We start from the raw sequence: 456,659 nt of genomic DNA on the forward strand, positions 1-456,659 counted from the left end.
CCATATGACTGTCTACGAGAAGCCTGCTGGTAAGCGTTCGGCGGTCAGCTTCCAGATACTATCGAGTTTCTGATTGCTGTTCGGTGCACTCGAACGGCGTCGACCGACGAGCACTCAGCGACAGTGGACCTGAGTAGCCACCTCATATTTGTATGCTGACGTGAGTTGAGATACTGAAGACTATCAAATGGACGTCAATCGCGACGGAATGCGTGAAAGACGACTTCACAGCAGTACTCATCAGATCCAGTACTGTATCATGGACATCGAACAGTACGCGGATCAATCACACTGGAGGGTCGAACAAGGACATATCTGAATCAGGACTCGACCGAAACGAGAAACACGTGACGACACCGAACTCGAGGCGATGGTCGGCGACTCGCGAGTCACCGTCGAGGACGGCGTTAGCGAGTTTGGCGAGCATGTGAGTGAGTCCCCTGCTGACAGACCCGATCGTACCTCCTAACGACATCGAAAAAGCGGTTCGTGAGTACGATGTATCGGACCGCTCGATGATCGTCCAGTTGATGACTTTCACGATTGCTTGTGCGGTTTATATCCCAGTCTATTGACGTACTTTGAGCCGCCAGTGTTTCCTAATTGCTTCAAAAAAAAATTTCCGGAGATGATTACACTCAGTGCTGGGAGCCGCTGACGGCGATGTCGAAGTCGTCGACATCTTCGGCATCTTCCATGATAGTGACTTCAAAGGCCCACGTTTGGTCAGGATCGAGATCCTGCGTGTTGGTCATATATCGGTCAAGTTGATGCCCATCTGCATCGTACACGCGGACACTGACCTCAACGTAATCGAACATGTCATCGTCGCCATTTTCGACAACTCCCTCGACGTACACCTCGTCAAGGAACTCGTCTTCTTCAACAACTAAGTCGTGCTCGGTAATCGAGAGATCTCCAAACTCGAGATAGTCCTCACCTTCATCACGGTCTTCGACTTCTTCCTCGTCTGGGAGGTCGTCCTCGTTCTCGTTGCCGTTGTCGTCGTCATCGTCGCCGCCACCCTGATACTCTCCGTCATCATCGTCTGCACTCCCAGTACAACCTGCAAGTGCTGCACCGATCCCAACGCCACCCATTGCGATTACCTTCCGCCGCGTCTGTTTCAATTCCATCTACAATCTACACAGACACTCAAGGACATATGTAGTAATCGAATTTTGAACGGAATTGGTAATATTTCGTGAAATTCTAAAAAACGAGTTTGTTGGAGAATACATAATCAGCACTCGCTTCGAATTCCACATTCCGTTTGCGAGGGGAGGTTGAAGTCCAAGAAAACAGGTGTATCCAGGCATTGGTAGTACACTCGAACATAACGAGGACTATTAATTCATCTGAAGAGATGTTCACGTATCCTAGAAATCGTTCACACATTCGAGTCGGTGCTCGCAGCACATAGCGCGCACTCGGAATGCACAAAGGCCTCCCTCACCAACCGGCGAGCATGCACTTCGATCAACGAACGCAACAGGCGCTGCGGGAGGTCGGCCTCGAGACCGACGACCTGAGAGCCGCGTCGACAGCCGTCGTCGAGGCCGTCGAAGCGGACGCGAGGGCGCTCGAGGAGTTCTTCGACGAGTCCAACACCGTCTACTCGGATATGGAGATGGCTCACTCGAGCGCCGAGTTCCCCGAACACGCGGTCGAATACCTCGATCTGACGACTCACGCCGACGAGATGCGCGGCTGGCTCCGATTCGATACGTGGGGCGCGTACGTCGAAAACGGACGACTCTTACCCGACGACTCCGTCGAACTGACGCTCGGGCCGACGATCAACGACCGCGTTCGGTTCGCCCCCGACCGCGAGACGTTGCGGTGATCGACGTGCGTGGAACGCTCAAACGAGACACAGGACGCGACCGACTGCGGACGACGGAGGGATTCTAATGACGACCGCGCGAGTCCGTGGCATCTACACCACGGCCATCACCCGGCTTATCGAGGAGAACGGCCTCGACGTGGTACAGGCATCAGACCCGATCCAAGCGCGTTTCGACACGGACTTTGGGACCGAACCGGCCGACGTGACCCTCGAGACAACGCGAGACAGACAGGGCGTCGAAGTTTCCGGCGTCCTCGATGACGTCGACGAAATCGTGGCCGAACTCGAGGCTCTCGCGCTCGATTCCTTCCGCTGGGAGGACGACGTCGCTCGCGGCGCCGTGTTCGACTGCGAGGTGCTCGAGGCCGGCGGCGGCAGCGGCGCGACGGTCGACCTCGGCGAGGGGCGACGTGGCTACCTGACGTACGACGACGTTGACGGCTACGTCGACGCCGGAAACCGCTATCGCGTGCAGGTCCGGGAACCGACGCCGCCCTGGAGCGACGACGACCCGCGAGTCGTCCCGACGCTCGAGGTGCAGGGCGGACTCTGCCACCTCTCACGGGACCGAAACGGCGTGTCTGCGGCCCTCCGTGGTGAGCGAGCCGAGGAACTCGTAGGCATGACCGAGTTGCTCTCGGTCGACGTGCCGGCGGACTGGGGCCTGCGCTGGCAACGGACAGCCATCGACGCCGACCTCGAGGGAATGACGGACGCCCTCGAGCGGGTCGCAACTCGCGCGGAGACGCTCGAGGACAACCTTGCGGACGCGCCCGAGGACCCTGGCGAACCACAACTGCTCGCGTCGCCGCGTCGGACAGCGTGGTGCTGGTTCGGCCGCGAAACCCGGTTCGAACTCGACGCGCTGCGACGCGACGTCGAGACGACGATGCCCGGCCACCACCGAACGAAGGCCGCCGACCGGGCCGCGAGCGCCGCCGTCGACTTCGCGGAGGCTGTCTCCGAACCCGATAGCGACGCTGCATCTGGGGACGACGACTTCCCGTTCGACGCCGTCTCCGAGCAGTTCGGCCCGACGACGGGCGACCGCCTCGAGATTCGCCACGGCAAACCCGACGGCCAGTGCTTCTCGCTCGGCCGCGGAGAGGTGACCGACTGGGATCGCGACGGATCGATTACGCTCGAGCGCTCGATGCGCGGGGGCGGCAGCTACGACGCACTCGGCGTGGCGAAAGAAGACGGCGACGTAGCCGTCACGAAGCTTCGCGAAGGTCGCTGGTGGTATCCGACGACGTACAGAAGCGACGACGGCTCCGCGAAGGGTACCTACGTGAACGTCTGTACCCCCGTCGAACTGTTTCCGGACGCGGCGCGCTACATCGACCTCTACGTCGACGTGATTCGCCTGCCAGACGGGACGGTCGACATCGTCGATGCGGACGAACTCGAGGCCGCAGTCGACGAGGGTCACGTCTCCGAGGAGTTGTCTGCGAAAGCGCTCGGTGTCGCCGAAGCCGTCGAGCGTGCACTGTCGAAGTAAGCGAAAGAACGTTAATCGGACGCGGAGGCGACGTCGCCGCGGGGACCGCCCGCCGGCAGCAGGTGCACGTAGTCGTTGAGGTCGAGGGCGAACGACTGCGTGGTCGTCGGCTGTACCCAGCGAAATTCGAACTCGGCACCGTCTTCTTCGCCGCCGTCGGTTACCGTGTGGGTCCAGCGATCGCGGGACTCCTGTACCGTCGAGTGAAAGAAATGACGGACGTAGCGCTTGGGCGGCGACTCGCGACGCGTCCAGACGTCGGTCGTCAGGTGCGCCGTGCCGGTCAGCGTCGCGAGGCCACTCTCCTCGCGAACCTCTCTGAACAGCGCCGCGCGTGGTGATTCACCGTTCTCGAGCGTGCCTTTCGGGATCTGGAGGCCGTCGTGACCCGGCCCGTCGAAGACGAGGAGTTCGCCCGTCTGGCGAGTGATGTATGCACACGCTTTCTGTACATACGTAACGGTATTCATAGTATACCAACCCACACCACCCCCATTGAAAAAGTGTGGCCCCAATATTGTTAGCGTTTGATGAAGAAAGTAATACGAATACTGAAAAGTCAGGTGATTCGGATTAGTCAGCTGTGGTGGTCGAGTCGGACCTCGAGACCGTCTCGTCGTCGAGATGCGTAAAGAGGGTCGCGAGTGCGGGACCCGAGATGTTGTGCCAGACGCTGAACAGGGCCGGGATCAACGCGGCGATCGGGTCGAAGAAGGCGACCGCCAGCGCGACGGCGAGGCCGCTGTTCTGGAGGCCGACTTCGAACGCGCAGGCCCGTGCTCGTCGTTCGGGCATCCCGGTCGCACGGGTGATACCGTAGCCAGCACCCAATCCGATGCCGTTGTGGACGACGACGGCGAGGAAGACGAGCGCACTCGCAGCCAGAATTTCCTCGACGTTGAGCGCGACGATGCCGGAGACGATGGCGACGATCGCGAGCACGCTGATCGCGGGGAAAATCGACAGCCCGGCCTCCGCGGCAGCTGGTGCGTACTCGTCGAGGACGTACCGAAGGATCAGCCCAGCGACGACGGGAAGGAGCACGATCAAGACGATCTCCTGGGCCATCTCGCCGAACGTGACCGTCACCGACTCGCCGGCGAGGAGGACCACCCAGGCGGGCATGACGATCGGTGCGGCGATGGTCGTCACCGACGTGATCGTCACCGAGAGCGCGACGTCGCCCCGTCCGAGGTACGTCATCACGTTCGAGGCCGTTCCGCCGGGTGCCGCGCCCAGCAGGATGAGTCCGACGCCGATCTCCCACGGCAATCCGAGTCCGATCACGAGCACGTAGGCGAGAACCGGCATGATGACCCACTGGGCCATCGCGCCGACGAAGACGTCCTGTGGTCGCTCGAGGATGCGCAAAAAGTCCGCCGGCGTGAGCGTCAGCCCCATGCCGAGCATGATGATGCCCAGAAAGAGCGAGATGTAGTCGCTGATCGGGACGAAGGGCTCCGGCGAGTAGAGGGCGAACCCCGACGCGATCACCACCCAGACGACGAAGTACTTGCTCGTGAACTGTCCGATTCGCTCGAGTCGAGAGTGTTTTCCCATTCGATAGTCACCAATCCGTGAGAGTCACAGACACACCTCTCTCGGGTCGGTATAAGAAAGCGTAGGATTTGCCTCACTCGTCTCGTGAGTCGCTGTGGTGTACCGTCTGAGCGAAAATCGAACGGGTCGAAATACCGCGTTCAGTCGACCGCGAGAACAGTCAAGTCGGCGGCGAGAACGATCAATCGACGGTGAGGGTGATCAGTCGGCGGCGAGTTTGTCGAGGCCCGCCGACGAGATGTCTTCGCCGTCGACCGAGGAGCGAAGCGAGTCCATTCCGTCGTCGCGGTCGATGTCGAAGTCGTTCGCGTACAGTTCTTCGACGCGGGCCATCTCCTCGTCGGAGAGTTTTGGCACCTCGCTCGCGGCCGCCCACTCGTCGATGTCGGCTTTCGTCCGGAACGTCGGCGTAACGCTCGCGACCGGGTCGTGGCTCAGGAGCCACGCGATGGAGGCCTGTCCCATCGTTCGCTCGCCACCCTGTTCCAAAAAGCGCAGGTTCTCGAGTTTCTCCCAGCCCGTCTCGTACCACTCGTCGGGGCGGAAGCCGCGGTGGTCGCCCTCGCCGAGTTCTGTGTCGGGTCTAACCTGTTCGTTCAGGATGCCCGAGGAGTGAGGGACGCGGGGAATCAGGCTCGTCGAGGAGCCCGTTCGGTCGATCGTCTCGAGGAAGTGATTCCCGACTTCCTGTTCGAGAACGTTCCAGACGAGTTGCAGAGAGTCGAACTCCTCCTCGATGGCGAGGTCGCCCTCGGCGAGCCAACCGATCGACGGGCCGAGTGCGAGGCCGCGGGCGCGGATCTTGCCTTCTTCCTTGAGTTCGTCTAAGAGTTCGAGCACGTCGGGTGTGATCTCGTCGACGTTGGCGTTGTGGAGTTGGAGCACGTCGATCGTGTCGATCTCGAGGCGCTCGAGGCTCTGCTCGACGGCGTCCCGAAGGTACTCGGCGTCCATCTCCTTCGGAAGTTCGCCGTGGCCGGCCTGGGGGTTGTTGTAGAAGTCGTAGCCGACCTTGGTTGCAATCGTCACGTCCTCGCGAACGTCGGGGAGAATCCGACCGAGCAGTTCCTCGCTGCGGCCGTGGCCGTAGACGTCGCCGGTGTCGACGTACGTGACGCCCTGATCGATGGCGTACTCGACCATCTCGAGTGCATCTTCTTCGGAGCGATCGCCCCACCAGTCGGTGCCGACGACCCACGCGCCAAAGCCGACTTCGCTGACCTCGACGCCGGAGTCGCCGAGTTCCTGAGAGTGCATACGGTTGCCTTAGAATCGAGGGGACTTATCCTGACCGGAACGTCCCGCGGCGCGGGAAAATCCACAAGCGAAAGCGACGGACGAGGCCACGCTCGAGGGCCGATTCGTCCGGAGCGAAGCCACGACCACGGCGTCGTTCGAACGCTTCAATAACGCTGGCCTCGTGGGTCGAATATGGCCACCGAGCGTCCGGGACGACTCGAGGAATTCCTCCCCGTACTCGTGATCGTCGTCGCCGTGCTCGTACTCGCCGTCGGCGTCCAGTACGTCGCCGTCTCGCAGTTCGATCCGCGATCGTTCACCGGTTGGGCGATCGGTGCGGGCGTATTCCTCGCCACTGTCGCCGTCGTCGTTCCCGCGATCCTCTTTTACCAGTGGGAGCGCGAAGAGCACGCGACTGCACAGAGCCGCCGACAGTAATGCACAGAGCCGTCGACAGTGAGAGTCACCCGAGCGCGAATTCGGTGCTTACGAATCGTCGTTGTCACTCGAGTCGGTCGATTCCGCCTCGTCCTCGTCGGGTTCGACTTTCAGATGCGAGGCGTCTTCCTCGGGCGTCTCCTCGGGTTCGTCGGCGTCTGTCTGGGTCGGCTGAGCCTGCTCTGGATCGGGACCGGTCGCTTCGCTGACCTCTTCGGCCATCGCGGTATCGGAGACGTCGACCTCGGTCTCTTCGTCGGTATTTCGTCGCGGATCTGCCGAATCGGCCCCGCTTTCGGGTTTCGATCGAGGCTCGTCACCCGCCTCGTCGGTGAACTCGATTTCGGCGTCCGACTCGTCGTTTCGCTCGTCACCGAGTTGGGCCGAGTCGTCGATCTCGCCCTCCGCATTGATCTGAGATTCTCGACCCGAGTCGTCACGCTCGGCGGCGGCGTGGGCCTGATCGGACGTCTCTTTCCCGTCGGTCTCGCCGTCTACCTCCTCGAGCGACGGTTCGAACGTCTCAGCGACATCGTCACTCGAGTGGTCGCGACCCTGTCGAACGCCGTAACCGAGCAAGCCGGCACCGAGTACGCCTTTGGGCACCGCGCGAAACTGCCCGCGGCTGAGCGAGCGCAGCGCCGAGAGGAACAACACGCTCCCGGCGAGGAGCGCCACCAGCGCGCGTTTTGGCGTGCGAACGACGAGCGACGTGGCCGTCTCGAGTTGGTCGTCGACGTCGTACTCGTCGAGTCGATCCGTCGGCAACTCCGTCTCGTGGGCTGAATCGTGATCCTCAGACATAGGTTGATCCGATGCGCACGTTGCGCTCGCCTCGACCTTACCGGGCCAGACAGTTGAATGTTTGACCGGCAGTTGAGACTATCGAGATCGAGACCGTTCACTCGAGGAACAAGACGAGCGAGCGCTCACTCTCACCACTCGAAGTGCTCCGGATCGCGAGCGGCGAGTGCCGTCCGAACGGCGGCGACGTTTTCGGGTACGTCGTGGACGCGGACGATGTCAGCACCTCGGTCGGCGGCAAGCGCGCTCGCGGCGACCGTCGCAGCCCCGCGTTCGCCGGACTCGCAACCGACGTGACCGAACATCGACTTGTGGGAGTGACCGAACAACACGGGACAGCCCAGCGCGTGGAACTCCGCGAGTCGGTCGAGAATCTCGAAGCTCTCGGCGGCTGATTTGCCGAATCCGATACCGGGGTCGACGACGATCTTGTCGCGGTCGACGCCAGCCTTCTCGGCGAGGAGGATTCGCTCCGAAAGCTGGTCGATCACGTCCTCGACGACGTCGTCGTACTCGACCTCCCGCTCCGGAACGACCGGCGCGTCGATGCTGTGCATGACCACGAGTGCGGCATCGTGTTCGGCAACGACGAAGCGCATCTCCGGGTCCTCGAGCCCCGAGACGTCGTTGATGATGTCCGCGCCGGCCTCGAGTGCGGCGTCCGCGACAGCGGCCTTTCGCGTGTCGATCGAGAGCCGGACGTCGAGATCCGCCAATCGTTCGACGACGGGCACGACGCGCTCGATTTCCTCCTCGATGGGGACGGGGTCGGCACCGGGGCGAGTCGACTCGCCACCGATATCGATCACGTCGACACCGGCGTCGATCATCGCTTCGGCCTGCTCGAGGGCGTCCTCGAGTGCGTCGTACTCGCCGCCGTCGTGGAAGCTGTCCGGCGTGACGTTCAAAATTCCCATCACGGCGGTGCGTTCGTGCCATGGATAGGACGTATCCACCCGACCTTCGGACGAGCCAGTCGCCTCGCTCGCGTCGGCGTTCTCGAGTGTCGCGCGAACGTCTTGGGCGACGTCAGTCAGAGCGGATTCCCGTTCGGACTCGAGCGTATCGACGAGACGCTCGAACTGCGACAGCGTCCCCATCAGGACAGCGTCGACGGTTTCGTCGTCGCGCTGGAGACCGGAGAGGGCGCACTCGCCGCCCTGGCGTAACAGCGCGGATTGTAGTGTCGTCGCGTGCTGGCGCTCGAGCGTGAGCGTGAGTACCCGGTGGACGGCCTCGCCTCGAGAGCTGTGACTGGCGAAGCCGGGAACGTTCGCACTCGAGAGCACGGTGTTGGCGTCCGCGAGGGTTCGAACGCGTTTCGGGACACCGGTCGCCGTCCAGCGAGAACGCGCTTCGGCGACGGCGAATAAGGAACCGGTGACGAGCACGCAGTCGTCGGGACCCGCGTCGGTGAGTGCGCTCTCGAGGGCGTCTCGAACCGTCTCGTTCGTCCGAACGTCCGCGGCGCCGGCGTCGTCGAACACCGTCGCGAGCACGTCTCGGTCCTCGGCGCGTGCGAGTGAGGGTTCCGTCGTCACCACCGAGTCGGGCGTCGGTAACGCGGCGACCATCTCGCGGTGGTCCTTGTCGTGCATCGCGCCGAAGACGACCCGAAGGTCGTCGTAGGCGTACGTCGAGAGTGTCGCCGCGAGTTGCTCGCAGGCACCGGGGTTGTGCGCGCCGTCGAGGATCACCAGCGGCTCCGTGTCGATCACTTCGAATCGACCCGGCCAGTGTGCGTTTCGCAGTCCTCGAGCGAGGTCGTCGTCTGTGATAGCCGCGACCTGTTTCGCGAGGACGGCCGCGATACCGGCGTTTTCCGCCTGATGTGCGCCCGGTAAGGGAAGTCTCGTCTCGAGTCGCCAGTCGTCTCGCGTGATGGTGACGGCGCTTTCGGTGTGGTTCACTCGACCCTCGTACTCGACGAGCACGTCGGCGGGTTCGTCGTCGTCACTCGGATCGTCTGCGAGTTCGTCCACGGTCTCTTCGCCGTCTTTAGTCGTCGAACGAACCGTCACGACGTCGTCGGCGACCTCCCGGACACCCGCGAGCGCGTCACCCGAGACTCCCGTCACCAGCGGTTGGTCTGCGGGGACGACGTGGGCCTTGTCTCGAGCGATTTCGGCTTCGGTCTCGCCGAGAATACCCGTGTGCTCGAGCGTCACGCTCGTCACGGCGCTCGCGACAGGGTCGACGACGCTCGTCGCGTCGTACTTCCCACCGATACCGACCTCGAGGACGGCGACGTCGACGTCCTCGCGCCCGAAGTGCCAGATGGCCATCGCCGTCATCGTCTCGAAGAACGTCGGCGAGTTGCCGTCGGCACCACGTTCAGTGAGGTACTCGCGAGTCGCCTCGACGTAGTCACGAACGGCCCCGCGGGGAATCTTCCGCCCGTCGACGCGGATTCGCTCACGAAGGTCCTCGAGGTGTGGCGAGGTGTACAGTCCCACGGAGTACCCGGCCGCTCGAAGGCTCTGTTCGACCATTCGCGCTGTGCTCCCCTTCCCGTTGGAGCCAGCAATCTGTACGAACTTCACCCCCTCGTGGGGCGACTCGAGGTGCTCGAGGAGCCCCGCCGTGGATTCCGTCCCCGGCTTCGGGCGGAACCGCCGCAGATCGAAAAGAAAGTCCGCTGCCTCGTAATACTCCATACCCAAATCACAGAGTCCGCGCGCTTTAGGGTGTCGGAGTCGCGTTCGTGACGCTCGTGTGAGAGGAGTCTATCAGTCGCTGTGATACTCTCTTAGCGTGTCTAATGAGATACCAGAATGTTCTTTTTGCCCGTTGGAATACGGCGGGGTATGCTGTTCCCCGAGACAATCGAGACCGAGCGACTGACGCTCGAGCCCCTCTGTCACGAGACCGTCGACGTCTTCGACTTCTATCAGTGTTGTTCAGCGCACGAGCAGGGGATCGACGAGGTGACGCGATACTTGCCGTGGAATCCACACGAATCGGTTGCGGAATCGAAGGCACACATCGACGAACTCGAGCGCCAGTGGGAGCAGGGAACGCGGGCGCAGTACGTAATTCGACCCAAAGCCGGGGAGGACGGTGCCGGAACGATCGCGGGTGCAGGTGGACTTCGACTGGACTGGGAGACCCAGACCGCAAAGCCCTGCGTCTGGTTGCGCAAACCGTTCTGGGGACGTGGCTACTCGAGTGAGCGTGCCGCCGCAGTCATCGAACTGGCGTTCGACCAACTGGATCTCGAACTCGTCGCCGTCACTATCCAGGACGGTAACGAACGCTCGCGAAACGCTGCCGAGTCCTACGTCGACACCTACGACGGCCAGTACGACGGCATCATCCGCAACTCGGACGTCAGGCCGGACGGTGAAATCATCGACCACCACCGCTACACGATCACGCGAGGGCAGTACCGACAGTCGGACGGTGGCGATCGAGACGAAACGGCGGAGACGTTCTCCTACGAGCAAGCCGCGGGTCAATCGAACGACTGACCAGCGATCGAAGAACGACGTATCGACGAGAGAAACGAAACCGATCACCCGGGCGCCGAAGTCCCGAAGTCCCGAAGTCCCGAAGTCCCGAAGTCCCGAAGTCCCGAAGTCCCGAACACCGGAGGAACCTCCCACTCGACTACTTTGCAGAAGGTTCCGTTTCGGGTGCCTGCTCGCCGTGGTCCTGCGTGACCTCGAGAAATGCTTCCTCGAGACTGCGGACTTCGCCGGTTTCGGCGCGAGATTTCAGCGTCTCGGGGTCACCCTGTGCGACGAGTTCGCCGCCGTGGAGGACGCCGATTTCGTCGGCCAGCGCGTCGACGACAGGGAGGATGTGCGTCGAGAGGAAGATGGTCATCTTCTGATCCGCAAGGTCGGCGATCGTCTCGCGCATGGTTCGGGCGGCACGGGGATCGAGTCCGCTCGTCGGTTCGTCGAGGAAGGCGACGGCTGGTTCGTGAAGCACGGCCTGGATGACGCCGACTTTCTGACGCATCCCCTTCGAGTAGCCCTCGATGCGCCTATCGGCGTCCTCGAGGAGGTCGAATCGCTCGAGGTGTGCGGCGATGCGCTCGGAGGCGACGTCTGCTGGCAGGTCTCGCAACCCGGCAGCGTACTCGAGTTGTTCGCGACCGGTGAGTTCGTCGTAGATCGGCGGCTCTTCGGGAAGATAGCCGATATGCGGGGTGACCGACTCGCGGTCCGTGATCGGGTGGCCGGCGACGCGGGCCGCTCCCGACGTGGGTTTCGTGAGTGTCGTCAACATCCGCATTGTCGTCGTCTTCCCCGCGCCGTTGGGTCCGAGAAAGCCGTACACCGTTCCCTGCTCGACGGACATCGTCAACTCGGAAACGGCAGTCGTGTCGCCGTACCGTTTCGTGAGCCCGTCGGTTTCGATGGCGGGGGCGTCGGCGGGGGTCATAGTGGCTCTTTCGCGCCAGTCGACGTAAATGTATGACATGTTCGTCCGGCCCGCTGGAGAGAACATCCACATAGTCGAACCCGATGCATGACAAAATCCAAACGATTTACTGGTTGCACAACGCCGAATTGTGTATGGTTCCCGTCGCTACGCGCCGAGTAACAGCGATTCTCGCCCCTCGAGTACGCTGTGGTGATCGCTCGTGATTCGAACCTCCCTCGTCGTCACCAAAACGGAGTTTCGCCGCACGATACGGGCCGTCTCGTCCGAACGGTCGAAACTGCTCATGCTGGCGCTACTCGCCGTTTTCATGTTCGGTTCGATCATCGTCGCCGGCGGCTACTTGCTCCCGAGGCTCGGTGAACAGGTCGCAGACGGTGTCACCTCGAGCGAGGCTGCGATGGCGATCGAACTCGCGACTGGAGGCACCGCCGTCGCCTGGCTCTTTCTGACGTTCATGGCCGCGATTCGTGCGTTTACGGCCGCCGGTTCGGTCGACGAACCCGCCTTCTTGTTGACCTCCTCGTCGCTTCGATCCGTCGTCGTCGGCGTGGTCGGGGCCGAAATCCTGCTCTTCGCCGTCTGGGTGTTCCCGCCGGCGCTCGTTCTCTCGGCTGCGTTCGCGTTCGGGGCCGGGACGATCCTGCCCGTTGCGCTCGCTGTCATCGTTGTACTGTTGGCGCTGCTCACGGCCATCCCCGTCGGATTCGTCCTCGGCATCTGGGTTCGCCACCTGGTCACCGTCTACGAACCCATCGCGCAGTACCGCCTGCTGGTATTCGTCGGGTTCTGGGTGCTCTACTTCGGAGCGATCGCAACGGGGCGATTCAACCTCGTCCTCGATCAGCTCTTCGTCGCCCTCCAGGACAGTCCACTCGGCTGGGCCGGCCACCTGCTCTTGCTCGCCGTGCCAAACGTCGACGCCTCGAGCACCAGCGCCCTCGCCGCAGTCGTCGGCGCGGTGGCTCTCAGCGGCGTCGCCCTCGCCGTGGGCGTCGCCTCCGCGCGTCGCCACTGGTTCGCAGATCCGGCCCGATTCGAGGACACGCCGGAACAGAGACAGAAGGAGAGTCAGTCCTCGAGTCGACTCGAGGCCGTTCTCGCTCGCGCGATTTCGCTGCCGACCCGAACAGTGACGGTCACCGCCGTTCGACGGACGAAGCGAGCGCCGATCCGACTGGCGTACGTCGGCTATCCGCTGTTCGGCGCGCTCGTCTTCGCTCAGGAGATTTTCCAGACCGGAACCGTCCCCGCTCACGTCGCCGTCTTCCTCTCACTGTACGTCGTCTGGGCGGCCGGCGCACTGTTCACGCTCAACCCGCTAGGTGATCTCGGTCGGGGGCTCCCAGCCGTCGTCGCCTCGCCGCTCACCGGGAAACAGGCGATTACGGGACTCGTCGTCGCCGGTTCGCTCGTCGCCGCCCCGCTCGCCCTCCTCGTCTCGCTTTCGCTGGGTCTGATCAGCCCGCTCTCGCTCGAGCAGACGGCGGCGCTGGTCGCGGCGACGACACTCGGTGCTGTCGTCACGCCCGCCCTCGCGACGGGGATCGGCACTGGATTCCCGCGATTTGGGAGCGTGAAGGTGACGAACAGCCGCGAAGCCGTGATGCCGAGCAAGCTGGCGTTCATCGTCTACTCGATCGCGGTCATCCTCCCGACGGTCGCCGCGCTCGTCCTCTACGTCGACGCGCCCGAATTGCTGGCCGAGATACTCGTAGTCGTCTCCGCGTGGACGCCCGGTCCGGAACTCGCGGTCTCCGCTCGAGGGGTCGAAATCGCCGCGTGGACCGTTCTCGTGATCGGACTGATCGCGCCGGTCGTCTCCGCGCTGTTCGCGAGAGAACAGTTCGACTGGTACACGCTCGAGTAACAGAGCAGACTGATTTTATCTGGGAGACGGCTCACTTCGCACTCTCTGCTCACGGTGGGCTGTACTCCCGTTCACACGACTCGAGGGACGCAAAGTGTCCCTCGCAGGCGCAAAAACGTTCAACTGGACTCGATAGCACCGAAAATCGGCCGCTGAGTAAAAGACGTCGAACGAGTAGAGTGTGGACCGATCAGTCCGAACGTCCCCACTCGCTCGAGCGCTTCGGACGGTCGGTGATCGGCTGGACATCGATCGGTTCGTCCGTGGACTCGAGTGCCTCGAGTGCGGCCTGTGCGCTCGCTGGCGTCGAGAAGTAGGTGATTTCCTCCTCGACGGCGACCTCGAGTAAGTTGCGATCCCGCGAGACGATCAGGTCGACCTCACCCTTCTTGACGGCGTCCACGAGGTCGACTTCCTCGCAGAGATCGAAGTGGTCGGTGTACCCCTCGACGAGCGCCTCGCCGGCGTCGGTGTCCGGATCGGGGAACTTGTCCGCGGAGAGGTCGACGATCGCCGTTCCCGATTCGGGGATCGGCTTGCCCGTCGCGTCCTGGGCCTTGTCGTAGGCTTTGCCGAAGGAGTCGGCGCTGCCCATCACTTCACCCGTCGATTTCATCTCCGGACCGAGGCGCGGATCCGAACCCGGCAGGCGGTCGAACGGCAGGACGACCTCCTTGATCGACGTTTGCTCGGGAATCTGCTCGTCGACGTCGAGGTCGGCGATCGATTCGCCGGCCATCACTCTGGCCGCGAGTTTGGCAATCGGGACGCCCGTCGCCTTCGAGATGAACGGCACAGTACGCGAGGAGCGCGGGTTGGCCTCGAGGACGTACACTTCACCGTCTCTGACGGCGAGTTGCACGTTCAACAGGCCGACCGTCTCGAGGGCCTCGGCGATGTCCTCGGTGACTTCGCGGACGCGAGCCAGCGTCTCGTCGTCGAGCGAGCGCGGCGGGATCATACACGCCGAGTCGCCGGAGTGGACGCCAGCGGTCTCGACGTGTTCCATCACGCCACCGATCAGCACGTCCTCGCCGTCCGCGACGGCGTCGACGTCGAGTTCGATGGCGTCAGCGAGGAAGTCGTCCACGAGAATCGGCTTGTCCGGACTCACGCGGACCGCCTCCTCGATGTAGGTCTCGAGTTCCTCGTCGTCGTAGACGACCTCCATCGCGCGCCCGCCGAGCACGTAGGAGGGACGCACGAGAACGGGGTAGCCGATGTCGTGAGCGAGTTCCATCGCTTCCGTCTCGCTGTAGGCGGCCCCGCCTTCGGGCTGGGCGATGCCCAACTCGTCCATGAGCGCGTTGAAGCGGTCGCGGTCCTCCGCTAAGTCCATCGCCTCGACGCTCGTGCCCATGACCTCACAATCGAGTCCGCGGCGGTCGATCTCGTCCTGAAGCGGATCGCCGATGTTGACCGAGGTCTGGCCGCCGAACTGGACCATCACGCCGTCGGCGTCGGCCGCCTCGGCAACGTCGGCGACCTCTTCGGCCGTGATCGGCTCGAAGAACAGCCCGTCGGAGGTGTCGTAGTCCGTCGAGACCGTCTCGGGGTTGTTGTTCACGACGTGGGCGTCGATCCCCTGCTCGCGCAGCGCCTGGACGGCGTGGACCGAACAGTAATCGAACTCGACGCCTTGCCCGATACGGATCGGGCCGCCGCCGACGACGATCACGCTCTCGACGTCGCGCTCGACCTCGAGTTCTCCCGAGGCGGCGTCGCCGACGAGCGGGCCCGACTCGAACTCGGGCTTGCGCGCGGAGTAGTAGTACGGCGTTTCGGCCTCGAACTCGCCGGCGCAGGTGTCGACCTGTTTGTACGTGCGTCCGGGAACCGCCTGTTCGACGGTGTCGACGTCGACGTCGCCGCCTGCAGTCGCGGCGATCGTCGCGTTCGTGTGCCCGGCGATTGCGGCTTCGGTGAAGTCGCCTTCCTGTGCGGCGAGTGTCGAGTCGGCGATGCGCTTGAAGCGCTCGGCGTACCACTCGAAGATGCCCGAGAGGGAAACGACCTCGTCGACGTCGTAACCGCGCTCGAACGCTTCGAACAGCGCGTACGGACGATCCGGCGACGGACGCTCGAGGTAGTGGGACTCGAGTTCGTCGTCGCTCACGTCGGCCCAGTCGACGTCGGGTTCGTACTCGGAGGAGCGAAGAGCCTTGAGCAAACTCTCCTCGAAGGTTCGGCCGATGGCCATCGCCTCGCCGGTCGATTTCATCGCGGTCGTCAGTTCGAAATCGACGTCGTCGAATTTGTCTTTGGGCCAGCGCGGAACCTTCGTGACGACGTAATCGATCGCTGGCTCGAACGCGGCGGTCGTCTCGCCCGTGATCTCGTTGGTGATCTCGTGGAGGCGCTTGCCGAGTGCGACCTTCGCGGTCACGCGAGCGATTGGGTATCCCGTCGCCTTCGAGGCGAGCGCGGAGGAACGAGAGACGCGCGGGTTGACCTCGACGACGCGGTACTCGCCGCCGGGCGTGCCGTCGTCGCGCCAGGCGAACTGGATGTTACAGCCGCCCTGAATCCCGAGTTCACGGATGACGTCGAGCGCGGCCGTGCGCATCTCCTGGTGGCCCTCGTCGGGGACCAGTTGGGAGGGTGTGACGACCGTCGACTCCCCGGTGTGGATGCCCATCGGATCGATGTTCTCCATGTTACAGATGATGATACAGGAGTCGTCGGCGTCGCGCATGACCTCGTACTCGTACTCGACCCAGCCCGCGATGGACTCGGTGATGAGGACCTCGCTGTTGCGCGAAAGACGCAGTCCCTTGCGGACGCGAGCGAGCAGTTCGTCGAACTCGTGGACGACGCCCGATCCGGAGCCACCCAGCGTGTACGTCGTGCGGGCGATCACCGGCAGGCCGCCGACCTCGTCGACGGCGTCCTGGACGCGCTCTTTCAGATCGTCCTCAGTCAGTTCGACGACCGCTTCACCCTCGTCGAGCGAGATGGTCGTCGAAGCCGGCACCGGCTGGCCGATCTTCTCCATGCGCTGGCGGAAGAGGTCTCGGTCCTCCGTCGCGTAGATGGTGTCGAGGGGGGTGCCCATGATCTCGACATCGTACTCCTCGAGGACGCCTTCCTCGGCCAACTCGGCGGTGACGTTGAGGCCGGTCTGGCCGCCGAGGCCGGCGATAACGCCGTCGGGACGCTCCTTCCGGATGATCTCCGAGATGGCGTCGGTGGTAATCGGCTCGATGTAGACCTCGTCTGCCATCTCCGGATCGGTCATGATCGTCGCGGGATTGGAGTTAACGAGGACGACTCGAGCACCTTCCTCCTGCAGTGCTCGGCAGGCCTGTGCGCCAGAGTAGTCGAACTCTGCGGCCTGCCCGATCTGAATCGGGCCGCTCCCGATCAGCAAGATCGTGCGTCCATCCCCGGTGTCGCCCTCGCCCTGCTGGTCCGTGCTCATTTTGCTTGTTGGATCGCAGTTCGTACATCGTAATAAGCCCCACGATACAGTACGAATCTCGAAATGGCTTTTCGAATTTCGAACTCGTGTAGTGAGAATCGGACTCGAGTGGCGAGCGAGCGCCAGAGGGCCGACGTGGACGATCACAGCGGGTTAACGAGGTCGGGGAGTGTCGTGGTACCGTCCAGCAACCAATTTGAGACCCACTCGGTGGACACCTGCTTCGGGACCGACTCACAGCGAGAAGGTCAACTTGCAAGGAGGAGACGTCGGTAAGCGTGTCGTCAGCCGTCTAACGCGTGCAAAACGCGCGCAGAAAAAATAGTCAATTTAGAGTGCGCGGTCGTGTTCGCTCTCGAAATCTCGCTGGCGACGGTACTGCTCGACGAACTCGCTTACGTCGAACTCGAGCATCTGCGATTCGAAATCCGTAACGGCGTCGTCGTCTTCGGCGTGACTGACCGCGTGATCCATGAGTTCGACGACGAGTTCGACGATGATCTCGTGGAGTCGCCGCGAGTCGAAGTCGCTCACCCAGAGCATCGCGTAGCCGACGCCGCCGTCGTCGCTGGCGTCGTAGGTGACGATCTGCTCGGGAAACTCCTCCATGACGACCCCCAGTAGGTGTGGCGTGCCAAACTCCTCGAACTCGTCTGCGGGTTCGATCGTCTCCTGTAAGATGGTGACGAGCGATTCGGGGAAAAAGCGCGAGGGCGGATGCACGTCGGTGACGACCGCGTGCGTCTCGCCACAGCGACACGTGTACTCGCGCATGCCCAGATCGATCTCGTGTGGATCGAGGGTCTCCCCACAGGGTAACTCGAGCGTTCGATCGCCGCCGGAACCCGGGACGCGGGGCGCTGCCATTACCGGTAAGTTGGGCCAGCGAAGCCATAAGCGCGGCGACTCCGCGCGTGAGTTCCGGCCTCGAGACGGCAGACGTTCGAGACGGTGCCCTCAAGACCGTCCCGACGTGAGGTAGTGCAATGACTCAGGCGTTGCTGGCAGGGGTATTGGATCCGTTCGCCGTCATGAACGCGATCGGATTGATCGCGTTCGCGCTCGTCGGGTCGACCAAGGCGATACGCCGGGAGTTCGACCTGTTCGGCGTCGCAGTCGTCGGCCTCGCCACGGCGTTCGCGGGGGGCGTAACCCGAGACATCCTCGTCGGACGAATACCACTGGCGCTCCAGTCGCCGGGTGAAATCGCCCTCGGAACGATCGGCGTGCTCCTGGCAATCGGGTTGCACCTCGTGCTCGAGTCGGCCGACGATCATCCCGTCGCGCTGGTGGCCGACGGTGTCGGACTCGGCGCATTCACGACCGCCGGTGCGATCGTCGCGGTAGACGTCGGCGTCTCGGGCTTCGGTGTCGTCGCCATCGCGACGATCAACGCAGTTGGCGGCGGAGCAGTCGCGGACATTCTGCTCAATCGATCGCCGTTCATCCTGTTCGAGGATTTCTACGCGAGCTGTTCGGTACTCGGCGCTATCGTCTATCTCGGTGCAACAATAGTGGGTCTCACCGCCGGGACCGCGGCGGCCGCCTGCGCTGGGACGACCGTTCTGGTACGGCTAATCGCAGTCGCCTACGGCTGGACGCTTCCGACGGCACAGTCGATTCAACGAGTGAACTGAGTCGGCAGAAACCGAGCCAACTCGAGTCTCAGGGCCAATCGTCGCGGACTTGTTCGGCGTCGTCGTCGCCGGAGTCGGCATCCGAGGCAACGATCCAGTCTGCAGCCTCCGCTGCGTCCTCGACGGCGAGGTACTCCCAGCCGACGTCCTCCGCGAGTTGCTCGTCTTCCTCGCTCGAGGCGATCAAGACGTATCGATCGGTGTCGAACTGGTCTTTGACACCCTCGAGGCTCTCGGCTTTCCCACGCGGGCCCGAGAAGAAGTCCTGTCGGATGCGGTTCTTTCGCGTGAAGTTCGTGACCACGTAGGTCGGCTTCTCGGAGACGACGCCGATGTACTCGGTCCAGCCTCTGGCGTCCTCGAAGACGCTCTCGGGCGACGCGAGTTCTTTCAGCGCCTCGAGTTCGAACGCGAGCGTCATGTCGCTACCGCCGTTCATACCTGCACGGAGACGCGCACGGGGGAAAACGGCTTCGATACGTGCGACTCGTCCCCTCCCGATTTCGACCGGTTCGTGATCGCCTCAGGGTCGGACGACGCGTCGGTACTCGGTGAACACGATGATTTCACCGACCTCGAGGTCGACGTCCGTCGCCGGGATCGATCCGTTCCCTTCCAGTGCTGCATAAATCGTCTCCAGTGTCTCCGTCTCGAGTTGATCGACGTGACGAACGGTCGCGTCGCTGGTCACCGACTCGACTCGCTCGAGGTGAAGCGATTGGTGGAATTGGTCGCTGTGATGGAGTTCACTGGACGCCATGTACACTGTTACCACAGAGCACGGTAGCACTTAACAGTTTCGCCAAATCAACTGTCGCTCACGGTGTCAAGAGAGACGCAAAACCGAGTGCGGTGACAAGAGACGCGTGAGTGAAATCGACTCGAAAGAACCGTTCGGGCAGAATACGAGGTAACTCGAGACGAGCGCCCGTCTCGATCGACGACGGCGACCCCCGTTCGTCAGGATTGCTGTTCGGGGGCGAGATTGTCGAGGTCGACTTGCTTCTCGAGGAGAACGTCTGCCTGATCGGCGACCTCGCGCTGTTCGCGCATGAGTTGTTTGAACGTGCTCTGTGGGGAGAGGTCGCCGATGAGGACGCCGCCGACGATCTTGCCGTCTTTGAACGCGACTCGTCGCCACTCGGTATCGCTGTACTTTGCCTCGGCGTGCTCGTCGCCGAGCGTCGGGTGGCCAAAGGAGAGGAACGGGAAGTCGAAGTGAGTAATCGAGTACGACGAGACCCACTCGAAGGCCTCCGCTTCGTCGGCTGCGGCCATGTTCACGGCAGCGACGCGACCCTGCTCCTTGGCCGACCCCCACGAGCCGTTCTGGGCGTGTTCGCCCAGCAAGACGTCGTGGAATCGGGTGATGTCACCTGCCGCGTAGATGTCGTCGACGTTCGTCCGCATGTACTCGTCGACGACGATCCCGTTGTTCTGCTCGAGACCTGCACCGCGAAGGAACTCGGTGTTGAACGTCAGACCGATCGCGACGCCGGCGAAGTCACACTCGTAGTGCTCCCCGTTCGGGTCAACGGCCCCGACGACCTGCCCGTCGTCGTCCGTTTCGAATCGATCGACACCGCTATCGAAGACGGGTTCGACGCCGACGTCTCGCATGCCCTCGTGCATGATTTCGGCACCCTCCGCGGAGAGCGCGTAGCGCCACCATCGATCGCCGCGCATCAGGTAGTCGGCGTCGATTCCCTGCGCACCGCAGACCGCCGCGAAGTCGATTCCGAGTAGCCCCGCGCCAACGATGACGCCGCGGTCGGATCGTTCGGCGTGTTCTTTGATCCCGCGGGCGTCCTGGAACGTCCAGAAGTGATGAATTCCGTCGGCGTCACTGTTGTCGACGGGCAACTGCGTCGGCGTCCCACCGGTCGCCACCAGCAACTTGTCGTAGCTGATATCGCCGGAATCGTGTGTATGAATAACGTTCGCGTCGGTATCGACGCTCGTTACGTGGGTATCGAGCGAGAGCTCGATATCGCGTTCTTCGTACCATTCTTCCTCGTGAATCGATATCGGCGCTTCTGGGAGCTTGCCTTTCGCGTGCTCTTTGATGAGAATCCGATTGTACAGGGGCTCCCCCTCATCGGTGATGACGGTAATCTTCGCATCCGGGTCTTCTTCCCGGAGGGTCTCGGCAGCCGAACTGCCCGAGATCCCGTCACCGATGATCACGTACTGGGTCATATCACGACGGTTCGTAATGCGGGTTAAAGTGGATTGCTATCTCGTCCATTTTGCCTTACACGGGATAGAAATGGAACAGATGTACACTGTAAGCCGTGTTGAGAAGTACATCGGAAGACAAACACTCAAATTCCATTCCAGCGATAGAGATTGCAACGTTTGTTGTTCCCTAAGACAACCCACAATCGGGCGACGCTATCGACTCCCAGCGCCAATCGAGCAGCAGTATCGTTCGCACTCGTATCGACGTTCGAAGCTAGCATCGCCGTCCGAACCGACCGTCGACGTCCGAACCGTTCTTTAGTCGCCCCTGCCTACGACCGCACATGAAACTCCGGCAGAACGCACGCCACTTCGCTTCCCGGAAAGCCCTCGAGACCCCAGTCGTTCGGTCGGTCGCGAAATCGGGACTCGTCCGTTTACACACCAAGATTTTCCTCGGCAAAGCGGATCCAGATCACGCCGACGAACGGAAAGACCGACTCGACGACCTCTTCGACGCGACGGTCGACACCTACCGCCGTGCGCTACAAGACGGCTACTCGGAAGCCGAGGCCCGTGAAATCACCCACATTCAGGCCAATTTCGATTTCTACAACCACGGCTGGACCGAGATGATGGAATTCCCCGCTGACGAACTCGAGGCACACTACGACCGCTACGGCGAGTTCTTCGAACGGTGGGATATCACCATCGACGACCCCCTCGGGCAGTTCGCCCCCGCCGATGGATTGGCCGACGCTCCGTCGACGCCCGAGCGACTCGAGGACCCAGAGCACCCCCATGCTGAAGGCGGATTCGCCGACGATGTCTACGTCGAGACCGAAGACGGCGACCTCGTCGTCGGCGGCCAATCTGAACCGGACGACGCCGACATGTCGAAGGCTGTCGGTGTCGGCGACGACGACCTCGAGTCGTAATCGACCGCGTCTCACGCTCGAGCCGTCGAGGAACCCTCGTTTTGCACTCGTTCGAACAGCGGCAATCGGACGCGCACGGAACGGTAGCGGGAAGCTAGACCCTTCTCGTCGTGAGGAGTGAGACAGTAACGTACTCGTAACAATATCGTTCGTTGATCGTTCACTGATCGATGAATCGACGCGCGTACTTGACAGCAGTGACGGCAGGGACGATCGGCCTCGCGGGCTGTACAGATGCAAGCTTTCTCGAGAGCGGCGGGGAAGGCGACGATGGCGAGTCGACGAACGGAGACGGCGACGACGGCGACGATCGTAACCTTCCCGATGCCGCCGGCACCGACGACGACTTCGAGGATCTCGATCGATGGGAAGTAAGCGGCGGCACGCTCACGGCCGACGAGGATCGGGCACTCGTCGGTTCACAGAGTGCGCGCCTCGAGATGACCGAAGGAACGGCACGGCTGACGAAGACCTTCTCGGAGGCGCGCGACCTCTCGGCGGTCGTTCCTGGCGTTGCTGGCGCTGCAGGTGAACTCGTCGTCCCGTGGCTTCGGTTGATCGACACCGATCGCAACGCCATCGAGTACCGACGAGGCGTGAGTGCCGACCTCCCGCTCATGCGCTACAACTACGGGATAACCGACATCGAGGACGGGTTCGACGACGAGTCCGTCGAGGAAGTCCACATCCAACTCGGGGCCGGTGAGGGCCAGGAACGAACGGTCTGGTTCGACGACTTCCACTTCACGCCCCGCCCGGAGACGGGGAAGGTGATGATCCAGTTCGACGACGGCCACGAGACCGATTACACGAAAGCCCTCCCGATTCTCGAGGAGTATGGCTACCCTGCGGTGACGTTCGTCAACAAGGACTACATCGACGGTGGCGACGTGGGCGGCGATCCACGGCTGACGACCGACGAACTTCACGAACTTCACGACGCTGGCTGGTGTATCGCGAACCACACCGTGAGCCACCCGAATCTTTCGGAACTCAACGCCGAGGAACAGAAGGCCGAGATCCGCGACTCCAAGGAGTGGCTCGTCGAGGAGGGGTTCGAGGAGGGGGCGCGGTACTTCGCCTACCCGTTCGGCGATTACGACGAGACGACCATCGAACTCGTCGACGAGCACCACGAAATCGGCTTCGCCGGAGGCCAGCCGGTTCAAGGGTTCACGACGAACACGAAACTGGCCTCGCGCATCGGCGAACCCGACGCCGAACGCGTCGAGACGGAACTCGAGCGAACCGCCGAGAGGGGCGGCATCACGTGCATTTTCTATCACCGCCTCGAGGGATCGGATCTCGAGTCCTTCGAAACGCTGGTCGAGACGCTCCACGAGTACGAATCGGCGGGAGAACTCGACGTGATCTTGCCACAGGATCTCGAAGAACAGTTCCTGTTCTAATCGTCGCCCGTCGAGGGGCCGCTCACTCGAGCCACGCCGGCGCGACGTAGTCGGCGGTCGCCTGCGCTTCGGGCCAGATAACCTCCTGAACACCCTCGCCGTCGTCGTTTTCTTGCCACTGGAAGTAGAGGTTCTCGTCTTGTTGGTAGACGAGGTCGTGTGCGTACTCGTGGTCCGGTTCGTGGAACTCGACGAGTCCCGCGCTGCCGGTGAATGCTGCGTCCTCGAGCGTTGAGACCAGTTCGTCGGAGTCGAGGGTGTCGGCTTGCTCGACGGCGTCGGCGAAGAGCATCACCGCATCGTAGGTGTGATAGCCCGTGTAGACCGGATTCGATCCGTCGTAGGCGTCTTGATACTCGCCGACGAAGTGCTGTGTGAGGTCGGTGATCTCACTCGTCGCCGTCGCGCTGGTCTGTCCGACGCCGTACCGACAGGCTTGATCGACCAGGTCGTAGTACGCTGGCAGTTGCATCGGGACGTGGATCCCCCCGAACGCGAACTCTCGCTGGGGAACGGCCCAGTCTAACAACGCATCGTCCCCCGTGTGAGCAGTCGTGATGAACACGGCATCGGCGTCCTGCTCCTCGGCTTCCGTATAAAGTTCGGTGAAATCGTCGGTCGCCGGCGGATACCGCTCTTCCGTCGCGATTTCGACGCCCGTCCCTGCGATCTGCTCCTGATAGACCTCCCACGGGGCCTCTGTCCACTCGTAATCCTCCGCGAAGAGCGCGATCGACTCCCAACCGATCTCCTCGCTCATATCGTCGAGGAAGTCGACCTGCATCCGTCCGAGGTCGGCGTCGTTCGTCGGTCCGACCCGGAAGTGATACTTGTATCGGTCGTACTCCTCGTTGACTAACTGACTCGCGACCGTCGTCGCCGCACCCGAGGTGAGATGGATGATCTCGTGTTCTGCGATATCGTCGAGGATAGCGAGCAACGCCTCGCTGGCGAACATCCCGACCGTTACGTCGACGTCTTCCTCGAGCACCAGACGCTGATACTCGCGACGGGCCTCGAGCGGACTCGACTTCGTGTCGGCGATAGCGATGTCGACGTCGTGCCCGTTGATCCCACCGTTGTTTGCGAGTTCCTCGACGGCGAGTTCGGCAGAGTGGACGATCGATTGGCCGATGTAGTCGTCGGCCGGATCGGGTGCCAACGCCCCGATCGTGATCGTCTCGTCGTCAGTCGTCGATCCAGAAACGGTCTCGAACGAATCCACGCAACCACCGAGTGAAACACCGCCCGCAACGCCAGCCGTTGCCACAACGAACTGTCGTCGATTCGGGCGACGGGTCCGATCATCGCGCGTCGCTGTCTCCGCCTGCCGGCCCCACCGATCGGTATCGACCATACTGACGGTCATTTCTATTGATATAACTTAGTATTTGTGAATGGGTACCAACCATCAGAAAATTGCCATACACAGGCATAACCGTTAGACGGCGTACTGATTGTTCGTGTTTACTATTGATAAGATCGAAAACACGCTCACGACGGTCAAAATCGCGTTCGCAGACGGCCGATGCGACGGACCCGATCAGACGACCAGCACTTACGCGAGCCACGGCGGCGTGACGTACTCGCCCGCCGCATCGTCGGTCGCGTGTTCTTCGGGCCAGATGACCTCTCTCACCGGTTCGCCGTCGTCGGTCGTCTGCCACTGGAAGTACACTGCAGTCGGCGTCTCCGGATTGAAGACGAGGTCGTGGGCGAACTCGTCGTCCGAATCGTGGAACTCGATGTACCCACTTGCCCCCTCGTGTTCGATATCCTCGAGTTCCGAGACGAGTTCCTCGGAGTCGACCGTCCCTGCAGCCTCGACCGCTTCGGCGAAGATTCGGACGGCGTCGTACGTGTTGTACCCCATGTCCTGTGGGTAGGAACCGAATTCGTCGGCGTACTCCTGGACGAACGGTTGTGTCGCGTCCGTAATCTCGCTCGTTTCCGTCGCCGTCGAGTAGCCGATGCCGTACTCGCAAGCACCCCCGATGTCATCGTAGTACGTCGGCAGTTGCATCGGAACGTGGATCCCTCCGAATGCGAACTGTCGCTGGGCGGTCGACCAGTCGAGAACAGCCTCGTTACCGGTATGTGCGGTCGTGACGAAGGCCGCATCAGCACCGGCTTCCTCGATGTCGTCGTAGAGGTCCGTAAAGTCGTTCGTCGCCGGCGGATACCGTTCCTCGTAAACGACGTCGACTTGCGTGTCCGCGAGTTCGTCCTGATAGATGTCCCACGGCTCGTCCGCCCACGGATAGTCCTCGGCCAGCACGGCGATCGACTCCCAGCCGATTTCGTGGGCGTACTCGTCCATGAAGCTGATCTGTGCGTTCCCGAGGTCGCGGTCGTTCGTTGGTCCAACCCGGAAGTGGTACTTGTATCGGTCGTACTCCTCGTTGACTAACTGACTTGCCGCAGTCGTCGCCGCACCTGACGTGAGATGGACCAGTTCCTGATCAGCGATCTCGTCCATGATGTTTTCGAGTGCGTGGCTGTCGAACATCCCGACCGTCACGTCGACGTCTTCCTCGAGGACGAGTTGCTGATACACCCGACTCGCCTCGGTCGGAGAGTCTTTCGTATTGCCGACGACCAGTTCGACGTCTCGCCCGGCGATTCCACCGTCCTCGTTGAGTTCCGTTACTGCAACCTCGGCCGATTGCGCCATCGAGCGGCCGATGAAGTCACTCTCCGGTTCCGGTGCCAGGACTCCAATACGGATCGTCTCGTCGGTATCCTGACTCGAGCCAATAAGTTCATACGACCCGACGCACCCCGCAAGAGAGACGCTCGCTGCAGCACCGCCCGTCGCTTTGAGTACTGTCCGCCGATTCAGCGAATCACGTCCCACTCGAGAATTCGATCCGTCGTTCGCCCCTCTCTCCCATAGATGATCATGCATATGGATCTGGAATTATCCACTAGGTTGCTTAACAGTTATGAAAATTTGATATTCAGTTCAACAGATATTCAGTGGCGGTAACATCCCACGTGAGGTCTCTTCACAATCTTCGGTTCGAATCTGTCTCACTATCGCTACGCAATTGTTCGCCGACAAAGCGACAGTGGAGACTAATATTTGGCCGACAGAACGAACACCGTCGTACAGCACGATCTCGAGTTTCCAGGCGAGGATGACCGTCTCGAGCGTCCATCCGGTTCGAGGGTACCTCGAGAGAAAGCGCATTCGGCGAACGATGTAATTTCAGTACCTATTCCATTTCTGAATTATACTGGTACTTCTCGTAGTTCAGCGCTCGATGGTGTGTACTCATTCACAACCTCCCGACGTTTTTGCAAAATAGACAACGTAAACCAATTATCATTCCCGATAACTGTGGCTGACAATTTATGTAGGGACACTCGTACCCGTACAATATCTATGGACGTCTTTCGACGATTGGTGCCATCCGCGATCCGCCGTCGATACGCGGTCAAGTTCGGGATCGTGTTGTTGGTACTCGGTCTGGGTGTTGGATTGGTTGGATTCGTCGCGACTGCAGGAATCACCGACCAGGTAGAAGATCGGGTCCAGGACGATCACACGTCGTTCGCCGACCAGGAAGCACAGAACCTCCAGATGTGGAACGAGCAAAACGAGCACACCATCGGGGTGATCGCCTGGTCTGACGTCGTCGCGAGCGACGAATCAGATGCGATCGAAGAACGATTCCTCGACTGGGAAGAGCATCTTGATGCGGACACGCACGCGATAAGTTACGTCGATACCGACGACGACGATGTTCTCGCGAGCACCGACCTCGATGCCGAAACGGCAGCAGCCGAGGATATCGAAGGCGTCCCGGAGGAAGCGTACGACATCGCACACGGTGAGGCAGACGAGAGCCACCCGGAAGAAGTGCCGTGGGTGTCGGATCCATACACCGTCGATCGTGACCTCGGAGACGAGGAAGTCGCTGTCATGACGTACGTCCAGTCCGTGCCGAACGAAGACGACCGCGCGATCGTCTACACGGCAGAAGTCGAGGCGCACGCGAACACCCTCGACGACGACAGCGGCGTCACCACGACGGTTCTCGACGGAAACGACGAGCTGATGATGGACAACGCAGACTACGGCGGCGACCACGAGACGCTCGGTGACGAATACGGCGGTGACATTAGCGCAATCGTCGATCCGGCCCGAACCGAGGGCGCCGGCACGCACGAAGTCGATGGCTCCGAACTGAACTTCGATAACAACGCCTACGAGATCGAAGACGACGACTACGTCGTGAGTTCGGCACGCGTGATGGGAACTGACTGGGTCGTCGTCACCCACGAACCCGAAAGCGAGGCCTACGGATTCGTCAACACGGTCAACGACTGGGGATACATCGCTACGCTCGCCGGCGTGCTCATGATCGGACTCATCGGTGCCGTCCTCGGGCGCAACACCGCCGTCTCGATCGACCGACTTACCGGCAAAGCAGGCAAGATGGAAGACGGAAATCTCGACGTCGACCTCGAGACCAAACGCGTCGACAACATCGGCCGACTCTACAACGGCTTCGACTCGATGCGCGTCGCACTTCGAGAGCAGATCGAAGAGGCCGAATCGGCTCGCGAAGAGGCAGAACAAGAACGCAAGCGCGTCGAGCGAATCAACGACCAACTCGAGCGGAAAGCCGACGAGTACAGCGACGTCATGGAAGCCGCCGCTGACGGCGACCTGACCGCCCGCATGGACGCCGAAAGCGACAACGAGGCGATGGAAGAGATCGGCTCCGAGTTCAACCAGATGCTCGAGGAAATCGAGGAAACGGTCGCTGGACTCAACCGGTTCGCGACCGACGTCGCGACCGCTTCCGAGCAAGTGACGGCCTCGAGCGAAGAGGTGCGTTCGGCCTCCCAGCAGGTCACCGAGTCGATTCAGGAGATTTCCGACGGTGCCGAGCGACAGAATCAGTCGCTACAGTCGGTCAACCAGGAGATGAGCGCGCTCTCGACCACGACCGAAGAGATCGCCGCCTCCTCGAACGAGGTCGCAGACATCGCCGAACGGACGGTCAACACCGGACAGGGCGGACAGGAAGCCGCACAGGAGGCGATCGCGGCGATGAACGAAATCGAAACCGAAGCGGGAGACGCCGTCGACGAAATCCGTCGCCTCGAGCAGGAGGTCCAGCAGATCGACGAACTGATCGCGACGATTTCCGAAATCGCGCGCCAGACGAACATGCTGGCGCTCAACGCCAATATCGAGGCATCTCGCTCCGCGAGTGGCAGCGACGACGAAGGGTTCTCCGTGGTCGCGAAGGAAGTCAAGGCACTCTCCGAAGACGTTGCAGAAGCCGCAGACGAAGCGGAGGATCGCCTCGAAGCGATTCGCGAGCGAACCGAACAGTCCGCAGACGAAGTCGAAGGGACGAGCACCAACATCGAAAGCGCCGGCGAACAGGTCGAAGAAGCCGTCGAGGCGCTCGAGCAGATTACCAGCCTCGCCCAGGAGACCAACGTCGGCGTGCAGGAAATCTCCGCGGCGACCGAAGAGCAAGCCGCCTCGACGCAGGAAGTCGTCGCGATGGTCGACGACGCGGCAACCGTCTCCGAGGAGACGACCTCCGAAGCGGAGAACGTCGCTGCTGCCGCCGAAGAGCAGACGACGGCGCTGACTGAAGTGACGGAATCCGCGTCGAGCCTCTCTGGACAGGCCGCCGAACTCTCCGAGGCGCTCGATCGATTCGAGACCGACGCAGCGCGGGCCGACCTCGAGGACACGTTCGACGACTCGGACGACGACGATTCCGAACCGCCGGCGTTCGACGCCGAGGATGACGACGACGGTCAGCCACCGTCGGACGATCACCGTGATGGGCAGAGCATCACGTTCGATTCGTCAGAAACCGTCGCGGATGAGACAGACGAGACGGTGCCGGCCGAGGACCCACAATCCGCTACTGCGGCAGTGTCCGAGCCGGAACAGACGACAGACTCGATGGATCACGCGCCGGCGGAAGTGAGTGAGCCACCGGTCGAACCGGCAGATCCGGAACCGGAGCCTGCGAGCAACGCGCCGACTCGAGACTCCAATACGAGCGGTGACCCGCCGGCTCGAGACGCTGACACGGGCGAGGCGGTCACTGGTGGTGAGACGAACACGAACGCGACGCCAGTCGAACCCGCCTCGAGTCCCGACACGCTCGAGGCTGAGGCCGTCGAACCTGACACGCAGGACGAACGGGTACCGACGAGCGAGACGCAGGATGGATCAGTCGCCGATGCACAAGCGCCGACCGGTGACGGCTCGGAACTCGCTGCCGAGGATATTCTCGGACTCGACGATCACGCGGAATCGGGTTCCACAGGCGACACTGCTGTGGACGAAGCGGTGACGAGCACTGACCCATCGGCTGTGACGCCGCTCGAGGCGGAGGCTGACGACGAAGACGACGACACGCCAGAAGCGGTGCCGTTCGCAGCGGGCGAACCGGAAGAAGACGATGACGAGCAGCTGTCGGGCACAGCGGCGACCGACGCCGACGCGATCGACTTCGGCGGAGGCGACGAAGCCGCTGCCGACGACGGTGAGGCAGCCGCCGAAAACGCGGACGAGGACGGCGAAGACGCCGAAGACGACGTATTCACGTTCGGCGAGACTGACGACACGTAACGTCGGCGCTCGAACCGAGGTGGTTCGAAAGGTCGTCTCGGTCCGCTACCTTTTTGCCTGCACTCTCGGAAGCACTCGGCATGCTCACCGTGCGGGCACCTGCGACGAGTGCGAATCTCGGGAGTGGGTTCGACGTGTTTGGTGTTGCCCTCGAGACGCCCGCCGACGTCGTCCGGGTCGAACGCGCGTCGGAGACGCGAATCACCGTCACTGGTGCTGGCAGCCAGTACATCCCGGAAGATCCGAACAAGAACACCGTCGGAGCGGTCGCTGAGGCCCTCGACGCACCGGCACACATCGAGATCGATAAGGGGATTCGCCCGTCCTCGGGTCTCGGTTCGTCTGCAGCGAGCGCTGCCGGGGCGGCGCTGGCGCTCAACGCACTCTACGACCGTGGGCTCTCACGGACGGAACTCGTGCCGATCGCTGCGGAGGGTGAAGCGCTCGTTTCCGGCGAAGCCCACTCGGACAACGTCGCCCCCTCCTTGCTGGGCGGGTTCACCATCGTCTCTGGCGACCACGTCACGCAAGTCGATACCTCGATTCCCGTCGTCGTCTGCCTGCCTGATCAATCAGTGTCTACACGCGACGCGCGCGGTGTCGTTCCCGACTCGGCTGCACTCGAGGACGTCGTCGAGACCGTTGGAAACGCGGCGACGCTCACCGTCGGGATGACTCAAAACGATCCCGAACTAGTCGGCTGCGGAATGAACGACGCGATCGTGACGCCAAAGCGCAGCGCCTTAATCGACGGCTACGACCGCGTCCACGAAGCGGCCCTCGAGGCCGGTGCGACTGGCGTCACCGTCAGCGGAGCGGGTCCGGGAATCCTCGCCGTCTGTGAGGAACGTGACCAGCGCGAAGTTGCCGGCGCGATGGTCGACGCGTTCGACGCGCTCGGCGTGACCAGTCGAGCCTACCAGACGCGGATCGGCGACGGCGCGCGGCTGTACCAAGACTAGACATCTGCGACCAAGTACGCATACGGGACGATCAACATATTGGAATTACGAGCGTCTATCAGTGCCACGACCGTCTATAGGTATCACGAACATCCGATGGGGACCCTGACAGACGCCATTCTCGCGCTTTTCGTTCTCGCCGTCGCCAGTTTCGCGTTCGTACTCGTCGACGCGTCGCTGTCAGTGTTCCCCGTGTTCGTCGGGGGACTCGGAACGATCGGCTTCGAACTCCTCGCGTATCGCGACCCACAAACGGTTCGCGAATACTGGGAACGACCGGTCGTTCAGGTCGGTAGCGTCGTCCTCGCACTCGGCGGTGTCGCCGTTGGCGCGGTCGTCGCTCCCTCGAGTGTGTTGTCGTTCGTCCTCGGGTCGATAGTGACGTATCTGGGCTTTTGGTGTACGATGGTGCTGTGGCGTCGCTGAGGGTCGATGCGCTCGAGCGTAAGAATCGGCGAGATCGACGAGACAGTACGACTCGGGCAGTTAGCGGCGAAGCGAGGTTAGACGCCTCGGCCTTGCAATTTCTCTTCTTCGGGGAGGTCGACGTTGGCGTCGCCTTTCATGCCCTTGCCGAGGTTCTTCGAAATGTCTGCGAGGGCGTCGGCGTCGTCCCAGTTGTTCACGGCTTCGACGATGGCCTCGCCCATCACGGGCGGGTTCTCGGCGCCGAAGATCCCGCTGCCAACGAAGATGCCGTCGCACTCGTGGTGCATCATGAGCGCGGCGTCGGCGGGCGTCGCGATGCCGCCTGCGGCGAAGTTGACGACGGGGAGACGCCCCATCTCCGCGGTCTCGTGGACTAACTCGGCTGGGGCTTCGATCTCTCGAGCGTAGGCTTCGCGCTCTTCGTGGGTCATGCCCTCGAGTTCGCGGATGGCTCCCTTGATCGTGCGCTGGTGGTGGACAGCCTGATTGACGTCGCCGGTGCCGGCTTCGCCCTTGGTTCGGATCATCGCCGCGCCCTCGTTGATCCGGCGCAGGGCTTCGCCGAGATTGCGTGCGCCACAGACGAACGGTGCCGTAAAGTCGCGTTTGTCGATGTGGTAGGCGTCGTCGGCGGGCGTCAGCACCTCACTCTCGTCGATCATGTCGACGCCGACGGACTCGAGAATCTGGGCTTCTTTCGTGTGGCCGATCCGGGCCTTCCCCATCACTGGAATGGAGACTTCCTCGACGATTTCGGCGACGTCTGCAGGGTCGGCCATCCGGGCAACCCCGCCGCGTTTGCGGATATCTGCGGGGACGGCCTCGAGCGCCATCACGGCTACTGCACCGGCGTCTTCGGCGATTCGAGCCTGTTCGGGGTTGACGACGTCCATGATGACGCCGCCTTTTTGCATCTGTGCGAAGCCGCGCTTGATCAGATCGGTTCCACGTCGCAGTTCCTCGAGGTCGGTTTCGGTCGCAGTCATATACGGCCGTTTGAATCCACTGCACTTACGCATGTCCGTTCGACTCGAGATCAGTTCTCGTGATAACAAGTGACAGTGAGGATACTCGGTCGTAACGAGTTGGATAACCGCTACTGTTTTGCGAGTGACGACCATCACGTCAATTGAACGATGTCCGCGACGAACCAACTGCCACCGCGCGATCCGCTGCCGAGGTATCTCGCCCCCGTGCCGAAACTACTCGAGGATCTCGGCCTCCGGTTCGCGTGGCTCGTCGTCGCGATCAACCTCGTCGGGACGGTCTTTGGCTTCTGGTACTACTCCGGACAGTTCGCGGAGACGGCGACGGTAATGTGGCCCTGGGTTCCCGACAGCCCGATGGCGACGCTGTTGATCGCCCTCGCCATCGCCGCCTGGAAACTCGGCCACGAACTGCCGTGGCTGACCGCGCTCGCGTTCTTCGGAAACGTTATCCTCGGACTCTGGACGCCATACACCTTGCTCGTCTTTTACGACTCGTACGCCTACCTCCATCCCCTGATGTTTCAGTTTCTCTTCTGGAGTCATCTCGCGATGGTCGTTCAGGCGTTCGTCCTCCACCGAATCACCGACTTTCCCGTCTGGGCCGTCGCCGTCGCACTCGCTTGGTACGCGAGCAACCTGATCGTCGACTACTTCATCCCCGTCGTCGGCGAGCCCCACCACACGACGATTCCCGTCGAGCGAGAGGCGGCCATGTTCCTCGAGGCGGACGCCCTCGGCGTCATCGCCGCCGGCGAGGTGACGTTCACCCTGCTCGCACTCTTTCTCGCGCTCGCGACTCGAGTGAAGAAGTGCGAGCGAGCCGAAGTCGGTCGGACCGGCGGTGAAACTCCCGGAACTGACCCCGGAGGCGGGTGAATTCGTCCTCGTCCTCCCGTATAGCCCAGTAACGAACGAGCGACTGTTTCAAGCGACACGCTATCGTAATCGAATCCGCGAAACAGCCACCTCGAGGCGAATGTCTGCTCGAAGGGGGACGCGATTTATACCGACTCGAGGTGTCAGTTCCTGTGGTCTGGGCGTCACGTTCGATGGGACGACGCCAGGAGCAGTGGTGATCTATGCGCACGGAGACAGACACCGACACCGACACCGACACTGTCGACGCTGACTCGGCCCCCAGAAATCCAGTGATTAGCCTCGAGGGCCTTACCAAACGCTACGGCGACGTCACGGCGAACGATCAGGTCACGTTCGAGGTTGGGGCCGGGGAGATATTCGGCTATCTGGGCCCGAACGGAGCGGGGAAGACGACGACCATTCGACTACTGCTCGGACTCCTCTCCCCGACGGCGGGAACGGCGACGGTCCTCGATGCGGATATTCGGGATCGACGGGCACTCACCGACGTGAAGAGGAATATAGGATATCTGCCAGATACGCTCGGCTTCGAGGAGCGACTGACGGGGCGAGAAGTTCTCGACTACTTCGCCCGGATGCGCGGGGACGACCGGCGTGAGGAACTCCTCGAGTTGTTTCGGCCGCCACTCCAGAAGCCGGTCGAAACCTACTCGCACGGAAATCGACGCATGCTCGGCATCGTGCAGGCGTTCATGCACGATCCGGATCTGGTTATCATGGACGAGCCAACATCCGGCTTAGATCCGCTCAAACAGGACCGAATGCACCTGTTTCTCGAGGACGAACGCGACGCCGGGACGACCATCTTCTTCTCCTCACACGTCCTGAGCGAGGTCCAGCGCGTCTGTGACCGCGTCGGTATCATCCGCGATGGCGGGTTAGTGGCACTCGAGGAGATCGACGACTTGCTCCGAAGGGGCGGAAAAGACGTCCGAGTCCAGTTTGTGGAACCGGTGGAGGCGGAGCGCTTTACCACCCCGGAGATGATCGACGTAGAAGCCGTCGACAGGACGGTTCGGTTCACTTACACCGGCGAATCCGGCGCGTTGCTCGAGCATCTCGTCCAATTCGACATCGAAGACGTCGATATCGGCGATCCGCAACTGGACGATATCTTCAAGCACTACTACGGCGCAGGATCCGAGGAAACGGGATGACGGCCATCCTTCGCAACGAGTCGGGACGGCTCGTCCGCGGAACGCTCACCCTGACCGGCTTGCTCGTCGTACTCTCGGCGTTCTTCCTTGTCGTCTTCCCGAGTATCCAGGAGGAGGCCGAACTGTTCGAGGAGATCTATCCGGAGTACGTACTCGAGTTACTGGGTATCGAGGAGTTGCACACGATCGAGGGCTTTCTGGGCGGCTACATCTTTCCGTTCGTCTGGGTCCTCCTCGCCGGCATCTACTTCGCGTACGTTGCCGCGGGAATGATCTCGCGGGACATCCGCACGCGTCGGATGGATCTCACGCTCTCGACGCCGGTCTCTCGTGAGTCGGTCGTCCTCCAGAAAGTCGCCGCACTGTGGGTCCCCCTGGTCGCGTTAAACGGCGGGCTACTGGCCGCTCTCCTTGTCGGAGTGAGGGTGCTCGAGGAATCGCTCGATCCCGTGGCGCTCGTGATGGCGCTCGCGCTCGGTGTTCCGTACCTGTTAGTCTGTGCTGGGATCGGTATCGTGCTCTCCGTGATCTTCGACCGAGTCGAGAGTGCACAAGCCACCGCATTCGGGGTGGTGTTCGTCCTCTGGCTGGTCGACGGCCTGTCCCACATGAACCCGGATTTCGAGTGGGTTGGCGAATTGACTCCGAGTCGATACTACGACCCGACGGCGATTCTCGTCCACGAGGAGTACGCGTTTCTCGACGCCGGGATCTTACTGGCGGCGTTTCTCGTCTTACTCGGCGGTGCTATCGCCATCTTCGTCCGGAGGGATATCTGAGATGCAACTCGACAATCACGCGCTCGGCCCACAGGAGGTCTCCCCATGACTGCCATCCTCCGCGTCGAGTCCAGAAAGCGGGTTCGGAGTTCGCTCGTCCTCGTCGCCGTCTTCGCCGTGCTGTCGGCGTTTTACTTCTCGATGTTTCCCGGCATTCAAGCGGAGATGGACGTGCTCGAGGAGGCGTTCCCGGGGTTCATGTTCGACATGTTCGGAATCGAAGAACTCCACACGATCGAGGGGTTCATCGCCGCCGAGATTTACTCCTTTTTCTGGTCGCTCCTCGTCGCCATCTACTTCGCGTACGTCGGCGCTGGCTTGATCGTGAGTGACGTTCGAGCCCGGAAGATGGACCTCACGCTCTCGAATCCGATCTCCCGAGAGTCGGTCGTCCTCCAGAAGGTTGCCGCCTTATGGGTGCCCTTGGTCGCGTTGAACGTCGGAGTCCCGGCCATCGTCTTCCTCGGCGCGCTGCTCATCGGCGAGACGTTCGACCCTGTCGCGCTCGCGATGGTACACCTGCTCTCGGTGCCGTACCTGCTGGTCTGTGCCGGGATCGGACTCGTGTTGTCGGTGCTCCTCGACCACGTGCGGACCGCCAGAGCGGCGTCGCTGGGCCTGGTCTTCGTCCTGTGGCTCGTCGACGGTATCTCGAGGGTGGATCCAGACTATGAGTGGATCGGCGACGTCACACCCAGTCGGTACTACGACGAGACGGCGATACTCGTCCACGAGGAGTACGCGTTTCTCGACGCCGGGATCTTACTGGCGGCGTTTCTCGCCCTGCTCGCCGTCGCCATCGTCGTCTTTACGCGCCGAGACATCTGATCTGACCGCCGTTTCGCCGTCGGTCCGACACTCAACTGGTGACGAACGCAGGGACAGGCTATATTGACGTAAACAGAGTACTGTCCACACATGACACCGAACCGACGGGACGTGCTCGAGTTCGCGGCGGCGACGGCAACGGCGACAGTCGCAACCGCCGGAACCACAGGGTCCCTCACGGTCGCCACACAGGAGGGTAGCGAGGAGCCACCCGCGTACACCGAGTGGCTCACGCTCGAGGACGGCGCACTCGAGTTCGCATACCTGGATTGGGCGACGATCGACGACTACGTCGGTGACGAACTCGCGGAGGCAGAGCCGGACGACGAGGTCCCAGCGGAGTACGAAGCCGACCCGATGATCGCACCCGTCTCGGAGGGAGCGCTCTCGACGTACTTTTTCGTCGGACTCGATCTCGGCCAGTACCGACTCGGCGGGATTCTCGACGACGACGACGCGTTCGACTCGAGCGTTTCGGACCTGGTGCAAACCCCCGAGACGTTCGTCGTGATCGGCTCGATCGAACCCGCGGAAATCGACGAGCGTCTCACCGCCGACCCGGAGGCCGAATTCATCAGACAACTCGAGCGGACGGACGAGATCGGTGGCTACGACGTGTACACACCGGTCGAGGGGAGTGAGGAGGCTGCGATCGCGGTCGGTAGCGACGCGTTCGTAGTCACCGACGCTGGTGACCCGCTGGCCGCACTCGAGACGACCATCGACGCGTCGGAGGGAGACGTCGAGCGAGCGACGGACGAATCCGAGACATTCGAGTGGACCGCCGCGAGCGCCGGTGGCGGTGACGCCGTCGTCGGTCAGGTCGGAGGGGGTGTCCAGGCGGACGAAAACGGCGCATTCGTCGACTTTTCGTTCGAGGGACTCGAGGACGCCGAGAGCATCGTTTCGTCGCTCACCGTCGAGGACGAAGGGACGTCCACCGGTACCTTTGCAGCGGTTATCGACGACCCGGACGAAGCGACGCTCGAGGAAACACTCGGCACTACCGGAGCGAACCGATCCGTCGATATCGACGGCGATCGAGTAACGGCGACGGCGACGTGGGAAGAAGAAGGCGTAGCGGTCGATTGAGTTCGGTCTCGCCCCGTCTCTAACTAACGTGGTCCCAATCGACACTGTAACTAATGTGGTCCCAATCGACGCTGTAACCAGTCACTCCTCGAGTTCCCGCGTCGAAATCCGATAGTACTCTCCCTGAAACTCGTAGAGGCCGTCCGATTGCGCGCCGAATATCGGGTGCGTCGCGTCGTACTCCTCGAGTCGAACCTCGTCGGCGTCGTTCTCGATCGAGAGCGCGATCACATCCCGAAGCCGAGGCTGTCGGAACAGTTGTTCGGTGATCACCGACTCCGGTCCCTCGTCGCCTCCGTCGCCCGTCCCCACCTCGGATTCGGAGACGCGCTCGAGGTCAAACGCTCCCAGTCGGTGGTTGTCGTCGTCCGGGTCGCCCCGCGTCGAGTGAGCGACGAGGGCGTCGTCCTCCCACTTGGTGTCCGAAATCGCGTCCGAGGGCGTCAACTCGAGGCGATCACCCGCGAGGTCGAACGTCGTCGCGAACGCGAGCGACTCCTCGTGTGAGTCGCCGTCGAACCAGCCGCGAGCGCGGAACGCGTACGTTCCGGCTCCGACGGCCGGAAGAGTCAGCGCTTCAGTCCCGCCACTTCCGACTGGCAATTCTCCGTCGTCGTCCCCCGATTGATCGACGGTCACGGTCCAGGTGTGGCTCTCGCCCGGTTCGATCGACATTAGGGGATCGTTGTGCCCCATCGGGGCGACGCGGTACCACTCGTCGTCGACGTACTTGTCTATCCGCCAATTGTAGAAGTTGGTCTGTAGACGCTCGTCGGAGCCGTTCTCGAGCGTAAACGCGATCGAGTCACCGTCGTCGACGCACCGATCGTCGGGCTCGAGAACGGTTTCGGCATCGTCGACGTCGTCGTAGCAGACGACTCGGTCAACGTTGTCGCCGTAGGTCGGACAGGAGTCGGGTTTGGTGTCCCCAGGCGGACTCGAGGTCGTCGGTGCGCCGTCCGATCCGGGGTCGTCTGATTCGGGGTCGTCGGACGATCCGCCACTCGGTTCCATTCCCTCGATACAGCCCGCGAGGGCACCGATGCTGGCCGCGGCGAGTAGTCTCCGGCGAGTCGGAGCAGACATACGCGAACATTATTTCGGACCAATAAATAGGCTCGCCAAGGTAAAACAGCGATCGGAACTTACTCGACGACGACGACCGCCGACTCGGTTTCGATCATCTCGCCCTCGCCCGAGTAGGTTCGCTCGAGGGAGACCTCGAACAGTTCGCTCTCGAGTTGCTCGCCAGCAACGCGTAGAACGTCCTGGCTCTCGTCGATCTCGTACTCGCCGCTCTCGATTCCGGCGTCGATATCGCCGACTTTCGAGCCGAATTTCGGTCCGAGCGTCGAGTAATCTAGATCGATCGAGGCGACCTCGGTCGTCACCTCGGGTTCGTCCTCGAGCAGCGTCAACTCCTGGACGTGCATCACGTTCTGGATGGCGTCCTCGAAGCCCTCGACGGGGCCGTAGACCGACACCGCCTCGAGGTCGGCGTTGAGCGGCAACTGCTTCTCGCTCTTGTACCGACGAAGCGCGGAGATGACTTCCGTCGCCGTCTCGCCGGCCTCGAGGTCCGCCTCGTAGCCCTGTGGACGCGGCCACTCGCGGGTGTGGATGCTGTTTGCCTCCAGGTCGTCGGGACCGTCGCTGTAGACACCCTGCCAGATCTCCTCGGTGACGTGGGGCAAGAACGGCGCCCACAACTCGAGGAAGGTTCGGTGTGCGGTTCGCAGCGCGTACTGCGTCGAGGGATTGTCTTCGCGACCTTTTGCGATCTCTAAGTAATCGTCACAGAACGTGTTCCAGAAGAAGGTTCTGAGTCGGTCGCGAGCCTTCGCGAACTCGTACTCCTCGAGTTGCGCAGTGAGTTCTTCGGTCGCGTCGTCCAGTTCGGCGAGGAGCCAGCGGTCGATCGCCTCGAGTTCCTCGGGTTCTTCGGGGTCGGCGGGCGCGAGCGTGTCGACGAGTTTCGAGGCGTTCCAGAGCTTGCGCAGGAGCTTCTCGCCCGCACGGAGGTCCTTCTCCTGATAGGGAAAGTCGTCGCCGACGGCCGCGCTGGCCGCCCAGAAGCGGACGGCGTCGACGGGGTACTCCGAGAGCACGTCGTTCGGGTCCACGACGTTGCCACGAGATTTGGACATCTTCTCGCGGTTCTCGTCGAGCACGTGGCCGTTGATCAGCGTCGCGTCGAAGGGCACCTCGCCCGTGTGCTCGTAGCACTTGACGATGGTGTGGAACAGCCAGAAGGAGATGATGTCGTGGCCCTGTGGCCGGAGATCGAAGGGGTAGAGCTCGGGGTTTGCCATCGTGAATTCGCCGTCACCGCCGTCGCCGTCGGGGTCCCAGTCCCAGCCCGCGTTGATCAGCGGCGTCAGCGAGGATGTCGCCCACGTGTCGAAGACGTCCTCTTCGGGCTCGAATTCGTCGTGACCACACTCGGGACAGGCGTCGACTGGCGCGTCGTCGGAGAGGGGATCGACGGGCAGCTCCTCCTTTTCCGCCATGACCTCGTGGTCACACTCCGCACAGTACCAGACCGGGAACGGGATTCCCGAGTCGCGCTGGCGAGAGATGAGCCAGTCCCACTCGAGGCCCTCGATCCAGTGTTTGTACCGGGTGAACATCTTTTCGGGGTACCACTCCATCTCCCGGCCGGCCTCGAGGTACTCCTCCTTGTGATCCAGGATCTCGACGTACCACTGTTTGGAGACGCGGTACTCGACGGGCGTCTCACAGCGCTCGTGGACGCCGACGGCGTGGGTGATCTCCCAGCGGTCGCGCAGGGAGCCGTCCTCGTCTAAGTCCTCGACGATGGCCTCGCGAGCCTCCTCGGTGGACATACCCTCGTAGTCGCCGGCGAGATCGGTCATCGTCGCGGACTCGTCAATGGCAACGCGAAGCGGCAGGTCGTGGGCCTGGTACCACTCGATGTCGTTTTGGTCGCCGAAGGTACAACACATCACGACGCCGCTGCCTTTCTCCATGTCGACGCGCTCGTCGGCGATGATCGGCACCTCGTGGCCGAAGATCGGGATTCGTGCCGTTTCGCCGACGAGGTCCTGATTCGCCTCGTCGTCGGGGTGGACGAAGACGGAGACGCAGGCCGGGATCAGTTCGGGTCGCGTCGTCGAGATGACGAACTCCTCGCGGTCCGCGCCGTCGGAGGCCAATTCGAACGCGATATCGTTGAAGTGCGAGTGGCGCTCGTCGTCTTCGGTCTCGACCTGCGAGATCGCGGTCTCGCACTCGGGACACCAGATCGCGGGGGCTTTCTTGCGGTACTCGCGGCCCTTCTCGTGGAGATCGAGGAACGAAAGCTGAGAGATGCGCTGGACGCGGGGCTCGATCGTCTTGTACGTGTGCGACCAGTCGATCGAGGTCCCGAGGCTCTGCATCTGCTCCGTGAACTCGGCTTCGTACTCCGCACAGACTTCGCGACAGAGTTCCTGAAACTCGCGGCGTTCGTAGTCCTGGTGGCGGATCTCGAGTTCGGTCTCGGTCAGACGCTCGCTCGCGATACCGTTGTCGTCGTACCCGAACGGAAAGAGTACGCTTCCGTCGTGCATCCGTTGGAACCGGGCGGCGAAGTCCTGCAGCGTCGAGCCGTAGAGGTGGCCCATGTGCAGGCTGCCCGAAACCGTCGGCGGAGGCGTGTCGATCGCGTACGTCGTGTTCGGATCCTGTCCCGGATCGCCGTCGTAGGCGTAGACCGCTTCGTCGAGCCAGCGGTTCTGCCAGCGGTTCTCGACCGCTTCGGGGTCGTAGCCGCCCTCGAGGGGAGACTCGTCGTCGGCTTGCTCGGGCGCGTCTGTGCTCATGCTCTCACCGCCCGCGAAGGGCGTCGGCAATGCGTCGTCTCGATGTTGCAGGCGTGTTCGTTCATCGGAAATACCGGTCGTTGTTCGGTGAATGCTGGTCGGCGACAATACATCCGTCGAAACGGGGGAGGGAAGATGGGGCCTACGACGGCCCTACGAACACGTCGTCGGGGCGGCCCTCGACGACGGCGACCGCGACGTATTCGGCCATACCTACCCCTTGCCCCGGGAGCCGTGTTAGGTGTTTCGTCGTTTGTATCCCGAATTCAATCCGTCTGCGGACCGTCAGTCGTCTCCTCGCCTGGCTCGAGGACGATGACCGCTCGCGAGTCGGTCACGCGTCGCAAGTCGCCCTCGAGGTACGACGCTAATCGCTCGAGAAACCCGTCCGTTCGGTCCTCGTCGGTCGCCGTAGTGAGGACGATTCGGTCGTAGACCGTGGGGTCGTGTTCCGCCTGCATGACGAGTGTAAAGAGTTCGCGTGGCGTAACCGGATCGCCGTCATCGAGGCGCGAGACGACGCCCAAGAGCGAAGACTCGACGGTCGTCTCGACGTCGAACGTCACGTCCACCGAAACGGTTTCGTCGCCTCGGGTCGCGGCGAGGTACTCCTCTGCACTCCTGACTGCGGGCTCGAGGACGGCGTCGAAGTCTCTGCCGGACTCCTCGAGTCCCAGATAGGCGAAGGCGACCATCGCGCGAACGGCCTCGAACACTGCCTCGTCGGACGCCGGTTTCTCGAATATCTGTCGGCGATCCTTCTCGGACAGTGTGTGCAAGAACAGATCGAAATCGAGTATCCCCGCACGAATCCGGCGTCTGATCCGTGCCTCGGCGTTTCGCTTCGACTGGTCGTGACTCATTTCCCGTTCGCCGAGCAGGTAGGCGCGATCCGCGGGGCTGAGGACGCCGCGTTCGCGGTCGATGTCCGTGTTCATAATCGGTTTCCGATTATACGACACCGGGTTCGATCCCAACGGCTATCACTTGCCCGGTTCGAGAACTACCAATGCATTCTCGAGGGAATTTCTGGAGAGGCGAGACGCTGGTGACGGAGCGAGCGGAGACGCTGGCGAAAGCGGGAGGCGAACCGTGAGAGGTGACCTCGCAACTCGATACGCGAACGCGATCGTCTCGCACAGCCGACTCGTCGTCGTCCTCGTCTTACTCCTGACGGCCGTCGTTGCCACTGGTGCAGCGATCGGCGAGAGCGAGGACGGTGAGATCGGCGATTTCGAGACGGACTCTGAAGAGACCGAGGCACTCGAGGAAATCGAGGCGACCTACGAGACGGACGACGCCGTGGTCACCCAGATCGTCGTTCGCGACGAGGGTGGTGACGTTCTCACGCGCGACTCACTCCTTGACGGACTCGAGTTACAACAGGACGTGCGAGACGACGACGAACTGAACGAGACACTCGACGAACAGGGCTTCGTCAGCCTCGAGAACATCGTCGCGACGGGTGCCGTCTTCGAGGACCGCGCCGAAGACGCAAACGGCGCGCCCGATACTAGCGAGCCGACGCTCGAGGAACAGATCGACGCGCTCGAGTCTCGTTCCGACGCGGACGTCGAGGACTTGCTCGCCGACGTGCTCGACCCCAACGAGGCTGAAGACGACGAGGGAGACGCACAGGGGCCCGAACAGGGCGACGAAGGCGGCGATCCCTACGAGTTCCTGCCAACCAGCTACGAACCGGGCGAGACCGAGGCCGAGTCGCGACTCGTCCTCCTCTTTCAGGACGACGGGGCGGGGTCGGACGACGAATCCGATGCCGTCGCCGACGCACAGGTCGAAATCGACGGCCTCGTCGACGAGCGCTTCGACGACGCGTTCGTCTTCGGCGACGGCGTCACCGACGAAGCGTCCTCGAGCGCCGTCGGCGACAGTTTCGCGATCATCACGCCCGTCGCGCTCGTGCTCGTCCTCGGCGTGCTGGCAGTCACCTACCGCGACGTCGTCGACGTGCTCATCGGACTGTTCGGAATCAGCGTCGTCATGGCCTGGCTCGCCGGGATCATGGGCTGGCTCGAGATCCCCTCGAGTCAACTGCTGATCGCCGTCCCCTTCCTGCTCATCGGGTTGAGCATCGACTACGCGTTACACGTCGTCATGCGCTATCGTGAAGCGAGGGCAGGCATGCTCGAGGATAGTGGTGACGACTCGAGAACTGGGATGCGCGTGGGTCTCGCAGGAGTCGTCCTCGCGCTGGCCGCGGCAACGGTGTCGACCAGTGTCGGCTTCCTCTCGAACGTCGTGAGTCCGTTGCCGGCCATTCAAGACTTCGCAATTTTGAGTGCGGGTGGTATCCTCGCCACGTTCGTCGCCTTCGCAATTCTCGTCCCGGCGCTGAAAGTCGAAGTCGACGCGTTCCTCGAGAATCGATTCGACCGGAATCGCGCGAAACGCCCGTTCGGTGCGAGTTCGGGTGCCGGGAACCGAATTCTCTCCTGGGTCGCCGCGGTGCCGCGACGGGTTCCGCTCGGAGTCGTGTTCGTCGCGTTCCTCCTCGCGACGGGTGGGGCCTACGGGGCGACGACGATCGACACGGAGTTCAACGAGGCGGATTTCCTCCCCGAGGATGCCCCGGAGTGGGCGAAGGCCATGCCGGGACCGCTCGCACCCGATACGTACACGATTAGCGACGACGCGGCGTATCTCGGCGACAACTTCGCCGACCGCGGCGAGGGCGGGCAGACACAGATACTGGTGACCGAGAACATCACCGATCCGGCAGCACTGACGGCGATGGCCGATTCCACCACCACCGACGATGGTGTGTTGAGCGACGACAGTACCGAAGCCGACGACGGAACCATCGTTCTCCGACCCGACGGCGAGGCCGCAATCGACGGTCCGCACTCGGTGATCGACGAAATCGCGAGTGACAACGAAACCGTCGCGAGCGAACTCGAGGCTCGCGATACGACCGGCGACGGGCTCCCGAACGAGGACGTCACCGGCTTCTACGACGTGTTGTTCGATGCCGACGCCGACCGAGCGTCGGACGTGCTCCACCGCGTCGATGGGGAAGGCGAGAGCGACATCGACGACGAGGACGGTGGAACCGACGGCGACGAGGGAGGCGGCAACACCGAGTACGAATCCGCTCGTCTCCTCGTGAACGTCCAGGGTGACGCTTCCGCACAGGACGTCGCCGACGACACGCGCGATGTGGCCGACGAAATCGAGGATACCGCACCCGTCTCGGCCGTCGCGACGGGCGGACCGGTGACGACGGCAGTCGTACAGGATGCGCTCCTCGAGACGCTCGTGCAGGCGTTCGCGGTGACGTTAGTCGTCATCCTCGTCTTCCTGACGGGACTCTACTGGTATCGCCACCGTGCCCCCTCCCTCGGTGCGGTGACGATCGCGCCGGTCGTCGCCGCATTAGCGTGGCTGCTTGGAACGATGGCGCTGCTCGACGTGCCGTTCAACAGCGAAACGGCGGTCATCACGAGTCTCGCGATCGGGTTGGGCGTCGACTACAGCATCCACGTCAGCGAGCGCTTCGTCGCGGAACGAGACGAACGCGAGTCACTCGAGGCCGCGCTCACCGCGACCATCACGGGAACCGGCGGGGCGTTACTTGGCAGCGCGGCGACGACGGCGGCCGGGTTCGGGGTTCTCGCGTTGGCACTCTCCCCGCCGTTGCAACGCTTCGGGCTGGTGACGGGACTGAGCATCGTCTTCGCCTTTATCGCCTGCCTGACCGTGCTGCCGTGTTTGCTCGTGCTCCGCGAGCGAGTTCACGAGCGACTCGGTCGGTATCGGAACTAACCTCGGTCGTCACCGAGGTCAACTCGAGTCGTCACCGGAGTGGGCGCGAACCCATAGCTCGCCGATGCGAGAGAGTCTGGTGCGGTAGGATTTGCCGCGTTCTTCGCGTTCGATGTAGCCTTTGCCGCCCGGCCCGAGTCGATCGACGTTGTAGATGACCTTCGAACGGAAGCTGTCGGTGTACTCCTCGTTGAGTTCGCGAGCTAAGGCCTCGGCGAGTTCAGAGACAGAGTCGAACTCGCCGTCCTCGCCGAGTTTGTAGAGGATGAGTTCCTCGAACGGCTTGACGTTCGAAAACGAGGCGACGGGCAACTCGACGATGTGGCGGCCGTCGATTTCCTTGGCACCGATCGTCGTCCCGCGTTCGTCGAACTCCGAGAGGAGGTCGCGAGCGCTCTCGAGACGGGAATCGATCCGGTCGCCGTCGACCGACTCCGACTCGGCGTCGAAGTCCTCGAGCAGGGTGATCTGCTCGCGAAGCTCTTCGGCGAGTTCGGTCTCGAGGTACTTCTCGGGGGCCGTGTAGTAGGTGTGGATGCCTTCGCGATCCTCTTGTCGTTCGACCATCAGCGAGTGGGCGGCGTTCGCGAACGCGAAACTGACGGTTCGGGGCATCGCGGCGACGTTGACCCAGACCTCGTTCCCGCGATCGAGTTCCGCCGTGATCAGGTCGTAGGCCTGCTCGAACGCCGCGTCATAGTCGTAGACATCTTCCAGGACGAACCGGTCCGTACTCGCGCCGAGGAGGTTCCGAAAGTCCGTCTCGAGTTTCTCCGAGAGGTGCCGGGAGTACTCGACGTTGGCCTCGCTGCCGACGGCTCCCTCGAGCAAAATGACGCTGTCGACGTCGATCTGGTCGCGCACGAGGGGCGCGATCAGCCGGTCGTAGTCGAAGCCGACCGGAACGATGTGCGTTTGCATACGTAGGTCGTCACACGGTGAGGTTATCAATCCCGGCACGTTGGGTCGACGCCGGTCGAATTCGACGAGAACTAGGCGCCAGAAGCTAACTCATTCGGACTGTGCCGATGACGCTGCGCCAGCGGGCGACGGCGAGCGAATTAACTCCGCGATCGTCTCCCGGTCGTGTTCCGGGTCGAGGTCGAAGGATCCGAGGGTCGCTGGCAGGGTACCGGCGTCCGTCTCGCTACCGTCGCCGGGTTCCTCGAGCGGCACGATGCCACCGGCCATCCCGAACGTCTCCTCGAGTGGCCAGACGGCGACGTGAGCCTCGACGCCCAGGTTGGTCGATCGACCGTCACCGTCGAGGGGAACCGGGTAGCCGGCATCGAGCACGTACCAGGCACCGGCAGCGCCGTTCGTCGCCTCGAACTCGAGGGTGTTTCGCGTCTCCTCAACGACCAATCCCTCGTCCTCGAGCGTGTCGACGAACTGTGATTTCGCCTTCGGTGCCGCTTTCGAGAAGACCGAGTCCGGCGAGACGCCGACGGCCGAGAGCGACGGCGAAATCGAGAGATCGACCGTGAAGAGCGAGCGAGGCGGAATGTCGAGTGACTCGAGCGTCTCGATTCCGTCTGCAGGTTCAGTTGGTCCGTAGACAGTCGTTTCGGCGTGAATCGACGCGACGAGCACGCTCGATTCGCCGGTCTTCGTTCCGATCGGGTGCCACGACTCGGCGAGCGTAGCTGGCAGGTCAGTCCCCATCGTCGCGAGCTATGCGACGGGAGTGTTTTGCTCTGGCGGTCCCTCTCGAATGAGGGGACTGGTCGACGAACGGCCGTCGAACAGCCGTTACCGAGCGAAAAACTACTCCTGTCGTCGGACACGGACTGTTCCGTCAGCCGTCACGCCGACGAGCAACGAGGCGGCCACTTCCCGGCCCGAGACTGCCGAGCCCGCAGCGTCGCTGACCACCTTCATCAGATCCGGAGCAGTGTGGCCGACCTTGACGCCCTGGTCGTCACACGCCTCGTAGACGAGCTGTGGCACGTCGTACAGATCGGTTCCCTCAGGAACGCTAACGCGAACCGGTGCGCGAAGCGCCTCCGCGAACTCGACCGTCTCGTGGGCCTTCTCGAGGTTCTCGCGAGCGCTCGACTCGATGGATGAGACGTTCGCCCGAGAGGTCCCGAGGGCGTCCGCGATGTCAGCCTGCGATTCGTCACGTTCGCGTAACGCGAGCACCTGCGCCTGTCGTTCGGTGAGTACGCTCGTCTCGGCGTCGAACCCGATGTCGTCGAGCAGCGCCGCTACCTCGTCGATCACGGCGACCACCACGGCTGCTCGAGTCGTCGACGACTCTCGAGTCCGAATTCGCGTCCGCTCATACGATACAGTTAGCCGGTAGCAAGGTCAAAGCTTCCCCGATTTACTCGGCGGGAGTCAGTACGCCAGTTCCCAGCGCTCGTCCTCGCTGTCGGCGAGTTCGTCGGCGACGCCCTCCGCCAGCCGATACTCGTCGTCTTCACGGACGACGGTTCCCGCCCGTTCTAAGTGCTCGAGGTGAGCGTACGATTCACCGGGTCCGTGGAGAATGTGGATACTCTCGAGTTCGCCGAAGAGGTCGTCGCTGACGGTCCAGGTGTCACAGGGCCCCTTCCGATCGAGCGCGTCGAGAACTCGCCACGCACGCTCCTCGTGGTGGTCGATGATGTACTGGGCCCGTTCCGATGGGTCGTCGATCGGATCGCGGTGACCCGGCCACGCGCGGTCGTATTCGGCGTCGACGATACCCTGCAAGGCTCGCAGATACTTCTCGAGTGGATTATCGACGCGAACGTCGGCACCCCCGACGTTCGGCGTGTAAACGGGCAACAGCGCGTCGCCCGAGACGACCTCGCGACGGCCGTCGACCGTCGTCTCGAACATCGATAGCCCCGCGGCGTGTCCGGAGGCGTGGACGACCTCGAGGTCGTGTTCGTACCCCTCGAGGGCGAATCGCTCGCCGTCTTCGAACGTCGTCACGGTCGGTGCGTCGTTCGATTCGTCGCCGGAGACCATTCGCTCGAGGAGGACCTCCTGTTTGGCCTCGGGCATCCCCCACTGGTCGAAGTACCGCTTTTGGAGGTCGTGCATCTCCTGCCACGCACCTTCGTCGCCCTCGATGAGCGCTGCGTCGGCTTCGTGGGCGTACACCGTCGCGTCGCTCTCGGCCTGAATCTGCCCTGCGAGCCCGGTGTGATCGCCGTGCCAGTGCGTGAGAAAGATTCGGTCGACGTTGGCAAACGAGAGTCCTCGGTCGGCGAACGCGGCCTCGAGTTGCTCACGCGTCGTCTCCATCCAGTCGCCGGTATCGATCAGCACGACTTCCTCACCGTCCGCTAACAGGTAGGCGTTGTTGTCGCCTTCGAACGCCGAATTCGAGAGTGAAATTCGATCCATGGGACCATATCACATGAGCGGTGGGAAAACTGTTGTGACAACGGCCAACAACGCGGGGCAATTTGGCACGATGGCGGGTCGAACGAATCTATCGATAGAACCGAACGTGTCGGAAAAAGAGCGTCGCTCGAAGACTGTCCACAGTATCGAGAGCGCCCTTACGATCCCCAGAAGTTCTCGCGACTACCGAGTCGCTCACGGTCGGTCGCCCTCGAGACGGCGTCCTCGGATTCGTCCTCCTCACCGTCGGCAACGGTGCCTTCGCCGTCGTCAGCGTCTTCGTCTCCGTCAGCCGATTCCTCGCCATCCATCGGGAGCAACTCGAGTTCCTCCGCGCGGGCGTGGTTGCTGTGAACTCGCGTGATCTCGACTCGGGCGCGAGCTTCCGGCAGAACTCCGTCGACCATGACGATGAAGCCGTCGTCGGTTCGACCGACGCCGGCACCGCTTTCGTGCATATCGACGACGTCGATGACGACCTCTTCCCCGGACTTGACGGGCTGGGTTTTGAGGTCGTCGATCGGCTGGCTGTAGTGTTGGCACCACTCCTTGCCACCTCGATCGCCGTAGTGTTGACACCCCATACCCGAGATCCGCTCGGAATAACTCGGACAGTCGTCGGCGAGTGGACAGTCTGCCATACGGCGTACTACCAGTGGTGGCGTTAAACCGTTTCCGTCTCGGAGATCGGCCGACGCCCGCCTCGAGACGTGGTGGAAGGAAACGCTGGTAGCCCTTTGTCTCACACCGTTCGTGAGTGTAATCCAACGGGTTTGCTTTAGTTACAATCGCTAAATGAACCGGAGCCATCTGAAGGAGCGTTTCGAAAAGATTTACGGTACGGACGTTGCACTGATCAATGATGAAAATCCTCGTTACGGTCAAAGAAGTCGCGACCGTCGAAGACGAGTTCGAGATCAACGGTACCGAGATTGCCGACCAGTACCTCGGTGCAGATCTCAACGAATGGGACGACTACGCCGTCGAAGAAGCCGTCCAGCTCCAAGAAGCTGGCATCGCTGACGAAGTCGTCACTGTCACAATCGGTCCAGAAGACAGCGAACAAACCATCCGGCAGGCGCTCGCGAAAGGCGCAGACCGCGCCGTCCGCGTCTGGGACGACTCCCTCGAGGACGTCGACCTCCTCGACGTCAACGCGAAGACGGAGATCCTCAGCGCCGTCGTCGACGCAGAAGACCCCGACCTCGTGTTGACCGGCGTCCAAGCCGGCGACGACAGCTTCGGCGCGACCGGCGTCTCCCTCGCCGAAGAAATCGGCGCCCAGTGGGGTGCCGTCGTCAACCACCTAGAGCACGACCTCGAAGACGTCGCCTCCGTCCGACGCGAACTCGAGGGTGGCGTCGAGGAACTCACCGACATCGAGCTTCCTGCCGTCTTGACGATCCAGACGGGTATCAACGAACCACGCTACGCCAGCCTGCGTGGCATCCGACAGGCCCAGCGCAAGGAACTCGACGTCCAGAGCCTCGGTGACCTCGGACTCGACGAGAGCGCGACCGAATCCCAGCTTACCCTCACGGACATGTACGAACCAGAGAGCGAGAGCGACGTGACGGTCTGGGACGGCAGCGCCGACGAGACCGCCGGCGAGTTAGGTGAACTGCTTCGCGACAAGGGGGTGGCACCATGACGGACATTCTCGCCATCGCCGACCACCGCCGCGGCGAACTCCGCGACGTCAGCTACGAGATCATCACCGCCGGCCGCGAACTCGCGAACGAAACCGGCGGCGACCTCCACCTCGCCGCAATCAGCGGCGCTGTCGACGACTTCGCCGAGAACCTCAACCGCGAGGGCGTCGACGCGATCCACACCGTCTCTCACGGTGAGGAGTTCAACCACGACGTCTACACGCAGGCCGTCACCCAACTCTACGACGACCTCGCCCCACAGTACGTTCTCATCCCGAACAGCGTCAACGGCCTCGACTACGCACCCGCCGTCGCCAACCAACTCGGTCTTCCGATCGTCACGGACACGATCGGCCTCGAGACCGACGGTGAGACGCTGATCGCCACCCGCGAGATGTACGGTGGCAAAGTCGAGACGACGAACGAACTCGAGGGCGAGTCGGTCGTCACGATCCGCAGTACCGAGTGGCCCGTCGCCGAAGGAACCGGCGACGCCGCGATCGAAGCCGCCGACGTTGAGATCGACGAGGACGCCATCGGCTCGACCGTCAACGGCTACGAGGAAGTTGCCGGCGGCGACGTCGACATCAGCGAGGCCGAGGTGCTCGTCAGCGTCGGTCGTGGGATCGAAGAAGAAGACAACATCCCGATCATCGAGGACCTCGCCGAGGCCCTAGACGCCACGGTTTCCTCCTCGCGACCGATCGTCGACAACGGCTGGCTGCCAAAGAACCGGCAGGTCGGCCAGTCCGGTAAAGTCGTCACGCCAGACGTCTACATCGCGATCGGTATCTCGGGCGCCGTCCAGCACGTTGCTGGCATGAAGGGGTCGGATACGATCGTCGCGATCAACACGGACCCCAACGCACCGATTATGGACATCGCGGACTACGCGATCCACGACGACCTCTTCGACGTCGTCCCCGCACTGACCGAAGAGTTCGGCGGGTAATCGAGGCTACCGCGAGCGACCACAGGAGCGAGCGGCCTTTTTTGGTCGAGATTTCTTGCGTGAGCGTCCCAAGCGACCCGAGCGGAACGATCGGCTGAGACTCCGACAAGAAGCTGGTGACTCGAGGACGTCGGCAGGACTGTCCGCTTCTCGAGACGGTTTCTACCCGTCGGCCGTTTGGGCGACGTACTGGCTCCGATGAGTTATCGAACGGCGGTTCGTCGAGAAATTCGTGGACTGTGGGCCGGCGGCACCGGGAAAACGCTCCTGGCAATCGCCCTCGGGTGGGGGTTGCTCAACGGGACGCGGATGATCTACCCCGTTTTGTTGCCGTATTTCAGCGAGGACTTCGGACTCACGCTGACGACCGCCGGATTGCTCGTCACGATCATCTGGCTCTGCTACGCCATCGGTCAGGTGCCGGGTGGAATTCTCGCGGATCGCTACGGCGAGCGCCGGATTCTGACGATCAGCGTCTCGATCGTGATCGTCGGCCTCGGACTCGTGCTCCTCGCCCCGACGGCGACGGTGTTGTTTCTGGCGACGGGATTCGTCGGATTCGGGCTCTCACAGTATCCGATTGCGCGAATGACCGCCCTCTCTGATCTCTACCCGGATCGAATCGGAAGCGCACTGGGTGTGACGATGGCCGCTGGCGATATCGGACAGACCGTGTTGCCGCCGATCGCGAGCGTGCTCGCCGTCTGGGTTGCCTGGCAGGCCGGACTCGGCTACGTCCTCCCGGTCTTGGGACTCGCCGCCGTCATCATCTGGCTGACGCTACCAACGAGCGACTCGCCGACCGACTCGAGCGAAGACGATGCGGACACGGATTGGGGTGCCGTCAAGGAGACTTTCCGCAATCCGACGATTCTCTTCACGGGCGTCGTAATGTTCGTCTTCCTCTTCGTCTGGCAGACGTTCTCGGCGTTCTATCCGACGTATCTGACCGTCGAGAAGGGAATCTCGCCGACGGTCGCCGGCGGACTGTTCGGGTTATTTTTCGCCGTCGGCGTCGTCATCAAACCCCTCGCCGGGACGGCCTACGATAGGATCGGGATTCGCGCGTCGCTGCCGCTCGTGCTCGGGGGCGCCGCGGTCGGCTTTGCCCTGCTTCCATCCGTCGAGGGGTTCTGGCCGATCGTCGGCGTAACGGTCCTGATGAGCACGATGCTCGGCTCCGGTGCGATTACCCAGTCGTATCTCACCGAAACGATCCCACCCGAAGTTCAGGGTACTGGGCTCGGCCTCATCCGCTCGAGTGCGTCAATGCTCGGCGCGACCGGCCCGGTCGTCTTCGGCTGGATCGCAGAGCAGGGGTACTTCGACGAGGGATACATCCTCATGGCGGTGATCGTCGGGCTCATCACACTCTTGACGCTACGAATGCCCCAGGAGTGAGGGCCGACTCACTCCAGGAGTGTCAGTATGCTCGATGGGTCCTGATCCGTCACCTACTTTTTACCCCCGTCCTAAGCGCTGGCAATGGAACGTCTGGAGCGTCGTCGGGCGCTGATCGAGGAGCGCCTCGTCGAGGTAGTCGACGGCCTCGAGCCGGACGCGCTACAGGAGGAAGTTCGTCACACGGCACTCTCAGGTGGGAAACGCGTCCGGCCGATGGTAACGGTGTTGGCCTGTGAAACGGTCGGCGGAACGACGACAGACGCGGTCGATTTCGGCGTCGGAATCGAACTCGTCCACAGTGCGTCACTCGTCATCGACGACATCATCGATCGCTCCGAGTTGCGTCGCGGGACGACCAGCGCGTGGGCCGAGTTCGGCTACGGGCCAGCAATCGTCTCGAGTGACGGATTGCTTGGCGAGGCCTTTGCGCTCTTCTCTGCGGATCCGAACGCGATGCAGGTGGTCACCGAAGCGATGGTCGAACTCGGCGTCGGCGAAGCAACGGAGTTGGCAGCCGAACCCGAGAGCGAAGCGGAGTACATGACACTCGCCCGGCGGAAGACGGGGGCACTCTTTCGCGCCGCCGCCGAACTCGGCGCGATCGCCGCCGATTCGGATCCGGTTACCGTCGAAGCGCTCGGCGAGTACGCCGAACGGGTCGGCATCGCGTTTCAGATCCGAGACGACGTCCTCGACGCGATCGCGGACCCGGACGACCTCGGCAAACCGACCGGCCACGACGCCGCCCTCGAGCGGCCGTCGGTCGTACAGGTGACCGATCTCACACCCGAGGAAGCAAACGTTCGGGCCAGACAGGAGTCGGATCGTGCCATCGAGGCCCTCGAGCGCGTCGAGGTCGTCGACCCGACGGCCAGAGAGTACCTCCTCGAACTGGCGCGGTTCGTCGTCGAACGCGAGCGGTAGAATCGGATCCGTCGAGCGAACAGATCGAGCGGAGCAGGCGTCTATGCACCGTCGAAATCCCGCGTTCCCTCCTCGACGTCTTGTTCTGGGTCGCTCGACTCCGCAAATCGGGACTCGAGGACGGCGAACGCGAGCGTACTCACGATACCGAGGAGCGTGCCGGCGGTCAACGCCATCGCGAGGTAGCTCATCTCGACGACGTCGAGGAAGTACGCGCTGACGGCGTGCAAGACGAAGGCGATCGAAATGACGTAGAAGGGCGCGTTGAGATAGCGCCACTCGAAGCGACCTGCGATGTACTCGTCGGTGATCTGTCCGAGACTGGTCGTGAGCGCTGCGGCGGCGAACCACTGAATCGAGCCGTAGACGAACGCCGCGAGCATGACCGGTGCACCCACTCGGCCGGGCGTGGTTTCTTGAACGCCGTCGAAGGTATCGAGGCCGCTGACCGCACCGAGGACGAACAGGGCGGCAGCGACGACGTAGGCGAGCAACGTGGTGCGCCCGGCATAGAGCAGTCGACGCGTTCGCTCGACGGTGTCGTCGAGTCGCTCGCCGAGACCGAGTCCTCGAGAGATGAGGTACAACCCGAGCAACGCCGACGTCGTCCCGAGAACGAATCCGGGCATATCCAGTGCGGAGCCGATCAACGCGAGTGGATAGATGAGCAACAGGATGCCGAGTGGGATCAACACCGTTCCGCGCGTTTCGGGGTCGTCGAGCACCTGTTTGATCGTGTAGTACATCGACTCGAGGTTCTGTGCCTGACGAACGACGACGCGACGGACGCCGTCGATGGGAACCCGTGATCGGATGATGGGGATGACCGATTCGTCCTGTGCGCCGTCGGTGACGACGAGCGCAGTGACGTCCTCGGCAGTCGAGACGCTCGCGAGGACGGTATCGACCTCGTCGCCGACCTCCCGATTCGCTTTCACGTCGCCCTCGTCGTTGCCGGTGACGACGGCGACTTCGACGCTCTCGTTGCGATCAGCGAGGTCGTCGTAGATGTGTAACCCCTGGAAGATGACGTTGACGTCGGAATCCTCCGGATCTGCAGTCGCGAGTGCGACGGCTGCCTCCTCGACGGGGTCGCGGCCGATAACCGGGGTCGAAAACCCGGTTTTTCGCCCGAGGTCGTCGTCGAGGTCGACACAGAGGACCAACAGCATATAATCGAACGTTCGCGTGCGGGGTATTTCCATCTTCTGGGAACGACAGAAAACGAACGTGTCTGTGGTAAACGGTTTCCACCATTGCCACTCGTAAGCCGCCCCCGGTTCCGTCTGCCAGAGCGTTACTCGAGTACCCTGACGCCGCTGATCTCGAATCGAGCGCCGCCACCACGGCTCTCACGGGCACTCGCCGTCCAGCCGTGAGCAGCGGCGATTCCGTCGACGATTGCCAATCCGAGGCCCGTCCCGTCGCTCGTGGTCGTGTGGCCGAATTCGAAGAGTTTCTCGGGATCCGTCTCGAACCCGCTGCCGTCGTCAGCGACGTAAAACCCACTCGTCGAGCCGTCGTTCTCGAGCAAACCGACAGTCACGGTCACGTCCGTGTCGACGTGCCCCTCGTCCCGTTCGGATTCCAGGTCAGAGCCCGCGTTCCCGTGCTCGACGGCGTTCCGGAACAAGTTCTCGAGGAGTGCACGGACGCGGCCTTCGTCGGCGCTGATCGTGGCGTCGATCGAACACGCGAGTGTGGCTCCGGTCGTATCGACGGCGTTCCAGGACTCCTGGACGAGTCGCGGGAGATCGACCGGCTCGAGTTCGCCGACACGCTGTCCGTGGCGAGCGAGCGAGAGGAGTTCCTCGATTAGGTCGTCCATTCGGTCCAGCGAGTGGCGAATCTGCTCGACCGATCCCATCTTGGTGTCGGTCTCGACCTGACACTCGTTCGCGTGGAGTTCGAGGTTTCCCTGGGCGACGTTCAACGGATTTCGCAGGTCGTGACTGACGACGCCCGCGAACTCCTCGAGTCGATCGTTCTGGTGCTCGAGTTCGCGCTGATAGCGGCGGCGTTTCGTAATGTCTCGAATCGCGTGGATCGTCCCGGCAAACGACCCGTCCTCGAGTGGGAGTAATTTCGTGTGCACGTCGTGAATCCGTTCTTCGCCCTCCGGTGCCTGGAAGCGAACGTGATACTCCGCTCGCTCGAGGTCACTCGACGAGGAGAGCAACTCTCGAACCTGATCGTTGAACTTATCGATGACGTGACCGTCGTAATACCCTCGATCCACGAGTTCCGGAAACCGCATGCCGCGGAGTTCCGCCGCGTCTTCTGCGAACGCGTCGGCAAACTCGTCGTTGAACCTCTCGATCGTCGCGTCAGCTCCGAGGATAAACAGCGAAATCGGCGCGAGTTGAATAATCTCCTCGTACTGTATTAACTCTCGTTCTCGTCGTTTTCTATCCGTAATATCCCGGATAACAGCCGTCGATCCGGTCATATTGCCGTCCTCGTCGGTTACCATCGCGAGGTTCGCTTCGCCGACCCAGCGGTTGTCGTTTCGACCGAGACTAACTTCGTATCGAGTGGACGTGCTATTCCCCTGTCGCAACTGTCGAACTGTCTTTGCACCACGCTCGAGTCCGTCTCGAGAGATGAGATCAGAAATGTGGGTCCCGACGACGGCCTCACGGTCGGTTTCCACCAGTCGACAAAACGCCTCGTTAGCGACCGTACAGATCCCGTCAGAATCGAGTACGTACATCGGATCGGTATTCGATTCCACGAGCGTCCGATAGCGCTCGAGTTCGCGTTCGCTCCGACGCTGTGCACGACTCGTCCGGTACCGGTCGACGGCATTTTCGATACGGTTTACGAGTACCGTATACTGGTCTATTCCCGACCCCTTCTGCAGGTAGTCCGTGACGCCGGCCGAAATCGCGTCGCTGGCGATCTCTTCTGACCCCTTCCCGGTAAACAGAATAAACGGGAGTTCGGGATCGCGATCGCGGACAGCGTCGAGTAACTCGAGGCCGTCCATACCCGGCATGTCGTAGTCACTGACGACGCAATCGATCCGATCGCGCTCCGTGAGTCGGGAAAGTGCGTCGTGACCACAGCCTGCCGTAACGACGGTAAACTCCTCACCCGTTCGCTCGAGCGCCGTCGTCGTCAGTGCTCGGACGTCCGGGTCGTCGTCGACGCACAGTACGGATATCCCGGAAGTCATCTGTTAGCAATCGGTTGGGTGTCGACCTATAATAGTACACGGGCCGATTGAGAGGCACTTGGCCTTGAGTCACCTCGTTTCGCCCGGGGCAAACGCGCTCGAGAGCGATTGGGACGCGGATATTTGAGCGCTAGATCGTGTGCAGCGCCCTCACACCTCGTGCAGCCGTCTTCGTTTCGCACGGCTTTTGTGGGTCGGGCCGGTAGGTTCCCTCGAATGATCTCGAAGGGCTGTGAGCAGTGCGCGAAAGGCGGCAAGATGGTGTTGTTCGTCTACGGTTACTGCGACCAGCGCGACTGCTTTTACTGCCCGCTCGGTGAGAACCGCAAGAACGTGACCGACGTCTACGCCAACGAACGTCTCGTCGAAGACGACGAAGACGTCCTGACGGAAGCCCACCGAATGGACGCACTCGGCACGTCGATCACCGGCGGCGAACCACAGGAAGCCCTCGAGCGAACCTGTCACTACCTCGAACTCCTCAAAGACGAGTTCGGCGAGGATCACCACACCCACCTCTATACGGGCATTCCAGGCGGCCGTGAAAACATGCGCCGGCTCTCCGAAGCCGGCCTCGACGAAATTCGCTTTCACCCGCCACTCGAGCTATGGGGCGAGATGCACGGCACCGAGTGGGAAGAGATTCTCTACATCGCTCGCGAGGAAGGACTCACGCCGGCGTTCGAAATTCCCGGTATCCGGCCGGAGCCGGAGTTTCTCGAGTTTCTCGACGAGGGCGCAGCTGACTTTTGTAACGTCAACGAGTTCGAGATGAGCGACGGAAACTACCGCCGGATGCAAGAGGAGGGCTTCGAACTCAAAGAAGACCACATGAGCGCCGTCGACGGCACTCGAGACGAAATCCTCGAGACGATGGGCGACCACGAGCGCGTCTATTTCTGTACGTCGGTGTTCAAAGACGCCGCACAACACCGCCGTCGGCTCAAGCGAATGGCCAGAAACATTCGCCGCGAGTTCGACGACGTGACCGACGACGGAACGCTCGTCTACGGCAAAACACAGACCGAACCGGAGCGATTCGAAGCGCTTGGCGTCCCAGAGGAGTTCTACACGACCAAAACGAACCACGTCGAAGTCGCCTGGTGGCTCTTAGAGGAGATGATCGAAGAAGGCGACCTCGAGGACGGCGAAATCGTCGAACAGTATCCGACGTACGACGGGCAGGTCGTCGAGCGGACGCCCCTAGCGTAATCTGCGCGAGCGAAGCCACGGAGTGCGAAGCGAGCGTTTTTGGAGGAGATTTTTCGAGGAGGGTGAGCGAGCGAACCTGACGAGAAAAAGGTCCGTGTGTCAAGTCGTCGAGCGGACGCCCCTAGCATAACGGACCGCGAGTGAACGGTGTGAACGAGCGGACTTTTTTGGTCGAGGTTTTTTGGAGGAGCGGTGAGTGACCGAAGGGAACGAACCCGACGAGCGGGACCGTCGGTCCCGCTGACCATGCGAGCGGACGCTTTGCGTGCGGGCAGAAGAGGTAGTGAGTGACGCGAGCGAATCCACTAGAAAACGACGAGAATTGAAAACGTGTGTATCGCCGCAGGCGTCACTCGAGTTCGGTGGGATCGATTTCGGGAAGCGTGATGAGATTTTCCCGACCGATTCGGAGCTTTTCGATGTCGTCCTCGTCGTCCATCTTAGAGAGGAGTTGTGAAACCTTGGCGTTCGACCAGCCGGTCTCGTTGACGATCGTCGCCTGCTTCATTCGGCCGCCGTTCTGGGTAATCATTTGCAAGACGCGCTCTTCGTCACTCAACAACTCAGGATCAACCCCGGCGGCTTCCTCTTCGAACTCGAGGTGGGTCCCCATGTCACGTGAGCCGTCAGTTGCGGCGGGATGTGAGCCAGCCGACTCCCCTCGAGGGGAATCGGTCGAATGCGTCGGTTCATCCTCCGGGCGTCCGGATTCGTCACTGCCAACCAGCGATCGAACTTTGGCGGCCATACCCGGGAAGCCGAGCGCGGCGATGGACGCTGGGGCGCGCTCGAGCGGTGATGGGAGCTCGATAGTCGTATTTCGTTGCACGTAGAGGTAGCCGATGGTACCGACCGCGACCACGACACCGATTCCCGTGAGTGCCCAAAGTATCGTCCCGAGTGCGGGCGGCACGATTCCGCCGCTGTGGACGAAGACGACGTCGATGTCCTGTTCGGAGAACTCGTGTGGTCCCTCCCACTCGAGTTGGGTGGACGTGTCGGTGCCGAGTGCGTAGTCTTCCGGTGGTTCGAGGACGAGTCGTTGGTTCTCAGTCAGCGAGAGCCAGGACCCGTCTTCGGTCTGAAACGCGTCACCGACGTGAATCTGATCGTCGTCGTCGACTGCTGCGAAGTTACTCCAGACGAACGAGTAGGAGACGACGCCGACGTGTACGTCTTCGGCGTCCACGTCGTCCTCGAGGTCGAGTTCGTCTTCGTTGATATCGCCGACATCTTCAGCGGGTTCGACCGTCTGCTCCTCCCAGCCGGGGTCTTGAATTTCCATGGAACGGTCGGTCTCTTCCGACGCACCCGCTGCACGGTCTTCGAACAACCCGGGGTCGACGATAGTGTTCTGGTGAGAGCTCGTGACCTCGTCGGCCCACTCCTCGAAGTCCTCGATATTTTCCTCGTCTGTCAGGATGAACCGACTCTCGATCGTCCAGTGGGCATTCCCGTCTGCGTCCATGCTGACCCGCAGTACCTGTCTCGCATCGGAATCATCTGGTGGGTCGATGGCCGTCAGTGATTCTGAACGTTCGGCGATCGGAGATGAGGACGCCGCGGACGAATCGTCGGACTCGAGTGTTGCGTGGGTACCGTCGAGATTCTGAGAGGCATCCACCGGTTCATCAACAGTTGCGGACGCTGATGGCATCCCGGCGACCACACCGATGGTCGACGTAAAGAGAAGGACGGTGAGGCCAATCGTAACGGCAGTGGATACCCGCATGCGTACCAACCGGTGGTTTCCCCGGGGAAAAAACACTTTCCATCGGAAAATAACGTCTCCCGATCAATGGAAAATAGTGTGACAGTCAGATTCACGTACCAGTCGAGGCGACAGACGGTGCGACTCGTTTTTGTATCAGGAGCCTAAACAGTGGCTCGATGAATAGCGCGACACCGGCTTTCCTCGCGGTGTTGCTCGTGACGTCGCTTCTCGCGATGCCCGTCATAGCGGGTCCAGAAGCGAACGACGCGACACACGACGGCCCACAACCAGAGTTCCAGCCATCGACCCTCCAGCACGCGTCGACGGAACCAGTCGAAGCGGAGAATACGACGAATCGACTTCAGCCGACAGGCGACACTCGTGACGAGGTCAGAACCGAGTATACCACGTACGGCCCCGATCTCGGTGTCGCTCTCGCATCAGTCGACGACGAGTTGCGAATCGATCAAGAACAGTACACCCTCGTCGACAGCGAGTTCGATGCGGCAAGCAACGACGAACGAGAGCAGATGGTCAGTGCCGCCGTCGACCAGATCGAAGACCAAACCGACGTGATCGAAGAGCGCGAGCGCGACGCCGTCCGCGGACACGCTGATGGCGAGGTTTCAGACACCGAACTGATCCACACCCTGTTGCGAAACTACCACGAATCGCAGGTGCTCTACGACGCGTTGAACGAACTGGATGGTGAGCGAACGGACGCGATTCCGGGATACGCCCTCTCCCGTCAGCAGGTTCGAGCGGACGAAACGGTACTCGAGCTCCAGCAGACGTCGCTCCGATCGCTCCTCGATCAGGCGAGTCAGTCGACCGACGCCGACGGTGCACTCGACGTGCAAATTCAAACCGCCGAAGACGGTTACAGCATCTCGGCCATCGACGGCGATACGTACGTCACCGAAACGACGCGCTTCGACAACCGTGACGCCGACGGCGAGAACCAGTTCGGAGACGCCTCACACTCCGACATGATCGACCGGACGACCGAATTGTATCCGTGGGCAGCCGACCAATCCGGTCTGAGTTTCAACGAAGCCGGGAATCAGAACCTCTACGTGACGACCATCGAGTACGACCAGAATCGGTTGCAGGTATACCTCGATGGCGCAACGAACGAGATAACTCGAGAGTCACAGGAACTCACACTTGAGTCGTTGCCGGAGGAGAACAACGAGTCGTGGGAGAACGACGACCTCGAAGTAATGCAGACGGAAACGCCCGTGAACGGACCCTCGGAACTGACCGTCACCGATTCGGTCAGTGGTGACCCAGTTTCGGCGACGATCGAAGTCGATGGCACCGAAGTCGGCGAAACCGACGACGACGGGACGGTGTGGTTCTTACCACCGGGTGACGAGTACGAGTTGACCGCAGAGACTGACTCGAGAGAGATCACAGAGACCGTCTCTCCCGACTGATCCGTCGCTCTTCTCGGCCGAACGTTTATATCGGAACGGGCGGCCACGTTGGTGCGTGATCGATCGCCCTCACTCGAGTGATTCGACGTTCTCCAGCCGAGAAATCAGTACGGAGAGTGACTATAACGGAGGGAAATCAGCAAAGTTCGGATTCCACACCGACGCTCGAGCGCTCAGTCGACTGGTGGGTATCGTCGCACTGCTCGGGGTGACGGTTGCGCTTGCGACGATGGTCGCCGTCGGAGCCAGTACGTGGTCGCTCGACTCGAGTCCACCGACGGCGGCGTTTTCGATGACAGCAGACGGTGAGAGTTCGACGATAACGATCGACCACGACGGTGGCGAGACGATCGATGTGACCGAAGTGGAACTAATCGTCGACATCGATGGCGACGAACTTGCCACTCAGCCACCGGTTCCGTTCGTCGGCGCGGTCGGGTTCGACGGGACGCCAGATGGACCGTTCAACGCCGAAGGCGACACCGAATGGGAGCCGGGCGAACGAGCGGCGTTCACGATTGCCGAGACGAATGATCCCGCACTCGAGTCAGGAGAGACAGTTGCAGTGGCGCTCTACGCGGACGGATATCAGCTCGCGACGCTCGAGGACGATGCGACGTGATCGAACGTGCCGTGGCGTTCGTTGGAGAACGTGTCGTGGCGTTCGTTGGAGAACGTGCCGTGGCGTTCGTTGGAGCGGACGTTACTCGGGTGCTCGGCCAATCGTCGTAATCGCAACGTCCGGGTCGTACGACGGTCCCTGGAACATGTGTCTGACATCTTCGAAGCCAGCGCGCTTGAACATCGCATCGGCCTCGTACTCGTCGTAAAAGAGCATGATCGAGTCAGCGAGTTTCTGTGCAAGAATGCTGTCGGGATAGTTCGGGCCGACGACGAGTACCTGTCCGCCGGGTTTCAACACGCGGCGGAACTCGCGAAGGGCGAGAATCGGGTTCGGCCAGTATTCGATCGAACCGGAGGACCAGACCACGTCGAACGTGTCCGTCGCGAACGGGAGGCGTTCGGCGTCTCCCCGGTGAAAGTGAACCGGCGGAGCGCGTTTGCCGAGCTTCGCGTAGGCTTGCTCGAGTTGGTGGTCGCTCTGGTCGAGCGCGTACACTTCCTCGACGTGCTCGAGGAGCCCTTCGGTGGCGAAGCCGGTGCCACAGCCGACGTCGAGGACGGTCGTGTCGTCGTCGAGTTCGAGTAGCTCGAGGGCCTCCGCTCGCATCTCCTCGTTCCAGATGAAGGGGTTAACCTGGTCGTAGACCTTCGAGAGGTACTTGTAGAACAATCGAGCCCGAGCTTTGTTCTCGAGGATTCCCATTGGCACAGCGTTTCGAGCGAACCGGGATATGTCTGCTGTTCCACGTGGTCAGGGAACCCGAACGATCGATTCGAACCGGCTTGCTCGTGCCGGGAATCGCTGGCCGTCTTTCGCAACTACCATATACGCGCCTTCGCAAACGTTCACCCGCTTAGAGTATGCCGAGGCCAGAGGTTCTCGAACGAATACAGTCGGCGGAGGAAGAAGCCGACGAGATCGTCGCATTGGCACAGAACGACCGCGACGAGCGAATAGCCGAGGCCCGGGAACGTGCCGAGGAGATTCGCACGGAAGCGGAACAAGACGCGCGTGATCTCAAAGAGCGCCAACTAGAAGCGGCGCGCGAAGAGATCGACGAGGAGTGCGAGGCGGTCCTCGAAGAGGGCGAACAGCAGCGCGAAGCATTAGCCGAGCGCGCCCAGGAGCGGGTCGACGACGTGGTCGATCACGTCGTTTCCCTGTTCCAGGAGGACGTCCATGCTCAGACCTGAACGGATGAGCAAGATCTCGGTGACCGGTTCACGGGGCGTCATGTCCCCGGTCATCGAGACGGTTCACGGACTGAACCTGGTTCACCTGTCGGACTACGACGGCTCCTGGGAGGGATTTGACAACGGAACTCCCGTCGAAGGAGCCGACAACGTCTCCGAGAAACTGGTGACCGTTCGCGCCCTCGAGAACACCCTCGATCTTTCGGCCGACGAGGCCGAACCGGGGACGCTCGAGGAGAATTGGGAAACCCGCGTCGAAGAGATTCGGACGCGAGTCAACGAACTCGACGACGAACGGAGTGACATCCGCGAATCGCTTCGACAGGTCGAAGAGCGAATCGACCGCGTCGCACCCTTCGCGGAGCTCGGAATCGATCTCGACCTCCTGTCGGGGTACGATTCAGTCGACGTCGTCGTCGGTGAGGGTCCACACGCCCAGATCGAAGATGTAGTCGCTGCATCCGACGAGATCCGGGCGTTCGAGACGTTCACCGGTGGAGACATCGTGGCGGTCGTCGCTGCGTCCACCGACGACGCCGGCTCGAGCCCGATCGACGACGCCCTCGTCGGCGTCGAGTTCACGCGACACGAGGTCCCAGAAACGGACCAGACGCCGAGTTCCTACGTCGACGAACTCGAGGAACGTAAACGCGAACTTGAGTACGAAATCGACGACGTCGACGCGGAACTCGAACAGATCAAAGCGAACGAGGCGAGCTTCCTCCTCCGCGTCGAAGAGGAGTTGAGCATCGACGTGCAACAGGCCGAAGCACCGCTGCAGTTCGCGACGACGGATCGGGCGTTCATCGCGGAAGGGTGGATTCCCTCCGACGAGTACGAACGCCTCGCCGCATCGTTGCGCGATGCCGTCGGCGAAAGCGTCGAAATCGAAGAGCTCGAGCGAGCGAGCTACGACCGTCACGGCAAGACCCACACTGAAGAGCTTCAGGAGGGAACACAGACGGCGAAAGACGACGAAGAGAGCGACGACGAAAACGCGGCTGCCGCGGATAGCGAGCAGCCCCAGAAGGCGATGACAGACGGTGGCTCGGCCGTGACGATGAGCGACCAGCCGCCGACGATTCAGAAGAATCCGTCGGCTGCCAAGCCGTTCGAAGCGCTGGTACAAGCAGTCAACCGGCCGAAGTACAACGAGCTCGATCCGACGATTTTCATGTTCCTGACGTTCCCGTTGTTCTTCGGGTTCATGATCAGCGACGTCGGGTACGGCCTGTTGTACGTGCTGACCGGCTTCTACATGTACCAGAGCTTCGATAGCCCGGGGATATCGAGTCTCGGTGGCGTCGCCATGTGGTGTGGTGCGTTCACCATCTTCTTCGGAATCCTGTTCGGCGAGTTCTTCGGACTCCACGAACTCGGATACATGCTCTTCGGCGACGCAGGTGCGCCGATGGGAGATAAAGGACTCTCGCCAGCGACGCTCGACTTCGCGTTCGCCTGGCTCCTCGTGAGTCTGCTGTTCGGGATTATCCACCTGAACATTGGATACATCCTCGACTTCGTCGAGAATATCCAGCATGGCCACGGCCTCTGGGGAGCGATCACCCACAGCGGCTCGTGGATCCTGATGCTCAACGGACTCTGGATCTGGGTCTTCACGCCACAGGCATCGGACGTCAAACCCGAATTCCTGTTCACAACCTTCGACGGTGGCGCGTTCGACCTCGGATTCAGCGGCTTCCCGCTGATGGACATCTTCACCGTTCCCAGCGATATCGCCTACGTTGGCGGGTTCGAAGTGACGATCCCGTTCTTACTCGTTATCGCTGGACTCGTATTGCTCGCGATCGGTGATCCCGTCGAACTCGCGGAGTTCGCGATCCCGTTCGCACACGGCGTCTCCTACGCCCGAATCGCCGCAGTCCTGCTCGCGAAGGGTGGGATGGCGTTCGTCGTCAATCTGCTGGTGTTCGGTAGCGTCGAGACCGACGCTGGAGAACGCCCATTCATGGCCCCGTGGACCGGTTACGGTCCCGAAGACGGACAGGTAATGTTCGATGGGCTGTTCTACATGGGCGACGGAGCCGTCGCGATTGGCTTCTTCATCCTCGGCATACTCGTGTTGGTCGTCGGACACATTGTAGTCTTGCTACTTGGTATCACAAGTGCCGGATTACAGGGTATCAGGCTCGAGTACGTCGAGTTCTTTGGGAAGTTTTATGAAGGCGGTGGAAAGAACTACGAACCGTTCGGACACGATCGAAATCACAGTGAGGACTAACTAACAATGGCACTTGAACTTGGACCAGAACTGGCGGATGTTGCACTGCAAGCAGAAGAAGCAAGCGGACCAACCCTCGAGAACGAGGGCGCAGCGGCACTCGCCGTCGGTCTCGCGGCACTCGCAGCGGGATACGCCGAGCGCGGTATCGGCGCCGCTGCCGTCGGCGCAATCGCCGAGGACGACGATATGTTCGTTCCCGGCCTGATCATGACCGTCCTCCCAGAGACGCTCGTGATCCTGGCGCTGGTCGTCGTCTTCGTCGTCTAAAACTACCCCCCTTCTCTCACCAATGAGTTTGGACACAGTCGTAGAAGACATTCGAGAAGAGGCCCACGCGCGTGCGGAGGACATCCGCGCCGAGGGCGAAGCGCGCGCCGACGAGATCGAATCGGCCGCCGAGGAAGACGCCGAGGAGATCCTCGCTGACGCAGAGCAGTCCGTCGAGCGCGAGATCGAGCAGCTTCGCGAACAGCGTCTCTCCAGTGCGAAACTGGAGGCGAAACAAAAACGCCTGGAGGCCCGTCGTGACGTACTCGGTGACGTTCGTGAGCAAGTCGAAGACGGACTCGCCTCCCTCGAGGGAGAGACCCGCGAGGAGTTGACGCGAGCCGTCCTCGACGGTGCGAGCGACGAGTTCGACGAGGGCGACGACGTGAGCGTCTACGGTCGTGAGGAAGACCAAGAGCTCATCGAGTCGATCCTCGAGGACTACGACGGCTACGAGTACGCCGGCGAGTACGACTGTCTCGGCGGCGTCGTCGTCGAAAGTGACCAGTCTCGAGTTCGAGTCAACAACACGTTCGACTCGCTACTCGAGGACGTCTGGGAAGACAACCTCCGGGAGATCAGCACCCAACTCTTCGAGCAATGAGTGTAGGCGCCTCGAATCCGGAATACGTGAACGCTCGCGTTCGGTCACGCCGAGCCTCGCTGTTCGCGGACGAAGATTATCGGAAGCTGGTCCGGATGGGGCCGAGCGGGATCGCACGGTTCATGGAGGAATCGGAGTACGAACGCGAGATCAACGATCTCGGCGCCAGATTCTCCGGTGTCGACCTGATCGAGTACGCGTTGAATCGGAATCTCGCGAAGCACTTTCACGACTTACTCGATTGGTCGGAGGGACGACTCTACGACCTCGTTGCCCGATACCTTCGGAAGTTCGACGTCTGGAATCTGAAGACGATTATTCGTGGCATCTACACCGACACCGACGCCGAAGAGATCCAGACCGACCTGATCCGTGCCGGCGAACTCGAGGACCGGACGATCGACCGATTGCTCGAGGTCGACTCCATCGAGGACGCCATCGAGGTACTCAACCGGACGATTTACTACGAGCCGCTCTCGGACGCCTACGAGGAGTTCGAGGAAACCGGCGCACTCGTTCCCCTCGAGAACGCACTCGACCGAGAGTTCTACGAGCACTTACTCGAGGACGTCAGTCGATCCCCAGGAGGAGAGCAACTACAGGAAGGACCGGAAGCGAAGTACATCGAATTCCTGCAAGCAGAAATCGACTTCCGAAACGCACGAAACGCACTCCGACTCGCTCGCAGCGGTGCAGACCTCGATCCGGCCAGCTACTACATCGAGGGCGGCGTCTTATTCGACGAATCGGATCTCAACCGCCTCGTCGGCGATTTCGACGAACTCGTCGACCACATCGACGAGAACAAGCGCTACGGCGACCGTCTCTCCGGAGCGATGGCTCGACTGCGGGATGCTGACAGCCTTATCCAGTTCGAGCACGCACTAGACGCTGCGTTGCTCGAGTACGCTGATACGCTCTCGAGCATTTATCCGGCGTCGGTCTCGGCCGTGTTGTCGTACATCCTCGCGAAGGAACGCGAAGTCGAGAACATCCGTGCGATCGCTCGCGGTCGCGAAGTCGGCCTCGACGAGAACGAAATCGAAGAGGAGCTGGTGATCCTATGAGTCAGGAAATCGCAGTCGTCGGCAGCCCGGAGTTCACCACTGGCTTTCGCCTCGCGGGAGTCAGTCGCTTCGAGAACGTGCCGGACGACGAGAAAGACGCGGAGTTAGACGACGCGGTGACGGCCGCCCTCGACGACGAGGGTGTTGGTATCGTCGTTATGCACGACGAGGACCTCGAACATCTCTCGCGGAACGTCCGCCAGAACGTCGAGACGAGTGTCGAACCGGTCGTCGTCACGATCGGTGCCGGCACCGCTGGTGGTGGGCTGCGTGAGCAAATCAAACGCGCGATCGGTATCGACCTCATGGAAGAGGACGAACAAGAAAGCTAAACTATGAGCCAGGCAGAAGACATCGAATCCGTCGACGAAGACGGTCTAATCGAAAGCGTGAGTGGTCCAGTCGTGACCGCCACGGACCTCGACGCCCGGATGAACGACGTCGTCTACGTCGGCGACGAAGGACTGATGGGCGAGGTCATCGAGATCGAAGGAAACCTGACCACGATTCAGGTCTACGAAGAAACCTCCGGTGTTGGCCCGGGAGAACCCGTCGAGAACACGGGCGAGCCCCTGAGTGTCGACCTCGGTCCAGGCGTTCTGGACGCCATTTACGATGGTGTCCAGCGCCCACTCGACGTGCTCGAGGAGAAGATGGGGACGGCGTTTCTCGACCGCGGAGTCGACGCCCCCGGCATCGACTTCGAGACGGAGTGGGAGTTCACTCCGACCGTCGAGGAAGGCGACACGCTCGAGGCAGGTGACGTCGTCGGTGAAGTTCCCGAAACCGAAAGCATCACCCATCGCGTGATGGTGCCACCGGACTACGAGGGAGGCGAAGTGACGTCGGTCGAAAGCGGTTCGTTCACGGTCGACGAAGTCGTCGTCGAACTCGACTCCGGCGAGGAAGTCACGATGCACCAGGAGTGGCCGGTTCGCCAGTCGCGACCCGCAGACACGAAGGAGACGCCGACGGTCCCACTCGTCTCGGGACAGCGAATTCTCGACGGTCTCTTCCCAATTGCGAAAGGTGGAACGGCCGCGATTCCCGGTCCGTTCGGATCCGGGAAGACGGTCACCCAACACCAACTCGCCAAGTGGGCCGACGCGGACATCGTCGTCTACGTCGGCTGTGGCGAGCGTGGCAACGAGATGACCGAAGTCATCGAGGACTTCCCGGAGCTGGAAGACCCGACCACGGGCAAGCCGCTCATGGCTCGGACGACGCTCATCGCGAACACGTCCAACATGCCAGTTGCAGCCCGTGAGTCCTGTATTTACACCGGCATCACCATCGCGGAGTACTTCCGCGACATGGGCTACGACGTCGCGCTTATGGCAGACTCCACCTCCCGGTGGGCCGAAGCCATGCGTGAGATTTCGAGTCGACTTGAGGAGATGCCCGGCGAAGAGGGGTATCCCGCGTACCTCGCCGCAGCGCTCTCGGAGTTCTACGAGCGTGCCGGCAAATTCCAACTGATGAACGGCGACGAGGGGTCCATCTCGGTTATCGGCGCGGTCTCGCCACCGGGCGGGGACTTCTCCGAGCCGGTTACCCAGAACACGCTGCGTATCGTCAAGACGTTCTGGGCGCTCGACGCCGACCTCGCAGAGCGTCGGCACTTCCCGTCGATCAACTGGGACGAGTCGTACTCGCTGTATCGACAGCAACTCGACCCCTGGTTCCGCGAGAACGTCGCGGACGACTGGCCGGAGGTTCGCCAGTGGGCGGTCGACGTGTTAGACGAGGAGGGCGAACTTCAGGAGATCGTCCAACTCGTCGGCAAGGACGCGCTGCCGGAAGACCAGCAACTGACCCTCGAGGTCGCACGCTACCTGCGTGAAGCCTGGCTCCAGCAGAACGCGTTCCACGACGTCGACACCTACTGCGATCCGAAGAAGACCTACCGAATGCTCGAGGCGATCAGGACGTTCAACGACGAGGCGTTCGACGCGCTCGAAGCCGGCGTTCCGGTTGAAGAGATCCAGAACGTCGACGCGGCCCCACGCCTCAACCGAATGAACACGTCCGAGGAGTGGAACGAGTTCATCGACGAACTCGAATCGGACCTGCAAGAACAGATTCGGAGCCTGTACTAACTATGAAGGAATATCAAACGATCACGGAGATCAGCGGTCCGCTGGTGTTCGCCGAGGTCGACGAACCCGTCGGTTACGACGAGGTCGTCGAAATCGAGACGGAACAGGGCGAAACGCTGCGCGGTCAGGTGCTGGAATCGAGCGACGGACTCGTCTCGATTCAGGTCTTCGAAGGGACCGGCGGTATCGACCGCAACGCGTCCGTTCGGTTCCTGGGCGAGACGATGAAGATGCCCGTCACCGAAGACCTGCTCGGACGGGTGCTCGACGGGTCCGGGAATCCGATCGACGGCGGCCCGGAAATCGTCCCCGACGATCGAATCGACATCGTCGGCGAAGCGATCAATCCCTACTCTCGAGAGTACCCAGAGGAGTTCATCCAGACCGGTGTGTCGTCCATCGACGGCATGAACACGCTGGTTCGCGGCCAGAAGCTGCCGATCTTCTCCGGTTCTGGACTGCCACACAACGACCTCGCACTCCAGATCGCCCGTCAGGCGACCGTGCCTGAAGAGGAAGAAGGCGACGACGAAGACGGGTCGGAGTTCGCAGTCATCTTCGGTGCGATGGGGATTACCCAGGAAGAGGCCAACGAGTTCATGGAAGACTTCGAGCGCACGGGCGCACTCGAGCGTTCGGTCGTCTTCATGAACCTCGCGGACGACCCAGCCGTCGAGCGCCAGGTCACGCCGCGACTCGTGCTCACCACGGCCGAGTACCTCGCCTTCGAGAAGGATTACCACGTGCTGGTCATCCTGACCGACATCACCAACTACTGTGAGGCACTGCGCGAGATCGGTGCCGCACGTGAGGAGGTTCCGGGCCGACGTGGCTACCCCGGATACATGTACACCGACCTGGCACAGCTCTACGAGCGTGCGGGCCGGATCGAGGGCAAGGAGGGGTCGGTCACGCAGATTCCGATCCTGACGATGCCTGGTGACGACGACACCCACCCGATTCCGGACCTGACTGGCTACATTACGGAAGGCCAGATTATGATGGATCGAGACCTCAACAGCCAGGGTATCGAGCCGCCGGTCAACGTTTTGCCATCGCTCTCGCGATTGATGGACGACGGGATCGGCGAGGGCCTGACCCGCGAAGACCACGGCGACGTCTCCGACCAGATGTACGCCGCCTACGCGGAGGGGGAGGACCTGCGTGACCTCGTGAACATCGTCGGTCGCGAAGCGCTCAGCGAACGGGACAACAAGTTCCTCGACTTCGCCGACCGCTTCGAGACGGAGTTCGTCCAGCAAGGTTACGACAACAACCGCTCCATCGAAGAGACGCTCGAGTTGGGTTGGGACCTCCTCTCGATGCTTCCGAAGGAGGCACTCAACCGGATCGACGAGGACCTCATCGAAGAACACTACCGCGAAGACGAGGCGGAAGCCGCCGAAGTGTCCGCCGACTAATCGACGCGGGTTCGTCGTTTCAACTTTCTTGCAGCGCTCGAGTAGTTAGGTAGCCGTCGCTAACAGAAATCCGATGTGACAGTATCGAAGAAGACCCAGACAGGAATGCGGGTACAGCAACCCCTGGCTCAGTCGCTGACGACACTGAATATGGATTCTCGCAGTGGTGTCGTCCGCGTCACGTCATCGCCGTAACGACAACGAACCGGGGGCGCGTTAGTCGCAGTCTCGTCCGGTGGGTCAGGCGTGCTTCGATTTGCCGTGAGTACTTCGAACAGTCACCGATATCACGATCGCGGACTGTTGCATCGACTTGAATCGACACGGGGCAGGTTTCGTCGATTGCAACGGCACCTAACGGACGAAGGGTTTTTCGAGCCGATTGCGAGACGCTCGAGGCGCATGCCAAGAAACACAACTCGCCGCCGGATCGTCGCATTGGCAGGGTCAACTGTGGTTGGACTGGCCGGGACGCTCACGGGAAGTGTCGGTGCAGCACAATCCGGTACAGAATCCGATCAAGCGCTCGTGATCGACGCCGATACGGACGACGACGTCGACCACACCGGCGATATCGTCGTTCGGCAGGGGGTCACCGTCGACGGCGATCTCGAGGCGAGCGGTCACGTCGAACTCGAGACGGGGGTTGTCGTAGATGGCGAGGTGATCGCGAATTCGCTAACAGCAGGGTCGACCGTAGAGTTCGACGACAGCGTCGACGTGAGCGGCGACCTATCGGGCGGAGATAGACTCTATTTCGACGACGACGTGTCGGCTGACGGTGCTGTCTCAGTCGGCGAGGGGGCCTATTTCGACGACGACATCATCGCGGGGGGAGATATCGACATCGGCGTCGATGGGTACGTCGACGACGAACTCGACAGCGGCGGAGACGTGACGCTCGATCAGGGTGTCGTCGTCGACAGCGACGTCGACGCGATCCGGGCCGTCGACCTCGCTCGAGGCGGAGAAATCGGCGGAGACATCGACGCCGGTGAAACCGTTTCAGTTAGCTCGCAGGCCGAAATCGGTGGCGTGGAAACGGGTGGGGGTATCGAGGCGGGCGACGACGTCTCGTTCGACGACAGCGTCTCGGCTCTCGGATCGATCGACGTCGGCGACGGCGCGTACTTCGACGACGATATCGAGGGTGGGAGCGACCTGACTCTCGGCGACGATACGACCGTTGACGACAGTATCGAGGCGACGGGTGACATCGAACTCGGCTCGCAGGGGTACGTCGATGACGACGTCTCCGGCCGAACCGTAACGCTCGGAGCGGGGACGACGGTCGATGGTGACGTCGAAGAAGGCTGGTAACGATCCAGCCTAAATCGTACTCAGCGATCGATCGCAGGCCACGGTAGTCAACACAACTGTAAACAGTTATCCGATTGGGAGCGCAACTTCCCCACAAGATGGCCAAGGACGTCAAGCCCACTCGTAAGAACCTGATGGAGATCGAGGATCGGATCGAACTCTCCGAACGTGGGCACGGGACACTCGAAAAGAAACGAGACGGGCTGATCATGGAGTTCATGGACATCCTGGACAAGGCCCAGGACGTTCGTGGCGACCTCGCAGACGACTACGAGGAAGCTCAAAAGAAGATCAACATGGCTCGAGCGATGGAAGGCGACGTCGCTGTCCGTGGGGCTGCCGCCGCCTTGCAGGAACACCCCGAAATCACCACCGAGTCGAAGAATATTATGGGCGTCGTCGTCCCGCAGATCGAATCCTCGCGCGTCTCGAAGAGCCTCGACCAGCGTGGCTACGGGATCATGGGGACCTCCGCTCGCATCGACGAGGCCGCCGAATCATACGAGGACCTCCTCGAGAGCATCATCCTCGCCGCGGAAGTCGAAACGGCGATGAAAAAGATGCTCCGGGAGATCGAGACGACGAAGCGACGCGTCAACGCTCTCGAGTTCAAACTCCTGCCCGACCTCTACGAGAACCAGGAGTACATCGAACAGAAACTCGAGGAACAAGAGCGCGAGGAGACGTTCCGGCTGAAGAAGATCAAAGAGAAGAAAGAACAGCAGGAAAAAGAAGCCCAGGAAGCCGAAGCTGCGGCCGAGGCGGAGGCTGAAGCGAATGCGGAAGATACGGGCACGGCTGAACCGGATATGGAACAGTCGACTGCCGGTGGCGTTCCGGGCGGCGACTGATTTCGAACCCCGTATTCACTCTTCTCTCTCGTCCGATGACCTGTCCAACGTGTTCCTCACCGACGGTAGCTGTCGAAGTCCCAGAAAGCTATCGTGAGTACGCACCGGAACGATCGGCGACAGTGGCGATCTGTACGCACTGTCTCACCGTCGAGTCGGCGGAAGGCGGCGACCCGGACCCGAATTTCACAGCCATCAGCGACGCGCTTCCATCGAACGCAGACGCGGCGATCCCGCTCGTGCTCGCGATCGATCGCTGTGACTCGCTCGTGACGAATCGAAGCGCCATCGAGGAGTTACTCGAGGCCGTCGAGCGAGAAGGAACGGACCCGTTGTTGGTCTGGGATCGACTCAGTCGCGACCCCGAACTAGAGCCGACGGTCGACCTCGAGCGACGGCGACACCAACTCGAGCAATTGCTGTACTGACACCTGCTGCTCGTCCATGAACGAACGACGCGAAAACAGCCACAATCGTTGAGTGCTACTTTCCAGTCGGCTTCACGTTGTTGCTGACGGCCTGTTTGACCTGCAACGCGGCGCTGGCGGCCAATCCGCGAGCGACCTCGTTTCGCTCGTCCGCCGTGATGAGATCGTCTTCGGTAGCGACGTCCTCGAGGTCGGGGGTAAACCCGGCGCTGACGGCGTGGCCGATCGGTGGCCGGACGGCGACGGTGACCTGCGGGCCGGACATCCCGCTCGTAATATCCGAGTCGACGACGTATTCACTCGGGAGGAACTCGCGCGTGCGAGCGGCGATCCGCGAGACGTCACGGTGGAGAAGTCGCTTTTGATCTCTCGAGAGTTCAGGAACGTCCGCCGCGGCACGCTGACCAGCACCCGTTTCTCCCGGCAGTCCTGCGTACGGCGTATTTCCGTTCATGAGAAGTGTGTACCTGATAGCAACGGGACGGCAGGTCAAAAGGATTCGCCTTCGGACAATCTCGAGAGACCTGGAGAGAACGCGTGCGCGTGCAGTTAACAGATTGGTTCGCTCTCGCCGTAGACGGCCAGGACGAGCGCCGTCGTGTGTTCTCCCGGTTTCGCCTGAATGCTCTCGGTGGCGACCTGTGTGTCCGCGAACTCCCAGTCGCGAAGCTCCTGTCCGGCCGCTAACCCCTCGAGAACGCGCCGTTCGACGTCCTCCGAGTCGGTTTCACCCGACGTTTCGTAGAACAGCCCGGGTCCGTTCTCGACCGATTGGGACCACGCGAGCGCCGCACTCGCGCGGCCTGGTCCAGCGACAGTGGCTCGTGCTTCGACGACAGTCAGTCGTTCGCCGGCAGGACCGAGGTCGGGTGCCGTGCCGACGGCTTCGACGTGGGTGTCGGCCGGAATGACGGAGGAAACCGAGACGAGATTGTAGTTCTCGACGCCGGCGTCAGCGAGTGCGGCGTCGTAGGACGACATCGCCGTCGGGGCCGATGCGACCCCCCAGACGATTCGAATCGTGCTCATGGTTGTTCTCGGGACCGGACGGCGTAAGGGCTTGCGGTACAGCGTCGTCGCTCGAGCCCCGACGGTAATCGATTCGTGACCACGAGCGAGACCGACGGTCGAACGAGCGGGCCGACGACCGATGAACTAGAGGCCCCTCGCTGTCCGAGAGAACTTTGCTCTCTCGAGATTTTGCCAAGGACGGCCTTCGGCGACCCGCAGAGCAAAACTTTGGTCTTACTGGTAGAAGTAGCCCGCAGACGAGATAACGTCACTCGAGTCGTCGTCTTCGATCTTCTCGATGGCGTTGAGGAAGTCTTCGTGGTGGACCTCCTCGCGGTCGTTGCGGATAGCGAACATGCCAGCCTCGGTCGTGAGACTCTCGATTTCGGCCCCGGAGTAGCCGTCGGTTTCCTCGGCGAGGTCGTCGAAATCGACCTCGTCGTCGACGTTCATGCCGCGCGTGTGGATCTGGAGGATCTGCTCCCGACCTTCCTGGTCGGCTTCGGGGACTTCGATGAGACGATCGAAGCGCCCGGGTCGGAGGATGGCGCGATCGAGCATGTCGAAGCGGTTCGTGGCGGCAATGATGCGAATCTCGCCTCGAGCGTCGAAGCCGTCCATCTCGCTGAGGAGTTGCATCATCGTCCGCTGGACTTCGGCGTCTCCCGACGTCTTCGACTCCGTTCGCGTCGTTGCGATGGCGTCGATTTCGTCGATGAAGATGATTGCCGGTTCACGTTCGCGAGCCATCTCGAAGAGGTCCCGGACGAGTCGCGAGCCCTCACCGATGAACTTCCGGACGAGTTCCGAGCCGGCCATCTTGATGAACGTCGCGTTGGTCTCGTTGGCGACGGCTTTGGCGAGCATCGTCTTCCCGGTCCCTGGCGGTCCGTGGAGGAGCACGCCACTCGGTGGTTCGATGCCGACGTCCTCGAACAGTTCAGGTTCGGCGAGGGGCTGTTCGACGGCCTCGCGAACTTCGCGAATCTGTTCGTCGATGCCGCCGATCTCTCCGTAGGTGACTTGTGGTCGCTCGGAGATTTCCATCGACTGCGCTCGCGCGTCGGTTTCGGCGTCAAGGATCGTCTGTACTGCAAACGAGTCGTTGACCGCGACGCGGTCGCCGGCTTCGAGTCGCTCGAGCATCCGCGGGGAGACGTCGGTCAACACCTCCTGGTTGTTGCCGTGTTGTTTGACGACGACTTCGTCGTTGTCGAGTACGTCCTCGACGGTCGCGATGTACAGCGAGGAGCCTTTGAGCGTCTCGTTTTCGCGTTCGACGCGGTCGACGCGCTCTCGCAGTTGCTCGCGGCGGTCTTGGGCCTGTTCGAGCTGGGAAGCGAGTTGCTCGTTGACGTCCACGAGGTCCGAGAAGTGCCCGTGGAGCGCCTCGAGCCGTTCGCTGTCGGGGAGATCCGGATCGATATCGCGGTGAGGTCGGTCTGGGATAGACGGGCTTCGAGACATCCTGACGTGCACCGGTAAGTTCCCGACGATAAATGTGCCTTTGGGTCGCGGATGGTTTTCAACGATCAGTTGTACTGGCAGTGAGCACCTCGAGCGGTGGATAAAACCTCGAGTTTGGTGCCGCCGAAGCGGCGTCACTCACAGGAGTACGTCGGTGAACTCTCGAGTTCTTCGACGGTCATGTCTTCGGGGTCGTCGTATCCGCAATCGAGTTCGGCGTCGGATTCGTCGGCTTCGCAGGTCGTGCTACGGATATTGTTGAGGTGGGAGCCGCCGACGATAGTGTGACAGTAGCAGGTTTCAGCCGGGCCACACTCGCTCGCTTCGGCCGCTGTACACTCGCAGTTGACTGCGGTTGCTGAGGACGACGCCCCAGCAATTCCTGCGACGGAGGCGACACTGACCGCCGTCGCTCTCAGTACTCGACGTCTGTTTACCGTTGGTTCGCCGCGCCGATCTGATTGGTCATCAGACATGTGTTCCACGTTAATACGTCACTAGTATTTATATTTACTGTCGCACTCGATTATCCAACCTATTTTTTGGAGATTTGATTCCCCGACTCAGGTACTTTATCGGGACGAAATTTCGACTGACAACGAATCGGGGGCTGGTGCTCACGCAGGAGACGAGTCACGGTTAGCGTTAGTCGAGCGGTCGAGTTGAGACGGCGTCGAGTAGTCGAGACCGGTCTCTAAGGAGCCCGATTACTCGAGCAGTTGCTCCAACTCCTGGAGTCGCTCCCCGTACGTCTCGAGCGCGCGATCGATGGGATCGGACGTGCTCATGTCGACGCCGGCGATCCGGAGCAATTCGAGGGGATACTCGCGAGAGCCCTGTCGGAGGAACTCGAGGTAGTCCTCGGCGGCGTCGCGGTTCGGGTCGCTTCCGGGGCCGTCGGGGAGCACGTCGTCGACGATGGCGAGTGCGGCGGAGATGCCGGTCGCGTACTGGTAGACGTAGAACGCGCGGTAGAAGTGGGGAATACGCATCCACTCGCGAGCGATGCGGTCGTCGATGACGGCGGGTTCGTAGTACGCTTCTTTGAGTCCGCGATAGACCTCGTCGAGTCGGTCTGCCGTGAGGGGCTCTCCAGTCTCTTCGAGTCGGTGTGCTTCGTGTTCGAACTCGGCGAAGAGCGTCTGTCGGTAGAGCGTCGAGCGGACGCGTTCTGCGAACTCGTTGAGAACGTGCGTGCGGAACTCGGGGTCGTCGACGGTCTCGAGGAGGTGATTCGTCAGCAGGGCCTCGTTGACCGTGCTGGCGACCTCGGCGACGAAGATTTCGTAGTTCGAGTAGATGAAGGGCTGTTCGTCTTTCGTCAACTGAGAGTGCATCGAGTGGCCGAGTTCGTGTGCCAGTGTGTACATCGAGGAGATGTCGTCCTGATAGTTCATCAGGATGAACGGCTGGGTGTCGTAGGTGCCACCGGAGTACGCGCCGGATTGTTTGCCCTCGTTCTCGTAGACGTCGACCCAGCGCGACTCGAGGCCCTCGGCGACACGAGATTGGTACTCCTCGCCGAGTGGTTCGAGTGCCTCGACGACGTACTCACTCGCCTGCTCGTACTCGAGGTCGGGGCTCTCGCCGCCAGTGACGGGCATGTAGACGTCCCACATCTGAAGGTCGTCAACCTCGAGTGCCTGGCGCTTGAGTTCGGCGTGGCGGTGGAGTTTGTCGAGGTTGTCGTTGACGCTGTCGACGAGCGTGTCGTAGACGTCGACGGGAACGTTCGGACCGTCGAGGGCGGCCTCGCGGGCGGTGTCGTAGTTGCGAGCCTGTGCCATCTTGACATCGGCCTTGACGCTGTTCTTGTAGGACGAAGCGACCGTATTGCGAACGTCGCTCCACTCGTCGAAGTAGGCCTCGTAGACCGTCTGGCGGAACTCCCGCTCCGGTCGTTTGAGCAGGTTCGTGAGGTTGCTCTGGGTGATCTCGATCGCCTCGCCCGAGGGATCTTCGACCGTCGGGAACGACATGTCCGCGTTCGATAGCATGGTGTACACTTCGCCCGTCGCACCAGTGACCTCGCTCAGGTCGGCCAGCAGGGCCTCGACCTCCGCCGAGCGCGTGTGCGGTTTCATCCGCAGAATGTCGTCGACGTAGTGATCGTAGGTCTCGAGAGCGGGTTCGGACCCGGCCATCGACTCGAATTCCTCGCGAGTCAACTCCTGGAGTTCCGGTTCGATGAACGACGCCGCGGACTGGGCGTCGGCTGCGAGCGATTGTGCGCGTGCAGTCAGGGCCTGGTACTGTTGATTCGTCGTATCTTCGTCGCGACGCATGCGAGCGTAGGAGGCGACCATTGCTACCTCGCGCATGACGTCGTCACGGAGTTCGAAGACCTCGAGGAGGGTACTCTCGTCGTCAGTCGTCTGGCCCTCGTAGGCGGCGAGGTCGTCGACGCGCTCGGCGACCGATTCGTACGCGGTCTCCCACTCCTCGTCGGAGGCGTAGATACTCTCGAGATCCCAGGTATCGGCCTCGTCTACTGCAGATCGTTCGGGAACGGAACTCATACCTCGGCTATTGAAGGCGAGGTGGTAAAATATGTCGGCAGCGGCCCAGCCCGACGCATAACTCACTCGAGCACGAAGGAAGCGTATGGACGAGGAACGTCTGGGTGAGGGTGCCGATCACCTCGCCCTCGCGCTCGGCTGTGCGTGGAGTGACGACCGGGGCTGGGAGTTGCTGACGAAGCTCACCGAACTCCCACATCGGATGGGTGGCTCGCCCGGGGAGCGACGAGCCGCCGACCTCGTCGGCGAGGCGTTTATCGACGCCGGCCTCACCGACGTACAGCAAGCGGAGTTCTCGATGCAACACTGGGAACGGGGAACGACGGAATTCGCCGTCTTAGATACCGTGGGAGGAGACGGCGAGTCCGAGTCGGGTCGCCCGTTCGAGGCGATTGCGCTGCCCTACGCGCCGGCGGGCGACGTACAGGGCCCGCTGGTCGACGTCGGTTACGGAACCCCGGCGGAACTCGAGGATATCGACCTGCAGGGGAAAATTGCGGTCGCGAGTACGACGACGCCGTCCGGGCAGCGATTCGTCCACCGGATGGAGAAGTTCGGTCACGCGGTCGCTGCCGGAGCCGACGCGTTCATCTTCGCAAACCACATTCCCGGCCAGTTGCCGCCGACGGGGGCGTTGAAGTTCGACGCCGAAGCCGCGATGCCGGGAGTCGGCGTCAGCGCCGAAACCCACGGCTGGCTCCGCGAGTACGCCGACCGCGGCGCTCGAGCCCGGGTCCGAGTCGACGCCTCGACCGAACCGGGCTCGAGTCAGAACGTCCACGGCACGCTCGGGCCGGACACGGACGAGGAGGTGCTCGTCGTCGCCCACTACGACGCCCACGACACCTCCGAAGGGGCGCTCGACAACGGCTGTGGCATCGCGACCGTCGCGGGGGCGAGTGCGATCCTCGCCGAACTCGAAGCTGACCTCGAGTGTCGGGTTCGCGTCGCCGGCGTCGGCTGCGAGGAGATCGGCTTGCTGGGTGCCGACGCCTTGGCCGACGAACTCGACCTCGAGTCGATTCGCGCGGTGATCAACGTCGACGGTGCGGGTCGGTTTCGTACGCTTCGGGCGTACTCACACGGCTCCACGGCGATCGAAGCGATGGCCGAGGAAGTCACGGACGCGGCTGGACAGCCGGTTTCTCACGAGCCGGATCCACATCCGTTCAGCGATCACTGGCCGTTCCTTCGCGAGGGCGTCCCGGCGCTCCAGTTACACAGCGAGCCACCCGAGGGCGCCGAACGGGGGCGCGGGTGGGGGCACACGGCGGCGGACACGCGCGACAAGGTCGATCCGCGGAATCTCCGAGAGCACGCCATGCTGACGGCGTTGTTGGTTCGGGACGCGACGCGCCGTCAGTTCCCGCGTCGTGACGAGGGCGACCTCCGTGAACAGTTGCAATCCCAGTCCTACGAACCGGGAATGCGCGCCGCCGACATCTGGCCTCGGTCGTGGGACGATTTATCTGAGACGTGAGGATTCATCTGAGACGTCATCGTCTACAAATCGGGTGCACAAGCAGGCCTCCCTCTCCGTCGTGATTCGGACAAGGATTTAACTGCTGGTGACGACTTTCGACGACAATGAGTGATCTGGGGGATGGGGCACGGTCGGACGCCGATATCGACAGTGAACTACTCCATGCACGATCCTTCCGAACGCTCGCCGAAAACGTGTCGGAAAGCGTCTATCAACTGGATTCGGACGGCCACTTTCTTGCGGTCAACGACGCGTTCGTCGAGGCGAGCGGATACGACCGCGACGCGCTGGTCGGTGAACACGCCTCACTCGTCGTCGATGAGCCAACGCGCTCGCGACTCGAGGACGACGTTTGCTCGTCGCTCGAGCGCGAGGACGAGACGATCGAGTCACTCGAGTTTGTGCTCGAAACGGCCGGTGGGGAACGGCTATCGGGTGAAGCGACAGTCGAAGGGGTTCGCGTCGATGGAGAGTTCGCCGGGTGTATCGCCGTCGTTCGTGACCTCGAAGGTGATGACGATTCTGGGGATCACCAGCGACCGACGGTGAACACGAGCGAACCGATTCCGTCGGTCATGGACGAAGCCGACATCGGCGTGTTCGTCCTCGACGAATCGTTCGATATCGCGTGGATCAACGGGACGATCGAGACGTATTTCGGAATCGACCGGGCCGAGGTCGTCGGTCGGAACAAGCCGACGGTCATCGACGAGACGATCAAGGACACCTTTGTCGACCCCGAGACGTTCGCGACGAACGTCCTCGCGACCTACGAGGACAACACGTACGTCGAGGAGTTCGAGTGTCGGATTACGGGCGGCGATGGCCGTGAGGATCGGTGGCTCGAGCATCGGAGCAAACCGATCGAGTCGGGCCGGTACGCGGGTGGGCGGATCGAACTATACTACGACGTGACGCAGCGAAAGGAGTCAGAACGGGCCCAACTCGAGAGCGAGCAACGATTTCAATCGCTGGTAGACGCAGTCGAAGAGTACGCGATTTTTATGCTCGACACGGACGGGAACATCGTGAGCTGGAACGGTGGTGCCGAACAGATCAAGGGCTACGAGGCCGAGGACGTCATCGGCGAGCATATCTCGCTGTTTTATACGGAAGCGGATCGGAAAAACGGCATTCCCGAGCGAAATCTCAAACGGGCGAGAGAACGCGGTTCGATCGAAGACGAAGGCTGGCGCGTCCGAGCAGACGGAGCCGAGTTCTGGGCGAACGTGACGATCACCTCGATTCGAAACGACGGCGAATTGCAGGGGTTCGCGAAGGTTACGCGGGATATGTCCGATCGACGAGAGCGCGAACGACAACTCCAGCGCGAACGCGACCTCACGGAGCAAATTCTCGAGACAAGTCCCGTCGGGATCGCCGTCGTCAACCGCGATGGAACGACCAACCGGGCGAACGAACGGATGGCCGACTTGCTCGGATTGTCGGGATCGAATATGGCGGCTTACACCGCGGGCCAACGGGAGATGTTCGACGCAGACGGGCAGTTCGTTCCGGTCGAGGATCGGCCTGCGAGTCGCGTCTTCGAGACGGGACAGCCGGTGTACGACAAGGATATTCGTCTCGAGCTACCCGACGAGCAACAGCGCTGGCTCTCCGTCAACGCGACGCCGATCACCGACGACCGAGGAGAGCCCGAACAGGTGGTCACGACAGCGACGGACATTACGGATCTCAAGAAGTTAATCGAGCGTCGGAAACGCAAACTCGAGGAGCGAGAGAAGGAACTCGCCGCCGTCCAACTCGCCACGGACTTACTCGAGACCGGCGACCAGCCGGTCGACGAATTGCTCGACGAGTTCGTTTCGAAGCTCCCTCAGTCCTTTCACGCACCGGAACTCACTGACGCACGGGTCACATTCGGCAGGCACGAGGCGACGACCGATGGGTACGAACCCCTCGAACGGTCGATTACGGCCCACAGCGCGACGGCCAGTGGAACGCGAATCGCAATCGACGTCGTCACCCGGCACGAAACCGACGAGTCGTTTATCGACGAGGAGCGAGAGTTGATCGACACCTTAGCGACCCTGTTGACCTTTCACTTCGAGCGCCAGGAGTACATCGACGAGTTGCGTGCAGAAACCAGACGACTGGAACAGTTCGCCTACGCGGCCAGTCACGACCTGCAGGAACCGCTTCGGATGATCTCGAGTTACCTCCAACTCATCGAGGGTCGGTACGGAGACGACCTCGACGAGGACGGACGCGAATTCCTCGCGTTCGCCGTCGACGGTGCCGAACGCATGCGAGAGATGATTCAGGGGCTGCTCGCGTACTCTCGCATCGAAACGCGGGGCAGTCCGTTGACGCCGGTCGATCTCGATACGGTCCTCGAGGAGGTGATCGCCGACCTCGAGGTTCGACTCGAAGAGAGTGGTGCAACGGTGAACGCGGAGTCGCTTCCGACGGTCGAGGGAGACGCCAGTCAGTTACGGCGAGTCTTCCAGAACGTCCTCGACAACGCGATCGAGTACAGCGAGGGAGAGCCACAGATCACCATCTCAGCTGCTCGAGCGCACGATAAGTGGACGATCACCGTCGAAGACGAAGGAATCGGCATCGACCCGGACGACGCAGAGCGGATCTTCGAGGTGTTCACGCGACTTCACAGTCGCAGCGAGCACGAAGGAACCGGCATCGGACTCGCGCTCTGTCGACGGGTCGTCGAACGCCACGGCGGAGAGATCTGGGTCGACTCGAAACCCGGCGAAGGAGCGGCCTTCTCGTTCACGTTACCGGCCGTCTAACGTTCGTCTCGCCACCTGTCGGTACCGACCCGAGGCCGACGGCGACTCTGTCGATCTCGAGGAGTATTAGAACGGAACGTCGTCCGAGATTTCACGTCCGGTACCCTCGGTCAGGCCGTCGAAGCCCGTGCTCACCGAGACGGTCTCGATTTCCTCGACGTCGTTTGGCAGCCGTCGTTGAATCGCCTGCGTCGTCATCGGCGAGACGCCACAGCCACTACAGGCACCGCTCAGATTGATCTCCACGTGGCCCGCCTCGAGATCGACCTCGGTGATCGAGGAATCGCCGCCGTGGGCCTGAATCTGTGGAAAATTCCGCTGGAGGAACATCGATACGTCCGCTCGAACCTCGTCTTCTGACGACTGTGGGGCGGATTCACTCATGTGCGAACCTAGTCGCTGGACGAGTATATCAGTGTTCACTGCTCGAGTCGAGTCCGCTCGTATCGATCGAATCGGCCATCATCCCCGCATTTCGGCGTCGACGGCCGTTCGAACGGTTCGAGCGACGCCGAGCATCGCGATGAACGAACCGGCGACGACGAGGGCGACGAAGATGAAAATGCCGATGCCGACCGCGCCGACGTTCGAGTACTCGAGCAGCGGCGAGACGACCTGATACCCCAGGTAGATGATGATCAGCCCCGCTGCGACGTGCAGCGACGCCCGCCAGTACGCACCGTACTCCTCCGGAGACAGTTCCATGCTCCGAGGTGTCGGGCGCGGTACAAAAATGCTCGTCACCGTCCGTCGACGCCGTCGGAGAGTTGGCCTGCCACGCGTCCGGCCGTCCGTCGGTCGATCCGTCGCGTCTCGAAAATCTCGCGGGCGCTCGCGGCCGCCCGGTCGTCGCGCTCGAACGCGAGAGCAGGGTAGTCGACGTCGGTCAAGACGAGCGGTTCCGGCGGTGCAGGGGCGACGCCCTCGTGGCCGGGCAACGGCTCTGGTGCGAACACGCGGTCGACCTTCTCGAGTGGAGCCTCGCCGCTCGCAATCGAGTGGGCGAGTGAGACGAGTCGCCGGACGAGTTCGCGAGCGAAGCCACCAGCACTGACGGAAACGACGAAGTAAGGGTCGTCGCGGGCGGCCTCGAGCGTCGGCGCGCGCTCGGTGTTGTGGTCGTCCGGCGTGAGGTTGTGGAAATCGTGGTGCCCGGAGAGAGCGTCACAGGCGGCGCGGAACCGGTCGTCGTCGATGGCCTGTTCGCTCTCGAGACGACTTGACGCGTTGGCGAGCGGCGCGTAGAGGTGGTACGTGTACTCCCGACGGGCGGCGTCGTGTGTCGCGTGAAAGTCCGGCGGTGCGTCGCTCGCGGCCCACGCCCGAACGTCGGCGGGGAGTTCGGCGTTCATCGCTCGCGGGGTGAGCCAGTCGGGTGCCTCGAACGCGACGGTCTGTGCGAGCGCGGAGACGCCGGCGTCCGTTCGGCCTGCGGCGGCGTACCCCAGCGGCTTATTCGCGTCGGCCGAGACGACCTCGAGCGAGACGAGCGCGTCGAAAATGGCGTCCTCGACGGTCGGGACGTCGGGCTGGCGCTGGAAGCCGTAGTACCCGGTGCCGTCGTAGGCGATCCGAAAGGCGCGCTTGCGCATCGATCGGATCGAGGGGAGCCAGCGTGTTAGGCGCGTCGAACGGGCGCAATCGCGTGCCGTCGGTTCGCACCCGATTTCCCCGGCCGACTCAGTTCCGCGTGGCCTCGCGGTCGTCGGCCAGTCGGGGATGGACCGTCTCCCAGTCGTTGGGCAGGACGACACCCTCGAGTAGCGGATCGTTCGTCGCGTCCATCCACTCGAGTAACTCGTCTTTGAGCCGGTCGCGGGCGGCCACCGTCTCCGAATCCTTGGGACCCTCTCCCGCCGCGAGGTTGTCCTGCTCGAGGGGGTCGGCCTCGAGGTCGTAGAGCTCCTCGTAGGCGCGTTGCTCGCCGTAGAACTCCTCGCGGAGTTCGCGGCCGGCGTCGCTGCAGTAGATGTCGGTCGTCATGTAGACCGCGGGGAGGTGCCAGAAGTTTCGGATGTACTTCCACTGATCCGTTCGGATCGCGCGGATGGGGTTGTAGCGATCGTGCCAGGTCATGCCGGCGAAGATTCGATCTCGGGGTTCGTACTCGTCTCCCTCGTTGGTTCGCTCGTCGCTCTCGAGGAGCAACGGTGCAAGGCTCCGGCCGGCGATCGGCCGTTCGTTCGACGCCGTCGACTCGTCTCCCTCACTCGTCGTCTCGGGGCCGGTTTCGGGAACCGACGCGTCGGCGACCTCGAGCAGCGTCGCGAAGACGTCGACGTTGCTGACGAGGTCGTCGACGGTGCCGGCTTCGAACCCGTCGGGCCAGTGCATGAGCAGGGTCGCTTCGATCCCCGGATCGAAACAACAGCCCTTCGCTCGGGGCATGGCCAACCCGTGCTCGGTCGTGAACACGACGAGCGTTTCCTCGAGAATCCCCGCCGCCTCGAGTGCGTCGGTGATCGTCCCGATACCGTCGTCGATCGCGCCGACCATGCCGTCGATCTCGGCGATGTCCGACCGGATACTCGGCTCGTCGGGGAGGAACTCGAGCGGGGCGACCTCGTCGGGGTCGGGTGCACCGTATCGCTCGCCTTCGAAGCCGAAGCCGCCGTTTTCCTCGACGCGGTGGGCTTCGAAGAAGCCGACGGAGGCGAAGAAGGGGTCGTCGTGGTCGCCTGCCTCGAGGACGTCGGCGAGGTCGGCCCCTACGTCTCGAGCCCGGGACGTTTCGTGCACCGAGGGCGGTGCGTCCGCTGTCAACGATTCCTCGGTGTGGATCTGGTCGTAGCCGAGTCGGTCGGGAAACTTCGTGATGTGCTGGAGGCCAAAGAGATGCGTCTCGTAGCCGGCGTTCGAGAGGCACTCGGGGAGGAGGTGCTCGTCGTCTCCGAGTTCCCAGTTTCCGTGTGCGAGACCCAACATGCCGTTTTGATGGGGGTGTCGGCCGGTCATGAGACTCGAGCGACTGGGCGAACACTGGGGTGCCGTGACGAAGTGACGGTCGAATCGGACGCCCTCGGCAGCCAGCGTGTCGATCCGAGGCGTGTCGACGGCCGCGCCGTAACACCCGACGTATTTTCCGAGGTCGTGACAGTGAATCAAGACGATGTGTGGCCGGGTCATCGACATGAGATACGCCAACGGGGCGAGTAAGGGTTCGGACGACCCCGAGCGGGAGAGAGTCACTACACGGTGAAAAACGGGTGTACGTGTTGGTTTCTGCCCCCGAGGCACCTGCACTCGCTGGGGGGAGGGCCTTCCCTGCCAACGGCGGATGATGTGCCACCCATGGCGAATACCACCGATACCGGGGATTCGACGGCTAACGGACGTGACCCGGCGTCACATTCGACTTCGCGGAACGTCGTTCTCGTCGTTCTCGATACGGCTCGAGCGAAGACCAGCGGCCCGGAGACGAGTCCGACGCTCACGGCACTCGCGCGGGAGGGGATGTCCTTCGAAAACGCGTTCGCGACCGCGCCGTGGACGTTGCCCTCACACGCGTCGATGTTCACGGGAACGTACTCCTCCACGCACGGCACGCACGGCGGCCACACCTTCCTCGACGACGATTTGCGAACGCTTCCCGAAGCGCTCTCCGAAGCGGGCTACGAGACCGTCGGCGTCTCGAACAACACCTGGATTACCGAGGAGTTCGGCTTCGATCGGGGCTTCGACGACCTCAGGAAGGGCTGGCAGTACATCCAATCGGACGTCGATATGGGAACCGTCGTCCGCGGTGAGGACCTCCGAGAGAAACTCCAGGCGACTCGAGATCGACTGTTCGAGGGCAATCCGCTGGTCAACACCGCGAACGTCCTCTACAGCGAACTCTTCCAGCCGAGTGGCGACGACGGCTCCGCCCGCTCGACGGCCTGGATTCGAAACTGGCTCGACGGGCGAGACGACGAGCAACCGTTCTTCCTCTTCTGTAACTTCATCGAGCCCCACGTCGAGTACGACCCCCCGCGTGCGTACGCCGAGCGTTTCCTCCCCGGGGACGCGAGTTACGCGGAGGCGACGGCGATCAGACAGGACCCGCGCGCCTACGACTGCGAGGACTACGAACTCACCGAACGGGATTTCGAGCTTCTTCGCGGACTCTATCGGGCGGAACTCGCGTACGTCGACGACCAGCTCGCGGCCCTCCGGAGCGCACTCGAGGACGCGGGCGAGTGGGAGGACACCCTTTTCGTCGTCTGTGGCGACCACGGTGAACACATCGGCGAACACGGCTTCTTCGGCCACCAGTACAACCTCTACGACACCCTGATCAACGTCCCGCTGGTCGCCCACGGCGGCCCGTTCACCGACGGCGGCACGCGAGACGATCTCGTCCAACTGCTCGACCTGCCGGCGACCATCCTCGAGACCGTCGGCGTCGACGACCCAAAACTCCTCGAGCAGGGCTCGAGTCGGTCGTTGCACCCCCAGTCGACGGACCCATCGCGAGAGGCCGTCTTCGCCGAGTACGTCGCGCCACAGCCGTCGATCGATCGGCTCGAGGCGCGCTTCGGCGACATTCCGGAACGCGTTCGGGAGTACGACCGCCGGTTGCGAGCGGTCCGGACGGCGACGCACAAGTACGTCCGCGGCGACGACGGGTTCGAACGACTCCACGACGTGAGAAGCGACCCACAGGAGCGAACGAACGTCGCGGATCGAGACCCAGAACGAGCGCGCGACCTCCGAACCCGCCTCGAGGAGCAGTTCGGCTCGCTCGAGGAGGCCGACGTGTCCGGCGCGGGTGCTGAGACGGGGGCGGTCGCGATGCGCGACGGGACGAAAGAACGCCTCGCGGATCTGGGATACCTCTGAGGATGACCGACGGGAGGTGTCTTCTGGGGCGATCGTCGCGACGCGTACACTAACGGCGTGCTCACCTTCGCGCTCGAGACGAGGGCCGGCATTCGTTAACGCAGACGGGCGACTTTGGAAGGGACGGAGCGTCGTGCCAGCACCAGTCTTTTGCGCGAGAGCGCGCTATCGTACACATCTCCGATGTCACCGTTGCACGATCGCCTCGAGAGTGACGGATTCATTCCCTTCTTTCGCTCCTACACGAAGACCTGGATTCACACCGTCGCGACGGCCGGGCTGACCGCCTTCGGTACTCTCACCATCGTCCACCGCTGGTTCGCCGGACTCGCCCTCGCGTCGTACATCCTCCCGCCACTCGTTCTCTACATCAGATACGGCAAGCGAGGCGAGGAGACGCGGGTGGACGACCGCGACGCGACTCGAGGCGACGATCACGACGAACCGACAGCCGAGCCACCGTCAGAGACGGCCACAAATGCCACGTCGAGGGCAGAGCCGGTGCGAGAAACCGACGGGGAGCCCACTCGAGAGCGCCGACAGTCGGAGCCAGCTCCCGACGAGGGGGCACGCGAGCGGCGACCGGCAGGCGAAACGGGAGGGACACCAGAACGGGCTACCGCTGCACGCGAGGGCGACGAAGGCGGCACAGTTCACGAGACCGGCGTCGAAGACGACACAGTAGACGAAGCCGGCGACGGTGATGTCGCAGTAGACGAGACCGGTGACAGGAGCGCCGAAGTGGGCGAAGCCGACGACAGCGATGTCGAAGTGGGCGAAGCCGACGACAGCGACGAGACCTCGGGCGAGCGTCAACGCGAGCGCGAGGCCGAGTCATCGTCCGCCGATTGGACGGCCACCGACTCCCCCGCAGCCGTCTCGCTTCGTGACGTCGTCATCACCTCGAGTGGCAGCTACGCCGTCGGTGACGGCGGCGTCGTCCTCGGCCGTGGTGAAGACGGCGAGTGGTCAATCCTTCTCGAGGACGGCCCCGCAGCGGGCGGCAACGACCTCCACGGCGTGGATGCGACGAGCGACGGCGGCGCGATCTGGGTCGCCGGGGCCAGCGGCTCGCTAGGCCGTCTCGATCCCGAAACCGGCAGACACGTCGACTACACCGCGCCAGAGGACATCACGGATAACTGGCTGGGCGTCGCCGTCGGCGGGTCGAGCGGCGAGGAAACCGTCCTCTTGATCACCGGCTCCGGAGCCGTTCTCCGCGGGACGTACGGTGACGGCGAGGTCGCGTGGACGGGCCCGGAGAAACCCGGCAGCGGCTCGAGTCTGTCCGCGATCACCCTCGATGACGGCGTCGGCTACTGCTGTGACACCAACGACGGCGTGTTCGAGACGACCGACGGCGGCGACTCGTTCGAGCGAATCGGACTCGAGGGTGCTGACGGGACGCTCACCAACGTTGTGACGACCGACGACGGCACCTGTCTCGTGAGCGCCGACGACGGAGTCGTCCACCGCTACGACGAGACGACGTGGACCCCCGAACGCGTCACCGATGGGACGATACAGGGACTCGCGACAGCAGGCGAGCGCGTCGTCGCGTGCGGCGACGGGACGATCTACGAACGCGAGGACCCAGCGGCTGAGTGGGAAGCGTTCGAAACGGACTCGAGCGACTCGCTGCTGGCGGTTTCGGTCGCGGACGCTCGAGGAGTAGCGGTCGGCGAGAACGGCGAGATTATCGAGCGAACGTAACTGGGCGATCAGAGGAGGCCGACCGCGAGGACGACGGCAAACACCGCGAGTGCCAGTGTGAGGACGGTTCCGGCGACCAGCGGAACGTTTTCCGTGGCTTTCTCTCGGATCGACATCGCGGCGTACTCCTCGCCGAAGGCCTCGGCGTTCGCCTCGCTGTAGAAGTACATCGTCCGGAACGCGAATCGCTCCGTGACCGCACAGTCCGTACAGACCGGTTCGCCCTCGAGTCGCTCCGTCTCGATGTGGTCGTCGCAGTTGATGCTGCCACAGTTCGGACAGTACGTGTACGTCTCCTCGGGGTCGGCCCTCTCGCAATGGACACACTTGGCGAACTCGTTCGTCGTCGTCGCTCGAGAGGGACCGGCGGCGTAGTAGTTGTACGTGTACGTGTAGTCGCCGAGCGAGAGCGTCGACTGAACGTGTGGTGCGTAGACTGGGTCGATCGACCAGATCGAGATGTCAGACGGTCTGGGCGTGCAATTCTTCTCGTAGTCCAGATTGTTCTCGCCCGTATAGTGGACCGTCGTCGAGTGCGTTTGCTGGACTCGGTCGATCGCCCACTGTTTGTACCTCGTCTCCGTCTGACCGAATCGGTCGACATCGACGCCGTCGAACGTTCGCTCGAGGTCGACGCTCTCGAGGGGAACCCGGGGGGCTGAGCGATTCGAGACGAGTGATCTGACGTCGGCGTCTGCGATCCGTGGCGAGTCGCTTCCAGCGTGCAACACGAGGTCATCCATTTCGTCGACCTGATGGACGACGCCAGCGGCCGTCTCGAACGTGGCGCTCGTCTTCGCGTGAACGGCTACCATCGGTTCCAACGAGACGGTCGTTTCGGGGGTCGGAACGGTCACCGACTCGAGGTTCTCGATGTTCTGCAGGGCGTCGAAGACCGGTGCGTCGCGGCCGGCGGTCGGGTGCATCGGCCGAAGCGCCTCTTCACAGCTGATCTCGATCCGGCCGTTGTAGAGGTCCATCCCGATGCCATCACCCAGTTCGCTGATGGCAGTGCCATCGAGGAGTTCGATGCCACCGTCTCGTCTGGATCCGAGCTCGTCGACGTACTCGCGCGCGGCGTCGGTAAATCGACCGGTCGTAACTACCATTCCGCGAACGGGGCCCTCGGAGTCGTGCGCTTCGACGACCGAGTGGAGGGTTTCGACCGGCCCTCGGCCGACTGCCTTCGCGTGTTCACAGGCGACGACGACTGCTCGGTGGTGACCGTCGACGGTCTCCTCCATCAGAATATCCCGGCCCGTTTCGGCCGTCTGACGTGTTTGGCGGACGTTCTCGTACCCGAGGTTCCGGAACACGTCCTCCATCAGGTCCTCGAACTCGTAGTCCGAGAGGTCGTCCAGGATCGCCATCGCGTTCACTGATACTAGAGACTCCAACACCGATAGCATTTTGGATTGTGAGATGGTTCCAAATGCCAACGTGACGAATCACTCTCGCTCGTCGAGTGACCCGTGAAACGCCTTTTGTTGTCTCTCACGTGGGACTACTCATGGCAACCGATCCCGACGACCTCGAGCTCAGCGACAGTGAAGCAGCCGCCCTCCACGACCTCCAACTCGGCATCGAGTACGTGTATCGGGCCTACGGCTCCTTACTCGAGTTCCACCACCAACTCGGCCACGCAATGGATCGAATGAGCGACGCCGAGGACGACCTCAGAGACGCCGGTCACGAGGAGTGGGCGAACGAACTCCGAGACGAGCACCTCCCCGCGGGAGCGATCAGCGACCAGTGGACGTTCGAACTCGTCGAGGAGTTCTCTACGGAGTTCCTCGAGGAGGTCGACGCCTTCGAATCGAACGTCAGAGACGAACTCGCCGACGGCATCGACCACGTGACCGAACGACGTCAGAAGCAACGGCTTCGCGACCGGGCTAAACGAGAGGACTGACGGGCGAAACGAAACGGCTGCCGGACTGGACGAGAGAAGTTCGAGCCGAATGAGAGAACGCACTGCTCGAGCGTATCCGCCGCGAAACTAACGCTTTTGTATCACACCGCTGGAATTAGGTCATGGTATCAAATACCACGGGCCTATCCGCCGCTGGACTGGCACGGCGGATCCGCGACCGCGATCTCGCTCCGAGCGAGGTCGTCGAGGACCACCTCGAGCGGATTCGCGAACGAAACGAGCGGACGAACGCGTTCGTTACGGTCACCGACGAGCTGGCCCGCGAGATGGCCGCCGACGCGGAACGCGCCCTCGAGGCTGGTGATCCGCTCGGGCCGCTCCACGGAGTTCCCGTCGCAATCAAAGACCTCGACGACGTCGAGGGCGTTCGGACGACGTCGGGGTCACTCCTTTTCGAGGACCGCACCGCCGACGCGGATTCGCCGTTCGTCGCCAGGCTGAAAGAGGCGGGCGCGATCGTGGTCGGCAAGACCAACCCGCCGGAGTTCGGTCTCGGAACGACGACGGACAACCGGGTCGCCGGGCCGACGGGGACGCCGTTCGATCCCGACCGCGTCGCCGGCGGCTCCTCGGGTGGCGCGGCCGCGGCACTCGCCGACCGGTTGGTCCCCCTCGCGCCGGGCTCAGACGCCGGCGGATCGATCCGTATTCCGGCGAGCCTCTGTGGCGTGTACGGACTCAAGCCGACCTACGGACTGGTCCCGAACGTCGGTCGACCAAACGGCTTCGCGAGCCATACACCGTTCTCCCACGAGGGTCCGATGGCCCGCACCGTCGAGGACGTGGCCCTCTCGCTCGACGTGATGGCGGGGACGCATCCGCGCGATCCCTTTTCAGTTCCCGTGACCGACGACTACCGTGCAGCCGTCGACCGACCGATCGACGAGCTAACGATCGCGTACAGCCCGGACATGGGCGTGTTTCCCGTCGAACCCGCCGTTCGGGACGTTCTCGAGGAAGCCGTCACCGAACTCGAGCGTGCCGGGGCGACCGTCGACGAGGTAGACCCCGACCTCGGTCACGACCAAGCGGAGTTACTGGACGCGTTCTACACGATGGCGACCGTCCGATGGCAGTCGCTATTCGACACGCTCGAGGACCAGGGATTCGATCCGCGCGGAGCCGACCGCGACCGACTGCGACCCTACCTCGTCGATCTCGTGTTAGACGCCGAGACGCCGACCACGAGGGAGGCTGCCCAGGCTGACGTGGTCCGAACGACCGTCTACGACGGCCTGGAGGACTGCTTCGAGGAGTACGACCTGCTCGCGACGGCGACGCTCGCCACGACCGCGTTCGCACACGGCGAGGAACCCGAAACGATCGACGGCGTCGAGGTCGAGCCGCTGCGCGGCTGGGTGCTCACGCAACCGTACAACTTCACCGGTCACCCCGCCGCGTCGGTTCCCGCCGGATTCGTCGACGACCTCCCCGTCGGTATGCAACTCGCCGGCCCCCGGTTCGCCGACGCCGACGTCATCGCGGCCAGCGCCGCCCTCGAGCGACGGCGGCCGTGGATCGATCGCTACCCCGCATGAGGACGGGTCCACGCGCTCGACCTACAGCCCATCTATGATCTCGGCGGCGAACGTCGACAGCGCCGCCGCCGTGTCCTCGTTTTGGATCCCGATAATCGCGTGATCGAGTCCGTACGACTCGAGCCTGCGGAAGTAGTCCCGAAACCACTCGATCCCGGCGTGAAAACCGAGGTGAAGCGGCTCCGGTCCGGCTGTTGGATCGTCCGCCAACTCGACGCGAACCGCGATGGCGAAGGGCTTCTCGTCCGCTCGCTCGCGCCAGCCCGAGAGGTAGCTCTCGAGCGTCGACTCCGGGAGGTGATAGAAGAGCCAGCCGTCGCCGTGCTCGGCGATCCACTCGTCGGACTGGCGGGAGTTACCCGTCGGCAAGAGCGGAATCGTCTCCGCCGTCGGCTTCGGAACCACGTCGAGGTCCCCCTCGAGCGAGCCCCACTCACCCTCGATGGTAGGGTACTCCTCCCGCCAGAGGGTTCGAATCGCCTCGAAGCGCTCGCGAAACGCCCGGCCGCGCTCCTCGCGGTCGACGTCGAAGGCGGGGTACTCGGGGTCGCGGTCGCCCGAGGCGACGCCGAGGACGAGTCGCCCGTCTGAAAGTTGGTCGACCGTCGCCGCGGACTTCGCGACGTGAATCGGGTGACACAGTGTAAGCACGACGCTCGAGGTCCCAAGTGCGATGTCGTCCGTCTGTGCGGCAACGTGTGAGAGCCACGGCCAGGTGTCGAACGTCTGACCCGCGTCGCCGAATTTGGGCCAGAAGGTCGGCACGTCTCGCGTCCAGAGGCCGTCGAAACCGACTTCCTCGGCGTGTGTCGCGAGTTCGATCTCGCGTTCGGGATCGGGCGTCGAACGGTTCGCTCCGGTCAAGGGAAAGCCCGCGCCGAAGGTCAGTCCCTCGCGGTCGAACAACCGTCGATAGCCAGCGTTCGCGTGGTCTGCGGGCATTCGCTCGAGCTATCCGCCGCGCTCACAAGACGCTGTTCGTTTCCGTCGGCATGGTCAGGAGAGACGAAACGACCCTATGCCGGAATCCGAGCGCGAACGTACTCGAGTCCCGGGCATCCGTCGACGTACCAGAGCGCGAGCGCCGTCCCGAACAGCAGCCACTCGGACAGGAAGAATATCGCAGGGTTCGTAAACGGCCCCACGAGCACTTCGACGGCCGCAGGCGGCTCGAACAGTCGGTCGTGAAACCGAAACGTCGGCTGCTCGAGCAGCGGCCAGACGAGGAACTCGGTCCCGTGGGGATACCCGAGGAACGCCCGTGGTGGGACGTCCGTGAGGATATGCGAGAGGTGTGCGATGGCGAACGCCGTCGCAGTCTCGAGGCGGCCGAGCGCGAACCCCACGGCGTAGACGACGACGAGCAACCCCGCGGCGAACAGCAGCGAGTGGGCGAGCGAGCGGCCGCTGGGCAGAATTCCGAACCACCACGCGAGTGGCTTGTCGATCAGGTCCGCGAGCTGCGAGCCGGCTAAGACCGCCAGCGCCGGCTCCGGGCGCGGCGGTCGTCCGAACCGACCGCGAGCGTACAGCGAGTAGAGGATGTAGGCGACGCCGAAGTGCCCCCAGGGCCACATGGTCGGGCGTACCTATCCACGGCGTGTAGTTAAGTCGTCCGTAACCCAGAGACGGAGCCGTGGTTCGCTGTCGAGGGCGATCGAATCGGGACGGAGGACTCTCGGTGGCTTCGTCGGCCCAAAAAAGGACGGAAATGTTCGGTGGGTCGCGTCGCGTGATCAGTCGTCGGCGGGCGTCGCACCGCTCGCGCCTTCGGCCTGGTCGCGCGTCCAGGAGAGTTTGCCACCGGCGGCGAGGATTGCGCGCTCGCGTTCGGAGGCGTCGAGGGTCGCCGTGACCTCGTAGTCGTCGTTGACGCGGACGGTGAACTCCTCTTGTCCGCTCGTGACGGCCTCGTAGACGTCGTCGACGATCTCGATCTCGTCGCCCTGGTCGATGTTCGCGTAGGTCTCCTCGTCGATCGTCAGCGGGACGATCCCGAAGTTGAAGAGGTTCGCGCGGTGGATCCGGGCGAAGCTCTGTGCGAGGACGCCCTCAATGCCGAGGTACATCGGACAGAGGGCGGCGTGCTCTCGCGAGGAGCCCTGACCGTAGTTCTCGCCGGCGACGAGGAAGCCGCCGTCGGCCTCGAGCGCGCGCTCGGCGAAGGTGTCGTCGACGCGGCTGAGGGTGAACTCGCTCAGTTTGGGGACGTTCGAGCGGTACATCAGGATGTCCTGGGTCGCAGGAATGATGTGGTCGGTCGTGATGTTGTCCTCCATCTTCAGGAGGGCGTCTCCCGAGATGTCGGAGCCGAGTTCGTCACGCAGGGGCACGTCGCCGATGTTCGGACCCTTGATGAGTTCGTCGTCGACGGCTTCCTCAGGTGCGATGAGGTCCGTCTTGGAGCCGTCGTACTCGTCTGGGAGTTCGACGCCGGGTGCCTCGAGGTCGTCGACTTCTTCCTCGAGGTTCCGTGGGTCGATGATCTCGCCTTTGATCGCCGCGGCGGCGGCGACCTCCGGCGAACAGAGGTAGACGTTGTCGTCTTCGATTCCCGAGCGACCCTCGAAGTTGCGGTTGAAGGTTCGCAGGGAGACCGAATCGGAGGCGGGAACGTGACCGATGCCGATACAGGCACCACACGTCGCTTCCGAGAAGTTGACGCCAGCAGCCATCATCTCCGCGACCCAGCCCTCGCGGGCGAGCATCTCGGAGGCCTGCTTGGAGCCAGGGGCGACGATCGTCTCGGTCTCCATCGAAACTTCGCGGCCCTCGAGCATCTTGGCGACGGGGAGGATGTCCTCGTAGCCACCGTTCGTACAGGAGCCGACGATGACCTGCTCGACGGACTCGCCCTCGACTTCGCTGACGGGGACGACGTTGTCGGGCATCGATGGCGTCGCGATCAGGGGCTCGAGGTCGGAGAGGTCGACGACGATTTCGTCGTCGTACTCGGCGTCGTCGTCGGGCTGAAGCTCGACGTACTCGTCGCCGCGGCCGACGCGCTCTAAGTAATCCTCGGTCTGCTCGTCGGTTGGGAAGATCGACGTCGTCGCGCCGAGTTCGGTTCCCATGTTGGTGATCGTCATCCGCTCGGGTGCAGTGAGCGACTCGACGCCGGGACCGGTGTACTCGAGAATCTTGCCGACGCCGCCTTTGACGGAGAGACGACGGAGCATCTCGAGGATGACGTCCTTCGCGGTGGCCCACTCTGGCAGTTCGCCCTCGAGGCGAACGCTGACGATTTCGGGCATTTCGACGTAGTAGGGTGCACCGCCCATCGCGACGGTGATGTCGATGCCACCCGCGCCGATAGCGAGTTCGCCGAGCCCGCCGGGGGTGGGGGTGTGACTGTCCGATCCCAGCAGCGTCTTGCCGGGTGCGGCGAAGTTCTCGCGGTGAACGTTGTGACAGATACCGTTACCGGGGCGAGAGAAATGAGCGCCGAATGTACCGGCTGCAGATCGCAGGAAACGGTGATCGTCCGTATTCTTAAAGTCGAACTGGTAGGTCTGGTGGTCGCAGTATTGTGCGGCAATCTCGGTCTGGACTTCGTCCAGTCCCATCGCTTCGAACTGGAGCCAGACCATCGTGCCGGTCGTGTCTTGGGTAAGTACCTGGTCGATCTCGATCCCGATCTCCTCGCCGGTCTCGAGTTCGCCCTCGACGAGGTGATCGTCGAGAATCTTCTCGGTGAGAGTCTGTCCCATAGCACACAAAACTCGGCTGCCCGGCCTGATAAATCCAGCGTGTTTCTACGAGGAGAGCACGATTTGTGGGACTACACGCGTCCTCGTGAACGGTGTCGCCGACGATGGTGTGAGCGCGCAGAACGAATCTCGCCATAACGGTCCGGCAATCGCTAGTCACCGTGGTCTTTCCCCTCGAAATTCGAACGCAGAGTGGCACAAAAACGGCTGTGAGGCGAGTGTACGCAGACCGTCTGTAAGCAGTGTAAGTACTGTGGACGTACGCACGTACAGCCACCAGCGAGTGTAGCCACCAGTCACTGGCGAGTGTAGCGCGTCGTCTCGAGAGGTGGCGCGTATTCGACGCGCCGTGTCGTGTGGTGATGTGTACGTTGGTACTCGGAAACCTGGCGTACGGGCCGTGACGAACGGATACGCTTTTCTCGATTCCCTCGCGTTGTCCCCACATGTTCCGTTCCGGTGCGTTCGTCGCCGAGCACATCTCGCCGACGACCGACGATCAGATTCAGCCAAACGGCGTCGACCTCACCTTAGACGTCGTCTTCGAACAACTCGAGCCGGGGCGTATCGGCCGAGACGGGAAACAAGTCGGCGACCGAATCGCCCGCCCGCTCGAGGAACTCGAGGAGGCCGACCCCGATACGTACTATCTCCCCAAGGGCGCGTACGTCGCGCGCTACGGCGAACGAATTCACATTCCCGACGGCCACATCGGGCTCGTCTACCCGCGTTCGTCGCTGATGCGAAACTCGTGTATGCTCAACACGGCCGTCTGGGACGCCGGCTACGAAGGCCGCGGCGAGGGGCTGTTGCAGGTCCACCACGACATCGAAATCGCACGCGGCGCGCGAATCGCCCAACTCGTCTTCGCCGAAGCGAACCACGAAGACGTCTACGACGGCAGCTATCAGCGCGAAAACCTCGAGTAGCGACCATTCGACGCGCAGTGCCTTTTTCAGCTGTCCGATCGGTCGGCAGTCAACTGCCGTCGGCTCCCCGTCGTCGCTCGCAGCGAGTGCGCGTACCCTTTTAGTCACTGCCAGCGGAACGTTCGGTACGATGATGGCGACGACCCACGTGTTCGCCGGCCTCGCACTCGTCGCCCCCATTGCGATGGAGGTCCCCGAATTCGCACTTCCACTCGCACTCGGCGCGATCGGTGGCGGTCTCGCGCCGGATGTCGACCTCGTCCTCACCCACCGACGAACGTTTCACTTTCCCATTTTCGGGATCGCACTCGCCGTTCCGATGATCATCATCGCTCTTGTCGCCCCCTCGAGCGCCACGGCAGCGCTGGCAGCGTTCGTGGTGACCGCGTGGCTCCACGCGGCGAGCGACGCGCTCGGTGGCGGCCCCGAAATGGATCCCTGGAACGACCGGAGCGAGCGCGCCGTCTACGACCACGTGCGCGGGCAGTGGGTCCGTCCTCGTCGCTGGATTCGCTACGACGGCGCACCCGAAGACGCCGCACTCGGCGTCGCGCTCGCGATTCCAGCACTGATCGTCTACGACGGTCCGGTCGCGTCGCTCGTTCTCGGCGGAATCGGACTCTCACTGGGCTACGCGGCCCTCCGTCGGCGACTCGTCGCGTGGGTTCCAGACTGGCTCGAGTGAAAGACGCCCAGACTCGTGTAGTCACCACGCCTTACATCGGTCTGACAGACACAGCGGCGAGTCGGAACGCTGATACTCCCGCTCGCCAAGCACATCCGTATGGTTGATACGTTCCTCGCCCAGACGACACATCTCGTCTTCGCCGCGATCTGGGCCGGCAGCGTCTTCTACGTCGCGTTCGTCATCTTGCCCCTGGCTCGAGACGGCGCGTTCAACTCGACGAAACCCCTCGAAGTCATCTCGAGCAAACTCACGACCATCTCTCGGATCAGCGCACTTCTCTTGTTGCTCTCGGGGGGCCACCTCGCCGGGACGGGGTACACCTCGGAGAGCCTCTTCAACACGACGAACGGGCAACTCGTGCTCGCGATGGTCGCACTCTGGGCCGTGTTGGCCGCACTCGTCGAAATCGGCGCGAAGCGACTCGAGTCCGGGCTCAACGGCAAGAAGCTCCGAGAGCCTGCGGGCGACGTGCTCTCGATCTATCGCGCGGCCGCAGTCGTCGCCATCGCACTGCTCGTTATCGGCGGCATGATCACGACGGGCGTAACGCGGTACTTCTAACCGAATAGAGTGCTTCGAGGGAGAGTCGAGTCGGTGAGTTCGGCGGCATGACGAGACGCACACCCCGTCGCCGGCCGGGTTTTAAGCGAACGTGTCCGTGCGAAAGATACTTGGTGGATTGCTGTAACGTATGTCCATGATGATTAGGGGCAAAGAACTGGCGCTGTCGGTGCTTGCGGTTGGAACCGCTGCAGTCGCCGGCTACGTGTTGCATTCGGGCCAACAGACCGATTGCCCGTCGCGGTCGAAAGCCAACCTCGGGGCGCGCATCATCGCCCGCGAGGACGTGCCCCGTGGCGCCACTGTCGTCGAGAGTACCTCACAACGACTCGAGGAAATTCCCGGTGCGCGACGGGTGGTCGAACGGGCGATTCGAGCCGATGCAGACGAAGAGTGGGCACACGTGACGATCGAACACGAGGGCGCGTGGTCAGTCGTCGACGCGGTTCGGGGGTCGCTGCCGTACTACGACGGGAAACACGGGGAGTACAACGGCGTCTACATCCAGTACGACGGGCGATTCGTCGTCCTCGATGCCTTCGGCTGGGCCCGACTCGAGGAGCCGCTGCAGTAAGGAACGCTGGCGTATACTCGGGCCGTGTGAGCGGTCTGGCTCTCAGATTCATATTCGCTCGAGCGACGCGCTATTCTCCGTCTGGGCGCCGTTGATTCACCCCGACGAGTGAAACCACAACCACTACCATCTGGCCACGTCGAGTGACGGGCATGCAACTGGGCGTAATCGGACTCGGACGGATGGGCCAGATCGTCGTCGACCGAACGCTCGAGGCAGGCCACGACGTCGTCGCCTTCGACCTCGAACCGGAAGCCGTCGCGACGGCAGCAGACGCGGGCGCCGAACCGGCAGAGTCGATCTCGGATCTCGTCGACCGACTCGGCGCGGAGAAACGCATCTGGTTGATGGTCCCCGCGGGCGACGCCGTCGACGCCACGCTCGAGGAACTCGACGGACACCTCGAGAGCGAGGACATCGTAGTCGACGGCGGGAACTCCTACTTCGAAGACTCCGTGCGTCGGGCGGAGGCCTGCTCCGCGGCGTACCTCGACTGTGGCACCTCCGGCGGCCCCGCAGGCGCGCACCTGGGTTTTTCACTAATGGTCGGCGGGCCCGAGTGGGCGTACGACGAACTCGTTCCCGTCTTCGACGCCGTCGCGACCGGTCCCGACGGTCACGAGCGTATGGGCCCTGCTGGCTCGGGTCACTACGTGAAGATGATCCACAACGGCGTCGAGTACGCCCTCATGCAAACCTACGGCGAAGGGTTCGAACTGCTCCACGAGGGTCGGTACGACCTCGATCTGGAGAACGTGGCGTCGGTCTGGAACAACGGCGCAGTGATCCGCTCGTGGCTGCTCGAACTCTGCGAGGAAGCCTTCCGCGAGGAGGGCTCCGATCTGGGCGACGTCGCCGACCGTATCGAGGGGGGGTCGACCGGCACCTGGACCGTCCAGGAGGCCCTCGAGCAGGAGGTCCCGCTGCCGCTCATCTACACCGCGCTCTCCGAGCGATTCGGTTCGAGAGCCGATGACGGGCGGTTTTCCCGCCGGTTGGCGAGTCGCCTTCGCTACGGCTTCGGTCGCCACGACGTCCCGCGTCGTGATTGAGGCCTGACACGATAGAGTGAATTAGCGGGGCTCACAGCCTCAGTCGCTCGCGTCGTCCGTCGGAGAATATTCCGCGAAACTAAACTGTGATTTTGCGTGTCCGACTGGTGGCGAAAAATTGGGGCATTTTCTTTACGCCCGGTCACGACAGCATCAGTTATGAACTCACACCAGTCGACGACGGTAGTGACGAGTGACGACCAACGGCCGAGCATGGCTATCGTCGAACTCATTAGCCAGGCAACGGGCACCAATCCAATCGAACTCGAGCCACTCTATAACGTCATCGACCCCGACGTTCTCGACTCGCTTTGTACGTCCAGTAGCGGTTTCTCGAGTCTCGAGTTCGAGTACGCCGGCCGAACAGTCGCCGTCGAGCAGACGACCGACGGCGTCGAAATTTCACTCGCGACCGTAACGATTGGCGCGGCGGGAACGACAGCGGATTCAGAAAGCGAACCGACGGTTTCGGAGTAATTCTTCACGCGGAGCCGACGGCGTTGTAACTGAGCGACCAAGTGCTACTACAGGCATGTAAACGGTGCAGTCGACGGCGGTAGCGACGAGTGAGTTTCATTTCGTTATCGTCGCCTGCGACTGTTTGCCGACGAAGCGTACGTCTCCAGTGAAGGGTGAAGGCCAGTCAATTTATACAGCGTGGGAGTAACTTCCAGCCGTATGAAATGACGTCGGAAAAACGATCGATCGCCGTGCGGTTTTTCGGAGGGGCTGGAAATTACACCACCGTCCTCGAGGAGTGTTGTACGCACATTCTGACGTCGGATCCGACTGAAACGGCGCTTATCGAGTGGGTGAAATCGAACACGGAAGCGACGAGTACCGACGGCATCCGTAACCGACTCCGATTTCTCGAGGCCCTCGAGTTACTCGAGATTGAACCGGAACGCGTGCGGGTGACCGAGACGGGAATTACGTGGGTTTCCCAGACGGATCCGGAAGTGTTGTTCGAGCGTCTCGATACAACGGTCTACGGGTTCGAGACGGCCCTCGCGGCGTTGCAGAATGGACCTAAAACGGACGCCGAATTGGGCGACATCATCGCTAATACGCACGCGGAAGTGAACTGGAACGACCCGTCCGGCCCTGCCCAACACCGCGGGTGGCTCCAGAGTCTCGGCTACGTGGAACGATTGGACGGGCGCAATTCGCTGACAGACAGCGGGCGAACGCTGGCTCGCCGGCGCACGTCCGACAACCCGGATCTCGAGCGCCAGACGTACTATACACAGACGGACCTCGAGGAAGCCTTCGACACCAGCTTCGGGTCCTACATCAAGGGGATCAATCCGCGAACCGACGACGACGGGGAACTGTCGTACATCATCGTGAAAGCTCGAGAGGATGGTCCATACAGCGACGAACTCGACGGAGAACGGTTTACGTACATCGGCGAAGGAGTGCCCTCGAAGGGCGACCAAACGCTGACTGGTGCAAACAAGGCGCTCCTCGAGCAGGCCGAGGGCGCATCTGTTCCCGTCTATTTCTTCTACCAACCAGCTGATCGCAGTGACCTTCGATACGAGGGACTGGTTTCGGTCGTCGACGTTCGCTACGTCAATGCAGACGAACGCGACCGGAGAGTCTACGAGTTCACGATGGAACGACTGGACCTCGAGCATCCGACAGCATTCGAAACGCTCGCGGCGTCAGTCACCGCAGGTGCGCACGAAGGAACTGATTCGAACGCGAATGATGGGGCAACCGCTGGCAGCGACCCGGAACCGGCACTGACCGCTGCAGAGGACGAGTATACCGAGACCCAGCGACGAGTTCGCTCGAGTGCGTTCGCAAAACGGGTGAAATCGGCCTACGACTTTCGCTGTGCGATCTGTGACCGGAGCCGGGAATCGCCGGCAGGCACGGTCGATATCGAAGCCGCACACATCTATCCGAAACAGGAGAACGGGCGCGATTTCATCCGGAACGGACTCGCTCTCTGTCGATTACACCACTGGGCGTTCGATGCCGGCTGGCTCGCCATCTCCGACGAGTATCGAATTCTGGTTGCCGACCGGCCCGAACTCGAAGGCTACGAGGAGTTTTCGCGACTCGAGGGAGCGCAGATTTCGGTTCCACCAACCGAGGACGAACGGCCCCACGCGACGTTCCTCGCTGCACACCGAGAGTTACACGGCTTCGAATCGGTCTGAAGCGACAATTTTCCCTCGCCAACGGAGTTTACACACCTTCACACGTGTTCTCGAAGCGCCCACACGTCCTCGAGGGGCTCCAGACGATGGGGCTCCGCCCCGCGTTCGGTCAGGATTCCGACGTGGTAGAGCATCGCCTTCAGCTGGAACACGGTGGGCGAGTGGTAGATCGCCCCGTCCTCGAGTGCCTCGCGCCGGAGGTCGCCGTTCTCGGTCAGCACCCGCCGTCGAACCGCGTCGTCGCCGCGGACGAAGAGTTCGATCGCGAACGTCGGGTGAACCGCGTGCAGGTGCTCGAGGAGGTCCACGAGCGAGGGTTCGGGCTGCCAGTCGTCGTGCATGGTCTGGAGTTCCGTGACGAGCAGTTCCGTCGCGGGGTACTCGAAGACGACGCGGCGGGCGAGTTGCCCCCAGGCGGGCGCGAGGTCGACGAAGCGTTTGCGCGACCGGTACCACTCCTCGAACGCCGCGAGGGCGGCCTCGACGGAGCCACAGCGGCCGATGGCGAAGCGGACGACCTCGTGGCCGAGCGACGTCAGTTCGACGCCTCGGGGACCCGTTTCGATCAACCCCAGAAACGCCGCGCCGCGTTCGGCGTCCGAGGCGGCGCTGACGACCTTGTACTCCGAGAGCACCGTCGCGGTGTCGCCCTCGGCGTAGTGGGCCAGCGGATAGCCGAGGTAGTTCTTCGGGTGGTTCAATCCGAAGGAGGCGTCGGCCACGCCTTGCGCTCCGGCCTGAAACCGAAGCGCCGTCGCCTCGCTCGAGGACCGATTCCCGACTACCCGCGGCACCTCGAGGACGGACACCTCGCCCGTCGCGTCGACGCCGAGGACGCCGACGTTCAGTTCGCTCGCGAGCGTTCGGTCGGTTTCCGTGATCGCCGCGCTCGGGGCTGCGAAGTACGCCGCGTTGGCCTCGTGGAGTCGGTCGTAAGCCTGGACGATGCCGAGGTGGGTGTCCACGCCGCCGCTCGTCTCGCCTTTCGCTTCGATGGCGATCAGCGGCGGCTCCTCGCCCAGTCGTTCAACGGCGAGGAGGTCCGACTCGAGGGATCCGACGCCCACCAGGTCAGGGTAGCCGCCACCGATCTGGACGTGGTTGAACGGCGCGAGTTCCTCGCGAATCCCGGCCGCGATGGGCTGGCCGGGCAGCCACTCGTCCTGCGAAAACTGCGTGTCAGCGACGACGTAGGAGTCTCCGTCCTCGGCGGGCGAAAAGAGCCGCCGCTTGGTGTGGGCCAGCACCCGCGGTTCCGACAGCGGACGCGTCGCACCACTCATGGCTGGTGATTGGTCAGCTGCGCCAATAATGTTCTGGCAGTGACCGTTGACCCCGGTCGCTCGAGAGCCCTCCGCCACTCCACTACTGGACTCGCAGTCCGTCCACTCTACCGTCGAACCAGCCTGCGACCCACTCCACTGCGGGTGGGACTGAAAGGGGCGAGGCCGATTCGCGCGAGCACCGCGAGCGCGAGTCTCGAGTCGTAGACTCGAGCGGGCTCGGGGCTTTCGTGGTGTATTCGGCGGCACGAGGTGCGATATCGCGCCTCGACGACGGTCTCTCGAGTCGCGCAACTCCCAGATAGATGTTACTGTCTTGAGGACGTACACCCGAGTATGACCGAGCCAACCCTCGTCTACGACGACGACTGTGGCTTCTGTACGTGGTGGGCCGAGTTCTTCGGCGAACGAACGGAAATCCGACTCGTCGGCTTCAGCGACCTGCCCGACCACCCCGACCTCCAGGAGCGACTGCCCGAGTTCTACGAGGAGTGTTCCCACCTCGTGGCCGACGACACCGTCTACTCCTGCGGGCAGTCTCTCGAGGAGGCCCTCCGGCGCTACGACGACGGCGGACCCGTCGGCAACGGACTCGAGTTCCTGCGGAATTTCGAGGACTACGAACACGTCCGCGAGTGGGGCTACCGGCAGGTGGCGAACAACCGCGACAAGTGGGGGAAAGTCATGTCGAAGACGCCGCCGGCGCGTCGGGATACCGAAGACTCGGGGTAACACTCACCGAATGGGAATTCTCGAGTAGGACGGACGTTCGCACGTAGCAACCATCAGATCAGAGTATTGATGGTTTTCAGGGTAGTCTCTCGACAGAGAGAACGGATCATGCCGACATCACTGTTGCAACGGAGACGGGAGTATCTCACGAATATTGCAGCATCAGCAGTAGCAGCAACAGCAGCAGTAGGTCTCGGCGGATGCATAGACGACGTGAGTCGGTGGAACGACGAGGAAAGGGAATCCGCGATTCGGGTCAGGAACGATTCGGACGACGATGAGAAGGTGGCGTTCATCGTCCACGACGACATGGAAGACGAGCGACTCGTCGAAACGGTTGCGACCGTCGAAGCCGGCGAGCGTCACGAAATCGAATTTCCCGTCGAAGAAGACGGCCAGGAGATGTGGGCGATGATTCGACTCGATACGGAGAACGCCGAGACGTTCGACTCCATCGCGGGGCCATCGATGGGCGAGGTCGACCTACCCGACGGCTACGACGAGAGCACCGTCGGAATCGAATCGGGAAGTATGACACCCGGTGGAATCGCTTGGTTCGACGGGGGGATAAACGAGTTCGGAGAGGTGCGTTTAGGTGGAGTCCAGTTTTGACGGTGGCGGTGAAGTTCAGTTCGGCGAGCGTGGACTGCGGCGCTCAAGTGAGCGTGAGTACTCGGCAGTTTGTCACAGACGGTCTGCTCTACGTCATTCTTCGTGCAATCGTGACCGCTCTGCGTCGTACGGTAAATCACAACAATAAACGTATCAGTCGTCCAGATACTGCAACCCAGCGCCGGCGAGTACGACCACCAGCGTCCCGGCCGCGAGCAGCATCAATCCGGGGACGAACGAGCCGGTCGCGTCGTGGAGGACGCCGATGAGCATCGGGCCGAAGAAGCCGCCAATCTCGCCGACGGCGAAGATGAATCCTACCGCGGTCCCCGTGAGCCGCGCGCCGATTCCCTCGAGATCCGGCGGGATCGCCCGGACGAGCGGCGAGACGCCGCCGACGCCGAGGCCGGTGACGATGATCCCGAGGACAACTAACGCGCCGGTGTCGCCGGCGATCACGCCCAGCATGCCGACGAACGCGACGGAGCCACAGGCCATCAGCGCCGGACGGCGAAGCTCGAATCGGTCGGCGAGTTCGGGCACCGCAAGGACGCCCACGACGTAGGCAGCGATCAGCAAACTCGTCGCCTGTCCGGCCAGTCCTGGCGAGAGCCCGCGGGACTCGAGCAGCGTGGGGAGCCACCCCTGCAGGCCGTGATTGAGCAGGAGGTACATCGTGCCGATGACGACCACGAGCTGGAGTTCGCGGTGAGAGAGTACCAGTCGTAGGTCCGCAACGACCGACTCGAGAGAGAACGAATCGTTGGTCGCCATCTGTGCGTCGACTCGAGCCCGGTGACTGACGAGCAACCACGCGAGGCCGTAGCCGACGGCGACAACGCCGCTCCAGAAGAACAGCGGTCGCCAACCGCCGAGCCACGGCCCCAGAATCGGGCGACCGACGGCGAAGACGAGCGCCGAACCCGCGGAGGCACCGACGAGGTAAATCGCGGATGGGCGACCGGTCTCGTCTGGTGGGAACAGGACGCCCACCAGTTTCGGCAGTCCGAACGTGATCGCGGTCGCGCCGACACCGATCAGGAGCGTCGTCGCGAGCAGCGACGGAAAGTCGGGCGCGACGCTGCGGGTAATCTGTCCGATTCCGTAGATCAAAATCCCGGCTGCGAGGCTCCGTCCGGGGCCGATTCGGTCGACGGCGATCCCCGAGAACAGCGCGATCGGGATGTACATGAGCGGGATCGCCCCCGTCAGGACGCCGGCTTGCGTGCTCGAGAGCCCAACCTCGTCGATGATGACGGGCAGGTACGCGGGCAGCGAGAACCAGATGAACATCAAGCAGGTGTAGCTCACCGCCCCGAAAGCGACGAGGCCGTAGGCGCGCCGTTGGTTCTCCATCCCGTCGGTCATGAACGTCTCTGCTCGAGAGGTGTCGACGCGAGCTATTTCGATATGTCGGTCTCGCTGTCGAGGCTCGCGGTGTCACAGTTGCAGATCGGGGTTTTCAGACAAGTGGCTCGAGGAGTGCTTACTGTTCCACTCACGGTCCTCGTCGGTTTTGGGACGCTGCTCGTGCTCGCTCGGTTCGGTCACGTCGGCGGCTACCTCTGGCCAATTCAATGAGCACTCGATTCGCTGGCGGGAGGTTACACCGTCACAGTTTCGCCCAGTTCGGGCGCACTCGAGTCGAAGCCGTCCTCGCGCAATTCCGCCGCGAACGCGTCGCATCGGTCGCCGTGATTGACGAGGACCTCGCTGTCGGGGTAGGACGCGAGGAACTCGAGGAGGCCCGCTCGATCCGCGTGGGCCGAGAAGTCGTACTGTTCGACCTGCGCGCTGATGGGCATGATTCGGCCGTCGAGTTCGGCGCTACCGGTCTCGAGGAGGTCGCGGCCGGGCGTTCCCTCGACTTGATAGCCTGTCATGGTAATTTTGTTCGTCGGATTCGCTCGAATTGCGGGGATGTAGGTCATGGCGGGGCCGCCCGATAGCATTCCGCTGGTGGTGATGATCGCGGCCTTCTGGTCGACGATTCGTTTTCGCTGTCCGTCTCGGCCGGTCACGAATCGGGCGTGGGAGACGGCGCGTCGGAAGTCGTCCGAATCCCGGACGTAGTTGGGGTAGCGTCTGAGCATCTCGGTTACGTCCGTTCCCATGCCGTCGACGTAACAGGGGATGTCGTGGGCCGAACAGACGAGCATCAGTTCTTGCGTGCGACCGATCGCGAAGGCGGGGACGACGACCGTGCCGCCCTCCCAAAGCGTGGTTTCGACGCTCTCGACGAATCGATCCTCGACGGTGTCTCGAGGGTCGTGGTCGACGTCCGAGTAGGTGCTCTCACAGATGACGACGTCGGCAGCGGGCCGGTCGGTCGTGGGCGAGACCAGTTGCTGGGCGTCGGTGTGGAAGTCACCCGTGTAGAGCAGGCGGGTGTCGCCGTCGTCGACGAGCACGTGCGCACTGCCGGGGATGTGCCCCGCGTTGTAGAACGTCACCTCGTGGCCAGCGACTTCGAACGGTTCTCGGTAGCCGTGCGTTCGAGACACCTGCGTGACCCGCTGGACGTCCGTCTCGGTGAACGGACACTGGAGCGTCCCGCCGTGGAGTTTGAGCGTGTCTCGAGCGAGCGTCAGGGCGAACTCGCGAGTCGGCGGCGTCCAGTGGATCGGGGGCCGGGCGTCGCCGCTGAGAAGCGAGGGAATCGCGCCGACGTGGTCGAGATGGCCGTGGCTCACGACGACGCCCTCGGGGTCGACGTCGAGGGGGAACTGCGGCGGATTCTCCGTTTTCATCCCGTAATCGAGCAACAGTCGGTCGTTGACGAGAATTGCGCTGCGGCCGACTTCTCCGACGCCGCCCAGAAACCGGATGTCCATCGCCGACAGCTAGCGCGGCGCGGTGTTTGAGACCGTCGATTATCGTAGCCACTGCAAGTCAGTGTACACCTGATCGCCGAACCGTCTGGCGATCAGTGTGTAACCCGTTTCAGTTGTTACTCTACGTCTCCTCCTCGAGCAGACGATCTAACTCTCGCTCGAGTTCGGCCTCGTCGAGGTCGCCGTCGACGTACTGCGAGCGAACGCGATCGGAAGGGTCGGCCGTTTCGGTGGCGGGTCTCGAGTGAGAGGTGGGTGACGCCTCGAACGTTGATTCGTCGTCATCCCAGAGGTACGAGTAGAGCGCGGCGGCACCGACGATGAGGCCAGCGAGGATTGCGAGCGTGACGAGCACCGAGACAACCGTCGCGACGAGCGAGAGGACGAGGCCCACGACCGTCGCGATGACACTGAGGACGATGAAAGCGAGCAAGAGGACCCCGGCCCCCTTGAGCGCCAGCACTCCGAGACGGGTCATACGTGTCGTACGTTGTACAACTACAAAAACGTACACCGCGAGTGACGCGGGCAGGGGAGTTACACGGTGTTCGCACGACCTAATACGTCCGCTCAGGAGCCGTTCGAAGCCGATCCGTCCGGCTCGACGGCCGTCCGTTTCGCGAGACCGAGGAGGTAGATATCGAGTAGGCAACAGACCAACACGGCGAGCGGAACGGCGACATCAGCGAAGGAGACGGCTTCGAACTGGAGCGCGCTGACGACGAACGGTTCGCTCAGGTCGAACGCACCCGAGAGCGTTCGCGCGGAGAGAAACGCGAGTGCGAGAACGTAGATACCGAACCAGATCACCCCTCGTTTCCACTGGCCGAGATACCAGTGACCGAGGCCTGCGACGAACGCCGAGAGCGGATACGCCGGCCAGATCGGTCTCGAGAGTTCACTCATGGGAAGGGGCTCCGCTCAGTCGCGGTGAAACGGAAGGTGGGTCGCGCGCTCGAGGCGGGTGAACGCCGGAGATGTAGCGTCGATTCCGCCGCTGTCGACGAGCGTTCCGAGCGCCTCACGCGCAGCCTCGAGTGCGTCTTCGACGGCCGGGGAGCCGTTCGTCTCCGCCCCGTCGTAGACGTTTCCTCGCTGGGTCGTCCCGAACAGCACGCGAGCGGCGCGAGTCTGGGGGTCAACGTCGGCCGCGGTTGCCGCGGAGTGGCGGGCGAGCGCGCTCATCATCGCGTGACTATAGCGACGCAGCGCCGTCCGTGTTTCGGTCGGCGTACCGACGGCCGTCGCGCCGATGACTCCCGCAGTCTCAGCGAGCGACGCCCTCGCCTCGAGAGCGTCGACGGTGTCACCGTCTTCGTTCGGAGCGCCCGCTGAGTCGGTCGCACCCAAAAACCGATGTGAGAGGTCACTCGAGCCGCCGATCGAGACTCGGTAGAGTTCGAGACGACGCTGATCGGAGACCGGTGTCTCGGCGACTGCGGCGTAAGAGCCGGCGTGCAGGTAGTCACTGGCGAGGAGCATCGCGTCTCGATCGCTCGTGTTCGATGTGTCGGCGGTCGTCTTACCGTCGCCGTATAGGACCGCGAGTCGGAGTGTGACATAGCCCTCGAGTAGGGTGACGGCGGTGACGACCGGTTCGAGGACGTCCTCGAGGTCGTCGTTAGTGGGGCGGACGTACTCGTCGGCGGCGTCGGAACCGATCTCGCCGGCGATCGTACAGAGTGCTGCCGGGAACGATTCCGCACGCGCGGGTATCGATTTGGTGACGAGTGGCTGGACCGACGGTGCGAGTTCGGACCAACGACTGTGCGTGTTCGGGTGGGCGATTCGTCGGTGCTGATCGATTGAATGTTCACTCACGTCAATCACCTGGTGTTGGGGTGGGCGACTCGTCGGTCACGACGTCGTCGGTCCACGTGCCTCTGCGGAACCACACGGCGGTGGTGATCGTCGACACCACGTAGGAGATGGCGACGGCGTACCAGACGCCGACGACGCCCATACCGAGGGTGACGACGGCGACCGCGGCGATCGGGATACGCCAGAGCCACAGTTCCTGGACGGACAAAACCATCGCCGCACGCGTCGAACCGCTGCCGCGAATCCCGCCTAACAGGATCTGGAAGACGCCGAGGAAGAGGTACGACGGCCCGGCGATGAGGATGTACGCCGCGGCGTACTCGATCACCTGATCGGCGTCCGCCGTTCCCGCCTCGATGAAGACCGCTGCAATCGGTTCGGCGAAGGTGTACGCGACGGCGACGACGACCGTAAAGGCCGAGACGATCACGATGGAGCTGAGTTTCACGGCCCGTTTGGCCCGCTCGGTCTGATTGGCTCCCAGATTCTGGCCGACGACCGTCTCCGTTCCGCGGGCGAGCCCCAGCGCGGGCATGTAGAGCAGCGAGGAGAGTCGTGTGACGATCCCGTAGGCCGCGACCGCTTCCGTCCCCGCGAGCGCGATGATCGCCGTCAGGACCGTGATTCCGAAGGCGCGAAAGCCCTGTTCGGTCGCGATGGGTGCGCCGATGTCGACGATCTCTCGGACCGTCTCGCGATCGAGCCACAGATCGGACAGCGAGGGCTCGAGGCCGACGCGCCCGGAAAACAACAGTGCGAGGCCGATGGCCGCCGCGATTCCTCGAGAGAAGATTGTCGCGATGGCTGCGCCGTCGACGCCCCACCCGTCGAAGCCGGTTGCGGCGTACAGCGTCGACTCGAGGCCGCCGGCACCGACCCAGGTGAACAGCGGGTTCCCGTCGAATCCGAGGATCAAGAAGGGGTCGATGATCACGTTGAGCGCGACGCTGATGGCCATCAAGTACAGTGGCGTTCGGGTGTCGCCCCAGCCTCGAGAGAGGGCGTCGAAGATGAAGAACCAGAACATGAACACGATGCCGACGAACATGATCCGGGTGTAACTGACCGCGTAGGAGTAGTCGGCAGCACCGGGTTCGGCACCGACCATTCGCATGAGCCACGGCGTGAAGAGGTAGCCGACGGCGGCGAAGGCGAGTGCGACGACCGTCACGAACGACAGCGTCTGGCCGGCGAGATGACTCGCCATGCCGATATTTCCAGCTCCTTTGTTCTGGGCGATGAGGACCGTGCCGGCGACGGTGAGTCCGCCGCCGACGCTGATCATCAAGAAGACGACCGCCCACGAGTACGAGAGTGCCGCGATGGCGTCGCTGCCTAACCGGCCGACCCAGTACGTGTCCGCGAGGTTGTAGCCGACGTTGAGCACCTGCGACGCCACGATCGGTGCGGAGAGCACCATGAGCGGCTTGAACAGCTCCCCGTCGGTCACGTTGACCGATCTGTCCGACGGCGTGCTCATTCGGGACGATCACCGGCATCGTCCTCGCTAAATCGGTCGTCGCGCGGGAACTCGAGATTCGATTCGGCCGGCAGTTCGACGCCGGGGGCGAGGACGTCGGCGAGAATTCGCTCGGCAGTCTCCTCGCGAACCGTGTCGAGGTACTCGTCGCGACCGAGGGTGAACTGGCGGATCCGCGCGCCGTCGAACGTCGCGAGTAAGAGCGCGGCGACGGTTTCGGGATCGTGATCCTGGAAGTCCCCCGATTCGATCCCCTCCCGCAGGATAGACTCGATCGCCTCGCGGAGTCGGTCGTCGCTCTCTCGAAGTTTCTCGCGGTAAAGTTCGTTGTACGGTGCCTGTGCTCTGAGTTCGAGAAACGCCGTGTGAAACGCCACCTGGTCGTCGTCCGGATCGGACAGGAACCAGTCGACGAACGCCGCGAGTTGCTCGACCGGCGACCGGTCGTCGATCTGCTCGAGTCGTCCATCGAAGCCCTCGAGCAGGTACTCGATGAACGCCGCGACGAGAGCCTCTCGCGAATCGTAGTGGTAGAAGAGCGCTGACTTGCTGCGATCGGTCCGATCGGCGATCGCCTGCGCGGTGAGGTCACTGTAGCCCATCTCGCAGAGGGCTTCGTACGTCGCGGCCATGATCGTCTCTCGCGTATCGGCGTCCGTCACTGACTAACCAGTCAGTCAGGGGCGGAAAAAGGCGTTTCGGTTCTGAGGGGCACCTGACGAGCACTCGCACGCGAGCGACCTCACTCGGTCGTGCGATACTGCTGGATACCGAATCGACCGTAGCCGCCGTAGGCGGCCTCGAGCGATCCGATCCACCAGTTCCAACGTTCCGTCGGGCCGCCGTCTGGGGCATCCGCGAGCTCCTCGAGCACCACGTCGTTCGTCAGCGTCGTCCCCGCGTCGGCCTGATACTGGCCGGAATCGGCGAGATCAACGGCTTGTCGGACGACGACGCGGGACGCTCCCTCGCCGTCGCCGAACTCCTCGCGCAAGCGACGCTCGAGTCGCAGTGGATCGATGAACACGGCCGAGTGTAGGTGGGCAATGTACTTGACTGTTCGAGCGGCGGGTGATCGGAACCCGAAACGGAGTCCACACCCGAACGGCCGTGAGGACGGCTCGAGCAATGCGAGAGTCGTCCGATCCGGGGAAGGGCAGGCTGCTACACGAACATTCGCCGCGAGTGAGCCCGCAGGGCGAACGAGCGGGCCGACGACCGATGTGAACGAGCGACCGAAGGGTGTGAGAGAACGGAGGGAGGAGTGCTTTTCATCGAAGCTAAGCGGGAGCTTCGCTCCCGCGAGGTCCGAGAGAGCGTTGCTCTCTCGAGATTTTGCCGAGGGCGCGCTTGCCGCGCCCGCAGAGCAAAAGTTCGGTCGTGATCGATGTTCTTTTGAGCGACGGCCGTCATCCGTCGTGTATGGCAAGTTTCACTGTCGTCGTTGGCGACCCAGAGTCCGGGTCGTCCTACCAGCTCGAGGCGGAAGAACAGGACGCAAACCGGTTCATCGGCAAGTCGATCGGCGAGGAAGTCGACGGCAACGCCGTCGGACTCGAGGGCTACACGCTCGAGATCACCGGCGGCTCCGACGACGCGGGTCGCCCGCTCAGCCCGGACGTCTCCGGCTCGAGCCTGCAGGAAGTCCTGATGGAAGAGCGCCAGACGGGCTACAAACCATCGCGTGACGGCGAGCGCCGCCGAATCACGGTTCGGGGCAGCGAAGTCTCCGACGCCGTCGCACAGATCAACGCCTCGGTCGTCGAGGCTGGCAGTTCCGGAATCGACGAATTGCTCGGCGAGGGCGGCGAAGACGGCGACGAATAACGCAGCCGCACCGATTCTATTTCGTTATGACTGATCGAATTTCGAGCGACCATCCGTCAGTGCAGACGGTCCGGTCGACGTGTACGGAGACGGCTACTGGAGTTCGTCTCGAGGTACCGGCCGACGAACGCGACGCCTTTCCCACCGACGAGGTCGTCCGCATCGTCCTCGATGGCGACGAACGCTTCGGGCGGGTCGAACGGGCGTTGACCGGTGACGACCTCTCGATTCCGGGCGTCTACGACACGCCGGACGCGGCTCGAGACCCGAGTGGCGAGACGGATCGGTTGCTCGAGTGGATCGACGACGCGAACGTCTCGATGGGCGGTTCGGTCCTCGTCGACGTGATCGAACCCGAGTTCCTCTACGGACTTCGCTCGCCGGGCGAGACGACCTACTACGACGCCTACGAGCCGCCAAGCGACAGCCTCAGCGACATCGCATCGAATCTCGAGGAGCAGTAATTCTGACTCGAGGCGGTGGCGTTGCGTCTCGAATCGAGAGCGGCGGCGCTACTTGATAGCGACAGCCCTGCTCGTCAGCGACGGGCACGGAGCGGACGATGACGGGCCCTTTTTCCACCTCGAGCGACGATTGTGCCCCATGACCAGCGCACGCGAGGAGTTTCTGGCCGGCGAGCGACTCGAGGACGTCGTCCTGTTTCTGGCCGACTCCTACGTCTCTGACGAGCGACTCGAGGACTTCGGCGAATCGGTCGACGACGGCGTCCTAATTATCGTCGACGGCGAACGCGGACGGAACGCGTTTCAGGCAGCCACCGGCACGGGTGCGATGGAGTTCGCCCAGTCGGCGATGGACCTCGAGGGGATCATCGACGACGACCTCGCCAGTGGGAGCTGTCCGGAAGCACCCGCCGACGAGGACCACGCGGTGCAGTTCGTCTTCGCCTTCGCGGAGGCCCAAAACGAGGACGTGGGCGGGATTTACGCCGACGGCGACGTCGTTCACGCCTACGCGAAGTGTACCTGCGGCACGGCGTACTCCGATCGGTGGACCGTAGACTCCGCGTGACGGACAGTCCGCGTGAGCGTGACAGCGATTGACATTTCGATCCAACCGTAAGGACCACCCTTTTGCGAGCGTCTCGCGTATCCTCGAGTCATGAGTTCGTTCGAAACGCCACACGAGACCGAACGAGGATTCGGCCTCTCGAGTCGCGAGGTGCAGGTGATCGGTGGTGCGAGCATTCTGATGGCGGTCAACATCGTGTTGATGTACGTCATCACGGAGACGCCGCTGGCGCAGGTCAACGACTACCTGTTCGCGGCACCGATTCTGGGCGTGATCGTCTACGGGGTGGCGATCATGGGCGGCGAACTGATCGCCGAACGCGGGGTGAAAGGCGGCGACATGGGAATTGCGTTCGTCGGCATGGTGGTCTTGCAATTCGTCTTCGGAATCTTTGGCGCGGGCGTGCTTCGGTTCGCACCGCCGGAGACCCACCTGACGATTCTGGGGATCACGGCTGTCGTCACGGCGCTGATGACGGCCGTCATCTCGGGGTACGTCTACGCTCGTTCGAAGACGTTCGAAAACTGGGGGACGTACTCGATGGTTGGATTCATCGGCGGCGTGGTCGCGATTTTGATCGGAACGTTCGTCCCCGTCGTCCTGCCGGTCGGCTTCGTGTTGATCTTCCTCGGGTTCCTGTTCAGACTCGGCTACGAAATCTGGCAGGTTCGCGACCATCGCAACGCGTCAGTTGCGTTGCAGACAATCGGCGTCTACATCGCTGTCGCTGGTGTGTTCGTCCACGTGCTACAGCTCGTGATGCGATACGTGGTCTCGCAGGACTGAGTGCCGGTCGTCGACGCCACCGGTTTCGAACCGGTCGATTTAATCCCTTCTTCCGAAAACCCGTTCTTCGTGACTCACTACTACGAGGATCTGGCGGTCGGGGACGTCTTCGAAACCAGCGGCTACACGATTCAAAAAGACGAGATCGTCGACTTCGCCGAACAGTTCGATCCACAACCGTTCCACGTCGACGAGGAGGCGGCGAAGGATTCGATGTTCGGTGAGTTGGTAGCGAGCGGTCTGCACACGCTCTGTCTGTCGGTTCGGCTGTTCGTCACGGAAATCGTGCAAGGTGAAGCGGACGTCGCGAACATGGGCGGCCTCGGCATGGACAATCTCGAGTGGCACGAACCGGTTCGACCGGACGACACGCTCACCCTTCGCGTCGAAGTGCTCGAGAAAACGCCCTCCGAGAGCCGCGAGGATCGCGGCTACGTCGAGTTCCGCCGGAGCGTCACCGTCGACGAGACGGAAGTCATGTCGATCACGTCCGTGAACATCGTCCAGCGCGAGGACGCCGCGAACGCAGAATAGGCAACGGGAAATCGGCCGCGTTTTGTCGGTTAGTCGTCGCTCTCGAGGTCGTCAGCGCCTGCTGTGTCGTCGCTCTCGTGCTCGTCCACGACGGCCTCGAAGGCCTCGAGGATGACGCGCTTCGTCACGGCTCCGCGGGTAACCCAGTGGTTCGCGTAGTCGAGCATGTCGTCGTAGATGTCGGGCTTGCAGCCCGCGGCTTTGGGGTGGCCGCCACCGTTGACCTTGCCCGCGACCTCGTGGCACAACTGGAATTCCTCGGTGCCACGGATCGATGCCGATCCGGCGGGTTTGACGATGACCGAAGCGTCGGCACCCTGCTCGCGCATCGACTCGGCGACCTCGTTTTGCGAACAGCGGCCGTAGGTGATGCCGACCGTGTAGCCGCCGATATCGCGGAACTCGGCGCGACCGGTCGCCTGTTCGATGAGTTGGTTCTTCTCGATGCGACGCTCCTCGAGGAACGCTTGTGCCCACTCGGGGAGGTCGACGCCGTACTCGCGAACGACCTCGACGTACTCCGCGGGGTCGCTCCAGTAGGCGTAGTCCGCGAGGTCGTCACTTCGTGGATCCTCGCGCAGCCAGAGGTCGTGATCTCGCGTGACGGTCGCCAGTTCCTCGTACATCGGGGAGAATTCGTACTTGAGCGAGCGATAGACCACATCCGCGCTGCACTCTTCGTCCGAGTCGCCGACTACAAGGTCGACACCGGCGTCACGAACCGATTCGGCGACATCGTCGCCCCACTGGTGGTGGTCGTACCAGCGGACGCCGGAGGCCGTCTCGAGCGCCGCCTCGAGTTCGTCCTCGACGTACTCGTAGCGGTCGGGGGCGAGGTCACAGACGAAAAGATCGATGCCGTCGTCGCCGAACTCAGCGACTCGAGCGAGGGCGTCCTCCACGTTGTGTGGGCTAGCCGGGATCAACGCGACGCTGTGGGGCGTCGGTTCGGGCTCCTCGAGTGCGGGCTCGTCCCCACCGGCGGCGAGTGCGGGTTCGTCGACGTCATCGACCGCGTCTGCCACGGGTTCGGTGGAATTAGCGGCCTCCTCCTCGGCATCGTCGTCCGGTTCCGGAACCACCTGCACGTCGTCGTAAGCCTCGCGAATCAGTGCGACGCAGGCCAGGCCGTCGGCGTCGGGGTCGGCGACGACGGCTACGTCGGCACCCTCGAGTGCGGCCGCCGTCTGTTCGTCTTCGAGATCCTCCTCGAGTTCGTCGGGGAGGAAGAAGCCGGTGCCCGGCAGCACCGATTTCCGGGCGAGTGGGAGATCACCGCTCTCGATAAGTTCCTCGTACATATCTCCGTGTGCGCGCCGCCCGGGGAAGTGACTTCCCCTCTGGGGTGGCCCGCTGTAGGGACTCGAAAAGGAGTGAACCGGTGTCGGGCCGTCGCCACGCGGGGGCAGAAAACGGGCCGTCTCTCGAGCGCGCTGGACCAAAAAGGAGTCGCCCTAGGGCGCGTTCAGACCTCGATCGTCGACTCGCCGTCGTTTTGGATCGTCTCGAGTTGGCGCACGGAGAGCACCGGGACGGGTGCGGTTCGGACGACGCGTTCGGCAACGCTGCCGAGTAAGAGTCGGTTCTCGCCGTGACGGCCGCGGGTTCCGGTCGCGATCAGGTCGGCGTCGACCTCGCGGGCGTACGCGCAGATTTCGGCCGCGGGCCGTCCGTCTCTGACGGCCGTCGTGATCGTCGTCTCCCCGTCGGTTCGGTCCTCGACGGTCGCGAGCGCGGAATCCGCCGTCGTCTCGAGGGCGCTTTGCAGTTCGTCTCGAAGTTGGTCTGGCGAGGCGTCGACTTCGTCCGCGTCGACGACCGACAGCGCGTGGACGTCGGCGTCGAAACGACCGGCGAGGTCGAGACTCACGTCGACGGCTCGTTTGACGCTTTCAGACCCATCAGTGGCGATGACGACCGTCTCGAACATAGCCGACACTTGGAGACGGGCGGGCATAAATACCGGCGGGCGAGGTCAGCCTCTGGGTCCTTCGAGCAGGGCCACCATCGGCGTGGTTTTGGGTGTCTCCCTCGAGTATGCGGGGGAGGGTTTTTGCCGACGGGCCACACATCGACGCGTATGGACGACAGCGAGCCGTTTACCGTCGACACCGTCCTCGCACCGGTCGACGGCAGCGACGAATCCGAAACTGCGATCGAGTACGCCGTCGCCGTCGCCGACAGGTACGACGCGTCGGTCCACGCGCTGTTCGTACTCGGGCGCGGCGTGGTACACGGGCTGGCGAGCGGAGGCGTCGACGAATCGTCGGTTGCAACGGGTACACAGGACTTTTTCGACGACATCGCAATCGTTGCCGACGAGGCGGACGTTCCCCTCGTCACCTCCGTCGACGATGGCTTCTCACAGACGCGCAAAACGAAACACCCCGGAAACGTCGTCCTCGACACCGCCGACGAAATCGACGCAGACTTCATCGTGCTCCCCAGAGAGCCGGTCTCGAATACCGAATCGGCGGAAGTACTCGAGAAAGTAGCGGAGTACGTCCTCGCGTACGCGAGCCAGCCCGTGCTCTCGGTCTAACCTCGCTTTCGGCCTCCGAATTCTCGCCTCGTTCTTCCGTCGAGTGAGTGTGGCGAACGCAGCTTTAGAGTCGAATCGCCATCTCCTGTTCGAAACTCTCCGTCCCGGTCGACTCGAAGCCGACGCGTTCGTAGAGGGCGATCGCCGGATTGTTCCAGCGCTCGACGGTCAGCCAGACGCGTTCGATGTCGATTTCGCTCGCGTGCCCGAGCAGGTGCTCGAGCAACATCGTCCCGATTCCGGCTCGCTGGTAGTCCTGAAGGACGAAGATCGCGAGTTCCCACTCGATGTCGGCGTTGTCCTCGATGGAGGAGGGATCGTTCGTGTCGGGAACGAGCGTCGCGTGGCCGACTACGTCGTCATCGTGGCGAGCGATCACGTTGACGCTCTCCTCGGCGATAGTCTCGAGCCAGTTGCGGATCCGATCCTCGCCGGTCGGGGGGATCCCCTGCGCTCGGTCGGTCGGGTCGAACTGGACGTACATGTCGACGGCGTCCTCGAGCCACTCGGTGACGTCGTCGGGGGCGCGAAATACGATCTGTCGATCTGCTCCGTCCTCGTTCGTCGTCGGCGGCGCGGGGAACGGCCCGGCCGGCTCGTCGGGGTACTGTCGCGCAGCCATCGTTATCGCACCAGTTTGACGGTCGTCGGGGCGTTCAACAGGACGAACTCCGTGATCGGACCGAGTTGGATTTTCCCCATCGGGCTCAAGGTCCCGCCGCCGATGACGAGCTGGTCGAACTCGCCTTGCTCGGCGTAGTCGACCATCGAACTGCCGGGATCGCCCTCGAGTTGGACGATATTGGCGTCGACGTTCGCCTCCGTGAGGAGTTTCTCGGCCTGTTTGGCCATGTCTTCTTGCGAGCGTTTCGCCTCGGGTTTTTCGGCGATGGCGACGGTGAGATCGTCGCCGACCTCGCTGGTTCGGTTGATCGTCCGCCGGAGCGTTTTGATCGATTCGTCGCTTCCGACGAGTCCCACTAAGACGTTCATATGCATGCCTGTGCACCGGTGGACGAAAACCGTTGTGCCGCAGACCGCGCTGGGGAGACCCACATCCCGGCCGAACGCGTCACGAGTCCGCACACGTTGCGGAGGACGACGACGTTAAGACCGTGTGGTGAATACGGTGACGGAATGAGTGATGCGGCGCTCGATGTCGTGGAGTTCCTGCTCACGACGAGCGTGTATTCGGACGACAGGACCCTGGACGAGAACGATCTCCCGCCGTCGGTTCGGCGCGTCTTCTGGGCGGGGAGCGTCGACAACGACGACGGTGACGGCGAGGCCGGACGGAAACACGCCGGCATCAGTCGTCCGCTCTCGGCGACCAACGCGACCGCTCGAGAGGCGACGGGGATCGATCAGCCCTGGGATGCCGTCTCGGAGCTGATGTTTACCGAGCGCGACGAGTTCTCGGGGACGATCACCCTCGCCCAAGAAGACATGGCCGAACAGTGGTTCGCCGAGCGCGTCGACGACGAGCGACTGCGCGAGAACCCCACGCTCACGAAGCACTTCACGACTCACGAGGAATACGGCGACGAATTCGACGTGACTCACGAGGAAGCGCGCGAGGAAAACCGACCAATTCAGGCCGATCGCGTCTGGATCGACGGACTACTCGAGGAGTACTTCGACGAAGACGAAGACGAGGAGATGCTCGACCTCGTCGACGTTCGCGCGCCCGAAGAAGTCGACATGTCCCTTGACGACCTCGTGCTCACCGAAGATCAAAAGAACGAACTCAACAAGATCGCGAAGGCCATCGAGCACCGTGACTACCTCTCGCGGATCGGTCTTCGAGAGATCGGGAAGCTACTGTTCGTCGGCCCGCCGGGGACGGGGAAGACGTCGACGGCACAGGCACTGGCCCAGGACATGGACCTGCCGTTCGTCGAGGTCAAACTCTCGATGATTACGAGCCAGTATCTCGGCGAGACGGCCAAAAACGTCGATAAGACGTTCGAAGTCGCCAAACGGCTCTCGCCGTGTATCCTCTTCATCGACGAGTTCGACTTCGTTGCCAAGACTCGCAGCAGCGACGAACACGCCGCGCTCAAACGCGCGGTGAACACCCTGCTCAAGAGCATCGACAACATCTCGCTGATCGAAGACGACGTGCTCTTGATCGGCGCGACCAACCACCCCGATCAACTCGACGACGCCGCCTGGCGGCGCTTCGACGAGATCATCAACTTCCCGAAACCCGACCACAGCATGCGAGCGGACATCCTCTCGCTCATCACCCGGACGATGGACATCAGCGAGTTCGACCCGTACCTCATCGCCGAGGCCACCGAAGGCCTCACCGGCAGCGACCTCCGGATGGTGCTTCGAGAGGCTGTCCTCGAGGCCCTGACCGAGGACCGGACCACCCTCACGCAAGAGGACCTCCTCGACGCCGTCGAGGAGTTCGAGGAGCGAGACACCTTGAAGAACATGGATATGATGGACGGCGACCACGACGCGCTCGTCGCCGGCGGCGACCTCGGAAAGGCGAGTGACGGCGGTGAGCCGAGTGGCTCGAGTGGTTCTGGACACGATCACGACCACGACCACGGTCACGACCACGATCATAGCCACTGAACCGGTCAGTGACGACGGCCGGCGTAGCGAGGGTCTCCATCCACGGCGAAGTTCGAGAGCCAGAGAGAGGAGCACCGAATGGACGAGTAGAGGAGTAATGGTATCGTGTAGATCGGTGCCTGTTCGTCGGACGGACGCTTTCAGTCGGCGTAACTGTCACAATGTTTTTTATTACCGCTGTTTGACCGGCTGGGTATGGGAACCGAACCCACAGATCTGCTCGACGACGCTGCTGGGACCGATTCGTCCCGAAGACGCGTGCTCCGAACGGTCGGTATGGCGACTGCTGCCGGCCTCGTCGGAACGGGGGCCGGTACGGGTGGAAGTGTCGGGGCGGAACAGCAATCGTGTCCCGGCGGCGACCACCTCGAGTCGCCGCGTCCCGGCCCCGACGTATTGGACGACGATCCAGTCTTGCCGCCGCAGTTCGAATCGACCGACGAATGGGACGCCGATCCACTGCTCGTCTCCGGGCGAACGGCCTACGACGGCGGCGAGTTTCTCTCGCAGGGCTGGGCGTTCGACGACCGCGGCCCGGAAGACGAACGTGAGTATCCGGACGAGGATCGGTACGCTAACAACGCGGCCGACATCCTCGAGATTCGCACGCGGCCGACTGACGACGGCGTCGCCTACCGAATCGCGCTGAACACGATGATCGAACCCGACGCGGCCATCGTCGCGATCGGGATCGATACCGGCGGCGACGGCGACACCGACTGGGGGCACAATCTCGGCGACCTCGGCGCGCCGGTCGATCACGTCCTCGCCGTCTGGGGCACCGGCGCAACCCTCGATGGCGAAGCACTCCCCGACGACGCCTTCTCGGTCGACGTCGATCGAAACCATCTCGAGGTCGAAGTCGATCTCGAGCCAGGCCGAGAGACGTGGCGTCACTACGCCGTCGCGGGACTGCACGACAGGGACGGTGACTTCCGTCAGGACGACGGATTCCTCGACATCGGTGACGACGATCCGCCGGTCTACAACGTCGGGTTCCGAACCGTCGAGGACGAACCGCTCGAGGCCGAGGAAGACGACCGTCTCGGGCTGGATATCGACTTACTCGAGGGAATCGCGTCCCTTCTCGGCGGGGAGGACGGCTGGCGATCGGCGAACCAGGCCGAAGCGCTCTCCGAACGCGACATCTCCGATCTCGGGGCAGACGTCGATTTCGGACGGCTGGAAGACGGCGACGTCGACCGCGAGATTCCACAGACGGGCTACCACAACCGGCTCTACGGCTCGCGATACGACCTCGGTGAGGGGATCACCCTCGACGACGAGATGTATCGAACCCGTGTCCAGCCCTACTCCGTGTACGTACCCGAGAGCTACGAGCCGGGCGAACCGGCGCCGATGCACTTGCTGTTACACTCGCTCGGCCAGAACTACAATCAGTACGCGGCGTCGCCGAACAAACTCGCCCAGTTAGGAGCGGAACGCGACGCCATCGTCTTGATGCCCCACGGTCGGGGCCCGTCGGGCTGGTGGGCGAACGAAGCCGAACTCGATGCCTTCGAGGCGTGGGCCGACCTGACCGCACGATACGACATCGACGTCGATCGAGTGACGATCGGCGGCTACTCGATGGGTGGTTTCGGCACCTATCGGCTAGGATCACTGTATCCGGACCTCTTCGCCCGCGGGTTCGCCGTCGTCGGTCCAGCTGACGAGGATATCCTCGGCGGTCCGACAGACGACCTGATCGGCGACCAGAATGCGATGCGCGTGACGGACAACCTCCGGCACGTTCCGCTGCTCATGTGGGCCGGGGTGCTCGACGAACTCGTTCCGTACGCTGGTGTTCGGAACTACCGTCGACAACTCGCAGATCACGGCTATCGCCACCGACTCGACTCGTTCCCCGCCGACGATCACTTCACCCCGTTCGTCCGCGACGAGTGGGGTCCGGGGCAGGCGTACCTCGGCGATGCGGTGGTCGAACGTCAGCCCGCCCGCGTGACCTACCGAGTCGCCCCCGAGTTCGGCAACGACGAGTACGACCTCGAGCACGACGGCGTTTACTGGGTCCACGAGATCGAGGTCGCAGACGACGAAGACGACGGGGTGATCGACGCCATTTCGCTCGTCGACGGCTACGACGAACCCGAAATCGAGGAGTTCGAGGAGGAATCGACCGACCCCGAACTCAACACCCGAGAGGGCATCCACTGGCGGGATCCACTCGAGCGCCACGAACCCGAGAACGCGATCGAACTCGAGGCCGAAGACGTCACCGCAGCCACCCTATACGTCGACGATGTCGGCGTCGATACAACCGAACCGCTCGAAATCCGGGTCGAGACGAGCCACAAGCTGACGCTTACGCTCGAGAGCGGCGCAGGGAACGAAACGCTCGAGTTCGAGACGGGAGAGTCGAGCCAGTCGGTCGAGTTGTGTGACCGAGGGCCGAATTCATAGCGGAGTCACTAACGCCATCCGAACCGAAGACTGGATTTCAGAGAGTTCGAGGGAATGAGCGCGGCGAGACTCGAATGAGGTGTATTACTGGTAGGCTTCGAACTCCTGGCCGAAGATCACGAAGTAGGCGACGCCGATCATGCCGATGATCGAGGCGAGCACGAACGACGTTTCCGGAGCGACGAACTGCCAGAGAAAGCCGCCGAGCGCGCCACTCGGGATGACGATTGCGCCGCGGACGAAGTAGTACGAGCCGGTGACGCGGCCGCCCGCGCCTCGTTCGGCCGGGCCGACGATGAGCGCCTTGTGGGCGGGCAGTCCGGCGAATCGGAGCCCGGAGAAAGCGAAGAGCGCGATCAGAACCCAGGCGTTCTCCGGCGCGAAGATGAGCACGATCGGGAAGATGGCGTAGACGAAGAAGCCGAGGCCGACGACGGGCTTGAGACCGGTGTACTCGGCGATTTTGGCGGCGGGTGCCATCGTCAACAGCGCGACGAACATCTCGACGCTCAGGAGAACGCCGAAGAACGCGGCGGGCGAGAGGTCGACGGTCCCGAACACGGGAAGCGAGAGCGTTAGCCCGATCTCCATCACCTGCGTGATCACCAGGATGAAGAAGGCGTACACCATTCCGTTCGCGAAGCGAACGAGCGCGTCAGCGACCAACAGCGGACGGAGGGCGTCGGGGAGCGCCCGCAGATCGTCGACGATCTGTCCGAATCCTTCGAACGCCGACCCGACGGTGTCCGCCTCGGCCTCATAGAGGAAGTGCTGGGCGATGGTCCCGAGGATAGCGAAGACGATGGCGATGACGAGCACCCAGAGAAAGCCGGGCATGAGTTCGTCGACCACGAGCACGGCGACGATCAGCGGGGCGATCAGGAACGCCGTCCGCCGAAAGGTCTCCGTGCTCGCGAACCCGCGCGCCAATCGACTCGGTTCAGTTGCCTGCTTGACGATGGCGTAGTGGCCGCCGATCCCGAACGATTTCCAACACTGTGCGAGCAACAGGCCGACGAACACCCAGACCCACGGCTCGAGGACGAACGCGCCAAGGTCGATCGCTGGAACGTACGCGGAGACGAGCCAGATGACGAAGCCGAACGTCGAGAGAAAGCCGAAGACGGTCAGGGCGTACCTCGAGCCGACGCGGTCGGAGACGACGCCACCGTAGTAGGGGTAGACCGCGCCGATGACGTTTCCGAGCGTCGCGAACAGGCCGACGACGAATCCGCCCGCCCCCAAATAGACGAGGTAATCGGGGAGAAACCGGTTCGTCATCTGAAACCCGAGGCTGAACGCGAACATCGCGAGCGAGAGCACCAGTACATCCCGTTTCATGGAGAAAAACTGGCGAAACGGATCGAGAACGCCGGCGGATTCGCGCGTCGTCATGTTGTAGTAGAAACGATCCCGAGTAAATAGATTTTGCTATACCGTGGATGGGTCGCCGTTTTCGGGCGTGCTCGCGGGTGAGAGACGGAGTATCGCCAAGTGCGGGCTAGTTCTTCCTCGAGAAAGGAAGCGATTAGAGGATGAAGAACGCGCCTACCCCGATCACACCGCCGCCAGCGATGAGGGACGCCGCGTGGACGCCGCGAACGAACAGCCAGTAGGTGACGATCGCCAGTGCGACGGCGAAGAGGTCGAAGACGACGTCGGCGACGGGGACCGGGATGCTCGGTTGGTCGACGAGGAACGATTCTTCGGCGAGGATAACCGTCGCACCCAAAATCGCGCCGATGACGGCGGCGTTGACGGCGATCAGCGCAGTCTGGACGATTTCGTTCTCGCGGATCTTCGCGAAGTACGGGAAGAATCCGATGATGAAGGCGAACGACGGACCGAAGGCACCGATCGTAGCCACGAGCGCGCCGATCACGGCGATGGCGACGATACCGCCCGACACGTCGAGCATGAGTTTGTAGCCGACGAACGCCGTGGTCATCACGACCGGTCCCGGTGAGAGTTGGCCGATGGCGATCCCGTCGACGAACTCGCGCCCGGTCATCCAGCCGAACTCGCTGACGACGTAGGTCTCGATGAAGGGAATCAACACGAGTCCGCCGCCGTAGATGAACGAACCGGTGTAGACCATGAACGCGAACAGCTGTACCCACGGGTTCGCCCAGAGCACGAGCAGGAGTCCCCAGATTGGGGAGGTTTCGACGGCGCTGCGAACGGCCGGACCGAGGAACTCGAGGAATCGGTCACGAACCAGAAAACCGACTCCGGCGAGGCCACCGACGACGGCCCACGGCGTCACTCGACGCGCGTTTTGTCTGACCCAGTCGGATCGGTACACGAGGACGCCGACGAGACCGGAGAGAACGAACAGGAGTACCGGATTCGGGCCGAGTACGGCCTGAACGAGCGTCGTCGCGACGAGCAAGACGACGAGCAGGTAGTCGACGTTCCAGGTGTCCGACCCGACCTCGAGTTCGGCGTCCGTCCGGCCTTCGTCGAAGGCGCTTCTGGTCATCGAGTAACAGGCCCCCACGATGAGGCCGATCACGACGGGGTTGATGCCGTAGAAGACCGCCTCGACGGCTGGGACCTGTTGGTAGGCGAAGTAGAGCCACGAGAAGAAGACGACGAGGACGAACGTCGGCAGCATGAAGAAGAAACCGGCGACGAGCGCGCCTTTCGTCCCGGCGTAGATCCACCCCATGAAGATTCCCAACTGGGTCGACGCCGGGCCCGGCAGCATGTTACAGATGGCGAGTCCCTCCATGAAGACCGACTGGTCGGTCCACTCCTTGCTGTCCTCGCCGACCAGATCGGCTTCCATCATGGCGATGTGGACCATCGGACCGCCGAAACCGACGATTCCGATGAACAGGTAGTACCGGGCGATCTCGACCAGTTTGGAAGGTGTCGCCTCGCCAGCGTATCCGGCCGTCGTCGCGTCTGATGTCGTCTCAGCCATCGAATTCACGTCCGTTGCTGCCGGGATGCTCCCGACGGGGTACTCTCAGCGCGGGGGAAATACTCATCCGCCCTGGGATGTCATACCCTTCCATGAAGCGTCATCAGACCGGTAGAGTAAATATATTTCTCTCATCAGTATATTTTGAGAGATGTACGGTGATCGCTCGGCTTCGAGCGAATGTGCAGTGAGGCCACGATGAACGAACGAAAGAACGCGATGTTGACGACCGAGGATCGGCGGTGGCTCACCGGAGAGAAAGCGTACACCGGTGAACACGCGAAGCAGCAGCGATACCAGCGTCGCCGGGACATTCGAAAGCGGGTGTACAATACGATACTCGACTTCTCGATCCTCTTCGAGCACCTCGAGGAGGCAGAGCGACAGAAGCTGTTCGAACAGTTAGCGGAGACGGACGGCGACGAACGAAACGACGAGCGCCGCGACGACGAGTTCACGAACGGACTGCGGGATGCGCTCGCCTTCGTGTTATACAACACGGGGCTGACGGAGTCGATGCTCGAGGAAGACGCGGCGCACGCCGAATCGCTGGCAGAACGGTTGCTGCGGGATGCCGTCTACGAGAGTGGCAAACGAGACGAGATCCTCGTCGAGGACGTCGCGCTCGAGGTCGACGCGACACCGGGGCCGATTGCGGCGGTTGTGAAGGACCTGAAAGCGGGCAATGACGTTTCCCCGGCAGGGTTGCGACTCCTCATGGAGAGTGACAGGGTCGACACTGCCGAGGTGCAAGCGTGTATCACGGAGTTGGTGTTCGATGACGAGTGAGAAAATTCGACGCCGAACGGACGAACGAGCGCACGGACTGAGTGCAAATCAGCCACCGGAGGATCCACGATGAGTATTACGACGGAGTCGGACATGTTCGAGCGGGAATTGCAGAAGCTCTACCACGCGGAGATCGAAATTCTCGACCTCAACGGCGATTTAGCCGAGGCCGCGGCGAGTAGGGAGGTCGAAGCGCTGTTCGCCGGCCACCGCGAGGACACGGTGACGCAGGTCACTCGAATCGAGGAGATCTTCGAACTCCTCGACGAGGACCCGACGGAGCGGGGCAGTCCAATTATGGAGGGGCTGCTCGCGGAAAAGGACGAATTCGTTCACGAAGTGGAACCCGACGATCTTCGTGACCTCGACGCCATCGGGATCGGAACGATCAACGAACGTATCGAGATTACCCTCCTCGATCGGTTGCTCCTCTTAGCGGAGAATCTCGAGGCACCCCAGCAAGTCGTCGACCGGCTCGAGAAGAATCGAAGCGAAGCCGAGGCCGCTCTCGAGAAGATGCAAGCGTTTCTCGAGGAGAGACGAGCGTCTCGAGCGGAGTAGTCGGCGCGTTCGGTTCCGACGGGAAGGTGCGACGAAACAGGTGGGTCGAAGGACACCGGCACCCCGACGTTACACTGAGTTGGGCAGACTCGAGGACGGACTCCGCTCGTCCTGTTGACCTTGATCGTCCTCGTCGGATTGGCCGCGTTGGGCACAGGCCGCCTCGTAGCGTTCGGCGACGTCGTCCCAGTCGACGACGTTCCACCACTCGTCGATGTACGCATCGCGTTCGTTCTGATACTGGAGGTAGTAGGCGTGCTCCCAAACGTCGAGGGTCAACAACGGCGTCGAATCCTGATGGGCGAGGAGGTGTTGGCTCTCGACTTGACCGATTATCAACTCGTCAGCGAGGGGTTCGTAGAACAACATCGCCCAGCCGACGGATTCGACGTCCGCCGCGGTCTGAGTGAACTCGTTTCGAAACGCCTCGAACGACCCGAACGACCGGTCGATCGCATCCGCGAGGGTACCCGTCGGCTCGCCGCCGCCGTCGGGTGCCATATTCTCCCAGAAGATCGCGTGATTGACGTGTCCCGAGAGGTTGAACGCCAGATCGCGTTTGACGGCTTTGATCCCCTCAAAATCGTCGGCCTCGCGCATCTCCTCGAGTTCCTCGAGCGCGTCGTTCGCGCCGTCGACGTAGGCCTGGTGGTGCCCCGAGTGGTGAAGTTCCATGATCTCTCGGTCGATGTGCGGTTCGAGCGCGTCGTACTCGTAGGGAAGGTCCGGTAGGTCGTAGCTCATAGGGAGTGGATCGTCGTTCGCGTCGGGTTCGTCGTTTGCAGCCGTCGGAAGGGCGGTACTCGCGAGCGCGGCGACGCCCGCCGTGAGGCCGACTGACTCGAGAAACGCCCGGCGGTCGGTCGGAAACGCTGCGTCGTCATCGTTCGGCATTCACGACTGTCCTACCAGCGGACCTTTGTTCAACGCGGCGCGCTCACACGCAAGCCATTGTTGACATCCTCCCCGCCCTAAAGGGCGAGGATTCCCGAGCGTTGGGATATTACGGTTCGCAATCCGCCTGTTCGCCCGGTGCGAAACGCCCCGAGGTTTGATTGAACAAGTAGGCTACTGGCCGTGCCAAACGACCGTTACTCATATCCCCCATAGGAGGATTCTGAGTTATCTTTCTCCGGATATTCACCGCACCATTCACGTCCGCGTTCATCGTCACACCACACGGCTCACACACGTACAACCCACGCTCCACACGATTCGCATCACGCTTCCGTCCACAACACGAACACGTCTTCGACGTATCTTGCTCCGACTTCCGGTCAACGAGTATACCGTGTTCTTCTGCCTTGTATTCGAGCAACGTGGTGAATCGGTCGAACTCCCATCCGTGGAGTTTCTTGTTCCCACGCTTCCCCCAATTTCGAGACTCGCCGTTTTCGTCCTCTCGAATCCTGCTCAAGTCACCGATAGCGATGCGACCGACCTCGTGGTCGATACACTGCTCAACGACGTGTTTGGCAAGTGCGTGGAGGAAGTGATTTTTCCGCCGAGACAATTTCTGACGAGCGCGAAGCGCACGTTTGGAGGGGCCGTTCTCTCCTTCGGTATCGTACTCGTCGCGGGTGAAGTAGTGCTTGTCTTGCTTCAGTACGTTCCCCGGATACAACTCAGCGTCACCATCATCGTAAGCGATGGCGAGGTAGTTCTTGATTCCGAGGTCGATGCCAGCGGTGTTGTCGCCGGGGGCGTCCTCGGTGAGGATTTCGACCTTGCAGACGAGGTGGAGTTCCCAACGGTCGCCGTTCCACACGGCTCTGACTTGTTGGATATTCTTCACGACCACATCGGGTCGCGTCTCGTATTTTACGAGGATGAAATCTGAGCGGTGGTTCTTCAGGTTGAATCCCTTGCTCAGACGGAGTTTGTTGTGTTTGGAATCGTGTTTGATACCGTTTTGTTTCCACGTTACAGTGGAGCGTGGGTGTTTGTCGCCATGTTTGCGGTATCCGGGTGGATTCGCGTCTGTGTCGCCTTTTTCACGCTTTTTGAACCAACCGTTGAACGACTCAGCAAGCTCTTCTAGAACTCGCTGACTTGACTGAGAATGTAGGTCACTGTATCGTTCGTGGTCTTTTAATTCGCGCTTGAGGTCGGCTTCAGAGGGAATCTCTCCGGTTTCATCCCATTCTTGTTGGGTGTGGTAGCGGGCGACGTTCCACAGTTTGGATGCTGAGTGTCCGCAGTCATCGAGGTCGTCACTCACTTGGGAGTGGTTGACGATTTTCGCTCGATATGTGCGGGTTGTCTCCAGCATCTGACTGTGTTCATAAGTACTTATGAACGGTTCTGTGTTAAATATAGTGGTTGAGTGTGGAATATCCGGCAATGCAGTTATCGGTGGTCGGTGTCATTCAGTGACGGCGCGTATCCCCGCCGTAAACGGCGAAGTTTTGCGCCTGTTCAGTAGATAAGATGTACAGACAGATAGGTGTGGAATAATCACAGACGGAGACGGGAACGGCGTACGACGCTCGCTCGAGTCGATCGGTGACGAGCGTCTCGCAGGAACCTACCTCGAGCGAAACGACCAACTTGTCTCCCGGTGTCGTCGACCCATGAAGGATTTTCACGCCCACACGAACTACTCCGACGGGGAATTTCTCGAGCGGATGGTTCGGGCCGCCGAGTCCGCCGGCCTCGAGGGTATCGGGTTTACGGACCACTGTACCGTCTCGGAGCGGGCGCGACCAGCGACCGAGCGCGGCGTCTACGGCTTCAATCTCGATCTGACCTACGAGCGGCGACGGCGAGCAATCGAGACGCTTCGCGAGCGAGCGGGCGTCTCCATCGAGATTTACGACGGCGTCGAGATGGATTACGATCCGCGAGACGAGGGGGCGATTCGAGACTTTCTCGAGACGGCGGACTTCGAGTACGCACTTGGAAGCGTCCACGCCGTCGACGGCAAGAACGTGCAGGTCCCGTCTCATTTTCGGGGCGAATCCGACGCACACCTGAATTCGATCGTCGACACCTACTTCGATACCCTCGTCTCGCTGATCGAGTCGGAACTGTTCGACGTCGCGGCACACGTCGACCTGCTCGAGCGAACGCCGCCACTGCGCGGACGGGCGACGATGGATCACTACGATCGGGTGGCACGGGCGCTCGCGGACTCCCGGACGGTGCCCGAGATCAACGCCGGACGCGCGCTCGCCGAGATGGACGTCGTCCATCCCGACGCGGCGTTTCTCGAGATCCTCCAGGAGTACGACGTGGCCGTCACCGTCGGCTCCGACTCCCATCGTCCCCACGAACTCGGCGACCGCGCCGACTTCCTCGAGGCGTTCCTCGAACGTCACAACCTCGAGGTCGTTGCCCCGCCGGGGCTTCGGGAGTGACCCGTCTCGATGGCGACCGAACGCTGTCACCCCGTAGCGGGCGGCGTTCAGAGAAGACAGATCAGCGGCGCGTGTCCGCCGGCCGATCAACCGGCCGCCTGGCGGACTGAACGGGTGAAGGTGTCTCGGGGAACCCGGAAGAAGCAAGCACTGCAGGGCCCGAAGCGCCCGAAGCGCACAGCGAGTCCCGGGACCCGAGACTACCGAGGGCTTTCGGAGTCGTATCGATTCTCGCACGTCCGTAGCTGAATACTACTCCTCGCTGTGGGGAATACCCTTTATGCGACGGGTGCGAAGCACTCCCTTATGAGCGATGGATCGCCACAGGGAACCGCCGCGGACGCGTTCGCTACCAGCGCACAGGCGGAACACGGCGACGCGATCCGCGACCTGATCGTGTTCGGCGACGCAGTGGGCCCCGAGACCCACGGCATGCACACTGAACTCGAGGCCTTGGTCGTCCTCGAAGACCACGACGAGGCGACCGAACGAGCGCTCGAGGCCCTCGCCGAGACGGTCGGTCTCGAACACGGCGTCGTCACGAGCGTCTACGTGCTCCCGGCCCAGCGACTAGCAGAACAGGAAGATCACCCGCTCGTACAGACGGCGTTCGAGGAAGGGCGATCGTATGTGTAGGGACGGCCAGCCCGCTGGGACGAGATCGCTAACGAACTCGGAGAGAACGGCTGCCGACGCCAAAACCGCCGGAGGGAAGGCGTGACGATGCGCGTGAGCCTCCTCGGGACCGGAGATACGACCGGCACGCCGACGGTCGGCTGTGACTGTGACACCTGCGAGCGAGCACGCGAGGAGGGCCTCGAGCGAACCAGATTTTCGGTACACGTCGAGAACGAACGCACCGACGAGTCGCTATTGATCGACTTCAGTCCGGACTTTCGCTACCAGTTTCTTCGCGACGGCGTCGCCCTCCCCGACGCGGCGATCATCACGCACGTTCACTTCGATCACCTCGACGGACTGGGGAACGTCTTTCGCGTCGTCGACTCGTTGTCCGTCTACGCCGCGGACGAAACCGATCCGCGGACCGGTGAAAGCGTCGCCGAGACGATCCGGACGGATTACCACTACCTCGACCGAATCGACGTCCACTCGACGACGCCACTCGAGGCAGTCCGGCTCTGTGGGTTCGACGTGACGCTCGTCCCGGTCGAGCACCCGCCACTCGTCTGTTATGGCGTCGCGATCGAGGACCCCGAAACGGGTGCGAAGCTCTCGATCACCGGGGATACGAGCTACAACGTCCCGCAGGAATCTCGAGACGTCCTCGCAGACCCGGACCTGTTGCTCGCCGATGCGATCGTTCCCGCCTCACTCTGTGAGCACCACCCCGCCGGCGGTCGCCACGAGAACGCGGACGGCGTCCCGCGAACGTTCGGGACGAAGCACATGACGCGGGAGGGTGCCCTCGAGTTGGCAGCCGAATTGAACGCCGATCGAACGCGACTCGTGCACCTGGCACACTACTATCCGGCCGCGGAAGCGTTCGAAGCGCCACTCGCAGTCGACGGCGAGCAGTATCGACTCACGCCAGCGGGAGTATCGCAGTCGGAGACAGATCGACCGGGGAAAATATGACAGCTGGTCGAGATACCGTCGACGGCCCATAGACACGGACTATCCTCGTCGCAGTGAACACCCAGACAACTATCAGTCTCGTTGGAGATAGGTTGATTCATAACCGTCAATTACGTGTGGACGGACATGGGAGCACGCGTTTCCTCGATAAGCAGCGGAGTTGACGGATTAGACACGATACTCCGCGGCGGGCTCGTCACCGGTCGACTGTATCTCATCCAGGGACAACCGGGGACTGGAAAGACGCTCCTCGGTATGCACTTTCTCGAGAAGGGCCTCGAGAACGACGAGACGGTGTTGTTCATCCACGGTGAGGAGTCCCACGAGGAAATCCTGGCGAACGGCGAAGCGCTCGGGATCGATATCGCCGACGCCGAGTTTCTCGATTTAGGGCCGGACTCGGACTTCTTCGTCGAGGACTACTCGTACGACCTGGTCAATCCGAGTGACATCGAACGCGACCGGTACACCCAGGACATTCACGAGGCGATCCGAGAAATTGATCCCGATCGAGTGGTCGTCGATCCGATTACGCAACTGCGCTACGTCGAGGCGAACGACCACCAGTTTCGAAAGCGCATCCTCGCGTTCATGCGGTTTCTCAAACAGCGGGAGGTCACCGTCATCGCCACCGCGACGTCGTCACCAAAACAGGAGTACGATACAGAGGTCCGCTCGTTGAGTGACGGGATCGTCAGGGTTACTCGAGGGAACGGTGGCCGGCGCATCCAGGCCGAGAAACACCGGGCACTCGGCCAGATGGAAGGCGACCACGGGATGGAAATTCGAGGCGATGGTATCGAAATCTTCCCGAAACTGGTTCCAGAACAATACGATCATCCTTTCGATCCGGACCAACTACGGTTTGGTATCGACGAACTCGACGAACTCATCGGCGGCGGATTCGACGAGCAAACCGTGACGTTCATCAGCGGCCCCTCCGGGACGGGAAAGACGTCGATGGCAACGCAGTTGCTGTGTCAGGCAGCCGAAAACGACCTCCGGTCGGCGGTGTATCTCTTCGAGGAGAACCACCAGACATACGAATACCGCTCGGAATCGATCGATATGCCCATCACGTCGCTTCGAGATGACGGGATGGTCGATGTCACCGAAGTCGAGCCACTCGCGATCTCGGCCGAAGAGTTCGCACACATGGTCAAACAGCAAGTCAGTCAGCAGGAGACGGACATCGTCCTGATCGACGGGATCGACGGCTACACCATCACGATCCAAGGCGACAAGAACGAGCTCTTGCGGGAACTCCTCACACTGACGCGCTATCTCAAGAGTCGCGGTGTAACCGTCGTCATTACGAACGAAATTTCCGAAATTACGGGCATCTCCCGGGCGACGAGCGGGAACATCAGCTACGTCGCAGACAACCTCATGTTCCTCAGTTACGTCGAAATGGACGGGAGCCTCCAGAAAGTCGTCGGCGTCCTGAAAAAGCGAACCGGCGGTTTCGAACGGAGCCTGCGCGAGTTCTCGATCACCTCCAACGGAATCCGCGTCGGCGAACCGCTGACCGGCCTCTACGGAATCCTCCAAGGGTCACCACGAGCCAGCGAACCGTCAGACCAGTTCCAACGCGAATGAATCGACTACAACATACCCCTATTGTGCCGCCCAACACGTATGAACTCGAGTGATCGTCAGCAAACGATTCAGTTGCTCGTCGGTGAGGACGGGAACCGCGCTGCAGTCCGTGAACTCCTCTCCGAGCACTACGACGTCATCACCGACCAGTCGGTCACGGAGGCCGATTGCTATCTCGTCGACGATTACACGTTTCCCGAACACCACTCAGACCTCCTCGAGCGAGTCGAAGACGCCTACCCAGTGTTCTGTCCGGTTGTCGCTATCCGACGGGAAGACAGCTCACTTCGGCTCACGTTGCCCGATCCGGGCGACCGTGAACCACCGCTGTTGGTCAACGAGACCGTCGACGCACCGATCGATCCACCCGTCCTCTTTCGGCGACTGGATACCCTGCTCACGCGACGACAGCAGTCGCTCGAGCTTCGTCACTACATCACGCGGCTCAAGGAGTCGAACAAGTCACTCGAGCAATTTGCATACGCAGCCTCACACGACCTCCAGGAGCCGCTCCGGATGATCTCGAGTTATCTCCAACTCATCGAGCAGCGATACGGAAACGAACTCGACGAAGAGGTCGACGAGTTTCTCGACTTCGCTATCGACGGGGCAAACCGCATGCGAGGGATGATCGACGGCTTGCTCGAGTACTCACGGATCGACACCGAAGGCGGCCAGTTGACGGAGACGGAGCTGAACGACGTACTCGAGGACGTCCAGGCCGACTTGCAGATGAAGATCGACGAACACGACGCAGCGATCACGAGCGATTCGCTCCCGCGCATCGAGGGAGATCCGGATCAGTTGCGACAGCTGTTCCAGAACTTGTTGTCGAATGCGATCGAGTACAGCGGCGACGAACAACCGGAGGTCGCCGTCGAAGCCGAACGATCGGGGACTGAGTGGCAGATCTCGGTGACCGACGACGGAATCGGCATCGATCCCGACGATCAAGAGCGAATCTTCGAGGTCTTCCAGCGCCTGCACAGCCACGACGAGTACGCCGGAACTGGCATCGGACTCGCACTCTGTAAGCGCATCGTCAAACGCCACGGCGGCCGAATCTGGGTCGACTCCGAACCCGGCGAAGGGTCGACGTTTACGTTCACGCTGCCGGCAGTCGACGCACCGCGAGGCTGACTCTCGAGTCACGGGTCACGAGTCACGGGTCACGAGTTGCGAGTTGCGAGTTGCGAGAAGTCGGAAAACGACGGGTGACGAGCCCACTCGAGACATCCGCGCATCCGTTAGACGCATCATGTCCGCTACCGACGGACGGTCAGCCGAACTGGTCCAATCCCGACTGCTGGCGGCGTTTGCCGTCCGGATTCGCCTCCCACGGCGTCCGACGCTCGCGCTCGGCCTCGAGGTCGACTGTCGGGAGCGAGTCCGTCTCCGGGTCGTACCCTGGACACGACGGGCTACACTCCGTGTTCGCGTCGACGAGACGGCCGTTCCACGCACATCGAGGCATCGTGAGGTCGCCCCCAGCAGTCGGCTCGCAGGCCCCGCACTCGGGAATATCGAAGGTTCGCCAGCCCTTGCCGTAGGCGCGTTCGGCGACGCGACGACGCTGGCGAGCCTTCGCTGCTGGCTCGACGACGGCGATATCGGTGCGACCGGGAAAGGACTCGAGCGGTTCGATTCCCGGCTCTGAGACGGGAAGCTGGTCGGGTTCTCGGAGCACTTCGACCTCGAGAGTCGACCCGTCGGCGGTCGTCTCATCAGCGGCCACCTCGTCGGCGTGCGCCGACTCCTCACGGTGGACGCGCCAGACGCCGACTTCCTCCGGAATTCGATTCAGGTGGGCGCGCGTCACGTAACTCTCCGTCGCGAGGATGACCTCGTCGACCAACCCGAGACTCACGTCCGTTCGCAGTTGAGCCTCGAGGTCGCCCGGTCGGCCGAGATCCGGTTTGTTCTCGATGCCGACGAGACGGTTGTACCAGTCGGGATATCGGGCGACCTGCCTGACGTACTCGCGTCCGTTTCGACGTTCGCGTTCGAAGAACCCGATCTCGCAGGCCCGTTCGACGGCGCGTTCGGCTCGTTCGGGATGGCAGTCGAACGCGTCTTTCCAGTAGCGAGCGCGGCCCGTCCCGACGTCGGCCTCGATCGCTGCGTCCGGAATCGTCGCACTCGAGAGGGCGACGCGATCCTCGAATTCGGGCCCCGGCTCGACGCAAACAACGTCGAGGATTCGGCCGCCGGGATTCGCGACGCTCGTGCCGAGTTGCCGGGCGAGGATTCCCTCACGACGGGTCTCGAGGTGGGCGCACAACTCGAGTTCGAACGCGAATTCGCTCACGTGTGCGTGCTATGGAGCCGATCGTGAAAAAGCGCGTGACTGGCGACACACGCCGACCTATCAACCCCATTGAGAGAGATAAAACGTGTCCGTTCTGGCCTGCCGATTCGCCCCCAGAACAGTAGGTTTATCAATCGCACGGCGGAAGCCTTACCTAAGATTACTCACCGTCTTATGGCAGGAACTCAACAACCGGAGGTGAACATCGGGCTCGTCGGTCACGTCGACCACGGCAAGACGACGCTGGTGCAAGCGCTCAGCGGATCGTGGACGGACCAGCACTCAGAGGAGATGAAACGCGGTATCTCCATTCGTCTTGGCTACGCCGACGCGACGTTCCGTCACTGCGATGGACTCGAGGAACCCGAATGTTACACCGTCGAGGAGGAGTGTCCGGACGGCTCGCCGAGTGAGCCGCTTCGGACCGTGTCGTTCGTCGACGCCCCAGGTCACGAAACCCTGATGGCGACGATGCTCTCTGGTGCCTCACTGATGGACGGCGCCGTGTTGGTCGTCAGCGCCAGCGAATCCGTCCCACAGCCCCAGACCGAAGAGCACCTGATGGCACTCGATATCATCGGGATCGACAACATCGTCATCGCCCAGAACAAGGTCGACCTCGTCGACCCCGAGACGGCGCGAGACAACTACGAACAGATTCAGGAGTTCGTCGAGGGGACCGTCGCCGAAGACGCCCCCGTCGTCCCTGTCTCAGCGGGACAGGAGGTCAACCTCGATCTGCTCATTCAAGCGATCGAAGAGGAGATTCCCACCCCAGACCGAGACCCCGACGACGATCCACGAATGCACGTCGCCCGGAGTTTCGACATCAACAAGCCGGGGACGACCCACGAGAACCTCAGCGGCGGCGTCCTCGGTGGCAGCCTGATACACGGCGAACTCGAGGAAGGCGACGCCCTCGAGATCAAACCCGGACGCGAGGTCGAGGAGGGCGGCCAATCCGAATACGTGTCGATCGAGACAACGATTCGCTCGCTGCAAGCAGGTGGCGAGTCGGTGGATTCGGCCACGCCGGGTGGCTTGCTCGGTGTCGGAACCGGCCTCGATCCGTCGTTCACGAAAGGCGACGCGCTGGCCGGCCAGTTGGCCGGTCCACCCGGATCGCTGCCACCGACCTGGCAGGGCTTTACGATGGAAGTCGACCTACTAGACCGTGTGGTCGGTGCCGAAAGCGGCGAAACGGTCGACGAGATTTCGACCGGAGAGCCCCTGATGATGACCGTCGGCACGGCGACGACCGTCGGCGCGGTCACGAGCGCCCGCGAGGGCGAGTGCGAGGTCAACCTCAAACGACCCGTCGCCGCCGAACCGGGAGCGAAGATTGCGATCAACCGCCGGATCGGTGCGCGCTGGCGACTGATCGGACTCGGAACGCTCGTCGAATAACGAACGCAACGGAACACGACGAATGAGTACGCCGACGCAAGTGGCACTCGATACGAGTGCGCTCATGATGCCGGTCGAACTGGACGTGCGGCTGTTCGACGAACTCGATCGGCTGGTCGACGCATACGAGCCGACGACACCACAGGCCGTCGTCGAAGAACTCCGTCGACTCGCCGAGAAGGGCGGAACCGAAGGGACAGCGGCGAACGTCGGCCACGACCTGGCGACCGAACGCTGTCTCATCGTCGACACGGAAGAATCGTACGCCGACGACGCGCTGGTCGAACTCGCCCGCGAGGGCGTCGTCGAGTACGTCGTCACGAACGATCGCCCGCTGTGCGACCGGGTGCTCGAGGAGTGTGTACCGGTAATTGCATTACGCGGGAGAAACAAGCTAGCGATCACTCAACCATAGATGTACAAACGGGCCAGACTGAAAGACACGGTCGAAGTACCGCCGGAGGCACTCGGTGACGTCTCGCCGAACCTCGTGAAGCGACTGCTCCAAGACAAACTCGAGGGGCGCATGGACGAAGAGGTGGGCAGCATCGTCTCGGTGACGAACGTCCACGATATCGGCGAGGGGACGGTCCTCCCGAACGAGCCGGGCGTCTACTACGAAGCCGATTTCGACGCCGTCACGTTCGACCCACAGATGCAAGAGGTCGTCGACGGTACCGTCGTCGAAGTCGTCGAGTTCGGTGCATTCGTCGGGATCGGCCCCGTCGACGGCTTGCTCCACGTCTCACAGATCAGCGACGAATACCTCGCCTACGACGGCGAGAACCAACAACTCGCCTCGAACGAGTCGAACCAGACGCTTGGCGTCGAGGACGCCATTCGCGCACGCATCGTCACCAAGAGCATCGACGAGCGCAACCCGCGTGACTCGAAGATCGGCCTCACCGCTAAACAGCCCGGCCTCGGCAAGCACGGCTGGCTCGAGGAAGAACACGAAAAGCGCGAAGCGACGGCTGAGGGTGAGTGACGATGGCATCGGATCGTCTCGTCTGTCGCGAGTGTCACCGGGTCAACGATCCTGATAACGAGACTTGCGACGCCTGCAACTCCTCGTCGCTGACCGAAGACTGGGCGGGCTACGTCGTCATCGCCCACCCCGAAGACAGCGAGATCGCAAGCGAGATGCAGGTCACCGAACCGGGCGCGTACGCGCTCAAGGTCCGGTAACGAATCGTGTCTCGCGACGAACACACGTCGGAGTCGGCCGCCGCTGACGCCGACGACCAGCGACTGGTTCTTCCAGACGAACTCCGACACGAACTCAAAGGCCCGATGGGCCCCATCGAGACCGACGCCGACGTCCTCCTCGAGGAGGTATCGGGACCGCTCATCACCGTCGGCGACGTCGTTACCTATCACATTCTCCAGGCCGGCCGTCACCCGGACGTCGCACTCGTCGACGAGCAGACGAAACGCCAGACCGTCGACGAAGAGATTCGCGAGGTCGTCACGGACGCGACGCACCTCGAGGCCATCAACCCACCCGCCGAGATTACCGCGGACGTCGTCGACGCCTTACTCGAGGGACTCGAGCGCGAGGAACCGACGACGATTCTGGTCGACGGCGAGGAGGATCTGGTTGTCTTGCCTGCGATTCTTGCGGCACCCGACGGCGCGAGCGTCGTCTACGGCCAACCCGACGAGGGAATGGTCCACGTCACCGTCACCGAGGACGTTCGCGAGGACGTTCGCGCGTTGCTCGAGCGCTTCAAAGGCGACGCGACGTGGCTGTGGGCTGCGCTCGACGCGTAAGGAACGATTTCTCAGGCGGCGTTATTCAACGACGGTGTGCTCGAGGACACCGATCCCCTCTATTTCGAGTTCGACGGTTGAGCCGTCCTCGAGCCACTGGCCGAGTTCTAATCCGCAGCCTTCACCGACCGTCCCGCTGCCGATGACGTCGCCGGGGGAGAGCGTCTCCGATTGGGAGATGTGTGCGATGATAGCCGCGAAGGAGTGGTACATCTCGTCGACGGTGCCCTCGGACCAGACCTCGCCATCGATACGGGCGGTCATCGGCGCCTCGAGCACGTCGATGTCGTCCGCGGGGACGACGTAGGGCCCGAGGCCGTTCGCGAAGTCCTTCCCCTTCGCCGGCCCCAGGCGAGCGGCCATCTCTTTGCCCTGCATGTCTCGAGCGCTGAAGTCGTTGAAAACGGTGTAGCCGGCGATATAGTCCTCGGCCTCGTCGGCCGGGATATCTCGCCCTCGCTTACCGATGACGGCTGCGATCTCGAGTTCGTAGTCCATGATCGACGAGTATTCGGGCCACTGAACGGTCGTATTCGGGGAGACGACGCTGTCGGCGTTGCCCTTGTAGTAGACCGGGATGTCGTACCAGACGTCGTCGATGTCGCCGTCCATGCTGTTCTGGACGTGTTCCTCGATGGCCATACAGTCTCGAAGTGAGTTCGGACGCGGCAGCGGGGAGAGCAGGTCGTACTCATCCGGTTCGTAGCGGATCTTCGCCCCGCCGGGACCGCGCTCGGCGTCGGTTTCGGACGCGTACTCGAGGGCGTCTCTGGCGTCCGCGAGAGCGTGGTCCCCGCGCTCGAGGAAGGCGATCATCTCCGGGGGGACACGGGCGTGTGCGAGGTCGATGGGTGCAGGTTCACCCTCGGCCTCGAGGCGGGCAGCGGTGGCGGCGGTGAGGTCGACGAGAGTTGCCTCCCCAGCGACGGCTGCGGGGCGTTCGCTGGCCTCGAGGACAGCACCGATTCGTTCGACGGGGCCGACGGGTGTCTCGACCTCGAAGGTCGCGAGCTTCACGGCTGCTCACCGCCAGTCTCGGAAGCCGTCTCATCGTCGCCGGTGTCGGCGCTCGAGTCATCCTCACCAGTGTCCGTATGGGTGGTATCGTGGGCCTCCGACTCGAGGAGAGCAACGGGGCGAACCCAGCCACCGCTTCCGTCTTCGATCGAAATCGGGAACGCGACGAGCGGGATATCGGTCTGCCGAGGCAGTCGATCGAGGTTCGCCATCTTCTCGATCTGGCAGTACTCCACGTCGCGGCCAGCGAAGTGCGCCGGCCACAGTTCGGCGTCGTCGCCGGATTCGGCGTAGCGCTCGCCCATCGCAGTGAACGGTTTGTCGAAGCCGTAGGCGTCGGTGCCGATCACCTTCACGCCCTGCTCGACGAGAAATTTCGTCCCCTCGCCGCTCATGCCGGGAAAGCGCGTGAGGTACTCGGGGGTGCCCCACAACTCGTCGGCTCCCGTCTGAATCAGAACGATCTCGCCGGGGGAGAGGTCGTGGTTCAGATCCGCGAGGGCGTCCTCGAGGTCGGCCACCGAAATCTCCTCGCCCGGGTTTTTCGAGCGGAAATCGAGCACGACCGCGTTTCCACGACACCACTCGAGGGGGACTTCGTCGATGGTTTTCGCCGGTTCCCCATCGACCTCGGGGCCGTAGTGCCAGGGGGCGTCCATGTGGGTTCCCGCGTGGGGGATCGCCTCGACGTCCTCCCAGGCGAGGCCCATCCCCTCGGGAAAGTCACTCGCATCGACGTCGTGGCCGAGGGTTCGAAGGTTCGCCGCGAGGCGTTCGGCGCCCGCCTCGTGATCGAAGGCCTCGATCGACGGCGGCGTCGGTTCGCTCGGCGAGCCGTCCTCGAGGCCGATACTCAGGTCGATCAGCGTCGCGTCGCCGGCTGTCAACGGACTGGTCATACTACCTCCGATTCGGGGCGGATATTTGAAGGTACGTGACAGAATCGACCGATCGTCGCTCGACGATCCGTGAGAATGCGTCGTCCGTCCAACCGACACAAAAAGCGGCGAGCGCTCACAGTGGGGACTCGCCCAGTGAACGTCGGGCGGAGCGTTTTCCGATGCGAGGTCGAAACTCGAGTCATGGCGACCATTGCCCGATTTTCGATCCCAGCGGATGACTTCCCGTTGGGTCGTATCTTCGACGATCTACCGAATACGACGGTCGAAATCGAGCGCGTCGTCCCGACCGAACAGGACCTGCTCCCCTATTTCTGGATTACAGACGGAGAACAGACGGACGTTCAGGGGTTCTTGACGGCCGAACCCGCGTTCGAGTCGGTAACGCGAGTCGACGCGCTCGACGGGCGCGAACTCTTCAGAGCCCACTGGAACACCGACGTAGAGGGCGTCCTCACTGCGATCCTCGAGAGCAAACTCACGGTGTTGTCTGCACTCGGTACGCACGAGCGGTGGACGTTCGAGTTCCGGGCCGACGATCCCGATCAAATTTCGGCATTTCATCGGACGTGTGCTGACTACGATATCGCCGTCCAACTCGAGCGACTACAGTCACTCGCGGAGAACCAACCGACCCACTCGCACGGACTCACTGCGAATCAACACGAGGCGTTGCTTCTCGCCTTCAACGAGGGCTACTACGATCAGCCGCGAACGACGAATCTCGAGACGCTCGCCGATCAACTCGATATTTCACGATCTTCGTTCAGCGACCGTCTGCGTCGCGGGTATTACAATCTCCTCGAAAATACGATCGCACATACATACACGGCCAATAACGCGGAATAATTCGATCTGTTGTAAACCCCCCTGCATAATTGCAGGGAAGGTCCATCCCCATCCGCTTCTTAGACCTCTACGTTAATGAGCAGCGAAGCCAGTCGTGGTGGTGATGATGATTCGACGACAGCGTTCGAATACGACGTGAATTCTAACGAAACGATGATCGAAGCGGTCCTCACGGCTGTCAGTGCCGTGACGAACGTTCCGCTGTTACCCTCGGAGACCGACGACTCGAGTACCGGCCGTCGCGAATCACTACCCCCACTGTACAACGCGATTGACCCCGAGGCACTGGGCAGTCTAACGCCCGATACAGCCGACAACACAGCTGAGTGGCGACTCACGTTTTCCTACGCCGGCTGTGAGGTGACGGTTACCGACTCCGAAACGATTCACGTAAGCGAGCATCCAATCGGCTGAATCGCGGGTGTTCCCAGCGGGTCGTCTGATAGGCCGTCCACTGCGTCGAGACGCGACTTCGAGGAGGGTTTGGGTGTGGACGCCGGCGAGAGAATCTCGAGAAGCTATTTACCTGCCGGCGAAAATCACCAGAACATGTACGACTTCGTCGTCGTCGGCGTCGGTCCGCCGGGGGCGCGCTTCGCTCGCCGGGCCGCCGAAGACGGCTACGACGTGCTCGCCCTCGAGAAAGGACAGATTGGCGAGCCACTGGCTTGCTCGGGGCACGTGAGCACGGATATCTGGGACTTTACCGGCGAAGGCGCACGCGAATCACTGTTTCAAAACGAGATCTACGGCGCACGATTCCACGTCGACGGTCCGGAAAGTGACGCCTACCCCTTCTACAAACAAGAGGTCGCCTCGAACGTCATCGACCGCGTCGGACTCGACCGACACCTCGCCGACCTCGCTCGCGAGGCGGGCGCAGACGTTCGCGAGGGGCACACGGTCACCGACGTCACGGAACACCGCGACCGCGTCACGGTCGTCGCCAACGGCCCCGATGACACCCTCGAGTTCGAGGCGAAGATGCTCGCCGGCTGTGACGGCCCGCGCTCTCGAGTCCGCGAGACGCTCGGTCTCCCCGAACCGGAGGAACTCCTCCACGGCGTGCTCGCGTTCTCCGAGGAGGAAGACCACCAGGACTTCGTCGACGTCCACCTCACCGCGCCGACGTTCTTCGCGTGGCGGATACCCCGCGGCGACGCCGGCGTCGAGTACGGCCTCGCGGCTCCGCCGGGTGTCGAGGTGACCAAACACTTCGAGGAGCTCATCGACGGCTACGAGATCGACGTCTCCCATCGCTGCTCGGGGGCTATCCCCATCGGCCCGCCGGATCGCGTCACGAGCCGTCGCGCATTCCTCCTCGGCGATGCGGCCGCCCAGACCAAGCCCTTCACCGGCGGCGGCATCCTCTACGGCATGACCAGCGCCGACCACGCCGCCCGCGAGATCGATCCCGATCGGCCGACCACCCTCGCGGCCTACGAACACGCCTGGCGCGAGGACTTGGCGCGCGAGCAGACGCTCGGCCACCTCCTCCGTCGAGCGTACTCGCTGCCGGCACCGCTCCAACACGTCGGCCTCGGCGCGCTCTCCGGTGAGATCGGCGTCCACATGGATCGGCCCACCTCGCTCGTCTCGCCGGCCCACCTGCGGACGGTGCTCTCTCGGCTGCTCTCCTGAGGAAGTCGGTCAGTTATTCTCGAGAATGCCCCGTTGCAACCAGTCGACAGACCGAAGGCCACTCTCACGAAACGACCGGTAGATGAGTGGACGCCAGACCGCAGTCGTCGAGTTCCTCGCGCGGACGCTCGAGCGCTTCGGCGTCATGGAGGCAAAGCGGTTTCATCCGACCGCGGAACTCGCGTGGCCCCGGATCGTCACCGGGTTCGCGATCATGTCCAAGCAGACGGCCGACCTCGCGATGGTCGGCATCGCTGTCGGGACGGCCGGAACCGCCGGACTGGCGTTCGCACTCGCGTTCTGGGAAGTTATCACGATGATCGGGTTGGGACTGGCTGGTGGCACAGTCAGTCTGGTCTCCCAAAACTACGGGGGCGAGGAGACCGACCGCGCATCGCTCGTCGTCACGCAGAGCATCTTGCTCGCCGTCGCCGTCGCGATACCGGTCGCACTCGTCTTCTTGTTCTTTGCCGGGCCGCTGATCGGGTTCTTCGGAGCCGACGCAGCCGAAACACAACACGGCGCGACCTACCTCACGCTCGTCGCACCGGCCGTCCTGTTCGAACTGCTGAACTTGATCGCCAGTCGAACTTACACGGGCGTCGGCGACACGTTCACCGAGATGGTCGCCCGCGCGGGCGGAGCCGTGCTCAACATCGTGTTGAGCGCCGTCCTCATCTTCGGCTTCGACCTCGGCGTCGCCGGGGCAGCCATCGGGACGAGCGTCTCCACCGGCTTCGTCACCGTCGTCCTCGCGTGGGGCATGCTCGGCTACTCCTACGGCGCGCTCGGAATGGAGCCCAGCCCCGTCCCCGTCACCCGTTCGGGGCCGTGGCTCGAGCCGACGCTGCTTCGCCAGATCGTCGAGATTTCGACGCCCGAAATCGGCCGGCGACTTGCGCAGGGACTCGTTGTCTTCCCGCTGTTGTGGATCGCCGCCACGTTCGGCCCCGTCGTCGTCACCGCACTCGAGGTCGGCCGTCGCGTTCGGAGTCTCATCAATAGCGTCAACTGGGGGCTCTCGCTGGCCTCGAGTTCGCTGGTCGGCCAGAAACTCGGCTCGAACGACGAGGAGGAGGCGGGCGCATACGGCGCGGGGATCATCCGCCTCTCCGCGGTGTGTTACACCGGCTTGGCCGTTCTGATGATCGTCTTCGCGGAACCCATCGCGAGCGTGTTCGTCGGCAGTGCCGAAGAGGTCGCGCTGGCAGCGACCTTCGTCGCCGTCGGCGGCCTCAGCGCAATCGGTGAAGGGATCGACGGTGCCGCTGCTGGGGCTCTCCTCGGCGCTGGGGACACCCGCTGGCCGTTCGTCGCCTCGCTGATCGGCCGATACGTCTTCGCACTACCCGCCGCGGCGATCGGGCTCGTTACCCCACTCGGCATCGGCGGACTCTACCTCGCCTTGTTGCTCGAAACGAGCGTTCCCGGCGGCATCAACTACTGGCTGTTCCGCAGCGGTCGCTGGAAAGCCGTCAGTCGCCAGTACCGGCCGTCGGCCGAAACCGATTGAAACGAGGCTGAACGCCGATGTCGAACGCAACGAGAGCTGAACGAGGACGGCGTTACTCGGTGTCAGTACCTGACTCGTCTCCGCCGATCGGCCCGAACAGCCCGTCCGGATCGTACCTGTTCGTGAGGGCGACGACTCGTTCGTAGTTGTCGCCAAAGCGTAGTTTCTCGGGATCTTCGTTCAAACCCGGGAAGTTCCCGTAGCGACCGCCGGCGACCGGCAGCGTCCGGACCGCAGCGAACACGTCTCGAGCCCAGGTTACGTTCGCGTCGTCGTCGACCGGGTCCTCCCAGTTCGCCTCCACGGTGAGCATGTAGGGTTTATCGCGGTGCCAGAACGCGCTCGCGTCCTGTGGAACCTCCTCGACCGCGTCGCCGAGGTGCCAGAGGTCGATCGTCGAGAGCGCAGACGGCGCGGCGTCGGTGTACCGTTCGACGATATCGATTACCTCGTCAGTGAGGTCTGTCAGGAAGATCGACTTCCAGTAGTAGCGCAGGCCGTCGGGATAGTCTTCGTCGAGCATCGACTGCAGGTCGGCGTAGGCCATTGTCCCGCTCAAATCGGCGATTGGCGTCGCCCGCTCTCGAAGCGAGCGGAAACGTTCCTCGGCACCCTCGAGATTGCCGCGGTACGACCCGAATAGGGCGACGGCGGGTTCACCCCACGTCTCTTCGGGAAACGCCTCGAGTTCGGGGACGCGTGCGGCGAACGCGAGCACGCTCGTATCGCGCGGTGCGTCGACGCTCCACTCGTGGAACTCCTCGAGTATCGCAGCCGTGTCGTCGCCGTGGAACCAGCAGAACAGCGAGTACACCTCGGGACCGACCTCGTGGAGGTCGAACTCGAACGACGTGGCGATCCCGAACCGTCCGCCGCCGCCGCGGAGTCCCCAGAACAGGTCCTCGTTCTGCTCGGCGCTCGCGGTTACGATCTCGCCGTCGGCAGTGACGACGTCGACGCTGCGGAGGTTGTCGGCCGCGAGCCCGTATTCGCGGCTCAGATGGCCGTAGCCGCCGTTGAGCGTCAATCCGGCGACGCCCGTCTCAGAGACGGCACCGAGCGCCGTCGCGAGGCCGAACAGTTGCGTTTCACGATCGACGTCGCCGAGCGTCGCGCCACCCTCGACGCGCGCCGTCTTCGCGTCACGGTCGACGTGGACGCTTCGCATCGCCGAGAGGTCGACGACGAGTCCGGCGTCACAGACGGCCGTCCCCGCGACATTGTGTCCACCACCGCGAACCGCGAGGGGCAGGTCGTGCGCTCGAGCGAAGGTCACCGACGAGACGACGTCTGCGACCCCGCTACAGCGGGCGATAATCGCCGGGTATCGATCGATCATACCGTTCCACACTCCTCTGGCGCGTTCGTACTCGGGGTCCGCCGGAAGGATCGCCGCGCCGCTGAGTTCGGTTTCGAACGATCGAACGGCCCCACTGGGGAGCGCAGCGAGCGCGTTCTCGCCGGGAGATTTCTTTGTCGAGGCCATGGTGGAGCGTACGCATCCAGCGACGATAAACGAGTTTCCAGGCCAACAGGAGTCTCAGGCGGGGAGATACGACCGCTTACCGACGAATTCGAACGCGGGCGACTCGAGCCGTGATGGGCGTCATCAGAACTCGAGAGTGAGCCAGCGAACGGACCGAATTACTCGTCCGGTCCGACGATACCACACGCGATCGCATCGGGTTCGGTCGGTTCCGTGCCCTCGATCGCGGCCGGATCCAACAGGAGCACGGTGTCGTCGGGCATCGCGGCTTCGACCTGCACGGTTCGACCCAACACCCCTTCCAACTCGTCGACATCACCGATCTCGAACTCGCGCTCGAGCAACAACTCGGCGTTGGCTCGCGAGAGCACGTAGACGAGGTTCGACGCCGTCGTCGCGTCGTTTTCGGCCGTCTCGCGCAGTTCGGCGAGCGAGTCGGGAGAGACGTCCTCGAGCGAGCGGATCGTGACGCGTTCGGTATCGGAGCCGGGTGCCTCGTCGGATTGCGTCCGAAGAGTCGCACATAGCGCCGTGAAGTCCGTCGACGGGTCGATCGGTGCGTCGGAACTGGCGTTCATAGCGGGCCTTTGGGGTCACCGTGCATGAGCGTCGGGCCGGCCAGTTCTGGCACGGCGCGTGCTCGAGGCGGCGTCGGTCCGTAATCACTCCGTCGGCGAGTCGGCTCTCGGCAGTGAACCACGTTGGGAAGCGTAGTAGAAGATGACGAGAAAGCCGGCCATCGGGACGATGATGCCCAGTTCGTACATCTCCGGGTTCTCGAGGTCGAGTCGTTTCGCGTCGAAGTGGACCACGATGGCGGCCGGGAACTGGAGGAAGAGCGCACTGGCGAGGAGAATCATAACCAGATCGGACATACGAGCGAGGACGGAGTTGACGGATAAATATCTTGTTCAGCGACGGACGACGCGTCCACGGGCGCGCCGCGAGCGAGAGTCGCGGACGTACCCTGAGAACTGGGTGCTATTGATACGCCGGCAACCGACCGGAGCGATCCGATCCGTCGACGAACGGCAGTTCGGTTACCGTCGCCGGTACCTCCTCGCCGTCGACGCGAACCGTGAGTTCCGTGCTCTCGAGGTCGTACTCGACGAACGCGAGCGCGACGACCTCCTCGAGCAGCGGGCTCTCGCCGCCGCGGGTGACCTCACCGACCGACGCGTCGCCGTCGAAGACTGCCGCGCCCGATTCCGGAACCGCGGCCGCCTCCGGATCGCCGTCCGAGCCCTCGAGCGTCAGGCCGATCAGCCGTCGACTCGGCTGTCCCCTATTCTCGACGCGGGAGACGACCTCCTGGCCGACGTAACACCCCTTCTCGAAGTCGAGGGCGACTCGCAAACCGAGGACGTTCGGAATGGTGCCCTCGAGTTCGGTCTCGAAGAGGGGCGTTCCGGCCTCGAGTGCGAGACTCTCGAAGGCCCGGTAACCAAAGGGGGCGGCGTTGAGGCCGTGATTGAGGAGGGTATCGTAGACGGCGTCGGCGTCGTCGGCCGCACAGATGACCTCGTAGCTCTCCTCGCCGGTGGGCGCGTCGGTGCGGATGACACTGACGCCCTCGTCGGACATCGTCCCCCGGACGAACGAGTAGTGCTGGTCCGGCGAGCCAGCACCGTTGAGGACGCTCGCGACCTTCTCCGTGGCTTTCGGGCCGTGAATGCCGAAGACAGCGAAGTCGTCCGTCCCGACGCTGATCTCGACGTCCTGAATAAAGACCTTCTCCGACCACTCCTCGGCCAAGGGCTCCGCCTTCGACGGCGGCGTAAAGAGCAACAGTCGCTCACCGGCGTTGTAGACGGAGAGTTCGATCTCGATTCGACCCTGCGGATCGAGAACCAGGGCGTAACAGCCCTGGCCGTCCTCGTCGGGCACGCGATTCGAGACGACGTTGTCGACGTACTCGAGGCGGTCCTCGCCCTCGACGACGACGATTCCGTAGGCCATCTCGAGCAAGCCAACCCCGTTTCGGACCGCCCGGTGTGTTCGGTCGGGACGACCGAAGTGCTCGACGACCGTTCTCCCGTCGCGCTCGCCGAAGGTAGCCCCGTGATCGGTATGAATGGACTCGATAACGCTCATGACTCGTTCGAGGGGCCAGATCCCCACAGGCGTTTCGATTCAAAAGGGCAATCGCTCGCGGAGCCATTCGCCGATAGTTTGGGTTTCCTCCTCGTCGGTCGGCACGTCCGGGACGACGCGGTCGGCGGGCTTGATCACCGTCTGACTCGTGTTCGATTCGACGCTGATCAGTCCGTCGTCGTTCAACGTCGCGAGTGCCGACTCGAGTTCGTCGATATCGACTTCGACGTCGGCACGGAGTTCGAAGACCGTCATGCCGTCGTCAACACGATCGACGAGGGCATCGAGAATCGCGACCTCCGTCTCCTCTCGATCCCGATACTCCCGCTTTGCTCTCATCCAGACGTTCCTTCGACGACCAGGGATTTGATGGTTGTCGTTTCGGCGGGCGAATACATGCAAAACCAGTTGCGCGGTCGTCACGAATTGAATTTCTGGAGGCAGTACGTTTTTTATGGCGTGACTGGGTACGATGGGATAATGGTCCTGCGATGTTCGCTGCTCGGGCACGACTACGGGGAGATCGACGTCGAACGCGAGCGCGAAGAACGTGGCAGTGAGGTCGTCGTTACCGTCCAGGAGTTCGAAGAGTGTGCACGCTGTGGCGACCGCCACGTTATCAGCGAGAACACCGAAGTGACGAGCCTCTCTGCCCAGACGGCCGCCGACGCACTGCCCGACGAATACGACCTCGAGTCCGAAACGCCACCGACGGAGAGTCCGTCCGAACCACCGGCCGAGACGGCCGTCGACGCTGGCGACGCCCGCGGTGACATCGGCGGTGACGTCGACGATGACGCCGCCGAATTCATCGACGCAGACGCCGGCAGCGAACCGGCAGCGCCGACAGCCGCCGGGAACGATCCGGCAGCGTCGGCGGAAACGCCGGAGTCGACGGACGAACTGGACGTCCCGACCGACGAAAACGGTGAGCCGATAACGGACGACGGCGAAATCCTCGAAGACGAGGAGCCGTTGCCGGACCGAGACCGAGAACACGGCGAGTGGCCCGACTCCGACGACGTCGGTCCACCCGTCGGTGCCGAAAACGAGCCAAACGAGTGGCCCGACGACGGCCCTGTAGACGGCGCTGGCGACGAGAGAGACGGGGACGACACCGCCGACGTCGACGTCGACGCCACCGACGACGGAATCCTCCTCGGTGAGGACGCTGGCGACGAAAGCGAGTCCCTCGCCGCCGCGAGCGCCAGATCGACCACCGCTTCGACACCGACTGCGTCGGATTCGAATCAGACGTCTCAGAGCGACGAACCCGAAGCGACTGGTTCTGGCATCGAACGGGCAGGAAGCGCGCCGACTCCCGGCGAGAGCCCAACAGCGGAACGTGACGACGTCCCGACCGAATTCTACTGTCCGAGTTGTGCGTATGTCGCGGCCAGCGACCGTGCGTCGCTTCGTGCGGGCGACATCTGCCCAGAGTGCAAGAAGGGGTACCTCGGCGAGCGAGAACGCTAACCCCAGTTTTCGGCAACGCTCGAGGGGAGTCTACGCAAGTCGACGAGGAGTCCCCGCTAAAGTCGTGTCGGCGGCTCTCGTGTGAGCGCAGAGACCGGCTATGAAAAGAGGTAAACACTCCGCCGTGTATTTCCAATCCATGAAGGAGTACAAGATGCGTCGCGGTGAGTATCTCGAGGAGCGAATCCCCGATATGGAGGCGTCGGTCAAGGACTACTTCGGTCCGATCACCGACACCGAGGAGTACAAGGGGAGCGACCTGTTCGTGATCGGCGAACCCGATAACCCCGTCTTCGAGAAGGTCGTCGCCGGGACGGTCGAGTACTCCGGCAAGAAGGACAAACTCGCCGTCGAGTTCTACGAACGCGACCCGACCGAACTCGGTCCAGACGAACTCGAGGCCGCTGCGGACGCCGTGGATGCGAAAAACGACTTTCTCCTCGAAGCGACCGGCCGTGACGCCAAATCGCGTCGCGACTCGTTGAAACGATCCGTCGAAGACGATCCTGATCACGACGTCGACGCCTGATCGGCCTATTCTATGAGTACACGTTTGCTGGAGCGTCCTCGAGAACCGTCTCCGACGGTCGCCGACTGGACCGACTGACGATAGCCCCGCGTCGCTCAGGTGTCGAGACAGTCACTCACACACAACCGTTCACTCCCTCGAGTCCCGACGCTCGTGGACGGAGACGAGGCCACCGCTGTCACGAAAGACGATATCGGCGACGTCGCCGACTTCGACCTCGTTAAAATCCTCCTGAACCAGCGTCGTCCGGTGACAGTCGTCGTTCGTCCCCGGCTCACAGGCGCGAATTCGACAGCTGATGGTGTCGAACTCCATCTCGAGGTCCTCGAGGAGAGACGCCGAGAGGACGAGTGGGTCCGATTCGTCGATCTCCTCTGCGAGTGCGTCGTGAACATCGCCATCGTAGTACGGCCCGTCTTCAGAGTCGTAGCGGCGGACGGCCGCGTCGATGGGCTCGTCCCCGTCTGTAGGCTCGAGGTGAACGGACTTCCGGACGATTTCGACGCGGTCGGCGAGCCCGAGTCGAGCCGCACAGCCGGCGAGGGCGACCGTTGGAACGACAGCGAGGAGCGCGCGTCGGTTCACACTCAACCGTTCGTGAAGCGGCCACAAAATCGTTCCCCGAGGCGAGTCCGAAACGGCTAATATCGAACCGCGACAGCACTCGAGCAATGGACCTCACTGCATTCGCGGTCGCGACGCTGAGTGCACACGTCGGATTCGCGATTCTCGTCACCGCCCACGCCGTGGTGACGGAACAAGACGCGGGGAAGTGGCCCTACATCACGCTCGCGCTCGGTCTCGCGGGCGTCGCCGGATACTTCTTCTACGACGAGTGGTGAGCGGGTCGCGGTTGCGGGCTGTAAAGCAAGTGGAGTCCTCGAGTGTATCCGTTAGATGCATGCCCTTGTGGCCGCATCGCTCCATCAGAATTCATCAATCCCCACTTTCCGGGTTGTATCGTTTACTGCACAGAGTGAAAGTACGGCGATGTTCGTGGTCAACTAGAAAACGTAGCCACAATTCTACCATTGGGACTCGGAACATCCGGTATGAATGCAAAGAGGAGGGAAAAAGATCTAACACTCCGATTTAACGGAGGGAAATCTGAGGAGAATCTGGTCTCCCTGATCCTCGCCCTTCAGATTTCCTTGGGAGGTATGCTCGCGGTTATCTTTGTGGAGTGGCTGTTCCTGGTCGGTGTTTCTCACACCTCTCCACATGGGGAAGGTGTGTTCTACCTTGAGACGATTTCTCTCCTGACAACGATAGCGTTGGCAGTGTCCCTCCTCAATATGCTGTTCGAGTAGGTCAACCTTTTCTTATTCATCGGAGTGTCGACAACACTTAAGACAGTCATAAATAGTTGATAGTCATGTCCATCGACCAGACAGATCCAAAGCTACGGTTCGAGGCGGGACGATTCGAGAGTTCGATTCTTACAGCAATATTGATGGCGCAATTGTTCCTAGTGACAGGGGCAGCGGTAGGTTTCTTCGCAGCCCTATTCCTGTCCCTTGACCTATGGTATATACTCGTCATTGTTCCATCTATTGTCATCTTATCGATAGCTGCTTACCTTCTCAGCTTCCTGTACGAGTAGTTGCTACTCACTCTCCTCGGATCCGGAGATGGTGAAGCCACTCCGCTTAGTTTGGTCGAATTCTTCCAGATCGATTTCGCTGACGGATTTCGAAGCACCACTGATTCGCTTTCTTGTCGTGATACCTGTGTGACCTATACTAATCGCTAGGAGGGATAGACCCCCCCATTACCTGAAGAGTTCAACGAAGCCGTAATCGGAGGAAAGAAAACTCGAGTGACTCGTCACTCGCGCGTCTCACTCAGGCGAGGAAGACGTGTCGCGGTCGGTCGACGAGAACGTCGCGGCCGAACTCGACAGCGTCGGCGAACGCGTCGCTGCGGAAGAACTGCATGGCGTCTTCGCGGGAGTCCCAGCGGCTGGCGATGAACATGTCGTTTTCGTCCTCGCGGTTGACGAGCAGGTCGGTCTTTCGGTGGCCGTCCATCTCGGCGAGCAACCCTGCGGCGTCCTCGAACGTGCCGGTGAAGTCCGAGCGGTGGTCGGGCTTGACGGTGTAGAACATGCCCATCGTGCCCCAGGAGTCCGCCTCGTCGTCTCCAGCTTGTCGAACGACCTCGGGGAGGTCGGCGAGGAATCCGGCGGCCGTGTTTGCGGCTCGCTCAGTCTCCCAGAGGCTAACGACGGCATTTTCCCCACTCTCGCCACCAACCTCGCTTGGCTGATAGACCGCCGTCTTCACGTGCGTATCGTAGTGATCGAAGTTCGTCCGAAGGCCGTCGACCTCCTCGAAGAGTTCCTCCACGTCGGCCGCGGAGTAGAGCACGACGGCGTGGACGTCCTCGCCGTGGGGCTGGCCCGCGTAGATGTCCATATCCTCGAGTTCGCTGCGGATTCCCGACTCGTCATCGCCGTGTGCGTCGGAATCGCCGTGGTGACTCGAGTCCGATTCTCCGTGGTGGCCGCTGTGTGAGTGACCGCTCGAGTCGCCGCCGTGGTGGCCGGCGTCCGAATCGCCGTGGTGACCGCCGTGACCCTCGGCGTGCGGATGCGCGTCGCCAGCGCCGTCCTGGGGAATGCGTTCGCCCTCGAGGAAGGGACGGAGGTTCTCCGGTGGGAAGCGCCGCCCCGAGAGGAACCGCCCGAACTCGGCGAAGCGGGAACTCGAGGGATCGAAGCGCATCTCGTAGAGCAGTTCTTTCACGTCGGTCGGGTCGTCGGCGAAGAGGGTGACGCCCCACTCGAAGTCGTCCAGACCGAGGCTGCCGGAGATGATCTGCGTGACGCGGCCGGCGTACTCGCGGCCGATGTCGCCGTGACTCGAGAGGTGCTCGGCGCGCTCGTCGAAGGGGAGGTCGTACCAGTTGTCCTCGGGGCCGCGGCGCTTGTTCATCGGGTAGAAGTTGACGAACTCACTGTCGGGAATCTCGGGTTTGAGCCGCGATTCGATGTAGCGAGCGATGCCAGTGTCTTCGACCTCCGCGTCGTCGTCGAAGTAGTCCTGAGACATGTATCCCGAGACCTCCGTCACCGAGACGTAGGAGTCGGTTCGCTCGGTGAACTCGGCGAGTGCCGTCTGCTCGAAGCGGCGCTCGAGCGCGTCGACGTCCTCGAGCGTCGGCCGGAGGTGGAGCACGAGGAGGTCCGCCTTGTGGCCGAGGATAGCGAACGTCGCCGAGTCACCCTCCTCGGCGTCCGCGACGGATTCGGCGGCGGAGAGGTACTCGATACCCTCCTCGATGGCTCGCGTGCGACGACGCTCGGGGGCGTCGCGCCAGGCATCCCAGTCGATCGACCGGAAATCGTGCAGGACGTACCAGCCCTCGTCGGTCTGTGGCGGCTGTCGTCGTTCCATGTGCCGGAGTTAGGACGGCGTGGCTAAGAAGGACCGGGTTTCGAACCGAGACAAATTCGCGCGGGCTAGCGATCGAATCGACCCAAACAGGGCCGAAACGCTTTACGTACGTCCCTTCAACTCTCGAGCACTATGCGGAAAAGCGGGCCGCCGAAGGGACTCATCGCCTACCTCGTCCTCGAGTTGCTCGAGGAAAAACCCCGGTACGGCTACGAGATTCTGACGGAGATTCGCGAGCAGAGTGGCGGCCACTGGGAACCGTCGTACGGATCGGTGTACCCGATTCTCTACAAGTTCGAGGAGAAGGGGTGGACCGATCGACTCGAGCGCGAGGACGAACCCGACCGGAAGTACTTCGAACTCACCGAGGCGGGATATACCGAACTCGAGGAACGACGCGAGCGCTCGACGGAGAAAGCCCGCGATTTCGCGGACGTGATCCTCGGGTACTTCCACGTCTATGCGGCGTTTTCGACCGACGAACGATTCGAGATTCCCGATACGGACGGCGAGTGGCGCTTCGACGAGACGTGCAGCGCCTGGATCGTCGAACAGGTCGTCCGCCACCACGAGCACTACTTCGACACCGACTTCGAACGGATCGAGGCGACCCCCGAAGCGTTCTACGAGCGACACGGCATCGACAACGGGGACGACGAGGGCGATAGGGACGGTGGGGACGGTAGGGATGAGGAGTGAGATTTCGGACTCGAGAGCGAACACTCGAATTACGCGGGCGTTTCGAACCGTCGTGCGCCGCGGATCATCCGAACCGTGAGCAACCCGACGCCGACGAGGTGAACGAGCCAGATTGCTCGGTACCCCGTCGGTTGCGTGTACTCGGCGATAGCAACGAGAGCCGTCAGTCCGGCGACGTACAGCGTATTCGTCCCGATAAACGTCGCCAGACCTGCCTCGTCCGAGACGGTCTCCGGGTCGTAGCCGCCGATCAGCGAGACCATTCCGAAGTTTCTGATCAGCACTCCGAGCACGGCGAGGACGAGAGCGACGAGAAGAACGGACCCTGTGGCGACGGTGCTCATGTGGATTCATTGACCACATCAAAAATATACGTTCCCTATTCCGAGCCAGGAAACGAGGAGACTACCAAGATCGAAATGATGGCGCTCGAGAGTCAGCGTCCCGAAAAGAATCGCCTCTGAGAGGCACCCCGTTCAGATGATGAACGGCAAGAACAACACGGTGAGGAAGCACACGAGCATCGTGAGTCCGACACTCGTGGTCACCGTCCTGACGTGGCCGCGATTCGTCTCGAAGGGCAGCCTCGAGACGACCGCCTCGGTGCTGGTCCGGAGGATGTGCCCCCCGTCGAGGGGGAACGCTGGGATGCAGTTGAAAAACCCGAGTTGGACGTTGATCCAGCCGGTCCAGAACAGGATGTTCGCGAGGATGAAGACCGTGCTATCGCCGAGGGCCGCGAGCGAGCCCTGCACCTCGTAGAAGTTCTCGACGCCACCCGTGAACCCGGCGAAGTTGAACGGTAACAGCCCGATGACGCCGATGACCGGCAGGAAGACCGAGAGGGCGATCTTGCCGAAGAACGAGTCGGTCGCGCCGCCGTAGCTGCCGTTCTCGCCACCGCCGAGAATCGCGAGGTACTCGTCGGCCGGGTAGAACTGGACGCCGATATCGCTGACGTCGAAGCCGGACGTGCCGGGGTTCGCGACGATGCCGAGGAAGCCGATATCGTCGCGCGGATGATCGTCGAGCGTGACGTCGACCGTCTCGGCCTCGTCGTCAGCGTACACCGTAACCGACACCTCGTCGCCGGCCTCGGTGTCCTCGAGCACGGACTCGAGTTCGCTGTAGTCGGTGACGCGTTCGCCATCGAACGCGGTGATGATGACCGTCTCGTCGGTGTCACCGAGTTCCTCCCCGAGTGGACCGTCGTCGGTCGTGTCGACGGCAGCACCGATCGGAACCTCCCGCTCGCTCGTCTCGCCCTCGGCGTCTTCGACCGTCAGCGTGACGACCTCGTCGTCGCCGATGGCGTCCACGAACTCCTGTTCGGTCGCGACCGGTTCGCCCTCGACTTCGACGATGGTTTCCCCGACGTCGATATCTGCGGGGCCGTCCTCGAGTGCTTCCGTGACGAAGACGGATCGATCGACGGAGACCGTCCGATCGTCGTCGAGTTCGAGTTCGACCGTTTCGCTGTCGCTCTCCTCGAAGTACTCGATCAGGTCGTCGTTGTCGTCGATCGCTTCGCCGTCGACGGCGGTGATTCGTTCGTTCGGTTCGATATCGGCACCCGCTGCGGGCGAATCGGGTGCGACGCCACCGACGGCAGCACCCGGAGCGACGGCGATCGAACCGACGACCGGCCCGAAGAGGAGCGCGAAGACGAGCAACGTGATCGCGAAGTTGTTCGTCACGCCCGCGGCGAACATCCGGGTCTGGGCCCCTCTCGAGGCGTCTCTACTGCTCTCCTGATCGGGTTCGACGAACGCACCGAAGGGAATAATTGCGAGCATGGCGACGCCCATCGATTTGATGCCCATATCCTCGACGCGACAGAGCAGGCCGTGGCCGCCTTCGTGGACCACGAGGCCGACGAGCAAGCCGACGACGATTCCCGGCGTCGCAGAAAGCGGGAGGAAGTCGTTGACGCCCGGGAACGGAACGACGTTTCGGGGCTGTTGGACGCCCTCGGCGGGCTCTGGCGACATGATCGCCGAAATGGCTGCGAACAAGAGCACGACGAACATCGTCACCATAACGACGACGGCGATGCCGACGCCGAGGTTCGCCCACGCCCGCCAGAATCGCTTCGGCCCCGAGAGCCAATCTAAGAACTTCCGGCCGCGTTTGGTTCGAAACGTGAGAATTGGTCCCTGCGTCCCGACGTACTCCGGGAGCAACTCCGCCCGATCGAGGGCGATAACCCCGGCCCAGTAGACGAGAAGGCCGATGACGACCCAGGTGAGCGTCTCCGACCCGTAGAGTTCAGGAACCGAGACAACCGCAGGGAAACCGTACTCCATTAGTCCTCATTCCGGGAGGGGGTCTCAAATGGCTTTTGTCTGTCCGCGACTCGAGTCGCCGAGGCTGGCGTGAGGTGACACCGATCAGCGTTCTCGACGGAGTCGGCCGACGACGAACGCCTGATCGACTTTCGCGAGGAACGAACCGAGTTTCGGCCCCTGATCCTCGTCGAAAAACAGTCGGTAGCCCGCGCCGAAAAACTCGCCGACGTCGACGTCGTGGCGGCGGGCAATCTCGAAGATCTCGCCCTGAATCTCGTCTGGGTCGTGACCCTCTTCGATGAAGTCGGCGAGTTCCGCGAGCGCGTCTTCCGTGGCTTCATCGAAGTCGTGATCGGGAATCTCGCCTCGCTTCAGTTCGTAATCGAACTCGTTTTCGGTCCGACGTGCCCAGTTTCGCGCCCGTTCGACGCGCTCGAGCGCCGCCTCGACGGCCCACTCCGGCGCGTCCTCGGGAATGTGGCCCTCCCGACGAGCGATCTCCTCGCGTAGGTCGGGATCCTCGGTCATTCCGAGAACGGCGGCGAACGTGTAGGGGAGGCGGATCCGTTCCTCGCTCGGGCCTTCCGCATTCTCGCTGGCGGACTCCGGACCGCCGGAATCCGTCGCCCCATCCATGACGAGCGGATAGACGCGCTTTGCGAACGCCGTCTCGTCTTCGTCCGCGTCGATCTCGTCGAAGTAAATCGCCTCGAGTCGGTCGAACTCGTCGACCAACTGATCGAGCCGTTCGATGCTGAAGTCTCGCGCCTTCGCCGGATCTTTCGCGAAGAAGTATCGGAGGACTTCTGGCTCGAGTAACTCGAGGACGTCCGAGACCAGAATTACGTTCCCCGCTGACGAGGAGAACGGTTCGCCGTCGAGCGTAAACCACTCGTAGACCATCGGAACGGGTGGCTCGATCTCGAGGACGTTGCGCGCAACGTCCTGTCCGCTCGGCCACGACCCTTCGGCGTGGTCCTTGCCGAAGGGCTCGAAGTCGACACCGAGGACCTGCCACTGGGCGGGCCACTCGAAGCGCCACGGCATCTTGCCCTCCCGAAGCGTCGCCGTGCCCTCGTGGCCACAGCCGTCGATCGTCTGGTCGCCCGCGTCCATGTCGGTACACTCGTACTCGACCGTCGGCGTCTCACCCTCCGTATCGACGCTCGTCACCGTCTCCGTCACCTTCCCACACTCCTCGCAGATCGGGTTGAACGGGACGTAGTCGTCGTCGACCTTGTCCTGATACTCGGTGAGAACCTCGCGTGCGCGCTCGCGATTGTCGAGGACGAATCGGGTCACGTCCTCGAGTTCGCCGGACTCGTAGAGGTCGGTGTTCGAGAGCAACTCGATCGGCACGTCGACGGCGTCGGCGCTGTCGGCGATGATCGTCGAGAAGTGTTCGCCGTAGGAGTCACAGCAGCCGAAGGGGTCCGGAATGTCCGTGTACGGCGCGCCGAGATTTCGACCGAGCGCGCCCGCGTCGACCTCGCCGAGGTCGACTAAGTTGCCCTCGAGGTCACAGAGCGTGCGAGGGAGCCCTCGGAGGGGGTCGCGGTCGTCCGCCGTGAAGACCTGGCGAACCTCGTGGCCGCGCTCGCGGAGGACTTCAGCGACGAAGTACCCGCGCAGGAGTTCGTTGACGTTTCCGAGGTGGGGGACGCCAGAGGGAGAGATGCCGCCCTTGATGACGATCGGTTCGTCCGGATCACGCTCGAGCACTCGGTCTGCGACCGTATCCGCCCAGAAGACGTGGTCGGTGTCCGTCTCTCGTTGGAGGGTGTAGGGATGCTCGTCGTCGCTCATTGGTCGTCTTGGGCCCAGTAGGTCGGTTCTTCGCCGACGCCATCAGGAATGACGTCGGTGCCGTCGTGCTCGCCGTGGCGGACGGCACGAGAGATTCGCTCCGGATCGGTGCCGTCTAACACGATGGTTCGCATGCCCGAGCGCTGGATGATCTTCGCCGCGAGCAAGTCGACGGGTGCCGACGCGCCGGCGTTCATCTCGAGGCCGGCGATGGCGTCGACGAGTTCGGTGGCGGAGAGTTCGTCGTACTTCGTCGCGTCGTCGGTTTCGTTGGGGTCGGCGCTGTAGACGCCGGGAACGCTCGTCGCGTAGACGAGCAAATCGGCGTCGACATACTCCGCGAAGGCTGCGCCGACGGCGTCGGTCGTCTGTGCCGGCGCGACACCACCCATGATCGCGAGGCCGCCGCGCTGGAGCGCTTCACCGGCTTCTTCGTAGTCCTTCGCTGGTGCTGTGATAGAATCGCCACTCAGTGCGGCGATGAGTAGGCGTGCGTTGAGTCGGGTGACGTCGATACCCAACTGATCGAGTTCGATTTCGTTTGCCCCCAGGTTGCGCGCGGCGCTGATGTACTCGCGGGCGACGCCGCCGCCCCCGACGACGGCACCGACGCGACAGCCGTCCGCGACGAGTTCTTCGACGACGGCGGCGTGTTCGGCGACCCGATCCGCTCCGGGTTCGGGCACGAGCACGCTCCCGCCGATAGAGACGACCACTTTCATACTATCCCGGTGTAACCGGGTTGCTATCTTAAGGGTTGCCAACTGGCCACCAGCGCGGGCCTCGTACGCACGGGAACGACTCGCGAACGCCGCGGAAACGCCAACGCAGTGATAGCATTCGATGTGACGACAAAACACGGACTCACGAGCGAAACGGTCGGTGCGATTGTCCCGGTTACACCGGACGGCCGCGGTCTCGAGAGTGGTCGAACCCGCTCCGCATCGGTCGACCCGTCACCGGGTACGCCCAGCACGAGCGCACAGAACCGCCGTCGACAGCTACAAAGTCCAACACCACCATGGTCCAGGTATGTACGTACTCGGCATCTGCGATCACGGAACGGACGGCGACGCACTCGAACGCGTCGTCGACCGAATCGTCGATCGTCTCGAGCAGGCGGGACGCGTCGGCGTCGTCAGATACGACGCGACGATTGCAGACGGCATCCAAGCGACCGATTCTCGGACCGTCGGCGGCGACGTTAGCTACGGGCTGGGCGCAGACGGCGACTGGACCGCCTCTGGCACCGGATTAACTGTCAGCGATGCGATCGACCGACTCGCGACCGACTGCGAGTACGGCGTCGTCGTCGGCGTCCCCACGCTCCGCTACCCGACGCTCGTCGTCGGGTCGGCCGACGAAGGCGACATCGGAACCGATTCCGGCTCCGTCATCGACGTAATCGAACACCCCGCAGACCTCGAGGTCGACGCCGTGAAAGCCGACCTCGAGCGAGCGGATCCCTACGAGACGCTCGAATCGCTCGTTTCCCGTGTCAAACGCTCGCCGAAGGCAGAGCGCTCGGGCGCGATCGCCACCTTCACCGGCCGCGTCCGCGCGAAAGACAGTGACGACGACGCGCGGACGACACACCTCGAGTTCGAGAAGTACGATGGCGTCGCTGAAGCGCGCATGGACGCCCTCGAGCGCGATCTCGAGGCTCGTGAGGGCGTGCTCGAGGTCGAACTCTACCACCGAACGGGCGTCGTCGAGGATGGCGAAGACATCGTATTCGTCGTCGTGCTCGCTGGTCACCGTGAGGAGGCGTTCGAAACCGTCGAAGACGGTATCAACCGGTTGAAAGACGAAGTTCCGCTGTTCAAAAAGGAAGTGACGGTCGACGACGAGTTCTGGGTGCACGATCAGACCTGATGCAACAGTGGGGGTGATCGTGGTTCAGGAACCGATATCGCTCGAGGGAGACGGTATGATAAGAATCAGTGCGTTTATTGAGGATATAATAGGTTAGAACGTGTTTTAAAACGTCTAATGGAACCTCAGCCTCCCTTAATGATGTACATAAAGGTGAGTAAAACGTCGATTACCCCCCAAATCGTTGAAGACAATCGAAACGCCGCTAAGCAACCTCCCTTTATAACCTATCCCCGTCACAAGGCGTTGATGTCGATGAGCACAACATCCCAACCCTCCACGGAAAGCAAAGAACACCGCCTGAAACACTACTTGCGCGAACGAGCTGCAGACGGTGAGATGTACTTCAAAGGCAAGTTCATTGCAGACGACGTCGGGATGTCGCCGAAAGAGATCGGTGCAGTGATGGTCAAACTCTCCGGTTCGGTCAACGACCTCGAGATTGAGAAGTGGTCGTACACGAGCGCGACGACGTGGCGAGTCGCACCCGCCTAACGTCGTGACGTGGCGTTTCGAAGCCCTCAGTCCCCCTGACGTCGAAACTCCGACCCCCCACCCTCCAAGCGAACACGCACAACACGCCACACGAGCGAACCACAAACCACACGAGCGAACCACAAACCACACGAGCGAACCACAAACGATCACTCCCTCAGCGGGTCCGAATCCCCTGTCACACCTCCTGTCGGACTCGTTTCCTGTCGTATAGTTTCCGGAGTCGAGTCTCCGGCCCGCCGACGACAGTCGTTTTATACGCACGGCCCTGATACCCTCAGTGATGGACGACGTCGAATCGTCCGGGTTCGAACCGACGCGGGAAACCGGGTCGACACTCGAGGCCGGACCGCCGCTCGAGCGCATCGAGTCGGTATTTTCGATCTACGAAATTCGAACTGAAGGCGACCAACTGGTGTATTATGGGAACCCGCTGATGCAACCCGAGCAGGTGATGCGCGAACTGTGGCCTGTGTTTCGGGAGGCGGGATACGACCCGCAGTTGACCACTCGTTACGGCGAGTTCGTGCTCGTCGCCGAACCGATCGACCTCGGTATCGACGGCATCCCGTGGACGAACATCGTTCTCCTCGTCGCGACGGTGTTCTCGACGCTGTTCGTCGGCGCGGCGTGGTGGTATCCGTCGCTCGATCCGATCTCGAACCCGGTCGATCTCGTTTACGCGTGGCCGTTCGCGCTCGCGGTCCTCGGCGTCCTCGGCGTTCACGAACTCGGTCACTACGTGCTGAGTCGCTATCACGAAGTCGACGCTTCGCTGCCGTACTTCCTCCCCGTTCCGACGATCATCGGGACGATGGGGGCAGTCATCAAACTCAAAGGCCTGATGCCAAACCGAAAGGCCCTCTTCGATATCGGCGTCGCTGGCCCCCTCGCCGGCCTGGCTGCGACGATCGTCGTGGCCGTCATCGGACTCCACCTCCCGCCGGTTACCGTCCCCGAATCGGTCGTCGAAGAAGCTGACGGCAGCGGCTTCAGGCTCGGAATCCCGCCCTTGCTCGAGTTCCTGGCGATGGCAGTCGATCAGCCGATGTACACCGACGATCCGACGCGCAATATCAACCCGGTCGTCATCGGAGCGTGGGTCGGCATGTTCGTCACCTTCCTCAATCTAATCCCGGTCGGGCAACTCGACGGCGGACACATCCTCCGGTCGATGAGCGACGGACTCTTCGACACGATCAGTTCGCTCGTGCCGACGCTGCTCGTCGCACTCGCAGGATACCTGTACTTCGTCGGTGGATACGGCTTTCAGACGGTGTTCATCTGGATTCTCTGGGCGATCCTCACGACGCTCTTCGCGTCTGCCGGAGCCGCAGAACCCGTCACCGACGACGAACTCGGCATGGGCCGACAGCTGATCGGAATAGCCACGTTCGGCCTCGGCTTGCTCTGCTTTATGCCAGTGCCACTCGAGGTCGTCCAGTAACAGCAGAATCCGTCGGTTCTTCCCCGCTGGATCTACCGCCTCTTATCCACTAGTCGCCGTGTGTGTACCCACAATCCTCGAGCGCGTCACCATCTAACGTAATTCCGTGTGCTGGTTCCGTCACCGAGCCAACGACTGAGAGGTCGACGTCGCTCGACGAACGGGCGTCGACGAGCGCGTCCTCGGGAATCGTCGCGACGAGTTCGAAATCCTCTCCGAACGTAATCGCGAGGTCGAGGGCTTCCTCGTCGGTCGCTGTTACCTCGAGAAGCGTCTCGTCGACGGGAAGCTGGCTCGAGTCGACGGCGAAGCCACACTCGCCCGCCGCCGAGAGTTGGTGAAGCGAGCGAGCGAGGCCGTCACTCGAGTCCATCATCGCGCTCGCGTGAGGAGCGAGCGCTCGGCCCGCCCCGACTCGTGGTTCGAACCGAAAGAGGTCGTTTGCTCGCTCGAGTGTCCCTGAGGCGTCCGTCTTCGAGGTGTCCGTTCCCTCGCTGTTCGTCTCCGTGGCGTGATCGAACAACTCGAGAGCGGCCGCGCTACGGCCAAGTGTGCCCGTTACACAGACGAGATCACCGGGCCGTGCGCCGTCTCGAGTAACCGGTGCGTCAGTGTGGCCAATTGCCGTCGTCGAGACGGTGAACTCCTCGTGACCGTCGAGGTCGCCGCCGACGTACTCGCTGTCGACGAGTTCACAAACGTCGCTCGCACCCCGAACGAAAGCGAGCAGTTCCTCGCGGTCGAATTCGGGAGCTGCGTAGGCCGCAACGGCGGCAGTCGCCTCGGCACCCATCGCCGCAACGTCGGAGAGCGAGGCACCCACGGCTCGCCAGCCCGCCGTGTAGCGGGTCGTTCCGGCCGGAAAGTCCGTCCGCTCGTGGAGCATGTCCGTCGTAATGACGAGGTCATCGACGACGGCGGCGTCGTCTCCGACGGACTCGAGTTCTCCCTCGAGTAGCGCCAGAGCGCCACGTTCGTCCATACCGTGCGTTTCGCGCCCAGCACGAAAAGGGACGCGGACCGAGTCGAGGGGCCACATCCCGAACAGATCGAAGACAAAATCGAGAGGATCAGCGAGCGGACGAAGAAGCTGCGAGGCTGCTGGCTCGGTTCGAGGTCGCTCGAAAAGCCGAGAACGGGCCGCCCGTTCAACGGTTACGGTTTACCGAAACTGTGTCCAGGAGACCACAGGACGGTATGCGGTCGGTCTGGAAACAACGGACAGTCGTCCGTCTCAGACAGACTGCGTATCGAGATTCCACCCGGGGTCGATGCCCGTCTGCTCGATCTGGTTCGATCGACACGCTGGGCAGTAATCGGGCGTCTCCGTGTGATTTCGGGGGACGTAGACCGCGCCGCCACACTCCACGCACGCATCGGAAACGATGGTCGCGCAGTCGACGCAAACGTTGAAATCGTCGACTGTGAGTTCGCGCAGGGGTTCGAGTTGTTTGTCCAAGAGATACTCGTCGATGACCGCCTGACAGTTGTGGCACGGTTTCATAGCGATGCAAATTGGTGCATGTGACAGTGGCACATAGACCTATCGCCTCCGGGGATTTTCTCGACGGACGACGGTGCACTCCGGCCGACGAGCACTGTCGGAGTAGCACGTCAAATACGCGGAGTGGCGAAACGCGTACGTCACGTCGTCACGCACCGCCACACGCCAGGACAACGATGGTCTTAAATGCCGCGGACGGAAACTCAACGCCAATGGCTACGATGTACGACGTTCCGGCGGACGACCTCATCGAGGCGCTCGCCGACGATCTCGAGGAACGGCTGGAGGAACCCGACTGGGGCAAGTTCGTCAAAAGCGGAGTCGACCGTGACCTGCCACCAGAACAAGAAGACTTCTGGGCAGTTCGTGCAGCAAGTCTCCTGCGCAAGGTCGCCGACCGCGGCCCTGTCGGTGTCGAACGACTGTCGACGGAGTACGGCGGCGCGAAAGGTGGCTCGAACCGCTACCAGGTCGCCCCCGACAAACGCGCCGACGGCTCGAAGAACCTGATTCGGACCATCCTTCAGCAACTCGAGGACGAAGACCTCGTCGAGACTGCAGAGGGAGAGGGGCGACGAATCACCCCCGAGGGACAGAGCCTACTCGACGACACCGCTGGCTCCGTCCTCGAAGACCTCGACCGACCGGAACTCGAGCGCTACGCCTAACACGGCGGAGATCAGTTTTCGCGTTGGTTCAGACGTGAGCGCCTGCAGTAGCCGCGCTCGTCCGTAATCATTTTCCACTGTGGCACACAACAACTACACATCACTATGAGTGGCTCACCCGACGAAGAGAAACTCGAGGAGCTCCGACAAAAGAAAATGGAGCAGCTACAAGAACAGGCCGACTCCCAGGGCGGCGAGGCCTCCCAGGAGGCAGCCCAACAACAGGCCGAAGCCCAGAAAAAGGCCGTCTTGCGCCAGCACCTGACCGACGACGCGCGAAAGCGGCTTAACACGGTCAAGATGAGCAAGCCCGACTTCGGCGAGCAGGTCGAACGACAGGTCGTCACGCTAGCTCGAAGCGGGCGCATTCAGGGGAAAATCGACGATCAGAAGATGAAACAACTCCTGCAGGAACTGAAGCCCGACTCGAAAAGCTTCGACATCAAGCGTCGCTGATGGACCTCGGCGTCCTCTACAGCGGTGGCAAGGATTCGACGCTCGCAGCGCTTCTCTTAGAGGAGTTCTACGACGTAACACTCGTGACGGCACACTTCGACGTGAGCGACGACTGGGAACACGCCCGCGAGACGGCCGAACGGATGGGGTTCGCGTTCGAACGACTCGAGTTAGATCCCGACGTTGCTCACGAGGCCGTCGAGACGATGTGCGACGACGGCTTTCCTCGCAACGGCATCCAGCAGGTTCACCTGCACGCCCTCGAGCAACTTGCTCAGGCGGAGTACGACGCAATTGCCGACGGGACGCGGCGTGACGACCGAGTGCCGACCGTCTCGAGAGCGCAGGCACAGAGTCTCGAGGATCGCTTCGACGTGGACTACATTGCACCGCTCTCTGGCTTCGGCCGGACGGCAGTCGACCGACTGGTCGACGCGACGCTCGAGGTGACCGTTGGACCGAGCGAAGAGATCGACCGAGCGGACTACGAAGCCGAACTGCGAGCGATCATCGCCACAGAAGACGTTCCGGGGACCGTCGAAGACGTGTTTCCGCCTCACGAGCAGACGTACGTGACGGATGTCGTTCGGAACTGATTGAGTGGCGTTCGGGACTGATTGAGTGGCGTTCGGGATTGATCGAGTGGCGTTCGGAACTGATTGAGTGGCGTTCGAGCCGGTTCGAGTGACTCGTTCGCGGGCCATCCCCAAACAACAGGATAGAAGTTCGCCCTCGGCGAACCGCTACTCATGTACGACCGGATCAAGGGCTTTCGTGATTTCTACCCCGGCGAGATGGCCGCCAGACGAGAGGCCATCGACACCCTCGAGGACACCGCTCGCGGCTACGGCTTCCGCGAGATCGGCACTCCCACTCTCGAGCGCGCCGAACTCTGGACCGACAAGAGCGGCGACGACATCGTCGACGAACTCTACTCCTTCGAGGATCAGGGTGGCCGCCACGTCACGCTGACGCCCGAACTGACGCCGACCGTCGCGCGGATGGTCGTCGCCAAACAACAGGAGCTCTCGAAGCCGATCAAGTGGGTCTCGACACGCCCGTTCTGGCGCTACGAGCAGGTTCAACAGGGTCGCCAACGCGAGTTCTACCAGACCAACGTCGACATCTTCGGCTCCTCAGAGCCCGACGCCGACGCCGAAATTCTCGCCTGGGCCGCCGACGCGCTGAGGAACCTCGGGCTCACCGGCGAACACTTCGAGTTCCGCATCTCCCACCGCGACATTCTGGGTGGCGTCCTCGAGAGCTACGACGCCGACATCGACACCGAAGCCGCAATTCGCGCGGTCGACAAATCGGACAAGCTCTCTACCGCCGAGTATCACGACCTGCTGATCGGTGCCGGACTCTCGGCCGACCAGGCAGTCGAATTCGACGACCTCATCGCCGACGGCGACCTCGAGCGAGTCGAATCCTTCGCGGCGAACGAGCGAGTAACGGACGCGGTCGAGAACCTCCAGAACGTCCTCGAGGCGGCCGAGGACTTCGGCGCACGCGAGTACTGTACGATCTCGCTCGAGACGGCACGCGGACTCGATTACTACACCGGCGTCGTCTTCGAGTGCTTCGACTCGACGGGAGAGGTCTCCCGGTCTATCTTCGGTGGCGGACGCTACGACGACCTGATCGAGAGCTTCGGCGGGCAGCCAACGCCAGCGGTCGGTGTCGCCCCCGGCCACGCGACGCTCTCGTTGCTCTGTCAGCGAGCGGGCGTCTGGCCCGAAGAGGCGGTGACGACCGACTACTACGTGTTGCAAGTCGGCGACACGCGCCCCGAGGCGGCACGAATCGCCCGCGACCTGCGCGAACGCGGTCACGTCGTCGAGACGGACGTCGCCGGTCGCTCCTTCGGTTCGCAACTGAACTACGCCGACTCGATCAACGCGGAGACGGTCGTCATCGCCGGCGAACAGGACCTGGCGAACGACGAAGTGACGATCAAGGACATGGACACGGGCGACCAGACGCAGGTGCCAGTGGACGACTTCCCCGGCGACCTCGAGCGACCGACGTTCGACGACCTCACGTAAGCACCGCCGGTACGGGTACTTGGTGTAGTTCAGGGCCCACCATTAACTTCGGTGTCGGTGTACGCCGCCCGATGGCCGATTTCGACACGCCGAACGTCCTCTTCGTGCTCACCGATCAGGAGCGATACGACTGCAGCGCCCCCAACGGACCACCGGTCGAGACGACGGCGATGGATCGGCTCTCGAGCGACGGAATGCGATTTTCACGGGCGTTCACGCCGATCAGCATCTGCACGAGCGCTCGAGCGTCGCTCATGACGGGCCAGTGGCCACACACGCACGGAATGCTCAATAACAGCCACGAGGCGGACGCGATCCAGCCGAATCTCTCCCCGGAGACGCCGACGTTTTCGGAACTGCTGGCCGACGCCGGCTATCGGCTCAGCTATACGGGAAAGTGGCACGTCGGACGAGACCAGACGCCGGGAGACTTCGGATTCACGTACCTCGGCGGCAGCGATACGCACCACGACGATATCGACGAGGCGTTCCGCAGGTATCGCAGCGACCGCGGCGTTCCGGTCGACGAAGTCGACTTCGAGGAGGAGATTTACACCGGTAGCGATCCACGGGATTCGACCGACGGGACGTTCGTCGCCGCGAAAACGCCCGTCAGCGTCGAAGACACTCGCGCGTACTTTCTCGCGGAACGAACGATCGAAGCGCTCGAGGGCCACGCCGAAGACGATCCCAGCAGCGACAGCGACGACCCGTTTTTCCACCGAGCGGATTTCTACGGCCCCCATCACCCCTACGTCGTCCCCGAACCCTACGCCTCGATGTACGACCCGAGTGAGATCGAGCCCCCAGAGAGCTACGCCGAAACGTACGAGGGGAAACCCCAGGTGCAGGAAAACTACCTCCACTACCGCGGTGTTGAGGGCTTCGAATGGGACATTTGGGCCGAAGCGATCGCGAAGTACTGGGGGTTCACCACCTTGATCGACGACCAACTCGATCGGATCCTCGATACTCTCGAGCGACTCGGCCTCGCCGAGGAAACGGCCGTGATTCACGCCTCAGATCACGGTGACTTCGTGGGCGCGCACCGCCAATTCAACAAGGGGCCGTTGATGTACGACGATACCTACCGAATTCCCCTGCAGGTTCGCTGGCCCGGCGTCGTCGAGCCGGGATCGGTCTGTGACGCGCCCGTCCACCTCCACGACCTCGCGCCGACGTTCCTCGAGATGGGCGGTGTCGACGTCCCCAATTCGTTCGACGCGCAAAGTCTGGCACCATTGCTCGAGGCGGGCGGCGACCCCGATGACGTTCCCAACGCGTGGCCCGAATCGGTCTTCGCGGAGTACCACGGCGACGAGTTCGGGCTCTACACCCAGCGAACGGTCCGAACGGATCGCTACAAGTACGTCTACAACGGTCCGGACGTCGACGAGTTGTACGATCTCGAGGCCGATGCGGCCGAACTCAACAACCTGATCGATCATCCCGGATACGCCGACGACCGACGGGAGATGCGCCAACGACTGATCGAGTGGATGCGGGAAACGGACGACCCGAATCAGGGATGGGTGCCAGACGTGCTCAGGGCGGCGAACGACGGTGCGTAAGTCGGTTGTTTCGACCGTCTGAGTGCCGCCTCTAGTCGAGCACAACGCTCAAATATGCTAAACGAGAGTGAAATTCTATTTGAGATATTCGTAATACCCATACTATCTTGGGAGAAATAATAAATACGAAGACATATATCATTGTTGAAGATGCAAGATCTGTACGGTGTACGACGCAACCGCAACGAGCGCCGGAACCGTCGAATAACCGCGCTTGCAGCGATCGCCGTGTTACTCGCGGTAGGCGCTATCGGAGCTGCCGCGTTGCCCCTCGCTGTCGGTGGTGAAAGTCTCCTCGCGAGTGGGAGTGACGAGCCGAGCGAGGCGACACCACCGGACGCGACGCTCGAAACGACGGCGAGCGAACACGACGACGCCACGCAGCCGGTTCAGGCCTCGAGCGACTCGTCAGCCGAGTACGAGGTAACGCCGTCTGACGCTGAGGGCGAACCGGGCGAGCGGGTGAGCGTAGACGTGGACGCACGGACGCTGACCGACGACGATGACGCCGACATTTCGGGATACGATCTTCGTATCGACTACGACGACGAGCAGGTCGAACTCACCGACGCTGACACCTATCTCGACGACGACGAGGAACTCGAGGTCGACGCGAACGACGGGTCGGCCGACGTCGAGTGGACGCCGAGTGGCCTCGAGATCATCGGCGACGAACTGACCGATTCGATAACCGACGGCGACTCGATGGAGAGCATGAACGCGACGATCGTCACGCTGGAGTTCGTCGTCGTCGGCGAACCCGGCGAAACGGGCGACGTCGATATCGACGACGACTCGCAGATCTGGGACGGGGCGACCGGCCTCTCCGAGTATGACGACGACGAACTGAACTGGGGCGAGGGGACCGTCGAGGTCGCCGGCGAGTCGGACGAGGGTGACGACGGCGAAGACGAAAACGAGACCGACGAGGAGTCACCCGAGAATCAGCGGGTGGCCGAGTTCTCAGCCGTGAGCCAAGACGGATTCGTCGCGTTCGACGAGTCGAGTCAGAGCGACGCCGAGAGCGAGGGCGTGTCCTTCCCCGCCGAGGACGACGGTGAGACGCCGATCGAGTTGGACGGAGCCGTCTACGGCGACGGCACCTGGGAGTCGACCGACGTGTCGTTCCCGACGCTCGACGCCGGTGCGGCCGACGCCGACGTCGAGGCTCGCAACGGACTCCACGGCGAGTTCGACGAGGACGCCGACGAGATGACGGTCGAAGGCGAGTTGACGGTGCTCGTCGACGGCGACGAGGATCGCTCGTTCAGCTTCGATATCGACGGAACGACTGGCGATAGCGGTGAGTTGAGCGGGAGCGGTGACTTCGACGATTCAGCCGCGTCGGCCTCGCTCGTCGACAACGAGTTCCTCGTCGAAGATACGACCGGCGACACGGTCATCGACAGCGCGCTCGGGTTGCCGTCGACGAACGAAGGCGACAACTGGTTCGACCTCGCGCTCGACCTCGAGATCGAAGAGAGCGACTCGGTCACGGGAACAGTCGAGGGGACCGTCGAGGACGACGACGGCGAACCGATCGACGGCGCGACCGTCGACGCGGCCGACGGTGGTCCCACAGCCGAGACTGACGACGACGGAACGTACGACCTCGTCCTCGAGTCCGGAGCCACCGAGTTGACGGTCGACGCCGACGGCTACGCCGAGGAGACCGTCGAGACGGACGTGGGCGAAGCCGAGACGACCACCGAAGACGTCACCCTCGAGGGCGAGGAGTCGTCGACTGCAGTGTCGATCGAGGCCGACGACGCGACGGCGGGCGAGACCGTGACCGTCGACGCGACCGTCGAGAACGTGGGAGACGACGCTGTCGAGCAAGAAGTGACGGTTTCGGTGAGCGACGAAGAGACCACGGAAACCGTCGCGCTCGACGCCGGCGACTCGGAGACGGTGACCCTCGAGTGGGACGTGGACGAAGACGACGTCGACGAGCACACGGCGGAAGTCGAGAGCGAGGATGACCACGCGACGACCGACGTCAGCGTGGACAAGTCCTCGAAGAGCGACGGCGAATCTCCAGAGGGTGAGGAAGGCGACGTCGACGAGGACGAAGATGCGTTCGTCGCCACCAGTCAGGGAGGGTTCATCTCCTTCGCCGAGGACGCCGACAGAGAAGTCGCCCTCGAGGAGGGCCTCGAGTTCCCGTCGGCGGATGAAGACGACGAGTACATCCAGATCGTTGGCGTGATCGACGACGGCACGTGGGAATCCACCAGTACGTCCTTCCCGAACCTCGAGACCGACTCCGGTATCGAAGCCGAGGTGACGGCGCCCGACGGTCTCGAGGGTGAGATCGACGAGGAAGGCGACGAAATGTCCGTCGAGGGCGAACTCGAGGTCGCGATCGAGGGAGACTCGGACAGGCAGTTCTCGTTCGAAATCGACACGACCACGGGAGAGAGTGAGGATCTCACCGGAGACGCTGACTTCGAGGACGACCACGCGACGACCTCGCTCGTCGATAACGAGTTCCTCGTCGAAGACGAGACCGGCGACAGTATCATCGACTCCGAACTCGACTTGCCAGCCGACGAGGCCGGAACGAACTGGTTCGAACTCGATCTCGACCTCGAACTCGACGTCGACGACGAAGAAGTCGACGACACGGAGTCCTCCAGCGACGCTGAATCTGACGACGAGGACGACACTGATGGCGAGAGCGCGACCGGCTCGTCGACCGCCGTTGCTGGGTTCGGCCAGCTCCTCGGCGCACTCGGCGTGATCGCGGCCATCGGGGCACTCGGTATCGGCGCGTTCAGTCGGTTTACTCCGTGACCTGAAACGACGGTCGCGTCCTCGAGCGACGCGCTCCACTCGTGTTTTTCGACGGAAGTACCGAGCCAACACCTGATTCGTCACGGTCGCGGTGACAGTTGACACCGTTGCGGGAAAGACGGCGGAGTCGACACCGTCGCGGGAAAGACGGCTCTCGTTCGCAGATACGGTTCGCTCTCTTCGCGTTCGTCGTCTCGTCCGATCGAAAACCGCGTTCGTACCGACGTTCCACCGCCGTCTACTGGGAAGCGGGTTATTCGTCCTCAGTTTCACTCGAGTCGCGCTGTGCGCTCGTCGACGCCGCGGGTCGAGCCGGCGGAATCGCCGGGTGATTGGTTCGGATCGTTCTGGTCACCGCTGCCGTTAGCACGCCGGCAATCGCGCTACCGACGCCGCTGAGGCCAGCCAGCCCAAGGAGGTCCATCGCGCCGAGTCCGGCCCCGCCGTCGCCGCCGGTCGAACCGATGAAAATGCCCGCGGCGAAGACCAGTACCGTCGCCCCGATGAAACTGCCGACGCCGACGAGGAGGACGTCCTCGCTCGAGAGAACGCGCTGCCCTTCGACAACCCCAGCGAGACCGGCGACCACCGGTGCGGCGAGGGCGGCAACGAGGAGGAACACCAGCGGCGTGTAGCCTTCGACGATGAGCGCTTCCGTCCCGTCTTGTTGAGGGAGAACCGCCGATTCGATCCAGAACCAGCTCAAGAGGCTGGTAGCGCCGAGACAGAGTCCGACGACGAGCATCGTCACCGAAATTCGTCCGAGCAGTTCGATCGAACGGTGTGAAATCGTGAGGTTGAAACTCTGAGTCGTCTCGATTTGCTCCGAGTTACCCTTTGACATAGTCCATCATTCTTCGAGTATGGTAATTAACGTATTGGATAATTATTTATTATCGTTACTGTCTCGAGTCGTCCGCTTACGGTATGTATCGGGCTCGAGTCGGAACGTCTCGGGTTTGGCGCGAGTAATATGACGCATGAGAGAGGAAAAGAGCGAAAAAGGGTGTGTGAGCGAGAAGGGGGAGCAAGACGGTGGTTACGCGGAGAGAATAATCCGTTCTCGTTCGAACTGATCCTCGCCTGCGCGCCATCGCCACGACCCGATCTCGAGGGGTGAAAGCGAGACGATCAGATACGAGCGATCGGGCCACGTCGCGGCAGCGACGTCGGTCGCACTCGGTGCTAGTGTCCCGCGGGGATGAGAGTGATAGAAGCCGACGATCTCCTCGCCGGCATCCTCGAGTCGTTCGAACGCCTCGAGTTGGGCCTCGGGATCGATCCGATAGCGCGTTCGCGGCGACTCGGCGACGTTCTCGGTGGGATAGTGTGAACGAACGCGACTCGTTCCCCCGGGAGCGTCGTCGTACTCGCCGCCGAAGATGCCACAGATTTCCTCGGGGGACTCCGCTCGAGCCCGCTCGAGAATAGTTTCGCGGATCTCACTCGGGAGCACGAGCGCGGGCCCGGCGTCGGTGGGCAGATCGTCGGTCATGGTCGCAACTCGGCGTCCGCCTCGCGACGGTCGAGCAGGTCCGCGAACGGAACCGCGATTTCCTCGAGCGCTTCGGGCGGCGTCTCCGGGTCGAACGATTCGGGCTGAACGATCGGTGCCAGCGCCTCGAGCGTGTCCACCAGCCGCGGGCCGGGGCGATTCGAGTAGTGGTGACCGTCCATCGCCCAGACGCGACCGTTTTGGACGGCCGTGAGGTCCGCCCAGCCCTCGCGGTCGGTGAGATCCGTGGCGTTTTCGGCAGTTTGCTCGAGGCCGAAGCCACAGGGCGCGACGACGACGAGTTCGGGGTCGTACTCGCGGATGTCAGCCCACTCGCGAGGTGTGGATCGCTCGCCCACCCCGGCCAGTCCGTACTCGCCGCCGGCCCATTCGACCAGTTCGGCACTCCAGTGGCCCGCGATCATGACGGGGTCGGTCCAGTCGAAAATAGCGACCCGCGGACGCTCCGCTGGAGCGAGATCCGCGGTTCGCTCGCGGATCGCGTCGATTCGGGACTCGAGGGCAGCCCGAACGTTTCGGCCGCGTTCCTCGTGGCCCGTCGCGCGACCGATTCGCTCGAGATCGTCCAGAACGTCACCGACGCTATGCGGGTCCGTGGTAAGGATTTCGGGGTCGGCCTCGATCTCCTCGACAGCGTCTTCGACGACCACCTCGTCGACCGCACAGACGTCGCACATGCCCTGCGTGACGATCAGATCCGGCTCGAGGGACTCGAGGAGAGCCGTGTCGACGTCGTAGACACCCGAATCGGCCTCGTCGTTCCCGCCGTCGCCAGTCGCTTCGAGGACCTGCTCGTCGATCTCGCCGCTCGAGGCGTCCACGTCGATTCTCGAGGACGTGACCGACGGGATCGATTCGACGCCGGACGGGTAGTCGCACTCGTGGGAAACGCCGACCGGCTCGAGACCGAGGACCGCAACGAGTTCGGTCGCCGAGGGCAGCGTCGTGACGATTCGCATGACCCGCTGTAGGTGGGGGAGGGTCAAAAGCGAACGGCTCGTGGTCGGAACAGTCCCGTTCGTCAGCGTCACCGGGGCTGGCGAGGGCTCGAGCACGCCTTGAGAGCTGATCCATGCTTTCAAAATTGAGCTATGCTTTCAGAATTGATCCGTAACTCGAGCACACTTCTCGTACTGCCAACATGGATTTCCACGTCCTCCCCAGCCGATTGCGGTCCTCGCTCCTGTCGTCGCTGCGGTCCTCACCCCTCGCACGGCTTCGTCGATCGGTCTCGCTCGCTCTCGGCCGATCGACAGCGCGCGCCACGACACACGAATGGGGACCGTCTTGTTTCGTCGAACGATTGTCTCTGCTGTAGAAACCGACGTTTCGTAGCCTACAAGAACTTCACACCGACATCGTGGAGTTCCTCGTTGTACTTCGCGATGTTGATGACGAGGGGGGTAACGCTCTCGACTTCGGCGGCGTTAGCAAGCGGGCCGGAGTCGAGCGCGCGCAGCCCCTCGATTTCGTTCGAGAGGTTGCGAACGGTTTCCTTTGCATCGTCGTCGTCCGCGACGAGTAGCGTGTCGAGATCCAGTTCGTTGTCGAGATTCGAGAGGGCGTCGGCCGCGAGGTTGTGGAACGCGCCGACGACGGGGACGTCCTCTGGCGCGCGCTCGGCCACGAGTTGGGTCACGCTGCCGGTTCCGGGCGGGTGGTAGTGCAGGCCGTCTTCGTCGCCTTGCATGCCCACTGCGGGGGTGACCAAAATCGTGTCCTCGTCGAGGGAGTCCGCGACGGCTTCGACCGTGTCGCCGGCGTAGTACGGCGGGACGCTGAGAACGACGACGTCGGCGCGATCCGCCGCCATCTCGTTGACGAAGCCGGTGATTTTCGCGTCGACGCCGCGCGAGTCGAGCGTCTCCTCGTATTCCGCGACGGCTTCACGCGCCTTCTCCGGGTCGCGCGAGCCGATGATGACCTCGTGGTCCGTATCGTGTGCAAACCGCAGGGCGAGGCCCTGCCCGATGTCGCCGGTGCCGCCGAGTAGTGCAATTCGCATACCTACCTTCGGTGGGGCACCCGAATAAAAGGGGTGGAGGGCGGCCGTTCTCGCCGGGTTCTGGGACGGTGGCGAACCCGAGCGAGAACGTTAGCCTCGAAACGGTGGAAGCAAGTCGAACGCCGCTGCAGTAATCGCGAGCCCGAGACCGACCATGACGCCACCGAACGCAACGTTGACGGACGACGGTGTCTCGACGATTGCCTGCACACCGACACCGACCAAGAGCAAGGCGAGAGCCAACAAGAGGACGGTCCCCAGCACGTCGAGTAGCGCGTCCTCGATTCCGGTTCGAACGGCCGTGTAGAGTTCGTCCTGATCGATCTCGACGGTAACGGTAGTATCCGTCTCCGCGTCTCGGCCCGATTCGCTCATGAGTGCTCGGTTGCAGCCAGTGCCTATCAATCCACTGTTATATCTCGAGTCCGACCGTCTCGTCGTCTGACGGTACGTTGCCGTCCTCCGGATTCGTCGCCATCCGACGACACCCCGTCATTCTACGGTGCGTCGCCGTCCTCCGGGTTCATCGCCGATCCGAGGCCGCTGTCGTAGGCGTCGCGGTTTTCCACTTCGCGAATTCGTTGGTCGAGTCGATCCTCGAGTTCGCGTCGACGTTCCTCGTCGACATCTGCGGCAGTTCCGAGGTCCTCGAGATCCTGTCTGGCCGTTCGCAGGACGGAGACGGCCGCTTCGGTCTCCAGTTCGGTCGCCCGATTCAGACTCCGTTCGACGTCCTCGAGCGTGGTCTCGGTCATAGTGGAGAGACGGGCTCGAGGCCCCTCAAGGCTCGGCCGTCGATAGTCACCTCGTCTCATCCGGAAAGCGGACACACTTATTCGACTGCGCCCAACCACGAACGTGGAGCTATCGATCGTCGATCTCGCGCCGATTCCGGAGGGTGGGGACGCAACGGACGCGTTCGAGGGGACCGTCGAACGCGCAAAGCAGGCCGAACGACTCGGCTATTCGAGGTTCTGGGTAGCCGAACACCACGACTTTCCGGACTCGATCGCGAGCACGACACCCGAGGTACTGATTCCCCACGTCGCGGGGAAAACGGAGGACATCCGCGTCGGTTCCGGAACGGTCCTGCTCAATCACTACAGCCCCTACAAGGTCGCAGAGTCGTTCAGCGTCCTGGATTCGCTCGCCCCCGAGCGCATCGATCTCGGACTCGGACGAGCGACCGGCAACCCGACGCGAGACTTGGCCTTACAGACGGATCGAAGTCAGCGACGGAATCCGAACGATCACGCCGAGAAGATCGAGGAGGTCACGAAACACCTTCACGACGGCTTTTCGGCGGAGCATCCCTTCAGCGGGCTCGAGCTTCCTAGCGCTGATGACACGAAACCCGAAACCTGGGTCCTCGGCTCGAGTCCCTCGAGTGCGAAGATCGCCGGCGAACTCGGACTGCCGTATTGCTTTGCCGCGTTCATCCGGCCGGGGCCGGCCGTCCGCGCCTTCGAGGTGTACCGAGAACACTTCGAGCCCTCGCCGTTCGGTGCGGGCCCGGCAGAACCGTACGGGATGCTGGCAGTGAACGCGACGTGCGCCGAAACCGACGAGGAGGCCGCGCGGCTTCGGGCAGCGACCGACGCCTCCTCTCGAGCGCTCCGACGCGGCCAGGTCGATCAGTTGCCGATTCGATCGGTCGAGGACGCAATCGACTACCTCGGGTCGGTGCCAGAGCCGACTGAACTTCCGCTCGAGCCAGGCGAGTGGCCGCGAGCGGTTTCCGGCAGTCCGGAGACGATACAAGAAATTCTCGAGGAACTCACGTCGCAGGTCGGCGTCGACGAAGTCATTATCCAAAACCAGATTGCGGACCCCGAGGACACGCTTCGTTCACACGAGCTCCTCGCTGAAGCTGTCGGACTCGAGTCGCGATAACAGGCAATCATCCCGAATGCGAGCCAGCCTCGTCTTGGGTTCGATCTCACTCTCACCAGGGCCGAGCGCCACACCAATGAGTCCGGAGAGAGACGTGTACGCATGGCCACTCCGACCGTCATCGCTCACCGCGGCTACGCCGGCGTCGCACCCGAGAACACCCTCGAAGCGGCCGCCGTCGCGGCCGATGACGACCGAACGGCGATGCTCGAGATCGACGTTCAGCCGGCCGCCTGTGGAACCCCCGTCGTGATCCACGACGAACGACTCGAGGGGGCGCGCGACGGACGGCCGCTCACCGACGGTTCGGGACACGTCTGGGAGACGCCACTCAAGGAACTCCAGGAGACGCGCGTGCTCGGAACTGACGCGACGGTGCCGACGCTCGAGGCGTTCCTCGAGTCGATTCCCGAGACGATGGGCGTCAACGTCGAGTTGAAGAATCCGGGGACGACCGACGTGCGATTTGCGGAGGCGTTGCCGGCCGACGAGCGCGAGGAGCGACGTGCGGTGTGGGCTCCGTTCGTCGAACGAGTCGTCGACGCGTGCGAGGCGTTCGACGGCGAGATTCTCTTTTCGTCGTTCTGCGAGGGAGCTCTCGCGGCCCTTCGCGACGTGGCTCCCCGGTATCCAGCCGCGACGCTCGTCTGGCACGACCTCGAGGCGGGCCTCGAGATCACCCGTCGCTACGACTGCGAGGCGGTTCACCCGCCGCGAAACGCGATCCTCGAAACTGGACTCGAGCAGACCACGTACGCAGGGTTTTCGGGAGAGGCGGCTCCGAGTATCGACGTTCTCGAGGAAGCCCACGGGGAGGGACGAACGGTGAACGTCTGGACGGTGACGACCTGGAATCAGTTCGAGGCGCTCGCCGCGGCGGGCGTCGACGGGATCATCGCCGACTACCCCGGCCTCGGCTCGTTTTCGGACGCGTGAGGACGTCGGCGGGTCCAGCCGGACAGCATTAGGGAACGTCCATCCGAACTCCGAGCCAGCAGGCACCGCCTTGAACGGCGATAGCGAGGGCACCCGCGACTGGATCGACCGCGAACCACGTCACGTCGGCGAGGACGCGCGCAGCGACGGGGGGCGAGCCGAGCGCGACGACAAAGACGCCGATTCGGAGGAAGTCGTCCGGCGCGAGTGACAGTCGCTCGAGGCCGCCGTAGAACGCGAGCCAGCCGGCAAACAGTGTCGTCGCGAGGATGAACGCGGCGTCGAGAACGCCCGCACTGTTGGCGACGGCGTCGAGGGCCACTCGCGTCGGGAAGAATGCGAGTGGTACGAAGAAGATGGCCAACCAGACGAACGTCAAACCCCCGCTCGGATCGGCACCGAGACGGTCGAATCCGCCGTCGACGAGCCAACTCGTCACGACGAACGCGACGGCGAGGACACTGATACCGAGCCACTCCGCGGGGACGGCCGTCACCGACGCGTCGCTGACTCGAGCGAGGACGGTTCCCGTCACGACGCACAGCCAGGCGACGCCGGCGAACATCCCGAGGAACCGACCGAGGTCGACGAGGGCCGACGAGAGGGCTGGAACGCGTGTATCCGCCAGTATCGAAGACTCGTTCGATATCCTACATAAATTGTCCGACTACGGGTCAAAATACACGGCCCGCAGTTACTGATCGGAATGCGGTCACCGGTTCGACCCGGGTTCGGAATCCGATGGCGGCCCATCGAGTGACTCCCGCTTCGGCAAGTCGTCGGTCGCCGGCCCCTCGAGCACGTCGCCGTCGGGGTCGAACCGAGAGCCGTGACACGGGCAATCCCAGCTTCCTTCGGCGTCGTTCCACTCGACGACGCAGTACATGTGCGTGCAAACGGCGGACGTCGCGTGGAGTTCACCGTCGTCGTCGCGCGAGCAGGCGACGGGTTTGCCACCCTGTCGGACGACCCGACCCTCGCCTGGGTCGAGGGACTCGAGGCCGGGCGAGAGCAGCGAGCGCGCCCAGTCGGTCGCGAACTGGCTCATCGCGTCGGCGTTTTCAGTGAGCGCCGAGCCAGCCGAGGTCTTCGGCGTGAATCGAAGCGGGTCGAACAGGTCGCGTTCCGGGGGCTCCTCGCCCGTAACGAGCTTCGCGAGTAGGGTTCCGGCGGCGACGCCGTTCGTCATCCCCCAGCCGCGAAAACCGGTCGCGACGAGGACGTTTTCGGCCCCGCCGACGCGACCGACGAACGGCACTTTGTCGACCGGTTTGTAATCCTGCGTCGACCAGCGATAGGCGACCTCGTCCACGGGAAACCGTTCACGAGCCCAGCGCTCGAGTCGCTGGTAGCGCTCGGCGGTCGAGCCGCCCTGGCCGGTCTTGTGATTCTCGCCGCCGACGAGCAAGAGTTCGCCATCAGTGTCGCGATGGCTGCGTACGGATCGATAGTTGTCGCTCGAGCGGTAGTACATCCCCTCGGGCGGATCGCCCGCGAGACGGATCCCGAGCACGTACGAACGCTTGGGGTGCATCCGTGCGAAGTAGCCGATCCGATCGAGGATGGGGAACCCGGTCGCGAGAACGACTCGCCGCGCCGTCACGGTCCCCTCGGAGGTGTGAACGCGACACGGCGTCCCCGGATCGAGGTCCGTCACGCGGGTGCGTTCGTAGACGCTCGCGCCCTCGTCGTCTCGCAATTCGTCCGTAATCGCGAGCAGGTACTTTCGCGGGTGAAACCACGCCTGGTCGTCGAAGCGCACGGCCGCCTGCGCCCGCTCGAACGGCGGCACCGAGGTCACGTACGTCGCCTCGAGTCCGGCAGCCTGTGCGGCATCCGTCTCGCGCTGGATCGCGTCGGGTTCGTTGCTGTAGAGGTACGACGGCTGACGTTCGAACCCGCAGTCGATGTCGAGGGCGTCGACCAGTCCTTCGACTCGATCGATCGCGTCCTCCTGAACGCGAGCGTACTGTCTCGCCTGTCGACGGCCGAACTCCCGACGAAGGTGGTCGTATATCTCGCCGTGTTGGCTGGTCAGTTTCGCCGTCGACTTCGCCGTCACCCCGCTCGCGACGCGATCACGCTCGAGGACGGCGACCGTTTCGCCGCGTTCGCGAAGCGAGTACGCCGTCGAGAGACCGGCGATTCCGGCACCGACGACCGCTACGTCGACCGACTGGTCGGTCGTCAGCGTCCTGGTTTCGTCGTCCTCATCCCCTGCTTCGTCACCTTCTCTCTCACCACCTCCCGTCTCATCGTCTCGCGTCGACTCTGGGGTGCTCGCGAGCCACCACGATGTCGGTTCGCCGGGAAGATCGTCTCGAGTGAATTCGGCCATCTCCCGACGTGCTACACCGACGAGCGACAAAAAGCGGACGGGGGTCCTGCAAGGAAACACGGACCAGGCGATCCTGCAAGGGAAGACGGATCGCTCGAGTATCCCCACCTACGACTCGAGCAGCGACGGCAGTTCGTCGATCGACTCGAGCACGGCCGCCGCGTCTTCGGCTTCGTACGCACGCCGGCCCGCCTCGCCCGTGAGACCGCCAGTGAGGACACCCACGCCGTGGTACTCCCGGTCGGGGTCCACGTCGGCCGCGTTCGTGGCCGTTCGAACGTCGTCCAAGGTGTCGCCGACGAAGACGACGCTGTCGGCGTCGAATCGCTCGGCAAGCGTGGTCAACGCGTGGGGATGTGGCTTTCCTTCGGCCCAGTCGTCCATCGTGAATCGGTGCTCGAGTGGAATCTCGCTCTCGAGACCGACACGCTCCAGCGCGATTTCGGCCTCCGCTTCCGGCCGGCCCGTGACGACGCCGACGTCGTACTGTTCGAGGATGGCCTCGCGCGTCCCTTCCCCGAGCAACACCGGTTCGTCGTGGATGAACCCGGGCGTCTCTCGATCAGGGTCCCCGCCCTCGAGGCCCCGATAGAGGTCGGCTCCGAGGTACAACTGCTGGAAGACGTCGCGGAGTCGCTCTCGATCCCAGCGCTCCGTGACGCGCTGGGTCGCCCGCGCGCCGAGTTCCTCACGAATCGCGCCTTCGGCGGCCTCGAGTCCGCCGCCTCGAGCGGCGATTTCGTCAGTATACTCGTCGATGGACGTGCTGTACCCTTCACCCGTCGCGAGGACGTACAGCGCTGCGGCGTACGTCAGTTCCCAGTCGTTGTTGAACCCGCCCGCGTCTTTGAACTGCTGAATGTCGGGCTTGCGGATCGTTCGGTCGTAGACGGTCTCGATCGACTCGACGATCGCACGTCGGTAGGAGTCTTCCACGTCGACGAGCACGCCATCGATATCGAGGACGACAGCATCTGCGTTCATACTCGAGTAGAGGCAGGGGCAGGAATAAAGACGGTCGGATTTGGCCTCGAGACGGGGACCGAGGGTCACGGCTGCAGTTGAATCACAAACCGATCCAGCCGACGACGGAAAACGCGGCGACGCCGAGCGCCAGCGCGTAGAGCACGTCGGCCCACAGCCACGAGAGCAGGTTCGCGACGTAGATGACGACGACGACGGGAACGCCGAGCAACACGAGCGGCGACTGGCGCCACTCGGAACTCGAGCGCGTCCAGAGCGTTTTCGCGTCGCCGGTGCTCGGAAACGCCTGCATCCCAACGGAGAGTCCCAGCCACCCGCTGAGTCCGACGAGCGCGAGTGTTTCGGGTGGGGCGACACGCAGGTCGGCAACCGCCGCGGAGACCGACGCGACGTCGACGGTCGTCGTCACGAGCCAGGCGAACCCGAGGAACGCGACGAGGGAGATGATCGTGTTCACCAGAAACGGCGCGACGCTGATGAGGAACGACGTGCGATAGCGCTTCGGGTGGTGGTGGCGAACGTACCCCGGCGGGTCACCCAGTCGGAAGTACACCACCTCCGCGACGGGAACCCCGGCAGCGTCACAGGCTTGTTTGTGGGCGAACTCGTGGACGACGACGCCGGGCGCAGAGAACACTCGAAGCACTAACCAGAGGAGGTAGCTGAAACCCGAAACTGCCACCGCCACGGCCACGAGCGCAACGACGAGCGCGACGGCAGCGACCACGTACTCACTGGCCATTAGTGTGCGAAAGGAAGTACACCCCGATAATTCGTTCGGAGCGATCTGTCACGCGTCCCACTGGTAGTTTTCTGGTAACATTCCTCACACCTGAGCCAAATCGATCTCACTCGAGCCAGGTCGATCATCGAGACTCGCTCGAGCGAGCCACGTACAGCGTCCCCGAGTCGATGGTCACCCGCTCGACGGGAACCGCGGGCTGGTCGCCACCGAGCGTCGTAAACAAGAACGCAGCGTCGACCTCGCGAGCGACGTCGAGTGCCGGGCGATGTAACTCAGGAGGGAGGTTTTGTGCGTAAATCGCCTCGACACCCTCGTAGATCGGAAGATTTGGATCGACGATATCGTCCCGGACGAACCCCACGCCGTCCGGAACCGATCGATCGTGAACGTCCGTCGCGGTGACGTTCGCGCTGCGAGCGACGAGGGCCGCCGCGATATCGCTTCGACGGCCGATACCGACCTCGACGAGTGACTCGAAATCGGCCAAGGACTCGAGCAACGTCTCCGGGTTCCGGCGAGAGTGGGACACGGCGGGACGTTTATGCCATCCGCCGCCATAGCACTTGCTATGCTCGTCGATATCGTGCCGGTCGGAAACGTCCCCGCCAACGTCAAACGGGCGGCTTCTTCCGCGTTGCGATCGGTATACGATTGCGACGTGACGATCAACGACGCCCAACCGGTCCCCAACGGTGCGTACGACGCCGACCGAAACCAGTACACTGCAGAAACCTTCATCCAACTCGCCGAACGCGTCGGCAACGGCGAGAAGAACATCGCTATCACGCCACACGACCTCTTCTATCGCCGTCGAAACTACGTCTTCGGACTCGCTTATCTCGACGGCAGCGGCAGCGTCGTCTCGACCTATCGCCTCCAGACCTCGAGCGACGGCGGCTTTTCGAATCAAAGTGCAGCCGACATCTTTCAAGACCGCGTCCGTAAAGAGATCGTCCACGAAATCGGCCACACCTACGGCCTCGAACACTGTGACAACAACCGCTGCGTGATGAACTTCTCGCCGACCGTCCGCGAAGTCGACATCAAAGAGGAGAACCTCTGTGGCAGCTGTCAGCGATTGATTAGCTAACTTGGCCCTCCTCTCGGTGGCAGCCTGCTACCCCACACCCTCACCGATTAGATTGCACTCCACCCAGTTCGGATCTGTCTGTGTGTCTTCGAGGGGGACGTGTTCTCGAAAGCGTGCCGGGAAAGGTGAGCCGGCTGTCAGCCTGTCGCAGGGATGCAAGAGACGGGAACGACTTACCTCGCTCGCGCCCGTACGCTCGAGACGACCATCCCACTCGTGACCGACGAACCTACCGAACCGAACGATATCGACCGCGAGACCAGCGATAGCGACGGTGAAGTCGAAATCGAGGTCACTCGCGGACGCGACGAGCGATTCGACGACGCTCCCGGTTCACTCAGTGACCGACGACACGACCGAGAGACGACTCACGACCGACTCGAGGGGAATGCCAGTGAGTCCGTTTCGGACGGAGCCCTCGCCGACGAACTCGGTCGGATCGACATCATGACGACGCCTGAAGGGTACGTCGAGGGTCGCATCATCGACGTCGCCGGCGTCGATTCCACCACAGTCGAACTCACTGTCTCTCTCCCCCACGGCGAGACCGCCTCGTTCCCCCTCGAGAAACCGATTCCGTGGTCCCGGGAGTTTCTCCTCGCCCGACTCGTCGAAGACATCGGCTACGACGCTGCCTCGATCGACCACATCGTCGGCGAACCCGTCTACGTCCAGCGAACGGATCTCGAGGCCAACGACGAGGAGTGGTGGGCGTGGGAATCCTCGCTCCAAACCGCCAGCGACGCGTTGCTCTCCTCACTCTCGGGCGGGCGATACCGACTCGAGCGAGAGCAAACACCCGAGTGGCGACTCGTGGATCCCCTCGAGCGACCGGAGCCGAAGGCGGAACCCGACTCGACGCTCGTCACCGACGAACGCCTCGGTATCGCGTTCGTCCTCGTGGGAACGCTCGTCGCTGCGATCGGTGGCGTCCTCGGCGCGACCGGGACGCTCGTCGTCTCGGCGTCCGTACTCGGAGCCCTCGCTCTCGGGCTCGCGATCGTGCTGGTAGGACTCGCTATCGGCACTCGCGACTCATCGTGAGGTGTCGTGAGGTACCGTCGAAAGAATCGCTTCGAATACAGACCAATTCACGCCCCAGCGTCAGGGCGCGTAGTAGTACTCGCCGTCTGCTTTCTGCTGTTTGTCGAGTTGCGAATCGGGCTTGTTGATTCGCGGACGCGACGTACGCTCGTCCCGGCGGAACGTGACCTCGAGATTCGCCAGGAAGTCGTTCATGCCCTCGCGCATCGGTTGTGGCCCACTGGCCCGACCGTGTTCGGCTGGTTCGCCGTCGAAGACCATCAATCGGTCCGCGAGCAGGTCGATCATGTACGTGTCGTGGTCGATGACCATGACCGTCGCGTCCTGTTGTTCAGCGTAGCGCCGGATCGCGCTCGTCGCCTGCACCCGCTGTTCGACGTCGAGGTGCGCCGACGGTTCGTCGAGGAGGTACAGATCCGCGGAGTCGGAGAGACAGGCCGCGATTGCCACCCGCTGGCGTTCACCGCCCGAGAGGTCTGCGAGATTCTGCTCCATGATCCGCTCGAGTTGGAGCGGTTGAGCGATTTCGGTGTTCCAGTACGACGAACCGAACTGGTCCGTGATCGACGAGAGGAACGCGTCGACGCGCATGTGCTGGTCGATCGTCACGTACTGTGGCTTGTAGGAGATGTCGAGGTCGAGGTCCGCGTCCCCTTCGTCTGGCTCGAGGTTCCCCGTGAGAAGTTTCGCGAACGTCGACTTCCCGATGCCGTTCGGACCGACGATGCCGAGCACCTCGTTCTGGCGGATCGTCCCGCCCTCGACCTCGAGGGAGAACTCGCCGTCGCCGTAGCTCTTAGTGAGGTCGGGGTACTCGACGAGCGGCTCAGTGTGACTCGCCGCTCGAGGCGCGTGTTCTTCGAACTCGATGGGATCCGGTCGGATCCGCATGTTCTCGTTGTCGAGGTAGCCCGAGAGGTACTCGTTGATCCCGTTTCGGACGGATTTCGGGGCCGTAATGACACCGTAGGCACCGGGCTCACCGTAGGCGACGTGGAGCGTGTCGGCCAGTAAGTCGAGAATGGCGAGGTCGTGTTCGATGACGAGCATCGACCGATCCTCTTTCTCGGCGAGGTCTCGGATCAGTCGGGCCGCCGTCACTCGCTGCCCGATATCGAGGTACGGCGTGATCTCGTCGAGGAAGTAAAAGTCCGTATCGCGAGCCAGCGTCGCCGCGATGGCCACACGCTGGAGTTCCCCGCCGGAGAGGTCGTCGATCGATTGGTCCATCACCGGCCCGAGCGAGAGTCGCTCGACGAGTTCGTCGAGCGCCCCACGTTCGTTAGTTTGCTCGAGCAACTCGCGTGTATTGCCATCGAACGTGTTCGGAATCTGGTCGACGTACTGGGGCTTTCGGGCGACCGTCACGTCGCCGTCACGGACGGCTGCGATGTAGTCCTGGAGTTCCGTCCCGCGATAGGCCTCGAGGACGTCGTCCCAGTCGACGTCTTCGTCGTGGCGTCCGAGATTCGGCTCGAGTTCACCGGCTAAAATTCGGATGGCAGTGGTCTTCCCGATACCGTTCGGGCCGAGAATCCCGGTGACTTGCCCGTCCTGTGGTGCTGGGAGCCCATAGAGCGAGAAGGCGTTCTCGCCGTAGCGATGGGCCGGATCGTTCTGGAGTTCCTTCGGGAGGTTGATGATCTCGATGGCGTCGAAGGGACACTTTTCGACGCAGATTCCGCAGGTTTCGCCCAGACAGATCTCTTCGGAGATGTGAATCTGTTCGGGTTGCCCTTCGTCCGTATCTTCACCCCGAAGGGTGATACACTCCTTTCCCGTCCGATTCGGCGGGCAGTAGTTCTTACACTCGTAGCTACATCGATCTGGCTGGCACCGATCTAAGTCTACGACGGCGATACTGTCATCAGCCATTGTTAGACGCTTGCCCCCGTGGTGAGCAGGATACCAAACGTCACGAACCAGAACGAGAAGGTCATGAACACGATGTACAGGTAGTGTTTCGCCCCGAACTCGTCGTCCCCGTAAATGCTCGTGAAGTCAAAGAGGATGAACTGGGCGAGGATTGCCCCCAACACGAGCAAGAGCCCTCGCATATCCGACGCTGCCGCGTCTGCCGAAGCGGCGTCGCCGGTAATCGCCAGCGAGGCAAACCCGGCAGCGACGCCGAGCAGCGCCGACAGCGCCGTCACGCTGATCGAGCGAATATGCTCGCGTCGGTCACTAATCGATTCGGTCGACATGCGAATAACTCCGAGTGCGGGGCTAAAAAGGCGTTCGGGTCGCCGCCGAGAGACGATAGCGTCCAGAATTGGGGACTCGAGATAACGACGTTGCGACTGACGAGCGAACTCGATCGTAACTGATCGCCAACAACACGAACATGCAGGTATTATTCGTCATATTCGTCAGGAAGAGCCTCCTTTGTTTAGTCCGATAGGCTACCCAGGAGGACCGCCACCACCGGGACCGCCACCGCCGCCAGGGTGGCAATTGTACTCGAGATCGAACTCGAGAGCGATGTTAGAGACCGTCATTGCTTCGGATTCTGCCTCTTCAACGAACACATCAACCTGCACCGTATTACCATCGTGTCCGCCAATTCCGTCCACACACTCAACGACGATCTCACCTGATTCTTCTGGGCCGAGGGTATCAGGACTGCTCTCCACCTCGAGGTCGTTACCGAGTCCATCGACTACGATATCAGGGTTGGTAAACTCCGTGCCAACGTTGTTGTGAAGGTAAACGACAGTGGCGGCATCACCGTTTCCTTCAATTTCCTCACCAGTTGGTTCGACACCCAGGTACGCACTTGAGTCGCCCCCTGTACTGACGTCCACCCCTCGCTCAGAGCTCACGGTGGTAAACCCGTAGATCGGACCCGCCAGTAACACGGCACCTATCACGAGGAACGCAATGGCGAGTCTCGAGAGTCTGAGCATTAATTACGGTGGACGCTCCATTCGTCCGAGTTGCTGCTTTCGGGCCTGAAACGCGTGGACGACGGCCGAAACTCCGAACACCGAAAAGACCAGCGTTCCCCAGAATAGCTCTGAAACGGTCTCCGTTGGTATCGCCCCCAACCAGAGTCCGCTCACGACGACCGCGCCAATCGCCGTCAACCCGAGGTAGTACATTGCCCACGGAATCGAGCCCGACGGGACGATATCGAGGTAGATCTCGAGGTCCGCCGCCTCGTCCGTCAGTTCGATCGTTCGGTCGTCGAACTCGATCACGTCCGCTCGCTCGAGCGTCGGCAAATGTGTCTGCTGTAAGGACGTGTACACGCGCTTTCGCTCTGCAGACGTGAGTTCTGTGACCTCCTTGTCGAGTTCCCAGGCCGCCACGTGTTCCGCCAGGTCGCCGATCGTCACCGGTTCGTTCTCGCGTTTACAGTAGTGAATCGTATAGCGGCGACGCTGATTGCTCAGCAGATCGAATATCTCCCCCTTTCTCGAGTCGCTACTCATCGGTGTCGCCATTGGATATCGTACCCCCAATGAAGAGTGACGTATCTATCGTACATAATGTTTCTTGCCGGGAGACGACAGTACTTTTGTGTGTGACAGGATGGAAATTCCCACTCAGTATGCGCCTTATCGACTGAATTCAATTGAGCAAGTCAATCTCGATATTGCCACCATCCACAATTTGTCAGTTTTAGCGAGCGAGTCAGGAGTCGATCTCGACGACCTGTTCGCTGGCACTGACAGCGTAGTCTGCCGTCACGTCTCGTTCGTGTGTCGCAGTAATTTCGACTTCTGGTTCGGCATCGACCTCGACTTCTTCTTCCGCGATGGTCTCGAAGAGATCGAAGAGTTCCTCGGCGTCGTCCGTGCTGTGGAACGAGCCGCCAGTCTGTTCGGCCCACTCCTCGAGTTCGTCTTCCGGAATCGGATCGTGCTCGAGGCCGCCCAACCCGACAGTGTAGAGCGTGACGTTGAGTTCGTTCGCGCGCTCGACTTGCGCGTCCATCGCCGCATCATCTTCGGGATAGTTGTTCTGTCCGTCGCTCAGCAGAACCGTAACTCGCTCCTGGTCGTCTTCGCCGTAGTTCTCGTAGTCGTTAAGTGCGAGTTCGAACCCGTCGGCCATGTTCGTTCCGCCGTCTGCGTGGCCTTCGACGTTCGCCTGCGCTGCCTCGAGGTCGTCGTCGAGGTGATGGAGCACGTGTCCGTCTCGGTCGAAGTCGTAGACACCGGCGCGGTCACCATCGGTCTCGTTCATCATGCCGATGAAATTCCGAGTCGCGTCGACGCGTTCACTGGTCGGGTCGTTTCCGGGGTGATTGTACAGACCGAGCGACGCTGTACGTTCCCAAAAGGACACCCCGGAATGGTCGTCGGGATGGACACGAACGTCCTCCCAGTCATCTGGATGAGCGTAATCGCGATACTCGAGTCGCTCGGTGTTGCCGTCCTCGTCTCGGAGTTCGACGTCACGTTCGTTCGATCCCAGGAAACCACCCTCCATATTCCGGAAGGGGTCCCCCGTCGGAATCGGTTCCCAGTCTTCGCCGACGTCGACTTCGTCGTTCGGATTGTACGGATCGACCGCGTCGTTCGGGTTGTGTGGCCCCATCGACCCGGATCGGTCGAGCACGAACGTCGCGTCGAGTGGCATTCGTTGCTCGCCGTACTCGAAGTAGAGGTCCTCGTCGGAGTCCGTAAACGGCGTCTCGGTACGCAACGATTCGTCGAAGTTGACCTCGACATCGTACTCCTCGATGTCATCGTCTTGTGGGCCCTGTGGGTTCTGGTTTGAAGATTCGAGATTGCCATCCCCAGCAACGACTGCACCGTCGATCGTTACGTCCGCAGCAATGTCGATATCGGCACCCGGCGCGTAGACGACACCCTGGAAGTCGTCGTCGATAGTGATTTCTGAATTACTCGAGCCGTAGATCCACAGCGAATCAGCGCTGTCGTCGGGTTCGATTTCGACGTTTCCGAGTTCGACGTTTCCATCGACGTAAAAGTTCGTCTGATTGTCCCCACTGACTGTAATAGTGTCCGACTCGTTTATAAGTTCAAGCGCGTTGTGTCCGTCGACACCGACATGGACATCACCATCAGACGAATCGAGTGAGTCAATGTCGGAGGCCCCATCGAACAACCCTTCTTGACCGTCACCGTCGGTGGCGGAAACTTCACCATCCGCTTCTGGTTCCCCATCGAGATACTCATCATGCAATTGCTCGAGTTCGTCGTCGATACGATCGATGTCATCGAACGGTTCTGAGAGCTCCGTTGCAAGTGCATCTACCTGGTGAGGTTGAGCGTTCTCATCTGGATCTGGCCGTAATTGGTAGACACCGTCAGCCTCGCCTTCGGAACCAACAGGATGGCCATCGACAGCCGTTCCGTAACCGAGTTGCGAAATTACTGGGTTACCATTAGATCCGAGTGTGCCGTTCACGACGGGAATTCCATCGACAGTTGCGTGGTTGTGGAGATCGTACGACTCGTAATTTGCGAGGAACAGGTCGTCGGAGACGTTCTCTTCCGTATCGTCATTTTCGTAGGAATTTACGTCAAGCGTCGAATCGAGTTGGCCCTCGTCACCCTCGAGGAACAGGCCGCCGAAGATGGCCGGTTCGATATCGACGAGGTCTGCGAGCGGCGCGTCGCCGTCGACGGCGGCGACGACCGTAACCGACTCTGCCGACTCATCGTGGCAGATAACAGTCACTTCACCACTGGCCGAGTCACAGTCGTCGTCTACGTCGGATTCGTCGACCGCATCGAACTCGTCCTCCAGGAATGAGTACCAGCCGTGGTGGTAGGCCGTCTCGGTAACCTCGACCGTGACGTGGTCCACGTAGTCCATGTCGTTACCGAGGGTGTCGAATTCACCTGAATTATCGTCTTGGGGTTGTTGAACCGTGTGTTCACCGGAGCCAACGGTTCCCTCGAGCGAGAGCGGCGAAATGTCGATTCGACCGACCTCCTCGTCGTCGATGGTTTCTTGATAATAGTCGATGTTCGGCGTCGACATCGGGGTCGCACGGTCGTCGTGAATCTCCCAAACGCCACCTGCCTGATAGGCGTACTCGTTTCCACCGTCGTCTTCGGCCGCGAACGTTGTCAAATTGGTCGATTCAGTGTCAGTTCGGTACCCATCCGACACGGTCACTTCCAACTTACCGTCATCGACGATTTCGCCGTCGAGATCGTCGAGGTAGACCGATCCCGTTTCACCCTGTGCAGCAATCGTCGTGAGATCGGAGTCGAACTGCTGGAGGTCCTGTTCGGTCTTTTCTCCGTGCGTCTGTGATTGGATTGTATCCATCGCACCCATTCCGACGACGAATACGAGCGTCCCCCCCACGAAGACCATCATGAACAACAGCACGATACCGAGTTGTGGATTAACCCCCCGATCCCGGTGAGCGTGCGAAGATGGTCTATTCCCAACACTGTTCATTCTACAATACAATCTCGCCCTAAATTATATAAGTGTACTGTATAGTCATCATAGACGAACATCTATTTTATCAGAAATTAGAGAAAAGAGTAGGTCGCGTGGACGAGTGCTCACTACCGCACTATTCAGGAATCTCGAGATCGATTTTGACGGGGAGCTCTGCGCCAGGGTCGTCCGGGTCGAGTCCCCCTACGTACAGCACAACAGTCGCTGTTTCTCCGCGCATGTCGACCTGGCTAAACGCGCCACCAGTACGGAACTGCTCGAGCGTAACTGTGGCCTCGTCCCCACTTTCGAGCACTGCCTGATCACCGAGATCGTATCGGGGTGCACCGTCGCCGATTTCGATGTCGTCATCGAGACTTCCGTCTTCACTCGCGTCGATGATGAGTTCTGAGCCGCCGGTTCCGGTGTAGCCGATTTCACTCGCCGCACTCGAGGTTTCTCGTACTGAGATTCCAGTCACAGTTCCATCACCTTCACCCTCGTATTCGATGTCGAACATGACTGCCGATTCCTCGCCAGTATCGACGCCACTCGAGGTCGCAGTTTCGGGTGGACCGACGAGTTCAAGGCCGGAATCGTCGATTGGAATCGGCGCTGGGTAGTCATCGGCGGGTGGCTGGTCGCCTTCGCAATCGAAATTGACGCCAGATACCGTAAACGCCTCTCGGTCAACAGAAGCACCAGATCCGTCTGTAGTAACCGACAAGTCGACCGTCGCGTCGTCCGCCGCCACGTCGACATCCTGACTACACTCGAGTTCGATCGGCACGGCGTCCCCTGAGTTGAGGCCGGCGTGATCATCGGTATTCGCGACCGAGAGGACACTGCTATCACCGCCGCCAGCCCACGTCGTACCGCGAACGTGTACGTCCGCAATCTCGAGTGGGTCGTTTGCGTTGTTCGTTATGGATGCGACCTCAGCGCTCACATCGGTGCCGCCAATCGGCCCCCATCCACTATCGTATTCGATTTCCGGCCCGTCGTACGTTTCCTCGAGACCGAGATACGCGTATTGGTCGTTCTCGGCGACGGAGACGCTCGTTTCTCTGTCTGCGACTGACGAGTAGCCGCCGAACAGGGGTGCGACGACGATTGCGCCGCCGACGAGGAGACAGATCACGCCCAGCATCGTGAACGCGTTTCTCACGGCACGATCCCCCTATCGATCGAGTGGAGTCGACAGCCGTGCCGATCCGTTCGCCCTGCGTCAGTCGAATTCGCGCTCGAGTGGTCGCCCCGATCACGGCCTCGTCTCGAGTCGACCACCGAAATGGTCACTCCCTGTCGTTCCCCAACACGTGCTCCCATAGGGCTCGAGATAGGACGGGCCCACAATAATTTTTCTGCCGAACGGGATAGATTGTACTATTGAAGACTGTTCGTATTTGGCAGTGGCTCGTAAACAGAATCGAACGGTTTCGACGCCGAACAGAGCCGTTCAAGCCTACCCTGAGCGAGTGTATGGCTCACCGTTCAGCCCTTCTGGCAACCGAATACAAAGTGGGTGGCATATCTACCGGTTAGTACGGACCGCGTACCGGCGTCCGTCCTCGAGACGAGACGACCGGCGCGACAGAACGGAGATCATATACATGAGAATGAATCGACGCAACGTGTTAGTGGGATTAGGAACGATCGTCGCGGGTGGTGGGGCTGCACTCGGGACGGGCGCGTTTAGTACCGTAGAAGCAAGTCGGGACGTCTCCGTCGAAATCGCAGACGACGCGAACGCGTTTCTCGCGATCGACGTACACGAAGACCGTGACGGAGATGATGAGTTTGACGGAGACGATGAGTTCGTCGAACTCGACGAGGACGGTGATCACGACACCGTCGAGTTCGATTTCAGTGGCACTGATGATTCGGACGGACTCAATGAGGATGCGGTAACCAGATTCGATAATCTCGTTACGCTCACGAACAATGGTTCGGAGCCAGTAGAGATCACTATTGACGCATACACGGAAGACGATGACGGTGAAGTTGACAATGAAATTTCGGAGGGCTTCACCGCGTACGAAGGAGATACCGAAGACGATGTTATCGACGACAAGACGCTCGATGAAGACGACGACGAGCAGCTTCACGTCGGTTTCGAGTTCGACACCACGACGGACGACGACGTTGAGGATATCGACATAATCCAAATCGAAGCCTCTGCCGAGGACTAGTGGGCCAGGTGAGTAGCACTAGCTAAGGCTGTTACGCAGTACACCGAAACCACTGGGAATGGGGTGAACTTGCGTAGACGGCGTGCCGGCCCAGGTTCGGCTGGCACCCGACAGCCGTTTGAGACGAGCCGAGTGACGAATGCGAACTATACGGCGAATGGTATCACCGAAGGCGATATGGACCGTTGTGGCGGCCTGTGTAGTACTTACACTGGCAGTGCCGACCGTGGCGATTACGATGGCCGAAGATACCACCAGTGACGACGTCGTCCTCGAGCCAACGACATCCTACGCGTCGGTCACGGACGAGGGTAAGCTCGAGGTGGATCTCGAGCGTCTCAACGAGCAGGCGGTGACCACGTTCGACGATGTATTTACGATCAGCGTCGGTGACGATGCCGTTTCACGAGTCTGGATCGAAGACGTCGAGGGGCTCACCTTTTACGAAAACGGGAACCAACACGCAGAGCTGAGCGAATCGTCACCGCTCGAGCCGGAGGCTGGCGAGAGCGCACGGATCGGTGTGAGTATCGATACGCACGTCGACCACGCAGAGACGGAGAGGTTCACGGTCCACGTCGAGTACGAAGACGACGATGGGAAATCGGCCGGTGTCGTTACCCTCGAGGACCTCGAGGTCGAGCCGGAAACGGTCGAAACGGGAGCGAACGTCACGGTGAACGCGACCTACGAGAACGTCGGCGAGCGGACGAAGACGACCGACGCCGAGTTGACGGTAGACGGAGCCGTCGTCGATTCCGAGTCAGTGACGGTCAGTCCTGGAGACACAGAGACGGTGCATTTCGAGCGCCAACTCGAGTGGCCGGGGGAGACCGAACTCGGCGTCGACGGCGTCGAACACGAGACGGTTTCGGTCGACGGCCCGCCGGTCGACGTGCTCGAGGCATCGGTCGTCGATACCGAACTCGAGGCTGGCGAGACGGGGGAAATCGAGGCGACGGTCTCGAATCCGACCGACGAACCGGTCGATCGAACGCTCGAACTCGCGGTCGACGGCATCGTCGTCGACACGCAAACGGTGGCACTCGAGTCCGCGAGCGAGCAGACGCTCACGTTCGAACACGAGTTCGACGGCGAAGGGACGACGCCCGTTGCAGTCAGCGGCGTCGACGCCGGCACGGTCACCGTCGACGAGCCGACGTTCGAGATTCAAAACAGAGAGCTGTCGGCGACGACAGTGGCTGCGCTCGCACCACCGATGGCGGCGAGTTTGCTGATTGTCGCGACTGCCGCGAATCGGCGGTGGGTGAACAAATGACTCGCGTACCCGAACGAAAACTGGGGAAGCGAGTACAACCAGTGTCGAAGCGAGCACGGTCACCGTCGAGGCGAAGACAGCCGAACGGACGCCTTCGGGTGGTCAAACCGTGACGACGAGAACGATCCTCAAGCGGGTGCTAGGCGGTGTCGTCGCGCTCGTCATCGTCTTGTTGTTGGTCGGCCAACTCCTCGGCCAGCCCATTTTGCTCGGGTACGTCGCGACCGGCAGCATGGAGCCGACGATGGACGCGGGAGACGGCTTCGTCTCGGTTCCGAGCGCCGTGACGGGATCGCCCGAGGAAGGTGACGTGGTCGTCTTCGAGGCTCGAGAGTTACACGACGGTGAGTTGACCACGCATCGAATCGTCGACGAAACGGAGGAAGGCTACGTGACGAGTGGCGACGCGAACCCGTTTACGGATCAAGATAGCGACGAGCCACACGTCACCGACGACCAGATCGTCGCGACCGCGTGGGCACCCGGCGGTGATCCCGTCACGATTCCACACCTGGGGACGGCGATTATGGGCATTCAGGGTGGCGTGGAATCGGCGTTCGGAACGGTTGCGTCGACGGTCGGGCTGTCGGAACCGACCGACTTCGATTCGGTCGGTGCGGTGCTCGTGGGTCTCGGTGTCGCCTTGCTCGGCTTCGGAATCCTCCTCGAGCGACTCGGGCCCGGACACCGGGAGGCGACGCGAACGCGCTCGCGACCGAACGTCATCGCGTTGTGGACGGTGTTGGGGGTCGTCTTGCTCGTCTTCGTGACAGGGGCGACGGCAGCGATGGTGATTCCGTCGGGAACCGTCGAGTACGGACTCGCGAGCACCACGTCTCCGAGTGACGACCCACAGGAACTCGAGCCCGGTGAGACTGGCGAGTTGACACAGACGGTCAACAACGCGGGCTACCTGCCGATCGTCGCCATCCACGAGAGTGATCGCGAGTCTGTCGGTACCGATCCGGATCGACAGACGGTCGGCCCACGCTCGAGTGGGGAGGCGACGGTGTCGCTTACCGCACCCCAGGAAACTGGCGAATACACGCGTGCCGTCGAGGAACACCGATATATCGCACTTCTGCCACCGTCCGTGATCGAGTGGCTCCACGATGGGCACCCACTCCTCGCAATCGCCGCCGTCAACGGCGTCATCGTTGGTGTTGCCGTTACGCTCGTCCTCGCCGTGTTCGGACGAAACGACATTCGGATTCGAAGCACTGGCGTGCACGTCTCGCTGACGACTCGAGTCCGTCGAAAAATTCGGGAGTGGCGATGATCGGGTTCGAACGCGATTTCGGCCGCGTCGGACGATCCAACACGGCGACAGTCGCCCGTTCCGATTTGGCCAGTATAGTTATAATGGACGAAAGTGATAATTATATTCAAGTGATACTTTCAACCGTTTGCGGTTGGGAATTACTGCGGGGATGGAAAGCGGAGGGCCAGCACCGCTGTCTCTCCAGGGGTAACTAACTGTGATCGATAACGCACGACTCGACTTGCTGTTCGCCGAGTATGGGAGAGCGATCGCGATTGCACTGGTCGTGATCGGTACGCTCGCACTCGTGGCGTCGGGATGGGCCGTTGCGAACCCATCGACGACGACGGAAGCACAGTACGCGGACGAACACGTCTCGACGGAGTTGCACACGAGCGCCGAGGTCGTTCAAGACGGAACGCTCTGGAACGAGGGAGAGTATCTCGAGAACAACGACGTCTACATGCTCAACGACTCGCCGATGTTGACCCTCGAGCCCGAGACGACGGTTCAGAGCGAACGCGAAGACGTCTCGGTCGACGATGCGGAGATCACACACGAACTCGAGGCGCGCTACGAAGCGACGCGAGACGGCGACGTGTTCTGGAACGAGAGCCATACAGTGCTCGAGGAAACGCCGACCGTCGAAGACGGCGTCGCGACATCCTCGGAGACGATCGACGTCGAATCGTACCGAGACCGACAGGACGAACTCGAGCAGGAACTCGGCGGCGTCGGCGACGTGGACCTCGAGTTCGTGTTGTCGGTGGCCTACGATACTGGTGGCACGGAAGGAACTGACGAGGCGACGACGCCGTTCGAGGTGACCTCGACGGCCTACTGGCTCGGGGATTCGGCGTCGATGTCGGAGACGGCGACCCAGCAGACGGGGACCGAGGAGACGACTGAATCGCGCTCGCTCGCGTTGATCGCCGGACTGTCACTGCTCGGGACGATCTCACTCGCCGGGGCGGTGGGAATCGTCCGGCGCACGCCGGTCGACGAAACGGTTGCCCGGCGCAAAATCCACGAACGCCGCTACGCCGAGTGGATCTCGAAGGGGTCGATCCCGATGTGGATCGGGAACTATCACGTCTCGCTCGATACGCTCGAGGACGTCGTCGACGTCGCGATCGATACGAACGAGCGCGTCGTCCACGACACACAACGTGGGCTCTTCGCCGTGGTCAACGACGGCGTCGTCTACTACTACAGCGAGCGTGGACAGTGGGAGGAAACGGCCTGGCCGGAGATGAACCTCTCGGAGCACGGCGACTCGAGTGGCGACGGTGATGAACCGGCGATTACACCCGAAGAGATGGATCTCGAGGGAATCGACGACTTCTCAGATCTGGACGAGGAAGGGTTCGAAGACGACGAAGACGTCTGGAAGCAACTCTAACCATCTCACAGCAGCCAGGGACGGGTACTGGTCCGAGCGGCGACGGAGGTGGGGCAGTCGTTTTTGACGGGCGAGTCGAGGGGGAGTAACTCGAGTGAAACTGCGTCGGGAAAAGCGGGATTTGGGGCAGACACACCGGGTCGCTTGCCGGTGATTTTGGTCGTGAAATCGGAGAGTCGGTTCGCCCGGTGATCGAAATGCGTAAATGATCGATCGTGATAGATTAGCGTGTATGAAAACGCCACTCATCGTCACCGATTTTCTCGAGCAGGCACGGGCGTACTATGGAGACGAAACGGCGATCGTCGGGACTGCGGGGGAACGATTCACGTACGAGGAGTTTGGCGAGCGAGTCGATCGATTTTCGGCGGCGTTAGCAGAACGCGGAATCGAGAAGGGTGATCGAGTTGGAGTGCTCGATCCGAACACGCACTATCATCTCGAGGCGGCCTACGGTGCGATGCAACTGGGTGCGATCTTTACGCCGCTGAACTATCGGCTGACTCCGGACGATTACGAGTACATTCTCTCGGATGCGGGCGTCGACGTGGTCTACGCGGATTACGAGTACGCCGAAAAGATCGAGCCGATCCGCGAGGACGTGCCGACGGAGACGTTCGTGACGAACGAGACGGACGCGGTGGACGGTCAGTGGGAGGACTTCGACACTGTACTCGAGGAGGCGGGGACCGAGTTCGACGCACCCGAGTTAGCCGAAGACGAGATCATTACGATCAACTACACCTCGGGGACGACGGGCGACCCGAAGGGCGTCTGTCGAACGCACAGAACGGAAACCGTTCACGCGTACCTGATGTCGATGTATCACGAGATCACCGACGACGACGTCTACCTCTGGACGCTACCGATGTTCCACGTCAACGGGTGGGGCCACATCTACGCGGTGACCGGAATGGGTGCGACGCACGTCTGTACCCGCGGCGTCAACGCCGACGAGGTCGTCGAGGCGATTACAACCGAAGACGTGTCGTTCCTCTGTGCTGCACCGGCAGTGCTCAATCAGTTGATCGACTACTACGAGACAAAAGACGAACCCGAGATGATGGGCGAACACCGGGTGCGAGTGACGACCGCAGGCAGCGCGCCGCCGGAAGCGACCATTCGCGCCGTCGAAGAGGAGTTCGGCTGGTACCTGAAACACCTCTATGGAGCAACCGAAACCGGGCCGCTGATCACCATTTCCGATGCGAAACGGCTTCTGACCGACGAGAATCGCTACGAACTCAAGAAACGCCAGGGAATGGGCGTCCTCGGTACCGACGTCCGCGTCGTCGACGAAGACGGAAACGACGTCCCAAGAGACGACGCGACGCTCGGTGAAATCGTCGTCCGCGGCAATCAGATCATGGACCGCTACTGGAACAAGCCTGACGAGACGGAGGAAGCGTTCAGCGGCCGTCTCGAGGGATACTTCCACACCGGCGACCTCGCGTCGGTCGACGAAAACGGGATGATCGCCATCCGCGACCGGAAGAAGGACATCATCATCTCCGGCGGCGAGAACATCTCGAGTATCGAACTCGAGGACACGCTGTTCGATCACGACGCCGTTGGGGACGCTGCAGTCATCCCGGCTCCGAGCGAGGAGTGGGGAGAGACGCCGAAAGCGTTCGTCGTGCCCTCGAGTGGTTCGGCGGATCAACCGCCGGTTTCACCGGAGGAGTTGACCGAATTTACCCGCGAGCACCTCGCGAGCTACAAAGTGGTTCGGCAGATCGAATACGTCGAAGAGCTACCGAAGACTGCGACCGGAAAGACACAGAAGTACGAACTTCGCGAGCGCGAGTGGGAGGACGAGGATCGACTGGTCGGTGAAGGATAAGTAAGTAACCAAGTGAGCGGGTGATCGTCAACTCTCGACTCCCGCAATCCTCGCCATTGACTGACTGGCCAGTCAAATATGTATTTCTAGCACCTGAGTCCCCATTGAGGCAATATGCAACAGTACTTCTGACGGAATTTATGTCGAGTGATCCCGCTGACGAGGCTCAACTTTTATGCTTCTGGGACCTTTCGATTCGTAGTATGGCACAGACCGACGGGGAGAACATCGAAGATTTGCCACCGAGTGCCAAACTCGTCTTCAAGGTACTCGAGTACGATGGTCCGTTGACCCAAAAGCAGATCGTCGAAGAGTCGATGTTGTCTGCCCGAACCGTTCGCTACGCACTCGAGCGGCTAGAGGATATTGGAATCGTCGACGAAGATATTTACTTTGCTGACGCCCGACAGAGCCTCTATCGGATCGAGGAACCCGTCGCGGCCGACGGAAACGGCGTCGAGGAGTCACCGAAGAAGGACGCCTGCTGCGCCGAATAACCATCAGCAAATAGGAGGATTATTTTGGCGGCGGAATCGTCTTCCTCCATGGACAAGGAATCGCTTCCACGCTGGGGCTGGCTCTTAATTGGCCTGTTTGGGATGGTGCTCGTCGCCGAGTTGCTCAACTTCTACGTGTTCAGACCGGCCGGAGTACCACAGTCGTTCGAGGTGATTCCCATCATCACCGCGATGGCACCGGTATTGATCTTTATCGGTCCCTGGTACGACGAGGAGCGCCAGCACTACTGGGAGCAATCACAGGCGCACATCGTCGGAGACCTCCTATTCGTCCTCGTCGGTGCTGCCCTCGGCTCGGCGATCGTACTGGCCGCAATCGTCACCATCGGCCTGCCACGCATCGTTCAGGACATCCTCGCGATGGGTGGCGGCTTCATGCTCTCGTGGGGACTCTTCTGGTGGCGCAACACGGCGCTGTACGCCGGAACTCTCGAGTGAATCGACTCGAGCCAACCGATCGTCCGAGTGAATCGTTCGTCCGATTCAGCCGATCGACGCGAGATCGTTACACGAGCGGACGGTCCGCGATACCGGGTGTCTGTGGCATTTCGCGTTTGTGCTGTGTTTCAGCACAGAGCCACGCGATCGACCGGGCCGTCTGCCGATCGATGCCGAGCGCGTCCGCGGCATCCGTGACCGAGGTACTCTCGTCGACGAGTTGGTGAAGCAACGGATCGATGGTGTCGTAGGTCGCACCCAGCTCGTCGGCGTCGGTCTGTGCTGCCCAGAATCCGGCGGTCGGCTCCTTACTGACGATCCGTTTTGGAACGCCGATTCGCTTTGCAAGTGCGCGAACTTCGGTTTTATAGAGGTCGCCGATCGGGTACGTATCGGCCGCGCCGTCGCCATACTTGGTGAAGTAGCCGAGCAACAGCTCCGAACGGTTCGCCGTCCCGAGGACGAGTCGCCGCTGGCGATTCGCCGCGTAGTACGCACAGCACATCCGCAAGCGAGCGATCACGTTGCCGATCGCGTGATTTCGCTCGTGAGGGCGATCAGCGTCGGCCTCGTCTGTCCAGGACTCGAGCGAACCGACGACCGTCTCCTCGAACGCTTCGCGCATCGGCCGAAGGCTGAGCTCTTCGAACTTGATTCCCAGTCCGTCCGCAATGGTTCGAGCGTCGCTGACGTCGACGTGCTCAGTTTTGTGACACGGTAGGCCGAGACCGAGCACGCTGTCGCTTCCGACCGCGTCGACGGCGAGTGCGGTCGTCACGGTCGAGTCGATTCCGCCGCTCATCGCGACGACGACGCCCTCCGCGCTCGCGTCCTCGACGGTCGTCCGAATGTCGCTGACGATCCGAGATCGGACGGCCTCGAGTCCAGACCGGTCCGTTACGAACGATGTACTAGCTCGTTCGACACTGGCGCTGTCGACTGTTTCGACGTTCGCGTTCACGGGAGTTGAACACCACGTTTTTCCATAGATAGTTAGACAAACGTCCCGTATAAGTGCGTGTCCCTTAAACACCTAGTAGCTCTACGATAGGTTGCTGTCGATATGCACAACCAGTATCGACTCGTAATCCGCCCAAACCCCTCACACACTGGAAACGGTTCACGACAAACACCATTATAAGATGTCAGAAGAGATGACAAGCAAGCGTTTCCACACATGGCTCTCTCCACCGACCGCGAACTCCATATTCGGATGCTCCTCGCACTCGGCTTAGTCGTCTGTCTGCCGTTCGCATTCGTCTACACGTTTCTCTTCCTCGTGAACACCGTCGGTATACCGCTACTCGAATGGGCCAACGAACGACCGTACCACGGCGAGTTCTACATCGATCCGCTCGTCCTGTCGGTCGTCGTCCTCGGCGGCCTCGCCGTCCAGTATCGGTATGGGCCCCAAACTGTCGTCGACTCGCTCGGTGCCCGTCCCGTCGACGCGAGCGCGTATCCGGAGCTTCACGCGACGGTCACTCGACTCTCCTCGCAAGTTGACGTAGCGAAACCAGCCATCAGCGTCATCGAGAGCGACGTCCCCAACGCCTTCGCCGTCGCCGGTGGCGGCGAAACGGGCCGCGTCGTCGTGACGAGTTCCCTCCTCGAGTCGCTCTCAGATGAGGAACTCGAAGCCGTGTTAGCCCACGAACTCGCCCACCTCAAGAACCGAGACGCGAACCTGATGACCGTCGCGTGGTTATTGCCGACGATCACCTACTACCTCGCGATCGTCGCGTTCTACGTTCTCTATGGCTTCTACCGGCTACTCGGAGCCGGCGCGGGTGGACGCTCAAGCGGAAGCGGCGACGGGCGGGGTATCGTAGCCGTGATCGTCGTCATCACCGTCACAGCCGTCGCGACGTTGTTGGTCTCGGCGATGTTCTGGATCGCGAGCGTGCTGTTCTATCGAATCCTCTCGCGCCAACGCGAGTACGCCGCGGACGAGGCCGCTGCCGCGATCACCGGCTCGCCGGCAGCCCTCGCGAGCGCCCTCGAGACCATCGACGAGACGATGACGGCCGTCCCGGACGAGGATCTTCGAAAGCTCGACGGCGGCACCGAAGCGCTGTATCTCGCCCCACTCGAGGACCGGGCGTTCGACTCGAACGACCTGCTCAGCACGGACATCTTCCCGGATACGCACCCGCCTACGGCGGTTCGAATCGAGCGACTGCGCGAACTCGAGGGTGAGCGGTCGTGAGCCGTGACTCGCTCAACCGTCGTGCGCTCCTTGGAACGCTCGCGACCGGAGTCGCCGCCAGCCTCGCGGGCTGTGGCTATCAGCCGGCTGCGGGCGAGTACAAGTGGAGCGAGAGCGTGTCTGTCGGCCCGAGCGTCCCGTTTTCGGACGGTGAAAGTACCTGGCTCGCCGGAACCGATCGTCTCTACAGCGTCGCCAACGTCTCGGGACGGACACCCCAACCCGGCGAAGACGGGTGGCGAGAACTGGACGAAGCATACGTCAGCGCCTTCGATAGCTCGGGTGAAGAGCTGTGGACGACAGACGCCGCTGAGCAGTACGTCGGCGACCCAGTCTTCGCCGACGGAACGATCTACCTCGCACTCGAGGGCGGTAGCGTCACTGCGGTCGGTCCGGGATCGGACGACGAGGGAGAAGTCCATTGGACGACCGAAGTTGACACGGACGACGGTAGAGATGAACGCGACGAGGAGTCCGACGACGAACGCGGCGAAGCTGGTGACGACGTAGACGGCGAAGGCAGTGACGACGATGATAGCGGAGACGACGAAGACGGAACTGACGACAGCGAAGAGGAACTCGAACTCGCCGCCGGCTCGCCACTCGTCGTCGCCCTCGGTGACGGTGAACTGTGGGGATTCGAGGCGGCAACTGGCGAAGAGCTGTTCGAAGCCGAAGTTCCGGCCTCGCAGAACGCGACCGCTATCGCCGCCGCTGGCGAGTACGCCTGGGTCGCCTTCCTCGAGGACGACGAGCACCACCTCGCAGTCTTCGACACCGGTGGGGAGCGAGAAACGCGCTCGCTTCCCGAGGGCCCCGAGTGGCTCGTGGCCGGGGACGACCTCGCTCTCCTCGGATTCGAGGACGAATCCGCCGTCTGGGGGGTCGTTCCCGACGGAAATCGGCAGTTCGAACTCGAGTTCGAACTCGATCCCGGGCCACGCTCACCCATCATCGTCGACCACACGGCCTATCTCGAGTCCGGCGGCGACCTGCTCGCCATCGACCTCGAGGCGGGCGAACGCCTGTGGGACCTCGACTCGCCGCTCAGCGGCGGCCTCGTCGCCGACGCCGACAGCATTTACGGCTGGGCAAGTGGGTCCGGTTGCGGCCTCGCCAGCGTCGACTCGAGCGGCGAGTTCCAGTGGGACGCGACCCTCCCCGACGAGATAACCTGTCGTGACGACCTCTTCGTCCTCGAGGATACCCTCGTCGTCGCCGGGTCGAACGGAGACCTGACCGGATTCCGAACCGAATCCGGCCGTCGCTATTCGGTCGTTTCCTGAGCGGTGACTCGGGCACGTACCTTTTTCCGCGTCGGGTTCGCTCGCTTCGCTCACTCACCACTCGCGCAAAAATCTCCTCCAAAAAGGCCGCTCACTCACTGCGTTCGTTCGCGGTGTGACTACGACGGAACGACCGTAATCGGCTCCTCACAATGGACCTTTTTGCGCTCAGGTTCACGCTGTTCACCCTCACGCAAAAATCTCCTCCAAAAAGGCCGCTCACTCACTGCGTTCGTTCGCGGTGTGACTACGACGGAACGACCGTAATCGGATCTTTGCGATCGACCGCTTGCTCTAACTCGTCCGCAATTGCACTGCCTCGAGAGACTTGTATTTCGCCGCCGCGACTCACCGTCGCGGTGAAGAGGTAGTCGCCGCCGGCTTGCACCTCGACGGTCTCGCCGTGGTTGCCGTCGACGGGGACGACAATGTGTCTCGAGGTGATCTCGGGGGTGACCATCTGGCCTGCCGCCTGGCCACCGCCTGCGCCACCGTCCGCGCTGGCTCCGCCGCCACTCGGGGCACCGTAGTTGGGGTTCTCGTCGTGGGTCCGAACGTCGATGTCGATCCCGAGGCGGTTCTCTACGTCCGAAATTCGACCGCCGCCCTTGCCGATGACGCTCGAGATGTCGTCGTCTTCGACGTAGACGACCGCCGTGTCCTGACTCTTGAGTTCGACGTCGACGTAGCCCTGGGCAATCGAGCGAATCTCGCGTTCGATCTCCTGTTTGGCGATTCGGTCGACGCCGGACTCGTTCGCCGGGCCGCCCTCTTCGTCTGTGAGCGGCACGGTGACGACCTGACGGTTGAAGGTGTAGATCTCGTACTCGGGTTCGCCCGTCTCGAAGTTCGTGACCTGGATGACCGGCCGCGCGAGGTCCTCTTCGGTGAGACCGGCGGGGACCTTGACCTCCGTCCGGACGTCGTAGACGGTGTGAACCTCACCGGCTTCGATGTAGACGACGGTGTCGACGACCTGTGGGATCATCCCGAGTTCGACCCGACCCACGAGCCGCTGGAGGGCGTCGATCGCCCGAGTCGCGTGGACGACGCCGATCATGCCGACGCCCGCGAGGCGCATATCCGCGAAGACCTCGAAGTCGTCCGTTTTGCGGACCTCGTCGTAGATGGTGTAGTCCGGCCGAACCATCAATAACGCGTCGGCCGTGTTGGCCATCTCACCGGCCAGTTCGGTGTACTGAGTGATCTCGGGACCGACCTGCAGGTCCCGTGGTTTCTCCATCGTCTTGACGGAGTAGTCGTGATCCGAAATGTAGCGAGCGACCGCCTGCGCGAACGTCGACTTCCCGGCACCCGGCGCACCCGAGATGAGGACGCCGCGTTGGTGCTCAAGCAGGCGTTCTTTCAATTCGTCGGCTTTCTCGTAGTCCTCGATGTCGGTCTGGGCGATCGGACGGACGGCCGTGATCTCGATGCCGTCAGAGAAGGGGGGCCGACCGATCGCGATCCGGTAGTCCCGAAACTGAACGATCTTCATTCCCGGCTGGGAGAGTTCGATGAAGCCCTCGGACGATTCCTTGGCCCCGTCGACGACCTCGCGAGCGTACTCGTCCATGGTCGCCTCGTCGAGTGGTTCGTCGGCGATCGGTTCGTAGCGCATCTCGCCGAGTTCGCCGCGTTTGGCCTTCGGAACGGCACCCGCCCGAAGGTGGAGGCTCATCGTCTGGTCGTCGAAGTAGCTCTCGACGGTGAGCGTCCCGACCTCTCTCACTTCCGGAGAGACGCGCTCGACTTCGAGCCCCTTGGCGCGAGCGACTTCGGCCTGAACGACGTCGCTGGTCATGAACGTCGCCTCGAGTTCCTCTGCGAGGTCGCGAATCAACGCGTCGATCTCGCCTTCGGAGGCGTGACCGCGCTCGATGGCGTTGGGCCGCTCGCCGACGTACTCGAGGTCGATCTCGCCCTCGTCAGCGAGGTCGGCGAGTCGCTGAAGCTCCTCGAGACCGTCCCAGCCGCTATCGATCCCGTCGTTTGCCTGCGCCTCGAGTTCTGCGACGACGGCTTCCGGCACCGATATCGTCGCTCCCTCGAACTGCCCGTCCTCGATCGTCGCCGAGACGCGGCCGTCGATGACCACGCTCGTATCCGGCACGACGTGCATACGCTAGCTGGTCGACGGACACGTATAAGCGTGTCCCACCGGGGAACGGCGCTTTTCGGCCCTCCGACGGCGTGTGTGGCGGGCACACGATTCGGGTGATCGACCGGGAAGAGAGTCACCCTCGAGTGATGGTCATCCGAAGTGTCGAATTATATATCCACGTGTAGTGCGAACGAGTGTCTCGATGAGTGAGTTTACGACACCGGCGTTCGGGACGACGACCGGCGCACAGGCGTACGAATTCCTCGATACGACCTCGTTCGTCCGGGTCCCCAGCGAGGCGACGGACGGACACCACTCCGTCGTCGAAATGCGACTTCGGGAGGGCCACGCCCCGCCGATGCACGTCCACGAGCGAGCGGACGAGGTCATTCACGTCGTCGACGGCGAACTCGAGGCGCACACCCCAGACGGGGTAATTGTCGTGGCTGCAGGCGGTTCGATCGTCTTCCCGCGAGGTGAGGAACACTCACTCGTCGCTCGAGAAGAGACGACGATCGTCACGTCGGCGACGCCGGGAGGATTCGACGAGTTCGTGAAGACGGCGGGCGAGCCGACGGACGACGAGTCGGTTCCGAGCCGGCCGCCGGATGAGGACGCAATCGATCGAGTGATGGAAGCGGCTCCGGTGCACGGAATCGACATCGTCGGACCGCCGCCGGGTGGCTCTCAGTAACCGACGGTATCACTCTTTGAAAATCGAGTTCTCGGATCCTTCCTCGACGAGTTCGCCGTCGATTTCGATCGCACCCGTTCCGTAAACCGTGACGGTGTGGTCCGGGACGCGAAACGTGAGTTCCCACTCGGGTTGCTTGGAGGTCATCAACAGTTCGAGCGCCTCGGTGTTGATACAATTGTACAGGGAGTACTCGAGTTCGTGGGGCTCGACGCCCTCGATTTCGGCGAGCACTCGCGCGACTCGCAACGAGACGCTGGTCGATTCAGGTCCCACGCGATACCTCCCGAAGACGGTTGCAGTCGACGATGAGGTGGTGTGGCAGCCCGTCGTGGTCGTGAATCGCTTCGATGACCACCGCCGCGTCCTCGAACGACGACCCGCGAGCGACCCGAAACGGCTCGTGCTCCCACGCAACGAAGTCGTGTTCTGCAAGCACCGGGAGGTGTCGGTGAACCAGTTCCGTCTGGAGTGCGCCCTCGTCGTCCGACTGGTCAGTCATCGCCGCTGCGGGGAGTGAGACGGACGCGTCCGCCGGGGCCTCGAGGAGCGCTTCGATGATCTCTCGACGCGGGGTTTCAGAGACTGCCCGGAAGATCCGCCGCCATTGTTGTTGTGAGTCCGCCACCATGGTCACTCGATAGTAAAGAGTCCCGCTCAAATAAAATCACGGTCTCAGAAGCCCTGAAGCTATCGATTGCGAGCGATGTTCAATCGCGCTGTCGGTCCACCCGAGGCGACACTCCAGTCCATCAGCGAACGGAGCACCTCACTCGACCAGCAACCCGCCGTTGACGGGGGTTCGCGTGCCGGTGACGAACGAGGCGTCGTCGCTGGCGAAAAGGGCGACCGTTCGCGCGACGTCTCGTGGCTCGGCGAGGTCACCCATCGGCGTCTCGGCGATCAACTGGTCTTCGAACTGTTCGAGAACGTCCGCACTGGCTTCCGTGCGGACGGGTCCCGGCGAGATGACGTTCGCAACGACGCCTTCCGACGCGAGTTCGGTCGCAACCGACCGAGCCAACCCGTTGAGCGCCGACTTCGCCACCACGTGGGAGCTGAACCCGGGCCTGACGGTTCGCGTCGCCTCGCTCGAGACGTAGACGATTCGACCGTATTCGTGCTCGAGCATGCCCGGTGTGACGGCCTGCGTACAGTTGTATGCCGCGCGAATTTCACCCACGAGTTTGTCTCGGAATTCGTCCCAGGGGTGCTCGAGGAAAGGCGTTCTGGAAAAGGAGATGTTCGCGTTATTGACCAACACGTCGATAGTACCGAACGCCGATTCGGCAGTCGCGACCAGTTCGTCGACGGCGTCCGGATCGCGAACGTCCGCTTGGACGGCGATCGCCTCCCCGCCGGCGTCGGTGATCGAGTCGACAACTGCCTCGGCACGGTCCTCACTCGTGCGATAGTTGACGACGACGTCACCGCCTCGCTCGGCGAGTTCTTTGGCAGTCGCTGCACCGATGCCGCGGCTGCTGCCGGTGACGAGAATTGTTCGGTCGCTGAATTCGTCGTGAGTAGTGGTGTTTCGTGACACGAGAGACGACAGACGGTAATCGACGAAATATGTATCGACCGGAAATTGAGTGAAAGGAATTGTGGGCCGAACTTCCCAACTGATAGGAACTCACGACAGTCATTCACGGTGAGACTACGCAATCACAGTCAATGAATCCGACAGAAACGTTCGGGACTGGGGCACTCAACGACGCGTTCGACACGGCCGAACTCGTCGAGCGAATCGGACTCACCGAGGACGAACTCGCCTGGCGAAAACACTTCATCGGATTCGACGAGTCGGACGAGCGGCGACTCGCCGACCTCGAGCCCGTCGTCCGCGACAATCAGGACGCGATCGCCGACGATTTCTACGAAAATTTGCTCGGATACGAGGGGACTCGAAACGTCATCGAACGGTCGCCGAAGGGCGTAGAGGCGCTCAAACAGACCCAGCGGGCGTACCTCGTCTCGCTGTCGACCGGCGACTACGACCAGCAGTTCTTCGCGAACCGGGCGCGCATCGGCAAGCTTCACGAGCTGCTCGACATGCCGCTCAAACACTACATCGGCCAGTACGGCGTCTACTACGATCTCTTGCTCGAGCGGCTGAACGAACGAATCCAGCGGCAGGTGATCGAGGAGATCGAAACGTGGACGGCCGAGCGAGACGACGATGGCGGAGCGCTCGGTGGACTCGCCGGTGCGCTCGGCTTCCGTGGCGACGAATCCGACGCAGACGGCCTCGAGGCGAGTTTCGAGGAGACCGTCAGAGACGCGATCGACGACGGCATGCACGACGTGCTCTCGCTGTTGCGCATCATCAATCTCGACGTCCAGATCGCGACCGAGACGTACGTCGACTCGGCCGCCCAGGACCTCGAGGAGTCGATCGCCCGCCGGCAACGACTGGCTCGAGAGGTCGAGACGGACGTGCAGGCCCCGATCGAGGAACTCCACGACGCCGGCGAGGAAATCGCGTCCCGGGCCGAGGCGATCAGCACGCACACCGATCGACAGGCCGACGAAGCGACCGACGCGGCCGCCGAACTGGGCGAACTGAGCGCCGCAATCGAGGAGGTTGCCAGCGTCACCGACGCCGTCAGCGCCGAGAGCGAGCGGACCGAACGCCTCGCTGCTGACGGTACGTCGGCGGCCACCGACGCGATCGACGATCTCGAGAAGATCGACGAGGCCGCCGAGACGGTCTCCCAATCGGTCGACGAACTCGCAGCTCGTACCGACGAAATCGAGACGGTGCTCGAGCGACTCGAGGACGTCGCCGACCGAACGAGCGTGCTCGCGAAGAACGCGAAGATCGAAGCGACGCGCACGAGAGGCGACAACGCGCAAACGATGAGCGTCATCGCGGAGGAAGTCGACTCCTTCGCCGAACAGACCAGACGCGACCTCGAGCGGGTCGAAGACGCGCTGGAAGGCGTCCGCGAGGCGGCCGCCGACACGGTCGATGCGACCGACGCGACCGTCGAGCGAATCGACGACGGGACGACCCGAATACGGGCCACGATGGAGTCGTTTGACGAGATCCACGCGGCGGCGCGAACGACGGCGGCACGGATGGACGACGTTGCAACGGCGACGGACCAGCAGGCGCACAACGTCCAGTCGGCCGCGGCGACCGTCGAATCGATCGCCGAGACGGCCGGCGACGTGTCCGGCGCGGCGCAGTCCGTCGCGGCCGCGAGCCAAGAACAGACGGCCAGCCTCGAGTCGGTGAGCGAAACAGTCGCTCGACTCACGACGGTCGAGACAGATGCCGACGTCCCCGTATACGAGCGACTCGAGTGAGAGTAACCGGTGCAATCAACCCCGTCGACGAGAAAGGCACGCGTATGAGCGTCGTCGAACTCACCCGTGAACTCGTCTCCATCCCCAGTCACGAGGACGAAACGGCCGCGGGCGACGTCATCGAGTCGTGGCTCCGGGAGGAAACCACCGCGACGGTTCGCCGGGACGAGGCCGGAAACGTGATCGCTCGAGCGGGACCGACCGGGTCCCAGAGGGAGTCCGTCGACACGCTGGCACTCGTCGGCCACCACGATGTGGTCGACCCAGCCGAATCACAGGTCGACGGCGGCGAGTACGTCGTCGAAGCACGAGACGGCCGACTCTACGGGCGTGGCACGGCCGATATGAAGGGAGCCATCGCGGCCGCAATGCTCGCCTTTCGTGACGCGACGGCAGCGACCGACGTCGAAGCGGCGACGGGCGAACTCGTCTTCGTGAGTTTCGTCGGCGAGGAGGTCGGCGGCGTCGGTGCTCGCCACGCCATCGACCGCGGATTCACACCCGAGTACGCTATCGTCGGCGAGGGATCGACGGGCTACTCGAGTCCGGACGTGACCGACGTCGCCGTGGCGCACAAAGGTCGTCGCGGAAGCACGATCACGGCTGTCGGTGAAGCCGCCCACGCCAGCGAAGTCGGGGCCGGCGAGAACGCGATTTACCGGGCGACCGACGCCGTCGACCGAATTCGAGAACTCGAGGTCCCCTCGGTCACCGCGGCGGGCGAGACGCTCGCGGGGAGCCTCGTCGTCACGGAAATCGAGGGCGGAACGGCGATGAACGTCGTTCCCGACCGGTGTGAGCTCACGATCGACGAACGAACGGTTCCGGGTGAACGCGTCGCCCTCGAGCGAGTGGCGGCACTCGAAGGTCTCGAGTGGACCGTCGATCAGGACCTGCCGCCGATGCGCTGTGGGGACGACACGTTCGCCGAGCGCGTCCTCGAGGCAGCCGCGAGCGTCCAGTCGGGGTCGCCGGAACTGGTGACGAAGCCCCACGCGACCGACGCTGGCTGGCTCTCTGCGGCGGGAACCGAGTGCGTGATCTACGGCGCGGCAGAACCCGGCGAGGCTCACACCGAAGACGAGAGCGCCTCGATCGACGTCCTCGAGCGGTGTCGAGAAACTTACCGACGGGTTTCGAATGCGTGGCTCGAGTGACACTCGAGAGCGTGAAAGCGAGACGACGTCGAGCACTTGCTCGCGGAGCAAGCAGTTCACCGCCGGAACGGGCCGCTCGTGAAGGTGGGGATGTCTATACGCCCGGTACGCCGATTGCGTCGAAGCCGGTGATTCCGACGGCCGCGAGCGCGTAGAGGACGGCCAGCACGACCACCCAGGCGAGGAGGCCGATCATCGCCGCCGCAGTCCAGTCGCCGGGGTAGCGGAACTTGATCACCGCGATGTACGCGAGGAGCGCGAGCAGCGGCCCCAGGAGTGGAATCCACCCGACGAGGTAGCCAACGACTGCCCAGACGACCGCCCCGATCAACGCCGTGACGATTGCGTGATCGTAGTCGCCAGCGCCGACGATGACGCGTGCGCCGATGTAGATACCCAGTGCACCGATCAACAGACTCGTGACGAAGACGATGGCTGACGCGACTACCATACTATGGATGAACACATCAACTCGATAGAACAGTTCTCTGCTTGCACGTTCCACACAGCTATCACCGGTCGGAGCGGAACACCACGATTCATACGAGCACATCACAGTAACGGCACGAAGACGACACACATCTCGTTTATATCATATTTTGATGAATTGTGTGCTCGAGTGAAATCGCTGTCACGTCCTCCTTGCCCGTACTGGAGGGAATCGATAGCCCCACCGCACCACCGGAACCACGACGTTGATATCGCGTTCTCCCAAACGAGGGACATATGTCGACCGAACAGGACACCCAATCGACTGCGGCCGAGACGTACACCGAACTCGAATCGCGAATTCGTCGCATCTCGAACATCTCTCACGCGGGCGGCGTCCTCCGCTGGGACCAGGAAGTCGTCATGCCCGAAGACGGCACGCCCGCTCGAGCACAACAGCTCTCGACGCTCTCGTCGATCGGTCACGAGTTACTGACGGCCGACGAAACGGGCGAGTTGCTCGAGGCCCTCGAGTCCGAAGCCCTCTCGGACGAACAGGCGGCCGTCGTCCGCGAGGTCCGCCGACGCTACGACCGGGAGACGAGCGTCCCGCAGGAACTCGTCGAGGAGATTTCGGAGACGACGGCCACCGCCCACCCCAAGTGGAAAGAAGCCAAGGAAACCGACGACTTCGAGGCGTTCGCGCCGACGCTCGAGAAACTGGTCGAACTCAACCGCGAGTACGCGGCCCACATCGACCCCGACGCCGACCCCTACGAGGTGCTCTTCGCGGAGTACGAACCGTACCTCGACCTCGAGACGGCCGAACGCGTGCTCGAACGTCTGCGCGACGAACTCGTCCCGCTGATCGACGCGATCGACGACAGCGAAGCCGAGATCGAGACCGACGCGTTCGCGGGCACGTTCGAGGACGACGATCAGGAGGCCCTCGCACGAGACGTCCTCGACTCGCTGAACTACGATTGGGATCGCGGCCGACTGGATACGGCACCGCATCCGTTCTCGACGGGCACGCAATTCGACGCCCGGGTGACGACTCGCTTCGAGGAGGACGACCTGCTCGGCTCCATCACGTCGACGATCCACGAGTTCGGTCACGCGAACTACACGCAGGGACTCCCGGACGAGGGCTACGGAACGCCACTGGGCGAATCCCGCGACCTCTCGGTCCACGAATCCCAATCGCGGCTCTGGGAGAACCACGTCGGTCGCTCTCGGCCCTTCTGGGAACACTTCTTTCCCATCGCCCGCGAGCGATTCCCCGAACTCGAGGCGGTCTCCCCGAAAGAAGCCTACGAGGCGGCGAATCAGGTCTACGACGACAACCTCATCCGCGTCGAAGCGGACGAACTCACCTACCACCTCCACATCGTCATCCGCTTCGAGGTCGAGCGAGCCCTGATCTCGGGCGATCTCGAGGTCAGTGAGGTTCCCGAGGTCTGGAACGACAAGTACGAAGAGTATCTCGGCGTTCGTCCCGAGACCGACGCGGAAGGCTGTCTGCAGGACATCCACTGGTCACACGGCTCCTTCGGCTACTTCCCGACGTACTCGCTTGGCTCCGTGCTCGCCGCACAGTTGTACGCGACTGCCGAAGACGAACTTGGAGATCTCGACGACGATATTCGGGCTGGCGAGTTCGAGGAGCTAAACGGCTGGCTCCGCGAGAACATCCACCAACACGGCTGCCAGTACACCACGCCCGACCTGATCGAGGAGGCGAGCGATGAAGCGTTCACGGCCGACTACTTCCTCGAGTACGTCACCGAGAAGTACGGCGAATTGTACGATCTCGAGGCGTACTGACGAACGGATCACACGTTCCGGTGGCTATTTTTGTCGCCTCGACGTACAACTCGGGCGAATATGGTCGAAACGTCACTCGAGTCGAAGACGGCGATCGTCACGGGAGCGAGCGCGGGCATCGGCGCGGCGACCTGTCACGAGTTCGCGGCCGCGGGTGCGAACGTGGTCCTCGCGGCCCGTAGCGAGGATACGTTGGACGCCATTGCGGATGACCTCGAGTCGGCCCACGGTGTCGAAACACTGGTCGTCCCGACGAACGTCCGCGAGGAGGAGGCTGTCGACGCGCTGATCGAGGAAACCATCGACGCCTTCGGCGGGATCGACGTCCTGGTGAACAACGCCGGACTCTCTCGAGGGAGCGACGTGGAGTCCATGTCGACCGAGGAGTACGAGACGATGCAGGAGACGAACGTCGACGGTCTCTTCTACGCGACGCGGGCCGCGATTCCCCACGTTCGCGAGCGAACGGGACACATCGTCTTCGTCGGCAGTTTCGCGGGCCAGTACCCGCGGTCGTTCAATCCCGTTTACGCCGCGACGAAGTGGTGGACGCGGGGCTTCGCCAAGAGCGTCGCCGCACAGGTCGGCGACGACGGCGTCGGCGTCACCGTCGTCAACCCCGCGGAGGTCCGCTCGGAGTTCGAAGCGGCCGACGGCAAGACGTTCGCGGAGCACTTCGAGGAGGGCGAGGTCAGCGAACCCGAGGAGGTCGCCGAGGCGATTCGCTTCGCCGCGAGTCGCGAGGGCTCGAGCATCAGCGAGATCGACGTCAACCGACGAGACAAGTTCGCCGACGGGTTCTAACGGAGAGACACGTTCGAGAGTTCGACAGAGTCGGCGAACTCAGCCTTCGAGAAATCGATTCAGTTCACGAAATTCCGTCGGTGAGAGAATGATTTCGGTATCGAATGCATCGAATCGTTCGAAGTCGTGGTCGATCGTCAACACAGTTTTGACCCCTTCGTCGATCGCGACCTGTGCGTAGTAGCCGTCCCATCCGCCAACGTTCGCGTCATTCGACCGGGAAAACCCATCCAAAACGACGGCTTCGGATATCCCGTCGTACCAGTGGATCCGCTTCGCGTCCATGAAATTCTGTAACAGCCGAGATGCGTCCGCGTTCGAACGGCCGTAGTGCGTCGTCAAGACGGTATGTGCTCCGAACAGCGCGGGATACGGAACGACGGCATCGATATCGCCAGCGATGGCATCTCGAACGTACGAGAGCGCACTTTCGCGAACCGGGGCCTGTGTATGGGCGAGGGCAATCACTCCAACATCGAACAGGTACGGCCCACCAGCGTCACTCATCCGTACGTTTCTCTGCACCGCGTCGAACAGCGTCTCTGTGCTTGCGGGCAACCGGGTCGACCCCGTCCTCGAGCGACGTCGTCCCCCCACGCTCTGAAGCCGTTTCCTCGAGGAGTCGATCCATCCGTTCGATAATCTGTTCAGGGTCGTCCTCGGGCTCGACGACCGCTTTCCCGTCTTCTTCGTGGATCTCCACTTCTGTCCCAGGAGTGATACCGAGGCGTTCTCGTACTTCCTGTGGGAGGACGATCCGCCCCTTCGAATCCACTTTCGCCATATTCCCACAAAGGGTGGGAAAGGGTATGGTCGTTTTGGTTAGCATGCTGACCTCGCTCGATGACCTGAATCCGAAAACTAGGTGCCGAGTTACGCCCGACGGTCCACCCAACCAGCTCTTAAAAGGATAATTGCACGTGCCGGGTGTAGACTCACCCGCGACGGACCCCTTGCGTGCGTATGCGCCTCTCGATTCCAGGCCTCCCCGGCGTCTACTACGACACCGACTCCGGCACGACGGCGATCGGCGTCGCGACAACCGCGCTCGGCCGCAAAGCACCGAAACCCAAGGGCTACGCCATCCAACTGTTGCCCTACCTCTGGTCGTTCAACGTCGACCTCCACGAGGTTCCAAACGACCACCCGATTCAGTACCTCCACCCCGAGAGCGCTCAGAGCCTCGGCGAACTCTCGCCCGAACGCGGCATGCGTCAGGCCGGCACCGAACTCGAGTCCGTCCTTCGGTTCGTCTGGTCGGTCAATCAGGAACTCGAGTCGACGACCAACCAGTTGATCGGCCGCCCTGAACAGACGGCCGGCGTCGTCATCGACATCGAGGACGGCAGCGTCAGCGTCGACGGCGAGAGACTCGAGACCGACGAGTTCGACCTCGAGGGAGACTCTGGGCCCGAAACCGAACACGAACACGAAATCGAAGACGAGAGCGAGAGCGAGACCGGCGTCGACACGTTCGGCGGCACCGAAGAGGCACCCGGCGAGGAGTTCGAGGCCGACGACGATCCGAGCGTCGACGACATCGATCCGGACGAGCCCTAACGTTCTCTTTCACCGAGAGAGGTGACAAGAGAGTCGCCACTGGCCGTGTAGCGAAATACCGCAGAAAACCACTCGAGTCCGTCGCTTACGCGCCGGCGGATTCGAGTGCGTCTTCGATATCGTCGCGCTGGGTGACGCCGACGAAGCGCTCGACGATGCCGTCGTCGTTCTCGATGACGAGCGTCGGCAGCGACCGAACCTGATACTCGTTGGCCACGTCCTGTTGCTCGTCGACGTTTACTTTCTCGACTTCGAATCGGCCCTCCCAGTCGTCCTCGAGGTCCTCGAGGATCGGATCCTGGGTCTTACAGGGGCCACACCAGTCAGCGTAGAAATCCTTGAGTGTGACAGTCATCGGTTCACCGCTAGTTCCGACGCGTCGCGCATAAGGGTTTCCCACCAGTTCTCGATTGCCGCAATCGGCGACAGAGGCGGACAGACCGGGCCGAGCCAGCGGGCTCCTCGAGCGGGGCCAGACGCTCCCAATTCGGAAGGACCGTCTCGCGCGAATTAAATCAGTCCCCCTCCAAAGACCGGGCAGACAATCGATGGTCGTGACGCTCCCCGAGACGGTGTTGTCCCAGTATCGGCGGTTTTCGCTCTACAACTCGCCGTATCCGGCCCACGACGAGGGCTGTGCGATCGACTTGTATCCGGGCACTCTTCGAGACGGACGAACGACGGCCGCACCCAGTCCGGTGTCTGGAACCGTCCTCGAGACAACCGCCGTTCGCGCGCCGCCGAAGTCGTACGCCCCCGAGCACGACTACCTAATCCTCCTCGAGTGCGACGGCCCCGGCGACCTCGCGGGGCTAACGGCCCGGGTTTTGCACGTCGAGCCGTCGGTCGAAGCCGGACAGCGCGTCGAGCGCGGCGACTGCCTCGGCGAACTCGTCCGCGCGGGCTTCTTCGCCCCGTGGGTCGACAACCACCTCCACGTCGGCTTCCGGCGACCCGACCAGAACCCCCGACGGGCGTCTGGCTCCCTGTCACTCGAGGTCGGCGTCGACGTCGAGGGACTCGAGTGGGACGGAACCGGCACAGTCGTCTCGACGGGGGAGACGTACGCCGTCCTCGACGCTCCAGTTCACCCCAACCCGGGCGAGACGTTCGTCGGCATCCGAGCCGACGAGGGCGGCGTACTCGACGGTGGGTTGCCCCACTACGACGGCGGCGGGATCTACGGACGGGACAGCAGGGTTCGCTCGCTCGAGCAACCGGTGTCGCTAAACGATGACCGACTCGGCGCTGTGGCTGGGCGAACGATCGCATGGGAAGACGTGGTCGTCACGGCCAACGGCGAGGCGATTACCGGGCTCTCGCTGTTTTGCGCTCGAGACGACGCGTTCGGGGCGAAGCTGATCTGCCCGGAGACGGCGTTTTCGGTCGGCGACTCGGTTCGAGTTCGGGTACGAGTACAGGAGACCGGCGAGTGAGAACAGGGTGGCAGCGACTCGTCCCGGATGGGAACTCGAGGAGCGCCCGTCGATTACGGGTTCTGGTGTTCGTCTTTTGCTCGCTGGTAGCGCTCGTCCTCGCGAACGCGTTCCCAGTAGGATTCGAAGACGAGGGCCCCAGCCCGCTTGTCGGGATCGGCCCACTGCTGTGGCTCGCGTTCCCCGCCGTCGCTCTCGTCGTACTTCCTCCCGCCGGGGTACTTCGCGTACCGCATCGCTCGTGTGTACCCCATCTGGAGGTACTTCCGGGCCATATCCATTCCCGGAAAGTCGTCGTTCGCTCGGTAGCGTTCGTAGCGCTCGTAGATGTCCTGTGCTGACTCTCGAGCAGCGGCTTCGTCCGCGTAGGACCACAGCGGCAGGAGTTCGCTCTTGTACGGTTCGACTTTGAAGACGCCTTCCTCGCCGCGACCGATCTCGTATCGCTCGGGCTCGTCGCGAAAGTCGATATCGTACTCGGGGCCGTCGTCTCCCCCCTGATCGGTCGCGTCGCCGTCACCCGCGCTGTCGTCGGTCGGATCGGGCATGGGCGTGACACGCGCTCGAGTGATGTGAACCTGCGGCCTGGATGAACGATCGACAACGGGAACGTCTGGAAGCGGAGCCGTAAAGAGCGTCGGTCTGCGACCAGCAGCTATGACCGAAGACGTGCAGACGATGATGGCGGAGTTCGACGACGTCGGCGAGTTACTGCAGTACTTCATCGACGAACACCAGGAGTTCCTCTCGTGGATCGGCACGACCGTCGAACACGTCGGCGACGGCACGATGACGCTCGAGATTCCATACGACGAGAAGCTGAGCAACACCCGCCCCAACGCGCCGGAAACCGAGCGGGCGGACCTCCACGGCGGCGTCGCGGCGACCCTGATCGACACGGCTGGCGGGCTCGTCCTTCGAACGGAGGTGGACGAACCCTTCGACATCAGCGTCGCGACAATCAACCTGAACGTCAACTACCTTCGGCCCGCGACGGGCGACCTCTCGGCGACGGCCGACGTGATCCGCGTCGGCGGCAGCGTCGGCGTCAGCGAGATCACGGTCGAGAGCACGACCCCCGACGGCGAGACGAAGGAAGTCGCGACCGGACAGGGAGCGTACCGGATCTTCCGGTAAGAGCGAGCGGTACGCAGCTTTCTGGCGTGGTGTTCTGTCCGCTGCTACTGCCGTTTCAACACGTCCGGCGGCAATCGACAGCCACAGGGGGCGACCTGTGCCGCCGTCGGTTCGACGAGTGCGACGACCATGACCGATTCGTGGCACTTCGGGCAATGCGTCCAGCGTTTCATGCCGTTTCGATCGTGGTAGCTGTAGGCCTCGTACTCGCATAGCGGGTCGTCGGCGCTCGAGTCCGGATTCTTCCTCGACTCACAACCGCTCCTCGAGTCCGGAGGAAGATCCGAGGATCGATCTGCGTCGTGGTCGTCGGTCATAGATGGTCCTCCGTGAGTGGGTGTGTGGCCCGTCGTGGTGTGGAATTTCGCTGCTGTTCGGGACGTTTATATCGCCGGAGTAGTAACGTAATCATGGCTTTTGAGTTCCCTTTCGGGAATAGAAGCCACGTCTCGGGTGGTCTAGCACCCGGGACATTTCAGGGATAGTGCCCCTTCGGCTTGCTGGAGCGTGGCTTCCGTACTAATTACTGTCGTAAATTATCTTATACCTACTGGTTTTTTTATGAAATAGAGGGGCGTGGAGCCGTCTCCGACCCCTCTCGAGCGCGTTACCCACTCGAGTAAACGACGGTACTCGAACAGCCACTAACACTCGAGTAAACACGCTCGGACACCGAAATAGCCCAAACATGAATGGGAAAAACCGATCTGCGTTACCCGTTTAACCGCGACCCGTCGTCCTCGGTACCGTCAGATCGCTGTTGCGTGCCAGACTGCGAGCACGAGGCGAGCCAGAGGCGACCGTGGAGGTACCAGCCAATCGCCGCGACGAGCGCGAAGTAGCTGTAGATAGCCAGCTCGACGTAGATGGAGGACTCGAGCATCGACGATGGCTACGCGCGAGTCCCTAATACACGATGACCTGCAGTAGGTCACGCTTCGTATAGTGGTGGCTATCGCGCCACCGAACAACCGCTGGGGACTCGAGCGATCACTGATTCGAGACCATCCAGTAGCGAACGCCGAGATAGACCATGACGAGGCCGAATGTGACGGCGAACAACGGCGAATCGTCGGTGACCGCATAGACCAACGCGCCGGCGTTCAACACGATGCCGAGGATGTACATCGATTGCAGGCGGCGGTCGTTCACGCTGGCGCACCTCCGAGCGAACCAGGGAGTGTGGCCGAACGCTCGAGGCAACCCAACCGAGCATGTCGGGAGCTGTCCATATCGGATCGTTTCGGCGGGGCCGTTGAAAACGCTCGCATTTCGCGTCGGAGGCGTCGATCTGAACGGCGCTCGAATCGAACCCTTCGACGGCCGAAGGTCGACGAAGACCTCGACGACGGATTCGCTCCACAACGACCGCTACTCGCCCTCGAACTCGAGATCCTCGCTTTCGACGACCTCGCCGAACAACCAGTCGGCGTGCTCGAGAGCGTACTCCCTGTGGTCGTCTTCGATCGACCCGATGCAGTCTTCGACCATGAGCGGCCGGAAGTCCCGCAGACCGGCGCTGCCGCCAGTGTGGAGCACGCAGACGTTCGCGAGGGTACCACAGATGACCAAATCGTGGATCCCGCGGGCGTTCAGCCAGCTCTCGAGTTCGGTGTTGTAGAAGGCGTCGTAGGTGTGTTTCTCGAGGACGTAGTCGTCGTCCTCGACGGAGAGTCCGTCGACGATTTCTGCTTCCCACGATCCCTCGAGGACGTGCTCGCCCCACTGCTCGAACTCGTCGTAGTAGTGGGCGTCCTCGAACTGTTCGGGTGGATGAACGTCTCGCGTGTAGATGACCTGCGTGTCGGCGTTCCGGGCGCGTTCGACGAGGGCTGCGATCGGTTCGATCACCGACTCGCTGCCCGGCGCGTACAGCGAGCCATCGGGATGACAGAACCCGTTTTGCATGTCGACGACCACCACTGCCGTATTCGCTGGCTCGAGGTGCATATGGGAGGTCCTACGAAGGGGCGCGTGAAAACGTTCGTGGGCGCGACGCTGTCGGTCTTCGACGCGAGACGGTGATTCCGTCCCGATCACGTCAACCGGCGGTCTTTTTACAGGCCCGTTCGTAGTCGGTGTCATCGTTTCCAAATGATGGAAAAAGTGACGCGTTCGCGGGTTCTCGTCGCGACAGTTGTGGCTGTGATACTCGTGATCGGAATTGCGGCGGCCGCGGGTGCAGTCCCCCTCTTTGCGAGCGGCGATTCGACAGACCGCCCCGACGATCCGTCGACCGAGGAGACGGTCGGCTACGTCGAGGGCTACTGGTACGACGACGAACTCGACGCGGACGACGGTGCTGACGCCGTCATCGACGACGAGGACGACCTCGAGGAAGTGATCTACCGCTCGATGGCGCGCGTCGAGGAGATTCGCGAGCTGACCTTCGAAGAGGAGGTTCCGGTCGACGTGATCTCCCGCGAGGAGTTCCAGGAAGATCACGACGACATGTTCGTCGAACTAGAAGAGGACGAGGAACTCCAGCAGAACGTCACCTACGAGGCGCTGTTCATGGTCGACAGCGAAACCGACGCCGAAGACGAGTTCGAGGCGATGTACGGCGATAGCGTCGGCGGCTACTACGATCCCGCGACGAACGAAATCGTCCTCGTTTCGGATAGCCCGGACGAACCCGAAGTCGACGAGGTGATTCTCGGGCACGAACTCCTGCACGCGTTGCAGGATCAACACTTCGATCTGGCGAGTTACGACCGAGAGACGATCGATCAGGACGCCGCCAAAAACGGCCTCATCGAAGGCGACGCAGTCACAGTAGAGCAAGCGTACGACCAACACTGTGACGCCGAGTGGGAGTGCCTGCCGAGTGCACAGCCACCGGAGAATCAAGTCGGCGACCTCAACTGGGGCATCTACTTGCTGCTCATGCACCCCTACGAAGCCGGGCCAGAGTACGTCGACTCGCTGCTCGAGGGAGACGACTGGTCGGCAGTCGACGACGCCTACGACGACGCGCCTGCGAGTTCCTCAGACGTGATTCACACCGACGAGGATCGCGAGGCCGGCGACGTCACGGTCGACGACGACTCGAGTGACTCGTGGGAGCAACTCGAGACGGACGACGGACTCGCGAACGAGACGGTCGGAGAGGCGGGGATGGTCTCGATGCTCGGCAGCGACGCGATGGACCCCCTTCGGTCGTCCGTGATCGAAGAAACCGACCTCCTCACGGCCGATCTACAGGGTGTCGATTACGACCAGCCCTACACCGACGGCTGGGCCGGTGACGAACTCGTCACTTACGTCGATTCGGACGTTACAGACACTGACACCGTTTCCACGAGCGAGGAGGCCGGCTACGTCTGGGAAACCGAGTGGACCTCCGAGGAAGACGCCGACGAGTTCGCAGACGGCTACACTCAGTTACTCGAACTCAACGACGCGCAGGTTCTCAACGAGAGCGAAGGCGTCTACTCCGTCGACGACGGCTACCAGGGCGCGTACGCACTCGACATCGACGGCGAGTCCGTGACGATCGTTCGCGGCCCCTCGGTCGACGATCTGAACGCCATCGAAGACGGTGTCGTCGCCGAGGACCTCGAGGTCAGCGACGACCCCGACGAACCGACGGACGGTGATGCTGGTACCGACGACGACACCGGCTCCGACGACGCCGACGAAGAGAGTAGTGACGCAGACGACGCAGATGACGCGAGCGAAGCCAGTGACGCGGACAACGACTCGATCCCCGGCTTCGCCGCCTCGAGTGCTGTCGTCGCGCTCGCTGTCGCCGTGCTCGCTGCGCGGCACAAACGGTAGCGGCTGTAGCCGCGTCGGCAGACGAGTAACTTTTTTGTGTCCCACGGGAAGTCGTCGGTATGTCAAACCCGTTCGGAACCATCTCAGCGGAGGCGATTCTCGAGGGCTCCGCGACCGACGCCTACTTCGAGCGCACCCGGACGACCCTCGAGCACGCGGGGAAGAACCCCCGCGTCGTCGCCGAAGTGACCGCAGACCAGTTCCCGACCGGTTCCTTCGACGTGTTCACCGGCGTCGCTGACGTCGCCACCCTCTTCGAAGGCCGTAACGTCGATATCGACGCCCTCCCCGACGGGGAACTCTTCGACGGCGGCCCTGTCATGCGGATCGAAGGCCCCTACCTCGAGTTCGCCGAACTCGAGACCGCGCTTCTGGGCTTTCTCTCTCAGCCCAGCGGATTCGCGACGGCCGCCCTCGAGGTGCGACGGGCAGCGCCCGACTCGCAGGTTCTCTCCTTCGGTGCTCGCCACGTCCACCCCGCCATCGCTGCCTCGGTCGAACGCGCCGCGTTGCTCGCCGGTCTGGATGGCTTCTCACACGTGGCAGCGGGAGACGTACTCGGTCGCGAGGCGGGTGGAACGATGCCCCACGCGCTCATGTTCTGTTTCGGCGAGGGCAACCAGGCCGACGCCTGGGAAGCGTTCGACGAAGCCGTCTCCGAAGACGTGCCACGAATCGCGCTGACCGATACCTTCTGGGACGAAAAGAGCGAGAGTCTGCTCGCCGCGGAGACCCTCGGCGACGACTTAGACGGCGTTCGAATCGACACGACGAGTTCGCGTCGGGGCGACTTCCAACACATCATCCGAGAAGTCCGCTGGGAACTCGACGCACGCGGCTACGACGACGTCGACATCTTCTGTAGCGGCGGCCTCGAACCGGACACGATTCGACCCCTCCGTGACGTCGCAGACGGCTTCGGTGTCGGCAGCCACATCACCGGCGCTGATTCGGTCGACTTCAGTCTCGATATCGTCTCGCTCGAGGGCGAACCGATTTCCAAGCGCGGCAAACTCTCCGGCGTGAAAGACGCCTACCGAACGTCCGAGGGTGGCCACCACGTCGCGCTGGCTGAGCGCGAGGGTCCCGAAGGCGGCGAATCGCTGTTCGAACCGCTCGTCCGCGACGGCGAAGTCGTCCGCGAGTTCGACCTCGCGGACGCGAGCGAACGGTGTCTCGAGGCCGCCGAGGTAGTCGGGTTCGATACGGGTAGCGAGTCGTCATAACCGAGTGCGGAGAGACGTTTCACACCCCATTCGATAATTGGACGGGAAGAACCTTATTGAACGAGTGAGAATCGAACATGTATGTCAGACGTCGGTGAACAAACGGCGACACTCGGAGCGACCGTCGGTGCTGTGCTCGTGGGCCTCGGAATCGGTGCGTACGTCCTCACGGGTTTCGCGAGCGTGACGGCACTCATTCCAACCATCTTCGGCGTTCTCATCGCCACACTGGGCACGCTCGGACGCGACGAAAGCCGGGAACGAGGTGCACTGTACGGCATCGGTGCCCTCGCGGTTCTCGGCGCGTTGGGTTCGGCGCGGGCCGTGCCCGATATCATCGCGCTCGTCTCCGGAGAGTCGGTCGACTCCGTCGTCGCGACGGTCTCTCAGGGCGCGATGATCGTATTCTGTCTCGTCCTCGTCGTCGGCGTCGGTCGGTACGTCCTCGAGACGCGCTGAGGTTCGCCGAACAATCGGAAGGAACGTCGTTTTCCATCCCAGCAGAAGCCGGGGTCAGGACACGCATCTCGCGCTACCGGTCGAGACTCGAGTGGCCGAACGACCCCAGGAAGACGCGGCTGAACTGACCCACCAGCCGTGCGAACAGGTTCACCATCGAGAGCGCGAGGAGGAAGAAAACGATCCCGACACTCGAGACGACGAGCGCCTGCGGAAGGCTCGTCACGCCCCACTCCACGAACGACCGCACGAACTCGACGCCGAAGAACAACTCGTAGACGGGGAGTTCTACCGACGCGACCGTGGTCGCCTCGCCGCCGGTGTCGAAGCCTGCGAGCGTGTCCGGCCTCGCGTAGTAAAGTGGCGTCAACACGACGGCGATCGCGGGAAGGAGTACCGTCGTCACCAATACGAACGAGACGAGGCCGATCGCGGCCTTCGTCGCGAGAAAGCACATCGCCATGTACGTACCCAGACTGAACACGAGCGAGCGGATGCGTTCGAGTTCGGCGTCGGACTCGAGAAACGGATAACCCGGCGAGTCGATGTGCACGCCGAGGAGTCGCCGAGCGATCACGCGTTCGACGGTTGCGAGGACGTGGCTCGTTCCCAGGACGAACAGCAAAATTGGAACGCCGACGACGAAGAGTGCGAGTGTGAGCCCGATCGAGAACCCTGCAATCAGGAAGGTGATGTAGAACGCTCCCAGCGGAATCGCGAGCAGGAGGTAACAGAGATTGGCGTACGTCTGGCGACGAAACGGGCTCAGAGCAGTTACCAGCAGCGCACGAGTGAACGCGTTCGGTCTGTCGGGTTCTGTTCCGTCGCTCACGTCAGAACGCGCTCAGTCGGTTCCGATAAACGTGACGAAAGGGCGAACGGCCGACCAGAGAGACGGGCGACGACGAGTGAGGTACTCGCGAATGCGAATGAGACCGCGGGCGGAATAGACCAGTGTGGTCATTCGAACGGACCCGCACTCGAGTGCGTCGCGAAGCCGAACGAGTCGGCCTTAGAGTTCCTCGATGCTGCCGTCGGCGTCTCGCTCGCGGAAAACTTGCCCTTCGAAGAGCGTGACGACGACGTCGTCGTCCTGCCAGGCACTCGGCGCGAGTTTGGCTTTGCGACACGTTCGGTCGAGGTACTCGCGTGCACTCCAGCCGTTTTCGACCGGCACGGTCGGGTAGAGCCACCCGCCCTCCCCGCCGTCGATGGCGACGCCGTGGGTGCCGAGTTCGAGGTCTGCGAGCGGGTCGTCGGTCAGGACGACGTTTCGAACGGCACAGACCGAAACGGTGAGATTCGGTAGTTCGGAGGGGGTTACTTCGGAGCCACAGGAATCCTCGCTCGCGGCTTCGATTGCCGCGTCGACGATGACGTGACCGAGTTGTTCACCCGAACGATACCCACCAGCACAGCCACGCAGGCTCCCCCGCCCGCGTGTGGACTCGAGACGAACGAACGCACCAGTTCGTTCGTAAAACGCCTCGCGCATGCTGCCCGGTTGTTCTCGTTGACCGTGTTGTACGAAAGATTCGACAGACTCGCGTGCGAGTTCGACTGCACGCGCCCCGTCTTCGTAGGAAAGGTCGACGCCCTGTCGCTGGGACATACAGATATACATGGGAATTGTGCTCCTAAAGCGCTTCCATTCGGCGCCGGTGAACTGCGGGCGAACCGACCGAGGGACTTATTCGGCCGACGGTCCTACAAACGGTGGGAGAGAGAGCCTGGCTGCCGCGGCGACTGGGTCGGCAACGATCCAGTTGTACAACGTGATGTGACTCCTCGAGTCGCATACCGCACACACCGTTGCCCGGCTCGTAGAGCCGCGTAACGCGCGCGAGGAAAGTCCCCCCACCTGTTCGGGCAGGTGACCGGATGCAAATCCGGAGCGGGAGACCGCTGGCTCTGGAACAGAAACGACACGTCTCGACCCGACCCATGATGCGTGCGAACCCGACCGAGAGGAAGGGGAGTTGACCCGCAGAGGAAGGGCGATTCGCGCGTCTTTGACGCGAGCGTCGCCGACAGGTGCGCGGCCACAGCCGCGAACCGCGTGTGGTCGCTTCGTTACACGGTTCGAACCCGTGGATCGCGTTCGACGCGATCGACCACACTCAGACGGTCGAGGATCGATGGAACGGCGAACCCTCACCGGTGCAAGTCCGTGCCGTGGTAGCCCGAACGCCCCGCGGCCTCGCCGCGGACGGCGCGGACGCTCAGCCGAATGCCGGGACGAACAGAAGGGGGCTTACTCCTCTCACCTACCTTTGACCCTCGAGTGACGACGCTTTGTTTCACTCGAGCGAGGCGGAGATCGTTGCTATCGCCGCGGATGTAGTGTCTTCGCTCACTCGAAGTCGTCGACGATTTCGGGCACGCAGCCGACGTCGGGTTTCGTGTAGTCACAGTGGTCGTCGACTTGCTCCGAAACGTCGACGTCGGTGTAGTTCTCCGGCGTCGAACCGCTATCGCTGGTGACCAGACCACCCTCACAGTCGCTACCGCCACAGCCCAGACCGCTCGAGAGCGACTGGATGTCATAGCCGTAGCAGACGCTGTCGTCGTTTTCGGAGTGGTAGTTGGCCACCGCGTCGGCACTGGTGGCGATACCGTAGGCGTATTCGCCGTCCGTACAGACCGAATCGTCGTCGACTGCTGCCCCGACCAGCGCGACATCGTCGACACTCTCCTCCTCACCGAGCGCCGCCAGCGTCTCGAGGCACACCCGACCGCCGAGGGAGTGGCCGACCAGTCGAACCGTCCCGTCTTCGAGGTCGATCCGATCGGACTCGAGCCACGACGCCAATCGCTGGCCGGCCGTCTCGGACTCGCTTTCGGCACCCCAGTAGTTCAGCGTGTCCGCCTCCCAGGACGCCGCGACGACGGACACGTCGAAGTCATTCTCCGCGAACGCCTCCTCGAGCGTGTACGCCTGATCGGTGCTGGTCTCGAGTCCGAGCCAGCCGTGGACGTGGATAACGAGGTCGTCGTCCTCCTCGAGATTCGACGCCGTCGGATTCGAACTCATCAGGTCGATTTCGGGGTACTCCGCGGGAGCCTCGAGCCAGTCGTCACAGCCCGAAAACGTTCCCGCTGCGGCAGTTCCCGTCGCGCCGGCAACTCCGGCCCCGGCGACGGCCGTCACTGCCGTCGTTCGGAGGACCCGCCGTCGACTCACGCGCCTCGAGTTGGCGTCGGTTTCGTGTGAATTTCTCCCCGCAGCAGTCTGCTTCCCGTCAGTGTCTCTCATAGGTTGGACAGGAGTGTCGAGCCTACCTCAGCGTCCCAGACGGGTCCGCTCCCTGCAGGCACATTCCGGTTGCTTGTGGAGGAGGGAACTCGCGGGGAGCACCTGCTACTCACTCGAGATGGGACATAGCGAAGTGTTCAATTAAAAGCGTCCTGACGGAGTCTCACGCGAACAAAGTGAGCGTGAGGCACGGAGCGTCAGAGACGCTCCGGAGATTTGAACTCGCCAAGACGGTTCGGGTCGCTCACTTCGTTTGCTTCCCGGGCTAGGACTTGTCTGCTCAAATCTCCGCACTGAAGTTTCGTCGACACAAGTCGCTCGCTAAGCCCGTGAGTTTGTGTCGACAGAAACGTCCTGACGGAGTCTCACGCGAACGAAATGAGCGTGAGGCACGTCAGGACCGAACGACGAAGCGAGTGCTGAACAACGTGAAGCACTCGCAAGGAGTGAGCGTCCTGACGGAGATTTGAACTCCGGTCCCTGGCTCCGCAAGCCAAGAGCCTCGTTATGGATACAACCACACTAAATGGCCGTATCAGGGGCTTTTGACTGTTTACCAGGTTGTTTTCGTCCGTGACAGTTCATAAATCGGACTGTGGGTATATAAAACCCATTGTATTGGAGTGGGACCAACGTACCATATTAGCTGCTACCAACTGGAAGGCGATATAATAAGTCAGAATGTACCGTTACTTCTTATCTGAGATTTCAGAGGCCAAATATTCTTTCGCTTTTGCCACCCATTCTTCACCGAATTTTCTCTGGTACATCGGTGATGCAACCCTTATACTTCCGTTTTGTAGAATGAATTCCCCACTCCGTTCTTCATCCGTAACTTCAAAGATTGAGGCATCTTCGTCAGGTATACTAATGATATTCGAGTTTTCAACAACACTGTGGTTCAATTCTCCTACTACTTCCGGCTTATCTGCTTCTTCTGTGCTGTCTAATTCATCTTCTCGGCTATCACTGAGCGCATCGTCATGGTTTCCTACGATTTCATCATGATTAGCTTTCTTATCTATGAGATCTTCACACATGGATGCTATTGCAAAGAACAGGAAATACGATATTCCCAAAGCGACAACAATGGAGGACAGTAGTCCTAATATTATGTTAACTGCGAACAAGACTGCTGAAATAATGGCACCGATGAACCAAATTCCAACTGATCCAAGTAGGAAGTTTTTGAAGTATGGGTTTACGAAGTCACTTTCCATTATTGTATTTCATTTTCATGACTGGTTTTGAGAATTGTAAGTGTTATTGCCGTATGGTTATTATCGAGTGTAAACCGCCTAAATTGATATGTCCCAATAATTATCTCCTATATGGATATGTCTCTAATCATGATTACAACAAATAAATATAAGTATTGATATAATCCAATTCAAATTAGATGATGTCTCGAGCAGTCATCAACCAAAACCTTACTGACCGTTGACAACAATGGGAGGCAAATTAGTTAGAACATTAAGCAATCTGACTGGCCACCGGCCAAGCGCAACTCACTCGCAAATTTTCGGGATTTTGAGAGCCATTTGTATAGATGTTTAAATATAGACAGGTAGAAAAAGAAGACAACTCCTCATTCTCGACTGGAAGGGGGAAACCAGTCTATCCCACTACAAGTGATCTCCTATCTTAACCAGCTTATTGGCAAGCTGATTCCTTGAGTGTTTCAGTAGAACTGGAAGTAGCTATAGTAACTACTGAGTGAGGTAATGAAAGTTATTGCTACGTGCATATTTCACTACACATATTGATGAATCATATGAAAGGTTTTATGATGATAGGAAACCTTTGATAGAGAGGACTGGTAATTCTATACCAACGGTCAGTTAGGAAACGTTACTTCTACTGCGCACGAATAACTCCATTTAACAACTTTAGAGTGCATATAACGTTTTCTAAGGCCTTCCCTATGGAAAAGATATTCTTGAGGATGAATTTATCGGCAATATTTACCAATCCAGTACGCCGTTAGATATGGTTAGAATAGATCTAATCTGTTCTAATATGATCTCTTATGGGATATTTATATGCCCGTGTATTACTTAGGGTGAGGCAGTATCCCCGGTGGTCGCTCACGCCGTTCGGGGATTCAAACCGGTTCTGATCGTGAGCTAAGCAAGTTCCCGTATTTGGTCAAGCAAATTAATCCACAGGGTTAGTTTGCTCGCTCCGCTGTGATGGATGGTGAGAGGCCATATCTGTAGGCAATGCCGGGGAATACAACCCGGAGTAGCTAATGAACAGGTGTGGTAAAACATCTCTTAGGTAGCGTCCCAAGCAAGAGCGGCTGAAGGGAACTGGCTTGGGGCGTTCTGCAACTTTGAAAAATTGTGGTATTGAATACCACAGTGGTCAGTAACAAAATATATGTTACAATAAATGTAGTAACGATACTTAATCAAACCTTCAAAAGACATACCTTAGCGACTGGAAGGGACCCTAATCCCATCACCTAACTATTTTCACTTCTATTCATTCAGTGTAAGAATTATATTACGGTTCCAATGGAAAGAGTAGATGAAACTCTCACCCCTTCCCGTCGCTAAAATACTCTGAATTGATTTCTATTGCAATTGTATCCTATTCAAAGTTAGAAGGGTTGCACACATTGTGACGAAGATTGGTAAGCAACCTACGTGGCACGAATTTCAATCACACTAATCAATGAGCGAGGGTCATACCTCGGATTCAGACGAAGGGCTTCATTGATCTGGTTGAGAGGAATACTGATGGGATTTATTTATCCGATCTGATTGGGATGGAAGTTCCTCATAAGAAGTTGGCGAAGAAATTCCTTTACTCACCAAATTCAATATTCTTCTAACAAGCTTTCTTTCTTCTCTTCAAATTCCCTATCTGTGATGATCTCTTCCTCCTTAAGGTCTTTAAGTTCACGGAGTTTTGTAGATATATCTGTGATTTGTTTCAGTTCATTACTCTCTTCTGGAACACTTTCTTTAGATCTAAGCGCGATTCTTTCGGTGTTTTTCTTCTTAGATAGTTTCTCATAGGCGACATTGCCAGCACCAAACGTCCACAGGCCGGTTGCTAATCCAGTTAATGTATGGCCACCAATAGTACCGCCACTTGTATTCTCCATCACTACACGCTCGTTCTTTTGATCTATCTCCGCGATCTCCCACCCTTCTGCTTGTCTATCTTCAACTTGTTCCCTTAACCCTGGATCACTTATTGATTCTAACCCTAATTTTTCTTCAGATTTAACGTCATCTACAAGCTTAGAAAACGATTTGACCACTTCTCGCTTAGAAGCTTCGTACCCACAGCTATCACAGTAGTAGTCAAATGGAGTGAAAATGCGTCCGTTAGCAAAATCAAAAACACTTTCTCTTGTTCGGTAAATTTTATCTTCAGAACACTCTGGGCAAGGCTTGAAAATATCGTGTTCACCAGGCTCACTCTCCAATTCAAACATACCCATAACTGATTCTTAAAGTCATTCTACTTAATACCTTTCAACATTTGTCATTTGAACGTTGGGAATAGTAGATGTATAATCAGCCCATTCGATTGAGGGCATCCCGTCGATCCTCGACAGGTGTTTGATCGTATCGTATTGTGGTTCTCTCTGACTTGTGGCGTAATTGGGCTTGTGCTGCTGCTAACCCTTCCTCTCTCGTCATATACGTACCGACACTGTGTCGAATCGTGTACCAGCTAACTTGCCGGTTTTCGGTTGGAATCTCTGCTATTTCAAACAGTTTCTCTAATACCTGCCGGAGAGAACTTGTCTGATAAGGGTTCCCAAAGCGTGTGAGCCATAGCTGATCCGTCCCTTCATACAAGTCGTACTGCTTTCGCTCTTCTAACCATCGGTCAAGGGCCTTTGCTGTTCTGTCCTGTAGCCCAACAGTCCAATGGCCCTCATTTTTTGAACTCTCTTCTTTGGGGATTCGTAGTACTGCGTTATCAATGTCAATCCATGTCGTCTTTGCTCGCTCGACTTCCACCGGGCGAAGTCCAGCATCAAGACTGACCCATACCATGCTCGGGAACTTCCAACTGTTTGCTCGCTTCCAGTCGTCGGGGGTTACATCGGACTTGTTCTTGCTGAACCGTTGAGCAAGGTACGCTTTCCACTTGTCACGATTAGCAGCTGTTAGGTCGCTATACGCAGGGATTGAACCGTATTCTAAGGCCGCTTCTCGTATCTTACCGCGTTCCTCACGGGTTAGGAAGTCACGAGGCTCGCTACTACCCGAAGGTTCTGTGAAGACAATATCCGGTTCCCACAATTCGCTATTTCGTTCGTGGTGTTTGTACTTGAACAAGCGTTTGATGGAACTTTGTGTATTATTCCGCGAATAGTCACTTTCGTCCCTTCGCGCCAACTCCTTCATGTAGTCGTTGGCATGGCTATGAGTGATTTCGGTCGTGTACCCCTTCCCGTCGTTCCAAGTCCACCGATAAAACTTGTCTAACCGGGCTGCGGTGTTTTTCACTGTTGCTTCCGCATACCCTTCGACCATATCCGGGTCTTTACCGAACACCAGCAACCACTCTACGAGCTTCTTTCGGTGGTCTTTGTAATCGAGTACCTGCCGGTCGTTTAACCACTCTCTCGAGGGTTCGGGAACCAGTTTGATACCGTCAGTGTCTACCATAGTTCCCACCCACAAGCTTCCGGCTTTGGAACGATAGACTGTCCCGTTTGGTTGATATTGGTGTGACAACTTCCGATAATCGCATGACGGAAGCCTATTCGACTATTCCGATTAACCGTATTGGCTATAGGCATGGCTTCTGTTCACCTTTAGCCACGGTTGAAAACTGCAGGACGGGCGTAGCCCGTTACGTCCTGACGGAGATTTGAACTCCGGTCCCTGGCTCCGCAAGCCAAGAGGATAGTCCACTACCCTACCAGGACTCATCTCTTCGTAACCGCGTGCACATTAAAGCCCTTTCGAAAGGGACCGGTCGCCGGCTGGCACTCTCGTGCACAGACGCCGCGTAAACGGGATTTCTCGAGGGGTTTCGTAACCCCCCTACGGAGCACTCGATACTGCCAGTATCGGAGATTCACTCCGGGCTGGCTCGCAGAGAAACGAAGCGTGCACTTGGACTCGAACAGGTTCCACCATATATTATACTCACTCACAGTCACAGAATTTAATTAATTATGGTGTTATATTTAGTATTCCAAGGTACTCGGAGGGAAGTGGAATGGGACCAAATGACAATCACGATGATGGACTGTCCCGTCGAACGGTGCTCGGCGGCATCGGCGGGACCGGAATCGCCTCACTGGCGGGACTACCGGCAGTGACGGCAGGCGCTGGCGACGGGCCGACGACCCTCGAGACGAGCACCCACACCCGGGAAACGTTTCGGTCGATCGTCGACGCGATCGTGCCCGAAACGCCGGGTCTTGCCGACGAACTCGGGTCCGAACACGGACCAGGGGGACTCGACGTCGACCTCGAGGAGTTCCTCATCTGGAACTACAATAATTCGGAGGAGTTGCGAGCTGAGGGACTCTCGTGGCTCGTCGCGTCGGCGCTGAGCATCGACGTCGACGAGAGCGACCTCGAGGAAATTCTCGAGGACGTTCGTGACGATCATTCGACGATCGAGGGGTATCGAGTCCGACAGGCCGGGTTGACGGACGTCGACACGGTATTCGGCTCGCTCCGCGGCCTCGAGATCGACGTCGACCGACCCGGCAACGAGGGGACAGTCGACGTCGAGTACGCGATTACGACGACCGAGGAGACCGTCGACGGCGAGTCGGTGACCTTCCCTTATGCACCAGTATTTGCAGCGATTTTCGACCTCGTCGCACTCGAGTTCGTCGCCCGCGGCGAGCCCGAAGACGACGTCGAAGCGCGCTCGGCGTTCGACGGTGGCGGGGCGTTCGTCCGGCTCTCCCCACGGGATCGACTGCGCTGTCTCGAGTGGCTCTTCGGCGGCGAGCCAGTCGAGGCGCTCGAGGAGGAACTGGCCGAATTGATCGCCGCACCCGAAACGATGCCGGACGTGGTCATGACGCTGCAAATTCTCACCGTGATGGGCTACTACAGCGAGTGGGCTGGCTACGGCGAGACGAAGACTGACCCGCCGACTGAACGCGACCTCGAGACACCGATCGACGAGGTCCAGAGTCGCCAGCAGACGAACTATCCCGGACTCGAGCCGGGATACGCGGCGTACCGGGGCGTCGAAGTGAGCGAATTCCAGGAAAACGACTACTAACAGACACGACACTCATGACAGAAAATCCAGACGTTATCGTGATCGGCGCAGGCGGCGACGGACCGGCACTCGCGTGGCGACTCGGCGACCTCGGTATCGACACGCTCGTGCTCGAGGCGGGGCCGTGGCACGGCAACGAACAGTGGGAGAACCCACACGAAGCGGCGGGCGGGACCGAGAGCAGTGATCCGAACGATTTGAGCGGCGAGTTGCTCGACGAGCAGTTCGATCTGCGCGAAAACGCGACGAACGACTCCAATGGCGGGCGATTCCGATTCGGCCCTGCGAACCGCGACCGGCCGGAGTGGGATCGTTCGACGGCGGACCCGATGTATATCTCTCAGATCGCGGGCGTCGGCGGAACGACGTTGCACTACTTCGGGAATCACCCGCGGGCGTATCCCTACGCCTTCGAGGAGCAAGATCACTGGCCAATCGACTACGAAGAACTGGTGCCGTACTACCAGCAAAACGAGGACATCTGCGACGTGCACCCCGCCCCGACGACGGCCAAAGAGCGGGTCTTCTACGAGGGGGCAGCAAACGCTGGCCTCGAGTTGATCGATCAGCTAAATGTCGTCGACGCTGGCTATCGCCCACAGCCGAATGCAGTCACGCCGCCGGACGAAACCATGCAGGATCCGGACTACGACGGGCCGTTCACCTATCCCGACGTCGAGGGAGACACCCTCGCGGGCGACCACTACCAGGGTGCGCCGACGCCACTCGAGGCACCCGTCTCGGAAAAGTCTCGAAAATCGAGCAACGTGAGCTACGTCCCGCGGGCGCTCGAGACCGGCAACGTGACGATTCGGCCCAACACGTTCGTCACGAACGTCACGACCGATTCGGCGGGGTGGGCTGGCGACCCCGAGGCGACCGGCGTCGAGTACCGGGATACGTGGACTGGCGAAACCGGCGAGATCGAAGCCGACGTGGTCGTGATGGCAGCAGGCTGTATCGAGACGCCGCGTCTGTGGCTCAACGCCGACCTGCCGGACAACGGAAAGGTCGGGACGGGCCTGACGACGCACTGGTTCGACTTCGTCACCGGCGTCTTCGACGAGGAGACGCTCGAGGAGGTCACCGGCCAGCGAACGATCGACCCATTCGTCGGCCACAACGCAGCCGCGCGCTACGACGAACCGGGTGTCGGCTGTTTCGAGATGGTCGGCGGGACGCCGGGCATCGCGAGCTTCCAGAACTACGGGTTCAGTCGGGCAGGGTACGCCTTCGACGTCGACGTGGACGCAGACGCGCCGTGGGACAGCCGCGGTTGGGTCACCGGCGAAGACCTCAAAGCGCGAATGGCCGACTATCGGCGGTCACTGTCGATTCTAATTATCACGGACGATCTGCCGCGCGAAGACAACGGCGTCAGCGTCGACGAGGATGCGGCCGACGAGCACGGACCGGTCGCCGACGTGACGTGGGAGCCACATCCGGACGACGACGAGAAACGCGACCAACTCGCAGAAACCGCGGCGGAACTCCTGCAATCCGCCGGCGCGAGTCACGTTCACCGGGCAGACGCACCACCGCTCTTGCTCCACCTACAGAGTTCGATGCGGATGGGCGAAGTCGTCGACGAGAACTGCGAGGCGTACGACGTCGACCGACTCTTCGTCGGCGACCACAGCGCCATGGCCAACGGCCTCGGTGGCCCGAATCCGACGAACACGGGACAGGCGCTGGCGCTCCGAACGGCGGAGCAAATCGAATCACTGTACTTCTGACGACCCCTTCTTTCGTTCGGAGTTGGTATGCGCTGAGATTTATATATGGTCACGCGGCCAACGATGGTATGCAGTCTCGCTCGAGGTCACTCGAGAGACCGATCACAGCCAGTTCACTCGACCGGCCGATGGTTCGACAGACGGGTGCTGACAGCCACGTCAGCGCGCTCAGTAGTGGCGGTTCGATACGACGAATGAACAACGCTTATGCGCGGCCTACTCATGCACGAACATAGAATGAGCGACATCGAGGGCGTGTACGAAGACCTCGAGGCCGACGTCTCCCTCGAGGAGTTTCGCGAGGCCGTCGAGGCGAAAGTCGAGCAGATGGGGGGACTCGCGGACGAGGAGACGGCGGCGATGCTCGTCGCTCACGAAGTCGGCGAGAGCGAGGTCGGCGGCATCGCCGACATCGAACCCGGGATGGAGGAAGCGAAGTTCGTCGCCAAAGTCATCAGCATCGGCGAGGTTCGGACGTTCGAACGCGACGGTGAGGACGAGGACGGTCGCGTCGTCAACGTCGAAGTCGCGGACGAGACCGGCTCCGTGCGAGCCGCGTTCTGGGACGAGCACGCCGAGGCCGCCATCGGAGAACTCGAGGAAGGACAGGTACTCCGAATCAAGGGGCGACCGAAGGAAGGCTACAGCGGCGTCGAGGTCAGCGTCGACGATGTCGAACCCGATCCGGACACCGAAATCGGTGACGTACAGGTCGCCGATACCCACACCGTCGAGGCGCTCTCGCTTGGCCTCTCGAACGTCAATCTCGTCGGCGTCGTCCTCGACACCGGCAGCGTTCGCACGTTCGACCGCGACGACGGCTCCGAGGGGAAGGTCTCGAATCTCGTCCTCGGCGACTCGACGGGGCGGGTGCGCGTGACGTTGTGGGACGAACAAGCCGAGACGGCGACGGAGATCGACCCCAGTACCACCGTCGAGGTCGTCGACGGCTACGTCAAGGATCGAGACGGGAACCTCGAACTCCACGTCGGCAACCGCGGCGCGGTCGAAGAAATCGACGAAGAAGTGGAGTACGTTCCAGAGAGTACGCCGATCGAAGCGATCGAAATCGACCAGACGGTGGATATCGCCGGCGTCGTCCGCTCGGCAGATCCAAAACGAACCTTCGACCGTGACGATGGCTCCGAAGGACAGGTTCGGAATATTCGGGTCCAGGACGCGACCGACGACATCCGCGTCGCGATGTGGGGCGAGAAAGCCGACATCGACATCGGCCCCGGCGACGAAGTCGCCCTCGGCGACGTCGATATCCAAGACGGGTGGCAAGACGACCTCGAGGCCTCCGCTGGCTGGCAGTCGACGGTCACGGTACTCGAGTCCGATTCGGAGACGACGTCCGCGGAGAGCGAAGACGACGGAGGAGACGAAAATGCTGGACTGTCGGCGTTCAGCGGCGACGGTGACGACGACACCGAGGGAGCCAATGCGACCGATGCGGGTTCAGATACCGATGGCTCGAGTGACGATTCCGCTGGGAGCGACGAACCGGACGCAGGAGAAGAAATCGAGTTCACCGGCGTCGTCGTTCAGGCTGGAAGTCCGGTCGTCCTCGACGACGGCGAGACGACGATGAGCGTCGAGACCGACACCGACGTGGGCCTCGGCGAGGAGATAACCGCCAGAGGCGTCGTCCGAGACGGAACGCTCGAGGCAAACGACGTGTTCTGATGTCCCGAGGAACCTCCTCGAGCACTTAGGAAAAGCGTTAAGGGCGTTTGCTTCGCCTATCATGATATGAACGTCGAACTCCCGTTCGCCCCGGTTGATACCATCATCCGGCGGAATGCGGGCGAACTTCGGGTGAGTGCCGACGCGTCGAGGGAACTTGCAACGCGGATCCAAGAGCACGGCAGTGAACTCGCGATCGACGCTGCCGAGCACGCGACCCGTGACGGGCGCAAGACGCTGATGGCAGAGGACTTCGGCGTCGAGCGGGTCGTCGACAAGACCGACCTCGAGTTGCCAGTCGCTCCCGTCGACCGAATCGCCAGAATCGATATCGACGATCGGTATCGCGTTTCGATGGACGCCCGCGTCGCCCTCGCGGATATTCTCGAAGACTACGCGGACAACGTGGCACGAGCAGCCACGATCCTCGCTCACCACGCCGACCGACGTACGATCACTGAAGACGACATCGAGACGTACTTCTCGCTGTTCGAGTGAGATGCAATTCGGCTACAGCGAGACTTGTCTCGCACACGATCCCGGTTCGCGCCACCCGGAGACGCCGGACCGGCTACGAGCGATTCGAGAAGGACTGAAGAAAAAACACGGTGTCGAGTACGTCGAAGCAAAGCCCTGTGATATCGATCGCATGGCTGCCGTCCACGACCGGGACTATCTCGAGTCAGTTGAGGAGTTCTGTGCCGATGGCGGTGGCAACTGGGACCCGGATACGACTGCCGTCGAAGAAACGTGGGATGCAGTCTGTCACAGTTCCGGCCTCGCCTGTTGGGCGGTCGAAGCCGCACTCGAGGGAGCAACCGGCCGTGAGACGCCGTTTTCGATCGGCCGACCGCCGGGTCATCACGCCGTGTTCGACGACGCGATGGGCTTTTGCTTCGTCAACAACGTCGCGGTCGCCGCCCAGCACGCGCTCGATTCGGACGAGTACGACGTGGAGCGAGTTGCGATCGTCGACTGGGACGTCCATCACGGCAACGGCACGCAGGACATTTTCTACGACCGAGAGGATGTCTTCTTCGTCTCGATTCACGAACAGGGGCTGTATCCAGGAACGGGCGACATCGACGAGACCGGCAAGGGCGATGGCACGGGAACGACGATGAACGTCCCGATGCCTGCGGGAACGGGCGACCGAGAGTATCTTACGGCGGTCGAGGGGCCTGTTCGTCACGCGTTGACGGCGTACGATCCCGACCTCCTCCTCGTCAGTGCGGGCTTCGATGCCCACCGCCACGACCCCATCTCTCGTGTTCGCCTCTCGACGGAAGCCTACGCGCTGCTGTCCGACCGCCTCCGAACGCTTGCCGACGACACCGACGCCGCGTTCGCGTTCATCCTCGAGGGCGGGTACGGACTGGACGTCCTCGCCGACAGCGTCTCCATCGTTCACGAAACGTTCGACGGCCGCGAGCCGATCGAACCCGACTCGACGTGCGGCGAGAAGGCTCGATCGGTACTCGAGGACGTAATCGATGTCCACGGACTGGAGTTAGATCTCGAAGTGGGCGAGTAGATCGGCGGAGGAATCGCGCGAGTGAGCGTAAAAGGGGTATCTCGAGTGGGAGTAGAACGGGTATCGCCAGTGAGATTAGGGTGACGGGTCGAAGTACGCCGACAGTTCTCGGCCGAATTCTTCACAGAGGCGGGTGAGTTCCTCGCCGGTGAGCACCGTGTACTCGTCCTCGAGTGCCGTCTGAACGTGGGCACCGAGGCCGACGTCGAAGAGGCGATCACTCTCGAGGAAGTCGCGGGCGGTCGTGAACTCTCGGGGTCGTTCGGTGACGTAGCGGTCGCCGTCGATGTACGGGCCGTAGGTGTCGGGTGCGTCGACGTACGCCTCGTAGAAGCCGTCGGCGTGCGAGCGGACGTGAACGGGCGGGCCATCGTGGCGTTCGATCGCCGGCCGTTCGCTGACCGCGAGCTCGACGAGGATGACTGCGGTTTCGTCCGCGATTGCAGTTGCACGGAAGACGTCGAAGCCGCGGTCGTCGAGCCCTGTGGTGATACCGTCGAGTGACTTCTGAAGTTGGGGATAGAGCTGATCGTCGACGAGGTCGGGGGCATCGGTTTGGATGGCGACTGGAGTCGTGCCGCGACGCTCGAGGTGCGTTTGCAGCGCGGATTCACTCAGCGGTGCCGGTTCGTCGGATTCGAACACGTCGGTCCGAGGCGCGTCGAGAAACGACCGGGCGTAGTGTTGGAAGCGAGCGACGTTCGTCGGTGAGCAGACGGCGGCGACGTTACGCTCGGGATCGGTCGGGTCGATGACGACGAGCGGGTCGGTGAACGTCGTCCGGCCGTGTGCTTCGGGGTCGAGTTCGACCTGTGGGTGCCACGCCGCCGCAGCCTCGAGTAACGGACGAAAGCCGCCGTACTCGAGGACGAGCAGTTCGGTCAGGTAGCCACTGAATCCTCGCGTTCGGAGGTCGCTGCCGTAGGCACCGATCCCCTTCAGGAACTGTTTCGTCAGCCGAACGTCGTCGGCGAGTTCGTCGTCGAGTCGCGCCTGCAGGTATTTCGTGTGAAACGGCGTTCGGTCGACGGCCGATCGAATGTCGGTCGCCGACTCGAGGCGAAAGCAGGGGACGACGTCGATATCGAACCCCTCGACGGTCCCTTTGACGTAGGGGTGTTCTGCGTACTCCTCGTGGCCGCCGGGTAGCGTCTCGTGGCCGACTTCGAGCCCGTAGCGCTCGAGCGTCTCGCGCTCGAGGTCGGGCGGGAATCGGACGAAGATGTCGATGTCTCGGTCGCCGCTGACCCAGGTGTTTCGAGCGGTCGAGCCCACCTGCAGGACGTCCACGCCCTCACAGCAGTCGGCCGCCGCCGTTTCGGCGCGCTCGACGAGCCGGTCGGCGACCTCGCGGAGGCGAGCGCGTTCGTCCGCGTCGGGATCGATTCGGTCGTGAATCTCGGTCGTGACCGACTCGACGGTGGGGTCACCGCTTTCTGGGTCTGGCCCCTCGTCGGCAGCGTCCTCCTCGCTCATTGGATGGGTGTACTCGAGCGGTGCGTGAAAGGGTATCGAACACGGAGCCGGCAAAACGAAAGCCCTATCAAATACACCCTGTTATCTGAAGATGAGCCGAAGTAGCTCAGATGGTAGAGCACCTCGCTGTTAACGAGGTTGTCCCAGGTTCGAGTCCTGGCTTTGGCGCTTCCTACTCGTAACTCACTCTCGAGGAGCCGTGGCTCCGAGGAGCTCCCGGCAAGAAGCAAGGAACAGGAACTCCCGGCAAAAAGCAGGAAATAGGAGTGACCGAACGGCCAGTTCTACCCTGCGTTCTGTTCACGTGGCAATAAGGGATTCCTCGTCCTCCCCAGCCGATTCGTTCGGTCACGACGTCCTCACTCATCCCTCGCGTGGAATCGCTCGACGGTTCGGCGACCGGTCGCCTCACCGTCTCACAGCACGCGCCACCGCAGGAACTCCGTTCTCCGTCGCTGTGTTCCACCCTTCAGTCGTTTTGTAACTGTCCGATCGAGTCCACCGTGACCAGCGAGTAGTCGACGGTCTCGACGGCTTCGATTGCACGGAGTTTGCCGACGAACGTAGCGATCACCTCGAGGTCGGACTCGAGAACGAATAGGTCGACGCAGTAGTCCGCGACGTGACTGTGGTCGTTCGAGACGATGTGAGCGTCGTACTCGTGGCGCAACTCGGTTACCTGGCGTTCGACGGGGTGGGTGTCGAAGTCGTAGAAGACCGTGACGACGCCAGCGAGCGGTTCGGCAGCGAGGGCGTCGTCGTCGAACTCGGTCAGAAAGGCACGTGCACTCTCACGGATAACCTCGCTGCGGCCGGTGTACTCGTGGTTCGCCGCGTGGGTATCCAGTCGCTCGATCAGACCGGCCGGCATCGAGACGCTAACGACAGGCATCGGTTATATGAAAAGCCCACCATAGAATAATAGCAATTGTTATTCAGTTCGCAGCCGTTGCGTAATAACTAACATTAACAATGGCGCGCCCCTTATTCACAACGACGCTATGAGTTCCAACCGTATTCCCGTAACTGTCCTCAGTGGCCCACTCGGAGCCGGAAAGACGACGGTCCTCAATCACGTCCTGACCGCCGATCACGGCCTCGAGGTAGCCGTCGTCGTCAACGACATGGGCGACGTCAACGTCGACGCCGAACACGTGGCTCAACAGACCGACCTGGGTGGCAACGAAGAGATCATCGAACTCTCCAACGGCTGTATCTGCTGTCGTCTCCGTGGCGACATGTTAGACGAGGTCGGCCGACTGGCCGAGCGCCGTGACTTCGATTACCTCCTGGTCGAATCGTCAGGGATCTCGGAGCCGATTCCGGTCGCCCAGACGTTCGCGATGGGGTTCGAGGACGCTGACTACGATCCGACCGACACGTACGAACTGGACACGATGGTCACCGTAGTCAACGCCCACAGTATCTGGGAGTCGTTCGATACGGGAACGGCACTGACGGACCAGCAACTTCAGGGCGAAGCAGGCCGCGTCCCCGAAGAGGTCCTGCTGGATCAGATCGAGTTCTGTGACGTGCTCCTCTTGAACAAGTGCGATCTCGTTCCCGACGACGCCCTCGAGGAGATCGAGGCCGTCCTCGAGCGGCTACAGCCTCGAGCCGACATCGTTCGAACCGAGTTTGGTGGCGTCGATCCCACTGCAATCCTCGGGAGCGGTCGGTTCGATTTCGAGCGAGCCAAGGCGGGTGCCGGCTGGAAACACGAACTCCAACACGACCACCACCACGATCCACAGGAAGAACACGGGGTTACGTCGTTCGTCTATCAGCGTAACCGTCCGTTCCATCCCGAACGCATTGCTGCCCTGCTTTCCGAGCTTCCAGACGAACTGATCCGTGCGAAAGGATTCTTCTGGAGCGCCGGCCGCGAGGACGTCGCGATGGGCATCGACAAAGCCGGAACGTCCGTCCGGGCTGGACCGGCGGGCCAGTGGCTCGCGACGCTTCCGAAAGCAAAGCGCGAGCAGTACTTCGCCGCCCGGCCGGGCCTGAAAGACGACTGGGACGACAAGTGGGGCGACCGGATGACCCGACTCGTCTTCATCGGACGCGAGTTCGACGACGAAACCTTGATCGACCGACTCGACGACTGCGTGCTGACCGAGCGGGAAATGGACGACAACTGGGACGCCTACGCCGATCCCTTCGGACCGGAAGACCGACGTGAACTCGCGCTCACGACACAGTAAATGAGCGTTCCCGTCACCATCCTCTGTGGCGAACTCGGCGCGGGCAAGACGACGCTACTCTCGAGGCTCCTCGAGGAGGCGGACCGAGAGATCGCGGTATTAGTCAACGACGTCGGCGCGGTCAACGTCGACGCCGACCTCGTCGAAGCGCGAACCGACCTATCGACTGGGGAGGAAGTCCTCGCACTCGAGAACGGCTGTATTTGCTGTAGTCTGGGCGGCGAGCTGTCGCGGTCGGTGATCCAACTCTGGAAGGAACACGATTTCGAGTACCTAGTCGTCGAAGCGTCCGGCGTCGGCGAACCCGAACCCATCGCGCGGCAGTTCGTCCGTGGTCCCGCTGGGGGCCCATACGACCTCGACGCAGTCGTCACCGTCGTCGACGCGCGACGGTTTCACGACCGATTTGGTGCAGAAGAAGGCGACGGGGCGGAGGGATCCGAGACGGCAGATCCACCAGAAACTCCGCAGCCACAGGGTCCCGACGAAACCGGGAGTCAACCGCTCGAGAACCTCTTACTCGAGCAAATCGAGTTCTGTGACCTCCTCGTCGTGAACAAGTGCGACCTCGTGAGCGACGAGGAACGCGAGCGTGTCGTTTCCTTACTCGAGACGTTGCAGCCGCGAGCCGACGTCGTGACCACCGAGTACGGCGCGCTCGAGCCAGAGACGATCCTCGACAGCGGCCGGTTCGATCTCGAGGCTGCGGCCAAATCGGCGGGCTGGAAGCGCGTGATCGAAGCCGACGCCGACGAGCGAGACGACGATGGACCGCATGACGACCGGTCGGATGACGGCGGCAGCCACAGTGACCACGAGCACGGCCACGAACACGAACACGAACACGAACACGAGGACGAGGACAAGCACAACCACGAACACGAGAACGGAAACGAACACGGAACTGGACACGACCACGAGGACCACGTGCACCCACCCGAACGCTACGGGATCGAGGTCGATACGTATCATCGCCGGCGACCGCTTCACCCCAAGCGATTCCTGGCCTTTCTCGCCGACGTGCCGGTGGGACTGATCCGAGCCAAAGGACTGTGCTGGATCGCCGGCCGCGAGCGCCAGGCGATCACGATGAGCCTCGCCGGGACGGAGACGAGTCTCGAGGTCACCGGCCGCTGGATCGCCAGCCTCTCCGAGGAGCGCCAGGAGCAGTATCGAGACCAACAGCCCGACCTCTCGTGGGACGAACGGTGGGGTGATCGAGAGACGCGACTCGCACTAATTGGACGCGACGTCGACATGGCAGCCGTGAAATCCCGCCTCGACGACTGCCTGCTCAGCGACGACGAACTGGATGCGGAGTGGTCGACGTTCGAGAACCCGACGCCGACCGGAATGGACGAACGGACGACGGTCTCGAGTGACGGCGAGTAACAGCGGAGAGTGACGCAAATTCGTTCTCGAGACGCTCCGCGAGAGGGTGGGATTAATCGCCCCGCAGCAACGATACCAACGTATGACGACAGACAGAGACGACCGGCGAGACACGGACGATCACGGCCACGACATCATCGACCCGCTGTACGTCGGCATCGTGACGGTCTCGAGTTCGCGCGCACAGGCCGACGAGGTGGATCCCGACGACCCGGGCGGAGATACCGTCCAGGAGTGCTTCGAGGCCGACGGCCACGAGATTCGAGAGCGGCTACTGGTTCGTGACGATTACTCGTCGATCCGGACGGCGGTTCGCGGGTTGGTCGCGCGTCGTGACATCGACGTCGTCGTGACGACCGGTGGGACGGGAGTCACTGCCGACGACGTCTCCCCTGAAGCGACGTCGTCGCTGTTCGAACGCGAACTGCCGGGCTTTGGCGAACTGTTTCGGTCGCTCTCGTGGGACGAGATCGGGACGCGAGCGATGGCATCTCGCGCGACGGCGGGCATCGCCGTCGACACGCCGGTGTTTTGCCTGCCCGGGAGTACGGGCGCCTGTCAGACCGCCTGTGAGAAACTGATCGTTCCAGAAACGCCGCACTTGGCGGGACTGGCGACGCGTCACCGAACCGAGGCGACCGACCAGTCGCTCTCGGCGTACCAGGACGAGAACTAACTCCAACTACAATCTTCGCCGCCTATTCCGTTTTTCTCTCCGTAGCGACTGTAATCAGCCCGTAGCACCCAGCAACTAAAGTAGGATTTCACTTAGACAAGTATATTTGCTATGCGTGTGAACGACGCTGTATGACCGCATTCGGGACGGGACAGCGCTCGAGTCGCGTTCGGACGACCGATCGGATCACCGAACGGTTACTGGCCAAGTTAATATCTCTAAGTCCTATTTTAGTAAAATATATCAATATAGAGAATGCCTCTAGCAAAATATGACCGGGAGATACTCACGACGACACGTCCTCGCGGGGGTCGGCGTTGGCCTTAGTACGCTCGCAGGCTGTCTGAGCGATTCGATGGACGACGAGTCGATTACGGTCGCTCGTCCTCGCTCCTCACAGGACGGCGAGTGGAGCGTCTATGGGGGTGTGATCCCCTACTATTCACGCGTTTTCGAGCCGCTCGTCGGCACGAGCGACGAAATGGAGCCCGAGCCGTTGCTCGCGACAGAGTGGGAACAGACCGACGAGACGACCTGGCGCTTCGACATTCGCGAAGACGTCACGTTCCACAACGGCGCGGAACTTTCGGCCGAGGACGTGGTCGCTTCGTTCGAGGAGACCATCGACTACCACGACGCGACCGGCTGGATCAACGTCGAACCCGACGGCGTCAGCGCCGTCGACGAGTACACCGTCGAGTTCGAGACGGTCGAACCGTTCCCGACGCTCCCCGGCACAATTTCGCACAACTACTTCGGGATCGTTCACTCGGAAACTGATGCGGACGACGACACTGCAATCGGGACCGGTCCGTTTCGACTCGAGGAGCGCGCCGGCGACGACGTCACGCTCGTTCCCTACGAAGACCACTGGGATGTCGTCCCGACTGCCGAGGAACTGCATCTCGAGGTCGTCGACGACCCGACGACGCGCGTGCAGGCACTCGAGGGGACGGATGCCAACGTCGCACTCGAGCCACCACGGAGTGCCGTCTCGGGACTCGAGGACGCAGCGGAGACGGCGACCGAACGCCAACTCACGCCGCGGACGTGTTTCGGCGGCGTCAACATTTACAAGGAACCGACCGACGACGAGTCCCTCAGGCGGGCACTGGCGTACGCGATCGATCAAGACGAACTCGTCGAGAGCGTCCTCGAGGGAATCGGCGAGCCAGCCCGTGGACCGATCTCGCCCGAGATTCCGTTCGCGATCCACGACGACTTGCCGACGTTCGGCCCCGACCTCGAGGAGGCTCGCGACCTCGTCGAGGACTCGGCATACAACGGCGAGACGCTCTCGATCCTGATCGACGGCGGGGAGCCCGACGACCGGAACGTCGCCGAAATTCTGCAAGATCGATTCGACGAGATCGGCGTGGAGAGCGAGATTACAAGCGTCGAGTCGGCGGCGTTCATGGAGACGTTCACCGACGGCGACGCCCACGTCTCGATCGTGACCCTCGGCTCGAACAGCGCTGCGGCGGATTACCTCGTTCGGGCGATGTTCCACTCGGAGGGCAGCGACAATCAACAACTCTACGAGGAGGAGGGCACCGGCGTCATGAACCTCGGTTCGGACGTTGACGACCTCATCGAGGAGGGGTATCGGACGGACGGGCTCGAGGCGAAACGCGAGATCTACGGCGAGGTACAAGAACGGGTCGTCGAGGAAGGCGTCGTCCTCCCGCTGTACTACCTCGAGTACGTCGCCGGCTACGAGAGCGACCTCTCGCCACCGACGCTACACCCAGTCAGTGCGATGAGCGACTTCACCGAACTCGAACGCACCGACGACTGATGACTCGAGCGTGCCGGACGCCGCGATCGCACGCGAGGAGAACGCCGTGAGCTACCTGCTCCGTCGTCTCGCGAGTTCGACCGTCGTCTTGTTCGGCGTCACCGTCCTCACGTACGGCCTGATCCACCTGACGCCGGGAGACCCCGCGCGAACGGTACTCGCTGAGCAACAGGGCCGCCAGCCGGACGACGACGCAGTCAACGAGTTTCGGGCCGAAGAGGGGCTCGACGAGCCGATTCCCGTTCAGTACGGCAATTGGCTCGGAGACGCGTTGGGTGGCGACCTCGGCCGCTCGTACTACGGCGACGGCGACGTCCTCGAGTTGTTGCTCTCTCACCTACCGAATACGATCGAACTCGCGGGTGCATCGGTCCTCATCGCGGTCGCGATCGCCCTCCCCGTCGGCGTGATCAGCGCCGTCTACCGCGGCACGTGGGTCGACTACATCAGCCAGGTTATCTCCCTGCTCGGGCTCTCGATGCCGAACTTCTGGCTGGGCTACCTGCTCATCATCGGCGGCGCGCTCAGACTCGGCGTCTTCCCCGTTTACGGTGCCGGGACGCCCGCACACCTCGTGCTTCCGGCGATTACCCTCGGAACCGGCATGGCCGCCGTCCTCACCCGGCTCGTCCGCTCGTCGCTGCTCGAGACGCTCGAAGAACCCTACGTCGACGCGGCTCGCTCTCGCGGACTCGCGGAACGCGGCGTCGTCGTCGCTCACGCGCTCCGAACGGCGCTGTTACCGGTGGTGACGATCGTCGGTCTCCAACTGGGTGCCGTCCTCGGCGGGGCAGTCGTCGTCGAAGTCGTCTTCCAACGCCCGGGAGTCGGCACGCTACTGGTCGACGCCGTCTTCGCGCGGGATTTCCCTGTTATTCAGGGCGTCACCTTACTCGTCGGCGTGACGTTCGTCGTCGTCAACCTGCTCACTGACCTGGCCTACCGTCGGCTCGACCCCCGTGTTTCGCTCGGAGGTGGACGGGCGTGAGCGTCCTCGAGCGTCGAGACTCGAGTGTTTCGGCGTGGCTTGAGCACCCGACTGTGCGAGGCCTTCGGCGAAATCCGTCGGCCGTCGCGGGCGCACTCGTCGTCGCCGCACTCACCCTCCTCGGGGTCGTCGGCCCGTTTCTCACGCCGTACGACCCGAACGGCCAGCACCTCGACGCGCGGCTGCAGGGACCGTCGCTCGCCCATCCCCTCGGAACCGATCAGCTCGGACGCGACGTCGCGACCAGAATCGTCTACGGCGCCCGTCTCACGCTCGGCATCGCCGTCCTCGTCACGGTCGTTCGCCTCACGATCGGCGTCGTCGTCGGCGTCGTCGCTGGCTACTGCGGCGGCTGGATCGACGAAGCACTCATGCGCGTCGTCGACATCCTGCTCGCGTTCCCCGGCATCATCCTCGCGCTCGTCGTCGCCGGCATCCTCGGGCCGAGTCTCACCAACCTCGTCCTCGCGCTCGCCGTCGTTGGCTGGACCCGATACGCGCGCGTCGTCCGCTCGAGCGTCCTCGAGTTACGCGAGCGGCCGTTCGTCGCGGCCTCGCGGCTGACCGGTGCGCCGCGACGACGCGTGTTGCGTCGGCACGTCCTTCCGAACGTGGCGGGTCCCGTCGTCGTCTTGGCGACGCTCGATCTCGGCGGCGTGATTCTCGGTGCTGCCGGGCTCTCCTTTCTCGGACTCGGTGCACAGCCCCCAGCACCCGAATGGGGGACGATGCTCTCGACGGGTCGTCACCACCTCCAGGATGCCTCGTGGCTGGTCAACGCACCCGGGATCGCGATCGTCGTCGCGGTGCTCGGAACGAACCTGCTCGGCGACGGCCTGCGAGACGCGCTCGATCCGAACGACCGAGCCGAGCAAAGCGGTCGAACGGAGGTGAGTCGTCGTGAGTGAGTCACTGCTCGCGGTCTCGGACCTCCGCGTGCGCTTCGAAACGAGTGGGCGGACGGTCCGTGCGGTCAACGGCCTCTCGCTGTCGGTCGACTCCGGCGAGGTCGTCGGCCTCGTCGGCGAGAGCGGCTGTGGGAAGTCCGCGGCCGTCCGCGCGATCGCCGGCCTCCACGGCGACGACGCACGCGTCGAGGGGACCGTCTCCTTCGACGGCACCGACCTGCGCACACTCTCCGAGGAGCGCCAGCGTCAGATCCGCGCGACCCGGCTCTCGACGGTCTTTCAGGATCCCGCGGCGACGCTGACGCCGACGCGAACGGTGAGCTTTCACCTCAAAGAGGCGTTGTGGCTCGCCGACCGCCCAGACGATCGCTCGCTCCGGTCCGCGCTGGGGATCACGCTCGGTCCGCGCGATTTGGGGAGCGGTCGTGGAAGTCGTGAGCGTCGAGAGCGAGCGCTCGATCTCCTCGAGCGCGTCGGATTGGCAGACGCCGACTATCTCGAGCGCTATCCCCACGAACTGAGCGGCGGCGAGGCTCAACGAGTCTCGATCGCCGTCGCACTGGCGTCGGAGCCGGAGCTGTTGCTCGCCGACGAACCAACGACGGCCCTCGACGCGACGACTCGTGACGACATCCTCGACCTGCTCGAGTCGCTCGTCGCCGAACGGGATCTGGCGCTGTTGCTCGTCAGTCACGATCTGGGGCTCGTCGGCGAGCGTTGTGACCGCGTTTCGGTGGCCTACGCCGGCGAATTGATGGAATCCGGCCCCGCCGACAGAGTGCTCGAGGAGCCACGCCACCCCTACACGCGGGCCCTCCTCGACTGTCGACTCGAGGGGGCGAATCCCGGCGAGCGAGTGCCGACGATCGACGGATCAGTGCCGGATCCAACCGTCGAGCGAGCGGGCTGTCCGTTCGCCTCGCGCTGTGCCCACGCGACGGCAACCTGTCGGCAGAGCGCGCCGCCGACGATTGACGACGAGCGCGGTCGGGTCCGCTGTGGCGAACTCGAGTCGGTCACAAAGCGCGGAGCAGGTCCGGATACCAACGGAACGCACGTCCCACCGTCAGGTTCGACCGACGGAGCCCGCTCCGGTTCGGTGGAAGAAACCGAGACAGCGACGCGAGCGACGACGAGCGTGAGCTTCGACGGCGGCGTGGCAGCCGACGAGCCGGTTCTCGAGTTACGCGGCGTCTCGAAGCGCTATCCGATCGAGGACTCGTGGCTCTCGCGAGTGCGCGGACGGGATCGATACGCGAGCGCCGTCGACGACCTCTCGCTCACCGTTCGTCGCGGCGAGACCCTCGGCATCGTCGGCGAGAGCGGGGCTGGAAAGTCGACCGTGATCGACCTCGCCACCGGCCTCGAGTCGCCCACGGCGGGGGAGGTCGTGTTCGACGGCGACACCGTCGGTCCGATTGCGAACCGCTCGCGCGACCAACTCGCGGCCGTCGGCCGGCTGTTTCAACACCCCCGCTCGAGTCTCGACCCCCGACAGCGGGTCTATCGAGCGATTTCCGAGCCGCTCCTTGAGGCCGGCTGGCGTCGCGACCGGCGACGCGAGCGCGTCTCGGAACTGCTCTCGCTGGTCGGGCTGGACGACCGCCACACCGAGCGTCGCCCGCGCGAACTCTCCGGCGGGCAGTGCCAGCGGATTGCCCTCGCGCGAGCACTCGCCCTCGAGCCGTCGCTGGTCGTCCTCGACGAGCCGACGGCTGCACTCGACGTCTCCGTTCGCGCACGGGTGTGTAACCTGTTGCTCGAGCTTCGAGATCGCCTGGACTGTGCGTTCGTGCTCGTGAGCCACGACCTCGGCGTCGTTCGTCACCTCGCCGATCGTATCGCCGTCATGCGAGACGGGCAACTCGTCGAGTATGGCTCCGCTTCACGAGTCTGTGCCGAGCCGGAGTCCGCCTACACCGACGAGTTGCTCGCGGCCGCGAGCGGACTCGCAGACGAACCGACTGACAACCACGCCACGTTCCACCGCCACCGATGACACCAGACGAGACACTCTCGACAACGCCAGTAGCATCGACCACGACCGATTCGGCACCGACGCCGACGCATCCGACCTACGACGTCGCCGTCGTCGGCGGCGGCCCTGCCGGCTGCTCCGCTGCGGTCTTTACCGCCCGCGCGGACCTCGAGACGGTCCTCTTCGAACACGGCCGCGCATCCTTGCTGAAGTCAGCCCACCTCGAGAACTACCTCGGCTTTCCCGTCGGTATCCAGCCCGCACAGTTTCTCGAGTTAGCACGCGAGCACGTCCGTAAGGTCGGCTGCACAGCACATCGAGCGGAAGTCACGACGGTTCGACGCGTGGAGGGGGATAATGAATCAGGGTTCGTCCTCGAGACGGAGTCTCGAACCGTGCGGGCCGAACGCGTGATCGTCGCCTCCTGGGCGCGGACGGGGTTTCTCGAGGCCCTCGAGATTACGCGCGAACCCGAGGAGCCCGGGCCGGTGATGGTCGTCCCGACCGACGACGATGGGCGAACCGACTGCGAGGGGGTGTACGCGGCGGGTCGAATCACGAGTCGGAACCACCAAGCAATCGTCAACGCCGGCGATGGTGCCGACGTCGCGCTGACGCTCATCCGAGACGTACGACCCGACTACTACAACGACTGGATCGTCCCCGACGGCTACTACGAGTCGTACGAGATGGCGGTCCCCGAGGGCGCCGAAGAAATCTCCGTGGCCGAGCGACGACGCCGAAAAGAGCGAGCCGAGGATAAGATGGCCGCATTCTTTGGCAGTGATCGGTCACTCGAGCGAGACGGAGAGTAAGGGTTAACTAGGTTCCGCGGTTTCGTCTCGTGTACGGGCCCTTAGCTCAGTCTGGTTAGAGCGCTCGGCTCATAACGCGATCGGACCTGGTTCGGTTGTGTGGGATACCGAGTGGTCGATGGTTCGAATCCGTCAGGGCCCATGGAGCGAACCGAGCACTCCGCGAGGGTCGCGGAATGATGTCCTGTGGATTCGAACTAGACGACGGCGAGCGAAGCGAGCCGTCGGCGTAGTTACGAATCCGTCAGGGCCCATCCGCAAAAACCCGAAGTGTAGCCGAAACAGATTCGGCCGATAGTCGGGCCTTGAACCATCCGAAGCGCCGGTTCATTGTTTCGGAAACACCGGGTTTCAACCCTGAACCGAACCAGCCACTAGTTCCGATCACACGAACCGCAGCTCTCGAGCATATGCTCGGAACCCAAGCGCTGGCGGAAGATCGCCATGCATACGCGCTCGCCGCGCGCCGATATACCAAATTTTCGAGAGGAGTCAGTAGCGCTCATCGGTCGCGTCGCTCCCTCAGGGAGCGAGCGATAGGGCAGACGGTACGATTCAGTTTATTTGAATAACGTTTCCGTTCGACGTGATGTGTAAATCCTCTCCAAGCGTGTAGCCTTGATTAGACGCGAGATCGACGTATCCCGAAAGTCCGCTGAGGTCTTGGTGTGCCGGGATGATGTTCTCTGGTTGAAGCGCATCGAGCATCGTGTAGTGACCTTCCTGGCAGAGGTGGCCCGAAACGTGGATGTCGGAGTAAACGCGCGCTCCTTGCATGCCGAGCAATTTCTCCGCTTGATGGCGTTGGCCCACGTTGGTCGGCTCGGGAATGACGCGTGCGGAGTAGACTACCTTGTCGCCGGGCTCGAGTTCGAACTCGGTTTCGCCACGAGCCATTCGCGTAAGGAGTGCTCGCGGTTCGCCCTGGTGGCCAGTGACGATCGGCAGGAAGTTCTCTTTGCCCTCGTTCATGATCCGCTCTAAGGTCTGTTCGATGGAGCGGCGATAGCCAACCATTTCGACATCCGATGGGAAATCGACGCCGATCTGCTTGGCGGTTCCCGAGTACGTTTCCATCGATCGACCGAGCAAGATCGGCGTCCGTCCGATATCTCGAGCAAATTCGATGAGCGATTTGACTCGAGCGATATGGCTCGAGAACGTCGATGCGAGGATTGCACCGTCGTAGTCCTCCATGCTGTAGAGGACGTCTCGAAGGTGTTCTCGCGCGACGCTCTCGCTGGGAGTTCTGCCTTTCTTGTTCGCGTTCGTACAGTCTTCGATGTAACAGAGGACGCCTTCACGGCCGATCTCACGGAAGCGATCCATATCGATCGGGTCGCCGATGACAGGGTTGTGGTCCATACGCTTGTCGAGTCCGTAGACGACAGCGCCTTCCGGCGTGTGCAAGACCGGGTTGATCGCCTGGATGATCGAGTGGGTGACGTTGACGAATTCGAGTTCACAGCCGTGGTCACCGATCGTCATCGTTTCGCCGGCCTCCATTTTGACGAGATCGTTGTCGAGATCGAACTTCTGCTCTTCTTCGGCATCGTCGCTCACGAGTTCGATCGTGAACGGTGTCCCGACGATGGGTGCGTCGTATCGATGAGCGAGTTTGCTGATCGCCCCGATGTGATCGAGGTGACCGTGCGTCGGGACGATCGCCTGAACGTCGCCCTCTAAGTCGCTCATAACCCGGTCATCGGGGATCGCACCCATGTCGATCAGATCGAGACTGTGCATCCCTTCGGTTCGGATATTATCGTGAATGAGGACCTTCGAAAGGTTCAGTCCCATGTCGAAGATCACGATATCGTCACCGGCGCGGACGGCGGTCATCTGCCGTCCGACTTCTTCGTAGCCGCCAATCGTCGCAATTTCAATTTCCATTGGTAAACCCGATCATAGCAGTCCGTACGACACAGCCTCGCAGCCAGAATGGCCACCTCGTGGGTATCCGAACGTTCAGTAACGTGAGCGAGCAAGTCGAACACATCCGTGGCGATTCCAAAATCGAACGTTCGGTCCCGACTGTGCCAAGGACAGCGCCTCTTTCGGTTAGGTGGATAACGTCCTTCCACACGTAAGTACTCCCGGATTACGAGAGTGTAGAGCGGACAGCTGAGCGAGGAAATCGAACCACAAAACATATTCCGCTATCGATTGACCAATCTTGTAGGTAGGTGGACAACGGGTAGGGGTATCCGTGGATTATGTCCACCGATTTATCACCATCTAGAAACGCATATCTCGTCTATCTGATGGGACTCTTACCGACGACGTGCTGCAAGAGTCCGGTGCCCGCCGTCTGGCGATAGTAGCGAAAACGGATCGACCTGAGGAGATCGGAGACGAAGCGTTTATCCACGATTTCACGCCACTACTCACCATGCTCGAGGCAGTCCGAACCCGCGCCGAGACCTATTTCGAGGAGGCCCCACCAGCACACGATTGGCACCACGTCGAACGCGTCGACGCGCTGGCCTCGAGACTGATCAGCGACCACCCTGAGTCGAAACCCGTCGACGAGACCGTCGTCGCGCTGGCCGTAGCTCTTCACGATATCGGCCGAGAACGAGAGGATCGCGGCGAGATCGACGATCACGCGAGTTGGGGAGCCACGGAAGCGGGACGGATACTCGAGTCCCACGACGTCTCGTCGGACACCGTCGAGCACGTAAAGCAGTGTATTCGCGCTCACCGATACTCGAACGCGATCGAACCGGAGACGCTCGAGGCCGAAATCGTCAGCGATGCGGACAACCTCGACGCGTTGGGTGCCGTCGGGGTCGCGCGGGTGTTCGCCCACGGCGGCACGCTCGAGGAGGCGATGTACGATCCTGCCGTCCCGGTCGCCGAGGACGAGACGGCGTCGGGGAAGACGCAGTACAACCACCTCCACAAGAAGATCCTCGACCTGCCCGAGCGGATGTACACCGACGTCGGCTGGGAACTCGCGACGGAGCGGGCGCAGTTCGTGCGAACGTTCCTCGAGCAATTCGATGCGGAACGTGCCGGTGAGCGGTAGGTGGATACCTAGTCGCGGGAACCTCGAATCGAGACCATTCAGCGAGAAGACTCGAGGTAACGGCCGAATCGAGAGCGGCTAGTACAAAGAGACGAGTGAGAGCGGCCAGTACGAAGGGGCGAGTGAGAGGGGAGACGGACGAGGGACAGCCACGAACTCGACAGTCACTGCAGCGAGTCAGTTCGGTTTTGGATAGAGTCATTGCGACAGACGGCACGGCGTTTTTCAGTCGCTCTGTCGTATCACTACGTGCCGAGGTGAGATTGATGCAAGAGACAACCATCGACAGATCCGTTCCGGATCCACTCGAGACGTTGATTGTAACGCTCGCCGCGGCATCGAGATACGATGTCCTGCTGGGGATTATTCCCGTTGCATACGCGAGCGCGATACTCGTAGCGGGACTCTCGAGCGTTCCACTCGTACTGACGATGCTCGTCGCGTCACTCGTTGGCGTGGTCGTCATCGTCGACGCGTGTTACCTCAATCCGCTGACCGAGGCGCGCTCGTAGGGCCCCAGCAGATTCTCACAGTGTGTATCGGACCCGACCGAGAAAAAGCGAGTCGACTGCCGTCTCGAGGTGGTCACGCGGACAGTCGTCTTCGAGACGGCGAACCGTCGTGACAGCCTCGTGTGTCGCCCCGGAACCCTTTTACAACTCTCGCGTCTATTCGGATGCAACGATGGGACTGGGCTCGGATATGTACCGACAGCAGATTCTCGACCACTACAAGAACCCGCGGAACTACGGGCAACTCGAGGATCCAACGTTTACCCACATCGGCGAGAACCCGATGTGCGGTGACGAGATTCGGATGGACGTCGTCCTCGCCGACGACGAGGAGACGATCGAACGCGTGGCCTTCTCCGGTGATGGCTGTGCGATCAGTCAGGCCTCGGCGAGCATGCTCTCGACTGAGCTCGCAGGCAAGACGATCGACGAACTACTCGAGATGGATCGCGACGACGTCATCGACATGCTCGGTGTCGACATCTCGCCGATGCGAGTCAAGTGTGCCGTGTTGGCGGAGAAGGTCGCCCAGGACGGCGCGGAGATTTATCAGGGCGAACTCGACGTCGAGAAGACGACGACCGAGGACTAAGGCTCATTTTTCCGTATTGGGCTCGATCGTTGCGCTTCGTTTAGTGCTCCCCCGCAATTAGACTGAAAAGGCGCTCGCTCACGTTATTCACTCGCAGGTGTAACACTCCTCCCACCGTGGACGCCAGTCGCCTCGTTCGACACGTACTCGAGCGAACAGTCCAGTTGGGTGGCGTCCGATACGTCGATTACTCTGGCTTCAGGCCACCGTCTTGGACGCGCATGACGCCCTCACCGTCGGCGAGGTTTGGCGCGTCGACGAGGCGGACGATTCGTTTGTCGCCTTTGGATTTGCGGAGGTAGATTCGGAAGGTGGACTTGTGGCCGAGGATGTTGCCACCGATCGGCTGAGTTGGGTCGCCGAAGAACGAGTCGGGGTTCGAGGCGACCTGGTTCGTCACGATCACGGCGGCGTTGTAGAGGTTTCCGACCTTGTCGAGGTCGTGGAGGTGCTTGTTGAGTTTCTGCTGTCGGTCTGCGAGCTGGCCACGACCGACGTACTCAGCACGGAAGTGAGCGGTCAGTGAGTCGACTGCGAGCAGCCGGACGGGGTACTCCGAGTCCTCGTGTTCGCTGGCCAGTTCCTTCGCCTTCTCGGCCAGCAACATCTGGTGGTTGGAGTTGAACGCCTTCGCGACGTGGATCTTGTCGAGGATGTCCTCGATGAGTTCGTCGACAGCGGCCTCGTCGTCGGCCGAACCTTCCATTTCACGGTCCTCGAGGGTCGCGTTGATCGCTTCGTCTGGCAGTCCACGAACCATGTCGTCGATTCGCTCCGGTCGGAACGTGTCCTCACTGTCTACGAAAATCGCGCTGCCGTGGAGGCCGCCGACTTCCTTGGGAAGCTGGACGTTGACGGCCATCTGGTGGGTGACCTGGGACTTTCCGGATCCGAACTCGCCGTAGACTTCGGTGATCGACTGCGTTTCGATTCCGCCACCGAGGAGGTCGTCGACCTCGTCGATGTGCCAGCTTAGCTTGCCGATTTCGTTTCGTCGCTCGAGGACGGTCGAGCCGGTCTCGAAGCCGCCGATGTCGGCGGCGTCACGAGCGGCACGGACGATGTCGGAGGCGGTCGACTCGCCGACGTCGGCCGTGTTCGAGAGTTCGGACGGCGAGGCGACGGCCAGGCTCTGGAAGGATTCGAAGCCTGCGTCGTGGAGTTTGTCTGCGGTTGCCGGTCCAACGCCGGGAAGTGTTTCGAGATCTGCTTCGGGCATACTCCCTGCTTGTGCCGGACCCCCCATAAACCCTCGTTAACAGGAGGGTGAAAGTGAAAGTGCAAGACTGCGACGGGGTTGTGTTCCAACTAATCAACAGGTTTACCAGTGAAAGCGAGACGGTGTTCGAGCAGCGCCAGCAGCCACTGGGAGCGAAGACTCGAGCCGTAAATTTCTAGTCGAGGCGTCCGAATTCAGACCGATGGCTCGTCTATGTCCCACTCGAGGCGATAGAGTCGATCGCCGCCGACGACGAACAGGTGATCCGTTCCGAGCGCGGGGGGAGCCGTGATCGGGCCGTCGAGGCCGACGTGCCAGCAGGGGTTGCAGTCGTCGGTCAGGTCGATGCCGTAGAACGAGCCGGTCGAGTCGCCAACGCAGCAGATTTCACCGGCGACGGCGGGACTCGCCGAAATCGTCCCGTCGAGGGCGACGCCCTTCTTCGCGAAGAGCCAACCGCGGAGTTTGCGACGGCCGAACGTCGTGTCGGTGACGTGGACGTAGCCGTCGGTCGCGCCGACGAACGTCGTATCGCGCTCGGGAAGGACGGTCGGCGAGGAGGCGAACGACTGCTGGATTTTGTAGGTGAACCACGATTGCCCGCTGTCGGCGTGTAACGCGACGAGCGTGCCGCTGTCGTCGGCGACGTACACTCGATCGCCGGTGATCGTCGGTCCGTCGACGACCGTGCCGTTCGTCGGCGCGTCCCAGCAGGGTTCTCCGGTGTCAGCCTCGAGTGCGAGCACCTGTTCGTCCGCGGTGGCAACGCAGACGCGGTCTCGGTCGGCCGTCTGCGTCGTTTCCTCGTCCATCCGAGCGTCCTCGAGCGAGAGGAGGTCGAGTTCGTCCGGTTCCGGCGTGTCGCTTCCCCACTCGTCTCCGTGTGCTCGGTCACGGACGCGGTCGACCGCTGGCGTACCGACGACTGCGGCGTCCGTTTCGTGCGTCCAGACGACTTCGCCGGTGTCGGCCTCGAGTGCCGAGACGCCCGCCTCGTGACCGACGAAGAGGAGGCCGTCGGCGAGGGCGAGCGACGACTCGAGCGTGCCAGGGAGTGTCGCCGCCCAGCGCTGGTCGCCCGTCGTGGTTTCGAGTGCGCGAACGGTGTCGTCGGCCGAGGTGAGATAAAGGGTGTCGCGGGTGACTACGGGCGTACTCTCGGCCGCCGCATCAATCTCGACCGTCCAGCGCTCGCGTCCACGCGCTCGCTCGAGCGCGTGACAGGCCCGATTCGTCAGGACGTAGACGGTGTCGCGATCGTAGACTGGAGACCCGGCGTCCCCGTCGAGGTCGACCGTCCAGGCCTCTTGAACCCGATTTGGCCCCTCGAAATCGCGTCGACGCCCCGAGTGTCGCGGGTCGCCTTTGAACTGGTTCCAGTTGGTCACTGTCAGGGGCTACCGACCGGTCCGATATAATGGATGCGACAGCGATCGACGTTCGGCGCGTAGACCGATTATCGTCGGCGTCGACACTCGAGGGCTAAAAGGTGCGGCAGGAAACGAAACAACTGGTGTATGGCGCAGTTGAAGTACTGCATGACACAGTCGGTGACTGTCGTGATGTGCATGGCACGCAGTCGGTGACTGAGATGGAAGTGTTTCCTGCCGTAGTTCTACGTACTACGTCCACCGTGATATCTATAGTGCCAATGTGATTTGGTACGGCCGAGCGAGCACCCCAACAATGCGTGCGTTCTGTCGGCAGCCCGTCAGTTTTACCAATGGCGTAGTGACATTTTGAAACTACTCCCACGGATGTGTCCCACGCTCGCTCGGCCAGAGCGGATACCAGTACTCCTTCTCGCGTTCGATCTCGAGTTCGCCGTCGAGTGTCGCCTCGAGTTTGAACTCGGCACTCGAGTCGCGTTCGCGTCCGGATCGCGGCGCGAACGGGTAGTAGCGTCCGCGTCGGAACGAGTAGATCCAGTACGCCGGTCCGTCGCGGTGGGTGTAGGCGAACACGGCGGCGAGCAGGCGGGAGCCGTAGCCGTGTTCGATGAACGTGTCCGCGGCGAAGTGCATGCTCGTGATCAGGTCCTCGGGGTCGTCGTCTTCGAGGACGACCCAGTGATAGCCGTGGTCATCGCTCGTGACCGAGAAGTCGGTGCCGGTCTCCTCGCGGCCGGCCTCGAGGATCGCCTCGACTTCGTCGACGGCGTCGCGAAAGCTTCCCGAGTCGACGCCGGAGAAACAGAGCGCGCCGACATCCGCGGAGTCGTACCGAAGATCGGTCTGCATCGTGATGTAGGCAGTGCTCATCCCGAAGAGGTCGTCAGGGTCGGCGTCGCGTTTAGCATCGCTCTCGGCGCGAAGTCCGAGTACGGCACGAAGTCCATCCAGCAGTCCCATATCTCGAGTGTGAACCGCGTCGCCTTAGAACGCCTGCATTTCTTGCTCGAGGTCGCGTAGTGCCTCGACGCGGTTTTCAGTCGAGGGGTGCGTGCTGAAGAGTTTCCCGACGATGCCCGACTTGATCGGGATGATGAAGAAGGCGTTCATCTCGGCTTCTTCGCGCATGTCGTTTTTGGGCACGTTGTCCATCTCACCGGAGATTTTGAGGAGTGCAGAGGCGAGCGCGGAGGGGTTGCCAGTGATGGCAGCAGCCCCGCGGTCGGCGGAGTACTCGCGATAGCGCGAGAGCGCGCGGATCAATAGGTAGCTGATGATCCAGACGAGCAGGGAGACGAGGATAGCGACCATGATCCCGGCCCCACCTTTCCCGCCGCCGCGATTCCCGCCGCCGAAGAACGCGCCCCAGCGAACGATCATGAACGCGATGGTCGAGAGGAACGAGGCGATGGTCATCACCATCATGTCTCGATTCTTTACGTGCGCGAGTTCGTGTGCGAGGACGCCGTCGAGTTCGTCGTCGTCGAGCGTTCGCATCAGTCCCGTCGTCACTGCGACGGCCGCGTTTCGCTGATTTCGGCCGGTCGCGAAGGCGTTTGGGACGTTCGAGTCGATAACGGCGACTTTCGGCTTCGGAAGGTCGGCTTGCTGTGAGAGGCGTTCGATAGAACCGTGAAGTTGTGGATACTCCTCTGCAGAGACCGTCTGTGCACCCATACTTTTGAGCGTGAGTGTGTCGCTGTAGAAGTACTGCACCAGCGAGAAGCCGCCGAAGACGAGCGCGAAGACGATCATACTGCCGCCCATGTAGAGGGAGATTGCACCCGCGAAGACGATGTACAGTGCAAAGAGCAAGAACATCGTCAAAAACATCCGAAACCGAAGTCCCCAGTCCGCCTGCCAGTTCATACTGAAACCAATGGGCTCAGATACAATAAGTACCCTGACGGTTCGGTCGCGAGACGCGACCGTCGTGAACTGAACAAATCGAACCCGACTCGAGTTGTCGTTCCGTCGAGCGAATCACCGAACCCCCTCGTTTCGCATGGAAACCCGCAGACACGAGTACCGAGACGAACGACAAAATCGGGTGTGTCGGACGTGCGTCTGACGTTTTCGCCTCGGCAACTCGACGTAAAACCCCGTGATTTTGAAGTGAACAATCGACGCGTGAAACGAGATAAAACGGCGATTTTTCGATCGGTGTACTCGGCAGGTGCACACGGGGGATGGTTGTGAGTGAGCGAACAATTGCACGAGAGTGTGTGCCCAGAGAAACGATTCTATCGGACCGATAGGTAACGCGGAGCAATTTTATCACTACTGTATGGCAAACCAAACGAGGCGGAGCGTCCTGCAGTACGCAGGCGTGACGCTGACCCTCGGATCGCTCGCCACTGGTGCAACGGCGGCCAACGACGTGGCCACCGCCGAGTCCTCAGCGTCGGAGGAAGCTGACGGGTGGTCCTCACTCGGCGGAAACGCGGGCAACAACAGCGTCGTGCCCGCCTCGAGCGCTCCGGAGGAACCGGTCGACGTCGCGTGGGAGTACGACCACGGCGGCCCCGTCGCAGTCGACGACGGAACCGTGTTCGTGGTGGCCGACGGTGCCGTCCACGCCCTCGACGCGGCCGACGGATCGCTCGAGTGGGAAACGGAGGACGTGGGCGCGAGTGGGGCGCCCGCAGTGACCCCCGATTCCGTCCACGTTGGTGGGGAACAACTGACGAAGGTCGATCGGACCGACGGTGGGGTCTGTTGTCAGGCGGATCTCGGCCCCGACGAGGTGATTCCGTCGCCGACCATTGCGGACGGGCTCGTGATCGTCGTCGCGGAGGGGGCGCTGTACGCCGTCGACGTCCAAGATCACGAGATGGAGTGGTACGTCGAACCGAGCGAACCGCTCTACGAGCAACCGGTCGCCGTCGCCGACGGCGCGGTCTTCGCGACGAGTGAATCGAAAGCGTACGCGCTCGAACTCGACGACGGCTCGAGGCGCTGGATCGACGACGAACCGGAAGGCGACGACGAATACAGTCGGTTCCCTGAACCGGGTGCCAATCAACCAAACCACCCCGTGGCGACGGATGGCGTCGTCGCGATCGGTAGCGCAGATTCCGAAGACGGTTCGATCTACCGAGAGGGGCACGTGACGCTGTACGACACGGAAACCGGTCGGAAACGCGAGCACAACGAACGTGGGGCGTTCATGCCCGCTCTGGTCACCGACGACGCGTTCTACGCGTTCGACGCGTACAACGTGACGGGGTACGATCGCGAGTCCGGGTCAGAAGTGTGGGACACGGAGGTGAACACGTACCGCGTTCCCTCGATCGCCGTCGGCGACGGAATCGTCTACGCGGGCCTCGCCGTCGACGGCGAGGCGTACGGTCCGGATGAGGTACCCGAGCCCTCGGACGGCGTCTACGCTTTCGACGAGGAAACCGGCGAAATCGAGTGGGCCGTCGGCACCGACGAGATTCCGACCATCGCACTCGCAGACGAGACGATCTACGCCAGTTCGGAGACGCTGGTGGCCATCAGGAACGAGGACGACGACCGAAGCGAGGAACCGGACGAAGAGGAGGAAGAGGAGAACGACGACGGTGACGGCGGCGAAACTGACGACGACGAATCGGAAGACGAGAGCTCCGATGGCGACAGCGAGTCCGACGACAGCGACGGTGACGACGGCGACTCGAGCAGTAGTAGTGACGACGGTAGCAGTGACGAAGGTGACGACGACGCTTCGGGAAGCGACGATGACGACACCGAACGCGACGACGCAGACAGCGATGCGTCGGGGAGCGACGAGAGTGACGACGCAGACGATAGTGATTCCGACGACATCGGTGCCGGAGACGACGCGGACGACACCGGTGACGATGGGGACGATTCAGACGACGGTGACGGCGCAGACGATAGCGTACCCGGTTTCACCGCGGGTGCGGGTGCCGTCGGTGGCCTCGCGACCCTCGAGTGGCTCCGACGAAAGGCGGGTGACGCCGAGGAACCGGCCGAGTAACCGTCGGCGACCAAGCGGTAGCGACGGAAAGACGGGCGGAAGGCGGGCCGTTTAACTCACTCACTCTCCAAGCGGGGGCAATGAGTGAGTCGCGTGCGTTCTGTCCCCGGTGTGGGGAGGCAGTTCCCGAACGGTCGGCGAGCGACGCGAACGACGAGGACGCGACGGATCCCCTTCGACCCGGCGCGGACGTCGAACTCTGTGATTCCTGTTACTTCGACGACTTCGACTTCGTCGACGCGCCGGAGCGAATCGACGTTCGCGTCTGTGCGACCTGCGGGGCCGTCTATCGCGGAAATCGGTGGATCGACGTTGGGGCCCAGGACTACACCGACATCGCGATCGAGGAAGTGAGCGAAGCGCTCGGCGTCCACGTCGACGTAGAAGACGTCGCCTGGCAGGTCGAACCCGAACAGATCGACCCGAACACGATCCGGATGCACTGTTACTTCACGGGGGTCGTCCGGGGCACGCCGGTCGAAGAGCAGGTGACGGTACTGGTCAGAATCGCCCGTCAGACCTGCCAACGCTGCGGTCGAATCGCCGGCGACTACTACGCCAGCATCGTCCAGATCCGGGCCGAGGATCGAACGCCGACGAGCGAGGAACTCGAGCGGGCAGAGGAGATCGCGAACACGATCGTCGCCGACATGGAGGCGACCGGCGACAGAAACGCCTTCGTCACAGAGACGAGCGAGACCGACGACGGACTGAACATCAAGGTCTCGACTAACAAGATCGGGAAGAAAATCTCGAACAAGATGATCGAGGAGTTCGGCGGAACGGTCAACGACGCCGAAACGCTCGTCACGGAGGACTCAGACGGCAACGAGGTCTATCGCGTTACCTTCGCCGTTCGCCTGCCACCGTATACGCCCGGTGAGATCATCGACCTCGAGGACGACGACGGCCCGGTGATCGTCCGCAGCGCTCGCGGGAATCTCAAAGGCGTGCGGGCGACGACCGGGGAGCGATACGAAGCGAGCTACGAGGAGGGGAACTCACCGGATGCGCGCAGACTCGGACACCTCGCGGACGGGGTCGAAACGACGGTCGTCACCGTCGAGGACGACAACGCGGTGCAGGTACTCGATCCGGAGACCTATCGGGCGAAGACGGTCGCGCGGCCGTCGTACTTCGATCCGGACGCCGAAACGGTTCCCGTGCTCAAGAGTCGAGCAGGGTTGCACATCCTCCCCGACGACGGACGCGAAGACGATGAGTGACGACGACGCGACCCCCGCGAGGGGCGACGGCGAGTCGAGTTCCGAGAACGGCCGCGACCCAGAAACGACCCCCGAAGACGTCCTCGAGCGAACGCGCGCCGACGCGCCACTCGCCGCCGTCGTCGAAAAGCCGCGTTCGGAGACGGCTATCGAGTCGCTTCGAGCCGAAGGCGTCTACGACGATTCGCGACGAGTGCGCGAGGACGGCCCCGAACGGGTCGCACTACCGATCACGGAGCCGCCGACGGAGACGCCAGTACTCGAGGTCGTCCGGCAACTCGAGCCCGAGCCTCGAAACCCGGATCTCGAGGATCGCCTCGCTGCTCGTGGCTGGAGCGAGACGGCCCTCGAGTCGGCCCCCGGTTCGTGGGCCGTGATCGGGTCGGTCGTGATGGTGACGATTCCGGACGACTGTCCGGACGAACGGGAACTAGGCGAGGCGTTGCTCGAGATACACGGCGAAGCTGACAGCGTGTTGGCCGACGAGGGAATCGCGAACGACGGCGAGGCGGGCACGTTTCGTGAACCGAAGACGCGACACGTCGCGGGCGAGCGAGAGACCGAGACGATCCACACTGAACACGGGACGCGCTACGGCCTCGATCCGTCGAAGGTGATGTTCTCGCCGGGGAATCAGGCCGAACGGGCACGGATGGGCGAGCTGGTGGAGGCCGACGAACGCGTCTTCGACATGTTCGCCGGCATCGGCTACTTTACGCTCCCGATGGCTCGCGCCGGCGCGCACGTCACGGCGACCGAACGGAATCCGACCGCCGTTCGCTACTTGCTCGAGAACGCGATGCTCAACGGGGTCGAGACGCGCGTCGACGCCTACGTGAGCGACTGTCGAGACATCGCGAGCGACGTCGAGGCGGATCGAGTCGTCATGGGCTACTACGGCAGCGCGGCCGATGGTGGGGACGATGAGGGGCGAAGCGAGGACGGACAACGCGAGGACGGTCACGGAACCCGAGCCGACGAGGCTCACGACTTTCTGTCGGATGCCCTCTGTGCGCTCGTACCCGGCGGCGTCGTCCACTATCACGAGGCGACGCCCCGCTCGCGGCTGTGGGAGCGGCCGCTCAAGCGACTCGAGACGGCGAGCGAGGAAGCCGGTCGGGAGTTCGAGGTGCTCGAGAAGCGACGCGTCAAGAGCCACAGCGCCGGCGTCGACCACGTCGTCGTCGATGCGCGCTTCGAGTAGCGCTCGGTGACGGAACCGAACCCTCGAAGCCGGGTCCTTCGGCGGTTCGACGAAGCGTGTTTCTGTCTCGAAGCCACCGGTGAATGGTGATACGGCGGCGTCCCGTAGGGCACCTCGAGGAACTACGCGACGGTGTCGACCGTCATCGAGTGCCCCGGTTGGCCGAGCGGACTGTCGTGCTCGACCGTTTATTCGGGGTTCGGCCCTCGCGACCGGCCGTCCAAGTAACAGCCCGTTCGTTTCGAGTTCATGCACTCGAGTGGCCGACGCGAAACCGCAGATGCGTCACGTCTGAAGACTCGACTACCCTCGTTCGCTCCAGTTCGGTTCCGGCGTGAGCCGATCGCTCGAACAGCCTGATCCCGTCGCCCAGCAACACGGGTGCGATATGGACCTCGAGTTCGTCGAGCACGCCCGCCTCGACACACTGCTGGATCGTCCTCGCGCCGCCGGCGATCGAGACATCAGCGCCGTCGGCCGCCCCCGTCGCTCGTTCGAGGGCGACCTCGAGTCCGTCGGTCACGAAGGTGAACGTCGTCTCGCCCAGATCGAGGGGCGCTCGCTCGTGGTGCGTGAGCACGAACACCGGCACGCCGAAGGGCGGGTCCTCGCCCCAGTGGCCCTCGAAGGGATCGTCACCCCACGGCCCTTCGCCGTTGTCGAACATCCGCCTGCCCATCACCACCGCGCCGACGTTCTCGATGGACTCGGCGAATGTCTCGTCGGCCCGGCCCGTCTCGCCGCCCTCGAGACCGTGGACCTCCCGCCAGCTCGCGAGGTCGTAGATCCACTCGTGGAGTCGCTCGCCGCCGTCGCCGAGCGGGTTTTCGCGGCTGTCGTTCGGGCCGGCAACGAAGCCGTCGAGCGAGACCGAGATGTTCGCACGGACCTCGGTCATCTCAGGGCCACCTCCGCTCCCAGATTCGCCGTCGGTGGGGCCCGTCATCGGATCTCACCTGGATATCGCTTGCGGTCGTATGCTTGGAGACGCCGACGGCCCTCACGGCTCGGCCCCCGACTCGTCGACGGACGCCTCGAGCTTCTCGAAGCTCTGGCTCCAGCCCATTTCCATCCCGCCGAGGGCCTCCTCCACCGCCGGCGTCGCCGAGACGACGTCCGCTTCCAGCGTGAGATGGGTCTGATCGCCGTCGGCTTCGAACGTGATGGTGTGTCGGACCTCGAGTTGGTGACCACCGTCGTCGTCCTCGAACGCCCGGCTCGTGAGGACGAGCCGTTCGGGTTCGACGACCTCGTGGAACACCCCCTCGTCGGGGTAGACAGTGCCATCGGGCGCTTCCATGTCGATGCTGAACGCGCCGCCGGGGCGCGCGTCCACCTCGCAGTCGGGGACGGTGAATCCGTGGGGCCCCCACCACTCGGCGACCTGTTCGGGGTTGGTCCACGCCGCCCACACCGCCTCGCGGGGGGCGTCGACGGTTCGCGTGATCGTCGTGTCGTACTCGCTCGGATCGAATTCGTGCTCGCCGGTCGTGTCTTCGGTCATCGTTCTCGGCCCTCGTCGTTTCGCACGGTCGCCGCCAGCGTTTCGATCGCCGCCGTCCATCCCTCGGCGTGTTGCTTGGTGGTCTCTCGGTCCGGGAGTCCCTCGTGAGTGAGCACGACCTCGGTGCCCTCACCAACCTCGTCGAACTCTACCGTCACTCGGCCGACGTACCAGGTGTGGACGAGGCGCTCGCGCTCGGTTACCTCGAGGAACTCGCCTTCGATGTCGTAGTCGCCCTCGTCGTCACGCATGGTGATCGAGAACGAGCCGCCGGGTTCGGCCTCGAGCGCGTGGATCTCGACGTCCATCAGGTCCGATCCGTACCACCGACGAACCTCGTCGGGATCGGTGAACGCCCGCCAAACGCGCTCGCGTGGGGCGTCGACGGTCCGGCTGATCGTCAGGTGCTCAGCGCGCGATTCGGATACTGCTTCGGTGTTCGCCGTGTCGTCTGTCATTGGTCTGCTTCCTCCAGATGGTCCTCGAGTGCGTCGAACCGATCCTCCCAGAAGACGCGGTAGCGGGTGAGCCACCCGAAGGCGTCGCTCAGCGGCGCACCATTCAGATGACACCGACGCACGCGTCCGTCCTTCTCGACGTCGATGAGCCCCGCGTCCTCGAGTACCTGCAAGTGCTTCGAAACTGCTGCCAGGGACATATTGTGTGGCTCGGCCAGGTCGCTGACGCGATCCGGTCCGCTAGCTAACTGCTCGATAAGTTCCCGTCGGGTCGGGTGAGCCAGGGCTCCGAAGATCGCGTCGAGATTGAGGTCGTCCGATTCCCGTTCAACCATCTAGTTGAATAGATGCGGAGCTATTATTTAACCATTTAGTTGAATGACATGTACCTCTCGGAAACCGACGCGTCGAGAGCCACAGCACCGACGTGGATCACGTCGTCGTGGATGCGCGAATCGAGTATGGCTGTGAGCCTGTCCGCGAGTGAACACTCGGAGGATCGAACAGTCGTGACATTCATGCACTCCCAGCGCGAGTGGAACACTATGGACAGAAATCAGTTCATCGCGCTCGGTTTCGCGATCCTCATGATGACCTCGATGATCGCGATGGGCGCGCTGGCTGCAATCTGAACGACACGGCCGTCACTTTCTCGTTCCCGGATGCGGAGTCCCTACTGCTGTTTCGAGCGTCCTAGCCATCAGTATCCCAGACATCAGCCAGCGGGCTCGAGGAAGACGAACTCGACGAAGATCCTCGCGAGCGTTGATAGCGCGAGCGCTCTCGTGAGGAGTCCGTCGTCTCGGTCTGTGTCCCGCGGCCGGTCGCGCCGTGTTGGTCGGCGAGTGCGCTGGTTGGCTGGAACGACGGTAGATCCGGCTCACCCATTCGGGTGACTTGCGCTTCGAACCAGTCGGGCATATCCGTTCGGGCCCGCTCGAAGAGATCGAGCAGACTCGAGTCCGCGAGGTAGGTCGCGCCGTGGTCGTCGGGGGCGCGAACGACGCGACCACAGCCCTGGATGACCGTGCGGAGGGCAGTTCGGTAGTACCAGGCCCACTGGCCCTCCTCGAGTCGGTGGGCGACTCGAGAGTCGCCGGTGTTGAGGAACGGGGCTTTACACAGTACCTGCCAGCGACAGAGGTCGCCCTTGAGGTCGAGCGCTTCCTCCATCTTGACCGAGAGGAAGACGTCGGGGTCGTCGCTGGCTTTCCAGGCGTCGAGGGCGGCGTCGCGGCCGTCGCGGTCGTGGGTGCGGACGCGGTCGCCGACGCCGAAATCGGAGAGCATGTCGGCGAGTCGCTCCTGAATGTCGTAGGAGTGGGCGTGAATCAACCCCTTCTCGTCGGGGTGGTGTTGCATGAGCCGAACGATCGTGCGCGCGATCTTCGGCGTCGTCTCGTCGCGGTGCTCGTAGGTCATCTTCCCCTGTGTCACGTCGTACAGCGGCCGGTTCTCGACAGGGAAGGTGTGTTCGACGTCGACCAGCGCGACATCGTCCGGATCGAGTCCGACTTGCCGACAGAACGCCTCCTTGTTGAGAATCGTCGCCGAGAGCAGCGCGAACTTGTTGCCCCGATCCCAGACGGTGTGTCTGAGGTACTTCTCGGGGCTCATCGGCTTGATCGTGAGCGGGCCGCCGGCGGGGTCGTCGTCCTCGTCTCGCTCGTCCGCGCGAGCCCTCGAGGGTTCGGATTGATCGACGAGCCACGTCGTCGGACTCTGTGGGTCGCGATAGTCCGAGACGAACCAGTCGAGTTCGCCGATGAGTTCCTGCAGGCGGTCGCGTTCGCGGACCTCGCCGGGCGAGAGCGAGTCCTGTCCGAGTAAGTCGTCTTTCCGGCGGCCACAGGTCTGGGCGAGGTTCTCGGCGTAGCGAACGGCTCGCTCGAGGGAGTCGATCTCGGGAACGCGTAGGTCGTCCCAGAAGGGGACCGTTCGCGGGCCGAGTTGGATCGTCGCGTACATTTCGGCCCACTCGGCGAGGCCGTGGGCTTCGTCGACGACGACGACGTCCCGTTTGCGAAAGACCTCGCTACCGGCGGTTTGCATGAAGTACGCGAGCGTCATCGCCGCGATGGAGCGATTCGACGCGATTGCGCGGTCGGAGAAGTACGGACAGCGGTGTTTGACCGAACAGTCGTAGCCGCGTTCGCGAACGCAGGGGGCCTGATTGACGGGGGTGTTGCGCTCTTCCGGGAGGATACAGGAGTAGTTCGACTTCCCGCGGATGACGTTGAGGTCGGCCAGCAAGTCGTCGGCCGCCACGTCGTCGAGTTGGGAGACCTGGGGCGTCGTGTAGTACGCACCCGTCGGATCGCTCGGGTCGGCGTCGTCGACCCGGCGTGCACAGCCGGCGACGGCGCGGGCGAGCAGGGACTTGCCACTCCCCGTCGGCGCGCGAACCAAGACGACGTCGTTGCCGGACGCGAACGCGTCGCGAATGTCCCGCAGGGCCTGCTCCTGGGCACCGCGATAGCTGGGGGCGGGGAACGCCTCGAAGATCCGCTCGGGATTCACCGTTCGATGCACGGGGTGGCCACACCCTAAAGGCTGCGAACCGTTGCTCGTCGTGCAGTTTCTCCCTCCTACACTCGCCCGCAGGTGGGGACTCGAGACATGATCGAGTGGGTGACTCGGCCGCGAACGGACACCCTACCGCGACAGTGGACTCGAGTGTGCGCGGGTAGGCTGGGACTATCACCCGGACGTCGGCCGTAACCGAACGATTACAAAGACGGATCCGGCCAACGAATGCGAGTACGGAAGGGTCGCTCAGCGGAAAGAGCATCGCGGTGCCATCCGGCCCGCGGCGGCCATTGTGCCACGTGGCGTTCAAATCCCACCCCTTCCGCTTGCGGCAGCGACTGCCGCAGCGATCGTGGTTGTGGCTTACGCGACTCGAACACGGTCAGTCGACGAACGGTCTGCTTCGGCGACGGTGGCGCACTCGACTCACGTACCATCACGGCGAACCGGCACGCGAACGCCCGTCATTCGTCAACTGACGGATACGGGCGACGGCGGGGACGACCGAGACGTCCCATCACGGCCGGTTACCCAGTCATCGAGCGCCGATCCAACGCGAATTTTTTGTGACCGGTAGCCCAGAAGAGACGACTCAGTCGATCACTAATTGCGACGTCTCCGCGTCGACCTGTTCGAGCCGAGCAACGTCGTCAGCGGTCGGCTCGTCGGGAAGCTCCTCGAGACAGGGATAACACAGCAGGTGCTCCGTCCCGTCTGCGAGTTCGAGCGTGATCGCGGTGCCCTCCGCGCCGTCGCCGAACGTCCAGACGTTGGCGATGCCGCCGGCGACAGAAACCGTCCGTCCGCAGCCGTCACAGGAGTCCCGTGCCATACTCGAGGATGGGTTCTCGACGCTGAAAGTCGTTCTCCCGGGAGGGTGAACTCGCACTCGAGGGTGGTCGACGATGTGCACACCCACTCGACGGCGACACGAAGCGAGAGCGCAGACGCTCGCGATGCTCTCGAAACGCCAGACTGGGACGCCCTCGAGTGCTCTCGGGGAGCCCGGCCGACGTTTCAGGAACGCCAGCGTATCCGCTCACGAGAGGAGCGGGGAGTCTGACAGTGCGTCGGTAAAACGGCGCGTCGTTGCCTCAGTCGGATTTTATCTGCTCGAACTGATCGAGGAGGTCCTCCGCAGACTCACCGGAGTCGTACTCGACCGTTCCGTGATAGATCGTCCGCTCGTCGTCGAAATCGGCGTCGACCTTCGACGCCTGCTGCTCGCGCCGCTCGTGTTCATCTTCGTCATAGGCACCCATTGACATGGTAGCTATACACATGTTAGTTCGTGACGTACATTAATGTACCGATCACACCACCCGGATGCCGGAACTTTCGCTACGGCGGGTGCCGGACCGCTCCCTACGAGTTTCCGACTGGACTCCGCGAAGACCCGTCCCAGACGCGTAACACGTATGCACGCTCGCACCAAAATGAGCGTGTGGCACGGCCGCTTCGCTTTCGGTATTCGCCCACGTCGTGGAGCGAACAGAAAGTCCGACACGAGATTTTGCAACCCCTTCGCTCGAACATTGGCGCTCGAGCGGTTTCGCCCCGTTTCGAGATCGGCGCGAACTGGGAGACGCATCGCTTCGAGATGCAAAACGGCGACGTCGCGCTCTTCGCGCGAAACGACGACGAAGCCTACTGGATGGGAAACACCGAGACGCCCTCTTCGCTGTGGCGGACCAACAAGGTCGGCTGGCGAGAGGTTTCCTATCACGTCACTCGTTGGAGCAAGCGAGAACTCCTCGCGACCCTTCACGAGGAAGATCCGTGGCTCGCCGATTACCCACACATTTCGTGGTTCTTCCTCCCCGTTTTCATGTCCAAAGACGGCCGCGAGTCCACTCGAGCGTTCTTCCGGGAACACGCCGCCGGCTTCCCCGACGCCGGCCGCCGCGAGACGACGCGCTTTTTCGAAGACTTCCTTCAAACCGGTGTCCTCGACGAGTATCGACACGTCATGTCGGGCAAACTCGGGACCAGCGACCACGTCGACCGCGTTCGAATGAGCGCCGCATTAGGCGAGTTCATCGCGGCGAAGATCCTCACCGAGGCTGGCTACGCCGTCGAGCCTGAGATCGAGGTCACGACCGGTCACTCGCTGGATTTCCGGGCCGAAGACGAGTCGACGAACGTCCTCGTCGAAGTGACGCGCCCGCAACCGCCGGCTAATCGCTCGGCCTCCGGTCCCGTCGCCGCCGTGCGCGACACCGCCGAGACGAAGACCAACGGCCAACTCGCCGAACACGGCGGCGGTGCCGTCCTCTTCGTCGACTGCTCGAGTTTTCGCGACGAGGCCTGGAACGCTGTCCGCGGCGAACAACCCGACGTTCGCCACCGCCCCGCCGTCGTCTATCGCACTCGACCGAACGGACACGTCGAAGGCTACCAGAAGGGGTCGGTTCCACTCGATCTGAACGGTGCCTTGGAGTTGCTGAACTGAACGGGCCGGTTTCTCCGAATTCCTCTCAATTTCTGTGACAGTACAGACACGTATATGGTATGCGGTAGCAACAATCAACCCATGCGTGCAGCAGTTCTCGAAGAACACGGCGAACCGCTCTCGATCGAAGACGTCGACGCACCGGAGCCCGACCCCCGGGGTGCCGTCGTCGAAGTCGAAGCCTGCGGCGTCTGCCGGAGCGACTGGCACGGCTGGCAAGGCGACTGGGGGTGGCTCGGTCTCGAGACTCAACAGGGTCAGATTCTCGGCCACGAGCCCGCGGGAACGGTCATCGCCGTCGGTGACGAAATCGAGAACGTCTCCGAAGGCGATCACGTCGCCGTCCCGTTCAATTTGGGCGACGGTACCTGCCACGAGTGTCGTCGCGGCCACTCGAACACCTGCGAGAACGTGATGCCACTCGGATTCGTCCCGCCCGTTCAGGGGGCGTTCGCCGAACAGGTCCACGTCCCAGCCGCCGACCACAACCTCGTTCAACTCCCCGACGGTGTCTCGTCGGTCGACATGGCCGGCCTCGGCTGTCGGTTTATGACCTCGTTTCACGCGCTGGCCCACCGAGCAGACGTGAGCGCGGGCGACTGGGTCTCCGTTCACGGTGTCGGCGGCGTTGGCCTCTCGGCGGTCCACATCGCCGACGCCCTCGGCGCGAACGTGATCGCCGTCGACCTCAAAGAGCAGAAACTCGAGAAAGCCCAGGAACTGGGGGCCGTCGAGACGGTCAATGCGAGCGACGCAGACAACGTCGCGGCCGAGGTCAAAGCCATCGCCGACGGCGGTGCCGACGTCTCGATGGACGCCCTCGGAATCGAGACGACGTCACAAAATTCGGTCCAGAGCCTCGGCAACCGCGGCCAGCACCTCCAGGTCGGCCTCACCACGCAGGACGAACAGGGGATGATCACCGTCCCCTCCGACGCGATGGTGATGCAAGAGATCGAGTTCATCGGCTCGCTCGGCATGCCCCCAACTCGGTACGACGAAATCTTCCGAATGGTCTCGACCGGAAAGCTCCGGCCCGCTGACGTCGTCTCCGAGACGATCGACCTCGAGGACGTCTCCGACAAACTCGCGGCGATGACCGACTACGAAACCGAGGGCATCCCGGTCATCGATAGCTTCTAGGACGTACCGTTTTCCGCTTCGGGTTCGCTCGCTGCGTGTTCGCCCGACTCGTCGCACGAACACGCTACTCGCGAGCAGTCAGCGCAAAAACCGACACGAAAAAGGCCGATCGCTCGCGAGTACAGCAGTTACTATTCGTCTGCAGTGGAAGTCCAGCCTGTCCTCCCCACAGCAGTCATACAGATGCGCTCGGCCTGTTCTATCGACAGTTTCGACAACCCGGAATCTCTAGCGTGACGTGCAAACGGGCGTTTGACACGTGAATAAGCAATCGAGCGAACGGAATGAGCGAAGGCCTCGGTATAAAGCGTGTTAGAAGGAAACGGCGTCAGGCGCGTACGGACTGCCGACCGGTGTCGGGTCGCGGTCGCTGTATCCGATTCGGCCAACCGCCTTGTTGCTGACGCCACACGAGAGCGCGAGGCGAACGTCGTCCGCCGTTTCGAACGTCTCGGACTCGAGACGAGCGAGGACGTCGCCGACGGTTTCGGAACCGTTGGGCAGTTCGATGGTCCGGTCACCCTGCTCTTCGATCAGTTCCTCGGTCGTCACGGGGTAGTCGTAGTCAGCGGCGAATTCGCCAGCGTTGGTGGGAACCATTACACCCTATCCTCTGTGAACAATAATTATAAACATTGTCCATATACGTTTTCTAGTCGCACTGCATACCTAGTAGACCTAAATGATCCTTAGTGACACTCTCGAGGTGACCGAACGCGGCCGATTTCGAGGAGTAACACCTTTAGGAGCGTCGCACTTCGCATCGAGTGAGATGCCCTACGCCGACCTCCACGTACACACGACGCGCTCCGATGGCAGCCTCGAACTCGAGGCGGTTCCCGACGCGGCCCGTCGCGCGGGCGTGGAGGTCGTCGCGGTGACGGATCACGATCGGCTACAGCCATTCGACGCGCCGGTCGTCGAACGAGCAGGAGTGACCATCGTTAATGGGATCGAACTGCGCGTTGAGACGTCGAGTGGCGATCGAGTCGATTTGCTCGGATACGGCGTCGAGCCAACCGAGGAACTCACGGCACTCGCGGACGGGATTCAGCAAAACCGGATCGAACGCGGGCAAGCTATCGTCGACTGCGTCGAATCGCGTTTCGGCGTCGACCTGGGCTGTACCGTCGACGACGGCTTCGGTCGCCCGCACGTCGCCCGCGCGGTCGACAGTCATCCCGACCTCGAGTTCGACTACGAGGGGGCGTTCGACCACCTCATCGGCTACGGCGACCCCTGTTTCGTCGCGAGGGACGTCCCCTCGTTCGAGCGCGGACTCGAGATTCTCGAGGAGGCGTGCGCGCTGGTCTCGCTCGCGCATCCGTTTCGATACCGCAATCCCGACGCGGCGCTGTCACTGACGAGTCATCCGGCTCTCGAGGCCGTCGAGGTGAACTATCCCTACGACGGCGCGACCGTCGATCGGGAACTGCTCGAGGAGACGGTCGAGCGCCACGACTTGCTCGTGACGGGTGGCAGCGACGCCCACGGGGAGAGCCTCGGCGTTGCTGGGCTCTCTTCTCGCGAGTACGACGCACTCAGCGTTGGCGAAACATGACGGAAGTGCGGCCGATAGCGGAGGGTTCAATGCCCCGTGGGGCCAAGGTTCGGGCATGAACTGTCACTACTGTGACCACGAGGCCGCGTTCGCTGCGGAATCAGAGGGGCTCAAAGTCGGCCTCTGTGAGGAGCACTTTCGCGAACGGTTACAGGAACTCGCCGAAGCCGACGGACTCGAGACGTTGAAAGAGAAAGTCGACGTCGACCGCGCGGAGTAACGACGCGCTCGGCGAAATCTATCTGCAGTGGACGAAGAACGTGCGCTGCTCGAACGACCCGACGCTCAGGCCGTTCGGCCGGCGTCGACGTCGATCGCGTCGACCGGACAGACGTCGACACAGAGCATGCAATCGATACACTGGGCTTCCTTCGCCGGATCTGCCTTCTCCTCGCTTTCGGGGTGACCGGGGGTGTCGACCCACTCGAAGACGTCGACGGGACAGTCCTCAAGACAGGCACCGTCGGCGATACAGAGGTCGAAGTCGACTGCGACGTGGGTGCCGTGGATGCCGAGTTCCTCGGGTTCGTCGACCGGTCCCCAGACGACGTGGCCCTCGTGTTCGTCGACCTGTTCGCGATTCTCGTGAAACTGTGGATCTATGGCCATTGCTAACAGATGAAAACAAGCGGCGCGCACTTAAAAGTATACGCCCGCTGTCGGTCCGTACACTCCCCAGACAGTCTCGGAGTTCGACGGAACCACCCTCGAATTACGAGTCGCCGTCGAACGACGAAACGCGCTCGAGTCGGTCGTTGAGGAGTTCGCGCATCCAGACGGCGAAGCCGTGGTCGCGACCGTACGACCAGACGGCCATCTCGTTGGTCACGCCGGGAAGGTCGCTCTGTTTGAGTCCCGTCGCGATAATTTCCCGATTGTCCGTCATAAGTAGTTGACCCGGGAATTCGGCGTAGACTTCCTCCGTGAACTGAAGGTCGGGCGAGACGACGATAGTCGCGTTCGGGTCGTCGATCTCGAACGCGTCACGGTCGTCCTCCGTCGGCACTTCGATGTAGACGGAAACGCCGCGTTCGGCCGCGTTTGCCAGGCCCTCGAGGATTTCCTGACGCGCCATCTCGGTCGCCGGCGCGATGTAGTGGACGATCTCGTCGGCGTCGTCCAGAAACGTGACGATCCGTTCGGTCACGTACTCTTGTTGCGTGATCGCCCACATCCCTTCGTCCGCTTTGGACTCCGGGCGTTCGAGTTGCTCGAGGGCGTTTTCGGCGGCGTTGATTCGCGAATCGTAGTCCTCACGGATTCGACGGCAGGCCGTGTCGATCTCGACGGCGTTGTACTCGCGCGGATCGGTTTGTTGAACGTTGACCAGGCCCCGTCGTTCGAGGCGTTCGATCGTGTCGTACACGCGCGACCGAGGAACGTCGGCAACCTGGCTGATTTCCTTTGCGGTGCCACTCGAGAGTCGAGTGAGTGCGACGAAACAGCGTGCTTCGTACTCCGTGAGCCCGAGTTCGTGGAGTGTGGAAACGGCTTCCTCAGCGTCGGCCACGAGACGAAGACGACGCGCGTGATCAAAAATCTCGAGGCTTGCGTTCGCCACACCCGCGAACGGACGGGCGTTACTCGAACACGCGAAACGCGGTACTTCCACACGGACAGCCGTCGGCGCTTCCGATCGGTCGAACATCGTCGGCAGCCACCCAGACTGCCAGCGCTATGCCACAGTCACGACACTGTGCAGCACCCCGCTGACGCGATTGTGTTGTCATGAACGCTGATTTGCTCGTCGGACGGATAAGCAGTCTGCGAGTGTTCTCGAAGTACCGATGGTGGTGTTCCAGTCGTAACAACAGCCTCGATCGAAGCCACCCTGTCGGAAACAGAGCGCGCCGTTTTTGACCCGTCCCTCTATAGGTGTCACCATATGGATCTCACTCATCGCCCTCGCCGGCTCCGTCAGGACCGGGTCCGCGGGCTCGTCAGCGAGACGAGTCTCGAGCCCGCGGACCTCATCGCGCCGGTGTTCGTCGATGCGACGACCGAGGAGCGAGTCCCCATCGAGACGATGCCGGGGCACGAACGCGTTCCGCTTTCCGAGGTCGTTGACCGCGTCGAGGAAGTCCGCGAGACCGGCGTCGAGGCGATTATGCTGTTCGGAATTCCGGAATCGAAAGATCCCGACGGAACGCGCGCGTGGGCCGAAGACGGCGTCATTCAGGAGGCGACGCGTCGAATTACAGCCGAGACCGACACGTACGTCCTCACGGACGTCTGTCTCTGTGAATACACCGACCACGGCCACTGCGGGCCACTCGAGGAGCCACTCCAGAGCGACGACGAGCACACCGACAGCGGCCCGGCCTGTGACCCGACGCTGACGGTGGACAACGACGCCACGCTCGAGGCGCTCGATAAAATCGCCGTCTCCCACGCCGAAGCGGGGGCTGACATGATCGCACCCAGCGGCATGATGGACGGGATGGTCGGGGCGATCCGGGAGGGGCTCGACCGCGAAGGGTTCGAAAACGTTCCGATCATGAGCTACGCGGCGAAGTACCAGAGCGCGTTCTACGGGCCGTTTCGCGACGCGGCCGACGGCGCGCCGGCCTTTGGCAACCGCCGGCACTATCAGATGGATCCCGCGAACGCGCGCGAAGCCATGCGCGAGGTTCGACTCGACGTCGAGCAAGGCGCGGACGTGCTGATGGTCAAGCCCGCCTTGCCCTACCTCGACATCGTCTCGGATATTCGACGGGAGTTCGACCATCCGGTTGCCGCGTACAACGTCTCCGGTGAGTACGCCATGCTCCACGCCGCCGCGGAAAAGGGCTGGCTCGACCTCGAGGAAGTCGCGCTCGAGTCGTTGCTCTCGATCAAACGGGCGGGTGCGGATCTGATTTTGACGTACTTTGCGGAGGACGTCGCCGAATCGCTCCCCGCGTAAGTCCACAGACGGGGTGTTTCGGACGAACGTCCACCAGCGGTCGACTCTACCGTGAGCGAGGCAACATCTGCCGCGCGTGACGGGATGGATCCACAGTGTGACGGTGGAGCGGTGATTTTTGACGCGTTCGGGGACGAAAACGGTCTCGCCGGGATTGAGAAAGCACACATCTCTCGCGAACGACTCGGCCACGTTGCAGCGGCCATACCCTTATACACATAATAGTCGATCTAGATTTTTGCGTTTGTCCCTAATACACCCGTTTTACCATCCAAACATCAACGCTAATCGTTATATGTGACTGGCCCATCCCACTCAGACGTGATTTGGAACACATCTATGAGGCAAGTTGGAGAAACGGTGGACAAACAACCACAATACGCAGATAGTTTCGACGGATCAGTGGAGGGATGGGCATGATCGATCCCGTGCTCCTCGAGATTAGTGCCGAAGAGGTCGAGTCGCTCGCGACGGGGGTCAACCTCGTGTGGATGCTCGCCGCGACGTTCCTGATCTTCTTCATGCACGCCGGATTCGCGATGCTCGAGGCGGGACAGGTCCGCTCGAAGAACGTCGCGAACCAGTTGACGAAGAACATGCTAACTTGGGCGGTCGGAATTCTCGTGTTCTTCGCGATCGGAATGGGCATTTCGAACAACGTCGGGACGATACTCGGCGGTGGCAGCGGTTCCAGCGCGCTGACACAGTTCGGCGTCGATGGCGGCTACGACATGGCCGAAATCCTGTTTAGCGCGGTGTTCGCGATGACCGCCGCGACGATCGTGTCCGGTGCAGTGGCGGGCCGCGCGAAATTGCGCGCCTACGTCACGTACACGTTCTTGCTCGCCGCAGTCATCTACCCGGTCGTCGCCGCGATGGTCTGGTATGCACCAGGCGCCGACGCTCCGATCCTCGATAGTCTCGGCTTCGCCGACTTCGCGGGCGGGATGGTCGTCCACGGCGTCGGCGGCGTCGCCGGGCTAACCGCAGCCTGGATTCTCGGCGCTCGCATGGACAAGTACAACGACGACGGCAGCGTCAACATCATCCCCGGTCACTCGCTGACGTTTGCCGTGCTGGGGACGCTGATCCTCTGTTTCGGCTGGTTCGGCTTCAACGTCGGGACGGCCGCGACGGTGTTTAACCCCGAATCGGCCGCCGATGGGGTCCTCGAGCTCGGTGACTTCGGATACGTCGGCAGTGTCGCGATCGTCACCGCCCTCGGGATGGGACTCGGTGCACTCGGTGCCTCGAGCGTCTCGCTGGCACTGAACGGGAAGGTCGATACACTCTACGTCGCCAACGGCATGCTCGCCGGCCTCGTCGGCGTCACGGGTCCGACGGACCTCATCACACCGATGGGTGCGATCGCGATCGGATTTATTGCCGGCGCACAGCTGCCGATCGTCTTCAAACTCGTCGACGAGAAACTCAAGATCGACGACGTCTGTGCAGTGTTCCCGGTCCACGGGACTGCAGGGATGCTCGGACTGATACTCTACCCACTCTGGTCGCTCGAGGGAACCGCCATTGGTGGCGGCGTCATCTCCGGCGGCATCCTCTCGATCGAAGCGAGTGCGTTCGCACCACAGATCATCGGCGTTGCGGTCATTACGATCTGGACGGTCGCGGCAACTGCAGCCGTCTGGGGCGCCTTCAAGGCCATCGGTGAAGCTCGAGTCACGCCAGATCACGAACGCGACGGACTCGATCTCGCCGAGCACGGCGTCGACACCTACCCAGAGTTCGGTGGGCCAGACGTCGCGACCGACGGCGGCTACACCGACGATAAGGCCATCCGCACGGACGGCGGGGAGGTGAACGAAGAGAAACGATCCTCGTCAGAGCTCCGCGCTGACGGTGGTGAGCCGAACGACGGCGAACTCAAGCTGGTCACCGCGATCATCCGGCCCGACCGACTCGGTGCGGTCAAGAAGGGGCTCGCCGAAATCGGCGCGCCGTCACTTACCGTCACGAACGTCTCCGGACGCGGCTCCCAGCCCGCCAAGAAGGGCCAGTGGCGCGGCGAAGAGTACACGGTTGACCTCCACCAGAAGGTCAAAATCGAGTGTGTCGTCGCGGACATTCCGGCCGGCGATGTCGTCGACGCCATCGCGGACGCCGCGAACACCGGCGAACCCGGTGACGGGAAAATCTTCGTGATCCCCGTCGAGGGTGCCTACCAGGTCCGGACCGGAAACAGCGGACAGGACGCCGTCTGAAGTCAGTTCGCGAGGGGGTGCTGGTTTTCTTCTCGGTTTGACCTTCTGAGTTCCTCGCATCCGGATTCTGACGCTCCGATAGGCCGGAGACACGCCACGAAAACCACCCAATCTGCCAATACGTTTATTCGTCCTGATTGTGAGGTCTCGAGTGAATGTCAGGACAACGCGGTAAGGGGCGAGAACAGGTGGGCGGGACGGAGATGCGCTACGACGAATCGGACGGTGGGGAACGTGAATCCGCGCGACAGACGCGCTCGGCGAGAACGGAGATGGCGTTACTCGAGGACGAAACGGTGCTCGTCGACGCGCAACCGACGTGGTGGGCGTGGGCAGGTCACCTCGTCGTTGCAGCAGTGATCGCACTCGTCGGCATCGTACTCGGTGACGGTATCGCCGTTCTCAGTGTGCTCGTGAGCGTCGCGATTGCGGGGTACGTCTGGTATCGTCGAAGCCGGGTGCACTATCTCATCACCGACAGACGAATCGTCGTCGTCGCGGGATTCTCGGCGCGGACGACGACCGAGACGTGGATGGAAGACGTACGGAGCATGCAGACGAAGGCGTCCGCGTTCGGTCGCCACCAGGGCTACGGGACGATCACCGTCTCTCACGCCGTGATTTCTCAGCGATTCAGTCGCACGTCGGGACTACGATTGCCGGGCGTTCCGGAGTACGAGCACGTCGCCGAGACGATTCGGCGGCGCCAATCCGAGCGAAAGGCCGTCGAGTACTGACGGCTGCGGACAACGACCGAACCTCGGTACTACTTTCCCGGTTCACGCCGAAGCACCCGGGTATGAACGACGACAACTCGCGCGAGCTGTACGATCGGGCGCTCTCGGTCATGCCCGGCGGGGTGAACTCGGCCGTTCGGGCGGCGATCGAACCCTATCCGTTCTTCGTCCAGAAAGGCGACGGCGGGCATGTCATCGACGCGGACGGCAACCGCTACATCGACTGGGTGATGGGCCTCGGTCCGCTCATGCTAGGCCACGACCTCCCACAGCCGGTGCAGTCACGAATTCAACAGAAAGCCAGCGAGGGACCGATGTACGGCACGCCCACCGAAATCGAAGTCGACCTCGCGGAGTTCGTCGTCCGCCACGTCCCGAGCGTCGAGAAGATTCGGTTCGTCAACTCCGGCACGGAGGCCACCGTCTCGGCGGTTCGGCTCGCTCGAGGTGCGACCGGTCGGAACAAGGTCGTGATCAACCAGGGCGGCTACCACGGCGCACAGGAGTCGACGCTGGTCGAGGGCGACGCCGAGAGCGTCGCGCCCTCCTCGGCCGGAATTCCTCAATCGTTCGCCGAGCACACGATTCCGGTGCCGTTCAACGACGAGACGGCCGTCCGCGAGGCCTTCGAGGAACACGGCGACGACATCGCGGCCGTCATGACCGAACCGATCCTCGGCAACTACGGCGTCGTCCACCCCGAAGACGGCTATCACGAGTTCCTCCGCGAGATCACCGAGGAACACGACTCGCTGCTCATCTTCGACGAGGTCATCACCGGCTTCCGCGTCGGCGGCCTCGGCTGCGCCCAGAGCGAGTTCGACGTCACGCCCGATCTGACGACGTTCGGGAAACTCATCGGCGGCGGCTTCCCCGTCGGTGCCATCGGTGGCCGCGCCGATCTTATCGAGCAGTTCGCTCCCTCCGGTCCCGTCTTCCAGGCCGGGACGTTCTCGGGCCACCCCGTCACGATGGCCGCCGGGCTCGAGACCCTACAGTTTGCCGCGGAGAACGACGTCTACGACCACATCGACGAACTCGGTGACCGACTCCGTGACGGGCTCTCGGATATCGTCGACGATCAGGCACCCGAGTACACCGTCGCCGGCACGGCCGGGATGTTCAAAGTGATCTTCACCCGCGACGGCGAAGCGCCACGGAACGCCGCGGACGTGAAAAACGCCGAAACCGACCGCTGGCGGCGGATCTTCTGGGGCCAGATGAAAGAACAGGGCGTCTTCCTCTCCCAGAATCAATTCGAGTGTCAGTTCGTCAGCTACGGTCACACCGACGAAGACGTCGACGAGACGCTCGAGGCGTACAAACACGCGCTGTAAGCGACGAGCAGATCGTTCGGACGATCGCGTAGACGGGCACGGTAGCACGCACCCTCGAGATGAGAACGCACGTCGACGAACTCGGCTGGGAACGGGTGATCGAGCGACTGTTGTACCTGTTTCCGCCGGTGATCGGCGTCGGAATCGTCGGCGTCCTGCAGGAAACAGAACCCGGCGTTCCGGGCTTGCAGTTCGGGTTGCTCGTGCTGGGGAGTATCGGGTACACGGTCCTGACGCTCGGCGTCTTCGTCGCGATCTTTTTCGACGCGCGACGGATTCGGCGGCGGCCGCGAGCGAGTGGCAACTGGACGCCCAACCCGTGGCTCAACGCCGGCATAGCCCTCGTCTCTGCGCCGATCGCGGGCGTGATCTACCTCGCGCGTCGACACCGACGCTTTGGCACGCAATCGGGGTGGGACGGCTGGTGGCTCGTCGTTGCCCTCTCGCTCGTGACGACGGTGGGCGGGTTCGTCGCCGCCCTCGTGGCGATCGTGTTCACGATTCCGGGGCTCCTCGGCGCGGCGATCGGACTCGCGGGGGCGATCGCCTTCGGCACGTTCCCGGTCGCGATCCATCAGGACGCCGCCTACGTCTGTACGGAAGGAGGGGCGTGGCGACCGAATCCGGGCGTCTACCTGGCCATCGCGTTTCTCAGCCTTTCCGTGCCGGTGATCCAGCCCGTCGTCGCGGGCTACTATCTCGTTCGGCGACGAGGCGAACTGGGCACACCCTGAGGTCGCGTCGCGTTCGAACGGGACACCTCGTTCGTGCCACGAAGAGCGAGTATAGCGCTCGAGTCGGAACGTGAAACGCCTGGAGCGCCCGAAGCGCTCGACTCAGACACTCCCCGTAGAAACCTGGGTGCGGCCGGATCGTCGGCGCGATCGGCGACACGAGCCTCGGACGAATCCGTCGGAAGCGGCGGAGAGAAAGTCAGTTACCGTCGTCGTACTCGTACTCTTCTTCCGGATCCTCGACACCCTCGGTTCGGGAACCGACCCACGCGCCGAGCGAGAGGCCGTAGACGAGGTGGCCCGCGTGGAACAAGGCGAGTTCGTCGGCCTCGAGTCGGATATCGAGGACCTCCTTGAGCATGATCTGTGAGCCAAACGCCGAGAGGACCATGCCGTAGATCGACCCCCAGACGATGCCGCGCTGTTCGGGCTCGATCGATCGTTCGGCGTCCTGGAGGGCGAACAGCGCGCCGAAGATCGCTCCGGCCTGCACGCCGTAGACGAAGTGTAACAGGAGGCCCACAATCGGGTGATCCTCGGGGTCGCCGCCGGAGACGTACTGCGACCAGAAGTTCGCGGATGGCGGCAGCGACCGGAGGATCGGCAATCGAAACGCCGTCATGATGATCGTCGCGACGAACCCCGCCTGAAGCCCTCGAACCGCCGCGCCGCTCGCGTGTTCGACGCGCGAGTGCGAGTCGGCGGACTCCGGATCGGTTCGGGTGCGACTCGCCGAACGGACTCGCCGGACGAAATCGGAGACAATCATCGTGTTCTCGAGGAGTCCACGCACAGTGACTTAACACTCAGGTGTGCAATGGATGGGTCGACGGTGCGGTGAGCGCCTGAGCGGGCGAGCCACGACAACGCGCTTTTGCCCGTCGGGGACGAACGGCGGGATATGACTACGGTCGAGGCGAAACTCGAGGCCGCTCGGGACGACCTCGAAGGCCACGACGGCGTGTTAGTGGCCTTCTCCGGTGGGGTCGACTCGAGCGTCGTGGCCGCACTCGCACACGACGCCCTCGGCGAAGACGCGGTCGCCTGTACGGCAAAGAGCGAGACGCTCCCCGAGGCCGAACTCGAGGACGCCCGCGCGGTCGCCGAGGAAATCGGTATCCGCCACGAAGTCGTCTCCTTCTCCGAACTCGAGAGCGACGCCTTCGTCGAGAACGACGACGAACGCTGCTATCACTGCCGGACGATGCGACTCGGCGAGATGCTCGAGACGGCCCGCGAACTGGGGGTCGAGACGGTCTGCGACGGGACGAACGCGGACGACCCGGGCGCAGGACACCGACCCGGATTGCAGGCGGTCGACGAACTCGAGATCCACTCGCCGCTTTTGGCCCACGACGTGCGCAAAGACGAGGTTCGCGAAATCGCGACCCACTACGGCCTCTCGGTCGCGGACAAGCCCTCGATGGCCTGTCTCTCCTCGCGGATTCCGACCGGACTCGAGGTCACCGAAGAGAGGCTCACGCGCGTTGAGCACGCCGAAGCGCTGTTGCGCCAGTGGGGATTCGATCAGTTCCGCGTGCGCGATCACGACGGGTTGGCGCGCATCGAAGTCGCTCCCGACGAACTCGAGCGTGCGCTCCAACGCGAGTTCGTCGAGACGGTTCGCGAGGAACTCGAGGGGCTTGGATTCGATCACGTCACGCTCGACCTCCACGGCTACCGGACGGGGAGCGTCAGCCCCGAAAGCGAGGAGGCGAGTCGCGAGGACGCCGACGCGGCCGCGGACGAGCCACTCGTCGACGACGTCTTTGCCGCCGAGTCTCGAACGGACGACTGATCAGCCCCACTCGAGTCAGACTGAGGAGAGAAGAGATTGCAGATTCTCGATCGTTCGAAAGGCGAGACTCGAGTTCGACATAGTTCCAGAATATAACCGCCTTCTCCGTGGAAAACCCACCAATGGAGGTAGTTCTGCGTTTCCGTCCGGGAATATTGCACAATTCGATACGGACGTTGTGATAGGGGCGGTATCACTGGTTGATGGATGCAGACGTCCCGTTCGAGTGGACCACAGAAGACCGTCGGACGTACACTCCGGCCGACACGGACCGAGATATGCAGTATCACACCTATCGCCACGAGTCGGGTGATATCCGACTCAAGGTCGCCCCGGCGTCACTCGACGGCGAAGATCACCCGGGGTACGCGCTGACCGCGACGACGTATCCCGGCCTCGACCTCTCCGAGACGATCCGCGTTCGAACCGTTCTCACCTTCGAACGCTGTACGCGTATCGCCACCCAGTTCATGGATCTCTTTTCGGCCAGCTACGATGGCCCAGGCTCGCTCGAGGACGCCCTCGAGTACGCCTACCAGCGGACGCGAGAACATCGCTGAACTGAACGGATGGACCCGCGTCAGGCCAACACGTTCAGTTCGGGGACGGCGAAGAACAGCGCCCAGACGGCGATCAACATGCCGAGGTACGGCAACGCGTCGTAGGTCACGCGGAGGTAGTCGATCTCGGTAATTCCGCTGATGATGTAGAGATTGAGGCCGTACGGCGGCGTGATGAAGCCGATGGCGTCACTGATGATGAAGATGATCGCCCACGTCACCGGATCGAGGCCCAGTTCCATCGCGGCGGGCGTCAACAACGGCACCGTCAGCGCGATGTTCGGCACCGACGCCAGCACGGACCCGGTCGCGAGCATGATGAGCATCATCGCGAGCATGACGAGCCACGGCGAGCCAAGCGAGAGCAGGGCCTCGCTAACGGCTTCTTGAATGCCGAGGAACGACAGATTCTGCTGGATCGCCACCGCAGCGACCACGATCGGGAGGATGACGCCGATCAACAGCAGCGACGTGAAACTCGCGCTGACGACCTGCTCGAGTCTCGTAATCTTCCCGAGTGCGACCGACATGAGCAGGATGTAGAAGACGGCGACGGCGGCGGCTTCCGAGGGGGTGAAGATCCCGATGTAGATGCCACCCAGGAGGATCACGATCGTGCCGAGGCCGACTTTCGCCTGCCACGCCGTCTGTACTATTTCCCACGGCTGGAACTCGAACGCCGAACTGTCCTGGCCGTAGTCGTTTCGCCACGAGAGCGTTGTGTTGACGGCGACGAGACCGAAGAGGATCGCGATCCCCGGAACGATGCCCGCGATGAACAGATCGGGGACGGAGACGCCGTACATCACGCCGTAGACGATCAGTAGGACGCTCGGCGGGAGGACCGTCCCGACGATTCCGCCCGAGGCAATCGTCGCCGCGGCGTAGGATTCGTCGTACCCCTCGTCGTCCATCGGCGGATGGAGCGCCTTCCCGACGGAGGCGGTCGTTGCGGCGTTCGAGCCCGTAATCGCCGAGAAAATCGCCGAACAGCCGATCGAGGTGTTTCCGGTGCTGCCGGGGAGCCAGCCGATACAGGCCCGGGAGAACTCGATGATTTCATCCGAGATCCGCGCCCGGTTGATCAGGTCGCCGACGAGCACGAACAGCGGAATCGCGACGTACGTGAAGCTCTCGAGTTCACTGAACGCGAGGATGCTCATGTTGCTCGCCGGGAACTCCGGAACCATCGTGTAGAAGCCAAGCGCCCAGAGTCCAAAGACGAGGAAGATCTGCACCCCGCCCAGGAACAACAGGAGACAGAGAACGGTCAGCGCGAGCAATGCGAGTTCGAAGCTAATAGCGATCATTGGGTCTCACCGTCGGTATCGTCGACATCGTCGGTCGTGTCGTACGCCCGATCTTCGATTTCGATCGAAGCGGTCGGTTCGATGGTGTCGCCGCGTCGGTACCGTCGCGTCACGTGCAGAATCTCCTGGCCGACTCGCAGGAGGATCAACGCCGTCCCGACGGGTACTGCGAGGTAAAACAGCGTGTCGGGAATGCTCGTCCCGACGACGATGCGACCGGCTTCGGCGTGGCGCTCGAGTTCGGGGATCGAGTACCAGAAGATGGTGCCGACGACGACGAACCACAGCACCCACTCGACCCAGTACATCACGTAGTTGCGACGAGCGGACCACTGCTGGCGCAACAGGGTAAATCGCAGGTGCGAAGAGTGTCGAACCGCAAACGCCGCGCTGAGCCACGTGATCCAGATGAACAGCCCTTCGACGACCTCGAGCCCCCAGACGAACTGAGTGCCACGAACCGTTCGGTTGACGACGTCGACGAACACGAGGAGCGTCACGACCGCGAGCAAGACCATCGCGAGATAGCCCTCGAAGTAGCGCTCGAGCGAGGTCGTCACCTCGCCGTCGGCCACTCGGTTTCGAAGCGTCTCGACGACCGTCACGTTAGAGTTGCTCAAGGTACTCACCCCACCAGGCGTCGAGCGTGACATCGGCAGCCGAATCTGGAACACTCGATTCGCGCGCGATTTCCCAGATGTAGTCGTAGAAGTCGTCCACCGGAAGGTCCATCGCCTCGACGCGCTCGAGTTCTTCCTCGTACATCCCCGGATTCTCGGCGGGATCGACGGGATCGCGCCACTGCTCGAGTTCGTCGTCGTCGAGGTCGTTGACGGTGATGTCCTGCTCGCCGTAGCCGGTATCCTCCGGGGGCGGATCCGCGTGGCCGACGCGTTCGTCGACGATTTCGTCGGTCTGCTGGATGACCGATTCGCTCAGTTCGCGAGTCACGTCGGCGATGAGTTCCCGGTGGTCGTCGGAGAGCGATTGCAGCCAGTCGGTACTGACCCACATGACGCCCTGTCCGGCCATGAAGTCGACGAGCGTCACCTGATCGACGACCTCGTCCATGCCGCCGGCGATCCCGACTCCCGACCACGTCTCGAGGCCATGGACGACGCCCGTGTCCATCCCCTGGACGGTGTCGCCCCACGAGAGTTCGGGCGCGGTCGCCCCCCACTCCTCGAGCGCGACTTTCGGCGGTCGCGAGTTCGAGCGACGAAGCCGAATTTCCTCGAGGTCGTCGGGCGTTCGAACTCGTCCGTCTGCGATCTCCGTCGCCTCCTCCGAGAGCAAGAGATTCCGGAGCGACGGCGACCAGGCGTAAAACGGGAAGATGCCGTACTGCTGAGCGAAGGGCACCCAGTAGTTCTCCCAGATTCGCTCGTCGAAGAGCGTGTAAGAGAGCGACGCCCGGTTCGGAAACGTATACGGGAGTAACCAGATGTTGTTCTCCGGCCAGAAGTTGTTCCCGTTAGCAATCGAGGCGTAGCCGGCCTCGAGAATGCCCTGTTGGGCTTTCCCGCCGCAGGTCGTGCTGTCACAGACCTGGTCTTCCCCGTGGAGGTTCATCACCACGTCACCGCCGGAACGCTCCTCGAGTTCCTCGCTGATCGCCCAGCCTGGAGAGGGATCCACGCAGTCCATGCAGTGGCCGCCCTCGTGGGCGAACGTTCCCGCGGTGAACTCGGTCACGTCGTCGCCGTCGGCTCCCGTCGTCACGTCGATACAGCCCGCACTCACGCCCGTCGCTGCGAGAGTACCGAGGGTGCCGAGGTAGGCTCGTCGCGTCGGCGTCCCGTCGGTATTCGGCGAATCTCGTCTCGGTGATTCTCGAGCAGTGCTATCGCTATCTGTCGTGTCATCAGTTACGCGTATCACGAGTGTGCTATCGTCGCGTGTGCAGAGTTTCCATCGTAGTGGTACTATCAAATCGACCGATAACAGCAGCAATTGAGCCGATCAATGACAACTGCCCCATGATAATGACAGCGTCCGGAAAAGACCTGTGCTTTCGGAGGAATATGTCGAATATCGTACTTGAAATGAGATGGCTGTGCGTCGAGTCGACCGGAGACGGATTGGTGTCCGTCAGTCTCGGTGCAGTCACGCTCGTCCTGCAGTGACACCGATAAGTGCGCCACCAGACCGCTCGTACGAATCGCTGAACCGTTTTAGTGATGGTCGCTGCCCTAATCGAGCGATTGCCGGTACCGAATCACAACGGACCGTCTCAGTCGTCGGACGGAGCGACCGACCCTTCAGCCGCGCTCGCCGACGGTTCCTCCGCGAAGGGGTACCAGGATTGCTTCGCGTCGGCCATGTACGGTGCCTCGAAATCGGTCTCTTCGGGTTCGCAGAACTCAATGAGCGCCTCGGTGCCGACCGACTCGACCCACTGGCGGAACGTCTGTCCATCACTTCTGTGGGCTGCAAACGCCTCCAACAGATTGCGGATCGCGCCGGGTGCTTCGTCCGCCGGCACGCGCTGTTGGATCCACTCGACGAACGACGGGTTCTCGCCGACGCCGCCGCCAACGCCGATGTCGAATGCCTCGACCATCTGGCCGTCCTTCCGGGCGCGCATTCCCTGCAGGCCGATATCGGCCGTCATCGCCTGCCCGCAGTCGGCGGTACACCCGGAGTAGTGCATCTTGATCTTGCCCACGTCCTCGGGCAAGTCGACGTTCGCGTTGAGCCAGCGCAGCATTCGCGCCATCCGACCCTTCGTTTCCGTAAGCGCGATCGAACAGAACTCGGTGCCCGTACAGGCCATCGCCCCGCGCTCGAAGGGGCTCGGTTCGGGCGGGTACGAAGCGAGGAGCGGGTCCGCGAGCAGGGACTCGAGATCGTCGTCGTGCACGTCGACGATAACCGGGTTCTGGCGGCGGGTAAGACGGAGTTCGCCGGAGCCGTACTCGTCGGCGAGGTCGGCGAGGGCGACGGCGTCCTCGGCGGGCAATCGGCCGACGGGAACGCTCAGCCCGACGTAGTTGAGGCTGTCCTGTTTCTGGTCGTAGACGCCGACGTGGTCGTGTTTGCCCTCGGTCGTCGAACCGGCGTTGTAGGTGTACTCCTCGCGGAAGTCCTCGCCCGCAGTGTGCATCTCGAGGTCGACGTACTCTTCTTGGAGCGTCTCGCGAATTTTCTCCATTCCCCAGTCGTCGGCGAAAAATCGGGTCCGATTCTTCGAACGGTTCTGTCGACCGCCGTAGTCGTGGTAGAGTTGGACGAATCCTCGGCCGACCTCGAAGGCGTTCTCGGGGAGAACGAAGACGTCGAGTGGCGTCGCAGCACGGGGCTGTCGGCCGCCGAGGCCGCCGCCGATGCGCACGTTGAAGCCCTTGACCGTCTCTCCGTTGATCTCCTTTCTGGCCGGCTCGAAGCCGATATCGTTGAGCGAATCCTGCGCGCAGCCGGATTTCGTCCCAGTCACGCTGATGTTGAACTTCCGGGGCATGTTCGCGAGCGCGTCGTCACCGCGAAGGTCCTCCTCGAAGCGCTCGAGCAGCGGGCCGGAGTCGACGTACTCCTCGACTTTGCCGTGGAGGGCCGAGCCCGAGATGTTACGCATCGTATCGCCGCCCGCCGACCGGGAGTGGACGCCCTCGGCCTCGAGTTGCTCCCAGATTTCCGGCACGTCCTCGAGTTTGAGCCAGTGCAGTTGGACGGACTGTCGGGTCGTGAGGTCGATCCAGCCGTTCCCGAACTCGGGGTTTTCGACGGGGCCGGTGGCGTACTCGCCGGCAACTTCGCCGATGGCTCGGAGCTGTCCCGGCTCCAAGATACCACTGGCGTTCGTCAGTCGCATCATGAAGTACGACTCCTGTCCGCTGCGCTGGTGGAAGAGTCCCCAGAATTTGAACCGGGTGAACCACGTCTCGCGTTCGTCTTCCGGAATCGCCTCGTAGCCGCCGTTTTCCGCGAACTCGAGGATGTGTTCGCGAACCTCGTCGCCGTAGCAGTCGTCTTTTTGCTCTTCTTTCTTATGGACCATCGACGACCACCTCGAAACCACATTCCGACTCCGTACGCAGCGTTTCCTTCTCAGTTGTTTCGGAATTCATGTTTCAAGTCCACGTCTCTAAACCCTATAATAGTAATCGTTTACAAATAACTAATTTTTAGTCCCGTTAGTCGTCGAACGGAGTATCTACAATCGAATATTGACTGTATTAGGATGTGGATCGGAAGCGATCGTCGGCGCTAGTTGAAGATGTGAGGGCCGGACACAACTCGAGAAAGCGAGCGCAGCGACGCCGTGGCGTCAGTCGTCCGCGGGGGCCGGAACGGACGGCGTCGTCGGTGCTGGCTGGTCGCGATAGAGGGAGACGGCGATGGCGAGTGCGAGGAGTCCGACGACGAGGTAGACGACGAACCCGGTCGCGTAGCCGCTTACACCCTGCAAATCGACGAACAGACCGAGGATCGGCGGCACGACGAAGCCGCCGAACCCACCGAGTCCGCCGACCAGACCCGACGCACCGCCGACGGCGTCGGGAACGTATCGCGGCAGGAGCTGGTAGATCGCCGCGCTCGCGACCCCCAATCCGGCACCGAGCGTCACCGTGGCGACGATGGCGACGTATAGGTCGTGCGTGAACACGAGCGCGAACGTCGAGATCACGACGACGACGAAACTCGAGATCGTCGTCACTTCGCCGCCGAAACGGTCGCTGACTGCGCCACCCGCGGCACGAAAGAGCGCCGAGAGGAGCGTGAACGTCAAGGCCGTGACGATCCCTGCGGTCTGGATGTCCAGTCCGTGGAGATTGTGCCAGTAGGAGGGATACCAGGTGGTTAGCGCGAGGTAACCACCGAAGGAGACGAAGAACATCGCCGTGAGCATCCACGAGCGCGGGATCGTCGCCGCCGTTCGGATCGACTGCATCGCGTCACCGCTGGGGAACAACTCCTGGCCGGCATCCGCTGCCTTCGCTTTCGCCTCGGATTCCTCGAGGCCGCGTTTTCGGTACTGGAAGTACGGCGAGTCGACGGCGAACATCACGAAGACGACGGTTCCCACGAGGAGGAAGACGAACCAGGCGGCGTACGTCCCAGTCAAGCCCACCGCGCCGAGTGCGATCGGGGAGACGATCGTGAACAGGCCGGGCGAGGTCGTCCCGAGTCCGGCGAAGAGCGCGAGCATCGTGCCGCGGCGATTCGCCCGGTACCAGTAGGTAATGTCGGTGATTCCGACCGAAAAGGCCGCGATCCCACAGCCGCTGAGCGCGCCGAAGACGAAGATCAGCGGATAATGGGCCATCGACAATCCGTCGGGATAGGTCGTAAGCAGGATCGTCAACAGTCCGCCCATGCCGAGCGCGGACAGACAGAGCAGGATAGCGAATGGCTTCTTGGCACCGGCGCTGTCGGCCCACGCGCTGAAGGGAATGCGCAACAGCGACCCCGTCAACTGCGGGGCCGCGACGAGCAATCCGAGTAACACGCCGGAGAGTCCCAGCACGTCTTCGAATTCGGTCGCGACGGGGCCGTAGACGACGACACCGGCGAAGCCGACGAAGTAACCGATCGTCAGGATCGAGAGGGCCCGATGTGGTGTGCCACGGATAGCCGGAGTGTCGGCCCCGGTCATCGTCTCACCTGGACACTCGTCCAGACGGCGGTCCGCTTCGGGTATCCAGCCGTATTTCGGCTTTCAGCGGCCGATTTCACACACTCCGTCGACCAGTACTCACGCGTCACGGCGACTCACCTCGAGTGAACGATCCAAAACCTCGGTCGTTATTTTTCCTTCAAACACGCTTCAATTCACAGTATACGGTCACGTTTCTAAACCACATAACAGTGATCGTTTACACATGGCCGAATGTCCGGGAGTTTAGTGGAGAATTTCGGATATCAAATCGAATATGGCCAATATTATGACGATAATGCGATCGAAATCGGTCGCTGATTGACAAACGGAAACCGAAAATGACCCGCTTACGAGATCGAATCGGACACGCGAAGCGAAACTCGGCTCGAGGTCGGTCGGCGGTGGTCGCGTCGACGCGCGCTCGCATTTCGCTCATTCGCTCGTTCGAGGCAGGGACGCGACCCCCGACTTCAGGCGCTCACGTCGGCGACGGCGCTCGTCGGACGGTCTCGCGGGCGCTCGAGTCGGACCGCACACTGCTTGAAATTCGGTTCCTTCGAACGCGGGTCGACGGCGGCGACGGTGAGTTCGTTCACCGCGGGCTGGTGGATCGGTAACCAGACGACGCCGTCGGGGATCGACTCGTCCGATTCGACGCGAACGGTGATCGATCCGCGTCGAGAGACGACGCGCCCGTATCGCGCGTCGGCTTCGGAGTCGTCGGTCTCGAGTTCGTCGGCTTCGGAGTCATCGGTCTCGGAATTTTCGACCTCGAGTTCGTCGGCGAGGGCAACGGCCGTCGCGGGGCTGACGCGAGCCGTCGGTTCGGTATCGCGGGCTCGCACACCCGTGTTGTAGGCGTCCGGTCGCCGAGCCGTCGTCAGCGTGAGCGGATAGGCCTCGTCTGTGGGCTCGGGTAATGGCTGCGTCGTCCCCGTCGAGAACTGTGCGCGGCCGGTCGGCGTCGGGAACAACCACGATTCCGCCCGCTCGTCGTTAGCCGCCTCTTGCGTATCGTCGTCGTCACTCGCTGGGCCGTCGTAGTACCGGTACCCCGCGGAAACGTCGGGTTCGGGTGCCGGCCACCGAACCGCGACCTCGGCCTCGAGACGTTCGTAGCTGATCCCCGAGAGGTCCGCGGGAGTACCTTCCGTCAATGCAGCCAGTTCCGCGAAGACCGATTCGGGCTCGAGTGGGGAGTCGAACAGCGCGGGAGCGAGTCGGTCGGCGAGGTCACCGATCAACTCGAGGTCGGTTCTGACGCCAGAGGGCGTCTCCGTCGCCGCGCGAACGCGCGAGACGGTTCGTTCCATGTTCGTCGTCGTGCCCGCCGATTCGCCCCACGTCGCCGCCGGCAGGACGACGTCGGCGAGTTCGACCGTCTCGCTTCGAAAGGCGTCCTGGACGACGAGGAACGCGTCCTCGAGTTGCTCGCGGACGTGCGTCGTATCCGGCATCCCGGCGAGCGGGTTGGTCGCAACCGCGTAAACGGCGGAGACGTCCTCGCCGATGGCATCCACGATACCGACCGGTCCAGGGCCGGGGTCGGCGGGAAGTCGCGATTCGGGAACGCCCCACGCCTCGGCGACCGCGCTGCGGTGCTCGGCGTCGCCGAAGGGACGGTGACCCGGCCAGGTCCCCTTCGAGGAACAGACGCGCGTTCCCATCGAGTTCGCCTGCCCCGTCAGTGAGAACGGCCCCGAACCGGGGCGAAGGTTGCCCGTCGCCAGACAGAGATCGATCAACGCACCCGACGCGGCGGTTCCGTTGACGCTCTGATTGATCCCCATCCCCCAGTAGAGCAGCGTCGGCGACTCGAGTGCCGTTGCGATTCGGTCGACCATCTCGAGGGTGACGCCGGCGGCCTCGGCCGCGTCGGCGGCGTCCGGAAGCTGGTCGCACAACTCGTCGAATCCGTCGGTCGTGTGGGCGACGAAATGCTCGTCGACGCGGTCGGTTTCGACGATTCGGGCGAGAATCGCCCGCGCGAGGGAAACGTCGCCGCCGGGCTCGAGTGGCACGTGATAGTCCGCGACCTCGACGGTCTCGCTCTCGATGGGGTCGACGACGATCAGTTCGGAGTCCTCGGCGTCCGCGGACTGGTTGATCCACCGAAACATGACCGGGTGGGCGGCGGCGGGATTGGCTCCCCAGACGAGATGCGTCTCGGCCTCGGGGATGTCGTCGTACGTCGGCGGCGGGGCGTCGCTACCAAAGGCGTCGTAGTACGCCGTGACGGCCGAGGCCATACACAGCGTCGTGTTGGCGTCGTAGTAGCTGGTTCCGAACCCGCCGCGGGCGAGTTTTCCGAGCGCGTAGGCCGCCTCGTTGGTCTGTTGGCCACTTCCCAACACGGCGACGCTATCGGGGCCGTCCTCGAGCGCCGTATCGAGGCCTTCAGCCGCGCGCTCGAGGGCCGTCTCCCAGGTCGTCGCCACCAGTTCGCCGTCTCGTCGGACGAGCGGGCGGGTGAGCCACTTGTCGCCAGGATCGACGGATTCGCTGATCCCCCGCTGACAGGCGAGTCCGTTGTTGACCGGGTGGGCGGCGTCGCCACGGACGACGTCGAGGCCGTACCCCTGATCGACGGCTCGATGAACGTGTCCACAACCGACGGCACATCGCATGCAGGTCGTCGGCACGAGGTCCGTCACGCACGCCACCTCGAGTCGGCGTCGCCACGACGAGTGTGTGGTTTACAAACACACCAATCGAACGGCATTTTGCTCAAACTCATAGACTATTTCACGACGATAGAAAACGTATGAAGCTACTAAACGGTGATCGTTTACAATATCCCACTTTTTGTCTGAAGAAGTCGCCGATCCAGCAATCTACCGATGGATAGGGAGAATATAAGGACCGAATCGCTCGAGTACTGGCGGGTTTCTGTACGACCATCCACGGAATTCACCCCACTCGAGCGGGCGAACGATCGAGTTGAAGAAGAATGGTGTGGATGGGCCTACTCTTTTCCGAGCCACTTGAGGACGAGCAACGTGCCCTCGAAGAGCATGATCATCGTGATGGCGACCAGGATGGGGGCCATCATTGTCGGGTCCATGGTAAACATGAACGAGAGGCCGAAGAAGGCCGCCCAGAAGTACAGGCGTTTATCGGCCAGCCACCGCCGGGTCGTCACGCCCATCATGATCGCGAGCATGATGAACAGCGGAATCTGGAAGACGATCGCGAGGAAGCCGGTCAGCGTGATGACGAGATCGAAGGTCTCACCGAGTGCGTACGCGATGTCCGCACTCCCCTCCGCGTAGAACGTGAAGTACTCGAAGAGGATCGGCAAGACGAGTACGTAGGAAAACAACATTCCGAGCGCGGCGAGGACGACGCTCATCGGCACCGCCGCGAGGTAGTACTTGCGCTCGTTGGGGTAGAGTCCCGGTCGCATGAACCGGTAACACTGGTAGACGAACACCGGCAGCGCCATCATGATTCCGAGCAGGGCCGAGAATTTGATCCGGGTCAACCACAGCTCGAGTGGATGATAGATGTGTGGCGGAGGCGCGTTTTCGGCTGCGCCAGGGAAAATGTCGTCCCAGACGTAGCTGATCCCCTGTGAGGCGAAGAGCAAGCCGATCGCGGTCCCGGCGGCACCGACGAGTAAGACGACGGCGAATCGAAGGACCATCTCCTCGATGTGATCCGCGAGGGGCATCTCCTCGTCGTCCGGCGGCGTCGAAATGCCGCCGACATCGTCCGAGAGAGGATCGACCGGTTCGCCGGCGCTGTCGGGTCGGTCCTGGACGTACCCTTCGCCGTCGGTTTCGATCGATTGATCCGCGTCGTCGGCTTCAGCGTTGTCCGCGTCGTCGTCAGATTCGTCGTCGGCTTCGTCGTCGGCTTCGGCGTCGGGTTCGTCGTCAGCCTTAGCGTCGTCAGCGTCGTCAGCTTCGGCGTCAGCATCAACTTCGTCAGCTTCGGCGTCGGCCCCAGCGCCAGAATCGTCGTCTGCTTCACCATCGGACGCAGCGTCGGATTCGGTTGACCGGTCGGCATCCTCGTCGGCGGACAGGTCTTTCTCGCCATCCGTTTCGGATGGCAGCGGCTCGTCGTCGGTCTCCGTCGACCCCTCGGCGTCGCTAGCGGGATCATCGACAGCCATGTCGTCCGCCGGCTCGTCCGACATCTATCGGGATATCAAACGGCCACTGGTTATAGGCCTTTTTCTTACGGCCATTCGAAGAGAGCGACAAGGTTCCGAAACCGCTCATTGACGCTCGAGCACTCGAAAGGTTGATAACTGGATGTCAGTTAGCCACAGGCAGTAAATGAGTTCTGCCGTCGGTGAGGATACGGCCAAAGCGATCAATACCGGCCGGGAGACGATCGGAGCGGTATTGTCTGGCGCGCAGACCCATCTGCAGAAGGTGTTCATCGTCTTTACCCTCGGCTTCGTCGGGTCGTTCTACGCCCTTCGCGTCTGGATCTGGGACTTCCTCGAGGCGACGGCGAAAGCCGAAATGAGCGAGACCGTCGCCGACGCGACGGAGATCATTACCCGGACGCCCTTCGAAGTGATCCTGTTACAGGCGAAAATCGGGTTACTCGTCGGGATCATCGTCGCGATTCCGGCGCTGCTTTATTTCTCGCGCGAGGCGCTCAGAGAGCGCGGCGTCGAGTCGGTCGTCCCGGTCTCTCGGGCGTACATGGCCGGGTTCGCGCTGACCTCGATCGTCCTGTTCTGTATCGGCATCTTCTACGCCTACGCCATCTTCTTCCCGTTCGCGTTCGACTTCCTCGGTGCCGTCGCACACGACGCCGGTGTCAATCCGAGCTGGGGGATCACCGAGTTCACCGAGTTCATCGCCCTGCTCACCATCTCGTTCGGACTCGCCGCACAGTTGCCGCTGTTGATGAGCGTCCTTTCGTACACCGAAATCGTCTCCTACGAGACGTTCCGGGACAAGTGGCGCCACGCCATCGTCGCGATCACCGTCTTCGGCGCGATGTTCTCCCCACCGGACCCGTTCACGCTGATCATGTGGGCGATTCCACTCGTCGCACTCTACGTGTTCAGCCTCGGCCTCGCGAAAATCGTCGCGAATATCCGCCGACGCGGTGCCGCCGAACTCGATACCGGAACAGGTCTCATGAAACGGCGGCTGTACCAGTTCGTCGGCGCGCTCACGCTTGTGAGCGCTGCGGTCACCGTCTTCATCTCAGACGGTGGATTCGACTACCTCGAGGAATCCGTCTACCCGGCGTTCCCCGAGGGCTACCGGCCCGAGGGAACGTTGGGACTCGAGGCGTTCGCCGCCGAGTACGGCGTCTTCGGTGACGTCGCCGCCGGTGTGGTCGTCGCACTCACGCTCGCCGTAGTCGGGCTCATGGTGTACACAGTCCGCGTGCTCCAGGCACCGGTGTACCCGCGAGAAGGCGACATCAGAGCCGCAGAGGACCCCGACGACATCGACTTCGACACCATCGCAACCAACGACATCGAAGAGATTCCGACGCAGGTCTTCCTCGCGATGGACGAAGAACAGGCCCTCGAGCACTCTCGGCAGGCCATGTACGACGACAATCGGGACAAGGCCCAGGCCATCCTCGATCGCTTCGACTCGCTGCAAGAACAGCGAGCCAAGGCAAACGAAGCGGGCGACGGAAGCGGTGGCGGGGCCACAGCTAGCGGGGCGAGCGCGGGTGCAGCCGAAAGCGGTGGCGATGACGAAGAGAGTGTGTTCTCGAGCACCGCCGCGGGGATGCTCGATCCGTTCACCGAAGACGAGACGACCGAAGACGACATCGGCGGCTACGCCTACGACCTCGCGTTCATCGTGGACAGCCTGACCTCGAAGACGATCTACATCGTCGGCGTCTTCATGGCCGTCCTCGGTGGCACGTTCCTCGCGCTCTATCAGGGCGGCTTCGGCGTGATCCTCGCACAGTTCGTCGAACGCGTTCCCGAAGAGGTCCTCCTCGAGGTCGCAGAGAGCAACGACGCGAACGTCACCGGCAACGAGTCGACGACGGAGTTGATCGGCGACCTCGGGCTGGTCATCGCGTTACACCCCGTCGAAGTGCTGATCTTCATGGTGAAGGTGAGTACGATCCTCGCGATCATCGCCATCCTGCCGATGGTCATGTACTGGGGCTGGCCAGCAGCCAAGGAACGCGGGCTCGTCAGCGGCGGGGCACAGCGCGTGTTCCTCGTCTGGGGCGGGACGCTGTTCGCCGGCTTCGGGGCCGGTCTGTTTATCGGCTTCTACTGGCTCGCCCCCGCGGTGATTTCGTATCTCATCACCGACGCCGTCCAAAATGGCATGGAGGTCACCTACCGGATCAACAGCTTCTCGTGGCTCGTGATCTACACGACTCTCGGCGTCGGCTTCCTGTTCAACATCATCGTTACGATGGCGCTGTTCCACGTCGGCGGTATCGTCAGCTATCGGACGATGCTCAAACGCTGGCGGCCGATCGTCGTCGGAATCTTCACCGCTGCTGCGTTCTTCAGCCCGAAAGGCATCCTCACGATGTTGCTGGTCGCGATTCCGATCGCACTGACGTATATGCTCGGATTGGCCGTCCTCTACGTCCTCACCGGCGGCGGCAGACTGTTCGGCGGCGGTGGCGGCAGCACCGACCAACCTGCTGAACCAGAATCAGACGCCGGAACTGCGTCGGACTGACGGCGATTTGACTCCGCCGACCGGAGAGCACCCGTTTCTCGAGGGTCTCGGAATTCCCCTCGAGACGGAGGAAACGGCCCGATTTCGAACGAACATCCACGTGTCATCCGCGAACAGTCAGTAGTTCTTTACGCGATTGCCGTGACTTTCACGTACTCCCTAATTCGTATGCTCGAGGACCTCTCACTACCGGCACTACCGTTCCAGGACCCGATCATTATCTTCGCGATCGCGATGGTCGTCTTCCTCGTCGCACCGCTCGTCTTCGAACGCTATCGGCTCCCGGGAATTATCGGCATCATCGTCGTCGGGACGGCGATCGGACCGAACGGCTTCGGATTCCTCGATCGATCCGAGACCTTCGTCCTGCTCGGCGAGGTCGGATTGGTCTACCTCATGTTCCTAGCCGGCCTCGAGATCGACCTCGGCGAGTTCGTCGCGAATCGCGATAGAAGCCTCGTCTTCGGTGCGCTGTCGTTTCTCCTTCCCCAGGGGTTAGGGATGGCTGTCGGAGTCTGGTTCCTCGGGTTCGACGTCATGACCGCGGCGCTGTACGCTGCCATCTTCTCCTCGCACACGCTGCTCGCGTATCCGATCGTCAATAAGCTCGGAATCGTGAAGAACGAGGCCGTGACGGCGGCGATCGGCGGGACGATCTTCACCGACACGGCAGCCTTGCTCGTGTTGGCGATCGTCGCTGGGGCGGCAGTGGGCGACCTCACGATCGGCTTCTGGGTGACGCTCGTGGTTGGACTCGTCGCGTTGTTCGCCGGAATCTGGCTGCTCGTCCCGCGACTGGGCCGGTGGTTCTTCAGAAACGTCAGCGAGGAGAGTTACTTCGAGTTCCTGTTCGTGATGGCCGTCCTGTTCGTCTGTGCGGCCTTCGCCGAACTCGCCGGCGTCAAGCACATCATCGGGGCGTTCCTCGCCGGATTAGCGCTCAACCGACTCATCCCGACGACCAGCACCCTGATGAACCGCATCGAGTTCGTCGGCAACGCCCTCCTTATCCCCTTCTTCCTCATCTCCGTGGGAATGCTGGTCGATCCTGTAGTGGTCGTCGGCAGCACCGAGACCCTCGTTATCGCAGGGACGATCATCGTGTTGTTGCTCTTCAGTAAGCTCTTCGCGAGTTGGGTTACCGGCGCGATTTACGACTACACGACCGACGAACGCATGGCCATGTTCGGGCTTTCCTCGGGGCAAGCCGCGGCGGCGCTCGCGATCACCCTGATCGGCTACGAGGATCTGGGGCTCTTCGAAGAGCCGATGGTCAACGGCGTCGTCCTAATGATCCTCGTCGTCAGCTTCCTCAGCCCGGCGCTCTCGAAGCGCTACGGCCGCCAGATCGTCGACGCCGAGGCGGATTCCGAGTACGACCCCGGCGACCAGCCGACGCGCGTCCTCGTCCCCCTCGCGGGTAACCGCGACACCATGGAGCCACTCCTCGACTTCGGCATGCTCGTCCGCGAAACCGCGGGCAACGCCGAACCGTTGCGAGCGCTGACGGTCGTCAACCGCCGACCCACGCGGCTCAGAGCGAGTCGAACCGACCAACGCGAACAGGCCGAAACCGCAACCGCCGTCGCCGACGCCGAAGAGACCCTCGAGCACGCGGCCGAACACGTCGCCGGCGCGGAGGTTCCCGTCGAAACTCACACTCGCGTCGAAACGAGCGTCGCCGACGGCATCTCGAAGACGGTGCTCGACGAACGAATTACTACCACCGTCCTCGGCTGGGCGAGTTCCAGACGCTTTGGTTCCCGGTTCTTCGGGGACATCGTCGAGCAAACCCTCGAGCAAACGACGGTGCAAGTGCTCGTCTCGAGGCTCCGCGAACCGTTGAACGTCACGGAGCGCGTCGTTTGTGTGTTGCCCGCACACATCGCCTCCCACCCCGGCTTTTACGAGACGATTCACACCGTGAAAACGGTCGCCGACGAACTCGGTGTCGACCTCGAGTGTTACGTCATCGGTGGCAATCCCGAACGCTACGAACAGCTCGTCGACGCCATCGAGCCCGAGACGACGACGACCGTCGACGTCGTTCCTGTCGGCGACGGATTCGACGACGCCATGGACGACCGGATCGACGAGAACGACTTCGTCGTCGCACTCAGTCCGCGTCCCGGCAGTCGCGGTTGGGAAACCCGACTGCAATCGCTCCCGCGTCGACTCACGGCACTCGATGCCGAAAACGTCGTCGTCGCCTATCCGTCCGAAGAGGACACCTCGGATAAACGCCGATTCCTCGATATGGGGTGAAGCAAGCGAATCGGGATGAGGTGAAGTACGGTGGGGAACGCAGACGGTCACGGGCTGTTAAGAATCCCCCCACCCAATGACGACGCATATGCCGAAGATTAGCGTCGAAATTCCCCAGGAACTGCTCGACGATCTCGACGGGCACGTCGGTGACGACGGCAAGTTCGTCAACCGGAGTGACGCGATCCGCGCGTCGATCAGAAAGAACCTCGATATTCTCGACGAAATCGACGACCGACACGACCGACTCGAGACCGACGAGTAACTGGTACTCGCGCTACGCGGCCGTTTTCCTCACCCTCACTCCTCTTCGAGTGGCGCTGCGAATCCGAAGTTCGGCTTGACGTCCTCGATCTCGACGGTGAGAACGTCGCCTTCGGAGGTTCCGGGAACGAACAATCGGTAGCCCTCGACCGAAGCGATCCCGTCGCCTTCGCTGCCGACGTCGATAATCTCGACCTCGAGTTCGTCGCCGGGGGCCACGGGGGCCGTGAGACGGCCCTTGGCGATGAAATAAATCTCGGAGGATTCCTTGCGGCTGGCTTTCGGTGCGGTGGCGCGGACGTACTGAAACTCGTCTTCGACGTCGGCGCGGAAGTCGTCGACGTCCGGCCCTTCGAAGACCTTCACGACGAAGTTGCCGCCGGTGTCGAGGATCTCGAGTGCCGTCTCGAAGGCCTGCCTCGCGAGATACAGCGAACGAGCCTGATCGAGGGAGTACTCGCCGGACATGTTCGGGGCCATGTCCGAAATGACGACGTCGACGGGGCCGTCGGCGGCCTCGACGACGCGCTCTCGCGTCTTGTCTTCGGTCATGTCCCCGCGAAGCGTTTCGACCTGATCGGTCAACGCGGGGTCTTCGAGGTCCTTGATTCGCTGGAGGTCGACGCCGATGACGGTCCCCTTCGGACCGACCTTCTCGGCGGCAACTTGCAGCCAGCCGCCGGGGGCGGCCCCGAGGTCGACGACCGCGTCACGCCCGTCGATGACGTTCTCGAGATCGTCGAGTTGTTTGAGTTTGTAGGCCGCCCGCGAACGGTAGCCCTCCTGTTTCGCTCTGTTGTAGTAGTCGTCTTTTCGGGCCATAATCGCGTGTTCTTGAAACAGGGCTAGTGGTCCAGAACGGATAGGTGTGGCGAGATGCGGATTCCGGTTCACTCCTCGCTCGAGTCGCCCGAATCGTCGCTGGCCGACCGGCTGGAGCCCGGTTGATCTCGTCGCCCCACGTCCTCTCCGGGCTCGAGATCCGCCTCAGGGTCGCCCTCGGTCACCTCGTCGGGGTCAACATTCACGTCGACGCCCTGACTCGAGTCGCCCCCGGATTTGTCGGCCCGCCCCTCGGATTCGTCGGCTGATTCCTCGGATTCGAGAGAGTCCTCCGCAGGAGGGTCCATTTCCGCGTCGGGGTCGACTCGCGCATCCGCTTCGGGGGTGTCGTAGAACCCGTCGTCTTCGACCATCGGTTCCGATGCGCTGGACACGTCCGGACCAGTGCCGGCGTTCGAGCCGTCGTCGGGTGCCGACTCCGTTGGATTCGAGGCGACCGACTCACCCGGATCGTAGTCATCGCTTCGCTCGGTCGCGTCTGGGCCACCGTCCGAATCGGCGGGCTCGCTCCCCGTCTCGTCGTCGGCCGTACTCGCCGACGTGATCGTCTCCGCTGGAAACGCTGACTCGAGAGTGATCGCGTCGTCGGTACTCTCCTCGACGACGTCGTCGGTGACCGGAATGGTCTCGTCCGTCCCGCGGTCCCACTCGAGGACGGCCCGCGTCGAGTCGGGGACCGATTCCGCAGGCACGACGTAGGCCGTCTCCGGGTCGGTATCGGCGACGATGCCGAGGACGTCGCCTGCTGCGGTCTCGATCGACTTCCCGATGTCGTCGTCGGTGAACGGTGGACTCATACCACGACCTACCGGGACCCGCCGGAAGCGAATCCTGCCTGCATTCCACGGGGCGACTCTGTCGACGCGCTCGGAACGACTACAGGACACTCTATCGGTGGCCGACACGAACGTACTGTAAGGACTGCCGGACGAGAGTATTCGAACCTTTCCGGAGTGTATTGACGGCTTTCGACGATACCGACCGGTGGTTCGGAATACGGACGATGTGCCACCAGATCGTGACCGATCGCGGCGTCCGACCCATTTTGTGGCTGAAATTGGGTCGTTGCCAGCCAAACAGCGACTCGTGTGCCCGTTGATCCCGTGAGTGTTGTCCTCGACGTACATAGCCGATTTAATGAATGTAAAATGATAGAGATCGACACAGAATGGGACGGGAAAACGTGATCAATTTCGTATATGAGAAGCCACAGAATTCTCGAGTTGTGTCGCGTGAAACGTACCGTCGACGGAGTGTCTCGAAGCGATATATTTCGGCGTTTCTCGCTTTACAAGCTCTCCACCCCACATATACAACACATCTATTCGACTCGAGATGGGGTCAGGTCAACATAGTTTCATTACCTAATCGATAGTTCTGTCGAAAGATACGTTCATCGCGTACAACAGCCATAACAAGGTGTCACAGAAGCGAGCATACGTCCACCCCGAGCAGTGAGTATCCAATGAATTGCTTGATATTCAATAACACACCGGCGCACGTCCATCAGTACAAACACACGGTTACGCGTCTCGAGGAACGAGGCCACGACGTTCTCGTCTTCGCCAGAAGCGACGAGTTCACCGAATCGCTCCTCTCGTATCACGACCTGCCCTACGAGACCTACGGCGAACGAAGCGAGTCGCTGCACTCACTCGCCTACGAACTGCCCGCACACCTCTATACGATCGCACGCCGCGTTCGGGCGTTCGATCCGGACGTCATCTTCGGGAAAGGACCCTACGCTGCGGCCGCGGGGATGTTCTCGCGGACGCCCGCAATCGCCGTTCTCGACTCGGAAACCTCCTACGACCACGTCGTCGCGAGACCGTTCGTACGGGCGATTTTGACGCCCTCCGCCTTCCGGAAGGACCTTGGGAGTAAACACTACAAGTTCAACGGCGTCGCGGAGTCGGCGTACCTCCATCCCGACGTCTTCGAGCCCGATCCGTCCGTTCGCGACGACCTCGGCGTCGGGGCGGACGAACCGTACGCGATCGTCCGATTCAACGCGTTCAACGGCCACCACGACGTCGGCAAGCGCGGCTTCTCGATCGAGCAACGCCGACGGCTGCTCTCCGAGTTGTCCGAGCACGCGACCGTCTTCGTCTCGGACGAAGCCGGCGACCTCGAGTTCGAGGATCTCCCCGCCGAACGATTCGACCTCCACCCGGCGAAGATGCACGACGCGCTCGCCCACGCGGACTTGCTGGTCGCAGACACCCAGACGATGGTGACGGAGGCCGCACTGCTCGGAACCCCGGCGATTCGATCCAACTCGTTCGTCGGCGAGGAAGACATGGGGAACTTCATCGAACTCGAGGAACACGGACTCGTCCGAAACCTCGAGTCCTTCGAGGACGTCCTCGAGCAGTCCCAGGAGTTGCTCGCGGACGACTCGACCACCGACCGCTGGGAGCGACGCCGGGACGAGTACGTCGAAGACATGGACAATTTGACGGAACTGCTCTGTAACATCGCGACCGCCTACGGCGACAGACAACAGCAACCGACCGCGGGAACGGCGACGGGGGTGAACTAGATGCGGATCTGTTCGATCGTCGGCGCGCGCCCGCAGTTCGTGAAAGCCGCCGTCGTCTCGAGTGCGCTGAGAGAAGTCGGCGAGGAGATACTGGTTCACACCGGCCAGCACTACGACGAGGAAATGTCCGACGTGTTCTTCGACGAACTGGGAATTCCCGAGCCGGATTACAATCTCGGCGTCAAGTCGGACACCCACGGCCGCCAGACCGCGAAGATGATCGCCGAAATCGAACCGGTCGTCGAGGAGACCGAGCCGGACGTGATGTTGCTCTACGGCGACACTAACTCCACCCTCGCGGGGGCCATCGTCGGTTCGAAACTCGACATGGAGGTCGCCCACGTCGAGGCCGGCCTGCGGAGCTACAACCGCGAGATGCCCGAAGAGGTCAATCGGGTGCTAACGGACCACGCCTCCGAGTACTGCTTCGCGCCCAGCGAGAACGCCGTCGAGACGCTCGCCGGCGAAGGGATCACCGACGGCGTCTACATGACCGGCGACGTGATGTACGACAGCGTCCTCGCCGTCAGAGACCGAGTCGCGGGCAATACGGCCGTGCTCGAGGATCTCGGGGTCTCCGAGGACGAGTTCATCCTCGCGACCGTTCACCGACAGGGGAACACGGACGACCGCGAGAAACTCGAGTCAATCCTCGACGGCCTCGCCGCTGCCTCACAGCCCGTCGTGCTCCCGATTCATCCCCGGACCGTCGACCGACTCGAGTCCTACGGCCTCTGGGAGCGCGCGGACGAGGAACTCGAACTCGTCGACCCCCTCGGCTACCTCGACTTCGTTCGGCTGCTCGACGCCGCAGAGCGCGTCGTCACCGACTCCGGGGGCGTCCAGAAGGAGGCATTCTTCCTCGAGACGCCCTGCGTGACGCTGCGCGAGGAGACCGAGTGGGTCGAGACCGCCGAATGCGGCTGGAACGAACTCGTCGGTACGGACACCGACGCGATTCGGACGGCGCTGAGGAAAGACGAGTGGCCCGAGACGACGCCGAACCCCTACGGCGACGGCAACGCGAGCCAGCAAATCGCCGAAATCCTCGAGCGCGAAGTCGAGTCCGTCGAAGCCCAACCGCAGACGAGCGACTAACGGCGTTCGATACGGACTCGAGAGCGGGATTCTCGAAACGGTGACTCGCGAGAACCCACCACCGATTCCCGACGAGGAGCGCCAGCGGGATGAGTGGAACGTTCCCCCGTCTCACGTCACGCCACCCGACCGCCACTCCGTCCCGTCCTACTGGTGTCTTCCGCCCGCGCGTAAAGGGTGCCTTTTTATGCCGACCGTTCGTACCCATTGCTATATGTTCAAGGCCATCGTGAGCGCGGAAACGCTCACCAGTGCGCTCGATTCGATCAGCGTACTGGTCGACGAGTGTAAAATTCACCTCGAGGAAGACGGCCTCGAGATCCGGGCCGTCGACCCCGCCAACGTCGGCATGGTCGACCTTTCGCTCGATGCCGCGGCGTTCGAATCCTACGAAGCCGACGGCGGACTCATCGGTGTCGACCTCTCTCGCCTCGAGGACATCGCAGGCATGGCCGGTTCCGGCCAGCTCATCCAGTTCGAACTCGACGAAGAGACACGTAAACTCCACATCCAGATCGACGGGCTCGAGTACACGCTCGCGCTCATCGACCCCGACTCCATCCGCCAGGAGCCGGACATTCCGGACCTCGATCTGCCAGCGGAAGTCGTCCTCGAGGGCAGCGACGTCAACCGCTCGGTCAAGGCAGCCGACATGGTCTCCGACCACATCGCACTCGGCGTCGACGAGGGTGAGGAGTACTTCTACGTCAACGCGGAAGGCGACACGGACGACGTCCACCTCGAGTTGACCCAGGAGGACCTGATCGACCTGCAGGTCGGTCCGGCACACTCGCTGTTCTCGCTCGATTATCTCAAGGACATGGACAAGGCGATCCCCGCCGACACCGAAGTGACGCTTCAACTCGGCGAGGAGTTCCCGGTCAAGATCTACTTCGGCTTCGCCGAAGCGGACGGACAGGTTACCTACATGCTCGCCCCGCGGATCCAGAGCGAGTAAGCGACCGCAATCACTCACCGTTTTCTCCATCTGACCCACGACGCTAGGGCGAGAGTTTCTCTGTCGCCGTTCAACCGCATATCTGTGTGAAACCTTGTGAGTCAGAATCTCGACTGACGGTCACCGACCGAGACTGGTCAGTACTTAAAAACAACACATAGGAAGGTAACGCCCTACCCGTTCCATCACAGAATAGACGAGTATGCCCTCCCCAGACGATTCTCACGGTCCCGATAACGAACGGTACGTCTCGACGTTCGACCCCGAAGCCGGCGAACGGGCAAGCGTCGCCGTCGTTACTGCCGTCGAAACGGTGAGTCAGACCGATCCGCTCGAGTTACCGCCGCTTCACGACGTCGTCGACCCGGACGCACTCGACTCGCTCGTCGAACACGCTCGCCGTTCCGGCGAGGCCGGTCAACACGAACTCTGGTTCACCTACGCGGGCTTCGAGGTTGGCGTCCGAAGCGACGGACGGGTACTGATCGAAGAGTCGACCGTGGCGAATCCAAACCCCGAGTGAGCGCTCGAAACCAAGTAGCGAGCGTCTCGAGCGTCTTGAACGTACTGAGCGTCCGTTCGTCACTCGTGTTCCGCGAGGAACGCCAGCAGTTCCTCGTTGACCCGCGGTGCATCCTCGATGAAAAAGAGGTGTGACCCACCCTCGATTTGCTCGAGACGGGCGTCCGGAATCGCCTCCTTGAGCAACAACCCGTTCGAAGCCGGAACGACCTGGTCGTCGGTACCGTGAAGCACCAGCGTCGGAACGTGAAGTCGCTCGAGTCGGTCGCTCACGTCGAAGTTCAGGACGGCCGCAGCCTGTGCTTCGCGAGCCGGTTCGCCGGCGTCTTGCTCGAGTCGCCACTCGATAATGCGATCCATCAGGTGTGGGTTCCGATTCGTAAAGCGCTCGGAGAAGGCCGGACGCATTCGGTGGCGGAGTTTCTCGCGCTCGCTCGCCCCCTTGGGAGTGTCGAAGACGTGTTCTTGCGTCTCCTCGGGGACTGGAACAGCGTCAGGGCCCCCGTGACTCGTACAACACAGCGTCAGCGTCTTCGCCCGGGAGTACTCGAGGGCGTAGCGTTGGGCGATCATCCCCCCCATGCTCGCGCCGACGATGTGCGCCTCGCGGATACCCGCGTCCTCGAGCACGGCCTCGAGGTCGGCCGCCAGTCCGCCGATGGAGTAGCCGGCCAGTTTGAAGATGAGCGGTGTCCGAATCCGACCAGGCAGTCGAGAAACGAGCGGTGGCAAGCCGACGTCAGAACGCCCAGTTCCTCGATTGTCGGGGGCGATCACGTCGACGTCGTCGCGAACGGCTTCGCGTTGCCATCGCCACATCCAGCGGCCGTAGCCCAGTCCCTGCACGAAGACGACCGGCGTCCGCGCGCCGTCACCCACCTCGTGCTCGTAGTAAATCGACACGCCGTCGCTGTTGGCCCGTGGCATACTCGAGACTGACGTGTCGGACTCCCTTGAATTCGACCCTCGACTGCAGTGTGAGCATTTCACAGGGACGACGACCGATTTCAATCGTCGATTACTCCCACTCGAGAATCGACGAACAATCAGCGGGTTTAACCTCGCGGAGTAACACCACATTACCGATGCAGCGACTGCACGCCCGGTACCCGTTCCTCGAGGCCGCCCGCGACGCCGTGGCGACGGAGGCCGTCGATCTGGCCACCATCGTCGAACAGGATCGGGCAGTGGTCGACCGCGCCCGCGAGCGCGTCGTGGCGGCACTCGAGGCGGGAGAAACCGGCGAGCCAAGGCGAGAGACCCGAATCGAGTTACTCTCCTATCCCGTGGCCCGCGTGCTCGTCTCGATGGTCGAAGAGCGCGTGCTCGTCCGAAAGTACGCCCGTGCGGAAGCTGAGAGCGCCTACGAGCGTTTCACGGCCGATTTCGAGGAGACCACCGAACTCAAGAGCGTCGAATCCGCCGGTCTCGACCTCGAGACAGTCCTCGCGGAGTTCGATCTCCGGGAGCCGATTCGAGAGACACCGGAGGGGTACCGAGTCGACGTGGGGACGTACCTCGTTTTGGCCGAGGACTGCTGGGGCGACGAGTGGCGACTGGTTAATCGTGCTCTAGCCGACGGCGAGGTGCCGGTAACCGACGAAGAACTACTGACGCTGTTACAGGAAGCGGTTCGAAGCCGGATCGAAGACGGTCTCCCCTTCGACGTGCCGACCGAAATCGCGAGCGCGCTCGAGGACGATGCCGACGAGATCCGCGAGGTGCTCTCGGAGTTGGATCTCACTCGAGAAATCGACACTGTGGTCCCCGACCTCTTCCCGCCGTGTATGAAGGCGCTCCTCGACCAGGTTCAAAAGGGCGAGCACCTGCCCCACCACTCGCGGTTCGCGATCACGGCGTTTCTCGCGAGTATCGGCATGTCGACGGACGAAATCGTCGACCTCTACCGGGTCAATTCTTCCTTCGGCGAGGAGATGACGCGCTATCAGACGGACCACATCCGCGGCGACACCTCGCCGACGGAGTACTCACCACCATCGTGTGCGACCATGAAGTCCTACGGTGACTGCGTGAACAAAGACGACCTCTGTGAGCGCATTCCCCACCCGATGGCCTACTACGAGGAGCGAATCGACGAGGCCGACGACGACGTCGAAGACTGGCGGGAGACAGACGGCGAGGACGGACAAGAAGCGACTGGCGACTGACCGGCGAACGTCGCTGACGCCGATGGATTTCAACCCCCTGAACGATCACTTTTGGGACGGATCGTCCGTCAACTCGTCCGCCCGTCGCTGAATGTCCTCGAGCGCTCGTTCCTGTTCGCCTCGAGCGAGGCCACCGGATTCGACGTGTCGGCCCTCGTACTGCCGCGACGGAATCGCGTTCCAGACGTCCGAGTTCTCGCCGTCCTCATCGACAGCATCAGAATCGGTGTCGACGAGACCCTTCTGAATCGACGCCAAAGACTGCCCAGAACGAGCACTGCAAGCACGCCCACCAGCCCGACGACGAATGGGGCGACACCAGAAACCGAGCGGCGGAGGAAGGAGGACGCGAGGAGGACGAAAATCGTCACAACGGCGAGTGGCCGTACCCGAGATCGCGTCCGTTGCTCCGAGGCCGAACTCGTCTCACCGCTGTCCATACGTCGTATCAGCGATAGAGAGTGGAAAGAATTGCGCCGAGTGCTCAAACCGAACTCTGTGCGTCCGAATCGTCGGCCTCGAGACCGTCGCCGGGTTCGTTCATCACGAACGCGAGGGCAATACCGACGAGCGTCAAGAGGAGGATAAAGCCGATAATTGCGAAGACGAGCATCTCGCCGCCTTCCGTCGACAAGGCACCGTTGTCTCCCCCGTATTCGGAGCCAATTCCGATCATCGCACCGAGCATCAAGAGGACGGTAGAGACGGCGACGACGATTTCGATGATTCGGTCACGCTCGAGCATTATCGGATCGATTTCGGCGGCCCGGCAAAAAGCGCTTCGAAGGACGTGGGACGGGCGAGAGAAGCCGGCAGAAACACCCGATCGGAACCCGTGTTCGGGGCCGAATTTAGGGTGAGGCCTCGGAAAATGGCATATAATATCCGTGCCAGCACTCGCCGGCGCGGCCGTTATTTTGCTCGAGGCCCTACCACTATCGAATAGCCAGCCGACTGCCTGCTGTCAGATCACGACGCCGGAAGCCATCGCGCGCTGCCGGTCGTCGCTGATCGTCCCATCACTTCGACGCACTATGAACACAACAGCGTCACCGAAAACGCCACTGCCAGTACCGTCACGCGAGCACCTCGACGGACGGTCCCGCCGCGCTCGATCCGAGGCGATGTCCGTCCGTTCACTCGGGAGAGGACTCTACGAGGTCGAATCGGCGAGCGACCACACCTACCTCGTCGACCTCGAGAGCGGCCGCTGTACCTGCCCGGATCACATCTTCCGCGAGGCTCGCTGTAAGCACATCCGCCGCGTTGCCATCGAGATTACCGACGGCCGGACGCCGCCACCCGGCGAACTCGCCGTCGAATGTCACGACTGCGGAAAGATGTTCTTCGTCCCCGAAGACGACGACGCCGTCCACGGACCCGCCTACTGCTCGAGACACACCGTCTGGCCGGGCGATACGGTCGTCGACCGCGAGACGGGTGATCGACTCACCGTCGTCGACGTCTCCGACCTTCGAGCCGACGCCGTCGAGATCGGGGCCGTCGACACCTCCGTCGCCGAGTACGCCACGAACGAGCGCTACGAGCCGGACGTGCCCGTCGTCGGGGCTATCTACCCCCACGCGACGGTCGCCACGAACGGCGTCATCCCGGACTCGTTGAAGGTCTACGTCTTCCCGCGGACGAGACTCGAGAAAGCGGACTGAGAACGCCGACGCGAGCCTCGAGGGCGCTCGAGGCTCGCCTTCGGTGACGACGCCGTCGTGAGTTACTCGAGCACCTCGGCGGCTTCTTCGACGTCCATCACACCCTGTTCGACCGCGTTGAGCACGCGGAGGATGTCTTCGTCCGGGCCGTCGTCCGACTCGTCGCCGACTTGCTCGAGCGTGACCTTCTCGGAGCGACCGACGAACTCCGCGAAATCGGTGCCCTCAGCGATAGCCGTCTCCTTTTTGACTCGGTAGTTGCCGCCGTCGGTCACGTAGAGGTCGCCGGGGTGAAAGAAGTACCAGTCCTCGCGATCGAATCGAACGCCGATACGGGGCTTCGCGCCGAAGTTCTGTGCGAAGTAGATCAGTGCTTCGACCTCTTCGCCGGTGAGATAGATCGGGTCGCCTGAACTCGATTTCGCCTCGACCGCGTAGAAGTCCTCGCCGTCACCGGCGAGTACGTCGGGAAGTTCTCGTTCCGTCGCAGAACCGCTTGCGGGTGCACGCATCACCGCGAATCCGGACTCGTCGAGTTCGTTGACGAGTTCCCGTTCGCGCCGGTCACCCTTCGCCTGAGACATACACCGCACTCACGTGCGGCCCCTAATAAAGTGATGGACAGCGTCGCGCTCGCGGAAAACGGAGTGTGGCACTACAGGAGTGGAACAGCCGTGACCGCCTCGAGGAGCATCGACGGGGCAGGTTCCGCTTCGTCGATCTCGAACTCGATGGCGAGATACAAGATGGCGAACTGGAAGGCGTTGAGCGCGGCGTGGGCCGCGGTGGGAACGAGGAGGTTGTCCGTTTTCGCGTAGAGGTAGCCGAAGATGACCGAGCCACCGAACATGATGGTCAGCGACGCGAACGTCGCGACGAGTTCGCCGGCGAGCAAGTACATCGGGAGGTGAACGAGCGCGAAGATGACGCTCGTGACGATGACCGCATGCATTCGGGTGAACGCCGCGTACAGACGTTTCTGGATGACGTTCCGGAAGAGGAACTCCTCTGCGGGCGCGTTGAAGAAGAAGACGATGAAGATCATAATCAGGATCATCGTCTGGTCCTCACCGACGATGTCCATGACGTTGCTCTCGGCGGCGGGAACGTTGAGGAGGGTAAAGAGCAGACTGACGACGTAGAGGAAGACGATCGTCCCGATACTGCCGCCAATCAGGTACTTCCAGTCGTTCTTCGTCGGCACGTGGAGGTCGATCCACGACAGGCCACGACCGGTCGCGACCAGATAGATCACGCCGGCGAGTGCCATGCCGACGAAGTTGAGGATCAACAGGAGCGCCCGCCCTTCGATCGAGGCGTCCCCGAGTCCCTCGAGTAATGCTGGGTCGTACAAAAAGGCCGGAAGCGTCGAGAACTCGGCAACGAGAAGACCGAAGACCGTCAGACCGATGGCGACGAGCGTCGATCGAAGCGGTGCACCATCTCGATCGGTGTCAGTTGAGCGGGAAGGCGTCTCCATACCCCAGCGTACGGGTGGGGCCTCCTTGGGTGTTCCTTCTTCGGGTCACCGTCCGTCGGTGGGGCTACCGACGGAGTCTACGTCCCGTGATCCCACGAGCCCATGTACTCCTGTTGAGTATCCGTCAGCGAATCGAACTCGACACCCTCGGCCTCGAGTTTGATCTCGGCGATCTCCTTGTCGAGTTCGTCGGGCACGTCGTGAACACCGGCATCGTACGCCTCACCGTTCTCGAGCATCTCACGGACGCAGACGGCTTGAATGCCGAAACTCTGGTCCATGACCTCGACGGGGTGGCCGAGCGAGACGGGGGCGGCGAGGTTGACGAGACGGCCTTCCGCGATGACGTTCAGTCGACGGCCGTCCTCGAGTTCGTAGGCTTCGACGCCGTCGCGGGCTTCGTAGCGATCGACGGCGAGGTCGTCTAAGGCCTCGAGGTCGATTTCGATGTCGAAGTGACCCGCGTTGGCGAGCAAGACACCGTCTTGCATCGACTCGAAGTGCTCCTCGACGACGACGTCGCGGTTGCCCGTCGTGGTGAGGAAGACGTCGCCCACCTCGGCGGCGTCGGCCATCGGGAGGACCTCGTAGCCCTCCATGTGGGCCTCGAGAGCGCGGCGGGGCTCGACTTCGGTGACGACGACGTTCGCGTTCTGTCCGGCGGCCTTCTTCGCGACGCCTTTGCCACAGTAGCCGAAGCCAGCGACAACGACGGTCTTGCCGGCCCACGAGAGGTTCGTGGTCATGGCGATGGAGGCGAGAGAAGACTCGCCCGTGCCGTGGACGTTGTCGAAGAGGCGCTTCATCGGCGTGTCGTTGACGGCGAAGACGGGGTACTCGAGTGCGCCGTCGTCGTCCATCGCGCGCAGGCGGTGGACGCCGGTCGTGGTCTCTTCGGCCCCGCCGACGATGCCGTCGATCAGTTCGGGGTAGTCCTCGTGGATCGCCGCGACGAGGTCCATCCCGTCGTCGACGGTGACGGTCGGCTCGTGGGCGATGACGGCCTCGATAGCGTCGTAGTACTCTTCGTCGTCGACGCCGCGTTTGGCGTAGCTCGTGATGTTCTCGTGGGTGTCGAGTGCCGCAGAGACGTCGTCGTGCGTGGAAAGCGGGTTGCAGCCCGTCACTGCGACCTCCGCGCCACCCTCTGCGAGCGTCTCGACGAGAACCGCCGTCTTCGCCTCGACGTGCATCGCCATCGCGATGATCTCGCCCTCGAAGGGCTGTTCCGCGACGAATTCCTCGCGGACGCGCTCGAGGATGGGCATGTGCTGGGTCGCCCAATCCATCTTCCGTCGGCCCTCTTCGCGTGCGGACTCGAGGTCCGCCAGTTGCTCGCTGATCGGCGGATACGCAGTCTCGGTCATACGGTGAGTGAGTGCAAGCGCCGTCAAAACCCTACCGAAGCGATGGCGTCGGACTCGGGGCGAACGGTCCGAATCATCGCGGTCTGTCGTGTGCTTGAAAAGGAGTTTTCGACGATCGAAACGCCCGCAATCACGGGCGCTCGAGTGCACGAACGACACGACGGGGACGTGCCCCTGACAGCCTCACTCGAGTCGTCGGTCGCCGTTCGTCTTCACGGAATCGCTCAGCGTCGTTCGATCACTGTTCAGCGTGCTGGAAATACGGTCCAACGTGAGAGGATTACGGTCCAGCGTGGTTCGGTGGGCCGCTGTCGTCATCGTCCTCGTCGGCTTCAGCTTCGTCGTCGTCGCTCTCATCGCCGCCGTCCTCCTCGTCTTCATCGTCTTCGTCATCGTCCGCTGGGCCAGCGTGGGCCGGTGGGCCCTGTCCGTCGTCGTCATCGTCACCAGATGGACCGGCGTGGTCCGGCGGGCCGGCGTGGTCGGGTGCGTTACCCGGGTTGTTCTCGACTGCGAAGCTCGCAATCGAGAGGCCTGGTGGGCCATCGGAGTCGTTGTCCTGGGCGAACGAAGAGACGAGCGAGCCGAAGTTGTCGGCGTCAGCGTCCTCGTCCTCGTCGACCGGCTCGAGCGTTGTCGTCTCCTCGACGGACTCGTCGTCGACGGTCGTCTCGAGTGTGAGTTCGACGCTCTCGTTCCCGTCCGGAGCCTCGAGGGCGACCGTGCCGTTCTCGTCGGTCGTGTGCGTGCCGACGTCCGCGTAGGAGTCGTTGTCGTCGACGGTATCGACCGTCACGTTCGTGTCGGCGACGCCGTCGCCGTCTGCGCTGACCGTCGCGGTGACGTTCTCACCGTCCTGATCGACCTCGATGGATGGGGCCTCCTCGTCATCGTCGGACGCCTCGAGCGTCGCGGTCTTCGTCTCCGTCGTCGCGTCGTCGGCCGTCACTTCGAGACCGATGTCGACGTCGGAGTCAGGTGCGGGGAGTTCGACCAACCCATCGTCGTCGGTCGTGTGCTCGCTCGTACCGTCGTAGGAGTCGTTGTCGTCAGTGGTCGTCACGTCGACGGTCGCGTTCGCGACCGCGCTCTCGTTCGATTCGACCGTCACGACGTACTGTTCTTCGTCGACGTCGACTACGAGGTCATCTCCATTCTCTTCGTCTGTCGCCGCTGCCCCCAGTGGAGCCAGCGCAGACACGACCATGATCATCGCCAGTGTCGCTGCAAGCAATCGGTACCTGTTCATTCTACTCGGGACATTCAGGGTTTTGTGAATAAACCCCCGAGGCAGTTCTCGACAGTTGCCCGCAGTTGAAACGGTAGTAGAACAGTTTGTAGCGTTTATAACGAAATCTAGACGTTCAGATTTCGTTTTCGACTGTGAGGAGTGGCCGTCGCGAATGGGCGTCGGTCGTCAGTTTGCTGCGCGGTCGACGAGCGCCATCGCGGCCTCTCCCGCTGCCGTTCGAACCGACTCCTCCTCGAGCGTGAGGACGTCGCGATCACGCATGAGCACCTGCCCGTCACAGATCGTGTGGCGAACGTCGGCCGCCGCCGTGGCGTACGCGAGGTGACTCACGAGGTCGTGGTGTGGCGTGAGGTGGGGTTGCTCGAGGTCGATCACGGCGAGGTCGGCGGGGGCCCCTTCCTCGAGTCGGCCGGACTCGAGGCCGATGGCGTCGGCGCTTCCCTGCGTCATCATGTGGACGGCTGATTCGGCGTCGACGGCGCTCGCGTCGCCGTCTTTGAGTTTGCCGATCATGGCCGCGTCGCGTGTCTCGTCGAGCATCGAGAGATCGTTGTTCGAGGCCGCGCCGTCGGTGCCGATGCCGACGGTGACACCGGCGTCGAGCATCCGTTGGACGGGGGCGATGCCACTCGCCAGTTTCATGTTCGAGGCGGGACAGTGGATGACGCTCGTGCCGGCCTCCGCGAGCAGTCCGATCTCGCTTTCATCGAGGTGGACGCCGTGGGCGAGGAAGTCTCCCTCCTCGAGCATCCCGCGCTCGGCGGCGTAGGCCATCGGCCGCACGCCGCGTTCCTCGACGATGGGCGTCACTTCGTTTGTGGTCTCGTTGCCGTGGAAGTGGATCGGGACGCCGAGGTCGCGAGCCTTCGGGACGAATTCCTCGAGGTACTCGCTTCCGACCGTCGTCAGCGAGTGGGGCATGAAGGCCGTCGAGATCCGACCGTCGGCGCGCCCGTCGAGGGCTTCGGCGACCTCGAGTCCTTCCTGAGCGTCCGCGCGGGCTTCCTCCTCGTCGGACGCCACGGTGACGATTCCGTGGCCGAGTCGTGCGCGGAGGCCGGCCTCCTCGACGGCGTCGGCAATCTGGGGGACCATGAAGTACATGTCCGCGAAGGCGGTCGTCCCGGATTTGATCATCTCGAGCAGGCCGAGTTTCGCGCCGATGTGGACGTCCTCGGGGGTCAATTCGGCTTCGGTCGGCCAGATATCCTCCTGGAGCCACGCGTCGAGTGGCTTGTCGTCGGCGTACCCGCGGAGGAGCGTCATGGCGACGTGTGAGTGGCCGTTGACGAAGCCGGGCGTGACGAACGACCCCGTCGCGTCGATCGTTTCGTCGGCGTCGCCCGCCAGATTGTCGCCGATCTCGAGAATCTTTCCGCTGTCCTGATCGATCAGTACGTCCGCTCGCGTCACCGAAATGTCGGGTAACAGCACCTGCCCGCCGGTGATCGCCAGTGTCGTCATGCACGTGCGTTTCTCCCGAGACGGCGTTATACTGTCGAATGAGATTCTAACATGGTTACGATGAGTATCGCGGCGAACACCGCCAGTACCCGTCCCGCTCGTCGATTTCGTAGCCGACCGACTCGAGTGCCGTCGCCGTCTCGGCCGGCACGTCACCCGCCAGCCCCTCGTCGTGTGTCTCGACGAAAACGGTCGGTTCGTGACACTCGAGCGTCGCTCGAGCCCCGCGAAGGACATCGGGAGCCGCCCCTTCGACGTCGATTTTGAGCACGTCCGGCGGCGAGAGCGCGTCGTCCTCGCGGACGAGGTCGTCCAGTCGATAGCTCGAGACGGAACGCACGTCCGTGACGCTAGCTCCCCAGCGAGTTGCGCTCTCGCGGTCGAACGCCGACAGTTCGGGGTACGTCGAGACGTAGAACGGCCGGGTTCGGGTTTCCGCGCCGAGTCCGCAGGGACGGACGTCGATTCGGTTCTCGAGCGCGTTTGCCCGGATATTCGCCTGGAGACGCTCGCATGTGGACGGCGACGGTTCGAACGCGACGACGCGGCGGTCGGGCGATCCACTCGCGAGCGCGAGGGCGTAGATACCGACGTTCGCGCCGATATCGTAGATGACGTCCGTCGAGCCACAGCGAGCGGCCACTTCCTCGAGCATCGAATCATCCGCGTGGCGAGTCAGCGGTTCGTAACAACGTACCGTGCCTGCGGCCGTTCGGTTGGTTCGCGCGAGCAGTTCGTACTCGTAATTCGCCCAGGCGACTCGGTCGTACGTCCGATAGCCGACGCTCCGGGCGAGCGAGCGTGCCCGACTCACGACCCTGTCGGCGGACTCGAGCGGGCGCACGTGCTCACTGACACGAGCCACGCAGTTGATCTTTCGTCCGGGTGTCGATGTGTGAAGAGGCGAGACGAATACGACAGCGAGGGCCCAACATCGAATTCTCGAGCGATTCAGGCACCGACAGAAGCGAAGCGGGAGTGAGTCAACGAGTCGAGTTGAGATGTCAACACGAGATTACGGTGACAGACAGTGGTGGTGTCGATATCGCGTTGGCTGCTGTCGACCGTGGCGAGAGAACGGCTCTCGCTGTCGTTTTTCGCACTTGCTGAGCGAACGTACGACGATTCCAGCCACTCGAACAGTTTCATATCGTGAATGTATCGGGCGGTATATATCACCGAAGCCTGTCATCGAGATTCGATGATACATGTCAACAAATAACTCAGAGGGTGATGGAAACGTCGACCACGTCGAGTACGGCACCGTCGAACACGACGATCCAGGCCCGGCGAGCGACGACACGTGGAACACCGTCGAGGCGGACAGCGCATCCGTCGCGTTCGACTGGGGGTTCGAAGACCCGCCTGCTGTCATCGTCGAACCGGCCGAAGAGACCTCGGTGGGTCTCCACCGAGCGATCAACGTCTCCGCGACGGGGTTCGAAACGCGGTGGATGGTCTACGACGACGACTCCGAAGCCGTCGACGCCGACTGGGCCGCATTCGGCGAAGCAGCCCAGAGTCGCGGCCACGAACCCAGCGCGAGCGAGACGCACATCCGACCCGGCGGCCCCTGGCCGACCGAGACCCAGCAGTTGAACATCAACTCGTTACACGACTACGAGCAACTCGAGCGATCCCTCGAGCGAATCGAACGGAAGGGCAGCGGCGAGGTGACCGTCGAGTCCGTCGGGGAATCGAACGAGGGTCGCGACATCTACCTCGCGACGGCGGGATCGGGCGACACGGACGTGTTCCTCTTCGCCGAGCAACACGCGGACGAGGCGACGGGTTGTGAGGCGTTGTTGAACCTGCTCGACGAACTCGCTGCCGGGGGCAGGTGGAACGACCTGCTTTCGGAGTTAACGATCCACGTGATGCCCCGAGCGAACCCGGACGGCACCGAGGTCGGCGAGTTGCGCCACCGGTTCAACGTCGATCCGGACGCCCCCGCGAGGGACGAATCGGTGGGAATCTACACCGACTACGACGACGCCGGCGTCGGCTGGGACGTCAATCGCTACCACTGGTTCGACTGGACCGAGAGCGAACTCTACCAGAACCTGCCCGAGGAGTACCCCGAGAATCCCGTTCCAGAGGCCCAGATTCTCGTCGATACCATCGAGGAGATCGACCCCCTCTGGGTCGCCGATTTCCACAACCAGTATCACTACATCAGTGACGACGGCGAGAACATCACCGGCTCGGTCTACTGGCCGACATCACCCGGTGCCGACGACGACGCGGTCGACCTCTCGAAACAGCTCTGTCGTGGCATCTACGACGACGTCGACTCGCAGGGGAACACGACGCTCACCCAGTTCCCCGGCGGCGACGGCCGGGGCATCGCTCGAAACAGCTACGGCGAGGAGGGCATCGCCTGCGTCCTCATCGAGATGCGCGGCCAGACCGACGAGTTCGGCCAGAAATCCGGCGGCCAACTCATCAGAACCGCCTACGAGATGACGGTAAGCATGCTCGAGCGAACGGCCGACGAGTCCGTCTTCGACATCGACCCCGAGGCGGCCGACGAGATGCCAGAACGCGGCGAGCGCTACCAGCGAACGTTTCACCCCTCCGAGGAACTGGAAGCCGAACTCGAGGAGGATGAGGCGGAACTGGACGACGACTACTTCGAATGTACCTGCTAAGCAGCCATGACCAACGACACACACTCCACGGCGGACGACCCGAAGCGGACTGACGAATCGAAATCGATCAACGAATCAAAGCCGGTCGATGGGAAGCAACCAGACGAGGCGACGAGCGAGCGCGAGCGGTCCTCGAGCAGCGCCCAATCGTCGAGCGGGGCGATCGATCCGACGAGCGATTCCGGGCTGGGCCTGGCACTCGAGCGCCGACACGTCATCGCGAGCACCCTCGCGGCAGTTGGCCTCGCCGGCGCGGGCACGGCACAGGCGAGACACGAAACCAGCGATCAGGACAATGAGCAGGGTCAGGGCCAGGGCGATATCGACGTGAAGACGGGTCACATCTCCCACGAAAGTCCCGGAGCGGCCGACGACGGCACGTGGAACACGTACGAAGTCGACCAACAGACGGTCGAGTTCGAGCAATCGTTCGAAGCGCCGCCGGTCGTCTTCATCGGCGCAGCCGACTACACGACCATCGGCATGTTCCGAGCCATCGACGTCACGGAAAGCGGGTTCGAGTCCCGGTGGATGGTCTATCAGAGCGAGTCGTTCGCCCCGCCGGACGCACAGTGGGTCGCCGTGGGGCAATCATGAACGTCGAGTACCGCGAAATCGCCAGTTCGAGCGATCCCTCCGATTCCCACCCCTGGTACGACATCGCCGTCGACGAGGAAGCCGGCACGCTACGGATCGAAGACGAAGCCGACGGCGGACTGGACGCGACGCTCTCGAGCGGCGAGGAGACCATCGGCGAGGGGAGCGACGTCGACACCGACAGCGACCTGATCGTCGCGTTGACCCAGGAGGGCGACCTCATCACCTACAACACGGACGAGACCGAGGTGCCACCGCTTCGCGCGCATCTGGCCTGGTACGACGCGGCGACGGACACCCTCGAGGTGCTCGAGTTCGTCGAACCTGCGTAGAACCCCACGCTCGCGGAGACCGTAGAGACAACTCACGACGGCCAAACACCTTCGGCGAACGGCGTCGTTGCTCGAGCGTGGGTAGTAAATCGATGCCAACCGACCCGCTCGAGCGAATCGTCGAAACGGCGTTCGACGCCGACGTTCGCTCCTGCCGGCGACCACACTCCGGCTCGGTCGCCGAAACTGCAGTACTCGAACTCGAGAACGCTCGCGGCGACGTTCCCCGGCGACTCGTCTGCAAACGCGGCGGAGCCAGCATCTGGACCGGCGACGCGATCGAATCCGCCGTCCTCAGGGTACTCGAGCAGCGGAGCGACCTGCCCGTTCCGGGCGTGCTGGCGTCCGGGAAAATTGTGGGTGAGAGAGGGTCGGCGCGCGAGACCGACCCACTCGAGCGATGGGCGTGTTACGAGTTTCTCGAGGGGACCAATCCCGGCCCTGGGTACGCTACTCTCGAGCCCACCGTACGCCGGCGACTGGTGGCCGACGCGGGAGCGCACCTGGGGCGACTGCACGGAACGCCGGGACTCGAGTTCGACCGCGTCGGCGGGCTGGCCCGCGGAGAGAACGGCACCGACCTCGTCCTGTGCGAGCCGACGGGATGGCACGCCGTCGATTCGGATACACTCCGCGAGCAGCTCCCGATCTCGGTTCCGCCGACCGGCGATAGCGGCCGTCGGCCAGTGTTGACACACGGCGACTACCAGCCCAGCAACCTGCTGGTCGACGATAGCGGCGCGATCACGGCCGTCCTCGACTGGGGCAACGCTCACGTCACCCACGCCGAGTACGCCCTCGCGCGAGCGGAGGTGCGGTTCGTCGACAGCTACGTGGGGCGACTGTCTCGAGCGGAGCGGCGACGACTTCGATCACTGTTTCGAGCGGCGTACGCCCGGTACGCGCCACTCGAGGCGGGCTTCGATCGACGGGCCCCACTCGAGAAGCTGCGATGGGTGGCGCAGTCGGGGTCAAATTACGCCCGACTCCTCGGCGATTCTCGCGGGCGACGCCAACTGTGGCGACAGTTCCGTCGGCTCCTCGAGTGAGTCGAATAGTGGCGAGCGTGTACGGAGTCGGCGGATTTATCCTCGCTTTCGTCGACAGGTCAGGTATGAACGGGAGCGATGACGACCGTGACGGCTGGGCCGAGACGGAATCGGAGCGTCGCGAGGAGTACGGCGTCGCGACCGACAGGGAGTCCGAACGCGACGACTCGTGGGAGTCGGACCGTCCGACCGTCGACCTCGCCGACGACGATGGGAAGCGACGGTCCTCGAGTCCGACCCCGGCCGGTGAGCCAGGAGAAGGTCGTGATCCGTCGCCGGCGGATCCGCCCGATTCGGCGGCAATTCGCAACTGGACGCTGCTCTCGGCTGCGCTCGCGGTGATCTCGCTGGCGACCGCAGCGGCGATTTTCGGCACCTACGAGGCCCCGACAGCTACGGCCGGGGCCGTCGTCCTCGGCGCGGGATTCGGGCTGATCGCCATCGCCGGCCGGTCGTTCCCGCTGATTTTCGGCTACCTCGACGACGCGTGGTCCGAGCACCGACGGTACGTCGGGTTTTCGGCTGGGTTGTTCGCCTTCGGGATCCTCGTCGGAGCCCTGCTCTACGCCGCCGGGATCAACCTGATCGATCTGTTGCTCGAGATCGTCGCCGAGGAGTTAGGCGAGGAGGAACTCCCCGGCGGCGAGGGTGAACTAGCCGACGAGGAGACCATCGACCTCTCGGCAACGTTTTTCATCGTCAACAACACGCCGCCGTTTCTCGCGGCGATTTTCGGCGCGCTCACGTTCGGCTTCTTCACGTTCGTCATCATGGTCTTCAACGGCATCGTCGTCGGGAATATCGCCGCGTTCACCGGCATGGAAAGCGGGTTCGGGATCGTCATCGCCCTGCTCGCCCCCCACGGCATCTTCGAGTTGACGGCGCTGTTCGTCGCCGCCGGCGTGGGCTTTCGGTTCCTCTATCGCGCCGGGGAGCGAATCGCGGGGACTCGAGACGCCCTGTTCACGAAACGATATCTCGTGGGGACGCTCGCGTTAGTCATCTTCGCCTGGCTGGTGCTCGTACTCGCCGCGTTCGTCGAGGCCTACGTAACGTTCCTGGTTGCGGAGGCGTTGTTCCCGGACGCTGTGTAGCGCAATGAAAGTCCTGTTCGATCCCGACACTCGTTGTCTTCGGTACGATGACCTCGCGGAGTGAGTGGAATTGCAACAGGACGGATCGAAATCAGTTCACTCGTTCCAGAAACCGCGTTGTCGAATTTCGATTTCAGTGAGCACCGCCGAGAGAACATCACGCCAATCGAGCGGGTGTGAAGCGTCGACGCCTGGCGTCGGTGCATCAGGTCCAGGATGAACGTGATTACGTTCGTTGTGGTCCGATGGATGTCGGTCCCACTGATGGTCGAACGTTCCTTCGACGTGTTCTTCGTGATAGTGAAGGGTGAAATCACCGTTCTCGAACCAAACAACTTCCAACTGGGCCGTTCGAACGGTGCTCGGGTAGAATCCGGTGTTGTATACGCAGATCACTCGATCTGGTGCAAATTCGGGTTGTGCTTCGATCCGTTCGAAACGATCGTCAGTAGAAAGTCGTTCCACGATGACGTCGAGTTGGTCAAAGTCAACCGGTGCACCGGAATCGGTGTCAGGCGTCTCCGTTTCGTCCCCGTTCCCCGTCATACGGCGCTTCGTTCGCCAGCAAAATCACCAGATTCGATCGTCAATGCCCGCTCGAGGAGGGAGAGACGACGCCGAGTCGTCTGCCACGCCGACACGTCTTCCCACACGTCTGAAACCGAGCGATCGGTCTCGGCTGCGTGCCTCGAGACCGACACGGCAGTGGGGGTGGTTACGTCGAACCGCTCGGCAAAATCTTCGTCACGAGCAGCCTCAGCGTCCAGGTGAGAACGCAACTCCTCGGTCGTGTACTCGTCTCGAAGGTGTTGAACGCGACGCCAGCGAAGGTACGACTGGTTTCGGTTGTACGTCGCCGGCGAGTCGGTGACCTTTCGCACGATACCCATTCGTTCGAACCACTCGAGGTACTCCCTCGCGGCGTCGACGCCGTGGTCAGCACGGTCAGCCACCTCACGAACCGTTGCTGGGGAGTTCAGGCCGAGAACTGCGTCGAGGAAATCATCGCGCGTGCGCTCGCTACGAACGAGTTCGGTTGGAGACATCAGTGCGTCAAAATCCGGTGGTTCCGCACCCTCGTCGTCGTTCGCCGTCAGTTCAGCGCGTGGTTCCTCCATGGCTAGTGTCTCGACTCGAGACGGAATAAATCTTCCCAGCGCGGAATATTCCGTAATCGGTGGCATCTCCGGGACCGGTAATGAAGAACGAGAGATGATCGCTGAAACCGGTGCTTCGGCTCAAGCGCGTCGCCTCGAGCCCATATTCGCAGTAATTTCCCGCCACTTGTCGGTAGATATAAGCAACAGTAGTGCAACAATTAGCACGGAAGCCGTCTCCGACGGGGGTCTCGAAACGCCCCGGGTGTCATAGCACCCGAGACTGGCTTCCAACCCGAGAGGGTCAAAGCCATGATTACATCACTCCTCGCGGGATATAAACATCCCGGCACCCAGTCGTATCGACGGCGAGTACCGACAGCGGCCCCGAAATGGTGGTCTGCGTGAGCGTGGACGACGACGCCGAAGACGGATTGGTCGGATCGGCGTTCCCCGACTGCCCGCGCTGTGGCGACCCCATCCTCGCGACGGTCGTCACCGGGCCGAGCGAGGCCACGGCAACACCCTGTGGCTGTCGCGTTGCGCCGCCCCACCTCGAGCGCGAGTAACGTTCCGGAGGCCTCGAGTTTCGGCGGCCAGCCGACTCCTCGGTATTTCGAACGCCGGCACGTCGCACCACCCTGACAACCACCATCCGTCGGCCGGAGAATACGAGGAGTCGGCCCGTACGCGTGACTCGAGAGAGCAACGGAAACGGCGAAAAGACGAGAGTTGTTTGCAGACGATCGATCGACCCACGTATCGTTCACAAATTCGAACGAGACGGTCCGGAGACGGGCAGGCGAACTCGACTATCGGGCCAGCTTGTCGGTATTAGCAGTAACTAGTAGCACGGTATCGGTAGTCAGAAACAGGATGGATGTCAATAGCTCTCTACAGAGACGCCATCGAATAGCTGGAAGTCGTCCGTATTTTTCGTGACAACTGTCGCGCCTACTTCTTTCGCAACGGCGGCAATCAACAAATCCCCAGAAAGAGAGTTTATCTTGTCCCGGTTCACAGTTTCATCCCGGTGAAATTCAGCTTCTAACTCACCAGCAATGACGGCGTGTTCAACCCGAAACGGGAGGATAGTCGTCCACTCGAATTGTGACTCGATCTCAACTGGGTCGAGTACCCCTTGAATCTCCCTCCCGACTGCAATTTCTTTGATGTTCAGTGTCGTCGTTACAAACTCCTCTTCGTCGTGCGTTTCAAGGTAGTCTCCAACCGCTTCCCGCCCCGCCCAATAATGGATGAGAAACGTTGTATCAAGCAGTTTCATCGTCTGCCTCTGTCTCCGCAAACTCATCGAGAGCCTCTTGTTGCCGTGTGGAAAGCCCGTCACTCGTTTGCTCACGGGAGTCCGCAACGATCTGCTCGAGTTCGTCGGCTTCCCCTTCGGAGAGTGTTCCGAATCCCTCACGCCAATCGACAGTCGTGTCATCCAACAGACGGTCCATGAGGTCCGTAAAGCTCTCATCCTCTCGTTTTCGTGCCTTTAACCGCTCGTATACGTCCTCTCGGATGCCGATGGTTTTCGCCCCCATAGTTTGTGTATACACGCACAAACACAAAGTGCTTGTCGGTGTTTTCAACGCAGAACGAAATGAAGGAAGCGTACCACCTTTTTTCGCTCGAGTCCGCTTCATTCATCTCTCGCGCAAAAATCCGTCTGGCGAGAGCAGAGTTCTCGCTGACCGTCGCTCACGCCGTTCGCGAAGAGACCAAAAAAGCCGCTCGCTTCCGGTGGTCGCTCGCGATCTTACTTCTCAACCGTTTCTTCGACGATCTCAGATCCACCTTTTTCCGCTCGGGTTCACTTCGCTCACCCGTCGCGCAAAAACCTGGGCCAAAAAAGCCGCTCGCTTCCGGTGGTCGCTCGCGGTCCTACTTCTCAACCGCTTCTTCGACGATCTCGATTTCTTCCTCCGTCAACCCGTACAGTTCGTAGACGATTTCGTCGATCAGTTCGTCCGTTTTCTCGATTTTCGCTTCGAGTTCCTCGGCTCGCTCTTTCGTCTCGAGATAGCTTTCCAACCCGTCCCGAACGTCGTCGACGGCGGGGAGGGTGAGCTTTCGCAAGCGATCCACGAGCGAGTTGGTCTTCGTGGCGGTTTCGCGGAAGTTTGCAAAGCCGCCGGCTTCGTCCACCGCGACGGGGACGAACGCCTCGATCAGGTCGGCTTCGGTTTCCGTCAGGTCGGAAATCTCGAGGGCGGGTTCGGGGTCGGTTTCGGTGTAGCCCCAGCGGTCGGTTTCGAACTCGTCCTCGTTTTCGGGTTTGTACCGGGCTGTGAGATGAATCTCGAGGGACGTGGGTGACTCGCGTTCGATTTCGACGGTGCCGACGCGGAGGTTCTCGCGGTCCTCGGCGGTGTCGGTGAGGATGGAGTCAGCGGCTCCTTCTGGTGGTTAGTTAAGTCCCATATCTGACAAACTCATGCCATCATTATATGAACCAAAATGATCTCGTATGTCAAGATTTAACGACTTGTGTTTCTGATTTGCGTTCAATATCTTCCTGGCAGATTTGGAGAGTAGTTCATTTGCTGATGTCTTCTTGTCAATATCCGAACTTAAGCTCATATCAAGTTGCATCTTAATATCTCGAGCTATTTCCTCTTCAGACGGTATTCCAAATGGATAGAGGTAGTCTCGCTTAAATGTAAAGTATCCTCCCCGGAGTGCATACCCTGTTCGTGAAATGAAGAACCAAAGTAAATTGCTATTCAATATGGCTAATAATGCTTCTAGCCTGATATTCGAATTCTCTCTTAGGAGAATTCCGTAAACCTTAGTTTTATGATAGTTTTCATCTTCATCTATAGTGAAACTACCGCCATAACCTATTTCCGGGGTTAATATCTTGTCCTGTTCAAACTTTACTAAATTTTTTGGATAAACATAGTCGTACCACCGTTTATTGTCCATTTTCCCTCCTTCTCTCCCCCGTAATGAATCTTCATGCTTCTTCAAATATTGATATGCATTAGGGTACCTATTGCTTAGAGTGTTTTCAGGTATGAAATCTGCGTCTTTCTCGTTGTCTTCTCCTGCAGTTAGCTCATATGGGAAAATAACTCTGCGATCAGTGTCAATAGGATCATACCGTCCAACATCTTCACCCTTTAGGAACGGTTCTAAGATTTCCGACTCTAATTTGTGAACTTCACCATCTTCTTGACTTTTTACAAGCTCATGTTTCCCTTCTGACCCTATATGTTCCATAAGGTAGATACTATCAGCACTGGTCTGAAGGCCCACATATACCTCTGAAATGTCTTTGAGGGATCGTTCTTGAGAATCAATCTGTTCAAGAACTTGTGTGACGTCAATGGAGTTGAATATCCACTGAGATTCATCATAGTCAGATATTTTCCTAAAGTCAAGATCAGTAATAGAGGCCAATTCGCTTGGCGAAAAGCGAGCATAGGAGAAGTCATCAGACCTCTTACCAGAAAGGATTAGAATGCAAGTATAAACAGAAGCTCCTTCAAATACCTGCTCATGGCCAAATGAAATTATTTCATGTAACGCACTCTTATCTGATATGAACTTTCTTAGTCCTTTTCCAGAACGGTTCCTAAAGAATTTATGTGGCTCAATAAACCCGACCAATCCGTCTTTATTTATTAGTTCATATGACTTTTCGCTAAAGGACATATAGAGGTCAAAGTTTCCAGTGGACGAGTCGTACTTTTCAGACAGGTAAGCGGCCTGTTTTGGTGTATTGGATTTTAGCGACTGTATCCGGACATATGGCGGATTCCCAATAACCGCATCAAACCCAGCATCCTCACGTTTCTCCCCATCCTGATCGAAGAACACCTCGGGATACTCGAGTTCCCAGTGGAAAAACGCCTCCTCGGTACACATCGCCTGTGCGCTCTGGAACCAGCCCTTTTCGCGCACCTCGAGCCACTCGTCTTCGTCGTCGATCGCTCGAGCCATGCGTTCGTAGGCCCCTTCGGGCACGTCCAGATCGAACCGTTCGGCCGTGTGCACGTTGGTCAACTCGAACAGGCGCTGATAGAACGGATCAGCCCGCACCTCGTCGTACAACTCCTCCATCGACTTGATGTCCTCGAGCGTCTCGTTGTCGATCTCGAGTAACTCCTGCATCCGCTCCATGACGTGCTCTAAGGTATCCTGTCGGACTCGAGCCAACGCCTGCTGGAGGGTCAACTGTCCGTCGTTGGTTTCGGTGTCACTCGAGAGCACGTCCGTCACGTCCGAGCCGACCAACGAGTTGCCCGCCTTGAGGTGGTGATCCAGAAACGCCAGTGGCTGATCCGCCGCGAGCGTCTCGAGCCACATCGACAGCTTCGCGAGTTCGACGGCCATCCCGTTCAGGTCGACGCCGTAGATACACTCCTTCGCGACGTCCCGACGAACCCGCTGCTCGTCGAACGCCGTCGCCTCCTCGATCTCGCGCACCTCGCTCATCAACTGCTCTGCGAGGTACTCCGTCGCCCGCGTCAGGAAGTGCCCACTCCCCATCGCCGGATCGAGAATCTTCAGATCGGTCACCCGCCGATAGAACGCCCCCAGATACTCGTGGGTACCGGGCTCGAAGCCTTGCTCGGTGAGATCCGCTTTGATTTCCTCGACCAGCGGCCCCACCGTCTCCTCGACGATGTAGGTCACCACGTAGTCCGGCGTGTAGTACGCCCCCGTCGCCTTTCGCTCACCTTCGTCGTTGACCACGTAGAGCCCACCCTCGGAAACGGTTTCGACCGCATCCGCCACCGACACCTCCGTGGCCGGTTTCCAAACCTCGCCGCCGTCGTCCGTCACCGCGGCGTACTCCGCCGGCGCGATCCGAAACTGGTGCTCGAGCAACCCCTCGTAGACGCTCCCGAGGTGTCGCGTATCGAGATCCGCGTAGTCGGCCAACACGTACCGACCCTCGTCGTTCTCGGTCGTCGAAATTCGATAGATGACCTCCGCGAGGTGCCGGTTGCTCACCTCGTGGTCCGTCAGAAACCCGTGTTTCTCGGTGTTGAATAGCCCGCCGTTGTACGGCGGAATGCCGAGTGACTCCTCGCCCTCGTCGACCAACCGAAACAGGTCCTCGAGACGACTCCACATCGTCGTGGAGTGCTCGCTATAGGTGTCGAACCCGTCGTCGACCTCGCCGATCTCCTCGTGAATCTCGAGACGCAGTTCGTCCAGACTGAAGTTCTCCTCGTACTCCTCGACTGCGTCTGCCCCTTCGGGATGGATCAGGCCCCGTGATTCTGCATAGAGGACGAACATCAACCGGTAGAGCAACACGAGCGACTGCTCTTTGAGTTCCCCCAACCCGTCCTCGTCGTCGGGGTCGATGTCGAGGTCGTTCGTCTCGACGAACCCGCGTCCGAGCACTCGCACCGCGGTGAAGACGTTGTCCTGTAGATCCTCACCTAGCTCCTGGGCGACCGTCTCGCTCTCCGACCAGACCGAATCGAGGAACGTCGTCCCGCCACTCGCCTGAAACGCCGCCGGCCGGAAAAACAGATAGAAGTATTTGAACGCCTCGAGATCACCACGTTCGAGCAGTTCCGGCAAGTCGATCTCGTAGTACGTCTGCGTCTCGTAATCCTTGGTCCCGTAGAGTCGCCACTTCCGACCGTTCGTCAAGACACCCCACTGGATCGACTCGGGCGTCCGCTCGAGGTAGTGTTTGACCTGATGGGAGGCGTTTCGATACGGCCGTTGTTCACTGAAACGAGTCGAGAAGTCGGCGTCCCACTGTTTAGCTTCGACGAGACCGATCCCGCGATCGAACAGATCCGACGATTCTTCGGTTCGCAGATAGACCTCTGCGGCATCGCGTCGGGCCTCCGGATCGTCGAACAGCAGTACGTCGACGTAGCCCCCACCGTCGGGTAGCGTCGTCTCCACGTTCGTCCCGAAACCGAGCACGTCGAGTACCTCGTCGATCCAGTTGTCGATCAGCGGATCTTCCTTGTACCCCTCGACTAACCCCGACTCGAGGTCGTACAGTGATTGAAGCGCAGCCATCGCCTCCCCCGCAGCCTCATCACAGTCCCACTCCTCGCGATCCTGAATCCGCTCGTCGAGATAGTGCCCGGAGAAGAGATTCGAGTTCGCATACGGACGATCTGACAGCGTCGCCTGACTCATCTTGTCCCCTACCTCGAATTGTCACGACAAGAATCCACTGGTAGGGACGGTTCGAATTACCTACCGACGAATCCACTCGAGCGGGCGCAACACGGCCAGCCGATAGTCCTCGTGGGGGTCGTACGTCGCAAACGAGAGGCTGTTGGCCATCACGCTGACGCTCGAGGCGGCCATCGCCAGTCCGGCGAGCGCGGGGTTCAGGAGGCCGAGCGACGCGATGGGGATGAGCGTCGCGTTGTAGATGAAGGCCCAGAAGAGGTTCTGACGCACCTTCGAGATCGTTGCCTCCGAAATGCGGACGGCTTTCAACACGTCCGCGGGATCGTCCCGCATCAGCGTCACGTCCGCGGACTCGATGGCGACGTCGGTCCCCGACCCGATCGCGACGCCGACCTGTGCAGTCGTGAGCGCGGGCGCGTCGTTGACGCCGTCGCCGACCATCATGACGCTCGAGCCCTCGCCGCCCGCCTGCAAGTCGTCGACGTGGTCGGCTTTGTCCTCCGGGAGCACCTCCGCACGAACGTTCTCGGGATCGATGCCGACCGCCTGGGCCACCGCTCGAGCGGTCAACTCGTTGTCGCCGGTGAGCATCACGACCTCGGTGCCACGCTGTCTGAGCGCGCTGACGGTCTGGGTCGCACTCTCGCGAACCTCGTCGGCCACCGCGAGCACGCCCAACAACCGACCGTCGATTGCGACCGGCATCGCCGTCTTTCCTTCGCGCTCGAGTCGCGTCAGCGTCTCCTCGGCGGGTTCGGCGTCGATGCCCGCGTCCTCGAGCAGTTTGCGCCGTCCGACCAACACGCTGCCGCGGTCGGTCTCGGCGCGAATGCCGTGGCCCGGCACGTTCTCGAACTCGCTGACCTCGCCGACGGCGACGCCGCGTTCGTCGGCCGCATCGACGATCGCTCTCGCGATCGGGTGTTCGGAGCCGGATTCGGCCGTCGCGGCTGCGCCTAAGACGTACGACTCGAGGTCCCCATCGCGTTCGTCCGGCGCGGCAAGCGCGCCACCGTCGGCCGCAGTATCGTCGTCAGCCGCCGTCCCGCCATCTGGGGCCGCCCGCTCACCAACGAGTTCGACGTCAGTCAGGACCATCTCGCCGTGAGTTAGCGTCCCCGTCTTGTCGAAGACGACGGTGTCGATGCCCCGAACCTGCTCGAGGACGTCGCCACCCTTGAACAGGACGCCGTTGGTCGCCGAGAGCGTCGAGCCGACCATCGTCGCGGCGGGCGTCGCCAGCCCCAGCGCGCAGGGACAGGCGATCAACAACGCCGAGGCCAGCACGACCACGGAGAACTCGAGCACCGGCACGCCGACCCCAGCGCCGGGAACGGCGACTTCGGGGCCGCCACCGACCGGCTCGAGTACCGGAATCCACGAGCCAAGCGCCGACGACGCGCTGTAGAGCGTTTCGGGGAAGGCGAACCAGAGCAGCGCCCAGAAGACGGCGTTGACGATCACCGCTGGGACGAAGTACGCGCTAACCTGATCGACCAGCCGCTGGATTTCGGGCTGGCGCGACTGGGCTTCTTTCACCCGGTCGACGATCTGCTGGATCGCCGTCTCGGAGCCCACTTTCGTCGCTTCCACGAGGAGCACGCCGTTCTCGTTGATCGTCGAGCCGACAACCTCGTCGCCCTCGCCCTTCTCGACCGGCACGGATTCGCCGGTCAGCATGGACTCGTCGACCGCACTCTGGCCGTCGACGACCACGCCGTCGGTCGGGATTCGCTCGCCCGGGCGGACCTTCATCACGTCGCCGGGGTTCACGTCCTCGAGTGGCACCTGTCGCTCTTCTCCCTCCTCCACGACGGTCGCCTCGTCGGCTTCCATCTGCAGCAGTTCTCGCAGGGCGTTTCCGGCCCGTGCCTTCGAGCGCACCTCGAGCCAGTTGCCGAGCGTGATGAACCAGAGGATGAACGCGACGGCCTCGAAGTAGAGCCCGCCGGTGATCGCCCCCGCGAGGACCGCCGTACTGTAGACGTAGCCCGCCGAGGTGCCAACGGCCACGAGCGTGTCCATGTTCGCCCGTCGGTTATTGGAGAACGCACGCCACGCGCCGACGATAAACTCTCGGCCGAGCGTGGCCATCAACACCGTCGCGAGGACGAACTCGAGCCAGCCCGGCGGATGGGCGAGCGCCATCGGAATCGGTGAGGCGAGGCCCGCGAGATCGAAGAGCATCTCGACCATCATTGGGACGAACGCCAGCGTGAGGAGGCCGCCGCCGACGACGAGTTTGCGCTGGCGACGGAGTTCCTTCTCGACGGCGCGTTCGCGCTGACTCGAGCCCTGCGTCTCGTCGTCGGCGTCTCGCTCCTCGCGGACGGGGTCGTAGCCGGAGTCCTCGATCGCCGCGTGAATCTCGCCCAGCGAGACATCGTTCGGATTGTACGTGACGCGGGCTTCGTCCGATGCGAAGTTCACGTCGGCCCGAATCACGCCTGGGAGGTCGGTAACTGCGTCCGCGACGGTTCCCGAGCACGTCGAACACGACATGCCCATCACCGTAATCGACTCGGAGACCGATGCAGCCTCGTAGCCGGCGTCCTCGATAGCGTCGTAAATTTCGGCCAGCGAGACCGCGTCGGGATCGTACGCGACCGTCCCCTCGTCGGTCGCGTAGTTCGCACTCGCCGACTCCACACCCTCGAGATCGCTAACTGCGTCCTCGACGCTCCCCGAACACGTCGAACACGACATGCCGGTGATCTCGAGGTGCGCTCGTCTCGTACTCATTAGAGATAGATACGTGGTGCACGTTCAAGCGAATTGTGACTCAGAAACCATGAATTACTCTCTAGTCGACTTTCGAAAGTAAAGTGCGAAGCTGCCGATCCGGTAGTTGCCAAACTTATCGGACGAGAGTCGGGCGCGATCCTGTGAACGCACGTCCCGCCATCCTACCGACCACCGTCGTGATGTGCGGGCTGAGAGGTACGTTGTCTGACAACGTCGACGCCGAGGGCGACGATTGCCTTGCGGTCACGGCGACGACGGCATCGAGTGGCGTTCGGATCACAGCTCTCGAGTCGACCATCGTTCGGTACTTTCCTCGGTCCGTCGGTTCTTCCAGTGTGACGGGAAGTGTGGCTAACCACTAAGCATGATGGTCAATAACTAGCATGTATGTCGGCCGACGATTCCCTCGCACGAACGCTCCTGTTCGTAATCGTGGCAGTCGTTCTCGTCACGATACTCCTTCCACTGGTCGTGATGATCTTCCTGATGCCACTGACTGGCTTCGGGCACATGGGAACCTGGAACGGAACGACTGGAACGGGCTGGTCGTGGCTCCTCCCGTGGGTCGTGCTCATCGGGCTCGTCCTCGGAATCGGCTACGTCCTGTCCCGAACACTCCGCGCCTCGAGCGCAAACCGACCCGATCCTGCGCTCGAAGAACTCCGTCGCGCCTATGCCCGCGGCGACCTTTCGACCGAAGAGTTCGACGAACGCCGCGAGCGACTCGAGCAAAGCCGTGATCGGCGATGAGCGAATCAGGCACCGACCGCGATCAGGAAAACGGTTCGACTCGCTCGAGTGTCGACGAGACGCACCAAAAAAAGCCGACGGACCGCTACTGCTCGTGTTGTCGAGTCTGTGAGTGCTACCGGGATCTTCCGGAGGCTGGTGAGAAGCCAACCGAACGTCGCGCTGACGACGGGCGGGAAGCAGACGATGACGTGGCCGACGAAAGCAGTACAGACGACCACAGCGGCCCCGATCACGACCACGCAGACAATCGAGCAGACGATCACGACCACGAGAACCATCGGGCGGACGATCACGACCACGGTGAGCACGTCGACCACTCGGATCACGAGGACATGTTCCGAACGCGGTTTTTCGTCTGTCTCGTGCTCTCGATTCCGGTGTTGTACTTCAGCCCGATGCTCCAGGAGTGGTTCGGGTACGCCGCAGTGACGTTCCCCGGCAGCGAGTTCGTCGGCCCCGTCCTCGGCGTCGCCGTTTTCGCCTACGGCGGGATTCCGTTCCTCCGGATGGGCGCCGTCGAAGCCCGTAACCGTGAGCCCGGGATGATGCTCCTGATCTCGCTCGCGATCACCGTCGCGTTCGGCTACAGCCTCGCAGCAGTCGCGTTCGACATCGGCGAACCGTTCTTTTGGGAACTCGTGACGCTGATCGTCATCTTTCTGCTGGGCCACTGGATCGAGATGCGAAGCGTCAGGCGCGCGTCGGGTGCACTCGACGAACTCGCCGAGTTACTCCCTGACACCGCCGAACGGATCGACGAGGACGGCGAGACGACGGAGGTGTCGACTGACGACCTCGAGGAAGACGACCTCGTGCTCGTCCGACCCGGAGCGAACGTCCCCGCCGACGGCGTCGTCGAGGATGGCGAGTCGAACGTCGCCGAGGCGATGATCACCGGCGAGTCGAAGCCGGTGAAGAAGGAACCGGGAGACGAGGTCATCGGAGGGACGACCAACCACGACGGCAGCCTCCGCGTTCGAATCGCTGCGACCGGCGAGGAGACGACGCTCTCGGGCATCATGCGACTGGTCGAAGAAGCCCAGGAGAGTCGCTCGAGGACGCAGGTGCTTGCCGACCGGGCTGCGGGTTGGCTCTTCTACGCAGCACTCGGCGTCGCGGCTGTCACCGCGGTCGGCTGGACCACGGCCGTCGGCTTCGGGCTGCCAGTCGTCGAACGCGTCGTCACCGTGCTCGTGATCGCCTGCCCGCACGCGCTCGGGCTGGCCGTCCCGCTCGTCGTCGCGATCAATACCTCGATGGCCGCCCGGAGCGGGATGCTCGTCCGCGACCGCATCGCCATGGAGCAAGCGCGGAACCTCGATACGGTCGTCTTCGATAAAACCGGGACGCTGACGGCGGGAGAACAGGGAATCGTCGACGTGACGACCGTCGATGACTGGGACGAAGACGACGTGCTGGCGCTCGCGGCCGCCGCCGAGGGCGACTCCGAGCACATGATCGCACAGGCCATCCGCGAGGAAGCCGACGTGCGCGGTCTCTCGGTTCCCGACGTCAGTCGCTTCGAAGCACTCGAGGGCCGCGGCGTTCGCGCGACGGTCGAATCCGACGTCGTTCCAGCCGTCGCACCCGGCGGGTCAGGTGACGAGAGCGCCACAGCGACCTCGAGCGCTCGCGACGGCTACACTGTCTCTGTGGGCGGGCCGAACCTCCTTCGCCACCTCGAGATCGACCCGTCCCCCGACCTCGAGCGCTTCGCCGACGAGGCCGGCGCTCGAGGCGAGGGCGTCGTCTACGTCCTCGCGGCGGAGCACGCGGTGGGTGCAATCGCACTGGCGGACGTGATCCGCGAGGAGAGTTTCGCAGCGATCGACGCCCTCCACGAGATGGGCGTCTCGGTGGCCATGCTGACCGGCGACGACGAGGACGTCGCCCACAGCGTCGCCGACGAACTCGGCATTGACACCGTCTTCGCGGAGGTGTTGCCCGAAGATAAAGACGAGAAAATACTCGAGTTACAGGACGAGGGCCACCTCGTGGCGATGGTCGGCGACGGCGTCAACGACGCCCCCGCGCTCACTCGCTCGGACGTCGGCATCGCCATCGGCTCGGGCACCGACGTCGCCGTCGAGTCCGCCGACGTGGTGCTCGTGGAGAACGATCCTCGAGACGTCGCCAGTCTCGTCAGATTGAGCGCGAAGAGCTATCGAAAGATGCAAGAGAACATCGCCTGGGCCGCGGGCTACAACGTGTTCGCACTCCCGCTCGCCGCGGGAATCCTCGCGCCGGTCGGAATCCTGCTCTCACCCGCCGTCGGCGCGGTGCTCATGTCCGCGAGTACGGTGATCGTGGCGATCAACGCGCAGTTGCTCCGGCGGGCGGATCTATCCGTTTGAGTCGATATCCGTCTCCGATACGCCATGTCCGATGCTCCGTCTCCGATACGCCGTTTCTTTTCGTTCTGCGCGGGCCGAGGGGCCCGTCGTCTCGGTGGCGCACGCTGGCGAGCGCCTGAGCGAGTGCGAAGGCGCTCGTCGATAGCGTGCGAGGGATGAGTGAGTGAGCGCAGCGAGCGAACGAATCGGGTGGGGAGGACGTGGAAATCACCGTTGCCAGTGCGAGCGGTTCGCTCCTCGTCCGGCCAGTTCGCCCTCATCCGACCAGTTCGCCCTCGTCTAACCAGTTCGCTCATCGTTTGGGTTCTCGAGTCAGCGACCACGACCGTACCCGGATGAAAAGACAATTGCCAGACGGCCACTAATACGGACCAAATGCGAATCGCCGTTCCCAACAAGGGCCGCCTGCACGAGCCGACGATCGACCTCTTAGAGCGGGCCGGCCTCCATCTCGAGAACGGTGCCGACCGGAAGCTCTACGCCGATACCGTCGATCCGGACGTCTCCGTGCTCTTCGCCCGCGCGGCGGACATTCCGGAGTACGTCGCCGACGGGGCGGCGGACCTCGGAATCACGGGTTACGATCAGGTTCAGGAAGCGCGCGTCGAGACTGTCTCCGAACTGTTGGACCTCGAGTTCGGTCGCTGTCGACTCGTCCTCGCGGCACCCGAAGACGGCGACATCGAACGAATCGACCAACTGGCCGGCAAGACCGTCGCCACGGAGTTCCCGAACATCACCGAGGATTTCTTCGCGGACACGGGCGTCGACCCCGCAATCGTCGAAGTCACGGGAGCGACGGAGCTGACGCCCCACGTCGAGATGGCCGACGCCATCGTCGACATCACGAGCACGGGAACCACGCTCAAGATGAACCGCCTCGCCGTCGTCGAGGAGGTACTCTCGAGTTCGGTTCGGCTCTTCGGGCGCGAGGACGTCGTTTCGAACCCGAAAGTCGACGAAGTGCGGACCGCACTCGCCTCGGTCAAACAGGCCGAAGGGAAGCGGTACCTGATGATGAACGTTCCTCGTACGGAACTCGAGGCCGTGCGGGACGTGATCCCCGGCCTCGGCGGCCCGACGGTGATGGATATCGCTGGCGAGGACGGAGAGAACGGATCGGAAGACGGTGACGACAAGGTCGCCGTTCACGCCGTCGTCGACGAGCAGGACGTGTTCGAGACGATTACGGACGTGAAAAACGCGGGCGCGAGCGACATTCTGGTCACCGAAATCGAGCGACTGGTCGAGTAACGTCGAGTAAGCAACAGAGCGAGCGCGAGTCGACTGCCCGCGAGGGCGACCGTCACCGGATGTTACCCGGATTCGGACGCCGCCGAGTCGTCGACTCAGACGGTCTGCTGTGCCAATCTACGGCACAAGCGCAAAACGATTCGCGGTTGCGCCGGGAAACGGATAGCAGACCGTCTCACTGCGGGTCACGACTGGAGGTCTAACCGAGTCGTGATCGGTCGCTCGAGGTCACACTCGAGTGTGGATTCGAACGCCGAGAGCGAGACGTCCGGCGCGACGAGTCCACACGCCCGGTCGTACGAGAGGAGTTCGTGTCGCTCGAGTAGCGGAAGGTGGGTTCGACACAGCGAGACGTGGACGCGTTGGCGAACGTCCAGTAGCGACGTGATAGCCGTCGCGTCGTGTTCTGCGTCCGCGACTCGCGCGACGAGGGTGCGCACCTGTAGTGGCCCCTCCTCGGCGAGCAGACAGCGCAGTACCTCGCGTCGACGGTCGCTGTCGAGGACGCGACGGACGGCCTCACGCGGAAGCGCGTGCTCGAGGTGGTCGCGAGTGCCGGGTGCGTGTCGGTCCAGCACGGTCGCCAGTCTGTCTGTGTGAATGGGCATCGATAACTGACACTCAGCGAGGACCCAATAAACGGGGTCGGTCGTTCTGTTCGCTACCCGTCGATTCACCCCACTATGGATCGTTCAATCGTTCATCACGACGGTGAAACCGCGATTACTGAACCGTTTCACCGAATTCCATGGATGGATTTGATCCGCTCCGAGCAACCGACGCTAAACGATCGCTAATTCGAGCGAAGTAAACGAGACAGATAGCCGAACAGGACTACCATCGAGTATTAACTGACAGGAAGGGCTGAACGTACCGTTTTGGTGAACGTATATCGAGTATCTGATACCGTCGGCCGGGCGAGGAGACGACACCGACTCGAGACGAGAGAATTCGGTGAACGAGATGAGAGAATTCGGTGAACGAGATGAGAGAATTCGGTGAACGAGACCACACGATTCGGCAAACGAGACGAAAAATCCGGTGTTCGAACGGGAGTCGACGAAAACGAACCGAGTTGTTACTCGAGTAAGCCGAGATCCTCGAGTCGGGAGACGATCTTGTCGACGGCGTGTTCGGCGTCTTCTGGCTTCTTCCCGCCGGTGATGACGAGTTTCCCGGAACCGAAGAGCAGGGCGACGACTTCGGGGTCGTCGAGACGGTAGACGAGGCCGGGGAACTGCTCGGGTTCGTACTCGATGTTCTCGAGGCCCAGACCGATCGCGATCGCGTTCAGGTTGAGGTTGCGACCGAGGTCGGCGGAGGTAACAATATTCTGGACGACGATTTCTGGGTCCTCGTTGACCTGAATCTGGAGTTCACGGAGTTTGTCGAAGACGATACGGAGGCTCTCGTGAACGTCGTCGGTCGATTTTGCGCCGGTGCAGACGATCTTCCCCGAGCGGAAGATCAGTGCAGCGGACTTGGGATTTTGTGTTCGGTAGACGAGACCGGGGAACTGCTCTGGGTCGTAGTCAGCACCCTCCAGATCCATCGCAACGCTCTGAAGGTCGAGTTCCTGTCCAATGCCGGTCGACGCCACCACGTTTTCGATGTTGATGGTGTCCTTGGGATCCGTCATAAGTCGCTTAAAAAGACGTATTTAAGGTTTATAAAGGTTGGTACCGGCACCTGATATATCCGGTATATATGCCGGATTCCGCGAGCGCCCACCCTTCGGTTTCGAGATGGAGCGTAGTCGACACCGACACTCACGACTCGAGGAAGACAGTCCGAGAGTCACCGAAAGCGGTAGGCTCATTGTATCCCCACGGTGAGACAAAGGCGTGTATCTCCTCGAGCTCGGCGGCGAAGACGACGCGTTCGCAGCGCGCGAAGCCGCCAGCGCGGCGAGTGGCATTCGTCGTCTCGCCCCCGGACTCGCCCTCGCGAACGCAATCGCACCCGACCGGATTCGCGGGCTCGCGTACACCCACCGGGCGAGCGACCTGCTCGGGCGCACGGACGCCAGCCTCGACAGCGCCCGCAGACTCCTCGAGGCGGCCTCGCTCGATCGCGAGGGAACGGTCGCCGTTCGTGCAACCGACGTCCACGGCTCGAGCGGCGTCGACACCGCGCAGGCAGAACGCGACCTCGGCGGAATTCTCGTCGAGCGCGGGTTCGACGTCGACCTCGACGACCCCGATCACGTCCTCCGGGCCGCGTTTTCGATCGGCAGACTCGAGGACGACGCGAGTGAGGACGGGACGGACGAAGAGGATGTCTGTGCGCTGGGCTGGCTCGCAGCCCAGAGCGTCCGGGATTTCGGCTCGCGCGCCCCCACCGATAAACCCTTCTTCCAGCCGGGGAGCATGGACCCGCTGCTCGCCCGGGCCGTCGCGAACCTCGCCGGTGCGCGCCCCGGCGCGACGATTCTGGACCCGATGTGTGGGACCGGCGGCGGCCTCGTCGAAGCCGGACTCGTCGGCGCGGACGTGATCGGCACGGACGCGCAGGCGAAGATGGTCCAGGGCGCACGAGAGAATCTAGCCCACTTCCTCGAGCCCGACGAACCGTCCCCGACTGGCGTCTCGCGAGGGAGTTGGCACGTCGCTCGCGGCGATGGGACGCGACTGGCGCTCGCGGACGACGCCGTCGACGGCGTGGTCTTCGACGCCCCCTACGGGCGACAGTCCAAGATCGAGACCCACCGACTCGATGATCTCGTCTCTGGTGCCCTCGCCGAAGCGCGACGAGTTGCCCCGAGAGCCGTGATGGTCGCCGACCGACCGTGGGTGACCGAGGCGCGTGCGGCGGGGTGGGAGATCGACGCCTCGTTCGAGCGGCGAGTGCATCGCTCGCTGACGCGGTACGTACTGGTTCTCGAGCGCTGACGCGTTAGACGAGTGTAAAGTGAAAACGCGAGTTTCCGAGGAGTCTCTCCCCACAGCGACGGCTCACCGAAGTGCGGACGGAATCGAATCGGTCGGCAGCGGGACGCTCTCGAGGAACTCGCGAACTTCGTCGATATCGACCGCGCCGAAGGCGATCGAGAGCGCGAAGAAGATCACCGCACCGGCGGGTGGCACAACGATCAGCGAGAGGAACGAGTCGCCGAAGAACTGTGCGAGCAGGAAGATCGGAACGGCGGCGAACGACCCCACGAGAATGGCCCGCAGAACACGCGCGTCGGCGACCGGATAGAATCCAATCTCCCTCGCGCTCCAGATGTGAAACACGAACATGAGCCCGTAGCTGATACTGGTCGCGACTGCCGCGCCGTGCATGCCATAGCGGGGAATCAACGCCGCGTTGAGGACGACGTTGGCGAGCGCCGCTGCACCGGTCGAGACGATCAGAACGCGAAGGTCCCCTTTCCCCTGCCCGATCGCGAGAATCGGCCGTGCCAGCGCGAACCCGACACAGCCCGGGAGCAACAGGAGAATCGGCACGTAGCTCGCGATATAGTCGTCGGGATAGATAATCGGTAACGCAACCGGCGCGAGCGCAGCGAGCCCGATTCCGAGCAACAGCGTGAACAACAGCGTATACCGAGTCACGCGGGCCGCGATCGTGTTGATCCGCTCGCGATCGTGGTTCGACCAGATGTTCGAGGTTGAGTGCAAAAGCACGTTCTGGAGCGCCAGCGGAACGATCCAGAGGAACTCCGCGATCGTGAGCGCGATGCGGTAGTACGCGGTTTCCTGGGTCGTTCCGAGGAGACCGAGCATCATGACGTCGAGTTCGTAGAGGGACGTCAAACAGAGAATCAACACGATGCTGAGCGCGTTGAACGCGAAGAGATCCCGCCGAGGAAACTCTCTCGAGGGGATGTGAGTGAACGCACGGAACAGCGACACCTCGCGGTTGACCAGCGCGAGGCCGATGACCGTCGTCGTGACCGCGCCGGCCATGTGCCCGATCAGGACGCCGGGAATGCCGTAACCGAGATAGGCGAGGCCGACGCCGACGGTGATGAACAGGACCTTATCGAGAAAGAGCAGCGGCTCGGAGTATCGCTCGAGGCCGAATCCCATGAGCGTCCGTCGGGTGTATTCGCGAAACTGCGACGTGAAGACGACCAGCGAGAGGAGGTAGAAGTACGTCTGATAGGACGCGCCCAACTGAGAGGTGACGATCCCCGCTCGAGCGGCGAGCGCGAGGAAGAAACACCCGATCGCGGCGAGCAACAGCGCCAGACGGAGGTAGAAGCCGACGACGTCTCTATCCCAGTTATCGCGCTCGCGATCTTCCGCGACGTACTTTCGCACGCCGTCGCCGACCCCCGTGCTGACGAAGATCATGTAGATGGCGAAGACCGACATCAAAAACGCGTAGTCACCGTACCCTTCGCCCAGGAATCGGGTGAGCAGTGGCGATGAGAGGAAGTCGAGGCTAATGAGGAGAAACTTGATGCTGACGATCGAGAGAAAACCGCTCGTGATGCTCCGTTTCATGGCTGAGTAGTGTCCTCGGCCGGCACTCGAGCGAGTCGTGTCTCGAGCGTTCCGAGAACGTTCGGACCCAATTTACCCGAGCCGTCAGCGATGGACCCCCCGCCGGTTACGATGGCGTAATCGACGGTTCGGGGTCGTCCCTCGGTCCCGTCGGCTCGGACAGAGACGCACGCACAGCGTCGATCGAGTGGCCCGTGCACGCTCTGTACACGATGGTCTCGAGCACACGTGTTCACAACTCAGGGATATCGAAAATGTGCATATATGACTTGCGATCGGCTATATTTATCAACCATCGGACAACGTGATAAATACATTCATAAGGACGGGTTCGATGGGCGCGAGTCGCCACAACACAGGTCGTACGCGGCGCTTGGGCGGAGAGTGGTCGATTGCGAGTCTTCTCGAACGCGAAAATGCTTGCATCCGGGATTTAATAGACGGATAAGGCCTCGAGCGGCCCACAACGAGGGTCGAAGAAGAACCGAAAAGCCGGCACGCGGAGAAACGAGCGAAAACGGTTACGCCCGGCGGCCGTCGACGAGTCCCTCGAGTTCTCGAGCGACTGTCGGCGGAACGGCGATCCGTCGCGGACCCGCGACGTACTGGCCGTCGGGTTGGGCATACGCGAGTTTCAGAATCGTCACGTCGCCGATTTCGCGAGCAGAGGTTGCCTCGATGTGTTCGAGGTCGACGCGCTGGTCCGGGTCGTGGAGGTAAACAACGCGTTCCTCGCGATCCAGCGTGCCGACGGAGCGCAAGAACGACGCGAGCGCGAGCGCGACGAGCGCGAGTGGCAACAACAGGGCCGCCATGCCGGTGAAGGGGCCGGCCCCAACTGCGAGCAGTTCGCGCTGGGACACGTACCGGCCGATTCCCATGAGGGTCCCGATGATGGCCATCATCACGATCGTGCCGACGGCGGCGTCGACCGCCCTCGAGAGGGTCGCCTCGGACGGTTGATCCATCGGGAGCCGACGGGCGATCACCTGAAGTCGGGCTTCGGTGTTCGGTGCGAGTGCCAGCGCGAGAACCGTCGCAACGAGTGCCAAGAACACCGCGACGACGACCATCCCGGCACCGCCCTGTGCGGCGAAATCGTAGAATCGCCACGTGAGAACGATCATCGCCATCGCGAAGAACGTGCCGACGCCGAGTGACCACAGGAGACGAACGGTTCGAGACGTCGAGGCGTCGCGTCGCCACTGAATCGTCTCGGAACCGACTGCATCCGCGGGCGCATCCTCGTCCATACCTACACTCCTCACCCGTCCCTCAAAGACCGTTCGATCCTCGAGAATCCGGACCTCGCGGTGACTGTGGTTCGCTCGAGCGTCTAGAGCAGACGCTCACGGGATCCGGTGTTGGTTCGTGACCGAACTGACGGATGTCTCACTCCAGAAAGGGGTCGAAAAAACCGCAGAGAGAGATGCTCGGTAGGGCTGACCGACCTTCGCGGTCGGATCACAGGGCATGATGGTTGGTTGGTGTGCCGTGCGCTACTGTCGCGTGGTGGGACGCGACGTGTAGTACATTCGATTCGGGAAGAATCAACCCCCTCACGATTCCCAACGCGTTGGAATCTGATATGGGAAATCAGTGACAGTACACGGGCGGTGTCAAAAGCGGATCAGGTCGATGAGGACGTAGCCGCCGTAGGCGATGATGATCGAACCGACCAGCGAGAGGACCCACGCGAGAACGGTGAGTCCCATCTTCCGAGCGCTCACCCCACCACCGCCGGCACCGGCCGCCGCGTAGCCACTTCCGATGATCGAACTGACGACGATTTCGTTGAACGAGACGGGGATGCCAAAGAGCACCGCGGCCTGTGCGATAGCGAAGGACGGAATCAACGCGGCGATCGATCGCCGCGGCCCGAGCGAAGAGTAATCCTGCGAGATCGCTTTGATCATCCGCGGAGCGCCGGTCCACGAGCCGATCAACAGCCCGACGCCGCCACCGACCAGCAAGGCGGTGATCGGAAGCCCGACGTCACCCGACATCGGAATCAACGGTCCGATCGCGAGACCGACCTGACTCCCGCCGGCCGAGAAGGCGACGAGGCCGCCCATCACGAGGAGAAACCGTCGTTGGGCGCGCGCCGGATCGTTTCGAACGGCGAGTGCGGTCGGAACCATCCAGAGGATGACCATCGCGAGAGAGCCCGCGACGACCCCCGCAAGCACCGATCCGGGGAGCAGAGCGCTTGCAGTTTCGGCGAGCGACGCACCGCCGTCCGGCGGGCCGAGGATGGCGAACTCGATATTCGCGATCAACAGCCCGACGACGCCCGCGAGACCGATAATTACGTACCGTTCGGGAATCGGCTCCTCGCGCAGCGCTCGAGCGATCACGTACGCGAAGAAGCTGCCGACGAACGGCGTCAAGATCCACATCGCGGCGATTTCGGTGTACGTCCCCCACGCCGGCGTCCCGCCCATCGCGAGTCCGGCACCGATGACGGCACCGGTCGACGTGAACGCCGTCGCGATGGGATAGCCAAGGAAGACGCCGGTTGCGACCAGCGTCGCCGCGATGATGAGCGCAATCGTCGCCGCCATCGGCGACAGCGTCACGCCGCCGATCAAGTCCCCGCCCATCGTCTCGGAGACGTTCGCACCCTGTAACACCGCACCGGCAAAACCCAGAATACCGACGAGAAATCCGGCTCGCATCACCGAAATCGCGTTCGCCCCGACCGCCGGAGCGAACGGCGTCGATCCGCTCGAGCCCGCACCGATCGACCAGGCCATAAAGAGGCTAGCGAGTGCGGCCACCAGAAACGTCGCGACCGTCACGAACTCGACCATCTATGGCGACCTTCCAGCTAGCCCTACAAGTGTGTGCCGACCTGTATCGAATCGGAGACTGTGCCGTTCAGTGGGTGCGTCTGTCATCGACACGCTCGCGTCGTCGTCACCGTTCGTGAACATCAATTTCGGTCGTGAGTGTCGGTCTCGGTTGTGTGCGCTGGCCTCGGTCGTGAGCGTCGGTCTCGGTTGTGTGCGCTGGCCTCGGTCGTGAGCGCTGGTCTCGTGGAAATCGGAGTGCTCGAGTTACCATCGGTTGCGATCCCTGTCAGTGAGTGAGCCGACGATCGTCAGTTCGTCGTCGACTTCGAGTTGTCTTCGGGATCGGGCGGTGTTTCAGCGCCTTCGATCGCTTCGGCGGCGCCTGTGTCTTTCTCGACTTCGACGTGCCAGCGGTCGACCTCGTCCTCGTACTCGGCGAGTCGCTCGGAGACGTCGTCTTTGAGCACGTCGTCGTTGACGTTGACCTCGAAGACGAACTGCTCGCCGTTGTCGACGCCTCTGGCCGACTGCTGGATGTTCGCGCTGACGAGTTCGTTGTCGAAGTAATACGGTGCGAGTTGCGTCATCACGTTCTGGTACACCGTATCCTCGACGCGACGAAACGCCTTCCGCCCGGCGGAGTCGGCCGCTCGAGCGACGTAATCGATCGATTCGCGCCAGTTTCCCATCGCCGCCTCCGCGTCGTCGTGCTCGAGTCGTTCGTAGGATTCGGAGAGTTTCTCACCGGCCGTTTTGATGTCCTCGTCGGGCTCCTTGCCCGCTCTTTCGCCCTTTCCCTCCTCGATGCTCGCTTGCTCTGAGGTCTTCTCGCTGACGTCCGCCTCGAGGGTTTCGTGGGCTTTCGGACGCCACTCGTCCCACTCTTCGAACGCGCGAGTGAATCGTGCGTGGGAGTCGGTTTTCGGGTCGTGGACACCGGAATCGCGAAGCGCGCGCGTGATGCGTTCGCCGTGCTCGACGACGTCGCCCCAATCACCGCGGACTTTGAATCCCGAGATGCTCTCTTCCATCGGCTGGCGAGGGCTAAGCGATGGACGGCTATAAACTTCCGTGCTGCGACCCCCGGTACTCGCGGCGACGACACCGAGTAGGGTCAATACCGGAGGCGGTACCAGGGACGATAGAGGTCGAAATCGGTTTCGAGACGGTCCGAAACGGTGGACGCGTCGATCACATTGCGTTCGCGGGTGATCGATACTGTGAACTATCCGGCGACAGGCTGTAGAGATATGCCCATCGAAGACCGGGACAACGCGTATCTCGTTACCCACGCACTGGCGAAAGACACGCTCTCGCGGCTTCGCGACGTCGAAACCGAGCAGGTAAGCTTCCGGAAAGGACTCGTCAAACTCGGCCGCATCTGTGGCTACGAGATCATCGACGGTCGCATGGAAACCGAGTACGTCGAGATCGAGACGCCCCTCGAGCCCACGATGGGCGAGCGCGTCCGCGGGCTCGACGACGTCGTCATCATCAACGTGCTCCGCGCGGCGACGCCGTTCGTCGAGGGGCTGTTGAAGGCGTTCCCCCGCGCACGACAGGGCGTCATCAGCGCCAGTCGCGACGAAGAGGCTGGACGCGACGAAGACGGTTCGTTTCCGATTACGGTCGACTACGTCAAGCTCCCAGAAATTCACGAGGAAGACACCGTGATCGTCGCAGACCCGATGCTCGCGACGGGTAGTACGATGTGTACCGTCCTCGAGCACGTCATCGAGAACTCGCCCGATCCGGAGAACCTGATCGTCCTCTCGGCGGTCTCGGCTCCCGAGGGGCTGCTCCGCGTCGACGAGGAGTGCCCCGAAGCCGACTTGCTGACGGTCTCGATCGACGACTACCTCGACGACGACGGCTTCATCGTCCCCGGACTGGGCGACGCTGGCGACCGAGCCTTCCGGACGACCTGAGGTTCCGACGAATCGACATCGTTGACCCTCGCCGCCGGATTTTTGCTGGCTGGTGAACAGTCTCTCACATGGAATACACGCACGTGGATCCAGACGACCTCGAGCCAGTCGCGGACCGACCCTGTGACATGCGCCGGGTGAGCGAACCGACCGGACTCGAGCACGTCGCGATCAACCGATTTCGCGCGGAGCCGGGAGAACAGGTACCGCTGGCGTATCACTACCACGAAACCCAGGAGGAGGCGTTTTTCGTCTGTTCGGGGACGCTGCGCGTCGAGACGCCAGAAGGGGAGTTTACGGTCCCCGAGGGATCGCTATTTTCGGCCCGTCCCAAAGCACCACACCGGGCGTACAACCCCGCAGACGCGGAGTCGACCGTCGAAGTGATCGCCATCGGCGCTCCGCCCGTCGACGGCGACGCCGTTCACTACGATCCCGACGAGTAAATCCCCGACTCGATCCGAACGGCCACTCGGGTCAGAGAGCACCCATCACGAGGATTCTGACCCGCACGTGTCGATACCGAGGAGGGCGTTCACAGGACAGCGCTGGATAACGGCCGTCGCGAAAATATCGCTTCCGGCGATGAAGGCGAGCGTGCCCGTCGTCCGATCGCGATTTCGGTAGCCGAACGCGAGCAACGCGACTCCGAGGACGATCCGAAGAATCCGATCCATCCCGCCAACGTTTCGATCCATACTCGAGCGAATGTGAGCGAGCACCGTAGGCGTTTTTCTGCTTGTCGACTCCAGCCGAGTGCGGAACTCGAGGCGAAATCGCTCGTCGCCCGGCAGCCGGGGATGAACCCCTTCATTTCGGTTCGAGACAGCTCATTCCCCCGAAAAGGGGCGTCCCATCGGCCGTCGGTCCAGTCGAAACGGTGCCTTCGTGGCATTCGAGTGACTATTCAGTGGTCGCTCGCTGACTCTCCGTCGCGACTCGAGAGTCCCGCGTCTCGGTCACGCTCGAGGGCAGGCGGAGCGTCGTGAGAACTCGAGTAGCCGTCGAACCAGCGGGCGATACGCTCGAGGCGGTCAACGATGTGAGCCGGTTCGCCCGACCGAGAGAGTTCGTGACCCTCTCGCGGGTAGCGAACGAGGCGGGTGTCGACGCCGTGTTTCTTCAGTCCGAGGTAGAACAGTTCGGCCGTGTTGGCGGGCGTGCGATAGTCCAAATCCGAGTGCACCACGAGCGTCGGCGTGTCGACGTTCGGCACGTGGGCCGCTGGAGACTGCTCCCAGAGGAAGGCGGGGTCGTCCCACGGAGTCACCCCGAAGTCGCCCTCGATCAGCTTGAACGCGTCCGTCGAGCCGTAGAAACTGGTGAGGTCGTAGACGCCACGCTGGGAGACGGCGGCGCGAAAGCGGTCCGTCTGGGTGACCGCCCACGCGGTCATGAAGCCGCCGAAGCTCCCGCCCGTGAGGAACACCTGCTCGTCGTCGACGTACTCGCGCTCGCAGGCGGTCTCGACGCCTGCAAGGACGTCGGTCAGGGTGATCGACCCCCAGTCGCGCTCGATCGCCATCGCGTGATCCTCGCCGTACCCCGTCGAGCCACGCGGGTTACACCAGAAGACGACGTACCCCCGTGCCGCGAGGGTCTGGAACTCGTGCCACATCGTCCCCGCGGTCGTCCACTGTGCGTGGGGTCCGCCGTGGATCTCCACCGCGAGCGGGTACGTTTCGTCGGTGGCGTCCGCGTCGAATTCTGGCGGAGTGAGGAGCCAGCCCTGAATCCGGTGTGTGTCCTCGTCGCCCTCAACCGTGAACCACACCTCCTCCGGTTGCCGGACTGCTCGATCGGCCAGATAGTCGTCGTTGACTCGAGTCAGCCGGTGGCACTCGTTGCCGCCGCGGGTGGTGACGAACACGTCGCCCGGGTGATCCCACTCGCTGTAGGTGTACGCGACGGCGTTCGATCCCACCGAGAAGCCGTCGATGTCGACGCCGTCACCGTACACCAGCGCGGGTTCGGCGCTCTCGTCCGCCGGGATCGACCAGAGAACCCGCGAGCCTTCGTCCGGCGTCGAGACGTACACGGCCTCGCCGTCGGGAGCCCACTCGAACGAACAGCGACTGCCGACTGTGCGGTCGAGCGGGGCCGTCGGCGTCCACTCGTCACCGCTCTCGCGGTCGTGGACACGAACGTCGGTCTGGCGCATCGAAGCGCGGTCCTCTGGAGTGTACTCGAAGGCGACTCGGCCGTCCTCGGTCGCCTCGAGCGACGTGACCCAGCCCGTCGTCTGCGTGAACACCTCGACGGCGTCGGACTCGTTCGCCTCGTCGCCCTCGAGTCGGTGTTCGGAGAGGTCGTAGGTGAGCGAATCGTCCGGTTCCGGCCCCGTCTTGGCGGCGTAGTAGATCGTCTCGGAATTGCCCCAGGTGGGGGAGACGTAGTCGGTCTCCCAGCCGTCGGTGAGTCGCGTAATCGCGTCGTCGTCGGGTTCGTCGGCCGTCTCGAGAGCCACAGCGACGTCGACGACGTAGACGTGGCTTCGGTTCCCATCGTGATACTCGGTTCCGGCGCGGTAGATCGGCCGATCGATCACGCGCGGATCCGGCTCCGCTGGCTCGTACTCGGGATCGACCGCGGTGTCTCGGTTCGCTTCACAGTCGGCTTCCGTGACCCGTTGGGTGAAGCACAATCGGGAGCCGTCCGGACTCCACTCGAGGTCCGCAATTCCTCCGACGACGGACGTGAGGCGTCGGGCTTCGCCGCCGTCGGTCGGGACGACCCAGAGTTGCTGGCGGTCGGTCTCACCGCGGGTGCTGGCGAACGCGAGCCAGTCGCCGTCGGGGCTCCAGCGGGGCTGGCTGTCGACGCCGTCGCTCGCGGTGAACTGGGTGTGCCCGTCGCCGCCGACCGGGACGACGTGAATCGTCGCTACGTCGGATTCGTCGTCCTCGGCCGTGCGACGAACGAACGCGACACGCTCGTCGTCGGGAGAGAGTTGCGGGTCGGCTACGTGTGCGAGTTCGTGATAATCGGCTGCTCGTATCGTTCGCATTACCACAATGACACCGTCGCCGACCCTATATCTGGTTCGGCTTCGGCTGTCGTGGGGGCGATACCCGACAAATTCGACTCCTCGAGTAAACGATGAGTGACGAAACAACAGATTCAGTTACTGTAATTAGAAATTATATTTTTCACTCATTACCTCAAATGAGTAAGTATAAGTTCTATAATAAGGTGCGTTTGGTTGTCATGCAGAAGAAAATACCACGACGACGATTCGTCGCAGCGAGTGGTGCCTTGGGACTCGCAGCGACCGCCGGCTGTATCGGCGAAGATGCCGAACCGGACGACGACGACGATGACGACGACGAAATCGGCGAGCCAGATCCGGACGGAGGCGAAATTCTCGAGTGGGACGCCGGTGGACAGAGTGGGACCTACTACCCGCTGTCGGGTGACTTCAAGAGTATCATCGAGTCGCAGACGTCACACGGGTTGCAGGTGCAATCTACCGGAGCGAGCGTCGAGAACGTCGGTCGCCTCGAGCGCGGCGAGTCCGACTTCGCCCTGATTCAAAACGACGTCGGCTACTTCGCGTACAACGGCGTCGGGATCGACGAAATCGACGACGAGATGACGAGCCTTCGCGCCGTCGGCTCGTTGTACCCCGAAACAATCCACATCGTCGCGGATGCCGACGCCGACGTCGAATCGATCGAAGACCTCGACGGCGCGACGGTCAACGTGGGCGACGAGGGGAGTGGGACCGAGGTCAACGCCCAGCAGATCCTCGAAACGGCGGGCGTCGAGGCCGACGAGCAGACCGGAGACTTCGCCACGGCGGCCGACCAGATCCGAGACGGGGGCATCGACGCCGCCGTCATCGTCGGCGGCTGGCCAGTCGGCGCGGTCGACGAACTTGCAGAGACGACGGACATCACGTTGGTCGAGGTTCCCGAAGACATTCGGGCGGACTTGATGGACGAAGCCGAGTGGTTCTCCGAGGACGAGATCCCCGGTGGTACCTACGAGGGAGCCGACGACGACGTACAGACCGTGTCGGTCGAGGCGATGATCGCCACTCACGAAGGCGTCGACGACGAAATCGTCGAGGAAGTGACCGAGGCCATCTTCGAGAACACGGACGACGTCACCCAGAAAGAAGAGTACATCGACGCAGAATCGGCGCAGGACGCCATTCCGATCGACTTCCACCCCGGCGCTGGAGCGTACTTCGACTGATAGCGACGGCCGATCGAGGTCGACGCCTACCGCCGACTCGCGTTTCTGTCGAACTCGAGTCGCTGGTTGATCGACTCACCGACCGACTCACTTCACCCACTCTCTATCGTGGTTCGACTGACCCGTCGACGCGCGCTCGCCCTTACCGCGGCCACTGGAGCCACGGCTATCGGGACGATTGGGGCCGTCGCGACGAGCGCGTCGGCCGACCGAACCCTGATCGTCGCCGACGCCGCCGACGGTGACGCCCTCCTCGAGATTCCGGTCGACGACGGAGAAGAACTAACCCTTTCGTACACCCACAGCGTCGAAAAGACGCCCGTCGAAGACGTCTACGTCGTCGATGGAGACGTGCTCCGGATGGATCGGATGGTCTTTCAGTCGTTCGGCGCGGGCCTCCCCACCGACGATATCGAGCGAACCGACGAGGGGTACGTCCGCGAGAGCGACGAATCGACCGAGGAACTGCGCGTCACACCGGGATCGATCGCCGGCCACGAACTGGTCGTCGGGGCCGAACGGTACGATCTGGTGGAGCGATCTGACGGACGGACCGTCACGCTCTCGGTGACCGACCGAACGCTGCGAGACGCGCTCGAAACGACCGTCGACCACGAGCGATAGCGACGCGCTCCCTACTGCCACTATGAGCGAAGATCACCACGACGAAAACGCACTCTCTGAGGACGAACAGGACGAACTGCTCCAGGAAGTTCAACGGCGTCGAACGCTCAGCGGACTCGCGGCCGCGCTCGTCGCCCTGATCGGCATCTCGTTTTCGGCGTTCCAGATGTGGATCGCCGCCCGCAGTTATTACTTCGGCGCGACACTGCCACTGGTCGGCGAAATCGAACTGGGATCGCTCGAGCCCCTACAGATATACACGGTCCACGTGACGTTCGCGCTGGTCCTGGCATTTCTCCTCTTTCCGGCCAGTCGCGGCGAGGGCTTCGTCGCCCGCTCTCTCGGCCGAATCGAACCCGCCGTCAGTCGTCGAACTGGACCGGATTCGACGCTCGAGAGACTCGTCACTCGACTCGGTGACGCCGTGCGTTGGGTGTTCGTCGACCCGTCGATGAGTCGCGTGACGCCCATCGACGTCGTCTGTATCGTCCTCTCGATACTTCCCGCGCACTTCATCGTCACCAACTACGACCAACGACAGGATATGGCGATCGTCGGTATCGGCGACGTCGACGCGCTGCACGAGATCTATCCGTGGCTCGAGCCAGTCGTGATGGCCGTCGCCACGCTCGGGATCCCGCTCGACGAGGTGCCGTTCGGCTTCGTAATTGGGGCACTCGGCCTCCTGTTAGTGCTCGAGGCGACACGACGGACCCTCGGCGTGCTCCTCATGTCGCTCGTGGCGTCGTTCATCGTCTACGCGCGGTGGGGCCACTTCATCCCGCGAGACTCGCTGCTCGGTCCGCTCGCAATTACGCCCGAAACCTGGGGGAACATCGTCTACAACCTCTGGTTCACCACGGAAGCGGGCGTCATGAGCACGCCCGTCAGCGTCAGCGTCCGGTTCATCTTCATCTTCATCCTCTTCGGCGCGTTCCTCGAGATGAGCGGCGCTGGCAAGTGGTTCATCGATCTCGCGTACTCGCTGACGGGAACCCGAAAGGGCGGCCCGGCGAAAGCGAGCACCGTCTCGAGTGGCTTCATGGGAATGCTTTCGGGGTCGTCGATCGCGAACACGGTGACGACCGGCGCGTTCACGATTCCGCTGATGAAGCGCTCGGGGTACTCACCCGAGTTCTCCGGGGCCGTCGAGTCGTCGGCCTCCTCGGGCGGCCAGATGCTCCCGCCGGTGATGGGTGCGGCCGCCTTCCTGATCATGGAGTTCACGGGCACTCCCTTCGACGAGGTGATCATCGCCGCCACGCTTCCAGCGATCGCCTTCTTCTTCGGCATGTGGGTGATGGTCCACTTCGAGGCCGTCAAGAGCGGAGTCGGTGGCCTCCCGCGGTCGAAGCTTCCGGACGCGTCCGACGCGTTACGAACCGGCTGGTTCTACCTCATTCCCGTCTTGCTCCTCCTGTATTACCTCGTGATCGCTCGCCTCTCGGTCAACCGCGCCGGCTGGTTGACGATCGTCGCCGTCATCGCCGTCATCGCGCTCGTCGCCGCTTACGACGAACGGACGGGAATTCCGTTGCTCACGACGATCGTCGCGATTGCTCTCGCACAGGTCGGTGCGTACGCGACCGTCGGCGGCGGATTGGTCGACGCGGGACAGGTCTTCGCGGGCCTCGAGAGCGCCGCCGAGCCCTATGCCATCGGTGCCGCCGTCTCCGCCGCGGTGTCTGACCTCGGCGTGATCACGATCCTCGTTAGCGTCGCGTTCGTACTGGCTCGGCCGCTCGCCGACGCGCCGCTGCTCGACTTCGACGACGCCGTCGACAGCTCGGCCGAGCGCACCGCGAAGGCGATTGGCCGACCGAGTATGGCCTCGAGCAGGGCCTACCAGTTCGGTACCTTCGTGTTGAAGTCGATGGACTCCGGCGCGCGTACCGCGACGACGGTGGTCATCGCCGTCGCCGCGGCGGGCGTGGTTCCGGGCGTCATCAGCGTCTCCGGACTCGGGCCGAATCTCGCGTCGCTCATCGAGAGCGTCAGCGGGGGGTCGATGTTGCTCTTGCTCGTCCTGACCGGCGTCGCGTCGATCATCTTCGGGATGGGGATGCCGACGACCGCGATGTACATCATCCTGGTCGCGATGCTCGAGACACCGCTCGTCGAAGCCGGAATCGGACTCCTGGCGGCGCACCTCTTCATCCTCTACTTCGGGCTGATGGCGGACGTGACCCCGCCGGTCGCCGTCGCCGCCTTCGCCGGCGCGGGGGTCGCTAAAGCCGACGAGATGGCGACGGCAGTGACTGCGTTCTTGCTCTCGCTCAACAAGGTGCTCGTGCCGTTCGCGTTCGTCTTTTCGCCGGGAATCCTCCTCCTGCGCGAAGGAGAGGACGGCTGGGGGATGATCGGCTGGGCAGACGTCGCCGACCTCGGCTTCTTCGTCCCCGACGTGATGATCCCGGTGCTCGGGATGTTCCTCGGCGTCTACGCCCTCGCCGTCACGATCATCGGCTACCAGTACACGCGCGTCGACACCGTCGACCGGGCGCTGTACTCGGTCGCGTCGATCCTGCTCATGGTGCCGGAACTATCCCTGCTCGTCGTCGAGTTACTCCTCACCCTCCTCGGTATCCCCTCGCACCTGACCATCTTCGTGATCACCTTCCCGCTTCGCGTCATCGGCCTCGTTCTGCTCGCCGGCCTCACCTATCGCAACCGGGCTCGAGCGGACGAAGGTGAGTCGGCCGAGTCCACCGTGTCGACGCCGACGGTGAGTGACGCCTGACACGGCCGGCGTCGTTCAAACTTTTGTAAGATGGCAGAGAACAAGGTGATCGTGGCCGCCCACAACGCCCCCGATTCCGCCGGGAGTATCGATCGGACGCCCGAACGACCAGATAGAGTGTTTCAGGTCGCAAGCGGCGTCTACGGTGGCGTCCTCCTCGCCGGTCTCGCCACGATACTCGCCGGAGCGATCGACGGCTGGCCAGCCAGCCTCGAGTCCACGAGCGCGGGCGGGTTCGTCGCCGGTGCACTCGGCGGCATCCTCCTCGCTCGAGTCGATCAGCGCCTGCCGATTCGACTCGGTCGGTCGGCCGTTCGCCGCGTCGCGCTCGCGCTCCCGGCGCTCGTGTTTCTCGGGACGTGGTTCGCACCGTTCGACACGCCTGCGAATCACGTCACGCTCGTCATCGCGTTGCTCGTGTTTGCGACGGGGTACGCCCTCTCACAACTCGCCGGAAACCGCTACGTCGACGCGATGACCCCCGGCAGTCCCGACCGAACGTGGGAGTGGGAGCCCGTCGGCACGCCGGCCGCCGATATCGTCATCGCGATCATGTGGGCGGTGCTCGCGGTCGGCAACGCCGCCGTCGGCAACTGGCTCGCGGGACTCGGCTGGCTCACCATCGCCGGCTTCTGGGCTGTCAGCTGTCTCGTCGAGGGACGCTGGTCGTTCGGTCCCGGACGAGAACGGTGTGAAGTACAGTGCTACGACGGCGGACTCGTCAGGCGACGGCCGTACACGAAGGGCTTCGTCGCGTGGGACGACGTCGACCACGTCCGCCTCCGCGGCGGTGAACTCGTCCTCGATTCCGGGCTTCGCGACGTGCGATTCGATCGCGACGAACTCGCGGACCCGGACGCGTTTCTCGACGCAGTCGACAAACGCCTAGCGAGTGGAACCGAACCGAGCGACGGTCGGTGACCCTCACTCGAGGTCGACGCGGCCGCTGGTCGCGCTTCGAAGTCGATCGCGGAACCCCTCGGCCGCCTCGAGTGGCACGCGAACGTCGAACGCGACGGCCTCCTGGTACTCCGCGTCGAACTCGTAGCCTTCGCTCTCGAGGATGCTCCGAACGGTTCCCGAGTCGTCGTACGCGACGCCGATCGAGACCGTTTCGTGGGGTCGTTCTTCGACGACGCCCGCCGCGTCGACGGCGTCCTTGACTGCGCGGGAATACGCCCGGACGAGTCCGCCAACGCCGAGATTCGTCCCGCCGTAGTAGCGCGTGACGACGACCGCACAGTTTTCGATCTCTCGCTGGGTGAGGACGTTCAGCGCCGGCTTCCCCGCAGAGCCGGAGGGCTCGCCGTCGTCGCTCGAGTACTCGCGAAGAAAGCCGCTGTCTGCGACGTCGCTCGAGTCCTCGTCACTTCGCCCGGCGTCGCCACCGACGCGGACGCGATACGCGGGGACGTTGTGGGTCGCGTCGGCGTACTCCTCGCTGACGGTCTCGACGAACGATTCGGCGGCGGCGACCGAGTCGACGGGCCGAACGTGGCCGAGAAACTCGGACCCCTGCACGACGAACTCGGCGGTCGCAGGCTCGGAAACGGTCAGGTACGTTCGGCTCACGGACGGCCACCTTCCGCGTTTCGCCCCCGCCGTCTCGACCATCGCCAGCGTCTTCGGTTCCACCGCTCACACATGGTGATGCGTACACCCGCCCGCGAAAAGAGCGCGTCGGTCCGAGCGGCGTCAGTTCTCGACGGCCGACCGAACGGCGTCGGTCTCGGCCCTCACTCCACCGTCTCGAGGGGGTGGCAATCGAAGTGGCCGACCATCACGTTCTTACACCCCTCTATCGTCCATGTGTCTATGACCAACGATACCATTGACCAGACACTCGCCGAAGAACTCGAGAGCGTTTGTCGAACGGCAGTCGGCGACGAACTGCGAAGTATCACGTACTTCACCGAAGACGACGTCGACCAGCTCTATCTCCGTTCGGATCTCGATCAAACCGCCGATCTGGTCGGCTTCGCAGACCACGAGCGACTGGGCTTTCGCTCCCAGTCGGCGTACCGAAATACGCAACTCGGGGCGTACGAAGCCACGATCCGAATGTTCGAAAATGGCTACCTCTCGCGGGTGATCCGCGGCGAACACGGCGTCTGGGTGACGACCGATTCCATGTCGATGAATCGATTCGAGGAACTGACGAGCGCACTCGAGACGGTCCTCGACGAGTTCGACGACACCGAGTAAAACAGCCGACCGCTCACTGAATTTCGATCTTCCGAACGAACTCGAGTTCGCGAATCGCGGTGAACACGTCGCCCGGGAGTTCTTGGTCGGTGACCAAGTAGAGCTGTGGTTCGTCGGTAAACTCCGGATCCTCGCTGATCGTCTGGCGAATCGAGATATCGTGTTCGGCGAGCGTCCCCGTCACCTGCGCGACGATCCCTTTCTGGTCGGCGTCGTCGACGGCGATCGCGAGCACCGTCAGGTCGAGAACGGGTGCAAGGTCCATGAGACTCGGCACCTGCGAGATGTTTTGGAAGATCCGACGCAGTTCCGGATCCTCGAGGATGACGTCCGTCGTCGAGTCGACGACGCGACGGTCGACGCCGATTTCGCGCGCGATTCCCGTGTTCGGGATCTCGATGCCGCCCGAGACGACGCGGCCGTCGTCGTTGACGGAGAATCCGCGCTCTAAGAGCAAGCGAATAACCGCCTGCTGGCTCGGCGATCCCTCGAACTTTTCCATGATTTCGTCGAACATTCGTTCTCATCTCAATGCGCGCCGGGCTATAATGGTCGGTGTTCGACGCCAGTGCGTCCTCGAGCCACAATAGTCACAAAAATCCCACCATGGGACCGCCACTGTCCGGACGGATCACACGCTCGACGACTCTCGCCGGCACTGACGTGTCCGTCGTCTGACGGGCGATTTTTGACGGTCCAGCAACTACCAAAGCGCATGCGAGAACTCCGGACCTGTGACTTCTGTGGTGGCGACGCCGCCGGCACGTTCGAAGTCCTGCCACCCGAACTCGAGCCGACAGAAAGCGAACAACGGCGCGTCGTGCTCTGTGCTGGCTGTAAGCCGACGCTCGAGGAACTCCTCGAACCGCTCCTCACCCGCGCCGGTCTCGGCGAGGCGGCGACCGCCTCGAGCACCGAAGAAACCACCGCGGCCCCAGACCACGATCCCGCCACCACGTCGAATGCCGACTCAGCGACACGACAGGGACGAGAGACGACGGCAGAGTCGAGTGACGCTCCCCACGTAGATGACCGAACGGACACCGTTGGATCCGACGAATCCGACGAATCCGACGACGAGAGACACGCATCGACCGCCGAACTCGAGTCATCACACCGAGATGGCATCACCTTCGACGAGGTCGAATCCACAGACGCAGTCGACGCGACCGGCGACGAGGCGGCGGCTCCCGCGATCGAGACGAGCGACGACGCAGCGGCCAACTCGAGTGATGACACACCAGCCGACTCGAGCGACAAGACACCAGTCGACACACAACCATTACAGCAGTCGAAATCGGCGAGGAAACCGCCTGCAGCCTACGGGAAGGTTATTCGACTGCTGCAAAACCGCGAGTTCCCGATGAAACGGACGACCGTCGAAAACCTGGCTGCCGGTGCGTACGATCTCGAGGGAGACGAAGTCGAAGCGATCGTCGACTACGCGCTCGAGACGGGCGAGTTCGTCGAATCGGACGGAACACTGCAACGCGAGTAGCTCAGAGCGTTCCTTTCGTACTGGGCGTTCCCGTCCGTCGCTCGTCGACTCGCGTCGCATCGTCGAGCGACCGCGCGAGCGCTTTGAACAACGCCTCGACCTCGTGGTGCGCGTTTTCACCCGAGACCTCCGCGTGGACGGTGAGCCCCGCATTCATCGCCAGCGACTCGCCGAAGTGACGCGCCATGTCGCTCGTGAACCCGCCGATCTGGGCCTGCGAGAACTCGCCGTCGAAGTACCAGCGCGGCCGCCCGCTCACGTCGACGACGACACCGGCGACGGCTTCGTCCAGTGGGACCTGCCGGTCTGCGTACCGAACAATGCCGGACCTGTCCTCGAGTGCGCCATCTAACGCCTCACCGATTACGATCGCGACGTCCTCGACGGTGTGGTGATCGTCGATCTCGAGGTCGCCGTCGCACTCGAGGGCGAGGTCGAAGAGGCCGTGTTTGGCGAACGACGTCAGCATGTGGTCGAAAAAGCCGATTCCCGTGTCGACGTCCGCGTCACCGTCGCCGTCGACCGACAGGGTACACTCGATCGACGTCTCGGCGGTCTCGCGCGTGACGGTTGCCGTTCGCTCGCTCATATCCACATCGATGTGCCCGCCGGTACAAGGCGATTGCGTTCAGTGACTGTCAAAATAATGGTAGGATCGGATTATCGGCACCTACTCTGGACAAATGTAACTGGACAGTCCAGCCGGCAATCCACGGCCTGAAAAAGCGTTCTAAAAGTTTTAGCCGATTTTAAGCCGATAATCCCCACGCGTATTGGTACACTTTCTCGACTAAAACGACCCGAAACAACCCCAAGGTTCGACTACTTATATGATGGTTTCAGTGAAAGTCAGAGCTACGAAACGGTGACCCCCTGATGTCCAACTCCTCCACCCCCCTCTCGAACGACTCGATCAACCCGTCCAGCCCCGAATCAGACCGTCACGACCACCCTCGGCGCTCGCTCGTCGACTCGGTCAAACTCCCGGTACAGTTCGTGTCGTTTTGGGGTGCAATTGCCCTTCCGTTCGCCCACCTGCCACTTCTCGCGCAGGGACTCGGCTCACCACAGGCGACCCTGTTGTTCCTCGTCTTGCTCGCAGCCAACGTCCTCGCCCTCTACGTCGGCCACGGATACAAACGCTGACCGCGAGCCAACTCGAGTCACTCACACCGCCTGTAGCCGACCACAGAACCAAGACGGCCCCTCGCTTCGTTCCGAACCGATTAATGTCCCGCCACTCACAGTCACAGTCACTCGATGGGGATTCGTGTCGACTGGCGCTCGAGTTGCAGCCTCACCGGAACGGTGTTGAAGTGGCTCGCCGTCCCGCTATCCGTCCCACTCTTACTGGCTGTATTCGACGGCGATAGCACGCTTCCCTTCGCCGCCGCTGTCGCCGCCACGGTCGTCGTCGGACTCGGCCTCGAGCACCTGAGCGAGGAACGCGAACTGAGACAGCGAGAGGCGTTTTTGATGGTTGCATTGACGTGGCTCAGCGTCGCCGTTATCGGCGCGATTCCGTTCGCCCTCGTCGGCGTCGGCGCCCCCACAGCATCCGCGTTTTCGGCATCCGTCGGCGGCCTCGTCAACGCCCTCTTCGAGAGCACGAGCGGCCTCACGACAACCGGGGCAACCGTGATGAGCGGGTGGGACTTCGAGAATCAGTCTCGCGCGATCTTGCTCTGGCGGCAGTTGATCCAGTGGCTCGGCGGCCTCGGAATCCTGGTCGTCGCCATCGGCCTCCTCTCGAACCTGATGGTCGGTGGTGCCCAGTTGATGGAGACCGAGACCCAGACCCGTAACGTCCGCAAACTCCGCCCACACCTCGATGAAACCGCACGGCTCATCTGGGGGCTGTACGTCGGCCTCACCGTCCTCGCCGCGGCGACGTTCTACGCCCTGTACCTCCTCGGATTCGACGGCAACATGGACCTCTTCAACGCCGTCTCCCACGCGATGACCAGCGTCGCGACGGCCGGCTTTTCACCCGAACCGGAGAGCATCGCCGCGTTCTCGCCCGCCGTCCAGTGGGCCATCATGCCCTTCATGATCCTCGGGGCGACCAACTTCGTCTTGCTCTATTACATCACGCAAGGCGAGTTCAGTCACCCGTTCCAGTCCGAAGAGTTTCGCTTCTACGTCGGCATCCTCGTCGGGTTTAGCGCACTCGTCGCGGCCGTCCTCTGGGTCGACCCGACGATCGATGGCAGTCTCGAGGAGACGATCAGACACGGCCTGTTCAACGTCGTCTCGCTGGTGACGACGACGGGCTACGCCTCCGCCGATTTCGGCGAGTGGCCCTCCGGGGCGACGTTCATCCTCTTTTTCAGCATGTTCATCGGGGGGATGGCCGGGTCGACGACCTGTTCGATCAAGTCCCTGCGATGGCTGGTGACGCTCAAGGCGTTCCGACGGAATCTCTTCCTCTCGGTTCACCCGGAAGCCGTCCGCCCGATTCGACTCGGCGACACCGTCGTCGACGAAGACACCATCCGCGACATCTACGCCTACATCCTGCTGGTGCTCGTCATCTTCTTCCTGTTGACGGTCGTCGTCGTCGTCGACGCGGCCCGCTTTAGCGACCCCACTGTCACCGAATTCGAAGCGATCAGCGCGTCGGGATCGATCTTCCTCAACATCGGCCCCGCGTTCGGGATGGCCGGCCCGATGGACAACTACGCCGGCTTCCCCGTCACCACGCGAACCATCATGATCGTCATGATGTGGATCGGCCGCATCGAGATCATCCCCGTGCTCGTGCTCCTGACGCCGGCCTTCTGGAAGTCGTAGAAACGAAGTTTTGCGCTGCGGGTGCGCCAAAGGCGCACCCTCGGCAAAAATTCGATTAAAAGCACTCCTCCTTCCGTTCCGGCCGCTTTGCGGCCTCCACGTCAGTCGTCGGCCCGCTCGTTCGTCCTTCGGACTCACTCGCGGAGAGTACCGGTAAAGCGCCTGCCCTTCCCCGAGGAGCGCGGCTCTCGTGTTGCTCGAGCCGTGCTCCCGGCCAAACCGTGTGCCCGGCCGGTGCATCGACGTGGCGCGCGCTGTCAGCCGTCCGAGCGAGAGTGAGGCCGGCTGAGAATCCCGTGCGAGGGATGAGCGAGTGTAACGAGCGTTAGCGCGGAACCGGAGATTCCGCGAACCATTCAAACGGGCGCGAAGCGCCCGTGAGAAGAAATCGGCTGGGGAGGTTGTGGAAATCATTGCCGCCAGCAACAGCGGATAATCGCTCTCGAGTCGTCCTCGAAACGGAAAAGTCGTCCTCGAGAACGCATAGAATTGGCTTTGAAACACGTAAATCGACCTCGAGAACACGTGAATCGACAGTAAAACGGAACAGTCGGCTCTAAAAGTTACTCGCCAACCGCGTTTTGGGCGTCCTCGAGTGTGAAGTTCCCTTCGTACAGCGCGCTGCCGACGACCACAGCCGAAGCTCCAGCCGCCTCGAGTGCCCGGACGTCCTCGAGCGTCGCGACGCCGCCGCTGGCAATGATCGGAACGCCGGTCGCCTCGACCAGTTCTCTGACCGGTTCGGTTGCCACGCCCTCGAGTCGGCCCTCCACGTCGACGTTCGTGAACAAAATCGCCGCAGCACCCAGGTCCTCGTATCGCTCGGCGGCCTCGACGGGTGAGATACCGGCTCCTTCGGTCCAGCCCTCGACGACGACTTCACCGTCTTTCGCGTCCAGACTGACGACGACGCTGTCGGGATGGGTCTCGCTGATTTCGGCGACGATATCGGGGTTCTCGACCGCCGCAGTGCCGAGGATAACGCGGTCGACGCCGCGCTCGAGCAGGTCGATGGCGTCCGCGGCCGTGCGGATTCCCCCGCCCAGTTGGGTCGGCACGTCGACGGCCTCGAGGACGGCGTCGATGGCGTCGGCGTTCCCTCGCTCGCCGTCGAACGCACCGTCGAGGTCGACGAGGTGCAGCGAGTTCGCCCCCGCGTCGATCCAGCGGTGGGCTGCCTCGACGGGGTCGCCATAGGTCTTCTCGGTGCCGCGTTCACCTTGGACGAGCTGGACGACCTCGCCGTCCTGCAAATCGACGGCGGGAAGGACTTCGAACGCCGGAAACGTGCTCATGAGGGGGCGGAAGGCGGGGGCGCGCCTAAAGCCTCCGGAAGCCGCCGACGTCGTCAGTCGTGGTTGAAACAGATAGGGCAGGGAAAGCCGTACTCACCGAACCAAGAGACGCCCACACCGACTGGCTGAGAGAGCGAGAGACGGACTCCGGGTAGCACCGAAAGCACAGCGTCGGGAGTGCGCCTGACTCGAGTAGGAAGCGACGTCTACAGAACCCGAACAGTCTGGCGTTCGTGCAGAGAGACTACAGGTCGGGCCGTCGAGGATCGACACAATCGAATGTCGTCAGCGGTTTTCCTCGCTCAGGAAGCGACCACCCAGCCAGACCTGACGAGTGACATGCTCGTCGTCTTCGGCGTCGTTGGGCTGGCACTCGTCCTCTTCGTCACCGAGCGACTGCCGATCGACGTCACCGCGATCTTGTTGATCGTGATCCTCGTCGTCCTCGAGCCCTGGACGGGGATCGACCCGAGCACCGGCATTTCCGGCTTCGCCAACGACGCGACGATTACGGTGCTCGCGATGCTCATCCTCAGTGGCGGCGTCGCCCGAACGGGTGTCGTCCAAGAGGTCGGCCGGCGAATGGCCGGGTTCGCGGGCGACAACCTCCGGAAACAGCTGTTCGCGACCACTCTCGCGAGCGGGCCCGTCTCCGGGTTTCTCAACAATACGCCGGTCGTCGCGCTGTTGGTGCCGGTCGTCTCCGACGTCGCGAACCGCGGAAACACGTCGCCCTCGAAGCTCCTCATTCCGCTGTCCTACGCCTCGCAGGTCGGCGGCATGCTCACGCTCATCGGCACGTCCACGAACATCCTCGCAAGCGATATCAGCGGCCGCCTCGGGGAGGACTACGCCGAACTCCACCAGTTCTCGATGTTCGAATTCACGCAGTTGGGTGCCATCGTCGTCGTCGTCGGCTCGCTGTACCTGATCTTCGTCGGTCACTACCTCATCCCCGAGCGCGTGCCGCCACAGGCGGACTATCTCGAGTCCTACGAGGTCGGCGACTACCTCGCCGACGTGGCCGTCGTGGCAGGCTCGCCACTCGCCGGGTCGACGGTCGGGAACGCGACCAACAAGCTCGGTCCCGAAATCGATATCGTACAGGTCGTCCGCGACGGCGATCGGTCGGTCGCCCCCGGACGCGACACGCAACTCGGCGAAGGCGACATTCTCGTCGTCCGGACGGATCGAGACGCGATCACGATGCTCGAGGACGCATTCGGTGTCGAACTTGTTGGACGGCCGGCGTCGACCGCAGAGCTCTCACCCGAAGGAGGCGACGGCAGTATCACCGAACTGGTCGTCTCGCTCGACTCCCGACTCGTCGGCGAACGACTGGACCCCGAAGCGTTTCGCGAGGAGTTCGGCGCTGCCGTCCTCGGACTTCGTCGCCACGGCGAACTAATCGGCGACCGAATCGTCGGCCGGCGACTCGACGTCGGTGACACGCTGCTCGTACAGGCCCCCTCCGACACGCTGGATCGACTCTCGAGACGCGACGACGTGATCGTTGCTCGCGAACCGCCCCAACCCGACTATCGGGCCGCCAAAGCGCCGATCGCCATCGCCATCATGATCGGCGTCGTCGCCGTCGCCGCCCTCGAGATCTATCCAATCCTGCTCTCGGCGCTCGCCGGCGTCGTCGCGATGGTCGTCACGGGCGTCCTCGAGCCAAACGAGATGTACGACGCCGTCGAGTGGGACATTATCTTCCTGTTGGCGGGCGTGATCCCGCTCGGAATCGCCCTCGAGCAGTCGGGTGCGGCCGCCTACCTCGCTTTCCTCGTGGTCGAGACGGCCGGCTTCCTGCCGACGATCGTGGTCCTGTGGCTGTTTTACATCGTAACGGGGCTGATCACGGAACTGATCAGCAACAACGCGAGCGTCGTCCTCTTGATCCCGGTCGCCGCGGCCGCGGCGGCGGGTATCGGCGCGAATCCCTTCGCGTTCGTCCTCGCGGTCACGTTCGCCGCCAGCACGGCCTTTCTCGGGCCGATCGGCTATCAGACGAACCTGTTCGTCTACGGACCGGGGGGCTACCGCTTCAGCGATTACTTCCGCGTCGGCGCACCGCTACAGTTGCTGTTGTCGATCGTGACCGTCCTCGGCATCTCGGTCTTTTGGGGTGTGTGAGGCAGTGGTCGGGCCGAAGCGTTGGAAAAGATACCCTACCTTTGATTTAATAAGTTACAGGAAAGGTCAATATAACCAACGTTGTCGCTCCAGTAGATATTTCAGCAATACACACGTATAATTCGTAGATGGTCGAAACGCTTCTCCTGGTTGGAGTCGTTGCGTCGATTTTCGTTGGCTTCAATATCGGTGGCTCGTCGACGGGCATCACGTGGGGCCCCGCCGTCGGTGCCGGGATCGTCACGAAGACGGCGGCGGCAGCGATCATGACCGTGTTCGTCTTTCTCGGCGGGATCAGCGTCGGGCAGAACGTCATGGAAACGCTCAGCGAGGGCATTATTACGATCGACCTCACGTTGTCCGCCGGCGTCGCCGTGCTCTTTTTCATCGGATTGGGGATCCTCGTGGCCAATATCTTCGGCGTCCCCGTCCCGACGTCGATGACCACCGTCGGCGCAATCGCCGGACTCGGGTTGGCAACTGGCACGTTGAACTACGCGACGATCACCGAGATCATCTCCTGGTGGATCGTCACGCCGATTATCGGCTTCTGGATCGGCGGAATCATCGGCCGATACATCTATCCGGCGATCAATCAGCGGGTGACGATCGAAAAGACGGAGGGACCACTGCTGACTCTCGAGCGACGGGGCCCGATTCCGACGGTGGCGCTTGGTCCGAACACGACGCGATCGGAGATTGGGACCACGGCCGTCGTGTTCGCCGTCGGCTGTTACATGGCGTTCAGCGCCGGTGCGAGCAACGTCCCGAACGCCGCTGCGCCGCTGGTCGGCGAAGCGGGACTCGAGGTCAACACCGCGGTCGTCATCGCCACGCTCGCCATCGGCCTCGGCGGGTTCACCATCGCCCGGCGAACGATGGAATCGGTCGGGGGCGAACTGAGCGACATCCCGCTTCTCGCGGCGCTGTTCGTCATGGTGACGGCGTCGTCGATCACGACCGCGCTCTCGTATATCGGGATTCCGATCAGCCTCGTGATGGCGACGGTGATGACCATCGTCGGCATCGGCTGGGGCCGGGCGACCCGACCGATCACCGTCCGCGAGGCGGTCACCCGCGACAGCGAGATCACGGAGCGAGAAATCGTTCCGGGAGCGATCACGGCCGAGGAGATGGAAGGCGAACCATCACCACCGATCGGTGAGGAAGAGCCCGAGGAAGTGCTCGACGCCGGCGACCTGTTCAACCCGCGAGCCGTGATCAAGTACCTCTCGATGTGGATCATCGGCCCGTCGATGTCGACGATACTGGCCTACGGATTCTTTACGCTCCTTCCGGGCGTCGCCTGAAACGGACTGCTGGCAGTCGGTGTCGGTTCAACGGCGATCCGTTTTGCGATCGTGCCCGCAAATCGTTACAGCACTCCGTCCGACGAGGGATTTAGGCGCTGGACATCGTACCAACCCGTATGCTTTCGACGATCCTCGTTCCCGTCGACGATTCCGAACACGCCGGTCGAGCCCTCGAGTACGCACTCGACAACTACCCCGACGCCGAGGTCACCGTCCTCCACGTCGTCGGCGTCCCGTCGATGATGATGGGTGATGCAGTTGGACTAACCCTCGAGGACGACCTCGAGGAGGCGGCCGCCGAACGCGCCGAGTCGGTGTTCGAGCGAACACAGGCGATTGCCGACGACCGGGATCGCGAGATAGAAACGGCCGTCGGCGTCGGTCATCCGGCCCGGAACATCATCGACCGTGCCGAGGACTACGAGACGATCGTCATCGGCAGTCACGGCTCCGACTGGGATCGCGCGACGCGCCGGTTTCTGGTCGGCAACGTCGCCGAGACGGTGTCGAAGCGAGCGCCCGTTCCGGTCGTGATCGTTCGCTAAACCGACGGCCGCAGTCGTTCACTCCTCGTCAGCGTCGTCCCCGACCGACTCCTCGACGATCTCCTCGATCTCAGACTCTCGAGGGCGGCGTTCGACGCGTTCTTTGACGTCTTCGACCTGCGTCTGGACCGCTTCGACCTGTCTTTCGACCGTTTCCTCGACCGACGCCTCGACGACCTCCTCGACTTGTGTCTGGACGCCTTCGACCTGCTCTTCGACCGTTTCTTCGACTTGTGTCTGGACGCCTTCGACCTGCTCTTCGACCGTTTCTTCGACTTGTGTCTGGACGTCTTCAACTTGCTCTTCGACCGTTTCTTCGACTTGTGTCTGGACGTCTTCAACTTGTTCTTCGACCGTTTCCTCGACCTGCGACTGAACGCCTTCGACTTGCTCTTCGACCGTTTTTTCGACCTGCGTCTGAACCGCTTCGACTTGCTCCTCGACGGTCTGTTCAACCGCCTGCGTCATCCAGTCGGGATCGAACCGAGCCATCTTCCAGACGACGTGAACGACGTAGGAGGCGAACACACCGACACCGAACGCGATTCCGACGTTCGTCTCGACCGTTGCGATCAGGACGATCGAGAGGACGATCAACGCCCCGTACGCGAGGTCGACGACCGCGTCGACGCGAACCGGGTTCATCGCCATCGTCCTCCTGGAGCGACGGCGACACCCGTCACGGGACGTGTTGCTCGAGTCGAGTTACCCCACGTCGGCGTGACCGACTGACTTCGACGAATCGACTGCCACGGAAACATGATATCTACACGGACGAGACTGTTCACCGAAATACTTTGGACTCAAAAGCCGAAGATCGGGACGAACCGGAACGTCAGGAACGCGCCAAGCGTCGCGAGCACCGGGACGAAGTTCTGGACTAAGATCACCCGCGCAGTCGTCGACGGATCGAACAGATCCGACGCCTTCGGGATGTCCGCGGCTTCTTCCTCCCCAATTTCCGGTGCGGGTTCGCCCTCCTCCTCTGCGGTGAGTGCACCGACGGAGACACTCGTCTCCTCGCCGCCTCGAACGGCGTCCGTTACCGTCGTCGTCCGGGTCGCGCGCCCCCAGCCGAGCCCGATAATGCTCATCGTCGCGACGATGACCAACTGGACCGGAATCCCGATCGCCGAGAGCAGGGTTACGATCGTCGCCGAGACGGTCATCACGACGACCGCCGCCGTCAACGGCAGGTTCGTAATATCGTTCCCCATCGTCTCGAGCGTCCGTCTAGCGATGGTGAACGCACCGATGGTGACCGCGACGCCCGCGAGGATGACTCCCCACTCCATCGAGAGGGCACCGCTGCCGACGAGCGGTGCAACGGCGTTTGCGACGTTACTGGCCCCCGAGCTAAAGGCCATGTAACAGCCGATCGCGACGACGATCAGCGAGCCAGTGATCTCGCGTTTGTCCGTCCCCTCCGCGGCGGAGACTTTCGGAATCGTCGACGAGCGATCGACCACCCACAGGTGGGTTTCGCGTCTCGAGATAGCGACCCACTCGTTGAGTTGCGGGTAAAAGTAGCGGCCGATCACGCCGCTGACCCAGAAGGCGACGATCGGCGCAACGATCCACCACGAGACGATTTCGCCCATCGTGGCCCAATCGAGCGTCCCCGTCGCCAGTCCGAGGCCGGCAATCGAGCCGACCGCGGTCATCGACGTCGAGGCCGGAACGCCGAACAGATTGCCCGCAAATAACGCGAGGCCGATGAAAAACAGGACACCGATCCCCGCCTCGAGCGTCAGAATATCGGCTGGGACGATGTCCTCCCCGAGCGTTTCCACGACGGCCGGCCCGACGATCCAACCGCCGAGAAAGAAAAAGACCGACATCAGCGCGGCGGCCCCGAGTTTCGAGAGCACGTGGGCGCCGACAGCGGGTCCGAACGAGACACCGGTGGTCGCCCCACCGATATTGTAGCCGACGAAGGCAGCCACGAGAATACCGATCAGTAACAGTGTCTCGATCACAGCGGAGATAACGCAATCCTTCGGGATAAAGGATACTACTCATCCCACCGCACTCGTCGACTGACAGACAGAAACTGTCGCGGGCTGTGAGGCTATTTCACTGTGATGTCTCCAGTCGGACGAGACGGCGATGACTCGAGAGGACGACGGACGAGTGACTTCGGTATCGAGGTCGATTCCATCGATCTAACGGGGGTGCTTTCGCACATATGTGATCTTTTGGAGAGTTCCTTCGAGCCGTATGAAACATGTGTTTAAATCTCGAGCGGCGAACAGAGATATCCTGCCTGATAGACCAGTGAGGACCGAACAGCAAGCTATACCAGTGCGGGACTCGAACCGCCGAACGATGCCCACGGTAGAATACCTCAACTACGAAGTACTGGACGACCAGGGCTGGGAGATGGACGACGACGACCTCTTCGACCAGGCTGCCGACGCCGGTCTCGACGAAGAAGATTACGGCTCCCTCGACGTCGCCGAAGGGGAGTACATCCTCGAGGCCGCCGAGGCCCAGGGCTACGACTGGCCCTTCTCCTGCCGTGCAGGTGCCTGTGCAAACTGTGCAGCCATCATCAAGGAAGGCGAAATCCAGATGGACATGCAACAGATCCTCTCCGACGAGGAAGTCGAGGACAAAAACGTCGTCCTGACTTGCATCGGTTCCGCTGAGACCGACGAAGTCAAGATCGTCTACAACGCGAAGCACCTCGACTACCTGCAAAACCGCGTCATCTAACGGCTGCAACTACCGCATAGACGACCCGTCCCAGACGATGGGACGATTTTCACTGGTTTAGGCAAACGGTGACAGAAAACCCCAGCAACTGCTATCGTCTCGAGCAGTTCGTCTCCCCTACTCACCCCATTTTCGTGCAAAATTAGCTACACACTATACGAGCAAAATGGATGGCGATACCACAGCAGGCCACACGCAAGGTATCAACCGATTGCATTCCCAACAGACGCGAGCAATCGAACGGTTGTGCCGGGCCTCTTGAAAGACCGGTACCCGTCGTGAGTCTTTGAGCGAGGCGTGGACGTTCGATAGCGAAACTGTGTCTCGAGCCGGTTTCACTCGCGAACTGGACGACAGGACCTGGTTTCGAAAGCGACCACGGGTGTGCCAGGACCGTCGACACACTCGCCGACGGCAGACGGCGAAACGACGGTGGGTGACGATGGTCGATGGTGGGTGACGATGGTCGACGGTGGTCGTCTGAGACGTGACTCGAGAGTCGGCTTTCCGGTGGAAAATCCCATACGGCAGCCGGCGACGATCAGGAAGGTGGGGACCTAATTCTGGGAGGCAGAGAGAAATCATGTCTTGAACAGACAGGGAACTGTCGCTTCCAAAAGAACGCGGTGTAGTTCGTGTATTTAATTTTGATGGAGTCCGGATACGAGCGCGCTATCACGTGGACTCTCGACGGGAACGAACGACCAAGTACCCGGCGAGTAGCAGTCCGACCGCCGGGAACAGAGCGAGGACGCCAAAGAGCACTCCGACTCCACCGTAGGTGAGCGAGATACCGGCGACCGACGCGCCCGCGGCACCGATCCCGAAGACGCCGAGGTACGTATAGCCGAACGAGAGGCCGTGGACGTCGGCGGAAGCGTACTTTCCGATCAACGCCTGGTGGATTGGTGCCTCGACGTAGACGAAGAAGCCGAGGGCGGCGGCGATCACGAGCGTCGCGATCAACCCGCCCTGGGTCACGATGGGAAAGAGCAACGAGACGACGATCAACGCGACGAACGCGCCGACGATGGCCCACTCGGGCGAGCGGTAGTCGCTCACTTTTCCGCCCACGTACTGTCCGCCTGCGCCGATCAACAACAGTCCGGCGTAGACGTACTGGCTCGGCTCGAACGACTCTCCGGCGATCTCGACGGACGAAAAGACCGGCAGGTCAGCGAGCACGTCCGGCAAGAACGTGAAGACGCCCCGGTAGTACGTCCCCGCGAGCATCGCGATTGCGAACACGAGGATGAAACTGCCGACGAACAACACCTTCGTCTGCTCGAGCAGCGTCGAGAGTTCGGCGCGTACGCCGTCGCCATCGGCGTCCTCGTTCGAGCCGAGTCGATCGCCGCCGTCGCTCGAGGCAGTGGGTTCGTCGACGGCTGCAGTTTCGTCGAACGAGAGGCCGTACGCCGCGACGACACCGATGACTGCTGGCACGACGAAGAGGGCGGCGACGATCCGCCAGTCGAGGAGGGTGAGTGCGATGGCGGCGGCGAGCGGGCCGAACGCCGTGCCGACGTTTCCGGCGACGCCGTGGTAGGCGAGGACGGTCCCCTGTTGGCGGGCTCCGCGAGTGATGAGCGAGAGTCCGGCGGGGTGATAGACGCTCGCGGCGGCCCCCCAGACGACGAGAGCCGCGCCGAGCACGTAGACGTTGGGTGCGAGGCTCACCAGCGCGAATCCGCCGCCCATGCCGACCATCGACCAGACGACGAGTTGCTTCGACCCGAATCGGTCCGCGAGAATGCCACTCGGCAGGGCACCGACGCCGATGAGGCCGTAGCCGACCGCGACGACCGTTCCTAACACCGCCGCGGAGACGTCGAACACGTCGAGCCAGATGACGACGAATAGCGGGATCGTCAGCTCGTAGACGTGAAACGTCGCGTGGCCGATCATCGTAAACCGCGAGATTTGTCGGTCGTTTCGATTCATTGCTGGTGAGGGTGACTCGAGCGTCCGCAAACGATCATCATTGTGAACGGGGGTAACGTGAATCTACCGTCCGTACCACTATTCAGGTGCGTGAAACGACCGTACTTGCCGGTACATCCACATTGATTGGCTCCTGCTGAGAGGATTCGATCCAGAGCCGTGATGGTGTGTTGACGAACTGATGGCCTGGCAATACAAGTACACAGTCCTCGCGCTGTGTACGCTGGCGTTTCTCTCGACGACGGTTGCTCGACTCGCGATTAGTCCGGTCGTCCCGGCGATTACGGACGATTTCGAAATTTCGAACACAGTTATCGGATTCGCACTGACGGGCATGTGGATGGCCTACGCGCTCGCGCAGTTCCCGAGTGGCATCCTCGGCGACCGATTCGGCGAACGGGCGGTGATCCTCCTCGCGCTAGGCGGGACGTCGATCATGTGCGTGTTGCTCGCCCTGTCGCCCCATTTCGCCGTATTCGTCCTCGCCGTCATCGCCCTCGGTGGGGTCGCCGGCCTCCACTACAGCGTCGCGACGACGTTTCTCGGTCGGACGTTCGACAATCTCGGGTTCGCGATCGGCATTCACACGAGCGGATCGTCCGCGGCGGGACTCATCGCCCCAGTCGCCGCCGCCTGGATTAGCGTTCGCTTTGGCTGGCGTCCGGCGGTTGCGTTCGCGACCGTGATCGCCTTTCCGATCTTCCTCCTCTTTGCGTGGCGTATTCGACCGACCGACCCGCGTCAACCGGGAAAAGCAGTCGTGGAACGACTACAACTCGGGCCGGTCGTCGGGATACTCAAACGCCCGGAGATCGCATTCACGGTGGCGATCGCTGCGCTCTGTGCGTTCGTCTGGCAGGGAATCGCCTCGTTTTTGCCCGCGTTTCTCGTCGAGTACCGCGGCCAGTCTGAAGCGATCGCGGGAACCGTTTTCGCGATGTACTTCGTCACGCAATCGGTGACGAAGCCGAGTATCGGCGCGCTGTCGGATCGCTTGGGCCGCGACGCCGTCATCGTCGGCTGTATGATCACCGGCGTGAGCGGGCTGGGACTGTTCGTCGCCGTTCCCGGCCTCCTCGGCGTCATCGGCGGCATCGTCCTCGTCGGCATCGGCTTGAGCTGGGCCGTCGCGATCGAGCCACGATTCATGGAAAACATGTCCGAACAGGAACGCGGCGGCGGCTTCGGGCTCGTTCGGACGGTCTACCTCGTTATCGGATCGCTCGGCTCGCTCGCTGTCGGCCTCTTCGCCGACGTCTTCGGCTGGGCCGTCTCCTTTGGCATGCTGATGGCCGCGTTAGGGATCGTCGCCGTCGGCTTGCTCGCGAACTCGGCACTCGGACTCGAGTATTAGCGCCTGTTCCAGCACTCGCTCCTCGAGGGTCGCTTCAGTACTTATAACCCGAGACGGAGGACGCGATTGGTCGCGATCGTCGCACAGACGAGAGCCATGATGCCGGCGAGCACGGCGAATGCGGCTTCCCATCCGAAGAAGTCAGCGAGTGCGCCGACGGCGACGCTGCCCGACGCGCCGGTCGTCATGTAGACGGTTCGAACGAGTCCGAAGCCCGTGCTCCGTTCGGCGTCCGTAAACGAGTCCATGAACCGCGACTGGACCGGCGCGCCCCAACTCATCGCGAGCCCGATGAAACAGACGCTGAGTGCGTAAATAGCGAGGCTGTCGGCGACGACGAGCGCACCGTAGCCGAGGACGCCCGCACTCATCGAGACGACCGTCGTCGCGTCGCGGCCGAATCGATCGGAAAGCCAGCCGGTGAGGGGCTGCGTAAGGCCGTGGGCGAGAAAGTAAAGCGAGAACAGCGCGCTCGCGAGCGACGCCGAAAGACCTTGGCCGTCCTCGAAGAACGCCGGCAGGAACGACGCCGTCGCCTGCCACGTAAACGCACAGAGAAACGCGATGAGCGTCGTGTACGCGATAGACGGTCGAGAGAGTAACTCGAATATCGTGGTGATCTGGACGCGTTCTCGCATCGGTTGCTCCGGACGCGTCGGCGTCGTCGGTCGGATTCGCCAGATGAAGAGGACGAACAGTGGAATCGCGAAGAGCGCGCCGATGAGGATACCCGCTCGCCAGCCGTAGAAACTAGCGATCAGTGCCGCCGCGACGGGGGCGACGAGACCGGCGGCGGGACTCCCGGCGATGTGAAACCCAATCGCGCGACCGATATCGTCGAACTGCTTCGTCAGGTAGGTCGTCGCCGGCGTGTAGTGCAGGCCGGCACCGAATCCGAGCACGATCGCGAAGACGACGAACAATCCGAACGTCGGGGAGATCGCGAGAAAGATGCTCGCGACGCCCGTTAACCCGATCGCCGTAAGAATAACGCGACGCTCACCGAATCGGTCACCGAAGATACCGCTCGGAAACTGTGCAAGCGCATACGTCGCCCACATCAACGAGAGGGCGAAGCCAACGGCCGCGTTCGAGACGCCGAAATCGTCGGTTATCGCGGGGACGAGCGGACTGATCGACAGCCGCGCGACCATGGTCCCCATGAACGCGAGCGTACACAGCACTAACGCCGTATGGGTGTACCGCCACTTCACAGCCCCCCGTTTCGGGGGTGGGAAAAAGCGGCTTGCGTTCCCGGTCGATCTGTCCGGAGAATATTGTCCCAACGGACGTTCTTCGTCGCTTACCCGAGCGACGGGGCGTCCTCGTCCGGGGCGACCTCGAGGGCGTTGAGGACGACGGCGAGCATGCTGTAGTAACCGAAGGTCGCAACGAGTTCAGTTACTCCGGTGGTCCCGAACTGGTCGGCGGCAGCCTCGAAGTGTTCGTCGTCTACCTCGTTCGTCTCGAACAGTTGGCGGCCGAACGTGACGATGCGTCGCTCGTGGCTCGAGAGACCGTCGACGGCAACTCGCTCGCGAACGGCCTCGATCGCCTCGTCGCTGACGCCGGCGTCTCGCGCGATCGGTTCGTGGACGGCCCACTCGAACGGACAGTCGAACTCGCGTGCGGTCGTCAGGATCGCGAGCTCCCGGACGTCGTCGGGAAGGACGCTGTCGAATCGAATGTACGTCCCCAGGTGCCCCGCGCGGCCCGCCACCTCGGGGCTATTCAACAAGACGCCGAAGGGGCCGATCACGTCGCCGCGACTGTCGACAATCTTGTCGTAATTGTGGTATTGATCCTCAGGAATCGCCGCTTTAGACGCGATAAATGGGACTCTAGGCGAGTCATTGTCTGCCATTGTATCCGAATCGTTGGCACTCGAGGATATATAGCTAGCGGAGAACAGGCGACCAGACGTCGAAAGGCGAACCGACGCCGGTCGGTCGTCGGCTCAGTCGCTACCAACCGGTGCCGAGATGTCGACGTCTTCGGACGTGTAGTGACGGACCAACACGAGTGCGAGTCCGAGCGCTGCCGGCCCGTCCGTCATAATCCCCGGGACGAGCAGTAAGAGCCCGCTCGCGAACAAGATGAGCCGTTCGACGCGCGAGGCTCGTTTGAGCAAGAATCCTTCCAGGGAACTCGAGATGGCGACGACACCCGCACCGGCCGAGAGGACGCCGAGGATGACGGCTCCCGTACCACCGATGAGCAGCAACTCGTTCCCGTAGACGAACGCGAACGGAACGATGAAGCCGACGGCGGCGAGTCCAACGGCGTCTATCGCCACGTTCCACGGGTTCGATTCCGAGATTCCACTCGCCGTGAACACCGCGAGCATCACCGGCGGCGTGATGGCGCTTAGGATGGCGAAGTAGAAGATGAACATGTGGGCCGGGAGCGTGTCGACACCCAGTTCGATGAGCGCCGGCGCGCCCAGCGACGCGACGACGATGTACGCTGCGGTCGTCGGGAGGCCCATGCCCATGACGATCGACGCGATCATCGTGATGATGAGGCCGATCAGCAAGACGCCCCCCGAGAGCGTCGCGACGAGCGAGCTAAAGACCAGTCCGAGACCGGTCAGGGTAACGATACCCACGACGATCCCCGCCGTCGCACAGGCCGTCGCGACGATCAGCGTCATCCGAATGCCACGATCTAGCGCGCGAATGATCGTGTGAACGGCGTTGTACCCGATCGTTCCCACGGTGTCGAAATCACCGTTGGCCGTGGCACGACCGAGTTGTTTGACCGACGAGAGCGGAATCGCAACGACGAGCGTTAACACGATGGCGACGAAACCGGCGGTCATCGCGGTCCACCCCGAGAGCAACATGTAGACCAACACGACGATCGGTAGCAGGTAGTGGATCCCGTTGGTCACCAGCTCACGAGCGTCCGGCAGTTGACTGGCTGGCAGTCCCTCGAGGCCCTGTTTCTTGGCTCGGAAGTGAACCGAGAGGAGGATACACCCGAAGTAAAGCGCCGCCGGAACGGCCGCGGCGATGATGATCTCCGCATAGGAGATGCCGGTGAACGCAGCCATGATGAACGCGCCGGCACCCATAATCGGCGGCAGGATCTGCCCACCGCTCGAGGCGGCCGCCTCGACGGCTGCCGCGTAGCGCGGCTTGAAGCCGGTTCGGTCCATGAGCGGAATCGTGAAGGCACCGGTCGTCGCGGTGTTCGCGACGGCGCTGCCGTTCAGACTGCCCATGAAGGAACTCGCGATGACGGAGGTCTTGGCGGGACCTCCCGACATGCGTCCGGTGACGCTGTATGCGAGGTCGATGAACCAGTCACCGATGCCAGTCACCTCTAAGAACGCCCCTAAGATGATAAAGAGGACGACGTACGTCGCACTCACGTCGAGTGGGATGCCGTAGACGCCGTTCGTCGAGAGCATGAGGTGGGAGACGATGCGCTCGTAGCTGTATCCGGGGTGGGCCAGTTGCAGTGGCCACAGCGGACCGGTGTAGGCGTAGACCATGAAGACGCCTGCCAGTATGGGGAGGATGACGCCAGTCATCCGGCGGGTCATCTCGAAGACGAGGATGAGTCCAATGAATCCGAACAGAATGTCGATGCCAGTCGGATTCCCCGTCCGAGCGGCTAGATTGTCGTACGTGAGTGCCCAGGAGACGTACAAGATCGCCGGGAACGTGAGGAACGCGAGCACCCAATCGTACCACGGTACGTAGTCTTTGGGCTTCCCGGTGTGGCCTTCGTACCAGATGAACACGAGTGCGCCGAGGAACGCGAGGTGGATCGGCCGGTTGATCAACGCCGGCGGAATGCCAGTTCCTGCCGTGATGACGTGGTAGGCACCGACGACGACGGCCAAAAAGACCGCAGTGAGCTTCAGTTTCCCTTCTAACGGTCGCGGTGCCGTGCCGCTCCAGTGGCTCCCCGTCGTTATCGTCGATTCGTCTATATCTGTAAGTTCTTCTCCGATTCCGCCGTCGTTACTATTGGTGCTCATACCAGTGTCTGTCTATTGCTGTCAGTAGTTTGGTGCCGGGAAATCACCGGAACCGATTCATCGACGTCGGTGTCCGTTTGCCACAATCGAAGGCTGCAATGGAGGCTGCAAGTCGTGTGCGTACGCACGAAATTTTCGTGACTCATATCGAGGATATCTTCGTGTATTCTGGTGGGTGTCTCGCCGTGCCAGCATTCGCGTCGGACAGTCTCCTCGTTCGAAGGACACGCGGGCCATCGGTGTCAGTGCGCGTCGGAATCCACGGTCGACAGGCTTCGAGTGTTCTGCTTCTCGTTGTCGAGCCCGATAGACCAGGTGAGCCGACACAGTGTGTGGTAACACGACTCATCTATGAAGGTTGTTCACTAGCAACGCACTAAAGCGTTAAACCATTCGTTCGGCCAGGCGATAGCTCGGATTCGATCTGGTTACAGATCGAGATCGTCGAGTGCAGACTCTCCGCCTGGGTGGTATTCGGTTGGACTCTCACGGGCGTACTCTTCGAAGTCGTCCGCGGCCTGGTGGACGTCTGCCAGCCGGTCGATATTCTCGTAAATCGTCGTCGTGAGGTCGTTGGCCATCTCCTCGTCCATGTCTTCGTGAACGACGACGGTGTTGAGGACGCCGGGGTTCGGTGCAGCCTCGTCCTGTCCGTCGTACGTATCCGCTGGAATTTCGTGGGGCTCGTAGTGGTCCCACTCCTCGCTCATCGCTTCGAGGTCTTCTTCAGGGAACTCGACGAACGTGACGTCGGCCTGCGTGAACAGTTCGTCGACCGCCGGACCGGGGAGGCCAACGCTGTACATCCCGGCGTCGAGTTGGTCGTCGATCATCGCGTCCGTCGTCTCGTCGAAGGAGTACTCTCGAGCGTCGACGTCGTCGTAGTCCATGTCGTAGAACTCGAAGATGTCGGACGCCGTCATCTCGGTTGCACTACCGAGGTCACCGATCGACACCGAATGGCCCTCGAGGTCGTCGAACGTCTCGACGTCGAGGTCTTCTTGGACGACGACGTGTGTCGGATTCATGTACGCCCCGTGGAGTGCCTGCAGCGGAATCTCCTCGTCGAAGTCACCTTCGGCATGAATGGCGTCGTGGATGGCGTTTTCCATCATGAGGGCGACTTCGGTGTCCTCGGCGAGCAGTCGACCGTTCTCGACACTGCCACCGGTCGATTCGACGGACGTGTCGAGTCCGAGCTCGTCCGCCCAGACGTCAGCCATCCCGCCACCGAGCGTGTAGTAGACACCGCCGGTCCCACCAGTCGCGATCGTGACGAAGTCGTCACCACCGCCACCACCAATTTCGTCTAGACAACCGGCCATCCCGGTCATGCCAGCAATACTTCCCGCACTCACAGCTTTGATAAACGTTCTTCTATCCGAGCTATTGACCATGCTCACATCCACCATGCGAATCCAACCCTATAAAGGTATTGACCACCTATCACACTCAAAACACATTATATGGATATTAACAGCTAGTAATGAGTTTGGAACTGACTGGGATCTAACACCCCCTCGCCTGCTGTCGGTCCGTGGCCGTCGAGAACGACACGATACCTCAGCGAGGTGATTGAACTATGTGACAACACTAGCTGTCACTGCTCGAGGCAAGGTCGATGTGAAAGTATAACTGTGTGCTAACACTCACCACAAGACGTGACACGCATACTCGTTACGCACAGCGAATCGCACCCTATGCGCCTCGATCTCATCGCCGCCGAACTCGAGGATTGCGAGATTCGCGATCTCGAGGTGCCAGCAGGTGGACTCCGCCGAGACGTCGAATCGGAACTGATCGACGCGCTCGAGGGCTGTCAGGGGCTAATCGTCCGTCCGGGACTCGTCACGGAACGAGTGATTACCGAGAGCGAGGACCTCGAGATCATCTCGGTCCTCAATTCGGGCTACGACCACATCGATATCGAGGCCGCGACCGAACACGGAATCGTCGTGACGCACTCGCCCGACAATCCCGGACCGAGCGTCGCCGAGCACACGGTCGGTCTGATGCTCTCGATGCTCCGAAAGATTCCGAGCGCCGCCAGTCAGACGAGCAAGGGTGAGTGGGCGAGCGCGCGCGAGACGGAGCGTCTCGAGCTACAATCCTGTACCGTCGGCGTCGTCGGCCTCGGCGTGATCGGATTCGACGTCGCCAAGACCGTTCGGCGAGCGTTCGGCTCGGAGGTCCTCGCGTCCGATCCCTACGTCTCCGGCGAGCGCGACTCGGCGATTTATCCGCGCGTCGATCCAGCCCAGGTGAGCGACGAAGGGATCGAACTCACCGACACGGATACGCTCTTCGAGCGAAGTGACCTCGTGACGGTCCACGCGCCGTTGACCGAAGAGACGCGCGAATTCGTCGGCCGCGAGGAGTTCGACGCGCTCGCTGGCGGGTACTTCATCAACACCGCTCGAGGCGAAGTTATCGACGAGGCCGCGCTCATCGACGCGGTCGAAGCCGAGCAACTAGCGGGCGTCGCCCTCGACGTCATGACGAACGAGCCGCCGGAACCGGACAATCCGTTACTCCACTCGGATCTCGTCACGGTGACGCCACACGTCGCGGGCCTGAGTAACCGACTCCACGAACGCGGCGTCGAAAAACTCGGCCAGCGAATCCGAACCGTTCTCGCCGGTGATCGAACGGCCTACACGGTCAACCCCGAGGTGTACGACGACTGAGCGGGTAGCGTCGAATCGAGTCGGTCGTTCCTACTCGAGGTCGCGTTCGACGTCGGTCACGGCGTTGACGACGGTCCGGCTGATCTCGTCGGCGACGTCTTCACCGAGGGTCAACGGCGGCGCGAGCATCAGGTGATCCCCGCGGTGACCGTCCACGCTGCCACCTCCCGGGTAGGTGTAGACGCCCTCCTCGAACGCGCGTTCGAATATCTGCTTGTAGACGCCGAGATCGGGATCGAACGCCTCGCCCGTCTCGGGATCCGCGACGAACTCGACGCCGACCATCAGGCCGAGTTGTCTGATGTCGCCGACGATCGAGGAGTCCCGAAGCGGCGCGAGCCCGTCGACAAGCTGCTCGCCGCGCGCTCGAGCGTTCGCCAACAGCTCCGGCGTGTAGCGATCGACGACGTGGTCGGCGACGGCCGTCGCGATTGGATTCCCGCTGAACGTGTGACCGTGGTAGAACGAGTGCTCCGCGTCCTCGAGGGGCTCAAGGAGTTCGTCGCGGATCATTGTCGCGCTGATCGGCGCGAAGCCGGCCGACATGCCCTTTCCGAGCGTGAGCATATCCGGGACGACGTCGAAGTGCTCGCTGGCGAACATCGTCCCCGTCCGGCCGAACCCGACCATGACCTCGTCGGCGATGAACAGGACGCCGTACTCGTCGCAGATACGACGAACCTCCTGGTAGTAACGCGGATGGGGGTGGGCGACGGGGATGCTCGAGCCCGAAACCGGCTCCGCGATGAACGCGGCGACCGTCTCCGGCCCCTCCTGTTTGATCAGCGTCTCGAGTTCCCCCGCGGCTGCCTTCGCCTGTTCTTCCGGCGAGCCCGAGTACTCCCATCGGTAGGGGTAGGCCGGACCGATCTTCGGCCAATCCTGCAGATACGGCTTGTACGTCGTCCGGCGGCCAGTGTTCCCCGAGGCAGAGAGCGCGCCGAGTGTCGCGCCGTGATACCCTTGCCAGCGGCCGATGACCGCCTCTCGTTCCGGCTCGCCGCGAGCGACGTGATAGTCTCGAGCCAGCTTGATCGCGGACTCGACGGCTTCGCTACCGGAGTTCGAGAGAAAAGTGGTGTTCAACGAGCCGGGCGTCATCGCCGCGAGTTTCTCCGAGAGCGAGTCGACCGGCGGACTCGTGAAGTACGACGTCGAGGTGTAGCCGACTCGAGACGCCTGTTCGGCCATGACCTCGTCGACGCCGTCGGGCGAGTGACCGAGGTTGACGACGGCGGCTCCGGCGGCAGCGTCGATGATCTCCTCGCCGTCTTCGGTGACGAGGTATTCGTCGTAGGCGTCCGTGATGACGGGATGGTCGGGGTCACGACCGGCACCCCACTTGTACAACGTTGACATCCTGCGAATCTATATCATGGATGTACATATAATCAGTGTTCGCGTCGTCGTCGTGTGTGGAAAGTAACGATTTCTCGGTTAGGCGTTTCCGTCGGTTCCCACGACGCCTTGCTCTCTGAGTCGTTCAATCTCCGCCTCGTCGTAACCGTACTGTGCTAACAGGCCGTCAGTGCTCTCTCCGAGTTCCTCCGGGGGCGTTCCGAGGTGAGTCTGCAGCGAGGAGAAATGGACCGGGTGATCGATCACTTCGGCGTCGTCTCGCCCCTCGCGTTCCATCGTTCGCTTGAGGTTTCGCCGAACGACGTGTTCGTCCGCCCAGATCGACTTCGTGTCGTGAATCGGTCCGGCTGGAATGTCGGCGGCCTGGAAGCGATCCACCCAGACGTCGGCGCTCTCCGACGCCAACTCGGATTCGATGATCTCCGTCAGCACCTCCGGGTGCTGGGACCGATCGTGCATCGTCTCGAAACGCTCGTCCTCCAAGAGGTCCTCGCGCTCGAGGACGGCACAGAAGTCCGTCCACAGCGATTGCGTTCCGGCGGCGATGACGATGTTCTCGTCGCGACACGAGAAGAGACCGAAGGGAGCGATCGTCGGGTGGCGAGTCCCCAGTCGGGGAAACGGCTCGTCGGTGCCGAACGTGTGGCCCGCTCGAGCGCTGAGCCAGGAGATCGCGGCGTCGAGCATCGGCACTTCGATCCACTCCGAATCGATGTCACCGCGTTCGCGCGCGTAGAGGGCGGCGAGGATGCTCTGAGTGGTGTACATCGAGGTAATCAGGTCGCCACTCGGCAGGCCCGACCAGAGGGGCTGGCCGCCTTCCTCGCCGGTGACGCTCATAATACCGCTCATCGCCTGGACGAGCGTGTCCCACGCGGGGAGGTTCTCGTAGGGACTGTCGGAACCGAAACCGGAGATCGAACAGTAGATGATCGAGTCGTTGACCTCGCGAAGGTCGTCGTAGGCGAGGTTGAACGACTCGACGCGACCCGGTTTCGTCGATTCGACGAACACGTCCGCGTCGGCGACAAGTTCGCGGACGATCTGCTGGCCGTCTTCGGTCTTGAGATTGACCTCGATGCTTCGTTTGTTTCGGTTGATCGTGTCGAAGTACGCCGGCGTCGGCTGAATGCCCCGACTTCGGTCGCCACGGCCGACGGCTTCGACTTTGATCACCTCGGCACCGAGATCACCGAGGTTCATCGTTCCGAACGGCCCCGCGATCACCTGCGTGAGGTCGACGACGGTGACCCCGGAAAGCGGAAGGCTCTCAGGAGTGCGCTCTTCGGACATTGGGTAGGCATTCGCGCCGGTACCTATAGCGTCTTTGATCGCTCGAGTTTCTCCCCATCACGGATTTCCCCGCGGCGACCGTCCCCGCGTCATCATCACTCCCTCGAGCCGTCATCGCTTTCCTGCGTCGTCATCGCGTTACCATCACTCACCCAGTGGCACCACGACGATCGGTCGGTCGGCCTGGAGCAACACCGACTGCGTCGTATTGCCGAAGAGCGCCTTCCCGGTCGGCGAACGCTGTCGGCCCCCAATGACGATGTACTTGGCGTCGTTTCGTTCGGCGTACTCGACGATCGAATCCGAGGGTTCGCCCTTCAGACCGACGATATCCGTCATTTCGTCGAGTTCCGAGACGACGCCGTCGGCCAGTTCGGCTGCGATTTGCTCGCGAACGAGCACCCCTTCGTCACTCGGCGTGCTCGAGACGTGCTCGCGTTGCAGTTCGGCGAACTCCGTCGAATCGAGGGCGTGAACGACGTGGATTTTTTCCCCCATGTCGCTCGCGAGCGTTTGCGCCTGATCGATGATCTGCTGTGCGTCTTCCGATTGGTCGATCGCAGCGACGACAACCATACCTCACAACGACCGTGCGGAAAGTTAGCTATTGTGGTGGTTCGGGGATCGTTTCCACCGGAAGAAGGGAAATCAGCGGCCGAAACCCGCCGTTACCGAACGACGTCGCTCGTCACCGAGCCGACGGTGTCGACTTCCGCCGTCACCGTGTCACCCGGCGAGAGCACCGTCGCTCCCGGCGTCCCCGTCGAGATGACGTCTCCCGGCTCGAACGTCATCACGTCGCTGTGAAAGGAGACGAGTTCCATCGGCGGCGCCATCATGTTCCGGACTTCGTTTTCGGCCTCGACGGTCCCGTTGAGAACCGTCTGGACCGTGATCGACTCGAGGTCGTCGACCTCGTCCGTCGTGACGATGGACGAGCCAAAGACGATGAACGAGTCGAAGCTCTTCGCTCGCGTGAGAAATCGCGGATTCTTCTCGAGGATGTCCTCGGAGGTCATGTCGATGACAGGGACGTAGCCCGCGACGACGTCTTCGGCGTCCGCTCGGTCGACGTTTCGACACGTCTTGCCGAAGACGACGGCGAGTTCGGCCTCCGCCGTCACCCGGTCGGTAATCTCCGAGTCGGGGAGTCGGATCGGTCCCGCTGGCCCCGTCGCGGCCGAGGAGGGCTTCATGAAACTCGCCGGTTCGGTCGGCCGGTCTTCGTCGAGGTCGGAGGCGTGCTCGGCGTAGTTGAGACCGATTCCCCACAGCTTGCCGTACTCCGCGAACGGCGAGGCGAAGGAGATGTCCGACGCCGGGACTGGGTCGGCAGGCGCAGCAGCGGGGTCGGGCAACTCGCCGTCCGCAGCGAGGGGCAGTGCGTCCTGCACCGACTGCAGCGACGGGTCGGCGGCGCTGAGGGGGACGAATCCGTTCTCGTCGCCGAGCAACGGCGTGCCGTCGGCCCTCCGGGCGAGTCGCGTCACGGCTGTGGACTCACCTCACTCCGACGAGGTGACTGTCGCTGTGTACGATACGACCGTGTACTAGTGGCTGCACTCGCCGGCTGCGAGTTCGTCGCTCTCGAGTGAGTCATACGCTACGTGTGGCTCACTGGCACTGCTAAAAAGCATTGTGGGTTCGTGCGAGCCGTTCACGCCCGACAGTGGCAGGGAATCCGATTCGTGCACACCCCGCTTGCCGACGGCCATAGTGACGGTCAACGCTCGAGCGACGATTCGTTCACCGTCGACGTCGGGAGCTTCCCGTCGTGCACTCGCCGCACGGTCTCGGCCGCCCCGAGGCTCATCCGGCGGAGCGCCTCGACGGTCGTGCCGGCGATGTGTGGCGTCGCGATTACGTCGGATCGATTCACGAGCGGGTGGTCTGGTGCGGGCGGTTCGTCGACGAAGACGTCCAGCCCGGCCCCGGCGAGTTCGTCGTTCTCGAGGGCGGCCTCGAGCGCCTCCTCGTCGATGATTCCGCCGCGTGCGGTGTTGACGATGACGCCGGTATCGGGCAGCGCTCGAAGTTCTTCGCGACCGATGGCCCCTCGAGTTTCGGGAGTCAGCGGCGTGTGGACGCTCACGCAGTCGGCCGTCTCGAAGAGCTTCCGTTTCGTCTCGACGCCGGTGACGTGCAGCGGCAACTCGGCGTCCGTCACGTAGGGGTCGTACGCGACGCACGAGAGGCCGAGTCCGTTCGCCATCTCCGCCAACGTCTGCCCGGCGTGTCCGTAGCCGAACAGGCCGAGCGTGTCGCCCTTCACCGTCCGCGACCGACATGCAGAACGGTCCCAGCTCCCCGACTCGAGCGCCTCGTTCGTCGGCAGGAGCGTCTTTCGGACGCCCACGAGCAAGGCCAGCGCGTGTTCGGCGACCTCCTGGGTGTTCACGCCGGGGAGGTTCCCAACAGGGACGTTTCGCTCGCTCGCAGCCTCGAGGTCGATGTTATCCACGCCGACGCCGTGTTTCGAGACGACCCGGAGCTCGTCGGCTCGCGCGATGGCCGCTGCGTCGAGCGGACTGGTTCGAACGACGATGGCGTGATAGCGGTCGATATCCGCCGGCAGTCTCGCGTCGTCATCGGATCCGTTCGCGTCAGCCTCGTACTCGTTCCAGCGGGTGACGTCCGCGAACGCCTCGAGTTTCGCGAGACCCGCCTCGTCGATTGGCTCGGTAACGAGGACGTTCCAGTCGCCACTCATCGGCCGGGATCACCCGCAAGTCGGCAGTCGCTGTATCCCGTTCGAACTCGATTCGACTGCCGTGGTCGGCACCCTCCGGCGGCGACGCTCGAGCGAGGGCTCGTCAGACGATGGTTCATACGGACGAGTGGATTAGCTGGGCCCTTCAAACCGGTGTTCCTCGAGCACGTCTCGATCGAGTTCGACGCCGATCCCCGGCTTCTCGGGAACCTCGATGTAGCCGTCCTGAATGAGCGCTTCGTCGCGAGTGACGAGGTCGTCCCACCAGTCGACTTCCAGCGCGTGGAACTCGAGGACGTCGAAGTTCGGAATGGCCGCGCCGAGGTGGACGCAGGCCATCGTGCCGATCGGACTGCAGACGTTGTGGGGCGAAATCGGCATGTAGTTCTCCTCGGCTCGGTCGGCAATGCGCATGGTCTCGCTGAGGCCGCCGACGGTCGTCGGATCCGGCGTGACGATGTCGACGCCGTGTTCGTAGATCAACTCGGAGAGTTCGTGAACCCGGAAGCGGTTCTCGCCGGTCGCCGTCGGGGTCGTCGTCGACCCGTTCACCTCGATCTGGGCCGACATGTTCTCCGGCGGGAGCAGATCCTCGAGCCACATCAGTTTGTACTCCTCGAGTTCGTGAGCCAATCGCTTCGCGCTCTCGACGGAGTAGTCCCAGTGACAGTCGAACGCGAGGTCGACGTCGTAGCCGATCTCCTCGCGAACGGCCTCGACGATCTGGCGCTTGTGCTCGATCGCTTCGTTCGAGAGCCGACCGTTGAACGGGTCGGGATCGTTGTCCATCTCGAGGTCGAGGTCGAATTTGAGCGCGTCGAAGCCCAGATCGAGGACGCGCCGCGCTTCGTTCGCGTAGGCTTCCGGGGAGTACGCCTCGGCCTCAGCGTAGGCGGTCGCGCCGTCTTCGACGGCGTAGGCCTCGCCGGCGTGACAGTCGCAGTACATCCGAACTTCGTCGCGGAACTTCCCGCCGAGGAGCTGGTAGACCGGGACGTCGAGGATCTTCCCCGCGGCGTCCCAGAGGGCGATTTCGATGCCCGAGGCGGCCGTGACGACCTTGCCCGTCGTCCCGCCGTGGCCCGACATCTCCTGGACGATCTGTCTGAACAGTCGCTCCACGTCGAGGGGGTTCTCCCCGAGCAGGAAGCGCTTCGTGTACTCGACGAGTTCGGGAACGCCGCCGCCGCGGTAGGACTCCCCGATGCCGGTCACACCTGCGTCCGTCTCGATCTCGATGATGTTCCACTCGAAGTTTCCTTCGACGACGTGGGCGGTGATGTCCGTAATTTCGACGTCTCGGTCTGCGTCTCGGTGTTGAATGTGGTTTGAGTAATCTCTCATGCTGGTCTGAACGTCTCGAGTGCGTCTTTATCTAACTGTACGCCGTGGCCCGGTTCCTGTGGGAGGGGGATCGACCCGGTGTCGTCCGGTGACAGCGGGTTCTCGACGATATCGTCGAAGACCTTCACGTCCATGTCGCGGTAGAAGTACTCCACGAAGAGACCGTTCTCGATCGAGCCGACGAGCGAGGCGTGAAGGTTCCAGTTGTAGTGGGGAGCGAGTTCGATGTCGTAGGCTGCCGCGTGGTGAGCGATCTTGAGCCACTCGGTAATGCCGCCACAGACCGTCGCGTCGGCCTGCAAGACGTTCGCCGCACCGTCGTCGTAGAGGCGCGCGAAGTTGTACCGAGTTCCCTCGAGTTCGCCCGTCGCGACGGGGTAGGCGATCGCCTCGTTGAGTTCGGCCATCGCCTGCACCTTGTCGATCATCACGGGCTCTTCAATGAAGTACGGATCGTACGGTTCGAAGGCTCGACAGGCCCTGATCGCCTCGTTCGCGCTCGACCAGACGCCGTTCGCGTCGAGCAAGAGCGTTCGGTCCGGCCCGATCTCGTCTCGGACGGCCTCGACGCGTTCGACCTCTTCGGCGACCGACCGACGACCGACCTTCATCTTGACGATGTCGTGGCCTTCGTCGAGGTAGCGTTGCATCTCGGCGCGAAGGCCCTCGTGACCCTTGTCGTCGCGGTAGTAGCCGCCGCTGGCGTACGCCGGAACGGCGTCCGCGTACCCGCCGAGGAGCTTGTACAGCGGTTGGCCCGCCGCCTTCGCTTTCGCGTCCCAGAGGGCGATGTCGACGCTCGAGATGGCCCGGAGCAAGATCCCTTGCCGGCCGATCTGGACGTTTCCGTCGAACATCTTTCGCCAGAGCCGTTCGGTGTCTCGGGGATCCTCGCCGACGAGCAACGGCTCGAGCATGTCCTCGACCGCGTCGGCGATCAGGTGGGCACCTTCGTAACCGAGCGAGTAGCCAACCCCCTCGACGCCCTCGTCGGTTCGCACGTACGTGATCGCGTGATCGCGGTACGTGATCGTTCGATTCGAGAAGGAGACCGGCGATTCCAGTGGAATCTCTACCGGAAAGGATTCGACGCTGGTTATCTCCATGGGCCGATGTGTGACGGTTGTTCTCAAATAACTTGTTATCCGGGCAAGATCACGGTCGATCGACACGACGATCGGCGAGCCGTATGCGGGTTCGAACTGTCGAACCCGCGTCCGAACCGACGGCACTGTTTTAACGAACGCGCGTGAACGTCGCACGTAGACACCGAACTCATGGAGTTTCCCACTCGAGCCCACGTGGACGACCTGATCGACCCACAACCGCTGCCGCCGTTCGTTCGGGTGGCCTACGAACCGTCGGCCGAAACCGTCTCCGACCCCCTCGAGACGATCCGTTCGGAACTCGACGAACTGCCCCTCGACGACCTCGAGGCCGGTTCGACCGTCGCCGTCGGCGTCGGCAGTCGCGGCATTCACCACCTCGAAGCCTACGTCGAGGAAATCGTCTCGGCGCTGCAGACACGAGACCTCAAGCCCCTCGTCGTCCCCGCGATGGGCAGTCACGGCGGAGCGACGTCCGAGGGCCAACTCGAACTCCTCGAGGCCCTCGGCGTCACGGAGTCGAGCGTCGGCGCGCCCATCGACGCCGACATGGCCGTCGACGAACTCGGCGAGGTGACCGTCGGCGGGACGGAGACGACGGTTTCGTTCTCGAGCGTCGCTCGCGAGGCCGACGGCGTGGTGGTCCTCAACCGAGTCAAACCCCACACGAACTTCACGGGGAAACTCGAGAGCGGCCTGTGCAAGATGAGCGTCGTCGGCCTCGGGAAGCAACCCGGCGCGAAGTCGTTTCACTCGACGGCGATTCGACACGGCTACGTCGAGACGATGGAGGCCCTGCTCTCCGTCGTCAGGGAGGAGACGCCACTGCTCGGCGGGATCGCACTCGTCGAGAACTTCGACGAGGAGACGGCACACATCGAGGGCGTCTCGGCCTCGGCGTTCGAGCAGCGAGAGCCCGAGTTACTCGCACGGGCGAGAGCGGAGATGGCGACGTTACCGACGGACGACCTCGACTTGCTCGTCGTCGACGAGATCGGCAAGGAAATCTCCGGCGCCGGCATGGACACGAACGTCATCGGCCGGTATCAGGTGCTCAACGCCCCCGATCCGGAGACGCCCGCGATCGACCTCATCTACGCCCGCGGACTCACGGAGAGGACGAAGGGGAACGGTAACGGCATCGGTCTGAGCGACATCACGCGACGTGACGCGATCGAGCAACTCGACCTCCAGAAGACCTACGCGAACGCGCTGACCAGCGGCTCGCTGTCGAAGGCACAACTCCCCGTCGTCGCCCCGGACGACGAACTCGCGATTCGAACTTCCCTCTCGGCGCTCGGCGGCTACGACCCCGAGACCGTGACAATCGCGTGGATCGAGAACACTACCGAGCTCTCCGAGATGCACGTCTCACCCGCTCTGCTCGAGGAAATTTCCGACGACGTGACCGTCCTCGAGCGCGAACGACTCGAGTTCGAAGACGGCACGAGAGCGTTCGTCTCGGAGTGAGACGGCAGGCGATCGAACGAAGCAGAAGTTGGTGGCGACGTTCGTTACTCGCGGTCGGTCCAGAAGTCGAACGAACGCCCCGGGGCGAACACGTCCAGTCCCACGGCGCGTTCGTCTCCCGTGTTCTCCACGCGGTGTTCCTCCCAGGACTCGAGCAACACCGAGTCGTTCTTCTGGAGGGTTACCTCGTCGTCTTCGGTGTAAATCGTGAGTTCGCCCTCGAGACAGAGACACACCTGCTCGTTTTCGTGGTCGTGCATCGGCGAACTGTGACCCGGCGGCTTCTCGAACCACTCGAAGCTGAACTGGTCGCTGCCGGCCATCGAGACTCGTCGCCAGCCCTCGTCGGGTTCGTACGTCTCCGCGGTGTCGAAGTCGACCGGCTTCATAGGTTCGACGCCCCCGAGCCGCCGTCGATCGGCACCGATACGCCGTTGATGAAGCCGGATTCCGGCGAGGAGAGGAACGCGACGGTGTTGCCGAGTTCCATCGGGTCGCCGATCCGACCGACCGGGATGCCCGAACCGCGGGCCTCGAGACCTTCCTCGTAGCTGTCGTACTCGCCGCGGTCGACGGCCTGCTCGACGAGTTCTTTGATCCGAGCCGTCTCGTGTGGGCCGGGAAGAACGGCGTTGGCGCGGATGTCCGGCGCGAACTCCTTCGAGAGCGTCTTCTCGAGGCCGATGACGCTCATGCGAACCGAGTTCGAGAGGACGAGGCTGTCGATGGCCTCCTTGACGCTTCGGGAGGTGATGTTGACGATGGTGCCGCCGTCACCCTCCCGAAGGTGGGGTTCGGCCTCGCGAGCAAGCCTGACGACGCTCATCACGAGCAGGTCGTAGGCCTGGTACCAGTCCTCGTCGTCGGTCTCGAGGAACGGGCCGGAAGGCGGGCCGCCCGCGCTCGTCACGAGGTGGTCGAGTCCGCCGAACTCGTCGACGGTCGTCTGAACGAGTGCTTCGATGTCGTCTTCGTCGGTGAGGTCGCCTGGTTGGGCGACGACCTCGCCGGTCGCGACATCTTCGACCTCCGATTTGGCCTCCTCGAGTTGGGCCTCGTCGCGGCCGTTGATGACGACGTTGACGCCCTCTCGAGCGAGCGCCTTCGCCGATGCCTTGCCGAGTCCACTCGACGACGCCGTTACGAGTGCCGTGTTACCATGGATCTGTAAGTCCATCACGTCATACTGCGAGAGGACATTATAAAAAAGATTGCTGTCGCGTACAAGAGCAGCGAGCCCCCGCAAACGCGGAGCCGTCTTCGTGTCATGTAGTTGTAATTAACTCTACGTGCTCGTCAGGACTCGAGGTACTCGGCCACGGATTCGGCCGCGACTTTCCCGAAGACGGCGGCGTTGGTGAGGCCGGTACCGCCCGGATAGTTGTTGTAGAACAATCCGCCCGTGACGTTTCCGGCGGCGTACAGCCCCGGAATCACGGTGTCGGTCGTGTCGAGCACTTCGGCGTCGGGGGTGATCGCGACGCCGCCGAAGCCGAACGTCATGCCGCCGGTGACGGGGTAGCCGGTGTACGGTGGCTCCTCGAGGGGAAGCGCCCAGTTCGACTTCGGTAACTCGAGGCCGTCGGTCGCGTTGCCGTCGAGGACGTTCGGGTCGTAGCGGTCGCTCGCGTCGGGGTCGCAGGCCTCGTTGTACGCTCGAATCGTCTCGACGGCGCGCTCGACGTTCGCGATGTCGAGGCGACGAACGAGTCCCTCGAGTGAATCGGCCTGAATCGCTCGAGAGGGACCCATGTGAGCCACGTCGTCGACGACGGTCGAATCGACGACGATGAACGCCTCGTGGTGGGGCTGTTCGAAGATTCGCCGACCGAACTTGGCGTAGGTGTGTGCGCGTGCGTCTTGTCCTTCGTCGACGAAGCGCTCCCCGTCGTGATTGAGAATCAGGCCGTACTGATAGCCGTCGATGCGGGTGATTCCGCCCTCGACGTCGGGCGAGCCGGCGTCGATCAGGGCCATGTGCGCGTCGCCGAACTCGCCGGCGGATTTCGCGCCAACGTCCATCGCCGCCTCGATGACCTCGCCGGTGTTGTACCGGCTGCCGCGGACCTTCATGTTGCCGTAGCCGGGGCCGTAGTAGCGCGTTCGCTTCTCGGTGCTCGAGCCGTAGTCGCCCGCCGCGAGAATCGTCGCGTCGGCGGAAAACTCCGTTCGCTGGCCGTCCACGAAGGCCTCGACGCCGGAGACGGAGCCGTCGTCGGCTCGTAGGACCCCACGAGCGTCAGCCCGGTAGAAGATGTCGACGCCTTCGGCCTCGAGAACGTCCACGATATCGGCGATCATCTCGGCACCGTCGAGCCAGACCCGGCCAGCGGTGTATCCCGGATGTGGGGCGTCGTACTCCCACTCGAGGCCGTGGCCGGTCAACCACTCGAACATCGACGCAGCCTCGCTCGTGACGACCGAGGCGAGGTCGTCGTCGGCCCGGTAGTGGGTCACGTTCATGATGTCCGAGTAGAAGTCGGCGCTCGAGTAGTCCTCGACGTTGAATTCGACGTCCTCGAGGTCGATATCGGCCGTCGGGATGCGAAACGACTCGGTAAAGCGTGTGTGGCCGCCACGATTCGCTTTCGGCGCTTTCTCGAGAATCGCGACCGAGTAGTCCTGTTCCGTGGCGCGCAATCCGGCAGTCAGTCCAGCGATGCCACACCCGACGATAACGACGTCGTAGGCTTCCTGATCCATGGGTGCCATCGTCTAGCATCTGCGGACGGGTGCTTAGTGGTGCCGATTGTCACCACTCTCGTTGTGACAACATCGTTCGTATCGAGGCTCCACGTCGAACGAGTGCGCCCCCATATAAAGTCCCGTGATGGTGAACAGAATTGACGGCGTCTGCGAACAGAGTACACAGATGAAGACATTCGACATCATCACTGTTGGTTGTCGGTACCACTCAACCGAACGTCGCTAAAACATTACGAGCATACGTCTGTAACAGATAGGTCGCGGGGAGCGAGTCGATAGATCCGAATTTGACTCCTAGGAAATCTATAACGTCGGTGTTCGGCAATAGTGTACTTTACATGGGCGTAGTGTGTACACACCACTCATGCAACAGGATAGCGAGGAAAACGCGACCGAGGTGAAGTCCGTCACGAAGACGTTGGCGATCATCGAGACCCTCCAGGGCCTCGATGGGGGGCGCGTAACGGAGGTCGCGAACGAACTCACGTGGCCCAAGAGCACGGTCTACAACCACATGGAGACGCTCGAGCAGTGTGGCTATCTAGTCAAAGAGGGAGACATCTACAATCTAAGCCTCCGATTCATGGATCTCGGCGAGTACGTCAAAAACCGCGACGAGGTGTACAGCCTCGTCGAGCCACGAATCGAAGCGCTCGCAGAGCGAACCGGCGAACGGGTCCAATTCGTCGGCGAAGAACACGGGAAGTGCGTCTTCATCCGGATTGCGATGGGCGATAACGCCGTGAGCACCGGCAGCCGACTCGGCCGACGCCGGAAAATGTTACACGCAACCGCGTCCGGAAAGTCGTTACTGGCGTTCATGCCCGAATCGGAATCCGAGGCGATCATCGAATCGATCGATCTCCCGAAGCTCACGCCAAACACCATCACTGAACGGGACGAACTCCACGAGCACCTCGAGGAGATTCGTGACCACGGCTGTGCGTTCAACTATGAGGAACATATTAAGGGTTTACGAGCGGTCGCTGCGCCGGTCAAACGACAGGACGGCACCGTGGTCGGTTCGATCAGCGTCTCGGGGCCTGCCCACCGGATGAGCGGCGATTACTTCACCGACGAACTACCGAGTACCATTCTCGGCGTCTGCAACGAAATCGAACTCGACATCGTCTACCAGTAGCGGACTACTGCTTTCAGAAGTCGATGAAACGAACTCCGAGCGAGTGTCGACGGAGTATCAGTGTCATTCAAGGGTACCGGTGTCGAGCCCACTGTATGGCACGTGTTCCACTCAGGCGACAAGACGACCTCCCGGACGACTACCAGTATCTCCTCGGCGAGGACGCGTTGGGCGAACGCAACCTCCTCTGTGCGATGGCGAACAACCCCGATGCGTTGCAATCGTACATGCGCTACGGGACGACACTCTGGTCCGACGGCGGCCTCGAGGCAGACGACCTCGAGCGCTGCATCCTCACGATCGCTCGCGAACTCGAGGCGGTCTACGAGTGGCACCAGCACGTCCCGATCGCCCGGGAAAACGGCGTCTCGGACGACGAGATCCTCGCCATTGCCGACAAGGACCGAGACCGGTTCGACGAACGGGTGAGCGCACTACTCCACTACGTCGAGGCCGTCGTCCGCGACGAGGTCGACGACGACCGATTCGCGGTCCTCTCGGAATGGTTCGAGCCGACGGAAATCGTCGGCATCACGCTGCTCGCTACGCACTACCTCGCGACGGCCCGGTTCCTGAGCGCGCTCGAGGTGCCACTCGAGGACTCGTTCGTCGGCTGGAATCTCGAGGGCGAGTAGCCCGAAACGAATCGGGCGGCGGGAAGCGTTCGAGGGCCGCGACGTGTGAGCGGAAATAACGTGTGAGCGAGGAACGAAGTATTATACGAGACTGACTCGAACCCCGAGTACATGAGCGACCGAGTGCTCCTCGAGCGACGCGAGCAGATCGCGACGATCACCGTCAACCGACCCGAGAAGCGCAATTCGATGAACGTCGAGACCCGAAAAGAGCTCCGAGCGGCGTTCGAAACCGCCGTCGACGACGACGACGTGCGAGCGATCGTGCTCCGAGGGGCCGGCGAGGGCTCGTTCATCGCGGGCGGCGACATCGAGGCCTTCTCCGAATACGACCTCGTCGACGGCCTCGAGTACGGCGAGACGCACGGACAGGCGCTGTACAACTATGTGGCCGACGTGCCGAAGCCGACGATTGCCGCGGTCGATGGCTATGCCCTCGGCGGCGGGACCGAGATCGCACTCGCCTGTGACATTCGGCTCGCGACCCCCGACGCGGTGTTCGGCCTCCCCGAGATTACCATCGGAATCATTCCGGGCGGCGGCGGGACGCAACGGCTGGTCCACGCCATCGGGTCCGGCCTCGCTCGAGAGTTGATCCTCACCGGACGGACCGTCGACGCCGACGAAGCGGACGAAATCGGACTCGCAAATCACGTCTACCCCGACGAGGCGTTCGACGACGAAGTCAGGAAGCTGGCGACGCAACTCGCCTCGAGAGCACCGATCGCCCAGCAACTGGCCAAAGAGGCTATGGATCGAAGTCTGAATATCGAGGCTGGACTCGACTTCGAGCGCCTCGCGAGCGCGCTCCTGTTCGCAACGGACGACCAGAAGGAGGGTGCCGAGGCCTTCCTCGAGGGGCGAGAGCCTGAGTTCGACGGAAAATAAGCGCGCGAACGGCTGTGACGACTACGACGGGCGGTCGCCGATCTTCAGCCCGACGTTCTTCGTCGCCGTGAACTGCTCTACGGCCTCGAGGCCCTTCTCGCGACCGAAGCCGCTCTCACGGAAGCCGCCGAATGGCGTCTCGACGCCGCCGGCGAACCACTCGTTGACGTACACCTGCCCGGCGACGACGTCGCGGGCGAACCGGTGGGCGCGCTCGAGGTCGTGGGTGAAAATACCCGCCGTGAGGCCGTACTCGCTGTCGTTTGCGAGTTCGATCGCTTCTTCCTCAGTACTGAACGGGATCACGGTGAGGACGGGACCGAAAATCTCCTCCTGACTGATTCGGTCGTCGTTGCTCGCGCCGTCGAAGACCGTCGGCTCGACGAAGTACCCTTCCTCCGTTTCGTCGGGAGCACCGCCGACGATCGGCTCGCCAACCTCGCTCGAGCCGATTTCGATGTACTCGCTGACCGTCTCGTACTGGGCTTGGGAGACGAGTGGGCCGATGTCCGGATCGTCGAGGCCGGTGCCGACCTCGAGTGACTCCACCGCGTCGACGAGTCGCTCGAGGAACGCCTCGCGAATATCCTCGTGGACGATCAGGCGGTCGCCGGCCGAACAGACCTGTCCCGCGTTACGCGTGAAAATCGAGATGAGCGTCTGCTCGACGGCTTGCTCGAGGTCGGCGTCCGGGAAGACGACGTTCGGGTTCTTGCCGCCGGCTTCGATGTGGGCGGGCGTGAGCTGTCGGCCCGCAGCAGCTGCGACCGCCTTGCCGGTCTCGACGGAGCCCGTGAACGCGACGCAACTGACGTCTTCGTGTTCCGTCAGCGGTTCGCCGGCGTCGACGCCGTATCCCGTGACGACGTTGACCGTCCCGGAAGGAGCGCCTGCCTCGTCGAGAATTTCGGCGAGGACGAGTGCCGTCAGCGGCGTCTGTTCCGCCGGTTTGACGACGACGGCGTTGCCGGCAGTGAGCGCGGGGGCAACGGTCCGGCCGAAGATAGCCGCCGGAAAGTTCCAGGGGATGATGTGGCCGGTAACGCCGAGTGGTTCCTGAATCGTATAGTCGACGTACTCGCGACCGAGGGGGATCGTCTCTCCCTGAATTTTGTCCGCCATCCCCGAATAGTACTCGAAGTACCGACTGGCGGCGTCGATTTCCGTCCGCGCCTGCGAGATCGGTTTGCCGTTCTCGCGGGTCAACAATCGCGCGAGTTCCTCACGTCGGTCGGCGATGAGATCCGCCGTTCGACGCAGTATCCGTCCTCGCTCGGCAGGTTGGAGTCCGTACCACTCGGTCTGGGCCTCGAGTGCGGCGTCGACCGCCCGGTCGACGTCAGACCCCGATCCGGCCTGGATCGACGTGAACGATTCCTCCGTCGCGGGGTCGACGACCGAAATCGTCTCTCCGGATGCCGACTGACTTTCGGTCCCGTCGATGAACAGGCCGTACTGATCGCGAGCGGTTTCGTTGTGTGTCGCCATGTATCAGACGTACGCTCGAGTGCTGATTAGTATTTTGCACCAACGCCTGTCGAACACGGTATTGTCGAATCGACGACGAGACTCGATAAGAACGGGGGAGAACGGTGGCGACGAGCCGAGGTCGGCGATGACCAATCGATACTCGATAGGAGGGGATCAGTACGGCGGGAAGCCCGGACGCGAAACCTCGGGGATCGTGCGGGCGTCCAGCACGAGCGGGACGTCGGGGTCTGCGTCGTAGTACTCTTCGACGACCGAGAGGTCGTCCGCCGAACGAATCACGGCACCGTTCGCGCCGAATCCTTCGGCGATGTCGACGAAGTCGGGGCTGTCGTACGTGCTGCCCGTCTCGCGGTCGTGAACGAGGTTCTGGCGGTGGCGGATAATTCCGTAGCTGCTGTCGTTGAAGACGGCGATGAGCAGTGGCAACTCGAGGCGGACGGCCGTTTCGATCTCCTGAATCACCTGAATGAGTGCGCCGTCACCGGTGTAACAGACGACGGGGCGATCCGGTGCGGCCGCCTTCGCCCCCAACGCGGCGGGAAGCGAGTAGCCCATCGTCCCGAAGTTGCCGTTGATCAGCATCGAGGCGTCTTCGCCGAGTTCGTGGAAGACGGCGGGAAAACCGGTGTTGTTCCCCGAACCGACGGTGAGAATCGCGTCGTCCGGGACGCGCGCTGCGAGCTCGAGGGTGAACTCGCGGGGGTCGATCTGGTCGGGTCGCTCCTCGAAGCCGTCGGCCCACGGCGAGGGTGCCCGTTCGATGGTCTGGGCGACGCGGGAGGCTCGCTCCGGATCCGTCTCGCAGCGGTGGATAAGGTCGGCGACGGTTTCTCGCGCGTCGGCGCGGATTCCGATCGCGGGCTCCTGGTGGGTCCCGATCGACTCCTCTTCGATGTCGATCTGGATTACGTCGGCGTCGGCGTACAACTCGCCGTAACGGGTCGTCTTCCCGGACAGTCGAGCACCGACGACGACTGCCACGTCGGCGTCCCAGAGGAGGTCGTCGTTCGCCGGCGACATGAACGTGCCCGCGATGCCACTGACCATCGGGTGCGCTTCGTCGAGGAGCGAGCGACCGAAGTACGTGGTCGCGACCGGTGCGCCGACGTGTTCGGCGAGCGTTGCAATTTCACTCCCAGCGTCGGACCGAACCGCTCCCCCGCCCGCAAGAATGACGGGATGATCCGCGTCGTCGAGCAACGACGCCGCCGCTTCGACGTGGCGTTCGTCGGGCCGCACCCGCTGTCGTGGCCGTTCGCTCGGCGTGTACTCCTCGTCGGGTGCCTCGCCCTCCTGGACATCCGCCGGCACTTCGACCAAGACGGGGCCGCTTCGGGTTCGCGCGCGATCGAACGCCCGCTCGAGGACCTCGGGAATCGTCGACGGCGTTTCGATTCGCGTCTGGTAGACCGAGATCGGCGAGGCGAACGTCGGATGGTCCAGATACTGAAGCGAGGTCTCCCGCCCCTCGATACTCGTGTCCCCGACGAGGATCACCATTGGGATATTGTCGCGGTCGGCAGCGGCGATACCGGTCGCGCCGTTCGTCACCCCCGGGCCGTGAGTTAGCGTGCAGGCGGTGACGCCCTGTTTCGTGCGCGCAGCGCCGTCGGCCATCGTGACGCCGGCTTGTTCGTGACGAGCCTGCTGGAACTCGATATCCCGATCGTTGACTGCGTCGAGCAGGTGCGCGTTACCTTCGCCGATGACGCCGAACAGCGTGTCGATTCCCTCCGCAGCGAGTGCATCGAGGATGTACGCACTCCCCGTGCTAGCAACGTCCATGGCTCGAGCAAACACCCCGCCGGTCTTATCGTTTCGGTTTGTGATTTTGGCACGGACCCACGCGAATTACATCGATAGCAGCCGTGTCGAAGGAGAATCCGAACACGACGGGCGATCCGTGCGAGCAATTATGTGTCTGTCCGTGAGAGATGGTGGCATATGGATTCGGAGGTCATCGGGACGTTCAGGACTGTCGACTCGAGTATCGTGTCCGACGCGCTGGACCAGTACGGAATCGACGGCGTCGCGACCGAAATCGGCGCGGTCGATCCGTCACAGAAAGCGGTCGGGCGGGCCCACACGCTCCGGTTCGAGCCCGTCTCGAACCCGGGGTCGCAGACGAACTTCCCCTACGCCTTGCTCGAGGAACTGCGTTCGGACCGCGTCCTCGCCATCGACGGCGTCGGCCCGGAGCTCTCGTGTTGGGGTGGAAACGCCTCCGTACTCGCTGAACGCGCGGACGTCGAAGGCGTGGTCGTCGACGGGGGCTACCGCGACGTCCCGGATATTCGGTCGGGGACGTTTCCCGTCTTCGGTCGCGCGCCGACGCCGAAAACCGGCCAGCGGCGACTGACCGTCGAGGAAGTCGGCGGAACGATCGACATCGGCGGCGTCGCCGTCTCGGCCGACGACGTCATCGTCGCGGACGGAACCGGCGTCGTCGTCGTGCCCGCCGAGAGCGCCGCCGAGGTCGCCGACACTGTGGCCGAAATCCGTTCTGAGGAGTCGACCATCGAAGAGAAAATCGACGCCGGCGCGACCGTCGCCGACCTCGAGGACGATGACCACGAGTTCTGAGCCGCTGGCCGCGCTCCGAGCGATCCTCGCGACTTCACGGGTGATCGTATGAGCGCGGCTCGTCGCTGTTACGCCTGTGGCTCGCGCGAAACAGGCCTCGTCGCTCGTTGTTCCTGTGGCGAAGCGCTCTGGCTCGAGACCGACGCGGCGTCGTTCGAGTGGGACGACGTGACCGACGCACCCGGAATGTGGCGCTACGAATCGCTGCTCCCCGTAAGCCCGCCCGACGGGCTCTTCGAGGCAGCGGGCGGAACGCCACTCGTTCGCGAGCCGTCGCTCGACGCGTTCGCCGGCGCTCGCGTCCACCTCAAGATCGAGGGAGGTAATCCAACCGGCTCGTTCAAAGACCGCGGCAGTGCGCTCGGCCTCGCGGCGCTGCAGGCTGGCGACGAACTCGATGAGGCCGTCGACGCCGTCGGCACCGTCTCCCACGGAAACATGGCGATCAGCACGTCCGCCTACGCCGCCGCGGCGGGGCTGCCCTGTGTCGTACTCGTCCCCGAGGACATCCCGGAGAGCCGCCTCGAGACGATCTCGCAGTTCGATCCGACGGTACTCCGGGTCGCGGGCGACTACGGCCGACTCTACGAGCGGACCCTCGAGATCGGTCCCGAGCGAAACATCGCCTTCCTGAACTCCGACGTGGCGCTTCGCGTCGAGGGCCAGAAGACGACGGCCCTCGAGATCTGCGAGTCGTTCGCGCCCGACGCGCCCGACGCCATCGTCGTGCCGACAAGCAGTGGCGGTCATTTCAGCGGGGTCTGGAAGGCGCTTCGCGAACTCGAGTCCGCCGGCGTTCTCGCGGACGTACCTCGACTGTACGCCGTGCAGGCCGCGGCCAGCGCACCGATCGCCGAGGCGTACGAGCAGGGTGCGAACGAGGTGTCGCGGGTCGAACGCGGCGAGACGGTCGCCTACTCGATCGGCAATCCCGATCCGCCGAGCGGGACGCGCGCCCTCGCCGCGATCGACGAGACGGACGGCGCGGCCGTCGGGCTCGAGGATCCGGAAATCCTAGAGGCTCAACGGACCCTCGCCGGGGAGGCCGGCCTCAGCGTCGAAGCGTCGTCGGCGACCGCGCTGGCGGGGATTCGACGACTGGTCGACGCGGGTGAGATCGACGCGAGCGACGACGTTGTCGCCGTCACGACCGGGACGGGACTCACCGACCACCTCGGCTCCGGATCCGCCGACCTCGTCGACATCGAGGGGCTCGAGGAGCGACTCGCTGCATTCGGGGACGACTAAAGATTGGTCTTCCGGCTGGAGTGACACTCCGGGCAAACTGTTATGGCCCGCGGTATCGATACGCACGAACTAGATGAGCGATCCTGATCAGCAACCAGATCCAGAATTTTTCCACGAGAACGACCGCATCCGCGAGTTCGTCGACACCGTCCACGCCACCGCGGACGAACACGAGGAGGTCCCGGCACTGCTCGACGCCCTCGAGGAGCCCTTCGAAGAACTCCTCATGGAGGACGGCTGGCTGCCCGAACGCTACCAGCACCTGACGCCCGACGACATGGAAGACAAGGGCGACATGGGAAGCGATATCGCCCAGTGGCTGCTCTATCGGTTCGGAGAAAAACTCGCCCTGTTCACGCTCGTGCTCCCGCCGGGTGCGGAGACGCCCATCCACGACCACCTCGCGTGGGGGCTCGTCGGCATCTACGGCGGGACCCAGCGCGAGGAGTTCTACCGCCGCGTCGACGACGGCGGCCACGAAGGTGACGCGGAACTCGAGCACCTGCGGACCGAGGACAACGGCCGGGGCGACTTCTACCGGCTCGAGCCGCCGAACAACGACATCCACTCGGTGGAGACGACCTCGGACGAACCGAGCGTCAGCGTCCACCTGCTCGGGGCCGACGTGGGCTGTATCGAGCGCCACGCCTTCTGTGCCGACGACAACGACGTCGAACTGTTCCAGTCGGGCTACAGCAACGTCGAGTGCGAGGACGTCCGCGGGCCGCCGGAAGTCGGCCACGGACACGGCGGACACGGACACGCACACAGCCACGGAGAGGGCGGACACAGCCACGATCAGGGCGAACACTCGATCGAACACACCGCAAATGAGTAGCTCGCACACACTCGGAGACGCCCCATGACCGACGTGGTCGACCTCTCTCGCCTCGTCGCTCGCGTCGAGGACGGTTCGACGATCGCGTTCGGCGGCAAAACGTTACACCGAGCGCCGATGGCGTTCGTCCGCGAGTTAGTCCGAGCGGACGTCTCGGATCTCGTCCCGATTGGGCTCGCGAACTCGATGGATATCGACCTGCTCGCCGGAACGGGACAACTCGAGGCAGCGTGCTACGGCTACGTCGGCTTCGAGGCGTTCGGCCTCGCGCCGAACACCCGGCGAGCGATCGAAGACGGCACGCTCGAGGCTCGAGAGGGGACGTGTTACACCGTCGCGACGGCGTTGCGCGCCGCGATGCAGGGCGTTCCCTTCCTCCCGATCGCCGGATTAGACGGGAGCGACCTCCTCGAGATCGGAGACGACTACCTCGCGGAGGCGACGGACCCGTTCACCGGCGAGTCGACGTACGCGGTTCGGCGGGTCGAGCCGGATATCGCCGTGATTCACGCGACGGAAGTCGACACCGACGGTAACGCTCGCTTTGACGGCGCGGACCTCACCGAAAACCTCGTCGCGAAGGCGGCGGATCGGGTCTTCGTCACCGCGGAGCGAGTGGTCGACGCCGACGCGTTCACGGACGATCCCGGCTCGACTGACGTGCCGGGGGTGCTGGTCGACGCCGTCGCCGAGGTACCCGACGGTGCCCACCCCTGTAGCTGTCCGGGCAGCTACGACTACGACCGCGAACACCTCGAGCAGTATCTCGAGGCCGCGAGTTCGGGCGATCTCGAGGCCTACCTCAGCAAGTACGTCGGCCCGGACGAAGACCACTATCGCGACCGTGCCGTCGCCGACCGACGGGAGGTACTCGAGTGGTCGGCCCGTCAGTCCGCAGTTTCGAGCGATGGTGGGGTCGACGACGGCGGCTCGATCGAAGCGGAGTCGAGGACGACGGACTCGAGCGGTGCAGTGACGAGCGAGACGGCCTCGAGCAACGCAGCCTCGAGCGATCACCGGCACGATCCGGAACCCGCTATCGACTGTACGATCGCCGAGGTCATGACCGTCGCAATCGCTCGACGACTCGAGGAAATCTCGGTCGCGTTTCAGGGGTTCGCCTCGCCGCTGCCGACGGTCGCCCTCCGGGCGGCGCGCGAGCGGGCCGGAACCACCCATCTGAGCGCGTCGGGAGCGATGAACGGATCACCCGCCGAAACGCCGCTCTCGACGGAAGACGCGCGGCTGCTCGAGGGAGCGCCGGCGCACTTTTCCTCGCCCGAGGCGTTCGATCTGGCGGCGCGTGGGGGCGTCGACGTGATGTTCGTCGGCGGGGCACAGGTCGACCGGCGCGGCCGGCTCAACAACACCGTCGCGGGCTCGTGGGCGGATCCGACGGTCAAGTTCGGCGGCGGCGGCGGTGCGGGCTCGCTGCTCCCCCTCGTCGAGGAGGCCTGGGCCTGGCGAACCGAGCACCGCGCCCGCTCGCTCCCCGCCGAGGTCGACTTCACGACCGCGGAGGGGAACCTCACCTACCTCGTGACGCCGCTGTGTGAGTTCGAGCGCCGCGACGGTGAGTTGCAGGTCGTCTCGATCCATCCCGGCGTCTCTCGCGAGGAGATCCGCGAGCGAACGGGGTGGGACGTGCGCTTCGCCTCGAGTGAGGTCGACGAGACGCCGCTTCCGACTGACGAGGAACTCGAGGCCCTCGAGCGCGTCGATCCCACCCGTGTCCGTCGGTCCGGATTCGAGACGCTCTCGGCCCTCGAGTGAGGTGCCGAGCGGCGACGGTGGAATTCGCCCGACCTCAGAAATTCGCTCGAAGGTATCGGGGTGCACCGTGTGAACACCCCAACACTTATGCGAACTTCTCGCAAATGTCCCGGCGATTGCACCACAATGGAGCTCGACCTCTCACCAGAGACGACGATGCTTCGCCGGGAGATCCGGCGCTTCGTCGACGAGGAGTTTCGGCCGATACTCACCGAACTCGCTGACGACATCGACCGATATCACGACCTCGAGCCGGAGAACCCGGAACTGACCGACAACGTTCGGCCACACCCGATTAAGATTCCCGAAGACGACCGAGAGCGACTCAGGCAGAAGGCGAAGGACGCCGGCTTCTGGGCGATGGGCGTTCCCGAGGAGTACGGCGGCGGGGGACTCAGCCTCGTCGAGCGCTGCGTCGTCCTCGAGGAACTCTCGAAGCACCGACTCGGCCTCTATCAGCCCGGACTCGGCGTGATCGAACTCGGCCCCGGCCTGACGGTCGGTGAGCCCTCTGCGTACCTCGGGGCGGCGAACGAGGACCAGATCGAGCGTTTCTTCCAGCCGTGTATCGACGGCGAGAAGCAGAGCTGTTTCGCGCTGACGGAGCCCGCGGCGGGTTCGGACCCGCGCGGAATGGAGACGCTGGCGACGAAAGAGGGTGAGGAGTGGGTTATCGACGGAACCAAACACTACATCTCGTGGGCGGGCGACGCCGACTTCCTGATTCTCTTCGCGCGAACGGAACCGAAGGGCGACGACATCTCCGACCACGGCATCACCGCATTCCTCGTCCCGGCAGACGACGACGGCGTCTCGATGCGATCGATTCCGGTTATCCGGCCGGAGTACCCCTTCGAGGTGACGCTCAACGACGTTCGCGTTCCGGCGGAGAACGTCCTCGGCGAGGTCGGCTCCGGGCTGGGACTCGCGAAGGAGTGTCTTGGCGAGTCTCGAGTGCTCTACGCGGCGAACTCGCTGGGCCCGATCGATCAGTCGATCCGGCTGGGCATCGAGTGGGCCAACGACAGAACCGTCGGCGGGAAGCCCCTCGCCGACCGGCAGGCGATCCAGTGGAAGATCGCCAAATCCGCCGTCGACTACCAGGCGGCGAAGTACTCCGTCTACCACGCGGCCCAGCAATTCGACGACGGCGAGGACATCCGTCACGAGTCCTCGATCACCAAGTACCAGACCACCGAGTCGCTCTGGACCGTCCTCGACCGAATGGTCCAGATCCACGGCGGTGCCGGCGTCGACGCCGACCTCCCCCTCGAGCGGTGGCTGCGGGAAGCCCGCGTCCGCCGAATCGGCGAAGGCCCCTCAGAGATCCACCTGAAGACGATCGCGCGAAACCTGCTCAACGGCTACGAGGACCCGGATCCGCTTCCCCTCGAGTGAGTCTCCGACCGAGATGAGGACCCGATCGGTTCGCATAGCCGGTGCTGGATCGATCGCCTCGTCCGATCAGTGTCGAACCGATCGACTCGCTCAGCTGGCGCTGAACCGGACGATGGGTGGGGTAACCGGTTGCTTTTAGTAACGCTCGAGTGAACGCTCGAGCAACATGTTGGGTTCGCTTCGACGGGTTACCGAGGTCGACCGACCGACGGTCGTCGCCCCGGTGACGGCTGGCCACGGGGTCAACGAGTTCTTCTCCATCGTTATCCCACCGATTATTCCACTCCTGGTCTCCGATCTGGGTATCACGTACGGACAGGCAGGCGTGTTGGTCACCGTCTTCTTCGTCATGTACTCGATCTTCCAGCTTCCCGCGGGGATCGTCGCCGATTGGGTCGGGAAAAAGCGCATGTTCGTCGCCGGCCTCCTCGGGATGTCCGCGGGCATCGTGCTCGCGACCGCCGCGCCGACCTACGAAGTATTGCTTCTCGCACAGACCGTCGCCGGCATCGGCGGCAGCACCGTCCACCCCACCGGCATGTCGCTCATCAGCGACGTCGAGGGGAGCGAAACCGAGGGCAAGGCGATGGGCGTCTTCGGCTTCGGCGGCGCGCTCGGGACGATGTCCTCGCCCCTCGTCGTCGGCGGGCTCGCAGCGGTCGCGGGCTGGCGAGTCGCACTCGCCGGCGCGCTCGTCGTCGGGTTCGCTGTCACGGTGTACATCATGCGGGTGTTTCCAGACGACGAACCGGGAACGACGCGAGCGACTCGAGCGGACGGTGGTCGACCTACGTCGGTTGGCGAGACGATACGTGCCGCGAAGGGGGTCCTCGACGTTCCGCTGACGAGAGGAATCGTCCTCCTGTTTTTCGTCACGCTCGTGCTCTCGATGCAACATCGGGCGATCCAGACCTACACGACGTCGTACATCACCGCCGAGACGGGAACGTCCGCGACGATCGGCAACGTGGCGTTTTTCGCCCTGCTGGTCGGCGGAAGCCTCTCCTCGCTGTGGGCGGGAGACCTCGCCGACCGGTTCGACCGCAAGCGACTCGGGATCGCCGCCTCGGTCGCCACCGCCGTCCTCGTCGCGGCGACCCTGCTCGTCACGCCACTCGTCGACGGCGTGCCGTTCGGGCTTCTCCTCGCCGTGCTCGTCGTCTGGTTCTCGATCATCGGCGTGATGATGTACGCGAGCTACCCGGTGAAGAACGCGCTCGTCTCCGAACACGCCGAGGCGACCTCGAGCGGCGGGCTCTTCGGCGTCATCCAGACCGGTTCGGCCCTCGGAAGCGCGAGCGGGCCGGCGCTGTTCGGCGCGCTCTCGACGCAGTGGGGGATCGTCGCGGCGTTTCCCGCGATTGCCGGCGTCAGCGTCGTGCTCGCGGCGCTGTTCGTGGCGCTGATGGTGATCGACTGACGAGGGAGAACGAAACGAGGAGATTCTCTTACGCTACCGTTCGCGGCGTCTCGTTACTCGGCGTCGAGGACGTTCTCGCGCATCTCCTCGGACATCGTCCCCATGAGATCGGCGTTGGTTTCGACTTCCTGCATGACGAACCGTGACGACGTTTCGTTGACGCCCTCGATCGCGATCACGTCGTCGATGAGCGTGTTCATCTGGTCGCGATCCTGGACGCGAGCGAGGATGACGAAGTCGACGTCGCCCATCGTGTAGTAGACGTCGACGATGCCGTCGATATCGGCGAGTTGGTCGCCGATATCGTCCGCGTAGCCCCGCTCGTGAGAGACTGAAACTTCGGTGATGAGCAACATGTTCAATCCGAGCGCGTTCGGATCGATCGAGACGGAGGGCGTCGAGATCACGTCGTTCTCTTTGAGTTTGTTGAGCCGATAGTGGATCGTCGATTTCGAGATATCGAGCTCTTCCGCGAGTTCCTCGAGGCTTCGCTCGTAGTCGTCCTCGACGGCCTCGAGGATTTTGAGATCGGTTTCGTCGAGATCGGGATTCATTTAATACGACAGTTGTCGGGCCGGGCTATATTTGCGTGTCGTTTCAAACACAGGACTCGAGCCTCGAGACGTGAGTTTCCGGGAAATCGACACGGGAGCCCGTCTCAGTCCATCGCCGCGTCGGAGACCTCGAGCGCGTCGTCGAGGACGTCGATCGCGTCGTCGACGTCGGATTCGGTGATCGGCAGCGGCGGCGCGATGATCAACGTGTTGATCATGTTCGCGACGTAGACGCCGTCTGCGGCGGCCGCGTCGGCGACCTCGTCCACCACGGTCGAACCCGTCGAGATCTTGTCCGAGCGTTCGCCGAATGGGACGCGTTCGTCCTCGCTCTTCGTCAACTCGATGCCCCGGAAGAGGCCGACACCACGGGTGTCGCCCACGCTCGGGTGGGACTCGGCGAGTTCCTCGAGTCGGTCGCCGAGGTACGCGCCGACATCGCTCGCGTGTTCGATCAGGTTCTGTTCCTGGTAGGATTCGACGGCGGCGAGGCCGGCGGCACAGGCGACGGGGTGGCCCGCGTACGTGTGGCCGTGACAGAACATCTCGTCTTCGAAGTGGTCGGCGATTTCGTCGGTGACGATCGTCGCGCCCAGTGGCGCGTACGCACCGGAGAGACCCTTCGCCATCGTCATAATGTCCGGCGTCACGTCGAAGACGTCACAGCCGAACCACTCGCCGGTGCGCCCGAAGCCGGCCATGACCTCGTCACAGATCAAGAGCGCGCCGTGCTCGTGAGCGATCTCCTTGAGCCGCGGCAGGTACTCCTCGGGCGGGACGAGGATGCCGTTCGAGCCGACGATCGGCTCGACGAGGACGGCGGCCACCGTATCGCCCTCGAGCATGAGCATCTCTTCAATGTAGTCGAGACTCTCCATGGGATCGAGCGTCGAGCCGTAGGCGTAGGGGTCAGGAGCCTTGATCGTACCCGGGATGCCGGGTTCGGCCTTCAGGCGTCGCGGGTCGCCGGTGACGCTGATCGAGCCGGCGGTCGCGCCGTGGTAGGAGCGATAGCGAGAGATGATCTTCTGCTTGCCCGTGTACATGCGAGCGATCTTGATGGCCGCCTCGACGGCCTCCGTTCCGCTCGTCGAGAAGAACGTCTTCGAGAGGTTTCCGGGGGTGACTTCGGCGAGTTTCTCGCCGAGGCGCGCTCGAGCCTCGGTCGCGAAGCCTGGTGCGAAATACGCCCCCTTCTGGGCCTGTTCTGCCATCGCGTCGGCGACGGCGTCGGCCGAGTGGCCGAGGTTCGAACACATGAGCTGTCCGGAGAGGTCGAGGTACTCGGTGCCGTGTGCGTCGGTGAATCGGACGCCGTCGCCGCCGACGACCTCCGTCGGATCGACTTCGTTCTGGTAGGACCACGTGCCGAAGACGTACTCCTTGTCGAGTGCTTCGACGTCGGTGCGACCGTCTTCGTCCGTCGATCGAGTCGAGTCTGTCATGGGATATCACTGCAATCGTTCACTGGTCTCTTAGTCTTTTCGAGGAGGGAGCGAATATGTAGTCTGCTGTCTAGATTTGGGACTAATATTGAGACAACTTCCCCAGATATCTACGTTAGGTAGAATATCGTACATTCGCACCGAAGTCTTTATTTCCTCGTCGAGATGATACCCCGTATGGTCGACTTGCGCGAACCCGACGGCACCGAGGCGGTCGAAAACTACGTTGACGGGGCGTGGCAGACGCCAACCGGCGACGACGAACAGGCGCTTTCGAACCCGGCGACGACGGAGCCACTCGGCTCGGTCACGTTCAGTTCCGAATCGGACATCGACGAGGCAGTCCGAGCCGGCAACGAGGCATTCGAAGAGTGGTCCCAGGCACCCGTCGAAGAGCGAATTCAGCCGCTATTCAAGCTCAAGACGCTGCTCGAGGAACACCAGGACGAACTCGCAGAAATTCTCGTCCAAGATCACGGAAAGACGCTCGCGGAGGCCCGCGGCGAACTCCGACGCGGGATCGAGAACGTCGAGGTCGCCTGTGGCATTCCCTCGATGATGCAGTCGGGGTCGCTGCTCAACGCTGCCCCAGAGATCGACGAGAGCGCGGTTCGCAAGCCACTGGGCGTCTTCGCCGCGATCACGCCGTTTAACTTCCCGGGAATGATCCCCCTGTGGTTCCTTCCCTACGCGGTCGCGACCGGAAACAGCTTCATTCTCAAGCCCAGCGAGCAGAACCCACTCGTCGCGACCCGGCTGTTCGAACTGATCGACGAGGCGGGCTTCCCAGACGGCGTCGTCCAACTGGTCAACGGCGGCGTTGACACGGTCAACGGCCTCATCGACCACGAGGGCGTCGAGGGCATCTCGTTCGTCGGCTCGACGCCGGTCGCGAAGCTCATCTACGAGCGCGCGGCGGCGAACGGCAAACGCGTGCAGGCCCAGGGTGGCGCGAAGAACCACATCATCGTCACCGAGACGGCTGATCTCGAGTTCGCCGCGGAGAAGACGGTCTCCTCGGCGTGTGCCTGTGCGGGCGAGCGCTGTCTCGCGAACGACATCGTCCTGGTCGAAGACGGCGTCTACGAGGAGTTCACCGACCTGGTCGTCGAAGAGACGGCCTCGCAGGTCGTCGGCAACGGTCTCAACGAGGAGACCGACATTGGCGCGCTCATCAGCGAGGAACACGAACAGCGCGTTCGAGACTACATCGACACCGGCGTCGAAGAGGGTGCAACGGTACTGCTCGACGGCCGCGATACAGAGATCGACGGTCACGAGGACGGAAACTTCCTCGCACCGACGGTGTTCGGCGACGTCAGCGAAGAGATGACCATCTCTCAAGAGGAGATCTTCGGCCCGGTCCTCGGGCTGGCCTCGGTCGACTCGGTTGACGACGCGATCGAGCGGATGAACCGCAGTCGGTTCGGCAACGCGGCGAGTCTGTTCACCGGAAGCGGTGCGGACGCCCGCAAGTTCCGACACGAGGGTGAGATCGGTAACCTCGGCGTCAACGTCGGCACCTCAGCGCCGATGGCGTTCTTCCACTTCGGCGGCTGGAAGGACTCGTTCTTCGGCGACCTGCACGCTCAGGGCGAGGACATGATCCACTTCTACACCGACAAGGCGGTCTATATCGAGCGCTGGCCGGACGCCTAAGGCGTCCCAGTACGGCCCTCTCGACTCGAGGGAGGCGGTGACGACGATATACACACCGTTCGTGTTTGGCCGAAACGACTCCTGCCATCACTTTCGCGGCGGACGGTTCGTAGTGCGGTCGATTTTGTCGAGAGCCGTCACTACCGAGAATCGACGACGCTCTCGGCCACAACACCTATAACGTCGAGAACCATGGGTGATATTGACAGCCAAGATCCGACGCGACGACCCGTGACTGGTGAGCCAGCACTCGAGTGCAAGTCTCGAACGCGGGCGTTCGGACGCGTGTGTCGGCTCGAATACGCGTCCATCCCGATCACGCCTGACGCCACGAAACGGCGTCCAGCGGCCTGTAAGCGGCCCGAGACGACGCTTGATCGACGGGCACCTCAACGGCTACTCGTTTGCCACCCGGGATCGGTCTGCCGACGTCACGAGAACGTCGATTGCAGACGTCCTCACTGTGGATGATCGAACTCGTTCCCGGTTGGTCATCGTCGAGCCACACTCTCTGCCATCAGCGTTTTCCGAACCAGATTCGACCGAACTGACCGCGGAGTGAGTTCCACGCGTCTCCTCGAGTACTCCTCAGACGTCGATCGAAAACACCCAGGTGAGAACGAACGACACGAAGACGAGCGTCAGCAACACGGCGAGGAGGCCAAACGAGACGCCCCAGCCGAACACGTCGGCGGTGAACCCGACGACGAGCGAGCCGACGGAGGCGGTGAGCACGTACACCGTTCGGATGAGTCCAAAGCCCGTTCCCCGTTCGGCCTCGGATAACCTCGAGAGAATTCGCGGCAAGAGCGGGGCCTCGAAACTCATGCCGACGCCTAAGAGCAGTATCCCTAACGCCGCCGCGGTGAGCCCGGGACCAGCGACGAGGAGCGCGAGGCCGATCGCACCGAGCAGGAAACACCCGGCAGTCGCGAGGTCGCGACCGAAGCGATCGGAGACCCAGCCGACGCCGACCTGTGCGAACCCCTGGGAGACGAAGTACGCCGAGAAGCCGACTGCTGCGAGCGAGGAGGAGTACTCTCGGTGCTCGATGAGAAACACCGGTAGGAACGACGCGGCTCCCTGCCAGACGAACTCACCGACGATGGCGACGAGGACCATGAACGTGATCGCCGGGCGCGAGAGCACCTCGGCGAGTGCGTGAAAGTCGAACTGCTCGCGCATCGAAATCGACGGTCGCTGAGGTTCGGTCGGGTCGACGAGTACGTAAAAGAGGACGAACGCTGCGGTGGCGACAACCGCCGTGGAGGCGAGTGCGACTCGCCAGCCGAAGGCGACGGTGAGCCACGTAACGATTCCGGGCGCGACCAATCCGGCGATCGTCGCACCGGAGTTGTGGATGCCGACGGCCGTCCCGACGTTGTCGTGAATGCGCGAGAGGAGCGTCGTCGCGACGCTGTAGTGGAGTCCGGCGAACGCGCCGAGGACGACCGTCGCGGCCACGAATACGACGAAAACGGGTGCGCCGGCGATGAGCAAACACGCGACGGCGGTCCCGCCGAGCGCCGTCAGGATGACGACGCGCTCGCCGAAGCGGTCGCCGACGACGCCACTCGGAAACTGGACCAAGCCGTACGCGACCCACATGCCCGTCAGCGCGGCTCCGATCGCCGTGTTCGAGACCTCGAACGCCGCGATGATCTGCGGGACGACCGGGCTGATCGCGACCCGAGCGAACATCGTCACGAAGAACGCGAGCGTACAGAGAGCGAGGACCGTGTTCCGATAGCGCCAGCGCCTCATCGATCGCGGATCCCACGAGCGCGGACGGCTACTCCTGAATTCGAAGCCACCATCATTTCGAACCGACTGTTCACTTGCCACTGAGCCGAACGGACCAAGAGTGTACTGGTACCTGCAACACAGCGACGGCGCGATGGTTCGCCTCTCGTCGCCTCAAAATTCACCGGTGTGCCTCACTCGTCCAACGATTCGATCAACTCGACGACGTAGCCCGACGGATCGGTCACGAACGCGATCAGCAAATTCGAGCGTTCGATCCGTCGCGGGCCGTCAACCACCTCGCTGCCGTAGCCCTCGACGAGTTGCTCGAGCGTCGATTCGACGTCGTCGACGCCGATCGCGATGTGGTCGATCCCCGAGGGCTCGAGGGCGAGATCGCGGTCGGCGTCGTGTTTGAACTGGATCTCGCTCTCGCCTTCTCCCTGTACGTAGTAGTTCGTCACGCCGTCGTTGCCGACGAAATCGCGCGTCTGCTCGAGGTCGAGGCCCTCGCAGTAAAACTCCATCACCGAGTCCACGTCGTCGATCCACACGGCAGTGTGTAACACGTCCATGGCTGAGACACTCAATGGCAGTACAAAAGCGTGGCTGTCCGCTTCGTCGTCGAGAGTCCGTTCGACTTCCGCCAACGGAATGCCTTTGGGATCCCCGCTCGTCCGTTACGCCTATGACTCGAGGGTCCTACGACGCGATCGTACTCGGCGTCGGCGGAATGGGCAGTGGCGCCGTCTATCACCTGGCCAAACGCGGCGTCGACGTGCTCGGCATCGAACGCTACGACGTTCCACACAGTCACGGATCGTCCCACGGCGACACTCGAATATTTCGGCTCACACAGCCCGAACATCCGTCGTACGTCCCGCTGGCAGAACGCGCGCAGACACTCTGGCGGGAGCTCGAGGCGGAGTCCGGAGCCGACCTCCTGACCCAGACGGGTTCGATTCACGCCGGTCCCGCCGGCGGCTTACACGTCGCAGACGCCGTCAATTCCTGTGAGACACACGACCTCCCCCACGAGGTGCTCTCGGGGGACGCCATAAACCAGCGCTTCCCCGGGTACAAGCTTCCCGACGACCACCGGGGCGTCTACCAGCCTGACGGCGGATTTCTGGCGTGCGAACGGGCGATTTCGACGCACGTTCGCCTCGCTCACGAACACGGCGCGACCGTCCGGGCTCGAGAGCGGGTCCTCGAGTGGAAGCCTCGCGAATCGGGCGTCGAGGTGCGGACGGATCGAGGAACCTACGAAGCAGACCACCTCGTCGTCGCCGCCGGCGCGTGGGCCGCGAATCAGCTCCCGGTGCTCGAGGACGCGCTCTCACCTCAGCGGCGGGTGATGTGCTGGCTCCAGCCGGAAACGCCGGCGCAGTTCGCCCCCGACTCCTTCCCGGTGTTCAGCGTCGACGTGCCCGAAGGGAAGTTCTACGGCTTTCCCGTGGCCGACCGGCCGGGATTCAAGTTCGGGCGCACCCCCGCCCAGCCCGAATCGATCGACCCCGACGACTGGGCCGACGAGCCGACGCTCGAGGACGAGCAGCGACTCAGGAAGTTGTCCGCGAATCGCTTCCCGAACGGGGACGGGCCGACGCTGCGTCTCGCAACCTGCATCGTCACTCGCTCGCTCGACGGTCACTTCTACCTCGACACGCACCCGGAGTACCCGCAGGTCTCGATCGCCGCCGGATTCACCGGTCACGGGTTCAAGTTCACCAGCGTCGTCGGCGAGGTGCTGGCCGACTTTGTGACCGACGGGGAGACCGACCAGCCGATCGACGTACACCGATTGGGAACCCGACTGGCGTGAACTGACTCGAGTGAGTTCAGCGCTCACGCTCGTGCTCGCGCTCACTACTGTGCGACGAGCACACACGTTCATAGTGACACAGCGTGAAGACGACGAGTATGACATCCTTTCGCACGGCAGCGAAAACAGTACTGTTCACGATCCTCGTTCCCGGAACGGTCGCCGTCGCGGTTCCACAACTCCTCACGAGGTGGCGACCGCACCCGAAACTGCCGATAGACTCGAGCGTCGCCGACGCGGTCGGAGCGCTTTCGCTCGTCTCGGGGATCCTGTTGTACCTGCACACAGCCCACGAGTTCCTCGCGGAGGGGGACGGAACGCCGTCGCCGAGTGACGAACCCGACGAGTTGGTTACGAGCGGCGTCTACGCTCGAACGCGGAATCCGATGTACGTCGGCGTCCTCCTCGTGATCGTCGGGCAAGCGCTTCGACGGCGATCCGTCTCGATCTGCTGGTGGGCCGCCGGCTGCTGGATCGGGTTCCACAACAGAGTCATCCGGTACGAGGAGCCACACCTGGCCGAGAAACACGGCGACGCGTACGAGCAGTATCGAGAACAGGTCCCACGGTGGTTTTCGCGTCAGTAAGCTCCCCTCAGGCGACCTGATTCTCGAGGTCGGCGTCCGGCCCCTCCTCGTCGATTCGCTCGAGGTTTTCGACGAGGATGTCCGCGACGCGATCCCAGTACGCCGGCGTGTAGCCGGAGTTGTGCGGCGTGATGTAGACGTTGCCGAGACCCCACAACGGGTGGTCTTCGGGGAGCGGTTCGGGGTCGGTCACGTCGAGTGCGGCGGCGTGGAGACCCTCGTTACGAAGCGCCGACAGCAGTTCGTCGGTGTCGACCAGCGGGCCGCGGCCGACGTTCACGAGGACGGCGTGGGGTGGCAGCGTTTCCAACTCGGCGGCGCCGATCAACCCGCGCGTCTCGTCGGTCAACGGACAGGCGAGCACGAGATAGTCGACGTCGACCAGCGCTTCCTCGATCTCCTCGAAGCCGTAGACCTCGTCCGCCGGGCCGCCTTTCTCGGGCGAGTATCGAACGCCGACCGTCTCGACGCCGAAGCCCTCGAGGCGCTCGAGGATCGCCTGCCCGATCGCGCCGAGGCCGACCACGCAGACGCGCGAGTCGTGAAAGTCGCTCATCGCCTGAAAGTGACGCCACTCGCGGCGCTCCTGGCGGCGCATCCCCTCGTCGAGTCGCCGCGTGATCATGAGTATCCAGCCGATCACGTGCTCGGCGATGTTGGGGCCGTGGACGCCCGACGCGTTCGTGACGGCAATTCCCCGCTCGCGGAACGCCTCGAGGTCGAGGTGGCCGACGCCGGCCGACGAGCACGCGAAGAGTTGGAGGTTTTCCGCGGCCTCGAGCAACTCCGGGCGGAGGTCGCGACCGACGACGACGGCGGCGTCGCGAACGAGTTCGCGTTCCTCGCGTCTCGAGGACGCCTGTCGAACGTCGGCGTCTGGCAGTCGGTCGCGAAGGCGGTCGCTACACTCCTCGGCCGGAATGCCGTGTGCTGTCGTGTGGAGCACGACGATGGGATCCATGGATTGGCCTCACGGTCCAGCGAGTTAAGATTGACTGGCTCACCTCAGGAGAGCGGAGACGGCGCGTGGTCGACCGTCCACTCCGAGTTCGGGATCACGGCCTCGATCTCGATTTCGATGTTGCCGCGGACGATCGAGCCGATCTCGAGGAGCGAACTCGCCGGGAGGTGCTCGCGCTCGAAGAACTCGCCGCGAACCGCGTGGATCGTCTCGAACTCCGCTTCCATCACGTCCTGGACGAACACCCGAATTCGGACCGCGTCGGTCATCTCGCCGCCTTGTTGTTCGAGCAACGCCTGAATCGTCTCGAGAACCTCTCTGGTCTGGGCTTCGATCGAGTCGCTCGCCGTCTCGACGGGCGTCACGCCCGACAGGAACACGCGCGTGTAGCCGTCGAATTCGACCGCGACGCCCCTCGAGTATGCAGTTTCGCTGACGGCGTCTGAGTCTGTCAATAGTTCGTTTCCGGCGTCCGGGTCGATGATCGTCTTTCGCATGTGCATTGGTATCGTTTGTCTACCCGGCCAATAACTATGCGCGTCAGTTTTCGGAGAGGTCGCCGATTCGACGGTCGAGGGTTAGCGTCGATCCCCACTCGAGCCGTCGGCAACCGAATCAGCCGACCCCTCGCTGTCCGCTCGAGCGAACAACTCCGGATCGAGAAAGAGCGTCGCGTCCGCCTGTTCGGGCGACTGCTCGTGGGTGTCGCTTCGGTCGGTGACGTAGGCGTCGATTCGGGCCGGGAGCGCCGAGGTGTCGGGACGATCGACCTCGAGTAAGTTTCCGGCCGGGTCGCGGAGGTACAACTGGACGGTGCCGTCGGGCAACCGGTAGAGCGGATAGCCGCCGTCGGGTGCGAGCGCGTCGTCGAAACACGCTCGCTCCTCGGCGGCGTCGAACACCGCCTCGAAGTCGTCGACGGCGAGCGCGAAGTGGTGGTACGTCGGGGCGTCCGTCTCGCGTCTGACGAGATGTAGTTGTCTGTCGCCGAATCGCAGCCACCTGACGGGGGCACCGAGGTTCGGTGCCTGAATTCGTTCCATGTCGAACACGTCGGTGTAGAAGTCAACCAGCGCCTCGAGGTCGTCCCCGTAGACGGTCACGTGCGTGAATCCAATCGCGGCCATTGATCGAGACTCACGCTCCAGTGGGTTATAGCTGCACACGACTGACGCTCGTCGCGACTGACTCGTGAGCACCCGCCCAGTACTCGAGCACGCAGCAACGTCGGACGACACAGCAGCTAAGACGGTCCGGTGCGTGTGACTATCACACATCATGCGCGTCGCTGCACTCACGAGCACCGAACTGCCGCCCGAACTCGAAGTACAGGAACGGTCCACACCGGAGCCGAACGCGGGCGAGGCGGTCGTCCGCGTCGAAGCCGCCGCGCTCAACCACCGAGACCTCTGGAAACTCGAGGACGACGACCGACTCGACGAGTCCGACCTCCCGTTCGTTCCGGGCGGCGATCTGGCGGGCGTCGTCGAAGCGACGGGAGCCGACATCTCGAGCGTGAACGCCGGAGACCGAGTCGTCCTCTGTCCGCTCGAGACCTGTGGCGTTTGTCGGGCTTGCCGAAACGGCCCAGAGAACAGGTGCGAGAACTACAACAGTTTCGACGGCGCGTTCGCCGAGCAGGTAGTGGTCGATGCGACGCGACTCGTCTCCCTCCCCGACTCGGTCGGATTCGTCGAGGCCGCGGCGCTGCCAATTGCGTACACGACCGCCTACCGAATGCTACAGCGAGGCGACACCAGTGCTGGTGATCGCGTCTTCGTGCCGGGTGCGACCGGCGGCGTCGGCGTCGCGGCGATTCAACTCGCGACCGTCCTGGGTGCGGAGACGATCGGCACGTCGACCGACGAGGACAAACTCGCGGCCGTCGACGCGCTCGGCCTCGATCACGCGATCCACACCGGCGACCCCGAGGAGATGCGCAAGCGGGTCGGGGCGATCGGCGACGTCGACGTCACTATCGACCACCTCGGCGGGCCCTACACCCGCGTCGGGGTCGATCTCCTAGGGACCAACGGGGCACACGTTATCTGCGGTCGAACCGCGGGCCAGCACCCGTCGTTCGACGCTCGAGACCTCTACTTCGGGCACAAACGCATTCTCGGCAGCACGCTCGGTACGCAGGCCGACCTCGCCCAACTCGTCGAATTCGTCGCCGACGGTCGACTGGACCCGGTCGTCGCCGACGAGTTTGCCCTGGGCGAGACGGAAGCGATGCTCTCGGCAATGCGCGATCGTGATATGGTCGGAAAACTCGTGCTTCGCCCCCAGCAGTAATCTGGAGTCGCCGTCTGGGAATCGACCCCCTCAGAACGTGCTTTCGATAGCGTCCTCGAGCGCGTCGACGGCCTCGTCGATCTCGGCTTCGGTAACGCACAGCGGCGGCGAGACGATTATCTGGGTGTTCGGTCGGCCCATGCCGAACAGCGCACCGTTCTCGCCGGCCGTCGAGAGCACCGTCTCGACCGGGTTGTCGTCCTCGTCGCTCACTCGAGGGTCGACGAACGGCTCGTCGGCCTCGGGGTCGGCGAACGCGACGCCCCAGTGGAGGCCGCGGCCGTGGACCGACGAGACGACGTCGAATCGCTCCTCCAGGTCGGTGAGCCGGGACTCGAGTCGTGGCGCGACCTCGCGCGTGTTCTCGAGGAGTCCATCCTCGTAGACGTCCATCGCGGCCAGTGCGGCGGCGCAGCCGACGGGGTGGCCGGCGAACGTCTGGCCCACGTCGAAGCCTTCCGCAGCGACGTACTCTGCGAGGTCGTCGTTCATCATCACGCCGGCGAGCGGGACGTAGGAACTCGTGAGCCCCTTCGCGAACGTCATCAGATCGGGCTGGATGCCTTCGGACTGCGCACCGAACCACTCGCCGGTGCGCCCGAAGCCGGTGATCACCTCGTCCGCGATCAACAGGATGTCGTACTCGTCGCAGATCTCGCGAACGCGTTCGAAGTACCCCGGCGGGGCGGTGTACGCGCCGCTCGAGCCCGCGACGACCTCGGTCAGCAGCGCGGCGATCGTGTCCGGGCCCTCGTTTCGGATGACGAACTCGAGGTGGTTGGCCGCCTTCTCGGCGAGTTCCTCGGGCGTCTCGGCGTCGAAGGCTTCCGGAATCGGCGGGAGGAACTTGGCGTTGCCCGTCGTCGTCGCGTGCGGTTCGATGTAGGCGCGGGTGTCGGTGTCGCCCGTCAGACTGGCCATGCCATACGTCGCGCCGTGGTAGGAGTGCCAGCGGGTGAGGACCTTCGAGGCGTCGGCGTACTCTCTGGCGAGCATCACGGCCGTCTCGTTGGCCTCGCTGCCGGAGATCGAAAAGAGCGTCTGGGCCATCGACTCGGGGGCGACCTCGAGGAGGCGCGCTCGAAGCTCGTTTCGCGTGTCGTTGTGCTTCCCAGAGGAGACGTAGGGAATGCGAGCCAACTGGTCGGCGATTGCGTCGATGATCTGCTGGTTACTGTGGCCCGCGTTGACGCAGTAGAGCTGTGACTGGAAGTCCAGATACGCCGTTCCCTCCGAATCGTACACTGTCACATCCTCGCCGTCGACGATCGTGGGAATATCGTCGTCCCCGTCGTACCAGTGGGGAATGGCCGTCGGCGTCGTCTCCGTCTCACTGTCGAGTCGTTCCATTGCCATAATCCCCCATATGACACGCGTTCACATAAATATCAGGTGATTGGTTTCCCTCCACTACCGATCAGCTGTTGTTGAATTGTGTGGGAATACCCTACCCAAAATTTGACTATAATCACGAGCGAGGACACGAGCGTCCGCGGCGGTGCATCTTTGTAACGCTGTGACAGAGGTCATGGTACCCGCTGATGGCTTCTCAAACCGATACTGAGACCGACGAGACGGTCGACACGGCCTCGATGACACTGTATCGACTCCACGGCTGTCCCTACTGCGAACTCGTCGTGCGCCGACTCGAGCGATACGCCATCTCCTATCGCTCGCGGTTCGTCGCGGGCGAACACAGCAAGCGAGACGCCGTTGCTCGAGCCTCGGGAACGCGGTCGGTTCCAGTCCTCGTCGATCACGACCGCGACGTCACGATGCCCGAGAGCGGGCGCATCCTCGAGTACCTCGATCGGACGTACGGAGAGGAGGGAAGCGACGAGTCGGCGGTGCCGGCCGGGACCGAACTGGTCGAGTTTCCGCCGACCGAGCACCCGACCGAAGGGGAGCAGGCACCGGATTTCACCCGTCCGCTCGTCACCGCGGAGTACTGGGAGGACGCGTCGCTGTCGGACCTCGTCGCGGAGGGCGGACGCGTGCTGGTGGTGTTCTTCCCGCTGAACTGGGGCGGGAAGTCCGTCTACTGGTGGGATGAGTTGCAGGATCGCGACTGGGTACCCGACGTTTCCGTCGTCGGCGTCGGCATCTCACAACCGTTCGACCACCAGCGGTTCATCGAACGACGGGGCCTCGAGTATCCGCTCTTTTCCGATCCCGGAAACGACGTGGCCGAACTCTACGGCGTCGTCCACGACCTCGACGGCATGGCGGGGATCTCGGAGCCACGGCCCGCGATGTTTCTGGTCGGGCCCGACCGAACCGTCGAGTACGCGTGGGTCGCGAGCGAGTGGCCGCCCTCGCCGCCGTTCGACGACCTCGAGGATAAGGTGCGACTGGCCGGGGAGTGAGTAGGCACCCAGTGGTCGACCCAGGAACCGGAAGAGGCAGGCGTGATTGCCTCGACCCGATGTTTTAATCGGTTCCTGTTGGGTGACAGTGTATGGCAAGTCGGTTCTGGAAACTCGTCTCGCAGGTTACTATCTGGCACGTCGCGGCCAGTATCTGTTACTACGCGATCTACGCGGGCACGTCGCTGTTCAGCGACGCGTTCTCGCTCTCCGGGTTCGAAGTCGGCCTCGTCATCACCTCGCTGACGCTCGGCTACGCGATCTTTCTGTTACCACTGGGGGTCGCGACGGATCGATTCGGTGAGCACACCACGCTGACACTCGGACTCATCGGCCTCTCAGTCGGCACGTTTCTGGTCGCGCTCGCGCCGAATTACGGCCTGTTGCTCGTCGCCGTCTTCGTGCTCGGCTCGGCGTACGGCACCGCCACGCCGGGGACTAACAAGGCAATCTTCGACAACATCAAACCGGAGCGACAACACCGAGCGATCGGCGTCAAACAGATCGGGCCGACCATCGGCAGCGCGGTCAGTTCCCTCCTCGTGACGGGACTGGTCGGCTACCTCTTCTGGCAGGCCGGTTTCCTCGTCGCCGCGGGCGTCGGGGTCGTCTGTGCCCTGCTCTTCTATCTGACCTACAGTGGAACCAGCGCGGCCGCGACGACGTACCCCGATTTCGGAAAGTTGCTCTCGAATCGGACCTACCTCTTCCTCGTAACCGCCGGCGTCTGTATCGGCGCGGGATTTTACACGACGACCGGCTACACCGTCCTCTACGTCGACGAAGGCATCGGTGCTGCGGTCGCGACCGGTGGCATCGTCCTCGCCCTGTTGCAGGTGTTCAGTAGCGTCGGCAAGGTGCTCTCGGGCTGGCTCGCGGACACCCTCCCCGGCACACCCCGGCGCAGAATCGGCGCCATCCTCTTCGTCCAGGTGTTCCTCGGCGGCTTCGTCTTCTTTCTCGTGACGCTCACCGAGACGCCACTCGAGGCCACGGTCGTCTTCTCGGTCCTCGGCTTTCTCGTGCTCGGATCGACGGGCGTCTACTACTCCTGTATCTCGACGGTCGTCACGGACGACGAAATCGGGGCGGCGTCCTCGGCGGGCCAGTTCGCGATGACCTTCGGCGGGTTGCTCGCACCGCCCGTCTTCGGGTTCTTAATCGACACCACGGGGTACGCCGCCGCGTGGTCGTTCCTCGGCGTACTCGCGTTGCTCGGGTCGGGGTTCATCGCACTCGTCGTGCTCACTGCGGAGTGAGTTATTCGGCTGTGAGTGGTGTGGATCGTCGAGGTGAAAACGGAGACCGCTCGAGTCCTCAGGCGCTCGCGTCCGTCGTCGTGGACTGTCGGTGGCTCACCGCGACGTGCAATCCGATCGACAGCGCGGCACCAATCAGTGCGAATCCGGAGAGCATCGCGAAGAAGTAGACGAGTTCGAACGAGCCGAGGACGAACCCGCCGGCGGCGATACTCGCGGAGCCGAGGCCGAACTCGCCGAGGTAGGTGTACCCGTAGGAGAGCCCGCGCGTATCGGCCGGCGTGTAGACGGCGACGGCCTCCTGATAGAACGGCTGAATCGCGAAGAGGAAGAAACCGATCACGCCACAGAGTGCGAGCAGCGGCACTAATCCGATCGAGGAGACCGGGACGAACACCAGCGCGAGGAGCGCGAGAATGGAGAAGATGACCATCAGTCCGCGCTCGGCGGCGAAACGATCCGTCAGTTTCCCACCTGCGTACTGACCCGCCATCCCGACCACGAGCAAGCCGACGTAGATGTAGTCGGCGGGTTCGATGCCTTCGAGTCCGGCTCCGATATCGATCCCCTCCATGACGGGCAGTCCGTGGAGAATTTCGGGCAGGTAGGTGAGCATGCCGCGGTAGAACAGTCCCTCGAACGTGACGATGACGAAGACGACCGCGAACGCGCTCGCGAAGAGCGTCCGCGAGTTCGAGAGGAAGTCGTCGAGCGTCAGCGCGTCGTCGGAACTGGCGTCGACGTTATCCTCGACGGCCGCCGTCGCATCGAAGTCCGCCTGCAGGCCGTAGACCGCCGCGATGAAGCCCGGGATCGCGAGGATGGCCGCGACGTACTGCCACTCGAGGAAGATGAGCAACGTGGCGGCGACGAACGGGCCCAGCGCGATACCGATGTTGCCGGCGATACCGTGCCAGGCGAAGACGGTGCCCCGTTCCTCGACGCCGGTACTGATGAGCGCGAGTCCGGCGGGGTGGTAGACGCTCGCGGCGAGCCCCCAGAGGAGCAAGCCGAACGCGATGGCGTATATCGAGTCGACGTAGGCGGCACCCGCGATGAGGACGAAGGCCGCGCTCATGCCGGCGAGACAGAGCAAGATCAATCGTTTCGGTCCGAATCGGTCGGCGAGGACGCCGGCTGGCAGTGCACCGAAGCCGAACAGGCCGTAACTCGGTGCGAGGACGAGTCCGAGAACCAGCAAGGAGACGTCGAATTCGGCGAGCCAGACGACGAGAAAGATCGGAATCGAGGTTTCGAACCAGTGGACGAGCGAGTGACCCGCCATGGTGAATCCAGCGATCGACCGGTCGTTCGTGTTGAGTCCCATAGATACTGAGTCGTACTGCGGTGGTAGCGTCTCCCGTTGAAAGTAGTTACCGATCCGTAGACGCGCAAACGGCGCCAGTCCGACGCTCGAGACAAGGATATCGACACGACAGTTCGAACATCGACACGACAGTTCGGCCCAGTTCGCATCCGCCGACCGACGCTACAGTTCGGACGTCGACGTGTAGGCGAACGACGACCCGGAAACGTCGAACCGATCTGCCCGAAATGGCGCGGTCGAAAACGGTGCTCGCTCGCCAGTCAGTCGCTCGCGGATCGTCGGTCCCACGATCGGCGACGTCATGATCCCCAATCCGTTGAATCCCGTCGAGACGACCAGTCCGTCGGGGGCGTCCGGCGGCTGGTCGACGATCGGCCGCGTATCCGGCGTCGCCACGTCGATCCCGGCCCAGCCGTTGACGAACCCGGCGTCGTCGAACCCGGAAAGCACCGACGGCACGACGGAAGCGACCTGCCGGGTGAACGACTCGTCGGCGTCGCTCGAGGCCGCGAGCGGGTCCGAAACCGTCTCGTGAGCCCCGCCGACGAGCAGGTCGCCGTTGTGCTCCGGCCGGAAGTAGAGGTGTTCGCTGCCAATTCGGCCGATCGGCGTCGCCTCGTCGAGGGGTTCTGACGGCTCGAGAACAACGCACTGCGTCCGATACGGTCGAATCGGAAGGGTGAGACCGGTCGGGAGGAGTTCTTGCGTTCGCCACCCGGCAGCGACGACGACGGCGTCGGCGTCGTACCGGCCGGCAGTCGTTTCGACGCCGGTGACTCGTCCGTTCGCCGTAGTGATTTCGGTGACCTCGACCCCGGTCTCGACGCTCGCGCCGCGCGATTGGGCGTCCGTGCGAAGCGCGTTCGCGTAGGTGTAGGGATCGACCCAGCCCGTATCCCCGTACAGTATCGCGCCGCCGTCTTCGGGAGAGTCGATTCGCGGAAATTCACTCGAGAGCCGCGATCGCTCGAGGTAGGTGACGTCGAAGCCCGCCTCAGTCAGTTCGGAGGCCGTTTCCCGGGCGTCCTCCGCTTCTTCGGCCGAGACGAAGTCGAGTCGGTGGCGTTCCGTGAACGAGAAGGCGTCCGTGCCGTCGAACTCCCGAACGAACTCGTTCGCGTGCCGTGCGATGTCCGGCAAGTCGCCGTAGAACAGCGTCGGCGCGACGACTCCAGCCGAGAGGCCCGTCGCGCCAGCCGCGACGTCACTCGACTCGAGGAGCGTGACGTCGTGATCGCTCGCGAGTTCTCGAGCGGCGTGACAGCCGCCGATTCCAGCGCCGATGATTACGATCCGCTCGAGGGCGTGCTCCGCGTTCACAGTCATACGCGGACAGGATACGTGCTACCAAATAGCAATTTCGACTCGAGTGAGATACCAGCCTCGAGGAGACGAGAGTGCGAGTTGCAAAGCCGTCGGTGCGTACCTTTATCGGGTTGCTCGCGGAGGTCGAACTATGCGCTGTGGAGTCACGACACCCGTGCAGTGTGGAGTGCATCGGCCCGATTCGAACCCACTGCGGTCCGATACGGGGGGCACGCACCCCCGTGATAACCGATGAAAGTCGGTATCGTGGGCGGCGGCGTCTACGGCCTCGCCGTCGCCTACTACCTGAGCGAGTTCGGGGACGAAGACGTGGACGTCGTCTGCTTCGAGCGCGGGTCGCTCGCGAGCGAGTCGACGGGCTACTCGGCCGGCATCGTCCGCCATCACTACACGAATCCCGTCCAGATCGAGACGGCCATCCGCGGGCGCGAACTCCTCGAGGAGTTCGAATCCGTCGACGGCGGCGACGGCGGCTTCCGCCAGAACGGCTACCTGTTTCTCGCGGACCCGGACGCGAAGTCCGAGTTCAGAACGGTCGTCGACCGACAACGACGGGCCGGCCTCGAGGTGGAACTCCTCGACGCCGACGAAGCCGCGTCCCTGTTACCCGCGCTCGATCCGGATGGAGTCTCGCTCGCGGCGTACGAACCGCAGGCGGGTTTCGCCGACCCCTATCTGGTCGCGACGGGGTTCGCCGCGGGGGCGCGAGACAACGGCGTCGAGATCCGAACCGACACGCCGGTCACCGATATTCGACTTGAGGGCGAGCGGGCGACGGCCGTCGAGACCCCGGAAGGAGTCGAGTCAGTCGACTACGTCGTCAACGCCGCCGGCGCGTGGGGTGGGGAACTCGCCGAGATGGTCGGTGTCGACGTCCCACTCGAGTGGTACGAGTCGAAAATCGTCGTCCTTCAATCGGAGACGTCCTACGGCCCCGACCTACCGACGCTGTCGGATCACTCGCGAGCGCCGGATATGTACCTGAAACCCGAGCCTAGCGGCGACTTCATCGCCGGCGGCGTCGACCGGCCGCCTGTCGATCGGTCCGTCGGCCTCCGGGGCGTCGGTGAGTCGTTCCTTCGTGCCGTCGGCGAACGCCTCGAGGGGCGCGTGCCGGGGTACGCCGACGCGAGCGTCGTCGACTCGTGGTCCGGCATCATCACCGTCACGCCGGACTCCCACCAGATCGTGGGCGTCCCGGACGGCGTCGAGAACGTCTACAACGTCCTCGGCGGCAGCGGCCACGGGTTCAAGGAGTCGCCCGCGTTCGGCGAATCGATCGCGCTGGACATCCTCGGTCGGTCACCCCGGATCGACCTCGAGGCGTACCGACTCTCGCGATTCGAGACGGGAGACGGCCTCTACGGCGTCAGCGCGAAATCCTACGGCGACGGCCGTGACGAGTGACGGACGTCCAACCGACCGCTTGCGTCTCGACTCAGTCCGCTCAGATCCCGCCGAAACCGAACCGTATACCTGTACGGGTCGTGTGAGATTCGCTCGCATGACAGCTTCGACGCCGGTCGTATCGGGAGTCACGCAACTCCCCAACGGGACGCACGACGCGCCGGAACAGGAACTCGCACTCGAGGTGATCCTCGACGCGCTCGATGACGCCTCGACACCCCTCTCAGCCGTCGACGGGCTCTACATGTCCGCACCGCGGCCGTGGACGGACCAGAAGTTCTTCTCGACGGCGCTGCACCACCGACTCGGTCTCGAGACGACCCGAACGCTCGAACTCTCGACCGGCGGCACGAGCGGCGGACAGGCCTTTCACGCGGCCGTCTCGGCCGTTCGCCGCGGCGAGGTCGACACGGCCGTCGTCTTCGCGGTCGAACGCAATTCCTCGATCGAAACGACTGACTCCTACTTCGAGTACGCCCTTCGGATGTTCGACGTCGAATTTCAATCGCCGACGGGGCTCTCCGTCCCCGGCGTCTACGCCCAGAGCCTCCAGCGCTACCTCCACGAGTACGATGTCGACCACGAGGCCGTCGCCAACATCGTCGTCGAGAAGCGCACCAATGCCGCCGACGACCCGAACACCCTCTTTGACGATACCGTGACGCGAGCGGACGTCCTCGAGGCCCGGCCCATCGCCGACCCGCTTACCCTCCTCGAGTGTCCAGCACCCTGTGACGGCGGGGCCGCCCTCGTCGTCTCGAGCGCCGAGGAGGCACGCGACGAAGAGCGAGCGGTCGAAGTCGCCGGCATCGGCTCTCACCACGCCTCGAGTCACATGCTGGTGAGCCACGGCGAATCGGTGACCGAACTGCCGGCCGTCGAGTCCGCCGCAGACGCCGCGAGCGAGCAGGCAGGCGTTCCGACGGACGAGGTCGACGTCTACGAGCCCTATGCGCCGTTCCCGCACATCGAGGCGATGACGGTCGAAGCGTTGGGCCTCGCTGTCCGCGGCGAGGGCGTCGACGCCTGTCTCGAGGGGAAGACCGCACCGGACGGCGAGTTCCCGATCAGTCCCTCCGGGGGCTGCATCGGGCGCGGCCACCCGCCCATGGTGACGCCGCTGCTCAATCACGTCGAAGCCGTGAAGCAACTCCGCGGGACGGCGTCGACGCAGATTCCAGACGCGCGAAGCGTCCTGACGACGGCGGAGCACGGACACGTGAACGGGGCGACGGCAACGATCTTTCAGACGGAGGCCTGACCGATGAGCGAACACACGGACACCGAGCGAGCCGAAACGGACGCCTTCGGAACCGACCGATTCTGGGACGCATTGGCCGACGATCGATTCTTGATCCGGCGGTGTACGGACTGCGAGGAGGCCTTTTTCCCGCCGGGTCCGATCTGCCCGCACTGTCACTCGAGGGCCGTCTCCTGGGCGGAGTCGAGTGGCGTCGGGACCGTCTTCTCGTTCACGCGCCAGCACGCGACGGCACCGATGTTCGACGACGAACTCGTCGTCGGACTCGTCGAACTCGAGGACGGACCGCGGGTGCTCTCGGCGTTCGAGAGTCGCTACGAGGACCTCGAGATCGGTGCCCCCGTCCGCCTCGAGGCGGTCGAATACGACCAGGAGTTCGATCGGGGTAGACGCGAGGACGAGCCGTTTTTCGTCGCGACGCTCGAGTAGTCAAGGAGCGACTCGGCGAGTATCGTCGAGAAACGCGGCGAAAAATGCGGCGGCACGAATCGGGATGTGGCGAAGCAGATCGAGTCGGTGCGTGTTAGTTTTCAGCCGATGCTTCCGCAGTCATCGACTGCGAGGCGAACGGGTTGTTGGTCTGGAACAGGTAGAGCACGAGGATCCCGACTAGCGCGCCGACCCGAACGGTGTTCTCGGGGAAGATAATCGCCGTCGTCCCGAGAACGAAGAACACGCTCCGCATGACCATCGTCGGTGGCATGCTCATGTTGATCGAGCGTGTGTTCAGGCCGTGGACGACGCCCAGTGCGCCGGCCAGCGCGATTCCGGCGGAGATGAGCGTTTCGACGGTGAATCCGTCGACGACGAGTTCAGGGTTGTAGATGAACGCGATCGGCAGGATGAACAACACTGCTGAAACCTTGAGCGCCTCGAAACACGTGCGCCAGAAGTTCGAGCCGGCAATACCTGTAGCCACCACCACCGCAATCGCAATTGGTGGCGTCAACCCGGAGAGAATCGCCGAGTAGAACACGAAGTAGTGGGCGGCCATCTCCTCGACGAGGAACTGACTCGCGAGTGTCGGTGCGATGAGGAACGCCACGACGATGTACGCCGCGACGGTCGGCATCCCGAGTCCGAGCAGGATGCAGATGACCATCGCGAGGATCACGGTCAGTGCCATGTTGCCACCTGCGAGGTCGATCAAGGCGAGCGACATCGTCCCCGGAAGCCCGGTCTGGGTGAGGATGTCGACGATGCCGTTGACCGCAGCGACGATGATGACGATCGGTGCCAGCGTAATTGCACCGTACTTCAGCCCCATCGCTGTCTGTTTGACAACGTCCCACGTCTCCGCTCGCATCTGGCTGCTGTCTTCGTACGCCTGCTGGGCGAGTGGCACGCCAAATCCGGTCAGAAGCATCGTGATGACGGTGTACATCCCCGCAGTCATCACCGTCCACTGTAGGACACCGAGCGTATAGACGAGCACGATGAACGGGATGATGAATCGCGCAGCCTGAACGAGTAACTCTTGGGTGGTCTTCGCTTCGTCGAGGTAATCGCTCGGGTCGACCTCGACGGCCTGGCCGACCTGTTCGACCGTCGTGTAGTGGACGGCCATGACCAGCGAGATGTAGAAGATGAGCGCCGGAATGATGCCCGCGATGACGACCGTCAGGTACGTCGTCCCGAGAATCGAGGCCATCACGAACGCTGCCGCACCCATGACGGGCGGCATGATCTGTCCACCCGAAGACGCGACGGATTCGATCCCGCCAGCCGTGTCGGATCGCATCCCGTGTTCTTTCATCAACGGAATCGTGAACGAACCGGTAATCGCGGTGTTCGCCGCCTGGCTACCGGTGATCGAACCGATGATGATGCTCGCGGTCACTGCAGCCTGACCGACGCCGGATTTGATGTACTTCGTCGAACGCAACGCTGCTCGAAGGATCAGATCGAACGCCCCGTAGCCGCGCATGAGTCCCGCATAGAGCAGGAACAGTGCCACTTCGGAGGCCATGATCCGGTGGATCGTGCCGACGAATCCTTCCATGTCGAGGACGGTAACGAGCAACAGTCGTTCACCGCTGAATCCGCCGTGGTTCAGCAGGCCCGGGAAGTAGTTCCCGAACATGCCGTAAATGAACGCCAGGACGACGACCAGGAAGAACACGAGTCCGTACGATTTGTACGTCAAGTACAGAATCGTGAACATGAGTCCCGCTGCGAGGGCGTACTCGTGCGTGTGGGCGTACCCGACCCGCGTGTAGATCAGGGCCTCGTAGTAGTACGTCATGTACACCGTCGCAACGACCCCTAAGATCCCTGCGAGGACGAGTAAGCCGACGTGTATCCATTGTTCTTCTTCGATAGTCTCCTCGAGATTGTCGAAGACGGCGATCGCGATCATGAACCCGAGGAAGATCACACCGTATCGGGCCTGTGCGATCCCCTGTGTCTGTGCAAACCAAAGTGTGACGAGCCAGGAAACGGTCGCCGCCACGAACAGTGCTCTGTTGACGTTCTGTATCACATTCATTGTTGATCCTCCATTACTCACCGATAGTGGTGAACACCGATTCGTGCAACGTTGCGAATATCATGTGTGTCAGGCTGTGTATTTAGATATAAACGGTGGATGACGTCACGTACTGAAAAACGTGCGTCTCAGTCACCACGTTCCCAGTCGTCGTTCCAGGCGTCGTTGTCCTCGAGGAAGTCGGCGGCACCGGGATGGACGGGAATGTTCTCGTGGTAGTATTGGGCCATATCCGCTGGGTCGGAGTGATCCATGTAGTTGTCGTCCGCATCCTGGATCTCTTCCCAGTGTTCGTGGCTGATCTCCATGATCTCGTAGACGACCTCGTCGTCGATGTCGGAGGCGAAGTACGTATTGTAGTCTTCGGTCCAACACTGAATCTCGTCCGCGTCGATGTCCTGTTCGTACCCGTACGGTTCGACCTCTTCGTACCCGGCCGCAGAGCCTTCGATCGCCTCGACGTAGTCGTCGCCCATCTCGAGGGCGTAGAGATCCTCTCGAGAGTCGGCTTCGACGAGCCAGCCGGGGAGACCGTTGAAGTTGGTTCCGTAGCCGAAGAAGACGTCGATGCGGTCTTCGTCGATCTGTGCGGCGACGTCCTCCGAGGCGACGTCGACTGGGTCTTCGATGTCGTCCCAGAGACCGGCGTCGTCTAGAAGGGTCGTACAAAGCGTTCTGAGCCCCCACCCTGGCGGACCGACCCAGATGTTGAGGTCGTCGTCGTCGATCGCTTCCTCGATGCTCTCGACACCGGAGCCGTCGACGGCCAGCCAGTGCATGTGGAGCGTGAGGTACGAGAGCGCCTGATAGGCGAAGTCGTCGACGGGTTCCTCGTCGAACGGTTCGCCGTCGTCGAGCGCCTGATTGAAGACGAAGTTACCCGCCGTGTACCCGTCCAGTTCGCCCGCGTCGTACGCCCGGATCGAGTCGGGGTCTCCACCAGGTGCCGTGATGTTCAGTTGCGCGTCTTCCGCGTGATTCGACACCGACCGCTGGAGGGCGTTCATCGCGCCGTACGACGCAGACCCGTCAGATGAGGCCCCAACTGTAACCGTTTCGCCACCATCGCCGAGACATCCCGCCAAGCCAACGACACCGAGGCCGGCACTCGCTTGAAGCACAGTGCGGCGACTGACCCTACCCTTCGCTTCGTGATTGGAATTGCTCGTCATTCTATAGCACGGTATATGGTCGTCGTAATAACTATATAAATCCTTCCAATCAGTACACAACAATGGTATAAAATTTCGTATTTTTTCCAAAAAGAGGTAACTCAGATATGCGGCAATATAATCCGATTCGTGGGGAGGCGAGAGCGACGACCGACGGTTTTCCGGCACAGAACGACTCTCACGTCGTCGAACGTGAGTCCCCGAGCCGGCGGGCGACTCACCGGCGAGTGGTTACTGCGAGGCGTCAGACTGAGAGGACACCTCGAACGCCTCGAGCCACTCGAGGACGGCGTCGAGAATCAACAATCGAAGTTCCAGCAGACTCCCGCGGGTGGGGGGGACGGACGACTCCGACGGTTCCTCCTCGTGGCGCGACTTTACCGTAAGCAGGTGATCACGGGTCTCCAGTACCTGCGCTTGGAGTTCCCGAATTTCCGCTTGCCTTCGCTCGACCGGCAGGTGGTGTAAAAATCCGAGTTTCACCATGAGGTGTGAGCGAGCAGAGGGGTGGGAGACGTCGTCGATCGATCGGTCGAGCAACGACTGAAGGCGGTCCCGTCCATCCGCGGTGATCTCGTAGCCGTACGTCCCGTCGGCCGAGACGGCGCTAACGTGGCCGTCTTCCTCGAGTTGTGAGATCGTCGGGACCAAAATGCCGGTACTCGCACCCCAGTATCTGCCGTGTCTGTGTCTGAGCGTGTCGTGAATCTGGTCGACCGTCGCAACCGACTCCTCGGCTAACACGCCGAGGACGGCGAGACTCGCGAGTTCTCGTTGCTCCATACTGAGACGGTCGTGACGGACGTTATTAAACCCGGTCACCCCCAGCAGCCGAGACCGACCCGTCGAACGGTTCGACGCAAAAGAACGATATGGGCGCTCCGTCATTGGGGTGGTACCGATGAACATTCAGGGAGAGATCGCTCTCGTGACGGGTGGCAGCGTCGGAATTGGACGGCTAATCAGCACCGAACTCGCGAGCCACGGCGTCACCGTCGTCGTCGCCGACCTCGAGGCAGAGGCCCGTCGCGACACCGTCGCAGAAATCGAAGCCGCCGGCGGCACGGCCCTCGAAACCCACCTCGACCTCACCGATCCGGACGGGGTCGCCGACACCATCGACGGCGTCCTCGAAGAGGTCGGCACGATCGACATCCTGGTGAACAACGCCGGCGTCGCCGGCCCGACGGCACCGCTCGAGGAGACCTCTCTCGAGGCGTGGGATCGAACGCACGCGGTCAACCTTCGCGGCGCGTTTTGTTGCACGAAAGCGGTGATCGGCGAAATGAAAGCCCAGGGAGACGGCCGGATCGTCAATATCTCCTCTGCCTCCGGAAAGCGAGCGGTTCCCAACCGGAGTCCCTACACGAGTTCGAAGGCGGGATTGCTCGGACTCACGCGCACGGCAGCGGCCGAGGGCGGCCCCCACGGCGTCACGGCGAACGCGATCTGTCCGGGGTCGGTCACCGGCGAGCGAATCGACGACGTCATCAAGAAGCGAGCAGCGAACTCGTCTCACTCGCCCGCGGACGTCCGCGAGGAGAAACGAAAGGAGACGCTGCTTCACTCGTTCGTCGATCCGGAAGACGTCGCCGCGACGGTCGCCTACCTCTGTTCTGACGCGGCCGATCGGGTCACCGGGCAGGCGCTGAACGTCTCGGGCGGGAAGACCATCGACTGACTCCGTTTCGACTGACTCCGTTTCGACTGACTCCGTTTCGACTGACTCCGTCCGCCCATCGGTTGTCGGCGTCGGTGGGACGCGCTCGACGGTTGTAATCCGTGAACTACAAGCGGGATGATACCAGACACCACCCATGGTCTCCGGGATCGGTATCGCACTCGCAATCGGTGCTGCGTGGTTTCTCGCCGGACAGACGCTCTCTATCAGGCTCGCGACCCGCAAGGGACTCGCGAACGACGTGCTCGTCGTCGTCATGCTCGTGAACGTCGTCGTCTTGATCCCGCTCGCCCTCGTCCTCGATCCGAATCCGACGATCACGCCGCTGTCGATCCTCGCGTTCGGCGTCGCGGGCCTCGTCGGAACGATGGTCGGTCGCGCGTTCTTCTACGCCGGAATCAAACGCGTCGGCGCGAGCCGCGCGGAGCCGATCAAGGCCTCGATGCCCCTGCACGCGACGATCTTCGCGGTGATCTTACTCGGCGAGCAGGTGACCGGCCCGCAACTCGTTGGCATCGTGTTGATGGTCGGCGGCATCGCAGCGGTCTCCTGGGAGGGCTCCTCGGCAGAGCGCGCCGCCGGCACGGCAATTCCCTGGTTCGGACTCTCACTGCCGCTGATCGCCGCGGTCTTCTTCGGCCTCGAGCCGATCTTCGCGAACGTCGGCTTCGACGAGGGGACGGGTGTGCTGACGGGACTCGCGATCAAGACGATCGTCGCGTTGAGCGCGTTCGTCCTCTACTTGCGCTGGCGAAGTCAACTTCCCCACCCGAAGGGATTCTCCCGTGAGGAACTCGTCTGGGGAGCGGCGGCCGGCCTCGCGAACACCGCGTTCTTACTGGCGTATTACGCGGCCCTCGAGATCGCTCGCGTCGGCGTCGTCGTGCCGATCATGCAGACGAGTCCGCTGATCGTGATCGGCGTCTCGGCGCTCTTCCTTCGACAGGTCGAAACCGTCACCCCGCGACTGCTCGGCGCAGCGGGCGTGATCGTCGCCGGCGGCGTGTTAGTGACCCTCGGCGGGTAACGGACTCGTGCCGTGTCGATCGACGGGTAATGGACTCGTGCCGTGTCGATTGTCACCACCACACAACTATTTGCGTCCGACCATCTACCGTGAAGACATGAGCGTCGACCTGACTCTCGACTCGAACCGACCCCACATCGCACACCTGACCATCGACTTCGGGAAGTTGAACCTGCTCACGGCACAGCGACTCGCCGAACTCGAGGAAACTCTTCGAGACCTGCCGGAGCAGGTCTCCGTCCTCACGATCGGGCCGGAACACTCGCCGGAAAAACTGACCGGGCTGACCGGTGGCTTGCACCTCGAGCGCGCGAAAGACATGAGCGTCGTCGAGGCTCGAGACGTGTTGACGACGCTCCACGCCACGATGCAGACGGTCCGAAATCTTGACGCCGTCACCGTCTGTGACTGCGGGACGCACGCCCTCGGGGCCGGCTTCGAACTCGCGCTCTCGTGTGACTTTCGCGTCGCGACTCGAGACGCCGTCCTCGGCCTCCCCGAAATCGACGTGGGGCTCGTGACGGGCATCGAAGGCGGCCTGCTGGTTCGGTTCGTCGGCCTCCAGCGCGCGAAGGAACTGATCTACCTCGGCGAACCGATCGACGGCAAGCAGGCCGCCGCGGAAGGGCTCGTCAACGAGGCGACGACGCCCGAAACGCACGACGACGCGCTCGAGGGAATCGTCGAGCGACTCGCCGAGAAGGACCCGACGATTTTGCAGTACCAGACGGAGGTCTTCCGGCAGTGGCGCTCGAACGGCCTCGAGACGGGGATGGACCACAGCTTAGAACTCATCGCGGCCTGTTTCGGCACCGAGGCCCAATCCGAGGCGATGGAAGGGTTCCTCGAAGGACGGTGAGACGGGCCCTCCAGACGAGGGAGGGCCGTCGCCTACACTGAATGCGATGGGAAAAGATAACACACAGCAACGATAACGAAGAGGTGACGGCTATGCAACCACTTGAGGGTATCGACGTACTCGATTTCACACAATCGATCGCCGGACCGATCTGCACGCAATCACTGACAGCGCTCGGTGCGAACGTTGTCAAGATAGAACCACCGGACGGAGACGCCTTTCGCCCGCTGATCGACGGGGCGATGTTCGCCTCGTGCAATCGCGGGAAACGGAGTCTCAGTCTCGACCTCAAAAGCGACGAGGGCCGTGCACTCGCCCAGGAACTCGCGGCCGAAGCCGACGTCGTCGTCGAGAGCTTCCGGCCCGGCGTGATGGAACGCTACGACCTCGACTACGAGTCGGTGTCCGAGACGAACGACGACGTCGTCTACTGCTCCGTGACCGGTTTCGGGCAGGACGGTCCCTACGAAGACTATCCCGCCTACGATCCCATCGCGCAGGCGATGTCGGGACTACTGAGCGTTACTGGCCCGGCGGACGGAAAACCAGCCCGCGTCGGGACGAGCGCGATCGACTACACGACCGGGCTGACGGCCGCGATGCTCGTCATGGGCGGCCTGCTCGGTCGACACTCCGGCGGCAGCGAACACATCGACGTCTCGCTGTTCGAGGTCGCCACGACGTGGATGGGTTACCGCGTCGCGGAGTACACCGCGACCGACCAGGTGCCGACGCGCTCCGGCGACACCATCGACGGCATCGCTCCATACGGTATCTTCGAGGCGGGCGACGGCGATCCGTTCTACCTCGCCACCGCCTCCACGAAGCTCTACCACCGACTCTGTCGAACCCTCGAGCGCGAGGACCTCCTCGAGGACGAGCGATTCGAGACGCTCAGCAGCCGCTCGGAGCACCGCGAGACCCTCCGAGCCGAACTCGAAGAGGCGTTCGCCGAGTACGATCGACGGGAACTCGTCGAGCGACTCGTGTCGGGTGGCATCCCGGCCGGGCCGGTACAGTCGATCGACGAACTCGTCGAGGAGGACCCACATGCTGAGTCGCGAGACTTCTTCGTCGAGACGTACAACCAGCACCTCGAGGAACCCTGCCGGACGACCCGGCTACCGTTTAGATTCGAAGACGGGCCGGTCGACGACCTCGAGTCGCCGCCGCGACAGGGCGAACACTCGCGGGCCGTCCTCGAGGAGTGGGGCTACGACGATGAGACGATCGAAGCGCTGCTCGCAGACGGTGTCATCGTGGAATCGTAGGTGGAGAGGAGAGGGCCTTGAGGAGTCGAGGCCACCGCTTTGGACGCCAGTCGAACGGTTCCGAAACCGCTCATTTCAGTAGCTTTATTAGCTGTACGGAAAGATCACTTTCGAGTGACGGAACCTACGTCAGGCTATCTCTCTGCTGTCAGTCGGAGCGTCCGCGATCTCCTCGCTGGTCGCCGCGGAACGGTGTTGATCGCGATCGCGGGCGGGTGGTTCCTGACGATGGGCGTCAGAATGATCTACCCCGTGATGGTGCCGTACCTCCAGTCGGCCTACGACCTGGATCTGACGACGGCTGGCCTCCTGTTGACGGTGCTCTTTATGGCCTACGCCATCGGCCAACTCCCGGGCGGCGTGCTGGCCGATCGAATCGGCGAACGGCTCATCCTCACCTCGAGTATGCTCATCTCGGCGATCACGCTGGTGCTCGTCATCACCGCCGGGTCGGCGATCGTGCTCTTCGTCGCGACGGCGCTGTTTGGCTTCGGTGCAGCCCTGTACGCGGTCGGTCGGTACACTATCTTACCGCAGCTCTACCCCGAACAAATCGGCGCTGCGAACGGCCTGACAGCGTCCTCACAGGATGCAGGGCAGTCGGTCCTGCCGCCGCTCGCGGGCATCATTGCGGCGGGGCTCGTCTGGCAACTCGGCTTCGGTTTCGCCGTACCGCTGTTTCTCGCCATGGCCGCCGTGCTCTGGGTCGTGACCCCGAAGCGCTCCGCTGACGATGCCGACGACGCCGAAGCGCTCTCGCTGTCCGGCCTTCGGTACATCGCTTCGATACTCCGCCAGCCGGCGATCGTCTATCCCACGACGATTCTCGTGCTCGGGCTCTTCGTCTGGCAGGCGTTCACCGGCTTCTACCCCACGTATCTGGTCCAGGAGAAGGGGCTCTCGCAACCGCTCTCGAGCGGCCTGTTCGGGCTCTTCTTCGCGTTAGGAATACTCATCAAACCGCTCTCCGGCGGCGCCTACGATCGAATCGGGGCGCGACGGTCGTTGTTGTTCTTGACTACGGGACCGATCGCCGCCTTTCTCGCACTGCCGTTTTTCGACAGCTTCTGGGTGCTCATCGTCGTGACGGCGTTCATCAGCACGCTCCTCGGCTTCACGACCGTCACGGAGCCGTTCTTGCTCGAGCACCTGCCCGAAGACATTCGGGGAACCGGCTTCGGTATCCTGCGAACGATCGGCTTCTCGATCGGCGCGCTCGGTCCGGTCTTTTTCGGGGCTGCGGCCGACAACGGCTTCTTCGACGAGGCGTTCATGGCGCTGGCCGCCTTCGCCGGCGCGATAATGCTCCTCGCGTTGCGAATTCCGGCGGAGTGAACCCGCCCTCGCGGTCGGATTCTCCGTGAGGAAAAGGACTAATAGCCGAACTCACTATCAATCGATAACGCATGGGAAACCGATCGATACTCGACCGCCTCGTCGAACTCGATAACAAGGTGCACTCGGCGATGCCGGGGAAGGATATCTACAGCAAACTCTTCTTCCGGACGATTCTGTGGTTCGCGTTCTTCTTCGGCGTCTACCTAATCGTCTCGAACGCGTTCTAACCGTCGACGGAACTCGCGAACTCTTCCGGCGATTCAGTCGGTGACGAGACGCCACCGAAAACGGGTACCCTTTCGTCTGCTCGCGACGATAGTGTAGTGTGAACGAGACGCAACGGGATGGCCAAACGATGCGTGCACTGGTCAAACGACGGCCCAAACGGGGGATGACGCTCGAGCAACGGGACGTTCCGACCCCAGGAACAGGCGAGGTCAGGATTCGCGTCGAGTCGGTCGGAATCGACGGCGGCGCGGAAGCGCTGATCTACGACTGGCACGAGAGCAAGCACCACTACGAACCGGCGTTACCACAGCTGTTCGGCCACGAGTTCGCCGGCGTTGTCGACGAGGTTCACTCGAGCGTCGAGCGCGTTCAGGCGGGCGAGCGCGTCGCCGTCGAGCCAGTGGTCGGCTGTGGGACGTGTCGACACTGCCGAAGAGGGGCGTTCGCGATCTGTCCCGATCGACGGCTTATCGGGCTCGACACCGACAGCGACGGCGCGTTCGCCGAGTACGTAACCGTCCCACAGGAGACGCTCTATCCGATCGGCGGGCTCGAAGCGGACGTCGGCGTCTTCCTCGAACTCCTCGCGCTGGGAGTCCACGGCCTCGAGAAGTCGGAATTCGAACTGGGCGATCGAGTGGCGATCGTCGGGCCCGGTCCGGTCGGAATCGGAACGCTCGTCGCCGTCGTCGCGGCGGGTGCCGGCTCCGTGACCGTCGTCGGGACCGACGCCGACACGGAGGATCGGCTACCCCTCGCACGCGAACTCGGTGCAACGACGGCGGTGACAGCGGACGACCTCGAGGCGGGCGCATCCTTCGACAGCGTCTTCGAAACGGCCGGGAGCCCGGCCGCACTCGACCTCGCGACGAAGCGAGTCCAACCGGGCGGCGAAATCGTCCAGATCGGGCTCTTTCACGGACAGGAGGGAGTCTCCGTCGATCTCACGGGATTGGTTCGTCGCAGCGTCTCGATCACGACGGTGTACGGCCGCCGAGCCTCGAGTTGGCGTCGAGCGATCGCGATCGCAGAACAGGTTGATCTGTCGCCGGCGCTCGGCCCGTCGTTCGACCTCGAGGCGTACGAATCGGCGTTCGAAGCGGTCGCTACTCGATCCGGAATCAAGGTCACGCTCCACCCCTAATCCGACGTGCGACGCACGGTCTCAGTCGTCGACGATTGCGAAGGCGCGAATCGGGCTCGCCGTCGCGTCGTCGAGGGGCAACGGGGCCGCGCTGAAGGTGAATCGGTGGGCGGGAATGTCGTCGATGTTTCGCAGATTTTCGACGATGAGCGTGTAGGAGTCAGGCGCGTCGTTCCGGAGAAGTACCTGATGGGCCGGCATCGACACGTCGCCGGCGATGTCGACGTTCCCGCAGTCGATGCCGACGACGGTCACGTCGCGCTCGTAAAGCCACTCTGCGCCGGCTTCGGAAAGCCCCGGGTGGTCCTCGAGGTACGTCGCCCTGTCCTCGGGCAGGTACTCGTCCCAACCGGTGTACAGCAAGACCGAGTCGCCGGCACCGACCTCGACACCGGCGTCGGCCGCCGCGGTCTCGAGTTCGTCCGGGCCGATCGCCCCCTTGGCCCCGGCGTCGGAGACATCGAGCCAGACGGCGGGGCCGTGACACTCCTCGAGGTCGAGTTCGTCGACCGTCTTTCCCTCCGGGTGGAGGTGAAACGGGGCGTCGATGTGCGTCCCGTTGTGTTCGGCGATGTAGACGAAGCCGTTGACCAGCGAGAGGTCCTCGACGCCCTTGCCACGCCAGGTGTCCTCGGCCTGGTCGTGGTTCATCCGCGTGCCGTCGAGAAAGAGCGGGCTCCGGCCGTGGTTGGGATGGTTCGTCATCTCTTCCGTAATCGTCGCTGTGAGGTCGATCAGTTGCGACACGATAGCACGTGTGGCCGGTTCGCTAATAACTGTTGTCGGAAACCGTCAGCAGTCGACAGCTGAGAATCGATCGCCCCGACAACTGGCGGCTGACGACGGCGTTCGGCGATAGCCCCCGGCGACTGCCAACTGCTGACTGCCGACTGCACGCCGCAGTTACTCGTAGAGTTGGTTCGCGACGACGACGCGATTGATCTCGTTCGTCCCCTCGTAGATCTGCATCCCCTTTGCGACGCGCATGCGACGCTCAAGCGAGTAGTCCTTGGAGTAGCCTCGAGAGCCGTGGACCTGGACGGCCTCGGTGGTGACGTCCATCGCCACGTCCGTCGCCTTCGTCTTCGCCATCGCGGCCTCGGCGGTGACGCGTTCGTCTCGGTCGCGTTTCGCCGCCGCGGCGAGAGTCAACAGCCGCGACGCTTCGATCTCGATCGCCATGTCCGCGAGTTTGAACGAGACCCCCTGAAACTCACGAATTGGCTGGCCGAACTGCTCGCGCTCGTCCGCGAAGGCCGTGCTCTCCTCGAACGCACCCTGTGCGACGCCGACACCCTGTGCCGCCGTGCCGATTCGACCGATGTCGAGCCCCTCGAGCACGTATCGAAGGCCCCGTCCCGGTTCGCCGATGACGTTCTCGACCGGAACGCGAACGCCGTCGTAGCGAATTTCGGTCTCGACGGCCGTCTCGCCTTCCATGCACGGAATGTCTCGGACGAACTCGAGGCCGTCGCGCTCGGCTGGCTCTGGCACGCCGATCAGGCTGACGCCCTCGTCCGTCTGGACCCCGACGACGAGGAAGTCGGCGATGCTGCCGTTAGTCGTCCAGACCTTCTCGCCCTCGAGGACGTACTCGTCACCGTCTCGCGTCGCCGTGGTCTCGAGTGAGCCGGCGTCGCTACCCGCGTTGGGTTCGGTGAGCGAGAGGGCAGGAATCCACTCACCCGAGCAAATCCTGGTGAGCCACTCCTCGCGTTGCCACTCCTCGCCGAACTCGTGGATCGGGTAGCCGACGAGGCTGCCGGCGACCGAGGCGGTGCCCGCGAGGAGTTTCCAGCTTCGGGAGAGCTCCTCGATCGTGATTGCGTAGGAGCGGTAGTCGAGCCCGAGTCCGTCGTACTCACTGCCGTACTGCACACCGTGAAATCCGGCGTCTGCGACCGTCTCGACGACGTCCATCGGGAACGTGCCCGACTCCTCGTACTCCTCGATGTGGGGTTCGACTTCGTCCTCGCAGAACTGGCGAACCGTCTCTCGATGCTCCTCGTGTGCGTCCGTGAGTTCGAACGATGAGATCATGGTTTCAGTGACGACCCGAACGATCGTACGTTTCCCTTCTCGAGAGCGCACATAATTCCGTGGGATTAGCACACTAGTCGACACGCTCGAGTGCTGTGGCGTCGTCCGGATGAGGTGCCAGAAGTTCCCGCTGTCGCTCGACGCTCGTTGTATCCGAAATCGAACCAACTACCGGACGGCAGCGTTTTAACGGTGTGCGCGGATACCCTCGTGTGTGACACAGCCAACCACTGCTGACGTGCTGGGCCAGGCTGCGGCTCGGTTCCCGGACCGACCCGCGCTTCGCGACCCCATGCGCGACGAAACCGTCTCATTCGCTCGTTTGGACGAACGCGCGCGAGACCTCGCTTCGGGACTGCTCGAGACCGAACTGGAACCCGGCGATCACCTCTCGGTGCTGACGAACGACTCCCTCGAGTTCGTCGAACTCCTGTTCGCGTCGGCTCACGCGGGCCTGGTCTTCAACCCGATCAGTTACCGCGTCCCGCCGAAGCGACTGGCGTACGTCCTCGAGAACGCCGGTTCAGCAGGACTCGTCGTCGACGACGCCTGTCTCGACACCGTTCGCGCACTCGAGGCCGAGGCGTTGCCCGAGTTGCTCGTCGGAATCGACGTCGACGACGAGCGAGCGAGCGTCTCGTACGAGTCTCTCCGCGGTGAACGGACATCTCGCAGTGACGACGGCGATCTGGGTCCGGTCGTCGACGTCGACGAAGCAGATCCCGCGTTGCTCCTCTACACCTCCGGGACGACGGGCCAGCCGAAGGGGGTTCTCCACTCTCACCGAACTGTGGTGAACGCCTCGCTCGTCTCCCTGCCGTACAATCGTCTGCGACCGACCGACGTCAACGTCGCGCTCGGCCCGCTCTACCACGTCGGGCCGCTGCTCTGTAACGTCCTGCCCGCGCTGAACGCCGGCGCCTGTAACGTGATCCAACACGGTTTCGACCCCGAGACGACCCTCGAGCGAATCGAATCGGAGGGCATCACGACGATGTGGGCCGTCCCGACGCACATCCGAGCGCTGGTCGACGAACCGTCGATCGAGACGCGAGACGTCGAGCACGTCCGAATGATCCAGTACTCTGGCGCGGCGATGCCCGAAGCGGTAGCGAGGAGAGCACGCGAGCACGTCTCCGACTGTGACTTCGTCAACGCCTACGGCACGACGGAGATCGTCTTCGGGACGCTCATCCACCCGGAGTTCCACGACGAGAAACTGGGGAGCATCGGGCAGGCAGCACCGAACGCGGCCGTCCGCGTCGTCGATCCCGAAAACCCCGTCCCCGAGGCCGAACTCGAGGCGAACGAGGTCGGCGAACTCCTCGTGAAGAACACGACGCGCATGCTCGAGTACTGGAAGAACCCCGAGGCGACCGAGGAGGCGCTCGTCGACGGCTGGTACCGAACCGGTGACCTCGGGCGCAGAGACGAGGACGGCTTCCTCTACTTCGTCGACCGAAAGGACGACATGATCGTCAGCGGCGGCGAGAACATCTATCCCGCAGAGGTCGAGGATCTCCTGCACAGCCACCCCGAGGTAGTCTCCGGCGCAGTCGTCGGCGTCCCCGACGACGAGTGGGGCGAAGTCGTCACCGCCTTCGTCGTCCCCGACGGCGACCTCTCGAGTGAGGACCTCGAGGAGTTCTTCGTCGACTCCGAGGAACTCGAGTCGTTCAAACGCCCTCGAGAGTACGTCTTCGAGGACGAACTGCCGAAGACGAGCAGCGACAAAATCGATCGACGGGCGCTGCTCGAGTCGATCGTCCCGGAGTAGATTTCCGACCCCATTTGCTGGCCGCCGTTGACGGGCAGCGCCACCTACTGCATTCGCTGGCCGCCGTTGACGTTCAGCGTTTCCCCCGTGACGAATCCTGCATCGCGGAGGTAGGCTGCTGCCTGCCCGATATCCTCGGGCGTCCCGAGACGGCCGACGGGGATGACCTCCTGGCGTTTCTGTGCTTTCGACTCCTCGGAGGTCGTCGCGTCGGTCATATCCGTCTCGATAAAGCCCGGCGCGATGGCGTTGATCCGAATCGTCGGCCCGAACTCGAGGGCGTGACTCTTCGTGAGCGCGATGATCCCCGCTTTCGAGGACGCGTAGTGGGGTTCGTAGTCCGCTCCGGCGTGAGCCAGTCGCGAGGAGAGGTTGATCACCGACGGTCCCTCGGGAACGCTCGAGTCCTCGAGGTGGGAGAGCGCGGCTTTCGTCACCGCAAACGTGCCGGTGACGTTGACGTCCAGCAGCCGCTGGAACTCTTCGGGGGAGAGGTCGGGCGTGTACCGGTGTTCGTTGATCCCGGCGTTGTTGACGACGTGATCGAGCGATCCGAACGCGTCGACGGTTTCCTCGACACAGGCCTCGACGGCGTCGGGATCGCCGACGTCCGCCTGCACTGCTCGAGCGCGCTGGTCCGTCTCGGTTTCGATCGTGTCGACGACGTCCCGGGCCGCCCCGTCGCTGCTTCGGTAGTTCACCGCGACGTCGTAGCCGTCGGCTGCGAAGCGACGGGCGATACCGCGACCGATTCCTCGAGACGCACCGGTAACGAGTGCTGCGGGCATACTCGAGCATTCGCAGGCGCGTGCTAATAGTTTACTCTCGACACCCAGTGCGACGCTCTCGAAATCCATCGCGACGCAGCAAGTAAGAAGTCGTTGACCGAACGGTCTCAGTCGTTATTCGCTCCGGCCCGTGTACTGCCCGTCTGGGTCGAGATCCTCGCGAATGATTCGCAGTTCCTCGTCGTCGGGTTCGGGCGTCGTCTTCACGTCGTCGGCGAAGGCGATGTCCCAGCCAGTGTTCTCGCGAACTTCCTCGCGGGTGGCCTCCGGATGGAGCGAGTCGACGTACATCTCACCCGCTTCGTCGAAGCGACAGACGGCGAGATCGGTGATGATGGCCTCGGGGCCGCCCTCGAGGCCGAGTTCCCGCCGTCCCTCGCGGCCGCCGACGAAGCCGGGACTCGTGATGAAGTCGACCTCCTCGGGGAATCGTCGCTCTGAGTGGGGCGTGACGACCAGTGTGCGATCGACGTGACACGCGATCTCACAGGCCCCGCCGCTACCCGGCAGTCGGACGGCCGGATCGTCGTAGTCGCCGATGACCGTCGAATTGATATTTCCGTGCTTGTCGATCTGTGCGCCGCCGAGGAAGCCCACGTCGAGGCGATTCGCTTGCAGATAGTAGTTGAAACCGTTCGCCATCGGTTCGATCGAGAGTGCACCGGAGGCCAGCCCCGGATCGCCGATCGACAACGGCGGGGACTCCGGATTCGAGCCGATCGTCCCCGACTCGTACATCATCTGTAACCCTGGCGCGTGCGTTCGCTTCGCGACGTTACAGGCGAGGTTCGGCATTCCGATCCCTACCAGGACCGAATCGTCGTCCGTGAGTTCTCGTGCCGCCGATACGACCATCAGTTCGCTGTTCGTGTACGTCATCGTGTCTCGAGTGTGTCGGTTGTGTCAGTTGCGTCGATTGCGTCGGTGTTACCACCCACATCGGGTGCGTCGATTCTGGGTTCGTGCGCGCTGGTGCCCGCCTGCACGGTCAGTATCGCCCCATGTCGACCGGCGTGGCGTAGTCGCTCTCGGGCTCGAGCTCGAGCAGCTGTGAGGCGCCGAGCTTTTCGACGTACTCGCGTCGATCTTCGACGTCGTAGACCCACTCGTCGAGCCAGGCTTCGACCTGGTCGACGTCGCTCGCGATTTCGGCCCACTCGATGTACGCCTCGTTGTCCCGGCCGTAGTAGCCCTGTGCGTAGGAGGGGTGAGAGCCGTAGGGATCCTCGACGACGTAATCCACGTCGTCACCCGTGAGCAGCGTCCGGTTGGGATCGCTGCGGATCGTCTCCTCCGAGCACAACTCCTCGACGGTGAGGATCACCGTGTCAGCGGCGAGCGCGGCGATCTTCTGTTCGCCCTGAATACCCCAGAGGTGTGCGTTGCCGTTCTCGTCGGCTCGCTGGGCTCTGACGACGGTCACGTCCGGCTCGATCGGCGCGACGGCGTAGACGTAATCGTCGTCGAAGGGACTCTCGACGCGCGCGATGTTCTCGTTGTGTTCGGGCAGATCAGAGCCGATAAAGCCCCGAAGCGGCGCGAACGGTAAATTCGACGCCCCCGCCTGCAGAGCCGCGATCATCCCGAAGTGCGTGTACTCCTCGAGTTCGATTTCGGTTGGGACACCTTCCTCGGCGGCGCGTCGAAAGGCCGGGAGACTCCCGACGCCCGGATTTCCCGCCCACGAGAAGGTTACCTTGCTCGCACACCCCGCGGCGATCATCTGGTCGTAGATGAGATCGGGCGTGGCTCTCACGAGGTCGAGGTCGCACAGGCCCTGCCTGATCATCTCGTGGCCCGCGGCGAATGGGATGAGATGGGTAAATCCCGCGAGATACACCTGGTCGCCATCGGCGACGCCATCCGAGACGGCGTCTGCCATCGTCGTAACGTTCGTCATAGCTGGTCGCAAGTACGTGGAACGTGGGTCAATGTCATGATAAGGATTTCCATTGGTAAACTGAGCGAACGTACAATGCAGATAATTGAGACGAACAGGCAATCGGCTATACGAGACGGTGTCGAGTACAAGTGTGAAAAGCAACGGTCGGGGATTCATCACTGATGAAGTTCCAGCCTAGTCGCCTTCCGCGCTCGAAGTAACCACTGTAGTGTTGGTTACATTGATCAGTTGCATCAGTCGCTGAACGAGTGAGTTCAGTTCGTGAAGGTGGAGGCGAGACGGTCGATGGCAGCAACTTCAGAAGAGAAGTCGATTCAAGGGGATCAACAACACTCAACACAGGGAATGATTTCGGTAATAGCAAAATGAGTGCTAATGTTTTCCGCATTGTTTTGAGGACCCAATTCAACCAATATTGAAGAAATCGACCCCGGTGTGCTCTATGGCAGTATTTTCCAAGAGTGCGCTGAACAGTAGATTAGCGCCATTGTAAGTGGATCTCGGCTTTGGCTTCTACTTTCGATGATACCGAAGTACAGAGAAGAGAGTTGTCCCATTCACCAGGGTTCAATCCGCGGGGTTCCAGAATCACGGGAGTTTTCGGCTAGGTCTTCACGTGATGCATCCCACGCTATATGCTGTTCAACATGTCTCAAAGAAGTATCACCATCTATATAGGAGATGGAAATAATAGAACGTGGGAGAAAATTATAGACACGATGGGCTATTCCCTCAGCTATATTTTGCATAATACTCCCCTCCAGATCAGATTAGTAATAATACCAAATATAGTATATTTTTGGCAGATTAGATTCGAAACTGATGAAGACAAGAGTGGTCATATGGACAGGTAGAATAACCCAAAGGGTCACGCATCCACCCATTATAATTCACTATTATTTTTATGATTTTAGTTGTGTATGGTGGATTTAATAACCGCATCTTCCGAACATGAGCCGGTATTGTTTTGGTATAGCCAAAGTCTATCCCAGATTTGCGGAGGGGCCTAGATTTTATACTAAACTATCGGTCAAAATCGACCGCGATTGGATTGGTGAGTTTCTCGCCGTGCGAAAAGGCCTCGGGCATGAGTGGACAGAACGTTCGCCACGGTGACGAAATACGGATGAGCTCGACGAGTCGCGGTTGGTGGTATGCTGTACTATGAATCGAGTCAATCAGTAATCGAACTGGAGAAGCCTAACAGAAGTACCGTTGTTATGGTAAGGTGAAATCTGTTTTGATCGACGGAGCATCAGCGGAGAATTGCGATTGGACAAATGGTTCGGATAGCCACATCGTCGAACGGAACGTAATCTGGCGCCCACAACCGCATTACCACACACAGCGACTGAAGCGGTTCAAAGGGTTCATCTTCGCTTTCGATCATGCGGTAACGGATATCAACACTGGCATCACCGTTCCTCCAGCACTCCGACCCCACTCGACGTGATCGATACCCGCTCACTTACAAACCTGTTTCAATTCGATTCGCTCAAGAAGTGCGTACCGTGCTTCGGTACGTCCGGGCATCAATGCTACGCAGTCGAGAGCAGGTGGTACCATACGAAAAGAGTACTTGCGTCAGTTTTGTATAACACCGGTACCAGTGTTATGGTTAGGGTAGTTGTTAGGGAATACGGTTGATTTGCGCAAAGGTCCCATAGCCGTCCGTCCGCTAATCGGTAGCGGAGCGAACACAGCAGATGCGTTTACTGCTAGTAGACGGAGTCCAAGAAATAGAGATCGGAGAGTTAACTAGAGTATTTCCCAATATCTCCTTTAAAATATACGACCATCCAAATAACCAGGGTTTAGAGCGATTATTCAAAGTAATCGGTAAAAATATACCACATTCAAAAATATAAGACACCACCGTTTCACGAGATTTTTGTTTACTGTCAGTAGACGGTGAACGAGTTGACGTCAGGTAGGTGAATAGAGAATTCAACGGGTCCGATTGATACACGCATGATACGAAAAATTCGAGTCGGTTCTCGCCGCTTCGCGAGTTCCCGACTCACTTGCTAAATTTTAGTTTTAGGTTAATTTCTTCGGTAGTGGCGTCGAGTTCGTCGAGGTATTTTTCTTCGGAGTCAATATTAGAGAAGTGCGTTTCAGGGCCCGTAATACTAACTGCGCCGTAGAGATCCTCTTCCGGGGAGTACAAACCCGAACCGATGGCCCACACGCCATCGATTCGCTCGCCGCGATTGATTGCAAACCCTTGCTCCCTGATCTCGTTCAGTTCGTTGAACAGGGCCCCTCTCTCGGTAATCGTGTTCTCTGTCTTCGAATCGAGGCCTCGTTCGTCGAGAATGTCTTCGACCGTCGCGTCCTCGAGTTGAGCCAAGATGCTCTTTCCGGCAGAGCTCGTATGAAGATCGAATCGCGTTTGGCCGTGTTTGTTGTATGCAGAGCCGCTGAGGTCGTATTTGTCGTTGTACGAATAGAGGTAGACTCCGTAGTCGTACTCCTTCACTGAGAGCGTCACGAGTTCGTCTACTCGTTCTGCGAGATCCTCGATATGTGGTTTCGCTATCGAAATAAGGTCAGTGTTCTCGCGAATGTACGTTCCGTGATCGAGAAATCGAAAACTGAGACGATACTCTCCGTCCCTCGATTTCACGTACTTCTGTGCTCTGAGCGTGTTCAGGTGTTTGTAGACGGTACTCTTTTTCATCCCTAGATGAGTGGCGAGTTCCGTCACGCCAGCCCCATCGAGGTCCTGTAATGCGTTTATTATCTTTAGTAATCGAACGTCGGATTGAACCAGATCGGTGTCAGTTGGCATGAGATGGAGTAACAGTGGGATAGATATAACGTTTACTCAGAGTATACGATGAAGTCCAGCAACGAACCGGAAACGGGGTGTCACTCCGGTGATCAATTCGATCGGGGATCGAGCAATTCGATAGGATGTGGTGGTTCGGTTTCCGTGAACGCTGCAAGTTGGTCGCGACACGACGTCCCACTCGCAACGATTTGTCCCGGTGGAAGGGTCGCGTTGAGTCGATCTCCAATGTCCGTGCTGAGTTCGTAGTACTCCTGTTTGTACCCGAAACTACCCGCCATTCCACAACACTCAACCGATGTCGTCTCGACGTCGTAGCCAACTCGTTCGAGGACGGTGACCGTGTATGCCGCAAGGTCGAGTGTTCGTTGCTGGCAATGGCTGTGGTACGCGAGCGAGTGATCGGAGTCTACCCCCGCAAGCGCTTCGAGGTCCCCTCCGTTCTCGAGAAGACCGTAGACGTACTCAAGGACCTCGTAGCTGTTCTCGGCGAGGTGTTCCGCTGAACGGGCGGGGAGGAACTTTTCGTAATCGTCGCGAAACATCGCGAGGTCGCTCGGTTCGATTACGACGATATCCCGTTCGGCGTCGATGTGCTCAGCGAGTCGTTCGTAGATATCGCTCGCGCGTTCGTCTGCCGTCTCTATCATTCCCTGAGAGAGCGGCGCTCGACCGCTCTCGGGCAAAGATGGGACGCGAACGGCAACATCGAGCGCCTCCAGCACCCGAACGGTCGCTCGGCCACGTTCTGGCGCGAAATAGTTCGTATACACGTCCGGATAGAGGATCGCTGTTCGGTCGGCGTTCGACGAGTCGACGCGCGAGCCTCGTTTCTCGAACCAGTCTTGAAACGTCTCGTCGGCAAACGTCGGTAGCGCTCTCCGGTGATCGATCCCTGCTGCTCGCTCGAGGAGCGAGCGAACGGGACCGGTATTGGCCAACATGTTCGATAGCGACGGCGCGATACTGCCGAGTTTCGCCACGGTATCGATGTTACCGAAAACGCGTTTTTGGACGTCCACTCCGGCGGGTTCTTCGTCCGGCGTGAGTCCATCGACCAAAAAGTCGAACGTTCCCGTTTCCGTATCCTGATTCAATCGACTCCGGACAACGGTGTTGATCCAGGGAATGTCGATTTTCACGGGACACTTCGGAACGCAGCGAGAACAGCCAGTGCAGAGATCTTTCATGTCCTCCGCCGCGTCCGGGCCGTGGACGCCGGCTTCCCACCCGGTTCCGATCCCGCCGGTATACGTTTCTCCGCCGAATGCGTGCCCACCGACGCTCTGAAAGTTCGCGCAGGTGTTCGCACACGCACCACAACGGATACAGTAGAGCGTTTCCCGGAGTTGCTCGTCCGCTCGCATCTCGGTCCGTCCGTTATCAAGCAACACGAGGTGAAACTCGCGCTCTTCCCCGTCGCCGAGTTCATTCGCGTCGAAATCGACGGTTGGCGTTTCGACGGGTGGCGAGATGAGCGAGACGTACGACGTAATATCCTGGCCGGTTCCCGACCGACCGATGAGTTCGATGAACGGACGAACGTCGGAGACGGTCGGTAGCAATTTTTCGATGCCAGCGACGGCGATGTGGACCGGCGGCGTAACGGCTGTCTTTCTGGCGTTACCCTCGTTCGTTACCAAACAGATCGTCCCCGATTCGGCGGCGACGAAATTCGCGCCAGTCAGCCCAACGTCGGCCTCGAGGATTCGCTGGCCAACCTGTTTGCGAGCGAATTCCGTGAGTTCCTCGGGGTCGGCCTCGAAGGGGGCTTCCGGGTCGAACACCTCGTTGAACAGTTGGGCAATCGATTCGGTCGATCGGTGCATCGACGGGCCGATGAGGTGTGATGGCGTTTCGTCGGCGATCTGCACGACGAACTCCCCGAGGTCGGTTTCGGCGACTTCGTAGCCGTCGGCCTTGAGGTGGTCGTTCAGATCAATTTCCTCGGTGGTCATCGACTTGCTCTTGGCGATCGTCTCGGCGTCGTTGTCGGCCATTACGGAGGCGACGTAGCGATTTGCGTCCGCAGCGTCTTGAGCGACGTACACCGACCCGCCGTTTGCCTCGACAGCCTCGGTCACCGTGTCGATGAGTGACGGAAGGTTCTCGATGGCTTGCTCCTTGATATCTCGGGCGGTCTCGCGGAGTGATTCTGATTCTTCGAACGAGTCGAGTGCTTCGCCGGCCCCCTTATTCCGTTCTATTGCCCGTACGCTCACTGCCTCGCCGTCGGTTTCCATGACGGACCGGATTCGATCAGCGCGTTCGCCTCGACTCATTCTATCGATCCTCCAAAACGACGACAGAGATGTGTGCTGGGCCATGAACGCCTTCGATGAGTCCACCGAGATCGCCCGTCTTGCTGGGTCCGCTGGCCAGGATGTGCGCAGTGTTGCCTGAGGCGAGATCGTCACCGAGTCGCTCGAAGGCGACGGATAGGTCGGGGACGATATCTGATGCCCCGACGACGATGACGCACCGGTTAGGATAGAGGCTGATGAGTTCGTCTCCCGTCGGTCGCGATTCGATCGTGAGCGTTCCGTACGACGCGACGCCGAGTCCGGCGGGAACGACGCCAGTTTTGGCGGTACGGATCGCTTCGGCGCTCGGATCGGTTTCGACCGTCGTTCCCTCGAGCGAGACGTCGTCGAACGGCATCGGAGCACCGACTGCGGGCGCTTCGATTGCGTCCTGAATCGTACGTTCGAATTCGTCCGCAGTCGTCCGGTAACAAGAATCGACGTACTCCTGCAGCGATACTTCGAATGCGGTAATCGACGCTGATGACATACTGATTGGAGTGAGACCTTCTCCCTTCTAAAGATACTGGTGGTACCAGTCAATATCACCGGAAGCGGCGTACTCGACGAGCGCGCAAGCGAAACAGGGCGGCTATCGAACCGAGGTGGGCGTAGAACCCCGTTTAGGGAAGAACGGGGCCGAGAGTGGCAACGTCAACGCACGGTCAGACAGAATACCGCCGACGAACGACGGGCCAAAGATTTACGTTGGCGGATCAAAATGAGAGAGCTATGTCGAAGAAAATCCTCGACGGAGTTACCGTATTAGACCTGACGACGTTCGTTACCGGCGGCTTCTGTTCGCTCATGCTCGCGAATCAGGGTGCTAACGTAATCAAGATCGAACGACCAGAAGCCGGTGACGACATTCGTCACTCGGGGCCGCCGTTCGTCGGGGACGAATCGCCGTACTTCTGGACGGTCAACTACGACAAGAAGAGCGTCGAATTGGACCTCCAGAGTGAGGCGGGGCGGGAAGCGCTGTACGACCTCGCCGCAGAGGCCGACGTCTTTATTCAGAACTTCCGACCGGGGACTGCACAACGGCTGGGTGTCGACGGAGAGACGATCCGTGAGCGCAACGACGAGTTGATTTACTGTGCAATTTCGGCGTTCGGTCAGACGGGACCCTGGCGGAAACGTCCCGGGTACGACCTGTTGGTTCAGGGACTGAGCGGAATTATGGACGTAACCGGCGAGTCCGACCGACCCCCAGTGAAAGTCGGGTTACCCCAGACAGACCTCATCACGGCAATGTGGGCCGCCTTCGGGATCACGACCGCGCTGTACCGGCGAGCGGAAACCGGCGAGGGTGAGTACATCGATCTCGGCATGTTGGATGCGGCGCTTCCGTGGTTGACCAAGCAAGCCGGAAAAGTCTTCGCCGGCGAGTCCCCGGACCGAATGGGGTCGCGTGATCCGGTCCTCGCACCCTACCAGAGCTACGAAACCGAGGACGGATTCATCAACGTCGCGTGTGGCAATCAGCGCCTCTGGCGCGACTTCTGTGCGGCGATAGATCGAGAGGACCTGCTCGAGGATCCATCCTTCGAGACGAACGCCGATCGTGTACGAAACATGGACGACCTCGAGGACGAAATCGAATCGACACTCGGCGGGGCGTCGACCGCCGAGTGGACGGCGATTCTCCAGGATGCCGGAGTGCCCGCGGGGCCAGTACAGTCCGTCGAGGACGCGATGTACAACGAACAATCGGAGGCTCGCGGGAGTATCGATACCGTCGAGGACCGCGACCGAGGGGAAATACCCGTGATCGAGCACCCGCTTAAATTCCAACACGCCGAGAGTGGGTTCGAGTCTCCGCCGCCGACGCTGGGCGAACACACCCGCGAGGTCTTCACTGACATCGGCTACTCCGACGACGAACTCGACGAATTCGAACGACGGGGCGCGTTCGGTGGTGAATCCGAATGACGATTCGATGGACAGCCAAACGAGCCCCGATCGAGCGTTCGGGAACGCGCCGATGATGCTATCGAACAACGGTATCGGTGACGCCTACGCCTCGGAAATCCGGTGGCGGCTCTTCGAACGGCTAACGGATATCGGGAGTCGGATGCCAGCCAGCGATGGCGAACGACGCGGGGCTCAAATTCTCGAGGATCACTTCGACGAGCACGGGTTGACAGACGTGTCCACCACCGAGTTCAGTGTTCCATCGTGGAGCCGAGGAACATCGTCGCTCGTTCTCTCGAATCCCGTCGACAGAACGTTCGCCGGCGAACACGAGGTGCTCGCGCTACCGGGCTCGCCCGCCGAAACGGTTACCGGGGAGATCATCGACGTTGGGGCTGGCCTCCCGGAACACTTCGAATCGAAACCCGTGGACGGCAACATCGCGCTCGTCTCGAGCCAAAACCCGGCCGAATACGGCCGGGCGATCAACCGGATCGAAAAGTACGTGCTGGCCGAAAACGCGGGTGCCACAGGGTTCGTCTACTACAACGACGTCCCCGGGAGCATCGCGCCGACCGGCACCGTCGGATTCGGCCGGAACGGACCGGGGAAGATACCCGCGGTCGGAATCACTCGAGAAGTCAGCCGTCGGATCAAACGATGGCTCGATCGCGGGACGGTTTCGGTTACGCTCTCCGTCGACGCAGATATCGGCCGCGGCACGTCACGCAACGTCGAGGCGGTGCTCGGGCCCGAAGGCGACGAAGAGGTCCTACTCACCAGTCACGTCGATGCCCACGATATCGGAGACGGTGCGCGTGACAACGCCGCCGGATGTGCGCTGGCCGCCGAGGTAGGTCGGTTGCTCGCAACCGTTTCGGAACTCGGCTGTCCCGTGCGTGTCGTCTGCTTCGGAAGCGAAGAGATCGGACTGTACGGGTCGACTCAGTGGGCGAACGACAACGACCTGGATCGAATTAACTGTCAGGTGAACCTCGACGGAATCGGGTTTAGCCGATCGCTGATGGTCACGGGGACGAACCCGGTCGTCGATCCGTTCGTCACCGCCTCCGACGAACTGGGGGTGCCGATTCGAACCGAGACGAAAATGAGTCCGTTCAACGACGCATGGCCGTTCGCCCGCGAAGGGGTTCCGGTAGCTACCTGCCGGTCAGCGCCGAAACAGTCCGACCGAGTCGTTCGGTACGGGCACGAAGAGTGGGGACACACCCACGCCGATACAGCCGACAAATTAGACAAACGGGACCTACGAGACCTCTCGATTCAGATCGCAGAAGGTGTTGCAACCGCCACTCGAGTCGTCGACGGCGAACGACTCACACCGGCCGAAACGGTAACTCACCTCCCTTCCGGAACGGGTCGATACTTCGAACTCTCCAACAGAGAAGACGGGCTCTGACGGAAACGACACGAAAAGAAGGGGAGCATGGATTCTGGGGTACTTGATGGTAACCCCACTGCAACATCGAATTCCTATCACAGTCGGAGTCGATTCTACTCGCCGACGAACTCCGGATCGTCACCCGCGTTGAACGATCTGATTCCTTCCTCGTGGTCGGCGCTCTTGAACGCCTCGTCACGCACTCTCGAGACCCAGTCCTGTTCTAAGTCCGATGGCGTGGTTTTCTCCTCGAGGTTTCTGAAGATCTTCTTCATGTATTTCAACGACAGCGGCGCGTTCCCGGCGATCGTCTCCGCCAGGTCGTACGTCGTCTCCTCGAGTTCGTCTCGGTCTGTCAGATGGTTCAACAGTCCGATCTCGTCCGCCCTGTTCGAGTCGATTGGTTCCCCGGTGAACAGGAGTTCTTTCGCGTAGGGGTAGCCGACGACGTCGATGACTCGCTTGATCGACGTTCCCTTGTAGACTAACCCGATTTTTGCGGGAGTAATTCCGAACGTTGCCCCGCGCACACCGACACGGAGGTCACACGTCGAGATGAGTTCCATCGCACCGCCGTACGTGTCACCGTTTATCATCGCAATCGTCGGGTATTCGTACTCCTCGAGCGTGCTGATCATGCGAGGCCAGAGTTCTTTTTGCTCCTCCGTCTGTTCCGTTCGATCTACCGATAAGTCGAACCCAGCGCTAAATGCATGGTCTCCCTCTCCCGTGAGGACGACGACTGGATAATCGTCTCGCTGGTCCAACCGCTCGAACTGTTCGATCAACTCCTCGAGAATCGTGTATCCGATTGCGTTTCGTTTTCCCGGGTTGCTAATCGTCAACGTACATACGTTACCGTCTATGTCGGCCTTGACAGTGCCGGTCATAGGTGAAGTGTTACACAATGGCACAAAAAGATTGTGATTAGCTACACTGTGTCGCGCCGGACAGTTCGTCGTAACGGGATTAGATTACGCCCTCTTCTTCCAGTTGCGCGAGTTCCTCCTCTGAAAGGTTGAGGCGTTGGCCGAGTACTTCAGCGGTGTGTTCACCCAGGTCAGGTGGTCCGGAACGAATGTCTCGCTCGCCGTTCGAGAAGTGAAGCGGATGGCCGTGGAGGAGAACTTCTCCTAATCGGTCGTCGTCGTACTCGAACACGTAGTCTCGAGCGCGCGCTTGCGGGTGGTCAACGACGTCACTCACCTGATTGAGTGGGCCACACGGAAACCCATACTCGTCCGAGAGGGCGAGCCATTCCTCGGTCGTTTTTTCCTTGACTTTCGGGTTCATGACGTCCATGATTTCGTCGTAGTTGTTTTGACGTGCCTCGGTCGTATCGTACTCCGCTAACTCGGGTGCATCGAGCAATTCGGTAGCGAAGGTTTCCCAACCGACGCCGAGCGTGTTTATCACCACGTGGCCGTCCTGCGTCTCGAACAACTCGTAGGGGACGCTCGTTTGGTGTCGAGTACCCATTGGCTCGGGATCCTCCCCCGTCATTCCGTACATCGTGATGTACTCCTCCATGAACGAGAGGATGGTCCCGAAGAGGTTCGTTTCGACCTTTTGGCCGGTTCCGCCGGTATCTCGTTCGTGCAACGCCGCCAGAATTGCAATAGTGGAGTACAATCCGGCACCGATATCGCCGATTGCCTGACCGACTTTGACCGGATCACCGCCTTCGGGACCGGTGACGCTCATGATCCCCGCTTCGGCTTGCATGACGAGGTCCACCCCCTTTTGATCCTTGTAGGGTCCTTTTTCGCCGTACCCCTTTATCGACGCGTACACGAGGTCGGAGTTAACCTCCGAATCGAGATACTCGTAGCCGAGGCCGAACTCTTCCATGACGCCCAGGCTAAAGTTTTCGACGAGAACGTCCGCATCTGCAATCAGGTCCTCGAGGAGTTCCGTCCCTTCCTCACTCTTCAGATTGATCTCGACGCTCTTCTTGTTCCGATTTCTCGAGATGAAATTCACGCCCATTCCGTCTCGTTCCGGGAAGGAACCGCGAGCAGTGTCACCGACGTTGGGTCGCTCCACCTTGATTACTTCTGCACCCAGTTCGCTCAGGATTTGTGTACACCAGGGCCCGGCCCGTACACGGGTCAGGTCAACTATGGTAATGTCATCTAATACCATACCGCGTAATTCCATCGCAATGACTTTAATGCTATGTTCACCAAAGTGAGTTGTTCATCCGCAGCTATAGAAATAATATATTCCTTCGTAATCTCAATTGTATTTAGCCGAGATTCATTTTCCGACGGTGGAGACGACGGTCGTATCCGCGTTCAAAATTATGGATTGAGAGACGCTCCCGAACACAGCCTTCCCGGTCGGCGATCGTTTTCGTCCGCCGGTCACGATATATCGTGCGTCGCGTTCGTCAGCAAACTCGATTACCCTCGAGCTGGGGTCACCCACCAACCCGAGCGATTCGTGCGGGACGTCAATGTCGACGGTCGCTTCTTCGGCATATTCTGCCGCAAGTTTGGAGATTGTTTCCATGTCAACTGCAGTTCCTGTTTCCTCGGTATGATTTCGCTGAATGTCAGTGAACTCGGACCTTGTCATCACGTGAACCACGTAGAGGTCCTCCTCGAAGGCTGTTGCGAGACTCTCAGCTTCTCTGACGACTGCCTTCGCTTGATCTGAACGGTCAACTGCGGCGACTACGGCCATAGGTACCGTTCCAGTTGGAAGAGCATAAGTGTTAGAAGGGTATTCGAACGGGAAGTTGATTCATATACGATAGCTCACAGAGTGAATTAACCTCGATGGGGTAAATGTTACCGCTGGTTCAGGTTGACGGGAGGCAGCCGATGTGAGGGGAACAGGTGCTAGTATAAATATAGTCAATATCGGATCATAACAGTATTGGAAATTTCCAGAAAGTGTTTATAGTAGCGTTGCATGGTTGAGATTGTCATGCAGCGACGCAAGTTTGTACAACTGGCAGGCGCTGTCTCGCTGGCCGGTCTAGCGGGATGCAGTGGTGGTACTGATGACGGTGATTTCCCCAGTAGCGATCTCAGGATCGTAATCCCGTACTCCGAAGGGGGTGGGAGTGACATGTACGCTCGTCAGATTGGTGGTGTACTCGAAGACGAAACTGGAGAGGCAATAACGCTAGAAAACCACGAGGGGTCGGGTGGAATGATCGGGGTCCAAGAAGTTGTGAACTCGAGCCAGGAAGGACACGATATATTCACACACAATTTGCCCACTATCGCATTGGAACACATGCAACAGGACATCGATATCTTCGATTTAGATGATCTACGTGGGCAAACGATCGCAGTATACGCGACCGACGTGCGAATGACGGTCAAAAACCCTGACCTGGATGTCGAGACCTACGAAGACTTGATAGACATACAGGATGAAATCGACTACGGTACCCCCGGCGGCACGGAAATGGGTATTCTCCAGAAGGCAGACGAACTCCACGGATTCGTACCGAATAACCACGTCACGTACGACGGAGGTGCAGATGCGGCAGCAGCGGTCGCATCCGGCGAACTAGACATTGCTTCAGCCCCCGAAGGGAACTTCGAAGGACCGATCGAATCGGGCGACGTCGAACCGTTTTTCGTGTGGGCCAGTAGTGGTTCTAGCATCTACGAGGACGTGCCGACGATTGCCGATGATGAAATGGGAGGGTTCGAGGAATTCGACTGGCTTAGTGAGACCCAACGTGCCTTCTGGAGCAGTCCCGACGCTTCGGACGAGACACTTGAGTGGTGGGAAGACGCCCTCGAGGACACGATGACGTCCGACGAAATGGAATCGTGGTCCGAGGAAACTGGCTCGCCGATTCAATTTGATGGAAGGGACGACGCGAACCAGGCGTTCGAAGATGCGATCGAAGGGATGGAAGAAGATATCGACATCGACGAGCTGTAACTGCTCCGATATCAGTGAGCCGTAAGTGACTTTCCCCACCTACCATGATTGAAAAAACATACAGTTTAGATGACGTGATTGCAATAGTACTGGTCGTGATAGGGTTACTAGCTTTTCATGAAGCCCGGACGTCGTTTCCGTTTGAAGAAGGCGTGTTCCCGATGATCGCGTCGGCGATTATGGCGGTTTCAGCTGCCATTTGGCTTCTTCGACCATTTCTCCCGAGTTTTCTCCATTCAGCGTTGATCGAGTACGACGAGCCCGCAGAAATCGAGGAACTCGAGGACGATTTAGAGACAGTGACCCACGACGAAGAGACGACGAACGAAGCCGATACAGGCCTCGTCGATGATAGAAATATGATGTATATGCTGATCTCCATAACGATCGGGTACGTCGTCCTCTCGTATCTCATCGGGTTCCTATGGGCGAGTCCGTTCTTCATCGTCGTGTACGGTATGTTGATGGGATTCGACCTCCGGGATCATGCCATCATCATTGCGGTAGCCTTTTTGGTCGTTTTGGGATTTGCCTATTTCACTACCGCGCCAGTCGACGAGGGAGTGTTGTGGGGGGTTAACATATGATCGGAGCGCTTCAAGAAGCGCTCGCGATCATCTTCAGTGGAGACACACTACTGTGGTTGGCAGCGGGATTGTTGCTCGGGATATTCGTCGGGGCTATTCCTGGGGTCGGTACGTCCCTCGGCATGGCCATTTTGCTACCGCTGACCGCACCGCTAGAGAGCCAAGACGCAATTATTTTGCTCGCAGCGATATACCTCGGTGGAAACTACGGGGGAAGTGTTGCAGCAATCTTGATAAACGCACCCGGGACCTCAGCAGCTGCTGCGACGACGCTTGACGGCTATCCGATGTCACGAAAAGGAGAGGCATCGCGCGCGTTAGCCATGTCCGCAATCTCGTCGACCCTCGGCGGCTTTATCGGACTCGGTTTTCTTATCCTCATCTCACCAGTTGTGACGGCACTCGTCCTTCAATTCCGTTCACAAGATTATTTCCTTGTGTCGCTGCTCGGCATATTGATGATAACACTGATCGCTCGAGGACCGCTGATCAAGGGTGTTGCCATCGCCGGCCTCGGATTACTATTGACCACCGTCGGCGTCTCGCCGATAGGGCTCGAACAACGCTACACATTTGGGTCCGTATACTTGTTCGACGGAGTCGATTTCGTTGCGATCCTTATCGGCCTCTTCGCCGTCTCCGAGATGTACAAACTGATGACGGAGTCCGGTGGGATATCAAAAGGGGATGTCGGTGTAAGCAGTGAAATCGCACCGGGTATACGAGATGCCTTGAACCGGCCAAAGACGATATTCAAATCGTCGCTCATCGGCATCGCGGTTGGAGCGATTCCTGGTGCTGGCGCGTCAATTTCGACGTTTATCGCGTACGGAGAGGCCGTCAGAAGCTCGAACGAAGAGTTCGGGAATGGAAATCCAGACGGAGTTGTCTCTGTCGAGTCCTGTAACAACAGTACAGTCGGTGGGTCACTGATTCCAACCTTTTCGTTCGGTATTCCAGGCGGGGCGGCAACAGCCGTCTTGCTCGGTGGGATGTTGATGCACGGACTGGTTCCAGGACCGCAGATGTTCGACGCAGACCTGCACATCACCTACTCGATCTTTACCGCGTTGTTCTTGGGCAACTTCATCATTCTCGCAGTAGGATTGCTAGTGATCACGCGTATCGGAATCGTAACCCAAGTCGACACGATGTACATCATCCCAGTTGTTCTCGTCGTCGCACTGAGCGGGTCGTACCTGCTCCGGATGAACTGGGTCGACGTCCTTACGGTGTTGTTCATGGGGATCATCGGGTACTACCTCCGGGAGAACAACTGGTCGGTTATCGCACTCGTCCTTGGGGCTGTCCTCGGTGATCTTATGGAGTCGAACTTGAATCGTGCACTCCAATTGTCCGACGGGTCGTTCATGATCTTCGTCTCCCGACCGCTGTCTCTCGCTCTTGTTGTCGCCTGCTTCTTGGTCCTCTTTGGAGGACATCTCAAGGAGAGAGCAAAGCGAATTACGGCCAGGTGAAGGCAATCTCGGAGAAATCGTCTCCGTGGTTCGGGTCGGAGTCTAATTAGGATTTTGACGGATTCACTGTAGTTGAGTTCAAACACCGGGAGAGAACGTGCCGACCGTCCGTGATACGATATCGTCGCTGTACAACAGCCGAAAGGGGCCGTCGTCGCGTGATGGGCAATTTTATTACGCCTGCAATCAGACTACGTCCCATGCTACCATCCGACAGTACGTTCAGTTTCGAGTACGCAGACAGCACTGTACACTTTGGGCGAAACTCGGTCGCGAATCTCGAGGAATGTTTAGCAGAACACGGAGCGCAATCGGCCTTGATCGTCTGCGGGTCGAACGTTGGGGCGAACGCCGACTTGATGGGGCCACTTCGAGAGGGATTGGGAAGTCGTCTCGGTGGCGTATTCGATGGAACGACGCCCGACAAATCGATCGAAGACGTGTTTGCTGGTATCGAAGCGATCAGGGAGTCGGATCCGGACGTGTTAGTCGGAGTCGGCGGAGGGAGTAGTCTGGACATCGCTCGTCAGATGAGTGTCCTCGAAGCGGATGGACGGTCACTCGAGGAGATCAAACGAGCGGCACGGGAAGGTGGACTTACTCCACCGGAGCCCGAAAGGCCACCGAAGCCAGTGATCGTGATCCCGACGACGTTTGCCGGTGCGGCCGACTCGTCGGGTGGTTCCATAATCGTCCTGTCGGCCGATGAATCACCGACAGCGCAGCCGGTTCGAATCGGTGGGTCGCTTCGGCCAATCGCGATGTTCTACGATCCCGCCCTGTTCGAAACGACTCCGACGAGCGTCCTCGCTGGCTCGGCGATGAATGGGTTCAACAAAGGCCTCGAGACGATTTATTCGTCCGCTTCGAACCCGATCACCGACGCTACCGCAGTTCACGGCCTTCGATTGCTGCAGGATGGCTTTACTCGCCTCTCGAGTGATCGACCAGACGGAATGGACGAATCCGTGGTCGGAACGATACTGGTCCAGTTCGAACGGAACACGAACGTTATCCACGCGTTCGGCCACGGGTTTTCCCGTCGGTATCCCGTACAACAGGGGAAGATTCACGCGATCGTCGCACCGCACGTGCTCGAATACCTATTCGACGAGGCCGATGCGAGACGAAACGTCTTGGCGGAGGGGTTGAACGTCGATACCGCTCGCGCGTCCGACCCGGCGATCGGTGAAGCGATCGTCACCGAAGTGCGGAAGGTGCGAAACGGATTCGAGTTACCGACGCGACTGCGCGACCTCGAGCCCGTCAGGGAAGAAGATATTCCGAAGATTGCCGAGTTCATCGTCTCCGACACCGCGATGGCCAGAGCCCCCGAATCCGTTCCGATGGGGGAAGGCGAGGTCGAGGAAATCATTCGAAGCGCTTGGTAAGGCGGCCCGCAGATTTGGGTCTCCTCGACCCAAAGGTATTACGAGCTGGAATGCGTTCTTTGGTATCATGTGGCAAAAGAAGATCGAAAGCGCCGGGTTTAGATCGATATCTGCGTTTCGAAACGTGAAGAAGCCCTTAGAACCGAACATCGACCAGGACGAAGAGGTGTTGATACTGACGGACACTGAACACGATCCCGCGGTGTGGAAACTGATTGCAGCGGCGGTTCGAGATCTGGGTGCGCACCCAATCATTTCCATGTTCGAGGCACGGGAGATGGATTACTACGACCCCCCATCTAGCGTCGGTCAGCAGATGAAAGACGTCGACATGGTCATAACGTGTACGACGACGGCAATGCTACACAGTCCGGCAGGCGAAGCTGCAATGGAGTCCGGCGTCCCGATTATCGCCATGGACGGTGGGCTAACGATCGATATGTTGACGAACGGTGCAGCGACCGCCGATTACAACGAAGTCGAACGCTTGGAGTACGAAATTGGAAAGCGAGTGTTCGAAGGAGGGAGCGAAGCACACCTTACCAGCGAACACGGAACCGACCTCACGCTCAGCGTGGAGGATCGGGTGTTTCTCTATCGAGAGCCAGATCCCGACGACCAGCCGCTAGAATTATACGAGAAACGCCCCGGGTTCCACGCCGTCGTCTTCCCACGCGGCGAGTTCAACGTCCCGCCGAATCCGAGTACCGCGGACGGAACGATCGTTTTCGATACGACGATGCACCACCTGGGTCGACTCGAGGAACCGATCGAACTCACGATCGAGTCTGGAACGATCACGGACATTGACGGCGGCTATCAGGCTCGAGAACTCGAGCGAGTGCTGGCGGAGTACGGAGACGAGGACGCGTATCGGATGCCGACCGAATTTTCAGTCGGTGCGAACCCGGACGCACGGGTGACGGGGTGCCAGCGCGAGGACAAAAACATGCTGGGGTGCATTCACATCGGACTCGGGACGAACGCCGACGTCGGTGGAGAAGTCCACAGCAAGCTCCACATGGACGGCGTGATCGCGCGACCGACGCTGAAAATAGATGGCGACGTGATGATCGACGAGGGAGAGATCACCGTTTTGGACTGAGGACCCCCGTCGTGTGCGTCGTTAGTCGCCTCTATCCTCCGGAACGATGGTAGGAATTGGGTACGTCCCGCCGTTCGCGTGGACTACTTGACCGGTGATGAACGACCCCCGCTCGGATGCCAGAAAGCTGACTACCTCGGCGATTTCCTCGGGCGTGCCGAGGCGGCCGAGCGGCGTCGAATCGACGATCGCCTCCTTTTTGCGTTCGAACGACTCGGACCGATCGCGGTTCGTATCGATCAACCCCGGCGAAACGGCGTTGACACGGATATCATCCTTCCCCAACTCCGTCGCGAGTTGGCGAGTGATCCCCTCGATGGAGAACTTCGTGCCGTAGGAGTGAACGTGTCCCGGATCCCCCAGGTAGACGAGAGCTCCGATGAGGTTGACGATCGACCCACGACCGGCGTCTAACATATCGGGGACGACGTGTTGGCTGGTGAGGATCTGCCCGCGGAAGTTGACGTTCGCCGTGCGTTCGATGTCCTCGAGTTCGAGGTCGAGGAAAGCTTTCTCCGGACGGTAAGTGGCGTTGTTGATCAGCACATCGATCGGGCCCAATTCCTCTCGAATATCAGTAACCATCGTCTTGACGGCATCCGGGTCTCCCAGGTCTGCAGTTGCCGTCGCCGCCGTTCCGCCAGCGGATTGGACTTGGTGAGCAGTTTCTTCACAGCCTTCCTCGTCGGTTCGTGACGTGATGCCGACGTCGGCACCCTCTTCAGCCAGTTTGACAGCGATAGCGCGGCCGATGTTCCGGCTTCCACCGGTAACGAGCGCGGTCTTTCCATCGTGCTCCATGGAATGTCATTCGGGAACATAGCACCATATCATTACGCATAGCGGTAAGTCGTCGCACACGTACCGCGTCGAAGTGTTCGTACGCGTTAAGCTCGAGAATCGAACGCCGAAACCATGTCAACAGGAAGGGTTAAGTCAACCGTTGGCAATGAACCGGACATGATCCGATCCTACGACGGAACGACGCCGACGATCGCAGAATCCGCGTATATCGACGACGACGCCACCATCATCGGTGACGTCGTGATCGAAGACGACGCAAGCATCTGGCCCGGGACGGTTCTGCGGGGGGATCACGGCTCCATCGTCGTGCGGGAGGGGGCAAACGTACAGGACAACGCAACCCTCCACGAGGGCGTAGAAATCGAGCAGTACGCGACAATCGGACATAATGCGATCGTTCACAGCGCGACAGTGGGGCCTCGAGCGACGGTCGGTATGGGCGCGATCGTCCTCGACGGGTCGACGATCGGTGAGGAAAGTATCGTCGGGGCGAACAGTCTCGTCACGGAGGGGACGACCGTTCCGGAATCGGTGCTCGTCGTCGGATCGCCGGCGGAAGTGTTAAAAGACCTTGAGGGGTCCGACTGGGCGTCGGCAGGAGAGCGCTACGTCGAGTACGCCAACACGCACGCCGAAACGTCGGAGGTCCTCGATAGAGACGACGTTACGACCGGTGAATGAGCTCGAGACGGATGGATGAAAACGGACGCGAAACCGTGCACGTGTTCGGCACCGAGTACGAGAGCGAGCGGATCCAACGGGTGTGGTCGCTGGCCGCGTTGATCGGGATTCTCGAGATCATCGTCGGCGTAATTGGAGTACTCGTCACGGACGCTCGCCTGTTGGATTCCGATTCGATATTCGCAATCCTCGTCTTCGTGGGGATCGGTTGGTACGCGCTCGTGATCCTCTCCAAGCACCTCCTGTTAAGCAGGTAGGTCAGCGATAGACATGCACACCCGAACATGCCACGATACGCGAGGAATCGCATAACTTATTCTGGCGTGTGCTAGATACCCACGGTATGACACGCCATTACGAGGACCTACAGGTCGGCGACGTGTTTGAGGTAGGAAGTTGTGAGGTAACGAAACTGGATATCATCTCCTTCGCCGAACAATTCGATCCACAACCGTTTCACGTCGACGAAGAGGAGGCTACGGATTCAATGTTTGGTGAATTGGTTGCCAGCGGACTCCACACACTGTGTTTATCGGT

General features: G+C 62.2%; 428 protein-coding genes, 4 tRNA genes and 1 other RNA gene (2 of these 433 running past the window's edge). 220 read left to right on the forward strand and 213 right to left on the reverse strand.

Features of this window, described 5'->3' with window-relative positions; translation table 11 throughout:
* Together BLW62_RS05000 and BLW62_RS05005 are read right to left on the reverse strand one after the other, a co-directional pair.
* Positions 1-4: the beginning of a PrsW family intramembrane metalloprotease gene (locus BLW62_RS05000; protein ID WP_090505734.1), read on the reverse strand. Its footprint begins 1,004 nt before the window's first position; the window shows 4 of its 1,008 coding nt (coding positions 1-4); it begins with the start codon at positions 2-4; the stop codon falls past the left edge of the window.
* A gap of 634 nt (positions 5-638) precedes the next feature.
* On the reverse strand, positions 639-1,136 hold the full coding sequence (locus tag BLW62_RS05005) for an FxLYD domain-containing protein (RefSeq protein ID WP_217630524.1): 498 nt from the start codon (positions 1,134-1,136) through the stop codon (positions 639-641).
* A gap of 332 nt (positions 1,137-1,468) precedes the next feature.
* Between BLW62_RS05005 and BLW62_RS05010 the strand changes: the two genes are divergently transcribed.
* On the forward strand, positions 1,469-1,846 hold the full coding sequence (locus BLW62_RS05010) for a DUF7532 family protein (protein WP_090505738.1): 378 nt from the start codon (positions 1,469-1,471) through the stop codon (positions 1,844-1,846).
* A 67-nt stretch (positions 1,847-1,913) separates the two neighbouring features.
* Positions 1,914-3,350, forward strand: coding sequence for a ribonuclease FAU-1 family protein (locus BLW62_RS05015; protein WP_090505740.1), 1,437 nt, complete (start codon positions 1,914-1,916; stop codon positions 3,348-3,350).
* Between the two features lie 11 nt (positions 3,351-3,361).
* Here the strand turns inward: BLW62_RS05015 and BLW62_RS05020 are convergent, their stop codons facing one another.
* The 3 genes from BLW62_RS05020 to BLW62_RS05030 form a co-directional block, all read right to left on the reverse strand.
* A complete protein-coding gene (locus BLW62_RS05020) occupies positions 3,362-3,820 on the reverse strand; it encodes an NUDIX hydrolase (RefSeq protein ID WP_090505742.1) in 459 nt (152 codons plus the stop codon).
* 103 nt (positions 3,821-3,923) lie between these two features.
* Positions 3,924-4,910, reverse strand: coding sequence for a bile acid:sodium symporter family protein (locus BLW62_RS05025; RefSeq protein WP_090505744.1), 987 nt, complete (start codon positions 4,908-4,910; stop codon positions 3,924-3,926).
* A 201-nt stretch (positions 4,911-5,111) separates the two neighbouring features.
* On the reverse strand, positions 5,112-6,167 hold the full coding sequence (locus BLW62_RS05030) for an aldo/keto reductase (RefSeq protein WP_090505746.1): 1,056 nt from the start codon (positions 6,165-6,167) through the stop codon (positions 5,112-5,114).
* Positions 6,168-6,341: 174 nt separating this feature from the next.
* Here BLW62_RS05030 and BLW62_RS05035 point away from each other — a divergent pair, with 174 nt between their 5' ends.
* Entirely contained in the window at positions 6,342-6,587 is a 246-nt protein-coding gene (locus tag BLW62_RS05035) for a hypothetical protein (protein WP_090505748.1), read from the forward strand.
* Positions 6,588-6,635: 48 nt separating this feature from the next.
* Here BLW62_RS05035 and BLW62_RS05040 read toward each other — a convergent pair whose 3' ends face one another.
* Both BLW62_RS05040 and folP read right to left on the reverse strand, forming a co-directional pair.
* Positions 6,636-7,391, reverse strand: coding sequence for a hypothetical protein (locus tag BLW62_RS05040; protein ID WP_090505750.1), 756 nt, complete (start codon positions 7,389-7,391; stop codon positions 6,636-6,638).
* Positions 7,392-7,522: 131 nt separating this feature from the next.
* The gene (folP, locus tag BLW62_RS05045; protein ID WP_090505752.1) at positions 7,523-10,048 is read right to left on the reverse strand and encodes a dihydropteroate synthase; all 2,526 of its coding nucleotides are present in this window, start codon (positions 10,046-10,048) and stop codon (positions 7,523-7,525) included.
* A 150-nt stretch (positions 10,049-10,198) separates the two neighbouring features.
* Here folP and BLW62_RS05050 point away from each other — a divergent pair, with 150 nt between their 5' ends.
* Entirely contained in the window at positions 10,199-10,861 is a 663-nt protein-coding gene (locus tag BLW62_RS05050) for a GNAT family N-acetyltransferase (protein ID WP_175459682.1), read from the forward strand.
* A 139-nt stretch (positions 10,862-11,000) separates the two neighbouring features.
* Here BLW62_RS05050 and BLW62_RS05055 read toward each other — a convergent pair whose 3' ends face one another.
* Positions 11,001-11,783: an ABC transporter ATP-binding protein gene (locus tag BLW62_RS05055; RefSeq protein ID WP_175459683.1), complete on the reverse strand. Its 783-nt coding sequence runs from the start codon at positions 11,781-11,783 to the stop codon at positions 11,001-11,003.
* A 202-nt stretch (positions 11,784-11,985) separates the two neighbouring features.
* Here BLW62_RS05055 and BLW62_RS05060 point away from each other — a divergent pair, with 202 nt between their 5' ends.
* Positions 11,986-13,653, forward strand: coding sequence for a hypothetical protein (locus BLW62_RS05060; protein WP_090505754.1), 1,668 nt, complete (start codon positions 11,986-11,988; stop codon positions 13,651-13,653).
* A gap of 190 nt (positions 13,654-13,843) precedes the next feature.
* Here the strand turns inward: BLW62_RS05060 and carB are convergent, their stop codons facing one another.
* On the reverse strand, positions 13,844-17,074 hold the full coding sequence (gene carB, locus BLW62_RS05065) for a carbamoyl-phosphate synthase large subunit (RefSeq protein ID WP_090505756.1): 3,231 nt from the start codon (positions 17,072-17,074) through the stop codon (positions 13,844-13,846).
* A 330-nt stretch (positions 17,075-17,404) separates the two neighbouring features.
* Entirely contained in the window at positions 17,405-17,941 is a 537-nt protein-coding gene (locus BLW62_RS05070) for a DUF5815 family protein (protein ID WP_090505758.1), read from the reverse strand.
* Between the two features lie 119 nt (positions 17,942-18,060).
* On the opposite strand from BLW62_RS05070, the gene BLW62_RS05075 reads away from it, so the two are divergent.
* Positions 18,061-18,711: a trimeric intracellular cation channel family protein gene (locus tag BLW62_RS05075; RefSeq protein ID WP_090505760.1), complete on the forward strand. Its 651-nt coding sequence runs from the start codon at positions 18,061-18,063 to the stop codon at positions 18,709-18,711.
* Between the two features lie 28 nt (positions 18,712-18,739).
* Here the strand turns inward: BLW62_RS05075 and BLW62_RS05080 are convergent, their stop codons facing one another.
* The 3 genes from BLW62_RS05080 to BLW62_RS05090 all read right to left on the reverse strand — a co-directional run bounded on the left by BLW62_RS05080 (position 18,740) and on the right by BLW62_RS05090 (position 20,910).
* Positions 18,740-19,150, reverse strand: coding sequence for a DUF7124 domain-containing protein (locus BLW62_RS05080; protein WP_090505761.1), 411 nt, complete (start codon positions 19,148-19,150; stop codon positions 18,740-18,742).
* Positions 19,151-19,234: 84 nt separating this feature from the next.
* Positions 19,235-19,477, reverse strand: a complete 243-nt coding sequence (locus BLW62_RS05085) for a hypothetical protein (RefSeq protein WP_394328155.1) — start codon at positions 19,475-19,477, stop codon at positions 19,235-19,237.
* Positions 19,478-19,671: 194 nt separating this feature from the next.
* The gene (locus tag BLW62_RS05090) at positions 19,672-20,910 is read right to left on the reverse strand and encodes an NAD(P)/FAD-dependent oxidoreductase (RefSeq protein WP_090505765.1); all 1,239 of its coding nucleotides are present in this window, start codon (positions 20,908-20,910) and stop codon (positions 19,672-19,674) included.
* A 326-nt stretch (positions 20,911-21,236) separates the two neighbouring features.
* Between BLW62_RS05090 and BLW62_RS05095 the strand changes: the two genes are divergently transcribed.
* Positions 21,237-21,830, forward strand: coding sequence for a DUF6149 family protein (locus tag BLW62_RS05095; protein ID WP_090505767.1), 594 nt, complete (start codon positions 21,237-21,239; stop codon positions 21,828-21,830).
* A 170-nt stretch (positions 21,831-22,000) separates the two neighbouring features.
* Positions 22,001-23,239, forward strand: a complete 1,239-nt coding sequence (locus BLW62_RS05100; RefSeq protein ID WP_090505769.1) for a polysaccharide deacetylase family protein — start codon at positions 22,001-22,003, stop codon at positions 23,237-23,239.
* A 22-nt stretch (positions 23,240-23,261) separates the two neighbouring features.
* On the opposite strand, the gene BLW62_RS05105 is transcribed toward BLW62_RS05100, so the two are convergent.
* Together BLW62_RS05105 and BLW62_RS05110 are read right to left on the reverse strand one after the other, a co-directional pair.
* Positions 23,262-24,596: an ABC transporter substrate-binding protein gene (locus BLW62_RS05105; RefSeq protein ID WP_090505771.1), complete on the reverse strand. Its 1,335-nt coding sequence runs from the start codon at positions 24,594-24,596 to the stop codon at positions 23,262-23,264.
* 201 nt (positions 24,597-24,797) lie between these two features.
* Positions 24,798-26,147, reverse strand: a complete 1,350-nt coding sequence (locus tag BLW62_RS05110) for an ABC transporter substrate-binding protein (RefSeq protein WP_090505772.1) — start codon at positions 26,145-26,147, stop codon at positions 24,798-24,800.
* Between the two features lie 480 nt (positions 26,148-26,627).
* Between BLW62_RS05110 and BLW62_RS05115 the strand changes: the two genes are divergently transcribed.
* The 3 genes from BLW62_RS05115 (at position 26,628) to BLW62_RS05125 (ending at position 31,246) form a co-directional block, all read left to right on the forward strand.
* On the forward strand, positions 26,628-29,858 hold the full coding sequence (locus BLW62_RS05115) for a methyl-accepting chemotaxis protein (RefSeq protein WP_090505774.1): 3,231 nt from the start codon (positions 26,628-26,630) through the stop codon (positions 29,856-29,858).
* A gap of 80 nt (positions 29,859-29,938) precedes the next feature.
* Positions 29,939-30,820 (forward strand): homoserine kinase, encoded by an 882-nt coding sequence (locus tag BLW62_RS05120; RefSeq protein ID WP_090505776.1) that lies wholly within the window; start codon positions 29,939-29,941, stop codon positions 30,818-30,820.
* A 96-nt stretch (positions 30,821-30,916) separates the two neighbouring features.
* Positions 30,917-31,246, forward strand: a complete 330-nt coding sequence (locus BLW62_RS05125) for a hypothetical protein (RefSeq protein WP_090505778.1) — start codon at positions 30,917-30,919, stop codon at positions 31,244-31,246.
* A gap of 77 nt (positions 31,247-31,323) precedes the next feature.
* Here BLW62_RS05125 and pdxS read toward each other — a convergent pair whose 3' ends face one another.
* On the reverse strand, positions 31,324-32,235 hold the full coding sequence (gene pdxS, locus BLW62_RS05130; protein ID WP_090506426.1) for a pyridoxal 5'-phosphate synthase lyase subunit PdxS: 912 nt from the start codon (positions 32,233-32,235) through the stop codon (positions 31,324-31,326).
* Between the two features lie 150 nt (positions 32,236-32,385).
* Between pdxS and BLW62_RS05135 the strand changes: the two genes are divergently transcribed.
* From BLW62_RS05135 to BLW62_RS05155, 5 genes are all read left to right on the forward strand, one after another.
* Entirely contained in the window at positions 32,386-33,114 is a 729-nt protein-coding gene (locus BLW62_RS05135; protein WP_090505780.1) for a DUF1405 domain-containing protein, read from the forward strand.
* 203 nt (positions 33,115-33,317) lie between these two features.
* Complete coding sequence (locus tag BLW62_RS05140) at positions 33,318-34,274, forward strand: ABC transporter ATP-binding protein (RefSeq protein WP_090505782.1); 957 nt, start codon at positions 33,318-33,320, stop codon at positions 34,272-34,274.
* Positions 34,271-35,053 (forward strand): ABC transporter permease subunit, encoded by a 783-nt coding sequence (locus tag BLW62_RS05145; protein ID WP_090505784.1) that lies wholly within the window; start codon positions 34,271-34,273, stop codon positions 35,051-35,053. The genes BLW62_RS05140 and BLW62_RS05145 overlap by 4 nt, the downstream gene beginning before the upstream one ends.
* A 45-nt stretch (positions 35,054-35,098) precedes the next feature.
* A complete protein-coding gene (locus tag BLW62_RS05150; RefSeq protein WP_090505785.1) occupies positions 35,099-35,881 on the forward strand; it encodes an ABC transporter permease in 783 nt (260 codons plus the stop codon).
* Positions 35,882-35,971: 90 nt separating this feature from the next.
* Entirely contained in the window at positions 35,972-36,973 is a 1,002-nt protein-coding gene (locus BLW62_RS05155; RefSeq protein ID WP_090505787.1) for a hypothetical protein, read from the forward strand.
* Between the two features lie 81 nt (positions 36,974-37,054).
* On the opposite strand, the gene BLW62_RS05160 is transcribed toward BLW62_RS05155, so the two are convergent.
* The 3 genes from BLW62_RS05160 to BLW62_RS05170 form a co-directional block, all read right to left on the reverse strand.
* On the reverse strand, positions 37,055-38,059 hold the full coding sequence (locus BLW62_RS05160) for an immunoglobulin-like domain-containing protein (RefSeq protein ID WP_090505789.1): 1,005 nt from the start codon (positions 38,057-38,059) through the stop codon (positions 37,055-37,057).
* Between the two features lie 59 nt (positions 38,060-38,118).
* Complete coding sequence (locus tag BLW62_RS05165) at positions 38,119-40,905, reverse strand: valine--tRNA ligase (protein ID WP_090505791.1); 2,787 nt, start codon at positions 40,903-40,905, stop codon at positions 38,119-38,121.
* A gap of 158 nt (positions 40,906-41,063) precedes the next feature.
* Entirely contained in the window at positions 41,064-41,735 is a 672-nt protein-coding gene (locus BLW62_RS05170) for a DUF8102 family protein (RefSeq protein WP_090505792.1), read from the reverse strand.
* 154 nt (positions 41,736-41,889) lie between these two features.
* On the opposite strand from BLW62_RS05170, the gene BLW62_RS05175 reads away from it, so the two are divergent.
* Positions 41,890-44,580: an efflux RND transporter permease subunit gene (locus tag BLW62_RS05175; RefSeq protein ID WP_090505793.1), complete on the forward strand. Its 2,691-nt coding sequence runs from the start codon at positions 41,890-41,892 to the stop codon at positions 44,578-44,580.
* 18 nt (positions 44,581-44,598) lie between these two features.
* Here the strand turns inward: BLW62_RS05175 and BLW62_RS05180 are convergent, their stop codons facing one another.
* From BLW62_RS05180 to BLW62_RS05200, 5 genes are all read right to left on the reverse strand, one after another.
* Positions 44,599-45,501, reverse strand: coding sequence for an HFX_2341 family transcriptional regulator (locus tag BLW62_RS05180; protein ID WP_076579714.1), 903 nt, complete (start codon positions 45,499-45,501; stop codon positions 44,599-44,601).
* Between the two features lie 90 nt (positions 45,502-45,591).
* Positions 45,592-46,245: a DUF6517 family protein gene (locus tag BLW62_RS05185; protein WP_090505795.1), complete on the reverse strand. Its 654-nt coding sequence runs from the start codon at positions 46,243-46,245 to the stop codon at positions 45,592-45,594.
* Positions 46,246-46,347: 102 nt separating this feature from the next.
* Positions 46,348-46,815: a Tfx family DNA-binding protein gene (locus BLW62_RS05190; protein ID WP_090505797.1), complete on the reverse strand. Its 468-nt coding sequence runs from the start codon at positions 46,813-46,815 to the stop codon at positions 46,348-46,350.
* 108 nt (positions 46,816-46,923) lie between these two features.
* Positions 46,924-47,922 carry an MBL fold metallo-hydrolase gene (locus tag BLW62_RS05195; RefSeq protein WP_090505799.1) on the reverse strand — a complete coding sequence of 333 codons (999 nt, stop codon included), beginning with the start codon at positions 47,920-47,922 and terminating at the stop codon, positions 46,924-46,926.
* A 158-nt stretch (positions 47,923-48,080) separates the two neighbouring features.
* Positions 48,081-48,563 carry a TRAM domain-containing protein gene (locus BLW62_RS05200; protein ID WP_090505801.1) on the reverse strand — a complete coding sequence of 161 codons (483 nt, stop codon included), beginning with the start codon at positions 48,561-48,563 and terminating at the stop codon, positions 48,081-48,083.
* 221 nt (positions 48,564-48,784) lie between these two features.
* On the opposite strand from BLW62_RS05200, the gene BLW62_RS05205 reads away from it, so the two are divergent.
* The 4 genes from BLW62_RS05205 to BLW62_RS05220 all read left to right on the forward strand — a co-directional run bounded on the left by BLW62_RS05205 (position 48,785) and on the right by BLW62_RS05220 (position 52,854).
* Positions 48,785-49,573: an electron transfer flavoprotein subunit beta/FixA family protein gene (locus BLW62_RS05205; protein WP_090506427.1), complete on the forward strand. Its 789-nt coding sequence runs from the start codon at positions 48,785-48,787 to the stop codon at positions 49,571-49,573.
* Positions 49,570-50,526, forward strand: a complete 957-nt coding sequence (locus BLW62_RS05210) for an electron transfer flavoprotein subunit alpha/FixB family protein (RefSeq protein ID WP_090505804.1) — start codon at positions 49,570-49,572, stop codon at positions 50,524-50,526. The genes BLW62_RS05205 and BLW62_RS05210 overlap by 4 nt, the downstream gene beginning before the upstream one ends.
* A gap of 198 nt (positions 50,527-50,724) precedes the next feature.
* The gene (locus tag BLW62_RS05215; protein WP_090505806.1) at positions 50,725-51,927 is read left to right on the forward strand and encodes an MFS transporter; all 1,203 of its coding nucleotides are present in this window, start codon (positions 50,725-50,727) and stop codon (positions 51,925-51,927) included.
* A gap of 84 nt (positions 51,928-52,011) precedes the next feature.
* Positions 52,012-52,854, forward strand: a complete 843-nt coding sequence (locus BLW62_RS05220; protein WP_090505808.1) for a polyprenyl synthetase family protein — start codon at positions 52,012-52,014, stop codon at positions 52,852-52,854.
* 41 nt (positions 52,855-52,895) lie between these two features.
* Here BLW62_RS05220 and BLW62_RS05225 read toward each other — a convergent pair whose 3' ends face one another.
* Entirely contained in the window at positions 52,896-54,026 is a 1,131-nt protein-coding gene (locus BLW62_RS05225; protein WP_090506428.1) for a DUF373 family protein, read from the reverse strand.
* Positions 54,027-54,151: 125 nt separating this feature from the next.
* The gene (locus BLW62_RS05230; RefSeq protein WP_090505809.1) at positions 54,152-56,032 is read right to left on the reverse strand and encodes a hybrid sensor histidine kinase/response regulator; all 1,881 of its coding nucleotides are present in this window, start codon (positions 56,030-56,032) and stop codon (positions 54,152-54,154) included.
* A gap of 216 nt (positions 56,033-56,248) precedes the next feature.
* Between BLW62_RS05230 and BLW62_RS05235 the strand changes: the two genes are divergently transcribed.
* Positions 56,249-57,244 carry a radical SAM protein gene (locus BLW62_RS05235; RefSeq protein ID WP_090505811.1) on the forward strand — a complete coding sequence of 332 codons (996 nt, stop codon included), beginning with the start codon at positions 56,249-56,251 and terminating at the stop codon, positions 57,242-57,244.
* A gap of 349 nt (positions 57,245-57,593) precedes the next feature.
* Here BLW62_RS05235 and BLW62_RS05240 read toward each other — a convergent pair whose 3' ends face one another.
* Positions 57,594-58,976, reverse strand: a complete 1,383-nt coding sequence (locus BLW62_RS05240; RefSeq protein WP_245726666.1) for a helix-turn-helix transcriptional regulator — start codon at positions 58,974-58,976, stop codon at positions 57,594-57,596.
* A 158-nt stretch (positions 58,977-59,134) separates the two neighbouring features.
* On the opposite strand from BLW62_RS05240, the gene BLW62_RS05245 reads away from it, so the two are divergent.
* Together BLW62_RS05245 and BLW62_RS05250 are read left to right on the forward strand one after the other, a co-directional pair.
* Complete coding sequence (locus BLW62_RS05245; RefSeq protein WP_090505813.1) at positions 59,135-60,397, forward strand: DUF7096 domain-containing protein; 1,263 nt, start codon at positions 59,135-59,137, stop codon at positions 60,395-60,397.
* A gap of 55 nt (positions 60,398-60,452) precedes the next feature.
* Entirely contained in the window at positions 60,453-61,019 is a 567-nt protein-coding gene (locus BLW62_RS05250) for a type IV pilin domain-containing protein (RefSeq protein ID WP_090505817.1), read from the forward strand.
* 81 nt (positions 61,020-61,100) lie between these two features.
* Here the strand turns inward: BLW62_RS05250 and BLW62_RS05255 are convergent, their stop codons facing one another.
* Entirely contained in the window at positions 61,101-61,724 is a 624-nt protein-coding gene (locus BLW62_RS05255) for a methyltransferase domain-containing protein (protein ID WP_090505819.1), read from the reverse strand.
* A 158-nt stretch (positions 61,725-61,882) separates the two neighbouring features.
* Between BLW62_RS05255 and ahaH the strand changes: the two genes are divergently transcribed.
* From ahaH to BLW62_RS05310, 11 genes are all read left to right on the forward strand, one after another.
* Complete coding sequence (ahaH, locus tag BLW62_RS05260) at positions 61,883-62,215, forward strand: ATP synthase archaeal subunit H (RefSeq protein ID WP_076579736.1); 333 nt, start codon at positions 61,883-61,885, stop codon at positions 62,213-62,215.
* Positions 62,202-64,457 carry a V-type ATP synthase subunit I gene (locus BLW62_RS05265; RefSeq protein WP_090505821.1) on the forward strand — a complete coding sequence of 752 codons (2,256 nt, stop codon included), beginning with the start codon at positions 62,202-62,204 and terminating at the stop codon, positions 64,455-64,457. Before ahaH ends, BLW62_RS05265 begins: the two co-directional genes overlap by 14 nt.
* A 6-nt stretch (positions 64,458-64,463) precedes the next feature.
* Positions 64,464-64,727 carry a hypothetical protein gene (locus BLW62_RS05270; RefSeq protein ID WP_090505823.1) on the forward strand — a complete coding sequence of 88 codons (264 nt, stop codon included), beginning with the start codon at positions 64,464-64,466 and terminating at the stop codon, positions 64,725-64,727.
* Between the two features lie 22 nt (positions 64,728-64,749).
* Positions 64,750-65,331, forward strand: a complete 582-nt coding sequence (locus tag BLW62_RS05275; RefSeq protein ID WP_090505825.1) for a V-type ATP synthase subunit E — start codon at positions 64,750-64,752, stop codon at positions 65,329-65,331.
* A complete protein-coding gene (locus BLW62_RS05280; protein ID WP_090505827.1) occupies positions 65,328-66,398 on the forward strand; it encodes a V-type ATP synthase subunit C in 1,071 nt (356 codons plus the stop codon). Before BLW62_RS05275 ends, BLW62_RS05280 begins: the two co-directional genes overlap by 4 nt.
* Positions 66,395-66,730, forward strand: a complete 336-nt coding sequence (locus tag BLW62_RS05285; RefSeq protein WP_076579746.1) for a V-type ATP synthase subunit F — start codon at positions 66,395-66,397, stop codon at positions 66,728-66,730. The genes BLW62_RS05280 and BLW62_RS05285 overlap by 4 nt, the downstream gene beginning before the upstream one ends.
* A 3-nt stretch (positions 66,731-66,733) precedes the next feature.
* Positions 66,734-68,497 carry an ATP synthase subunit A gene (locus BLW62_RS05290; protein WP_076579748.1) on the forward strand — a complete coding sequence of 588 codons (1,764 nt, stop codon included), beginning with the start codon at positions 66,734-66,736 and terminating at the stop codon, positions 68,495-68,497.
* A gap of 2 nt (positions 68,498-68,499) precedes the next feature.
* Positions 68,500-69,918, forward strand: a complete 1,419-nt coding sequence (locus BLW62_RS05295; RefSeq protein WP_076579750.1) for an ATP synthase subunit B — start codon at positions 68,500-68,502, stop codon at positions 69,916-69,918.
* Positions 69,919-70,320: 402 nt separating this feature from the next.
* A complete protein-coding gene (locus BLW62_RS05300; protein WP_139305377.1) occupies positions 70,321-71,238 on the forward strand; it encodes a hypothetical protein in 918 nt (305 codons plus the stop codon).
* 98 nt (positions 71,239-71,336) lie between these two features.
* Positions 71,337-72,089 (forward strand): V-type ATP synthase subunit D, encoded by a 753-nt coding sequence (locus tag BLW62_RS05305; protein ID WP_090505832.1) that lies wholly within the window; start codon positions 71,337-71,339, stop codon positions 72,087-72,089.
* A gap of 35 nt (positions 72,090-72,124) precedes the next feature.
* Positions 72,125-72,517 carry a DUF6276 family protein gene (locus BLW62_RS05310; RefSeq protein WP_090505834.1) on the forward strand — a complete coding sequence of 131 codons (393 nt, stop codon included), beginning with the start codon at positions 72,125-72,127 and terminating at the stop codon, positions 72,515-72,517.
* A 55-nt stretch (positions 72,518-72,572) separates the two neighbouring features.
* Here BLW62_RS05310 and BLW62_RS05315 read toward each other — a convergent pair whose 3' ends face one another.
* The 5 genes from BLW62_RS05315 to pepF form a co-directional block, all read right to left on the reverse strand.
* Entirely contained in the window at positions 72,573-72,971 is a 399-nt protein-coding gene (locus BLW62_RS05315) for a DUF5811 family protein (protein ID WP_076579762.1), read from the reverse strand.
* A 95-nt stretch (positions 72,972-73,066) separates the two neighbouring features.
* Positions 73,067-73,546 carry a pyruvoyl-dependent arginine decarboxylase gene (locus BLW62_RS05320; RefSeq protein WP_090505836.1) on the reverse strand — a complete coding sequence of 160 codons (480 nt, stop codon included), beginning with the start codon at positions 73,544-73,546 and terminating at the stop codon, positions 73,067-73,069.
* Positions 73,547-73,762: 216 nt separating this feature from the next.
* Positions 73,763-74,995 (reverse strand): proteasome-activating nucleotidase Pan2, encoded by a 1,233-nt coding sequence (gene pan2, locus BLW62_RS05325; RefSeq protein ID WP_090505837.1) that lies wholly within the window; start codon positions 74,993-74,995, stop codon positions 73,763-73,765.
* Between the two features lie 134 nt (positions 74,996-75,129).
* Complete coding sequence (locus BLW62_RS05330; protein WP_090505839.1) at positions 75,130-75,471, reverse strand: hypothetical protein; 342 nt, start codon at positions 75,469-75,471, stop codon at positions 75,130-75,132.
* A 231-nt stretch (positions 75,472-75,702) separates the two neighbouring features.
* Complete coding sequence (gene pepF / locus BLW62_RS05335; protein ID WP_090505841.1) at positions 75,703-77,514, reverse strand: oligoendopeptidase F; 1,812 nt, start codon at positions 77,512-77,514, stop codon at positions 75,703-75,705.
* An 85-nt stretch (positions 77,515-77,599) separates the two neighbouring features.
* Between pepF and BLW62_RS05340 the strand changes: the two genes are divergently transcribed.
* Positions 77,600-78,994, forward strand: a complete 1,395-nt coding sequence (locus BLW62_RS05340; protein WP_090505843.1) for a M28 family peptidase — start codon at positions 77,600-77,602, stop codon at positions 78,992-78,994.
* A gap of 107 nt (positions 78,995-79,101) precedes the next feature.
* Complete coding sequence (locus tag BLW62_RS05345) at positions 79,102-81,768, forward strand: PAS domain S-box protein (RefSeq protein WP_090505845.1); 2,667 nt, start codon at positions 79,102-79,104, stop codon at positions 81,766-81,768.
* A gap of 66 nt (positions 81,769-81,834) precedes the next feature.
* Here the strand turns inward: BLW62_RS05345 and BLW62_RS05350 are convergent, their stop codons facing one another.
* The 4 genes from BLW62_RS05350 to BLW62_RS05365 all read right to left on the reverse strand — a co-directional run bounded on the left by BLW62_RS05350 (position 81,835) and on the right by BLW62_RS05365 (position 84,894).
* Positions 81,835-82,152: a NifU family protein gene (locus BLW62_RS05350; protein ID WP_076579790.1), complete on the reverse strand. Its 318-nt coding sequence runs from the start codon at positions 82,150-82,152 to the stop codon at positions 81,835-81,837.
* 78 nt (positions 82,153-82,230) lie between these two features.
* Positions 82,231-82,473, reverse strand: a complete 243-nt coding sequence (locus BLW62_RS05355; RefSeq protein ID WP_090505847.1) for a hypothetical protein — start codon at positions 82,471-82,473, stop codon at positions 82,231-82,233.
* 35 nt (positions 82,474-82,508) lie between these two features.
* A complete protein-coding gene (gene truA, locus BLW62_RS05360) occupies positions 82,509-83,360 on the reverse strand; it encodes a tRNA pseudouridine(38-40) synthase TruA (RefSeq protein WP_090505849.1) in 852 nt (283 codons plus the stop codon).
* Positions 83,361-83,448: 88 nt separating this feature from the next.
* Entirely contained in the window at positions 83,449-84,894 is a 1,446-nt protein-coding gene (locus BLW62_RS05365; RefSeq protein WP_090506430.1) for a sulfatase family protein, read from the reverse strand.
* A gap of 165 nt (positions 84,895-85,059) precedes the next feature.
* Here BLW62_RS05365 and BLW62_RS05370 point away from each other — a divergent pair, with 165 nt between their 5' ends.
* On the forward strand, positions 85,060-86,589 hold the full coding sequence (locus tag BLW62_RS05370) for a sulfatase (RefSeq protein ID WP_090505851.1): 1,530 nt from the start codon (positions 85,060-85,062) through the stop codon (positions 86,587-86,589).
* Between the two features lie 183 nt (positions 86,590-86,772).
* Positions 86,773-88,302 carry a hypothetical protein gene (locus BLW62_RS05375; protein ID WP_090505853.1) on the forward strand — a complete coding sequence of 510 codons (1,530 nt, stop codon included), beginning with the start codon at positions 86,773-86,775 and terminating at the stop codon, positions 88,300-88,302.
* Positions 88,303-88,310: 8 nt separating this feature from the next.
* Here BLW62_RS05375 and BLW62_RS05380 read toward each other — a convergent pair whose 3' ends face one another.
* Entirely contained in the window at positions 88,311-89,672 is a 1,362-nt protein-coding gene (locus BLW62_RS05380) for a restriction endonuclease (protein ID WP_090505855.1), read from the reverse strand.
* Positions 89,673-89,812: 140 nt separating this feature from the next.
* On the opposite strand from BLW62_RS05380, the gene BLW62_RS05385 reads away from it, so the two are divergent.
* Both BLW62_RS05385 and BLW62_RS05390 read left to right on the forward strand, forming a co-directional pair.
* Complete coding sequence (locus BLW62_RS05385) at positions 89,813-90,214, forward strand: hypothetical protein (RefSeq protein ID WP_090505857.1); 402 nt, start codon at positions 89,813-89,815, stop codon at positions 90,212-90,214.
* Between the two features lie 122 nt (positions 90,215-90,336).
* Positions 90,337-91,773, forward strand: a complete 1,437-nt coding sequence (locus tag BLW62_RS05390; protein ID WP_090505859.1) for an amidase — start codon at positions 90,337-90,339, stop codon at positions 91,771-91,773.
* A gap of 21 nt (positions 91,774-91,794) precedes the next feature.
* Here BLW62_RS05390 and BLW62_RS05395 read toward each other — a convergent pair whose 3' ends face one another.
* From BLW62_RS05395 to BLW62_RS05405, 3 genes are all read right to left on the reverse strand, one after another.
* On the reverse strand, positions 91,795-92,715 hold the full coding sequence (locus BLW62_RS05395) for a TIGR03571 family LLM class oxidoreductase (RefSeq protein ID WP_090505861.1): 921 nt from the start codon (positions 92,713-92,715) through the stop codon (positions 91,795-91,797).
* Positions 92,716-92,789: 74 nt separating this feature from the next.
* Positions 92,790-93,350 (reverse strand): metal-dependent hydrolase, encoded by a 561-nt coding sequence (locus tag BLW62_RS05400; protein ID WP_090505863.1) that lies wholly within the window; start codon positions 93,348-93,350, stop codon positions 92,790-92,792.
* Between the two features lie 159 nt (positions 93,351-93,509).
* Positions 93,510-95,483 (reverse strand): aconitate hydratase, encoded by a 1,974-nt coding sequence (locus tag BLW62_RS05405; RefSeq protein ID WP_090505865.1) that lies wholly within the window; start codon positions 95,481-95,483, stop codon positions 93,510-93,512.
* Positions 95,484-95,929: 446 nt separating this feature from the next.
* On the opposite strand from BLW62_RS05405, the gene BLW62_RS05410 reads away from it, so the two are divergent.
* From BLW62_RS05410 to BLW62_RS05440, 7 genes are all read left to right on the forward strand, one after another.
* Positions 95,930-96,412, forward strand: coding sequence for a deoxyuridine 5'-triphosphate nucleotidohydrolase (locus BLW62_RS05410; protein ID WP_090505867.1), 483 nt, complete (start codon positions 95,930-95,932; stop codon positions 96,410-96,412).
* A 130-nt stretch (positions 96,413-96,542) separates the two neighbouring features.
* The gene (locus BLW62_RS05415) at positions 96,543-97,097 is read left to right on the forward strand and encodes a hypothetical protein (RefSeq protein WP_090505869.1); all 555 of its coding nucleotides are present in this window, start codon (positions 96,543-96,545) and stop codon (positions 97,095-97,097) included.
* A 99-nt stretch (positions 97,098-97,196) separates the two neighbouring features.
* Entirely contained in the window at positions 97,197-97,661 is a 465-nt protein-coding gene (locus tag BLW62_RS05420) for a CopD family protein (protein ID WP_090505871.1), read from the forward strand.
* Positions 97,662-97,797: 136 nt separating this feature from the next.
* The gene (locus BLW62_RS05425; protein WP_090505872.1) at positions 97,798-98,235 is read left to right on the forward strand and encodes a hypothetical protein; all 438 of its coding nucleotides are present in this window, start codon (positions 97,798-97,800) and stop codon (positions 98,233-98,235) included.
* 152 nt (positions 98,236-98,387) lie between these two features.
* Entirely contained in the window at positions 98,388-99,287 is a 900-nt protein-coding gene (gene gnd / locus BLW62_RS05430; protein ID WP_090505873.1) for a phosphogluconate dehydrogenase (NAD(+)-dependent, decarboxylating), read from the forward strand.
* Positions 99,288-99,446: 159 nt separating this feature from the next.
* Entirely contained in the window at positions 99,447-99,764 is a 318-nt protein-coding gene (locus BLW62_RS05435; RefSeq protein ID WP_175459684.1) for a HalOD1 output domain-containing protein, read from the forward strand.
* 206 nt (positions 99,765-99,970) lie between these two features.
* Positions 99,971-101,458, forward strand: a complete 1,488-nt coding sequence (locus BLW62_RS05440) for an HNH endonuclease (protein ID WP_090505875.1) — start codon at positions 99,971-99,973, stop codon at positions 101,456-101,458.
* A gap of 38 nt (positions 101,459-101,496) precedes the next feature.
* On the opposite strand, the gene BLW62_RS05445 is transcribed toward BLW62_RS05440, so the two are convergent.
* Positions 101,497-102,741, reverse strand: coding sequence for a hypothetical protein (locus tag BLW62_RS05445; protein ID WP_090506432.1), 1,245 nt, complete (start codon positions 102,739-102,741; stop codon positions 101,497-101,499).
* Positions 102,742-103,077: 336 nt separating this feature from the next.
* Between BLW62_RS05445 and BLW62_RS05450 the strand changes: the two genes are divergently transcribed.
* Together BLW62_RS05450 and BLW62_RS05455 are read left to right on the forward strand one after the other, a co-directional pair.
* Positions 103,078-103,473 carry a thiol-disulfide oxidoreductase DCC family protein gene (locus BLW62_RS05450; RefSeq protein ID WP_090505877.1) on the forward strand — a complete coding sequence of 132 codons (396 nt, stop codon included), beginning with the start codon at positions 103,078-103,080 and terminating at the stop codon, positions 103,471-103,473.
* Between the two features lie 213 nt (positions 103,474-103,686).
* Positions 103,687-104,085 carry a hypothetical protein gene (locus BLW62_RS05455; protein ID WP_090505879.1) on the forward strand — a complete coding sequence of 133 codons (399 nt, stop codon included), beginning with the start codon at positions 103,687-103,689 and terminating at the stop codon, positions 104,083-104,085.
* Between the two features lie 153 nt (positions 104,086-104,238).
* On the opposite strand, the gene BLW62_RS05460 is transcribed toward BLW62_RS05455, so the two are convergent.
* From BLW62_RS05460 to BLW62_RS05495, 8 genes are all read right to left on the reverse strand, one after another.
* Positions 104,239-105,453, reverse strand: coding sequence for an MFS transporter (locus BLW62_RS05460; RefSeq protein ID WP_090505881.1), 1,215 nt, complete (start codon positions 105,451-105,453; stop codon positions 104,239-104,241).
* Between the two features lie 236 nt (positions 105,454-105,689).
* Positions 105,690-106,919 carry an MBL fold metallo-hydrolase gene (locus BLW62_RS05465; RefSeq protein ID WP_090505883.1) on the reverse strand — a complete coding sequence of 410 codons (1,230 nt, stop codon included), beginning with the start codon at positions 106,917-106,919 and terminating at the stop codon, positions 105,690-105,692.
* Between the two features lie 121 nt (positions 106,920-107,040).
* Entirely contained in the window at positions 107,041-107,397 is a 357-nt protein-coding gene (locus tag BLW62_RS18540) for a hypothetical protein (protein ID WP_090505885.1), read from the reverse strand.
* Between the two features lie 92 nt (positions 107,398-107,489).
* Entirely contained in the window at positions 107,490-107,825 is a 336-nt protein-coding gene (locus tag BLW62_RS05475; protein WP_090505888.1) for a hypothetical protein, read from the reverse strand.
* A gap of 15 nt (positions 107,826-107,840) precedes the next feature.
* A complete protein-coding gene (locus tag BLW62_RS05480; protein WP_090505890.1) occupies positions 107,841-108,740 on the reverse strand; it encodes a hypothetical protein in 900 nt (299 codons plus the stop codon).
* A 1-nt stretch (position 108,741) separates the two neighbouring features.
* Entirely contained in the window at positions 108,742-110,220 is a 1,479-nt protein-coding gene (locus tag BLW62_RS05485; RefSeq protein ID WP_090505892.1) for an MATE family efflux transporter, read from the reverse strand.
* Complete coding sequence (locus BLW62_RS05490) at positions 110,217-110,882, reverse strand: TetR/AcrR family transcriptional regulator (protein WP_175459685.1); 666 nt, start codon at positions 110,880-110,882, stop codon at positions 110,217-110,219. The genes BLW62_RS05485 and BLW62_RS05490 overlap by 4 nt, the downstream gene beginning before the upstream one ends.
* Positions 110,883-110,962: 80 nt before the next feature.
* Entirely contained in the window at positions 110,963-111,247 is a 285-nt protein-coding gene (locus BLW62_RS05495; RefSeq protein ID WP_090505894.1) for a WNWW family protein, read from the reverse strand.
* A 395-nt stretch (positions 111,248-111,642) separates the two neighbouring features.
* Here BLW62_RS05495 and BLW62_RS05500 point away from each other — a divergent pair, with 395 nt between their 5' ends.
* The 5 genes from BLW62_RS05500 to BLW62_RS05520 all read left to right on the forward strand — a co-directional run bounded on the left by BLW62_RS05500 (position 111,643) and on the right by BLW62_RS05520 (position 114,399).
* The gene (locus BLW62_RS05500; RefSeq protein ID WP_090505896.1) at positions 111,643-112,047 is read left to right on the forward strand and encodes a 30S ribosomal protein S6e; all 405 of its coding nucleotides are present in this window, start codon (positions 111,643-111,645) and stop codon (positions 112,045-112,047) included.
* Positions 112,048-112,073: 26 nt separating this feature from the next.
* Positions 112,074-112,511 (forward strand): DUF7112 family protein, encoded by a 438-nt coding sequence (locus tag BLW62_RS05505; RefSeq protein ID WP_090505898.1) that lies wholly within the window; start codon positions 112,074-112,076, stop codon positions 112,509-112,511.
* A 139-nt stretch (positions 112,512-112,650) separates the two neighbouring features.
* Positions 112,651-113,079 (forward strand): DUF5807 family protein, encoded by a 429-nt coding sequence (locus tag BLW62_RS05510; RefSeq protein ID WP_090505900.1) that lies wholly within the window; start codon positions 112,651-112,653, stop codon positions 113,077-113,079.
* A 90-nt stretch (positions 113,080-113,169) separates the two neighbouring features.
* Positions 113,170-113,865: a hypothetical protein gene (locus BLW62_RS05515; RefSeq protein ID WP_090505902.1), complete on the forward strand. Its 696-nt coding sequence runs from the start codon at positions 113,170-113,172 to the stop codon at positions 113,863-113,865.
* 69 nt (positions 113,866-113,934) lie between these two features.
* Positions 113,935-114,399, forward strand: coding sequence for a MaoC family dehydratase (locus BLW62_RS05520; RefSeq protein ID WP_090506434.1), 465 nt, complete (start codon positions 113,935-113,937; stop codon positions 114,397-114,399).
* Positions 114,400-114,428: 29 nt separating this feature from the next.
* Here BLW62_RS05520 and BLW62_RS05525 read toward each other — a convergent pair whose 3' ends face one another.
* Both BLW62_RS05525 and BLW62_RS05530 read right to left on the reverse strand, forming a co-directional pair.
* Positions 114,429-115,700 carry a DHH family phosphoesterase gene (locus BLW62_RS05525; protein WP_090505904.1) on the reverse strand — a complete coding sequence of 424 codons (1,272 nt, stop codon included), beginning with the start codon at positions 115,698-115,700 and terminating at the stop codon, positions 114,429-114,431.
* A 164-nt stretch (positions 115,701-115,864) separates the two neighbouring features.
* Complete coding sequence (locus BLW62_RS05530) at positions 115,865-116,329, reverse strand: universal stress protein (RefSeq protein ID WP_090505906.1); 465 nt, start codon at positions 116,327-116,329, stop codon at positions 115,865-115,867.
* A 150-nt stretch (positions 116,330-116,479) separates the two neighbouring features.
* On the opposite strand from BLW62_RS05530, the gene BLW62_RS05535 reads away from it, so the two are divergent.
* On the forward strand, positions 116,480-116,941 hold the full coding sequence (locus BLW62_RS05535; RefSeq protein ID WP_090505908.1) for a universal stress protein: 462 nt from the start codon (positions 116,480-116,482) through the stop codon (positions 116,939-116,941).
* Positions 116,942-117,005: 64 nt separating this feature from the next.
* On the opposite strand, the gene BLW62_RS05540 is transcribed toward BLW62_RS05535, so the two are convergent.
* Positions 117,006-117,563, reverse strand: coding sequence for a GNAT family N-acetyltransferase (locus tag BLW62_RS05540; protein ID WP_090505910.1), 558 nt, complete (start codon positions 117,561-117,563; stop codon positions 117,006-117,008).
* Between the two features lie 2 nt (positions 117,564-117,565).
* The gene (locus BLW62_RS05545; RefSeq protein ID WP_090505912.1) at positions 117,566-117,934 is read right to left on the reverse strand and encodes a universal stress protein; all 369 of its coding nucleotides are present in this window, start codon (positions 117,932-117,934) and stop codon (positions 117,566-117,568) included.
* A gap of 144 nt (positions 117,935-118,078) precedes the next feature.
* On the opposite strand from BLW62_RS05545, the gene BLW62_RS05550 reads away from it, so the two are divergent.
* A complete protein-coding gene (locus BLW62_RS05550; protein WP_090506435.1) occupies positions 118,079-119,530 on the forward strand; it encodes an ATP-binding protein in 1,452 nt (483 codons plus the stop codon).
* 195 nt (positions 119,531-119,725) lie between these two features.
* Positions 119,726-121,954, forward strand: a complete 2,229-nt coding sequence (locus BLW62_RS05555; protein WP_090505914.1) for a carboxylesterase family protein — start codon at positions 119,726-119,728, stop codon at positions 121,952-121,954.
* An 84-nt stretch (positions 121,955-122,038) separates the two neighbouring features.
* Here the strand turns inward: BLW62_RS05555 and BLW62_RS05560 are convergent, their stop codons facing one another.
* The gene (locus tag BLW62_RS05560; protein WP_090505916.1) at positions 122,039-123,349 is read right to left on the reverse strand and encodes an MFS transporter; all 1,311 of its coding nucleotides are present in this window, start codon (positions 123,347-123,349) and stop codon (positions 122,039-122,041) included.
* A 133-nt stretch (positions 123,350-123,482) separates the two neighbouring features.
* The gene (gene chrA, locus BLW62_RS05565) at positions 123,483-124,883 is read right to left on the reverse strand and encodes a chromate efflux transporter (protein WP_090505918.1); all 1,401 of its coding nucleotides are present in this window, start codon (positions 124,881-124,883) and stop codon (positions 123,483-123,485) included.
* 198 nt (positions 124,884-125,081) lie between these two features.
* On the opposite strand from chrA, the gene BLW62_RS05570 reads away from it, so the two are divergent.
* Together BLW62_RS05570 and BLW62_RS05575 are read left to right on the forward strand one after the other, a co-directional pair.
* Entirely contained in the window at positions 125,082-125,672 is a 591-nt protein-coding gene (locus BLW62_RS05570; RefSeq protein ID WP_090506436.1) for a DUF8102 family protein, read from the forward strand.
* A 69-nt stretch (positions 125,673-125,741) separates the two neighbouring features.
* The gene (locus BLW62_RS05575; RefSeq protein WP_090505920.1) at positions 125,742-126,233 is read left to right on the forward strand and encodes a DUF892 family protein; all 492 of its coding nucleotides are present in this window, start codon (positions 125,742-125,744) and stop codon (positions 126,231-126,233) included.
* A gap of 69 nt (positions 126,234-126,302) precedes the next feature.
* Here the strand turns inward: BLW62_RS05575 and BLW62_RS05580 are convergent, their stop codons facing one another.
* Entirely contained in the window at positions 126,303-127,127 is an 825-nt protein-coding gene (locus BLW62_RS05580) for a superoxide dismutase (protein WP_090505922.1), read from the reverse strand.
* A gap of 109 nt (positions 127,128-127,236) precedes the next feature.
* Entirely contained in the window at positions 127,237-128,505 is a 1,269-nt protein-coding gene (locus BLW62_RS05585) for an RNA-guided endonuclease InsQ/TnpB family protein (protein WP_090505924.1), read from the reverse strand.
* A 301-nt stretch (positions 128,506-128,806) separates the two neighbouring features.
* On the opposite strand from BLW62_RS05585, the gene BLW62_RS05595 reads away from it, so the two are divergent.
* The 5 genes from BLW62_RS05595 to BLW62_RS05615 all read left to right on the forward strand — a co-directional run bounded on the left by BLW62_RS05595 (position 128,807) and on the right by BLW62_RS05615 (position 133,927).
* The gene (locus BLW62_RS05595) at positions 128,807-129,592 is read left to right on the forward strand and encodes a PHP domain-containing protein (protein WP_090505928.1); all 786 of its coding nucleotides are present in this window, start codon (positions 128,807-128,809) and stop codon (positions 129,590-129,592) included.
* Positions 129,593-129,898: 306 nt separating this feature from the next.
* A complete protein-coding gene (locus tag BLW62_RS05600; RefSeq protein ID WP_090505930.1) occupies positions 129,899-130,228 on the forward strand; it encodes a hypothetical protein in 330 nt (109 codons plus the stop codon).
* A gap of 87 nt (positions 130,229-130,315) precedes the next feature.
* Complete coding sequence (locus BLW62_RS05605) at positions 130,316-131,188, forward strand: MBL fold metallo-hydrolase (RefSeq protein ID WP_090505932.1); 873 nt, start codon at positions 130,316-130,318, stop codon at positions 131,186-131,188.
* 126 nt (positions 131,189-131,314) lie between these two features.
* Positions 131,315-132,787, forward strand: a complete 1,473-nt coding sequence (locus BLW62_RS05610) for an ATPase domain-containing protein (protein ID WP_090505934.1) — start codon at positions 131,315-131,317, stop codon at positions 132,785-132,787.
* Positions 132,788-132,826: 39 nt separating this feature from the next.
* Entirely contained in the window at positions 132,827-133,927 is a 1,101-nt protein-coding gene (locus BLW62_RS05615; protein ID WP_090505936.1) for a sensor histidine kinase, read from the forward strand.
* 139 nt (positions 133,928-134,066) lie between these two features.
* Here BLW62_RS05615 and BLW62_RS05620 read toward each other — a convergent pair whose 3' ends face one another.
* Positions 134,067-135,095, reverse strand: coding sequence for a DUF5787 family protein (locus BLW62_RS05620; RefSeq protein WP_090505938.1), 1,029 nt, complete (start codon positions 135,093-135,095; stop codon positions 134,067-134,069).
* A gap of 174 nt (positions 135,096-135,269) precedes the next feature.
* Between BLW62_RS05620 and BLW62_RS05625 the strand changes: the two genes are divergently transcribed.
* Genes BLW62_RS05625 through BLW62_RS05645 form a run of 5 tightly spaced genes read left to right on the forward strand, consistent with a single transcriptional unit; the run spans position 135,270 to position 138,275 of the window.
* Positions 135,270-136,502, forward strand: coding sequence for a translation initiation factor IF-2 subunit gamma (locus BLW62_RS05625; protein ID WP_090505940.1), 1,233 nt, complete (start codon positions 135,270-135,272; stop codon positions 136,500-136,502).
* 22 nt (positions 136,503-136,524) lie between these two features.
* Positions 136,525-136,917: a PIN domain-containing protein gene (locus BLW62_RS05630; RefSeq protein ID WP_090505942.1), complete on the forward strand. Its 393-nt coding sequence runs from the start codon at positions 136,525-136,527 to the stop codon at positions 136,915-136,917.
* Entirely contained in the window at positions 136,918-137,490 is a 573-nt protein-coding gene (locus BLW62_RS05635) for a DNA-directed RNA polymerase (RefSeq protein ID WP_076579934.1), read from the forward strand. It begins immediately after the preceding gene.
* Between the two features lie 2 nt (positions 137,491-137,492).
* The gene (gene spt4 / locus BLW62_RS05640) at positions 137,493-137,690 is read left to right on the forward strand and encodes a transcription elongation factor subunit Spt4 (RefSeq protein ID WP_090505944.1); all 198 of its coding nucleotides are present in this window, start codon (positions 137,493-137,495) and stop codon (positions 137,688-137,690) included.
* Between the two features lie 6 nt (positions 137,691-137,696).
* Positions 137,697-138,275: a GTP-dependent dephospho-CoA kinase family protein gene (locus tag BLW62_RS05645; RefSeq protein WP_090505946.1), complete on the forward strand. Its 579-nt coding sequence runs from the start codon at positions 137,697-137,699 to the stop codon at positions 138,273-138,275.
* 21 nt (positions 138,276-138,296) lie between these two features.
* On the opposite strand, the gene BLW62_RS05650 is transcribed toward BLW62_RS05645, so the two are convergent.
* Together BLW62_RS05650 and BLW62_RS05655 are read right to left on the reverse strand one after the other, a co-directional pair.
* The gene (locus tag BLW62_RS05650) at positions 138,297-139,292 is read right to left on the reverse strand and encodes a fumarylacetoacetate hydrolase family protein (RefSeq protein WP_090505948.1); all 996 of its coding nucleotides are present in this window, start codon (positions 139,290-139,292) and stop codon (positions 138,297-138,299) included.
* Positions 139,289-140,191, reverse strand: a complete 903-nt coding sequence (locus tag BLW62_RS05655) for a cyclase family protein (RefSeq protein ID WP_090505950.1) — start codon at positions 140,189-140,191, stop codon at positions 139,289-139,291. The genes BLW62_RS05650 and BLW62_RS05655 overlap by 4 nt, the downstream gene beginning before the upstream one ends.
* Positions 140,192-140,374: 183 nt before the next feature.
* Here BLW62_RS05655 and BLW62_RS05660 point away from each other — a divergent pair, with 183 nt between their 5' ends.
* From BLW62_RS05660 to BLW62_RS05675, 4 genes are all read left to right on the forward strand, one after another.
* Positions 140,375-141,040 carry a helix-turn-helix domain-containing protein gene (locus tag BLW62_RS05660; protein ID WP_090505952.1) on the forward strand — a complete coding sequence of 222 codons (666 nt, stop codon included), beginning with the start codon at positions 140,375-140,377 and terminating at the stop codon, positions 141,038-141,040.
* 75 nt (positions 141,041-141,115) lie between these two features.
* Positions 141,116-141,454, forward strand: coding sequence for a HalOD1 output domain-containing protein (locus BLW62_RS05665; RefSeq protein WP_090505954.1), 339 nt, complete (start codon positions 141,116-141,118; stop codon positions 141,452-141,454).
* Between the two features lie 135 nt (positions 141,455-141,589).
* Positions 141,590-142,681 carry a geranylgeranyl reductase family protein gene (locus tag BLW62_RS05670; protein ID WP_090505956.1) on the forward strand — a complete coding sequence of 364 codons (1,092 nt, stop codon included), beginning with the start codon at positions 141,590-141,592 and terminating at the stop codon, positions 142,679-142,681.
* Between the two features lie 82 nt (positions 142,682-142,763).
* Complete coding sequence (locus tag BLW62_RS05675; RefSeq protein WP_090505958.1) at positions 142,764-144,194, forward strand: MATE family efflux transporter; 1,431 nt, start codon at positions 142,764-142,766, stop codon at positions 144,192-144,194.
* Between the two features lie 52 nt (positions 144,195-144,246).
* Here the strand turns inward: BLW62_RS05675 and BLW62_RS05680 are convergent, their stop codons facing one another.
* The 5 genes from BLW62_RS05680 to BLW62_RS05700 all read right to left on the reverse strand — a co-directional run bounded on the left by BLW62_RS05680 (position 144,247) and on the right by BLW62_RS05700 (position 148,113).
* Positions 144,247-145,680: an FAD-binding oxidoreductase gene (locus tag BLW62_RS05680; protein ID WP_090505960.1), complete on the reverse strand. Its 1,434-nt coding sequence runs from the start codon at positions 145,678-145,680 to the stop codon at positions 144,247-144,249.
* A gap of 158 nt (positions 145,681-145,838) precedes the next feature.
* Entirely contained in the window at positions 145,839-146,258 is a 420-nt protein-coding gene (locus tag BLW62_RS05685) for a hypothetical protein (protein WP_090505962.1), read from the reverse strand.
* A gap of 84 nt (positions 146,259-146,342) precedes the next feature.
* Positions 146,343-146,555: a hypothetical protein gene (locus BLW62_RS05690; protein WP_090505964.1), complete on the reverse strand. Its 213-nt coding sequence runs from the start codon at positions 146,553-146,555 to the stop codon at positions 146,343-146,345.
* A 106-nt stretch (positions 146,556-146,661) separates the two neighbouring features.
* A complete protein-coding gene (gene ygfZ, locus BLW62_RS05695; RefSeq protein ID WP_090506437.1) occupies positions 146,662-147,774 on the reverse strand; it encodes a CAF17-like 4Fe-4S cluster assembly/insertion protein YgfZ in 1,113 nt (370 codons plus the stop codon).
* A gap of 39 nt (positions 147,775-147,813) precedes the next feature.
* Positions 147,814-148,113, reverse strand: coding sequence for a DUF6432 family protein (locus BLW62_RS05700; RefSeq protein ID WP_090505966.1), 300 nt, complete (start codon positions 148,111-148,113; stop codon positions 147,814-147,816).
* 141 nt (positions 148,114-148,254) lie between these two features.
* Here BLW62_RS05700 and BLW62_RS05705 point away from each other — a divergent pair, with 141 nt between their 5' ends.
* Positions 148,255-149,250, forward strand: coding sequence for a DUF7093 family protein (locus BLW62_RS05705; protein WP_090505968.1), 996 nt, complete (start codon positions 148,255-148,257; stop codon positions 149,248-149,250).
* Positions 149,251-149,389: 139 nt separating this feature from the next.
* Positions 149,390-149,779, forward strand: a complete 390-nt coding sequence (locus BLW62_RS05710) for a DUF5611 family protein (RefSeq protein WP_090505969.1) — start codon at positions 149,390-149,392, stop codon at positions 149,777-149,779.
* A gap of 129 nt (positions 149,780-149,908) precedes the next feature.
* Here the strand turns inward: BLW62_RS05710 and BLW62_RS05715 are convergent, their stop codons facing one another.
* Positions 149,909-150,364 (reverse strand): hypothetical protein, encoded by a 456-nt coding sequence (locus tag BLW62_RS05715; RefSeq protein WP_090505971.1) that lies wholly within the window; start codon positions 150,362-150,364, stop codon positions 149,909-149,911.
* A gap of 86 nt (positions 150,365-150,450) precedes the next feature.
* On the opposite strand from BLW62_RS05715, the gene BLW62_RS18545 reads away from it, so the two are divergent.
* The 3 genes from BLW62_RS18545 to BLW62_RS05725 all read left to right on the forward strand — a co-directional run bounded on the left by BLW62_RS18545 (position 150,451) and on the right by BLW62_RS05725 (position 151,382).
* On the forward strand, positions 150,451-150,621 hold the full coding sequence (locus BLW62_RS18545) for a hypothetical protein (protein ID WP_168170971.1): 171 nt from the start codon (positions 150,451-150,453) through the stop codon (positions 150,619-150,621).
* Between the two features lie 210 nt (positions 150,622-150,831).
* Positions 150,832-151,089 carry a hypothetical protein gene (locus BLW62_RS05720; RefSeq protein WP_090505973.1) on the forward strand — a complete coding sequence of 86 codons (258 nt, stop codon included), beginning with the start codon at positions 150,832-150,834 and terminating at the stop codon, positions 151,087-151,089.
* A 65-nt stretch (positions 151,090-151,154) separates the two neighbouring features.
* Positions 151,155-151,382 (forward strand): hypothetical protein, encoded by a 228-nt coding sequence (locus tag BLW62_RS05725; protein ID WP_090505975.1) that lies wholly within the window; start codon positions 151,155-151,157, stop codon positions 151,380-151,382.
* A gap of 241 nt (positions 151,383-151,623) precedes the next feature.
* Here BLW62_RS05725 and BLW62_RS05730 read toward each other — a convergent pair whose 3' ends face one another.
* Entirely contained in the window at positions 151,624-153,177 is a 1,554-nt protein-coding gene (locus tag BLW62_RS05730; protein WP_090505977.1) for a heme-binding protein, read from the reverse strand.
* A 132-nt stretch (positions 153,178-153,309) separates the two neighbouring features.
* On the opposite strand from BLW62_RS05730, the gene BLW62_RS05735 reads away from it, so the two are divergent.
* Positions 153,310-153,876, forward strand: a complete 567-nt coding sequence (locus BLW62_RS05735; RefSeq protein WP_090505979.1) for a PadR family transcriptional regulator — start codon at positions 153,310-153,312, stop codon at positions 153,874-153,876.
* A 29-nt stretch (positions 153,877-153,905) separates the two neighbouring features.
* Here the strand turns inward: BLW62_RS05735 and BLW62_RS05740 are convergent, their stop codons facing one another.
* The 4 genes from BLW62_RS05740 to pyrH all read right to left on the reverse strand — a co-directional run bounded on the left by BLW62_RS05740 (position 153,906) and on the right by pyrH (position 158,692).
* Positions 153,906-154,220 (reverse strand): DUF3784 domain-containing protein, encoded by a 315-nt coding sequence (locus BLW62_RS05740; protein ID WP_090505981.1) that lies wholly within the window; start codon positions 154,218-154,220, stop codon positions 153,906-153,908.
* 132 nt (positions 154,221-154,352) lie between these two features.
* Entirely contained in the window at positions 154,353-156,182 is a 1,830-nt protein-coding gene (locus tag BLW62_RS05745) for a site-2 protease family protein (protein WP_090505983.1), read from the reverse strand.
* 84 nt (positions 156,183-156,266) lie between these two features.
* Positions 156,267-157,970 (reverse strand): lysine--tRNA ligase, encoded by a 1,704-nt coding sequence (lysS, locus tag BLW62_RS05750; RefSeq protein ID WP_090505985.1) that lies wholly within the window; start codon positions 157,968-157,970, stop codon positions 156,267-156,269.
* Positions 157,967-158,692, reverse strand: coding sequence for a UMP kinase (gene pyrH, locus BLW62_RS05755; RefSeq protein WP_090505987.1), 726 nt, complete (start codon positions 158,690-158,692; stop codon positions 157,967-157,969). Before pyrH ends, lysS begins: the two co-directional genes overlap by 4 nt.
* Before the next feature lie 310 nt (positions 158,693-159,002).
* Between pyrH and BLW62_RS05760 the strand changes: the two genes are divergently transcribed.
* The 3 genes from BLW62_RS05760 (at position 159,003) to BLW62_RS05770 (ending at position 161,787) form a co-directional block, all read left to right on the forward strand.
* Positions 159,003-159,845: a molybdopterin synthase gene (locus BLW62_RS05760; RefSeq protein ID WP_090505989.1), complete on the forward strand. Its 843-nt coding sequence runs from the start codon at positions 159,003-159,005 to the stop codon at positions 159,843-159,845.
* 249 nt (positions 159,846-160,094) lie between these two features.
* Positions 160,095-160,340, forward strand: a complete 246-nt coding sequence (locus tag BLW62_RS05765) for a DUF7123 family protein (RefSeq protein WP_090505991.1) — start codon at positions 160,095-160,097, stop codon at positions 160,338-160,340.
* Between the two features lie 283 nt (positions 160,341-160,623).
* Positions 160,624-161,787: a site-2 protease family protein gene (locus BLW62_RS05770; RefSeq protein WP_090505993.1), complete on the forward strand. Its 1,164-nt coding sequence runs from the start codon at positions 160,624-160,626 to the stop codon at positions 161,785-161,787.
* A 49-nt stretch (positions 161,788-161,836) separates the two neighbouring features.
* Here BLW62_RS05770 and thiL read toward each other — a convergent pair whose 3' ends face one another.
* Both thiL and BLW62_RS05780 read right to left on the reverse strand, forming a co-directional pair.
* The gene (gene thiL, locus BLW62_RS05775) at positions 161,837-162,769 is read right to left on the reverse strand and encodes a thiamine-phosphate kinase (protein WP_090506438.1); all 933 of its coding nucleotides are present in this window, start codon (positions 162,767-162,769) and stop codon (positions 161,837-161,839) included.
* Positions 162,770-163,021: 252 nt separating this feature from the next.
* On the reverse strand, positions 163,022-163,291 hold the full coding sequence (locus tag BLW62_RS05780; RefSeq protein ID WP_090505995.1) for a DUF7571 family protein: 270 nt from the start codon (positions 163,289-163,291) through the stop codon (positions 163,022-163,024).
* 212 nt (positions 163,292-163,503) lie between these two features.
* Between BLW62_RS05780 and BLW62_RS05785 the strand changes: the two genes are divergently transcribed.
* The 6 genes from BLW62_RS05785 to BLW62_RS05810 all read left to right on the forward strand — a co-directional run bounded on the left by BLW62_RS05785 (position 163,504) and on the right by BLW62_RS05810 (position 170,830).
* A complete protein-coding gene (locus BLW62_RS05785) occupies positions 163,504-163,959 on the forward strand; it encodes a 30S ribosomal protein S19e (protein WP_090505997.1) in 456 nt (151 codons plus the stop codon).
* A gap of 105 nt (positions 163,960-164,064) precedes the next feature.
* Positions 164,065-164,415: a DNA-binding protein gene (locus BLW62_RS05790; RefSeq protein ID WP_076579984.1), complete on the forward strand. Its 351-nt coding sequence runs from the start codon at positions 164,065-164,067 to the stop codon at positions 164,413-164,415.
* Entirely contained in the window at positions 164,415-165,011 is a 597-nt protein-coding gene (locus tag BLW62_RS05795; protein ID WP_090505999.1) for a DUF7411 family protein, read from the forward strand. The genes BLW62_RS05790 and BLW62_RS05795 overlap by 1 nt, the downstream gene beginning before the upstream one ends.
* A gap of 153 nt (positions 165,012-165,164) precedes the next feature.
* On the forward strand, positions 165,165-166,463 hold the full coding sequence (gene hisS / locus BLW62_RS05800; RefSeq protein WP_090506001.1) for a histidine--tRNA ligase: 1,299 nt from the start codon (positions 165,165-165,167) through the stop codon (positions 166,461-166,463).
* Between the two features lie 71 nt (positions 166,464-166,534).
* Positions 166,535-168,034 (forward strand): sulfatase family protein, encoded by a 1,500-nt coding sequence (locus BLW62_RS05805; RefSeq protein ID WP_090506003.1) that lies wholly within the window; start codon positions 166,535-166,537, stop codon positions 168,032-168,034.
* A gap of 150 nt (positions 168,035-168,184) precedes the next feature.
* On the forward strand, positions 168,185-170,830 hold the full coding sequence (locus BLW62_RS05810; RefSeq protein ID WP_090506005.1) for a carboxypeptidase regulatory-like domain-containing protein: 2,646 nt from the start codon (positions 168,185-168,187) through the stop codon (positions 170,828-170,830).
* A 253-nt stretch (positions 170,831-171,083) separates the two neighbouring features.
* Here the strand turns inward: BLW62_RS05810 and BLW62_RS05820 are convergent, their stop codons facing one another.
* From BLW62_RS05820 to BLW62_RS05845, 6 genes are all read right to left on the reverse strand, one after another.
* Positions 171,084-171,674 carry a hypothetical protein gene (locus tag BLW62_RS05820; RefSeq protein ID WP_090506010.1) on the reverse strand — a complete coding sequence of 197 codons (591 nt, stop codon included), beginning with the start codon at positions 171,672-171,674 and terminating at the stop codon, positions 171,084-171,086.
* 195 nt (positions 171,675-171,869) lie between these two features.
* Positions 171,870-172,325 carry a desampylase gene (locus BLW62_RS05825; protein ID WP_090506012.1) on the reverse strand — a complete coding sequence of 152 codons (456 nt, stop codon included), beginning with the start codon at positions 172,323-172,325 and terminating at the stop codon, positions 171,870-171,872.
* Positions 172,322-173,305, reverse strand: coding sequence for an ABC transporter substrate-binding protein (locus BLW62_RS05830; RefSeq protein WP_090506014.1), 984 nt, complete (start codon positions 173,303-173,305; stop codon positions 172,322-172,324). Before BLW62_RS05830 ends, BLW62_RS05825 begins: the two co-directional genes overlap by 4 nt.
* Before the next feature lie 377 nt (positions 173,306-173,682).
* Positions 173,683-174,351 carry an NADPH-dependent F420 reductase gene (gene npdG, locus BLW62_RS05835; protein WP_090506016.1) on the reverse strand — a complete coding sequence of 223 codons (669 nt, stop codon included), beginning with the start codon at positions 174,349-174,351 and terminating at the stop codon, positions 173,683-173,685.
* A gap of 90 nt (positions 174,352-174,441) precedes the next feature.
* Positions 174,442-174,726 carry a hypothetical protein gene (locus tag BLW62_RS05840; RefSeq protein WP_090506018.1) on the reverse strand — a complete coding sequence of 95 codons (285 nt, stop codon included), beginning with the start codon at positions 174,724-174,726 and terminating at the stop codon, positions 174,442-174,444.
* A 122-nt stretch (positions 174,727-174,848) separates the two neighbouring features.
* Positions 174,849-175,106 (reverse strand): hypothetical protein, encoded by a 258-nt coding sequence (locus BLW62_RS05845; protein ID WP_090506019.1) that lies wholly within the window; start codon positions 175,104-175,106, stop codon positions 174,849-174,851.
* Between the two features lie 103 nt (positions 175,107-175,209).
* Between BLW62_RS05845 and BLW62_RS05850 the strand changes: the two genes are divergently transcribed.
* Positions 175,210-176,244, forward strand: coding sequence for an LLM class flavin-dependent oxidoreductase (locus BLW62_RS05850; RefSeq protein ID WP_090506020.1), 1,035 nt, complete (start codon positions 175,210-175,212; stop codon positions 176,242-176,244).
* Positions 176,245-176,346: 102 nt separating this feature from the next.
* On the forward strand, positions 176,347-177,180 hold the full coding sequence (locus tag BLW62_RS05855) for a glycerophosphodiester phosphodiesterase (protein ID WP_090506022.1): 834 nt from the start codon (positions 176,347-176,349) through the stop codon (positions 177,178-177,180).
* A gap of 28 nt (positions 177,181-177,208) precedes the next feature.
* Here BLW62_RS05855 and BLW62_RS05860 read toward each other — a convergent pair whose 3' ends face one another.
* The 5 genes from BLW62_RS05860 to BLW62_RS05880 form a co-directional block, all read right to left on the reverse strand.
* Entirely contained in the window at positions 177,209-177,745 is a 537-nt protein-coding gene (locus BLW62_RS05860) for a hypothetical protein (RefSeq protein WP_245726667.1), read from the reverse strand.
* A gap of 147 nt (positions 177,746-177,892) precedes the next feature.
* Entirely contained in the window at positions 177,893-179,518 is a 1,626-nt protein-coding gene (locus BLW62_RS05865) for an FAD-dependent oxidoreductase (protein ID WP_090506026.1), read from the reverse strand.
* Positions 179,519-179,626: 108 nt separating this feature from the next.
* A complete protein-coding gene (locus BLW62_RS05870) occupies positions 179,627-180,502 on the reverse strand; it encodes a TIGR01548 family HAD-type hydrolase (protein WP_090506028.1) in 876 nt (291 codons plus the stop codon).
* 82 nt (positions 180,503-180,584) lie between these two features.
* Entirely contained in the window at positions 180,585-181,244 is a 660-nt protein-coding gene (locus BLW62_RS05875; RefSeq protein ID WP_090506029.1) for a metalloprotease family protein, read from the reverse strand.
* Between the two features lie 124 nt (positions 181,245-181,368).
* A complete protein-coding gene (locus BLW62_RS05880) occupies positions 181,369-181,776 on the reverse strand; it encodes a UPF0146 family protein (protein ID WP_090506031.1) in 408 nt (135 codons plus the stop codon).
* 39 nt (positions 181,777-181,815) lie between these two features.
* Between BLW62_RS05880 and BLW62_RS05885 the strand changes: the two genes are divergently transcribed.
* Both BLW62_RS05885 and BLW62_RS05890 read left to right on the forward strand, forming a co-directional pair.
* Positions 181,816-182,337, forward strand: coding sequence for an archaemetzincin family Zn-dependent metalloprotease (locus tag BLW62_RS05885; protein WP_090506033.1), 522 nt, complete (start codon positions 181,816-181,818; stop codon positions 182,335-182,337).
* A 153-nt stretch (positions 182,338-182,490) separates the two neighbouring features.
* Entirely contained in the window at positions 182,491-183,381 is an 891-nt protein-coding gene (locus tag BLW62_RS05890; RefSeq protein WP_245726668.1) for an MFS transporter, read from the forward strand.
* A gap of 60 nt (positions 183,382-183,441) precedes the next feature.
* Here BLW62_RS05890 and BLW62_RS05895 read toward each other — a convergent pair whose 3' ends face one another.
* The 6 genes from BLW62_RS05895 to BLW62_RS05920 all read right to left on the reverse strand — a co-directional run bounded on the left by BLW62_RS05895 (position 183,442) and on the right by BLW62_RS05920 (position 190,924).
* Positions 183,442-185,256, reverse strand: a complete 1,815-nt coding sequence (locus BLW62_RS05895) for a ribosome biogenesis/translation initiation ATPase RLI (protein WP_090506035.1) — start codon at positions 185,254-185,256, stop codon at positions 183,442-183,444.
* A gap of 2 nt (positions 185,257-185,258) precedes the next feature.
* Entirely contained in the window at positions 185,259-185,585 is a 327-nt protein-coding gene (locus BLW62_RS05900) for an EMC6-like membrane protein (RefSeq protein ID WP_090506036.1), read from the reverse strand.
* A 198-nt stretch (positions 185,586-185,783) separates the two neighbouring features.
* The gene (locus BLW62_RS05905; protein ID WP_090506038.1) at positions 185,784-186,287 is read right to left on the reverse strand and encodes a hypothetical protein; all 504 of its coding nucleotides are present in this window, start codon (positions 186,285-186,287) and stop codon (positions 185,784-185,786) included.
* Between the two features lie 3 nt (positions 186,288-186,290).
* Positions 186,291-186,815: a DUF7344 domain-containing protein gene (locus BLW62_RS05910; RefSeq protein ID WP_090506440.1), complete on the reverse strand. Its 525-nt coding sequence runs from the start codon at positions 186,813-186,815 to the stop codon at positions 186,291-186,293.
* A 202-nt stretch (positions 186,816-187,017) separates the two neighbouring features.
* Entirely contained in the window at positions 187,018-189,771 is a 2,754-nt protein-coding gene (locus BLW62_RS05915; RefSeq protein ID WP_449289551.1) for a vWA domain-containing protein, read from the reverse strand.
* Positions 189,772-189,892: 121 nt separating this feature from the next.
* Positions 189,893-190,924, reverse strand: a complete 1,032-nt coding sequence (locus tag BLW62_RS05920; protein WP_139305379.1) for a hypothetical protein — start codon at positions 190,922-190,924, stop codon at positions 189,893-189,895.
* 445 nt (positions 190,925-191,369) lie between these two features.
* Between BLW62_RS05920 and BLW62_RS05930 the strand changes: the two genes are divergently transcribed.
* From BLW62_RS05930 to BLW62_RS05965, 7 genes are all read left to right on the forward strand, one after another.
* Positions 191,370-191,948, forward strand: a complete 579-nt coding sequence (locus BLW62_RS05930) for a hypothetical protein (protein ID WP_090506047.1) — start codon at positions 191,370-191,372, stop codon at positions 191,946-191,948.
* Positions 191,949-192,186: 238 nt separating this feature from the next.
* A complete protein-coding gene (locus BLW62_RS05935; protein WP_342706798.1) occupies positions 192,187-193,227 on the forward strand; it encodes a hypothetical protein in 1,041 nt (346 codons plus the stop codon).
* A gap of 109 nt (positions 193,228-193,336) precedes the next feature.
* Complete coding sequence (locus tag BLW62_RS05940; protein ID WP_090506051.1) at positions 193,337-194,506, forward strand: S26 family signal peptidase; 1,170 nt, start codon at positions 193,337-193,339, stop codon at positions 194,504-194,506.
* A gap of 199 nt (positions 194,507-194,705) precedes the next feature.
* Positions 194,706-195,890, forward strand: a complete 1,185-nt coding sequence (locus BLW62_RS05950) for a DUF5305 domain-containing protein (protein WP_090506055.1) — start codon at positions 194,706-194,708, stop codon at positions 195,888-195,890.
* Between the two features lie 232 nt (positions 195,891-196,122).
* Positions 196,123-197,733: a long-chain-fatty-acid--CoA ligase gene (locus BLW62_RS05955; RefSeq protein WP_090506056.1), complete on the forward strand. Its 1,611-nt coding sequence runs from the start codon at positions 196,123-196,125 to the stop codon at positions 197,731-197,733.
* A gap of 203 nt (positions 197,734-197,936) precedes the next feature.
* A complete protein-coding gene (locus tag BLW62_RS05960; protein ID WP_076580039.1) occupies positions 197,937-198,230 on the forward strand; it encodes a winged helix-turn-helix transcriptional regulator in 294 nt (97 codons plus the stop codon).
* Between the two features lie 48 nt (positions 198,231-198,278).
* Positions 198,279-198,689, forward strand: a complete 411-nt coding sequence (locus BLW62_RS05965) for a hypothetical protein (protein ID WP_076580041.1) — start codon at positions 198,279-198,281, stop codon at positions 198,687-198,689.
* A gap of 67 nt (positions 198,690-198,756) precedes the next feature.
* On the opposite strand, the gene BLW62_RS05970 is transcribed toward BLW62_RS05965, so the two are convergent.
* Entirely contained in the window at positions 198,757-199,650 is an 894-nt protein-coding gene (locus tag BLW62_RS05970; protein WP_090506058.1) for an NAD+ synthase, read from the reverse strand.
* 216 nt (positions 199,651-199,866) lie between these two features.
* On the opposite strand from BLW62_RS05970, the gene BLW62_RS05975 reads away from it, so the two are divergent.
* Together BLW62_RS05975 and BLW62_RS05980 are read left to right on the forward strand one after the other, a co-directional pair.
* Positions 199,867-200,898 carry a M48 family metalloprotease gene (locus tag BLW62_RS05975; protein WP_245726669.1) on the forward strand — a complete coding sequence of 344 codons (1,032 nt, stop codon included), beginning with the start codon at positions 199,867-199,869 and terminating at the stop codon, positions 200,896-200,898.
* Entirely contained in the window at positions 200,895-202,184 is a 1,290-nt protein-coding gene (locus BLW62_RS05980; RefSeq protein ID WP_090506060.1) for an outer membrane protein assembly factor BamB family protein, read from the forward strand. The genes BLW62_RS05975 and BLW62_RS05980 overlap by 4 nt, the downstream gene beginning before the upstream one ends.
* A gap of 247 nt (positions 202,185-202,431) precedes the next feature.
* On the opposite strand, the gene BLW62_RS05985 is transcribed toward BLW62_RS05980, so the two are convergent.
* Positions 202,432-204,306, reverse strand: a complete 1,875-nt coding sequence (locus BLW62_RS05985) for a PINc/VapC family ATPase (RefSeq protein WP_090506062.1) — start codon at positions 204,304-204,306, stop codon at positions 202,432-202,434.
* Between the two features lie 184 nt (positions 204,307-204,490).
* Here BLW62_RS05985 and BLW62_RS05990 point away from each other — a divergent pair, with 184 nt between their 5' ends.
* The gene (locus tag BLW62_RS05990) at positions 204,491-204,982 is read left to right on the forward strand and encodes a cupin domain-containing protein (RefSeq protein ID WP_139305380.1); all 492 of its coding nucleotides are present in this window, start codon (positions 204,491-204,493) and stop codon (positions 204,980-204,982) included.
* A 9-nt stretch (positions 204,983-204,991) separates the two neighbouring features.
* Here BLW62_RS05990 and BLW62_RS05995 read toward each other — a convergent pair whose 3' ends face one another.
* The 3 genes from BLW62_RS05995 to BLW62_RS06005 form a co-directional block, all read right to left on the reverse strand.
* The gene (locus tag BLW62_RS05995) at positions 204,992-205,258 is read right to left on the reverse strand and encodes a HalOD1 output domain-containing protein (RefSeq protein ID WP_090506067.1); all 267 of its coding nucleotides are present in this window, start codon (positions 205,256-205,258) and stop codon (positions 204,992-204,994) included.
* Complete coding sequence (locus tag BLW62_RS06000) at positions 205,248-205,613, reverse strand: hypothetical protein (RefSeq protein ID WP_090506069.1); 366 nt, start codon at positions 205,611-205,613, stop codon at positions 205,248-205,250. Before BLW62_RS06000 ends, BLW62_RS05995 begins: the two co-directional genes overlap by 11 nt.
* 138 nt (positions 205,614-205,751) lie before the next feature.
* On the reverse strand, positions 205,752-206,525 hold the full coding sequence (locus tag BLW62_RS06005; RefSeq protein ID WP_175459686.1) for an SDR family NAD(P)-dependent oxidoreductase: 774 nt from the start codon (positions 206,523-206,525) through the stop codon (positions 205,752-205,754).
* Positions 206,526-206,656: 131 nt separating this feature from the next.
* On the opposite strand from BLW62_RS06005, the gene BLW62_RS06010 reads away from it, so the two are divergent.
* Together BLW62_RS06010 and BLW62_RS06015 are read left to right on the forward strand one after the other, a co-directional pair.
* Positions 206,657-208,294 (forward strand): globin-coupled sensor protein, encoded by a 1,638-nt coding sequence (locus BLW62_RS06010; RefSeq protein ID WP_090506071.1) that lies wholly within the window; start codon positions 206,657-206,659, stop codon positions 208,292-208,294.
* A gap of 44 nt (positions 208,295-208,338) precedes the next feature.
* Positions 208,339-209,451 (forward strand): M20 family metallopeptidase, encoded by a 1,113-nt coding sequence (locus BLW62_RS06015; protein WP_090506443.1) that lies wholly within the window; start codon positions 208,339-208,341, stop codon positions 209,449-209,451.
* A 94-nt stretch (positions 209,452-209,545) separates the two neighbouring features.
* Here the strand turns inward: BLW62_RS06015 and BLW62_RS06020 are convergent, their stop codons facing one another.
* Positions 209,546-209,902, reverse strand: a complete 357-nt coding sequence (locus tag BLW62_RS06020; RefSeq protein WP_090506073.1) for a hypothetical protein — start codon at positions 209,900-209,902, stop codon at positions 209,546-209,548.
* A gap of 275 nt (positions 209,903-210,177) precedes the next feature.
* Between BLW62_RS06020 and BLW62_RS06025 the strand changes: the two genes are divergently transcribed.
* Together BLW62_RS06025 and BLW62_RS06030 are read left to right on the forward strand one after the other, a co-directional pair.
* On the forward strand, positions 210,178-211,707 hold the full coding sequence (locus tag BLW62_RS06025; RefSeq protein WP_090506076.1) for a carboxypeptidase M32: 1,530 nt from the start codon (positions 210,178-210,180) through the stop codon (positions 211,705-211,707).
* Positions 211,708-211,767: 60 nt separating this feature from the next.
* Entirely contained in the window at positions 211,768-212,511 is a 744-nt protein-coding gene (locus BLW62_RS06030) for an SDR family oxidoreductase (RefSeq protein WP_090506078.1), read from the forward strand.
* Positions 212,512-212,550: 39 nt separating this feature from the next.
* On the opposite strand, the gene BLW62_RS06035 is transcribed toward BLW62_RS06030, so the two are convergent.
* Both BLW62_RS06035 and BLW62_RS06040 read right to left on the reverse strand, forming a co-directional pair.
* Positions 212,551-213,018 carry a hypothetical protein gene (locus BLW62_RS06035; protein ID WP_175459687.1) on the reverse strand — a complete coding sequence of 156 codons (468 nt, stop codon included), beginning with the start codon at positions 213,016-213,018 and terminating at the stop codon, positions 212,551-212,553.
* Complete coding sequence (locus tag BLW62_RS06040; RefSeq protein ID WP_090506082.1) at positions 213,011-213,295, reverse strand: AbrB/MazE/SpoVT family DNA-binding domain-containing protein; 285 nt, start codon at positions 213,293-213,295, stop codon at positions 213,011-213,013. Before BLW62_RS06040 ends, BLW62_RS06035 begins: the two co-directional genes overlap by 8 nt.
* Positions 213,296-213,474: 179 nt before the next feature.
* Here BLW62_RS06040 and BLW62_RS06045 point away from each other — a divergent pair, with 179 nt between their 5' ends.
* Positions 213,475-214,071: a hypothetical protein gene (locus BLW62_RS06045; protein ID WP_090506084.1), complete on the forward strand. Its 597-nt coding sequence runs from the start codon at positions 213,475-213,477 to the stop codon at positions 214,069-214,071.
* A gap of 85 nt (positions 214,072-214,156) precedes the next feature.
* On the opposite strand, the gene BLW62_RS06050 is transcribed toward BLW62_RS06045, so the two are convergent.
* The gene (locus BLW62_RS06050; protein WP_090506086.1) at positions 214,157-214,426 is read right to left on the reverse strand and encodes a thioredoxin family protein; all 270 of its coding nucleotides are present in this window, start codon (positions 214,424-214,426) and stop codon (positions 214,157-214,159) included.
* Between the two features lie 193 nt (positions 214,427-214,619).
* On the opposite strand from BLW62_RS06050, the gene BLW62_RS06055 reads away from it, so the two are divergent.
* Positions 214,620-215,507 carry a DUF8155 domain-containing protein gene (locus tag BLW62_RS06055; protein WP_090506088.1) on the forward strand — a complete coding sequence of 296 codons (888 nt, stop codon included), beginning with the start codon at positions 214,620-214,622 and terminating at the stop codon, positions 215,505-215,507.
* 53 nt (positions 215,508-215,560) lie between these two features.
* On the opposite strand, the gene BLW62_RS06060 is transcribed toward BLW62_RS06055, so the two are convergent.
* Positions 215,561-216,055: a DUF4385 domain-containing protein gene (locus tag BLW62_RS06060; RefSeq protein WP_090506090.1), complete on the reverse strand. Its 495-nt coding sequence runs from the start codon at positions 216,053-216,055 to the stop codon at positions 215,561-215,563.
* A 109-nt stretch (positions 216,056-216,164) separates the two neighbouring features.
* Between BLW62_RS06060 and BLW62_RS06065 the strand changes: the two genes are divergently transcribed.
* Entirely contained in the window at positions 216,165-216,644 is a 480-nt protein-coding gene (locus tag BLW62_RS06065) for a PaaI family thioesterase (RefSeq protein WP_090506092.1), read from the forward strand.
* 44 nt (positions 216,645-216,688) lie between these two features.
* Here BLW62_RS06065 and BLW62_RS06070 read toward each other — a convergent pair whose 3' ends face one another.
* The 4 genes from BLW62_RS06070 to BLW62_RS06080 form a co-directional block, all read right to left on the reverse strand.
* Positions 216,689-216,961 carry a hypothetical protein gene (locus BLW62_RS06070; protein WP_090506094.1) on the reverse strand — a complete coding sequence of 91 codons (273 nt, stop codon included), beginning with the start codon at positions 216,959-216,961 and terminating at the stop codon, positions 216,689-216,691.
* 395 nt (positions 216,962-217,356) lie between these two features.
* Positions 217,357-217,527 (reverse strand): hypothetical protein, encoded by a 171-nt coding sequence (locus BLW62_RS18550; RefSeq protein WP_175459688.1) that lies wholly within the window; start codon positions 217,525-217,527, stop codon positions 217,357-217,359.
* 107 nt (positions 217,528-217,634) lie between these two features.
* The gene (locus BLW62_RS18555) at positions 217,635-217,796 is read right to left on the reverse strand and encodes a hypothetical protein (RefSeq protein ID WP_175459689.1); all 162 of its coding nucleotides are present in this window, start codon (positions 217,794-217,796) and stop codon (positions 217,635-217,637) included.
* A gap of 219 nt (positions 217,797-218,015) precedes the next feature.
* A complete protein-coding gene (locus BLW62_RS06080; RefSeq protein WP_090506097.1) occupies positions 218,016-218,594 on the reverse strand; it encodes a cysteine hydrolase family protein in 579 nt (192 codons plus the stop codon).
* Between the two features lie 195 nt (positions 218,595-218,789).
* Between BLW62_RS06080 and BLW62_RS06085 the strand changes: the two genes are divergently transcribed.
* From BLW62_RS06085 to BLW62_RS06095, 3 genes are all read left to right on the forward strand, one after another.
* On the forward strand, positions 218,790-220,424 hold the full coding sequence (locus tag BLW62_RS06085) for an Hvo_1808 family surface protein (protein WP_245726670.1): 1,635 nt from the start codon (positions 218,790-218,792) through the stop codon (positions 220,422-220,424).
* Between the two features lie 59 nt (positions 220,425-220,483).
* Positions 220,484-221,650 (forward strand): nicotinate phosphoribosyltransferase, encoded by a 1,167-nt coding sequence (locus BLW62_RS06090; RefSeq protein WP_090506101.1) that lies wholly within the window; start codon positions 220,484-220,486, stop codon positions 221,648-221,650.
* Between the two features lie 81 nt (positions 221,651-221,731).
* Complete coding sequence (locus tag BLW62_RS06095) at positions 221,732-222,109, forward strand: hypothetical protein (protein WP_090506103.1); 378 nt, start codon at positions 221,732-221,734, stop codon at positions 222,107-222,109.
* Between the two features lie 73 nt (positions 222,110-222,182).
* Here the strand turns inward: BLW62_RS06095 and BLW62_RS06100 are convergent, their stop codons facing one another.
* On the reverse strand, positions 222,183-222,941 hold the full coding sequence (locus BLW62_RS06100) for a sensor domain-containing protein (RefSeq protein ID WP_090506105.1): 759 nt from the start codon (positions 222,939-222,941) through the stop codon (positions 222,183-222,185).
* Positions 222,942-223,121: 180 nt separating this feature from the next.
* The gene (locus BLW62_RS06105) at positions 223,122-223,721 is read right to left on the reverse strand and encodes a TIGR00296 family protein (RefSeq protein ID WP_076580259.1); all 600 of its coding nucleotides are present in this window, start codon (positions 223,719-223,721) and stop codon (positions 223,122-223,124) included.
* Between the two features lie 206 nt (positions 223,722-223,927).
* On the opposite strand from BLW62_RS06105, the gene rnpB reads away from it, so the two are divergent.
* Positions 223,928-224,378, forward strand: an RNA gene (gene rnpB, locus BLW62_RS06110) — RNase P RNA component.
* Positions 224,379-224,462: 84 nt separating this feature from the next.
* Here the strand turns inward: rnpB and BLW62_RS06115 are convergent.
* The 5 genes from BLW62_RS06115 to BLW62_RS06135 all read right to left on the reverse strand — a co-directional run bounded on the left by BLW62_RS06115 (position 224,463) and on the right by BLW62_RS06135 (position 230,268).
* A complete protein-coding gene (locus tag BLW62_RS06115; protein WP_139305381.1) occupies positions 224,463-225,365 on the reverse strand; it encodes a lipase family alpha/beta hydrolase in 903 nt (300 codons plus the stop codon).
* 689 nt (positions 225,366-226,054) lie between these two features.
* The gene (locus tag BLW62_RS06120; protein ID WP_090506107.1) at positions 226,055-226,585 is read right to left on the reverse strand and encodes a hypothetical protein; all 531 of its coding nucleotides are present in this window, start codon (positions 226,583-226,585) and stop codon (positions 226,055-226,057) included.
* 1,604 nt (positions 226,586-228,189) lie between these two features.
* Entirely contained in the window at positions 228,190-228,822 is a 633-nt protein-coding gene (locus BLW62_RS06125; protein WP_139305382.1) for a DUF8108 domain-containing protein, read from the reverse strand.
* Between the two features lie 76 nt (positions 228,823-228,898).
* Positions 228,899-230,005 (reverse strand): tyrosine-type recombinase/integrase, encoded by a 1,107-nt coding sequence (locus BLW62_RS06130; RefSeq protein ID WP_090506111.1) that lies wholly within the window; start codon positions 230,003-230,005, stop codon positions 228,899-228,901.
* A gap of 190 nt (positions 230,006-230,195) precedes the next feature.
* Positions 230,196-230,268: transfer RNA gene (locus BLW62_RS06135), tRNA-Arg, on the reverse strand.
* Between the two features lie 296 nt (positions 230,269-230,564).
* Between BLW62_RS06135 and BLW62_RS06140 the strand changes: the two genes are divergently transcribed.
* The 5 genes from BLW62_RS06140 to BLW62_RS06160 all read left to right on the forward strand — a co-directional run bounded on the left by BLW62_RS06140 (position 230,565) and on the right by BLW62_RS06160 (position 236,552).
* Positions 230,565-231,593, forward strand: coding sequence for a hypothetical protein (locus tag BLW62_RS06140; protein ID WP_139305383.1), 1,029 nt, complete (start codon positions 230,565-230,567; stop codon positions 231,591-231,593).
* A 14-nt stretch (positions 231,594-231,607) separates the two neighbouring features.
* Positions 231,608-233,329 carry a GMC oxidoreductase gene (locus tag BLW62_RS06145; protein ID WP_090506115.1) on the forward strand — a complete coding sequence of 574 codons (1,722 nt, stop codon included), beginning with the start codon at positions 231,608-231,610 and terminating at the stop codon, positions 233,327-233,329.
* A gap of 237 nt (positions 233,330-233,566) precedes the next feature.
* Complete coding sequence (locus BLW62_RS06150; protein WP_090506445.1) at positions 233,567-235,018, forward strand: single-stranded DNA binding protein; 1,452 nt, start codon at positions 233,567-233,569, stop codon at positions 235,016-235,018.
* A 66-nt stretch (positions 235,019-235,084) separates the two neighbouring features.
* On the forward strand, positions 235,085-235,516 hold the full coding sequence (locus BLW62_RS06155; RefSeq protein ID WP_090506117.1) for a histone family protein: 432 nt from the start codon (positions 235,085-235,087) through the stop codon (positions 235,514-235,516).
* A 1-nt stretch (position 235,517) separates the two neighbouring features.
* Complete coding sequence (locus tag BLW62_RS06160; protein ID WP_090506119.1) at positions 235,518-236,552, forward strand: histone deacetylase family protein; 1,035 nt, start codon at positions 235,518-235,520, stop codon at positions 236,550-236,552.
* Between the two features lie 75 nt (positions 236,553-236,627).
* Here BLW62_RS06160 and cca read toward each other — a convergent pair whose 3' ends face one another.
* Positions 236,628-238,028, reverse strand: coding sequence for a CCA tRNA nucleotidyltransferase (gene cca, locus BLW62_RS06165; protein ID WP_090506121.1), 1,401 nt, complete (start codon positions 238,026-238,028; stop codon positions 236,628-236,630).
* Between the two features lie 95 nt (positions 238,029-238,123).
* Here cca and BLW62_RS06170 point away from each other — a divergent pair.
* Positions 238,124-238,196, forward strand: a tRNA-Asn gene (locus tag BLW62_RS06170).
* A gap of 301 nt (positions 238,197-238,497) precedes the next feature.
* Here BLW62_RS06170 and BLW62_RS06175 read toward each other — a convergent pair.
* Positions 238,498-238,920: a CopG family ribbon-helix-helix protein gene (locus BLW62_RS06175; RefSeq protein ID WP_090506123.1), complete on the reverse strand. Its 423-nt coding sequence runs from the start codon at positions 238,918-238,920 to the stop codon at positions 238,498-238,500.
* A 109-nt stretch (positions 238,921-239,029) separates the two neighbouring features.
* Here BLW62_RS06175 and BLW62_RS06180 point away from each other — a divergent pair, with 109 nt between their 5' ends.
* The 9 genes from BLW62_RS06180 (at position 239,030) to BLW62_RS06220 (ending at position 248,932) form a co-directional block, all read left to right on the forward strand.
* Positions 239,030-240,235, forward strand: coding sequence for a GTP-binding protein (locus BLW62_RS06180; RefSeq protein ID WP_090506125.1), 1,206 nt, complete (start codon positions 239,030-239,032; stop codon positions 240,233-240,235).
* Complete coding sequence (locus BLW62_RS06185; protein WP_090506127.1) at positions 240,236-241,627, forward strand: CobW family GTP-binding protein; 1,392 nt, start codon at positions 240,236-240,238, stop codon at positions 241,625-241,627. It abuts the gene before it with no gap.
* An 82-nt stretch (positions 241,628-241,709) separates the two neighbouring features.
* Positions 241,710-242,303: a MogA/MoaB family molybdenum cofactor biosynthesis protein gene (locus BLW62_RS06190; protein WP_090506129.1), complete on the forward strand. Its 594-nt coding sequence runs from the start codon at positions 241,710-241,712 to the stop codon at positions 242,301-242,303.
* Between the two features lie 271 nt (positions 242,304-242,574).
* Positions 242,575-244,101 (forward strand): ABC transporter substrate-binding protein, encoded by a 1,527-nt coding sequence (locus tag BLW62_RS06195; protein WP_090506131.1) that lies wholly within the window; start codon positions 242,575-242,577, stop codon positions 244,099-244,101.
* Between the two features lie 10 nt (positions 244,102-244,111).
* Positions 244,112-245,089 carry a nickel ABC transporter permease gene (gene nikB / locus BLW62_RS06200; protein ID WP_245726671.1) on the forward strand — a complete coding sequence of 326 codons (978 nt, stop codon included), beginning with the start codon at positions 244,112-244,114 and terminating at the stop codon, positions 245,087-245,089.
* Positions 245,090-245,142: 53 nt separating this feature from the next.
* Entirely contained in the window at positions 245,143-245,997 is an 855-nt protein-coding gene (gene nikC, locus BLW62_RS06205; protein WP_245726690.1) for a nickel transporter permease, read from the forward strand.
* Entirely contained in the window at positions 245,990-247,996 is a 2,007-nt protein-coding gene (locus tag BLW62_RS06210; RefSeq protein ID WP_090506135.1) for a dipeptide ABC transporter ATP-binding protein, read from the forward strand. The genes nikC and BLW62_RS06210 overlap by 8 nt, the downstream gene beginning before the upstream one ends.
* Complete coding sequence (locus BLW62_RS06215) at positions 247,993-248,790, forward strand: NAD(P)/FAD-dependent oxidoreductase (protein ID WP_090506137.1); 798 nt, start codon at positions 247,993-247,995, stop codon at positions 248,788-248,790. The genes BLW62_RS06210 and BLW62_RS06215 overlap by 4 nt, the downstream gene beginning before the upstream one ends.
* Before the next feature lie 35 nt (positions 248,791-248,825).
* A tRNA-Ile gene (locus tag BLW62_RS06220) sits at positions 248,826-248,932 on the forward strand.
* 413 nt (positions 248,933-249,345) lie between these two features.
* Here BLW62_RS06220 and BLW62_RS06225 read toward each other — a convergent pair.
* Positions 249,346-250,683, reverse strand: a complete 1,338-nt coding sequence (locus tag BLW62_RS06225) for an RNase J family beta-CASP ribonuclease (RefSeq protein WP_090506140.1) — start codon at positions 250,681-250,683, stop codon at positions 249,346-249,348.
* A gap of 499 nt (positions 250,684-251,182) precedes the next feature.
* On the opposite strand from BLW62_RS06225, the gene BLW62_RS06230 reads away from it, so the two are divergent.
* From BLW62_RS06230 to sufU, 3 genes are all read left to right on the forward strand, one after another.
* Positions 251,183-251,821 (forward strand): HD domain-containing protein, encoded by a 639-nt coding sequence (locus tag BLW62_RS06230; protein ID WP_090506447.1) that lies wholly within the window; start codon positions 251,183-251,185, stop codon positions 251,819-251,821.
* Positions 251,822-252,087: 266 nt separating this feature from the next.
* Positions 252,088-252,333, forward strand: coding sequence for a DUF8015 family protein (locus BLW62_RS06235; protein ID WP_090506142.1), 246 nt, complete (start codon positions 252,088-252,090; stop codon positions 252,331-252,333).
* A 172-nt stretch (positions 252,334-252,505) separates the two neighbouring features.
* Complete coding sequence (gene sufU, locus BLW62_RS06240; RefSeq protein WP_090506144.1) at positions 252,506-252,925, forward strand: Fe-S cluster assembly sulfur transfer protein SufU; 420 nt, start codon at positions 252,506-252,508, stop codon at positions 252,923-252,925.
* 187 nt (positions 252,926-253,112) lie between these two features.
* Here the strand turns inward: sufU and radA are convergent, their stop codons facing one another.
* The 4 genes from radA to htpX form a co-directional block, all read right to left on the reverse strand.
* A complete protein-coding gene (gene radA, locus BLW62_RS06245; protein WP_090506146.1) occupies positions 253,113-254,144 on the reverse strand; it encodes a DNA repair and recombination protein RadA in 1,032 nt (343 codons plus the stop codon).
* Between the two features lie 194 nt (positions 254,145-254,338).
* A complete protein-coding gene (locus BLW62_RS06250; protein WP_090506148.1) occupies positions 254,339-255,532 on the reverse strand; it encodes an outer membrane protein assembly factor BamB family protein in 1,194 nt (397 codons plus the stop codon).
* 357 nt (positions 255,533-255,889) lie between these two features.
* Complete coding sequence (gene pspAB, locus BLW62_RS06255) at positions 255,890-256,495, reverse strand: PspA-associated protein PspAB (RefSeq protein ID WP_090506150.1); 606 nt, start codon at positions 256,493-256,495, stop codon at positions 255,890-255,892.
* 24 nt (positions 256,496-256,519) lie between these two features.
* Entirely contained in the window at positions 256,520-257,404 is an 885-nt protein-coding gene (gene htpX / locus BLW62_RS06260) for a zinc metalloprotease HtpX (RefSeq protein WP_090506152.1), read from the reverse strand.
* 418 nt (positions 257,405-257,822) lie between these two features.
* On the opposite strand from htpX, the gene BLW62_RS06265 reads away from it, so the two are divergent.
* The 3 genes from BLW62_RS06265 to BLW62_RS06275 all read left to right on the forward strand — a co-directional run bounded on the left by BLW62_RS06265 (position 257,823) and on the right by BLW62_RS06275 (position 261,950).
* Positions 257,823-259,520 (forward strand): outer membrane protein assembly factor BamB family protein, encoded by a 1,698-nt coding sequence (locus BLW62_RS06265; protein WP_090506154.1) that lies wholly within the window; start codon positions 257,823-257,825, stop codon positions 259,518-259,520.
* Positions 259,521-259,600: 80 nt separating this feature from the next.
* Complete coding sequence (locus BLW62_RS06270; protein WP_090506156.1) at positions 259,601-260,746, forward strand: 60S ribosomal export protein NMD3; 1,146 nt, start codon at positions 259,601-259,603, stop codon at positions 260,744-260,746.
* Positions 260,739-261,950 (forward strand): class I SAM-dependent methyltransferase, encoded by a 1,212-nt coding sequence (locus BLW62_RS06275; RefSeq protein WP_090506158.1) that lies wholly within the window; start codon positions 260,739-260,741, stop codon positions 261,948-261,950. The genes BLW62_RS06270 and BLW62_RS06275 overlap by 8 nt, the downstream gene beginning before the upstream one ends.
* Before the next feature lie 247 nt (positions 261,951-262,197).
* On the opposite strand, the gene BLW62_RS06280 is transcribed toward BLW62_RS06275, so the two are convergent.
* From BLW62_RS06280 to BLW62_RS06295, 4 genes are all read right to left on the reverse strand, one after another.
* Positions 262,198-262,848 (reverse strand): dihydrofolate reductase family protein, encoded by a 651-nt coding sequence (locus BLW62_RS06280; RefSeq protein WP_090506448.1) that lies wholly within the window; start codon positions 262,846-262,848, stop codon positions 262,198-262,200.
* Between the two features lie 102 nt (positions 262,849-262,950).
* On the reverse strand, positions 262,951-263,454 hold the full coding sequence (locus BLW62_RS06285) for an SRPBCC family protein (protein WP_090506160.1): 504 nt from the start codon (positions 263,452-263,454) through the stop codon (positions 262,951-262,953).
* A complete protein-coding gene (locus BLW62_RS06290; RefSeq protein WP_090506162.1) occupies positions 263,451-263,912 on the reverse strand; it encodes an SRPBCC family protein in 462 nt (153 codons plus the stop codon). Before BLW62_RS06290 ends, BLW62_RS06285 begins: the two co-directional genes overlap by 4 nt.
* Positions 263,909-264,247 (reverse strand): ArsR/SmtB family transcription factor, encoded by a 339-nt coding sequence (locus BLW62_RS06295; RefSeq protein ID WP_090506163.1) that lies wholly within the window; start codon positions 264,245-264,247, stop codon positions 263,909-263,911. The genes BLW62_RS06290 and BLW62_RS06295 overlap by 4 nt, the downstream gene beginning before the upstream one ends.
* A gap of 48 nt (positions 264,248-264,295) precedes the next feature.
* Between BLW62_RS06295 and BLW62_RS06300 the strand changes: the two genes are divergently transcribed.
* Positions 264,296-264,544: a hypothetical protein gene (locus BLW62_RS06300; RefSeq protein ID WP_090506165.1), complete on the forward strand. Its 249-nt coding sequence runs from the start codon at positions 264,296-264,298 to the stop codon at positions 264,542-264,544.
* A gap of 61 nt (positions 264,545-264,605) precedes the next feature.
* Here BLW62_RS06300 and BLW62_RS06305 read toward each other — a convergent pair whose 3' ends face one another.
* Complete coding sequence (locus BLW62_RS06305; protein WP_090506167.1) at positions 264,606-266,432, reverse strand: helicase C-terminal domain-containing protein; 1,827 nt, start codon at positions 266,430-266,432, stop codon at positions 264,606-264,608.
* A 244-nt stretch (positions 266,433-266,676) separates the two neighbouring features.
* Here BLW62_RS06305 and BLW62_RS06310 point away from each other — a divergent pair.
* Positions 266,677-266,766, forward strand: a tRNA-Gly gene (locus BLW62_RS06310).
* 267 nt (positions 266,767-267,033) lie between these two features.
* Here the strand turns inward: BLW62_RS06310 and BLW62_RS06315 are convergent.
* Together BLW62_RS06315 and BLW62_RS18560 are read right to left on the reverse strand one after the other, a co-directional pair.
* Positions 267,034-267,273 (reverse strand): DUF7561 family protein, encoded by a 240-nt coding sequence (locus BLW62_RS06315; RefSeq protein WP_076582620.1) that lies wholly within the window; start codon positions 267,271-267,273, stop codon positions 267,034-267,036.
* A gap of 262 nt (positions 267,274-267,535) precedes the next feature.
* Complete coding sequence (locus BLW62_RS18560; protein WP_168170965.1) at positions 267,536-267,709, reverse strand: DUF5786 family protein; 174 nt, start codon at positions 267,707-267,709, stop codon at positions 267,536-267,538.
* Between the two features lie 176 nt (positions 267,710-267,885).
* On the opposite strand from BLW62_RS18560, the gene BLW62_RS06320 reads away from it, so the two are divergent.
* Together BLW62_RS06320 and BLW62_RS06325 are read left to right on the forward strand one after the other, a co-directional pair.
* Positions 267,886-268,893 carry a DUF5784 family protein gene (locus BLW62_RS06320; protein WP_090506168.1) on the forward strand — a complete coding sequence of 336 codons (1,008 nt, stop codon included), beginning with the start codon at positions 267,886-267,888 and terminating at the stop codon, positions 268,891-268,893.
* Between the two features lie 81 nt (positions 268,894-268,974).
* Positions 268,975-270,036 carry a zinc-dependent alcohol dehydrogenase family protein gene (locus BLW62_RS06325; protein WP_090506170.1) on the forward strand — a complete coding sequence of 354 codons (1,062 nt, stop codon included), beginning with the start codon at positions 268,975-268,977 and terminating at the stop codon, positions 270,034-270,036.
* Between the two features lie 312 nt (positions 270,037-270,348).
* Here BLW62_RS06325 and BLW62_RS06330 read toward each other — a convergent pair whose 3' ends face one another.
* Positions 270,349-270,636, reverse strand: a complete 288-nt coding sequence (locus BLW62_RS06330) for a DUF5789 family protein (protein WP_090506171.1) — start codon at positions 270,634-270,636, stop codon at positions 270,349-270,351.
* 172 nt (positions 270,637-270,808) lie between these two features.
* Here BLW62_RS06330 and BLW62_RS06335 point away from each other — a divergent pair, with 172 nt between their 5' ends.
* On the forward strand, positions 270,809-271,597 hold the full coding sequence (locus tag BLW62_RS06335; RefSeq protein WP_090506172.1) for a PHP domain-containing protein: 789 nt from the start codon (positions 270,809-270,811) through the stop codon (positions 271,595-271,597).
* 55 nt (positions 271,598-271,652) lie between these two features.
* The gene (locus BLW62_RS18565; RefSeq protein WP_168170964.1) at positions 271,653-271,817 is read left to right on the forward strand and encodes a DUF6757 family protein; all 165 of its coding nucleotides are present in this window, start codon (positions 271,653-271,655) and stop codon (positions 271,815-271,817) included.
* A gap of 65 nt (positions 271,818-271,882) precedes the next feature.
* Here the strand turns inward: BLW62_RS18565 and BLW62_RS06340 are convergent, their stop codons facing one another.
* From BLW62_RS06340 to BLW62_RS18570, 3 genes are all read right to left on the reverse strand, one after another.
* Positions 271,883-272,206 carry a 4Fe-4S dicluster domain-containing protein gene (locus BLW62_RS06340; RefSeq protein WP_076582629.1) on the reverse strand — a complete coding sequence of 108 codons (324 nt, stop codon included), beginning with the start codon at positions 272,204-272,206 and terminating at the stop codon, positions 271,883-271,885.
* Between the two features lie 103 nt (positions 272,207-272,309).
* Complete coding sequence (locus BLW62_RS06345) at positions 272,310-273,107, reverse strand: TrmB family transcriptional regulator (protein WP_245726672.1); 798 nt, start codon at positions 273,105-273,107, stop codon at positions 272,310-272,312.
* A 70-nt stretch (positions 273,108-273,177) separates the two neighbouring features.
* Positions 273,178-273,327 carry a hypothetical protein gene (locus BLW62_RS18570; RefSeq protein WP_175459690.1) on the reverse strand — a complete coding sequence of 50 codons (150 nt, stop codon included), beginning with the start codon at positions 273,325-273,327 and terminating at the stop codon, positions 273,178-273,180.
* A gap of 155 nt (positions 273,328-273,482) precedes the next feature.
* Between BLW62_RS18570 and hemB the strand changes: the two genes are divergently transcribed.
* The 5 genes from hemB (at position 273,483) to BLW62_RS06375 (ending at position 279,532) form a co-directional block, all read left to right on the forward strand.
* Positions 273,483-274,502 (forward strand): porphobilinogen synthase, encoded by a 1,020-nt coding sequence (gene hemB / locus BLW62_RS06355; protein WP_090506175.1) that lies wholly within the window; start codon positions 273,483-273,485, stop codon positions 274,500-274,502.
* A gap of 416 nt (positions 274,503-274,918) precedes the next feature.
* On the forward strand, positions 274,919-276,724 hold the full coding sequence (locus BLW62_RS06360) for an ammonium transporter (protein ID WP_090506449.1): 1,806 nt from the start codon (positions 274,919-274,921) through the stop codon (positions 276,722-276,724).
* A 155-nt stretch (positions 276,725-276,879) separates the two neighbouring features.
* Positions 276,880-277,461 (forward strand): PH domain-containing protein, encoded by a 582-nt coding sequence (locus tag BLW62_RS06365; RefSeq protein ID WP_245726673.1) that lies wholly within the window; start codon positions 276,880-276,882, stop codon positions 277,459-277,461.
* A 62-nt stretch (positions 277,462-277,523) separates the two neighbouring features.
* Positions 277,524-278,798: a glutamate-1-semialdehyde 2,1-aminomutase gene (hemL, locus tag BLW62_RS06370; protein WP_090506176.1), complete on the forward strand. Its 1,275-nt coding sequence runs from the start codon at positions 277,524-277,526 to the stop codon at positions 278,796-278,798.
* Between the two features lie 59 nt (positions 278,799-278,857).
* Positions 278,858-279,532 carry a hypothetical protein gene (locus BLW62_RS06375; RefSeq protein WP_090506177.1) on the forward strand — a complete coding sequence of 225 codons (675 nt, stop codon included), beginning with the start codon at positions 278,858-278,860 and terminating at the stop codon, positions 279,530-279,532.
* Between the two features lie 199 nt (positions 279,533-279,731).
* Here BLW62_RS06375 and BLW62_RS06380 read toward each other — a convergent pair whose 3' ends face one another.
* Positions 279,732-280,301, reverse strand: a complete 570-nt coding sequence (locus BLW62_RS06380; RefSeq protein WP_090506451.1) for a DUF6789 family protein — start codon at positions 280,299-280,301, stop codon at positions 279,732-279,734.
* 132 nt (positions 280,302-280,433) lie between these two features.
* Here BLW62_RS06380 and larE point away from each other — a divergent pair, with 132 nt between their 5' ends.
* Together larE and BLW62_RS06390 are read left to right on the forward strand one after the other, a co-directional pair.
* Positions 280,434-281,330 carry an ATP-dependent sacrificial sulfur transferase LarE gene (gene larE, locus BLW62_RS06385; RefSeq protein ID WP_090506178.1) on the forward strand — a complete coding sequence of 299 codons (897 nt, stop codon included), beginning with the start codon at positions 280,434-280,436 and terminating at the stop codon, positions 281,328-281,330.
* Between the two features lie 203 nt (positions 281,331-281,533).
* Complete coding sequence (locus BLW62_RS06390) at positions 281,534-281,890, forward strand: hypothetical protein (RefSeq protein ID WP_076582638.1); 357 nt, start codon at positions 281,534-281,536, stop codon at positions 281,888-281,890.
* A 20-nt stretch (positions 281,891-281,910) separates the two neighbouring features.
* Here BLW62_RS06390 and BLW62_RS06395 read toward each other — a convergent pair whose 3' ends face one another.
* The 7 genes from BLW62_RS06395 to BLW62_RS06425 form a co-directional block, all read right to left on the reverse strand.
* Positions 281,911-283,200, reverse strand: a complete 1,290-nt coding sequence (locus BLW62_RS06395) for a TRAP transporter large permease (protein ID WP_090506179.1) — start codon at positions 283,198-283,200, stop codon at positions 281,911-281,913.
* Positions 283,197-283,820, reverse strand: coding sequence for a TRAP transporter small permease (locus BLW62_RS06400; protein ID WP_245726674.1), 624 nt, complete (start codon positions 283,818-283,820; stop codon positions 283,197-283,199). Before BLW62_RS06400 ends, BLW62_RS06395 begins: the two co-directional genes overlap by 4 nt.
* Positions 283,807-285,081, reverse strand: coding sequence for a TRAP transporter substrate-binding protein (locus BLW62_RS06405; RefSeq protein ID WP_245726675.1), 1,275 nt, complete (start codon positions 285,079-285,081; stop codon positions 283,807-283,809). Before BLW62_RS06405 ends, BLW62_RS06400 begins: the two co-directional genes overlap by 14 nt.
* Before the next feature lie 352 nt (positions 285,082-285,433).
* Positions 285,434-287,197 carry a nitrite/sulfite reductase gene (locus BLW62_RS06410; RefSeq protein ID WP_090506181.1) on the reverse strand — a complete coding sequence of 588 codons (1,764 nt, stop codon included), beginning with the start codon at positions 287,195-287,197 and terminating at the stop codon, positions 285,434-285,436.
* Between the two features lie 270 nt (positions 287,198-287,467).
* A complete protein-coding gene (locus BLW62_RS06415) occupies positions 287,468-288,796 on the reverse strand; it encodes an MFS transporter (protein WP_090506182.1) in 1,329 nt (442 codons plus the stop codon).
* A 473-nt stretch (positions 288,797-289,269) separates the two neighbouring features.
* Positions 289,270-291,453, reverse strand: a complete 2,184-nt coding sequence (gene nasA / locus BLW62_RS06420) for an assimilatory nitrate reductase NasA (protein ID WP_090506184.1) — start codon at positions 291,451-291,453, stop codon at positions 289,270-289,272.
* A gap of 311 nt (positions 291,454-291,764) precedes the next feature.
* Positions 291,765-292,943, reverse strand: coding sequence for a twin-arginine translocase subunit TatC (locus BLW62_RS06425; protein WP_245726676.1), 1,179 nt, complete (start codon positions 292,941-292,943; stop codon positions 291,765-291,767).
* Positions 292,944-293,085: 142 nt separating this feature from the next.
* On the opposite strand from BLW62_RS06425, the gene BLW62_RS06430 reads away from it, so the two are divergent.
* The 3 genes from BLW62_RS06430 (at position 293,086) to BLW62_RS06440 (ending at position 297,976) form a co-directional block, all read left to right on the forward strand.
* Entirely contained in the window at positions 293,086-295,446 is a 2,361-nt protein-coding gene (locus BLW62_RS06430) for a twin-arginine translocase subunit TatC (RefSeq protein ID WP_090506186.1), read from the forward strand.
* 168 nt (positions 295,447-295,614) lie between these two features.
* On the forward strand, positions 295,615-297,711 hold the full coding sequence (locus BLW62_RS06435) for a cation:proton antiporter (RefSeq protein ID WP_090506188.1): 2,097 nt from the start codon (positions 295,615-295,617) through the stop codon (positions 297,709-297,711).
* A gap of 88 nt (positions 297,712-297,799) precedes the next feature.
* The gene (locus tag BLW62_RS06440; protein ID WP_090506190.1) at positions 297,800-297,976 is read left to right on the forward strand and encodes a ribbon-helix-helix domain-containing protein; all 177 of its coding nucleotides are present in this window, start codon (positions 297,800-297,802) and stop codon (positions 297,974-297,976) included.
* A 35-nt stretch (positions 297,977-298,011) separates the two neighbouring features.
* Here the strand turns inward: BLW62_RS06440 and BLW62_RS06445 are convergent, their stop codons facing one another.
* Entirely contained in the window at positions 298,012-298,797 is a 786-nt protein-coding gene (locus tag BLW62_RS06445) for a 23S rRNA (uridine(2552)-2'-O)-methyltransferase (RefSeq protein ID WP_090506192.1), read from the reverse strand.
* 68 nt (positions 298,798-298,865) lie between these two features.
* Positions 298,866-299,615 (reverse strand): hypothetical protein, encoded by a 750-nt coding sequence (locus tag BLW62_RS06450; RefSeq protein WP_090506194.1) that lies wholly within the window; start codon positions 299,613-299,615, stop codon positions 298,866-298,868.
* 668 nt (positions 299,616-300,283) lie between these two features.
* Here BLW62_RS06450 and BLW62_RS06455 point away from each other — a divergent pair.
* The 4 genes from BLW62_RS06455 to BLW62_RS06470 all read left to right on the forward strand — a co-directional run bounded on the left by BLW62_RS06455 (position 300,284) and on the right by BLW62_RS06470 (position 303,939).
* The gene (locus tag BLW62_RS06455) at positions 300,284-301,360 is read left to right on the forward strand and encodes a DUF354 domain-containing protein (RefSeq protein WP_090506195.1); all 1,077 of its coding nucleotides are present in this window, start codon (positions 300,284-300,286) and stop codon (positions 301,358-301,360) included.
* A complete protein-coding gene (gene wecB, locus BLW62_RS06460; protein ID WP_090506197.1) occupies positions 301,361-302,458 on the forward strand; it encodes a non-hydrolyzing UDP-N-acetylglucosamine 2-epimerase in 1,098 nt (365 codons plus the stop codon).
* Positions 302,459-302,672: 214 nt separating this feature from the next.
* Positions 302,673-303,416, forward strand: a complete 744-nt coding sequence (locus BLW62_RS06465; RefSeq protein WP_090506199.1) for a DNA polymerase sliding clamp — start codon at positions 302,673-302,675, stop codon at positions 303,414-303,416.
* Positions 303,417-303,618: 202 nt separating this feature from the next.
* Positions 303,619-303,939 (forward strand): HalOD1 output domain-containing protein, encoded by a 321-nt coding sequence (locus BLW62_RS06470; protein WP_090506201.1) that lies wholly within the window; start codon positions 303,619-303,621, stop codon positions 303,937-303,939.
* A 59-nt stretch (positions 303,940-303,998) separates the two neighbouring features.
* Here the strand turns inward: BLW62_RS06470 and BLW62_RS06475 are convergent, their stop codons facing one another.
* Complete coding sequence (locus tag BLW62_RS06475) at positions 303,999-304,865, reverse strand: alpha/beta fold hydrolase (protein WP_090506202.1); 867 nt, start codon at positions 304,863-304,865, stop codon at positions 303,999-304,001.
* Between the two features lie 158 nt (positions 304,866-305,023).
* Between BLW62_RS06475 and priL the strand changes: the two genes are divergently transcribed.
* Positions 305,024-306,106, forward strand: a complete 1,083-nt coding sequence (gene priL / locus BLW62_RS06480) for a DNA primase regulatory subunit PriL (protein WP_090506204.1) — start codon at positions 305,024-305,026, stop codon at positions 306,104-306,106.
* A 45-nt stretch (positions 306,107-306,151) separates the two neighbouring features.
* Here priL and BLW62_RS18945 read toward each other — a convergent pair whose 3' ends face one another.
* Positions 306,152-306,364 carry a hypothetical protein gene (locus tag BLW62_RS18945; protein ID WP_245726677.1) on the reverse strand — a complete coding sequence of 71 codons (213 nt, stop codon included), beginning with the start codon at positions 306,362-306,364 and terminating at the stop codon, positions 306,152-306,154.
* Positions 306,365-306,590: 226 nt separating this feature from the next.
* Positions 306,591-306,851: a DUF7472 family protein gene (locus BLW62_RS06490; protein WP_090506206.1), complete on the reverse strand. Its 261-nt coding sequence runs from the start codon at positions 306,849-306,851 to the stop codon at positions 306,591-306,593.
* Between the two features lie 289 nt (positions 306,852-307,140).
* Between BLW62_RS06490 and BLW62_RS06495 the strand changes: the two genes are divergently transcribed.
* Positions 307,141-307,773 (forward strand): hypothetical protein, encoded by a 633-nt coding sequence (locus BLW62_RS06495; protein ID WP_090506208.1) that lies wholly within the window; start codon positions 307,141-307,143, stop codon positions 307,771-307,773.
* A gap of 62 nt (positions 307,774-307,835) precedes the next feature.
* Here BLW62_RS06495 and hjc read toward each other — a convergent pair whose 3' ends face one another.
* From hjc to BLW62_RS06525, 6 genes are all read right to left on the reverse strand, one after another.
* A complete protein-coding gene (hjc, locus tag BLW62_RS06500) occupies positions 307,836-308,357 on the reverse strand; it encodes a Holliday junction resolvase Hjc (protein WP_090506210.1) in 522 nt (173 codons plus the stop codon).
* 71 nt (positions 308,358-308,428) lie between these two features.
* The gene (locus BLW62_RS06505) at positions 308,429-309,253 is read right to left on the reverse strand and encodes a CPBP family intramembrane glutamic endopeptidase (RefSeq protein WP_090506211.1); all 825 of its coding nucleotides are present in this window, start codon (positions 309,251-309,253) and stop codon (positions 308,429-308,431) included.
* Positions 309,254-309,330: 77 nt separating this feature from the next.
* A complete protein-coding gene (locus BLW62_RS06510; protein WP_090506213.1) occupies positions 309,331-310,620 on the reverse strand; it encodes an adenosylhomocysteinase in 1,290 nt (429 codons plus the stop codon).
* Positions 310,621-310,900: 280 nt separating this feature from the next.
* Positions 310,901-311,869: a hypothetical protein gene (locus tag BLW62_RS18575; protein WP_090506215.1), complete on the reverse strand. Its 969-nt coding sequence runs from the start codon at positions 311,867-311,869 to the stop codon at positions 310,901-310,903.
* A gap of 168 nt (positions 311,870-312,037) precedes the next feature.
* Entirely contained in the window at positions 312,038-313,336 is a 1,299-nt protein-coding gene (locus BLW62_RS06520; RefSeq protein WP_090506217.1) for an amidohydrolase, read from the reverse strand.
* Positions 313,337-313,391: 55 nt separating this feature from the next.
* Positions 313,392-314,180: an FkbM family methyltransferase gene (locus tag BLW62_RS06525; protein WP_245726678.1), complete on the reverse strand. Its 789-nt coding sequence runs from the start codon at positions 314,178-314,180 to the stop codon at positions 313,392-313,394.
* A 364-nt stretch (positions 314,181-314,544) separates the two neighbouring features.
* Between BLW62_RS06525 and BLW62_RS06535 the strand changes: the two genes are divergently transcribed.
* The 5 genes from BLW62_RS06535 to BLW62_RS06555 all read left to right on the forward strand — a co-directional run bounded on the left by BLW62_RS06535 (position 314,545) and on the right by BLW62_RS06555 (position 319,059).
* Positions 314,545-315,987, forward strand: coding sequence for a M14 family zinc carboxypeptidase (locus tag BLW62_RS06535; RefSeq protein ID WP_090506221.1), 1,443 nt, complete (start codon positions 314,545-314,547; stop codon positions 315,985-315,987).
* Between the two features lie 6 nt (positions 315,988-315,993).
* Positions 315,994-316,584, forward strand: coding sequence for an H-type lectin domain-containing protein (locus BLW62_RS06540; protein ID WP_090506223.1), 591 nt, complete (start codon positions 315,994-315,996; stop codon positions 316,582-316,584).
* Positions 316,581-316,916: a hypothetical protein gene (locus BLW62_RS06545; RefSeq protein ID WP_217630525.1), complete on the forward strand. Its 336-nt coding sequence runs from the start codon at positions 316,581-316,583 to the stop codon at positions 316,914-316,916. Before BLW62_RS06540 ends, BLW62_RS06545 begins: the two co-directional genes overlap by 4 nt.
* 92 nt (positions 316,917-317,008) lie before the next feature.
* Entirely contained in the window at positions 317,009-317,965 is a 957-nt protein-coding gene (locus tag BLW62_RS06550) for a phosphotransferase family protein (RefSeq protein ID WP_090506225.1), read from the forward strand.
* Between the two features lie 65 nt (positions 317,966-318,030).
* The gene (locus BLW62_RS06555) at positions 318,031-319,059 is read left to right on the forward strand and encodes a stage II sporulation protein M (protein WP_090506227.1); all 1,029 of its coding nucleotides are present in this window, start codon (positions 318,031-318,033) and stop codon (positions 319,057-319,059) included.
* Between the two features lie 96 nt (positions 319,060-319,155).
* Here BLW62_RS06555 and BLW62_RS06560 read toward each other — a convergent pair whose 3' ends face one another.
* Together BLW62_RS06560 and BLW62_RS06565 are read right to left on the reverse strand one after the other, a co-directional pair.
* Positions 319,156-319,605, reverse strand: coding sequence for a toxin-antitoxin system TumE family protein (locus BLW62_RS06560; RefSeq protein ID WP_090506229.1), 450 nt, complete (start codon positions 319,603-319,605; stop codon positions 319,156-319,158).
* Entirely contained in the window at positions 319,602-320,177 is a 576-nt protein-coding gene (locus tag BLW62_RS06565; RefSeq protein WP_090506231.1) for a DUF7342 family protein, read from the reverse strand. The genes BLW62_RS06560 and BLW62_RS06565 overlap by 4 nt, the downstream gene beginning before the upstream one ends.
* A 383-nt stretch (positions 320,178-320,560) precedes the next feature.
* Here BLW62_RS06565 and BLW62_RS18580 point away from each other — a divergent pair, with 383 nt between their 5' ends.
* Positions 320,561-320,725: a hypothetical protein gene (locus BLW62_RS18580; protein ID WP_175459645.1), complete on the forward strand. Its 165-nt coding sequence runs from the start codon at positions 320,561-320,563 to the stop codon at positions 320,723-320,725.
* 314 nt (positions 320,726-321,039) lie between these two features.
* On the opposite strand, the gene BLW62_RS06570 is transcribed toward BLW62_RS18580, so the two are convergent.
* The 5 genes from BLW62_RS06570 to BLW62_RS06585 form a co-directional block, all read right to left on the reverse strand.
* Entirely contained in the window at positions 321,040-321,441 is a 402-nt protein-coding gene (locus BLW62_RS06570) for a PIN domain-containing protein (protein WP_090506233.1), read from the reverse strand.
* Complete coding sequence (locus BLW62_RS06575) at positions 321,428-321,706, reverse strand: antitoxin VapB family protein (protein WP_090506234.1); 279 nt, start codon at positions 321,704-321,706, stop codon at positions 321,428-321,430. Before BLW62_RS06575 ends, BLW62_RS06570 begins: the two co-directional genes overlap by 14 nt.
* A gap of 340 nt (positions 321,707-322,046) precedes the next feature.
* On the reverse strand, positions 322,047-322,310 hold the full coding sequence (locus BLW62_RS19280) for a hypothetical protein (RefSeq protein ID WP_449289552.1): 264 nt from the start codon (positions 322,308-322,310) through the stop codon (positions 322,047-322,049).
* 261 nt (positions 322,311-322,571) lie between these two features.
* On the reverse strand, positions 322,572-326,288 hold the full coding sequence (locus BLW62_RS06580) for an Eco57I restriction-modification methylase domain-containing protein (RefSeq protein ID WP_449289553.1): 3,717 nt from the start codon (positions 326,286-326,288) through the stop codon (positions 322,572-322,574).
* Positions 326,289-326,348: 60 nt separating this feature from the next.
* Positions 326,349-329,030 (reverse strand): heavy metal translocating P-type ATPase, encoded by a 2,682-nt coding sequence (locus tag BLW62_RS06585; protein ID WP_090506235.1) that lies wholly within the window; start codon positions 329,028-329,030, stop codon positions 326,349-326,351.
* A gap of 390 nt (positions 329,031-329,420) precedes the next feature.
* Between BLW62_RS06585 and BLW62_RS06590 the strand changes: the two genes are divergently transcribed.
* From BLW62_RS06590 to hisG, 3 genes are all read left to right on the forward strand, one after another.
* Positions 329,421-329,783 (forward strand): SHOCT domain-containing protein, encoded by a 363-nt coding sequence (locus tag BLW62_RS06590; protein WP_090506236.1) that lies wholly within the window; start codon positions 329,421-329,423, stop codon positions 329,781-329,783.
* Entirely contained in the window at positions 329,780-332,140 is a 2,361-nt protein-coding gene (locus BLW62_RS06595) for a heavy metal translocating P-type ATPase (protein WP_090506237.1), read from the forward strand. Before BLW62_RS06590 ends, BLW62_RS06595 begins: the two co-directional genes overlap by 4 nt.
* Positions 332,141-332,515: 375 nt before the next feature.
* Positions 332,516-333,394, forward strand: a complete 879-nt coding sequence (gene hisG / locus BLW62_RS06600) for an ATP phosphoribosyltransferase (protein WP_090506238.1) — start codon at positions 332,516-332,518, stop codon at positions 333,392-333,394.
* A gap of 185 nt (positions 333,395-333,579) precedes the next feature.
* Here the strand turns inward: hisG and BLW62_RS06605 are convergent, their stop codons facing one another.
* Both BLW62_RS06605 and BLW62_RS06610 read right to left on the reverse strand, forming a co-directional pair.
* Positions 333,580-334,002 carry a DUF7344 domain-containing protein gene (locus BLW62_RS06605; protein ID WP_090506456.1) on the reverse strand — a complete coding sequence of 141 codons (423 nt, stop codon included), beginning with the start codon at positions 334,000-334,002 and terminating at the stop codon, positions 333,580-333,582.
* Positions 334,003-334,472: 470 nt separating this feature from the next.
* A complete protein-coding gene (locus BLW62_RS06610) occupies positions 334,473-335,033 on the reverse strand; it encodes a TATA-box-binding protein (protein WP_004267580.1) in 561 nt (186 codons plus the stop codon).
* A gap of 205 nt (positions 335,034-335,238) precedes the next feature.
* On the opposite strand from BLW62_RS06610, the gene BLW62_RS06615 reads away from it, so the two are divergent.
* Entirely contained in the window at positions 335,239-336,285 is a 1,047-nt protein-coding gene (locus BLW62_RS06615) for a TIGR01177 family methyltransferase (RefSeq protein WP_090506239.1), read from the forward strand.
* A gap of 63 nt (positions 336,286-336,348) precedes the next feature.
* Here BLW62_RS06615 and BLW62_RS06620 read toward each other — a convergent pair whose 3' ends face one another.
* The 5 genes from BLW62_RS06620 to BLW62_RS06640 form a co-directional block, all read right to left on the reverse strand.
* A complete protein-coding gene (locus BLW62_RS06620; protein ID WP_090506240.1) occupies positions 336,349-337,848 on the reverse strand; it encodes a lipopolysaccharide biosynthesis protein in 1,500 nt (499 codons plus the stop codon).
* Positions 337,845-338,048, reverse strand: coding sequence for a hypothetical protein (locus BLW62_RS18585; protein WP_090506241.1), 204 nt, complete (start codon positions 338,046-338,048; stop codon positions 337,845-337,847). Before BLW62_RS18585 ends, BLW62_RS06620 begins: the two co-directional genes overlap by 4 nt.
* Before the next feature lie 321 nt (positions 338,049-338,369).
* Entirely contained in the window at positions 338,370-339,101 is a 732-nt protein-coding gene (locus BLW62_RS06630; RefSeq protein ID WP_090506242.1) for a hypothetical protein, read from the reverse strand.
* 366 nt (positions 339,102-339,467) lie between these two features.
* On the reverse strand, positions 339,468-340,661 hold the full coding sequence (locus BLW62_RS06635) for an inorganic phosphate transporter (RefSeq protein ID WP_090506243.1): 1,194 nt from the start codon (positions 340,659-340,661) through the stop codon (positions 339,468-339,470).
* Between the two features lie 290 nt (positions 340,662-340,951).
* Entirely contained in the window at positions 340,952-341,674 is a 723-nt protein-coding gene (locus tag BLW62_RS06640; RefSeq protein ID WP_090506244.1) for a DUF5828 family protein, read from the reverse strand.
* Positions 341,675-341,893: 219 nt separating this feature from the next.
* Here BLW62_RS06640 and upp point away from each other — a divergent pair, with 219 nt between their 5' ends.
* Together upp and BLW62_RS06650 are read left to right on the forward strand one after the other, a co-directional pair.
* Positions 341,894-342,571 (forward strand): uracil phosphoribosyltransferase, encoded by a 678-nt coding sequence (upp, locus tag BLW62_RS06645; protein ID WP_090506245.1) that lies wholly within the window; start codon positions 341,894-341,896, stop codon positions 342,569-342,571.
* Between the two features lie 68 nt (positions 342,572-342,639).
* Entirely contained in the window at positions 342,640-343,017 is a 378-nt protein-coding gene (locus BLW62_RS06650) for a cupin domain-containing protein (protein ID WP_090506246.1), read from the forward strand.
* A 45-nt stretch (positions 343,018-343,062) separates the two neighbouring features.
* Here BLW62_RS06650 and BLW62_RS06655 read toward each other — a convergent pair whose 3' ends face one another.
* A complete protein-coding gene (locus BLW62_RS06655; protein ID WP_090506247.1) occupies positions 343,063-343,269 on the reverse strand; it encodes a YgaP family membrane protein in 207 nt (68 codons plus the stop codon).
* Positions 343,270-343,478: 209 nt separating this feature from the next.
* Positions 343,479-345,578: a S9 family peptidase gene (locus BLW62_RS06660; protein WP_090506248.1), complete on the reverse strand. Its 2,100-nt coding sequence runs from the start codon at positions 345,576-345,578 to the stop codon at positions 343,479-343,481.
* A gap of 200 nt (positions 345,579-345,778) precedes the next feature.
* On the opposite strand from BLW62_RS06660, the gene BLW62_RS06665 reads away from it, so the two are divergent.
* The 4 genes from BLW62_RS06665 to BLW62_RS06680 all read left to right on the forward strand — a co-directional run bounded on the left by BLW62_RS06665 (position 345,779) and on the right by BLW62_RS06680 (position 351,056).
* A complete protein-coding gene (locus BLW62_RS06665; protein WP_090506249.1) occupies positions 345,779-346,771 on the forward strand; it encodes a TAXI family TRAP transporter solute-binding subunit in 993 nt (330 codons plus the stop codon).
* A 108-nt stretch (positions 346,772-346,879) separates the two neighbouring features.
* Positions 346,880-347,395, forward strand: a complete 516-nt coding sequence (locus tag BLW62_RS06670) for a DUF1850 domain-containing protein (protein ID WP_090506457.1) — start codon at positions 346,880-346,882, stop codon at positions 347,393-347,395.
* A 22-nt stretch (positions 347,396-347,417) separates the two neighbouring features.
* Positions 347,418-350,135 carry a TRAP transporter permease gene (locus BLW62_RS06675; protein ID WP_090506250.1) on the forward strand — a complete coding sequence of 906 codons (2,718 nt, stop codon included), beginning with the start codon at positions 347,418-347,420 and terminating at the stop codon, positions 350,133-350,135.
* Between the two features lie 30 nt (positions 350,136-350,165).
* Complete coding sequence (locus tag BLW62_RS06680) at positions 350,166-351,056, forward strand: MFS transporter (protein ID WP_090506251.1); 891 nt, start codon at positions 350,166-350,168, stop codon at positions 351,054-351,056.
* A 3-nt stretch (positions 351,057-351,059) separates the two neighbouring features.
* On the opposite strand, the gene BLW62_RS06685 is transcribed toward BLW62_RS06680, so the two are convergent.
* Positions 351,060-351,707, reverse strand: a complete 648-nt coding sequence (locus tag BLW62_RS06685) for an IMPACT family protein (protein WP_090506458.1) — start codon at positions 351,705-351,707, stop codon at positions 351,060-351,062.
* Between the two features lie 243 nt (positions 351,708-351,950).
* Between BLW62_RS06685 and BLW62_RS06690 the strand changes: the two genes are divergently transcribed.
* Positions 351,951-352,340 (forward strand): DUF7522 family protein, encoded by a 390-nt coding sequence (locus tag BLW62_RS06690; RefSeq protein ID WP_090506252.1) that lies wholly within the window; start codon positions 351,951-351,953, stop codon positions 352,338-352,340.
* 13 nt (positions 352,341-352,353) lie between these two features.
* Here the strand turns inward: BLW62_RS06690 and BLW62_RS06695 are convergent, their stop codons facing one another.
* A complete protein-coding gene (locus BLW62_RS06695) occupies positions 352,354-352,857 on the reverse strand; it encodes a TrpY family transcription regulator (RefSeq protein WP_090506253.1) in 504 nt (167 codons plus the stop codon).
* A gap of 198 nt (positions 352,858-353,055) precedes the next feature.
* Between BLW62_RS06695 and BLW62_RS06700 the strand changes: the two genes are divergently transcribed.
* A complete protein-coding gene (locus BLW62_RS06700) occupies positions 353,056-353,838 on the forward strand; it encodes a prolipoprotein diacylglyceryl transferase (RefSeq protein ID WP_090506254.1) in 783 nt (260 codons plus the stop codon).
* A 1-nt stretch (position 353,839) separates the two neighbouring features.
* Here BLW62_RS06700 and hisB read toward each other — a convergent pair whose 3' ends face one another.
* A complete protein-coding gene (hisB, locus tag BLW62_RS06705; RefSeq protein WP_090506255.1) occupies positions 353,840-354,427 on the reverse strand; it encodes an imidazoleglycerol-phosphate dehydratase HisB in 588 nt (195 codons plus the stop codon).
* A 287-nt stretch (positions 354,428-354,714) separates the two neighbouring features.
* Here hisB and BLW62_RS06710 point away from each other — a divergent pair, with 287 nt between their 5' ends.
* Positions 354,715-354,984: a DUF8028 family protein gene (locus BLW62_RS06710; RefSeq protein WP_090506256.1), complete on the forward strand. Its 270-nt coding sequence runs from the start codon at positions 354,715-354,717 to the stop codon at positions 354,982-354,984.
* 114 nt (positions 354,985-355,098) lie between these two features.
* The gene (locus BLW62_RS06715; RefSeq protein WP_090506257.1) at positions 355,099-356,631 is read left to right on the forward strand and encodes a TrkH family potassium uptake protein; all 1,533 of its coding nucleotides are present in this window, start codon (positions 355,099-355,101) and stop codon (positions 356,629-356,631) included.
* 563 nt (positions 356,632-357,194) lie between these two features.
* Here BLW62_RS06715 and hisA read toward each other — a convergent pair.
* Entirely contained in the window at positions 357,195-357,926 is a 732-nt protein-coding gene (gene hisA, locus BLW62_RS06720) for a 1-(5-phosphoribosyl)-5-[(5-phosphoribosylamino)methylideneamino]imidazole-4-carboxamide isomerase (protein ID WP_090506258.1), read from the reverse strand.
* 279 nt (positions 357,927-358,205) lie between these two features.
* Here hisA and BLW62_RS06725 point away from each other — a divergent pair, with 279 nt between their 5' ends.
* The 3 genes from BLW62_RS06725 to BLW62_RS06735 all read left to right on the forward strand — a co-directional run bounded on the left by BLW62_RS06725 (position 358,206) and on the right by BLW62_RS06735 (position 361,920).
* Positions 358,206-360,062 (forward strand): SLC13 family permease, encoded by a 1,857-nt coding sequence (locus tag BLW62_RS06725; RefSeq protein WP_090506259.1) that lies wholly within the window; start codon positions 358,206-358,208, stop codon positions 360,060-360,062.
* 128 nt (positions 360,063-360,190) lie between these two features.
* On the forward strand, positions 360,191-361,372 hold the full coding sequence (locus BLW62_RS06730) for an inorganic phosphate transporter (RefSeq protein ID WP_090506260.1): 1,182 nt from the start codon (positions 360,191-360,193) through the stop codon (positions 361,370-361,372).
* 119 nt (positions 361,373-361,491) lie between these two features.
* Positions 361,492-361,920 carry a universal stress protein gene (locus tag BLW62_RS06735; protein WP_090506261.1) on the forward strand — a complete coding sequence of 143 codons (429 nt, stop codon included), beginning with the start codon at positions 361,492-361,494 and terminating at the stop codon, positions 361,918-361,920.
* A gap of 18 nt (positions 361,921-361,938) precedes the next feature.
* Here BLW62_RS06735 and BLW62_RS06740 read toward each other — a convergent pair whose 3' ends face one another.
* Together BLW62_RS06740 and BLW62_RS06745 are read right to left on the reverse strand one after the other, a co-directional pair.
* Entirely contained in the window at positions 361,939-362,565 is a 627-nt protein-coding gene (locus BLW62_RS06740) for a hypothetical protein (RefSeq protein WP_090506459.1), read from the reverse strand.
* A 158-nt stretch (positions 362,566-362,723) separates the two neighbouring features.
* Complete coding sequence (locus tag BLW62_RS06745; protein WP_090506262.1) at positions 362,724-363,899, reverse strand: inorganic phosphate transporter; 1,176 nt, start codon at positions 363,897-363,899, stop codon at positions 362,724-362,726.
* Between the two features lie 349 nt (positions 363,900-364,248).
* Here BLW62_RS06745 and fer point away from each other — a divergent pair, with 349 nt between their 5' ends.
* Entirely contained in the window at positions 364,249-364,638 is a 390-nt protein-coding gene (gene fer, locus BLW62_RS06750; RefSeq protein WP_076582948.1) for a ferredoxin Fer, read from the forward strand.
* Positions 364,639-365,313: 675 nt separating this feature from the next.
* Here fer and BLW62_RS06755 read toward each other — a convergent pair.
* Complete coding sequence (locus BLW62_RS06755) at positions 365,314-366,582, reverse strand: MFS transporter (RefSeq protein WP_090506263.1); 1,269 nt, start codon at positions 366,580-366,582, stop codon at positions 365,314-365,316.
* A gap of 181 nt (positions 366,583-366,763) precedes the next feature.
* Between BLW62_RS06755 and BLW62_RS06760 the strand changes: the two genes are divergently transcribed.
* Positions 366,764-367,936, forward strand: a complete 1,173-nt coding sequence (locus tag BLW62_RS06760; RefSeq protein WP_090506264.1) for an MFS transporter — start codon at positions 366,764-366,766, stop codon at positions 367,934-367,936.
* A gap of 41 nt (positions 367,937-367,977) precedes the next feature.
* Here the strand turns inward: BLW62_RS06760 and BLW62_RS06765 are convergent, their stop codons facing one another.
* The 4 genes from BLW62_RS06765 to BLW62_RS06780 all read right to left on the reverse strand — a co-directional run bounded on the left by BLW62_RS06765 (position 367,978) and on the right by BLW62_RS06780 (position 373,324).
* On the reverse strand, positions 367,978-369,150 hold the full coding sequence (locus BLW62_RS06765) for an MFS transporter (RefSeq protein WP_090506265.1): 1,173 nt from the start codon (positions 369,148-369,150) through the stop codon (positions 367,978-367,980).
* Between the two features lie 89 nt (positions 369,151-369,239).
* Positions 369,240-369,800, reverse strand: coding sequence for a carboxymuconolactone decarboxylase family protein (locus tag BLW62_RS06770; RefSeq protein WP_090506266.1), 561 nt, complete (start codon positions 369,798-369,800; stop codon positions 369,240-369,242).
* Positions 369,801-369,893: 93 nt separating this feature from the next.
* The gene (locus BLW62_RS06775) at positions 369,894-371,927 is read right to left on the reverse strand and encodes a TRAP transporter permease (RefSeq protein WP_090506267.1); all 2,034 of its coding nucleotides are present in this window, start codon (positions 371,925-371,927) and stop codon (positions 369,894-369,896) included.
* 428 nt (positions 371,928-372,355) lie between these two features.
* Positions 372,356-373,324, reverse strand: coding sequence for a TAXI family TRAP transporter solute-binding subunit (locus BLW62_RS06780; RefSeq protein WP_245726679.1), 969 nt, complete (start codon positions 373,322-373,324; stop codon positions 372,356-372,358).
* A gap of 303 nt (positions 373,325-373,627) precedes the next feature.
* Here BLW62_RS06780 and BLW62_RS06785 point away from each other — a divergent pair, with 303 nt between their 5' ends.
* Entirely contained in the window at positions 373,628-374,614 is a 987-nt protein-coding gene (locus BLW62_RS06785; RefSeq protein WP_090506269.1) for an NAD(P)-dependent oxidoreductase, read from the forward strand.
* A 30-nt stretch (positions 374,615-374,644) separates the two neighbouring features.
* Here the strand turns inward: BLW62_RS06785 and BLW62_RS06790 are convergent, their stop codons facing one another.
* The 7 genes from BLW62_RS06790 to BLW62_RS06820 form a co-directional block, all read right to left on the reverse strand.
* Positions 374,645-375,973 carry an aminotransferase family protein gene (locus BLW62_RS06790; RefSeq protein ID WP_090506270.1) on the reverse strand — a complete coding sequence of 443 codons (1,329 nt, stop codon included), beginning with the start codon at positions 375,971-375,973 and terminating at the stop codon, positions 374,645-374,647.
* A gap of 78 nt (positions 375,974-376,051) precedes the next feature.
* On the reverse strand, positions 376,052-377,266 hold the full coding sequence (locus BLW62_RS06795; RefSeq protein ID WP_090506271.1) for a CaiB/BaiF CoA transferase family protein: 1,215 nt from the start codon (positions 377,264-377,266) through the stop codon (positions 376,052-376,054).
* 144 nt (positions 377,267-377,410) lie between these two features.
* Positions 377,411-377,842, reverse strand: a complete 432-nt coding sequence (locus tag BLW62_RS06800) for a universal stress protein (protein WP_090506272.1) — start codon at positions 377,840-377,842, stop codon at positions 377,411-377,413.
* A gap of 92 nt (positions 377,843-377,934) precedes the next feature.
* Positions 377,935-378,756 carry a fumarylacetoacetate hydrolase family protein gene (locus BLW62_RS06805; protein WP_090506273.1) on the reverse strand — a complete coding sequence of 274 codons (822 nt, stop codon included), beginning with the start codon at positions 378,754-378,756 and terminating at the stop codon, positions 377,935-377,937.
* A gap of 233 nt (positions 378,757-378,989) precedes the next feature.
* Positions 378,990-379,976, reverse strand: coding sequence for a hydroxyacid dehydrogenase (locus tag BLW62_RS06810; RefSeq protein ID WP_090506274.1), 987 nt, complete (start codon positions 379,974-379,976; stop codon positions 378,990-378,992).
* A gap of 132 nt (positions 379,977-380,108) precedes the next feature.
* Entirely contained in the window at positions 380,109-381,320 is a 1,212-nt protein-coding gene (locus BLW62_RS06815; RefSeq protein ID WP_090506275.1) for a mandelate racemase/muconate lactonizing enzyme family protein, read from the reverse strand.
* Positions 381,317-382,426: a mandelate racemase/muconate lactonizing enzyme family protein gene (locus BLW62_RS06820; protein WP_090506276.1), complete on the reverse strand. Its 1,110-nt coding sequence runs from the start codon at positions 382,424-382,426 to the stop codon at positions 381,317-381,319. Before BLW62_RS06820 ends, BLW62_RS06815 begins: the two co-directional genes overlap by 4 nt.
* Before the next feature lie 171 nt (positions 382,427-382,597).
* Here BLW62_RS06820 and BLW62_RS06825 point away from each other — a divergent pair, with 171 nt between their 5' ends.
* Positions 382,598-383,896: a nickel pincer cofactor-dependent isomerase, group 22 gene (locus BLW62_RS06825; protein ID WP_090506277.1), complete on the forward strand. Its 1,299-nt coding sequence runs from the start codon at positions 382,598-382,600 to the stop codon at positions 383,894-383,896.
* Positions 383,897-383,940: 44 nt separating this feature from the next.
* Here the strand turns inward: BLW62_RS06825 and BLW62_RS06830 are convergent, their stop codons facing one another.
* The 3 genes from BLW62_RS06830 to tcuA all read right to left on the reverse strand — a co-directional run bounded on the left by BLW62_RS06830 (position 383,941) and on the right by tcuA (position 386,608).
* Complete coding sequence (locus BLW62_RS06830; RefSeq protein ID WP_090506278.1) at positions 383,941-384,285, reverse strand: cupin domain-containing protein; 345 nt, start codon at positions 384,283-384,285, stop codon at positions 383,941-383,943.
* Positions 384,282-385,073, reverse strand: coding sequence for an SDR family oxidoreductase (locus tag BLW62_RS06835; protein WP_090506279.1), 792 nt, complete (start codon positions 385,071-385,073; stop codon positions 384,282-384,284). The genes BLW62_RS06830 and BLW62_RS06835 overlap by 4 nt, the downstream gene beginning before the upstream one ends.
* Before the next feature lie 119 nt (positions 385,074-385,192).
* Positions 385,193-386,608 carry an FAD-dependent tricarballylate dehydrogenase TcuA gene (gene tcuA / locus BLW62_RS06840; RefSeq protein ID WP_090506280.1) on the reverse strand — a complete coding sequence of 472 codons (1,416 nt, stop codon included), beginning with the start codon at positions 386,606-386,608 and terminating at the stop codon, positions 385,193-385,195.
* A 358-nt stretch (positions 386,609-386,966) separates the two neighbouring features.
* Between tcuA and BLW62_RS06845 the strand changes: the two genes are divergently transcribed.
* From BLW62_RS06845 to BLW62_RS06855, 3 genes are all read left to right on the forward strand, one after another.
* Positions 386,967-387,743 carry an IclR family transcriptional regulator gene (locus BLW62_RS06845; RefSeq protein ID WP_090506460.1) on the forward strand — a complete coding sequence of 259 codons (777 nt, stop codon included), beginning with the start codon at positions 386,967-386,969 and terminating at the stop codon, positions 387,741-387,743.
* A 95-nt stretch (positions 387,744-387,838) separates the two neighbouring features.
* A complete protein-coding gene (locus BLW62_RS06850; protein ID WP_090506281.1) occupies positions 387,839-388,378 on the forward strand; it encodes a carboxymuconolactone decarboxylase family protein in 540 nt (179 codons plus the stop codon).
* A 111-nt stretch (positions 388,379-388,489) separates the two neighbouring features.
* Positions 388,490-389,266, forward strand: coding sequence for an enoyl-CoA hydratase/isomerase family protein (locus BLW62_RS06855; protein ID WP_090506282.1), 777 nt, complete (start codon positions 388,490-388,492; stop codon positions 389,264-389,266).
* Positions 389,267-389,287: 21 nt separating this feature from the next.
* On the opposite strand, the gene BLW62_RS06860 is transcribed toward BLW62_RS06855, so the two are convergent.
* Together BLW62_RS06860 and BLW62_RS06865 are read right to left on the reverse strand one after the other, a co-directional pair.
* Complete coding sequence (locus BLW62_RS06860) at positions 389,288-390,754, reverse strand: aldehyde dehydrogenase family protein (protein ID WP_090506283.1); 1,467 nt, start codon at positions 390,752-390,754, stop codon at positions 389,288-389,290.
* Between the two features lie 156 nt (positions 390,755-390,910).
* Complete coding sequence (locus tag BLW62_RS06865; protein WP_090506284.1) at positions 390,911-392,542, reverse strand: thiamine pyrophosphate-binding protein; 1,632 nt, start codon at positions 392,540-392,542, stop codon at positions 390,911-390,913.
* 159 nt (positions 392,543-392,701) lie between these two features.
* Here BLW62_RS06865 and BLW62_RS06870 point away from each other — a divergent pair, with 159 nt between their 5' ends.
* From BLW62_RS06870 to BLW62_RS06895, 6 genes are all read left to right on the forward strand, one after another.
* Positions 392,702-393,340, forward strand: coding sequence for an RraA family protein (locus BLW62_RS06870; protein WP_090506285.1), 639 nt, complete (start codon positions 392,702-392,704; stop codon positions 393,338-393,340).
* Positions 393,341-393,388: 48 nt separating this feature from the next.
* Positions 393,389-394,588, forward strand: coding sequence for a threonine synthase (locus BLW62_RS06875; protein ID WP_090506286.1), 1,200 nt, complete (start codon positions 393,389-393,391; stop codon positions 394,586-394,588).
* A gap of 73 nt (positions 394,589-394,661) precedes the next feature.
* Complete coding sequence (locus BLW62_RS06880; RefSeq protein ID WP_090506287.1) at positions 394,662-395,426, forward strand: cysteine dioxygenase family protein; 765 nt, start codon at positions 394,662-394,664, stop codon at positions 395,424-395,426.
* Positions 395,427-395,450: 24 nt separating this feature from the next.
* The gene (locus BLW62_RS06885; RefSeq protein WP_090506288.1) at positions 395,451-397,199 is read left to right on the forward strand and encodes a CoA-transferase; all 1,749 of its coding nucleotides are present in this window, start codon (positions 395,451-395,453) and stop codon (positions 397,197-397,199) included.
* A 126-nt stretch (positions 397,200-397,325) separates the two neighbouring features.
* Positions 397,326-398,597: an acyl-CoA dehydrogenase family protein gene (locus tag BLW62_RS06890; protein ID WP_217630526.1), complete on the forward strand. Its 1,272-nt coding sequence runs from the start codon at positions 397,326-397,328 to the stop codon at positions 398,595-398,597.
* A gap of 166 nt (positions 398,598-398,763) precedes the next feature.
* Entirely contained in the window at positions 398,764-400,017 is a 1,254-nt protein-coding gene (locus tag BLW62_RS06895; RefSeq protein ID WP_090506289.1) for an MFS transporter, read from the forward strand.
* Positions 400,018-400,070: 53 nt separating this feature from the next.
* On the opposite strand, the gene BLW62_RS06900 is transcribed toward BLW62_RS06895, so the two are convergent.
* Together BLW62_RS06900 and BLW62_RS06905 are read right to left on the reverse strand one after the other, a co-directional pair.
* Entirely contained in the window at positions 400,071-400,571 is a 501-nt protein-coding gene (locus BLW62_RS06900; RefSeq protein ID WP_090506290.1) for an Lrp/AsnC family transcriptional regulator, read from the reverse strand.
* A gap of 104 nt (positions 400,572-400,675) precedes the next feature.
* Positions 400,676-402,016, reverse strand: a complete 1,341-nt coding sequence (locus BLW62_RS06905; RefSeq protein WP_090506291.1) for an aminotransferase family protein — start codon at positions 402,014-402,016, stop codon at positions 400,676-400,678.
* 177 nt (positions 402,017-402,193) lie between these two features.
* Between BLW62_RS06905 and BLW62_RS06910 the strand changes: the two genes are divergently transcribed.
* The gene (locus BLW62_RS06910) at positions 402,194-403,675 is read left to right on the forward strand and encodes a CoA-acylating methylmalonate-semialdehyde dehydrogenase (protein WP_090506292.1); all 1,482 of its coding nucleotides are present in this window, start codon (positions 402,194-402,196) and stop codon (positions 403,673-403,675) included.
* 588 nt (positions 403,676-404,263) lie between these two features.
* Here the strand turns inward: BLW62_RS06910 and BLW62_RS06920 are convergent.
* Positions 404,264-405,439, reverse strand: coding sequence for an MFS transporter (locus BLW62_RS06920; RefSeq protein WP_090506294.1), 1,176 nt, complete (start codon positions 405,437-405,439; stop codon positions 404,264-404,266).
* A 173-nt stretch (positions 405,440-405,612) separates the two neighbouring features.
* Positions 405,613-405,993, reverse strand: coding sequence for a VOC family protein (locus BLW62_RS06925; RefSeq protein ID WP_090506295.1), 381 nt, complete (start codon positions 405,991-405,993; stop codon positions 405,613-405,615).
* 113 nt (positions 405,994-406,106) lie between these two features.
* On the opposite strand from BLW62_RS06925, the gene solA reads away from it, so the two are divergent.
* Together solA and BLW62_RS06935 are read left to right on the forward strand one after the other, a co-directional pair.
* A complete protein-coding gene (gene solA, locus BLW62_RS06930) occupies positions 406,107-407,243 on the forward strand; it encodes an N-methyl-L-tryptophan oxidase (protein WP_090506296.1) in 1,137 nt (378 codons plus the stop codon).
* Between the two features lie 98 nt (positions 407,244-407,341).
* Complete coding sequence (locus BLW62_RS06935; RefSeq protein ID WP_090506297.1) at positions 407,342-407,830, forward strand: methyltransferase family protein; 489 nt, start codon at positions 407,342-407,344, stop codon at positions 407,828-407,830.
* 7 nt (positions 407,831-407,837) lie between these two features.
* On the opposite strand, the gene BLW62_RS06940 is transcribed toward BLW62_RS06935, so the two are convergent.
* From BLW62_RS06940 to BLW62_RS06950, 3 genes are all read right to left on the reverse strand, one after another.
* A complete protein-coding gene (locus tag BLW62_RS06940) occupies positions 407,838-408,791 on the reverse strand; it encodes a D-2-hydroxyacid dehydrogenase (RefSeq protein ID WP_090506298.1) in 954 nt (317 codons plus the stop codon).
* Between the two features lie 44 nt (positions 408,792-408,835).
* A complete protein-coding gene (locus BLW62_RS06945) occupies positions 408,836-409,294 on the reverse strand; it encodes a RidA family protein (protein ID WP_090506299.1) in 459 nt (152 codons plus the stop codon).
* Between the two features lie 75 nt (positions 409,295-409,369).
* Positions 409,370-409,918, reverse strand: a complete 549-nt coding sequence (locus BLW62_RS06950) for a VOC family protein (protein WP_090506300.1) — start codon at positions 409,916-409,918, stop codon at positions 409,370-409,372.
* 151 nt (positions 409,919-410,069) lie between these two features.
* Here BLW62_RS06950 and BLW62_RS06955 point away from each other — a divergent pair, with 151 nt between their 5' ends.
* Positions 410,070-411,086 (forward strand): alcohol dehydrogenase catalytic domain-containing protein, encoded by a 1,017-nt coding sequence (locus BLW62_RS06955; protein ID WP_090506301.1) that lies wholly within the window; start codon positions 410,070-410,072, stop codon positions 411,084-411,086.
* 30 nt (positions 411,087-411,116) lie between these two features.
* On the opposite strand, the gene BLW62_RS06960 is transcribed toward BLW62_RS06955, so the two are convergent.
* Positions 411,117-412,442, reverse strand: a complete 1,326-nt coding sequence (locus BLW62_RS06960) for an aminotransferase family protein (protein ID WP_090506302.1) — start codon at positions 412,440-412,442, stop codon at positions 411,117-411,119.
* A gap of 185 nt (positions 412,443-412,627) precedes the next feature.
* Between BLW62_RS06960 and BLW62_RS06965 the strand changes: the two genes are divergently transcribed.
* Together BLW62_RS06965 and BLW62_RS06970 are read left to right on the forward strand one after the other, a co-directional pair.
* Positions 412,628-413,452: a redoxin domain-containing protein gene (locus BLW62_RS06965; protein WP_090506303.1), complete on the forward strand. Its 825-nt coding sequence runs from the start codon at positions 412,628-412,630 to the stop codon at positions 413,450-413,452.
* A gap of 92 nt (positions 413,453-413,544) precedes the next feature.
* Positions 413,545-414,711: an MFS transporter gene (locus BLW62_RS06970; RefSeq protein ID WP_090506304.1), complete on the forward strand. Its 1,167-nt coding sequence runs from the start codon at positions 413,545-413,547 to the stop codon at positions 414,709-414,711.
* Positions 414,712-414,769: 58 nt separating this feature from the next.
* Here BLW62_RS06970 and BLW62_RS06975 read toward each other — a convergent pair whose 3' ends face one another.
* A complete protein-coding gene (locus BLW62_RS06975; protein ID WP_090506305.1) occupies positions 414,770-416,038 on the reverse strand; it encodes an MFS transporter in 1,269 nt (422 codons plus the stop codon).
* A 162-nt stretch (positions 416,039-416,200) separates the two neighbouring features.
* The gene (locus BLW62_RS06980; RefSeq protein ID WP_090506306.1) at positions 416,201-417,364 is read right to left on the reverse strand and encodes an NAD(P)/FAD-dependent oxidoreductase; all 1,164 of its coding nucleotides are present in this window, start codon (positions 417,362-417,364) and stop codon (positions 416,201-416,203) included.
* A 231-nt stretch (positions 417,365-417,595) separates the two neighbouring features.
* On the opposite strand from BLW62_RS06980, the gene BLW62_RS06985 reads away from it, so the two are divergent.
* The 3 genes from BLW62_RS06985 (at position 417,596) to BLW62_RS06995 (ending at position 420,461) form a co-directional block, all read left to right on the forward strand.
* A complete protein-coding gene (locus tag BLW62_RS06985; protein WP_090506307.1) occupies positions 417,596-418,771 on the forward strand; it encodes an NAD(P)/FAD-dependent oxidoreductase in 1,176 nt (391 codons plus the stop codon).
* A 97-nt stretch (positions 418,772-418,868) separates the two neighbouring features.
* On the forward strand, positions 418,869-420,032 hold the full coding sequence (locus tag BLW62_RS06990; RefSeq protein WP_090506308.1) for a thiolase family protein: 1,164 nt from the start codon (positions 418,869-418,871) through the stop codon (positions 420,030-420,032).
* Positions 420,033-420,035: 3 nt separating this feature from the next.
* Positions 420,036-420,461, forward strand: a complete 426-nt coding sequence (locus BLW62_RS06995; RefSeq protein WP_090506309.1) for a Zn-ribbon domain-containing OB-fold protein — start codon at positions 420,036-420,038, stop codon at positions 420,459-420,461.
* A gap of 94 nt (positions 420,462-420,555) precedes the next feature.
* Here BLW62_RS06995 and BLW62_RS07000 read toward each other — a convergent pair whose 3' ends face one another.
* The 3 genes from BLW62_RS07000 to BLW62_RS07010 form a co-directional block, all read right to left on the reverse strand.
* A complete protein-coding gene (locus tag BLW62_RS07000) occupies positions 420,556-422,520 on the reverse strand; it encodes a TRAP transporter permease (RefSeq protein ID WP_090506310.1) in 1,965 nt (654 codons plus the stop codon).
* 128 nt (positions 422,521-422,648) lie between these two features.
* Positions 422,649-423,692: a TAXI family TRAP transporter solute-binding subunit gene (locus tag BLW62_RS07005; protein WP_090506311.1), complete on the reverse strand. Its 1,044-nt coding sequence runs from the start codon at positions 423,690-423,692 to the stop codon at positions 422,649-422,651.
* Positions 423,693-423,923: 231 nt separating this feature from the next.
* Positions 423,924-424,475 carry a PadR family transcriptional regulator gene (locus BLW62_RS07010; RefSeq protein ID WP_090506312.1) on the reverse strand — a complete coding sequence of 184 codons (552 nt, stop codon included), beginning with the start codon at positions 424,473-424,475 and terminating at the stop codon, positions 423,924-423,926.
* Positions 424,476-424,593: 118 nt separating this feature from the next.
* On the opposite strand from BLW62_RS07010, the gene BLW62_RS07015 reads away from it, so the two are divergent.
* The 7 genes from BLW62_RS07015 (at position 424,594) to BLW62_RS07040 (ending at position 431,240) form a co-directional block, all read left to right on the forward strand.
* Positions 424,594-425,373: an SDR family NAD(P)-dependent oxidoreductase gene (locus BLW62_RS07015; RefSeq protein ID WP_090506313.1), complete on the forward strand. Its 780-nt coding sequence runs from the start codon at positions 424,594-424,596 to the stop codon at positions 425,371-425,373.
* Between the two features lie 136 nt (positions 425,374-425,509).
* Positions 425,510-426,400, forward strand: a complete 891-nt coding sequence (locus BLW62_RS07020) for an EamA family transporter (RefSeq protein ID WP_090506314.1) — start codon at positions 425,510-425,512, stop codon at positions 426,398-426,400.
* A 97-nt stretch (positions 426,401-426,497) separates the two neighbouring features.
* Complete coding sequence (locus tag BLW62_RS07025) at positions 426,498-427,259, forward strand: enoyl-CoA hydratase/isomerase family protein (protein WP_090506462.1); 762 nt, start codon at positions 426,498-426,500, stop codon at positions 427,257-427,259.
* A 92-nt stretch (positions 427,260-427,351) separates the two neighbouring features.
* A complete protein-coding gene (locus tag BLW62_RS07030) occupies positions 427,352-428,530 on the forward strand; it encodes a CaiB/BaiF CoA transferase family protein (RefSeq protein ID WP_090506315.1) in 1,179 nt (392 codons plus the stop codon).
* A 114-nt stretch (positions 428,531-428,644) separates the two neighbouring features.
* Entirely contained in the window at positions 428,645-429,865 is a 1,221-nt protein-coding gene (locus tag BLW62_RS07035) for an MFS transporter (protein WP_090506316.1), read from the forward strand.
* 71 nt (positions 429,866-429,936) lie between these two features.
* Entirely contained in the window at positions 429,937-430,095 is a 159-nt protein-coding gene (locus tag BLW62_RS18590; protein WP_168170960.1) for a hypothetical protein, read from the forward strand.
* A gap of 98 nt (positions 430,096-430,193) precedes the next feature.
* Positions 430,194-431,240, forward strand: a complete 1,047-nt coding sequence (locus BLW62_RS07040) for a zinc-dependent alcohol dehydrogenase (RefSeq protein WP_245726680.1) — start codon at positions 430,194-430,196, stop codon at positions 431,238-431,240.
* Between the two features lie 21 nt (positions 431,241-431,261).
* On the opposite strand, the gene BLW62_RS07045 is transcribed toward BLW62_RS07040, so the two are convergent.
* Together BLW62_RS07045 and BLW62_RS07050 are read right to left on the reverse strand one after the other, a co-directional pair.
* Entirely contained in the window at positions 431,262-431,987 is a 726-nt protein-coding gene (locus tag BLW62_RS07045) for a cyclase family protein (RefSeq protein WP_090506317.1), read from the reverse strand.
* A gap of 156 nt (positions 431,988-432,143) precedes the next feature.
* Positions 432,144-433,280, reverse strand: coding sequence for an acyl-CoA dehydrogenase family protein (locus BLW62_RS07050; RefSeq protein ID WP_090506464.1), 1,137 nt, complete (start codon positions 433,278-433,280; stop codon positions 432,144-432,146).
* A gap of 214 nt (positions 433,281-433,494) precedes the next feature.
* On the opposite strand from BLW62_RS07050, the gene BLW62_RS07055 reads away from it, so the two are divergent.
* Complete coding sequence (locus tag BLW62_RS07055; protein WP_090506318.1) at positions 433,495-435,057, forward strand: class I adenylate-forming enzyme family protein; 1,563 nt, start codon at positions 433,495-433,497, stop codon at positions 435,055-435,057.
* Positions 435,058-435,101: 44 nt separating this feature from the next.
* Here BLW62_RS07055 and BLW62_RS07060 read toward each other — a convergent pair whose 3' ends face one another.
* From BLW62_RS07060 to BLW62_RS07090, 6 genes are all read right to left on the reverse strand, one after another.
* Positions 435,102-435,845, reverse strand: a complete 744-nt coding sequence (locus BLW62_RS07060; protein ID WP_090506319.1) for an SDR family NAD(P)-dependent oxidoreductase — start codon at positions 435,843-435,845, stop codon at positions 435,102-435,104.
* A gap of 114 nt (positions 435,846-435,959) precedes the next feature.
* Entirely contained in the window at positions 435,960-436,724 is a 765-nt protein-coding gene (locus tag BLW62_RS07065; protein WP_090506320.1) for a CoA-transferase subunit beta, read from the reverse strand.
* A gap of 109 nt (positions 436,725-436,833) precedes the next feature.
* Positions 436,834-437,745, reverse strand: a complete 912-nt coding sequence (locus BLW62_RS07070; protein WP_245726681.1) for a CoA transferase subunit A — start codon at positions 437,743-437,745, stop codon at positions 436,834-436,836.
* Positions 437,746-439,768: 2,023 nt separating this feature from the next.
* Entirely contained in the window at positions 439,769-440,542 is a 774-nt protein-coding gene (locus BLW62_RS07080; RefSeq protein WP_090506322.1) for an IclR family transcriptional regulator, read from the reverse strand.
* A 92-nt stretch (positions 440,543-440,634) separates the two neighbouring features.
* Positions 440,635-442,824, reverse strand: coding sequence for an LUD domain-containing protein (locus tag BLW62_RS07085; protein ID WP_394328157.1), 2,190 nt, complete (start codon positions 442,822-442,824; stop codon positions 440,635-440,637).
* 1 nt (position 442,825) lies between these two features.
* Positions 442,826-443,335: an LUD domain-containing protein gene (locus tag BLW62_RS07090; RefSeq protein WP_090506323.1), complete on the reverse strand. Its 510-nt coding sequence runs from the start codon at positions 443,333-443,335 to the stop codon at positions 442,826-442,828.
* Between the two features lie 242 nt (positions 443,336-443,577).
* Here BLW62_RS07090 and BLW62_RS07095 point away from each other — a divergent pair, with 242 nt between their 5' ends.
* Both BLW62_RS07095 and BLW62_RS07100 read left to right on the forward strand, forming a co-directional pair.
* Entirely contained in the window at positions 443,578-444,780 is a 1,203-nt protein-coding gene (locus BLW62_RS07095) for a CaiB/BaiF CoA transferase family protein (protein WP_090506324.1), read from the forward strand.
* A 7-nt stretch (positions 444,781-444,787) separates the two neighbouring features.
* Complete coding sequence (locus BLW62_RS07100) at positions 444,788-446,182, forward strand: M28 family peptidase (RefSeq protein WP_090506325.1); 1,395 nt, start codon at positions 444,788-444,790, stop codon at positions 446,180-446,182.
* Positions 446,183-446,277: 95 nt separating this feature from the next.
* Here the strand turns inward: BLW62_RS07100 and BLW62_RS07105 are convergent, their stop codons facing one another.
* The 3 genes from BLW62_RS07105 to BLW62_RS07115 form a co-directional block, all read right to left on the reverse strand.
* The gene (locus BLW62_RS07105) at positions 446,278-447,054 is read right to left on the reverse strand and encodes an enoyl-CoA hydratase/isomerase family protein (protein ID WP_090506326.1); all 777 of its coding nucleotides are present in this window, start codon (positions 447,052-447,054) and stop codon (positions 446,278-446,280) included.
* Between the two features lie 79 nt (positions 447,055-447,133).
* Positions 447,134-448,324 (reverse strand): CoA transferase, encoded by a 1,191-nt coding sequence (locus BLW62_RS07110; protein WP_090506327.1) that lies wholly within the window; start codon positions 448,322-448,324, stop codon positions 447,134-447,136.
* A gap of 99 nt (positions 448,325-448,423) precedes the next feature.
* Positions 448,424-448,852 (reverse strand): universal stress protein, encoded by a 429-nt coding sequence (locus BLW62_RS07115; RefSeq protein WP_090506328.1) that lies wholly within the window; start codon positions 448,850-448,852, stop codon positions 448,424-448,426.
* A 231-nt stretch (positions 448,853-449,083) separates the two neighbouring features.
* On the opposite strand from BLW62_RS07115, the gene BLW62_RS07120 reads away from it, so the two are divergent.
* The 5 genes from BLW62_RS07120 to BLW62_RS07140 all read left to right on the forward strand — a co-directional run bounded on the left by BLW62_RS07120 (position 449,084) and on the right by BLW62_RS07140 (position 454,637).
* Positions 449,084-450,076 carry a Bug family tripartite tricarboxylate transporter substrate binding protein gene (locus tag BLW62_RS07120; protein WP_090506329.1) on the forward strand — a complete coding sequence of 331 codons (993 nt, stop codon included), beginning with the start codon at positions 449,084-449,086 and terminating at the stop codon, positions 450,074-450,076.
* Between the two features lie 44 nt (positions 450,077-450,120).
* Entirely contained in the window at positions 450,121-450,663 is a 543-nt protein-coding gene (locus tag BLW62_RS07125) for a tripartite tricarboxylate transporter TctB family protein (protein WP_090506330.1), read from the forward strand.
* On the forward strand, positions 450,660-452,141 hold the full coding sequence (locus BLW62_RS07130; RefSeq protein ID WP_090506331.1) for a tripartite tricarboxylate transporter permease: 1,482 nt from the start codon (positions 450,660-450,662) through the stop codon (positions 452,139-452,141). Before BLW62_RS07125 ends, BLW62_RS07130 begins: the two co-directional genes overlap by 4 nt.
* Positions 452,142-452,341: 200 nt before the next feature.
* Positions 452,342-453,532 carry an iron-containing alcohol dehydrogenase family protein gene (locus tag BLW62_RS07135; protein ID WP_090506332.1) on the forward strand — a complete coding sequence of 397 codons (1,191 nt, stop codon included), beginning with the start codon at positions 452,342-452,344 and terminating at the stop codon, positions 453,530-453,532.
* A 67-nt stretch (positions 453,533-453,599) separates the two neighbouring features.
* A complete protein-coding gene (locus BLW62_RS07140) occupies positions 453,600-454,637 on the forward strand; it encodes an aminopeptidase (RefSeq protein WP_090506333.1) in 1,038 nt (345 codons plus the stop codon).
* A 21-nt stretch (positions 454,638-454,658) separates the two neighbouring features.
* On the opposite strand, the gene BLW62_RS07145 is transcribed toward BLW62_RS07140, so the two are convergent.
* On the reverse strand, positions 454,659-455,438 hold the full coding sequence (locus BLW62_RS07145; protein ID WP_090506334.1) for an SDR family NAD(P)-dependent oxidoreductase: 780 nt from the start codon (positions 455,436-455,438) through the stop codon (positions 454,659-454,661).
* A gap of 159 nt (positions 455,439-455,597) precedes the next feature.
* On the opposite strand from BLW62_RS07145, the gene BLW62_RS07150 reads away from it, so the two are divergent.
* From BLW62_RS07150 to BLW62_RS07160, 3 genes are all read left to right on the forward strand, one after another.
* A complete protein-coding gene (locus tag BLW62_RS07150; protein ID WP_090506335.1) occupies positions 455,598-456,122 on the forward strand; it encodes a gamma carbonic anhydrase family protein in 525 nt (174 codons plus the stop codon).
* 11 nt (positions 456,123-456,133) lie between these two features.
* The gene (locus BLW62_RS07155) at positions 456,134-456,379 is read left to right on the forward strand and encodes a hypothetical protein (protein WP_090506336.1); all 246 of its coding nucleotides are present in this window, start codon (positions 456,134-456,136) and stop codon (positions 456,377-456,379) included.
* Between the two features lie 86 nt (positions 456,380-456,465).
* Positions 456,466-456,659, forward strand: partial view of a MaoC family dehydratase gene (locus tag BLW62_RS07160; protein WP_090506337.1) — the 5' end (the start) only. The gene runs 265 nt beyond the window's last position; the window shows 194 of its 459 coding nt (coding positions 1-194); its start codon is at positions 456,466-456,468; the stop codon falls past the right edge of the window.

The organism is Natronorubrum sediminis (assembly GCF_900108095.1).
GTDB lineage: Archaea > Halobacteriota > Halobacteria > Halobacteriales > Natrialbaceae > Natronorubrum > Natronorubrum sediminis.

What these genes read in the sequence shown, in the direction of transcription:
- BLW62_RS05780 (WP_090505995.1), bottom strand. Translation starts at nt 163,291, where the DNA reads ATGAAACCGTGCCACAACTGTCAGGCGGTCATCGACGAGTATCTCTTG.
- BLW62_RS05510 (WP_090505900.1), top strand. Translation starts at nt 112,651, where the DNA reads ATGACCAGCGCACGCGAGGAGTTTCTGGCCGGCGAGCGACTCGAGGAC.
- BLW62_RS06690 (WP_090506252.1), top strand. Translation starts at nt 351,951, where the DNA reads ATGACCAACGATACCATTGACCAGACACTCGCCGAAGAACTCGAGAGC.
- BLW62_RS05810 (WP_090506005.1), top strand. Translation starts at nt 168,185, where the DNA reads ATGCAAGATCTGTACGGTGTACGACGCAACCGCAACGAGCGCCGGAAC.
- BLW62_RS06535 (WP_090506221.1), top strand. Translation starts at nt 314,545, where the DNA reads ATGTCAACAAATAACTCAGAGGGTGATGGAAACGTCGACCACGTCGAG.
- BLW62_RS05170 (WP_090505792.1), bottom strand. Translation starts at nt 41,735, where the DNA reads ATGAACACGGACATCGACCGCGAACGCGGCGTCCTCAGCCCCGCGGAT.
- BLW62_RS05710 (WP_090505969.1), top strand. Translation starts at nt 149,390, where the DNA reads ATGAAGGAGTACAAGATGCGTCGCGGTGAGTATCTCGAGGAGCGAATC.
- BLW62_RS06965 (WP_090506303.1), top strand. Translation starts at nt 412,628, where the DNA reads ATGGCTTCTCAAACCGATACTGAGACCGACGAGACGGTCGACACGGCC.
- BLW62_RS06150 (WP_090506445.1), top strand. Translation starts at nt 233,567, where the DNA reads ATGAGCGACATCGAGGGCGTGTACGAAGACCTCGAGGCCGACGTCTCC.
- BLW62_RS06800 (WP_090506272.1), bottom strand. Translation starts at nt 377,842, where the DNA reads ATGGTTGTCGTCGCTGCGATCGACCAATCGGAAGACGCACAGCAGATC.
- BLW62_RS06055 (WP_090506088.1), top strand. Translation starts at nt 214,620, where the DNA reads ATGGTCGTGACGCTCCCCGAGACGGTGTTGTCCCAGTATCGGCGGTTT.
- BLW62_RS06620 (WP_090506240.1), bottom strand. Translation starts at nt 337,848, where the DNA reads ATGAAACGGAGCATCACGAGCGGTTTTCTCTCGATCGTCAGCATCAAG.
- ahaH (WP_076579736.1), top strand. Translation starts at nt 61,883, where the DNA reads ATGCCGAGGCCAGAGGTTCTCGAACGAATACAGTCGGCGGAGGAAGAA.
- BLW62_RS06360 (WP_090506449.1), top strand. Translation starts at nt 274,919, where the DNA reads ATGATCGATCCCGTGCTCCTCGAGATTAGTGCCGAAGAGGTCGAGTCG.
- BLW62_RS05080 (WP_090505761.1), bottom strand. Translation starts at nt 19,150, where the DNA reads ATGAACGGCGGTAGCGACATGACGCTCGCGTTCGAACTCGAGGCGCTG.
- hemL (WP_090506176.1), top strand. Translation starts at nt 277,524, where the DNA reads ATGAACGACGACAACTCGCGCGAGCTGTACGATCGGGCGCTCTCGGTC.
- BLW62_RS06160 (WP_090506119.1), top strand. Translation starts at nt 235,518, where the DNA reads ATGCAATTCGGCTACAGCGAGACTTGTCTCGCACACGATCCCGGTTCG.
- BLW62_RS06850 (WP_090506281.1), top strand. Translation starts at nt 387,839, where the DNA reads ATGGCACGTGTTCCACTCAGGCGACAAGACGACCTCCCGGACGACTAC.
- BLW62_RS06900 (WP_090506290.1), bottom strand. Translation starts at nt 400,571, where the DNA reads ATGAATCCCGATCTCGACGAAACCGATCTCAAAATCCTCGAGGCCGTC.
- BLW62_RS06455 (WP_090506195.1), top strand. Translation starts at nt 300,284, where the DNA reads ATGAATTGCTTGATATTCAATAACACACCGGCGCACGTCCATCAGTAC.
- BLW62_RS06265 (WP_090506154.1), top strand. Translation starts at nt 257,823, where the DNA reads ATGGCAAACCAAACGAGGCGGAGCGTCCTGCAGTACGCAGGCGTGACG.
- BLW62_RS05630 (WP_090505942.1), top strand. Translation starts at nt 136,525, where the DNA reads ATGAGTACGCCGACGCAAGTGGCACTCGATACGAGTGCGCTCATGATG.
- BLW62_RS06290 (WP_090506162.1), bottom strand. Translation starts at nt 263,912, where the DNA reads ATGACAGACGACACGGCGAACACCGAAGCAGTATCCGAATCGCGCGCT.
- BLW62_RS06940 (WP_090506298.1), bottom strand. Translation starts at nt 408,791, where the DNA reads ATGGATCCCATCGTCGTGCTCCACACGACAGCACACGGCATTCCGGCC.
- BLW62_RS05300 (WP_139305377.1), top strand. Translation starts at nt 70,321, where the DNA reads ATGCCAAGAAACACAACTCGCCGCCGGATCGTCGCATTGGCAGGGTCA.
- BLW62_RS06875 (WP_090506286.1), top strand. Translation starts at nt 393,389, where the DNA reads ATGAGCGCGGCTCGTCGCTGTTACGCCTGTGGCTCGCGCGAAACAGGC.
- BLW62_RS05245 (WP_090505813.1), top strand. Translation starts at nt 59,135, where the DNA reads ATGAATAGCGCGACACCGGCTTTCCTCGCGGTGTTGCTCGTGACGTCG.
- BLW62_RS05120 (WP_090505776.1), top strand. Translation starts at nt 29,939, where the DNA reads ATGCTCACCGTGCGGGCACCTGCGACGAGTGCGAATCTCGGGAGTGGG.
- BLW62_RS05110 (WP_090505772.1), bottom strand. Translation starts at nt 26,147, where the DNA reads ATGCATGATCATCTATGGGAGAGAGGGGCGAACGACGGATCGAATTCT.
- BLW62_RS05205 (WP_090506427.1), top strand. Translation starts at nt 48,785, where the DNA reads ATGAAAATCCTCGTTACGGTCAAAGAAGTCGCGACCGTCGAAGACGAG.
- BLW62_RS06760 (WP_090506264.1), top strand. Translation starts at nt 366,764, where the DNA reads ATGGCCTGGCAATACAAGTACACAGTCCTCGCGCTGTGTACGCTGGCG.
- BLW62_RS05090 (WP_090505765.1), bottom strand. Translation starts at nt 20,910, where the DNA reads ATGACCCAGTACGTGATCATCGGTGACGGGATCTCGGGCAGTTCGGCT.
- BLW62_RS05040 (WP_090505750.1), bottom strand. Translation starts at nt 7,391, where the DNA reads ATGTCTGAGGATCACGATTCAGCCCACGAGACGGAGTTGCCGACGGAT.
- BLW62_RS18575 (WP_090506215.1), bottom strand. Translation starts at nt 311,869, where the DNA reads ATGAACAGGTACCGATTGCTTGCAGCGACACTGGCGATGATCATGGTC.
- BLW62_RS06635 (WP_090506243.1), bottom strand. Translation starts at nt 340,661, where the DNA reads ATGGTCGAGTTCGTGACGGTCGCGACGTTTCTGGTGGCCGCACTCGCT.
- BLW62_RS05050 (WP_175459682.1), top strand. Translation starts at nt 10,199, where the DNA reads ATGCTGTTCCCCGAGACAATCGAGACCGAGCGACTGACGCTCGAGCCC.
- BLW62_RS06380 (WP_090506451.1), bottom strand. Translation starts at nt 280,301, where the DNA reads ATGATTGTCTCCGATTTCGTCCGGCGAGTCCGTTCGGCGAGTCGCACC.
- BLW62_RS05615 (WP_090505936.1), top strand. Translation starts at nt 132,827, where the DNA reads ATGAACTCGAGTGATCGTCAGCAAACGATTCAGTTGCTCGTCGGTGAG.
- BLW62_RS07005 (WP_090506311.1), bottom strand. Translation starts at nt 423,692, where the DNA reads ATGACGAGCAATTCCAATCACGAAGCGAAGGGTAGGGTCAGTCGCCGC.
- cca (WP_090506121.1), bottom strand. Translation starts at nt 238,028, where the DNA reads ATGAGCGAGGAGGACGCTGCCGACGAGGGGCCAGACCCAGAAAGCGGT.
- BLW62_RS06845 (WP_090506460.1), top strand. Translation starts at nt 386,967, where the DNA reads ATGCAACAGGATAGCGAGGAAAACGCGACCGAGGTGAAGTCCGTCACG.
- BLW62_RS06780 (WP_245726679.1), bottom strand. Translation starts at nt 373,324, where the DNA reads ATGGTCAATAGCTCGGATAGAAGAACGTTTATCAAAGCTGTGAGTGCG.
- BLW62_RS05015 (WP_090505740.1), top strand. Translation starts at nt 1,914, where the DNA reads ATGACGACCGCGCGAGTCCGTGGCATCTACACCACGGCCATCACCCGG.
- ygfZ (WP_090506437.1), bottom strand. Translation starts at nt 147,774, where the DNA reads ATGAGCGTTATCGAGTCCATTCATACCGATCACGGGGCTACCTTCGGC.
- BLW62_RS06020 (WP_090506073.1), bottom strand. Translation starts at nt 209,902, where the DNA reads ATGGTAGTCGCGTCAGCCATCGTCTTCGTCACGAGTCTGTTGATCGGT.
- BLW62_RS05960 (WP_076580039.1), top strand. Translation starts at nt 197,937, where the DNA reads ATGGCACAGACCGACGGGGAGAACATCGAAGATTTGCCACCGAGTGCC.
- BLW62_RS05670 (WP_090505956.1), top strand. Translation starts at nt 141,590, where the DNA reads ATGTACGACTTCGTCGTCGTCGGCGTCGGTCCGCCGGGGGCGCGCTTC.
- BLW62_RS06855 (WP_090506282.1), top strand. Translation starts at nt 388,490, where the DNA reads ATGAGCGACCGAGTGCTCCTCGAGCGACGCGAGCAGATCGCGACGATC.
- BLW62_RS06050 (WP_090506086.1), bottom strand. Translation starts at nt 214,426, where the DNA reads ATGACTGTCACACTCAAGGATTTCTACGCTGACTGGTGTGGCCCCTGT.
- BLW62_RS06585 (WP_090506235.1), bottom strand. Translation starts at nt 329,030, where the DNA reads ATGAGTACGAGACGAGCGCACCTCGAGATCACCGGCATGTCGTGTTCG.
- BLW62_RS07115 (WP_090506328.1), bottom strand. Translation starts at nt 448,852, where the DNA reads ATGGCCGTAGTCGCCGCAGTTGACCGTTCAGATCAAGCGAAGGCAGTC.
- BLW62_RS06450 (WP_090506194.1), bottom strand. Translation starts at nt 299,615, where the DNA reads ATGAGTCCACCGTTCACCGACGACGACATCGGGAAGTCGATCGAGACC.
- BLW62_RS05550 (WP_090506435.1), top strand. Translation starts at nt 118,079, where the DNA reads ATGAGTGATGCGGCGCTCGATGTCGTGGAGTTCCTGCTCACGACGAGC.
- BLW62_RS05825 (WP_090506012.1), bottom strand. Translation starts at nt 172,325, where the DNA reads ATGACCGACGATCTGCCCACCGACGCCGGGCCCGCGCTCGTGCTCCCG.
- BLW62_RS06890 (WP_217630526.1), top strand. Translation starts at nt 397,326, where the DNA reads ATGGAGCTCGACCTCTCACCAGAGACGACGATGCTTCGCCGGGAGATC.
- BLW62_RS06325 (WP_090506170.1), top strand. Translation starts at nt 268,975, where the DNA reads ATGCGTGCAGCAGTTCTCGAAGAACACGGCGAACCGCTCTCGATCGAA.
- BLW62_RS06815 (WP_090506275.1), bottom strand. Translation starts at nt 381,320, where the DNA reads ATGAGAGATTACTCAAACCACATTCAACACCGAGACGCAGACCGAGAC.
- BLW62_RS06080 (WP_090506097.1), bottom strand. Translation starts at nt 218,594, where the DNA reads ATGCACCTCGAGCCAGCGAATACGGCAGTGGTGGTCGTCGACATGCAA.
- priL (WP_090506204.1), top strand. Translation starts at nt 305,024, where the DNA reads ATGCAGCGACTGCACGCCCGGTACCCGTTCCTCGAGGCCGCCCGCGAC.
- BLW62_RS06830 (WP_090506278.1), bottom strand. Translation starts at nt 384,285, where the DNA reads ATGAAGCCGGTCGACTTCGACACCGCGGAGACGTACGAACCCGACGAG.
- BLW62_RS06580 (WP_449289553.1), bottom strand. Translation starts at nt 326,288, where the DNA reads ATGAGTCAGGCGACGCTGTCAGATCGTCCGTATGCGAACTCGAATCTC.
- BLW62_RS05405 (WP_090505865.1), bottom strand. Translation starts at nt 95,483, where the DNA reads ATGGGACAGACTCTCACCGAGAAGATTCTCGACGATCACCTCGTCGAG.
- BLW62_RS05180 (WP_076579714.1), bottom strand. Translation starts at nt 45,501, where the DNA reads ATGCAAACGCACATCGTTCCGGTCGGCTTCGACTACGACCGGCTGATC.
- BLW62_RS06415 (WP_090506182.1), bottom strand. Translation starts at nt 288,796, where the DNA reads ATGACCGGGGCCGACACTCCGGCTATCCGTGGCACACCACATCGGGCC.
- BLW62_RS05290 (WP_076579748.1), top strand. Translation starts at nt 66,734, where the DNA reads ATGAGCCAGGCAGAAGACATCGAATCCGTCGACGAAGACGGTCTAATC.
- BLW62_RS05235 (WP_090505811.1), top strand. Translation starts at nt 56,249, where the DNA reads ATGATCTCGAAGGGCTGTGAGCAGTGCGCGAAAGGCGGCAAGATGGTG.
- BLW62_RS06575 (WP_090506234.1), bottom strand. Translation starts at nt 321,706, where the DNA reads ATGGGGGCGAAAACCATCGGCATCCGAGAGGACGTATACGAGCGGTTA.
- BLW62_RS05390 (WP_090505859.1), top strand. Translation starts at nt 90,337, where the DNA reads ATGGTATCAAATACCACGGGCCTATCCGCCGCTGGACTGGCACGGCGG.
- BLW62_RS07065 (WP_090506320.1), bottom strand. Translation starts at nt 436,724, where the DNA reads ATGACGTACACGAACAGCGAACTGATGGTCGTATCGGCGGCACGAGAA.
- BLW62_RS05735 (WP_090505979.1), top strand. Translation starts at nt 153,310, where the DNA reads ATGCGGAAAAGCGGGCCGCCGAAGGGACTCATCGCCTACCTCGTCCTC.
- BLW62_RS05310 (WP_090505834.1), top strand. Translation starts at nt 72,125, where the DNA reads ATGACCTGTCCAACGTGTTCCTCACCGACGGTAGCTGTCGAAGTCCCA.
- BLW62_RS07120 (WP_090506329.1), top strand. Translation starts at nt 449,084, where the DNA reads ATGGTTGAGATTGTCATGCAGCGACGCAAGTTTGTACAACTGGCAGGC.
- BLW62_RS05965 (WP_076580041.1), top strand. Translation starts at nt 198,279, where the DNA reads ATGGACAAGGAATCGCTTCCACGCTGGGGCTGGCTCTTAATTGGCCTG.
- BLW62_RS06545 (WP_217630525.1), top strand. Translation starts at nt 316,581, where the DNA reads ATGAACGTCGAGTACCGCGAAATCGCCAGTTCGAGCGATCCCTCCGAT.
- BLW62_RS06630 (WP_090506242.1), bottom strand. Translation starts at nt 339,101, where the DNA reads ATGGACGAGGATGCGCCCGCGGATGCAGTCGGTTCCGAGACGATTCAG.
- BLW62_RS06340 (WP_076582629.1), bottom strand. Translation starts at nt 272,206, where the DNA reads ATGGCCATAGATCCACAGTTTCACGAGAATCGCGAACAGGTCGACGAA.
- BLW62_RS06885 (WP_090506288.1), top strand. Translation starts at nt 395,451, where the DNA reads ATGACCGACGTGGTCGACCTCTCTCGCCTCGTCGCTCGCGTCGAGGAC.
- BLW62_RS06725 (WP_090506259.1), top strand. Translation starts at nt 358,206, where the DNA reads ATGTCGTCAGCGGTTTTCCTCGCTCAGGAAGCGACCACCCAGCCAGAC.
- BLW62_RS06505 (WP_090506211.1), bottom strand. Translation starts at nt 309,253, where the DNA reads ATGGAGACGCCTTCCCGCTCAACTGACACCGATCGAGATGGTGCACCG.
- BLW62_RS06315 (WP_076582620.1), bottom strand. Translation starts at nt 267,273, where the DNA reads ATGGCACGGGACTCCTGTGACGGCTGCGGACGGACGGTTTCTGTCGCC.
- hisA (WP_090506258.1), bottom strand. Translation starts at nt 357,926, where the DNA reads ATGAGCACGTTTCCGGCGTTCGAAGTCCTTCCCGCCGTCGATTTGCAG.
- BLW62_RS05210 (WP_090505804.1), top strand. Translation starts at nt 49,570, where the DNA reads ATGACGGACATTCTCGCCATCGCCGACCACCGCCGCGGCGAACTCCGC.
- BLW62_RS06730 (WP_090506260.1), top strand. Translation starts at nt 360,191, where the DNA reads ATGGTCGAAACGCTTCTCCTGGTTGGAGTCGTTGCGTCGATTTTCGTT.
- BLW62_RS06675 (WP_090506250.1), top strand. Translation starts at nt 347,418, where the DNA reads ATGAGCGAAGATCACCACGACGAAAACGCACTCTCTGAGGACGAACAG.
- BLW62_RS07100 (WP_090506325.1), top strand. Translation starts at nt 444,788, where the DNA reads ATGGACAGCCAAACGAGCCCCGATCGAGCGTTCGGGAACGCGCCGATG.
- BLW62_RS05840 (WP_090506018.1), bottom strand. Translation starts at nt 174,726, where the DNA reads ATGAGCGAATCGGGCCGAGACGCGGAGACGGATACTACCGTTACCGTC.
- spt4 (WP_090505944.1), top strand. Translation starts at nt 137,493, where the DNA reads ATGGCATCGGATCGTCTCGTCTGTCGCGAGTGTCACCGGGTCAACGAT.
- BLW62_RS06770 (WP_090506266.1), bottom strand. Translation starts at nt 369,800, where the DNA reads ATGGCAGACAATGACTCGCCTAGAGTCCCATTTATCGCGTCTAAAGCG.
- BLW62_RS05285 (WP_076579746.1), top strand. Translation starts at nt 66,395, where the DNA reads ATGAGTCAGGAAATCGCAGTCGTCGGCAGCCCGGAGTTCACCACTGGC.
- BLW62_RS05125 (WP_090505778.1), top strand. Translation starts at nt 30,917, where the DNA reads ATGGGGACCCTGACAGACGCCATTCTCGCGCTTTTCGTTCTCGCCGTC.
- BLW62_RS05760 (WP_090505989.1), top strand. Translation starts at nt 159,003, where the DNA reads ATGTACGTACTCGGCATCTGCGATCACGGAACGGACGGCGACGCACTC.
- BLW62_RS05745 (WP_090505983.1), bottom strand. Translation starts at nt 156,182, where the DNA reads ATGGAGTACGGTTTCCCTGCGGTTGTCTCGGTTCCTGAACTCTACGGG.
- hisS (WP_090506001.1), top strand. Translation starts at nt 165,165, where the DNA reads ATGTACGACCGGATCAAGGGCTTTCGTGATTTCTACCCCGGCGAGATG.
- BLW62_RS06140 (WP_139305383.1), top strand. Translation starts at nt 230,565, where the DNA reads ATGGGACCAAATGACAATCACGATGATGGACTGTCCCGTCGAACGGTG.
- BLW62_RS06510 (WP_090506213.1), bottom strand. Translation starts at nt 310,620, where the DNA reads ATGACCGAGACTGCGTATCCGCCGATCAGCGAGCAACTGGCGGACCTC.
- BLW62_RS05155 (WP_090505787.1), top strand. Translation starts at nt 35,972, where the DNA reads ATGACACCGAACCGACGGGACGTGCTCGAGTTCGCGGCGGCGACGGCA.
- BLW62_RS06030 (WP_090506078.1), top strand. Translation starts at nt 211,768, where the DNA reads ATGGTCGAAACGTCACTCGAGTCGAAGACGGCGATCGTCACGGGAGCG.
- BLW62_RS06095 (WP_090506103.1), top strand. Translation starts at nt 221,732, where the DNA reads ATGTCAGACGTCGGTGAACAAACGGCGACACTCGGAGCGACCGTCGGT.
- BLW62_RS05365 (WP_090506430.1), bottom strand. Translation starts at nt 84,894, where the DNA reads ATGACCCGGCCACACATCGTCTTGATTCACTGTCACGACCTCGGAAAA.
- BLW62_RS07070 (WP_245726681.1), bottom strand. Translation starts at nt 437,745, where the DNA reads ATGACGAACGTTACGACGATGGCAGACGCCGTCTCGGATGGCGTCGCC.
- BLW62_RS05275 (WP_090505825.1), top strand. Translation starts at nt 64,750, where the DNA reads ATGAGTTTGGACACAGTCGTAGAAGACATTCGAGAAGAGGCCCACGCG.
- pdxS (WP_090506426.1), bottom strand. Translation starts at nt 32,235, where the DNA reads ATGACTGCGACCGAAACCGACCTCGAGGAACTGCGACGTGGAACCGAT.
- BLW62_RS05985 (WP_090506062.1), bottom strand. Translation starts at nt 204,306, where the DNA reads ATGCACGTCGTGCCGGATACGAGCGTGGTCATCGACGGCCGCGTCTCG.
- BLW62_RS06735 (WP_090506261.1), top strand. Translation starts at nt 361,492, where the DNA reads ATGCTTTCGACGATCCTCGTTCCCGTCGACGATTCCGAACACGCCGGT.
- BLW62_RS05450 (WP_090505877.1), top strand. Translation starts at nt 103,078, where the DNA reads ATGACCGAGCCAACCCTCGTCTACGACGACGACTGTGGCTTCTGTACG.
- BLW62_RS06955 (WP_090506301.1), top strand. Translation starts at nt 410,070, where the DNA reads ATGCGCGTCGCTGCACTCACGAGCACCGAACTGCCGCCCGAACTCGAA.
- BLW62_RS05595 (WP_090505928.1), top strand. Translation starts at nt 128,807, where the DNA reads ATGAAGGATTTTCACGCCCACACGAACTACTCCGACGGGGAATTTCTC.
- BLW62_RS06775 (WP_090506267.1), bottom strand. Translation starts at nt 371,927, where the DNA reads ATGAGCACCAATAGTAACGACGGCGGAATCGGAGAAGAACTTACAGAT.
- BLW62_RS05225 (WP_090506428.1), bottom strand. Translation starts at nt 54,026, where the DNA reads ATGCTGTTGGTCCTCTGTGTCGACCTCGACGACGACCTCGGGCGAAAA.
- BLW62_RS05445 (WP_090506432.1), bottom strand. Translation starts at nt 102,741, where the DNA reads ATGAGTGGTGCGACGCGTCCGCTGTCGGAACCGCGGGTGCTGGCCCAC.
- BLW62_RS05665 (WP_090505954.1), top strand. Translation starts at nt 141,116, where the DNA reads ATGAGCAGCGAAGCCAGTCGTGGTGGTGATGATGATTCGACGACAGCG.
- BLW62_RS06025 (WP_090506076.1), top strand. Translation starts at nt 210,178, where the DNA reads ATGTCGACCGAACAGGACACCCAATCGACTGCGGCCGAGACGTACACC.
- BLW62_RS06905 (WP_090506291.1), bottom strand. Translation starts at nt 402,016, where the DNA reads ATGACAGACTCGACTCGATCGACGGACGAAGACGGTCGCACCGACGTC.
- BLW62_RS05525 (WP_090505904.1), bottom strand. Translation starts at nt 115,700, where the DNA reads ATGTACGAGGAACTTATCGAGAGCGGTGATCTCCCACTCGCCCGGAAA.
- sufU (WP_090506144.1), top strand. Translation starts at nt 252,506, where the DNA reads ATGGGACTGGGCTCGGATATGTACCGACAGCAGATTCTCGACCACTAC.
- BLW62_RS18560 (WP_168170965.1), bottom strand. Translation starts at nt 267,709, where the DNA reads ATGTCAATGGGTGCCTATGACGAAGATGAACACGAGCGGCGCGAGCAG.
- BLW62_RS06300 (WP_090506165.1), top strand. Translation starts at nt 264,296, where the DNA reads ATGTACCTCTCGGAAACCGACGCGTCGAGAGCCACAGCACCGACGTGG.
- BLW62_RS05870 (WP_090506028.1), bottom strand. Translation starts at nt 180,502, where the DNA reads ATGAACGCAGATGCTGTCGTCCTCGATATCGATGGCGTGCTCGTCGAC.
- BLW62_RS05435 (WP_175459684.1), top strand. Translation starts at nt 99,447, where the DNA reads ATGAACTCACACCAGTCGACGACGGTAGTGACGAGTGACGACCAACGG.
- BLW62_RS05580 (WP_090505922.1), bottom strand. Translation starts at nt 127,127, where the DNA reads ATGCCGAACGATGACGACGCAGCGTTTCCGACCGACCGCCGGGCGTTT.
- BLW62_RS06145 (WP_090506115.1), top strand. Translation starts at nt 231,608, where the DNA reads ATGACAGAAAATCCAGACGTTATCGTGATCGGCGCAGGCGGCGACGGA.
- BLW62_RS05100 (WP_090505769.1), top strand. Translation starts at nt 22,001, where the DNA reads ATGAATCGACGCGCGTACTTGACAGCAGTGACGGCAGGGACGATCGGC.
- BLW62_RS07095 (WP_090506324.1), top strand. Translation starts at nt 443,578, where the DNA reads ATGTCGAAGAAAATCCTCGACGGAGTTACCGTATTAGACCTGACGACG.
- BLW62_RS05515 (WP_090505902.1), top strand. Translation starts at nt 113,170, where the DNA reads ATGAGTTCGTTCGAAACGCCACACGAGACCGAACGAGGATTCGGCCTC.
- BLW62_RS06820 (WP_090506276.1), bottom strand. Translation starts at nt 382,426, where the DNA reads ATGGAGATAACCAGCGTCGAATCCTTTCCGGTAGAGATTCCACTGGAA.
- BLW62_RS06710 (WP_090506256.1), top strand. Translation starts at nt 354,715, where the DNA reads ATGTCCAACTCCTCCACCCCCCTCTCGAACGACTCGATCAACCCGTCC.
- BLW62_RS06540 (WP_090506223.1), top strand. Translation starts at nt 315,994, where the DNA reads ATGACCAACGACACACACTCCACGGCGGACGACCCGAAGCGGACTGAC.
- BLW62_RS06130 (WP_090506111.1), bottom strand. Translation starts at nt 230,005, where the DNA reads ATGGTAGACACTGACGGTATCAAACTGGTTCCCGAACCCTCGAGAGAG.
- BLW62_RS05685 (WP_090505962.1), bottom strand. Translation starts at nt 146,258, where the DNA reads ATGAACGCCAGTTCCGACGCACCGATCGACCCGTCGACGGACTTCACG.
- gnd (WP_090505873.1), top strand. Translation starts at nt 98,388, where the DNA reads ATGCAACTGGGCGTAATCGGACTCGGACGGATGGGCCAGATCGTCGTC.
- BLW62_RS05575 (WP_090505920.1), top strand. Translation starts at nt 125,742, where the DNA reads ATGAGTATTACGACGGAGTCGGACATGTTCGAGCGGGAATTGCAGAAG.
- solA (WP_090506296.1), top strand. Translation starts at nt 406,107, where the DNA reads ATGACTCGAGGGTCCTACGACGCGATCGTACTCGGCGTCGGCGGAATG.
- BLW62_RS06365 (WP_245726673.1), top strand. Translation starts at nt 276,880, where the DNA reads ATGTCAGGACAACGCGGTAAGGGGCGAGAACAGGTGGGCGGGACGGAG.
- BLW62_RS06015 (WP_090506443.1), top strand. Translation starts at nt 208,339, where the DNA reads ATGAGCGTCGTCGAACTCACCCGTGAACTCGTCTCCATCCCCAGTCAC.
- BLW62_RS07060 (WP_090506319.1), bottom strand. Translation starts at nt 435,845, where the DNA reads ATGCCCGCAGCACTCGTTACCGGTGCGTCTCGAGGAATCGGTCGCGGT.
- BLW62_RS06910 (WP_090506292.1), top strand. Translation starts at nt 402,194, where the DNA reads ATGGTCGACTTGCGCGAACCCGACGGCACCGAGGCGGTCGAAAACTAC.
- BLW62_RS05545 (WP_090505912.1), bottom strand. Translation starts at nt 117,934, where the DNA reads ATGAACGTCTTAGTGGGACTCGTCGGAAGCGACGAATCGATCAAAACG.
- BLW62_RS06060 (WP_090506090.1), bottom strand. Translation starts at nt 216,055, where the DNA reads ATGCCCGATCCGACCGACGACAGCGCGGGTGACGGCGACGCGACCGAT.
- BLW62_RS06610 (WP_004267580.1), bottom strand. Translation starts at nt 335,033, where the DNA reads ATGACGGATCCCAAGGACACCATCAACATCGAAAACGTGGTGGCGTCG.
- BLW62_RS05400 (WP_090505863.1), bottom strand. Translation starts at nt 93,350, where the DNA reads ATGTGGCCCTGGGGGCACTTCGGCGTCGCCTACATCCTCTACTCGCTG.
- larE (WP_090506178.1), top strand. Translation starts at nt 280,434, where the DNA reads ATGACTACGGTCGAGGCGAAACTCGAGGCCGCTCGGGACGACCTCGAA.
- BLW62_RS06920 (WP_090506294.1), bottom strand. Translation starts at nt 405,439, where the DNA reads ATGAGGCGCTGGCGCTATCGGAACACGGTCCTCGCTCTCTGTACGCTC.
- BLW62_RS06790 (WP_090506270.1), bottom strand. Translation starts at nt 375,973, where the DNA reads ATGTCAACGTTGTACAAGTGGGGTGCCGGTCGTGACCCCGACCATCCC.
- BLW62_RS06950 (WP_090506300.1), bottom strand. Translation starts at nt 409,918, where the DNA reads ATGGCCGCGATTGGATTCACGCACGTGACCGTCTACGGGGACGACCTC.
- BLW62_RS05255 (WP_090505819.1), bottom strand. Translation starts at nt 61,724, where the DNA reads ATGGGAATCCTCGAGAACAAAGCTCGGGCTCGATTGTTCTACAAGTAC.
- BLW62_RS05610 (WP_090505934.1), top strand. Translation starts at nt 131,315, where the DNA reads ATGGGAGCACGCGTTTCCTCGATAAGCAGCGGAGTTGACGGATTAGAC.
- BLW62_RS06565 (WP_090506231.1), bottom strand. Translation starts at nt 320,177, where the DNA reads ATGGAGGAACCACGCGCTGAACTGACGGCGAACGACGACGAGGGTGCG.
- BLW62_RS05935 (WP_342706798.1), top strand. Translation starts at nt 192,187, where the DNA reads ATGGCCGAAGATACCACCAGTGACGACGTCGTCCTCGAGCCAACGACA.
- BLW62_RS06595 (WP_090506237.1), top strand. Translation starts at nt 329,780, where the DNA reads ATGAGCGAATCAGGCACCGACCGCGATCAGGAAAACGGTTCGACTCGC.
- BLW62_RS05570 (WP_090506436.1), top strand. Translation starts at nt 125,082, where the DNA reads ATGAACGAACGAAAGAACGCGATGTTGACGACCGAGGATCGGCGGTGG.
- BLW62_RS06120 (WP_090506107.1), bottom strand. Translation starts at nt 226,585, where the DNA reads ATGGAAAGTGACTTCGTAAACCCATACTTCAAAAACTTCCTACTTGGA.
- BLW62_RS06375 (WP_090506177.1), top strand. Translation starts at nt 278,858, where the DNA reads ATGAGAACGCACGTCGACGAACTCGGCTGGGAACGGGTGATCGAGCGA.
- BLW62_RS18550 (WP_175459688.1), bottom strand. Translation starts at nt 217,527, where the DNA reads ATGCTCGAGTCCTCCATCTACGTCGAGCTGGCTATCTACAGCTACTTC.
- BLW62_RS06700 (WP_090506254.1), top strand. Translation starts at nt 353,056, where the DNA reads ATGCGAGAACTCCGGACCTGTGACTTCTGTGGTGGCGACGCCGCCGGC.
- pepF (WP_090505841.1), bottom strand. Translation starts at nt 77,514, where the DNA reads ATGAGTTCCGTTCCCGAACGATCTGCAGTAGACGAGGCCGATACCTGG.
- BLW62_RS06425 (WP_245726676.1), bottom strand. Translation starts at nt 292,943, where the DNA reads ATGTCGGACGAGCCGGCGGACGACATGGCTGTCGATGATCCCGCTAGC.
- BLW62_RS06660 (WP_090506248.1), bottom strand. Translation starts at nt 345,578, where the DNA reads ATGCGAACGATACGAGCAGCCGATTATCACGAACTCGCACACGTAGCC.
- BLW62_RS06935 (WP_090506297.1), top strand. Translation starts at nt 407,342, where the DNA reads ATGACATCCTTTCGCACGGCAGCGAAAACAGTACTGTTCACGATCCTC.
- BLW62_RS05305 (WP_090505832.1), top strand. Translation starts at nt 71,337, where the DNA reads ATGGCCAAGGACGTCAAGCCCACTCGTAAGAACCTGATGGAGATCGAG.
- BLW62_RS06090 (WP_090506101.1), top strand. Translation starts at nt 220,484, where the DNA reads ATGTCAAACCCGTTCGGAACCATCTCAGCGGAGGCGATTCTCGAGGGC.
- BLW62_RS06925 (WP_090506295.1), bottom strand. Translation starts at nt 405,993, where the DNA reads ATGGACGTGTTACACACTGCCGTGTGGATCGACGACGTGGACTCGGTG.
- BLW62_RS05270 (WP_090505823.1), top strand. Translation starts at nt 64,464, where the DNA reads ATGGCACTTGAACTTGGACCAGAACTGGCGGATGTTGCACTGCAAGCA.
- BLW62_RS05845 (WP_090506019.1), bottom strand. Translation starts at nt 175,106, where the DNA reads ATGACCGAGACCACGCTCGAGGACGTCGAACGGAGTCTGAATCGGGCG.
- BLW62_RS05150 (WP_090505785.1), top strand. Translation starts at nt 35,099, where the DNA reads ATGACTGCCATCCTCCGCGTCGAGTCCAGAAAGCGGGTTCGGAGTTCG.
- BLW62_RS05990 (WP_139305380.1), top strand. Translation starts at nt 204,491, where the DNA reads ATGAGTGAGTTTACGACACCGGCGTTCGGGACGACGACCGGCGCACAG.
- BLW62_RS07010 (WP_090506312.1), bottom strand. Translation starts at nt 424,475, where the DNA reads ATGGAGCAACGAGAACTCGCGAGTCTCGCCGTCCTCGGCGTGTTAGCC.
- hisG (WP_090506238.1), top strand. Translation starts at nt 332,516, where the DNA reads ATGCGAATCGCCGTTCCCAACAAGGGCCGCCTGCACGAGCCGACGATC.
- BLW62_RS05915 (WP_449289551.1), bottom strand. Translation starts at nt 189,771, where the DNA reads ATGAACAGTGTTGGGAATAGACCATCTTCGCACGCTCACCGGGATCGG.
- BLW62_RS05115 (WP_090505774.1), top strand. Translation starts at nt 26,628, where the DNA reads ATGGACGTCTTTCGACGATTGGTGCCATCCGCGATCCGCCGTCGATAC.
- BLW62_RS05890 (WP_245726668.1), top strand. Translation starts at nt 182,491, where the DNA reads ATGCAAGAGACGGGAACGACTTACCTCGCTCGCGCCCGTACGCTCGAG.
- BLW62_RS05820 (WP_090506010.1), bottom strand. Translation starts at nt 171,674, where the DNA reads ATGTCAAAGGGTAACTCGGAGCAAATCGAGACGACTCAGAGTTTCAAC.
- BLW62_RS07015 (WP_090506313.1), top strand. Translation starts at nt 424,594, where the DNA reads ATGAACATTCAGGGAGAGATCGCTCTCGTGACGGGTGGCAGCGTCGGA.
- BLW62_RS05700 (WP_090505966.1), bottom strand. Translation starts at nt 148,113, where the DNA reads ATGAGAGCAAAGCGGGAGTATCGGGATCGAGAGGAGACGGAGGTCGCG.
- BLW62_RS05885 (WP_090506033.1), top strand. Translation starts at nt 181,816, where the DNA reads ATGCTCGTCGATATCGTGCCGGTCGGAAACGTCCCCGCCAACGTCAAA.
- upp (WP_090506245.1), top strand. Translation starts at nt 341,894, where the DNA reads ATGCCCATCGAAGACCGGGACAACGCGTATCTCGTTACCCACGCACTG.
- BLW62_RS05370 (WP_090505851.1), top strand. Translation starts at nt 85,060, where the DNA reads ATGGCGAATACCACCGATACCGGGGATTCGACGGCTAACGGACGTGAC.
- BLW62_RS05195 (WP_090505799.1), bottom strand. Translation starts at nt 47,922, where the DNA reads ATGGATCGAATTTCACTCTCGAATTCGGCGTTCGAAGGCGACAACAAC.
- BLW62_RS05410 (WP_090505867.1), top strand. Translation starts at nt 95,930, where the DNA reads ATGTTCCGTTCCGGTGCGTTCGTCGCCGAGCACATCTCGCCGACGACC.
- BLW62_RS05530 (WP_090505906.1), bottom strand. Translation starts at nt 116,329, where the DNA reads ATGTTCGAGACGGTCGTCATCGCCACTGATGGGTCTGAAAGCGTCAAA.
- BLW62_RS05010 (WP_090505738.1), top strand. Translation starts at nt 1,469, where the DNA reads ATGCACTTCGATCAACGAACGCAACAGGCGCTGCGGGAGGTCGGCCTC.
- BLW62_RS07110 (WP_090506327.1), bottom strand. Translation starts at nt 448,324, where the DNA reads ATGGAATTACGCGGTATGGTATTAGATGACATTACCATAGTTGACCTG.
- BLW62_RS05805 (WP_090506003.1), top strand. Translation starts at nt 166,535, where the DNA reads ATGGCCGATTTCGACACGCCGAACGTCCTCTTCGTGCTCACCGATCAG.
- pyrH (WP_090505987.1), bottom strand. Translation starts at nt 158,692, where the DNA reads ATGAAAGTGGTCGTCTCTATCGGCGGGAGCGTGCTCGTGCCCGAACCC.
- BLW62_RS06270 (WP_090506156.1), top strand. Translation starts at nt 259,601, where the DNA reads ATGAGTGAGTCGCGTGCGTTCTGTCCCCGGTGTGGGGAGGCAGTTCCC.
- BLW62_RS05535 (WP_090505908.1), top strand. Translation starts at nt 116,480, where the DNA reads ATGGACGACAGCGAGCCGTTTACCGTCGACACCGTCCTCGCACCGGTC.
- BLW62_RS06835 (WP_090506279.1), bottom strand. Translation starts at nt 385,073, where the DNA reads ATGGACTTACAGATCCATGGTAACACGGCACTCGTAACGGCGTCGTCG.
- BLW62_RS06275 (WP_090506158.1), top strand. Translation starts at nt 260,739, where the DNA reads ATGAGTGACGACGACGCGACCCCCGCGAGGGGCGACGGCGAGTCGAGT.
- BLW62_RS18545 (WP_168170971.1), top strand. Translation starts at nt 150,451, where the DNA reads ATGGACCTCACTGCATTCGCGGTCGCGACGCTGAGTGCACACGTCGGA.
- chrA (WP_090505918.1), bottom strand. Translation starts at nt 124,883, where the DNA reads ATGGCTGAGACGACATCAGACGCGACGACGGCCGGATACGCTGGCGAG.
- BLW62_RS05680 (WP_090505960.1), bottom strand. Translation starts at nt 145,680, where the DNA reads ATGGCCTCGACAAAGAAATCTCCCGGCGAGAACGCGCTCGCTGCGCTC.
- BLW62_RS06435 (WP_090506188.1), top strand. Translation starts at nt 295,615, where the DNA reads ATGCTCGAGGACCTCTCACTACCGGCACTACCGTTCCAGGACCCGATC.
- BLW62_RS06870 (WP_090506285.1), top strand. Translation starts at nt 392,702, where the DNA reads ATGGATTCGGAGGTCATCGGGACGTTCAGGACTGTCGACTCGAGTATC.
- hisB (WP_090506255.1), bottom strand. Translation starts at nt 354,427, where the DNA reads ATGAGCGAGCGAACGGCAACCGTCACGCGCGAGACCGCCGAGACGTCG.
- BLW62_RS06570 (WP_090506233.1), bottom strand. Translation starts at nt 321,441, where the DNA reads ATGAAACTGCTTGATACAACGTTTCTCATCCATTATTGGGCGGGGCGG.
- BLW62_RS06065 (WP_090506092.1), top strand. Translation starts at nt 216,165, where the DNA reads ATGACCGAAGACGTGCAGACGATGATGGCGGAGTTCGACGACGTCGGC.
- thiL (WP_090506438.1), bottom strand. Translation starts at nt 162,769, where the DNA reads ATGGACGAACGTGGCGCTCTGGCGCTACTCGAGGGAGAACTCGAGTCC.
- BLW62_RS06590 (WP_090506236.1), top strand. Translation starts at nt 329,421, where the DNA reads ATGTCGGCCGACGATTCCCTCGCACGAACGCTCCTGTTCGTAATCGTG.
- BLW62_RS05930 (WP_090506047.1), top strand. Translation starts at nt 191,370, where the DNA reads ATGAGAATGAATCGACGCAACGTGTTAGTGGGATTAGGAACGATCGTC.
- BLW62_RS07155 (WP_090506336.1), top strand. Translation starts at nt 456,134, where the DNA reads ATGGATGAAAACGGACGCGAAACCGTGCACGTGTTCGGCACCGAGTAC.
- BLW62_RS06195 (WP_090506131.1), top strand. Translation starts at nt 242,575, where the DNA reads ATGACCGGGAGATACTCACGACGACACGTCCTCGCGGGGGTCGGCGTT.
- BLW62_RS06335 (WP_090506172.1), top strand. Translation starts at nt 270,809, where the DNA reads ATGCCCTACGCCGACCTCCACGTACACACGACGCGCTCCGATGGCAGC.
- BLW62_RS06560 (WP_090506229.1), bottom strand. Translation starts at nt 319,605, where the DNA reads ATGACGGGGAACGGGGACGAAACGGAGACGCCTGACACCGATTCCGGT.
- BLW62_RS18540 (WP_090505885.1), bottom strand. Translation starts at nt 107,397, where the DNA reads ATGACCCGTCTCGGAGTGCTGGCGCTCAAGGGGGCCGGGGTCCTCTTG.
- BLW62_RS06230 (WP_090506447.1), top strand. Translation starts at nt 251,183, where the DNA reads ATGCTCGAGGCAGTCCGAACCCGCGCCGAGACCTATTTCGAGGAGGCC.
- BLW62_RS06465 (WP_090506199.1), top strand. Translation starts at nt 302,673, where the DNA reads ATGTTCAAGGCCATCGTGAGCGCGGAAACGCTCACCAGTGCGCTCGAT.
- BLW62_RS05600 (WP_090505930.1), top strand. Translation starts at nt 129,899, where the DNA reads ATGAGCGATGGATCGCCACAGGGAACCGCCGCGGACGCGTTCGCTACC.
- BLW62_RS05375 (WP_090505853.1), top strand. Translation starts at nt 86,773, where the DNA reads ATGTCACCGTTGCACGATCGCCTCGAGAGTGACGGATTCATTCCCTTC.
- BLW62_RS05475 (WP_090505888.1), bottom strand. Translation starts at nt 107,825, where the DNA reads ATGAGTGAACTCTCGAGACCGATCTGGCCGGCGTATCCGCTCTCGGCG.
- lysS (WP_090505985.1), bottom strand. Translation starts at nt 157,970, where the DNA reads ATGAGCGACGACGAGCATCCCTACACCCTCCAACGAGAGACGGACACC.
- BLW62_RS07150 (WP_090506335.1), top strand. Translation starts at nt 455,598, where the DNA reads ATGATCCGATCCTACGACGGAACGACGCCGACGATCGCAGAATCCGCG.
- BLW62_RS05830 (WP_090506014.1), bottom strand. Translation starts at nt 173,305, where the DNA reads ATGCGAATCGTCACGACGCTGCCCTCGGCGACCGAACTCGTTGCGGTC.
- BLW62_RS06410 (WP_090506181.1), bottom strand. Translation starts at nt 287,197, where the DNA reads ATGGTCCATAAGAAAGAAGAGCAAAAAGACGACTGCTACGGCGACGAG.
- BLW62_RS05770 (WP_090505993.1), top strand. Translation starts at nt 160,624, where the DNA reads ATGGACGACGTCGAATCGTCCGGGTTCGAACCGACGCGGGAAACCGGG.
- BLW62_RS06665 (WP_090506249.1), top strand. Translation starts at nt 345,779, where the DNA reads ATGCAGAAGAAAATACCACGACGACGATTCGTCGCAGCGAGTGGTGCC.
- BLW62_RS06740 (WP_090506459.1), bottom strand. Translation starts at nt 362,565, where the DNA reads ATGAACCCGGTTCGCGTCGACGCGGTCGTCGACCTCGCGTACGGGGCG.
- BLW62_RS05095 (WP_090505767.1), top strand. Translation starts at nt 21,237, where the DNA reads ATGAAACTCCGGCAGAACGCACGCCACTTCGCTTCCCGGAAAGCCCTC.
- BLW62_RS05485 (WP_090505892.1), bottom strand. Translation starts at nt 110,220, where the DNA reads ATGAGCACGCCGTCGGACAGATCGGTCAACGTGACCGACGGGGAGCTG.
- BLW62_RS06285 (WP_090506160.1), bottom strand. Translation starts at nt 263,454, where the DNA reads ATGACCGAAGACACGACCGGCGAGCACGAATTCGATCCGAGCGAGTAC.
- BLW62_RS06995 (WP_090506309.1), top strand. Translation starts at nt 420,036, where the DNA reads ATGAGCGAACACACGGACACCGAGCGAGCCGAAACGGACGCCTTCGGA.
- BLW62_RS06640 (WP_090506244.1), bottom strand. Translation starts at nt 341,674, where the DNA reads ATGGAAGAGAGCATCTCGGGATTCAAAGTCCGCGGTGATTGGGGCGAC.
- hemB (WP_090506175.1), top strand. Translation starts at nt 273,483, where the DNA reads ATGGATCTCACTCATCGCCCTCGCCGGCTCCGTCAGGACCGGGTCCGC.
- BLW62_RS05500 (WP_090505896.1), top strand. Translation starts at nt 111,643, where the DNA reads ATGGCAAGTTTCACTGTCGTCGTTGGCGACCCAGAGTCCGGGTCGTCC.
- BLW62_RS06295 (WP_090506163.1), bottom strand. Translation starts at nt 264,247, where the DNA reads ATGGTTGAACGGGAATCGGACGACCTCAATCTCGACGCGATCTTCGGA.
- BLW62_RS05345 (WP_090505845.1), top strand. Translation starts at nt 79,102, where the DNA reads ATGAGTGATCTGGGGGATGGGGCACGGTCGGACGCCGATATCGACAGT.
- BLW62_RS07090 (WP_090506323.1), bottom strand. Translation starts at nt 443,335, where the DNA reads ATGTCATCAGCGTCGATTACCGCATTCGAAGTATCGCTGCAGGAGTAC.
- BLW62_RS05955 (WP_090506056.1), top strand. Translation starts at nt 196,123, where the DNA reads ATGAAAACGCCACTCATCGTCACCGATTTTCTCGAGCAGGCACGGGCG.
- BLW62_RS05280 (WP_090505827.1), top strand. Translation starts at nt 65,328, where the DNA reads ATGAGTGTAGGCGCCTCGAATCCGGAATACGTGAACGCTCGCGTTCGG.
- BLW62_RS05765 (WP_090505991.1), top strand. Translation starts at nt 160,095, where the DNA reads ATGTCGATGAGCACAACATCCCAACCCTCCACGGAAAGCAAAGAACAC.
- BLW62_RS06520 (WP_090506217.1), bottom strand. Translation starts at nt 313,336, where the DNA reads ATGACGACACTGGCGATCACCGGCGGGCAGGTGCTGTTACCCGACATT.
- BLW62_RS05635 (WP_076579934.1), top strand. Translation starts at nt 136,918, where the DNA reads ATGTACAAACGGGCCAGACTGAAAGACACGGTCGAAGTACCGCCGGAG.
- BLW62_RS06860 (WP_090506283.1), bottom strand. Translation starts at nt 390,754, where the DNA reads ATGGCGACACACAACGAAACCGCTCGCGATCAGTACGGCCTGTTCATC.
- BLW62_RS05070 (WP_090505758.1), bottom strand. Translation starts at nt 17,941, where the DNA reads ATGGCAGCGCCCCGCGTCCCGGGTTCCGGCGGCGATCGAACGCTCGAG.
- BLW62_RS06975 (WP_090506305.1), bottom strand. Translation starts at nt 416,038, where the DNA reads ATGGGACTCAACACGAACGACCGGTCGATCGCTGGATTCACCATGGCG.
- BLW62_RS05465 (WP_090505883.1), bottom strand. Translation starts at nt 106,919, where the DNA reads ATGGACATCCGGTTTCTGGGCGGCGTCGGAGAAGTCGGCCGCAGCGCA.
- BLW62_RS06125 (WP_139305382.1), bottom strand. Translation starts at nt 228,822, where the DNA reads ATGGGTATGTTTGAATTGGAGAGTGAGCCTGGTGAACACGATATTTTC.
- BLW62_RS05785 (WP_090505997.1), top strand. Translation starts at nt 163,504, where the DNA reads ATGGCTACGATGTACGACGTTCCGGCGGACGACCTCATCGAGGCGCTC.
- BLW62_RS05140 (WP_090505782.1), top strand. Translation starts at nt 33,318, where the DNA reads ATGCGCACGGAGACAGACACCGACACCGACACCGACACTGTCGACGCT.
- pan2 (WP_090505837.1), bottom strand. Translation starts at nt 74,995, where the DNA reads ATGTCTCGAAGCCCGTCTATCCCAGACCGACCTCACCGCGATATCGAT.
- BLW62_RS06070 (WP_090506094.1), bottom strand. Translation starts at nt 216,961, where the DNA reads ATGACCGACGACCACGACGCAGATCGATCCTCGGATCTTCCTCCGGAC.
- BLW62_RS06990 (WP_090506308.1), top strand. Translation starts at nt 418,869, where the DNA reads ATGACAGCTTCGACGCCGGTCGTATCGGGAGTCACGCAACTCCCCAAC.
- BLW62_RS06185 (WP_090506127.1), top strand. Translation starts at nt 240,236, where the DNA reads ATGAGCGTTCCCGTCACCATCCTCTGTGGCGAACTCGGCGCGGGCAAG.
- BLW62_RS05005 (WP_217630524.1), bottom strand. Translation starts at nt 1,136, where the DNA reads ATGGAATTGAAACAGACGCGGCGGAAGGTAATCGCAATGGGTGGCGTT.
- BLW62_RS06490 (WP_090506206.1), bottom strand. Translation starts at nt 306,851, where the DNA reads ATGCTCGAGCGTGACCGAATCATCGAAATCGTCGTCGCCGTCTCTACC.
- BLW62_RS05705 (WP_090505968.1), top strand. Translation starts at nt 148,255, where the DNA reads ATGGTCCTGCGATGTTCGCTGCTCGGGCACGACTACGGGGAGATCGAC.
- BLW62_RS06655 (WP_090506247.1), bottom strand. Translation starts at nt 343,269, where the DNA reads ATGGATCGAAACGTTGGCGGGATGGATCGGATTCTTCGGATCGTCCTC.
- pspAB (WP_090506150.1), bottom strand. Translation starts at nt 256,495, where the DNA reads ATGGGACTGCTGGATGGACTTCGTGCCGTACTCGGACTTCGCGCCGAG.
- BLW62_RS06010 (WP_090506071.1), top strand. Translation starts at nt 206,657, where the DNA reads ATGAATCCGACAGAAACGTTCGGGACTGGGGCACTCAACGACGCGTTC.
- BLW62_RS05385 (WP_090505857.1), top strand. Translation starts at nt 89,813, where the DNA reads ATGGCAACCGATCCCGACGACCTCGAGCTCAGCGACAGTGAAGCAGCC.
- BLW62_RS05020 (WP_090505742.1), bottom strand. Translation starts at nt 3,820, where the DNA reads ATGAATACCGTTACGTATGTACAGAAAGCGTGTGCATACATCACTCGC.
- BLW62_RS06825 (WP_090506277.1), top strand. Translation starts at nt 382,598, where the DNA reads ATGGAGTTTCCCACTCGAGCCCACGTGGACGACCTGATCGACCCACAA.
- BLW62_RS05720 (WP_090505973.1), top strand. Translation starts at nt 150,832, where the DNA reads ATGAATGCAAAGAGGAGGGAAAAAGATCTAACACTCCGATTTAACGGA.
- BLW62_RS05440 (WP_090505875.1), top strand. Translation starts at nt 99,971, where the DNA reads ATGACGTCGGAAAAACGATCGATCGCCGTGCGGTTTTTCGGAGGGGCT.
- BLW62_RS05395 (WP_090505861.1), bottom strand. Translation starts at nt 92,715, where the DNA reads ATGCCCGCAGACCACGCGAACGCTGGCTATCGACGGTTGTTCGACCGC.
- BLW62_RS06945 (WP_090506299.1), bottom strand. Translation starts at nt 409,294, where the DNA reads ATGCACATGCGAAAGACGATCATCGACCCGGACGCCGGAAACGAACTA.
- BLW62_RS07135 (WP_090506332.1), top strand. Translation starts at nt 452,342, where the DNA reads ATGCTACCATCCGACAGTACGTTCAGTTTCGAGTACGCAGACAGCACT.
- BLW62_RS05220 (WP_090505808.1), top strand. Translation starts at nt 52,012, where the DNA reads ATGGAACGTCTGGAGCGTCGTCGGGCGCTGATCGAGGAGCGCCTCGTC.
- BLW62_RS05135 (WP_090505780.1), top strand. Translation starts at nt 32,386, where the DNA reads ATGTCCGCGACGAACCAACTGCCACCGCGCGATCCGCTGCCGAGGTAT.
- BLW62_RS05185 (WP_090505795.1), bottom strand. Translation starts at nt 46,245, where the DNA reads ATGGGGACTGACCTGCCAGCTACGCTCGCCGAGTCGTGGCACCCGATC.
- BLW62_RS05855 (WP_090506022.1), top strand. Translation starts at nt 176,347, where the DNA reads ATGGCCACTCCGACCGTCATCGCTCACCGCGGCTACGCCGGCGTCGCA.
- BLW62_RS05415 (WP_090505869.1), top strand. Translation starts at nt 96,543, where the DNA reads ATGATGGCGACGACCCACGTGTTCGCCGGCCTCGCACTCGTCGCCCCC.
- BLW62_RS05230 (WP_090505809.1), bottom strand. Translation starts at nt 56,032, where the DNA reads ATGACTTCCGGGATATCCGTACTGTGCGTCGACGACGACCCGGACGTC.
- BLW62_RS05625 (WP_090505940.1), top strand. Translation starts at nt 135,270, where the DNA reads ATGGCAGGAACTCAACAACCGGAGGTGAACATCGGGCTCGTCGGTCAC.
- BLW62_RS05425 (WP_090505872.1), top strand. Translation starts at nt 97,798, where the DNA reads ATGATGATTAGGGGCAAAGAACTGGCGCTGTCGGTGCTTGCGGTTGGA.
- BLW62_RS06785 (WP_090506269.1), top strand. Translation starts at nt 373,628, where the DNA reads ATGCGCCTCGATCTCATCGCCGCCGAACTCGAGGATTGCGAGATTCGC.
- BLW62_RS05875 (WP_090506029.1), bottom strand. Translation starts at nt 181,244, where the DNA reads ATGGCCAGTGAGTACGTGGTCGCTGCCGTCGCGCTCGTCGTTGCGCTC.
- BLW62_RS05265 (WP_090505821.1), top strand. Translation starts at nt 62,202, where the DNA reads ATGCTCAGACCTGAACGGATGAGCAAGATCTCGGTGACCGGTTCACGG.
- BLW62_RS06155 (WP_090506117.1), top strand. Translation starts at nt 235,085, where the DNA reads ATGAACGTCGAACTCCCGTTCGCCCCGGTTGATACCATCATCCGGCGG.
- BLW62_RS06755 (WP_090506263.1), bottom strand. Translation starts at nt 366,582, where the DNA reads ATGAATCGAAACGACCGACAAATCTCGCGGTTTACGATGATCGGCCAC.
- BLW62_RS06495 (WP_090506208.1), top strand. Translation starts at nt 307,141, where the DNA reads ATGAACACAACAGCGTCACCGAAAACGCCACTGCCAGTACCGTCACGC.
- BLW62_RS06175 (WP_090506123.1), bottom strand. Translation starts at nt 238,920, where the DNA reads ATGCCTGTCGTTAGCGTCTCGATGCCGGCCGGTCTGATCGAGCGACTG.
- wecB (WP_090506197.1), top strand. Translation starts at nt 301,361, where the DNA reads ATGCGGATCTGTTCGATCGTCGGCGCGCGCCCGCAGTTCGTGAAAGCC.
- BLW62_RS06475 (WP_090506202.1), bottom strand. Translation starts at nt 304,865, where the DNA reads ATGCCACGGGCCAACAGCGACGGCGTGTCGATTTACTACGAGCACGAG.
- BLW62_RS06650 (WP_090506246.1), top strand. Translation starts at nt 342,640, where the DNA reads ATGGAATACACGCACGTGGATCCAGACGACCTCGAGCCAGTCGCGGAC.
- BLW62_RS05030 (WP_090505746.1), bottom strand. Translation starts at nt 6,167, where the DNA reads ATGCACTCTCAGGAACTCGGCGACTCCGGCGTCGAGGTCAGCGAAGTC.
- BLW62_RS05460 (WP_090505881.1), bottom strand. Translation starts at nt 105,453, where the DNA reads ATGACCGACGGGATGGAGAACCAACGGCGCGCCTACGGCCTCGTCGCT.
- BLW62_RS06115 (WP_139305381.1), bottom strand. Translation starts at nt 225,365, where the DNA reads ATGAGAGACACTGACGGGAAGCAGACTGCTGCGGGGAGAAATTCACAC.
- BLW62_RS05900 (WP_090506036.1), bottom strand. Translation starts at nt 185,585, where the DNA reads ATGTCGACCGAATCGATTAGTGACCGACGCGAGCATATTCGCTCGATC.
- BLW62_RS05895 (WP_090506035.1), bottom strand. Translation starts at nt 185,256, where the DNA reads ATGGCTGATGACAGTATCGCCGTCGTAGACTTAGATCGGTGCCAGCCA.
- BLW62_RS05215 (WP_090505806.1), top strand. Translation starts at nt 50,725, where the DNA reads ATGAGTTATCGAACGGCGGTTCGTCGAGAAATTCGTGGACTGTGGGCC.
- BLW62_RS05605 (WP_090505932.1), top strand. Translation starts at nt 130,316, where the DNA reads ATGCGCGTGAGCCTCCTCGGGACCGGAGATACGACCGGCACGCCGACG.
- BLW62_RS06550 (WP_090506225.1), top strand. Translation starts at nt 317,009, where the DNA reads ATGCCAACCGACCCGCTCGAGCGAATCGTCGAAACGGCGTTCGACGCC.
- BLW62_RS06045 (WP_090506084.1), top strand. Translation starts at nt 213,475, where the DNA reads ATGCGCCTCTCGATTCCAGGCCTCCCCGGCGTCTACTACGACACCGAC.
- BLW62_RS07125 (WP_090506330.1), top strand. Translation starts at nt 450,121, where the DNA reads ATGATTGAAAAAACATACAGTTTAGATGACGTGATTGCAATAGTACTG.
- htpX (WP_090506152.1), bottom strand. Translation starts at nt 257,404, where the DNA reads ATGAACTGGCAGGCGGACTGGGGACTTCGGTTTCGGATGTTTTTGACG.
- BLW62_RS06865 (WP_090506284.1), bottom strand. Translation starts at nt 392,542, where the DNA reads ATGGACGTTGCTAGCACGGGGAGTGCGTACATCCTCGATGCACTCGCT.
- BLW62_RS06215 (WP_090506137.1), top strand. Translation starts at nt 247,993, where the DNA reads ATGACACCAGACGAGACACTCTCGACAACGCCAGTAGCATCGACCACG.
- BLW62_RS07080 (WP_090506322.1), bottom strand. Translation starts at nt 440,542, where the DNA reads ATGCCAACTGACACCGATCTGGTTCAATCCGACGTTCGATTACTAAAG.
- BLW62_RS06970 (WP_090506304.1), top strand. Translation starts at nt 413,545, where the DNA reads ATGGCAAGTCGGTTCTGGAAACTCGTCTCGCAGGTTACTATCTGGCAC.
- BLW62_RS06795 (WP_090506271.1), bottom strand. Translation starts at nt 377,266, where the DNA reads ATGTCCGAAGAGCGCACTCCTGAGAGCCTTCCGCTTTCCGGGGTCACC.
- BLW62_RS05320 (WP_090505836.1), bottom strand. Translation starts at nt 73,546, where the DNA reads ATGAGCACGATTCGAATCGTCTGGGGGGTCGCATCGGCCCCGACGGCG.
- BLW62_RS05730 (WP_090505977.1), bottom strand. Translation starts at nt 153,177, where the DNA reads ATGGAACGACGACAGCCGCCACAGACCGACGAGGGCTGGTACGTCCTG.
- BLW62_RS06040 (WP_090506082.1), bottom strand. Translation starts at nt 213,295, where the DNA reads ATGGCGAAAGTGGATTCGAAGGGGCGGATCGTCCTCCCACAGGAAGTA.
- BLW62_RS06180 (WP_090506125.1), top strand. Translation starts at nt 239,030, where the DNA reads ATGAGTTCCAACCGTATTCCCGTAACTGTCCTCAGTGGCCCACTCGGA.
- BLW62_RS05055 (WP_175459683.1), bottom strand. Translation starts at nt 11,783, where the DNA reads ATGACCCCCGCCGACGCCCCCGCCATCGAAACCGACGGGCTCACGAAA.
- BLW62_RS07140 (WP_090506333.1), top strand. Translation starts at nt 453,600, where the DNA reads ATGTGGCAAAAGAAGATCGAAAGCGCCGGGTTTAGATCGATATCTGCG.
- BLW62_RS06280 (WP_090506448.1), bottom strand. Translation starts at nt 262,848, where the DNA reads ATGACCGAGGTCCGTGCGAACATCTCGGTCTCGCTCGACGGCTTCGTT.
- BLW62_RS05145 (WP_090505784.1), top strand. Translation starts at nt 34,271, where the DNA reads ATGACGGCCATCCTTCGCAACGAGTCGGGACGGCTCGTCCGCGGAACG.
- BLW62_RS05035 (WP_090505748.1), top strand. Translation starts at nt 6,342, where the DNA reads ATGGCCACCGAGCGTCCGGGACGACTCGAGGAATTCCTCCCCGTACTC.
- BLW62_RS05690 (WP_090505964.1), bottom strand. Translation starts at nt 146,555, where the DNA reads ATGTCCGATCTGGTTATGATTCTCCTCGCCAGTGCGCTCTTCCTCCAG.
- BLW62_RS05865 (WP_090506026.1), bottom strand. Translation starts at nt 179,518, where the DNA reads ATGGCCGAATTCACTCGAGACGATCTTCCCGGCGAACCGACATCGTGG.
- BLW62_RS05340 (WP_090505843.1), top strand. Translation starts at nt 77,600, where the DNA reads ATGGACGAGGAACGTCTGGGTGAGGGTGCCGATCACCTCGCCCTCGCG.
- BLW62_RS05795 (WP_090505999.1), top strand. Translation starts at nt 164,415, where the DNA reads ATGGACCTCGGCGTCCTCTACAGCGGTGGCAAGGATTCGACGCTCGCA.
- BLW62_RS06680 (WP_090506251.1), top strand. Translation starts at nt 350,166, where the DNA reads ATGGCAGAGAACAAGGTGATCGTGGCCGCCCACAACGCCCCCGATTCC.
- BLW62_RS05660 (WP_090505952.1), top strand. Translation starts at nt 140,375, where the DNA reads ATGGCGACCATTGCCCGATTTTCGATCCCAGCGGATGACTTCCCGTTG.
- BLW62_RS05725 (WP_090505975.1), top strand. Translation starts at nt 151,155, where the DNA reads ATGTCCATCGACCAGACAGATCCAAAGCTACGGTTCGAGGCGGGACGA.
- BLW62_RS05295 (WP_076579750.1), top strand. Translation starts at nt 68,500, where the DNA reads ATGAAGGAATATCAAACGATCACGGAGATCAGCGGTCCGCTGGTGTTC.
- BLW62_RS05675 (WP_090505958.1), top strand. Translation starts at nt 142,764, where the DNA reads ATGAGTGGACGCCAGACCGCAGTCGTCGAGTTCCTCGCGCGGACGCTC.
- BLW62_RS05910 (WP_090506440.1), bottom strand. Translation starts at nt 186,815, where the DNA reads ATGAGTAGCGACTCGAGAAAGGGGGAGATATTCGATCTGCTGAGCAAT.
- BLW62_RS05790 (WP_076579984.1), top strand. Translation starts at nt 164,065, where the DNA reads ATGAGTGGCTCACCCGACGAAGAGAAACTCGAGGAGCTCCGACAAAAG.
- BLW62_RS06235 (WP_090506142.1), top strand. Translation starts at nt 252,088, where the DNA reads ATGCAAGAGACAACCATCGACAGATCCGTTCCGGATCCACTCGAGACG.
- BLW62_RS05585 (WP_090505924.1), bottom strand. Translation starts at nt 128,505, where the DNA reads ATGCTGGAGACAACCCGCACATATCGAGCGAAAATCGTCAACCACTCC.
- BLW62_RS06035 (WP_175459687.1), bottom strand. Translation starts at nt 213,018, where the DNA reads ATGAGTGACGCTGGTGGGCCGTACCTGTTCGATGTTGGAGTGATTGCC.
- BLW62_RS05540 (WP_090505910.1), bottom strand. Translation starts at nt 117,563, where the DNA reads ATGGCTGCGCGACAGTACCCCGACGAGCCGGCCGGGCCGTTCCCCGCG.
- BLW62_RS05905 (WP_090506038.1), bottom strand. Translation starts at nt 186,287, where the DNA reads ATGCTCAGACTCTCGAGACTCGCCATTGCGTTCCTCGTGATAGGTGCC.
- BLW62_RS05860 (WP_245726667.1), bottom strand. Translation starts at nt 177,745, where the DNA reads ATGTTCGCCGGCGTCGCCTGGCTGTGCGTCGTGACGGGAACCGTCCTC.
- BLW62_RS07030 (WP_090506315.1), top strand. Translation starts at nt 427,352, where the DNA reads ATGCAACCACTTGAGGGTATCGACGTACTCGATTTCACACAATCGATC.
- BLW62_RS05200 (WP_090505801.1), bottom strand. Translation starts at nt 48,563, where the DNA reads ATGGCAGACTGTCCACTCGCCGACGACTGTCCGAGTTATTCCGAGCGG.
- BLW62_RS06105 (WP_076580259.1), bottom strand. Translation starts at nt 223,721, where the DNA reads ATGTCCCAGCGACAGGGCGTCGACCTTTCCTACGAAGACGGGGCGCGT.
- BLW62_RS05350 (WP_076579790.1), bottom strand. Translation starts at nt 82,152, where the DNA reads ATGAGTGAATCCGCCCCACAGTCGTCAGAAGACGAGGTTCGAGCGGAC.
- BLW62_RS07105 (WP_090506326.1), bottom strand. Translation starts at nt 447,054, where the DNA reads ATGACCGGCACTGTCAAGGCCGACATAGACGGTAACGTATGTACGTTG.
- BLW62_RS06330 (WP_090506171.1), bottom strand. Translation starts at nt 270,636, where the DNA reads ATGGTTCCCACCAACGCTGGCGAATTCGCCGCTGACTACGACTACCCC.
- BLW62_RS05160 (WP_090505789.1), bottom strand. Translation starts at nt 38,059, where the DNA reads ATGTCTGCTCCGACTCGCCGGAGACTACTCGCCGCGGCCAGCATCGGT.
- BLW62_RS05330 (WP_090505839.1), bottom strand. Translation starts at nt 75,471, where the DNA reads ATGTCTGATGACCAATCAGATCGGCGCGGCGAACCAACGGTAAACAGA.
- BLW62_RS06985 (WP_090506307.1), top strand. Translation starts at nt 417,596, where the DNA reads ATGAAAGTCGGTATCGTGGGCGGCGGCGTCTACGGCCTCGCCGTCGCC.
- BLW62_RS07050 (WP_090506464.1), bottom strand. Translation starts at nt 433,280, where the DNA reads ATGATCTCATCGTTCGAACTCACGGACGCACACGAGGAGCATCGAGAG.
- BLW62_RS05315 (WP_076579762.1), bottom strand. Translation starts at nt 72,971, where the DNA reads ATGAACGGAAATACGCCGTACGCAGGACTGCCGGGAGAAACGGGTGCT.
- BLW62_RS06000 (WP_090506069.1), bottom strand. Translation starts at nt 205,613, where the DNA reads ATGGTGGCGGACTCACAACAACAATGGCGGCGGATCTTCCGGGCAGTC.
- BLW62_RS06880 (WP_090506287.1), top strand. Translation starts at nt 394,662, where the DNA reads ATGAGCGATCCTGATCAGCAACCAGATCCAGAATTTTTCCACGAGAAC.
- BLW62_RS06445 (WP_090506192.1), bottom strand. Translation starts at nt 298,797, where the DNA reads ATGGCCCGAAAAGACGACTACTACAACAGAGCGAAACAGGAGGGCTAC.
- BLW62_RS06555 (WP_090506227.1), top strand. Translation starts at nt 318,031, where the DNA reads ATGAACGGGAGCGATGACGACCGTGACGGCTGGGCCGAGACGGAATCG.
- BLW62_RS05240 (WP_245726666.1), bottom strand. Translation starts at nt 58,976, where the DNA reads ATGCGGGTATCCACTGCCGTTACGATTGGCCTCACCGTCCTTCTCTTT.
- fer (WP_076582948.1), top strand. Translation starts at nt 364,249, where the DNA reads ATGCCCACGGTAGAATACCTCAACTACGAAGTACTGGACGACCAGGGC.
- BLW62_RS07145 (WP_090506334.1), bottom strand. Translation starts at nt 455,438, where the DNA reads ATGGAGCACGATGGAAAGACCGCGCTCGTTACCGGTGGAAGCCGGAAC.
- BLW62_RS06225 (WP_090506140.1), bottom strand. Translation starts at nt 250,683, where the DNA reads ATGGAAATTGAAATTGCGACGATTGGCGGCTACGAAGAAGTCGGACGG.
- BLW62_RS06980 (WP_090506306.1), bottom strand. Translation starts at nt 417,364, where the DNA reads ATGACTGTGAACGCGGAGCACGCCCTCGAGCGGATCGTAATCATCGGC.
- hjc (WP_090506210.1), bottom strand. Translation starts at nt 308,357, where the DNA reads ATGTCTCAGGCGAAGGGTGACCGGCGCGAACGGGAACTCGTCAACGAA.
- BLW62_RS05420 (WP_090505871.1), top strand. Translation starts at nt 97,197, where the DNA reads ATGGTTGATACGTTCCTCGCCCAGACGACACATCTCGTCTTCGCCGCG.
- BLW62_RS07025 (WP_090506462.1), top strand. Translation starts at nt 426,498, where the DNA reads ATGAGCGTCGACCTGACTCTCGACTCGAACCGACCCCACATCGCACAC.
- BLW62_RS18570 (WP_175459690.1), bottom strand. Translation starts at nt 273,327, where the DNA reads ATGACAACACAATCGCGTCAGCGGGGTGCTGCACAGTGTCGTGACTGT.
- BLW62_RS18590 (WP_168170960.1), top strand. Translation starts at nt 429,937, where the DNA reads ATGGGAAACCGATCGATACTCGACCGCCTCGTCGAACTCGATAACAAG.
- carB (WP_090505756.1), bottom strand. Translation starts at nt 17,074, where the DNA reads ATGAGCACGGACCAGCAGGGCGAGGGCGACACCGGGGATGGACGCACG.
- BLW62_RS05975 (WP_245726669.1), top strand. Translation starts at nt 199,867, where the DNA reads ATGGCTCTCTCCACCGACCGCGAACTCCATATTCGGATGCTCCTCGCA.
- BLW62_RS06895 (WP_090506289.1), top strand. Translation starts at nt 398,764, where the DNA reads ATGTTGGGTTCGCTTCGACGGGTTACCGAGGTCGACCGACCGACGGTC.
- BLW62_RS07085 (WP_394328157.1), bottom strand. Translation starts at nt 442,824, where the DNA reads ATGAGTCGAGGCGAACGCGCTGATCGAATCCGGTCCGTCATGGAAACC.
- tcuA (WP_090506280.1), bottom strand. Translation starts at nt 386,608, where the DNA reads ATGGCACCCATGGATCAGGAAGCCTACGACGTCGTTATCGTCGGGTGT.
- BLW62_RS06715 (WP_090506257.1), top strand. Translation starts at nt 355,099, where the DNA reads ATGGGGATTCGTGTCGACTGGCGCTCGAGTTGCAGCCTCACCGGAACG.
- BLW62_RS06390 (WP_076582638.1), top strand. Translation starts at nt 281,534, where the DNA reads ATGGATGCAGACGTCCCGTTCGAGTGGACCACAGAAGACCGTCGGACG.
- BLW62_RS07020 (WP_090506314.1), top strand. Translation starts at nt 425,510, where the DNA reads ATGGTCTCCGGGATCGGTATCGCACTCGCAATCGGTGCTGCGTGGTTT.
- BLW62_RS05560 (WP_090505916.1), bottom strand. Translation starts at nt 123,349, where the DNA reads ATGACGACGCGCGAATCCGCCGGCGTTCTCGATCCGTTTCGCCAGTTT.
- BLW62_RS05380 (WP_090505855.1), bottom strand. Translation starts at nt 89,672, where the DNA reads ATGGCGATCCTGGACGACCTCTCGGACTACGAGTTCGAGGACCTGATG.
- BLW62_RS07130 (WP_090506331.1), top strand. Translation starts at nt 450,660, where the DNA reads ATGATCGGAGCGCTTCAAGAAGCGCTCGCGATCATCTTCAGTGGAGAC.
- BLW62_RS06430 (WP_090506186.1), top strand. Translation starts at nt 293,086, where the DNA reads ATGAGTTCTGCCGTCGGTGAGGATACGGCCAAAGCGATCAATACCGGC.
- BLW62_RS06605 (WP_090506456.1), bottom strand. Translation starts at nt 334,002, where the DNA reads ATGCCCATTCACACAGACAGACTGGCGACCGTGCTGGACCGACACGCA.
- BLW62_RS06470 (WP_090506201.1), top strand. Translation starts at nt 303,619, where the DNA reads ATGCCCTCCCCAGACGATTCTCACGGTCCCGATAACGAACGGTACGTC.
- BLW62_RS06810 (WP_090506274.1), bottom strand. Translation starts at nt 379,976, where the DNA reads ATGAGTGGCGACTGGAACGTCCTCGTTACCGAGCCAATCGACGAGGCG.
- BLW62_RS05740 (WP_090505981.1), bottom strand. Translation starts at nt 154,220, where the DNA reads ATGAGCACCGTCGCCACAGGGTCCGTTCTTCTCGTCGCTCTCGTCCTC.
- BLW62_RS05075 (WP_090505760.1), top strand. Translation starts at nt 18,061, where the DNA reads ATGACTCAGGCGTTGCTGGCAGGGGTATTGGATCCGTTCGCCGTCATG.
- BLW62_RS06395 (WP_090506179.1), bottom strand. Translation starts at nt 283,200, where the DNA reads ATGATCGCTATTAGCTTCGAACTCGCATTGCTCGCGCTGACCGTTCTC.
- BLW62_RS05655 (WP_090505950.1), bottom strand. Translation starts at nt 140,191, where the DNA reads ATGACCAGTCCGTTGACAGCCGGCGACGCGACGCTGATCGACCTGAGT.
- BLW62_RS05555 (WP_090505914.1), top strand. Translation starts at nt 119,726, where the DNA reads ATGGGAACCGAACCCACAGATCTGCTCGACGACGCTGCTGGGACCGAT.
- radA (WP_090506146.1), bottom strand. Translation starts at nt 254,144, where the DNA reads ATGCCCGAAGCAGATCTCGAAACACTTCCCGGCGTTGGACCGGCAACC.
- BLW62_RS06440 (WP_090506190.1), top strand. Translation starts at nt 297,800, where the DNA reads ATGCCGAAGATTAGCGTCGAAATTCCCCAGGAACTGCTCGACGATCTC.
- BLW62_RS06190 (WP_090506129.1), top strand. Translation starts at nt 241,710, where the DNA reads ATGACGACAGACAGAGACGACCGGCGAGACACGGACGATCACGGCCAC.
- folP (WP_090505752.1), bottom strand. Translation starts at nt 10,048, where the DNA reads ATGGAGTATTACGAGGCAGCGGACTTTCTTTTCGATCTGCGGCGGTTC.
- BLW62_RS18565 (WP_168170964.1), top strand. Translation starts at nt 271,653, where the DNA reads ATGAACTGTCACTACTGTGACCACGAGGCCGCGTTCGCTGCGGAATCA.
- BLW62_RS05355 (WP_090505847.1), bottom strand. Translation starts at nt 82,473, where the DNA reads ATGGAACTGTCTCCGGAGGAGTACGGTGCGTACTGGCGGGCGTCGCTG.
- BLW62_RS05505 (WP_090505898.1), top strand. Translation starts at nt 112,074, where the DNA reads ATGACTGATCGAATTTCGAGCGACCATCCGTCAGTGCAGACGGTCCGG.
- BLW62_RS05025 (WP_090505744.1), bottom strand. Translation starts at nt 4,910, where the DNA reads ATGGGAAAACACTCTCGACTCGAGCGAATCGGACAGTTCACGAGCAAG.
- BLW62_RS05105 (WP_090505771.1), bottom strand. Translation starts at nt 24,596, where the DNA reads ATGGTCGATACCGATCGGTGGGGCCGGCAGGCGGAGACAGCGACGCGC.
- npdG (WP_090506016.1), bottom strand. Translation starts at nt 174,351, where the DNA reads ATGCGAATTGCACTACTCGGCGGCACCGGCGACATCGGGCAGGGCCTC.
- BLW62_RS06960 (WP_090506302.1), bottom strand. Translation starts at nt 412,442, where the DNA reads ATGGCAATGGAACGACTCGACAGTGAGACGGAGACGACGCCGACGGCC.
- BLW62_RS06695 (WP_090506253.1), bottom strand. Translation starts at nt 352,857, where the DNA reads ATGTTCGACGAAATCATGGAAAAGTTCGAGGGATCGCCGAGCCAGCAG.
- truA (WP_090505849.1), bottom strand. Translation starts at nt 83,360, where the DNA reads ATGCGCAAGCGCGCCTTTCGGATCGCCTACGACGGCACCGGGTACTAC.
- BLW62_RS07000 (WP_090506310.1), bottom strand. Translation starts at nt 422,520, where the DNA reads ATGAATGTGATACAGAACGTCAACAGAGCACTGTTCGTGGCGGCGACC.